This window comes from Pseudomonas sp. TE4620, assembly GCF_056279045.1.
Genome location: NZ_JBWBQO010000001.1, coordinates 394796 through 849060, shown reverse-complemented (window position 1 = coordinate 849060; position 454265 = coordinate 394796). Strand labels below are relative to the sequence as shown.

Annotated in this window: 419 protein-coding genes, 4 tRNA genes and 7 pseudogenes (2 of these 430 running past the window's edge); 172 read left to right on the top strand and 258 right to left on the bottom strand. The window is 63.1% G+C overall.

What is annotated here, in order from left to right; translation table 11 throughout:
* A protein-coding gene (locus ACZ9A3_RS04040) for an AraC family transcriptional regulator (RefSeq protein WP_045200099.1) crosses the window boundary here: on the bottom strand, positions 1-858 show its 5' portion. It extends 222 nt beyond the left edge of the window; the window shows 858 of its 1080 coding nt (coding positions 1-858); the start codon lies at positions 856-858; its stop codon lies off the left edge, out of view.
* 161 nt (positions 859-1019) lie between these two features.
* Here ACZ9A3_RS04040 and ACZ9A3_RS04035 point away from each other — a divergent pair, with 161 nt between their 5' ends.
* On the top strand, positions 1020-1331 hold the full coding sequence (locus ACZ9A3_RS04035; RefSeq protein ID WP_093385834.1) for an Mpo1-like protein: 312 nt from the start codon (positions 1020-1022) through the stop codon (positions 1329-1331).
* Between the two features lie 96 nt (positions 1332-1427).
* Positions 1428-2021: an HD domain-containing protein gene (locus tag ACZ9A3_RS04030; protein WP_476252168.1), complete on the top strand. Its 594-nt coding sequence runs from the start codon at positions 1428-1430 to the stop codon at positions 2019-2021.
* Here ACZ9A3_RS04030 and ACZ9A3_RS04025 read toward each other — a convergent pair.
* Positions 1995-2834, bottom strand: a complete 840-nt coding sequence (locus ACZ9A3_RS04025; RefSeq protein ID WP_045200092.1) for a UDP-2,3-diacylglucosamine diphosphatase — start codon at positions 2832-2834, stop codon at positions 1995-1997. The two genes, ACZ9A3_RS04030 and ACZ9A3_RS04025, sit on opposite strands and share 27 nt — an antisense overlap.
* 135 nt (positions 2835-2969) lie before the next feature.
* On the opposite strand from ACZ9A3_RS04025, the gene ACZ9A3_RS04020 reads away from it, so the two are divergent.
* Together ACZ9A3_RS04020 and ACZ9A3_RS04015 are read left to right on the top strand one after the other, a co-directional pair.
* Entirely contained in the window at positions 2970-3734 is a 765-nt protein-coding gene (locus ACZ9A3_RS04020; protein ID WP_476252167.1) for an AraC family transcriptional regulator, read from the top strand.
* 78 nt (positions 3735-3812) lie between these two features.
* Positions 3813-4697, top strand: coding sequence for a DMT family transporter (locus tag ACZ9A3_RS04015; protein ID WP_093385851.1), 885 nt, complete (start codon positions 3813-3815; stop codon positions 4695-4697).
* Between the two features lie 3 nt (positions 4698-4700).
* On the opposite strand, the gene ACZ9A3_RS04010 is transcribed toward ACZ9A3_RS04015, so the two are convergent.
* Positions 4701-4985 carry an Rdx family protein gene (locus tag ACZ9A3_RS04010; protein WP_045200087.1) on the bottom strand — a complete coding sequence of 95 codons (285 nt, stop codon included), beginning with the start codon at positions 4983-4985 and terminating at the stop codon, positions 4701-4703.
* Between the two features lie 70 nt (positions 4986-5055).
* On the opposite strand from ACZ9A3_RS04010, the gene ACZ9A3_RS04005 reads away from it, so the two are divergent.
* Positions 5056-7245 carry a patatin-like phospholipase family protein gene (locus ACZ9A3_RS04005; protein WP_476252166.1) on the top strand — a complete coding sequence of 730 codons (2190 nt, stop codon included), beginning with the start codon at positions 5056-5058 and terminating at the stop codon, positions 7243-7245.
* A gap of 6 nt (positions 7246-7251) precedes the next feature.
* Here ACZ9A3_RS04005 and ACZ9A3_RS04000 read toward each other — a convergent pair whose 3' ends face one another.
* The gene (locus ACZ9A3_RS04000) at positions 7252-7686 is read right to left on the bottom strand and encodes a MarR family transcriptional regulator (protein ID WP_045200083.1); all 435 of its coding nucleotides are present in this window, start codon (positions 7684-7686) and stop codon (positions 7252-7254) included.
* A gap of 118 nt (positions 7687-7804) precedes the next feature.
* Positions 7805-9943 carry a DNA helicase RecQ gene (gene recQ, locus ACZ9A3_RS03995; RefSeq protein ID WP_045200081.1) on the bottom strand — a complete coding sequence of 713 codons (2139 nt, stop codon included), beginning with the start codon at positions 9941-9943 and terminating at the stop codon, positions 7805-7807.
* 245 nt (positions 9944-10188) lie between these two features.
* Here recQ and ACZ9A3_RS03990 point away from each other — a divergent pair, with 245 nt between their 5' ends.
* Positions 10189-10776 carry a UPF0149 family protein gene (locus tag ACZ9A3_RS03990; protein WP_045200079.1) on the top strand — a complete coding sequence of 196 codons (588 nt, stop codon included), beginning with the start codon at positions 10189-10191 and terminating at the stop codon, positions 10774-10776.
* Positions 10777-10786: 10 nt separating this feature from the next.
* Complete coding sequence (locus ACZ9A3_RS03985) at positions 10787-11152, top strand: YbaN family protein (RefSeq protein WP_045200076.1); 366 nt, start codon at positions 10787-10789, stop codon at positions 11150-11152.
* Between the two features lie 16 nt (positions 11153-11168).
* Here the strand turns inward: ACZ9A3_RS03985 and ACZ9A3_RS03980 are convergent, their stop codons facing one another.
* Entirely contained in the window at positions 11169-20510 is a 9342-nt protein-coding gene (locus ACZ9A3_RS03980) for a retention module-containing protein (protein WP_476252165.1), read from the bottom strand.
* 520 nt (positions 20511-21030) lie between these two features.
* Here ACZ9A3_RS03980 and ACZ9A3_RS03975 point away from each other — a divergent pair.
* Genes ACZ9A3_RS03975 through ACZ9A3_RS03965 form a run of 3 tightly spaced genes read left to right on the top strand, consistent with a single transcriptional unit; the run spans position 21031 to position 25958 of the window.
* Entirely contained in the window at positions 21031-22404 is a 1374-nt protein-coding gene (locus ACZ9A3_RS03975) for a TolC family outer membrane protein (protein WP_476252164.1), read from the top strand.
* Positions 22405-22444: 40 nt separating this feature from the next.
* Complete coding sequence (locus ACZ9A3_RS03970; RefSeq protein WP_476253313.1) at positions 22445-24592, top strand: type I secretion system permease/ATPase; 2148 nt, start codon at positions 22445-22447, stop codon at positions 24590-24592.
* A 10-nt stretch (positions 24593-24602) separates the two neighbouring features.
* Positions 24603-25958 carry an HlyD family type I secretion periplasmic adaptor subunit gene (locus tag ACZ9A3_RS03965; protein WP_045193388.1) on the top strand — a complete coding sequence of 452 codons (1356 nt, stop codon included), beginning with the start codon at positions 24603-24605 and terminating at the stop codon, positions 25956-25958.
* 15 nt (positions 25959-25973) lie between these two features.
* Here ACZ9A3_RS03965 and ACZ9A3_RS03960 read toward each other — a convergent pair whose 3' ends face one another.
* The 4 genes and pseudogenes from ACZ9A3_RS03960 to ACZ9A3_RS03945 all read right to left on the bottom strand — a co-directional run bounded on the left by ACZ9A3_RS03960 (position 25974) and on the right by ACZ9A3_RS03945 (position 29246).
* On the bottom strand, positions 25974-26573 hold the full coding sequence (locus tag ACZ9A3_RS03960; protein ID WP_476252163.1) for a tRNA-uridine aminocarboxypropyltransferase: 600 nt from the start codon (positions 26571-26573) through the stop codon (positions 25974-25976).
* Positions 26574-26651: 78 nt separating this feature from the next.
* A pseudogene (locus ACZ9A3_RS03955) lies at positions 26652-27626 on the bottom strand (methyl-accepting chemotaxis protein); the annotation flags it as partial.
* Between the two features lie 279 nt (positions 27627-27905).
* A pseudogene (locus ACZ9A3_RS03950) lies at positions 27906-28211 on the bottom strand (PAS domain-containing protein); the annotation flags it as partial.
* A 141-nt stretch (positions 28212-28352) separates the two neighbouring features.
* Complete coding sequence (locus ACZ9A3_RS03945) at positions 28353-29246, bottom strand: LysR family transcriptional regulator (protein WP_045193391.1); 894 nt, start codon at positions 29244-29246, stop codon at positions 28353-28355.
* Between the two features lie 222 nt (positions 29247-29468).
* Here ACZ9A3_RS03945 and speB point away from each other — a divergent pair, with 222 nt between their 5' ends.
* Both speB and ACZ9A3_RS03935 read left to right on the top strand, forming a co-directional pair.
* Positions 29469-30419, top strand: coding sequence for an agmatinase (gene speB / locus ACZ9A3_RS03940; protein ID WP_045193392.1), 951 nt, complete (start codon positions 29469-29471; stop codon positions 30417-30419).
* A 145-nt stretch (positions 30420-30564) separates the two neighbouring features.
* Positions 30565-31945: pseudogene (locus ACZ9A3_RS03935) on the top strand (sodium:solute symporter family protein).
* 54 nt (positions 31946-31999) lie between these two features.
* On the opposite strand, the gene ACZ9A3_RS03930 reads toward ACZ9A3_RS03935, so the two are convergent.
* Together ACZ9A3_RS03930 and ptrR are read right to left on the bottom strand one after the other, a co-directional pair.
* Complete coding sequence (locus ACZ9A3_RS03930; protein WP_010223057.1) at positions 32000-32125, bottom strand: PA1414 family protein; 126 nt, start codon at positions 32123-32125, stop codon at positions 32000-32002.
* Between the two features lie 124 nt (positions 32126-32249).
* Positions 32250-33144: pseudogene (gene ptrR / locus ACZ9A3_RS03925) on the bottom strand (putrescine utilization regulator PtrR).
* Between the two features lie 106 nt (positions 33145-33250).
* On the opposite strand from ptrR, the gene ACZ9A3_RS03920 reads away from it, so the two are divergent.
* On the top strand, positions 33251-34432 hold the full coding sequence (locus ACZ9A3_RS03920) for a YbfB/YjiJ family MFS transporter (RefSeq protein WP_093385876.1): 1182 nt from the start codon (positions 33251-33253) through the stop codon (positions 34430-34432).
* Here ACZ9A3_RS03920 and ACZ9A3_RS03915 read toward each other — a convergent pair.
* Both ACZ9A3_RS03915 and ACZ9A3_RS03910 read right to left on the bottom strand, forming a co-directional pair.
* Positions 34383-35309 carry a DMT family transporter gene (locus ACZ9A3_RS03915; protein ID WP_401287990.1) on the bottom strand — a complete coding sequence of 309 codons (927 nt, stop codon included), beginning with the start codon at positions 35307-35309 and terminating at the stop codon, positions 34383-34385. The two genes, ACZ9A3_RS03920 and ACZ9A3_RS03915, sit on opposite strands and share 50 nt — an antisense overlap.
* Positions 35310-35418: 109 nt before the next feature.
* Positions 35419-35811 carry a transcriptional regulator gene (locus tag ACZ9A3_RS03910; RefSeq protein WP_093385881.1) on the bottom strand — a complete coding sequence of 131 codons (393 nt, stop codon included), beginning with the start codon at positions 35809-35811 and terminating at the stop codon, positions 35419-35421.
* A gap of 126 nt (positions 35812-35937) precedes the next feature.
* Here ACZ9A3_RS03910 and ACZ9A3_RS03905 point away from each other — a divergent pair, with 126 nt between their 5' ends.
* A complete protein-coding gene (locus ACZ9A3_RS03905) occupies positions 35938-36207 on the top strand; it encodes a hypothetical protein (RefSeq protein WP_476252162.1) in 270 nt (89 codons plus the stop codon).
* Positions 36208-36303: 96 nt separating this feature from the next.
* Here ACZ9A3_RS03905 and ACZ9A3_RS03900 read toward each other — a convergent pair whose 3' ends face one another.
* Positions 36304-37629, bottom strand: coding sequence for a DEAD/DEAH box helicase (locus ACZ9A3_RS03900; protein WP_045193399.1), 1326 nt, complete (start codon positions 37627-37629; stop codon positions 36304-36306).
* Between the two features lie 144 nt (positions 37630-37773).
* Here ACZ9A3_RS03900 and ACZ9A3_RS03895 point away from each other — a divergent pair, with 144 nt between their 5' ends.
* The gene (locus ACZ9A3_RS03895) at positions 37774-39075 is read left to right on the top strand and encodes a mechanosensitive ion channel family protein (protein ID WP_045193400.1); all 1302 of its coding nucleotides are present in this window, start codon (positions 37774-37776) and stop codon (positions 39073-39075) included.
* Here the strand turns inward: ACZ9A3_RS03895 and ACZ9A3_RS03890 are convergent.
* From ACZ9A3_RS03890 to ACZ9A3_RS03880, 3 genes are all read right to left on the bottom strand, one after another.
* Positions 39016-39894 carry a carboxylate/amino acid/amine transporter gene (locus tag ACZ9A3_RS03890; RefSeq protein ID WP_476252161.1) on the bottom strand — a complete coding sequence of 293 codons (879 nt, stop codon included), beginning with the start codon at positions 39892-39894 and terminating at the stop codon, positions 39016-39018. The genes ACZ9A3_RS03895 and ACZ9A3_RS03890 overlap by 60 nt on opposite strands.
* 178 nt (positions 39895-40072) lie before the next feature.
* Positions 40073-40672, bottom strand: coding sequence for an FMN-dependent NADH-azoreductase (locus tag ACZ9A3_RS03885; RefSeq protein ID WP_476252160.1), 600 nt, complete (start codon positions 40670-40672; stop codon positions 40073-40075).
* A gap of 109 nt (positions 40673-40781) precedes the next feature.
* Positions 40782-41096 carry a hypothetical protein gene (locus ACZ9A3_RS03880; RefSeq protein ID WP_045193403.1) on the bottom strand — a complete coding sequence of 105 codons (315 nt, stop codon included), beginning with the start codon at positions 41094-41096 and terminating at the stop codon, positions 40782-40784.
* A 49-nt stretch (positions 41097-41145) separates the two neighbouring features.
* Between ACZ9A3_RS03880 and ACZ9A3_RS03875 the strand changes: the two genes are divergently transcribed.
* The 4 genes from ACZ9A3_RS03875 to ACZ9A3_RS03860 all read left to right on the top strand — a co-directional run bounded on the left by ACZ9A3_RS03875 (position 41146) and on the right by ACZ9A3_RS03860 (position 45344).
* The gene (locus tag ACZ9A3_RS03875; protein ID WP_045193404.1) at positions 41146-42069 is read left to right on the top strand and encodes a PA3225 family LysR-type transcriptional regulator; all 924 of its coding nucleotides are present in this window, start codon (positions 41146-41148) and stop codon (positions 42067-42069) included.
* Positions 42070-42083: 14 nt separating this feature from the next.
* Positions 42084-42896 carry an alpha/beta fold hydrolase gene (locus ACZ9A3_RS03870; protein WP_093386004.1) on the top strand — a complete coding sequence of 271 codons (813 nt, stop codon included), beginning with the start codon at positions 42084-42086 and terminating at the stop codon, positions 42894-42896.
* The gene (locus ACZ9A3_RS03865) at positions 42890-43447 is read left to right on the top strand and encodes a peptidylprolyl isomerase (RefSeq protein ID WP_213602092.1); all 558 of its coding nucleotides are present in this window, start codon (positions 42890-42892) and stop codon (positions 43445-43447) included. The genes ACZ9A3_RS03870 and ACZ9A3_RS03865 overlap by 7 nt, the downstream gene beginning before the upstream one ends.
* Positions 43448-43511: 64 nt before the next feature.
* A complete protein-coding gene (locus ACZ9A3_RS03860) occupies positions 43512-45344 on the top strand; it encodes an ABC transporter ATP-binding protein (RefSeq protein ID WP_093386015.1) in 1833 nt (610 codons plus the stop codon).
* A 32-nt stretch (positions 45345-45376) separates the two neighbouring features.
* Here the strand turns inward: ACZ9A3_RS03860 and ACZ9A3_RS03855 are convergent, their stop codons facing one another.
* The 6 genes and pseudogenes from ACZ9A3_RS03855 to hrpA form a co-directional block, all read right to left on the bottom strand.
* Positions 45377-46501: a GNAT family N-acetyltransferase gene (locus tag ACZ9A3_RS03855; protein ID WP_476252159.1), complete on the bottom strand. Its 1125-nt coding sequence runs from the start codon at positions 46499-46501 to the stop codon at positions 45377-45379.
* A gap of 84 nt (positions 46502-46585) precedes the next feature.
* Complete coding sequence (locus tag ACZ9A3_RS03850; protein WP_045193409.1) at positions 46586-47899, bottom strand: OprO/OprP family phosphate-selective porin; 1314 nt, start codon at positions 47897-47899, stop codon at positions 46586-46588.
* Positions 47900-48097: 198 nt separating this feature from the next.
* Positions 48098-48328 carry an anti-sigma factor family protein gene (locus tag ACZ9A3_RS03845; RefSeq protein ID WP_093386024.1) on the bottom strand — a complete coding sequence of 77 codons (231 nt, stop codon included), beginning with the start codon at positions 48326-48328 and terminating at the stop codon, positions 48098-48100.
* Positions 48322-48953 (bottom strand): annotated as a pseudogene (locus ACZ9A3_RS03840) (RNA polymerase sigma factor). The gene ACZ9A3_RS03845 and the pseudogene ACZ9A3_RS03840 overlap by 7 nt, the downstream one beginning before the upstream one ends.
* Positions 48954-49064: 111 nt before the next feature.
* Positions 49065-50186, bottom strand: coding sequence for a beta-ketoacyl-ACP synthase III (locus ACZ9A3_RS03835; protein ID WP_476252158.1), 1122 nt, complete (start codon positions 50184-50186; stop codon positions 49065-49067).
* Between the two features lie 205 nt (positions 50187-50391).
* Entirely contained in the window at positions 50392-54297 is a 3906-nt protein-coding gene (gene hrpA, locus ACZ9A3_RS03830; protein WP_476252157.1) for an ATP-dependent RNA helicase HrpA, read from the bottom strand.
* 186 nt (positions 54298-54483) lie between these two features.
* Here hrpA and ACZ9A3_RS03825 point away from each other — a divergent pair, with 186 nt between their 5' ends.
* From ACZ9A3_RS03825 to ACZ9A3_RS03815, 3 genes are all read left to right on the top strand, one after another.
* Positions 54484-54648 carry a hypothetical protein gene (locus ACZ9A3_RS03825; protein ID WP_213602103.1) on the top strand — a complete coding sequence of 55 codons (165 nt, stop codon included), beginning with the start codon at positions 54484-54486 and terminating at the stop codon, positions 54646-54648.
* 96 nt (positions 54649-54744) lie between these two features.
* Positions 54745-56109, top strand: a complete 1365-nt coding sequence (locus ACZ9A3_RS03820) for a glutamine synthetase family protein (protein ID WP_476252156.1) — start codon at positions 54745-54747, stop codon at positions 56107-56109.
* Positions 56110-56138: 29 nt separating this feature from the next.
* The gene (locus ACZ9A3_RS03815; RefSeq protein ID WP_476252155.1) at positions 56139-57446 is read left to right on the top strand and encodes an NAD(P)/FAD-dependent oxidoreductase; all 1308 of its coding nucleotides are present in this window, start codon (positions 56139-56141) and stop codon (positions 57444-57446) included.
* Between the two features lie 84 nt (positions 57447-57530).
* Here ACZ9A3_RS03815 and fadD1 read toward each other — a convergent pair whose 3' ends face one another.
* Together fadD1 and fadD2 are read right to left on the bottom strand one after the other, a co-directional pair.
* Positions 57531-59228 carry a long-chain-fatty-acid--CoA ligase FadD1 gene (gene fadD1, locus ACZ9A3_RS03810; protein WP_093386044.1) on the bottom strand — a complete coding sequence of 566 codons (1698 nt, stop codon included), beginning with the start codon at positions 59226-59228 and terminating at the stop codon, positions 57531-57533.
* A 282-nt stretch (positions 59229-59510) separates the two neighbouring features.
* Complete coding sequence (gene fadD2, locus ACZ9A3_RS03805; protein ID WP_045193417.1) at positions 59511-61199, bottom strand: long-chain-fatty-acid--CoA ligase FadD2; 1689 nt, start codon at positions 61197-61199, stop codon at positions 59511-59513.
* A 209-nt stretch (positions 61200-61408) separates the two neighbouring features.
* On the opposite strand from fadD2, the gene ACZ9A3_RS03800 reads away from it, so the two are divergent.
* Both ACZ9A3_RS03800 and ACZ9A3_RS03795 read left to right on the top strand, forming a co-directional pair.
* Positions 61409-62353: an alpha/beta hydrolase gene (locus ACZ9A3_RS03800; RefSeq protein ID WP_045193418.1), complete on the top strand. Its 945-nt coding sequence runs from the start codon at positions 61409-61411 to the stop codon at positions 62351-62353.
* Between the two features lie 34 nt (positions 62354-62387).
* On the top strand, positions 62388-62858 hold the full coding sequence (locus ACZ9A3_RS03795) for a MaoC family dehydratase (protein WP_045187560.1): 471 nt from the start codon (positions 62388-62390) through the stop codon (positions 62856-62858).
* A gap of 3 nt (positions 62859-62861) precedes the next feature.
* On the opposite strand, the gene ACZ9A3_RS03790 is transcribed toward ACZ9A3_RS03795, so the two are convergent.
* From ACZ9A3_RS03790 to ACZ9A3_RS03755, 8 genes are all read right to left on the bottom strand, one after another.
* On the bottom strand, positions 62862-64097 hold the full coding sequence (locus tag ACZ9A3_RS03790) for an RNA polymerase sigma factor (protein WP_093386051.1): 1236 nt from the start codon (positions 64095-64097) through the stop codon (positions 62862-62864).
* On the bottom strand, positions 64097-64588 hold the full coding sequence (locus ACZ9A3_RS03785; protein ID WP_045193421.1) for an SRPBCC family protein: 492 nt from the start codon (positions 64586-64588) through the stop codon (positions 64097-64099). The genes ACZ9A3_RS03790 and ACZ9A3_RS03785 overlap by 1 nt, the downstream gene beginning before the upstream one ends.
* A 19-nt stretch (positions 64589-64607) precedes the next feature.
* Complete coding sequence (locus ACZ9A3_RS03780; protein WP_045193422.1) at positions 64608-64952, bottom strand: YciI family protein; 345 nt, start codon at positions 64950-64952, stop codon at positions 64608-64610.
* A gap of 86 nt (positions 64953-65038) precedes the next feature.
* Positions 65039-65473: a YybH family protein gene (locus tag ACZ9A3_RS03775; protein WP_045193423.1), complete on the bottom strand. Its 435-nt coding sequence runs from the start codon at positions 65471-65473 to the stop codon at positions 65039-65041.
* A 315-nt stretch (positions 65474-65788) separates the two neighbouring features.
* Positions 65789-66448, bottom strand: coding sequence for a LysE family translocator (locus ACZ9A3_RS03770; RefSeq protein WP_195885915.1), 660 nt, complete (start codon positions 66446-66448; stop codon positions 65789-65791).
* Between the two features lie 81 nt (positions 66449-66529).
* Positions 66530-66862 carry a type II toxin-antitoxin system HicB family antitoxin gene (locus ACZ9A3_RS03765; RefSeq protein WP_195885914.1) on the bottom strand — a complete coding sequence of 111 codons (333 nt, stop codon included), beginning with the start codon at positions 66860-66862 and terminating at the stop codon, positions 66530-66532.
* Complete coding sequence (locus ACZ9A3_RS03760) at positions 66859-67113, bottom strand: type II toxin-antitoxin system HicA family toxin (protein ID WP_213602109.1); 255 nt, start codon at positions 67111-67113, stop codon at positions 66859-66861. The genes ACZ9A3_RS03765 and ACZ9A3_RS03760 overlap by 4 nt, the downstream gene beginning before the upstream one ends.
* A 57-nt stretch (positions 67114-67170) precedes the next feature.
* The gene (locus tag ACZ9A3_RS03755) at positions 67171-68127 is read right to left on the bottom strand and encodes a threonine dehydratase (protein ID WP_195885913.1); all 957 of its coding nucleotides are present in this window, start codon (positions 68125-68127) and stop codon (positions 67171-67173) included.
* A gap of 87 nt (positions 68128-68214) precedes the next feature.
* On the opposite strand from ACZ9A3_RS03755, the gene ACZ9A3_RS03750 reads away from it, so the two are divergent.
* The 3 genes from ACZ9A3_RS03750 to ada all read left to right on the top strand — a co-directional run bounded on the left by ACZ9A3_RS03750 (position 68215) and on the right by ada (position 71325).
* Positions 68215-69558: an aminotransferase-like domain-containing protein gene (locus ACZ9A3_RS03750; RefSeq protein WP_476252154.1), complete on the top strand. Its 1344-nt coding sequence runs from the start codon at positions 68215-68217 to the stop codon at positions 69556-69558.
* A complete protein-coding gene (locus tag ACZ9A3_RS03745) occupies positions 69558-70187 on the top strand; it encodes a DNA-3-methyladenine glycosylase family protein (RefSeq protein ID WP_093386074.1) in 630 nt (209 codons plus the stop codon). The genes ACZ9A3_RS03750 and ACZ9A3_RS03745 overlap by 1 nt, the downstream gene beginning before the upstream one ends.
* Positions 70188-70263: 76 nt before the next feature.
* The gene (gene ada, locus ACZ9A3_RS03740) at positions 70264-71325 is read left to right on the top strand and encodes a bifunctional DNA-binding transcriptional regulator/O6-methylguanine-DNA methyltransferase Ada (protein ID WP_093386079.1); all 1062 of its coding nucleotides are present in this window, start codon (positions 70264-70266) and stop codon (positions 71323-71325) included.
* 6 nt (positions 71326-71331) lie between these two features.
* On the opposite strand, the gene ACZ9A3_RS03735 is transcribed toward ada, so the two are convergent.
* Both ACZ9A3_RS03735 and ACZ9A3_RS03730 read right to left on the bottom strand, forming a co-directional pair.
* Complete coding sequence (locus ACZ9A3_RS03735; RefSeq protein ID WP_093386084.1) at positions 71332-71961, bottom strand: lytic polysaccharide monooxygenase auxiliary activity family 9 protein; 630 nt, start codon at positions 71959-71961, stop codon at positions 71332-71334.
* 99 nt (positions 71962-72060) lie between these two features.
* The gene (locus ACZ9A3_RS03730) at positions 72061-72318 is read right to left on the bottom strand and encodes a DUF2790 domain-containing protein (protein ID WP_045193430.1); all 258 of its coding nucleotides are present in this window, start codon (positions 72316-72318) and stop codon (positions 72061-72063) included.
* A 366-nt stretch (positions 72319-72684) separates the two neighbouring features.
* Here ACZ9A3_RS03730 and ACZ9A3_RS03725 point away from each other — a divergent pair, with 366 nt between their 5' ends.
* Positions 72685-73056 carry a GNAT family N-acetyltransferase gene (locus ACZ9A3_RS03725; protein WP_093386089.1) on the top strand — a complete coding sequence of 124 codons (372 nt, stop codon included), beginning with the start codon at positions 72685-72687 and terminating at the stop codon, positions 73054-73056.
* Here ACZ9A3_RS03725 and def read toward each other — a convergent pair.
* The 3 genes from def to ACZ9A3_RS03710 form a co-directional block, all read right to left on the bottom strand.
* A complete protein-coding gene (gene def, locus ACZ9A3_RS03720) occupies positions 73008-73547 on the bottom strand; it encodes a peptide deformylase (protein ID WP_093386093.1) in 540 nt (179 codons plus the stop codon). The two genes, ACZ9A3_RS03725 and def, sit on opposite strands and share 49 nt — an antisense overlap.
* Positions 73537-74523, bottom strand: coding sequence for a YihY/virulence factor BrkB family protein (locus tag ACZ9A3_RS03715; protein ID WP_093386097.1), 987 nt, complete (start codon positions 74521-74523; stop codon positions 73537-73539). Before ACZ9A3_RS03715 ends, def begins: the two co-directional genes overlap by 11 nt.
* 166 nt (positions 74524-74689) lie before the next feature.
* Positions 74690-74869 carry a CsbD family protein gene (locus ACZ9A3_RS03710; RefSeq protein WP_476252153.1) on the bottom strand — a complete coding sequence of 60 codons (180 nt, stop codon included), beginning with the start codon at positions 74867-74869 and terminating at the stop codon, positions 74690-74692.
* Positions 74870-75075: 206 nt separating this feature from the next.
* On the opposite strand from ACZ9A3_RS03710, the gene ACZ9A3_RS03705 reads away from it, so the two are divergent.
* The gene (locus ACZ9A3_RS03705) at positions 75076-75456 is read left to right on the top strand and encodes a hypothetical protein (protein WP_038996550.1); all 381 of its coding nucleotides are present in this window, start codon (positions 75076-75078) and stop codon (positions 75454-75456) included.
* Here ACZ9A3_RS03705 and ACZ9A3_RS03700 read toward each other — a convergent pair whose 3' ends face one another.
* Positions 75457-76293, bottom strand: a complete 837-nt coding sequence (locus ACZ9A3_RS03700) for a CvfB family protein (protein WP_045193436.1) — start codon at positions 76291-76293, stop codon at positions 75457-75459.
* 145 nt (positions 76294-76438) lie between these two features.
* On the opposite strand from ACZ9A3_RS03700, the gene ACZ9A3_RS03695 reads away from it, so the two are divergent.
* Positions 76439-77308 (top strand): DUF6279 family lipoprotein, encoded by an 870-nt coding sequence (locus tag ACZ9A3_RS03695; RefSeq protein ID WP_093386102.1) that lies wholly within the window; start codon positions 76439-76441, stop codon positions 77306-77308.
* A 167-nt stretch (positions 77309-77475) separates the two neighbouring features.
* Here the strand turns inward: ACZ9A3_RS03695 and aceK are convergent, their stop codons facing one another.
* Complete coding sequence (gene aceK, locus ACZ9A3_RS03690) at positions 77476-79197, bottom strand: bifunctional isocitrate dehydrogenase kinase/phosphatase (RefSeq protein ID WP_045193438.1); 1722 nt, start codon at positions 79195-79197, stop codon at positions 77476-77478.
* Positions 79198-79383: 186 nt separating this feature from the next.
* Here aceK and ACZ9A3_RS03685 point away from each other — a divergent pair, with 186 nt between their 5' ends.
* The 20 genes from ACZ9A3_RS03685 to ACZ9A3_RS03590 all read left to right on the top strand — a co-directional run bounded on the left by ACZ9A3_RS03685 (position 79384) and on the right by ACZ9A3_RS03590 (position 97893).
* Positions 79384-80268, top strand: coding sequence for a DMT family transporter (locus ACZ9A3_RS03685; RefSeq protein WP_123565889.1), 885 nt, complete (start codon positions 79384-79386; stop codon positions 80266-80268).
* A 334-nt stretch (positions 80269-80602) separates the two neighbouring features.
* On the top strand, positions 80603-81439 hold the full coding sequence (locus ACZ9A3_RS03680) for an ABC transporter ATP-binding protein (RefSeq protein WP_045193440.1): 837 nt from the start codon (positions 80603-80605) through the stop codon (positions 81437-81439).
* A 39-nt stretch (positions 81440-81478) separates the two neighbouring features.
* Positions 81479-82477 carry an ABC transporter substrate-binding protein gene (locus tag ACZ9A3_RS03675; RefSeq protein WP_476252152.1) on the top strand — a complete coding sequence of 333 codons (999 nt, stop codon included), beginning with the start codon at positions 81479-81481 and terminating at the stop codon, positions 82475-82477.
* 29 nt (positions 82478-82506) lie between these two features.
* A complete protein-coding gene (locus ACZ9A3_RS03670) occupies positions 82507-83283 on the top strand; it encodes an ABC transporter permease (protein ID WP_045193442.1) in 777 nt (258 codons plus the stop codon).
* Positions 83283-84047, top strand: coding sequence for an SDR family oxidoreductase (locus ACZ9A3_RS03665; protein ID WP_093387658.1), 765 nt, complete (start codon positions 83283-83285; stop codon positions 84045-84047). Before ACZ9A3_RS03670 ends, ACZ9A3_RS03665 begins: the two co-directional genes overlap by 1 nt.
* 14 nt (positions 84048-84061) lie before the next feature.
* A complete protein-coding gene (locus ACZ9A3_RS03660) occupies positions 84062-84601 on the top strand; it encodes a cupin domain-containing protein (RefSeq protein WP_093386119.1) in 540 nt (179 codons plus the stop codon).
* A 4-nt stretch (positions 84602-84605) separates the two neighbouring features.
* Positions 84606-85475 carry an alpha/beta fold hydrolase gene (locus ACZ9A3_RS03655; protein ID WP_045193444.1) on the top strand — a complete coding sequence of 290 codons (870 nt, stop codon included), beginning with the start codon at positions 84606-84608 and terminating at the stop codon, positions 85473-85475.
* Positions 85472-86299, top strand: coding sequence for an IclR family transcriptional regulator (locus ACZ9A3_RS03650; RefSeq protein ID WP_045193445.1), 828 nt, complete (start codon positions 85472-85474; stop codon positions 86297-86299). The genes ACZ9A3_RS03655 and ACZ9A3_RS03650 overlap by 4 nt, the downstream gene beginning before the upstream one ends.
* Position 86300: 1 nt before the next feature.
* The gene (locus ACZ9A3_RS03645) at positions 86301-87101 is read left to right on the top strand and encodes an SDR family oxidoreductase (RefSeq protein ID WP_093386124.1); all 801 of its coding nucleotides are present in this window, start codon (positions 86301-86303) and stop codon (positions 87099-87101) included.
* Complete coding sequence (locus tag ACZ9A3_RS03640; RefSeq protein ID WP_476252151.1) at positions 87094-88776, top strand: thiamine pyrophosphate-binding protein; 1683 nt, start codon at positions 87094-87096, stop codon at positions 88774-88776. Before ACZ9A3_RS03645 ends, ACZ9A3_RS03640 begins: the two co-directional genes overlap by 8 nt.
* Before the next feature lie 10 nt (positions 88777-88786).
* Positions 88787-89590, top strand: coding sequence for an aspartate dehydrogenase (locus tag ACZ9A3_RS03635; protein ID WP_045193450.1), 804 nt, complete (start codon positions 88787-88789; stop codon positions 89588-89590).
* A gap of 10 nt (positions 89591-89600) precedes the next feature.
* A complete protein-coding gene (locus ACZ9A3_RS03630; RefSeq protein WP_258596940.1) occupies positions 89601-91091 on the top strand; it encodes an aldehyde dehydrogenase in 1491 nt (496 codons plus the stop codon).
* Positions 91088-92053, top strand: a complete 966-nt coding sequence (locus tag ACZ9A3_RS03625; protein ID WP_045193452.1) for a VOC family protein — start codon at positions 91088-91090, stop codon at positions 92051-92053. Before ACZ9A3_RS03630 ends, ACZ9A3_RS03625 begins: the two co-directional genes overlap by 4 nt.
* A 13-nt stretch (positions 92054-92066) precedes the next feature.
* Positions 92067-93209, top strand: a complete 1143-nt coding sequence (locus tag ACZ9A3_RS03620) for an FAD-dependent monooxygenase (RefSeq protein ID WP_258596938.1) — start codon at positions 92067-92069, stop codon at positions 93207-93209.
* A 9-nt stretch (positions 93210-93218) separates the two neighbouring features.
* On the top strand, positions 93219-93536 hold the full coding sequence (locus ACZ9A3_RS03615; RefSeq protein ID WP_045193455.1) for a hypothetical protein: 318 nt from the start codon (positions 93219-93221) through the stop codon (positions 93534-93536).
* Position 93537: 1 nt separating this feature from the next.
* Positions 93538-93765 (top strand): recombinase-like helix-turn-helix domain-containing protein, encoded by a 228-nt coding sequence (locus tag ACZ9A3_RS03610; RefSeq protein ID WP_045193456.1) that lies wholly within the window; start codon positions 93538-93540, stop codon positions 93763-93765.
* Between the two features lie 20 nt (positions 93766-93785).
* Positions 93786-94817: an aromatic ring-hydroxylating oxygenase subunit alpha gene (locus tag ACZ9A3_RS03605; RefSeq protein ID WP_093386150.1), complete on the top strand. Its 1032-nt coding sequence runs from the start codon at positions 93786-93788 to the stop codon at positions 94815-94817.
* On the top strand, positions 94817-95254 hold the full coding sequence (locus tag ACZ9A3_RS03600) for a Rid family hydrolase (RefSeq protein ID WP_476252150.1): 438 nt from the start codon (positions 94817-94819) through the stop codon (positions 95252-95254). Before ACZ9A3_RS03605 ends, ACZ9A3_RS03600 begins: the two co-directional genes overlap by 1 nt.
* A 3-nt stretch (positions 95255-95257) precedes the next feature.
* Entirely contained in the window at positions 95258-96217 is a 960-nt protein-coding gene (locus ACZ9A3_RS03595; RefSeq protein WP_476252149.1) for a PDR/VanB family oxidoreductase, read from the top strand.
* A gap of 446 nt (positions 96218-96663) precedes the next feature.
* The gene (locus ACZ9A3_RS03590; RefSeq protein WP_476252148.1) at positions 96664-97893 is read left to right on the top strand and encodes a hypothetical protein; all 1230 of its coding nucleotides are present in this window, start codon (positions 96664-96666) and stop codon (positions 97891-97893) included.
* Between the two features lie 39 nt (positions 97894-97932).
* Here the strand turns inward: ACZ9A3_RS03590 and ACZ9A3_RS03585 are convergent, their stop codons facing one another.
* From ACZ9A3_RS03585 to cysK, 4 genes are all read right to left on the bottom strand, one after another.
* Positions 97933-98823, bottom strand: coding sequence for a DMT family transporter (locus tag ACZ9A3_RS03585; RefSeq protein ID WP_258596934.1), 891 nt, complete (start codon positions 98821-98823; stop codon positions 97933-97935).
* A 107-nt stretch (positions 98824-98930) separates the two neighbouring features.
* Positions 98931-99092 carry a hypothetical protein gene (locus ACZ9A3_RS03580; protein ID WP_176794290.1) on the bottom strand — a complete coding sequence of 54 codons (162 nt, stop codon included), beginning with the start codon at positions 99090-99092 and terminating at the stop codon, positions 98931-98933.
* 136 nt (positions 99093-99228) lie between these two features.
* Positions 99229-100164 (bottom strand): aspartyl/asparaginyl beta-hydroxylase domain-containing protein, encoded by a 936-nt coding sequence (locus tag ACZ9A3_RS03575; protein WP_093386168.1) that lies wholly within the window; start codon positions 100162-100164, stop codon positions 99229-99231.
* Positions 100165-100325: 161 nt separating this feature from the next.
* Positions 100326-101300 carry a cysteine synthase A gene (gene cysK / locus ACZ9A3_RS03570; RefSeq protein ID WP_045193464.1) on the bottom strand — a complete coding sequence of 325 codons (975 nt, stop codon included), beginning with the start codon at positions 101298-101300 and terminating at the stop codon, positions 100326-100328.
* 131 nt (positions 101301-101431) lie between these two features.
* Here cysK and ACZ9A3_RS03565 point away from each other — a divergent pair, with 131 nt between their 5' ends.
* The 3 genes from ACZ9A3_RS03565 (at position 101432) to ACZ9A3_RS03555 (ending at position 104684) form a co-directional block, all read left to right on the top strand.
* The gene (locus ACZ9A3_RS03565; RefSeq protein WP_213602132.1) at positions 101432-102505 is read left to right on the top strand and encodes a DUF748 domain-containing protein; all 1074 of its coding nucleotides are present in this window, start codon (positions 101432-101434) and stop codon (positions 102503-102505) included.
* A 138-nt stretch (positions 102506-102643) separates the two neighbouring features.
* Positions 102644-103489, top strand: a complete 846-nt coding sequence (locus ACZ9A3_RS03560; protein WP_093386178.1) for an AAA family ATPase — start codon at positions 102644-102646, stop codon at positions 103487-103489.
* Positions 103490-103505: 16 nt separating this feature from the next.
* Positions 103506-104684 (top strand): vWA domain-containing protein, encoded by a 1179-nt coding sequence (locus ACZ9A3_RS03555; RefSeq protein WP_045193466.1) that lies wholly within the window; start codon positions 103506-103508, stop codon positions 104682-104684.
* 65 nt (positions 104685-104749) lie between these two features.
* Here ACZ9A3_RS03555 and ACZ9A3_RS03550 read toward each other — a convergent pair whose 3' ends face one another.
* The 4 genes from ACZ9A3_RS03550 to ACZ9A3_RS03535 are packed head-to-tail and all read right to left on the bottom strand — an operon-like array spanning position 104750 to position 108438.
* Positions 104750-105670, bottom strand: a complete 921-nt coding sequence (locus ACZ9A3_RS03550) for a 5-oxoprolinase subunit C family protein (RefSeq protein WP_093386183.1) — start codon at positions 105668-105670, stop codon at positions 104750-104752.
* Positions 105667-106371, bottom strand: coding sequence for a 5-oxoprolinase subunit PxpB (gene pxpB, locus ACZ9A3_RS03545; protein ID WP_093386187.1), 705 nt, complete (start codon positions 106369-106371; stop codon positions 105667-105669). The genes ACZ9A3_RS03550 and pxpB overlap by 4 nt, the downstream gene beginning before the upstream one ends.
* The gene (locus ACZ9A3_RS03540; protein ID WP_476252147.1) at positions 106368-107126 is read right to left on the bottom strand and encodes a 5-oxoprolinase subunit PxpA; all 759 of its coding nucleotides are present in this window, start codon (positions 107124-107126) and stop codon (positions 106368-106370) included. The genes pxpB and ACZ9A3_RS03540 overlap by 4 nt, the downstream gene beginning before the upstream one ends.
* A 25-nt stretch (positions 107127-107151) precedes the next feature.
* Entirely contained in the window at positions 107152-108438 is a 1287-nt protein-coding gene (locus ACZ9A3_RS03535; RefSeq protein ID WP_045193471.1) for an MFS transporter, read from the bottom strand.
* A gap of 142 nt (positions 108439-108580) precedes the next feature.
* Here ACZ9A3_RS03535 and ACZ9A3_RS03530 point away from each other — a divergent pair, with 142 nt between their 5' ends.
* A complete protein-coding gene (locus tag ACZ9A3_RS03530; protein WP_045193472.1) occupies positions 108581-109492 on the top strand; it encodes a LysR family transcriptional regulator in 912 nt (303 codons plus the stop codon).
* Here the strand turns inward: ACZ9A3_RS03530 and ACZ9A3_RS03525 are convergent.
* From ACZ9A3_RS03525 to ACZ9A3_RS03515, 3 genes are read right to left on the bottom strand one after another with little or no spacing between them, the layout of a single operon-like run.
* Complete coding sequence (locus ACZ9A3_RS03525) at positions 109489-110010, bottom strand: DUF2937 family protein (protein ID WP_093386196.1); 522 nt, start codon at positions 110008-110010, stop codon at positions 109489-109491. The two genes, ACZ9A3_RS03530 and ACZ9A3_RS03525, sit on opposite strands and share 4 nt — an antisense overlap.
* An 11-nt stretch (positions 110011-110021) precedes the next feature.
* Positions 110022-110798, bottom strand: coding sequence for a class II glutamine amidotransferase (locus ACZ9A3_RS03520; protein WP_045193474.1), 777 nt, complete (start codon positions 110796-110798; stop codon positions 110022-110024).
* A 22-nt stretch (positions 110799-110820) separates the two neighbouring features.
* On the bottom strand, positions 110821-111312 hold the full coding sequence (locus tag ACZ9A3_RS03515) for an MFS transporter (RefSeq protein WP_213602134.1): 492 nt from the start codon (positions 111310-111312) through the stop codon (positions 110821-110823).
* 84 nt (positions 111313-111396) lie between these two features.
* Here ACZ9A3_RS03515 and ACZ9A3_RS03510 point away from each other — a divergent pair, with 84 nt between their 5' ends.
* Complete coding sequence (locus tag ACZ9A3_RS03510; protein ID WP_093386205.1) at positions 111397-113448, top strand: S9 family peptidase; 2052 nt, start codon at positions 111397-111399, stop codon at positions 113446-113448.
* A 95-nt stretch (positions 113449-113543) separates the two neighbouring features.
* The gene (locus tag ACZ9A3_RS03505; protein WP_045193477.1) at positions 113544-114017 is read left to right on the top strand and encodes a cyclic nucleotide-binding domain-containing protein; all 474 of its coding nucleotides are present in this window, start codon (positions 113544-113546) and stop codon (positions 114015-114017) included.
* On the opposite strand, the gene ACZ9A3_RS03500 is transcribed toward ACZ9A3_RS03505, so the two are convergent.
* Positions 114014-114286: a hypothetical protein gene (locus ACZ9A3_RS03500; RefSeq protein WP_093386214.1), complete on the bottom strand. Its 273-nt coding sequence runs from the start codon at positions 114284-114286 to the stop codon at positions 114014-114016. The two genes, ACZ9A3_RS03505 and ACZ9A3_RS03500, sit on opposite strands and share 4 nt — an antisense overlap.
* 126 nt (positions 114287-114412) lie before the next feature.
* Between ACZ9A3_RS03500 and ACZ9A3_RS03495 the strand changes: the two genes are divergently transcribed.
* From ACZ9A3_RS03495 to ACZ9A3_RS03485, 3 genes are all read left to right on the top strand, one after another.
* On the top strand, positions 114413-114784 hold the full coding sequence (locus ACZ9A3_RS03495) for a YajD family HNH nuclease (RefSeq protein ID WP_038996595.1): 372 nt from the start codon (positions 114413-114415) through the stop codon (positions 114782-114784).
* Between the two features lie 61 nt (positions 114785-114845).
* Entirely contained in the window at positions 114846-115316 is a 471-nt protein-coding gene (locus tag ACZ9A3_RS03490) for an RNA methyltransferase (RefSeq protein WP_093386219.1), read from the top strand.
* Positions 115317-115382: 66 nt separating this feature from the next.
* On the top strand, positions 115383-115748 hold the full coding sequence (locus ACZ9A3_RS03485; protein ID WP_093386224.1) for a YgaP family membrane protein: 366 nt from the start codon (positions 115383-115385) through the stop codon (positions 115746-115748).
* On the opposite strand, the gene ACZ9A3_RS03480 is transcribed toward ACZ9A3_RS03485, so the two are convergent.
* Together ACZ9A3_RS03480 and ACZ9A3_RS03475 are read right to left on the bottom strand one after the other, a co-directional pair.
* Complete coding sequence (locus ACZ9A3_RS03480) at positions 115745-116959, bottom strand: hypothetical protein (protein WP_045193703.1); 1215 nt, start codon at positions 116957-116959, stop codon at positions 115745-115747. The two genes, ACZ9A3_RS03485 and ACZ9A3_RS03480, sit on opposite strands and share 4 nt — an antisense overlap.
* 58 nt (positions 116960-117017) lie before the next feature.
* Positions 117018-117467 (bottom strand): YcgN family cysteine cluster protein, encoded by a 450-nt coding sequence (locus ACZ9A3_RS03475; RefSeq protein WP_045193480.1) that lies wholly within the window; start codon positions 117465-117467, stop codon positions 117018-117020.
* A gap of 147 nt (positions 117468-117614) precedes the next feature.
* On the opposite strand from ACZ9A3_RS03475, the gene ACZ9A3_RS03470 reads away from it, so the two are divergent.
* Complete coding sequence (locus tag ACZ9A3_RS03470; protein WP_476252146.1) at positions 117615-118208, top strand: nitroreductase family protein; 594 nt, start codon at positions 117615-117617, stop codon at positions 118206-118208.
* 27 nt (positions 118209-118235) lie between these two features.
* Here the strand turns inward: ACZ9A3_RS03470 and ACZ9A3_RS03465 are convergent, their stop codons facing one another.
* From ACZ9A3_RS03465 to ACZ9A3_RS03445, 5 genes are all read right to left on the bottom strand, one after another.
* Positions 118236-119168: a D-2-hydroxyacid dehydrogenase gene (locus ACZ9A3_RS03465; protein ID WP_045193705.1), complete on the bottom strand. Its 933-nt coding sequence runs from the start codon at positions 119166-119168 to the stop codon at positions 118236-118238.
* A 64-nt stretch (positions 119169-119232) separates the two neighbouring features.
* Entirely contained in the window at positions 119233-119526 is a 294-nt protein-coding gene (locus tag ACZ9A3_RS03460; RefSeq protein ID WP_045193483.1) for a YcgL domain-containing protein, read from the bottom strand.
* Complete coding sequence (gene rnd / locus ACZ9A3_RS03455) at positions 119523-120656, bottom strand: ribonuclease D (protein ID WP_476252145.1); 1134 nt, start codon at positions 120654-120656, stop codon at positions 119523-119525. Before rnd ends, ACZ9A3_RS03460 begins: the two co-directional genes overlap by 4 nt.
* Positions 120657-120755: 99 nt before the next feature.
* Positions 120756-122390 (bottom strand): phosphoethanolamine transferase, encoded by a 1635-nt coding sequence (locus ACZ9A3_RS03450; protein WP_476252144.1) that lies wholly within the window; start codon positions 122388-122390, stop codon positions 120756-120758.
* 169 nt (positions 122391-122559) lie between these two features.
* Positions 122560-122925 carry a 5-carboxymethyl-2-hydroxymuconate Delta-isomerase gene (locus tag ACZ9A3_RS03445; RefSeq protein ID WP_093386246.1) on the bottom strand — a complete coding sequence of 122 codons (366 nt, stop codon included), beginning with the start codon at positions 122923-122925 and terminating at the stop codon, positions 122560-122562.
* Positions 122926-123045: 120 nt separating this feature from the next.
* On the opposite strand from ACZ9A3_RS03445, the gene ACZ9A3_RS03440 reads away from it, so the two are divergent.
* Positions 123046-123270, top strand: coding sequence for an HP1242/YdcH family protein (locus tag ACZ9A3_RS03440; RefSeq protein WP_093386251.1), 225 nt, complete (start codon positions 123046-123048; stop codon positions 123268-123270).
* Between the two features lie 92 nt (positions 123271-123362).
* Here the strand turns inward: ACZ9A3_RS03440 and ACZ9A3_RS03435 are convergent, their stop codons facing one another.
* Positions 123363-124166 carry a phytanoyl-CoA dioxygenase family protein gene (locus tag ACZ9A3_RS03435; RefSeq protein ID WP_093386256.1) on the bottom strand — a complete coding sequence of 268 codons (804 nt, stop codon included), beginning with the start codon at positions 124164-124166 and terminating at the stop codon, positions 123363-123365.
* A 203-nt stretch (positions 124167-124369) separates the two neighbouring features.
* Between ACZ9A3_RS03435 and ACZ9A3_RS03430 the strand changes: the two genes are divergently transcribed.
* Positions 124370-125767: an amino acid permease gene (locus ACZ9A3_RS03430; protein WP_476252143.1), complete on the top strand. Its 1398-nt coding sequence runs from the start codon at positions 124370-124372 to the stop codon at positions 125765-125767.
* On the opposite strand, the gene ACZ9A3_RS03425 is transcribed toward ACZ9A3_RS03430, so the two are convergent.
* The 6 genes from ACZ9A3_RS03425 to ACZ9A3_RS03400 form a co-directional block, all read right to left on the bottom strand.
* Positions 125768-126664: a LysR substrate-binding domain-containing protein gene (locus ACZ9A3_RS03425; RefSeq protein WP_476252142.1), complete on the bottom strand. Its 897-nt coding sequence runs from the start codon at positions 126662-126664 to the stop codon at positions 125768-125770.
* A gap of 41 nt (positions 126665-126705) precedes the next feature.
* Positions 126706-127362: a DUF1266 domain-containing protein gene (locus tag ACZ9A3_RS03420; RefSeq protein WP_476252141.1), complete on the bottom strand. Its 657-nt coding sequence runs from the start codon at positions 127360-127362 to the stop codon at positions 126706-126708.
* Positions 127363-127372: 10 nt separating this feature from the next.
* Positions 127373-128587 (bottom strand): hypothetical protein, encoded by a 1215-nt coding sequence (locus ACZ9A3_RS03415; RefSeq protein WP_476252140.1) that lies wholly within the window; start codon positions 128585-128587, stop codon positions 127373-127375.
* Entirely contained in the window at positions 128578-130905 is a 2328-nt protein-coding gene (locus ACZ9A3_RS03410; RefSeq protein ID WP_476252139.1) for a hypothetical protein, read from the bottom strand. Before ACZ9A3_RS03410 ends, ACZ9A3_RS03415 begins: the two co-directional genes overlap by 10 nt.
* Before the next feature lie 198 nt (positions 130906-131103).
* Complete coding sequence (locus tag ACZ9A3_RS03405; protein WP_476252138.1) at positions 131104-131427, bottom strand: chemotaxis protein CheY; 324 nt, start codon at positions 131425-131427, stop codon at positions 131104-131106.
* Between the two features lie 198 nt (positions 131428-131625).
* Positions 131626-132003 carry a type 2 periplasmic-binding domain-containing protein gene (locus ACZ9A3_RS03400; protein ID WP_093386285.1) on the bottom strand — a complete coding sequence of 126 codons (378 nt, stop codon included), beginning with the start codon at positions 132001-132003 and terminating at the stop codon, positions 131626-131628.
* 210 nt (positions 132004-132213) lie between these two features.
* On the opposite strand from ACZ9A3_RS03400, the gene ACZ9A3_RS03395 reads away from it, so the two are divergent.
* The 7 genes from ACZ9A3_RS03395 (at position 132214) to ACZ9A3_RS03365 (ending at position 144499) form a co-directional block, all read left to right on the top strand.
* Positions 132214-135042 carry an ATP-binding protein gene (locus ACZ9A3_RS03395; protein WP_213602151.1) on the top strand — a complete coding sequence of 943 codons (2829 nt, stop codon included), beginning with the start codon at positions 132214-132216 and terminating at the stop codon, positions 135040-135042.
* The gene (pvrR, locus tag ACZ9A3_RS03390) at positions 135029-136222 is read left to right on the top strand and encodes a response regulator cyclic di-GMP phosphodiesterase PvrR (RefSeq protein ID WP_045193498.1); all 1194 of its coding nucleotides are present in this window, start codon (positions 135029-135031) and stop codon (positions 136220-136222) included. Before ACZ9A3_RS03395 ends, pvrR begins: the two co-directional genes overlap by 14 nt.
* Before the next feature lie 80 nt (positions 136223-136302).
* On the top strand, positions 136303-139533 hold the full coding sequence (locus ACZ9A3_RS03385; RefSeq protein ID WP_476252137.1) for a hybrid sensor histidine kinase/response regulator: 3231 nt from the start codon (positions 136303-136305) through the stop codon (positions 139531-139533).
* A gap of 71 nt (positions 139534-139604) precedes the next feature.
* The gene (locus ACZ9A3_RS03380) at positions 139605-140252 is read left to right on the top strand and encodes a response regulator (protein WP_123565844.1); all 648 of its coding nucleotides are present in this window, start codon (positions 139605-139607) and stop codon (positions 140250-140252) included.
* A gap of 170 nt (positions 140253-140422) precedes the next feature.
* Complete coding sequence (locus ACZ9A3_RS03375; protein WP_093387664.1) at positions 140423-141019, top strand: fimbrial protein; 597 nt, start codon at positions 140423-140425, stop codon at positions 141017-141019.
* Between the two features lie 87 nt (positions 141020-141106).
* Positions 141107-141850: a fimbrial biogenesis chaperone gene (locus tag ACZ9A3_RS03370; protein WP_195885873.1), complete on the top strand. Its 744-nt coding sequence runs from the start codon at positions 141107-141109 to the stop codon at positions 141848-141850.
* A gap of 84 nt (positions 141851-141934) precedes the next feature.
* A complete protein-coding gene (locus ACZ9A3_RS03365) occupies positions 141935-144499 on the top strand; it encodes a fimbria/pilus outer membrane usher protein (RefSeq protein ID WP_408980940.1) in 2565 nt (854 codons plus the stop codon).
* A gap of 18 nt (positions 144500-144517) precedes the next feature.
* Here the strand turns inward: ACZ9A3_RS03365 and ACZ9A3_RS03360 are convergent, their stop codons facing one another.
* The 6 genes from ACZ9A3_RS03360 to dapA all read right to left on the bottom strand — a co-directional run bounded on the left by ACZ9A3_RS03360 (position 144518) and on the right by dapA (position 148908).
* Entirely contained in the window at positions 144518-145087 is a 570-nt protein-coding gene (locus ACZ9A3_RS03360; protein WP_093386310.1) for a DJ-1/PfpI family protein, read from the bottom strand.
* A 132-nt stretch (positions 145088-145219) separates the two neighbouring features.
* Positions 145220-145309, bottom strand: a tRNA-Ser gene (locus ACZ9A3_RS03355).
* A gap of 93 nt (positions 145310-145402) precedes the next feature.
* Entirely contained in the window at positions 145403-146113 is a 711-nt protein-coding gene (gene purC / locus ACZ9A3_RS03350; RefSeq protein ID WP_045193505.1) for a phosphoribosylaminoimidazolesuccinocarboxamide synthase, read from the bottom strand.
* A 27-nt stretch (positions 146114-146140) separates the two neighbouring features.
* Positions 146141-146899: an MBL fold metallo-hydrolase gene (locus tag ACZ9A3_RS03345; RefSeq protein WP_476252136.1), complete on the bottom strand. Its 759-nt coding sequence runs from the start codon at positions 146897-146899 to the stop codon at positions 146141-146143.
* The gene (gene bamC, locus ACZ9A3_RS03340) at positions 146900-148012 is read right to left on the bottom strand and encodes an outer membrane protein assembly factor BamC (protein ID WP_093386324.1); all 1113 of its coding nucleotides are present in this window, start codon (positions 148010-148012) and stop codon (positions 146900-146902) included.
* A 17-nt stretch (positions 148013-148029) separates the two neighbouring features.
* Positions 148030-148908 carry a 4-hydroxy-tetrahydrodipicolinate synthase gene (dapA, locus tag ACZ9A3_RS03335; protein WP_093386329.1) on the bottom strand — a complete coding sequence of 293 codons (879 nt, stop codon included), beginning with the start codon at positions 148906-148908 and terminating at the stop codon, positions 148030-148032.
* Positions 148909-149168: 260 nt separating this feature from the next.
* Between dapA and ACZ9A3_RS03330 the strand changes: the two genes are divergently transcribed.
* A complete protein-coding gene (locus ACZ9A3_RS03330) occupies positions 149169-149729 on the top strand; it encodes a glycine cleavage system transcriptional repressor (RefSeq protein WP_038996628.1) in 561 nt (186 codons plus the stop codon).
* Positions 149730-149740: 11 nt separating this feature from the next.
* Positions 149741-150214 (top strand): peroxiredoxin, encoded by a 474-nt coding sequence (locus tag ACZ9A3_RS03325; protein WP_213602161.1) that lies wholly within the window; start codon positions 149741-149743, stop codon positions 150212-150214.
* Positions 150215-150287: 73 nt separating this feature from the next.
* Here the strand turns inward: ACZ9A3_RS03325 and ACZ9A3_RS03320 are convergent, their stop codons facing one another.
* Both ACZ9A3_RS03320 and ACZ9A3_RS03315 read right to left on the bottom strand, forming a co-directional pair.
* Positions 150288-151358, bottom strand: a complete 1071-nt coding sequence (locus ACZ9A3_RS03320) for an AI-2E family transporter (RefSeq protein WP_045193511.1) — start codon at positions 151356-151358, stop codon at positions 150288-150290.
* A 24-nt stretch (positions 151359-151382) separates the two neighbouring features.
* Complete coding sequence (locus ACZ9A3_RS03315) at positions 151383-151622, bottom strand: sulfurtransferase TusA family protein (protein WP_045193512.1); 240 nt, start codon at positions 151620-151622, stop codon at positions 151383-151385.
* A gap of 124 nt (positions 151623-151746) precedes the next feature.
* On the opposite strand from ACZ9A3_RS03315, the gene ACZ9A3_RS03310 reads away from it, so the two are divergent.
* Positions 151747-153180 carry a M48 family metalloprotease gene (locus ACZ9A3_RS03310; RefSeq protein WP_045193514.1) on the top strand — a complete coding sequence of 478 codons (1434 nt, stop codon included), beginning with the start codon at positions 151747-151749 and terminating at the stop codon, positions 153178-153180.
* A gap of 58 nt (positions 153181-153238) precedes the next feature.
* On the opposite strand, the gene nadA is transcribed toward ACZ9A3_RS03310, so the two are convergent.
* From nadA to ACZ9A3_RS03290, 4 genes are all read right to left on the bottom strand, one after another.
* Positions 153239-154297 carry a quinolinate synthase NadA gene (nadA, locus tag ACZ9A3_RS03305; RefSeq protein WP_476252135.1) on the bottom strand — a complete coding sequence of 353 codons (1059 nt, stop codon included), beginning with the start codon at positions 154295-154297 and terminating at the stop codon, positions 153239-153241.
* A gap of 226 nt (positions 154298-154523) precedes the next feature.
* On the bottom strand, positions 154524-156020 hold the full coding sequence (locus tag ACZ9A3_RS03300; RefSeq protein ID WP_176794291.1) for a YdgA family protein: 1497 nt from the start codon (positions 156018-156020) through the stop codon (positions 154524-154526).
* A gap of 54 nt (positions 156021-156074) precedes the next feature.
* Positions 156075-156944: an isocitrate lyase/PEP mutase family protein gene (locus ACZ9A3_RS03295; RefSeq protein WP_093386357.1), complete on the bottom strand. Its 870-nt coding sequence runs from the start codon at positions 156942-156944 to the stop codon at positions 156075-156077.
* Between the two features lie 53 nt (positions 156945-156997).
* Positions 156998-157912 (bottom strand): helix-turn-helix domain-containing protein, encoded by a 915-nt coding sequence (locus tag ACZ9A3_RS03290; protein WP_045193518.1) that lies wholly within the window; start codon positions 157910-157912, stop codon positions 156998-157000.
* Positions 157913-158086: 174 nt separating this feature from the next.
* On the opposite strand from ACZ9A3_RS03290, the gene ACZ9A3_RS03285 reads away from it, so the two are divergent.
* The 16 genes from ACZ9A3_RS03285 to ACZ9A3_RS03210 all read left to right on the top strand — a co-directional run bounded on the left by ACZ9A3_RS03285 (position 158087) and on the right by ACZ9A3_RS03210 (position 178323).
* On the top strand, positions 158087-159445 hold the full coding sequence (locus ACZ9A3_RS03285) for a glutamine synthetase family protein (protein WP_115088513.1): 1359 nt from the start codon (positions 158087-158089) through the stop codon (positions 159443-159445).
* 50 nt (positions 159446-159495) lie between these two features.
* A complete protein-coding gene (locus ACZ9A3_RS03280; RefSeq protein ID WP_045193519.1) occupies positions 159496-160584 on the top strand; it encodes a polyamine ABC transporter substrate-binding protein in 1089 nt (362 codons plus the stop codon).
* The gene (locus tag ACZ9A3_RS03275; RefSeq protein ID WP_476252134.1) at positions 160581-161879 is read left to right on the top strand and encodes an NAD(P)/FAD-dependent oxidoreductase; all 1299 of its coding nucleotides are present in this window, start codon (positions 160581-160583) and stop codon (positions 161877-161879) included. The genes ACZ9A3_RS03280 and ACZ9A3_RS03275 overlap by 4 nt, the downstream gene beginning before the upstream one ends.
* Before the next feature lie 114 nt (positions 161880-161993).
* Entirely contained in the window at positions 161994-162404 is a 411-nt protein-coding gene (locus ACZ9A3_RS03270; protein ID WP_093386367.1) for a hypothetical protein, read from the top strand.
* Between the two features lie 58 nt (positions 162405-162462).
* A complete protein-coding gene (locus ACZ9A3_RS03265) occupies positions 162463-163251 on the top strand; it encodes a hypothetical protein (protein ID WP_256326761.1) in 789 nt (262 codons plus the stop codon).
* Positions 163252-163374: 123 nt separating this feature from the next.
* Positions 163375-164280, top strand: coding sequence for a transporter (locus tag ACZ9A3_RS03260; protein WP_093386372.1), 906 nt, complete (start codon positions 163375-163377; stop codon positions 164278-164280).
* A gap of 22 nt (positions 164281-164302) precedes the next feature.
* Positions 164303-165280, top strand: a complete 978-nt coding sequence (locus ACZ9A3_RS03255; protein ID WP_093386377.1) for an AAA family ATPase — start codon at positions 164303-164305, stop codon at positions 165278-165280.
* Positions 165281-165290: 10 nt separating this feature from the next.
* Positions 165291-166241: a DUF58 domain-containing protein gene (locus ACZ9A3_RS03250; RefSeq protein ID WP_476252133.1), complete on the top strand. Its 951-nt coding sequence runs from the start codon at positions 165291-165293 to the stop codon at positions 166239-166241.
* Positions 166238-166729, top strand: a complete 492-nt coding sequence (locus tag ACZ9A3_RS03245; protein ID WP_093386386.1) for a DUF4381 domain-containing protein — start codon at positions 166238-166240, stop codon at positions 166727-166729. Before ACZ9A3_RS03250 ends, ACZ9A3_RS03245 begins: the two co-directional genes overlap by 4 nt.
* Positions 166716-167720, top strand: coding sequence for a vWA domain-containing protein (locus tag ACZ9A3_RS03240; RefSeq protein WP_213602173.1), 1005 nt, complete (start codon positions 166716-166718; stop codon positions 167718-167720). Before ACZ9A3_RS03245 ends, ACZ9A3_RS03240 begins: the two co-directional genes overlap by 14 nt.
* Complete coding sequence (locus ACZ9A3_RS03235) at positions 167710-169287, top strand: VWA domain-containing protein (RefSeq protein WP_476252132.1); 1578 nt, start codon at positions 167710-167712, stop codon at positions 169285-169287. The genes ACZ9A3_RS03240 and ACZ9A3_RS03235 overlap by 11 nt, the downstream gene beginning before the upstream one ends.
* On the top strand, positions 169284-170579 hold the full coding sequence (locus ACZ9A3_RS03230) for a BatD family protein (protein ID WP_476252131.1): 1296 nt from the start codon (positions 169284-169286) through the stop codon (positions 170577-170579). Before ACZ9A3_RS03235 ends, ACZ9A3_RS03230 begins: the two co-directional genes overlap by 4 nt.
* Positions 170576-171580: an HAD family hydrolase gene (locus tag ACZ9A3_RS03225; RefSeq protein WP_213602179.1), complete on the top strand. Its 1005-nt coding sequence runs from the start codon at positions 170576-170578 to the stop codon at positions 171578-171580. Before ACZ9A3_RS03230 ends, ACZ9A3_RS03225 begins: the two co-directional genes overlap by 4 nt.
* 91 nt (positions 171581-171671) lie before the next feature.
* Positions 171672-173261, top strand: a complete 1590-nt coding sequence (locus tag ACZ9A3_RS03220) for an arylsulfatase (protein ID WP_093386412.1) — start codon at positions 171672-171674, stop codon at positions 173259-173261.
* Positions 173262-173416: 155 nt separating this feature from the next.
* Positions 173417-175939 carry a spermidine synthase gene (locus ACZ9A3_RS03215; RefSeq protein WP_476252130.1) on the top strand — a complete coding sequence of 841 codons (2523 nt, stop codon included), beginning with the start codon at positions 173417-173419 and terminating at the stop codon, positions 175937-175939.
* 47 nt (positions 175940-175986) lie between these two features.
* Positions 175987-178323, top strand: a complete 2337-nt coding sequence (locus ACZ9A3_RS03210) for a tetratricopeptide repeat protein (protein ID WP_476252129.1) — start codon at positions 175987-175989, stop codon at positions 178321-178323.
* Here the strand turns inward: ACZ9A3_RS03210 and ACZ9A3_RS03205 are convergent, their stop codons facing one another.
* Entirely contained in the window at positions 178324-178749 is a 426-nt protein-coding gene (locus ACZ9A3_RS03205) for a hypothetical protein (RefSeq protein ID WP_176794292.1), read from the bottom strand.
* A gap of 101 nt (positions 178750-178850) precedes the next feature.
* On the opposite strand from ACZ9A3_RS03205, the gene ACZ9A3_RS03200 reads away from it, so the two are divergent.
* Complete coding sequence (locus ACZ9A3_RS03200) at positions 178851-179498, top strand: TetR/AcrR family transcriptional regulator (protein WP_258609918.1); 648 nt, start codon at positions 178851-178853, stop codon at positions 179496-179498.
* A gap of 6 nt (positions 179499-179504) precedes the next feature.
* Here the strand turns inward: ACZ9A3_RS03200 and ACZ9A3_RS03195 are convergent, their stop codons facing one another.
* Together ACZ9A3_RS03195 and ACZ9A3_RS03190 are read right to left on the bottom strand one after the other, a co-directional pair.
* Positions 179505-180185, bottom strand: coding sequence for a peptidoglycan DD-metalloendopeptidase family protein (locus tag ACZ9A3_RS03195; protein ID WP_213602190.1), 681 nt, complete (start codon positions 180183-180185; stop codon positions 179505-179507).
* 48 nt (positions 180186-180233) lie between these two features.
* Complete coding sequence (locus ACZ9A3_RS03190; protein ID WP_213602192.1) at positions 180234-181115, bottom strand: LysR family transcriptional regulator; 882 nt, start codon at positions 181113-181115, stop codon at positions 180234-180236.
* Positions 181116-181206: 91 nt separating this feature from the next.
* Between ACZ9A3_RS03190 and ACZ9A3_RS03185 the strand changes: the two genes are divergently transcribed.
* Complete coding sequence (locus ACZ9A3_RS03185) at positions 181207-182157, top strand: DMT family transporter (RefSeq protein ID WP_093386444.1); 951 nt, start codon at positions 181207-181209, stop codon at positions 182155-182157.
* Here the strand turns inward: ACZ9A3_RS03185 and ACZ9A3_RS03180 are convergent.
* Entirely contained in the window at positions 182099-182557 is a 459-nt protein-coding gene (locus tag ACZ9A3_RS03180; protein ID WP_093386449.1) for a hypothetical protein, read from the bottom strand. The genes ACZ9A3_RS03185 and ACZ9A3_RS03180 overlap by 59 nt on opposite strands.
* Positions 182558-182705: 148 nt before the next feature.
* Between ACZ9A3_RS03180 and ACZ9A3_RS03175 the strand changes: the two genes are divergently transcribed.
* Positions 182706-183959, top strand: coding sequence for an SMI1/KNR4 family protein (locus ACZ9A3_RS03175; RefSeq protein WP_476252128.1), 1254 nt, complete (start codon positions 182706-182708; stop codon positions 183957-183959).
* A 3-nt stretch (positions 183960-183962) separates the two neighbouring features.
* Here the strand turns inward: ACZ9A3_RS03175 and ACZ9A3_RS03170 are convergent, their stop codons facing one another.
* Positions 183963-184583 (bottom strand): CatB-related O-acetyltransferase, encoded by a 621-nt coding sequence (locus tag ACZ9A3_RS03170; RefSeq protein ID WP_045193528.1) that lies wholly within the window; start codon positions 184581-184583, stop codon positions 183963-183965.
* A gap of 17 nt (positions 184584-184600) precedes the next feature.
* Positions 184601-185485, bottom strand: coding sequence for a glycosyltransferase family 2 protein (locus tag ACZ9A3_RS03165; protein ID WP_093386460.1), 885 nt, complete (start codon positions 185483-185485; stop codon positions 184601-184603).
* 344 nt (positions 185486-185829) lie between these two features.
* On the opposite strand from ACZ9A3_RS03165, the gene ACZ9A3_RS03160 reads away from it, so the two are divergent.
* Positions 185830-187926 carry a TonB-dependent receptor gene (locus ACZ9A3_RS03160; RefSeq protein WP_476252127.1) on the top strand — a complete coding sequence of 699 codons (2097 nt, stop codon included), beginning with the start codon at positions 185830-185832 and terminating at the stop codon, positions 187924-187926.
* A 60-nt stretch (positions 187927-187986) separates the two neighbouring features.
* On the opposite strand, the gene ACZ9A3_RS03155 is transcribed toward ACZ9A3_RS03160, so the two are convergent.
* From ACZ9A3_RS03155 to ACZ9A3_RS03070, 18 genes are all read right to left on the bottom strand, one after another.
* Positions 187987-188062, bottom strand: a tRNA-Lys gene (locus tag ACZ9A3_RS03155).
* Positions 188063-188123: 61 nt separating this feature from the next.
* Positions 188124-188798: a 7-cyano-7-deazaguanine synthase QueC gene (queC, locus tag ACZ9A3_RS03150; RefSeq protein WP_476252126.1), complete on the bottom strand. Its 675-nt coding sequence runs from the start codon at positions 188796-188798 to the stop codon at positions 188124-188126.
* 13 nt (positions 188799-188811) lie between these two features.
* On the bottom strand, positions 188812-189459 hold the full coding sequence (gene queE / locus ACZ9A3_RS03145) for a 7-carboxy-7-deazaguanine synthase QueE (RefSeq protein WP_093386470.1): 648 nt from the start codon (positions 189457-189459) through the stop codon (positions 188812-188814).
* A gap of 158 nt (positions 189460-189617) precedes the next feature.
* Positions 189618-190445: a tol-pal system protein YbgF gene (gene ybgF / locus ACZ9A3_RS03140; protein WP_476252125.1), complete on the bottom strand. Its 828-nt coding sequence runs from the start codon at positions 190443-190445 to the stop codon at positions 189618-189620.
* Between the two features lie 6 nt (positions 190446-190451).
* Complete coding sequence (gene pal / locus ACZ9A3_RS03135) at positions 190452-190949, bottom strand: peptidoglycan-associated lipoprotein Pal (RefSeq protein WP_010223188.1); 498 nt, start codon at positions 190947-190949, stop codon at positions 190452-190454.
* A gap of 52 nt (positions 190950-191001) precedes the next feature.
* Positions 191002-192303 (bottom strand): Tol-Pal system beta propeller repeat protein TolB, encoded by a 1302-nt coding sequence (gene tolB, locus ACZ9A3_RS03130; RefSeq protein ID WP_045193535.1) that lies wholly within the window; start codon positions 192301-192303, stop codon positions 191002-191004.
* Complete coding sequence (tolA, locus tag ACZ9A3_RS03125) at positions 192300-193376, bottom strand: cell envelope integrity protein TolA (protein ID WP_093386479.1); 1077 nt, start codon at positions 193374-193376, stop codon at positions 192300-192302. The genes tolB and tolA overlap by 4 nt, the downstream gene beginning before the upstream one ends.
* Positions 193376-193828 (bottom strand): protein TolR, encoded by a 453-nt coding sequence (gene tolR / locus ACZ9A3_RS03120; protein ID WP_045193537.1) that lies wholly within the window; start codon positions 193826-193828, stop codon positions 193376-193378. The genes tolA and tolR overlap by 1 nt, the downstream gene beginning before the upstream one ends.
* A gap of 14 nt (positions 193829-193842) precedes the next feature.
* Positions 193843-194538: a protein TolQ gene (gene tolQ, locus ACZ9A3_RS03115; protein ID WP_010223192.1), complete on the bottom strand. Its 696-nt coding sequence runs from the start codon at positions 194536-194538 to the stop codon at positions 193843-193845.
* Positions 194539-194540: 2 nt separating this feature from the next.
* Positions 194541-194996 (bottom strand): tol-pal system-associated acyl-CoA thioesterase, encoded by a 456-nt coding sequence (ybgC, locus tag ACZ9A3_RS03110; protein WP_045193538.1) that lies wholly within the window; start codon positions 194994-194996, stop codon positions 194541-194543.
* 125 nt (positions 194997-195121) lie between these two features.
* Positions 195122-196177, bottom strand: coding sequence for a Holliday junction branch migration DNA helicase RuvB (gene ruvB / locus ACZ9A3_RS03105; RefSeq protein ID WP_045193539.1), 1056 nt, complete (start codon positions 196175-196177; stop codon positions 195122-195124).
* The gene (gene ruvA / locus ACZ9A3_RS03100) at positions 196178-196786 is read right to left on the bottom strand and encodes a Holliday junction branch migration protein RuvA (protein ID WP_010223195.1); all 609 of its coding nucleotides are present in this window, start codon (positions 196784-196786) and stop codon (positions 196178-196180) included.
* Positions 196787-196894: 108 nt separating this feature from the next.
* Positions 196895-197419 carry a crossover junction endodeoxyribonuclease RuvC gene (gene ruvC, locus ACZ9A3_RS03095; protein ID WP_093386484.1) on the bottom strand — a complete coding sequence of 175 codons (525 nt, stop codon included), beginning with the start codon at positions 197417-197419 and terminating at the stop codon, positions 196895-196897.
* Between the two features lie 170 nt (positions 197420-197589).
* Complete coding sequence (locus ACZ9A3_RS03090) at positions 197590-198336, bottom strand: YebC/PmpR family DNA-binding transcriptional regulator (protein ID WP_093386489.1); 747 nt, start codon at positions 198334-198336, stop codon at positions 197590-197592.
* A gap of 121 nt (positions 198337-198457) precedes the next feature.
* Positions 198458-200233, bottom strand: a complete 1776-nt coding sequence (aspS, locus tag ACZ9A3_RS03085) for an aspartate--tRNA ligase (protein WP_476253312.1) — start codon at positions 200231-200233, stop codon at positions 198458-198460.
* A 93-nt stretch (positions 200234-200326) separates the two neighbouring features.
* Complete coding sequence (locus tag ACZ9A3_RS03080) at positions 200327-200548, bottom strand: FmdB family zinc ribbon protein (protein ID WP_045193542.1); 222 nt, start codon at positions 200546-200548, stop codon at positions 200327-200329.
* A gap of 93 nt (positions 200549-200641) precedes the next feature.
* Positions 200642-200971 carry a ribbon-helix-helix domain-containing protein gene (locus ACZ9A3_RS03075; RefSeq protein WP_045193543.1) on the bottom strand — a complete coding sequence of 110 codons (330 nt, stop codon included), beginning with the start codon at positions 200969-200971 and terminating at the stop codon, positions 200642-200644.
* Positions 200972-201213: 242 nt separating this feature from the next.
* Complete coding sequence (locus tag ACZ9A3_RS03070) at positions 201214-201687, bottom strand: Dps family protein (protein ID WP_045193544.1); 474 nt, start codon at positions 201685-201687, stop codon at positions 201214-201216.
* Positions 201688-201984: 297 nt separating this feature from the next.
* Between ACZ9A3_RS03070 and ACZ9A3_RS03065 the strand changes: the two genes are divergently transcribed.
* Complete coding sequence (locus ACZ9A3_RS03065; protein WP_045193545.1) at positions 201985-202572, top strand: cold-shock protein; 588 nt, start codon at positions 201985-201987, stop codon at positions 202570-202572.
* Between the two features lie 63 nt (positions 202573-202635).
* Here the strand turns inward: ACZ9A3_RS03065 and ACZ9A3_RS03060 are convergent, their stop codons facing one another.
* The 3 genes from ACZ9A3_RS03060 to ACZ9A3_RS03050 form a co-directional block, all read right to left on the bottom strand.
* Entirely contained in the window at positions 202636-202842 is a 207-nt protein-coding gene (locus tag ACZ9A3_RS03060; protein ID WP_093386494.1) for a SlyX family protein, read from the bottom strand.
* Between the two features lie 3 nt (positions 202843-202845).
* On the bottom strand, positions 202846-203271 hold the full coding sequence (locus ACZ9A3_RS03055) for an HIT domain-containing protein (RefSeq protein ID WP_045193546.1): 426 nt from the start codon (positions 203269-203271) through the stop codon (positions 202846-202848).
* 255 nt (positions 203272-203526) lie between these two features.
* On the bottom strand, positions 203527-203784 hold the full coding sequence (locus ACZ9A3_RS03050; protein WP_213602202.1) for a hypothetical protein: 258 nt from the start codon (positions 203782-203784) through the stop codon (positions 203527-203529).
* Between the two features lie 296 nt (positions 203785-204080).
* Here ACZ9A3_RS03050 and ACZ9A3_RS03045 point away from each other — a divergent pair, with 296 nt between their 5' ends.
* From ACZ9A3_RS03045 to ACZ9A3_RS03035, 3 genes are all read left to right on the top strand, one after another.
* Positions 204081-205385 carry an OprD family porin gene (locus tag ACZ9A3_RS03045; protein WP_045193547.1) on the top strand — a complete coding sequence of 435 codons (1305 nt, stop codon included), beginning with the start codon at positions 204081-204083 and terminating at the stop codon, positions 205383-205385.
* Positions 205386-205555: 170 nt separating this feature from the next.
* Entirely contained in the window at positions 205556-207271 is a 1716-nt protein-coding gene (locus tag ACZ9A3_RS03040; RefSeq protein ID WP_093386503.1) for a proline--tRNA ligase, read from the top strand.
* Between the two features lie 18 nt (positions 207272-207289).
* Positions 207290-208243 carry a lipoprotein gene (locus ACZ9A3_RS03035; RefSeq protein ID WP_045193550.1) on the top strand — a complete coding sequence of 318 codons (954 nt, stop codon included), beginning with the start codon at positions 207290-207292 and terminating at the stop codon, positions 208241-208243.
* Positions 208244-208288: 45 nt separating this feature from the next.
* Here ACZ9A3_RS03035 and dinB read toward each other — a convergent pair whose 3' ends face one another.
* On the bottom strand, positions 208289-209353 hold the full coding sequence (gene dinB / locus ACZ9A3_RS03030; protein WP_476252124.1) for a DNA polymerase IV: 1065 nt from the start codon (positions 209351-209353) through the stop codon (positions 208289-208291).
* A 218-nt stretch (positions 209354-209571) separates the two neighbouring features.
* On the opposite strand from dinB, the gene ACZ9A3_RS03025 reads away from it, so the two are divergent.
* From ACZ9A3_RS03025 to ACZ9A3_RS03010, 4 genes are all read left to right on the top strand, one after another.
* Positions 209572-209648, top strand: a tRNA-Met gene (locus ACZ9A3_RS03025).
* A 131-nt stretch (positions 209649-209779) separates the two neighbouring features.
* Positions 209780-209856 (top strand) — tRNA-Met (locus tag ACZ9A3_RS03020).
* Between the two features lie 224 nt (positions 209857-210080).
* Positions 210081-212723: a bifunctional lysylphosphatidylglycerol flippase/synthetase MprF gene (gene mprF, locus ACZ9A3_RS03015; RefSeq protein WP_195885856.1), complete on the top strand. Its 2643-nt coding sequence runs from the start codon at positions 210081-210083 to the stop codon at positions 212721-212723.
* Positions 212723-214018: a virulence factor family protein gene (locus ACZ9A3_RS03010; RefSeq protein ID WP_093386516.1), complete on the top strand. Its 1296-nt coding sequence runs from the start codon at positions 212723-212725 to the stop codon at positions 214016-214018. Before mprF ends, ACZ9A3_RS03010 begins: the two co-directional genes overlap by 1 nt.
* A gap of 127 nt (positions 214019-214145) precedes the next feature.
* On the opposite strand, the gene ACZ9A3_RS03005 is transcribed toward ACZ9A3_RS03010, so the two are convergent.
* Entirely contained in the window at positions 214146-216044 is a 1899-nt protein-coding gene (locus ACZ9A3_RS03005) for a potassium transporter Kup (protein ID WP_045193554.1), read from the bottom strand.
* A gap of 201 nt (positions 216045-216245) precedes the next feature.
* Between ACZ9A3_RS03005 and rimO the strand changes: the two genes are divergently transcribed.
* From rimO to tsaA, 5 genes are all read left to right on the top strand, one after another.
* The gene (gene rimO, locus ACZ9A3_RS03000) at positions 216246-217583 is read left to right on the top strand and encodes a 30S ribosomal protein S12 methylthiotransferase RimO (protein WP_045193555.1); all 1338 of its coding nucleotides are present in this window, start codon (positions 216246-216248) and stop codon (positions 217581-217583) included.
* Positions 217584-217674: 91 nt separating this feature from the next.
* Complete coding sequence (locus ACZ9A3_RS02995) at positions 217675-218145, top strand: GNAT family N-acetyltransferase (protein WP_093386521.1); 471 nt, start codon at positions 217675-217677, stop codon at positions 218143-218145.
* A 130-nt stretch (positions 218146-218275) separates the two neighbouring features.
* Positions 218276-218986, top strand: a complete 711-nt coding sequence (locus tag ACZ9A3_RS02990; RefSeq protein WP_093386526.1) for an rRNA pseudouridine synthase — start codon at positions 218276-218278, stop codon at positions 218984-218986.
* Positions 218987-219035: 49 nt separating this feature from the next.
* Positions 219036-219497: a YehS family protein gene (locus ACZ9A3_RS02985; protein ID WP_045193558.1), complete on the top strand. Its 462-nt coding sequence runs from the start codon at positions 219036-219038 to the stop codon at positions 219495-219497.
* A 7-nt stretch (positions 219498-219504) separates the two neighbouring features.
* Positions 219505-220200: a tRNA (N6-threonylcarbamoyladenosine(37)-N6)-methyltransferase TrmO gene (gene tsaA, locus ACZ9A3_RS02980; protein ID WP_476252123.1), complete on the top strand. Its 696-nt coding sequence runs from the start codon at positions 219505-219507 to the stop codon at positions 220198-220200.
* Between the two features lie 222 nt (positions 220201-220422).
* Here tsaA and fpr read toward each other — a convergent pair whose 3' ends face one another.
* Complete coding sequence (fpr, locus tag ACZ9A3_RS02975) at positions 220423-221202, bottom strand: ferredoxin-NADP reductase (protein ID WP_003222277.1); 780 nt, start codon at positions 221200-221202, stop codon at positions 220423-220425.
* Between the two features lie 119 nt (positions 221203-221321).
* Here fpr and ACZ9A3_RS02970 point away from each other — a divergent pair, with 119 nt between their 5' ends.
* Positions 221322-222248, top strand: coding sequence for a LysR family transcriptional regulator (locus ACZ9A3_RS02970; RefSeq protein ID WP_045193561.1), 927 nt, complete (start codon positions 221322-221324; stop codon positions 222246-222248).
* On the opposite strand, the gene ACZ9A3_RS02965 is transcribed toward ACZ9A3_RS02970, so the two are convergent.
* The 3 genes from ACZ9A3_RS02965 to ACZ9A3_RS02955 all read right to left on the bottom strand — a co-directional run bounded on the left by ACZ9A3_RS02965 (position 222245) and on the right by ACZ9A3_RS02955 (position 224308).
* Positions 222245-222610 carry a diacylglycerol kinase gene (locus ACZ9A3_RS02965; RefSeq protein WP_038996675.1) on the bottom strand — a complete coding sequence of 122 codons (366 nt, stop codon included), beginning with the start codon at positions 222608-222610 and terminating at the stop codon, positions 222245-222247. The genes ACZ9A3_RS02970 and ACZ9A3_RS02965 overlap by 4 nt on opposite strands.
* A gap of 75 nt (positions 222611-222685) precedes the next feature.
* Positions 222686-223336 carry a response regulator transcription factor ErdR gene (gene erdR, locus ACZ9A3_RS02960; protein ID WP_476252122.1) on the bottom strand — a complete coding sequence of 217 codons (651 nt, stop codon included), beginning with the start codon at positions 223334-223336 and terminating at the stop codon, positions 222686-222688.
* Between the two features lie 261 nt (positions 223337-223597).
* On the bottom strand, positions 223598-224308 hold the full coding sequence (locus ACZ9A3_RS02955; RefSeq protein ID WP_045193563.1) for a tRNA-uridine aminocarboxypropyltransferase: 711 nt from the start codon (positions 224306-224308) through the stop codon (positions 223598-223600).
* Between the two features lie 235 nt (positions 224309-224543).
* Here ACZ9A3_RS02955 and ACZ9A3_RS02950 point away from each other — a divergent pair, with 235 nt between their 5' ends.
* Positions 224544-224960: a quorum-sensing-regulated virulence factor family protein gene (locus ACZ9A3_RS02950; protein WP_045193564.1), complete on the top strand. Its 417-nt coding sequence runs from the start codon at positions 224544-224546 to the stop codon at positions 224958-224960.
* 5 nt (positions 224961-224965) lie between these two features.
* Here the strand turns inward: ACZ9A3_RS02950 and ACZ9A3_RS02945 are convergent, their stop codons facing one another.
* The gene (locus ACZ9A3_RS02945; protein WP_045193565.1) at positions 224966-225166 is read right to left on the bottom strand and encodes a hypothetical protein; all 201 of its coding nucleotides are present in this window, start codon (positions 225164-225166) and stop codon (positions 224966-224968) included.
* A gap of 394 nt (positions 225167-225560) precedes the next feature.
* Here ACZ9A3_RS02945 and ACZ9A3_RS02940 point away from each other — a divergent pair, with 394 nt between their 5' ends.
* Positions 225561-226679, top strand: coding sequence for an LOG family protein (locus ACZ9A3_RS02940; protein ID WP_476252121.1), 1119 nt, complete (start codon positions 225561-225563; stop codon positions 226677-226679).
* 4 nt (positions 226680-226683) lie between these two features.
* On the opposite strand, the gene recX is transcribed toward ACZ9A3_RS02940, so the two are convergent.
* The 26 genes from recX to ACZ9A3_RS02810 all read right to left on the bottom strand — a co-directional run bounded on the left by recX (position 226684) and on the right by ACZ9A3_RS02810 (position 246723).
* Positions 226684-227151 carry a recombination regulator RecX gene (recX, locus tag ACZ9A3_RS02935; protein WP_258596843.1) on the bottom strand — a complete coding sequence of 156 codons (468 nt, stop codon included), beginning with the start codon at positions 227149-227151 and terminating at the stop codon, positions 226684-226686.
* An 8-nt stretch (positions 227152-227159) separates the two neighbouring features.
* On the bottom strand, positions 227160-228227 hold the full coding sequence (recA, locus tag ACZ9A3_RS02930) for a recombinase RecA (protein ID WP_093386547.1): 1068 nt from the start codon (positions 228225-228227) through the stop codon (positions 227160-227162).
* 103 nt (positions 228228-228330) lie between these two features.
* Entirely contained in the window at positions 228331-228813 is a 483-nt protein-coding gene (locus tag ACZ9A3_RS02925; protein WP_045193569.1) for a CinA family protein, read from the bottom strand.
* A 14-nt stretch (positions 228814-228827) separates the two neighbouring features.
* The gene (locus tag ACZ9A3_RS02920; RefSeq protein ID WP_476252120.1) at positions 228828-229400 is read right to left on the bottom strand and encodes a hypothetical protein; all 573 of its coding nucleotides are present in this window, start codon (positions 229398-229400) and stop codon (positions 228828-228830) included.
* 27 nt (positions 229401-229427) lie between these two features.
* The gene (locus tag ACZ9A3_RS02915) at positions 229428-230729 is read right to left on the bottom strand and encodes a colicin-like pore-forming protein (RefSeq protein WP_045193571.1); all 1302 of its coding nucleotides are present in this window, start codon (positions 230727-230729) and stop codon (positions 229428-229430) included.
* Positions 230730-230772: 43 nt separating this feature from the next.
* Positions 230773-231273, bottom strand: coding sequence for a lysis system i-spanin subunit Rz (locus tag ACZ9A3_RS02910; protein ID WP_093386562.1), 501 nt, complete (start codon positions 231271-231273; stop codon positions 230773-230775).
* The gene (locus ACZ9A3_RS02905) at positions 231270-231815 is read right to left on the bottom strand and encodes a glycoside hydrolase family 19 protein (RefSeq protein WP_045193573.1); all 546 of its coding nucleotides are present in this window, start codon (positions 231813-231815) and stop codon (positions 231270-231272) included. Before ACZ9A3_RS02905 ends, ACZ9A3_RS02910 begins: the two co-directional genes overlap by 4 nt.
* 23 nt (positions 231816-231838) lie before the next feature.
* Entirely contained in the window at positions 231839-232891 is a 1053-nt protein-coding gene (locus ACZ9A3_RS02900; protein ID WP_093386566.1) for a phage late control D family protein, read from the bottom strand.
* Between the two features lie 68 nt (positions 232892-232959).
* Positions 232960-233166 (bottom strand): tail protein X, encoded by a 207-nt coding sequence (locus ACZ9A3_RS02895; RefSeq protein ID WP_093386571.1) that lies wholly within the window; start codon positions 233164-233166, stop codon positions 232960-232962.
* Complete coding sequence (locus ACZ9A3_RS02890; protein ID WP_476252119.1) at positions 233141-233986, bottom strand: phage tail protein; 846 nt, start codon at positions 233984-233986, stop codon at positions 233141-233143. Before ACZ9A3_RS02890 ends, ACZ9A3_RS02895 begins: the two co-directional genes overlap by 26 nt.
* A gap of 9 nt (positions 233987-233995) precedes the next feature.
* On the bottom strand, positions 233996-236008 hold the full coding sequence (locus ACZ9A3_RS02885; protein ID WP_476252118.1) for a hypothetical protein: 2013 nt from the start codon (positions 236006-236008) through the stop codon (positions 233996-233998).
* Between the two features lie 143 nt (positions 236009-236151).
* Positions 236152-236454, bottom strand: coding sequence for a phage tail assembly protein (locus ACZ9A3_RS02880; protein WP_045193580.1), 303 nt, complete (start codon positions 236452-236454; stop codon positions 236152-236154).
* Positions 236455-236463: 9 nt separating this feature from the next.
* Positions 236464-236973, bottom strand: coding sequence for a phage major tail tube protein (locus ACZ9A3_RS02875; RefSeq protein WP_045193582.1), 510 nt, complete (start codon positions 236971-236973; stop codon positions 236464-236466).
* A gap of 12 nt (positions 236974-236985) precedes the next feature.
* A complete protein-coding gene (locus ACZ9A3_RS02870; protein WP_258596836.1) occupies positions 236986-238152 on the bottom strand; it encodes a phage tail sheath subtilisin-like domain-containing protein in 1167 nt (388 codons plus the stop codon).
* A gap of 90 nt (positions 238153-238242) precedes the next feature.
* Positions 238243-238671: a phage tail assembly chaperone gene (locus ACZ9A3_RS02865; protein WP_258596834.1), complete on the bottom strand. Its 429-nt coding sequence runs from the start codon at positions 238669-238671 to the stop codon at positions 238243-238245.
* On the bottom strand, positions 238671-240056 hold the full coding sequence (locus tag ACZ9A3_RS02860; RefSeq protein WP_258596832.1) for a phage tail protein: 1386 nt from the start codon (positions 240054-240056) through the stop codon (positions 238671-238673). Before ACZ9A3_RS02860 ends, ACZ9A3_RS02865 begins: the two co-directional genes overlap by 1 nt.
* Positions 240053-240658, bottom strand: a complete 606-nt coding sequence (locus ACZ9A3_RS02855; protein WP_195885843.1) for a phage tail protein I — start codon at positions 240656-240658, stop codon at positions 240053-240055. The genes ACZ9A3_RS02860 and ACZ9A3_RS02855 overlap by 4 nt, the downstream gene beginning before the upstream one ends.
* Position 240659: 1 nt before the next feature.
* Complete coding sequence (locus ACZ9A3_RS02850; protein WP_476252117.1) at positions 240660-241541, bottom strand: baseplate assembly protein; 882 nt, start codon at positions 241539-241541, stop codon at positions 240660-240662.
* Positions 241538-241864 carry a GPW/gp25 family protein gene (locus tag ACZ9A3_RS02845; RefSeq protein WP_213602213.1) on the bottom strand — a complete coding sequence of 109 codons (327 nt, stop codon included), beginning with the start codon at positions 241862-241864 and terminating at the stop codon, positions 241538-241540. Before ACZ9A3_RS02845 ends, ACZ9A3_RS02850 begins: the two co-directional genes overlap by 4 nt.
* 46 nt (positions 241865-241910) lie before the next feature.
* Positions 241911-242471, bottom strand: a complete 561-nt coding sequence (locus tag ACZ9A3_RS02840) for a phage baseplate assembly protein V (protein ID WP_093386615.1) — start codon at positions 242469-242471, stop codon at positions 241911-241913.
* Entirely contained in the window at positions 242468-242986 is a 519-nt protein-coding gene (locus tag ACZ9A3_RS02835; RefSeq protein WP_476252116.1) for a hypothetical protein, read from the bottom strand. Before ACZ9A3_RS02835 ends, ACZ9A3_RS02840 begins: the two co-directional genes overlap by 4 nt.
* Positions 242987-243115: 129 nt before the next feature.
* Positions 243116-243670 carry a hypothetical protein gene (locus ACZ9A3_RS02830; RefSeq protein ID WP_258596822.1) on the bottom strand — a complete coding sequence of 185 codons (555 nt, stop codon included), beginning with the start codon at positions 243668-243670 and terminating at the stop codon, positions 243116-243118.
* A gap of 55 nt (positions 243671-243725) precedes the next feature.
* Positions 243726-244562, bottom strand: a complete 837-nt coding sequence (locus ACZ9A3_RS02825; RefSeq protein ID WP_476252115.1) for a hypothetical protein — start codon at positions 244560-244562, stop codon at positions 243726-243728.
* Between the two features lie 12 nt (positions 244563-244574).
* Positions 244575-245153, bottom strand: a complete 579-nt coding sequence (locus tag ACZ9A3_RS02820) for a 2OG-Fe(II) oxygenase (protein ID WP_176794294.1) — start codon at positions 245151-245153, stop codon at positions 244575-244577.
* A 4-nt stretch (positions 245154-245157) separates the two neighbouring features.
* Positions 245158-245511 carry a phage holin family protein gene (locus ACZ9A3_RS02815; protein ID WP_093386630.1) on the bottom strand — a complete coding sequence of 118 codons (354 nt, stop codon included), beginning with the start codon at positions 245509-245511 and terminating at the stop codon, positions 245158-245160.
* Between the two features lie 468 nt (positions 245512-245979).
* On the bottom strand, positions 245980-246723 hold the full coding sequence (locus ACZ9A3_RS02810; protein WP_123565785.1) for a LexA family transcriptional regulator: 744 nt from the start codon (positions 246721-246723) through the stop codon (positions 245980-245982).
* Positions 246724-246883: 160 nt separating this feature from the next.
* On the opposite strand from ACZ9A3_RS02810, the gene mutS reads away from it, so the two are divergent.
* Entirely contained in the window at positions 246884-249451 is a 2568-nt protein-coding gene (mutS, locus tag ACZ9A3_RS02805; RefSeq protein ID WP_176794341.1) for a DNA mismatch repair protein MutS, read from the top strand.
* 140 nt (positions 249452-249591) lie between these two features.
* The gene (gene fdxA / locus ACZ9A3_RS02800; protein ID WP_010224804.1) at positions 249592-249915 is read left to right on the top strand and encodes a ferredoxin FdxA; all 324 of its coding nucleotides are present in this window, start codon (positions 249592-249594) and stop codon (positions 249913-249915) included.
* Between the two features lie 533 nt (positions 249916-250448).
* Here fdxA and rpoS read toward each other — a convergent pair.
* The 8 genes from rpoS to ACZ9A3_RS02760 all read right to left on the bottom strand — a co-directional run bounded on the left by rpoS (position 250449) and on the right by ACZ9A3_RS02760 (position 257634).
* A complete protein-coding gene (gene rpoS, locus ACZ9A3_RS02795; protein ID WP_045193601.1) occupies positions 250449-251456 on the bottom strand; it encodes an RNA polymerase sigma factor RpoS in 1008 nt (335 codons plus the stop codon).
* A gap of 106 nt (positions 251457-251562) precedes the next feature.
* Positions 251563-252462, bottom strand: coding sequence for a peptidoglycan DD-metalloendopeptidase family protein (locus tag ACZ9A3_RS02790; RefSeq protein ID WP_476252114.1), 900 nt, complete (start codon positions 252460-252462; stop codon positions 251563-251565).
* Positions 252463-252641: 179 nt separating this feature from the next.
* A complete protein-coding gene (locus ACZ9A3_RS02785) occupies positions 252642-253319 on the bottom strand; it encodes a protein-L-isoaspartate(D-aspartate) O-methyltransferase (RefSeq protein WP_045193603.1) in 678 nt (225 codons plus the stop codon).
* The gene (gene surE / locus ACZ9A3_RS02780; RefSeq protein ID WP_093386651.1) at positions 253319-254068 is read right to left on the bottom strand and encodes a 5'/3'-nucleotidase SurE; all 750 of its coding nucleotides are present in this window, start codon (positions 254066-254068) and stop codon (positions 253319-253321) included. Before surE ends, ACZ9A3_RS02785 begins: the two co-directional genes overlap by 1 nt.
* Positions 254056-255114 carry a tRNA pseudouridine(13) synthase TruD gene (gene truD, locus ACZ9A3_RS02775; protein WP_476252113.1) on the bottom strand — a complete coding sequence of 353 codons (1059 nt, stop codon included), beginning with the start codon at positions 255112-255114 and terminating at the stop codon, positions 254056-254058. The genes surE and truD overlap by 13 nt, the downstream gene beginning before the upstream one ends.
* Positions 255114-255587, bottom strand: a complete 474-nt coding sequence (ispF, locus tag ACZ9A3_RS02770) for a 2-C-methyl-D-erythritol 2,4-cyclodiphosphate synthase (RefSeq protein ID WP_045193605.1) — start codon at positions 255585-255587, stop codon at positions 255114-255116. Before ispF ends, truD begins: the two co-directional genes overlap by 1 nt.
* Positions 255588-255658: 71 nt before the next feature.
* The gene (gene fghA / locus ACZ9A3_RS02765) at positions 255659-256513 is read right to left on the bottom strand and encodes an S-formylglutathione hydrolase (protein WP_093386654.1); all 855 of its coding nucleotides are present in this window, start codon (positions 256511-256513) and stop codon (positions 255659-255661) included.
* Positions 256514-256521: 8 nt separating this feature from the next.
* Positions 256522-257634, bottom strand: a complete 1113-nt coding sequence (locus tag ACZ9A3_RS02760) for an S-(hydroxymethyl)glutathione dehydrogenase/class III alcohol dehydrogenase (RefSeq protein WP_045193608.1) — start codon at positions 257632-257634, stop codon at positions 256522-256524.
* A gap of 106 nt (positions 257635-257740) precedes the next feature.
* Here ACZ9A3_RS02760 and ACZ9A3_RS02755 point away from each other — a divergent pair, with 106 nt between their 5' ends.
* Positions 257741-258637 (top strand): LysR substrate-binding domain-containing protein, encoded by an 897-nt coding sequence (locus ACZ9A3_RS02755; RefSeq protein ID WP_195885831.1) that lies wholly within the window; start codon positions 257741-257743, stop codon positions 258635-258637.
* A 60-nt stretch (positions 258638-258697) separates the two neighbouring features.
* On the opposite strand, the gene ispD is transcribed toward ACZ9A3_RS02755, so the two are convergent.
* From ispD to rpsB, 23 genes are all read right to left on the bottom strand, one after another.
* Entirely contained in the window at positions 258698-259405 is a 708-nt protein-coding gene (ispD, locus tag ACZ9A3_RS02750) for a 2-C-methyl-D-erythritol 4-phosphate cytidylyltransferase (RefSeq protein WP_093386661.1), read from the bottom strand.
* The gene (gene ftsB / locus ACZ9A3_RS02745; RefSeq protein WP_038996723.1) at positions 259402-259680 is read right to left on the bottom strand and encodes a cell division protein FtsB; all 279 of its coding nucleotides are present in this window, start codon (positions 259678-259680) and stop codon (positions 259402-259404) included. Before ftsB ends, ispD begins: the two co-directional genes overlap by 4 nt.
* Positions 259681-259841: 161 nt before the next feature.
* The gene (gene eno / locus ACZ9A3_RS02740; RefSeq protein WP_045193612.1) at positions 259842-261131 is read right to left on the bottom strand and encodes a phosphopyruvate hydratase; all 1290 of its coding nucleotides are present in this window, start codon (positions 261129-261131) and stop codon (positions 259842-259844) included.
* Between the two features lie 153 nt (positions 261132-261284).
* On the bottom strand, positions 261285-262130 hold the full coding sequence (gene kdsA / locus ACZ9A3_RS02735) for a 3-deoxy-8-phosphooctulonate synthase (protein WP_476252112.1): 846 nt from the start codon (positions 262128-262130) through the stop codon (positions 261285-261287).
* A 3-nt stretch (positions 262131-262133) separates the two neighbouring features.
* Complete coding sequence (locus tag ACZ9A3_RS02730) at positions 262134-263762, bottom strand: CTP synthase (RefSeq protein ID WP_038996727.1); 1629 nt, start codon at positions 263760-263762, stop codon at positions 262134-262136.
* 271 nt (positions 263763-264033) lie between these two features.
* On the bottom strand, positions 264034-265329 hold the full coding sequence (gene tilS, locus ACZ9A3_RS02725) for a tRNA lysidine(34) synthetase TilS (protein WP_476252111.1): 1296 nt from the start codon (positions 265327-265329) through the stop codon (positions 264034-264036).
* A gap of 106 nt (positions 265330-265435) precedes the next feature.
* The gene (locus tag ACZ9A3_RS02720; RefSeq protein WP_045193615.1) at positions 265436-266383 is read right to left on the bottom strand and encodes an acetyl-CoA carboxylase carboxyltransferase subunit alpha; all 948 of its coding nucleotides are present in this window, start codon (positions 266381-266383) and stop codon (positions 265436-265438) included.
* Positions 266384-266481: 98 nt separating this feature from the next.
* The gene (gene dnaE, locus ACZ9A3_RS02715) at positions 266482-270003 is read right to left on the bottom strand and encodes a DNA polymerase III subunit alpha (RefSeq protein ID WP_476252110.1); all 3522 of its coding nucleotides are present in this window, start codon (positions 270001-270003) and stop codon (positions 266482-266484) included.
* A 108-nt stretch (positions 270004-270111) separates the two neighbouring features.
* Positions 270112-270741 (bottom strand): ribonuclease HII, encoded by a 630-nt coding sequence (rnhB, locus tag ACZ9A3_RS02710; protein WP_093386668.1) that lies wholly within the window; start codon positions 270739-270741, stop codon positions 270112-270114.
* Entirely contained in the window at positions 270742-271869 is a 1128-nt protein-coding gene (gene lpxB, locus ACZ9A3_RS02705) for a lipid-A-disaccharide synthase (protein ID WP_093386671.1), read from the bottom strand.
* 1 nt (position 271870) lies between these two features.
* Entirely contained in the window at positions 271871-272647 is a 777-nt protein-coding gene (gene lpxA / locus ACZ9A3_RS02700) for an acyl-ACP--UDP-N-acetylglucosamine O-acyltransferase (protein WP_045193619.1), read from the bottom strand.
* Positions 272644-273084 carry a 3-hydroxyacyl-ACP dehydratase FabZ gene (fabZ, locus tag ACZ9A3_RS02695; protein ID WP_010224833.1) on the bottom strand — a complete coding sequence of 147 codons (441 nt, stop codon included), beginning with the start codon at positions 273082-273084 and terminating at the stop codon, positions 272644-272646. Before fabZ ends, lpxA begins: the two co-directional genes overlap by 4 nt.
* A gap of 110 nt (positions 273085-273194) precedes the next feature.
* Positions 273195-274250, bottom strand: a complete 1056-nt coding sequence (gene lpxD / locus ACZ9A3_RS02690) for a UDP-3-O-(3-hydroxymyristoyl)glucosamine N-acyltransferase (protein ID WP_045193620.1) — start codon at positions 274248-274250, stop codon at positions 273195-273197.
* Positions 274251-274252: 2 nt separating this feature from the next.
* Positions 274253-274756 (bottom strand): OmpH/Skp family outer membrane protein, encoded by a 504-nt coding sequence (locus ACZ9A3_RS02685; RefSeq protein ID WP_038996736.1) that lies wholly within the window; start codon positions 274754-274756, stop codon positions 274253-274255.
* Positions 274757-274800: 44 nt separating this feature from the next.
* The gene (gene bamA, locus ACZ9A3_RS02680; protein WP_045193621.1) at positions 274801-277161 is read right to left on the bottom strand and encodes an outer membrane protein assembly factor BamA; all 2361 of its coding nucleotides are present in this window, start codon (positions 277159-277161) and stop codon (positions 274801-274803) included.
* Between the two features lie 74 nt (positions 277162-277235).
* Complete coding sequence (gene rseP / locus ACZ9A3_RS02675) at positions 277236-278588, bottom strand: RIP metalloprotease RseP (protein WP_045193622.1); 1353 nt, start codon at positions 278586-278588, stop codon at positions 277236-277238.
* A 57-nt stretch (positions 278589-278645) separates the two neighbouring features.
* Entirely contained in the window at positions 278646-279836 is a 1191-nt protein-coding gene (gene ispC / locus ACZ9A3_RS02670) for a 1-deoxy-D-xylulose-5-phosphate reductoisomerase (protein WP_476252109.1), read from the bottom strand.
* Positions 279833-280648, bottom strand: a complete 816-nt coding sequence (locus ACZ9A3_RS02665) for a phosphatidate cytidylyltransferase (RefSeq protein ID WP_045193625.1) — start codon at positions 280646-280648, stop codon at positions 279833-279835. Before ACZ9A3_RS02665 ends, ispC begins: the two co-directional genes overlap by 4 nt.
* A complete protein-coding gene (gene uppS, locus ACZ9A3_RS02660) occupies positions 280648-281403 on the bottom strand; it encodes a polyprenyl diphosphate synthase (protein ID WP_010224846.1) in 756 nt (251 codons plus the stop codon). Before uppS ends, ACZ9A3_RS02665 begins: the two co-directional genes overlap by 1 nt.
* A gap of 18 nt (positions 281404-281421) precedes the next feature.
* Positions 281422-281979 carry a ribosome recycling factor gene (gene frr, locus ACZ9A3_RS02655; RefSeq protein ID WP_045193626.1) on the bottom strand — a complete coding sequence of 186 codons (558 nt, stop codon included), beginning with the start codon at positions 281977-281979 and terminating at the stop codon, positions 281422-281424.
* Entirely contained in the window at positions 281976-282719 is a 744-nt protein-coding gene (gene pyrH, locus ACZ9A3_RS02650; protein ID WP_010224848.1) for a UMP kinase, read from the bottom strand. Before pyrH ends, frr begins: the two co-directional genes overlap by 4 nt.
* 182 nt (positions 282720-282901) lie before the next feature.
* Positions 282902-283765 (bottom strand): translation elongation factor Ts, encoded by an 864-nt coding sequence (tsf, locus tag ACZ9A3_RS02645; RefSeq protein WP_045193627.1) that lies wholly within the window; start codon positions 283763-283765, stop codon positions 282902-282904.
* 192 nt (positions 283766-283957) lie between these two features.
* On the bottom strand, positions 283958-284698 hold the full coding sequence (gene rpsB, locus ACZ9A3_RS02640; RefSeq protein WP_045193628.1) for a 30S ribosomal protein S2: 741 nt from the start codon (positions 284696-284698) through the stop codon (positions 283958-283960).
* A gap of 344 nt (positions 284699-285042) precedes the next feature.
* Between rpsB and map the strand changes: the two genes are divergently transcribed.
* The 4 genes from map to ACZ9A3_RS02620 all read left to right on the top strand — a co-directional run bounded on the left by map (position 285043) and on the right by ACZ9A3_RS02620 (position 290642).
* A complete protein-coding gene (gene map, locus ACZ9A3_RS02635) occupies positions 285043-285825 on the top strand; it encodes a type I methionyl aminopeptidase (RefSeq protein ID WP_093386675.1) in 783 nt (260 codons plus the stop codon).
* Positions 285826-285846: 21 nt separating this feature from the next.
* Positions 285847-288546, top strand: a complete 2700-nt coding sequence (locus ACZ9A3_RS02630; RefSeq protein ID WP_045193631.1) for a [protein-PII] uridylyltransferase — start codon at positions 285847-285849, stop codon at positions 288544-288546.
* Between the two features lie 23 nt (positions 288547-288569).
* A complete protein-coding gene (dapC, locus tag ACZ9A3_RS02625; protein WP_045193632.1) occupies positions 288570-289763 on the top strand; it encodes a succinyldiaminopimelate transaminase in 1194 nt (397 codons plus the stop codon).
* A 126-nt stretch (positions 289764-289889) separates the two neighbouring features.
* Positions 289890-290642: a M12 family metallopeptidase gene (locus tag ACZ9A3_RS02620; RefSeq protein WP_476252108.1), complete on the top strand. Its 753-nt coding sequence runs from the start codon at positions 289890-289892 to the stop codon at positions 290640-290642.
* On the opposite strand, the gene ACZ9A3_RS02615 is transcribed toward ACZ9A3_RS02620, so the two are convergent.
* Entirely contained in the window at positions 290635-292281 is a 1647-nt protein-coding gene (locus tag ACZ9A3_RS02615) for a Na+/H+ antiporter (protein WP_093386683.1), read from the bottom strand. The genes ACZ9A3_RS02620 and ACZ9A3_RS02615 overlap by 8 nt on opposite strands.
* 230 nt (positions 292282-292511) lie before the next feature.
* On the opposite strand from ACZ9A3_RS02615, the gene ACZ9A3_RS02610 reads away from it, so the two are divergent.
* The 4 genes from ACZ9A3_RS02610 to ACZ9A3_RS02595 are packed head-to-tail and all read left to right on the top strand — an operon-like array spanning position 292512 to position 295618.
* Positions 292512-292874 (top strand): ArsC family reductase, encoded by a 363-nt coding sequence (locus tag ACZ9A3_RS02610; RefSeq protein WP_093386686.1) that lies wholly within the window; start codon positions 292512-292514, stop codon positions 292872-292874.
* 42 nt (positions 292875-292916) lie between these two features.
* Complete coding sequence (dapD, locus tag ACZ9A3_RS02605; RefSeq protein ID WP_045193637.1) at positions 292917-293951, top strand: 2,3,4,5-tetrahydropyridine-2,6-dicarboxylate N-succinyltransferase; 1035 nt, start codon at positions 292917-292919, stop codon at positions 293949-293951.
* Positions 293952-294005: 54 nt separating this feature from the next.
* On the top strand, positions 294006-295211 hold the full coding sequence (locus tag ACZ9A3_RS02600) for an aminotransferase class V-fold PLP-dependent enzyme (RefSeq protein ID WP_476252107.1): 1206 nt from the start codon (positions 294006-294008) through the stop codon (positions 295209-295211).
* Positions 295208-295618, top strand: coding sequence for a SufE family protein (locus tag ACZ9A3_RS02595; RefSeq protein ID WP_093386692.1), 411 nt, complete (start codon positions 295208-295210; stop codon positions 295616-295618). The genes ACZ9A3_RS02600 and ACZ9A3_RS02595 overlap by 4 nt, the downstream gene beginning before the upstream one ends.
* On the opposite strand, the gene tcdA is transcribed toward ACZ9A3_RS02595, so the two are convergent.
* Positions 295597-296418, bottom strand: a complete 822-nt coding sequence (tcdA, locus tag ACZ9A3_RS02590) for a tRNA cyclic N6-threonylcarbamoyladenosine(37) synthase TcdA (RefSeq protein WP_045193641.1) — start codon at positions 296416-296418, stop codon at positions 295597-295599. The genes ACZ9A3_RS02595 and tcdA overlap by 22 nt on opposite strands.
* A gap of 289 nt (positions 296419-296707) precedes the next feature.
* Between tcdA and ACZ9A3_RS02585 the strand changes: the two genes are divergently transcribed.
* The 4 genes from ACZ9A3_RS02585 (at position 296708) to ACZ9A3_RS02570 (ending at position 301766) form a co-directional block, all read left to right on the top strand.
* Positions 296708-299299, top strand: a complete 2592-nt coding sequence (locus ACZ9A3_RS02585; protein ID WP_093386695.1) for a glycosyltransferase — start codon at positions 296708-296710, stop codon at positions 299297-299299.
* 108 nt (positions 299300-299407) lie between these two features.
* On the top strand, positions 299408-300559 hold the full coding sequence (gene dapE / locus ACZ9A3_RS02580; RefSeq protein ID WP_010224867.1) for a succinyl-diaminopimelate desuccinylase: 1152 nt from the start codon (positions 299408-299410) through the stop codon (positions 300557-300559).
* Positions 300559-301371, top strand: coding sequence for a putative RNA methyltransferase (locus ACZ9A3_RS02575; protein WP_093386699.1), 813 nt, complete (start codon positions 300559-300561; stop codon positions 301369-301371). The genes dapE and ACZ9A3_RS02575 overlap by 1 nt, the downstream gene beginning before the upstream one ends.
* A gap of 17 nt (positions 301372-301388) precedes the next feature.
* A complete protein-coding gene (locus ACZ9A3_RS02570; protein WP_093386702.1) occupies positions 301389-301766 on the top strand; it encodes a hypothetical protein in 378 nt (125 codons plus the stop codon).
* An 87-nt stretch (positions 301767-301853) separates the two neighbouring features.
* On the opposite strand, the gene ACZ9A3_RS02565 is transcribed toward ACZ9A3_RS02570, so the two are convergent.
* Positions 301854-302063, bottom strand: coding sequence for a cold-shock protein (locus ACZ9A3_RS02565; protein ID WP_038996759.1), 210 nt, complete (start codon positions 302061-302063; stop codon positions 301854-301856).
* Between the two features lie 222 nt (positions 302064-302285).
* On the opposite strand from ACZ9A3_RS02565, the gene plsB reads away from it, so the two are divergent.
* The 3 genes from plsB to ACZ9A3_RS02550 all read left to right on the top strand — a co-directional run bounded on the left by plsB (position 302286) and on the right by ACZ9A3_RS02550 (position 305978).
* Positions 302286-304772 (top strand): glycerol-3-phosphate 1-O-acyltransferase PlsB, encoded by a 2487-nt coding sequence (gene plsB, locus ACZ9A3_RS02560; protein WP_045193647.1) that lies wholly within the window; start codon positions 302286-302288, stop codon positions 304770-304772.
* Positions 304773-304856: 84 nt separating this feature from the next.
* Positions 304857-305255: a YbaY family lipoprotein gene (locus tag ACZ9A3_RS02555; protein ID WP_038996762.1), complete on the top strand. Its 399-nt coding sequence runs from the start codon at positions 304857-304859 to the stop codon at positions 305253-305255.
* Positions 305256-305288: 33 nt separating this feature from the next.
* Entirely contained in the window at positions 305289-305978 is a 690-nt protein-coding gene (locus ACZ9A3_RS02550) for a DUF4197 domain-containing protein (RefSeq protein ID WP_433886320.1), read from the top strand.
* 76 nt (positions 305979-306054) lie between these two features.
* On the opposite strand, the gene ACZ9A3_RS02545 is transcribed toward ACZ9A3_RS02550, so the two are convergent.
* On the bottom strand, positions 306055-309123 hold the full coding sequence (locus tag ACZ9A3_RS02545; protein WP_045193649.1) for an efflux RND transporter permease subunit: 3069 nt from the start codon (positions 309121-309123) through the stop codon (positions 306055-306057).
* Between the two features lie 6 nt (positions 309124-309129).
* Positions 309130-310230 carry an efflux RND transporter periplasmic adaptor subunit gene (locus ACZ9A3_RS02540; RefSeq protein ID WP_045193650.1) on the bottom strand — a complete coding sequence of 367 codons (1101 nt, stop codon included), beginning with the start codon at positions 310228-310230 and terminating at the stop codon, positions 309130-309132.
* Positions 310231-310425: 195 nt separating this feature from the next.
* On the opposite strand from ACZ9A3_RS02540, the gene ACZ9A3_RS02535 reads away from it, so the two are divergent.
* Positions 310426-311058: a TetR/AcrR family transcriptional regulator gene (locus ACZ9A3_RS02535; RefSeq protein ID WP_045193651.1), complete on the top strand. Its 633-nt coding sequence runs from the start codon at positions 310426-310428 to the stop codon at positions 311056-311058.
* Here the strand turns inward: ACZ9A3_RS02535 and ACZ9A3_RS02530 are convergent.
* A complete protein-coding gene (locus tag ACZ9A3_RS02530) occupies positions 311055-311837 on the bottom strand; it encodes a class I SAM-dependent methyltransferase (RefSeq protein ID WP_045193652.1) in 783 nt (260 codons plus the stop codon). The two genes, ACZ9A3_RS02535 and ACZ9A3_RS02530, sit on opposite strands and share 4 nt — an antisense overlap.
* 95 nt (positions 311838-311932) lie before the next feature.
* Here ACZ9A3_RS02530 and ACZ9A3_RS02525 point away from each other — a divergent pair, with 95 nt between their 5' ends.
* On the top strand, positions 311933-312553 hold the full coding sequence (locus tag ACZ9A3_RS02525) for an energy transducer TonB (protein WP_258596791.1): 621 nt from the start codon (positions 311933-311935) through the stop codon (positions 312551-312553).
* Between the two features lie 3 nt (positions 312554-312556).
* On the opposite strand, the gene ACZ9A3_RS02520 is transcribed toward ACZ9A3_RS02525, so the two are convergent.
* The 8 genes from ACZ9A3_RS02520 to ppc form a co-directional block, all read right to left on the bottom strand.
* Complete coding sequence (locus ACZ9A3_RS02520; protein ID WP_093386713.1) at positions 312557-313252, bottom strand: extensin-like domain-containing protein; 696 nt, start codon at positions 313250-313252, stop codon at positions 312557-312559.
* 6 nt (positions 313253-313258) lie between these two features.
* Positions 313259-314089, bottom strand: coding sequence for an isocitrate lyase/PEP mutase family protein (locus ACZ9A3_RS02515; RefSeq protein ID WP_213602233.1), 831 nt, complete (start codon positions 314087-314089; stop codon positions 313259-313261).
* A 33-nt stretch (positions 314090-314122) separates the two neighbouring features.
* On the bottom strand, positions 314123-314992 hold the full coding sequence (locus ACZ9A3_RS02510; RefSeq protein ID WP_045193655.1) for a DUF72 domain-containing protein: 870 nt from the start codon (positions 314990-314992) through the stop codon (positions 314123-314125).
* 3 nt (positions 314993-314995) lie between these two features.
* Positions 314996-315298 (bottom strand): hypothetical protein, encoded by a 303-nt coding sequence (locus ACZ9A3_RS02505; protein ID WP_476252106.1) that lies wholly within the window; start codon positions 315296-315298, stop codon positions 314996-314998.
* Between the two features lie 129 nt (positions 315299-315427).
* The gene (gene tsaB / locus ACZ9A3_RS02500) at positions 315428-316102 is read right to left on the bottom strand and encodes a tRNA (adenosine(37)-N6)-threonylcarbamoyltransferase complex dimerization subunit type 1 TsaB (RefSeq protein WP_045193657.1); all 675 of its coding nucleotides are present in this window, start codon (positions 316100-316102) and stop codon (positions 315428-315430) included.
* Between the two features lie 87 nt (positions 316103-316189).
* Positions 316190-316840 carry an adenylate kinase gene (gene adk, locus ACZ9A3_RS02495; protein ID WP_045193658.1) on the bottom strand — a complete coding sequence of 217 codons (651 nt, stop codon included), beginning with the start codon at positions 316838-316840 and terminating at the stop codon, positions 316190-316192.
* A 10-nt stretch (positions 316841-316850) separates the two neighbouring features.
* Positions 316851-317054 carry a hypothetical protein gene (locus tag ACZ9A3_RS02490; protein WP_093386719.1) on the bottom strand — a complete coding sequence of 68 codons (204 nt, stop codon included), beginning with the start codon at positions 317052-317054 and terminating at the stop codon, positions 316851-316853.
* Positions 317055-317097: 43 nt separating this feature from the next.
* The gene (gene ppc, locus ACZ9A3_RS02485; RefSeq protein ID WP_195885811.1) at positions 317098-319725 is read right to left on the bottom strand and encodes a phosphoenolpyruvate carboxylase; all 2628 of its coding nucleotides are present in this window, start codon (positions 319723-319725) and stop codon (positions 317098-317100) included.
* A gap of 157 nt (positions 319726-319882) precedes the next feature.
* Here ppc and ACZ9A3_RS02480 point away from each other — a divergent pair, with 157 nt between their 5' ends.
* From ACZ9A3_RS02480 to lptF, 3 genes are all read left to right on the top strand, one after another.
* Complete coding sequence (locus tag ACZ9A3_RS02480; RefSeq protein ID WP_093386725.1) at positions 319883-320227, top strand: pilin assembly protein; 345 nt, start codon at positions 319883-319885, stop codon at positions 320225-320227.
* A 262-nt stretch (positions 320228-320489) separates the two neighbouring features.
* Positions 320490-320903: a DUF4398 domain-containing protein gene (locus ACZ9A3_RS02475; RefSeq protein WP_045193662.1), complete on the top strand. Its 414-nt coding sequence runs from the start codon at positions 320490-320492 to the stop codon at positions 320901-320903.
* 50 nt (positions 320904-320953) lie between these two features.
* On the top strand, positions 320954-321742 hold the full coding sequence (lptF, locus tag ACZ9A3_RS02470; RefSeq protein WP_045193663.1) for a lipotoxin F family OmpA-related lipoprotein LptF: 789 nt from the start codon (positions 320954-320956) through the stop codon (positions 321740-321742).
* 108 nt (positions 321743-321850) lie between these two features.
* Here lptF and ACZ9A3_RS02465 read toward each other — a convergent pair whose 3' ends face one another.
* The 15 genes from ACZ9A3_RS02465 to ACZ9A3_RS02395 all read right to left on the bottom strand — a co-directional run bounded on the left by ACZ9A3_RS02465 (position 321851) and on the right by ACZ9A3_RS02395 (position 337889).
* A complete protein-coding gene (locus tag ACZ9A3_RS02465) occupies positions 321851-322180 on the bottom strand; it encodes a PA3694 family proteiin (protein ID WP_093386728.1) in 330 nt (109 codons plus the stop codon).
* Positions 322177-323100, bottom strand: a complete 924-nt coding sequence (locus ACZ9A3_RS02460; RefSeq protein WP_476252105.1) for an alpha/beta hydrolase — start codon at positions 323098-323100, stop codon at positions 322177-322179. Before ACZ9A3_RS02460 ends, ACZ9A3_RS02465 begins: the two co-directional genes overlap by 4 nt.
* Positions 323072-324349 (bottom strand): flavohemoglobin expression-modulating QEGLA motif protein, encoded by a 1278-nt coding sequence (locus ACZ9A3_RS02455; RefSeq protein ID WP_045193667.1) that lies wholly within the window; start codon positions 324347-324349, stop codon positions 323072-323074. Before ACZ9A3_RS02455 ends, ACZ9A3_RS02460 begins: the two co-directional genes overlap by 29 nt.
* 24 nt (positions 324350-324373) lie before the next feature.
* The gene (locus tag ACZ9A3_RS02450) at positions 324374-324919 is read right to left on the bottom strand and encodes a hypothetical protein (protein ID WP_045193668.1); all 546 of its coding nucleotides are present in this window, start codon (positions 324917-324919) and stop codon (positions 324374-324376) included.
* Between the two features lie 28 nt (positions 324920-324947).
* The gene (locus ACZ9A3_RS02445; protein ID WP_045193669.1) at positions 324948-325652 is read right to left on the bottom strand and encodes a TetR/AcrR family transcriptional regulator; all 705 of its coding nucleotides are present in this window, start codon (positions 325650-325652) and stop codon (positions 324948-324950) included.
* A gap of 100 nt (positions 325653-325752) precedes the next feature.
* Positions 325753-327255 carry a lysine--tRNA ligase gene (gene lysS, locus ACZ9A3_RS02440; RefSeq protein ID WP_045193670.1) on the bottom strand — a complete coding sequence of 501 codons (1503 nt, stop codon included), beginning with the start codon at positions 327253-327255 and terminating at the stop codon, positions 325753-325755.
* Positions 327256-327348: 93 nt separating this feature from the next.
* Positions 327349-328444, bottom strand: a protein-coding gene (prfB, locus tag ACZ9A3_RS02435; protein WP_143013309.1) for a peptide chain release factor 2 whose coding sequence is annotated in 2 segments (ribosomal slippage) — positions 327349-328371 and positions 328373-328444 — 1095 coding nt in all. Because the reading frame shifts where the segments join, the coding sequence is not laid out codon by codon here.
* Between the two features lie 153 nt (positions 328445-328597).
* Entirely contained in the window at positions 328598-329602 is a 1005-nt protein-coding gene (locus tag ACZ9A3_RS02430; protein WP_045193671.1) for a response regulator, read from the bottom strand.
* Between the two features lie 51 nt (positions 329603-329653).
* A complete protein-coding gene (gene cheB / locus ACZ9A3_RS02425; RefSeq protein ID WP_045193672.1) occupies positions 329654-330667 on the bottom strand; it encodes a chemotaxis response regulator protein-glutamate methylesterase in 1014 nt (337 codons plus the stop codon).
* The gene (locus tag ACZ9A3_RS02420; protein WP_476252104.1) at positions 330664-332949 is read right to left on the bottom strand and encodes a response regulator; all 2286 of its coding nucleotides are present in this window, start codon (positions 332947-332949) and stop codon (positions 330664-330666) included. The genes cheB and ACZ9A3_RS02420 overlap by 4 nt, the downstream gene beginning before the upstream one ends.
* Positions 332946-333611 carry a chemotaxis protein CheW gene (locus ACZ9A3_RS02415; RefSeq protein WP_045193675.1) on the bottom strand — a complete coding sequence of 222 codons (666 nt, stop codon included), beginning with the start codon at positions 333609-333611 and terminating at the stop codon, positions 332946-332948. Before ACZ9A3_RS02415 ends, ACZ9A3_RS02420 begins: the two co-directional genes overlap by 4 nt.
* Positions 333608-334882: a CheR family methyltransferase gene (locus ACZ9A3_RS02410; protein ID WP_476252103.1), complete on the bottom strand. Its 1275-nt coding sequence runs from the start codon at positions 334880-334882 to the stop codon at positions 333608-333610. Before ACZ9A3_RS02410 ends, ACZ9A3_RS02415 begins: the two co-directional genes overlap by 4 nt.
* Positions 334879-335409, bottom strand: coding sequence for a chemotaxis protein CheW (locus ACZ9A3_RS02405; protein WP_045193678.1), 531 nt, complete (start codon positions 335407-335409; stop codon positions 334879-334881). Before ACZ9A3_RS02405 ends, ACZ9A3_RS02410 begins: the two co-directional genes overlap by 4 nt.
* Before the next feature lie 7 nt (positions 335410-335416).
* Complete coding sequence (locus ACZ9A3_RS02400) at positions 335417-337039, bottom strand: methyl-accepting chemotaxis protein (RefSeq protein ID WP_045193679.1); 1623 nt, start codon at positions 337037-337039, stop codon at positions 335417-335419.
* Between the two features lie 130 nt (positions 337040-337169).
* Positions 337170-337889, bottom strand: a complete 720-nt coding sequence (locus ACZ9A3_RS02395) for a tellurite resistance TerB family protein (protein ID WP_093386762.1) — start codon at positions 337887-337889, stop codon at positions 337170-337172.
* Between the two features lie 152 nt (positions 337890-338041).
* Between ACZ9A3_RS02395 and ydcS the strand changes: the two genes are divergently transcribed.
* The 8 genes from ydcS (at position 338042) to ACZ9A3_RS02355 (ending at position 346030) form a co-directional block, all read left to right on the top strand.
* A complete protein-coding gene (gene ydcS / locus ACZ9A3_RS02390; RefSeq protein ID WP_045193682.1) occupies positions 338042-339193 on the top strand; it encodes a putative ABC transporter substrate-binding protein YdcS in 1152 nt (383 codons plus the stop codon).
* A gap of 72 nt (positions 339194-339265) precedes the next feature.
* Positions 339266-340306 carry an ABC transporter ATP-binding protein gene (locus ACZ9A3_RS02385; RefSeq protein ID WP_093386765.1) on the top strand — a complete coding sequence of 347 codons (1041 nt, stop codon included), beginning with the start codon at positions 339266-339268 and terminating at the stop codon, positions 340304-340306.
* A gap of 1 nt (position 340307) precedes the next feature.
* Positions 340308-341246 carry an ABC transporter permease gene (locus tag ACZ9A3_RS02380; RefSeq protein ID WP_093386770.1) on the top strand — a complete coding sequence of 313 codons (939 nt, stop codon included), beginning with the start codon at positions 340308-340310 and terminating at the stop codon, positions 341244-341246.
* Complete coding sequence (locus tag ACZ9A3_RS02375) at positions 341236-342042, top strand: ABC transporter permease (RefSeq protein ID WP_093386775.1); 807 nt, start codon at positions 341236-341238, stop codon at positions 342040-342042. Before ACZ9A3_RS02380 ends, ACZ9A3_RS02375 begins: the two co-directional genes overlap by 11 nt.
* An 18-nt stretch (positions 342043-342060) precedes the next feature.
* Entirely contained in the window at positions 342061-343485 is a 1425-nt protein-coding gene (locus tag ACZ9A3_RS02370) for a gamma-aminobutyraldehyde dehydrogenase (protein WP_045193689.1), read from the top strand.
* Positions 343486-343498: 13 nt separating this feature from the next.
* The gene (locus ACZ9A3_RS02365) at positions 343499-345361 is read left to right on the top strand and encodes an NAD(P)-binding protein (protein WP_476252102.1); all 1863 of its coding nucleotides are present in this window, start codon (positions 343499-343501) and stop codon (positions 345359-345361) included.
* 85 nt (positions 345362-345446) lie between these two features.
* Positions 345447-345701 (top strand): type II toxin-antitoxin system HicA family toxin, encoded by a 255-nt coding sequence (locus ACZ9A3_RS02360; RefSeq protein WP_093386785.1) that lies wholly within the window; start codon positions 345447-345449, stop codon positions 345699-345701.
* Positions 345698-346030 carry a type II toxin-antitoxin system HicB family antitoxin gene (locus tag ACZ9A3_RS02355; protein WP_093386790.1) on the top strand — a complete coding sequence of 111 codons (333 nt, stop codon included), beginning with the start codon at positions 345698-345700 and terminating at the stop codon, positions 346028-346030. The genes ACZ9A3_RS02360 and ACZ9A3_RS02355 overlap by 4 nt, the downstream gene beginning before the upstream one ends.
* A gap of 85 nt (positions 346031-346115) precedes the next feature.
* Here ACZ9A3_RS02355 and ACZ9A3_RS02350 read toward each other — a convergent pair whose 3' ends face one another.
* The 3 genes from ACZ9A3_RS02350 to ACZ9A3_RS02340 form a co-directional block, all read right to left on the bottom strand.
* On the bottom strand, positions 346116-347222 hold the full coding sequence (locus ACZ9A3_RS02350; protein WP_476252101.1) for an NADH:flavin oxidoreductase/NADH oxidase: 1107 nt from the start codon (positions 347220-347222) through the stop codon (positions 346116-346118).
* Between the two features lie 117 nt (positions 347223-347339).
* Positions 347340-349049 (bottom strand): single-stranded-DNA-specific exonuclease RecJ, encoded by a 1710-nt coding sequence (gene recJ, locus ACZ9A3_RS02345; protein ID WP_195885799.1) that lies wholly within the window; start codon positions 349047-349049, stop codon positions 347340-347342.
* Positions 349050-349103: 54 nt separating this feature from the next.
* Positions 349104-349643: a YaeQ family protein gene (locus tag ACZ9A3_RS02340; RefSeq protein WP_045193694.1), complete on the bottom strand. Its 540-nt coding sequence runs from the start codon at positions 349641-349643 to the stop codon at positions 349104-349106.
* Positions 349644-349773: 130 nt separating this feature from the next.
* On the opposite strand from ACZ9A3_RS02340, the gene ACZ9A3_RS02335 reads away from it, so the two are divergent.
* Together ACZ9A3_RS02335 and ACZ9A3_RS02330 are read left to right on the top strand one after the other, a co-directional pair.
* Complete coding sequence (locus ACZ9A3_RS02335; protein WP_093386800.1) at positions 349774-350973, top strand: CaiB/BaiF CoA transferase family protein; 1200 nt, start codon at positions 349774-349776, stop codon at positions 350971-350973.
* Between the two features lie 44 nt (positions 350974-351017).
* Entirely contained in the window at positions 351018-351905 is an 888-nt protein-coding gene (locus tag ACZ9A3_RS02330; protein WP_093386805.1) for a TIGR02285 family protein, read from the top strand.
* A 159-nt stretch (positions 351906-352064) separates the two neighbouring features.
* Here ACZ9A3_RS02330 and ACZ9A3_RS02325 read toward each other — a convergent pair whose 3' ends face one another.
* Complete coding sequence (locus ACZ9A3_RS02325; RefSeq protein ID WP_093386810.1) at positions 352065-352361, bottom strand: DUF3509 domain-containing protein; 297 nt, start codon at positions 352359-352361, stop codon at positions 352065-352067.
* A 138-nt stretch (positions 352362-352499) separates the two neighbouring features.
* Between ACZ9A3_RS02325 and ACZ9A3_RS02320 the strand changes: the two genes are divergently transcribed.
* Positions 352500-353162: a response regulator gene (locus tag ACZ9A3_RS02320; RefSeq protein WP_045193697.1), complete on the top strand. Its 663-nt coding sequence runs from the start codon at positions 352500-352502 to the stop codon at positions 353160-353162.
* A gap of 7 nt (positions 353163-353169) precedes the next feature.
* Here the strand turns inward: ACZ9A3_RS02320 and ACZ9A3_RS02315 are convergent, their stop codons facing one another.
* The 6 genes from ACZ9A3_RS02315 to xerD form a co-directional block, all read right to left on the bottom strand.
* Positions 353170-354390: an EAL domain-containing response regulator gene (locus tag ACZ9A3_RS02315; protein ID WP_258596754.1), complete on the bottom strand. Its 1221-nt coding sequence runs from the start codon at positions 354388-354390 to the stop codon at positions 353170-353172.
* An 84-nt stretch (positions 354391-354474) separates the two neighbouring features.
* Positions 354475-358071, bottom strand: a complete 3597-nt coding sequence (locus ACZ9A3_RS02310; RefSeq protein ID WP_476252100.1) for a transporter substrate-binding domain-containing protein — start codon at positions 358069-358071, stop codon at positions 354475-354477.
* Between the two features lie 89 nt (positions 358072-358160).
* The gene (gene thrC, locus ACZ9A3_RS02305) at positions 358161-359570 is read right to left on the bottom strand and encodes a threonine synthase (RefSeq protein WP_045193698.1); all 1410 of its coding nucleotides are present in this window, start codon (positions 359568-359570) and stop codon (positions 358161-358163) included.
* A gap of 105 nt (positions 359571-359675) precedes the next feature.
* Positions 359676-360980, bottom strand: coding sequence for a homoserine dehydrogenase (locus ACZ9A3_RS02300; protein ID WP_093386830.1), 1305 nt, complete (start codon positions 360978-360980; stop codon positions 359676-359678).
* Between the two features lie 79 nt (positions 360981-361059).
* Positions 361060-361788 (bottom strand): bifunctional protein-disulfide isomerase/oxidoreductase DsbC, encoded by a 729-nt coding sequence (gene dsbC, locus ACZ9A3_RS02295; RefSeq protein ID WP_045193700.1) that lies wholly within the window; start codon positions 361786-361788, stop codon positions 361060-361062.
* Positions 361789-361938: 150 nt separating this feature from the next.
* Positions 361939-362835, bottom strand: coding sequence for a site-specific tyrosine recombinase XerD (xerD, locus tag ACZ9A3_RS02290; RefSeq protein WP_093386835.1), 897 nt, complete (start codon positions 362833-362835; stop codon positions 361939-361941).
* 76 nt (positions 362836-362911) lie between these two features.
* Here xerD and ACZ9A3_RS02285 point away from each other — a divergent pair.
* A pseudogene (locus ACZ9A3_RS02285) lies at positions 362912-364710 on the top strand (cation:proton antiporter).
* A 74-nt stretch (positions 364711-364784) separates the two neighbouring features.
* Here the strand turns inward: ACZ9A3_RS02285 and ACZ9A3_RS02280 are convergent.
* The 6 genes from ACZ9A3_RS02280 to ffh form a co-directional block, all read right to left on the bottom strand.
* A complete protein-coding gene (locus ACZ9A3_RS02280; RefSeq protein ID WP_045196557.1) occupies positions 364785-365192 on the bottom strand; it encodes an acyl-CoA thioesterase in 408 nt (135 codons plus the stop codon).
* Positions 365193-365287: 95 nt separating this feature from the next.
* Complete coding sequence (rplS, locus tag ACZ9A3_RS02275) at positions 365288-365638, bottom strand: 50S ribosomal protein L19 (RefSeq protein WP_038996821.1); 351 nt, start codon at positions 365636-365638, stop codon at positions 365288-365290.
* 43 nt (positions 365639-365681) lie between these two features.
* Positions 365682-366434, bottom strand: coding sequence for a tRNA (guanosine(37)-N1)-methyltransferase TrmD (gene trmD / locus ACZ9A3_RS02270; RefSeq protein WP_045196554.1), 753 nt, complete (start codon positions 366432-366434; stop codon positions 365682-365684).
* A gap of 3 nt (positions 366435-366437) precedes the next feature.
* Positions 366438-366974, bottom strand: a complete 537-nt coding sequence (gene rimM / locus ACZ9A3_RS02265) for a ribosome maturation factor RimM (RefSeq protein ID WP_093386845.1) — start codon at positions 366972-366974, stop codon at positions 366438-366440.
* Between the two features lie 5 nt (positions 366975-366979).
* Positions 366980-367231 (bottom strand): 30S ribosomal protein S16, encoded by a 252-nt coding sequence (gene rpsP, locus ACZ9A3_RS02260; protein WP_028942918.1) that lies wholly within the window; start codon positions 367229-367231, stop codon positions 366980-366982.
* A 239-nt stretch (positions 367232-367470) separates the two neighbouring features.
* Entirely contained in the window at positions 367471-368847 is a 1377-nt protein-coding gene (ffh, locus tag ACZ9A3_RS02255) for a signal recognition particle protein (RefSeq protein ID WP_038996825.1), read from the bottom strand.
* 196 nt (positions 368848-369043) lie between these two features.
* Between ffh and ACZ9A3_RS02250 the strand changes: the two genes are divergently transcribed.
* From ACZ9A3_RS02250 to ACZ9A3_RS02240, 3 genes are all read left to right on the top strand, one after another.
* Positions 369044-369856, top strand: coding sequence for a cytochrome C assembly family protein (locus ACZ9A3_RS02250; RefSeq protein ID WP_045196549.1), 813 nt, complete (start codon positions 369044-369046; stop codon positions 369854-369856).
* A gap of 13 nt (positions 369857-369869) precedes the next feature.
* Complete coding sequence (locus tag ACZ9A3_RS02245; protein ID WP_093386849.1) at positions 369870-371084, top strand: transporter associated domain-containing protein; 1215 nt, start codon at positions 369870-369872, stop codon at positions 371082-371084.
* Positions 371085-371351: 267 nt separating this feature from the next.
* Positions 371352-372656 (top strand): MFS transporter, encoded by a 1305-nt coding sequence (locus tag ACZ9A3_RS02240; RefSeq protein WP_476252099.1) that lies wholly within the window; start codon positions 371352-371354, stop codon positions 372654-372656.
* A gap of 59 nt (positions 372657-372715) precedes the next feature.
* Here the strand turns inward: ACZ9A3_RS02240 and purT are convergent, their stop codons facing one another.
* From purT to ACZ9A3_RS02215, 5 genes are all read right to left on the bottom strand, one after another.
* Entirely contained in the window at positions 372716-373897 is a 1182-nt protein-coding gene (purT, locus tag ACZ9A3_RS02235) for a formate-dependent phosphoribosylglycinamide formyltransferase (protein WP_476252098.1), read from the bottom strand.
* A gap of 88 nt (positions 373898-373985) precedes the next feature.
* Complete coding sequence (locus tag ACZ9A3_RS02230; RefSeq protein ID WP_093386864.1) at positions 373986-374453, bottom strand: 7-cyano-7-deazaguanine/7-aminomethyl-7-deazaguanine transporter; 468 nt, start codon at positions 374451-374453, stop codon at positions 373986-373988.
* Between the two features lie 63 nt (positions 374454-374516).
* Positions 374517-374720: a DUF1289 domain-containing protein gene (locus ACZ9A3_RS02225; protein ID WP_045196539.1), complete on the bottom strand. Its 204-nt coding sequence runs from the start codon at positions 374718-374720 to the stop codon at positions 374517-374519.
* The gene (locus ACZ9A3_RS02220) at positions 374720-375244 is read right to left on the bottom strand and encodes a gamma carbonic anhydrase family protein (RefSeq protein WP_045196537.1); all 525 of its coding nucleotides are present in this window, start codon (positions 375242-375244) and stop codon (positions 374720-374722) included. The genes ACZ9A3_RS02225 and ACZ9A3_RS02220 overlap by 1 nt, the downstream gene beginning before the upstream one ends.
* Before the next feature lie 43 nt (positions 375245-375287).
* Positions 375288-375887, bottom strand: a complete 600-nt coding sequence (locus ACZ9A3_RS02215; RefSeq protein ID WP_010220257.1) for a CoA pyrophosphatase — start codon at positions 375885-375887, stop codon at positions 375288-375290.
* 134 nt (positions 375888-376021) lie between these two features.
* On the opposite strand from ACZ9A3_RS02215, the gene ACZ9A3_RS02210 reads away from it, so the two are divergent.
* The 4 genes from ACZ9A3_RS02210 (at position 376022) to ACZ9A3_RS02195 (ending at position 383484) form a co-directional block, all read left to right on the top strand.
* Entirely contained in the window at positions 376022-376576 is a 555-nt protein-coding gene (locus ACZ9A3_RS02210) for an NUDIX hydrolase (protein ID WP_045196535.1), read from the top strand.
* Between the two features lie 21 nt (positions 376577-376597).
* Positions 376598-377155 (top strand): L,D-transpeptidase family protein, encoded by a 558-nt coding sequence (locus ACZ9A3_RS02205; protein ID WP_045196533.1) that lies wholly within the window; start codon positions 376598-376600, stop codon positions 377153-377155.
* Between the two features lie 151 nt (positions 377156-377306).
* On the top strand, positions 377307-379004 hold the full coding sequence (locus tag ACZ9A3_RS02200; protein ID WP_093386871.1) for a ShlB/FhaC/HecB family hemolysin secretion/activation protein: 1698 nt from the start codon (positions 377307-377309) through the stop codon (positions 379002-379004).
* Positions 379005-379032: 28 nt separating this feature from the next.
* The gene (locus tag ACZ9A3_RS02195; protein ID WP_476252097.1) at positions 379033-383484 is read left to right on the top strand and encodes a hemagglutinin repeat-containing protein; all 4452 of its coding nucleotides are present in this window, start codon (positions 379033-379035) and stop codon (positions 383482-383484) included.
* 13 nt (positions 383485-383497) lie between these two features.
* Here the strand turns inward: ACZ9A3_RS02195 and gspN are convergent, their stop codons facing one another.
* From gspN to ACZ9A3_RS02135, 12 genes are read right to left on the bottom strand one after another with little or no spacing between them, the layout of a single operon-like run.
* Positions 383498-384145 (bottom strand): type II secretion system protein N, encoded by a 648-nt coding sequence (gene gspN, locus ACZ9A3_RS02190; RefSeq protein ID WP_476252096.1) that lies wholly within the window; start codon positions 384143-384145, stop codon positions 383498-383500.
* Positions 384142-384528 carry a type II secretion system protein GspM gene (gspM, locus tag ACZ9A3_RS02185; RefSeq protein ID WP_476252095.1) on the bottom strand — a complete coding sequence of 129 codons (387 nt, stop codon included), beginning with the start codon at positions 384526-384528 and terminating at the stop codon, positions 384142-384144. Before gspM ends, gspN begins: the two co-directional genes overlap by 4 nt.
* Positions 384525-385634 carry a type II secretion system protein GspL gene (locus tag ACZ9A3_RS02180; protein WP_476252094.1) on the bottom strand — a complete coding sequence of 370 codons (1110 nt, stop codon included), beginning with the start codon at positions 385632-385634 and terminating at the stop codon, positions 384525-384527. The genes gspM and ACZ9A3_RS02180 overlap by 4 nt, the downstream gene beginning before the upstream one ends.
* Positions 385634-386221 (bottom strand): prepilin-type N-terminal cleavage/methylation domain-containing protein, encoded by a 588-nt coding sequence (locus ACZ9A3_RS02175; protein WP_093386896.1) that lies wholly within the window; start codon positions 386219-386221, stop codon positions 385634-385636. The genes ACZ9A3_RS02180 and ACZ9A3_RS02175 overlap by 1 nt, the downstream gene beginning before the upstream one ends.
* The gene (locus tag ACZ9A3_RS02170; protein ID WP_045196520.1) at positions 386218-386586 is read right to left on the bottom strand and encodes a type II secretion system protein GspI; all 369 of its coding nucleotides are present in this window, start codon (positions 386584-386586) and stop codon (positions 386218-386220) included. Before ACZ9A3_RS02170 ends, ACZ9A3_RS02175 begins: the two co-directional genes overlap by 4 nt.
* Positions 386583-387017 (bottom strand): prepilin-type N-terminal cleavage/methylation domain-containing protein, encoded by a 435-nt coding sequence (locus ACZ9A3_RS02165; protein WP_401289483.1) that lies wholly within the window; start codon positions 387015-387017, stop codon positions 386583-386585. Before ACZ9A3_RS02165 ends, ACZ9A3_RS02170 begins: the two co-directional genes overlap by 4 nt.
* Positions 387018-387019: 2 nt before the next feature.
* Entirely contained in the window at positions 387020-387454 is a 435-nt protein-coding gene (gene gspG, locus ACZ9A3_RS02160) for a type II secretion system major pseudopilin GspG (protein WP_093386906.1), read from the bottom strand.
* 14 nt (positions 387455-387468) lie between these two features.
* Positions 387469-388671 carry a type II secretion system inner membrane protein GspF gene (gene gspF, locus ACZ9A3_RS02155; protein WP_476252093.1) on the bottom strand — a complete coding sequence of 401 codons (1203 nt, stop codon included), beginning with the start codon at positions 388669-388671 and terminating at the stop codon, positions 387469-387471.
* Positions 388672-388674: 3 nt separating this feature from the next.
* Complete coding sequence (locus ACZ9A3_RS02150) at positions 388675-390123, bottom strand: GspE/PulE family protein (protein WP_476253311.1); 1449 nt, start codon at positions 390121-390123, stop codon at positions 388675-388677.
* Between the two features lie 5 nt (positions 390124-390128).
* Positions 390129-392081, bottom strand: a complete 1953-nt coding sequence (gene gspD, locus ACZ9A3_RS02145; protein ID WP_476252092.1) for a type II secretion system secretin GspD — start codon at positions 392079-392081, stop codon at positions 390129-390131.
* A 3-nt stretch (positions 392082-392084) separates the two neighbouring features.
* Entirely contained in the window at positions 392085-392510 is a 426-nt protein-coding gene (locus ACZ9A3_RS02140; RefSeq protein WP_093386916.1) for a pilus assembly protein PilZ, read from the bottom strand.
* Complete coding sequence (locus ACZ9A3_RS02135) at positions 392507-394138, bottom strand: bifunctional UDP-sugar hydrolase/5'-nucleotidase (protein ID WP_476252091.1); 1632 nt, start codon at positions 394136-394138, stop codon at positions 392507-392509. The genes ACZ9A3_RS02140 and ACZ9A3_RS02135 overlap by 4 nt, the downstream gene beginning before the upstream one ends.
* Before the next feature lie 237 nt (positions 394139-394375).
* On the opposite strand from ACZ9A3_RS02135, the gene ACZ9A3_RS02130 reads away from it, so the two are divergent.
* Complete coding sequence (locus ACZ9A3_RS02130) at positions 394376-396424, top strand: PhoX family protein (protein WP_093386927.1); 2049 nt, start codon at positions 394376-394378, stop codon at positions 396422-396424.
* Between the two features lie 24 nt (positions 396425-396448).
* Here the strand turns inward: ACZ9A3_RS02130 and gspK are convergent, their stop codons facing one another.
* Entirely contained in the window at positions 396449-397414 is a 966-nt protein-coding gene (gspK, locus tag ACZ9A3_RS02125; protein ID WP_045196503.1) for a type II secretion system minor pseudopilin GspK, read from the bottom strand.
* Positions 397415-397557: 143 nt separating this feature from the next.
* Between gspK and tatA the strand changes: the two genes are divergently transcribed.
* The 9 genes from tatA (at position 397558) to nagE (ending at position 407615) form a co-directional block, all read left to right on the top strand.
* Entirely contained in the window at positions 397558-397782 is a 225-nt protein-coding gene (gene tatA / locus ACZ9A3_RS02120) for a twin-arginine translocase TatA/TatE family subunit (protein WP_476252090.1), read from the top strand.
* Positions 397782-398060: a Sec-independent protein translocase protein TatB gene (tatB, locus tag ACZ9A3_RS02115; protein ID WP_476252089.1), complete on the top strand. Its 279-nt coding sequence runs from the start codon at positions 397782-397784 to the stop codon at positions 398058-398060. Before tatA ends, tatB begins: the two co-directional genes overlap by 1 nt.
* On the top strand, positions 398060-398839 hold the full coding sequence (gene tatC / locus ACZ9A3_RS02110; protein ID WP_093386934.1) for a twin-arginine translocase subunit TatC: 780 nt from the start codon (positions 398060-398062) through the stop codon (positions 398837-398839). The genes tatB and tatC overlap by 1 nt, the downstream gene beginning before the upstream one ends.
* Before the next feature lie 92 nt (positions 398840-398931).
* Positions 398932-400443 carry a Fic family protein gene (locus ACZ9A3_RS02105; RefSeq protein WP_476252088.1) on the top strand — a complete coding sequence of 504 codons (1512 nt, stop codon included), beginning with the start codon at positions 398932-398934 and terminating at the stop codon, positions 400441-400443.
* 80 nt (positions 400444-400523) lie between these two features.
* A complete protein-coding gene (locus ACZ9A3_RS02100) occupies positions 400524-401255 on the top strand; it encodes a GntR family transcriptional regulator (RefSeq protein WP_476252087.1) in 732 nt (243 codons plus the stop codon).
* Positions 401256-401265: 10 nt separating this feature from the next.
* Positions 401266-402363 carry an N-acetylglucosamine-6-phosphate deacetylase gene (nagA, locus tag ACZ9A3_RS02095; protein WP_093386948.1) on the top strand — a complete coding sequence of 366 codons (1098 nt, stop codon included), beginning with the start codon at positions 401266-401268 and terminating at the stop codon, positions 402361-402363.
* Positions 402353-403375 carry an SIS domain-containing protein gene (locus ACZ9A3_RS02090; RefSeq protein ID WP_195885772.1) on the top strand — a complete coding sequence of 341 codons (1023 nt, stop codon included), beginning with the start codon at positions 402353-402355 and terminating at the stop codon, positions 403373-403375. The genes nagA and ACZ9A3_RS02090 overlap by 11 nt, the downstream gene beginning before the upstream one ends.
* 19 nt (positions 403376-403394) lie before the next feature.
* Entirely contained in the window at positions 403395-405935 is a 2541-nt protein-coding gene (gene ptsP / locus ACZ9A3_RS02085) for a phosphoenolpyruvate--protein phosphotransferase (protein ID WP_476252086.1), read from the top strand.
* Positions 405936-405947: 12 nt separating this feature from the next.
* Positions 405948-407615: an N-acetylglucosamine-specific PTS transporter subunit IIBC gene (gene nagE, locus ACZ9A3_RS02080; protein ID WP_093386962.1), complete on the top strand. Its 1668-nt coding sequence runs from the start codon at positions 405948-405950 to the stop codon at positions 407613-407615.
* 15 nt (positions 407616-407630) lie between these two features.
* On the opposite strand, the gene ACZ9A3_RS02075 is transcribed toward nagE, so the two are convergent.
* Together ACZ9A3_RS02075 and purL are read right to left on the bottom strand one after the other, a co-directional pair.
* A complete protein-coding gene (locus tag ACZ9A3_RS02075) occupies positions 407631-407942 on the bottom strand; it encodes a YqfO family protein (RefSeq protein ID WP_093386966.1) in 312 nt (103 codons plus the stop codon).
* 3 nt (positions 407943-407945) lie between these two features.
* Entirely contained in the window at positions 407946-411845 is a 3900-nt protein-coding gene (gene purL, locus ACZ9A3_RS02070) for a phosphoribosylformylglycinamidine synthase (protein WP_093386975.1), read from the bottom strand.
* Between the two features lie 246 nt (positions 411846-412091).
* Here purL and mltF point away from each other — a divergent pair.
* Positions 412092-413553, top strand: a pseudogene (gene mltF / locus ACZ9A3_RS02065) (membrane-bound lytic murein transglycosylase MltF).
* 24 nt (positions 413554-413577) lie between these two features.
* Here mltF and tadA read toward each other — a convergent pair.
* From tadA to ACZ9A3_RS02050, 3 genes are all read right to left on the bottom strand, one after another.
* Positions 413578-414060, bottom strand: coding sequence for a tRNA adenosine(34) deaminase TadA (tadA, locus tag ACZ9A3_RS02060; RefSeq protein WP_093386979.1), 483 nt, complete (start codon positions 414058-414060; stop codon positions 413578-413580).
* Positions 414060-415436, bottom strand: a complete 1377-nt coding sequence (locus ACZ9A3_RS02055; RefSeq protein WP_476252085.1) for a multicopper oxidase family protein — start codon at positions 415434-415436, stop codon at positions 414060-414062. Before ACZ9A3_RS02055 ends, tadA begins: the two co-directional genes overlap by 1 nt.
* Before the next feature lie 130 nt (positions 415437-415566).
* Positions 415567-418182 carry a dermonecrotic toxin domain-containing protein gene (locus ACZ9A3_RS02050; RefSeq protein WP_476252084.1) on the bottom strand — a complete coding sequence of 872 codons (2616 nt, stop codon included), beginning with the start codon at positions 418180-418182 and terminating at the stop codon, positions 415567-415569.
* Positions 418183-418392: 210 nt separating this feature from the next.
* Here ACZ9A3_RS02050 and ACZ9A3_RS02045 point away from each other — a divergent pair, with 210 nt between their 5' ends.
* On the top strand, positions 418393-421320 hold the full coding sequence (locus ACZ9A3_RS02045) for a membrane-targeted effector domain-containing toxin (protein ID WP_476252083.1): 2928 nt from the start codon (positions 418393-418395) through the stop codon (positions 421318-421320).
* A 65-nt stretch (positions 421321-421385) separates the two neighbouring features.
* On the opposite strand, the gene guaA is transcribed toward ACZ9A3_RS02045, so the two are convergent.
* The 4 genes from guaA to ACZ9A3_RS02025 all read right to left on the bottom strand — a co-directional run bounded on the left by guaA (position 421386) and on the right by ACZ9A3_RS02025 (position 426003).
* Positions 421386-422963, bottom strand: a complete 1578-nt coding sequence (gene guaA / locus ACZ9A3_RS02040) for a glutamine-hydrolyzing GMP synthase (RefSeq protein ID WP_476252082.1) — start codon at positions 422961-422963, stop codon at positions 421386-421388.
* Between the two features lie 126 nt (positions 422964-423089).
* A complete protein-coding gene (gene guaB, locus ACZ9A3_RS02035) occupies positions 423090-424559 on the bottom strand; it encodes an IMP dehydrogenase (protein ID WP_476252081.1) in 1470 nt (489 codons plus the stop codon).
* An 85-nt stretch (positions 424560-424644) separates the two neighbouring features.
* The gene (locus ACZ9A3_RS02030; protein ID WP_401289522.1) at positions 424645-425202 is read right to left on the bottom strand and encodes a sugar ABC transporter ATPase; all 558 of its coding nucleotides are present in this window, start codon (positions 425200-425202) and stop codon (positions 424645-424647) included.
* A gap of 18 nt (positions 425203-425220) precedes the next feature.
* Positions 425221-426003, bottom strand: coding sequence for a sulfite exporter TauE/SafE family protein (locus tag ACZ9A3_RS02025; RefSeq protein WP_371128659.1), 783 nt, complete (start codon positions 426001-426003; stop codon positions 425221-425223).
* Positions 426004-426104: 101 nt separating this feature from the next.
* Between ACZ9A3_RS02025 and ACZ9A3_RS02020 the strand changes: the two genes are divergently transcribed.
* The 7 genes from ACZ9A3_RS02020 to ACZ9A3_RS01990 all read left to right on the top strand — a co-directional run bounded on the left by ACZ9A3_RS02020 (position 426105) and on the right by ACZ9A3_RS01990 (position 435381).
* Positions 426105-426989, top strand: coding sequence for a LysR family transcriptional regulator (locus ACZ9A3_RS02020; protein ID WP_195885765.1), 885 nt, complete (start codon positions 426105-426107; stop codon positions 426987-426989).
* Positions 426990-427094: 105 nt separating this feature from the next.
* Positions 427095-428474 (top strand): exodeoxyribonuclease VII large subunit, encoded by a 1380-nt coding sequence (gene xseA, locus ACZ9A3_RS02015; RefSeq protein WP_258596668.1) that lies wholly within the window; start codon positions 427095-427097, stop codon positions 428472-428474.
* Between the two features lie 3 nt (positions 428475-428477).
* Complete coding sequence (locus tag ACZ9A3_RS02010; protein WP_093387011.1) at positions 428478-429302, top strand: M23 family metallopeptidase; 825 nt, start codon at positions 428478-428480, stop codon at positions 429300-429302.
* A 311-nt stretch (positions 429303-429613) separates the two neighbouring features.
* A complete protein-coding gene (leuA, locus tag ACZ9A3_RS02005; protein ID WP_093387016.1) occupies positions 429614-431287 on the top strand; it encodes a 2-isopropylmalate synthase in 1674 nt (557 codons plus the stop codon).
* Between the two features lie 158 nt (positions 431288-431445).
* Positions 431446-432585: a hypothetical protein gene (locus tag ACZ9A3_RS02000; RefSeq protein WP_045196463.1), complete on the top strand. Its 1140-nt coding sequence runs from the start codon at positions 431446-431448 to the stop codon at positions 432583-432585.
* Positions 432585-434024: a DUF6384 family protein gene (locus ACZ9A3_RS01995; RefSeq protein ID WP_476252080.1), complete on the top strand. Its 1440-nt coding sequence runs from the start codon at positions 432585-432587 to the stop codon at positions 434022-434024. Before ACZ9A3_RS02000 ends, ACZ9A3_RS01995 begins: the two co-directional genes overlap by 1 nt.
* A gap of 4 nt (positions 434025-434028) precedes the next feature.
* Complete coding sequence (locus tag ACZ9A3_RS01990; protein ID WP_476252079.1) at positions 434029-435381, top strand: hypothetical protein; 1353 nt, start codon at positions 434029-434031, stop codon at positions 435379-435381.
* A gap of 66 nt (positions 435382-435447) precedes the next feature.
* Here the strand turns inward: ACZ9A3_RS01990 and ACZ9A3_RS01985 are convergent, their stop codons facing one another.
* From ACZ9A3_RS01985 to zwf, 6 genes are all read right to left on the bottom strand, one after another.
* Complete coding sequence (locus tag ACZ9A3_RS01985) at positions 435448-436158, bottom strand: monalysin family beta-barrel pore-forming toxin (RefSeq protein ID WP_093387031.1); 711 nt, start codon at positions 436156-436158, stop codon at positions 435448-435450.
* Between the two features lie 56 nt (positions 436159-436214).
* Positions 436215-436622: a monalysin family beta-barrel pore-forming toxin gene (locus tag ACZ9A3_RS01980; RefSeq protein ID WP_476253310.1), complete on the bottom strand. Its 408-nt coding sequence runs from the start codon at positions 436620-436622 to the stop codon at positions 436215-436217.
* Positions 436531-436947, bottom strand: a complete 417-nt coding sequence (locus tag ACZ9A3_RS01975) for a monalysin family beta-barrel pore-forming toxin (protein ID WP_476252078.1) — start codon at positions 436945-436947, stop codon at positions 436531-436533. The genes ACZ9A3_RS01980 and ACZ9A3_RS01975 overlap by 92 nt, the downstream gene beginning before the upstream one ends.
* A gap of 173 nt (positions 436948-437120) precedes the next feature.
* Positions 437121-437795, bottom strand: coding sequence for a bifunctional 4-hydroxy-2-oxoglutarate aldolase/2-dehydro-3-deoxy-phosphogluconate aldolase (locus ACZ9A3_RS01970; protein ID WP_476252077.1), 675 nt, complete (start codon positions 437793-437795; stop codon positions 437121-437123).
* 17 nt (positions 437796-437812) lie between these two features.
* A complete protein-coding gene (gene pgl / locus ACZ9A3_RS01965; RefSeq protein ID WP_195885757.1) occupies positions 437813-438526 on the bottom strand; it encodes a 6-phosphogluconolactonase in 714 nt (237 codons plus the stop codon).
* Positions 438513-439982: a glucose-6-phosphate dehydrogenase gene (gene zwf, locus ACZ9A3_RS01960; protein WP_476252076.1), complete on the bottom strand. Its 1470-nt coding sequence runs from the start codon at positions 439980-439982 to the stop codon at positions 438513-438515. The genes pgl and zwf overlap by 14 nt, the downstream gene beginning before the upstream one ends.
* 213 nt (positions 439983-440195) lie before the next feature.
* Between zwf and hexR the strand changes: the two genes are divergently transcribed.
* A complete protein-coding gene (gene hexR / locus ACZ9A3_RS01955; protein WP_176794343.1) occupies positions 440196-441056 on the top strand; it encodes a DNA-binding transcriptional regulator HexR in 861 nt (286 codons plus the stop codon).
* On the opposite strand, the gene ACZ9A3_RS01950 is transcribed toward hexR, so the two are convergent.
* From ACZ9A3_RS01950 to edd, 10 genes are all read right to left on the bottom strand, one after another.
* Positions 441049-441903, bottom strand: a complete 855-nt coding sequence (locus ACZ9A3_RS01950; protein WP_213602304.1) for a D-hexose-6-phosphate mutarotase — start codon at positions 441901-441903, stop codon at positions 441049-441051. The two genes, hexR and ACZ9A3_RS01950, sit on opposite strands and share 8 nt — an antisense overlap.
* A gap of 143 nt (positions 441904-442046) precedes the next feature.
* A complete protein-coding gene (locus tag ACZ9A3_RS01945; protein ID WP_093387055.1) occupies positions 442047-443393 on the bottom strand; it encodes a carbohydrate porin in 1347 nt (448 codons plus the stop codon).
* Between the two features lie 54 nt (positions 443394-443447).
* Positions 443448-444602: an ABC transporter ATP-binding protein gene (locus ACZ9A3_RS01940; RefSeq protein WP_045196447.1), complete on the bottom strand. Its 1155-nt coding sequence runs from the start codon at positions 444600-444602 to the stop codon at positions 443448-443450.
* 5 nt (positions 444603-444607) lie between these two features.
* Positions 444608-445453: a carbohydrate ABC transporter permease gene (locus ACZ9A3_RS01935; RefSeq protein ID WP_045196445.1), complete on the bottom strand. Its 846-nt coding sequence runs from the start codon at positions 445451-445453 to the stop codon at positions 444608-444610.
* Positions 445446-446354: a carbohydrate ABC transporter permease gene (locus ACZ9A3_RS01930; RefSeq protein WP_258596656.1), complete on the bottom strand. Its 909-nt coding sequence runs from the start codon at positions 446352-446354 to the stop codon at positions 445446-445448. The genes ACZ9A3_RS01935 and ACZ9A3_RS01930 overlap by 8 nt, the downstream gene beginning before the upstream one ends.
* Positions 446355-446443: 89 nt before the next feature.
* Positions 446444-447703, bottom strand: a complete 1260-nt coding sequence (locus ACZ9A3_RS01925) for an ABC transporter substrate-binding protein (protein ID WP_195885752.1) — start codon at positions 447701-447703, stop codon at positions 446444-446446.
* 145 nt (positions 447704-447848) lie between these two features.
* A complete protein-coding gene (locus tag ACZ9A3_RS01920) occupies positions 447849-449306 on the bottom strand; it encodes an ATP-binding protein (RefSeq protein WP_283817154.1) in 1458 nt (485 codons plus the stop codon).
* Complete coding sequence (locus tag ACZ9A3_RS01915) at positions 449287-449985, bottom strand: response regulator (RefSeq protein ID WP_045196602.1); 699 nt, start codon at positions 449983-449985, stop codon at positions 449287-449289. Before ACZ9A3_RS01915 ends, ACZ9A3_RS01920 begins: the two co-directional genes overlap by 20 nt.
* Before the next feature lie 40 nt (positions 449986-450025).
* On the bottom strand, positions 450026-450979 hold the full coding sequence (locus tag ACZ9A3_RS01910; RefSeq protein ID WP_093387076.1) for a glucokinase: 954 nt from the start codon (positions 450977-450979) through the stop codon (positions 450026-450028).
* On the bottom strand, positions 450976-452802 hold the full coding sequence (edd, locus tag ACZ9A3_RS01905) for a phosphogluconate dehydratase (RefSeq protein ID WP_476252075.1): 1827 nt from the start codon (positions 452800-452802) through the stop codon (positions 450976-450978). The genes ACZ9A3_RS01910 and edd overlap by 4 nt, the downstream gene beginning before the upstream one ends.
* A gap of 269 nt (positions 452803-453071) precedes the next feature.
* Between edd and gap the strand changes: the two genes are divergently transcribed.
* Positions 453072-454073, top strand: a complete 1002-nt coding sequence (gene gap, locus ACZ9A3_RS01900; protein ID WP_045196433.1) for a type I glyceraldehyde-3-phosphate dehydrogenase — start codon at positions 453072-453074, stop codon at positions 454071-454073.
* Between the two features lie 84 nt (positions 454074-454157).
* A protein-coding gene (locus ACZ9A3_RS01895) for an RNA polymerase sigma factor (RefSeq protein ID WP_476252074.1) crosses the window boundary here: on the top strand, positions 454158-454265 show its beginning. It continues 405 nt past the right edge of the window; the window shows 108 of its 513 coding nt (coding positions 1-108); it begins with the start codon at positions 454158-454160; its stop codon lies off the right edge, out of view.

Here is a 454265-nt window from a genome sequence, read left to right as displayed (position 1 = left end):
CTCGCGGCGGGTATCGTCCAGCAGTGTCTGAAAGCTCGTGCCCTCTTCCTGCAAGCGCCGCTGCAAGGTGCGCTGCGACAGGTGCAGGGCCTGGGCGATGGTTTCGCGCTTGGGCTCGCCCTGGGGCAAAACCCGGCACAACACCTGGCGCGCACGATGGGTAACCCGGCTTTCCGAGAAGCGCGCCAGGTATTCGCCAGCAAAGCGGTCGTGCAAGGTGGCCATGGCCTCGTTGGCCGTCGGCAGCGGCGCCTCCATATCAGCGCGCTCGAACACCAGCGCATCGTAGGGCGCGCTGAACACCAGCGGGGCATGGAATGCGGTCTTGTAAGGGCCCAAGTCCTTGGGCTGCGGCCCCTGGACCAGCACCCGACGCGGCTGGATCACCCGCCCGCTGAGCCAGCTGCACAGCGCCAGGGCGCAGGCCAGCGAGGCTTCGGCACTGTGCCGGGTGGGTGGCAGGTGATCGCCATGCACGGTCAGAATCAACGCATAGCCGTCGGGCTCAAGGCGGAAACTCAGGTCGGAGCTTTCGGCGATGATCCGCTGATAGCGCACCAGCCGCTCGAAACCTTCGGCCAGGGTGCGGCTCGACATCAGCGCGTAGCCGACCACATGAAAGGACGCCGGGCGTACCACCCGCGCCATGTTCAGGCCAATCGCCTGGTTGCCGGAAAGGTCGACCGCCAACTGCCACAGGCGGGTCATGGAGTCCTGGGTGAAGCGTGCGTCGGGATCGTCCAGCGCGGTGAAATCCAGGCCAAGTTGCTTGAACATGGCACGGCAATCGAGCCCTTCCAGTTCAAGTGCCTTGACGATCCCTGATGCCCAGCTTGCTGACGTGGTTCTTTCGCTCATGGCTGGCTTCTTTTGTTACCGACAAGCCGCTCCTGCGGCGATCTCAAAGGATACTCAATTGGCGCCTATTGTCACTGCTCTGTAGTGTTACTCACTCTAGACTCAGATCAGGCTCCACGCCGTGTATCTTCGTCAGATTGACCAGACTCTGGAGCAGTGTCGTGAACAGCCCTCAGCAATTTCGCAGTTTTGCCGAGTTCTACCCCTATTACCTGGGTGAGCACAGTAATCCCACCTGCCGGCGCCTGCATTTCGTCGGTACCAGCCTGGTCATCGCCGTACTCGCCTTTGCCCTGGGCAGCGGCAACTGGTTGCTGCTGCTGGCCCTGCCCTTTGCCGGTTACGGCTTTGCCTGGGTCGGGCACTTCTTCTTCGAGAAAAACCGCCCCGCCACCTTCAAGCACCCGCTGTACAGCCTGATTGGCGACTTCGCCATGTACCGCGACATGCTGCGCGGCAAGGTCAGCTTCTGATTTCGGCCCGCAAGGTCAGAAACCCGTCCCGGGCGGCCACTGCCCCGACCAACGGTACAGGTAGAGTGCCCTGAAACCCCGCGTTTCGGAGCGCCGATGAACCAGCAAGCCCGCTTTAACCACATGCAGGACGGTACCGAGCAGGACTGGGCAATCATCGCCGAGGATTTCAGGGCCTATGCCAGCCAGCTGGCCGATCGCATCCTGGCGCACCTGCACCTGCTCGATGGCGACTTCGGCGGCTTTCCCATCGACCGCCTGAGCCACTCCCTGCAAACCGCCAGCCGCGCCTGGCGTGACGGGCGCGATGAAGAGTACGTGGTCTGCGCGCTGCTGCACGACATCGGCGACACCCTCGGCAGCTATAACCACCCGGACATCGCCGCCGCCATCCTCAAGCCGTTCATCAGCCCGGAAAACCTGTGGATGGTAGAAAAACACGGGGTGTTCCAGGGCTACTACTTTTTCCATCACCTGGGCATGGACCGGCACCTGCGCGAGCAATTCCAGGACCATCCGCAGTACCAGCAAACCATCGAGTTCTGTGCCCGCTACGATGCCGCCGCCTTCGATCCGGGCTACGACAGCCTGCCCCTGAGCTTCTTCGAGCCGATGCTGCAGCGCCTGTTCGCCAAGCCCCGGCAGTCGATCTACAAGGCCGCGCTAGAGCAACCCGCCGCCACTGCCTGAATCCACCAGTTCCTCCAGCCCGGCCTGGCGCCGGGCGGCTTCGGCCTGGGCGTCGGCCAGGCGATAAAGCTCGATGCTGCCGTCCCAGTGCTCGATCAGTGCCGTGCACGACTCGACCCAATCACCGCAATTGAGGTAATCCACCTCGCCGACCTTGCGGATCTCGGCATGGTGAATGTGCCCGCAGACCACACCATGAAAGCCGCGTTTGACGCACTCATGGGCGATGGCCTCCTCAAAGTCGCTGATGAAGCTGACTGCGCTCTTGACCTTGTGCTTGAGGTACGCCGACAGCGACCAGTAACCGTAGCCATAGCGCGCACGCCAGTGGTTGAGCCAGCGGTTGAGGGTCAGGGTGAATTCGTAGGCCGAATCGCCGAGGAACGCCAGCCAGCGGTGATAACGGGTGATCACGTCGAACTGGTCGCCATGAATCACCAGCAGGCGCCGGCCATCGGCGGTCAGGTGCTCGGCCTGGTCGACCAACTGGATATTGCCCAGCACCAGCTTGGAGTAGCGACGCAGGAACTCGTCATGGTTGCCGGTCACGTAGATCACCTCGGTACCGCGCTTGCTCATGGTCAGCAGGCGGCGGATCACGTTGGTGTGCGCCTGGGGCCAGTACATGCCGCCGCGCAGCTTCCAGCCGTCGATGATGTCGCCGACCAGGTAGATGCGATCGGCCTGGTAACCCTTGAGAAACTGCGACAGGTGTTCGGCCTGGCAATCCCGGGTGCCCAGGTGCACGTCCGAGATCCACAGGGTGCGCACGCGCTGTTTGCGCGAGGGTCTGACAAGCTCGGCACGGGTCATCGGCAGGCTCCGGGAAGGTTTGCGCCAGCTTGCCAAGCAGCGGTGAATCGAACATGACCGCCCGGTGTCGGTCTGATGACATGCCCGGCCCGCCTGCTTGCCTGTACACTGCTGCGATTGCCGGAGGAGCCTTCGATGAGCCGCGCCCCGATACTTTCCCTGCGCCATTATCGCCACGACCTGATCGCCCATAGCCACGACCATCCGCAACTGGTGTTCGGCCTGCGCGGGCGCCTGGAGTTCGAGGTCGAAGGCCGCGGCGCGCAGCTGGACCGCCAGGACCTGATGGTGGTCCCGGCTGGCCGCCATCACACCTGCGGCAGTACCGTCGGTAGCGATTGCCTGGTGCTGGACGTCCCGGTCGACAACTGGCTGGGCCAGAGCCTGGGCGCGCACCTGGACGCCAGCCAGCGCCTGCTGGAGCGGGCCGGGCCGTTGAGCCTGGACACTCGCCAACAGCAACTGGTCGACTGGCTGGCGGCCAGCTCGATCAACGATCCGCTGATCGCCCAGCAAGGTGCAGTGTTGCTGCTGGCCAGCCTGAACGGCGGCGCGGCGCCCGTTGCGCCGACAACCTCACTGCCCTATGCCCGCTTCGATGCGCATATCGAGCAGAACGCCGCCTACCCGCTGCAGGTGGCCGACCTGGCGCGCCTGGCCGGGCTTTCCAGCGCGCGCCTGCATGCGCGGTTCATGGCTGAATGCGGGGTCACGCCCATGGACTATGTACGCCAGCGTCGCCTGCTACGCGCGCGGCAGCTACTACGCGATACCCGCTTGCCGATCGGCGATATCGCCTGCCAGGTCGGCTACAGCTCGCAAAGCGCCTTTGCCGCCGCCATGCTCAAGGCGTTTGGCCGCACGCCTGGTGCCTTGCGCCGCGATTGTGCCGACAATTGACGCGAGGACCGCGACAGACAGCGCCAGCGCCGCCCCCGTAAACTGGCGCCGCTGCCCTGCTCTCTGACAAGGACCACCATGAATCACCGCACTGCCCTCGGCGCCCTGCACATCGGCGCACTGTTTTTCGGCCTGACCGGCGTATTCGGCAAACTGGCCAGCGCCGCGCCGGCGATCATCGTCTTCGGCCGAGCCGCTTTTGCCGTGCTGGCATTGGCCGTGTTCGCAGGCTTTGCGCGCAAGGCCTGGCAGCCCCTGCAGGCCCAGGACTGGCGCCGCCTGCTGCTCGGCGGCGTACTGCTGGCCGGGCACTGGGTGAGCTTTTTCATTTCGGTGAAAGTCGCCGGTGTCGCCATCGCCACCCTCGGCTTTGCCAGCTTCCCGGCCTTTACCGTGATCCTTGAAGGCCTGCTGTTTCGCGAGCGCATCCGCACCAACGAGATTGTCCTGGTGCTGCTGGTGAGCATCGGCCTGGTGCTGGTAACCCCGGACTTCGACCTGGCCAGCCAGGCCACCGGCGGCCTGCTTTGGTCGCTGCTGTCAGGCCTGCTGTTTTCACTGCTGTCATTGACCAACCGTGCAGGCTCCGGGCGCATCCCGGCGGTGCAGGCGGCACTGTGCCAGAACGCCGTGGTCGCCCTGTGCCTGTTGCCGGTGGCCGCGCCGGCGCTGGGCAGCGTCAGCGCCATGGACTGGCTGTGGATCGGCCTGCTCGGGGTGTTCTGTACCGGCGTCGCCCACAGCCTGTTCGTCGCCAGCCTGGCGGTGATCAAGGCGCGCACCGCTGCCGTGGTGTTTGCTCTGGAGCCGGTCTACGGCATTGCCATGGCGTGGTTGATCTTCGCCGAAACCCCGACTTTGCGCATGCTTATGGGCGGTGTGCTGATCATTCTCGCCATCGTCATTTCCAGCCGCCTGGCGGCCGGCAATCAAGTAGGCAAGGCGGCGGTCGCCGAGGGCTGAGGGTCAGGGCCGGTCGTTGTGGCCCAGATCACGCTGCGGGTCGATCTGGTCGCGCACGCGCTGCTTGAGCACCTTGGCTTCAGGGAAGCCGCCATCGGCCTTGCGCTCCCAGATCTGCACGCCGTCGCAGGTAATACGGAAGGAGCCACCGGTGGCGGGTTCAAGGGCCACCCGCGCCAGATCGTCGCTGAAGGTGCTCAGCAGTTCCTGGGCCAGCCAGGCGGCACGCAGCAGCCATTGGCACTGGGTGCAGTAGGTAATGACAATTTCCGGTTTATGCGCGGACATACACTGAAGGTCTCCTGACAGGTGGGCGCGCTTATACTAGCGGTCTTTAGCCTTCGCTCCGAGAGTCATGATGCACCGCCTGCTGTTGTCCCTGCTGCTGATGTTCGTTTGCTTCCCGCTGCTGGCCGCCGAAGCGCCCCGACCGAAAGTCGGCCTGGTGCTCTCCGGCGGTGCTGCCCGTGGCCTGGCCCATATCGGCGTGCTCAAGGCCCTGGAAGAACAGGGCATCAAGGTCGATGCGATTGCCGGCACCAGCATGGGCGCGGTGGTCGGCGGCCTGTACGCCTCCGGCTACAAGATCGACGAACTGGAAAAGCTCGCCCTCAACATCGACTGGCAGCAGGCGCTGTCCGACGCGCCGCCGCGCAAGGACGTGCCGTTTCGGCGCAAGCAGGATGACCGCGACTTTCTCGTCAAACAAAAGCTCAGCTTTCGCGACGACGGCAGCCTGGGCCTGCCGCTGGGGGTGATCCAGGGCCAGAACCTGGCGCTGCTGCTGGAAAGCATGCTCGCCCACACCAGCGACACCCGCGACTTCGACAAGCTGCCGATTCCCTTCCGCGCCGTGGCCACCGACATCGCCAGCGGCGAAAAGGTGGTATTCCGTCGTGGCCACCTGCCCCAGGTGATTCGCGCCAGCATGTCGATCCCGGCGGTGTTCGCCCCGGTCGAGATCGATGGCCGGCTACTGGTCGATGGCGGCATGGTCGACAACATTCCCCTGGACGTCGCGCGCGAGATGGGTGTGGACGTGGCCATCGTCGTCGATATCGGCACCCCGCTGCGCAGCCGCAAGCAGCTGGCAACCGTGGTCGATGTGCTCAACCAGTCGATCACCCTGATGACCCGACGCAACTCCGAAGAGCAACTGGCAGCGCTGCACCGCGACGACATTCTCATCCAGCCACCGCTGTCGAGTTTTGGCGTCACCGATTTCGGCCGAGCCCAGGACATGATCGACGCCGGCTACCGCGCCGCCCGCGCTTTGGACGCACGCCTGGCGGTGCTCAAGCGCCCGCAGGCCAGCGACGGCGAGCTGCTGGCCGCACGCTCGCCGAGCCAGCGCACACCGGTGATCACCGCGATCCGCATCGAGAACGATTCGAAAGTCAGCGACGACGTGATCCGCTACTACATTCGCCAACCCATCGGCGAGCCACTGGAACTGGGCCGCCTGCAGACCGACATGGGCACCCTGTACGGCCTCGACTACTTCGACCGGGTCCAGTACCGGGTAGTGCACAAGGGTGACGACAACACCCTGGTGATCAACGCCCGTGGCCGTCGCGGCGGCACCGACTACCTGCGCCTGGGCCTGAACCTGTCGGACGACATGCGCGGCGACAGCGCCTTCAACATCGGTGCCAGCTACCGGGTCAACGGCATCAACTCCCTCGGCGCCGAATGGCTGACCCGCGCGCAGATCGGCGACCAGCAAGAGCTGTACAGCGAGTTCTACCAGCCGCTGGATGCCGGCTCGCGCTATTTCATCGCGCCATACATTGACCTCGGCTCGCAAAACATCGAGGCGACCCTGGACGACGACCCGATTGCCGAATACCGTCTGGAGCGCTATGGCTTCGGTCTCAACCTCGGTCGGCAGATCGGCAACAACGGCGAAGTGCGCTTTGGCGTCGGCCAGGCCTGGGGCCAGGCCGAGGTGCGCATCGGCGACCAGGACCTGCCCAAGGTCAACTTCAACGAAGGCTTCTACGAACTCAAGTACTCGTTCGACAGCCTCGACAACGTCTACTTCCCCCACAGCGGCGAAGACATCAACCTGACTTTGCGCCAGTACGACCCGAACCTGGGCTCGGACCAGCGCTACCGGCAGTGGGACTTGAACATCGACAAGGCCATGAGCAGCGGCCCCAACACCTGGGTGGTAGGCGGGCGCTACGGCAGGACCCTGGATGATGCCGAAGTGGTCACCTCAAGCTTCGTGCTCGGCGGCGCCCGGCAGCTGTCGGGCTTTCGCCAGGATTCGGTATCCGGGCAAAACGTCAGCCTGATGCGCGTGGTCTACTACCGCCGCCTGACCCCACGCGCCTACCTGCCGCTGGACTTCCCGTTGTACCTGGGCGGTTCGCTGGAGCGCGGCCGGGCCTGGAACAACGACAACGAGTTCGACAGTGGCTACATCAATGCAGCCAGCATCTTCGTCGGTTTCGAGACGCCCCTGGGGCCGCTGAACTTCAGCTACGGGGCCAACAGCGAGAATCAGAAGGCGATGTACCTGAACCTGGGTCACACCTTCTGAGCAGGATCAGGACTTTTCCAGGTTGGCCAGGATCCGCGCATGGACGCGCATGCAAATGCGCATGTCCTCTTCGTCAACACCGACGAACAGCTCGGCGCGCAAGGCGTTGGCAATGGTTTCGATCTGGTCGATCAAAGGCTTGGCCGGTGGGCAGAGGAGGATTTTTTTCGCCCGTCGGTCTTCGAGCACCGCCTGACGGCGCACCAGCCCCTGGGTTTCCAGGCTATCGAGCAAGCGGGCCAGGGTCGGCCCCTCGACGCCGACACTCTGGGCCAGCTCGCGCTGGGTCGGCGCCTCGTCGAAACGAGCCAGGTGCAGCAGCACCAGCCAGCGGGCCTGGGACAGGTTCAGCCCGGCCAGGCGGCGATCCAGTTCGGCGCGCCAGCCGCGGGACATGTGTGCCAGCTGCATCCCGAATTTGTGTTGGTCGGTCAACGGCATAGAGAAACTCATCATCAGAACTAATTATTAGTCAGCTAACCATGACCGTGAGCCGCAGGCAAGGCTCATACGGCTGGCGGTGCTTCGATAATCGTTATAAATGATGACAAGGCCGGTTTTACATCTCGAATTCGGCAGCCAGCGCGGCCCGTACGCAATACAAAACACCTTCGGGCACTCGCCCGCCAAACTGCTCGGCAATCGCCGACACCGGCGGCAACTCGCCTTCACCATCGAGGAAGGCATCCTGAACTTCGCCCAGCAGGTCTTCCGGCAGGTCCAGGGCCTGGTCCAGCGACAGCTCCTGGCGGCCAATGGCCTCGGCAAGCAGGCTGTAGACGTTCTTTTCGCTGCAGTTCAGCTGCCCGGCGATCTGCATCGGAGTCATGCCGGCGCGGGCCAGGCTGACCAGTTCGTGGCGCAGGTCGGTGACGATCTTTGGCGCTTCGACGCCGCCACCCAGCACTTCGAGGAAGGCTTCGCCGTAACGCTCGAGCTTGCGCGCACCGACGCCGCTGACCCGGCCCATCTCGCTGAGGCTGGTGGGCTGGCTGCGCAGCATCTCCAGCAGGGTCGAATCGGGGAAGATCACATACGGCGGCACGCCATGTTCTTCGGCCAGCTTGCGGCGCAACGCACGCAGGGCTTCCCATTGTTCGCGCTCTTCGCCACGCACCAGCTGGCTGGCCGGGCTGCCGCCACTGCTGCTGCCACCCTTGCTGCTGGTTTGTGGCTTGAGATCTTTACGCAGCTCGAGGCTGACTTCACCGCGCAGCAACGGCCGGCACGTGTCGGACAGGCGCAGGCCGCCGTAGCCTTCGAGGTCGATGTCGGCCAGGCCGCGGGCGACCAACTGGCGGAACAGCGAACGCCAGTCGTGCTCGGAGCGGTCCTTGCCAACGCCGTACACGGCCAGTTTCTCGTGGCCGAAATTGCGGATCTTTTCGTTATCGCGGCCCAGCAGCACATCCACCAGGTGGCCGACGCCATAACGCTGACCGGTACGGTACACCGCCGACAGCGCCTGGCGCGCAGGCTCGGTGGCATCCCAGGTCTGCACGCCATCGATGCAGTTGTCGCAGTGGCCGCACGGCTGCGGCAACTCTTCGTCGAAGTAGTTGAGCAGGGTCTGGCGGCGGCAGCGGGTTTCTTCACACAAGGCGAGCATGGCATCGAGCTTGTGTTGCTCGATGCGCTTGTGGCGCTCGTCGCCTTCAGAGTTTTGCAGCATCTGCTTGAGCATTACCATGTCCTGCAGGCCGTAGGCCATCCAGGCATCGGCAGGCAGGCCGTCACGACCGGCGCGGCCGGTTTCCTGGTAGTAGGCCTCGAGCGACTTGGGCAGGTCGAGGTGAGCAACGAAGCGTACGTTGGGCTTGTCGATGCCCATGCCGAAGGCAATGGTGGCGACCATGATCAGGCCTTCCTCGTTGAGAAAGCGCCGCTGGTTGGAGGCGCGGGTCTCGGCAGGCAGGCCGGCATGGTAAGGCAAGGCCGGGAAGCCCTGCTCGCACAGGTAGGCGGCGACGTCGTCGACCTTCTTGCGCGACAGGCAGTAGACGATACCGGCGTTGCCGCGCCGCTCGCCGAGGAACGCCAGCAACTGCTTGCGCGGCTGCTCCTTGGGCACGATGCGGTAGAAGATGTTCGGCCGGTCGAAGCTCGACAGGAAGCGCTCGGCGTTCTGCAGGTGCAGGCGGGTGACGATCTCTTCACGGGTGCGCATGTCCGCGGTGGCGGTCAGGGCAATGCGCGGCACGTTGGGGAACAGCTCGGCCAGTTGCCCCAGTTGCAGGTACTCGGGACGGAAGTCATGGCCCCACTGCGACACACAGTGGGCCTCGTCGATGGCAAACAGGGCGATGTCGAGGGTACGCAGGAAATCGAGCATGCGCGGCTGCACCAGGCGCTCGGGAGCCAGGTAGAGCATCTTCACTTCGCCGCGGCGGATACGCCCGGCCAGTTCGCGTTGCTGCTCGGCGCTGAGGGTCGAGTTCAACGAAGCGGCGGCCACGCCCAATTCGTCGAGGGTCGCCACCTGGTCGTCCATCAGCGCGATCAACGGCGATACCACCACCGCCAGGCCAGGGCGCAACAGGGCCGGGACCTGGAAGCACAGCGACTTGCCGCCGCCGGTGGGCATCAGGACCAGCGCATCGCCACCCTTGGCCACGCATTCGATGATCGCGCCCTGGCGACCCCGAAAACTGTCGTAACCGAAGATGTCCTTGAGGACGCGCTGAGCCTGTTCGAGCATAAAAACTCCAAAAATCGCAGAACCATCCTGGGCACAGGCTGGACGAAAAACCCGCTGGCGACACCCGAAAATGCGTAAGCGGCTTTTACCCGACCCCCGAGTTACAAGGGCCCTGGGATAAAAGCCGGGCATTATACCGGAGCCTGCGGCCTAGCAGGATGCTCTGCGATAGACGTCTTCCTTTGCCTCGTTTGCGCTGCAAGGTGCTAGAATTCAGTATCGTTTATTCCCAAGGTAGCCCCGTAATGTCCTTCGCCGAGCAACTGACCCGCCTGCAAGCCTTCCTCGACGCCGACGAGCTGCATGAAGAGGCGCTCGACTACGTGGCCGCCCACGGTTTCCTGACCGCGCTGTCGATCGGTGCCGAAGAGGTTCCCGAGCGCGAATGGATCGACGCCCTGTTCGCCGAAGAGCCGCATTACAAGGACGACGCCCAGCGTGAAGAGATCGAAGCCACGCTGATCCAGCTCAAAGCCCACGTTGCCCGCCAGCTGGCCAGCGACGAGGAATTCGAACTGCCGTGCGACCTCGACCTGGGTGAAGACCCGGACGACTCCGACCTGCGCGGCTGGTGCATCGGCTTCATGGAAGGCGTGTTCATGCGCGAAGAGGCCTGGTTCGAGACCGCTGAAGACGAAGTCAGCGAGATGCTCCTGCCGATCATGGTCGGTTCCGGCCTGTTCGATGAACAGCCAGAATTCGAAGACATCGCCAAGGACGCCAACCTGCAGGACGACATGATCGTGCAGATCCCTGAAGCCCTGACCGCGCTGTACCTGCTGCTGCACGCGCCGGACGAGAAGCCAGCCCTGCTCAAGCCTCGCCACCACTGAGTCGGCGTCCATGCGCTACCTGCTGCTGGCCATCGGCTGGCTCAGCGTCGCGCTGGGGGTGATCGGGATCTTCCTGCCGGTACTGCCGACCACCCCGTTCCTGCTCCTGGCCGCTGCGTGCTTTGCGCGCAGCTCGCCGCGCTTTCACCACTGGCTGGTCAACCACCCCAAGCTCGGGCCGTGGATTCGTGACTACCTCAGTGGCGAAGGCATTCCCCTCAAAGGCAAGGTCTACGCCATCGGCCTGATGTGGCTGAGCATCGGTTTGTCCTGCTACCTGGTGCCGCTGATCTGGGCGCGGGGGTTCATGCTCACCAGCGCGGTGCTGGTGAGCATTTACATCCTGCGGCAGAAAACCCTGCGGCGCCCGTCCTGAGACTGCAGCAACAGGCCTATACGGTATCCACCTTCAACGAATGATCGTTGAGCATGCCGTTGATGATCGTCGCCGTGTCCTGCCCTGCCGCAATCACCCCGCCCGCACCTGCCGTCACACCATAGTGCTGGGCCAGGTTCACCCCTGCCAGGTCGATGGTCTGGGTCGGCGCCGCACCTGCCACCGAGCTGACCTCGATGGTCGACACCACGCTGGCGCCACTGCCGGTGACCTTGAAGTGCAGGTAGTCATCCAGCGACGCTGTCGTTGCATTCTCACCCTGCAACAGTTGCGACAGGTCCAGACGATCGGTGCCCGGGGTGAAGTCGGTGACCACGTCGTGCCCGGTGTTGCCCTGCTGGTACAGGAAGGTATCGCTACCCGTGCCGCCAGTCAGGGTGTTGTTGCCCGGGCCGCCGATCAGCACATCATCACCGCCACCGCCGATCAGGGTGTCGTTGCCCAGGCCGCCGTTGAGCACGTTGGCGTTGTCGTTACCGGTCAGGTTGTCGTTGTAGTCCGAGCCGATCAGGTTTTCGATCGCCACCAGGGTGTCGGTGCCGGCACCCCCGGTGTTCTGCGCTCCGACCGTGCTCAGATTGACCGTCACCGCGCTGCCGGCGCTGGCGTAGCTGGCGGTGTCAATACCCGCGCCACCGTCGAGCAGGTCGTTGCCGGCACCACCGATCAACAGGTCATTGCCATCACCGCCGTAGAGGAAGTCGTTGCCATCCCCGCCGATCAACACATCGTTGCCCGCACCTGCATTGAGGGTATCGTTGCCGGCGCCGGCCAGCAGGGTATCGTCACCGCTGGTACCGGTGAGGGTATTGCCCTCCTGATAAACGATGTCGACATTGCCGGTGCTGCTGCCACCATGCCCGTCGCTGACGGTATAGGTGCCGTAGGCGGTTTCGTTCTGGGCGTTGGAATAGTCGACAGTCATGGTCAGCGCGTAGTTTTCAGCCGCGTTGGTGTTGCTGCCTGACGAGTTGGTGAGGTTGACCAGGTGGATGCTGTAGACGCCGGCATGGCTGGCGGTGAAAGAGCCGCCGTCGGCGATGGTTTGATAGCTGCCGCTCTCGTCTTTCCATTCCATCAGGATGTTGCCCGCTGCCAGGTTGTGATCGAGGGTCAGCGTCTCGCCTTTTTTCAGGGTAACGGTCAACAGGTCCTCATCGTTGGCATTGGCCGTGGTTACAGCCCCCAGGTAGCCGCTGACAACCAGTGCCGCCGTCATGGCATCGGCCGGGCCTCTGAAGGCACTGCGCGGCAGGTCCCGCAGCTGGTTGGCGCCGGTGTTGTTGGTACCGTTGAAGACAACCGTCGGCGGTGTACCGCTGCCCACGGTAAAGCCTGCCCCTTTTGCCGCCCAGCCGGTATCGAAGGTGGTCGTCGAAGGCACGCTCAGGCGGTCATGGTTGGCATCGCTGTCATTGGCCAGCAAGGCTTCGGCGGGCACGGTGATGCTGCTCGACAGAATGTTGCTGATGACATGGTCGGCCCCGGCCACTGGCGCGGTATTGGCGTAGACATTGATCACCAGGTTGGCACTGGCGGTATCGCCATCGTTGTCACTGGCGACGAAGCCGATCTGCTCGACCTGGCCGCTGCCGGTGTCCTTGGGCGGCGTGTAGGTAAAGTCGCCGGTATCCATGTTGACCACGATGCTGCCGCCGATCGCCGTCTTCACGGTAATGCTGTTGGTGCCGGTATCGAAAGTACCCCGGTCCGCCGCACCGCTGGTGGCATAAGAGCCCGCACCGCCGTTGCCCTTCGGATCGTAGGTGTAGGTAGTGCCATCGATAACCAGCGACTTCATAAAGCCGCCATCAGCGCCGAACTGGCCGCCACTCATCAGACTGCCAGTGATCGGTGCGCCCTGGACGGTGCCAGACAGCACCGAGTTGAGCTGGTTGAGGTCGGTGACCACCGTGGCATTGGTGTCGGTATGGGTACTACCGTCGTAGGACAACGGGTTGAGGTTACCGGCATTGACGCCACTGCCCAGACCAATCGCGTAGGACTTGATCCCATTACTGTCGAGGAAACCCTCCCATTCAACTTCGCGCGGCGCGGTAATCGCGTGCCCAGACGTAGGTGCGCCGTCGGAGAAGAAGTACACGATATTTTGCGCACCGGTGATTTTACCTCCGGTGGTGTAGGCCGACTGCGCCGAGGTAATCGCTGAATCGTAATAGGTCGAACCACCCGCGCTGAGGCCGTTGACGATAGCCTTGGCCTGGTCGACGGTCACCCACACAGTTGAAGGCTGGTTGGCCCCGGTAGAGAAGGTCACCAGTTGGACCTTTACATCGCCCATTTCATCGTACTTGTCGAGCAAGGCATTGATCGCCTGCTTGGCCAGTTGCATACGCGTCAGCCCCGGCACGCCGGACGCCTCATTCATACTGCCGGACACATCGATCACCAGCAGCAGGTTGGAGTCCACCTGCCCCGGAGTCACCGAGCGTTCTGCCCCGACTGCATTCGGTACGTCGTCGACAATCTTCACATCGATCGTCGCGTTGGCGGAGCTGCCATCGGTGTCGGTGGCGACGACATTGATGCTCTCGTTGAGGTTGTTGATGCCATTGGCGTTCGGGTGGTTTTCGTTGTCGAGCAAGGTGTAGGTGTAACTGACTACGCCAGTGGCCGGGTTGTAACCGGTGATGGTGATCGAGTTACCCAGCGGCGTAGTCCCGCTCTGTGGGAAGCCGTTGACCACCCCGCCACTGACCACGCTGATGCCACCGACGGTCAGGCTTTGCAGCCCGTCAGGGGCCGTCACGGTGAAGGTGCCGCTCTGGGTCAGGGCCGGAGAGTCCGGGCTGGTGCCGTCGCTGAGGTTCTTCTCGTAGACGGTCAGCTCGCCACCGTTGACGTTCAGGCCGTCAATGGTGACCGGGTTGTCCAGGTTGCTGACATTGAGCTTGAGCGTCGCTGTGCTGGTGTCGCCATCGGCATCGCGCAAGGTGTAGGTGAAAGTATCGACACCTGTGCCACCGCCGTGCAGGTTGATGAAGTCCGTATCGTTGGGGTTCAGGGTGTAGGTGTAGGAACCGTCGGCGGCCAGCACCAGGGTGCCGTAGGTACCGACAAAGGTGCCAGCGGTGATCGGCCCGGTTACGCGGTCGGCGCCCTGTACGTCGTTGGTCAGCACATTGCCGGTGAGGGTCAGCTGTACCTCAGTGGCCGTAACTGCGTTGGTGTCGTTAACAGCGCTCGGCAGGTCATCGACGATATTGACGTCGATCGAACCGCTGGCGGTGCTGCCGTCGGTATCGGTGGCGGTTACCGTAAAGCTTTCGTTGAGACTATTGGCGCCATTGGCCGTCGGATGGTTCTCGTTATCGAGCAAGGTGTAGCTGTAGGTCACCACGCCGGTGGCCGGGTTGTAGCCGGTGATGGTCAGGGTGTTGCCCAGGGCGGTGGTTGCCGATTGCGGGAAGCCGCTGGCCACGCCGCCGCTGACCACGGTGATGCCACCGACGGTCAGAGTCTGCAGGCCGTCCGGGGCGGTGACGGTAAAGCTCGCGCTCTGGGTCAGGGCCGGAATATTCGGGTTGCTGCCGTCGCCAAGGTTCTTCTCGAAAACGGTCAGCTCGCCGCCGTTGACGTTCAGGCCGTTGAGGGTCACCGGGTCGTTGAGGTTGGTGATATTCAGCACCAGGTTGGCGGTGCTGATGTCGCCGTCGGCGTCCTTCAGGGTGTAAGTGAATGTCTCGGTGCCATTGCCGCCACCGTGCAGGTTTTTGAAGTCTGCGTCGGTAGGATCGAGGGTGTAGGTGTAGGAACCGTCAGCGGCCAGCACCAATGTGCCGTAGGTGCCGACGAAGGTGCCGGCAGTAATTGGCCCGGTGGGTACACGGTCCGCACCCTGCACGTCGTTGGTCAGCACGTTGCCGGTAAGGGTCAGCTGGTTCTCGGTGGCGGTGACGGCGTTGGTATCGCCTGCTGCGGTCGGTACGTCGTCGACGATGTTCACATCGATGGAGCCGCTGGCAGTGCTGCCATCGGTGTCCGTAGCCGTTACGGTAAAGCTTTCGTTGAGGCTGTTGGCACCATTGGCCGTCGGATGGTTCTCGTTATCGAGCAAGGTGTAGCTGTAGGTCACCACGCCGGTGGCCGGGTTGTAGCCGGTGATGGTCAGAGTGTTGCCCAGTGCAGTGGTTGCCGATTGCGGGAAGCCGCTGGCCACGCCGCCGCTGACCACGGTGATGCCACCGACGGTCAGAGTCTGCAGGCCGTCCGGGGCGGTGACGGTAAAGCTCGCGCTCTGGGTCAGGGCCGGAATATTCGGGTTGCTGCCGTCGCCAAGGTTCTTCTCGAAAACGGTCAGCTCGCCGCCGTTGACGTTCAGGCCGTTGAGGGTCACCGGGTCGTTGAGGTTGGTGATATTCAGCACCAGGTTGGCGGTGCTGATGTCGCCGTCGGCGTCCTTCAGGGTGTAAGTGAATGTCTCGGTGCCATTGCCGCCACCGTGCAGGTTTTTGAAGTCTGCGTCGGTAGGATCGAGGGTGTAGGTGTAGGAACCGTCAGCGGCCAGTACCAATGTGCCGTAGGTGCCGACGAAGGTGCCGGCGGTGATCGGCCCGGTTGGCACACGGTCCGCGCCCTGCACATCGTTGGTCAGCACGTTGCCGGTCAGGGTCAGCTGGTTCTCGGTGGCGGTGACGGCATTGGTATCGCCCGCCGCGGTCGGTACGTCGTCGACGATATTCACATCGATGGAACCGCTGGCGGTGCTGCCGTCGGTATCGGTGGCGGTTACCGTAAAGCTTTCGTTGAGACTATTGGCGCCATTGGCCGTCGGATGGTTCTCGTTATCGAGCAAGGTGTAGCTATAGGTCACCACGCCGGTCGAGGCGTCATAACCGGTGATGGTCAAGGTATTGCCCAGCGCCGTGGTGGCCGATTGCGGGAAGCCGCTGGCCACGCCGCCACTGACCACGGTAATGCCACCGACGGTCAGGGTTTGCACACCGTCCAGCGCGGTCACCGTGAAACTGCCGGTCTGGGTTAGGGCTGGCGTATCCGGGTTGCTGCCGTCGCCGAGGTTCTTCTCGAAAACCGTCAGCTCGCCGCCTTCAACGTTCAAGCCATTGAGGGTCACCGGATCGTTGAGGTTGGTGACGTTGAGCACCAGGTTGGCGGTGGACACATCGCCATCAGCATCGGTCAGGGTGTAGGTAAAGGTCTCGACCCCGTTACCGCCGCCATGCAGGTTGAAGAAGTCCGGATCGGCAGTGTTCAGCGTGTAGGTGTAGGAACCATCGGCTGCCAGCACCAAGGTGCCGTAGGTGCCGACGAAGGTGCCTGCAGTAATTGGCCCCGTGGGTACACGGTCCGCACCCTGCACGTCGTTGGTCAGCACATTACCGGTAAGGGTCAGCTGGTTCTCGGTAGCGGTAACGGCGTTGGTATCGCCTGCCGCGGTCGGCACGTCGTCGACGATATTCACATCGATGGACCCGCTGGCAGTGCTGCCGTCGGTGTCCGTCACACTGACCGTGAAGCTCTCGCCCAGGCTGTTGGTGCCGTTGGCGTTCGGGTGGGCCTCGTTGTCGAGCAGGGTGTAGCTGTAGGTCACCACGCCGGTCGAGGCGTCATAACCGGTGATGGTCAAGGTATTGCCCAGCGCCGTGGTGGCCGATTGCGGGAAGCCGCTGGCCACGCCGCCACTGACCACGGTAATGCCACCGACGGTCAGGGTTTGCACACCGTCCAGCGCGGTCACCGTGAAGCTGCCAGTTTGCGTCAGTGCTGGCGTATCCGGGTTGCTGCCGTCGCCGAGGTTCTTCTCGAAAACCGTCAGCTCGCCGCCTTCAACGTTCAAGCCGTTGAGGGTCACCGGATCGTTGAGGTTAGTGACATTGAGCACCAGGTTGGCGGTGGATACGTCACCATCAGCATCGGTCAGGGTGTAGGTAAAGGTCTCGACCCCGTTACCGCCGCCATGCAGGTTGAAGAAGTCCGGATCGGCAGTGTTCAGCGTGTAGGTGTAGGAACCGTCAGCGGCCAGCACCAATGTGCCGTAGGTGCCGACGAAGGTGCCTGCAGTAATTGGCCCCGTGGGTACACGGTCCGCACCCTGCACGTCGTTGGTCAGCACGTTGCCGGTCAGGGTCAGCTGGTTCTCGGTGGCGGTAGCGGCGTTGGTATCGCCTGCCGCGGTCGGTACGTCGTCGACGATGTTCACATCGATGGACCCGCTGGCAGTGCTGCCATCGGTGTCCGTAGCCGTTACGGTAAAGCTCTCGCCCAGGCTGTTGGTGCCGTTGGCGTTCGGGTGGGCTTCGTTGTCGAGCAAGGTGTAGCTGTAGGTCACCACGCCGGTCGAGGCGTCATAACCGGTGATGGTCAAGGTGTTGCCCAGGGCGGTGGTCGCAGATTGCGGGAAGCCGCTGGCCACGCCGCCGCTGACTACGGTGATACCACCGACGGTCAGGGTTTGCACACCGTCCAGCGCGGTCACCGTGAAGCTGCCAGTTTGCGTCAGTGCTGGCGTATCCGGGTTGCTGCCGTCGCCAAGGTTCTTCTCGAAAACCGTCAGCTCGCCGCCTTCAACGTTCAAGCCGTTGAGGGTCACCGGATCGTTGAGGTTGGTGACATTGAGCACCAGGTTGGCGTTGGATACGTCACCATCAGCATCGGTCAGGGTGTAGGTAAAGGTCTCGACCCCGTTACCGCCGCCATGCAGGTTGAAGAAGTCCGGATCGGCAGTGTTCAGCGTGTAGGTGTAGGAACCGTCAGCGGCCAGCACCAAGGTGCCGTAGGTGCCGACGAAGGTGCCTGCAGTAATTGGCCCCGTGGGTACACGGTCCGCACCCTGCACGTCGTTGGTCAGCACGTTGCCGGTCAGGGTCAGCTGGTTCTCGGTGGCGGTGACGGCGTTGGTATCGCCTGCCGCGGTCGGCACGTCGTCGACGATGTTCACATCGATCGACCCGCTGGCAGTGCTGCCGTCGGTGTCCGTCACGCTCACCGTGAAGCTCTCGCCCAGGCTGTTGGTGCCGTTGGCGTTCGGGTGGGCCTCGTTGTCGAGCAAGGTGTAGCTGTAGGTCACCACGCCGGTCGAGGCGTCATAACCGGTGATGGTCAAGGTGTTGCCCAGGGCGGTGGTCGCCGATTGCGGGAAGCCGCTGGCCACCCCGCCACTGACTACGGTGATGCCACCGACGGTCAGGGTTTGCACACCGTCCAGCGCGGTCACCGTGAAGCTGCCAGTTTGCGTCAGCGCTGGCGTATCCGGGTTGCTGCCGTCGCCAAGGTTCTTCTCGAAAACAGTCAGCTCGCCGCCTTCAACGTTCAAGCCATTGAGGGTCACCGGGTCGTTGAGGTTGGTGACGTTGAGCACCAGGTTGGCGGTGGACACATCGCCATCAGCATCGGTCAGGGTGTAAGTAAAGGTCTCGACCCCGTTACCGCCGCCATGCAGGTTGAAGAAGTCCGGATCGGCAGTGTTCAGCGTGTAGGTGTAGGAACCGTCGGCGGCCAGCACCAAGGTGCCGTAGGTGCCGACGAAGGTGCCGGCAGTAATTGGCCCGGTGGGTACACGGTCCGCACCCTGCACGTCGTTGGTCAGCACATTACCGGTAAGGGTCAGCTGGTTCTCGGTAGCGGTAACGGCGTTGGTATCTGCCGCCGCGTTCGGCACGTCGTCGACGATGGAAACATCGATACTCATGCTCGCGCTGCTGCCATCGGTATCGGTGGCAACCACGTTGAAACTCTCGCCCAGTGAGTTGCTGCCATTGCCGGCGGCATGCGCTTCGCTGCCATTGAGGGTGTAGCTGTAGGTGACCTCCCCGGTGGCCGGGTTAAAACCGTTGATGGTCAGGGTGTTGCCCAGGGCCGTGGTGAGTGATTGCGGGAAGCCATTGACCACCCCGGCACTGATCACATTGATACCGCCCACCGTCAGCGATTGCAGGCCGTCGGCGGCGGTCACGGTGAAGGTTCCACTCTGGGTCAGTGCCGCCGCATCAGGGCTGCTGCCAGCTGCCAGGTTCTTCTCGAACAGCACCAGCTCGCCGCCATTGATGCTCAGCCCGTTGAGTTCCACCGGGTCATTGAGGTTGCTGACGTTGAGCACCAGATTGGCGCTGGAAACATCACCGTCGGCATCGGTGAGGGTGTAGGTGAAGGTCTCGACGCCATTACCACCGCCATGCAGATTGATGAAATCCGGATCGGCAGTATTCAGCGTATAGGTGTAGGAACCGTCGGCGGCCAGCACCAAAGTGCCGTAGGTACCGACGAAGGTGCCGGCGGTAATCGGCCCGGTTGCTACCCGGTCTGCGCCTTGCACGTCATTGGTCAGCACGTTGCCGGTCAGGGTCAGCTGGTTCTCGGTGGCGGTGACGGCATTGCTATCGGCCACTGCCCGCGGTACGTCGTCAATCACCGTGACATCCAGCGAGCCAGTGGCTACGTCGCCGTCGGTATCACTGACCAGTACCGCGATGCTTTCACCAAGCCCGTTGGCACCCGCGCCACTGGGGTGGGTTTCGGCACCGTTGAGTGTGTAGCTGTAGCTGACCACGCCAGTGGCAGGGTCATAGCCGGTGATGGTCAGCAAATTGCCCAGGCCAGTGGTGATCGACTGGCCGATGCCGGTCACCGCACCGGCGGTGACCACATTGATGCCGCCGACGTTAAGGTTGAACACCCCATCGGGTGCCTGCACGGTAAAACTGCCCGCCTGGGTCAGGGCCGCCGGATTGCTGGCCGAGCCCTGGGGTAGATTGGCCTCGTTCAACGACAGCTCGCCACCCTCGACGGCAAGCCCTTCGAGGCTGACCGGGTTGTCGATCACCGGCACTGGCGGGGCTTCGTCATTGTTGTTGATCAGGCCGACGTCCAGCTGCGGCAACTCGGGAAAGCCGTTGAAGCCTGCAGTGGGAAAGCCGATCTGCGGATCAACGCGCCCGGCCACCTCGTTGAGGATCACGAAGGTATGCCCGCCGCCCAGTGCCCCCGTTGCACCGCCAGTGCTTGGCCCGGCTGCAGTGGGGTCGGCGTCCTGGCTCGGGTCGGCACCCGCAGCGATGGCTTGCTGGAGTTTCTCGACATCAGACAGTTGCGCCTGGCTGGGGGTCTGCGACTCCGGTGTATCAACATGCGGCGCGCGATCCGCCAACAGCTCGGGGGTCAGGGTCAGGTTGCTGTCACGGCCGAGGGTCAGTTCGGCACCGTTTTGCAGGTGGACGGCGACTGCGCCAGCAAGGCCTGTGTCCAGCTGCTCGCCGGCATATACCTTGTCGCCCTCGATCAGCGGCCGGCGGCTGCCATCGCTGCCTACAGCGAAGACTTCGCCCACCACCTTGCTGACGACACCGATTAACTTAGCCATGAGCGCACTCCTCCACTGCAAATCGGTTGATTGCAGCAACGTGCGCTGAACTATCGCGTGGCCAGCCCGGCGGAATTAACCCGGGCCAACGCTAAAACAGCCCTGGAGTGCGAGATGATTTCAATGAAATCAATGACTTCGCCTGCCAGAGCTGCGGTGAAAGTGATTGAGCGAAGTGGCCTAGTGACACCTGCCAAAAATTTGTCGCCAAACTTCGCCCCGCCTCCATCCCCTCCGCTACATCCATGCCCTCTGCTGCAAAAACACGGGAACTTTCTCTGACGCCCGAAAAAATGCACCCTAGCGCTGATTCCACGGGCTGCCTGATATGAACAATGTCTCGGATTTCTTAGACCGCATAAGTTTTTTTTCGCATAACTCTTATGAAAAAATCTTCTTAGCTTCGCGCGTAAATGTTCTTAGCTCTGTTGTTACAAGCCTGATACGGTTTGACCTCAGGTTTTCGTCACTTTTTTGACGAATCGCAGGACCATTATTAGAAATCAGGGAGAAGTAACCCATGCGCGTTTTGACCCCCATCACCAGCGCAATTCTGTTGGCCATGGCATGTGCCAATGCCCAGGCGATGTCACTTAATGAGGCTGTGCAAAGCGCCGTGGATTACCACCCGGAAATCGGCTCCAGCAAAAACAGCCGGCTGTCGGCCGATGAAGACGTGAAGTTCGCCCGAGGCGGTTACTTCCCCACCGTCGACCTGGTGGCCGGTTACGGTCGACAACGCTCCGACAACACCAATACCCGTGGCTTCAATGCCGACGGCACGCGTAATCATAATAAAGAGACACTGACCTACACCCAGTCCGACCTGCGCCTGCGGCAGATGCTCTTCGACGGCTTCAACACCGCCAACGAAGTCGGCCGTACCGAGGCAGTGGTGAACTCGCGGGCCTACTACACCCAGGCCACCGCCCAGTCCGTCGCCCTGAGTACCGTCGAGGTGTACCTTGAAGTGCTCAAACGCCGCGAGCTGGTAACCCTGGCCAAGAACAACCTGCAGGCGCACCTGCGGGTCAACGACCAGATCGGCCTGCGCAGTGAGCGCGGGGTCGGCAGCAATGCCGACCGCGACCAGTCCACCGCCCGTCGCGCCCTGGCCGAGAACAACCTGTACACCGCCGAGGTCGACCTGGCCGATGCCGAGGCCAGGTTCTATAGCGTCGTCGGTCGCCAGCCCGATGAGCTGGAAACCCCGGTGACCATCAAGGGTGAAGTGCCTGCTGACCTGGCTGCTGCACGCCAGGACATGCTCGAAAACAACCCTTACCTGAAATCCGCCCAGGCCGACGTCAATGCGGCCGAGCAGCAATACGAAGTGGCCAAGTCGCCGTTCTACCCGCGTATTGACGCAGTATTGGCAACCGGTGCCAACAACAACACTGCAGGTCAGGTCGGCCACGACAACAACGACTGGCAGGCCGGTGTCGAGCTCAGCTACAACCTGTTTCGCGGCGGCAGCGACAAGGCCCGCCTGCAGTCCGATGCGCACAAGATCAACCAGGCCATGGACATCCGCAACAACGCCCTGCGCCAGCTGACCGAAGACCTGTCGCTGTCGTGGAACGCCATGAACAACGCCCGCGTGCAACTGCCGGCGGCCCGCGAGTACGCCGAGACCACCACCCGTGTGCGCGCCGCTTATCAGGACCAGTTCGGCCTCGGCCAACGCACCCTGCTCGATTTGCTCGACAGTGAAAACGAGTTGTACAACGCCAACCGCCGCTACACCGAAGTGCGCTACACCGAAGAGTTCTCCATGTACCGGGTGCTGGCCAGCATGGGTGAACTGCTGAACAAGCAGCGCATCTCGCTGCCACCCGAGGCGATCGCCAAGAGCGAAGTGAAGAGCGAGGCGCGCCTGCCCGATATGCGCTAAACCCCTCCAACTGCGGCAGGAGTAGGCGACTGTGACCAGCATGCAACCTGCGAGCTCGGCAATAGATCCGCGCCAGAGTTTCGATGACCCGCTACTCGATGGCTTGCTGATCCTTTGCAAGCTGCATGGTTGCACTGTCAGTCGCGCCGGCCTGAGTGCCGGCCTGCCGCTGCCCGAGCAACGCCTGAGCCTTGAACTGCTGCCCCGGGCAGCGGCACGGGCCGGTTTGCAGGCGCGGATCCTGCGGCGTGAGCTGGGAGCGATCTCGGCGCTCAACCTGCCGGTGCTGTTGCTGCTCAAGGACGGCCGCTGCGCGGTGCTGCGGCGTTGGGGCGATGACGGCCGGGCGCTGATCCTGCCCTGTGAAGCCGAAGGCGGCGAGCAGTGGGTCAGCCGCGAAGAACTGCTGCAAGCCTACGCCGGCGAGGCGCTGTTCGCCCGCCCCCGCCATGAACTCGAAGACCTGCGTGCGCCGTTGATGCCACGGGTCAACGCCTGGTTTCGCGACACCCTCAAACTCTCACGCTGGCTCTACAGCGACGCCATTCTCGCCAGCCTGCTGATCAACCTGCTGGGGCTGATGGTGCCCCTGTTCGTCATGCAGACCTACGACCGCGTGGTGCCCAACCAGGCTACCTCGACGCTGTGGGTACTGAGCGCCGGCCTGCTGATCGGCACCCTGTTCGAATTGACCCTGCGCGTGGTCCGCGCCCACCTGCTCGACCAGGCCGGGAAAAAGACCGACCTGATTCTTTCCGCCACCCTGTTCGAACGCATCACCGGCATGTCGATGAAAGCCCGGCCGGCCACGGTTGGCGGCTTTGCCCAGAGCATTCATGACTTCCAGGGCCTGCGTGAATTCCTTACCGCAGTGACCCTGACCAGCATTATCGACCTGCCCTTCGTGGTGCTGATGCTGGCGGTGATCGGCCTGCTCGGTGGCTGGCTGGTGGTGATCCCGCTGATTGCCTTCCCGGTGACCATTTTCTTTGCCCTGTTCATCCAGGTGCGGCTGCGCGATACCGTGCAAAAAAGCCTGGCCCTGGGCGCGGTGCGCCAGGCGCTGCTGATCGAAACCCTCGGCGGCCTGGAAACCCTCAAGGCCTGCAGCGCCGAAAGCGAGCGCCAGTACCAGTGGGAAAGCACCCACGGCGCCCTCACCCGCCTCGACGCCCACGCCCGCAACCTGTCGGCACTGGCCACCAACGGCACGCTGTTCATCCAGCAGTTCTGCGGCATGGCCACCATCGTTGCCGGGGTCTACAGCATCATTGCCGGCAACCTCAGTGTCGGCGCCCTGGTTGCCAGCTACATGCTCGGCAGCCGGGTGCTGGCACCGCTCGGGCAAATCGCCGGGCTGATCACCCGCTACCAGCAGGCACAGCTGACCATGCGCAGCACCGACGCGCTGATGGCCCTGCCGCAGGAGCGCCAGGCCGGCCAGCAACCGCTGGAGCGCACCCAGTTGCACGGCGGCCTCGACGTCAGCCATGTGAGCTTTCGCTACCACGGCCAGAACGCTGCCGCCCTCAATGACGTCAGCTTCAGCGTCAAGCCGGGCGAACGCATCGGCATCATCGGCCGCAGCGGCTCGGGCAAGAGCACCCTGGCGCGCCTGTTGATGGGTTTCTATGCCCCGGACGAAGGGCAGATCCTGCTCGACAACCTCGACCTGCGCCAACTGGACATCGCCGACCTGCGCCACCAACTGGGCTACGTCGCCCATGACCTGCCGCTGCTGGCCGGCAGCCTGCGCGACAACCTGACCCTCGGCGCGCGCTATGTGAGTGACGCGCGCATGCTTGAAGTGGCCGAGCTGACCGGCGTCAGCGAGCTGGCCCGCCAGCACCCGCAAGGCTTCGACCGCCCGGTCGGCGAGCGCGGCCAGTTGCTCTCTGGCGGCCAGCGCCAGGCCGTGCTGCTGGCCAGGGCGATGTTGCTCGAACCGCCGATCATGATCCTCGACGAACCCACCAGCCACATGGACAACAGCAGCGAAGACCAGCTGCGCCAGCGCCTGCATGGCTGGGTGCAGGGCAAAACCCTGCTGCTGGTCACCCACCGCACCTCGATGCTCAGCCTGGTCGACCGGCTGCTGGTACTGGACAACGGCAAGATCGTTGCCGACGGGCCGAAGGAAGCGGTCATCGATGCACTGCGCAAAGGCCGCGTTGGCGCGGCACTCTAGGGGGTCATTCATGTCCGTAAGCCAAGGCCTGCGCAGCTACTTCCAGAGTTTCGGCAAAACCGCCGAACGCGAGTTCATGCCCGATGTGGCCGGCGCCACCCTGCAGGACTCGCCGCGTCTCTCGCGGATCACCGTGTGGCTGGCCGCGGGGCTGTTGCTGGTGGCGCTGCTGTGGGCCAAGTTCGCCGTGCTCGATGAAGTGACCATGGGCGAAGGCAAGGCCATTCCGTCGAGCAAGGTCCAGGTGATCCAGAACCTTGAAGGCGGCATCGTCACCGAGATCTTCGTCCGTGAAGGGCAGATGGTGAACAAGGGCGATACCCTGCTGCGCCTGGACGACACGCGTTTTCTCTCCAACAAGGGCGAGAGCGAAGCCGACCGCTTTGCCCTCACCGCCCAGGTCGAGCGCCTTGCCGCCGAAGCCGAAGGCCGGCCGTTCCAGCTCTCCGAAGAAGTACGCAGCAAGGCGCCGCAGGTGGCTGAAGACGAACTCTCGCTGTACCAGTCGCGCCAGCGTCGGCTGAGCAGCGAAAAGCAGACCCTCAACGAGCAACTGCGGCAAAAAACCCAGGAACTGGCCGAGTTTCGCTCCAAGGTCGAGCAGTACCGCTCGGCCCTGGCGCTGTTGCAGCAGGAACTGAACATGTCGACGCCGCTGGTTGGCACCGGGGCGATCTCACCGGTGGAAATCCTGCGCCTCAAGCGCAGCGCCGTTGAAGCCCGCGGCTCGCTCAACGCCACCAGCCTGGCAATCCCGCGCGCCGAAGCGGCGGTGGCCGAGATCAAGAGCAAGATCGAAGAGTCCGAAGCCGGGTTTCGCTCAGAGGCGGCCAAGGAACTCAACGAAAAACGCACCGACCTGTCGAAGATCACCGCCTCAAGCATTGCCATCGATGACCGGGTAACCCGCACCACCGTGGTTTCGCCGGTGCACGGGATCATCAAGCTGCTCAAGGTCAACACCATCGGCGGCGTGGTCCAGCCCGGCAGTGACCTGCTGGAGATCGTGCCGCTGGAAGACAACCTGCTGATCGAGGCCAAGGTGCGCCCGCAAGATGTCGCCTTCCTGCACCCCGGGCAGTCGGCGATGGTCAAGTTCAGCGCCTACGACTACACCATCTACGGCGGCCTGAAGGCCAAGCTCGAACTGATCAGCGCCGACACCGTCACCGACGACAAGGGCAACGCCTTTTACCTGATCCAGGTGCGCACCGACAAGAACCACCTGGGTGGTGATAACAAACCGCTTTTGATCATCCCCGGCATGACTGCCACGGTGGATATCATCACCGGCCACAAGAGCGTGCTCGATTACCTGCTCAAGCCGGTGCTCAAGGCACGTACCGAAGCCATGCGCGAACGCTGAGGCGCTCGCAGTGGCTCAACGCAGATGATTGCGCTCGTAGGTCTCGCGCCCCATCGCCGCAATCTGCCCCTCGATCAGCGCCTCGAACGGTTTTAACAGCGCGTCAAAATTAACCGGCGCCTCCAGCACGTTGAGCGCCTGCACCAGTGCCTCCAGAGTCGATACTGCCCCCGCCTGCGGCGCTTTGCGCAGGCGATAGCGCGAAGGCAGGACCTGGGCCAGGGTCACTCGCGGCAACGTGCCGAGCAACGGGTTCACATGCAGCAACTTGCTCGCCTTGCGCCAGGTGCCATCAGGCACCACCAGTTGCCACGGTCGCTTATCCTCTTCGTCGGCATAGGCCACCAGCGGCTGCGCCGCATCGCCCGGAAACAGCAGGGCACTGCGGTACCCCGGTGCTTGCAGCAGCTCAGGCAGATTCTCAAACACTTCGCCCACGTGCAATTGCGCATTGCGCAAGCCAAGCGCCGCCAGCTTGGCGGTATTGAGCGCATGGCGCACTTCACTGGGATGCTGCAGCAATAGCACGCGGGTACGGCTGTCGAGGGAAGGGATTAGCGGACAAAGGCAATGGGCTTGTGGGCGCAGGCAGCGCTCGCAGTGGATTCTGGACATCGGGTTCTCCTGAGCGGGCAAAGTGTGCCACAGCAGCCCCGAAAAAAGCCCACTTCCCTGTGGGAGAGACGAAAAGCTTCAGCGGTTGAAACGTTCGGCCAGGCTGTACAGGTAATCGGCCATGCGTTCGAGGTCCTGGCTGATCTCGGCGCCCTGCTTGGCCTGCCCGGCGCTGTGATCGCAGAGCTGGGCAATGCGGGTGATCTGCTGGTTGATGTCCTCGGCGACATGACTCTGCTGTTCCGAGGCCGTGGCCATCTGCTGGCTCATGCCGGTGATGCGGCTGACCGCCTGGGTGATGCCCACCAGCGCCGACTGCACCGCCTCGACGCTGTGCACGCTGTCGCGGGAGATCTGCTCGCCCTTGCTGGCACTGGACACCGCCCGCTCGGCGCCGGCGCGCAACGAGGCGATAATCTGGTGGATCTCCTCGGTCGAGGTACGGGTACGCTGGGCCAGCGAGCGCACCTCGTCGGCGACCACGGCAAAGCCCCGGCCCTGCTCGCCGGCCCGCGCCGCCTCGATCGCCGCGTTGAGCGCCAGCAGGTTGGTCTGCTCGGCAATCGAGGTGATGACATCGACCACGCTGCCGATCGACTGGGTCTGATCGGCCAGGGCATTGACCGCCTGGCCGATGTCGCTGACCGCCTCGGCCATGCTGCCCATGGCGCGCAGGCTTTGCTGCGCCAGGTCACTGCCCTGCTGGGCCAGGTGATCGGCATCGGAGGCGGCCGTAGCGGTGTTCTGCACGTTGTGCGTCACTTCCTGGATGGTCGCTGCCATTTGCGCAATCGCCGTGGCCGACTGATCGGTTTCGCTGCGTTGCTTGTCGAGCATCTGCGCCTGGGCCCCGGACAGGTCGGAGGATTGCGCGGCGCGCGTCTTGACCCCGACACCGGCATCCACCAGGCGCGTCAGGGCCGTTTGCAAGCGGGCTTCTTCACTGATGATCGCCAGGTCCAGCTGGCCCTGCAGGCCGCTGTTGTCGCTGTAGGTCAGGGCCACCAGAGGGCTGGTGAAGGCTTTCGGGTGTTCGCCCAGGGTGCGGCGGATCACCCGGTTCTGCCGCGCCTCGATCAGGTACCAGGCGCTGAGCAGGCTGGCCATCAGCACACCCAGGGCGGCGTACTGGGGCAGCCACAAATAGCTGATCACAGACAAAATACCAGCGCCGACCAAGGGCCAGCCGTGTTCCACTGTCGCGCCCAGTCGAGCCGCCAGCGGCACCGGGCTGCGCCCCTGGCGCAACCGTGCATACAACGCCGTGGCCCGGCGGATCTGCTCGCGGGTCGGTACCGAGCGCACCGACTCGTAGCCGCTGATCCGGCCGTTTTCGTAAATCGCCGTAACGTAAGCGCTGACCCAGTAGAAGTCGCCGTTTTTGGCGCGGTTCTTCACCACGCCCATCCAGGGTTTGCCCTGTTTGATGGTTTCCCACATATGCCCGAACACCGCGGGGGGCATGTCCGGATGACGCACCAGGTTGTGCGGCTGATCGAGCAATTCCTCGTAGGTAAAACCGCTGATGGCGACAAAGGCGTCGTTGCAATAGGTGATGTGGCTATTGAGGTCGGTAGTGGAAATCAGCCGCTGTTCGCTCGGAAAGGTTCTTTCATGCTCAGTGACGGGCAAATTCATGCGCATCTGGGCGATCCCTGCAAAGGAGAGATGGGAAATTTCATCAAGCCAATACAGGTTTAGCAGAGCAATTACGGGGTTGCGGCCGATATTTTCAGGAATTTTTGCAGCCAAGACTAAATTTTTCAGGGGCCGTTTCGTTCAGGCTGGAGTGAGTTGCGCCTTGAGCAGATCGCGAAAGGTCTGGATCAAGGGTTCGCGGCTGCGGCCACGGCGAATGATCATGGAGAACGGTGCCTGATAGCCGAAGGTCGCCGGCGATAGCACCCGCAAATCGCCCTTGTCAGCCCAGGCCTGGGCATAGTGTTCCGGCAGGTAGCCGATATAGGCGCCGGACAACACCAGGATCAGTTGCGCCTCCATGCTCTCCACCGTTGCCGCGCTGTGCTTGAAGCCGTGGCGGGCAAGTTCAGCCTGGCTCCAGTAGCCGCGACCGACCATGCGCTGCTGGGTAATCACCTGCTCGGGAATGCGCCGCTCGTTGAACAGCGGGTGGCGGTTGCTGCAATACAGCCAATGTTGCTCGCGGTACAACGGCTGATACACCAGCCCGCTCATGCGCGTGGAAAAGGCGCCGATGGCCAGGTCCAGGCGGTTGTCCTGCACCCCCAGTTGCAGCTCGTAGGGGCTCGACACCGACAGGTGCAAGTGCACCGCGGGGTGCTCCTGGCTGTAGGCACCGATAGCTTCAGCCAAAGGCAAGGCCCGATCACCGACGGTGGAGTCGATCACCCCAAGGTTGAGGGTACCGCGCAATTCCCCCTTGAGCGCCGCCGCGTATTGCTCGAAACCGTCCATTTCTGCCAGCAGGCGCAAGGTCTCCTGGTGGAACAGTTCACCCTTGCTGGTCAGGCTGAAACCGCCACGGCCGCGATGGCAAAGGACGATGCCAAGGGCCGCCTCGAGCTGGCTCATGTAGGTACTGATGGCCGAGGTCGACAGGTTCAGCTCGCGCTGGGCGTTGGCAAACCCCTGGTGGCGCACGATGCTGACGAAGATGCGCAGGAGTTTCAGGTCGGGCAAGGCAGAGGCCATGTGATCGCGGTCCGCAGGGCTACAGATGGCCGGATTCTAACCGCAATACCGGCATTAGTTCAGAAAAACCTGAACTAAGTATTTGCCTGTAGCGATTCTTTTCATCCACTACCTTTTGCAGACTCTGCCGCAATGCACCTGCTTGCCGGTATTTCAGGGGTTGCCCCGGGCCAGCCAGACAGGTTCCAACAACTAGAACAATCGAATCGATGAGGCCCGACCGTGGACAAGATTCTGCACCAACCACTGGGCGGCAACGAAATGCCGCGCTTCGGCGGCATCGCCACCATGCTCCGTCTCCCTCACCTGCAAAGCGCCGAAGGCCTGGATGCCGCGTTCATCGGCATCCCCCTGGACATCGGCACCTCGCTGCGCTCCGGCACCCGCTTCGGCCCACGGCAGATCCGCGCCGAATCGGTGATGATCCGCCCGTACAACATGGCCACTGGCGCTGCGCCCTTCGATTCGTTGTCGGTTGCCGATATCGGCGACGTGGCGATCAACACCTTCAACCTGCTCGACGCCGTACGGATCATTGAAGAAGCCTACGACGAGATCCTCGAACACAACGTCATCCCCATGACCATGGGCGGCGACCACACCATCACCCTGCCGATCCTGCGCGCTATCCACAAGAAGCACGGCAAGGTCGGGCTGGTGCACATCGATGCCCACGCCGACGTCAACGATCACATGTTCGGCGAGAAGATCGCCCACGGCACCACCTTCCGCCGCGCCGTCGAAGAAGGCCTGCTGGACTGCGACCGCGTGGTGCAGATCGGCCTGCGCGCCCAGGGCTATACCGCCGAAGACTTCAACTGGAGCCGCAAGCAGGGCTTCCGTGTGGTCCAGGCCGAAGAGTGCTGGCACAAGTCGCTGGAGCCGTTGATGGCCGAAGTGCGCGAGAAAGTCGGTGGCGGCCCGGTGTACCTGAGCTTCGACATCGACGGTATCGACCCGGCCTGGGCACCGGGCACCGGCACCCCGGAAATCGGCGGCCTGACCACCATCCAGGCGATGGAAATCATCCGTGGTTGCCAGGGCCTGGACCTGATCGGCTGCGACCTGGTTGAAGTCTCGCCACCTTACGACACCACCGGCAACACCTCGCTGCTCGGTGCCAACCTGCTGTACGAAATGCTCTGTGCACTGCCGGGCGTGGTTCGCCGCTAACGGTAGTACACCAGGAGTTGCAACAGGGCAGGAGCCATGACAGTCGGGCCGCAACGACGGCCCACTGAGTAGACGAATGACCCGGCGCCAGGCTTGCCTGGCGCCGGGGTCGATCTCACCATAATAAAGATAATTGGAGACACCCATGGCCTTGGACATATTCGTTGTTCTGATTTATGCCGCCGGCATGCTCGCGCTCGGCTGGTTCGGCATGCGCCGGGCAAAAACCCATGAAGATTACCTGGTGGCCGGGCGCAACCTGGGCCCTAGCCTGTACATGGGCACCATGGCCGCCACGGTACTGGGCGGCGCGTCGACCGTCGGCACCGTACGCCTGGGCTATGTCCACGGGATTTCCGGCTTCTGGCTGTGCGCCGCGCTGGGCCTGGGCATCATCGCCCTGAACCTGTTCCTGGCCAAGCCGCTGCTGCGCCTGAAGATCTTCACCGTTACCCAGGTGCTGGAAAAACGCTACAACCCCATGGCCCGCCAGGCCAGTGCGGTGATCATGCTTGCCTACGCGCTGATGATCGCGGTGACCTCGACCCTGGCCATCGGCACCGTTTTGCAAGTGCTGTTCGACCTGCCGTTCTGGGGCGCGATCCTGCTCGGTGGTGGCGTCGTGGTGGTGTACTCGACCATCGGCGGCATGTGGTCGCTGACCCTGACCGACATCGTCCAGTTCGTGATCAAGACCGTCGGCCTGATGTTTGTCCTGCTGCCCATCTGCCTGTACAAGGTCGGTGGCTGGGATCAACTGGTGGCCAAGCTGCCGGCCAGCAACTTCAGCCTGACCACCATCGGCTGGGACACCATCATCACCTACTTCCTGATCTACTTCTTCGGCATCCTGATCGGCCAGGACATCTGGCAACGGGTGTTCACCGCCCGTGACGAGAAAGTCGCCAAGTACGCGGGCACCACTGCTGGCGTGTACTGCGTGATCTACGGCCTGGTGTGCGCACTGATCGGCATGGCCGCGCATGTCCTCCTGCCGGACCTGGACAACGCCAACAACGCCTTTGCCGCGATCGTCAAATCCACCCTGCCTGACGGTATCCGTGGCCTGGTGATTGCCGCTGCGCTGGCAGCGATGATGTCCACCGCCAGTGCTGGCCTGCTGGCCGCCTCCACGGTCCTGACCGAAGACCTGCTGCCGAAACTGCGCGGCGGCAAGCAGTCGAGCCTGGGCATCAACCGCCTGTTCACCCTGCTGACCGGTATTGCCGTACTGGGTATCGCCTTGGTGGTAACCGATGTGATCAGCGCCTTGACCCTGGCCTACAACCTGCTGGTGGGCGGCATGCTGATTCCGCTGATCGGCGCCATCTACTGGAAACGCGCCACCACTGCGGCGGCGATCACCAGCATGACCCCTGGGCTTCGTTACCGCCCTGGCGTTCATGATCATGGATGGGATGGATGCCAACACGCCGATCTACTACAGCCTGGCGATCGGCCTGGTGAGCTTTGTGGTAGTCAGCCTGATGTCGCGCCGCCCGGTAGGCGCCGTCAACCTGGCCTGATAGACAGGTGCACCACGGCCGTCGCATCAGCAATGATGCGGCGGCCGATGTGTTTTAGCGACGTGGCTGGCGCTTGCGCTGTTCTTCGTCGGTAGGGATCGGCACCGGCTGCAGCGGTGGCGGGATCAGGCCCAGGGCAGCGGCCAGGTCGTGGAGCCAGTTGAACAGATGGTTTCTCATAACTCCCCCTTACGGGTCAGCCTGCACGGCGAATAAATCCTGCGATGCTTCATACAGATCATAGTCCCAAGTATTGCAATGCGCATGTCTGTGCAACATGACTTGAGGGCAAGTTTGATCTCAATCAAGCCTCCTGCGCCATCTGCGCTGCCTGGGTAACTGTTTCCCCTTTGTTGCAAATCGATCCAGGCGCTCAAATTCGCCCCGCGCATGCCCTTGCGCCACATCAGCCAGGTGGTGGCCTGATCGAACGGCGCCTGCAGGCGATGCACCGCCACCCGTTCGCGGCCCGGCAGGCTGTCGAGCATCGACTGCGCCATCAACGCAACCCCAGCCCCGGCTATCACACAGGCGAGCATGCTCGGGTACGACTCGATTTCCATGACCCGGCCCATGGCCGCGTGATCGTGGGCATACCAGGCCTCCAGGCGCATCCGGTACGAACAGCCTTGACGAAAGGTGAACACCGCCCGCCCGGCGACATCGCGGGCACTGCGCACCGGCCCATGGCCGGGTTCGGTGATCAGCACCAGGGTTTCGTCGCACAGCGGCACGCCGTCGAGCCCGGCCAGGGCCAGCGGCCCGTCGACCAGGGCGGCATCCAGGCGGCCGCTGAGCAAGCCTTCGAGCAACTCGCCGCTGGGCGCCGCTTGCACCTGCAGGTTCACCGCCGGGTAAGCGCTGTGGTAACGGGCCAGCAAGTCGGGCAAATGAATGGCCGCAGTGCTGTACATCGAGCCCAGCACGAACTCCCCGGCCGGCTGCCCGCCCTGCACGGCGGCAAAGGCCTCATCGTGCAGGGCGAGCATGCGCCCGGCGTAATCGAGCAGCACCTTGCCCGCCGGCGACAGCTGCAAGCGCTGGCGCTCGCGGCGAAACAGCTCAACGCCCAGTTGCTCTTCGAGCTGGCGCAGGCGCGTCGACAGGTTCGACGGCACCCGGTGCAGGCGCTCGGCGGCGCGGGTCACCGAGCCCTCCTCGGCCACCGCCTGGAAAATCCGCAATTGGCTGAGCTCCACGAGCTATTCTCCAAAACAGAACAAGTTGCTCATCATTATTCAATTTTATTGAAAGTCAACCGGCTTTAGCCTGACGGTCATTCACGCTTGTGCAGGAATTGCCGCCATGTCGCCAGTTGTTCGCCTTCTCGCCTGTGTCGTTGCCCTGATGATGGCCATGGGCATCGGCCGCTTCGCCCTCACTCCACAGCTGCCGCACCTGATCAGCGAAGGGCAGGTCAGCCTGACCGCCGCCGGCCTGATCGCCGCCGCCAACTACCTGGGCTATCTGCTCGGCGCCCTGGACGCCATGTTCGTCCGCCGCCCGGGCCAGGTCAGCGCGCGCCTGCACGGCGGTCTGTGGCTGTGCGTCGTGCTGACCCTGGCGTCGTTCTCGGCCAGCGGTTTCTGGGCCCATCTGCTGCTGCGCTTTGGCACCGGCGTGGCCAGCGCCTGGGTGCTGGTGATGCTCACCAGCCTCAGCCAGCAGGTGGCAGCGGCCAGCAATCGGCCACGGCTCGGCGCCCTGGTGTTTGCCGGGCCCGGGGTGGGAATTTTTTTAACCGGAATGCTGGCGCTGATCGCCAACCTCAACGGACTGGGCTCGGCGCCGCTGTGGTTAATCTATGCCGCCGTTGCCCTGTTGATGCTGCTGATCGCGCTGCCAGCGCTGCCACGCCCGCAGACGCTAGCGCCTACTGTCAGCGGGGCGCGCGTCCAGCCAGCCGGGCAAGGAATTGCCCGCCTCGGCCTGGTGTATGCCCTGTACGGTATTGGCTATATCATCCCCGCGACCTTCATGTCGCAGATGGCCAGTGCGCGCTTTCACGGGCAGTGGCTGGCCGACCTGTTCTGGCCCGGTTTTGGTCTGGCGGCGGCGCTGGGCGTGGTGCTGGTCAGCCTGCGCCGCCCGGGCATGGGCAGCACCTCAAGCTGGCTGATCGCGACCCTGTGGCTGCAGGCCGCCGGCGTGTTCGCCTGCCTGCTGGGCAACGGCCCGGGCCTGGCGCTGGGGGTAATCCTCTGTGGCGGCCCGTTCCTGGCCTGCATGCAACTGGTAATGCAACGCTCGCGGGAGCTGGCACCGCACGCCAGCCAGCGCAATGCCGGGCTTTTGACCGCCTGTTTTGCCCTGGGCCAGCTCAGTGGACCGCTGCTGGCGGCGCTGAGCAATCAGTTCGCCGGCAGCCTGCAGGCAGCGCTGCTGATCGCCGCCAGCGGCCTGGTGCTCGCCGGCCTGCTGCTGTTGCGCCCGCAGGCTAGCCGAGCAGGCTGCGCAGGCGCCGGCGCACCCACTGCTCAGCGCTGACCAGGGTCACCCCGAGCAGCACCATGATCGCGCCGAGGACGAAATTCAGGCTCAACGGCTCGCCCAGCAACAGCACGCCGAAAGTCACCCCGAACAACGGCGTAATGAACGAGAACACCGCCAGGTTCGAGGCCAGATAGCGGCGCAGCAGCCAGAACCAGGTCAGGTAGCTGAAAAACGACACGATCAGGCCCTGAAACAGCAGGCTGCCGATCGACAGCGGGGTGAACTGCACCTGGGTAACCTGGCCACTGGCGACAGCGATCAACAGCAGGCCGACAAAACCGACCGCCAGTTGATAGAACAGCGTCAAGGTCGCTGGCGCCTCCGACAGCCGCGAAGCGCGCACCACCACGGTGGTTGCGCCCCAGGCCAGGCCCGCCAGCACCCCGAAGGCATCACCGAGCAGCATTTGTGCGTCCAGATGCTCAAGGGAAACGCCACCGGCAAAGGCAAAGGCAATACCGCCAAAGGCCAGCAGGATGCCCAGCCACTGCAAGGGCCGCAGCCGCTCGCTGGGCAGCATGAAATGCAAGCCCAGGGCGGTAAACACCGGTGCGGTGTAGAGGAATACCGACATGTGCGCCGCCGAGGTCAGCTTCAGGCCTTCGGCGATGAACAGAAACTCCAGGCCAAACAGGGAACCGGCCAGTAGCCCGCCGCGCCAGGTGCTGGCGACCTGGTCCCAGCCGCCACGAAAACACATCAGCAGGCCGACCAGCACTGCCGCCATCCCCGAGCGCATGGCTTGCTGCATCACCGGGGCAATATCCGGTGCGGCCCACTTGATCATCACCTGCTGGATGCCCCAGATCAGGCACAGCACCAGCATCACTTGCAGGGCAAAGGCATCGGTATTGCGGCGGCTGGCGCTCATCGGGCGCCCCCGGTTTCTGGCAGCAACATGGCAGGCTCTCGGCAGAAGTGGATCCAGCGCCGATTATCAGCGGCGGCGGCCGCTCAATGCCAGCCTTGTGTTACCTGCTTCAGGCAATCTGCGCCTTGGAGGCCAAATGATCGAAAGTCGCCTCGTCCAATGCATCCTCCTGTTCATCCAGCACCTGGCGTGGGTGATCGTTGCCCGGAATGCTGCTGTCCAGCAGGCTCAGCAGCCGCGAGCCACGTTCGGTAAGGATGAAATTCTCGCCGTTGCCGCCCTCGTCTTCCGGGCGTGAGGCAAAGTAACCGCGCTCGAACAGCAGCTTTTCATACTCACATGCCAGGGTTTTCAGATGATCGAGATCGCCGGGGGCTGCACCTTCGGCCGCCAGCTGGGCCGCATGCTGCTCGGCGTAGGGTCTGGGGGTAAAACTGTGGCCGGCGCTGTTCTGCGCTTCGTGCAACAGGCGTTCGATCAGGTCCCAGTCGTAGGTGGTCATCGGCATAGCCTCAATCAGGGGTAGGTAAGATTGTGACCGGTGTACGCGGCTGCGGTTCGACTGAACTTTCGCCGCCCGGCCAGGCTCAACCGCAAGACTTCACCTTGATTGCCCAGGAGCCTGCCGATGAAAACCCTGTTGAACATTGCAGCCGCCGCCAGCCTGCTGCTGGCCCTGCCCGGCTGGGCGTGCACGCTGGAAGAAGCGACGGCCAAGCGCGAAGAACTGGCCAAGGAAGTGAGCAAGCTCACCGAGCAGAACCCGCAGAAGGCCAAGGAGATCAACGACGAGTTACAGAACATGGAGCTGGGCACGGCCAGCAAGGATTTGCCGGACAAGTGCCAACTGATCGACAAGCGGATGCAGGAATTGAAGACCGCTGAGAAAAAGACTTGAAATCGGGGTGAAACAATCGCGGGTCAAGTCGGGTCGCCGCACCGCCGCTCCCACAAGGGCTGCAAAGAACCTGTGGGAGGGCGATGAAGCCGGCGCTTACTCCGCAGCCGGCGCCGGTTTGCGGCGCTTGAGCGGTGCCAGGCCGTCGGCGCTGGCCAGCGGCGCGTTAGGCTTTGGCTTGGCTGTTGGCTTGCGCTTGGCCACGACCTTCTTGTCGCCTTTTTTATCGGTCTTTTTCTTTTTCACACCGGCCGCCTTGCCCGAGGCCTTGACCTTCTTCGGCCCGGTGTAGGTGCCTTTGACTTCCTTGATCACCCGGCGCTCGAAGGTCTGCTTCAGGTAGCGCTCGATGCTCGACATCAGGTTCCAGTCGCCGTGACAGATCAACGACACCGCCAGGCCTTCGTTACCGGCACGGCCGGTACGGCCGATGCGGTGTACGTATTCGTCGCCGCTGCGTGGCATGTCGAAGTTGATCACCAGGTCCAGGCCGTCGACGTCCAGGCCGCGGGCGGCAACGTCAGTAGCCACGAGAATCTTGGCGCCGCCCTGCTTCAGGCGCTCGATGGCCAGCTTGCGATCTTTCTGGTCTTTGTCGCCGTGCAGGACGAAAGCCTTGTAGTCCTTGGCCACCAGGTGACCGTAGATGCGGTCGGCCATCACCCGGGTATTGGTGAAGATGATCGCCTTGTCGTAGGTCTCGTTCTCCAGCAGCCACTGCACGATCTGTTCTTTGTGCTGGTTGTGGTCAGCGGTGATGATCTGCTGGCGGGTGCCTTCGGCCAGCTGGCTGACGCTGTTGAGCATCAGGTGCTCAGGGGTTTTCAGCACCTTGCCGATCATGTCGCGCAGGCCGGCACCGCCAGTGGTGGCGGAGAACAGCATGGTCTGTTCACGATTCGGGCACTCGTTGCACAGGCGCTCGACGTCTTCGGCAAAGCCCATGTCGAGCATGCGGTCGGCTTCATCGAGCACGATCACCTGGACATGCTCCAGGTGCAGGTTGCCGGCATTGAGCTGCTCGAGCAAGCGGCCCGGGGTGCCGATCAGCACGTCCGGCACCTTGCGCAGCATCGCGGCCTGCTCCTTGAAGTCTTCGCCACCGGTGATCAGCCCGGCCTTGATGAAAGTGAACTGGGAGAAGCGCTCGACTTCCTTGAGGGTCTGCTGCGCCAGCTCGCGGGTCGGCAACAGCACCAGGGCGCGAATTTCGACGCGCTTCTGCTTGAGGTCAACCAGGCGGTTGAGCATCGGCAGGACGAAGGCTGCGGTCTTGCCGCTACCGGTTTGCGCCGTCACCCGCAGGTCACGCCCTTGCAACGCCAAAGGGATGGCCGCTGCCTGCACCGGCGTCGGCTCGACAAATTTCAGCTCGGCCACGGCTTTGAGCAGGCGTTCGTGCAGGGCGAATTGGGAAAACACGGGTGTACCTCGGGCATGTGCAAAAAATTCAGTTGCATAGGGTAACGTTTTCCGGCGTCGGAGCCGAATTTCTTTTGGCAACTTCTTGCCGATCCGCGCTCTAATGGCCTTGTTTTCGACTTGCGGACCCTTTACGACACCGTTATGGACATTCAACAGCTGTGGCAAAACACCCTGGACCTCTGGGGCACCCTTGATCAACACCCGCTACTGCACGCCGGTATCGGCCTGGGCGTATTGCTGGTGATCGCCCTGCTGCTCGGCCGCGTGGCGCGCTTTCTGGTGCTGCACGCCGCCCGTCTGCTTGGCCGCCAGCCAGCCCTGCACTGGGTCAATGACCTGCGCGAGAACAAGGTGTTCCAGCGCCTGGCCCAGACCACCCCGTCACTGGTGGTGCAATTTGGCCTCAAACTGGTGCCGGAGCTGAGCGCCACCAGCCAGCACTTTCTCGGCAACCTCGCCCTGGCCTTCACCATCCTGTTCCTGACCCTGGCCCTGAGCGCCCTGCTCGACGCCCTGCTGGACATCTACGCGCGCACCGAGCACGCCCGCACCCGCTCGATCAAGGGTTACGTGCAACTGGCGAAGATGGTCCTGTTCGTGTTCGGCGCCATCGTTATCGTCGCCACCCTGATCGACCGCTCGCCGCTATTGCTGCTCTCGGGTCTGGGCGCCATGTCGGCGGTCATCTTGCTGGTCTACAAGGACACCCTGCTGTCGTTCGTCGCCAGCGTGCAGTTGACCAGCAACGACATGCTGCGGGTCGGCGACTGGATCGAGATGCCCCAGGTCGGCGCCGACGGCGATGTGGTCGACATCACCCTGCACACGGTCAAGGTGCAGAACTTCGACAAGACCATCGTCTCCATCCCCACCTGGCGCTTGATGTCCGAGTCGTTCAAGAACTGGCGCGGCATGCAGCAGTCGGGCGGGCGACGGATCAAGCGCAGCCTGTTCATCGATGCCGGCGGTGTGCGCTTCCTGCGCTCCGATGAGGAGCAGCGCCTGAGCGAAGTACGCCTGCTGACCGACTACATTGCCCGCAAGCGCAGTGAGCTCAGAGCCTGGAACGAGGCCCAGGGCAATGTCGCCGAACTGTCCGCCAACCGTCGCCGGATGACCAACATCGGCACCTTCCGTGCCTATGCCCTGGCCTACCTGAAGAGCCACCCGGAGATCCAGCCGAACATGACCTGCATGGTCCGCCAGATGCAGACCACCGCCCAGGGCGTGCCGCTGGAAATCTACTGCTTCACCCGCACCACGGCGTGGGCCGACTACGAGCGGATCCAGGGCGACATCTTCGACTACCTGCTGGCGGTGATGCCGGAGTTCGGCCTGAGCCTGTACCAGCAACCCAGCGGCAATGACCTGCGCGCCGGCCTGTTACCCTCGACCCTGCCCAGCCAGCAGCGGGCGCTGAGTGCCGAGACGACAGAGCCATAGCGACGCGAGGATCACCGCCCCGCCGATGAACAACCGGCCGAGCGGCTCGTGCTGGTTCCAGATCAGCAAATTGAGCAGCAAACCGACCGGCACGTGCAGGTTGTTCATCACCGCCAGGGTGCCGCCGGAAACCAGGCAGGCACCCTTGTTCCACCAGTACAAGCCCAGTGCCGTCGGGCACAGCCCCAAAAACAGCAGCACCAGCCATTGCACCTCGGTGCTCGGCAGGTGCTGGCTGTTGCCGAACAGCAAAAAGGCCGGTAGCACCACCAGCAAGGCGCCCAGGTAGAAGTAACCGAAACGCCGGTAATGCGGCAGGTCGCTGGGGTTGCGCGCGATCAGGTGACGGTACAGCACCTGCCCGGCGGCATAGGTGAAGTTGGCCAGTTGCAGCAGCAAAAAGCCGATGAAGAAGTCCGGGCTGATGCTGTCGAAGCGAATCACCGCCGCGCCGGCAACCGCCACCAACGCCGCCACCAACGCCCAGGGGTTGAAGCGCCGGTTCAGGGCATCTTCGATCAGGGTCACGTGCAAGGGCGTGAGAATGGTGAACAGCAGCACCTCCGGCACCGTCAGCACGCGGAAGCTCAGGTACAGGCAGACATAGGTGATGCCGTACTGCAGCGCACCGATCAGCAGCATCGAACGCATGAAGCGCGCTTCGACCTGGCGCCAGCGGGTCAGCGGCAGGAACACCAGGCCGGCCAGCAGCACCCGCGCCAGCACGGCGAAATAGCTGTCGACATGCCCGGCCAGGTACTCGCCGATCAGGCTGAAGGAAAACGCCTGGATCAGCGCGACGATCAATAAATAGCCCATGTTGGCCCCTTGCTGTGGAGGCGGCGACCTTAACGGTTAGCGGCTAGCCCGGCAATAGTCGCTGGCAAGGCCGGCTAGCACGGCAAACCGCATAAAAAAGCCCGGTCACGCGCAAGGCAGACCGGGCAGGTACACCCAAAGGAGCAACAGGTGTCAGGCGGGAAAATTCATTGCCGGCTTAGGCCACGGCGGCGAGCTGCGCCTTGGCCTGGTTCAGGCCCTTCTCGTGGAAATCGCCGCCCATGTTCAGGCCTTCGGCGTGGATGAAGGTCACGTCATGGATACCGATGAAGGCCATGACCTGGCGCAGGTAAGGTTCCTGGTGATCGCTGCTGGCGCCGGCATGGATGCCGCCGCGAGCGGTAAGGATGTAGGCGCGCTTGCCGGTCAGCAGGCCCTGGGGCCCGGTTTCGGTGTACTTGAAGGTGATGCCGGCGCGCAGTACGTGGTCCAGCCAGGCCTTGAGGGTGCTGGGGATGGTGAAGTTGTACATCGGCGCGGCCAGCACCAGCACATCGGCGGCCAGCACTTCATCGGTCAGCTCGTTGGAGCGTGCCAGGGCCTCTAGCTCTTCGGCATTGCGCTGGGTTTCGGGCTTCATCCAGCCGCCGAGCAGGTTGCCATCCAGGTGCGGCACCGGGTTGGCGGCCAGGTCGCGCAGGGTCACCTGGTCGGCCGGGTGGGCGGCTTGCCACTGGCTGACGAAGTCGCGGGTCAGTTGCCGGGAGATCGAGTCCTGCTGGCGGGCGCTGCTTTCGATGACGAGTACACGGGACATGGGGCTTGCCTCCATCGGCGAGTTCGGTAAGTCGATGGAGGCAAGATTAATGATTGACCTATCGATAAAAAAGCGTAAAAACTGGGTCCAACCTATCAGTTAAATTGTTTTATTTCGGCTTGCAGTCCAAGGTGATGCGCAGCTTGATGATTTCCCGGTTGAACTTGGCAGTGGCATCGACGCTTTTTTTCGCCGGCACATTCACCCGGCGTACCCGTGGCGCTTCCGGGCCATTGCGGAAAGTCACCTTGCACTGGGCATCGACGTCGCCATAGTTGTTGACGCTGATCGAACCGATGTCACGGTCGGTGTCGTAGGTGGTGTAGTCGACCTTGACGCCGTCGATGTCTTTTTTCACGTCGATGGGATAGGCCAGGGCCGTGAGCGGAAGCAGGGCCAGCAATACAGCACAACATTTCTTCATACGACGCTCTCCATGAAAGAGCGCCAGCTTAGGACAACAGGAGCCGAAGATGAAAGCGCCGCGCGTAACCCTGGATCAGTGGCGGACCCTGCAGGCGGTGGTCGATCACGGCGGTTTTGCCCAGGCCGCCGAGGCCCTGCACCGTTCGCAATCCTCGGTGAGCTATACCGTGGCGCGCATGCAGGACCAGCTCGGCGTACCGCTGCTGCGTATCGACGGGCGCAAGGCGGTGCTGACCGAGGCCGGCAACGTGCTGCTGCGCCGCTCGCGGCAACTGGTCAAGCAGGCCAGCCAGCTTGAAGACCTGGCCCATCACATGGAACAGGGCTGGGAAGCCGAAGTGCGCCTGGTGGTCGATGCCGCCTACCCCAATGCCCGCCTGGTCCGCGCCTTGAGCGCGTTCATGCCGCAAAGCCGTGGCTGCCGGGTGCGCCTGCGCGAAGAGGTGCTGTCCGGGGTCGAAGAGGTGCTGCATGAAGGCATTGCGGACCTTGCCATCAGCGGCTTCAACATTTCCGGCTACCTGGGCACCGAACTGAGTTCGGTCGAATTCGTCGCCGTCGCCCACCCCGAACACAGCCTGCACCGCTTGAACCGGGAACTGAGCTTCCAGGACCTGGAAAGCCAGCTGCAGGTGGTGATTCGCGATTCAGGCCGCGCCCAGCCACGCGATGTCGGCTGGCTGGGCGCCGAACAGCGCTGGACGGTCGGCAGCCTGGCCACCGCCGCCACTTTCGTCAGCAGCGGCCTGGGCTTTGCCTGGCTGCCGCGGCACCTGATCGAGCGCGAGCTGCGTGAAGGCCTGCTCAAGCCTTTACCACTGGATCAGGGTGGCAGTCGCCACCCACTGTTCTACCTTTACTCGAACAAGGACAAACCCCTGGGCCCGGCGACGCAGATCCTCGTCGAATTGCTGCGCAACTTCGACACCGCACCGCTGGATGTGCCCTTCGCCGCGCCCGCCCAAGCCTGACAGGAATCACGCCGATGGCCTACTTCGAACATGAAGGTTGCTCGCTACACTACGAGGAATACGGCCAGGGCGAGCCGCTGGTGCTGTTGCATGGCCTGGGCTCCAGTTGCCAGGACTGGGAAATGCAGGTGCCGGAGCTGGCTCGCCACTACCGCGTGATCCTCATGGACATCCGTGGCCATGGCCGCTCCGACAAGCCACGCGAGCGCTATAGCATCGCCAGCTTCAGCGCCGACCTGCTGGCCCTGCTCGAGCGGTTGCAGACCGGCCCCGTGCACCTGGTCGGGCTGTCCATGGGCGGCATGGTCGGCTTTCAGTTTGCCGTCGATCATCCCCAGTGGCTGCGCAGCCTGTGCATCGTCAACAGCGCCCCGGAGGTCAAGCGCCGCAGCCGCAGCGACTGGATCTGGTGGGCCAAGCGCTGGGCCCTGGCCCGGGTGCTGAGCCTTGAAACCATCGGCAAGGGCCTGGCCGAGCGGTTGTTCCCCAAGCCGCAGCAGGCCGATTTACGCCGCAAGATGGCCGAGCGCTGGGCAAAGAACGACAAACGCGCCTACCTGGCCAGTTTCGACGCCATAGTCGGCTGGGGCGTGGCGCAACGCCTGGGGCAAATTCGCTGTCCTACCCTGGTCATCAGCGCCGACCAGGATTACACCCCGGTACAACTTAAAGAGCGCTACGTTGCGCTGATTCCACAGGCACGGCTGGCGGTTATCGAAGATTCCCGGCACGCTACACCCCTGGATCAACCTCACGTCTTCAATCAGACGCTGCTGCAGTTCCTGGCGGCGTCCACCACCTCTCAAGGATCATTGAGCCCATGCTGAAAAAACTCCTGCTCGCCACCTGCTCGGTCGTTTTCGCCACCAGCCTGATGGCTTCCGACAAGACGCCCCACGTATTACTCGACACCAGCTTCGGCCAGGTCGAAGTGGAACTGAACGCGGAGAAGGCGCCGATCAGCACCAGGAATTTCCTGCAGTACGTGGACAGCGGCTTCTACAACAACACCATCTTCCACCGGGTGATCCCGGGCTTCATGGTCCAGGGTGGTGGTTTCACTGAGCAGATGGTGCAAAAGCCCACCAAGGACCCGATCCGCAACGAAGCCAGCAATGGCCTGCAGAACGTCCGTGGCACGCTGTCGATGGCGCGCACCTCCGACCCGAACTCGGCCACCAGCCAGTTCTTCATCAACGTCGCCGACAATGCCTTCCTCGACCCGGGCCGCGACCGCGGTTACGCGGTGTTCGGCAAGGTCGTCAAAGGCATGGAAGTGGTCGACCAGATCGTCAACTCGCCCACCACAGTGAAAAAAGGCATGCGCGATGTGCCGGTCGACCCGGTATTCATCAAGTCGGCCAAACGCATCGACTGACCTTGGGCTTCACAGGGACGTGAACCGGGCCCGCGGGTCGAACTGAACAGGAGTTACCGTTTTCATGCTGTTTCGCCGCTTCGAAAAGCTGATCGACATCTTCCGTGAGGCGCCCACCGCGGCGCCGCCGACCACGGTATGGCCGTTCTACGTGTACTACCTGCGCCAGGTCTGGCCGAGTTTTGCCGCCCTGCTGGTGGTCGGCCTGATCGGTGCGCTGATCGAAGTGGCGCTGTTCAGCTACCTGAGCCGGATCATCGACCTGGCCCAGGGCACGCCGAACGTCAACTTTTTCAGCGAGCACGGCGGCGAGCTGATCTGGATGCTGGTGGTGGCGCTGTTGCTGCGCCCGGTGTTCGTCGGCCTGCACGACCTGCTGGTGCACCAGACCATCAGCCCGGGCATGACCAGCATGATCCGCTGGCAAAACCACACCTACGTGCTCAAGCAGAGCCTGAACTTCTTCCAGAGCGATTTTGCCGGGCGCATCGCCCAGCGCATCATGCAGACCGGCAACTCGTTGCGCGACTCGGCGGTGCAGGCGGTGGATGCGCTATGGCACGTGCTGATCTACGCGATCAGCTCGCTGGTGCTGTTTGCCGAGGCCGACTGGCGGCTGATGTTGCCGCTGATCACCTGGATCGCCTGCTACATCGGCGCGCTCTACTACTTCGTGCCACGGGTCAAGGCCCGTGCGGTGATCTCCTCCGATGCCCGCTCCAAGCTCATGGGCCGCATCGTCGATGGCTACACCAACATCGCCACCCTGAAACTCTTCGCCCATACCGACTTCGAGCAGCAGTACGCCCGCGAAGCGATCAGCGAACAAACCGAAAAAACCCAGCTGGCCGCCCGCGTGGTCACCAGCATGGACGTGGTCATCACCAGCCTCAACGGCCTGCTGATCGTCAGCACCACGGGCCTGGCCCTGTGGCTGTGGACCCAGTCGCTGATCACCGTCGGCGCCATCGCCCTGGCCACCGGCCTGGTGATCCGCATCGTCAACATGTCGGGCTGGATCATGTGGGTGGTCAACGGCATCTTCGAGAACATCGGCATGGTCCAGGACGGCCTGCAGACCATCGCCCAGCCGGTCAGCGTCAACGACTCGCCTAGCGCGCCCAGGCTCAAGGTCGAACGCGGCGGGGTCAAGTTCGACAACGTCAGCTTTCACTATGGCAAGGGCAGCCGCATCATCGATGGCCTCAACCTGGACATCCGCCCCGGCGAGAAGATCGGCCTGATCGGCCCGTCCGGCGCCGGCAAGTCGACCCTGGTCAACCTGCTGCTGCGCCTTTACGACCTGGAAAGCGGGCGCATCCTCATCGATGGCCAGGACATCGCCCAGGTGACCCAGGCCAGCCTGCGCGCACAAATCGGCATGATCACCCAGGACACCTCACTGCTGCACCGCTCGATCCGCGAAAACCTGCTCTATGGCCGGCCCGATGCCACTGAAGATGAGCTATGGGAAGCGGTGCGCCGGGCACGGGCTGACGAGTTCATCCCGCAACTGTCCGACGCTCAGGGCCGGACCGGCTTCGATGCCCATGTCGGTGAGCGCGGGGTCAAGCTTTCCGGCGGCCAGCGCCAGCGCATCGCCATAGCCCGGGTGCTGCTCAAGAATGCGCCGATCCTGATCATGGACGAAGCCACCTCAGCGCTGGACTCGGAAGTCGAAGCGGCAATCCAGGAAAGCCTGGAAACCCTGATGCAAGGCAAGACCGTGATTGCCATTGCCCACCGACTGTCGACCATTGCCCGCATGGACCGCCTGGTGGTGCTGGAAAAAGGCCGGATTGCCGAGATGGGCAGCCACTCGGAGTTGCTGGCGCATCAGGGCCTGTATGCGCGGTTGTGGCATCACCAGACCGGGGGGTTTGTCGGGATCGACTGACAGTAACCTCGACTTGCCCCGCGATGAGGCCCTCAACCTTGCCGATAAGGCAACGCCAAACGCGCTTCCTGGGCATAAGCCAACACCCCTGCCCGCTCCTGCTCGAGGAACTCCTCCACTGCCCGGCGCAAGCCCGGGTGCAGCAGATAGTGCCAGGAGCGGGTGATCACCGGCTCAAAGCCGCGAATCAACTTGTGCTCGCCCTGCGCACCGGCATCAAAGCGCTGCAAACCCTCGGCAATCGCCCAATCCATGCCCTGGTAAAAACAAGTCTCGAAGTGCAGCCGGTCGAACTCGTCCAGGCAGCCCCAATAACGGCCATACAGGCTGTCGCCACCGACCAGGCTGAAGGCCATGGCCACATCACGCCCGCCCTGGCGCGCCATCACCACGCGTATTGACTCAGGCATGCGCTCGGCCAGCAGGCTGAAGAATTCCCGGGTCAGATACGGCGCACGGCGGCGTACGGCATAGGTATTGGCATAACAGGCGAAGACGAAATCCCACTGCGCCTCACTCAGCGCTTCGCCGCGAAACCAGCGAAACTCGATACCCTGCCCCGCCACCTGCTCGCGCTCCTTGCGCATTTGCTTGCGCTTGCGTGAACTCAAGGTATCGAGAAAATCCTGGAAGTCGCGGTAGCCCTGGTTGCGCCAGTGAAACTGGCATCCCAGGCGCTCCATCCAGCCGTCACGCTCGCGCATCAGCGCATCCGCCTGCGCATCGGTGAAGTTGATATGGGCGCCGGACATCCCCTGCTCGAACAGTTCATCGGTCAGTTGATCCACCAACTCGGCCGCCGCCTGCGGGTCGCCCAGCAGCCGTGGGCCGGTCACCGGCGAGAACGGCACGGCACACAGCAGCTTGGGGTAGTAGGCAATACCCGCCCGCTCACAGGCATCGGCCCAGCCGTGGTCGAACACGTACTCGCCGAATGAATGGGTCTTCACGTAGGCCGGCAAGGCCGCTCGCAGTTGCCCGGCGCTGTCGGTCAGCAACTGGTGCGCGGGGCTCCAGCCGGTGTGGCGGCTGACACTGCCGCTGTCTTCCAGGCTGGACAGGAATGCATGGCGCAGGAACGGCTGGTCCCCCGGCACCAGGGCGTCCCAGGTGGCAGGCGTGAGTTCGGCTAGGTGTTGCAGGATGAGCTTGGGCATTGGCGCAGTCTGCCTCGTCGCGCAGACGAAAAAAAGCCCCGCGCGAGCGGGGCTGAAGATCTAACGGATGAGGAGCGGTGTTGCTTAGAACACGTACTGCGCGCGCATTACGAAACCGTCGCCGCTGTCGTCGCCGGCAGCGTTCTGGGCGTTGTCGACCTTGGCCTTGACGTACACGCCGCTGAGTTTGATCGACTCGTTGGCATACCAGTTCAGGCCGACGTTGTGGACCTTGCCTTCGACATCATCGATGTTGGCAAAGGCGCCGTTGTCGTCATCGACGCTCAGGTGGTCATAGCGGTAGAACACTTCCCAGGCACCGATCTGCTTGTTCGAAGGCTTGATGCTGTCGAACTTGCCGAGCTTGTAGCCACGGGCTTCACCGGTGATGGTGTAGGCCAGCTGGCCGTAGTAGCCGTCTGCCTTGATGTCGGAGAACGAGGCGCTGTCGGCCTGGACGTCACGCTTGACGTATTCGCCCTGTACCGAAAACGGGCCCATGGCCCATGCCGCTTCCAGGCCCCAGGCCTTGTCGGTGTCGTAGGCACCGGCCGGGGTGTTGTTGGCGCCGCCCAGGGTCAGGCGGTTGCCGTTGCTGCCGGCATCCTGGCCACCGTCGGTGCTGACGCCGCGCATGCCCAGACGGCTGCGGATACGACCATCGAAGGCGGTGTCGGAGAGGTCACGCTGGGCGTAGTTGATACCGAAGTGCAGGACATTGCCGGCTTCGTGCATCGGCGCGAAGACGCCGCGCAGGTTGAACTGCTTGGTGCTGTCGCCGTCCTTGTCCTGGTTGGTGGCGTCCTTGGCGAAGGCACCGACCGAGCCGTACAGCGAGTCACCGACGGTACCCGAAGCCTGGATACCCAGGCCGCCGTTGTGGGCGTTGGTCCAGTCGACCAGGTCATAGGCGGCAGTACGTTCCTGCGCGGTCACCCACTTGGAGCTGGTGGCTTTTTCCAGGCCGAACTCGGGGTCGAAACGACCAACCTTGATCGATACCGGGCTGAAGCCGTTGTAGGCCAGGGACGCTTCATCGAAGTAGCCGTCTTCGGAACGGTTGTCACCGCCGGAGTTGTGCGAGAAGTCGTAGGCGATCTGGTAGGCCCAGTCCTTGTACATCACGCCGCCCAGTTCCAGGTAGGCGCGGCGGAAGTAACCGGCGTCGGCGGTATTGCCGTTGTTGGTGTAGAAACCGTCGAAACGGCTGTAGTCAGCCTGGATCCGACCGCCCAGCTTGAAGCTGAATTCCTTGTCGGTGGTAGCGACCTCGAGGCCACCCTTGGTCTTGACTACGATATCGGCGCCGTCGGTGGTCACGGTACCCGCGAAAGCCTGGGCGGTAACGGCCATGGCCAAGGCGCTGGCTACGAAACCTGCGAAGTGCTTACGGATCATCGAAGAAGCTCCCCTACTTTATGGTCTTGATAATGTTGGAAAAACACGCGGCTCAGGCCACTTGTGCTGGGGAGGAATCTTGGCGGGGGTGTATGTCAGATCAGTGGCTTTTAGATAAATGTTTTGTGACAGGGGAACTTTTTTACTTCGAAATGAAATAAGCCGGAAAGCTCCGTTGCAGAGCCTCCCGAGCCGGATTCAGGAGTTTTTCAGCTCCCGCGCCAGACGCTCGGCCAGTGCCTCGCTGTCGCCCGCCGGTTGTTCCGGCAAAGCCCGTACCGTGGCCTGGGCCACGCGCATCTGCTTGAGAAAGCGCCGGCAGTGGCGACAGAACAACAGGTGCTGACGGACCATCAGGCGCTCGCCCAGGGTCAGTTGTCCATCCAGGTAGTCGCTGGAGCGGGCGACGAGTTCCTTGCAGCTCAGCATTGACCGGTTTCCTCGAAATGTTCCAGGGTGGCGAAGACCTTCAGGCGCGCGCGGTGCAGCAATACGCGGACATTGGAGAGGGAAATCTCGAGAAGATTACAGATCTGCTCGAGCTCCAGGCCCTGGCGCTCGCGTAGCACCAGCACACTGCATTGCAGTTCCGACAGGCTGAGCAAGGTGTGCTCCAGGCACTCACGCATCTGCTCCAGCACTCACGCATCTGCTCGCGGCTGAGCAGGGCTTCAGGGGTGTCCTCATGCCAGGCCGAAGGCCCTTGCAGCCAGTGGCCGTCGGTAGCAAAGCGCTCATCGCCAATGGTGCCATGCGGGCCTGGCAGGTCATCGAGAAGCACTTCGCGGCGATTTTGCTTGTAGCGGGTCTTGGCCGCGTTGGCGGTAATGGTCAGCAGCCAGGTTTTCAGGCTCGAGCGCTGCTCGAACCCCTTGAGGTTGCGCACCACCGCCAGCCAGGCGTCCTGTACCGCTTCGTCGGCATGCCGGCTGCCGACAATCGCATAGGCCACTGCGCGCATGGCGCCCTGATAGCTGTCGACCAGTTCCTTGAACGCCTGTTGCTCACCCTTGAGCAGCCGCTCCAGCAAGCGGGTTTGTTGTTCAGCAGTCATCGCCATCCATCCATCGTTCTGCGGGTAGAGTCCGATTAGGCGGATTTGTTACAGCCAACGCTATCAGTGAAGTGTCGCAACAACGTGGGACACTTCACCGGTAGTTGCAGCTCAACGCTTGCGCAGGATCACGCTACCGATCGAATAGCCGGCCCCGAACGAGCTGAGCACGCCCAGGGCGCCCTGTGGCAGGTCGTCCTGATGCTTGTGCAGGGCGATTACCGAGCCTGCCGAGCTGGTGTTGGCGTAGCTGTCGAGGATTACCGGTGCCTCTTCTTCGAGGGCGTCACGACCAAGCAGTTTCTTCACGATCAGGTGGTTCATGCTCAGGTTGGCCTGGTGCAGCCAGAAGCGCTTGACGTCGCTGACATTGAGGTTGTTCTCGGTCAGGTGCTGGCCGATCAGCTCGGCGACCATCGGGCAGACCTCGCGGAACACCTTGCGGCCTTCCTGGACGAACAGCTTGTCGGGGGCGCCAATGCCCTCTTCGGCCGCGCGGTTGAGGAAGCCGAAGTTGTTGCGGATGTTGTTCGAGAACTGGGTCAGCAGTTTGGTGCTGACGATGTCGAACTGGTGCGTGGAGGTGGCCAGGTCGGCGCGCTCCACCAACACGGCAGTGGCGGCATCACCAAAGATGAAATGGCTATCGCGGTCACGGAAGTTCAGGTGGCCGGTGCAGATTTCCGGGCTGATCACCAGCACTGCGCGGGCCTGGCCCAACTGTACGCCGTTGCAGGCAGTCTGAATGCCGAAGGTGGCCGACGAGCAGGCTACGTTCATGTCGAAACCAAAGCCGTTGATGCCCAGCGCCTGCTGCACTTCGATGGCAATCGCCGGGTACGGGCGCTGCAGGTTGGAACAGGCAACGATCACCGCATCGACGTCGGCGGCAGTACGCCCGGCGCGTTGCAGGGCCTGCTCGGCGGCGGCCACGGCCATCTGGCAGAGGATCGACGGCTCGTCGTTGGAGCGCTCGGGCAGGCGCGGCTTCATGCGCTGCGGATCGAGAATGCCGTCCTTGTCCATGACGAAGCGGCTCTTGATGCCCGAGGCTTTTTCGATGAAGGCGGCGCTGGACTCGGCCAGGGCCTGGACTTCACCGCGCTCGATGGCGGCGGCGTTGTCACGGTTGAACTGCTGCACGTAGGTATTGAAGGACTCCACCAGCTCTTCGTTGGAAATGCTGTTGGCCGGGGTGTACAGGCCGGTGCCGCTGATGACGACGTTATGCACGGTCGTTCCTCTGTTCGGGGCCATTGCCAGCCCGGCAACGGCCTGTTCGGTCGGTTTGAGTTGGCACCAAAGTACCAACTTTGACTGGCAATGCCCCCAGCTTGCGGGCCACTGCGCAGTGCTGCATGCGTGAGCCGCGCAGGCCCGGCAGGTTATTCCGGGATGCGCGGCGTATATCGGTCAAGTGTGCCACAACTGCAGGGGTTTAGGCTTCCACCTGACTCCACTGCTTGCTCAGTCGTTTGTCGGAAACCGGGACCTTGGTGCCCAACTGCTGGGCGAACAACGACACCCGGTATTCCTCCAGCCACCAGCGGTACAGCTGCAGCTGCTCGTCGCGCTTGCCTTCCTGCAGGTGCTTGTCCAGGCGGGTCTGGTACTGGCTCCAGAGGTTGCCCAGCTCGCCGCTCCAGACCCGGTCCTTCTGCACCTGGGCGCCAAGCTTCTCAAGACGCAACTCGATCGCCTTGAGGTAGCGCGGCAGCTCCTTGAGCCACAGCCCCGGGGTTTCGCGGACAAAGCCGGGGTAGACCAGGTTGCCCAGTTGCTGCTTGATGTCGTTGAGGGCCACGGCCTGGGCCAGGTCGATCTTGCCCTTGAAGCGCTTTTGCAGGCCATGCCAGAGCTTGAGGACTTCCAGGGTCAGGCGAGCCAGACGCTCGGCGTGCTCGGCCCAGCTGCCGCGCTTGCGCTCGGCCAGCGAGGCCAGGCCGGCGCCATCGCGTGGCAGCGTGGCCTCGCCTTCAAGGATGCAACTGTCGAGGCTGGCCAGCAGAATGTCCTCGACCAGCGCCTCGACCCGACCCAGCTCGCGGTACAGCAAACCCAGCTCGGTCAGCCCCGGCAGCTTGCCGCGCAAAAACTTGGCCGGCTCCGCCAGTTGTTGCAGCAGCAGGCGCTGCAAGGCTCGGCGGTGCTGGAACTCGGCTTCAGCCTGGGTCGAGAAGCGCCCTTCCTTGACCGTGCCGTTTTCTTCCACCAGCGCCGGATAGACCGTCATCGACAGCCCGGCAAACTTTTGTTGCGCAGTCTCGGCCACCTGGGTGAAGGCCTTGGCCTGCACCGGCTGCTGGCTTTGCGCGGTTTGCGGGACCGCCAGCGCGGCCTGGCTGGCCGCGGCAAAGCGCGCGGTCAGCTCGGCCAGGTCACGGCCTTCACCGAGGAACTTGCCCTGGCCATCGACCACTTCCAGGTTCATCTTCAGGTGGCTGTCGACCTGGGCCGCAGCTTCGGCCCAGGCTTCGTCGCTGACCCGCGCACCGGTCATGCGCAGCAACTCGCGGCCAAGCGCCTGGGGCAACGAACATTCAGCGAAGCTCATGCGCTGCAGGGCGGCCTTGACGAAGTCCGGCACCGGCACGAAATTCTTGCGCAAGGCCTTGGGCAGGTTGCGCACCAGGGCGATGCACTTGGCTTCCAGCAGGCCCGGCACCAGCCACTCCAGGCGTTCGCCCGGCAGGCTCGGCAACAGCGGCGCCGGCACCCGCACGGTAACGCCGTCGCGCGGATGGTTTGGCTCGAAGTGGTAACTCAGGGCCAAGCTCAGGTCGCCCAGGCGCAGGGTGTCCGGGTACTGCGCGGCGGTGACCTCACTGGCCTCGCGGGCCAGCACGTCTTCCTCGCGCATGATCAGCAACTGCGGGTCTTTCTGGCTGTTGACCCGGTACCAGCTGTCGAAGGTTGCGGTCTGGTGGATCTCGGCCGGCAGCCGCGCCTCATAGAAGCCGTACAGGGTTTCTTCATCGGCGAGGATGTCGCGCCGGCGGGCCTTGGCTTCCAGCTCGTCGAGTTGCTCAAGCAAGCGCCGGTTGGCGGTCAGGCACCTGGCCTTGGACTGGATCTCGCCGCCGACCAGGGCCTCGCGGATAAACAGCTCGCGCGACATTACCGGGTCGACCGGGCCGTAATGCACCGGCCGCCGGCCAACCACGATCAGGCCATAGAGGGTGACCTGCTCGAAGGCCACCACCTGGCCGCGCTTCTTCTCCCAGTGCGGTTCGAAGTGGTTTTTCTTGATCAGGTGCCCGGCCAGCGGCTCGATCCAGTCCGAATCGATCTTGGCCACCATGCGCGCATAGAGCTTGGTGGTTTCCACCAGCTCGGCGGTCATCAACCATTGCGGACGCTTCTTGCCTAGGCCGGACGAGGGGTGCACCCAGAAGCGCCGTTGGCGGGCGCCGAGGTAGTCACCGTCTTCGCTCTTCTGGCCGATCTGGCTGAGCAGACCGCAGAGGATCGCCTTGTGCAGGCGCGGGTAGTCGGCGGGCTCTTTATTGATGCTCAACTGCAGGTCGCGGCAGATCAGGCTGAGCTGACGGTGAGCATCGCGCCATTCGCGCAGGCGCAGGTAGTTGAGGAAATTCTTCCGGCACCAGTTGCGCAGCGGGCTGGCGGTCAGGGCCTGGCGTTGCTCTTCAAAGCCACGCCACAGGTTGACCAGCGCGGCGAAGTCGGAGTCGGCGTCTTTCCATTGTGCATGGGCCTGGTCCGCCGCTTGCTGGCGCTCCGGCGGCCGCTCGCGCGGGTCTTGCACCGACAGCGCACTGGCGACGATCAACAGCTCATTGAGGCTGCCCTGCTTGGCGCCTTCGAGCAGCATGCGGCCCAGCCGCGGGTCCACCGGCAGGCGCGCCAACTGGCGGCCCAGGGGCGTGAGCTGGTTCTCGCGGTTGACCGCCGAGAGCTCCTGCAACAGGTTGAAGCCGTCGCTGATGGCCTTGCCGTCCGGCGGCTCGATGAACGGGAAGGCGTCAATATCGCCCAGGCGCAGGTGCAGCATCTGCAGGATGACTGCCGCCAGGTTGGTACGCAGGATCTCAGGGTCGGTAAAGGCCGGCCGCGCATTGAAGTCTTCTTCGCTGTACAGGCGCACGCAGATGCCCGGCTCGACCCGCCCGCAGCGGCCCTTGCGCTGGTTGGCGCTGGCCTGGGACACCGCTTCGATCGGCAGGCGCTGAACTTTGGCCCGGTAGCTGTAGCGGCTGATGCGCGCGGTGCCGCTATCGATCACATAGCGGATGCCCGGCACCGTCAGCGAGGTTTCGGCAACGTTGGTGGCCAGCACCACACGCCGCCCCGGATGGGACTGGAAAATCTTCTGCTGCTCGGCCGGCGACAGGCGTGCGTACAGCGGCAGGATTTCGGTGTGGCGCAACTGCGCCTTGCGCAGCATCTCGGCAGCGTCGCGAATCTCGCGCTCGCCGGGCAGAAACACCAGCACATCGCCCGGGCCCTTGCCCTGGCTGCGCTCAAAGGCGGCAATCTCGTCGAGGGTGGCGAGGATCGCCTGGTCGACGGTGAGGTCGTCCTCGACGCGGTTGCCCTCCTCGTCCTGCTCGCGGGTTACCGGCCGGTACCAGGTTTCCACCGGGTAGGTGCGGCCCGACACCTCGATGATCGGCGCATCGTTGAAATGCTTGGAGAAGCGCTCAAGGTCAATGGTCGCCGAGGTGATGATGACCTTGAGATCGGGGCGACGCGGCAGCAGGGTCTTGAGGTAACCGAGCAGAAAATCGATGTTAAGGCTGCGCTCGTGGGCTTCGTCGACAATGATGGTGTCGTAGCGCTCGAGAAAGCGGTCGTGCTGGGTTTCGGCCAGCAGGATACCGTCGGTCATCAGCTTGACCAGGGTATTGGCGTCGCTCTGGTCTTCGAAGCGCACCTGGTAGCCGACCAGCGCCCCCAGCGGCGTACCGAGTTCTTCGGCGACCCGGGTGGCAACGCTGCGCGCGGCAATCCGCCGGGGCTGGGTATGGGCGATCAGGCCGTGCTGGCCGCGGCCCAGTTCCAGGCAGATCTTCGGCAGCTGGGTGGTTTTGCCCGAGCCGGTTTCGCCGGCGATGATCAGCACCTGATGCTCGGCCAGAACCTTCTTGATCTCGTCACGCTTGGCCGCAATCGGCAGGCTGTCGTCGTAACGGATGCTCGGCACACTGGCCTTGCGCGCGGTGACCTGGGCGCAGGAGGCCTGGACCTTGTCGACCCATTGCGCAAGCCTGGCCTCATCCGGGCGCTTGCGCAGCTCGTGCAACTGCCGGCGCAGACGGTGGCGCTCGGCAATCATGGCGTGGTCGAGGTTTTTCAGCAGTTGATCAATCGCGTGGTCAGTCATGGGGGCTTTTTAGTCGTGCAGGTGAGCCTGCTTTTGCATGATCGGCTTTTCAAGGGCTGCGATTGTCGCAGATTTGCCGACGCTCGGCACGGTTGCGGGCGGGCGGACGATTGTTTAGCCGCGGCTTATCTGAAGTTACCCAAAGGCTGATTTAATGAACCTTCCCCGGCATGGGAGTATCCAGGCATGACTTCGTCTACCGGTTTGCCCCGCCTGCTGCTGCGCCCTTCGTTCCCGAAGGTGCGGGCGCGCTGCGGGGAAAATCCGCTGGTACACATCATTCTCGCCTTCTGGGCTTTGTGGCACTGCCGCCATGCCCGCCCACCGGACGCCCGCCTCGCTCTGCACTGAACCGTGCGGCCAGCTTCTGGCCGACCTTCCTTGTCGAAGACTGCCGCCTGACCGGCTAGACAGTCCTGTGCGCCTGAGGGCGCGAGCGAGCACACCATGCACTTTGCCCCTATCGAGCAGGCCCGAACGTTCCTGGCCGCCAACCCCGATATCGAGATGATCGAGCTGTTCATCCTCGACGCCAACGGCGTACCACGCGGCAAGCTGCTGCACCGCGAAGAGCTGCTGGCGGTGTACGAAAGCGGGCGGCCATTGCCCAGCACCATCCTCGGTTTGACCCTCAACGGCGACGATGTGGAAAACTCAGGCCTGGTCTGGGATGTCGGCGATATCGATTGCCGCGCCTACCCGCTGGAAAACAGCCTGGTGCGCCTGCCGTGGCGGCAGATTCCCACCGCTGCAGTACAAGTCAGCATGCACCCCAGCGAAGGCCTGCCGGCGACTGTCGCCGACCCGCGCCACCTGCTGGTCAAGGTCATCGATGCGCTCAAGGCCGACGGTTACTACCCGGTGATGGCCTGCGAGCTGGAGTTCTATCTGCTCGACCAGCAACGTGACAGCCATGGCCGCCCGCAACCGGCCTTGGACCGCGACGGCGGGCGCCCGCGTGGCACTCAGGTCTACGGCCTGCGTGAGCTGGAGCAGATCGAGCCGTTTCTCGCCGACCTCTACGCGGCCTGCAAGACCCAGGGCATTCCAGCGCGCACGGCGATTTCCGAATACGCCCCGGGCCAGGTGGAAATCACCCTCGAGCATGGCGATGCGCTGCTGGCCATGGACCAGGCGGTGCGCTACAAGCGCCTGGTCAAGGGCGTGGCGCACAAGCACGGGATGCAGGCCTGCTTCATGGCCAAGCCGTTCGATCACCTGGCCGGCACTGGCATGCACATGCACGTGAGCCTGGCCGATGCCCAGGGCAACAACCTCTACGCCAGCGAAGACAAAGCCGGTACGCCGCTGCTGCGCCAGTCGGTGGCCGGCATGCTCACGCTGCTGCTCGATTCGCTGCTGCTGTTCTGCCCCAACGCCAACTCCTACCGCCGCTTCCAGGCCAACAGCTATGCGCCGCTGGCGCCGACCTGGGGCGTCGACAACCGTACCGTCAGCCTGCGCGTGCCCGGCGGCCCGGCCAACAGCCGGCACATCGAGCACCGCATCTGCGGCGCCGATGCCAACCCTTACCTGGCCGCAGCAGCGATTCTCGCCAGCCTGCATCACGGCATCCGCCAGCAACTCGACCCGGGCGCGCCGGTCGAGGGCAATGGCTACGCCCAGGCCAGCGAACTGCTGCCCACCGACTGGCTGACCTCGTTGACTGCGCTTGAGCGTTCAAGCTGGGCCCGCGAAGCCCTGGGCGCCGAGTTCCTCGGCGTGTACCTGGCGGTCAAGCGCGCCGAGTACCGCCAGTTCATGGCCGAAGTCGGCGAACAGGACTGGCGCTGGTACCTGAGCCAGGCCTGACCCTTTATTTTTGCACCAAGGATTTTGTTATGAATGCAGCCGTAAACGCCGGCCCTGCCCAACGCAGCGCCTCGTACTACACCGACAGCCTCAACGACACCACCCAGTACCCGACCCTCAAGGGCACGGTGAAAGTCGACGTGGCAATCATTGGCGGCGGCTTTACCGGTGTCGCCAGCGCCGTGGAACTGGCCGAGCGCGGCCTGAAAGTCGCCATCGTTGAAACCAACCGCATCGGCTGGGGCGCCAGCGGGCGCAACGGCGGCCAGGTCACCGGCAGCCTCTCGGGCGATGAAGCGATGCGCAAACAGATGCGCGACAAGCTCGGCGATGACGTCGATGATTTTATCTGGCACCTGCGCTGGCGCGGCCACCAGATCATCGAGCAAAGGGTCGAGCGCTACGGCATCGACTGCGACCTCAAGCGCGGCCACCTGCACGCGGCGATGAAAGACTCGCACATGGGCGAACTGCGCGCCTTCGCCGCCGAGGCCGAGCGCCGCGGCATGGGCGACCAGGTCGAGCTGCTGGGCCAGAACGCCATGCGCGAACACCTGCAAAGCCCGCTGTACCTCGGCGCCTTGAAGAACCGGCGCAACCTGCACCTGCACCCGCTCAACCTGTGCCTGGGCGAAGCCCGCGCCGCACACAGCCTGGGCGCACTGATCTTCGAGAACTCCGAAGTGCTGGACATCATCCATGGCGAGCAGCCGGCAGTGGTGACGGCCCACGGCCGGGTCGAGGCCAAGCAGATTCTGTTGGCCGGCGACGTCTATCACAAACTGGAAAAACGCCAGCTCAAGGGCAAGATCTTCCCGGCCATGGGCGGCATCGTCACTACTGCGCCGCTGGGTGAACTGGCCGCGCAGATCAACCCGCAGGATCTTGCGGTGTACGACTGCCGCTTCGTCCTCGACTACTACCGGCTGACCGCCGATGGTCGCCTGCTGTTCGGTGGTGGCGCCAACTATTCCGGGCGCGATTCACGGGATATCGCCGGCGAACTGCGGCCGTGCATCGAGCGCACCTTTCCGGCGCTCAAGGGCGTGCCGATCGAGTTCCAGTGGAGTTGCGCGATGGGCATCGTGGTCAACCGCATTCCGCAGCTGGGCAAGCTCTCGGACAACGTCTGGTACTGCCAGGGCTATTCCGGGCACGGCATCGCCACCAGCCATATCATGGGCGAGATAATGGCCGAAGCACTGACCGGGACGCTGGAGAAATTCGATACCTTTGCCGGCTGCAAACACATCAAGGTGCCGATGGGCGATGTGCTGGGCAATCCGTTACTGGCGGCGGGGATGTGGTATTACCAGATGCTTGAAAAACTGCGCTGAAAGCATCGCTGGCAAGCCAGCTCCCACAGGATCGATGGTGGGAGCTGGCTTGCCAGCGATCGAGCGCGAAGCGCTCGCCTTGACTCAGGCGATCTTCTTCAGGCCCAGCTTCTTCAGTTCTTCATCACGCAGTTCACGGCGCAGGATCTTGCCGACGTTGGTGGTCGGCAGCGCATCGCGGAACTCGATGAAACGCGGCACCTTGTAGCCGGTGACGTTTGCACGCATGTGCTCCATCACCTGCTCCTTGGTCACGGTCATGCCCGGCTTGACCACGATGAAGATCTTGATCACTTCACCGGATTTTTCATCCGGCACACCGATGGCCGCGCACTGCAGCACGCCTGGCAACGCCGCCAGCACGTCCTCAAGCTCATTCGGATAGACGTTGAAACCGGAGACCAGGATCATGTCTTTCTTGCGATCGACAATGCGCATGTAGCCGTCGGTCTGGATCAGGGCGATGTCACCGGTCTTCAGCCAGCCGTCACTGTCGAGGATCTCGTTGGTGGCGTCTTCGCGCTGCCAGTAGCCCTTCATTACCTGCGGCCCTTTCACGCACAGCTCGCCGACTTCGCCCAGGGCCAGTTCAACACCGGCGTCGTCGATGATCTTGCACAGGGTCGAGGGCACCGGAATGCCGATGGTGCCGATCTGGTTCTGCTCGGCCGGGTTGACCGCCGCCACCGGGCTGGTCTCGGTCATGCCGTAACCTTCGCAGATGGCGCAGCCGGTGATTGCCTTCCAGCGCTCGGCGACGCTCATCTGCAGGGCCATGCCGCCCGACAGGGTGATCTTCAGGCCAGAGAAATCCAGCTTGCGGAAATTCTCGTTGTTGCACAGGGCCACGAACAAGGTATTAAGGCCGACAAAGCCGCTGAACTTCCACTTGCCCAGTTCCTTGACCATCGCCGGCAAGTCGCGCGGGTTGCTGATCAGGATGTTGTGGCTGCCGATCAGCATCATTGCCATGCAATGAAAGGTGAAGGCATAGATGTGATACAGCGGCAACGGCGTGATCAGGATCTCGCAACCTTCATTGAGGTCCGAGCCCATCAGCGCCCGGCATTGCAGCATGTTGGCGACCAGGTTGCGGTGGGTCAGCATCGCGCCCTTGGCCACCCCGGTAGTGCCACCGGTGTACTGCAACACGGCGACGTCATGGCGGTCTGGATTGGCTTCCTGAAAGGTCTGGCCACGGCCCTTGCTCAAGGCGTCGTTGAACTTGACCGCCTTGGGCAGGTTGTACGCCGGGACCATTTTCTTCACGTACTTGATCACGCTGTTGATCAACAGGCGTTTAACCGGTGGCAAGAGGTCGGCCACTTCGGTGACAATAACGTGTTTGACCTGGGTCTTGGGCACTACCTTTTCGGCCAGGTGCGCCATGTTTGCCAGGCAGACCAGCGCCTTGGCGCCGGAATCATTGAACTGGTGTTCCAATTCCCGCGCGGTATACAACGGGTTGGTGTTGACCACGATCAGGCCCGCACGCAGGGCACCGAACACGGCAACGGGGTATTGCAGAACGTTGGGCAGCTGCACGGCAATACGATCACCCGGCTGCAGGTCGGTATGCTGTTGCAGGTAAGCGGCAAACGCCCCCGACAACTCATACAACTCGCCGTATGTAATGGTTTTGCCCAGGTTGCTAAAGGCCGGTTTATCGGCAAAGCGCTGGCAAGACTGCTTCAATACCGCCTGAATATTCGGATACTCATCAGGATTGATTTGCGAGGCAATCCCGGCTGGGTACTTATCCTTCCAAAAGTTTTCGATCATGGAAGCCCACTCCTCCAGCAACAGCGAATTCTTCACCGCAGTCGATGCGATTATTATTGATATAAGATTACGGTTTATTGCAAACCTGATAATCAGAAGCGGGCCGAGAGTAGCAGCTTTGCCAAGGGCCGCCTAGAGCTAAAGTAGCCCAGACAGTCACGGAAATGACTCTTGATAATCACGTAGTCATTTTTAGAGTAAAGATTCTAAAGCTTCAAGCCACAAGCTACAAGCTACAAGCTGGCCGGGCTTGCAGCTTGCAGCTTGCAGCTTCCAGTTCCCTCAGGCTATATCCCGAAGCTCCCTGCGCAGAATCTTGCCCACTGCCGTCATCGGCAGCGACTCGCGCAAGACAATATGCTTGGGCACCTTGTAGCCGGTGAAGTTGGCCTTGCAGTAAGCCTTCAGCTCTTCAAGGCTTACCCCGCCCTCGCGCGGCACCACGAACAGCTTCACCGCCTCGCCCGAACGCTCGTCGGGGATGCCGATCACCGCGCAACTGGCCACTTGCGGATGGCTCATCACCACTTCTTCGATCTCGTTGGGGTACACGTTGAAGCCCGAGACGATGATCATGTCCTTCTTGCGGTCGACGATGCGGGTAAAGCCGTCCGGGTCGATCACGGCAATGTCGCCGGTCTTGAACCAGCCTTCGCTGTCCAGCGCCTCGGCCGTCGCCTCGGGGTGCTGCCAGTAACCCTTCATCACTTGCGGGCCCTTGATGCACAACTCGCCGCGCTCGCCGAAGGGCTGCTCGACACCTGCATCGTCAATCACCTTGAACGCCGTGCCCGGCACCGGAATGCCCACGGTGCCCAGGCGTGCCAGCTGGCCGTAAGGGTTGGTGCTGGCTACCGGCGAGGTCTCGGTCAGGCCGTAGCCTTCGACAATGCGGCAACCGGTGATGCTCTCCCAGCGCTCGGCGGTGGCGCTGACCAATGCGGTACCGCCGGAGTTGGTGACCTTCAGCGCCGAGAAGTCGAGGTTCTTGAACTCTGGGTGGTTCATCAGCGCGACGAACAGGGTGTTGAGCCCGAGCAGCCCGGAGAACTTCCACTTCTTCAGCTCTTTGACAAAGCCGGCGATGTCGCGCGGGTTGGTGATCAGCACGTTATGGTTGCCGGTAACCATCATGCACATGCAGTTCGCGGTAAAGGCATAGATATGGTAGAGCGGCAGCGGCGCGATCATCACCTCCTGCCCGTCCTTGATCAGGCGCTGGCCATCGGCACCGTGCTGGGAGAAACACGCCAGCACCTGGAGCATGTTCGCCACCAGGTTGCCGTGGGTCAGCATCGCGCCCTTGGCCAGGCCCGTGGTGCCGCCGGTGTATTGCAGCACGGCGATGTCATCGAGGCCCAGCGCAACCGGCTTGAGCGCCTGGCCGCGGCCCTGGGCCAGGGCGCTCTTGAATGGCACCGCCTGCGGCAGGCGGTAGTCCGGGACCATCTTCTTGACCTTGCTGACGATGGTGTTGACCAGCCAGCCCTTGGCCGTCGGCAGCATGTCGCCCATCTTCGCCTCGATGAGGAACTCGATGCCGGTGTCGGGCAGCACCTCCTGCACCAGCTTGCCGAACATGTTCAGGTACACCAGCGCCCGGGCGCCGGAGTCCTTGAACTGGTGGCGCATTTCGCGGGCGGTGTACAGCGGGTTGGTGTTGACCACGATCAGGCCGGCGCGCAAGGCGCCGAACACCGCGATGGGGTACTGCAGCACGTTGGGCATCTGTACCGCGATGCGGTCGCCCGGCACCAGGTCGGTGTGCTGCTGCAGGTAAGCGGCAAAGGCCGCAGAATAGCGTTCGAGTTCGGCGTAGCTCAGGGTGACCCCGAGGTTGCTGAACGCCGGGCGGTCAGCAAACTTCTTGCAGGAGCGTTCGAATACTTCGACCACTGACTTGTAAGCATTTATGTCAATTTGCGAAGGAACCCCTGCCGGGCGCTTGTCATTCCAGAAATCAGCTTGCATCTATTATTGTCCTCATACCTGAGCCGATCCGGCCCCCTTGCCTGCTTGGCGAAGAAGGTGCTCTGCCGACGTTAGCAGGTATGTCGCAGGTGGCAAATACGCCAAGCGCTGTCATTAACATTGTGAATCTTATTGCTGATGACCCTGCGATCCTGTCCCTGGGTTATACACTGTGCTGACTTACCGAGTTGCGCGCACAAGGACCCGCCATGCACCACGACGCGTTCTGGCTCCCGGCCAGCGATCACTGCAGCCTCTACGTTTATCAATGGCTGCCGGCCTCGCCGATCAAGGCGGTGGTGCTGCTGGCCCACGGCATGGCCGAGCACGCCGGGCGCTACCAACGCCTGGGCGAGGCCCTGAGCAATGCCGGCTATGCCCTGCTCGCCCACGACCAGCGCGGCCATGGACGCACCGCCGAGCTTGGCACTTTAGGCCTGTTCGCCCGACACAATGGCTGGAACAGCGTGGTCAACGACCTGGCCCTGCTCAGCCAGCACATCGGCCAGCAGTTTCCGGGCACCCCGGTGTTCCTGTTTGGCCACAGCATGGGCAGCTACATTGCCCAGGCCTACCTGATGCACCACGGCGCCAGCCTGCAGGGCGCGATTCTCAGCGGCTCGAACTTCCAACCGCCCGCGCTGTACCGCACCGCCTGCCTGATCGCCCGCTTCGAAGCCTGGCGCCAGGGCCCGCTGGGCCATAGCGCGCTGATCGAGTGGCTGTCGTTCGGCTCGTTCAACAAGGCCTTCAAGCCCAACCGCACGGCGTTCGACTGGCTCAGCCGCGACAACGACGAAGTCGACAAGTATGCTGCCGACCCGTTGTGCGGCTTTCGCTGCAGCAACCGTTTGTGGATCGACTTGCTGATGGGCCTTGAGCAAATCAGCCAGCCACGCAACCTGACGCAGATCGATCCGAACCTGCCGATCCTGGTGATGGGCGGCGAATGTGATCCGGTCAGTGCCGGCAAGCGTCTCAAGGATCTGGCCGGTGCCTTGCGCCTGGCCGGCAATCAGCATGTGCAGTTGCAGCTCTACCCCCAGGCGCGGCATGAGCTGCTCAACGAAACCAACCGTGACGAGGTCACGGCCGCCATCATCGACTGGCTGGAGCAGGCCCTGGCCATTGGCCGCCCCGCCCGCAGCGAATGATCGGCCGACCCGCACGCCAGAAGGAAAGCCAAGCATGACCCAGGTCACCAACACCCCGTACGAAGCCCTTGAAGTCGGCCAGACCGCCAGCTTCAGCAAAACCGTCGAAGAACGTGACATCCAGCTGTTCGCGGCGATGTCCGGTGACCACAACCCGGTGCACCTGGATGCCGAGTTCGCCGCCAAGAGCATGTTCAAGGAGCGCATCGCCCACGGCATGTTCAGCGGTGCGCTGATCAGCGCCGCAGTGGCCTGCGAGCTGCCCGGCCCGGGCACCATCTACCTGGGCCAGACCATGAGCTTCCAGAAGCCGGTCAAGTTCGGCGACACCCTGACCGTGCGCCTGGAAATCCTCGAGAAACTGCCGAAGTTCAAGGTGCGCATCGCCACCCGTGTGTTCAACCAGAACGACGAACTGGTGGTCGATGGCGAGGCCGAGATCCTCGCCCCGCGCAAACAGCAGACCGTCGAGCTGGTCAGCCCGCCGCCTATCACCATCGGCTGATGCCTACAACTCGGCCAGGCGGCGCTCGATAAAGCGCCGCTCGGGGCCCTGACGGGTCAGCTCGAGGGCACTGCGATAGGCCTCGCGGGCGTGATCCAGGCGGCCCAACTGGCGGCACAGTTCGGCGCGGGCCGAATGGGCCAGGTGATAATCCTGCAACTGGCCACGGGCCAGAATTGCCTCCACTGCCGCCAGCCCCGCCTCGGCGCCATCGCGCCGGGCCAGAGCCGCTGCGCGGTTGAGCTCGATCACCGGTGACGGCCAGCGCTGCAGCAGCACATTGTACAAACCGACGATTTCATCCCAGTCCGTTGCCTCGGCACTGGCAGCTTCAGCGTGCACGGCCGCTATCGCTGCCTGCAGGCTATACACACCAAACTGCTGACTGCGCAGAGCTTGCTGCACCAACTGGCAACCTTCAGCTATAAATGCACGGTTCCACAGGCTGCGGTCTTGCTCATCAAGCAGTACCAACTCCCCCTCGGCGTCGCTGCGCGCCTGTTGCCGCGAGGCCTGCAAAAGCATCAAGGCCAACAGCCCGAGCACCTCCGGGTCAGGCAGCAGCTGCTGGAGCAAACGCCCCAGGCGGATCGCTTCATCGCTCAGGTCGTGGCGCATCAGGCTCTCCCCCGACGACGCCGAATAGCCTTCGTTGAACACCAGGTAGATCACCCGCAATACGCTATCAAGGCGCTCCGGCAGCTCGGCCAGCGACGGCACCTGGTACGGTATGCGCGCATCGCGGATCTTGGCCTTGGCCCGCACGATGCGCTGGGCGATGGTCGCCGGGCTCTGCAAAAAGGCGCGGGCGATTTCTTCGGTGGTCAGGTCACAGACTTCGCGCAAGGTCAGCGGCACCTGGGCATCGGCGGCCAGCGCCGGGTGACAACAGGTGAAGATCAGGCGCAGGCGGTCGTCCTCCAGTTCTTCGTCATTCACCTGAACCTCCTCTTGCGCCTCCAGTGCCTGCATCAACTGCACCTGGGAACGGTCGAAGCGCGCACGCCGGCGCAGGCTGTCGATGGCCTTGAAACGCCCGGTAGACACCAGCCAGGCTCGCGGGCTTGCCGGAATGCCGTCGCGTTGCCAGCGCTCCACGGCAATGAAAAACGCCTCGTGCATGGCCTCTTCGGCCAGATCGAAGTCGCCCAACAAGCGAATCAGCGTCGCCAGGATGCGCCGCGACTCCTGACGGTAGACGGCCTCCAGTTGCGCCCGTACCTGTGCCAGCGCTGCCATCAGTCGGGCATCTGCGTGGTCACCAGCGCCACCAGGCGATCCAGGCTCTCACCCCAGCCCCGGTGAAAGCCCATCTCTTCATGGGCCTGGCAATCGGCGGCACTCCAGTGCCAGGCGCGGGCGGTGTACTGGGTCTTGCCGTGGACGTCGTCAAAGGTCACCACGGCGGTCATGAACGCCTTGTTCGACGGCACCCAACCCGGACCGAAGGCATCGGTGAAGACGATCCGCGCCGGCGGCACGATCTCCAGAAACACGCCCTGGTTCGGGTATTCGCTGCCGTCCGGGGCACGCATCACCGTACGAAACAAGCCGCCCACCCACAGCTGCATTTCGCATTCCGGCGTGGTCATGCCGTTGGGCCCCCACCACTGGGCCAGCAGTTGTGGCTCGGTCCAGGCGCGAAACACCTTGCGCCGCGGCGCATCGATCAGGCGCGTCAACGACAACTCATGCTGCGCCTTGGGCGGCTCGGGGTGTAAAAGGCTCATCGTGTTGTGCTCCTCGGGTTCAGGGTTGCAAGTCGCGCACCGGCCGCACCTCGACACTGCCGACTCGCGCTGCGGGAATGCCCTTGGCAATGTTCAACGCCTCATTGAGGTCGCGGGCATCGACCAGATAGAAGCCGGCCAGTTGCTCCTTGGTTTCGGCGAACGGGCCGTCGGTCAGGCTCATCTGCCCGCCGCGTACACGCACGGTGGTCGCGGTCTGCACCGGCTTGAGCGCCTCGGCGGCGAGCATCCGGCCGCTGCCCTGGACCGACTCGGCATAGGCCATGCACTCGGCGTCGGCCGGGCTTTCAGGCAGGCTGTGCAGCAGACTTTCATCACAGTAGACCAGGCACAGGTATTTCATCGTCGTCTCCACCGCTGGGGATACTATGGCGGCAGTTCGCACCGCCTTGAAAAGCGCGATTCGGCATAACTTTCGGGGTTTTCAGCTCAAGGCTTGAGCGAGAACAGCGCGGCACCGGATTCCATGTCGAACGGTGCCGACCAATGCTCATGAATCACCTTCCACTGCCCGTCGATGCGCTGGTAGCCAACGGTCGCGCGCATATAGCAGCCTTGATCCTCACCGCCTTCGCTGCTGGCCGGACCACAGCGGTTGAGCCAATGGGCCAGGGCCAGTTCCGGCGTGGCGTGGATCTGCAGTTGCTCGATTTCGAAGATCATCTCACCGGGGCAGTGATCCATGCAGGCCTGCCAGTGGGCGCGATAGGCGGCCTTGCCCTGGAACTGCAATTGCTGGATGGCATCGAAGGCGCGAATGTTCTCGGCGTAAGGCGCGGTAATGGCCTCGACATCACGCGCGCGTACGGCGGGAAGCCACTGCTCGATGAGTTGGCGGATTTCGTTCTCGGCGGCACTGTTCATGGTCGTGTCCTCTGTGCGATAGGGCGCCGGATGACTCGGCGCGTTCACAGATGGTCGAATGGCAGTGGTTGAAATCGACAGGCTAGGGAAATGGATAACCCAGCAACCTCAATTTCGGGACTAAAAAAAGAGCCCCTTGCGGAGCTCTTGGCGTTACTGCGCAAGAAAACTGTCGCCGGAGCGCTTGGCGCGTTTGGCGGCGTGTTTTTCCTTGGCGGTTTTCAGTGGTTTTTTCTTCGTCATCTTTTTTGCATCCAGACCTTTCATCGAAGATCCTCCTGCCTGACGGCACCTGCGCACCGGTGTCCCGAATCATTATAGACCCGGGGTAGCCGCAGGCACGGCAAGGATGAACTCGCGGTAACCGGAAAGGATCACGTAGCCGGCAAAGTAACAGAAGATGCCCGCCGACAGCAGGTACGACCAGGTCAGCAGGCGGTCACCCAGCAGGCGCCCGCCATGACTGGCAATACCGCACAACGACAGGCACCAGATCAGCCCGGCGGCAAAAAAACCGCTAAGAAACAGCCCGGCCTCAAGCAGGCTGCCGCCCCCTGAACGGGAAATCAGCACCCCGCCGACCGCGGCAAACCAGAGGATGGCGCTGGGCGAGGACATGGCCAGGAAGATCCCGCGCAGGAACTCGCGCCAGCCCGATTCGATCACCACTGCGCCGGGGGTCTGCAGATGGGTGTTGCCGCGCAGCGCCGCCAGCAGCATCTTGATGGCAAACCATACCAGCAACACCGAGCCGCCCAGCCACAGCACCCAGCGCACCGTTTCAAATTGCAGCAGCACGGTCATCCCGGCCAGCGCCGCAATGGCATACAACAGGTCACCGACACAGGTACCCAGCCCCAGCCAGAAACCCTGCAAAAAACCCCGCTGCATGGCCAGGGTGATCATGGCGATATTGGCAATGCCGATATCCAGGCACAGCGACAAACTCAGCAGAAATCCGTTTGAAAAAGGCATCGACGTTCCGTAACCGCGGTTGATGGCAGGCGCTATTAAAACGGTTTTCTGCTGAACTGTATTGGAAGAAATTGCCTTTATTCAGGCCTGTGCTGCGCGCTCGAAAACTTCATCGGCCCATTGGTTGAGGCTCTTGCCTGCCGATTGAGCGGCGATGGTCGCCGCAGCATGGACTTCTGGCCTGATACGCAGCATGACCTTGCCGGAAGCGGGTTTTTCCGGCTTGACCCCACGCTCGGCGCAATCGGCCAGGTAGTCATCCAGGGCCAAGTGAAACGCCTCGTGCAACTGCCTGACGGCGCTGGCGTGAAAGCTGATGATGTCACGCACCCCCAGGACACGTCCGACGAAAATATCGTCCCGTGGGTCGTATTCGACTCGGGCGGTGTAGCCCTTGTAGTTCATAGTGTTCATGGTTGAACTCCTGCCCGTAGAAGAAACTCGCGGGCTTCTTCCACCTGATATCGCTTGGCCTCTTTGCCCGGGTGCGGCCGGTGACAGCGCCAGAGCTGACCACCCAGGATCAACTTGACCCTGGAACCCTCACGTTCCTGCACTTGCCCGCCCAGGTACAGCACCAGCGCCTCGATGTCGGTAAACACCAGGCTGGCGCTGGTCGGGGTGCGGAAGACGCTGTCGAGGATCTTTCGATATCGATTGTTCATCGGAAAATGCTATCAAAATAAGATAGCACTTTTTCCAATGCTTCAATTCAGGATTTTTCAATCGCCCGCCAGCACCTGCGCATACCGCTGCCGGTCAATGTTCGCCCCGCTGAGGATCACCGCCACCTTGCGCCCCTGCTGGCGCTCGCGCTCCTGGATCAGTGCGGCAAGCCCGGCGGCGCCTGCGCCTTCGGCGGTGTTGTGGGTGTCTTCGTGGTAGATGCGCATGGCCCGGGCCACTTCTTCGTCGCTGACGCGCACAATGCGCGCGGCATGCTGGCGGATGATTTCAAAGGCTTCGGGCAACGGCATGCGGCAGGCCATGCCATCGGCGAAGGTGTTGGCCGTGGCGGTGGTGACGATGCGGCCCTGCTCCAGGCTCTGGGCAAAGGCGTCGGCGGCGCTGGAGACCACGCCGACGATCTCGGTGCGCAGGCCCAGCAGGTTGCGCGCCTGGATCAACCCGCAGATGCCCGAGCCCATGCCGATCGGCACGTAGATGCAATCCAGCTCGCGCACGGCTTCCAGCAGCTCCAGCGCGTAGGTGGCGACGCCACGGATCAACTCGGGGTGAAACGGTGGAACGCTTTCGTAACCATGCAACTGGGCCAGGCGTGCGGCCTCTTCGCGGGCCTGGTCAAAGTCGGCGCCGTGCTCGATCAGTTGGGCGCCCAAAGCGCGCATCGCCGCGTTCTTTTCCAGCGAGTTGCCCTCGGGCACAACGATGATGATCGGCAGCCCGGCATTGCCCGCAGCCAGGGCCATGCTCTGGCCGTGGTTGCCACGGGTGGCGGTGACCAGGCCGCGCACCGCCGGCTTTTGTGCCCGCAGCCACTGCACATACATCAACCCGCCGCGCACCTTGAAGGCGCCGGTCGGGGCATGGTTTTCATGCTTGACCCAGACTTCGCAGCCCAGCCGCTCGGCCAGGCGCGGCCAGGCGTACTGAGGGGTGGCGGGTACGCTGGCATGAACCAGGCGGGCAGCTTCGCGCAGGGCTGGCAGGTCGAACATGGAACACCTCGGCAGGATCGGATTTGACCTGATCCTAGTCGCCGCGCATTGTATGGGTAAATTCCTATATTGCATGGCCAACAATAAATGTGGACCCCTACCCTCTGCGACGATGCCCAGCCGCGCTACCTGGCCCTGGTCGATGCAATAGCCATTGCCATCGAACGCGGCGAGCTGAAAGTCGGCGAACGCCTGCCGCCACAACGGCGCCTGGCCTGGAACCTGGGGCTCAACCCGAGCACCACCCAGCAGGCCTACCGTGAGGCGGCGGCACGCCATTTGGTTTCCGGTGAAGTCGGCCGTGGCACCTATGTGCTGGCTGGCAGCAAGGAGGCCACGCTGTTTCGCCTCAAGCAACGCGACGTGCAATCGAGCCTGATCGACCTGTCGACCAACGTGCCGGTGATCGAGCCGGCCAACCGCGACAGCGAAAACACTTTGCAGGCGCTGCTTGAGCAGGGGCTGGCGGCTTGCCTGGATCACTACCTGAGCGCCGAAGAGTTGCTGCGCGCTCGCGTGCACGGCGCCGCCTGGCTGGCCAACCGCGGTTTGCAATTGAACGAGCGGCAATTGCTGCTGTGCGGCGGCGCCCAGCAGGGTTTGTTCACGGTGTTGCTGTCGCTGTGCCAGCCGGGTGAAACAGTGCTGGTCGAGGCCCTTACCGCCCCCGGCATCAAGGCCGCCTGCCGGCAATTGCGCCTGCCGTTGCATGGCATCGCCCTGGACGATCAGGGCATTGTTGCCGACGACCTCGACCGGATCGCCAGGGCCACCGGCGCGCGGGTCATGGTCCTGACCCCGAGCCTGCACAACCCAACGGGTGCGTGCATGAGCAGCGCCCGCCAGCAGGCGATTGCCGAGGTGGTCGAGCGCCATGACCTGCTGGTGATCGAAGATGATGTCTACGGCGCGCTCACCGACCAACCACCGCTATGGCGAATGCTCGGTGAGCGCGGCCTGTTGATCAGCAGCCTGTCGAAAACTGTGGGCGCCGGCCTGCGCCTGGGCTGGATTGTGGCTGACCCGCTAGTGTTGGAACAGATTGATCCGCATGCCCAGGCCACTCACTGGCAGGTGTCGCCGCTGAACCTGCAGATCGCCTGCCGCTGGATCGCCGATGGCACCGCACAAAGGCGCCTGGCCTGGCAGCGCGAGGAAATCACCCAGCGCTGGCGCCTGGCGTGCAAGGTGCTCAGTGGCCACCTGCTAAATAGCCGCCTGCCGTCGCCGCACATCTGGGTCAAGGCCGGGCTCAGCGCCGCGCGCTTGGCCGAGGCCTGCCGGGCCCATGGCGTGGCGGTGGTGCCAGGCGAGGTGTTCGCGGTAAAACAGCATGAGCTGGCGGCAATCCGTATCAGCCTGTCGGCCGCTGGCAGCCGCGCCGAACTCAAGCAGGCGCTGGAACAAGTGGCCAAGGCACTGGAAGCCTGATGAGCACGCACGCGTTCTATACCGAGGCACAAACCTGCCTCGCCGCACTCGACCCACAGTGGGCTGCGCACATCGAGGCGATTGGCCCGTGCCTGCACCAGCCCAAACCCACCCGTGACCCGTATCAGGCACTGGTGCGGGCTATCGCCTATCAGCAACTGCATGCCAAGGCCGGCGATGCGATCCTCGCGCGCTTTCTGGCGCTCTACCCGGGCAGCGCCTTTCCCAGCCCCGAGCAGGTGTTGGCGACCACCCCGGAGCAATTGCGCGCCTGCGGCTTTTCAGCGAGCAAACTGGCAACCATCCAGGGCATCGCACGGGCGCGCCTCGACGGCCTGGTGCCGGACTATCAGCAGGCTCTGATGCTTGAAGACGAGGCACTGATCGAACGCCTGGTGAGCCTGCGTGGCGTGGGCCGCTGGACCGTCGAGATGTTGCTGATCTACACCCTGGAGCGCATGGACATCCTGCCGGCCGACGACTTCGGCGTGCGCGAGGGCTACCGCCGCTTGCAGGGCCTGCAAGGGCAACCGACACGCCGGCAGATGATCGACCTGGGCAAGCACTGGAGCCCCTACCGGACCGTGGCCGCCTGGTACCTGTGGCGAGTGCCGGCCACTCGAGTTTGAACGCAAGACCCGGAGTTTTTCCGCAGCGCCAAAGCCGTAGCCTGAACCCATCGATCAACGCCAGGAGCACCCCGTCATGAGTACAGGCAAACCACGGATCAGCGAATCCGACCCACGCTGGCAGGCCATTCTGGCCCGCGACCCGGCCGCTGACCAGGCCTTCGTCTATGCCGTGCGCACCACCGGCGTGTACTGCCGGGCGAGCAGTAGCTCGCGCCTGCCGCGCATCGACAACGTCGAATTTTTCGACAGCGCCGAACAAGCCGAAGCCGCCGGGTACCGGCCAAGCAAGCGCCGCGGCGCCGACCAGACCCACGTTGCCGAACAGCACCGGGCCCAGGTCACCCGCGCCTGCGCTTTGATCGAAAACGCCGACCCGGCGCCGAGCCTGAACCAGCTGGCCGAGCAATTGAACCTGAGCCCTTTCCACTTTCACCGGGTGTTCAAGGCCGTGACCGGGCTGACGCCCAAGGCCTATGCCTCGGCCCACCGCGCGCACAAGGTACGCACGCAGTTGCAGCGGGCGGCAACGGTGACCGATGCCCTGTACGAGGCCGGGTTCAATTCCAACAGCCGCTTCTACGAATCGAGCAACGCGCGCCTGGGCATGACCCCGGGGGCCTATCGCGACGGCGGTGCCAACACTAAAATCCGCTTTGCCATCGGCCAGTGCTCCTTGGGGGCAATTCTGGTGGCGCAGAGTGAACGGGGGATTTGCGCAATACTGCTCGGTGACGATCCGCAGGCGCTGCTCAATGACCTGCAGGACAAATTCCCCAAGGCCAACCTGATCGGCGGCGACGCCGGGTTCGAAACCCTGGTGGCGAGGGTCGTGGGCTTTATCGAAGCGCCGGGCATCGGCCTGGACCTGCCGCTGGACCTGCGCGGCACGGCGTTCCAGGAGCGAGTCTGGCAGGCGCTGCGGGCGATCCCGGCTGGCAGTACAGCCAGTTATGCCGAGATCGCTCAGCGCATCGGCTCTCCCAGGGCGGTGCGCGCGGTGGCCCAGGCTTGCGCGGCCAATGCCCTGGCTGTGGCCATCCCGTGTCACCGGGTGGTGCGCAGCGACGGCAACCTCTCGGGTTACCGCTGGGGCGTGGAGCGCAAGCGTGAGCTGCTGGCGCGCGAGAGCCAGTGAGGCGGGTTACTGGAAGTTGACGTCGAAAGCCTGGTAAAAGGCGTTGCCGGTGTCAGCGACCAGCCACAGCAGCACGATTACGTGATGGCCTTTTTTGTTGGCCGGTAGCTTGACCTCGTGCTCGACCTTGGCCACGAGTTTGTCCGTATGGGCCCAGCGCGGCACATAGGGATAAATGTCATCGGCAAAGGGCGTGGTTTCAAGTTGCGCGCGGGTGATGCGCTTACTCTCGTCCCAGCCATCCTTGGTAATAAACCAGCGATAACCGCGGGTGAGGTGTGGCGCCGTGTAAGTCCACTCGACCTTGAAGTTTTGCCCTGGTGTCACGTTCAGCAATGGCCATTTAAATTCATGGCCGAGCTTGGCGCTCATTTCAGCATTGGTAAAGTTGACACAATCACGCTTATCCTGCCGACCGCCACTGAGGATATAGCCGTCTGCCGGGGGTACTGTACTTTGTACATCGTCTTGATAAGGCGCAGGTACGGGGCCGGCGACCGTGTCTGGAAAGTTCTTGCCGCCTTCCATTTCATTGACCTCGGACACCCCCAACAACTTCAGCTCAATCGCCGTGGAACCGCGACTGGCAGGGGTAATCACTCGACCGTGACGCAGAATCTTTTCAGGGCTGTTCATTGCAATCACTCCATGTGAGATAAGAAAACCTGTCCACCCTGGACCCGTTTGACCCTAGCTCAAGCCCTGCAATGCGCAACCCAGAGGCGCCGAACGGTATCAGCCGTTGCTGCAGCCGTCGCCCATGGCGCGGTATTCGATGATGTGGCGCTGACCTTGGTGGTCTTCGTAGGTCATGGTTGCCGGTACCACTTCACAGACATTGGGAATGGTCGACAGGCTGATGACCTTGGCGATATCCAGGTTGGTGCTGTAGTCGTACTGCTCGACAACCGGTTGCGCCGCGGCGGTATTGATTTCATCCGCCAGGGCGAACGAAGAAACAGCAACCAGGGCAACTGCAATTAAACGTTTCATGATAATAGGCCTGCAAAGCAATCAAACTAATCGATTGACTTCATTTGCCAATAAGGGCGCGGAGAAGTTGTTATATCAAGCGATGGGACATAACACGAAGACCCGACCCCACTACAACTTATTCTGTGGGATGTGGTTAGTTTACAAGGTACTTCAGGCCGTTAAATCACGAAGCCGGACAATCACTGTTACCGCTTGTGCAACAATAACCCCGAGGCAAGCCCCTCGACATTAATTGCCTTGCGGTGTAAAAGCCCGGGGTAGAGCCATTGCCAGATCAAACCTGTGACCCGTTTACGCTACTGCCCATTGCTTGCGCCCGAGCGGCCCTTGCTGAATAAATTCTATCGAAACCACGGCTCGCCCATGCGCGCAGCGGCCCAGGGTCGACTTTGGGTGGCCCGAGCCGAGGAAATCGTCGCCGCCTTGTGCCTGAGTGAAGTGCCCGGCGGCCATTGGCTGACCGGCTTGTTCGTTGCCCCCGCCTGGCGCGGCCAACAGCTCGCCGGGCGCTTGATCGACGCGGCGCTGGCTGAGTTGCAAGGCAATATCTGGCTGTTCTGTCACCCGGACCTGGCAAGCTTCTACGCCCACCAGGCCTTCACCAGCACCGACGCCCTGCCTGCGCCACTGGCCGAGCGCCTGCAGCGCTACCAGCAAAGCAAGCCGCTGCTGGCGATGGTGCGGGTTCAGTCGTCGCTGGCCGGGTCCAGCCCGGGGAACAGCACCTCGGTATAGCCGAAGCGGCTGAAGTCGTGAATGCGCGAGGGGTACAGGCGGCCGATCAGGTGATCGCACTCATGCTGCACCACCCGCGCATGAAAGCCTTCGGCGTTGCGCACGATGGGCTGGCCCTGGGGGTCGACGCCTTCGTAGCGAATCCGCTGGTAGCGTGGCACCACGCCACGCAGGCCCGGCACCGACAGGCAGCCTTCCCAGCCATCCTCGACCTCGGTGCCCAAGGGCGTGATCAGCGGGTTGAGCAAAATGGTTCGCGGCACCGCCTCGGCATCCGGGTAGCGCTCGCTGCGCTCGAAGCCGAAGATCACCAGTTGCAGGTCGATGCCGATCTGCGGCGCGGCCAGGCCAACGCCGCCGACATGCTCCATGGTTTCGAACATGTCGGCGATCAGCCGCTCAAGCTCGGCGCTGCCGATCATGTGCGCCGGCACCGGCGGGGCGATGCGCAACAAGCGCTCATCGCCCATTTTCAGGATGTCATGAATCATGCTGGCTTCGACTCAGGGGTTCGCTGGCAGGCGTGGTTTCATGATCGAGGGAGTGATCACGGCCCAGCCCGGATACATGCTTTTTATCATGCTCAGGGGCCACGCCATCAAAGTCTTTTTCGCCAGGGTCCTTGCCTTCCTCGGACATATGCTCGATCACCGCGTTCATCTCCGCGCCCAGTAGCAGTACGGCAGCAGAAATGTAGAAGTACAACAGCAGGACAATGATCGCACCGATACTGCCGTACATGGCGTTGTAGTCGGCGAAGGTCTTGACGTAATAACCAAAGCCCAACGAGGCGATGATCCACACCACCACCGCCAGCACCGAACCCGGGGTAATGAAGCGAAACTTCTGCTTCACATCGGGCATCACGTAATAGATCAGCGCCACCGCGACCATCATCAGAATGATGATCGCCGGCCAGCGCAGCACCGTCCACAAGGTGACGATGAACTCCTGCATGCCGATCTGCGCGGCAATCCATTCCATCACCTGCGGCCCCAGCACCATCAGCGCGGCGGCCGCCAGAAGCATGCCGGCGATACCGACGGTGTAGATCACCGACAGCGGAATGCGCTTCCACACTGGGCGCCCTTCGACCACATCATATGCGGCGTTCATGGCGCTCATCATCAGCCGCACGCCGGCTGAAGCGGTCCACAGGGCAATGACGATACCCACCGAGAGCAAGCCGCCCTTGGACTGCTGCAACTGGTCGATCACCGGGTTGACCTGCTCCAGCGCCTGGGGCGGCAACACCAGTTCCGACTGCAGGCGCAGCCAGGAGAAGAAGTCGGGCAAATGCAGGAAACCGATCAGGGCGATCAAAAACAGCAGGAAGGGGAACAGCGAGAACAGCATCTGGTAGGCCAGCGCCGAGGCATAGGTGGACATCTCGTCATCGAGAAATTCCTTGACCGTGCGCACCAGCACACGGTGCAACGGCAAGCCGCGCAGGTCGGGAAAAATCATAGCGTCTCCTTTCGCCGCTCGAGGTTCATGGGCGGGCTCCTCACACACTCATCTGACAGGTACGTCCTGAAGTCTAATCGACGATCGCCTCAAAGTTGCGATTGATTGCTGCAGATAGCACAACGGCCACCCGAGGATGGCCGTCGTCCCGCCCTGCTCACAGGGTTCAAGGCTTCTTCACGGCATCCTTGACCTTGCCGACCACTTGCTGGGCTTCGCCTTTGCGCTCCTGCAGTTCGCCTTCGGCGCGCAGACGATCATTGTCGGTCACTTTGCCGACACCTTGCTTGATGCTGCCAACAGCCTCATTGGCCATGCCTTTGACTTTATCTTTAGTGCCACTCATGGGAGTTCTCCTGAAGGGGAAATAACACGCTGTCAGAGTCGACAGTCTGTGGACCCGTGGCCGCTTGCGAGAGTTTCAATTATTTTCGGCGGCCGCCTGTCGAGCGCGCAGGGGCAATAGAGAGGCCAGCGAGCAACGTCGCTTTATGTTTCATCGCGTTGCCAGCACAATAAGCGACCTTTCAAGCGTCACCCGTAGGAACCTGCATGAAACTCGACAAGCCCACCGCCATCGCCCGCCGCAACCAGGAACTGGAACGCCCCGTGCTCAACAGCGACAACACCCTGTTTGCCGTGCTCGACACCAAGCGCAGCCTGTGGTGGTTCGATGTGCCGGTGAAACTGCTGCGCAAGGGCCAGCCCGACTGGGTCAACCTGCTGCTGCACACCCCCGAAACCGACGAGCTGCAGCATTTGAAGGTGCCGGTGAACTACCTGCAGGCCCATCAGGAAAAAATGGAAGTGCGCCACCCGGGCAAGCGTCGCTCGACCATCAGCCTGGCGCTGAGCGCCGATCGCGACTCGCTGCTCAAAGACCTGCGCCCAGGCGGTGAGAACCTGAGCTTTGCAGGCTTCAAGCAGGTCTGATCAAGCCAGTTCGATGCGGTCGGCGTGGATGACGATACGGCCATCCTTGTACAAGGCACCGATGGCCTTCTTGAAGTTGCCCTTGCTGACCCCGAACAGATCGCTGATCAACTGCGGGTCGCTCTTGTCGCTGACCGGCAGCACGCCGTTGGCGTCCTTGAGCTTGGCGAGGATCTTGTCGTGCAGGCTGTTGGCCAGGTCCTGGCCGATGGGCTGCAGGCTCAGGGCAATCTTGCCGTCGCTGCGCAGCTCTTTGATGTAGCCCTTCTCCTGCTTGCCCGAACGCAGGAACTTGAACACCTCGTTCTTGTGAATCAGGCCCCAGTGCTTGTTGTTGATGATCGCCTTGAAGCCCATCGGGGTTTCTTCGACCACCAGCAAATCAACCTCCTGGCCGACCTTATAGTTGGCCGGCACCTTGTCCAGGTAGCGGTCCAGGCGCGCGGTTGCAGTGATGCGGCGGGTGCGCTTGTCGAGGTAGGCATGCACCACGCAGTACTCGCCGGCCTTCATCTGGCGCTTTTCTTCGGAGTACGGCATCAGCAGGTCTTTGGGCAGGCCCCAATCGAGGAAGATGCCGATGCTGTTGATTTCCTTGACCTTGAGGCTGGCGAAGTCGCCGACCTGCAACTTGGTCTTTTCCGTGGTGGCGATCAGCTTGTCTTCGCTGTCGAGGTAGATGAAGACGTTCAGCCAGTCTTCGACCTCGGTGGGCGTGTCCTTGGGGATGTAACGGTTGGGCAGCAGGATTTCGCCGTCCGCCCCGCCGTCCAGGTACAGACCGAAGTCTGTGTGCTTGACCACTTGCAAAGTGTTGTAACGCCCAACTAAAGCCATTTCCGGAAATCCTCGTTGCGAGCGGGGCATTCTACACCTCACGCGGCGATTGCGCCCGGTCGCCGATGACGGCCTGTCAGCAAAATGAACCGCACAGGCCAGCCCTGTTCTATAAAGACAAGCAAGCCTTCGCAAGGATTCGCTCATGTACGCCTGCCTGTCCAAGTACCTGCGCACCGTTCTGTTGCTGGTGATATCGGCCTTGCTGGTGGTCGCCTGCAACCGTATCGACCTGGCCTACCGCAACCTCGACATGCTGGTGCCCTGGTCGCTCAACGACTACCTGAGCATGAATCGCCAGCAAAAAACCTGGCTCAATGAACGGCTCAAACAGCAACTGGCCTGGCATTGCCGCACGCAACTGCCCGGCTACCTGACCTGGATCGACGAAATTCAGGCGATGGTCGCCCGCAATGCGATAACCGACCAGCAGTTGCAGGTACGCACTGAAGAAGCCCGGCAGGCGATTGCCAAGGTCGCCGACCAGATCACTCCGTCGGCCGCCGAACTGTTGCGCAGCATGGATGACGAGCAAGTGCGGGAAATGCGCGAAGCCTTTGCTGACGACATTCGCGAACGCCAGGCCAAATACGTCAATACCCCACTGGCGCGGCAGATCGAACGCCGTGCCGAGCGTATGGAAAAACGCTTGAGCACCTGGCTGGGCGAGCTCAGCCCGCAGCAAAAACTTCGAGTCATGACCTGGTCCCAGGGACTGGGCGAGCAGAACCGCCAGTGGATCGCCAACCGCGCCCATTGGCAGGCACAGTTCAGCGCAGCCATGGACCAGCGCCACAGCGACAGCTTCGAGCCACGCCTGGAGATCCTCCTGAAAAAGCGCGAAAGCCTGTGGACCCCGGAGTACCGGATCGCCTTCCAGCGCACCGAGCAGGAGGCGCGGCGCTTGTTGGTGGATGTGATGGCGCAGAGCAGCGAACAACAGCGCCAGCACCTGGAGCAGAAGCTTGCGCAGGTGCGCCAGAGTTTCAGTGAGTTGAAGTGCTTGAAGGGGTAGCGGCCGCATTCAACGGTAGGAGCGGGCTTGACCCGCGATGAGGCCAGTACAGCCAGCAAACCAGGAGTTGCCTGGCATACGACCGCTACGCGCTCGATCGCGGGGCAAGCCCGCTCCCACAGATTCACCCTCATTCCTGTGGGAGCGGGCTTGACCCGCGATGTTGTTCAGCCTTCCCGGCACTTGCGCCGGTACGGGAACACATCGATCACTTTGCCGCCGCGGATCGCCGCCTGCAGGCTCTTCCAGTAGTCGGCGTCGTACAACTCGCCGTGCAGCTGGTTGAACAACCGGCGCTGGCCGCTATCGGCGAACAGAAACGGTGGAAACTCCTCGGGGAACACGTCCAGCGGGCCGATCGAGTACCAGGGCTCTGAGGCCATTTCATCCTCCGGCGTGCGCGGCGGCGGGATATAGCGGAAGTTGACCTCGGTCAGAAAGCAGATTTCGTCGTAGTCGTAGAACACCACCCGCCCGTGCCGGGTAACGCCAAAGTTCTTCAGCAGCATGTCACCGGGGAAGATGTTCGCCGCCGCCAGTTGCTTGATGGCCAGGCCGTAGTCTTCCAGGGCCTCGCGTACCTGGGCGTCGTTGGCGTTTTCCAGGTAGAGGTTGAGCGGGGTCATGCGCCGCTCGGTCCAGCAGTGGCGGATCAGCACGGTGTCGCCGTGCACTTCAACGGTAGACGGCGCCACTTCCAGCAGTTCGGCCAGGCACTCGGGCTCGAACTTGCTCAAGGGGAAACGAAAATCGGAGAACTCCTGGGTATCGGCCATGCGCCCGACGCGGTCGACGCTTTTTACCAGCCGGTACTTTTCGATCACCGTGGCGCGGTCGACGTTCTTCGACGGCGAGAAGCGGTCCTTGATGATCTTGAATACGGTGTTGAAGCCCGGCAGGGTAAACACGCTCATGACCATGCCACGCACGCCCGGGGCCATGATGAAGCGGTCATCGGTGCCGGCCAGGTGGTTGATCAGCGCCCGGTAGAACTCCGACTTGCCGTGTTTGTAGAAGCCGATCGAGGTGTACAGCTCGGCGATGTGCTTGCCCGGCAGGATGCGCTTGAGAAAGCCGACGAACTCGGCCGGCACCGGTACATCGACCATGAAGTAGGAACGGGTGAAGGAGAAGATGATCGACACCTCGGCTTCATCGGTGATCAGCGCGTCGACCTCGATGCCGTGGCCCTCGCGGTGCAGCAGCGGGATCACCAGCGGCCATTGCTCGTCCTGGGTGTACAGGCGCCCGACCAGGTAGGCGCCCTTGTTGCGGTACAACACCGAGGAAAACAGCTCGACTGCCAGGGCCGGGTCTTTGCAGACCCAGTCCGGCAGGTTCTCGCGCAGTTGCCCCTCGAGGCGTGCCAAGTCGCCGGCAAGGTCCGCATACGGCACATCGAAGCGGTAGTCGGCAAACACCTGCGCCAGCAATGCGCTCAAGCCGCTTTGTGGCCGATAGGTGCGGGTTTGCGCTGCCCGCTCGTGGCTGCGCAGCGAGGGCCGGGTGGTGTGGATGAACATGCAGCCATCGCTGATCAGGTCATGGCTGAACAGGCTGCAGAAGATCGAGTTGTACCAGGTCTCGGACAGTTCATCGTCCAGGCGCGGGTCGATCAGGCCTATATAAGCACTTTTGACCAGCGGCCACAGCGCGACGTCGAGCAGCACCTCGCCCTCGAAGCCCTGGCGCAGCCAGCCGCTGACCTCGCTGACTTTTTCCTCATACAGATTGATGCGCGCCGCCGAGGCGCTCTGGGTCTGTTGCCACTGGGCCTGCTCGAATCGCTCGCGGGCGCCGTCGGTGATCTGGCGGAAATGCTCGCGGTAATCGTCGAAGCCATCGAGGATCATCCGGGCGATATCGGCGGCCGGCCATTGCTGGGGCATACGTCAGACCTCTGCGGGAATGTCAAAGCCTGAGCTTAGCCAGTCGCCACGGGCAGGGAAAGCCTGTTGGCGCGGCTGTATCGGCCAAACTCGCCGGGTGCTGAATTCAAGCGCAAGAAAGGGAGAGAGCGCAGGCTGCGATGTAACGTAAACTCGCGCCCTGCCCCAAAGGACCCGGAGAGCCCCATGAGCCCCATCGCCATATCCCGCCTGTTGATTCTTGCTGCTGTCTGGGGGGCGAGCTTTCTGTTCATGCGCATCATCGCGCCGGTGCTCGGCACCCTGCCGACGGCGTTTTTCCGCGTCTCCATCGCCTGCCTCGGCCTGCTGGTGATTCTCGCCCTGCTGCGGGTGCGCTGGGACTTCAATGGCAAGCTCAAGGCCTGCCTGGTGCTGGGCATGATCAACTCGGGGATACCCGCCACCCTTTATTCAGTGGCCGCCCAGGTGCTGCCGGCCGGCTACTCGGCGATCTTCAATGCCACCACGCCGCTGATGGGCGTGCTGATTGGCGCGTTGTTGTTCCGTGAACCGATGACCCTGGCCAAGCTCAGCGGCATCTTCCTCGGCCTGTTCGGGGTTGGCATTCTCAGTGGCGCGGGGCCGGTGGCGTTCGACGCCAAGCTGTTGCAAGGCGCCCTCTCGTGCCTGGCGGCGACCGCGTGCTACGGCCTGGCCGGCTTTCTCGCCCGGCGCTGGCTCGACCAGCAAGGCGGCCTCGACAGCCGCCTGTCGGCGCTGGGCAGCATGATGGGCGCAACCTTGCTGCTGTTACCACTGTTTGGCTACAGCGTGCTCACCCAGCCGCCGGCAAGCTGGGGTGGCTGGCAGGTGTGGGCGTCGTTGCTGGGCCTGGGGCTGGTGTGCACCGCCTTTGCCTACATCCTGTATTTCCGCCTGATCAGCGAGATCGGCCCGGTCAAATCCAGCACCGTGACCTTCATGATCCCGGCCTTCGGTGTGCTGTGGGGCGCCTGGCTGCTGGACGAGCCGCTGTCGATGGCGCACCTGTACGGCGGGTTGTTGATTGCCGTGGCGTTGTGGCTGGTGCTCAAGCCAGCTCGCGCCTGACAGGTTAATGCTTGTTCCTGTGGGAGCTGCCAAGCCAGCTTCCACAGTTTCTGGTTTCACCCCTGAAACCAGCCCTTCACTCGCGTTACCGAAAAAAGCCTCTTTTCATTGCACCCGCCATTGCCACGCGCAGTTGTTGTGCAATTTCGTGCCATATAGAAAACCTTGTTTCATATATAAAACAAACAAGTTTTCCTGTTAATCCAATAACTCACTAATAAATAAGCACTTTTCAAATAAAACAGGGCCAATACACATTTGGCATTGTTCATGCACTAAACCGCGTATCACCTATAAAACAGACCAGAGAGCTTCCCCAATGGCTGTGAAAGAGATGTACGCAATCCCCTCTCAATGGAATACGCCGCACTCCAAGGAAGACCTGGAGCCGACCGAAATCGAATTTCGCAATGTCGGTAAATGCTTCCCGGCCAAGGGCAAGGCCGAGGCGCCCTTTGCCATTCGCGAGGTGAACTTCAAGATCCGCCGCGGCGAGGTGGTGTCGATCATCGGCCCGTCCGGTTGCGGCAAAAGCACCATCCTCAACATGGGCTCGGGCCTCTACCGCCCCAGCGAAGGCGAAGTTTTCGTCGGTGGCGAAGCGGTGGTCGGGCCGGTGCGCAAGGTCGCCTTCATGCTGCAGAAGGATCTTTTGATGCCCTGGCGCAGCATCCGCCGCAACGTCGAGCTGGGCCTGGAAATCCAGGGCATGCCCGCCGCCAAGCGCCAGCCGATTGCCGAAGATCTGCTCAATCGCTGCCACCTGCAAGGCTTTGCCGACCACTACCCGTTCCAGCTGTCGGGCGGCATGCGCCAGCGCGCCGCCCTGGCCCGGACCCTGGCCATCGACCCGCAGGTGCTGTTCCTCGACGAGCCGTTCTCGGCCCTCGATGCGCAGACCAAGATGATCCTGCAACAGGACCTGGCGCGGATGCTGTTCGAAGAAAAGAAAACCGCGCTGTTCATCACCCATGACCTGGTCGAGGCGATTGCCATGTCCGACCGCCTGCTGGTGATGAGCGCCCGCCCCGGCACCATCATCGAAGAAATCACTGTCGACCTGCCGTTTCGCGACAACCCGCTGGAGCGCCGCAAGCTGCCGGAAATCGGCCCGCTGGCCGGGCGCCTGATGGAACTGCTGAAAGTCGGCGAAGACACCGAACTGCATTGATCAACGGCCACCGGCCCATCAACCGATTCAGGAGTACGCATGTTCAAGTCCCTGCAACGCCTGGCACAGGCTTCAGTCATCGCCCTGGGCCTTGGCCTGGCGCTCAGCGCCCAGGCAGAGCCGACCAAGGTCACCTACCTGCTGCCCGCGCCGCCCAACTCGCCGGCTTTTGCGCCGTGGATCATCGCCAAGGAAAAGGGCTACTACCGTGCCAGGGACCTGGACCTGACCTTCATCGCCACCAAGGGCGGAGTCGATGTCGCCAAGCAGATCGGTGCCGGCAACGCCATGCTCGGCGGCGCCATCGGTGACACCCCGATCGTGGTCCGCGCCAACGGCATTCCAGTGCGTGCGGTGGCGGTGCTCGGTGCCGGCGGGGTGACCATGATCGCCACCAACGCCGGCGAGAACATCCAGTCGATCAAGGACCTCAAGGGCAAGACCCTGACCGTGATGTCCTACTCCGACACCACCTACTACGCCCTGCTCGCCTCGCTGCGCAAGGCCGGCCTGAACAAGACCGACGTCGATATCCAGGCCGCCGGCCCCTCGGGGGTGTGGCAGCTGTTTTCAGCCAACAAGGCCCAGGCCATGGCCGGGGTGCCGGACTGGGTGGTGAATGCCGAAGAGGCCGGGCTGAAGATCAGCCTGATTCCGCAGAGCGAAATCTTCGAGAGCATGGCCCAGGCGATCCTCGCCTCGGACGACGCCATCAACAACCAGCCGCAGGTGGTCGGCGGCGTGGTCCAGGCCACCCTGCAGGGCATGCGCGACATCATCCAGGACCCGAAAGCCGCCGCCGCCACCTTCGCCAAGGCCGTGCCGGCCTACGCCGGCAAGGAAGCGGCGCTGGAGAAAACCTTGCGCCTGTATGTCGAGCACGTCTACGCCAACCAGACCGTGCTCGGGCGCATCGACCCGGCGCGCCTGGACGCAGTGCGCAAGTTCTACGTCAGCGAAGGCATCGTCGCCAAGGAACCCAAGCTCGACGAGCTCTACAGCAACCAGTTCATCGAAACCACCACGGCCGCGCAATAAGCCTGGATGCATAACAAGGTATTAGCCCGATGAGAAACCTCAACACCTCCGTGCTCGGCAGCGTCGCCCTGCTGATCCTGTTCCTGCTGCTCTGGCAGTGGGGCCCCGGCCTGCTCGGCATGCCCGAGTTCGTCATGCCGCAACTGAGCCGCGTGGCCCAGGAAAGCCTGGTGATGTGGCAGTCCAGCGGCCTGCTGCAGCACACCCTGATCACCGCCTTCGAGATCATCGTCGGCTTTGGCCTCGGCGCCCTGCTGGGCGTGGCCATCGGCGTGTCGCTGGGCCTGTCGCCGTCGGCCGAGGCCATGCTCTCGCCGTACATCCTGGCCCTGCAGATCGCCCCGAAAGTCGCCTTCGCGCCGCTGTTCGTGATGTGGCTGGGCTACACCATCTACCCGAAGATCCTCATCGCCATCCTCATCGTGTTCTTCCCGGTGATGATCAACGTGCTCTCGGCAATCCGTACCGTTGACCCGGACATGATCAACCTGGTGCGCACCATGAACGCCAGCCGCTGGCAGATCTTCCGCCTGGTGGAGTTCCCCTCGGCCATGGCCGCGCTGTTCTCGGGCCTGCGCATCGCCTCGACCCTGGCGGTGATCGGCGTCACCGTCGGCGAACTGGTCGGCGGCAACCAGGGCCTGGGCTTCCTGTTGGTCGACGCTGAAGGCCAGGGCAACACCGCCGGGGTCTTCGTCGCCATCGTCATGCTCACCCTGATTGGCGTGCTGGCCTACGGCGCGGTGGTCTGGGCCGAGAAACGCGTCCTGCACTACCTGCCCAAAGCCATGCTGAGTACCCAATGATGAACCCATTCAAAACCATGCTTGAAGGCCGCCGCGTGCTGGTCACCGGTGGCGCCCGTGGCCTGGGCTATGCCTTCGCCCAGGCCATCGGCCAGGCCGGTGCCCGCGTGGTGATCGCCGATATTCTCCAGGAGCGCGTGCTGCAGGCCGCCTGCGAGCTGCGCGAGCAAGGCTTGCAGGTGACCGGCGTGACCCTCGACCTGGGCAACCCGGAGTCGATCACTGCCTGCGTCGCCGAGACAGTTGCCGAGCTCGGCGGCCTCGACGGCCTGGTCAACAACGCCTCGATCACCAACTCCGGCGGCAAGACCTGCGAGCAACTGGACATCGACACCTGGGACCAGGTCATGCAGGTAAACGTGCGCGGCACCTGGCTAATGACCCGCGCCTGCCTGCCGGCCCTGCGCGCCAGCGCCAAGGGCGCGGTGATCAACCTGGCCTCCGACACCCCGCTGTGGGGCGCACCGAACCTGCTGGCGTATGTCGCCAGCAAGGGCGCGATCATCGCCATGACCCGCAGCCTGGCCCGTGAACTTGGCACTGACAACATCACCGTCAATGCCATCGCCCCCGGCCTGGTGCTGGTCGAGGCCACCGCCTATGTGCCCGAGGCGCGCCACCGCCTGTACACCGAACAACGGGCGCTTCAGCGCCCGCAACTGCCAGAAGACGTCAGTGGCGCCGTGCTGTTTGCCCTGTCCGACCTGTCGCGTTTCATCACTGGACAAACCCTGCCGGTCAACGGCGGGTTCGTCATGCCTTGAGCAAGGAGAAACCCATGACCGACCTATCCGTACAAAACGCCACCGCGAAAACCTGGGAACAACCCGCAGGCTCGGACCTCGCTGGCTGGATGCAGACCCGCATCGCCCGCTACCAAACCCGCAAGTACGACTGGGACGCGCTGAAGTTCCAGGCCGACTTTGACCCCAAGTTCCGCCGCGCGCAAATGCGCTACGTCGGCACCGGCGGCACCGGGGTCAACAGCGACATGAACACCATCCCCTCGGAGCACTTCACCTTCTCGACCATGGTCATCCCCGCCGGTCATGAAGGCCCGCCGCATATCCATACCGACGTCGAGGAAGTGTTCTTCGTGTTGCGCGGCAAGCTCAAGGTGATCATCGAGAAAGACGGCGAGCGCTTCGAAACTGTGCTCACCGACCGCGACCTGATTTCGGTACCGCCGGGCGTGTACCGCGAAGAGATCAACATCGGCGATGAAGACGCGCTGATGTGCGTGATGCTCGGCGCGAAAAAGCCGGTGACCCCGACCTACCCGCCAGCGCACCCGCTGGCCTCGATCAAGCGCGGTTAAGCCGATGTTGCACGCCACCGACCACTCGCTCGCCGGCCTTGCGGCCCAGTTGCAGCAGCGCTTCCCCCAGCGCCTGGTGCAACTGGCAAGCGGCGCCCAGGCGATCCGCGAAGCCGGGCACGGGCCGGCCATCGTGCTGTTGCATGGCATTGGCTCGGGCGCCGCGTCCTGGCTGCAGGTGGCGCTGCAACTGAGCCAGCACGCCCGGGTGATTGCCTGGGATGCACCGGGCTACGGCGACTCAAGCCCGCTGGCCAAGCCTGCGCCGCAGGCGGTGGACTATGCCCGGCGCCTGCGGCATTTGCTCGATGCGCTGCAGATTGACGACTGCCTGCTGGTCGGCCATTCCCTCGGTGCCCTCAGCGCCGCGGCCCTGGCCCAGCAGCAGCCGCAACGGGTGCGGCGCCTGGTGCTGATCAGCCCGGCTCGCGGCTATGGCGACCCGGCCCGTGCCGAGCAGGCGCAACAGGTGCGCAACCAGCGCCTGCACAACCTTGAGCAACTGGGCATCGCCCAGATGGCCAACCAGCGCAGCGCACACATGCTCTCGCCAGCGGCCAGCAGCGAAGCCCGCGCCTGGGTGCAATGGAACATGGCGCGGCTGCTGCCCCAGGGCTATCGCCAGGCCATCGAGTTGCTGTGTGGCGATGACCTGCTGCGCTACGCCGCCCTGGCCGTGCCGTGCGAAGTGCATTGCGGCGCCGCTGACAGCATCACCCGCCCCGAGGACTGCCAGGCCCTGGCCAAGGCCCTGGGGGCAGCGTTCGCGTTGATTGCCGAGGCCGGCCACGCCAGCCCGATCGAACAACCCGAGGCCGTGGCAACGCTGCTTGCCCGGGCCCTCGAAGAATCCCTGACAGGTACTGCGCTATGAATGATTCGGATCTGTTGAAAGACAACCAGGACAAGTACATCGTCCCCGGCCTTGAGCGCGGCCTGTTGCTGCTCTGTGAATTCAGCCGGCAAAACCGCACCCTCACCGCGCCGGAACTGGCGCGGCGCCTGGAGCTGCCGCGCTCGACCATCTTCCGCCTGTTGACCACCCTGGAAACCATGGGCTTCGTCACCCGCAGCGGCAACGAGTACCGCCTGGGCATGTCAGTACTGCGCCTGGGCTTCGAGTACCTGGCATCGCTGGAGCTGACCGAGCTCGGTCAACCGCTGCTGGCGCGGCTGTGCGATCACCTTAATTACCCGAGCAACCTGGTGGTGCGTGACGGTCGCTCGATCGTCTACGTGGCCAAGGTTTCGCCGCCGTCGGTGTTCTCCAGCGCGGTCAACGTCGGCACCCGCCTGCCGGCCCACGCCACGGTGCTGGGGCGCATCCTCCTTGAAGACCTGAGCCTGGCCGAGCTGCGTGAGCTGTACCCGGAGGAGCACCTGGAACAGCACTCGCCGTGCACACCGAAAACCGTACTGGAGCTGTTTGACCTGGTGCAGAGCGACCGTCAGCGCGGCTATGTCAGCGGCGAAGGTTTTTTCGAATCATCGATCTCGACCATCGCTGCGCCGGTGCGCGATCACAGTGGCCGGGTGGTTGCCGCCATGGGCGTGACCATCCCTACCGTGCAGGTTGCGCACATCAATTTCGACGGCCTGCTTGGCCATGTGCGGGGCAGCGCCGATGAGCTGTCGCGCCTGCTCAACTACACGCCAAACGCTGGCTCCGGCCGCGTCACCGCGCTGATGAGGGACTGACATGAGCAACCTCTATCAACTGCACGGGCGCACCGCCATCGTCACTGGCGGCTCTTCCGGGATTGGCCTGGCCTGTGTCGAGCAACTGCTTGAAGCCGGTGCGGCAGTGGCCTTTTGTGGTCGCGATCAGGACCGCTTGAACAGCGCCGAAGCCCGCCTGCGCGAACGTTTCCCCGATGCGCGTCTGTTGGCTCAAGCCTGTGATGTGCTGGATGCCGCGTCAGTCAACGCATTCGCTGCCGCCAGCCTGGCCGCCCTCGGCCCGGCCCAGGTGCTGATCAACAACGCCGGTCAAGGCCGGGTCTCGACCTTCGCCGACACCACTGATGAAGCCTGGAGCGAAGAGCTGCAGCTGAAATTCTTCTCGGTGATCTACCCGGTGCGCGCCTTCCTCCCCCAACTGCAAGGCCAGGCCGGCGCTTCGATCGTCTGCGTCAACTCGCTGCTGGCCAGCCAGCCGGAGCCGCACATGGTCGCCACCTCGGCAGCACGTGCGGGCCTTAAGAACCTGGTGCGCTCGATGGCCACCGAGTTCGCCGAACAGGGCATCCGGGTCAACGGCATCCTTATCGGCCTGGTCGAATCCGGCCAGTGGCGCCGGCGCTTCGAGGCCCGCGAAGAGCGCGATCTGGACTGGTCGCAATGGACCGCGCAACTGGCGCAACGCAAACACATTCCCCTGGGGCGCCTGGGCCTGCCCAAAGAAGCAGCCCAAGCGATCCTGTTCCTGGCTTCGCCCCTGTCGGCCTACACCACTGGCAGCCATATCGATGTTTCTGGAGGCCTGTCCCGCCATGCGTAATGAAAACACTGTCACCGTTGGCGCTGCCATCACCGCGTTCCTCGAACAATGCGAGGTCAAGGCCGCCTTCGGCGTGATCTCGATCCACAACATGCCGATCCTCGATGCTTTCGCCGTACGTGGCAACATCCGCTTCGTCATGGCCCGTGGCGAAGCCGGCGCGACCAACATGGCCGATGCCTACGCCCGCACCACCGGTGGCCTGGGCGTGTGCCTGACGTCCACCGGCACCGCTGCCGGCAACGCCGCCGGGGCGCTGGTCGAAGCACTGACCGCCGGCACGCCGCTGCTGCACATCACCGGGCAGATCGAAACGCCGTACCTGGATCAGGACTTCGCCTACATCCACGAAGCCCGCGACCAGTTGACCATGCTCAAGGCGGTGTCCAAGGCGGCCTTTCGCGTGCGCAGTGTCGAGACCGCGCTGAGCACCCTCAAGCTCGCCGTGCAGACCGCCCTGACCGCGCCCACCGGCCCGGTCAGCGTCGAGATCCCGATCGATATCCAGTCGACCTTCATCCCCATGCCGAGCGACCTGTCGCCGCTGCCGATCCCGGTTGCCGTGCCGGCGCCGGAAGCCCTCGACCTGGTCGCCGAACGCCTGGCCAGCGCCACCCGCCCGCTACTGTGGCTCGGCGGCGGTGCCCGCCACGCCGGGGCGCAGGTCAAGCGTCTACTGGACATGGGCGTTGGCGTGATCACCTCGACCCAGGGTCGCGGCGTAGTCAACGAAGACGACGAGCGTTGCCTCGGCGCCTTCTCGCAGAACAAGCTGGTCGAAGGTTTCCTGCAAAGCTGCGATGCGCTGGTGGTGGCCGGTTCGCGCCTGCGCAGCAACGAGACCTTCAAGTACGCCCTGAAGCTGCCGCGCACCACCCTGCGCATCGATGCCAACCCGGCCATCGAAGGGCGCAGCTACTCCAGCGAGCTGTTCATCTTCGGCGACTCGGCCCTGGCCCTCGATGGCCTGGCCGACCGCCTTGAAGGCCGCCTGAACATCGACCCGAACTTCATCGGCGAGCTCAAGGCCGTCCGCACGCAATCGCGCGCGCAGCTGGTGGCCGACCTCGGCCCGTACTCGGCGATGGTCGAACAACTGCAGGGGCTGACCGGGCGCAATTTCTCCTGGGTGCGCGACGTGACCCTGTCCAACAGCATCTGGGGCAACCGCCTGCTCAACCTCTACCACCCGCTGGCCGGCGTGCATGCCCTCGGTGGCGGCATCGGCCAAGGGTTGGCCATGGGCATTGGCGCGGCGGTGGCAGCGGCGGAAACCGACCCGCAGCGCAAGGTCTTCGCCCTGGCTGGCGACGGCGGTTTCATCCTCAACCTCGGTGAGCTGGCGACCCTGGTGCAAGAGAAAGCCAATGTGGTGATCCTGCTGATGAACGACCAGCGCTACGGGGTGATCCGCAACATCCAGGACGCCATCTACGGCGCCCGCCACGCCTATGTCGAACTGCACACCCCGGACTACACCAAGCTGGCCGAATCGATCGGCCTGCGCCATGGCCTGGTCAGCGACCTGAAGGACTTCGGCGCGGTGCTGGACAACGCCCTGAGCCAGGGCGGGCCGTTTTTGCTGGAAGTCGACATGCTCAGCGTCGGCGGCTTTGCCACCCAGTTCGCCGGTCCCCCCAACAGCGAAACCAAAGCCCAGAAAGCCACGGCCTGAGGACTTGCGCATGCTCAATATCACCATGATCGGCTGCGGCGCCATTGGCGTCGCGGTGCTGGAACTGCTGGAGAACGATGCGCAGCTGCGCGTCGAGCATGTGATCGCCTCGGCCGGTTCCGAAGCCCTGGTGCAACAGCGCCTGGCCAGCTTCAAGCGCCCGCCACAGGTGCTCACCGCCCTGCCCGCCGACGCCCGCCCGGATTTGCTGGTGGAATGCGCCGGGCACAAGGCAATCGAGGAGCACGTGCTGCCGGCACTGGAGCGCGGCATCGCCTGCCTGATCGTCTCGGTCGGTGCGCTGTCGGAGCTGGGCCTGGTCGAGCGCCTGGAGGCCGCCGCCGCCCGTGGCAACACCCGCATCGAGCTGCTGCCCGGCGCCATCGGCGGCATCGATGCGCTGTCGGCGGCCAAGGTCGGCGGCCTGGATTCGGTCGACTACACCGGGCGCAAACCGGCCAGGGCCTGGAAGAACACCCCGGCCGAAGAGGTTTGCAACCTGGACGCCATCGACCAGGCCACGGTGATCTTCGAAGGCAGCGCCCGCGAAGCTGCGCGCCTGTACCCGAAGAACGCCAACGTCGCCGCCACCTTGTCGCTGGCAGGGCTGGGCCTGGACCGCACGCGAGTGACACTGATTGCCGACCCGCTCAGCGAAGAGAACGTCCACCACTTCGAAGCCCGTGGTGCCTTCGGCGGTTTCGAGATGAGCCTGCGCGGCAAGCCGCTGCAGGCCAACCCGAAAACCTCGGCGCTGACCGTCTACAGCGTGGTCCGTGCCCTGGGCAACCACGCCCATGCTATTTCCATCTAGGGGAACGTCGATGACGCTGGAACAGACTCTACCTATCTGCATTGCCGGCACCTGGCGCCTGGGCGGCGGTGAGCGCTACGCCACGCGCTACCCGGCCACCGGCGAGCCGGTGGCCTGGCTCAACGCCGCCAGCCTCGAGGATGTCGAAGACGCCGTGCAAGGCGCCCACCAGGCCTTCCTCAACAGCGGCTGGGCCCAGCGCAAGCCGCACGAACGCGCCGCCGTGCTGTACCGCATCGGCGAACTGATCCGCCAGCGCAGCGAAGAACTGGCGCAATTGCAACGCCAGGACAACGGCAAGCCGATCAACGAAACCCGCGCCCTGGTGGCCAGCGCCGCCGGTACTTTCCAGTTTTTCGCCGCCGCCTGCGAAACCCTGGAAGAGACCATCACCCCGTCGCGCGGCGACTTCGTCAGCATGAGCGTCTACGAACCCATGGGCGTGGTCGCGGCTATCACCCCGTGGAACTCGCCGATTGCCAGCGAAGCGCAAAAGGTCGCCCCGGCCCTGGCCGCCGGCAATGCGGTGGTAATCAAGCCGGCAGAAATCACCCCGCTGCTGGCCCTGCAACTGGCGCAGATCTGCGAGGACGCAGGCTTGCCCAAGGGCCTGGTCAGCGTGTTGCCGGGCAAGGGCTCATTGCTCGGTGATGCGCTGACGCAGCACCCGCTGATCAAGCGTGTGTCGTTCACCGGCGGGACCAAGACCGGCAAGCACATCGCCCACATCGCCGCCGACAAGATGATGCCGGTGTCGCTGGAACTGGGCGGCAAGTCGCCGACCATCGTCCTCGATGACGCCGACCTCGATCACGCCGTGGCCGGGGTGCTGTATGGCATTTTCAGCTCCTCGGGGGAGGCCTGCATTGCCGGTTCGCGGCTGTTCGTTGCCCGCGCCCTGTACGAGCCGTTCATGCAGCGCCTGGTCGCAGGCGCTGCGCGTTTGCGCCTGGGCGACCCGGCGGACGAAACCACGCAAATGGGCCCGCTGATCAGCGCCGCGCACCGCGAGTCGGTGGAGCGCTACGTGGCCCTGGGCCTGGCCGAAGGTGGCCGCCTGCTGCTCGGCGGCCAACGCCCGACTGGCGGCCTGTTTGATCAGGGCTACTTCTACCCGCCAACCATCCTCGAAGGCCTGCGCAACAGCCAGCAGACCTGCCAGGAAGAAATCTTCGGCCCGGTGCTGGTGGCGCTGCCGTTCGACAGCGAGGCAGAGCTGATCGAGCAGGCCAACGACAGCCTCTACGCCCTCGCCGCCGGCATCTGGAGCCGCGACTACAAGCGCGCCTGGGCCCTGGGCCGCAAGATCCAGGCCGGCACGGTGTGGATCAACACCTACAAGCAGTTCTCCATCGCCACCCCGTTCGGCGGCTGGCGTGACAGCGGCCTGGGTCGTGAAAAAGGCCGCCTGGGGATCCTGCAGTACATGGAACAGAAAAGCCTCTACTGGGGCATGAACGAACAACCACTGGCCTGGGCCGGTGTGGAGGCAAGGCCATGAGCGTATTGGGCATCGATGAAGTCACCTACGGCGTCGAAGACCTCGACACCTGCGTGCGCTTCTTCAGCGACTGGGGCCTGGACAAGGTCAGCGAACAGGCCGACGAGGTGGTCTTCGAAACCCTCAACGGCTGCCGGGTGGTACTGGCCGACATCAACAAGCCCGGCCTGCCAGCGGCGATCGAGCCGGGCTCGACCGTGCGTGAAGTGGTCTGGGGCGTGGAAAGCGAAGCGGACCTCGCCCTGTACAGCCAGCGCATCGCCAACGACCCGGGCTTTGTCGAAGGCAACGGGCGCATCGGCTGCACCGACCCCAACGGCCTGGCGATCCGCCTGCAGGTGACCCGCAAGCGCGCACTGGACATCGAGTGCAGCGGCCACAACACCTGGCAGACCAAGGGCCGGATCAACAAGCCGGCGCCGGTGTATGAGCGCGCCACGCCGATCGAAGTCGGCCACGTGGTGTTCTTCGTCAAGGATGTGAATGCCTGCGAAGCCTTCTACCACGAGCGCTTCGGCTTCCAGGCCTCGGACCGCTACCCCAACCGCGGCGCGTTCCTGCGCACCGCCGAGGAAGGCGGCCACCACGATTTGTTCATGCTCCAGCTGCCGGCCCCCCGCGCCGGTCTGAACCACGTCGCCTTCACCGTGCGCGACCTGCACGAAGTGTTCGGCGGCGGCATGCACATCTCGCGCAGTGGCTGGGCCACCGAGATCGGCCCGGGCCGCCACCCGGTGTCGTCGGCGTTCTTCTGGTACTTCAAGAACCCGGCCGGCGCCCTGGTCGAGTATTACGCCGACGAAGACCAGCTGACCGGCGAATGGCAGCCGCGCGAGTTCGAGCCGGGCCCGACGGTGTTTGCCGAATGGGCGATTGCCGGCGGCATCGATGGCAATACCCGGCGCCAGCAGCATGTCGAGGCGCCGCAAGGCAAGTTCCTTACCGACAAACCCAAACCCTGAGCAGGAGTTGTCCATGTCTTCGTTGAACATCGCCATCAACGGTGCCGGTATCGGCGGCCTCACCGCCGCCATCGCCCTGCGCCAGGCCGGTCACCAGGTCACGGTTTTCGAACAGTCCAAGGCGTTTTTGCGGGTCGGTGCCGACATCAACCTCACCCCCAACGCCGTGCGCGCCCTCGATGGCCTCGGCGTCGGCCCCGCCGTACGCATTCCGGCCGCGCGCCCGACCCACCGCATCAGCCGTATGTGGGACACAGGCGAAGAAACCTCGCGCCTGGAAATGGCCGACGCCGCGCAAAGCCAGTACGGCGCACCGCAATTGACCATTCACCGCGCCGACCTGCTGGCGGCCCTGGCCGATGTGTTCCCGCTGCACAACGTGCAGTTCGCCAAGCGCGCCGAGCAGGTGCTGCAGGATGCCGACGGCGTCGAGCTGCGCTTCAAGGATGGCAGCCGCCATCGCGCCGACCTGCTGATCGGCGCCGACGGCATTCACTCGGTGGTGCGCAATGCCCTGTTCGGTGAGGAGCAGCCGCGCTTTACCGGCGTGGTCGCCTACCGCGCCGTGGTCCCGGCCGAGCGTGTAGCGCATGTACCGAACATCCAGGCCTTCACCAAATGGTGGGGCCCCAACCCGCAGAGCCAGATCGTCACCTTCCCGCTGAACCAGGGCCGCGACATCTTCATCTTCGCCACCACCGCCCAGGACAGCTGGCACCTGGAGTCCTGGACCACTGCTGGCGACGCCGCCGAGCTGCGCAGTCACTACCAGGACTTCCACGCCGACGCCCGGGCGCTGCTCGACGCCTGCGACGAAGTCCTCAAGACCGCGCTGTACGAGCGTGACCCGCTGCCGTACTGGTCCGAGGGCGCCATCACCCTGCTCGGTGACGCCTGCCACCCGATGATGCCGTTCATGGCCCAGGGCGCCGGCCAGGCCATCGAAGACGCGGTGGTGCTGGCCCGTCATCTGCACGGTGTCACCAGCCCGGCGCAGATCGCCAGCGCCCTGCAGGGTTACCAACGGTCGCGCCTGGAGCGCACCAGCCAGATCCAGATCGGTTCACGCGGCAACCAGTGGCTCAAGGCCGGCGGCAACGCCGACTGGGTCTACGGCTACGACGCCTGGACCGTGCCTACCGCCAGCGCCGCCTGAGGCCCAAGCATGAGCGAGACGATGCAACTGACGGTGGTGCTCAGGCACGACCAGTCGAAGAACCTGGAACAGATCCAGGCGCACATGAAGCAGATGGGCTGGTGGGACAGCTTCCCGCCGGCCGGCGTCGAGCTGGTGTCCTGGACCGTGGCCATGGGCCTTGGCCAGATCGTCACCCTGCGCCTGCCGCCGAGCCTGCTCGGCAAGGTCAATGTGGAACTGGAGCGCGCCGCCTGGGGCGTGTTCCGCACCGAATGCTACCCGACGTACGACTTTGTCCCGGTCCGCGAAATGATCCGCGAACGGGTTCGCAATGGAGGTCAATGACATGAGCAACACCCCACGCTACCTGGAGCCCCATCAGGCGCGCAAACGGCCCAACACCCCGTTCGAAGAACTGCTCGGCGATTCCATCGAGCGCGCCTACGGCAACGGCATCACCCAGCTGCCCGAGCTGCTGGCGCACCTGAACCTGGCCGGGCCGCCTTGCCCCTTGACCCGCGGCGAGTGGACCGAAGACTCCTATAAAACCCTGATGGCGCGGCTGGGCGCATGACCCGCCGGAGGTAAAACAAGATGAATATGCAATTCACCGTCGATCCTGTTGAGAACCACCTGGCCAACGGCCTCAAAGACCTCTGGTTTCCCGTATTGCCCTCCGGGCTGCTTGGCGACAAGCCGCTGTCGGTGCGCCGCCTGGGCTACAAGATCGCCCTGTGGCGCGACAACGATGGCAGCGTGCATGCCCTCGAAGACCACTGCCCGCATCGCGGCGCGCCGCTGTCCCAGGGCCCGGTGCTGGGCGACCGCCTGCAGTGCCCGTACCACGGCGTCGAAGTGCGCTGCGACGGCACCGTGACCAAGGTCCCCGGCAGCCCTGGCTGCAAGCTCGAAGGCAGCCGCCCGACGCGCATGTTCCACACCCGCGAGGCGGCCGGGGCGATCTTTTTGTTCAACGCCACCGACCCGCACCTGGACACCCCGCCAGAGCTGGTGCTGCCCGAGCAACTGACCTCGCCCGAGTGGAGCAGCTTCCTCTGCTACACCGAGTGGCAAGGCGACTACCGCTACGTGCTCGACAACGTCATGGACCCGATGCACGGCACCTACCTGCACAAGATGTCGCACTCGATGAGCGAAGGCGAAGCCACCGCCAAGTTCGTCACCCGCGATACCGAGCAGGGTTTCTTCTTCGAGAAGGAAGGCCAGCGCGGGGTCAACTTCGACTGGACCGAATTCCTCGACAACGGCTGCCACTGGCTGCGCCTGGAAATCCCTTACCCGAAGACCGGCGGCCCGGGCGGCAACTTCACCATCATCGGCAGCTACACCCCGAGCAGCCGCAGCCTCTCGGCAGTGTTCCACTGGCGCGCGCGGCCACTGACCGGCTGGCAGCGCGACACCTGGCGCTTCCTCTACAAGAACCGCCTGGAAGCCCGCCACTGGGCAGTGCTGGAGCAGGACCGGGTGCTGCTGGAGTTCATGGAGTTCGACGCCAACCAGCGCGAGAACCTCTATCAGCATGACCTCGGTGTGGTGCGCCTGCGCCGCTACCTCAAGGGCAAGGCCAAGGAGCAACTGGCGCTGATCGAAGCGAAGCAACTGTGATGAACCTGCCCGTGCAACGTATCCAGGCACAGGCGGTGACCGAGCTGGCCACTGCCAGCTGGTCCAACGCCCTGCTGCTGGGCAACGAGCTGGTGATGTCCGGCATGACCGGCCATCCCGCCACCCGCCAGGCCACCGAGTGCGGCGCGCCGCTGGATGCCTACGCGCAGACCCTGGTGGTACTGAACAAGATCCGCGCCCTGGTGGAAGCTGCAGGCGGGCACATCGGCAATCTCTACCGCTTGACGCTGTACCTCACCGACATTGCCGACAAGGATGAAGTCGCTCGCGCCCGCCGCGACTTCTTCCAAGGCTTTGCCTGCTACCCCACCTCCACCCTGGTTCAGGTGAGCGCCCTGGTGTTCCCCGAACTGGTGGTGGAAATCGAAGCCAGCGCCCGGCTCGACATTGACTTGCGCACTGCGCCCTTGAGGTGACCGATGTCCAACTCCTCTACCATCACCGCGCTGGTGCACACCCTGCGCCACGAAGCCGAAGGCATCATCAGCGTCGAACTGCGCCCCTGGGGCGACACCGTGTTCGCGCCGTTCGAAGCCGGCTCGCACATCGACCTGCACCTGCCCAATGGCCTGGTGCGCAGCTACTCACTGCTCAACTCGCCGAGCGACCAGGGCCGTTACGTGGTCGGCATTCTGCGCGATCGCAACAGCCGCGGCGGCTCGGCGTTCGTCCATGAGCAACTGCGGGTTGGCACGCAACTGCACATCTCGCAACCGCGCAACAACTTCGCCCTCGACCCGCACGCCAGCCACAACGTGCTGGTGGCCGGCGGCATCGGCATCACGCCGATCTACTGCATGTTTCGCCAGTTGCTGGCGCTGGGCAAATCCGCCGAGCTGATCTACTGCGCCCGCTCGCGTAAGGAAGCGGCGCTGCTGGAAGAGCTCAGCGGGGTCGATGCCAAGGTGCTCTACCATTTCAACGACGAGAAGAACGCGGCACCCGACCTGACCCATTACCTGGCCGGGCAGCCCGGCGATACGCACTTCTACTGCTGCGGCCCGACGCCGATGCTCGATGCCTTCGAGAGCACCTGCGAAAGCCTCGGTTACCCTCATGCGCATATCGAACGCTTCACCGCCGCCGAACTGCCGCCCTCGGAAGATGCCCAGGACAGCTACAGCGTCGAACTGAAAAAGTCCGGCAAGACCCTGAGCGTCGAGCCTGGGCTGAACCTGCTCGACGTGCTGCTCGAAGCCGGCTGCGATATCGAGTACAGCTGCCGCGAAGGGGTGTGCGGCTCGTGCGAAGCCCGGGTGCTGGAAGGTGACATCGACCACCGCGATGGCGTGCTGACCAAGGCCGAACGGGCGGCGAACACATCGATGATGGTCTGTGTCTCGGGCTGCAAGAGCCGGCGCATGGTGCTTGATCTGTAACTGTTGCAACACGCGCAATTGGCCGGCACCGGGTGTGCCGGCTTTTTTTTTGCGCGGCTTTCGCAGGTCCGGTGGCCCCAAAACAGTCAATTACTTATTCATTGATAAAACAACCCACGCACTGTCAACGCGCGCTGTGCAGTTAAACCGCACTGCCATTGCCCACCCCTGTTACTTAAACACCACGCTGTTTCACCCACGGCACGAATTAAGGCGTTTCAGATATAAATAATTGTTTTACATCATATTTATTAAAACAACAGTCACTCCTCAGCACTGGCACAGTTCCTGCTCTTTACCTCTCGAGTTCAAATAAAAACAACGTGCCACCTATAAAACAATAACAAACCTACCGATGCGGCACCGCTGACTTTCGCTTAACGCCTGATTCCAGGCGGCGGACAGCTGTTGCCCAGAGAAACTGCTCAACCTTGCGGGGCATTGATATGAACAAGTACGTGATAAGCCTGGGCCTGATGCTTGGCAGCGCCACCAGTTTCGCTTCCGAGCCCGGCCCGGCGGCGCCGGACCAGCCGCCAGCGCTGAAAAAACCCTTCCCGCACATTGCCTGGCGCAGTGACGACGGCCAGAGTTCGCTGGATATCGGCGGCGCGCTGCGGGTCAACTACCGCGATGAGCACTGGGACACCACCGAAAACAACGGGCGCTTTCTCTTCGACACCTTTCGCCTGGATGTCCAGGCCACCCACAAGCAACTGTTCAGCGACATCGGCTACTGGTTCCAGGACGACGGCAAGCGCTCGATCGACCGAGGCTACGTCGGTTATCGCTTCAATGCCAATTCCAACGTGCAACTGGGCGCACCGTTCAAACCCTTTGGCCTTGAGCCCTACCCGCAGTTCGGCTGGAGTTACCACATCCCGTTTTTCATGGGCTATGGCGTCAGCGCCGGCAGCGGCCTGAAGTACAGCTACAAGGACAAGGACTGGGACCTGCAACTGGGCTACTTCCCGCGCATGCTGCCCAGCGGCATCCGCTACTCGCCAGAAGTCGGCCGTTACAGCGATCTTGACGACAACGCCGTGGCCTTCACCCAGTCACGCCAGGACAACGAGAAGCGCAACCAGGTCAACGCCCGGGTGGCCCGGACCTTCAGCGGTGACGGCTGGAAAACCGAAATCGGCGCCTCGCTGGCCGCAGCCGAGCTGTACAACGCCACCACCCGTGACGATGGCGACTACTGGGCCGGCGGCGTGCATGCGATCGTCAACGCCGGCAACTGGACGGTTACCAGCCAGGCGATTCGCTACGAATACGATCCGAAGAACCCCAACGGCGTCAGCAACGACTCGGTGCTGATGGGCGGCAACGGCCTGACCCCGGCCTACCTGATCGCCTCCAAGGCCACCATCGGCTCGATCAACGTCGGCTACGACATCTTCACCCCGGGCCTTGGCCAGTTGAAGAAGATCAAGGTCTACAACGACTACAGCCGCATGATGAAAGACAAAAGCGGCTGGGATGACTCGCAGATGTTTACCGTCGGCGCGCAGTTTTTGGCCATGCCGATCATGGCCTGGGTCGACTTCACCTGGGCGAAGAACGCCAACCCCTTTGGCGGCGCCGAGAACGGCACGGGCTGGACCAGCACCAACTCGGTCGGCAGCAACGACTGGTACTACCGCACCAACATCAACATCGGCTACTACTTCTGACAGCAAACCGCCCGGCGCGCTGCCGGGCGGTCCGTACGGTCAGTCAGCCTGCAGTTGCGCCTGCGTGGCTGCGGGCTTGCGGAACACGAACAGCAGGCCGATGACGATCAGCCCCATGCCCAACAGGCTGAGCGCCGCCAGGCGGTTGCCGAAGATCAGGTAGTCCATGACCGCCGTCACTGCGGGCACCAGGTAGAAAAGGCTGGTGACATTGACCAGGTTGCCCTTGGCGATCAGCCGGTACAGCAGCAAGGTCGCCAGCAGCGACACCACCAGGCCCATCCACAATAACGCGCCGATGAAACTGTCGGTCAGTTCCACGTGCAGCGGCTGGAACGGCGCAAACACCGCGCACATCATCAGCCCGGCAATGTACTGCAACGGCAGGGTGCCCATGGGGTTGCTGGTGATGCGCTTTTGCATGATCGAACCGCAGGTCATGCTCATCAGCGCCAGCAAGGCAAACAGCATCCCGGCCAGCGACACGCCACCGAGGTTGATGCCCTGGTAAACCACCATGATCAAGCCGCTCAAGCCCAGGCCCAGGCCGAACAACCGGCTCCAGGAGCGCTGGCGCTCCATCAGCACCACGGTGAGGATCGGTTGCACGCCCATGACCGTGGCCATGACCCCGGGGGTAACGTGGGTGTTGAGCGCCAGCAGGTAGAAGATCTGGTAGGCGCCGAGCAGCACGCAACCGGTGGCCAGGGCTTGCAGCAGCGCCGGGCGGCTGCGCGGCCAGTGCAGTTTGAGCAACGGGCTGAGCAACAGCAGGCCGGCCAGGGCCAGGGCCGAACGCAGCAGCAGGAAGGCAAACGGGCTGGCGTGGGCCAGGCCGAGCTTGGAGACGATCGCCCCGCTACTCCAGAGCAGGACGAACAGGCTGGTAGTGGCCGCCGAGACCATAGATTGTTTCGATAGAACAGACATGAATGCCACCTGTAATTCGGGCAGATAAGCCGAACGGCGCTACCCGCGAGGGGCAGCCAACCGTATTCAGTAGGGTGCAGGTGTGTGGGAACGCAGCGATTGGCCGCTTAGCCCAGCACTACCACCGCTGGCGGTGCAACGATGCACACGACCACGCTACTGACAGGTGGTGGGTAGTGACTGATCATGGCCGGCTGCTGGCTCGCGCGCACAACGACAACCGCGTCAGGCGCGGTAGCGAATACGGTGGCTGGGCAGGAAGCTGGCATGAGCAGGTCTTCGGTGAGGGTGAAGTGGGTCTGACTATAGCGGTGAGTTTATCGCGGGGCAAGTCGGGTCGCCGCACCGCCGCTCCCACCGGTGGGAGCGGCGGTGCGGCGACCCGACTTGCCCCGCGATGCTGTTTCAGAACAACCAGCGATACAACAGGTAGGCAACCACCACCGCCAGCACCGGACGCAACACCCGGTAGGCCTTGGGATTGGCACGCTTGAACTGCTTCACGCGGCTGCTGATGACATTGCTGAAGCGCTTGCTCCAGGCATAGGCCTGGTTGATCCCGCCCACGCGCTCGTCGTCGGTGTTCTGCGGCGCGGTGGCGCGGCCGAGGAAGGCACTGACCTTGCGGTTGATGCGGGTCATCAGCGGGCTGTTGAGCGGGCGCTCGACGTCGCAGAAGAGGATCACCCGGGTGGTCTCGGTTTCGTTCTTGACCCAGTGCACGTAGGTCTCGTCGAACATCACGTCTTCACCGTCGCGCCAGGCGTACACCTGGCCATCGACGTAGATCCGGCAGTCGTCGGAGTTGGGCGTCGACAGGCCCAGGTGATAGCGCAGGGAACCGGCGAACGGGTCGCGGTGCGGGTTCAGGTGGCTGCCACCAGGCAGCAGGGCGAACATCGCACCTTTGACGTTGGGGATGCTGTTGACCAGCGCGACGGTCTTCGGGCACAACGTCTCGGCCGAAGGCAGCGGCTTGTCGTACCACTTCAGGTAAAAACGCTTCCAGCCCTTCTTGAAGAACGAACCGAAGCCGGCGTCATTGTCTTTCTCGGCGGCGCGGATGTAACCCTCGTCGAACAGGTGCATGGCCTCTTCGCGGATCACTTCCCAGTTGTCCTTGAGCACGTCGAGCTCGGGGAAACGGCTGCGGTCCAGGTACGGCTTGGACGGCACACCGGAAAACAGGTACATCAGGGCGTTATAAGGGGCGAACAGCGCCGAATGGTTGACGAACTGGCGCAACATTGGCAAACGCGCCTTGCCGCGCAGGTGCACATACAGTGTGCTGCCGAAGAACAGCAGCAGTACACCTGCCTTGGCGACAAAGGAAAAGGTCATGCAACACTCCTTGGAATTTCGATCAGGCCATCGCTGCCGGATTAATCGAACATATTAACCGATCCAGCCCTGCTGAAAACCTGCAGGGCCGGGATTCAGTGTTAAGGATTGTGCAACAAACAGCGGCGCCGGTTATTGCCCGGGATCAGCGCCGCGGCGACTTACTGCTGGTTTTCCTGCTCGGTGAACAGGTCGGCAAACAGCATGCTCGACAGGTAGCGCTCGCCCGAGTCCGGCAGGATCACGACGATGGTCTTGCCCTGCATTTCCGGTTTTTCCGCCAGGCGCACCGCTGCGGCCATGGCCGCCCCGGAGGAAATCCCGCAGAGGATGCCCTCCTCCTGCATCAGGCGCAGGGCCATGGCCTTGGACTCCTCGTCGCTGACCAGCTCGACCTGGTCGACCATCGACAGGTCAAGGTTCTTCGGCACGAAACCGGCGCCAATGCCCTGGATCTTGTGCGGGCTGGGCTTGATCTCTTCACCGGCACGGGCCTGGGTGATCACCGGCGAGCCGAGCGGCTCGACCGCCACCGACAGAATGGCCTTGCCCTGGGTCTGCTTGATGTAGCGCGACACCCCGGTAATGGTGCCGCCGGTGCCGACGCCCGCCACCAGCACATCGACCGCGCCATCGGTGTCGTTCCAGATCTCCGGGCCGGTGGTCTTTTCATGGATCGCCGGGTTGGCCGGGTTCTCGAACTGGCCGGGCAAAAAGTACGCCGACGGGTCGCTGGCGACAATTTCGCTGGCCTTTTCGATCGCGCCTTTCATGCCCTTGGCAGGCTCGGTGAGCACAAGCTCGGCGCCCAGGGCCTTGAGCACCTTGCGCCGTTCGATGCTCATCGACGCCGGCATGGTCAGCAGCAACTTGTAGCCACGGGCGGCAGCGACAAAGGCCAGGCCGATGCCGGTGTTGCCCGAGGTCGGCTCGACGATGGTCATGCCCGGCTTGAGTTTGCCGCTGCTTTCGGCGTCCCAGATCATGTTCGCGCCGATCCGGCACTTGACCGAATAACCGGGGTTGCGCCCCTCGATCTTGGCCAGCACGGTGACGCCGCGGGGGGCGATGCGGTTGATCTGCACCAGCGGCGTATTGCCGATGGAATGCGCGTTGTCAGCAAAGATACGGCTCATGGCGGGGGTCCTTTTATGCACCGGGCGGAAAACTTCAAGGGTAAGCCTGCAGCGCCAGTGCGTCCACAACCGGCGAACCCCTGAGGCTGACAGGGGTCAACCGATCACTACCTTGCCGGGAACCGCCGCCGATGAAACGCCGCTATCGCTGGCCCTTGTGGGGGCTGCTGGGTATCACATTGTTACTATTGGCCTTGCACTTGACCCTGCCGCTGCTGGTGCGCAACTACCTCAACGACAAGCTGGCCGACATGGGCGACTACCGCGGCCAGGTCACCGATGTCGACCTGGCGTTGTGGCGCGGCGCCTATAAGATCAACGGCCTGAACATCGTCAAGACCAGTGGCAAGGTGCCGGTGCCCCTGCTTGAAGCGCCATTGATCGACCTCTCGGTCAGCTGGCATTCGCTGTGGCACGACCAGGCGGTGGTCGCCGAGGTAACCTTCCTCAAGCCACAGTTGAACTTCGTCGACGGCGCCAGCAAGCAGAGTTCACAGACCGGCCAGGGCACCGACTGGCGCCAGCAGCTGGAAAAACTGCTGCCGATCACCCTCAACGAAGTGCGCATCGAAGACGGCACCTTGAGTTTTCGCAACTTCAACTCCAGGCCGCCGGTCAACCTCAAGGCCACCCAACTCGATGCCAGCATCCGCAACCTGACCAACGTCGAGGACCGCAAGGGCCGCCGCGATGCCACGTTCGACGCCAAGGCCCGGCTGCTGGGCGATGCCAGTGTCGAAAGCAGCGCCACCTTCGACCCGTTCAGCGACTTCGACGACTTCAAGTTCCGCCTGCGCGCCACCGGTATCGAGCTGCGCCGGCTCAATGACTTCGCCAGCGCCTATGGCAAGTTCGACTTCAATGCCGGCCACGGCGACCTGGTGATCGAGGCGCAAGCGCAAAACGGCCGGCTCACCGGCTACATCAAACCGCTGCTGCGTGATGTCGATGTGTTCAACTGGCAGCAGGACGTTCAGAACCAGGACAAGGGCTTTTTCCGCTCGATCTGGGAAGCACTGGTCGGCGGCAGCGAAACCGTGCTGAAGAACCAGGGCAAGAACCAGTTCGCCACCCGCGTGGAACTCAGCGGCAGCGTGCATAAAAGCGATATCAGTGCCTTCGAGGCGTTTTTGCAGATATTGCGCAACGGCTTTGTCCAGGCCTTCAACGCCCGTTATGAGCAAACGCCGCCCAAGGCTGACTGAGTCACCGAGTGACGGTCCATTCAGAGACTGAATGGGCCGTCTGCGTTCCCACTCGCCCGGAGCCCGCGTTATAGTCGTGCATGACAATTTTTCCGCCAGGGGCCAAGTACCCCCGGCGCTACGTTAGAGGATCGGTTCATGAAGTTCGAAGGCACCAGCGCTTATGTCGCTACAGACGACCTGAAACTGGCGGTCAACGCGGCAATCACCCTGGAGCGACCGCTGCTGGTCAAGGGCGAGCCGGGCACCGGCAAGACCATGCTCGCCGAACAGCTGGCCGAATCCTTTGGCGCCAAGCTGATCACCTGGCACATCAAGTCGACCACCAAGGCCCACCAGGGCCTCTACGAGTACGACGCGGTCAGCCGCCTGCGTGACTCGCAACTGGGCGTCGACAAGGTCCACGACGTGCGCAACTACCTGAAGAAAGGCAAGCTCTGGGAGGCCTTCGAGTCCGAAGAGCGGGTCATTCTGCTGATCGACGAAATCGACAAGGCCGACATCGAGTTCCCCAACGACCTGTTGCAGGAACTCGACAAAATGGAGTTCTACGTTTACGAGACCGACGAGACGATCAAGGCCAAGCAGCGCCCGATCATCATCATTACCTCGAACAACGAAAAGGAACTGCCCGACGCCTTCTTGCGCCGCTGCTTCTTCCACTACATTGCCTTCCCTGACCGCAGCACCCTGCAGCAGATCGTCGATGTGCACTACCCGAACATCAAGAAGGACCTGGTCAGCGAAGCGCTGGACGTGTTCTTCGACGTGCGCAAAGTGCCGGGCCTGAAGAAAAAACCGTCGACCTCCGAGCTGGTCGACTGGCTCAAGCTGCTGATGGCCGACAACATCGGCGAAGCGGTGCTGCGCGAACGTGATCCGACCAAGGCCATCCCGCCGCTGGCCGGGGCCCTGGTCAAGAACGAACAGGACGTGCAGTTGCTCGAACGCCTGGCCTTCATGAGCCGTCGCGGTAACCGCTGAGCCGGGAGCAATAGCCATGCTGCTCAATCTGTTCAATGAAATGCGCGCGGCCAAGGTGCCGGTGTCGGTGCGCGAGCTGCTTGATTTGCTCAATGCCCTCAAGCAGCGCGTGACCTTTGCCGACATGGACGAGTTCTACTACTTGTCGCGGGCCATCCTGGTCAAGGACGAGCGTCATTTCGACAAGTTCGACCGGGCGTTCTCGGCCTATTTCAAGGGCCTTGAGAACCTCAACCAGCACCTGGAAGCCTTGATTCCCGAAGACTGGCTGCGCAAGGAGTTCGAACGCTCGCTGAGCGACGAGGAACGCGCGCAGATCCAGTCCCTGGGCGGCCTCGACAAGCTCATCGAAGAGTTCAAGAAGCGCCTCGAAGAGCAAAAGGAACGCCATGCCGGCGGCAACAAATGGATCGGCACCGGCGGCACCAGCCCGTTCGGCTCGGGCGGTTTCAACCCCGAGGGCATCCGCGTCGGCGATGCCGGCAAGCGCCAGGGCAAGGCGGTCAAGGTCTGGGACCAGCGCGAGTACAAGAACCTCGACGACCAGGTCGAACTGGGCACGCGCAACATCAAGCTGGCCCTGCGCCGGCTGCGCAAGTTCGCCCGCCAGGGCGCGGCCGAAGAGCTGGACATCGACGGCACCATCGACCACACCGCCCGCGATGCCGGCCTGCTCAACATCCAGATGCGCCCGGAGCGGCGCAACAGCGTCAAGTTGCTGCTGCTGTTCGACATCGGCGGCTCAATGGACGCCCACGTGAAGATCTGCGAAGAACTGTTCTCGGCCTGCAAGACCGAGTTCAAGCACCTGGAGTACTACTACTTCCACAACTTCGTCTACGAGTCGGTGTGGAAGAACAACCTGCGCCGTACCTCCGAGCGCACCTCGACCCTGGATTTGCTGCACAAGTACGGCGCCGACTACAAGGTGGTGTTCGTCGGTGACGCGGCCATGGCGCCCTACGAGATCACCCAGCCCGGTGGCAGCGTCGAGCACTGGAACGAGGAAGCCGGCTACGTGTGGATGCAGCGCTTCATGGAGAAGTACAAGAAGCTCATCTGGATCAACCCCTACCCGAAGGACACCTGGGGCTACACCGCCTCGACCAACATCGTGCGCGAGCTGGTCGAAGACCGGATGTTCCCGCTGACTTTGCGCGGGCTGGAAGAAGGCATGCGGTTTTTGTCCAAGTAGAGCATCGCGGGTCAAGCCCGCTCCTACCCCCTGTAGGAGCGGGCTTGACCCGCGATGAGGCCCGCTCAGCCAACAAACCTTTCAAGAAACGCCCGCTGCTCAAGCCACGCCATCTCCTGCACCACCGGCCGAAAGCGCACCACCCTCCCCGGCAGCATCTGCGCCATCCTCGCCAGGGCCAACGGCGTCAACGCGCCCAAGCGTGGATAACCACCAATGGTCTGACGATCATTGAGCAGCACGATCGGCTGGCCATCCGGCGGCACCTGCACCGCGCCCAACGCAATCCCCTCGGAAATCATCGCCGGCCCCTGGTAGTGCAACACCGGCCCGAGCAAGCGCATGCCCATGCGATCAGCGCGGCTGTCGAGGGTCCAGTCGCGGTTGAACGCTTCAAACAGGCTTGTGCCGCTAAAATCGCCGATCTGCGCGCCGAGCAACAGATCAAGCGGCAACCTGTCGGTAAAGTCCGGCCATAACGCTTCCGGCACTTCTTTGAGCGCCGCTGCCACACCGGCGTATTCCAGCGCTTGCCCCTTGGCCAGCGGCGAGCCCAAACCATCCAGCCCGCCGAGCGCTTCACGTACCACGCTGGCACAACTGCCCAGTACCTGCGGCGCCTTGAAGCCGCCCGGCGCGGCGATGTAGGCACGGGCGCCATGCAGCGGCGCATTCAGGCGCAAGCGCTGGCCCTTGCCCATGCTGAAGCTGCGCCAGGGCTTGAGCGGCTGGCCATCGAGGCGTGCGTCGAGGTCGGCGCCGGCCAGGGCCAGGCAACAGTCCTGCTCGGCAATCAGGCTGAAACCACCGAGGGTGACCTCGACCACCGCGGCCTCGGGCGCGTTGCCCAGCAGCCAGTTGGCCCAGCGCATCGACACCCAGTCCAGCGCCCCGCCCTGGGTCACGCCCAGGTGGCGCACACCAAAGCGCCCGGCATCCTGCAGCAGGCACAGCGGCGTGCTGGCCTCGATCGACAAGCGGCTCATGCCTGTGCCTCCAGCGGGGTATCGTCGCCGCCCAGGTTGATGAAGGTGGCGCGCTCAACCGCCACGAAGCGCACCCGGTCACCCGGCTGCAACAGGCTGTAGCCCTCGCGTTGACGGTCAAAAAGCTTGCTCGGGGTGCGCCCGATCAGGTTCCAGCCGCCGGGAGAAACCGCTGGATAAGCGGCGGTCTGGCGCTCGGCAATGCCCACGCTGCCGGCCGCCACGCGTTTGCGCGGGGTGGCCAGGCGCGGCGCGGCCAGGGCTTGTTCGACCAGGCCCATGAAGGCGAAGCCGGGGGCAAAGCCCAGGGCGAACACCTGGTACTCACGCTCGCTGTGGCGGCGAATGATGTCGGCCACCGATGTGTTGCAACGCTCGGCCAGCAGTTGCAGCTCCGGGCCGACACTTGGGTCATACCACACCGGAATCTCGTGCTGGCGGCCTGCGCTGCCAGGGTCCGGCTGCAAGTCGGTGAGCGCTTGCCGAATACAGGCCTGGGCCTCGGCCGGCGACAACTGGAGCAGGTCGAACTGCACCATCAGCGTGGTATAGGACGGCACCAGGTCGACCAGGCGCCCGGCAAAGGCGCTGCGCAGGCGCTGGCTGGCGGCAAGCAGCCAGGGCATGTTGCCTTCATCGATCTGGTCGAACAGGCGCACCATCAGGCTATCGATGGCCACTACTTCAATACGGTAGTTCATGGCACCGCCTGGGCATCGAGGGCCTGGCGAATCTGCCGCACGGCGGCGATCGAGCTGTCGTTGTCGCCATGCACGCACAGGGTATCGGCCTGCAGCAGCAACGCGCTGCCATCGCTGGCGCTCAGCGCCTCGCCGCGGGCCAGGCGCAGGGCCTGCTCGACAATCATCGCCGGATCATGGTGCACCGCCCCCGGCAAGCGCCGCGACAGCAAGTGGCCGCCGGCGTCGTAGGCGCGGTCGGCAAAGGCTTCGAACCATAGGGTTACACCGTACTCATCGCCCAAGGCCTGGGCCGCGCTGTTGTCGGCGGTGGCCATCAGCATCAGCGGCAACTGCCGGTCATAGGCGGCCACGGCTTCGAGGACGGCACGCAGCTTGAGCGGCTCGGCCATCATGTCGTTGTACAGCGCGCCGTGGGGTTTGACGTAGGCAACCCGGGTACCCTGGGTACGGCAAATGCCGTCCAGGGCGCCGATCTGGTAATGCAGCAGGTCGCGAATCTCTTCGGCGCTACAGGCCATGGAGCGGCGGCCGAAGCCGGCCAGGTCCGGGTAGGCCGGATGGGCGCCGATGCGCACCTGGCTGGCCACGGCCAGGGCCAGGGCCACGGTCTTGCGCATGATCCCGGGGTCGCCGGCATGAAAACCGCAGGCAATGTTGGCGCAATCAACATAAGGCATGACCTGGGCATCCAGGCCCATGGTCCAGCTGCCAAAACTTTCACCCATATCGCAATTCAATAACAGGCGGCTCACGTGTGACACTCCTTCAGGCTCGGCCTTAATGGGCTTCTAATTGTTTGCCGCGGGTTTCCGGCAGGCTCAAGGCTGCCAGAATTACCACTCCGTAGGACACTGCGGCAAATCCGCCGATGCCCAGGCCCAGGGGAATCTTCTGGCTCAGCAAGCCGATCAGCAGCGGGAAGAACGCCGCCAGCGCGCGGCCGATGTTGTAGCAAAAGCCCTGGCCCGAGCCGCGGATGCGGGTGGGGAAGAGTTCGGTGAGAAACGCGCCCATGCCGCTGAAGATCCCCGAGGCGAAGAAGCCCAGGGGGAAGCCCAGCCAGAGCATGACGCCGTCGCTGACCGGCATCTGGGTGTAGAGCAGGACAATGATGAACGAACCGACGGCGAAGAGGATGAAGTTCTTTTTCCGGCCCAGCAGGTCGGTGAGGTAGGCGCTGATCACATAGCCGATGTAGGAGCCGAAGATCACCATCGCCAGGTAGCCGCCGGTACCCAGTACGCTCAAGCCGCGCTCGTTCTTGAGGAAGGTCGGCAGCCACGAGGTGATGGCGTAGTAGCCGCCCAGGGCGCCGGTGGTCAGCAGCGAGGCGCGGATCGTGGTGAAGAGCATGCCCGGGGCGAAGATTTCATAAAAATGCGACGGCGCTGCGGTCTTTTCCGCGGCCTTGGCCTGCTGGTAGATCTCCGGGTCCTTGACCAGGCGGCGAACGAAAATCACGAACACCGCTGGCACAATGCCCAGCAAAAACAGTGCGCGCCAGGCATCTTCCGGCGGCAACAGCGAAAACAGCACGGCATACAGGATCGCCGTCAGGCCCCAGCCGATGGCCCAGCCAGACTGCACCATGCCCACTGCCTTGCCACGGTCCTGGGCGCGGATCACTTCGCCGATCAGCACGGCGCCGGCGGTCCATTCGCCACCAAAGCCGAAGCCCATCAGGGTGCGGGCGATCAACAACTGTTCGTAGTTCTGGGCAAAGCCGCAAAGAAAGGTGAAGAAGGCGAACCACAGCACCGTCAACTGCAGGGTGCGCACGCGGCCGATGCGGTCGGAAAGGATACCGGCGATCCAGCCGCCCAAGGCCGAGGCGATCAGGGTGCTGGTGTGAATCAACCCGGCTTCGGCGGTGCTGATGCCCCACAGGGCGATCAGGGTGGGGATGACGAAGCTGAGCATCTGCGTGTCCATGCCATCGAGGCCGTAGCCGATCTTGCAGCTCCAGAAGGTCCGGCGTTCCTGCTTGTTGATGTTGCGGTACCAGTCGAATGGCCCCGCCACTGACCTGGCTTTGACCTGTTGCTGCACGCCCGATGGGTTCATGGTTGCCTCAGCTTGTTGGTATTGTTTTAACGACGACAACATGTGTCGCGGCTTGAGGATCATTTTTCGACGCCCGCAGGTTGTCGTCCAACGAGAAAAACCAGCTGTCTGGCATAAGAAAAACTTGATCAGTGAGCGCGCCATGAACCTCAAATTCCTCGAAACCTTCGTCTGGGTCGCCCGCCTCAAGAGTTTTCGCCTGACCGCCGAAAAACTCTTCACCACCCAGGCCTCGATCTCCAGCCGCATCGCCGCGCTTGAGGCCGATCTCGGGGTCAGGTTGCTGCTGCGCGACTCACGCGGCGTGAGCCTGACCCCGGAAGGCAGCAAGGTGCTCGAGTACGCCGAACAGATGCTCGACACCGCCAAGGCCCTCAAGCAATCGCTGGACAGCGACCGGGCCAAGGTCGGGCGCATTCGCATCGGCGTGATGGACACGGTAATCCACACCTGGATGAGCCCGCTGGTGGCGGAGTTGATGGAGCGCTACCCGCAGGTGGAAATCGAGTTGATCGCCGATACGGCGCTTAACTTGCGCGAACAACTGCAAAAAGGCTTTCTCGATGTAATCCTGCAAACCGACCTGTTGCGCCAGGAAAGCATCCGCAGCCTGGACCTGGCGCGCTACCCCATGGGCTGGATCGTCGCCAGCCAGTCAATCTACAACCGCGACTACGCCTCGCTGGCGGACCTGGCCCGCGAGCGCATCGTGACCTTTTCGAAAAATTCCCGGCCGCACCAGGAAGTGCTCAGCCTGCTGCAGGCCGAAGGGGTCGGCGCGCCACGGCTGAACTGCGTGAACTCGGTGGCGGCGATCACCCGGCTGTTGCGTGATGGTTTTGGTATTGGCGCCCTGCCACCGGCGCTGGTCAGCGAGGAACTGGCCCGTGGCGAGCTGATCCTGCTGCCGCTGGCCCGGCAGCCACCGAGCCTGGAGCTGGTGGTGGCCTGGCAGACCGGCGTCGAGCTGGTCGACGAGGTGGTGCAACTGTGCCGCAACGTGCTGGAGCGCTACGCCCGCGATGCCGGGCCGCAGCGCATCGTGCTGGTTTAGCGCCAGCTCTCCTGCACCGCCTTGCGCCGCCCGCCGAGGGCCACCCAGCCGAGCAACAGCAGCAGGCTTTCGACCACCAGCGCCAGCAGCAGCGCGCAGCTCAGGCCCCAGGCCAGGGCCTCGGGGTTAAGCAGAATCTGGTAGCGGTAAGCGTTGAGGGTTTCTTCGCGCAGTTGCGGGTTGGCGGTAACCAGCACATGCCAGGTTTTCGCCAGCCACGGGCCCTGCACGATCTGCCATTCCTGCTCGAACTGGCGATTGCGGATCAACAGGCTCTCGATGCTGTTGGCATCGCTGGTGAACACCGGGTCGTCGCTGCTGCGGTAATGGCGCACCAAGGCCTGCAGGTCGCCGTTGAAGAAGCGCTTGGCGGTGTCTTCAAAACCCTTGAGGCCTTCGCGCGATTCAAGCAGGTGCGCCTCGACCCGCTGGCTGTAATCGACGATATAGCCCGGCACCTGCAGCCCGACCAGCAAACCGCAGGTAAACAACAGCAAGCGCAGGTAACTTCTGAACATGGGGCTGATCCTTAGCTGGCCTGGCCTTCGGCGATGCATTCGCCACGGCGCCACAGGGCCCACTGGCCAGGTGCGTAGCGGTGCCAGGTTTCGTTCTCGGTGAGGGCCTCGGTGGCGATCACCGTGACCACATCGTTAGGGGTGGTTTCGGCCTGGAAGTCGACGATCATGTCGACGTCCTTCAGCCGTGCCGGGCCAAACGGCGCTCGGCGGGTGATGTGCACCAGCTTGGTCGAACAGAAGCAGAACAGCCAGTCGCCATCGCTGAACAGGCAGTTGAACACGCCCTTGCCACGGTATTCGGCGCAGGCCTCGACCAGCACCGGCAGCAATTGCTCGACCTCGACCGGTTCGGGGAAGGCTTCGCGCACGCGGTTGAGCAGGTCGCAAAACGCCGCTTCGCTGTCGGTGTCGCCAACCGGCCGATAGAAGGTCGCCTGGCCCTTGAACTCGCCGAGCTGGCCGTTGTGCGCAAAGCACCAGTTGCGCCCCCACAGCTCGCGCACGAACGGATGGGTGTTGGACAGGCAGACCTTGCCGACGTTGGCCTGGCGAATGTGGCCGATCACCACCTCGCTCTTGATCGGGTAGCGCTGCACCAGGTTGGCGACTTCCGACTCGCAGCTCGCCGCCGGGTCCTGGAACAGGCGCAGGCCACGGCCTTCGTAGAAGGCGATGCCCCAGCCGTCACGGTGCGGGCCGGTGCGCCCGCCGCGCTGCATCAGCCCGGTGAAGCTGAAAACGATGTCGGTCGGCACATTGGCGCTCATGCCCAGTAATTCACACATGCTTGGCTGCTCCGGGCAAAGGCTACAGGCGCGGCTCGACCCGCGCGCCACTGCCGCCCAGCGGCGCTGCAGGTGGCGGGTTACGGTAGCGGTCGCTGCGCTCGGCGGCGAACGGCTCATCGCTCACAGGCTCGTCCGCTTCACGTTGCGCGGCGGCTTGCGCCTGCTCGCGGCGGGCCCTGGCACGGCGCTCGAGCGGCCAGCGGATGAGCACGAACAGCGCATACAGGGCAAAGGCAATCATGCCGTACATGGCCAGGTCGGCTGCGGCGCGCAGGGCGTTGTTGCCGACCTTGAACAGGGTGTCGAGAGCGGCAATGGCGATGGCCGGGGCGAACTTTTCTTTCACCGGGTCGACAATGGTCGGGGTCAGCAGCAGCACCGCCATCAGCACCCGCAGCGGTTCGCGCAACCAGCGCCACATCCATGAGGTCAGGCGAAAGCCCACCAGCAGGCATCCCAAGGCGGCAAGGGCGTAGAGGCCCCAGGCGAGCAGATAGTCGTTCTCGGTCATGGTGTCCGTGGCAAGCTAGGCAAATAGACGCTTATGATAAACACTTTTCCGCGCGCAGGCGCCCCCCAGCCAAGAGAACCCCGCATGTCCGCAGACGCCACCGCTCCCCGTGCCCCGATTGCCCGCAAGGCCGAAGGTGCCGATCCCTATGCCTGGCTGCAGCAGCGCGACACCCCCGAGGTACTGGCGTACCTGAACGCCGAGAACGCCTATCAAGAGGCGCAGCTGGCCGCTCAGGCGCCGCTGCGCGAGCAACTGTTCGAAGAGATCAAGGCGCGCATCCTCGAAACCGACCTGTCGCTGCCTTCGCCCTGGGGCCCGTACCTGTACTACACGCGCACCACCGCCGGTGACGAATACGCCCGCCACTACCGCTGCCCGCGCCCGGCCGACGATTCCAACACGGTCGATGAAAGCCGCGAAGAGCTGCTGCTCGACCCCAATGAACTGGCCCAGGGCGGCTTTCTGTCCCTCGGTGCCTTCAGCATCAGCCCCGACCACCAGCGCCTGGCCTACAGCCTGGACACCACGGGCGACGAAATCTACACCCTGTACGTCAAGGAACTGGCCAGCGGCGCCATCGAGCAACTGCCGTTCGAGGACTGCGACGGCAGCATGACCTGGGCCAACGACAACCAGACGCTGTTCTTCGCCGAGCTGGACGACACCCATCGCCCGCACAAGCTGTTGCGCCATCGCCTGGGCAGCGGCAGCGTTGCACCAGTATATGAAGAAACCGACGGTCGTTTCTTTCTGCACTGCTACCGCGCCAGCTCCGAGCGCCAGCTGATCCTGCTGCTCAACAGCAAGACCACCAGCGAAGCCTGGGTGCTCGACGCCGAACATCCCGAGCAGGCCTTCACCTGCCTGGCGCCGCGGGTCGAGGGCCACGAGTACTACCCTGACCACGGCCAGCTCGAAGGCCAGTGGCGCTGGTTCATCCGCAGCAACCAGGACGGCATCAACTTCGCCCTGTACCAGGCCCAAGCCGATAGCGTGCCGAGCCGCGAGCAATGGCAACTGCTGGTGGCCCACCGCGACACGGTGATGCTCGAAGGCCTGACCCTCAACGCCAGCGCCCTGACCCTGAGCCTGCGCGAAGGCGGCCTGCCGATCATCGAGGTGCGCCCACAAGGCCTGCCGGCCTACCGCGTCGAGCTGCCAGACGCTGCCTACAGCTTGTACGTGCAGGACAGCCTGGAGTTCGTCAGCCCGCGCATCCGCCTGCGTTACCAGTCGCTCAACCGCCCGGCCCAGGTACGCCAACTGGAGCTGGCCAGCGGCGCCCAGCAAGTGCTCAAGCAAACCCCGGTGCTCGGCCCGTTCGACCCGGATGCCTACGTCAGCCAGCGCCTGTGGGCCACTGCCGCCGACGGCACCCAGGTACCGATCAGCCTGGTGCAGCGCCGCGCCGACGTCGGCAAGCCGGTGCCGCTGTACCTGTACGGTTATGGCGCCTATGGCGAAAGCCTCGACCCGTGGTTCTCCCACGCTCGCCTGAGCCTGCTCGAACGCGGCGTGGCCTTTGCCATCGCCCACGTGCGTGGCGGCGGCGAGCTGGGTGAAGCCTGGTACCGCGCCGGCAAGCAGGAGCACAAGCACAACACCTTCGGCGACTTCATTGCCTGCGCCGAACACCTGATCGCCCAGGGCGTTACCTGCGCCGGGCAACTGGCGATCAGCGGCGGCAGCGCCGGTGGCCTGCTGATCGGCGCAGTACTCAACCAGCGCCCGGAGCTGTTCAAGGCGGCGATTGCCGAAGTGCCGTTCGTCGACGTGCTCAACACCATGCTCGACCCGGAACTGCCGCTGACCGTCACCGAATACGACGAGTGGGGCAACCCCGAAGAACCCGAGGTGTACGAGCGGATCAAGGCCTACGCACCCTATGAAAACGTCCGCGCCCAGGCCTACCCTGCCCTGCTGGTGATCGCCGGTTACAACGACAGCCGTGTGCAGTACTGGGAAGCGGCCAAGTGGGTGGCGCGGCTGCGGGTGACCAAGACCGACGACAACCTGCTGCTGCTCAAGACCGAAATGGGCGCCGGCCACGGCGGCATGAGCGGACGCTACCAGGGGCTGCGCGATGTGGCGCTGGAGTACGCGTTCGTATTTAACGTGCTGGGCGTGGTGTAAATCGGAAAATTTGTTGTCTGAGTCACCGCCCGCCCCTGTAGGAGCGGGCTTGACCCGCGATTATCAGACACCACAAAACTAAAAGAACGACGTCAATGCCTGAACCCACCCACCTCAACAACGAAATCCGCGACATGCTCATGGACTGCGGCCTGTTCGACCAGTTGCTGCCTGTCGACTTCCAGGCCGCCGCCGGCTATTTCAGCATCAGCAGCATGAGCGAAGGTGAAGAAATTTTCCGCGAAGGCGATGCCGGCACCTTCATGTGCATCATCCACCACGGCGTGGTGTCGGTACGCAAGACCGACGCCGAGCAGCGCCAGGTCGAAATCGCCACCCTGCGCAAGGGCCGTGCCTTCGGCGAAATGGCCGTGCTCGACGGTGAACGGCGCTCGGCCAGTTGCATTGCCGCCAGCGACTGCCAACTGCTCAACCTGGGCAAGGACTCGCTGGAAAAGATGCTCAACGACGCCCCGAAGATCGCCGCCAAGATCATCCGCGCCCTGGCCGTGGCCTTGTCGCGGCGCCTGCGCATGCAGGACGGCCAGCGTCTGGCGCAGCAGGTCTAGTCGCCCTTGCCCTTGTTGTTGTCCGGATTCAGGCCGGGCAACGGCTGGTCCTTGGGTGGAGCGGGCAGCGGCATCGGCGGCAGCAATGGCGAGCCCGGTCGCGCATCACCGGCCCGCGGCGGCGTACTTGGCGTCACCTGCGGATAGGGTGTTGGCGTGGCGGTGCCCGGCGCCCCCGGCACCGGCGTGGCCAGCCGCGGTTGCAACTCGGCGGCCACGGTGCTTTGCAGGCTGGCACAGATCAGTACGGCAATGATCGCGTAACGCATGCGCAGGCTCCTTGAGGGTCCTGGCTACAGGCTACTCCCACCGCGCACGGTTTGCCTGTCCGAATTGCCCGCCATCGGGCTAAACTTCAAGGCATAACCGTAACAAGCCCGAGAAAAGGTAATCCCATGAGTTCGTCATCCTCTGCCGCCGCCACCGCACGGCTAGACCGCATCCTCGCCGACGCCAAGCGCGACAAGGAAATGGGCTACCGTGACAAGGCCCTGCGCATGTACCCGCACGTGTGTGGCCGCTGCGCCCGCGAGTTCGCCGGCAAGCGCCTGAGCGAGCTGACCGTGCACCACCGTGACCACAACCACGACAACAACCCCCAGGACGGTTCCAACTGGGAGCTGCTGTGCCTGTACTGCCACGACAACGAGCACTCGCGCTATACCGACCAGCAGTACTTCAGCGAAGGCTCGACCAGCAGCCCGAGCATCGCCAAGGCCACCCACAATCCGTTTGCGGCCCTGGCCGGGATGCTGAAGAAGGACTGAAGCGCCCACAGTCGCCGGCAAGCCCGTATAATCGCGTCTTTTTTGCGAAGGGCCCCGGCACGTGGCGAACAAACGGTACAGCTGCATTGGTCTGTTCAACCCCAAGTCAGCAGAGAACGTCGGTTCGGTGATGCGCGCCGCGGGTTGCTACGGCGTCAACTCGGTGTTCTACACCGGCAAGCGCTATGAGCGTGCCCGCGACTTCGTCACCGACACCAAGCGGGTGCACTACGACATTCCACTGATCGGTATCGACGACCTGCAGAAGATCATCCCCCTGGGCTGCACGCCGGTGGCGGTAGAGCTGGTCGACGGCGCCCGGGCGCTGCCCGAGTACACCCACCCGGACCGCGCGATCTATATCTTCGGCCCCGAAGACGGCTCCCTCGACCCGAGCGTGCGGGCCTGGTGTGAAGAGACCATCTACATCCCGACCAACGGTTGCATGAACCTTGCCGCCACCGTCAACGTGGTGCTCTACGACCGCCTGGCCAAGGGCCTGAACACCCGCTCCGGGCCGAAATTCAAGTAAGCCGACTGAACAGCCCGCCCTGCCCGGCGGTCTGCTGTAGACCATCGTCCCTACTGGAGAATGACCATGACCGAGAAACAGACGCTTATCCCGGCCAATTCAGCGCATATGGCCAGCGATCAGAATGTCCACGGCTGGGAGCGCGCAGGTTCGGTTGCCACCGGGGTGATCATGGTCGGCAAGGGCCTGCGCCGTGGCGGCCTGTTCGGCTTGATTCAGGTGGCCATCGGCGGGGTTGCCCTGGCCCGTGGCATCACCGGCCACAGCTCGGTGAAAAGCCTGATCGAACGCGGCCGCAGCGACCTGGACAACATCCGCAGCAAGATCGAACGCAGCGGCGCCGAGCTGCAAGCGCTCAAGGCCAACGCCGAAGCCGCTACCCGTGGCACCACGGTGACCGGCAACGACGCGCTCAATGACCCCAAGCCTTAACGCAGCAGCTTGCTCTGCAGCACCTCGGACGACTTGCCCAGCACGCTTTCGCTGAGCTGGATGAACTCGGCGGTGCTGACGCTGTTCAGGCGCATCATCGCCCGGGTGACATCGTCCAGTGAGCGCTGGTTGTGGGTGTGCAGGCGGATTTCCTGGTCAAGTGCGCGCAACAGCAGCACGCCACGGGCGATCACCGCGCTGTCGACCTGCTCGCCGCGCAAGCTGCTGACCTTCTTGCCACTGCGTTCAAGGCTCGCCTGCAGGGCCTGGTAACGCTCGTCGGTCATGCCGCCGGCGCGGCGCAGCAGTTCGCTGGCGTAGTACTCGGCCAGGCTTTCGCTGATCCAGTCGCTGGCCTCGCGATCATTGATTTGCGCAAACACATGCACCAGCTCGCGCAGCACCGGGCTTGAGCCGTTCTCAGCGACCAACGGACGGCTGCTGTGCAGGTAGATGGAGTTGTGCCCGGCGCGAGCGCCGCGCCACAGTTCATCGCGGGCCCCCACCAGCAACAGCTTGGGCGGGTTGCGCGGGAACACTGCCTGCAGCTGTGGCCAGACGAAGGTCAGCAGGGTCAGGTTGTCCAGCCGGCGCATGCCCTGGCCTTGGGGTGCGGCGACACTGACTTCGGTTTCGCCCAGGCGCGCGCGGCGGGTGCCGACGGTGCCGGCGAGCATCCAGCCGGTCGGGCGGTCGAACAGGCGCGAAACGTTGTCGATGCGAAAACGCTGCTTGCCGATGCGCGGCCACGGCGTCTCGACGCTTTTCCAGCCCTTGGGCAGCTCGAAGCTCAGGCGTGCCACCAGTTCGGTGCCGTCGTGCTGGTCCAGGCGCGCCGGCGGCACCAGGTCATCGCCGCGAAACAGCGCCCAGTCCGGGGTCATGCGGGTTTCATAAGCGCCGCCCTTGAGCCGCTGGCTCAGGCGTACCTTGTAGGTAAGCTGGCTTTTGCCCGGCGCCGGTTGCCAGTGGCCACGCTGATCGTCGCCCTGCAGTTGCCACTGACCGTCGGCCTTGAACTCGCTGTAGGCGCCGTCCTTGCCCAGGTCGAAGTCCAGGCTGCGCACGCTGGCGCCATCGGCCAGGGTCAGGCGCACTTCGGCCTGCTCGCTTTCTGGCAGCAAGCGCACGTGGTAATCCAGATCGACTTTTTTCGCCCAGGCCGGCGAACTGGCCAGCAGGCCCAGCACCAGCCACCCATGGCAACGCACACGCATACAGAAACTCCTTGTTCCGCCAAACGCGATCTCCGACAACCCTCTGCGAGGCTCAGCCGGCGCGGAAAATCAGATAGTCTTCCCAGTCGTCTTCATCGACGCTGTCTTCGCTGAGCATGCGCCCGGATTGTGAAATCCGTTGCTTGTGCACCTGCTCGCGGTCGCCACACACCAGGTGATGCCAGTCGGGCAGATCCTTGCCCTCGCTGACCAGGCGGTAACCGCAGGTGGTCGGCAGCCATTTGAACTGGTCGGCCTTGCCCGGCGTGAGCTGGATGCAGTCGGGTACGATCTGCATCCGCTGCGGGTAATCGCTGCACTGGCAGGTCTTGAGGTCCAGCAACTTGCAGGCGATACGCGTGTAATAGACGCTGTTGTCGTCTTCATCTTCAAGCTTTTGCAGGCAGCACAGGCCACAGCCGTCACACAGCGACTCCCACTCTTGCGGGTCGAGTTGCTCGAGGGTTTTACGCATCCAGAATGGATTGGCGTTGGCAGTCATGTCGCGGGTGTCCTGTTTCAATTCGTATGCGGCGGCGCGGCGGCGCCAGTCTAGGGCCTGTCACCGGCCATTGCCAGACCGCTTGTCAGCGCTCATATGACACAGTAGTTTGACCAGCGGTCACCTACCCAACTTCAGGAACTATTGATGAGTGCAAATCCTCGCGTTGCCGATCATGCCATCAACGAACAGTTCATCCAGCGCTGGTCGCCGCGCGCCTTCACCGGCGAGCCGATCGACCAGGCCACCCTGCTGAGCTTCCTTGAAGCCGCACGCTGGGCACCTTCGGCCTACAACTCGCAGCCCTGGCGCTTCCTCTATGCCCGCCGCGATACGCCGAACTGGGAACGCTTCCTTGGCTTGCTCAACGAGTTCAATCGCAGCTGGGCCCAGCACGCCTCGGCGCTGGTGATCATCATTTCCAAAACCAGCTTCACCGCGCCGGGCACCAGCGAAGAAACCCCGGCCCTGTGGCACACCTTCGACACCGGCTCGGCCTGGGGACACCTGGCGTTGCAGGCGAGCCTGAGCGGCTGGCACACCCATGGCATGGCCGGTTTCGACCAGGAACTGACCCGCAAGGAGCTGAAGATCCCCGAAGGCTACGCCCTGCACGCGGCAGTGGCGATCGGCAAGCTGGGCGACAAGTCGACCCTGGCCGAAGGCTTGCAGGCGCGGGAAGTGCCGAGCCCGCGGCGGCCGTTGAGCGAGTTGGCGGCTGAGGGTGATTTCAGCCTTTGATGGGTTTCGCGGGTCAAGTCGAGACGTTTAATAGCCGCGCTGAAAGTCCACTTCCCCGCGCAGCCCTTGACCCGCCTGATACGCCCGCAAGTTCTCGACAAACAAGCGCACCATCGCCGAAGGCGATGTCGGTGCCGAGCTGTGCCCGGTCAGCAGCAAGCCCCAGGCGGTCCAGAACGGATGGCGCTGGGGCAGCGGCTCCTGGCGACAGACATCGATCACCGCACCGGCCAGATGGCCTTTCTTCAAAGCCTCGACGAGGTCGCCATCGACCACCGCCACACCGCGCCCGGCATTGATGAACAGCGCCTCGGGGTTGAAGCGCTGAAACAACGCGGCGTCGTACAGGTCATGGGTTGCCGGGGTATCGGGCAGCAGGTTGATGACATAATCGACCTCGCCGACCAGACGGCCCAGGTCGTCAAGGCCGGCCACTTCGATAAACGGCGCCTGCTCACGCGGCTGGCTGGCGATGCCGTACAACTGCACGCCAAACGGAACCAGAAACTGCGCCACCTGCTGGCCGATATCACCGGTGCCGACGATCAGCGCCCGGCGCCCTTGCAGGCTGCGTCCGGGGCGGTCATCCCACTTGCGCTCGACCTGGCTGACCAGGCGCGCCAGTACCTCGCGCTCATGACCGAGCATGTAGGTGAGCACATACTCGGCCATGACCTGGCCAAAGATGCCCACCGCCCGGGTCAGGCGGTAGTCGCGCTGCAGGCCGTCTGCCAGCAGCGGGGTGATGCCGGCCCAGGTCGACTGCAGCCACTGCGGCTGATGACCCTGGCGCAGCAAGGTCGCCAGCAGGTCCGGCTGGCCCAGCCACACCGGGCTGGCGGCGGCCATCCGCGCAAGCTCGGCCGAATCGCCACTGTTCAGGACCTCCAGGTCCGGTGCCATCTCGCGCAACAGCCGAGCGTAGAGGGCATGATCCTGTTCAGCGATCAAAACACGCATGTTCATTGCAACCTTGGGTAACGGCGCAAGCCGCCAGGGGCTGGCGGCGCGACAAAGAGGGGGATCAGACCGGGTCGTTGCGACGCAGCAGCTCTTCTGGCAGGTGCTCGATGTACTCGTCCTCGGCCGGTGGCATTTGCAGGTGGTAACCCTGCTGTTCGAGGTTTTCCAGGACCTTGGCAATATCTTCGCGGGCCAGCTGGCGCTCCGGGCTCAGGACCAGGTCGAAGGCATGCACGGGCTTGCCAAAGAACGGCAGCAGGCCTTCGGGCACGCGCTCCAGGCCGTCGGCCTTGAGCACGTACAGGTACATTTCGTTCTTGCGCGGGCTCTTGTAGATCGAGCAGATACGTTTCATGGTTGGTCTCCGGCGCCCGCCAGGCAATCAAGCAGCGCCTGCCCCATGCGCTCACGGCGCCAGCCGCGCAGCGACTCGGGGAGTTGATAGGGTCCGTTGGGGTAGCCGCTCTTGAGCAGCAGTTCCAGGGTTTTCTTGCGCAGCATCAGCTCGGGGGCGATGTTCAGGCGCTCGGCCTCGGCCTGGCCGATGCCGCGCAGTTGCTTGAGCAGCGCCGAGGCTTCGATCGGCAGCGGCTCGGGCACCGCCGGAGGCCATTGCTCCGGCGGCAGGCTGGCGGCCTGCTTGATCAGGCCGAGCAAAAACTCGCCATCCTGACGAATGGTGCGCGGGTGCATGTCTTCGATCTTGGCCAGCGCCGACAGCGAGTCGGGCTGGGTGCGGGCCATCGGCCACAAGGCGTTTTCACGCACGATGCGGTTGCGCGGCAGGTCGCGCGCACGCGCCTCGCGCTCGCGCCAGGCGCACAGCTCGCGCAGTACCGCCAGTTGCGCACGCGACAGCTTCCAGGCCAGCTTGGCTTCGCGGTATAGCTCAAGGGGATCGGTTTCGCGGCGCAGCTGGGCAACCAGTTCGGCGCCGTCTTCAAGCACCCAGGCGTTCTTGTCATCCGACAATTGCGGGCGCAGGCGCTCGTACAGTTCGGCCAGGTGCACGGCGTCTTCGGCGGCGTAGCTGACCTGGGTGTCCGACAGCGGGCGTTGCAGCCAGTCGGAGCGGGTTTCACCCTTGGGCAGGTCAATGCCCAGCACTTCCTGGACCAGGCGCGAATAGCCCATGGAGAAGCCCAGGTTGAGGTAACCGGCGGCCAGCTGGGTGTCGAACAACGGCGCCGGCAGGCTGCCGGTCAGGCGCGACAGCACTTCGAGGTCTTCGCTGCAGGCATGCAGGACCTTGATCACCTGCGGATCTTCGAGCAGGCCGGCCAGCGGCTGCCAGTCGCCGATGCGCAGCGGATCGATCAGGTAGGCCCGTGCCCCGTCGCCGACCTGGATCAAACCGGCTTTCGGATAAAAGGTATCGACCCGCATGAACTCGGTGTCGAGTGCCACGAAGGGCAGCGTGCGCCACTGCTGGCAATGCTCTGCCAGGCTGCGGTCATCGCAAATCCAGTGAATATCAATGGCCACAAGGCTCTCCCACAAACAATGGCGCGCAGTATATACGGCGCAGGCCATCGTCGGGAAACCACTCGACCGCTATCCCTGCCGCCGCTACCGCGCCTGTGATCAGTGCCGGGCCAACATCGGCCGGCAACTGGCGAACAGGTCCAGCTGCGGCTTGTACAGGGCGGTGTGCACCTGCAGCAGGCCGAGCATGGAATGGAACAGATTGTCCTGGCTCAGCGGTTGATTACGGGCCTTCTGCAGGCAGTCGCTGTCGACGCCGAAGCTGGCCTTGTAACTGTCGGAGAACCACGCCAGCAGAGGCACGTGTTTTTGCTGCTCCGGCGCCAGCATGTACGGCGTGCCATGCAGGTACAGGTTGTACTCACCGAGCGATTCGCCGTGGTCGGAGAGGTACAGCATGGCGGTGTCGACCTTGTCCTGCTTGCTGCGCAAGAGGTCGATCAGCGAAGCGAGGACATGGTCGGTGTACACCAGAGTGTTGTCATAGGCGTTGACGATGCTCTCCTGGCTGCACTGGTTGAGGGCGTTGCTGCGGCACACCGGAGTGAAGCGCTCGTACGCTTTGGGGTAACGCTTGTAGTAGTCCGGCCCGTGGCTGCCCATCTGGTGCAGGACCAGCACGGTGTCCTGTTGCAGGTTATCGATGAAGCCGTCCAGGCCCTTGAGCAGGATCTCGTCGCGGCACTCGTCATCGGCGCACAGCGCCGGGTCCTTGAGGTTGCTGACATCCTCGAACACCACCCGGTCGCAAGTGCCCTTGCAGCCAGACTGGTTATCACGCCAGCGCACCGCCAGCCCTGCCCGCTGCAGCACATCGAGCAGGCCTTCCTGGTTTTTTGCGGTGCTGGCGTCGTAATCCTTGCGGGTGAAGCCGGAGAACATGCACGGCACCGACACGGCGGTTTCGGTGCCGCAGGAGTGCACGTCGGTGAAGGCGATCAGGCCCTTTTCCTGGCTCAGTTGCGGTGTGGTGTCACGGCCATAGCCGAGCACCCCGAAGTTCGGCGCCCGCGCGCTCTCGCCGACCACCAGCACAGTCAGCGACTTGCGCGTACGTTGCTGCCAGGCGACGTCGAGCCTGGCGTCCTCGCCGATGGCGCGAAACGGCTTGGCGGCGCTGCCAACGCGCTCGCCGACATAGCCCAGGGAGGCGCCGACAAAATTGCTCGGCACCAGCAGCAGGCGGATTTCATGGTGATTGCGAAACAGCGAAGCCAGGCCCTGGTAGTTGATCAGCGCGACGGCGCCCAGCACCACAACACAGGCGACACTGGCGAGTAACTTGCCGAACAATTCACGGACCCAGTTACGGTATAAAACCGGCGTCTTGTACAACAACAAAGAAGGCAAGACACCTAAAAACGTTATATATAAAAAAAGTTTAATCGAGAGCAGGTCACGCACTTCCGTGGCATTCGTCTCCATGGCATTGCGCAGCATGCCGACATCGATCATTACCCCGTACTGGCTCATGAAGTACGCCACTGCGGCACTGACCATGAACAAGGTAATCAGCAGCGGTTTGAGCAGCGGCCTGAAGGCCAGCAGGGTCAATACCAGGTTGAACGCACAGAGGATCATCACCCCAAAGGCCGCGCGCAGCAGCAGGCCGTGGGCATCGGTGGCAAGCACCGAGGCCAGGTGTTGCCACAATAACGAGTTGAAGCCGATCAACAGGTACAGGCTGGCAATCAACGTGACCCATTCGGCCCGCAGGGGTTTGACCTTGAACATGATGGTTCGCTTATTTAAACGTCGGGAACAGTGCCGTTGCGGCACTACCTGGAAACAGCCCGAACTTTAAGTAGCCAGTCATCAATTTTTTGTGAAAAAGACGCCAACAAATAGTCGCTTGGCGTCTATTTAAGTATTACGTTCAGCGTGTGTTCAGGCACCAGCCTGTTTACCCCGGCAGGTGCACTTTTGAATAGGAATCGCGATCAATATCAATTACCTCGACGCACAGCTGGATGTCCAGCTCCGGCGTGCCTGGCACGGCCTCCTTGAGCACCTCCAGCAGGCTCGCCGACAGCTGGCGTTTGATCTCGGCCGAACGGCCGCTGAGGATCGCCAGCTTGATGTGGGCGAACGCACGCTCTACCGGCGCCACGCCCACGCGAAAACTGCCCAGGGCCACGGCGCGGCTCTTGATGTCCAGCTCTTCGGCAAACTGGCCACTACCGACCAGGGCGTGGTTAAGGCGCAGCAACAGGCGGTCGACCTCGAGGTTTTTCAGGTTGTCGCTGTATTCCACATGAAGATGAGGCATTGCACGGAGTCCTGGGCAGGGCAAATGTTGCAACAGACTACCCCAGCCGCGAAACCCGGCAAAGCCGACTATCCTCTAAGTTCATGACTTCCACCCCACAAACCCCGGAGAGGTGAAAAGATGTCGGTCAAGCACGATTTGTACGCAGACGTGGGTCTGACCCCTGAGCAGTTCCTCGAGAAGCAACAGAGCAATCCACGGCTGAGTCAGTTGCATGAAGCGTACAACCGCAAAGACGCCGAAGTCGTCGCTGCCGAGAACAGTAGCGCCGCCGATGACACCGTCACCCGGCTACGCAAGGAACGCCTGAAGATCAAGGACGAGATCGTCGCCCATCTTAAGTAACCCGCAATACCTGTGGGAGCGGGCTTGACCCGCGATAGCGATCTACCTGCCACATCGCATCGCCAGGCAAGCTCGCTCCTGCCAGCCCCCCCTTAAGACCGCGCCCACACCACCGGAAACCAGTCCTCGCGCATGCGATCGCCGCTCTTCAGATCAATCCCCGGAAACGGCGGTGAGGTCCGGCCGGGCCGCTGGATATAGCGCACGTCATCACCCATGAAGCGCGTCGAGAAGGCTCGGCGGCGGTTGCTGCCGTTGTTGCCGGCGGCGCCATGCACGGTACGAAAATCGAACACCACCGCATCACCTGGCTCAAGCTCCGGCGAAAGAATCTGATACTCGCCGTTCTCCACGTCCGGCATGTCCATGAACAGGCTTTCACCGGAGCCGGCATCGGTGGCGCCATAGAAATCCTTGTTGCTGGCCCAGCTCTTAGGCCGAACCGGCTTGGGCCAGCGATGGGAGCCGAGGACCACGCTCAGGGTGTTGTGGCGGGTGACCGGGTCCAGCGGTATCCAGTAGCTGGCGGTTTGCAGGCCGTCGACGCAGTAGTACGGCAGGTCCTGGTGCCAGGGCGTGGGCTTGGAGGTACCCGGCTCCTTGACCAGGATGTGTTCATGGAACACCTGCACTTGCCGCGACTGCATCAGCGCCCCGGCAAGCGCCGCAGCGGGCGAGTTGAGCACGAAGTCCTTGAATGCCGGGATGCGTTGCCAGTTGCAGTAATCCTCGAAGAAGCGCCCGCCTTCGCCACTGCCGACGTTCTCGATGGCAAAGGCGCTGGGCGCGGCCAGGTTCTGTTCAAAACCTTCGCGCAGCGGTTCGATCCAGTCGCGGAACACGCCACGCAAGACCACTGCACCGTCACGCTGGAACTGTTCGATATCGGCATTCATCGCAGACCACCTCTCTTGTTGTAATGACAAAAGTATTGGGCGCCCGCGCGCAGCCGGTAAACCACAGATTACCTATGCGCCACTATAGGCAATCTGTATGGCGCGACGGTTGTCAGCCCGCCGCCTTTGGCCGGTTAATGGCCCTGCCTGTGTCCTACGGCGCCTTGCTATCCAAGAATAAGAACAACGAGGAGTTACCTGGGATGAACGAAAACAGCACCGCCTTGCGGCGCGGTCTGAGTACCCGCCACATTCGCTTCATGGCGCTCGGTTCTGCCATCGGCACCGGGCTTTTCTATGGCTCTGCAGCGGCCATCAAACTGGCCGGCCCTTCGGTGTTGCTCGCCTACCTGATCGGTGGCGCGGCGATCTACATGATGATGCGCGCCCTCGGCGAGATGGCCGTGCGCAACCCGGTGTCCGGCTCCTTCGGGCAATACGCCAGCCAGTACCTGGGGCGCTTTGCCGGTTTTCTCACCGGCTGGAGCTACGCCTTCTCGATGCTGGTGGTGTGCCTGGCGGATGTCACCGCCTTCGGCGTTTACATGAGCTTCTGGTTCCCCGACACGCCGCGCTGGATCTGGGTGCTGGGCATCGTCTTCTTCATCGGCGCGCTGAACCTGTGCAGCGTGCGGGTGTTTGGCGAACTGGAGTTCTGGCTGTCGCTGCTGAAAGTCACCGCCATCGTCTCGATGATCCTTGCCGGCGCCGCCGTGCTGATGTTCGGCATCCAGCTGGGCGGCGCCGGCGAGCCCCTGGCGGCGGTGAGCAACCTGTGGAGCCATGGCGGCTTCTTCCCCAACGGCGTAGGCGGCATGATCGCCTCGTTCACCGTGGTGATGTTCGCCTTCGGCGGCGTCGAGATGATCGGCATCACCGCCGGCGAAGCCAAGGACCCGCAGCGGGTGATTCCCCGGGCGATCAACTCGGTACCGCTGCGCATCCTGCTGTTCTACGTGTTCACCCTGTTGGTGCTGATGTCGATCTACCCCTGGTCGAAGATCGGCAGCGAAGGTAGCCCCTTCGTGCAGATTTTCAGCGGCCTGGGCATTGGCTCGGCGGCGACGCTGCTGAACATCGTGGTGATTTCGGCGGCGGTGTCGGCGATCAACAGCGACATCTTCAGCGCCGGGCGGATGATGTACGGCATGGCCCACAACGGCCAGGCACCGGCCAGCTTCGCCCAGCTGTCGCGCTTCGGTGTGCCGTGGATGACCGTGGTGGTGATGGCCGTGGCCCTGCTGCTGGGGGTGGTGCTCAACTACCTGGCGCCGGACAACCTGTTCCTGATCCTCGCGGCGGTGGTGACCTTTTCGATCGTCTGGGTGTGGCTGATGATCCTGCTGTCGCAGATCGTCATGCGCCGCGGCATGAGCACCGACGAGGTGGCAAGGCTGCACTTCCCGGTGCCGTTCTGGCCGGTCGGCCCGGCCTGCGCGGTGGTGTTCATGCTGTTCATCTTCGGCGTGCTGGCCTGGTTCCCCGACACGCGCATGGCCCTGTACGTGGGCATCGGCTGGCTGGCCCTGCTGTCACTGGGCTACTGGCTGTTCGTCGCCCGCCAACCGCAGGTCAGGTTGGCCGGTTCGCCGGGTAACTGATCAGGTCGCCAGCTGCTCGCTGGCCCAGTCGAGGAAGGCCTGCGCCGCCGGTGACGGGCGCATGGCACTGGACTGGGCCAGCACCACCGGCTGCGGGCTGACCGTTTCCAGCAGGGGCCGGCAGGCCAGCGGCTGGCCGTCGTAGCTGCAATCGGCCACCGGCCGGGTGCAAGACAGCGCCACGCCATAGCCATGGGCGACCAGCCCGCGCTGCATCTCGAAAGTCTGGGTCAGTTGCAGGCTGGCCGGTTGCAGGTCATGGGCCCAGAACAGCGAAAGAAAGTATTCGCGGGTCCGGGCGATGTCTTCAAGGATCAGGCATTCAGTGGCCAGGTCCACCAGCGATACCCGCTCCTGCAACGCCAGCGGGTGGTCGGCCGGCAGCAGAGCGTAAGGCGTCAGCTGCGCCAGCACGCGCTTTTCGATCGGCGCATCGAGCCCCACGTCATAGGTCAGCGCCAGCTCCGCCTTGCCATCGGCAAGGCGCCGGTTGACCTCGGCCAGATCGGCCTCGAACAAGGTGATGGTGACCTCCGGATGGCGCCGGCGAAAGCCGCTCAGCAAGCGCGGCGCGTAATAGGGCCCCAGGTCCTGGAAGCAGATCAGGCTTAGGCTCCCGCGCACCACGTGTTGCTGCTCGCCCTTGCCGCAGATGGCCGAGGCCAGGTTGAGCATGTCGCGCGCCTGTTCGAGCAGCTTGCGCCCGGCCGGGGTCAGCTCCAGGCCACGGCTGACCTGGCGATGAAAGAGCTTCTCGCCAAGGCTCGCCTCCAGCTGCGACAGCGCCAGCGACACCGACGGCTGGGAAATATGCTTGGTGCGCGCCGCTGCGCTGACACTGCCCTGCTCGGCGGCGGCGACGAAATACTCCAACTGGCGAAAGGTGAAGCCGATCATCGCAATGCCCCTCTGGGATGCTGGAACCAACAGTCGCGCAGTTACCTCGCCAGCGCCGGGCTCAACGCCGCGGGCGTATGCCAGGGGATATCGGCCCAGGCACCGCTGCCAGGGGCCAGCAACTGGCGCAGATGCTGCTCGTGGAACGCTTCGCCCAGCGAGTCGACGCGAAACGCCGCGACCCACTGCTCGCGCCCCAGTTTATAGGCTTTGCCGAAATCTTCCCAACTGTCGAAACAGTCCTGCGCCCGCTGCGCATTGAGCAGCAGCACACGCCAGGCAAGGTCAGGCTCGAGCCAGCGCATCAGCAGCGCACAACGGGCCACAAACGCCACCCGCGCACAGGCAAAGGCCATGGCCGCACGCGGCTCATCGCTGGCCGTCAGCGCCTGCAGGTCGAGGCTGTACCATTGCTGTTCGAGGCTCGTGCTGAAGTGCGCACGCACGGCCTCGTCATCGCAGTTGCTGCGAACCCCGGCCTGGTGCAGCAACGCTGCCCGCACGATCTTCTGCGCTTGCTCGTTGAAGTGATCGCAGGCCGGCGAGTAGAAGCCCTCGACGCCCATCGCATCGGCCATGGGCCTGGCCAGCAACAGCGACCAGTGCTTGCGCTGGCTGAACAACGGCGCGGTGCCGCGCGGTCGCAATGCCCGCCACAACAACCAGGCTGAAACAACAGCCGCGATCAGTAAAAACATGCGTTTCTCCTTACCTTGCCCGGGCCTGCCAGGCCTGGATTTCCTCACCCTCGGCCGGCGTCATGTCCGGCCATGGCACGCCTTCGGTCTGGTACAGCGGATCATTGAGCTGACGCTCAGCGCGCTTGCTGACGATATGCCGGGTGGCGTACTTGACCGACACCGCTTGCGGGCCAGCCTGCAAGAACTGCTGCGGCTGACGCCCGGCCACCAGCCACTCGACCATGGCCGAAGGCGCTTCGAGGCGCTCGTACAGCTGCGGATAGCGCGCCACCAGGCGGGTCTGCGCGGTCGGGTCGCTGACCTCTTCGATGCGCAGCCAACCGGCCTCGGTGCGTACGATGCCGATGGCGATGCAGTCGGCGGGCGTCTGCTGGTCGGTGCCCAGGGCATTCAGGCACTGCAGCAAGTCCTGGTAATAACGCTCGACCGGCGGCCGGTTCTGCTTGCCCTTGACCTGCTCGACGGTCAAGGTGCCGTCGGCCTGAACGATCAGGCTGATGGTGACGTGTGGCTGGCCCTGGCCGTCGCGAAAACTCAACACGCGCATGCGCCGCTGCTCCACCGCTTCGGCATAGCGCTCGCCGTAGCCGCCGGTGAGGGCGCGGCGATCGGCGAACTGGCCCAGGCAGTGGCGCATCACGTAGCTTTCAAAGGCCATCTCGGCGCGCAGCAAAGGGCTCTCGGGGCGCAGCTCCTGCAGTACGTGCTCAGCAGTGGTCACCCGCGAGAGCAAGGCCTCGGGCTGGCTCTGGCGCCAGCCCTGCTCGACCCGCGCGGCCATCTGCGCATGCTCCTTGTGCCACAGCGCCAGCGCCTGCGGGCAGTTGATGCGATCGAGCTTGCCAGCCAGCGCGGTGCCCTGGCGCGAGGTCAGGAACTCCACCAGCAAGGCCTCCTCGGCCAGCAGTGGCGCCTGCTGCGGATCGATCCAGACCAGCGGCGCCTGCTGCGACTGTTTGCCGGCGTCGCCCAAGTGCCTGGCCACCCACGCCGGCGGTTCGGCCCCCAGCGCCTCGACCGCCTGCTCCAGGGTCAGGATCGGCCGCGCCGGCTCGAAGTTGCCGACCAGGTGCCGGTAGAAATGGTTGAGCAACCATTTGCCCACCTCTGGCGCATCACCACGGGCCTTGCTGCGCTCGGCAATGGCGCGCTTGAGTTGATCGGCATTGAGTGCGTTGCGCGGGGCGTAACCGGACTGTCGCAGCTCCGGTGTCACTTCCATATCTGCCACCAGGCCTTGCCAGCCGGTTTTTCAACGGCCTGCAGCTCGGCGATGCTCTGGCTGAAGATTTCATTGTTGCTCTGGTCGATAGCGTTGTCCGGATCACTGCGCAGGATCGAGCGCTGGTAGTAGGCGATGGCCTCTTCCTTGCGCCCCAGGCCCTTGAGCACATCGCCGGAGCAGCCCAGCAGGCTGGCGATGTCACCTTCGTTGACATAGGGCGCGTAGCGCAGCCACAGGCTGGTGGCGGCCTCCGGCAGGTTGTACGACAGGTACGTGGCCACTTTTATCCGCGCGAACAGTTGCGAGATTTCCAGGTCCTTGTCGGCGACTCCTTGCTCTTGCTGCCAGTTGAGCACGCGCTCAAGCCAGATCAGGATTTCGCGTTCGCGGTCCAGGCGGTACAGGGCCCGGCTGACTTCGAACAGGTACTCTTCGGGGTCGTGGCGGCTGTAGCCATAGTCGGCAGCAAAGTGCCAGAGCTGTTCGGCGGCTTCGGCGATGCCCGCGTCATCCCCCAGCTCAATGCGGTTTTGCAGGGTGCCATGATAGTGTTCTGCGAACGGACTGGCGGCAATGCCACGGGCATGCAGCTCCAGGGCCTGCTCATACATGCGCAGGTCGTTGTAGCAGCGGTAGTTGATCGCCAGGTTGTTGCAGAGCATCGAGTACATGTGCACACAGGCATCGTAACGATGCCCGCGACCGGTGGCGAAGCATTGCTCCATGCGAGCCTGGCCGCGTTCGTAGGCCAGCTTTTGTACTTCGCGCAACAACGACCAGGCCTGATCTGCTTCCTCGCTCGAGAGCTTCTCGACTTCCACCTCGACCAGGTCGTCGATGTTGCAAGCGAAACTGTAATAGTTCATGCCACCAGCCATTGTCAGCAGCGGTTGGCGCAAGGCATCGACAATGCCGAACACACTGGCATGGGCGCTGAACAGGCTGTAGGCGCTGCGGTGGTCTTGCATATTGCCGGCCGAAACGGCCTCGCGCAGCATCGTAAGTTCAGTGTTGGCGTCAATGCGCCCGGCCTGGCGTTCACGCACTGCCAGCAGGCGGTTGATCCAGGGGTGGTTCGGCGCGCGGCGGCGGGCTTCTTCCAGGGCCTGGGCGAAAACGTTATCGAGCTGCTCAAGGTCATCGCGGGCAGCATACAGCGCATCGAGCAGCGGGCCCATGGACGGCGTCGACTCGTCGCGCCATGGCAGCCCGGAAACAAACCGCTCCAAGACCTTTTGATCATCACAGGCGCGCATCACGCACAGCGGCCACCATGGCGACTGATCCTCGGCATCGAGCAGACGATCGTGTACCCAGTAGGCAGTGCCCGGCCACATCTGGCTGCGAACGCCATAGACTTCCATGAATGCACGCTGCCCGGCGTCGTCGATCTGACCGTTTTCAAGCAACCAGGGCAAGTGGAATTCGACAAAGTTGTCACTGCCGCTGGAGTCCAGTTCCAGGGTCGCCACTTCACAGATTTTCAAGGCGCCGGGCAGGTCGCCCTGGGCCTTCAATGAGCGCGCCGCCAGGCGCGCCAGGCGCACTTCCCACTCGCGGCGCTGGGGCAGCGACAGCTCGGCGATCAACTGCACTACAGGTTGCTCGAACATCGCCAGGCGCAGCGGCACGATTTCGATCAGCGCATCGCCCAGCCACAGCCAGTCGTTGCCGTCGACGTCCTGGTCAGCAGCGGCGGTGCGCAACGCGGTAATTGCCGCCAGCGCCGCTTCGCGAGCCTCTTCGTCACGTTCGTGGGCAGCCAGCACCCGCGCCCGGCGCCGATGCTGGTCGGCATCGTCCCAGGCCCGCAAGGCATGGCGGCCGGGGTTGATCAACGCCAGGGTGTGACGCACCTCGATGGCCTTGAGGGCGACGTCGAGGGTGGTGTGCTGCAGATCGTCAAAAATGCGGTAGCGCCGGTACTGTTCGATATCGAACGCCAGCGACTCGTTGCTCAGTTGCTGCAGGGCGTCGAGGGCCAGCAGCAGGCCTTGCTCGTCTTTGAGGTAGTTGCACAGGCGCAGCTGGTAGATCAGCAGGTTGACCTTGAGTTCGTTGCGCGCCTCTTCTGGCGTCGCCTCGATCAGCGCCTGGCCGTCGTCGGCCAGCACCGCCCTGGAGGCGTCGGCGTCTCCGGCGTTGACCCACAGCACGTGCAGACGGTCAATCGATTCCAGCGAGGCTGCCTTGAGCGGCTGGGCGCGCAGCAGGCCCAGCACGTGGTCGTCACCGTGTTCCTGATGTTCGACCTCTAGACGGTCGATGAATTGATCCAGCTGGATTCCGGACAGCACGGTGCTATTCTGCGTCATTGTGAACTCCATTTGCGAATGACTGTGCATCGCCCGATGCGCCCTGCGCCGGCGCCCTTGAACGGGCCAACGGGTACTCGTGTACGTCGGCCCTGGACAGGCAACGATGACGAAAGGGATCGGGCAATACAGCGAGGTGCTGCACGCTACCAGTTGGCGTTTGAAAATCCAAGCGGGTGCAGGGGGTGGGCGCGCTGATTAAAGCGCAAACAGCGGATCGACACTGTGCAGGCAGCGCTTGATCGAGTCGAGGTCCGGTGCCGGCGACAGGCACAGTTGAATCCTGGCATTGACCGGCACCGAGACCCGCGAGCAATCGGCACGTTGCCCTTCATAGATCAGCGCATGGCGGATGCGCGGGTTGTCGTGGCAGAACTTCAACAGGTTGAACTGCCGGGAAGGCACCAGCACCGTGTTGACGATCAACAGGTCGAAGGGTGTGCCCTGCGCCCGGGTCGCGGCTTGCAACGCTTGAAAGCTACTCAAGTGGGCAACGCGGCTGTACCCCAGGCGGTTGAGCATGATTTCTATCTTGCTTCGCTGATCCTGCTGCCGATCAGCGATCACTATGCGCAATGCTATGTTTGACATTCGGTAAACCTGACAGATGGGCTCCGCGAGTCTTTATAAACGCTGCGACTCGCTGAAGTACTGGCAAGGTTACCGTTGGTCGTGTGCAGAGACTCTAAGACAATTCTCAAACGCCCTTACGCCCAAGCCTTAAGGCGTGGTCAGGGTAATAAGGTAGGCGCCGGAACTCAGGGCCTTGCCGGAAGCATCCAGCAGCGCGTACTGCTGGTTGTAGTAACGCCCGGCCGTGCCGCTGTCGGCCACCAGCCTGACGTTGACCGGCGCATGGTCGGGCGTAGTGACCGAAGCCTGCGGGACGACCTGCTGCAGCTCGATGCGGGTACCCCGGGCCTGGGCCGGGCAATCGCTGAGGTTCAAGGCACCGGCCCGGGCCGAAGGCGTGCACGGCGACTCGACGATGCTGCCGGTGAAATTGATCACGCCCTGGGCAACCGGCGTGGCGGCCATGCAGGCCCCGTTCAGACCCAACAGCAACCCTGCAGCGATAGCAACATATTTACTCTTCATGCCGACACTCCTGCGAAAACGGTTGATACCTTGAGTGTCGGCCAGGCGGCGCAATGTTTAAGGATTGTCTGATAGGCATTGTTGCGCTTTGCCAAGCAGGTCGCAGAACCGGACAAATAAGCGCCCGCTGGCTGGTCAACGCCTGCGCCAGGGCCTATGTTTAAGGATTGTCTGATGTCTGCAGCATTCGCGACTCACTAGAGTCGGCGAATGAGATTAAAAAGCTACCTGCTGCAAATCAGCCCGCTTCTTTCCAGCCCCGAAGCCGCCCGCCGCTTGCTGCGGTTGTTCGCCGTGGTTTTGCTGATCGGCATCTTCAGCGGCGTGTACAACTTCCTGTTGTTCACCTTCAACAACGACATCTCCCAGCGTCGCGGCTACATGAGCAGCGCGATCGCCGAGGCGCACACCTTCTTCACCAACCGCGAGGCCTTGCTCGAGAGCCTGAGCCTGTCGGCGGTGCGCAAGTCGAAACAGGCAAGGTCCCTGGTCTACCTGCCATCGAGCGAAGAAGTGCACCTGCAACTGGGCAGCACCAGCGACAACCGCTGGAGCATCTGGCTGACCCAGCGCATGCGCGATTACATGAAGGACAAGCAGGTCAGCCTGCTGTATGTCGACACCGGGCCGAACGCGCAGGTCAGGCGCCTGTACAACTCCGCCCCCGGGGTGCCGGGGTTTTCGCCGCGCATGCTTGAGCAGCTACAGGCGCTCAAGGACAACAGCCCCTACCCCGCCGCCGAACTGTGGCTGACCGACCAGACCGAGCAGCGCTCGTACCTGTACATCTTCATTCGCCTGGATGAGCGCGACGCCGAGTCGGGCTGGCTGGGCCTGGAAATGGACAGCCGCGAGGTGTCGGCGGCGCTCAACGACCAGAGCGCCGGCGAGTTCATGATGCTCAACTCCGAAGGCATGCTGGTGTTCACCAACAGCCACGATGCGCACCTTGGGCAGATGCTGCTCAACTCCCAGGGGGAAAACTTCTTCGGTTTTGTCGGCGACGGCTGGATCCCCGACCACCTGGTGATCCGCAAGCACCTGAAGTCCTCGGACTGGCAACTGGTGTACTCGATCGACCTGCTGGCGGTGCTGGCCGGGTTGTGGAAGCAGTTGGTCGGCTCGCTGCTGTTCTGCCTGTTCACCGTGACCCTGATCCTGCTGCTGATGCGCCGCATCGAGCATCGCTTCATAGCACCGGCGATCAACCGCATCCAGGCCCTGATCGAAAGCGAGGCGTTCAGCCGCGATGTGATCCAGACCGCACCGGTGGCCTTGTGCGTACTGCGCCGCACCGACGGCAAGGTGGTGCTGGAAAACACCCTGGCGCAACAATGGCTGGGCGACGGCCTGGAGCGCGATGTGCTGTGCGCCGGCTGGATCAACCAGGCCTTCGCCAGCCAGCAAGCCGAGCGCAGCGACTACTTCGCCACCGCCGATGGCCGCCACCTGTACCTGAGCAGCGCGCCGACCCGCTACAACGGCGAAGACGTGCTGTTCTGCGCCTTCAGCGACATCAGTGCGCGCAAGCAGGTTGAAGCGGCGCTGGAAGAAGCGCGGCAATCGGCCGATGCCGCCAACGAGGCCAAGACGCTGTTTCTGGCGACCATGAGCCACGAGATCCGCACCCCGCTGTACGGTGTGCTGGGTACCCTGGAACTGCTGGCGCGCACCCAGCTCGATGCCCAGCAGCGCGATTACCTGCACGCGATCGAAGGCTCGTCAGCGACCCTGTTGCAGTTGATCTGCGACGTGCTGGATGTGTCGAAGATCGAAGCCGGGCAACTGGCCCTGGAGCTGAGCGAGTTCTCGCCCGCGGAGCTGGTCCACGAGGTCATCCAGGGCTACAGCGCCGCGGCCCAGGGCAAGAACCTGCAGTTGTACGCCTGCTTCGATCCGCAACTGCCGGAGCGGCTGATTGGCGACGTGACGCGGATCCGCCAGATCCTCAACAACCTGCTGAGCAATGCGGTCAAGTTCACCGACAGCGGCCGGGTGGTGTTGCGGGTCAAGCTGATCAACCGCGATGGCGAGCGTTCAAGCCTGATGTGGCAGGTGTCGGACACCGGCAAGGGCATCGCCGAGGAAGACCACCCGTACATTTTCGAGCCGTTCTACCAGACTGAAGGCAACACCAACGTAGTGGCCGGCACCGGCCTGGGCCTGCCGATCTGCCAGCGCCTGACCCAGTTGATGAACGGCCAGTTGCGCATGGTCAGCGAACTGGGCCTGGGCAGCAGTTTTACCCTGACCCTGCCACTGGAAGAAGCCTCGGCCAGCAGCGACCTGCCGGCCCAGGGCAACCTGTTGCCCGAGACCATCTACGTAGTCTCGCCGATTCGCGAGCTGGCGCAGTCGATCAGCGGCTGGCTACGCCGCTGGGGCGCCCGGGCCCAGGTCGGGCGGCCAACGCCGGCGGATGCCGCCAGCGGCCACCTGCTGCTCGAGCTGCACCCCGGCAGCGCCGAGCAAGCGCTGGTGGCCGACTGGAGCGGGCCGCTGATCCTGGCTAGCGCCCATGGCTGCTGCGAGCCGCAACTTGAAGACGGCCGCTGGCAGGTCAACCTCAACCACCTCAGTGCTCTTTACCAGGCCGTCCGCCAGGCCCAGGGGCTGTGGATCGCCCGTACCGATGACCCGCAAAAACGCGAAATGCAGAAACTCGAGCTGCACATCCTGGTGGCCGAAGACAACATCATCAACCAGTTGATCCTGCGTGATCAGCTCGAAGAGCTCGGCTGCACCGTCGAGTTGGCGGGGGACGGTATCGAGGCCCTGCAATTGTGGAAAAGCGGGCACTTCGACGTGGTCCTGACCGATGTGAACATGCCCAAACTCAATGGCTACGAACTGGCCAGAGAACTGCGCCGCCAAGGCTGCTCGATCCCGATCATCGGAGCGACGGCCAATGCCATGCGCGGCGAAGCCGAACTATGCCTTGCAGCCGGAATGAATCATTGCCTGGTCAAGCCTTTCGCGCTGCGGGCCTTGTTCAACTATCTGGCGCCTTATCAAGAGACCTCTCATGAAGCCCTATAACATCTTGATCGTCGAGGACCACCCGTTCCAGCACATGTACTTGCAGCACCTGTTCAGCGAACTGGGCGATTTCCATTTCGAAGCGGCCCAGGACGGCAAGGAAGCGCTGGAACACCTGCAGCGGCGTGACTTCGACCTGGTGCTGACCGACCTGCTGATGCCCGGCATGGACGGCGTGCAGTTCATCCAGGGCCTGGCCAGGCTGCGCAGCAAACCGGACCTGGCAATCATGAGCGCCGCCTCCAAGCGCATGCTCATGGCTGCAAGCCTGGTGGCCAAAAACCTTGGCGTCGAAGTGATCGGCCTGCTCTCCAAGCCGGTCAAGCCCGATGCCCTGCGCAACCTCACCGATCAGCTCAACGGCAAGAACCGCAGCGCGCCGCCGGTGCCGCCGGCGGTGGCGCAGTTCGACTACCAGGCGCTTATCCATGGGCTGAGCAACGGCCAGTTCCAGGCCTGGTTCCAGCCGAAAAAATCCCTCAGCAATGGCCGCATCGTTGCCGCTGAAGCCCTGGTGCGCTGGATGCACCCGGAGCAAGGCGTGCTGCTGCCCGGCGCGTTCCTGCCGGCGTTCAAGACCTTCGAGCTGGAGGAGCGCCTGCTGTGGCTGATGCTCAAGCAGGCGATCCATGCCCAGGCGCGCTGGCGCCAGCAGGGGTATGACATTCCGGTATCGATCAACCTGCCGACCCACCTGCTCAACAGCCATGACCTGGCCGACCGCTTGCTGGAGTTCGTCCTGCACCACCAGGGCATCCCCGGCAAGATCTGCTTCGAGCTGATGGAGTGCTCGGTGCCCCAGGACATCAGTAACTTTTACGCCGGCGCCTGCCGCTTGCGCATCAAAGGCTTCGGCCTGTCCCAGGATGACTTCGGCAAGGGCTACAGCTCGTACATGAACCTGGTCTCGACGCCGTTCACCGAGCTCAAGATCGACCGTGCCCTGGTCCAGGGCTGCCATGAAAACGAAAGCATGACCTCGGCGCTGACCAGCATCGTCGCCCTGGGCCGCAAGCTAGGGTTAACGGTGGTCGCCGAAGGGGTCGAGACGCCCCAGGAGCTTGCCCTGTTGCGCAAGATCGACTGCAACCAGGCCCAGGGCTTTCTGATTTCCCACGCGGTATCGTCCGAGCAGTTTCAGCAATTGCTCACCAATGACGGGCCGGCCACCTTCTATTGAGTGGCCCCAGCGCCCTTGAATTGCCAGCAGAGGTACACTCCATCCAGCCACCACCCTTACTGATACTGCGGAAGCTCCTGATGAAGCACGACAACGCCCTGCTGGAAAAACTCACCCGCAGTTCGTTGCGTCTGAACAAAGGGATGATGGTGTTGCTTGGCCTGGCTTTGCTGTTGGTCGGCACCAGCTACTGGTCGTTTCAGCGCCTGATCGAAGAGCAGCACGACACCGTGCGCTTTCACTTTGCCCGGCTGATGGAAAACATCCGCGAGCAGGAAGTGTTCTTGCGCAGCCTGGCCCAGCGCAGCCATCAGGGCGAGTTGCTCAAGGACGAGAATGCCCAGGTGCGCTTGCTCAAAGCCTTGCCGGAAGAAGGCCCGAATATTTACCAGGGCCAGGAGTTTTCCTACTCCATGCCCTTCAGCGCCAAAATCGACCCAGAGAAAATCGCCGCCAGCGAACACGCCAAGATCTTCTCCCTTGGCGTGCACCTGGCGACCTTTTACAGCACGTTCTGGTCGACCTCGCACTACCAGTCGCCGCATGTGTTCCTGTTCAACCAGCACGGCAACTTCGACATCACCGTGCCGGCCGCAGGCCATGCAGGGGCCAAGACCGTACCGCACAACGAAAGCTTCATCGACATGATCCGCAGCGTGATCGATCGTCTGCCGCGCGACCATCAGTTGCTGCGCGAAGGTGAAGTCTGCTGGCAACACTATGGCCCAAGCGCCGCCAGCCCGGGCCCGGCGCGCATGCTGGCGTACATCGGCATCCAGCTGGCCGCGGACGAAATCCACATCAAGGGCGCCGACACCCGGGTGATGATCGCCAGCATCCTCGATTTGTCCCAGGCCAATGACTACGAACGCACCATGGAATGGTCGATCTATGACCACTTCACCCTGGTGGCGCCTTCCGGCCAGGTGCTGATTGGCGCGTTGTGGCCAGAATCGCCGCTGCATGAGGGGATCAACTTCAAGCCCGAAGGCCTGGTGTTCAAGCTGGTCAACCACAATGGCCCGGCGTGGACGGCAGTCTATGCCCTCAACTACCGCAGCTTCTTTCGCTATGCCCTGTGGCCGCTGAGCAGCCTTGGCGCCGCGCTGCTCGCGCTGGTCACCATGGGCTGGGGTGCCAACCGCTGGTACCGCCGCCAGGTGATCCTGCCGGCGCGCCAGGCGCATGCCAGCATCGCCGAAAGCGAAGCCTTCAGCCGCGTGGTAATCGATACCGCGCCCACCGGCCTGTGCGTGGTGCGCCGCGCCGACAACCAGGTGCTGGTGGAAAACCAGCGGGCCCAGCAGTCGCCGGGCAGCGCCAAGCTGATCAGCGCCCTGGAGCGGCGCACCGACCAGGGCGAGACGGGTGAGACCTACCTGGAAATCGACGGCCGGCACCTGCAGGTGGGGTTTGTCTCGACCCGCTACCAGGGCCAGGATGTGCGCCTGTATGCCTTCAACGACGTCACCCGGCATATTGAAGATGCCACGGCCCTGGAAGAAGCGCGGCGCGCCGCCGATGCCGCCAACGAAGCCAAGACCCTGTTCCTGGCGACCATGAGCCATGAAATCCGCACCCCGCTGTACGGCGTGCTCGGCACCCTCGAACTGCTCGGCCTGACTCGCCTGGAGCCGCGCCAGCAGGAATACCTGCAGACCATCCAGCGCTCGTCGGCTACTTTGTTCCAGCTGATCAGCGACGTGCTCGACGTGTCGAAGATCGAGTCCGGGCAGATGGCGATCGAGTCCATCGAGTTCTGCCCCCTGGACCTGATCGAAGACACCCTGCACACCTATGCCGCCTTCGCCCAGCGCAAGGGCCTGCAGCTCTATGCCTGCACCGACGCCGCGCTGCCCGAGCGCCTGCTCGGCGACCCGATGCGCATTCGGCAGATCCTCAACAACCTGTTGAGCAATGCCATCAAATTCACCGACACCGGGCGCGTGGTCCTGCGCACCCGGGTGCTGGCGCGAGAAGATGACAAGGTCAACCTGGAGTGGCAGGTCACCGACACCGGCATCGGCATATCCACGGCGCAGCAGGCCAAGCTGTTCGAGCTGTTCTACCAGGTGCAGGACGCCTGCAGCGAAGGTGGCGCAGGCCTGGGCCTGCCGATCTGCTGGTGGCTTAGCGAAATGATGGGTGGGCAACTGAAAGTGGTCAGCGAACCGGGGCTGGGCAGCAGTTTTGCCCTGCGCATGAGCTTGCCGGTGCTGGCAGGCCAAACCCTAAGCAGCGCACCAGTTGCAGCCGCGTCGATTCCGGTTTACGTGCGCGCCCCGGTACAGGAGCTGGCGCAATCGCTGGTCGACTGGCTTGTCCGCCTCGGCGTACACGCCGCCCTGGCCCCCCAGCCACTGGAAGCCAAGCATGCGCCGGCGGTACTGGTCGATGCCTTGCCGGCGACCAACGCCCCAGCCTGGCCGGGGCCACGGGTGCTGTGCACGGCCGGTGGGCGCAACCCGCCGGAATACACCGGGCAGGGCTGGAATGTCGACCTTCACAACCTGCGCGCCATCGCCGACGCGGTGGGCATGGCCCGCCTGGGCGCGCCGCAGGCATCGCAGCAGGCCGCGCAACAGCAGGCCGACAACCTGCAACTGCGCATCCTGGTGGCCGAAGACAACCCGATCAACCAGGCGATCATCAAGGAACAGCTCGAGGCCCTGGGCTGCACCGCGGTGGTCGCCAGCAACGGCGAACAGGCCCTGCACCTGTGGCAGCCCGAGGTCTTTGACCTGGTGCTGACCGACGTCAACATGCCGGTCATGAACGGCTATGAGCTGGCCCGCACCCTGCGCGAGCATGACCCGCAACTGCCGATCATCGGCGTCACTGCCAACGCCATGCGCGAAGAGGGCATGCGCTGCATCGCCGTCGGCATGAACGCCTGGATCGTCAAGCCGCTGAGCCTGCAGACCCTGCGCGGCCACCTGCTCAAGCTCTGCCGCCCGGCCTTGCAGAATGCAGCAACGCGGGTCGAGCCAGACACCCTCACCGCCCCCGCCGCCGCCCCGGCCACCGATAGACTGCAGCTTTCAGAGCGGATGCGCCCGCTGTTCATCACCACCATGCGCGATGACCTGCAACTGATCCGCTGCGCGCTGGAGCAAAGTGACGCTAGAATCGTCGCCCAAAGGCTGCACAGCATCGCCGGCGCCCTCGGCGCGGTACAGGCCAGCGACCTGGCCGAGCACTGTACGGCGCTTGAGTGCCGCCTGGCAGGCGGGACAATCGATGCTTCCCTGCGCCTTGAAGTGCAGCAGATACTGAGCCGGCTTGCCGCTGTTGTGGATGCGCTCGAGTAACAACAATCAGGCTTACCTGCGGCCGTATGGACACCCCCTAACCTTCTATACCGGTACTACGGACAGCCACTATGGACAAACTCAAAGTCATCATCGCGGACGATCACCCGATCGTGCTTCTCGGCGTGCGCGAACTGGTAGAACGTGACGAACGTTTTTGCGTGGTCGGCGAAGCCGTGTGCTCAAAAGGCCTGATCGAGCTGCTCGAACAGCAACCGGTGGACCTGGTGATCACCGACTACAACATGCCGGCCGATTCGCCCTATGGCGACGGCCTGAAACTGGTCGATTACCTGAAGCGGCACTTTCCGCATTTGCAGGTGTTGATCCTGACGATGATCTCCAACCACCTGATTCTCACCCGCCTGCATGAGCTGGGCGTGGTCGGGGTGATCCAGAAGAGCCAGTTGCACACCGAAATCCAGTTGGCGCTCAAGGCCGTGGCCCAGCAAAGCCAGTACCGCAGCCTGGAGCCTGCAAAAACCTCGGTCATCGAAACCACCGCGGCGATCGAGGACCGGTTTGCCACACTGTCACCCAAAGAGTTTGAAATACTGCGACTGTTTGTCGCCGGTAAAAGTGTCAGTGATATTGCCCGCAGCCAGAACCGAAGTGCCAAGACCATCAGCGCGCAAAAGATTTCGGCCATGCGCAAACTTGATGTTAATAGCGACCAGGACTTACTGGCTTATTGCCTGGAGCGCAGTATCTTTAACTAAGTTTCCGGGCAACAAGGTCAGGAACCGATAAAGACTTTGTTGCCAGAACGCCCGCCCCACTTGGGCTCAGACCTTATAAGAATCGTCTGATGTTCGGCAAACACCCCCCGTTCTATTGTGTATTGGCATTTTCATGCAGCACTTTCCAACCAATACAAATGGACATCACCATGAAGAAGTTCTCCCTGGCCCTTATCACTCTGTCCGTACTTGCAGCGTCCGGCGCTGCCCTGGCAGCAGAAACGACGCCTGTTCAAGGTGGCAGCGGCAAGATCACCTTCACCGGCGTGATCAACAACGACGCCTGCTCGGTTGACGGCGCCAACGCTGATCGCGTGATCTCCGTGGACATGGGCACTGTATCGATCAAGGACATGGGCACCGCTGAAAGCCCGTCCTCGGGCCGTGTCACCGGTAAAGACTTCAACCTCAACGTCAACTGCAACCTGGGCACCAAAGTCTCGATGATCTTTGACGCCGCCAGCGGCGGTTCGGGCCTGGTCACCGGCAAGAAAGTCCTGGCCCTGACCAAAGGCACCGGCACTGCAGCCAACGTCGGTATCGCCCTGCTCGACAGCAACGGCGCGCTGATCGACCTGAGCTCGAAAACCACCGCCATGATCCAGAGCGACATGCACGGTACCGGCGCTGCCGGTGGCGACGCGATCCTCAACTTCTCCGCCGCCTACGTCACCACTGGCGCAGCGGGCACTGCCACCGCCGGTCGCGGTGACGCCACCCTGCCGTTCATCCTGCAATACGAATAAGTCGTAGCGCCTGAACTGCTTTGTGCGAGGCCGCCCGGCCTCGCCATTGGCCCTGAAGCAAAACCCCTGAATCAAACGGTACAGACCATGTTGCGTCGTTCTATTCCCGCATGCCTGGGGCTGCTCGGCATGCTCATGGCCGGCCAGGCCATGGCCAGTATTTCGCTGAGTGCCACGCGGATTGTCTTTGATGGCAACCACAAGGAAGCCAACGTCACCGTGCGCAATGGCAACCAGGACGTGCTGATTCAATCCTGGGTCGACGACAGCGATGCCCAGCGCAGCGTGCCCTTTGCCGTAACCCCGCCACTGGCACGGGTGTTCGCCCGTGAACAGCAGTTGCTGCGAGTGCTGTACGAAGGTGCCGGGATGCCTGCGGACAAAGAGTCGGTGGTCTGGCTCAACGTCCAGGAAATCCCTCAGGCCGCCGCCGCCGCCAACACCCTGCAACTGGCCGTGCGCCAGCGCATCAAGATTTTCTTCCGCCCCGCAGGCTTGCCTGGCAATGCCCTTATGGCGCCGACCGAACTGCAATGGCAACTGCTGCGCCACAGCGGCAAGACCCTGCTGCAGGTCAATAACCCGAGCCTTTATCACGTCTCGATGGCGGATATAAAACTTGAGGCGGGCAAACTTAGCGAACTGGCAGCGGACTCAACCATGGTCGCGCCGGGTGAAGTAAAGACATTTCCGGTTAAAACCCTGGGTAGCGATAACAACGTGCGCCTGAGTTTTTCCAGCATCAATGATTACGGTGCGCAAAACCAATACACCACGACACTGTCCAGCGGCCAGGCAAGTACCGCTGCCCAAGCGCCGGGCAAACAATAACGGTTAATGCCCAGGCGTTAAGCCTGCGCGTAACTGCGCCCCTCGCCGCGCCCAGTCGTTATTCGGGATACAAGGTTCCTTCGCATGTCTTTATCTTCCGGTAACAGGCCAACTCATTGCGCCGGCCAACGTGCGTGCGCTCCGTCTGCAACTGCCCGTCTGTGGAAGTTGAGTGCCCTGTCGCTGGCCGTGCTTGGCGCGATGCCGGTGCTGGCCGCGCAGGACACCGGCGATGCGCAACAACTGGAAGCCTTCAACACCACCTTCCTGCAAGGCGCACCTTCGTCGGTCGACCTGCAACTGCTGCTGTCGGCCAACAGCGTGTTGCCGGGCAACTACCGGGTCGACCTGTACAGCAACGAAGTGCTGGTGGGCCGGCGTGACATCGATTTCAACCGCAACCCGGCCACCGGCCGCGTCGAACCGTGCCTGACCCTGGAGTTGCTGCAACAGCTGGGCATCGACCTGAACAAACTGCAGGCCCAGGGCAAGTTCGACCCGGACACCCCGCAAAGCTGCTACGACCTGCCCAGCCTGATCGACCAGGCCAGCCTGCGCTATGACGCCGCGCGCCTGCAACTGGCGGCCAGCGTGCCGCAAGTGGCAATGCAGCGCGGTATCCGTGGCTACGTCGACCCGGCGCTGTGGGATGACGGTGTGCCGGCGGCGTTCATCAACTACCAGTACAACAGCAGCCGCAGCGCCGGCGATGCCGACACGCGCATCGCCAATAACCTCGGCCTGCGCAACGGCATCAACCTCGGTGCCTGGCGCTTGCGCAACGAGTCGAACTTCACCAGCAGCACCGGTCGCCCAAGCACCTTCAAGAGCAACCGCAGCTACCTGCAGCATGACGTCACGGCCATCAAGGGCCAGTTCAGCGCCGGGGATATCTTCAGTGACACCGACCTGTTCGACAGCGTGCGCTATCGCGGTGTGAAGCTTGCCTCCGACGAAGGCATGCGCGCCGACAGCGAACGCGGCTACGCGCCGATCATCCGTGGCGTGGCACAAACCAACGCCACCGTCGAGATCCGCCAGAACAACTACATCCTGTACACCGCCAGCGTGCCGCCAGGGCCGTTCGAGATCAGCGACATCTACCCGTCCGGCTCCAACGGCGACCTGCAAATCACTATCGTCGAGGCTGACGGCCGCCGTCGGGTGACCACCCAGGCGTTCTCCAGCCTGCCGATCATGGTCCGTGAAGGCCAGGTCAAATACAGCGTCTCGGCCGGCCAGTTCAACAGCAACACCGACGGCATGGCCACCCCGAACATCCTCAGCAGCACCCTGGCCTACGGTATCAGCAGCAGCCTCACCGGGATCATCGGTGTACAGGCCAGCGACAACTACAAGGCGCTGTCGCTGGGCGCCGGCAAGAACACTTCGCTGGGCGCGGTGTCGTTCGACGTCACCCATTCGAGCAGCCGCGCACTGGGGCAAACCACCCAGGGCAACAGTGTGCGTGCCCTCTACGCCAAGACCTTCACCGGCACCGACACCAACTTCACCCTGGCCGCGTACCGCTACTCCACCGAAGGTTTCCGCACCCTGACCGATCACGTCCAGGACTTGAGCAGCGACCTGGAGCGGCGCCCAGGCAACTCCAAGACCCGCACCGACCTGACCATCAACCAGAGCATGGGCCGCAACCGCGAACTGGGCAGCCTGTACGTCAACGCCAGCGACCAGCGCTACTGGAACCGCGGCGGTTCGCAGAGCTTTTCGGCCGGCTACAGCAACAACTGGGGCGAAGCCAGCTACAACCTCGGCGTCACCCGCACCAAGGATTTGGGCGACGGCTACGGCGGCTCAAGCAGCGATACCCAGTTCAACCTGTCGGTGTCCTTCCCGCTGGGCAGCCGCGCCCGGGCGCCGCGTGCGTTCATCACCACCAGCACGCAAAAAGGCGGCGACAGCACCCAGGTTGGCGTCAACGGCTACCTGTCCGAAACCAGCGACACCTTCTATTCGGTCCAGGGCGGCAACAGCAGCTCCGGCGGCAACTCCGCCTCGGCCAACCTCAACACCCGCACCTCGGTGGCCGACATCACCCTGGGCTACAGCCAGGGCCGCGGCTACGACTCGCAGAACCTCAACGTATCGGGCTCGGTGGTTGCCCACCAAGGCGGCATCAACCTCGGCCAGACCGTCGGCGAAACCTTCGCCCTGGCCCAGGTGCCGGGCGTCAAGGGCGCCAAGATCAGCAGCTACAGCGGCGTCGAAACCGGGCGCAACGGCTACGCAGTGATTCCCAACGCGCAACCTTACCGGGTCAACTGGATCAGCCTGGACACCCGCGAACTGGGCGGCGACATCGAAATCGACAACGCCACCCAGCAACTGGTACCGCGCCGCGGCGCTGTGGTGGTGGCCCGCTACACCGGCAAGAGCGGGCGGCGGGTGCAGTTCGAGCTGTTCGACGAACAGGGCGCGATGATCCCGTTCGGCGCCTCGCTGGAAGACGCCAGCGGCAAGCAACTGGCAATTTCCGACCCCAACGGCAAGGCGCTGGTGTTGCTTGAAGAAGACCAGGGCAGCCTGACCATCAACTGGGGCGAGCGCCAGTGCACAGCGCCGTATAGCCTGCCGGAGCGGGACAAGGCACTGAACTATGAGCGTCAGCGGTTGGTGTGCAGGCCGTAATCACCAGGGCCAAGTGGTTTACTCATGTTCAGCGGCCAACATTGATCTGAACTGAGAAACCGCCTCGGCAGATAAACCCGCAGCTTCAAATACTGCACAGGTGAAGCTGACAGGTGCAGGGCCTGGCGCAGTTATGATCCGGTCTGCAACCATGGTGCCTGAACAGTCTTGATAAAGAGCCTCGCCTTTATAACTTGCGGCATGTTGTTTGAGGAAATCCACGCTGTTCGAGGTGTGAGGCATCGTATTGAGAAGGTCAGCCCTCGCCAGCGCCAGCGTTCCTCCACATATTCCGGCGATAGTTGCCCCCGCGTCTCGGCTGGCACGAAGAAAGTCCCCAATATCTGGAGCATCTGCGTGTTCCCAGAGCTGTCCCCCGACGATGACGGCAACATCTGGTTTCCAGTCCAGGCATTGTTCCAGACTGCTATCGAGCGTGACCGCCAATCCTCCCTGCGAGAGGAATTGCCCTGGAACAGGGGTGAAAAAACCAAGGTCGATTCCGTAAAACGGTGATGCGGTTCCTGCAATAAAGGCATATTCCCAATCAGCAAAACCAGGTGTCAGAACCAAAGCTATGCGTGCCATTTGTTCGAATCCTCCTTGAATTCCGAGACCATGATGCGGCGAACAACCCCTTGTCTCCGGCGGCTATTACGCGCAGAAACGAAAAAGCCCCCACAAACATAAATGTTTGCGGGGGCTTTTCTTTACTGCATATGGCGGAGAGATAGGGATTTGAACCCTAGGTACTGTTGCCAGTACAACGGATTTCGAATCCGTCCCGTTCGGCCACTCCGGCATCTCTCCAGTGGCGCGCATGATACCAGCAGTTTGCCGAAAGGCAAAGCCTGTTTGCGAAAAAAATTCGCGTGGTATCAGGCGCTTGCGTGAACTTGCCGGTTACAGCGGCACACCCAGGCGTTTGGCAACTTCTTCGTAGGCTTCGATAACGTCGCCCAGACCCTGGCGGAAGCGGTCCTTGTCCATCTTCTTGCGGGTTTCTTTGTCCCACAGGCGGCAGCCGTCCGGGCTGAATTCGTCACCCAGGACGATCTCGCCGTGGAATACGCCGAACTCAAGCTTGAAGTCGACCAGCAGCAGGCCAGCGTCGTCGAACAGTTTGTTCAGCACGTCGTTGACCTTGAGCGACAGCTCTTTCATCTTCGCCAGTTGCTCGGCGGTGCCCCAACCGAAGGCCACGACGTGGGATTCGTTGATGAACGGGTCGCCCTTGGCGTCGTCCTTGAGGAACAGCTCGAAGGTGTGCGGGGTGAGCTTCATGCCTTCTTCGACGCCCAGGCGCTTGACCAGGCTGCCGGCGGCGTAGTTGCGCACGACGCATTCGACCGGGATCATGTCGAGCTTCTTGACCAGGCATTCGTTGTCGCCCAGCAGCTTGTCGAACTGGGTCGGAATGCCGGCTTCTTCAAGCTTTTGCATGATGAAGGCGTTGAACTTGTTGTTCACCATGCCCTTGCGGTCGAGCTGTTCGATGCGCTTGCCGTCGAACGCCGAGGTGTCGTTGCGAAACAGCAGGATCAAGCGGTCAGCGTCGTCGGTCTTGTAAACCGACTTGGCTTTGCCGCGGTAGAGTTCTTCACGTTTTTCCATGATGGGCTCCGCTTGCTAAATGATGGGCTAGGCGATTTCACGCCAGTCGAGCCCGGAATCCTGATTGGCCACTTGCAGCCAGTCCGGGTCGCAGCCGAGGGTATCGACGAAGCATTGCCGGGCCAGCTGTGGCTGGTTGTTCTTGCTGCTGAGATGGGCCAGCACCAGGTGTTGCAGGTTCTGCCAGTCCAGCTCCGACACCAGGCGCGCGGCCTGATGGTTGTTCAAATGTCCGTAGTCGCCACCCACCCGCTGCTTCAAAAACATCGGGTACGGCCCGCGTCCGAGCAGGTCGCGACAGTGGTTGGCCTCGATCAGCAGGGCGTCCAGGCCCTGGTAGCTGCTGAGCAGGGCCGCATCATACGAGCCCAGGTCGGTCAGCACGCCAAAGCGCCGGCAGCCATCGCCAAACACGTACTGCAGCGGCTCCAGCGCGTCGTGAGTGACACCGACGGCGGTAACGCTCAGGTCGCCCAGCTGCAAGGTGTCGTTGGCGGCCAGGAAGCCTGCGGCCTCGACCGGCTTGCGCATGCCGCGCAAGGTGCCGCGGCTGAGGTAGACCGGTACATTGTAGCGCCGCGACAGCAACCCGACCCCATGCACGTGGTCGGCATGTTCGTGGGTGACCAGCACCGCGCTCAATTGCGCCGCAGAAACGCCGAGCAGCGCCAGGCGCCGCTCGGTTTCACGCAGGGAAAAGCCGCAATCGACCAGCAGCAAGGTATTGCCACTGGCGATCAGCGTGCCATTTCCCTGGCTTCCACTTCCAAGTACGGCGAAGCGCACTTAACCCAGGTTGTCCTGAATCACGCTCAGCACGCGGCGGGCAACGTCTGCCGGGGCCACGGTGTTGATGTTCTTCTCGACGGTGACCTGGACGCTTTCGCCCACCTTGCTCAGGCGAACCTGGTAGCGCTCGGCACGGGCTTCACGCTCTTCCTTGCTCGGCGCACTGCCGAACAGACGGCTGAAGAAGCCTGGCTGCTCTTTGGTCTCGGCTTTCTCGGCAAGGTTGATGTAGTACAGGCCCAGGCTGCGGTTGATGTCTTCAACGCGCCATTCGCCCTGCTCCAGGGCACGGCCAACGCTGGACCAGGCGCGATCGAGGTCGGCGCCCAGGTTCAGTACCGGGTTGCCGCTGCCGTCTTCGCTGAGGCTGACGCGGCTCGGGGTATCGAAGTCGCGGGCGGCAAGCAACGACACCGAACCGCCCTTCTCGGCGCTGCGGGTCATGCTGGCGAGCATTTCGTCGACCAGGATGGCGTCAACACCGGTGTTGGCCGAACGTGCCGGGAATTCCTGCTCGGCAGTGCTGCCGGCCGGGCGTTCGACGGTCACGACGTAGACTTCACTGGTGTTGCGCTGCACGCCCGGCTCGATGCGGATGCGCGCACGGACTTCGTTGTCGCTGCTGCTCGAGGCACTGCCCAGGCGCTTGGCCATGGATGCCGAGAGTTCGTCGAACCGCTGCCAGGTGGTGTTGAATTCGCCGGTTTGCGGACGCTCTTCGGCAATCCGGAAGCCGTTGTCTTCAAAGAACTGACGGGCCACCGGCCAGACTTCGGCCGGCGAGCGCTGGGCCAGGACCCAACGCGAGCTGCCGCTCTTCTGCAGGCTGAAATCGCTGATGTCGGCCGCGGCGTTCAACGGCAGCGGACGCGGCACTTCGAATTCGCCCTTGACGTTGTCGTCGGCGACGTTGCGCGGGATCGGCAGCAGCGGGTCGAGCCGCTTGGCGCTGCTGACGTCCGGTGGCAGCTGCATTGGCGGCTTCTGGGTGGCCTCCAGATAATCGCTGCCACGGTCACGGAAGTAACCCTCTTCGCCCCAGAGCCAGCCGCAACCGCTGGTACTGGAGATGATCAAGGCAAGGGCGGAAAGACCAGCCAATCGCTTCATGCGGTGTACGTCCTCAATTAAAACTTCAGGCCGCACTGGCGCATCGCCTGGCGTACCGTATCGTGACAGGATTCGCTCAGCCAGGTCAGTGGCAGGCGGATGCCCTTGTGCATCAGGCCCATTTCGACCAAAGCCCACTTCACCGGAATCGGGTTGGCTTCGATGAACAGGTCCTTGTGCAGCGGCATCAGTTGTTCGTTGATTGCGCGAGCCTTCTGGGCATTGCCCTCAAGGGCGGCTTCGCACAGATCGGCCATTTCTCGCGGGGCGACGTTGGCGGTAACAGAGATGTTGCCCTTGCCGCCCAGCAGGATCAGCTCGACAGCGGTCGGGTCATCGCCGGACAGGACGATGAAGTCCTTGCTGACGCCGTCAAGGATGGCCTTGGCGCGCTTGAGGTCGCCGGTGGCCTCTTTGATGCCGATGATGTTCGGCACGGTCGACAGGCGGATCACGGTCTCGGCCTGCATGTCGCAGGAGGTGCGGCCAGGGACGTTGTAGAGAATCTGCGGGATGTCGACGGCTTCGGCAATGTGCTTGAAGTGCTGGTACAGGCCTTCCTGGGTCGGCTTGTTGTAGTACGGCACCACCAGCAGGCAGGCATCGGCGCCGGCTTCCTTGGCGTTGCGGGTCAGGTGCACGGCTTCGCTGGTGGAGTTGGCGCCGGTGCCGGCGATCACCGGGATACGGCCATTGACCTGCTTGACCACCGCCTTGATGACTTCAATGTGCTCATTGACATCCAGGGTCGCCGACTCGCCGGTAGTACCGACGGCAACGATGGCGTGGGTGCCGTTTTCCAGGTGGAAGTCCACGAGTTTGCTGAGGCTGTCCCAATCAAGACGCCCTTGTGCATCCATGGGTGTGACCAATGCCACCATACTGCCCGCAATCATGAAACTGCTCCTGCCGGAAAAAGAGAGCGGTAATGGTACTGGCGCCATCGGCCTTGCACAAGCGAAGCAGGCGGGCGGAGCATTCCCCTCGGCGGCCATTTTCGCTACCCTTCTGTCTTTGATCGGTACATAGTGGCCCGCCGGGCTGCCGACAATGCGCGTAGCCAGCGCCGCAAGGCTCGATCCTGAGCCCCGGGCGCCTGCCTACCGGCCTTTTTGCCACGTCAGGTACCGACCGCTCATCGCTTTAGGAATGCTGCATGTCCACCCCCACCGTTCGCGAACAATTCCTTGTCATCAGCGCCCTGGGTGCCAATCCCATGGAACTGACCAACATCCTGTGCCGGGCCAGCAACGACAATCGTTGCTCGGTCGTCACCTCGCGCCTGACCCGCCACGGCGAGTGCAGTGCCCTGGTCCTGCAGGTCGCCGGCAGCTGGGACGCCCTGGCGCGCTTCGAAGGCGCCCTGCCGGGCCTGGCCAAGAAGCACACCTTCACCGTCAACGTGGTGCGCAGCGCCGAGCTCGAAGTTCGCCCGCTGTCGCTGCCGTACGTGGCCTATGTCAGCGCCGCCTACCGCCCGGACATCATCAACGAGCTGTGCCAGTTCTTCATCGACCACCATGTGGAGCTGGAGAACCTCACCTGCGACACCTACCAGGCCCCGCAGACCGGCGGCACCATGCTCAACGCCACCTTTACCGTGACCCTGCCGGCAGGTACCCAGATCAGCTGGCTGCGTGACCAGTTCCTGGACTTCTCCGATGCGCTGAACCTGGATGCGCTGATCGAACCGTGGCGCCCACAGAACCCGATGTAAGGAAGCTTTTCATGGCCGTTGAACTCGACCAACCCGTCGCCGATTTTGAGGCCCAGGCCACCAGCGGCCAGACCGTCAGCCTGGCTGGGCTTAAAGGCCAGCAGGTGGTGCTGTACTTCTACCCCAAGGACAGCACCCCGGGGTGCACCACCGAAGGCCAGGGTTTCCGTGACCAGCATGCAGCCTTCGCGGCGGCCAACACCCAGGTGTTCGGCGTATCGCGTGATGGCATCAAGTCCCACGAGAACTTCAAGGCCAAGCAGGCCTTCCCCTTCGAGCTGATCAGCGACAAGGACGAAGCCCTGTGCCAGCTGTTCGACGTGATCAAGCTGAAGAAACTCTACGGCAAGGAATACCTAGGCGTGGACCGCAGCACCTTCCTGATCGACAAGGACGGCGTGCTGCGCAAGGCCTGGCGTGGGGTGAAGGTGCCCGGGCATGTCGATGCCGTACTGGCTGAGGCGCAGACGCTGAACGCAAGATAAGCCAATCGCGGGGCAAGCCCGCTCCCACAGGTTCTTTCACTCACTGTGGGAGCGGGCTTGCCCCGCGATGCTTTTAGAGCAGCGGCGCCACCACCGGCTCTCGCCGCGGCCAGGCATCCAGCACGGCCTTGAACAGGGTCGCCAGCGGGATGGCAAAGAAGATCCCCCAGAACCCCCACAGCCCGCCAAACAGCAGCACCGCGCAGATGATCGCCACCGGGTGCAGGCTCACCGCCTCGGAGAACAGCAGCGGCACCAGCACGTTGCCGTCCAGGGCCTGGATGATCGCGTACACCGCCATCAGGTAAATGAACTGATCACCCCAGCCCCACTGGAACAGCGCAATCAGGGTTACCGGTACGGTCACCACCACCGCGCCGACATAGGGCACCACCACCGACAGGCCGACCAGCAGGGCCAGCAACGCCGCATAGTTGAGCCCCAGGCTGATGAAGGCGATGTAGGTGGCCACGCCACAGATCAGAATCTCGATGCCCTTGCCGCGAATGTAGTTGGCGATCTGCCGGTTCATTTCTTCGGCCACCCGGGTCATCAGCGCCCGCTCCTTGGGCAGGTAGCCACTGACCCAATCGGCGATCTGCTCGCGGTCCTTGAGAAAGAAGAACACCAGGATCGGCACCAGCACCAGGTAGATCATGATGTTGACCAGCAGCGGCAGGCTCGACAGCGAGAAGGTCAGCGCCCACTGGCCGAACTTGCCGATCTCGCCGCGCATCACCTCGATGGCCTGCAGCACCTGCTCGTCGGAGACCAGGTGCGGGTAGCGCTCGGGCAACAGCAACAGCAGCGACTGCCACTTGCCGAGCATGCCCGGCAGTTCATTGAACAGGGTGATCAACTGATGCCAGAGCAGCGGCACCAGCACCAGCAGGAACACCGCCAGGGCGCCCATGAACAGCATGAACACCAGCCCGACCGCATAGCGCGTGGGCACCCGCAGGCGCTCCAGGGCGTTGACCAGGCCTTGCATCAGGAACGCCAGAACCATCCCCGCCAGCACCGGCGCGAGCATGCCGCCGAGGGTCAGGACGGCGGTGAACGCCAGAAACAGCAAGACCGCCAGCACCACCGCTTCTTCATCGGAGAAGTAGCGCTGCATCCAGTCGCGAAGCACCTTGAACATTGACGATCCTTTAACAGAAAAAACTCAGGCCTTCTTCAGCCAGTAGGTGTAAACACCGGCCTCGGCCTCTTCGAGCAGCAGCGTATGACCGGCCAATCGGGCAAAAGTGCGAAAGTCGCGCTGGGAACCGGCGTCGGTGGCAATCACCTTGAGCACCGCGCCAGTGGCCAGGCGATTGAGCTCCATCTTCGCCTTGAGCAGCGGCAGCGGGCAGTTCAGCCCGCTGGCGTCGAGTTCGGCGTCATGGGTCGGGGTCTCGCTCATGGGGGTCTCCAGGCAGGAATGCGGGCACAGGTAGCATTTTGAACAAGCCCGGTAGGATACCGCCACTGGTCGCCAACGTGCGAGCGGGCTACAGTAAGGTTCTTTGTCGACCAGAGCTTCGTGCATGAATTTTCTGCGCCCTACCCTGCTGACGCTGGCCTGTTTGATGGCGCTCCCCAGCCATGCCGACGACCTGCCGTCACTCGGCGACGCCAGTTCTGCCATTGTCTCCCCGCAACAGGAACACCAGCTGGGCCGCGCCTGGCTCAGCCTGCTGCGGGGCAATGTCAACCAACTGAACGATCCCCAGCTCAAGGATTACGTCGAAACCAGCGTCTACCGCCTGGCCGAAACCAGCCAGTTGCAGGACCGGCGCCTGGAGTTCATCCTCATCGACAGCCGCGAACTCAACGCCTTTGCCGCCCCCGGCGGGATCGTCGGGGTCAACGGCGGGCTGTTCCTCAATGCCCAGACCGAAGGCGAATACGCCTCGGTACTGGCTCACGAACTGGCGCACTTGTCGCAACGCCACTTCGCCCGCGGCGTCGAGGCCCAGCAGCGCATGCAGTTGCCGATGATGGGCGCGCTGCTGATCGGTATCGTCGCCGCCGCGGCAGGTGCCGGTGATGCCGGTATTGCCGCAATTGCCGGCACCCAGGCGGCCGCCATCCAGGAGCAGCGGCGCTTCTCGCGGCAGAACGAACAGGAAGCCGACCGCATCGGTATCCTCAACCTTGAGAAGGCCGGCTATGATCCGCGCAACATGCCGACCATGTTCGAGCGCCTGATGCGTCAGTACCGCTATGACGCCAAGCCGCCGGAATTCCTTCTGACTCACCCGGTTACCGAATCGCGCATCGCCGACACCCGCAACCGCGCCGAACAGGCGCCCAAGGGTGGCACCGAAGACAGCATGCGCTACCAGCTGATTCGTGCCCGGGTGGCGCTGATCTACGAAGGCACCCCCGGCCTTGCCGCCAAGCGCTTCCAGGCCCAGCTCGACGAAAACCCGCAGATGGACGCCGCCCGCTACGGCCTGGCGCTGGCGCAGATCAAGGGCGGGCGCCTGAACGAGGCGCGCGAGAACCTCAAGCCGCTGCTGGCCAAGGCGCCCAACGACATCACCTACAACCTGGCGCAGATCGACCTGGACATCACCAACAACCGCCTGCCCGATGCCCAGCAACGGGTCGAGCGGATGCGCAGCCTGTACCCGGCCAACTACCCGCTGCAACAGGCGCGCATCGACCTGCTGCTCAAGCAGAACCGCCCTGCCGAGGCAGAGAAGGCGCTGGATGCGCTACTCAAGAACCGTCCTGAAGACCCAGACGTCTGGTATGACGTGGCGGAAGTGCGGGGCTTGTCGGGCAACACCATCGGCCTGCACCAGGCCCGCGCCGAATACTTTGCCCTGGTGGGCGACTTCGACCAGGCCCTGCAGCAGCTCGACTACGCCAAGCAGCGCGCCGGCAACAACTTCGTCCTGGCGTCGAAGATCGATGCGCGTCAGCGCGAGCTGATGGAGCAACAGCGGATGGTCAAGGACATGATGCGCTAAGCATCGCGGGGCAAGTCCGCTCCTACGGTAGGAGCGGGCTTGCCCCGCGAAGGCGTCGTCAGGCGTTACCGGACAACTTCATCCGCGCCGCCTGGGTGAAGTCGAGCATACGCTTGAGCGGCTTGATCGCCTGGGGGATCAACGCCGGCTCAACGAAAATCTCGTTAGTGCCTTCCCGCAGGCACTGCAAGGTGCGCTCCAGGGTATTCATCGCCATCCACGGGCAATGCGCGCAGCTGCGGCAGGCCGCGCCGTTACCGGCGGTAGGCGCTTCGATGAAGATCTTGTCGGGGCACAGCTGCTGCATCTTGTAGAAGATGCCGCGGTCGGTGGCGACGATGAAGGTCTTGTTCGGCAGGGTCTGCGCCGCCGCAATCAGCTGGCTGGTGGAGCCCACTGCGTCGGCCAGGTCGATCACCGCCTCGGGCGACTCCGGATGCACCAGGATTGCCGCATCCGGGTACAGCGCCTTCATGTCGGCCAGTTGGCGCGACTTGAACTCTTCGTGGACGATGCAGGCACCGTCCCACAGCAGCATGTCGGCGCCGGTCTGTTTCTGGATGTAGCGGCCCAGGTGCTGGTCCGGGCCCCAGATGATGGTCTCGCCGTTGTCCATCAGGCTTTCGACGATTTCCAGCGCGCAGCTTGAGGTCACTACCCAGTCGGCGCGGGCCTTGACCGCCGCCGAGGTGTTGGCATACACCACCACGGTGCGCTCGGGGTGCTTGTCGCAGAACGCCGAGAACTCATCCACCGGGCAGCCGAGATCGAGCGAGCAGGTCGCCTCGAGGGTCGGCATCAGCACGCGCTTTTCCGGGGTGAGGATCTTGGCCGTCTCGCCCATGAAGCGCACCCCGGCGACCACCACGGTCGAGGCCGCGTGGTTCTTGCCGAAGCGGGCCATTTCCAGCGAGTCGGACACGCAGCCACCGGTTTCCTCGGCCAGGGCCTGGATCACCGGGTCGCAATAGTAGTGGGCAACCAGCACCGCATTTTGCGCCTTGAGTTCGGCGGCAATGGCGGCGCGGTAGTCGGCCTCTTGCTCGGGCGTCAGCGGCGTGGGCTGCTTGGCATCGAGGTGAGCCTGGACGAGAAGGCGTTCGGAAATCTGGGTCATGATCGCTGGACCTGCAGGCGCTTGAGCGCGTAAGTCGAGTGTATCACCGAGCCCTGGCAAATCGGCTACAGGCTCCACAGGCAGGGCAAAACAGCCTTGCGCACAGAACCACGGACCAGCTGCGGCCTCGGGTTTTTATAGGATGCCGAAGGCTACAGATAATCGAATGAATTCAAAAGGTTTTTTTAGTGAAACAAGCCCGGGGCGGGCGCCCCGGGCCTGAACATCAACCGCCGGTCGCCTGCATTGCGCTGGCGTTGGCCATGATCACGCTGGCGAACTGCTCAACGGTCATCTTCTGGCCGTTGAAGTCGACCATGCCATCGGCATAGTGCAGCGAGGTAACAATGTCATTGCCCTCGACCTTGGCCATCTGGCTCTGCACCGCCATCATGCTGACCATTTCCCCGGCCTGGGCCGCTTGCTGGGAAACGATGGCAGCATCGGTCTGGCCTTCGAACTGCGCCTGCAGGGTCGCCAGGTCACCGATCATCGGCTTGGACAGCGACAGCTTGCTCTGCAGCTGGGTGATCAGCTGCTTGGACAGCTCCTCGGGCGGCAGCTCCAGGGAGGTCGGGTTGGCCAGGTCGACGCTGAAGCTGAAACGGCTTTCGCCATTGGCAGTCTTGAACGACAGATTCTCCAGGGCGATCTGCGGCTTGGCTGCCAGCAGGCGCTGCACATCACTGCGCACCTGGGCCGTTTCAGCCTCGGTCATCGCCAGGTCCGGCATGCCTGCACCTTCGGCAGCGGCCTGCTGGAACTCAGGCAGGCGGCTCTGGTACCAGCCGATCAGTGCCTGCATGGCCGGGATGTCGAGACGCTTGAGGCTCCAGACCATCTCGCCGGCACCGATGGCCTTGCCGTCAAAGTTGATGTCGCCAACCTTGTATTCCATGCGTGCCGAGAGCTTGTCGCCGTCGTTCTTGTACTCGTTGTTCTGCGCCAGGCCCTTGAGCTTCAGGACCTTTTGCTCATCGCCGAAGGTGGCGACCGTATCAGCCACGGCCATGTCCATCTTGCCGACATAGAAGCCGAACGGCGTCTTGGTCATGTCGCCGGTCAGGCTCAGGCCCTTGATCTCGACTTTCAGCACTTTGCTGTCAGGGTCGACCAGGTTCAGGCTCAGGCCGCCCGACTGGCCGGTGAGCTGCACGTGTTCGGCGCCTTCGTTGCCGTGGCCGGTGACTTCAAAGCCGGAGAACTTCAGCGATGAGCCGTCCTTGCTCCACTCGATCGGCGCCACCTGGAAAGCGCTGTCCATCGAGCGATCGTAGCCGTAGGCAACCTGGCCTTGCAGCGGCGAAACGTCTTTGGTCAGGGCGAACCAGTCGGCGGTGGCCGCGTCTTTTTCCAGGCTGTAATGACTGGCTGCCATGACCGGCATCAGCTTCAGCGCCTTGACCCGCGACAGCGGCAACGGCCCGTGTTCGATCTGGTCGACAAAATTCAGCTCGAAGCTTTTGCTGTCTTCGCCAACCTGCAGGTTTTTTACCTTGAGGCGGTATTTGGCGGTACTGCTGAACAGATGGCTGTCCAGCGATACCAGCTCAAGCTCCACGAGGGTGTCCATACCCACCAGCGCCTGCTTGGTCTGGGCGTTGGATTCGGCGATGGTGGTTGCCAGCACGCCTGGCAGTTGCTTGCCGGTGTACCAGGCACCCGCGGTGCACACCGCTGCCACTGCCACTGCGAGGCCGAGTACGCCTGTAGATTTCTTCATGAATTGTTTCGCTTCCATTTGTAGAGAGTTGTTGCGTTGACTAAGCCTTGCGGCCTATTCGTTGACGTCCATGTACTCGCGGGCCCAGACGATGTAGTCGTCCGGTTGCGTGTAGGTATGGGTGAGTTCGGTGGCGCTCAGGTCCGAGGTGCTGCAGGTGATGCCGCGCTGCTCGCGCAGGCAGTCGTAGGTGGCCTTGATCGCGGCAAAGTAGGCACCATGGCCATCGACGGCAATGCGCACACCCAGTTCGGCCAGGCGCGCATCATCATGCAGTTGCGGGTTGCCGTAGGTGACCAGCATCAGCGGCACGCTCAGGTGTGCGGCAATCTGTTCCAGGTGTTCGAAGTCGCGGATACCGACAATGCACAAGGCGTCTGCGCCGGCGTTCTGGTAGGCCACGGTGCGGGCGATGACTTCTTCGGTGGCAATCAGCGCCGCGTTGGTGCGGGCAATGATCGACAGCTCCGGGTCAACTCGCGCCTCCAGCGCCGCGCGGATCTTGCCGACCCCTTCGGCGATGCTGATCAGGTCGGTGGACTTGCGCCCGAACTGGGCCGGCAGCAGGGTGTCCTCGATGGTCAGCGCGGCAATCCCGGCACGCTCAAGCTCGGTCACCGTCCGCATCACGTTGAGCGCGTTGCCATAGCCGTGGTCGGCGTCAGCAATTACCGGCAGTTGCGCCACCCGGCCGATCCGCGTCGCCTGCTCGGCGAATTCGCTCAGGCTGATCAGGGCAAAGTCAGGGGCGGCCAGCACCTGCAGGGAGGCCACCGAACCGCCGAGGATCCCCACCTCGAAGCCCAGGTCAGCGGCAATGCGCGCCGACATCGGGTCGAAAACAGAGGCGGTGTGGTAGCAGGCAGGTGAGGCAAGCAGTTGGCGGAACGCGCGACGCAGGTCTTGGTGGGAGGCTCTTGGCATGGTCTTTCCAGGCTATCGACTTCATTTAGTAGGTCGAACATTACCACTGCTGGCTATCTGACTGACAGCGCCACGCGCTTCAGGGTCTCGCTGGGCAGCTCCTTGAACAGCTTGCGGTAGCTGTCGGAAAACCGTCCCAGGTGCCAGAACGACCAATGCATGGCCACTTCGGCGACGGTGGTATCGCTGGGCGTGCAACTGAGCAATTCACGCCGTGCACTGTTGAGCCGGCGCAAGCGCAGCCACTGCGCCGGGGCCATGCCGGTGAAGGTCTTGAAGGCGTGCTGCAGCTGGCGCAGGGACACCCCGGCAACCTGCGAAAGCTCAAGCAGATTGAGGGTTTCTTCCGGGCAATCTGCCGCCCATTCGCCAACCTTGCGCATGATTGCGCGCTCTTCGGTACGCCGCCACAACGCCCCGCGATCGAGGCAGATGCACGCGTTATCGAGGATGAACAGGCAGTCTTCCAGCAACTGCGCGGCCAATGCGTCCTGGCTTGGCGGGTCGATGGTCTGCGAGATGCGCGTGAGGGTGCCGCTCAGCCACCGGCTGAACAGCTCGTTCTGCATCGAGTTCAACGGCGCCATGAACAGCCCGTCGAGGCGGGCGATGTCCAGGCTGTGGCGCTGGACGAATTCCGGGCCGAACACCACGGCCACTTCCTGGTAGTTCTCCGGGGTGATCCAGATGTTGCGGCTTTCGCCATTGAGCACGTAAAGGCTGTGATCGTTGCGGTCGAAACAGAACGCCAGGGAGCCGGCCGGCGCACTGAAATTCTGTTCGACCCGGGTGTTCATGCACTCCTCGTAGATCTCCACGCCCTGCAGGTCGAGGCAGCGCAGCTGGCCGGCGAAATGCCCGGGAGACATCTGTTGGTAATGCTGGGTCCAGCCCGGGGTGGCACGGACCTGTTCGGTGACATCGGCGGTATTGAAAGCTTGAACCCGCAAAGGCGTTGACGCTGTCATGAGCTGCTCTTTATGCACTCTTTTGGTGCATTTTAGTCTTGCTGAAAGTGGATAGATCGAATGCGCAAGCGTCACCCAAGATAGACCTCAACGCGCTACAGGGGAAGCCGCTTGGGTGGCAAGCCGGTCGCAACTGCCGGTCCTGGCGTGGATAAAACCAACAACGAGGTCTTTATGAATGCCCCTTTCGATCAGCTGTCTGCGTGGCTGAAAGAACACAAGATTACCGAAGTCGAGTGCGTGGTCAGTGATCTGACCGGTATCGCCCGCGGCAAGATCGCACCGACCAACAAGTTCCTGCATGAACGAGGCATGCGCCTGCCGGAAAGTGTGCTTCTGCAAACGGTAACCGGGGACTTTGTCGACGACGACATCTACTACGACCTGCTCGATCCGGCCGACATCGACATGGTCTGCCGCCCGGATTCGGCGGCGGTGTACGTGGTGCCATGGGCCATCGAGCCGACCGCCGTGGTGATCCACGACACCTTCGACAAGCAAGGTAACCCGATCGAGCTGTCGCCGCGCAACGTGCTCAAGAAAGTCCTCAAGCTCTACACCGACAAGGGCTGGCAGCCCATCGTCGCCCCGGAGATGGAGTTCTACCTGACCCAGCGCTGCGAAGACCCGGACTTGCCGTTGCAAGCACCGCTGGGCCGTTCGGGCCGGGCCGAAAGCGGCCGCCAGTCGTTCTCGATCGATGCCGCCAACGAATTCGACCCGCTGTTCGAAGACGTCTATGACTGGTGCGAAGCCCAGGGCCTGGACCTCGACACGCTGATCCACGAAGACGGCCCGGCGCAGATGGAAATCAACTTCCGTCACGGCGACGCCCTCGACCTTGCCGACCAGATCACCGTGTTCAAGCGCACCATGCGCGAGGCGGCGCTCAAGCACAACGTCACCGCCACCTTCATGGCCAAGCCGGTGGGCGACGAGCCGGGCAGCGCCATGCACCTGCACCAGAGTGTGATCGACATCGCCACCGGCAAGCCGATCTTCGTCGACGACAACGGGCAAATGAGCGAGCTGTTTCTGCATCACATCGGCGGCTTGCAAAAGTACATCCCCAAAGTGCTGCCGATGTTCGCCCCCAACGTCAACTCGTTCCGCCGTTTCCTGCCCGACACCTCGGCGCCGGTGAACGTCGAATGGGGCGAAGAGAACCGCACCGTGGGCCTGCGCGTACCGACCTCGAGCCCCGAGGCGATGCGCGTGGAAAACCGCCTTCCCGGCGCCGATGCCAACCCTTACCTGGCGATTGCCGCCAGCCTGCTGTGCGGCTACCTGGGCATGGTCGAGAAGATCAACCCCAGCGCTCCGGTCCAGGGCCGCGCCTACGAGCGGCGCAACCTGCGCCTGCCGATCACCATCGAAGACGCCCTGGCGCACATGGAAGACTGCCCGACCATCGAGCAGTACCTGGGCAGCAAGTTCGTCCGCGGCTACGTGGCGGTCAAGCGTGCCGAGCACGAGAACTTCAAACGGGTGATCAGTTCCTGGGAGCGCGAATTCCTGCTGCTCAGCGTCTGAGCCCGAGCTTGTAACAAGTATCGAAAACAACAATTCAAAAAGGTGTCGATATGCGTCCCATGAAAACAGTCGTAACTGCAACCCTGGCGCTGCTGGTCAGCGCCGTGGCCCAGGCCCAGCCCAGTGTCAGCGTGTACAACTGGACCGACTACATCGGTGAAACCACCCTGGCGGATTTTCAGGGCAGCACCGGTATCAAGGTCATCTACGACGTGTTCGACTCCAACGAAACCCTGGAAGGCAAGTTGCTCGCCGGTCGCACCGGCTACGACGTGGTCGTGCCTTCCAACCACTTTCTGGCCCGTCAGGTCAAAGCCGGGGCCTTTCTGAAACTGGACCGCGAGCAGTTGCCGAACTGGAAGAACCTCGACCCGGTGCTGCTCAAGTTCCTCCAGGAGAACGACGCCGACAACCTGCACTCGGTGCCCTACCTGTGGGGCACCAACGGCATCGGCTACAACGTCGACAAGGTCAAGCAGGTGCTGGGCGTCGACCACATCGATTCCTGGGCAGTAATGTTCGAGCCCGAGAACCTGAAAAAGCTCAGCCAGTGTGGCGTGTCGTTCATGGACTCGGCCGACGAACTGTTCCCCGCCATCCTCAACTACATGGGCAAGGATCCGCGCAGCGAAAAGCCTGAAGACTACAAGGCGGCCGAGGCCAAACTACTGACCCTGCGCCCCTACATCACCTATTTCCACTCGTCCAAATATGTCTCGGACCTGGCCAACGGCGATATCTGCGTGGCCTTCGGCTATTCGGGCGACGTGTTCCAGGCCGCCAACCGCGCCAAGGAAGCCAACAACGGCGTGAACATCGCCTACGCCATTCCCAAGGAAGGCAGCAACCTGTGGTTCGACCTGCTGGCGATTCCTTCCGACGCCAGCAACCCGAAAGAGGCCTACGCCTTCATCAACTACCTGCTCGACCCGAAAGTGATCGCCAAGGTCAGCGGCGTGGTCGGCTACGCCAACGCCAACCCGCCGGCCAAGCAGTACATGGACGCGGAGCTGGTCAACAACCCCGAGGTGTACCCACCGCAAGCAGTGCTCGACAAGCTGTACGTGTCCAGCACCCCGACGCCGGCGATCATGCGCCTGATGACCCGCTCCTGGAGCAAAGTGAAGTCGAACAAATGAACCAGTACAGCCCTGAACACGCCCGCTCCTACTACAGCGCCACGGCCCATGACCTGGCGCCCTACCCTGCCCTGGGCGCCGATCTGCAGGCCGATGTCTGCGTGATCGGCGGCGGTTTTACCGGGGTCAACTGCGCCATCGAACTGGCCCAGCGCGGGCTCTCGGTGATCCTCCTCGAAGCCCGGCGCATCGGCTGGGGCGCCAGCGGGCGCAACGGCGGCCAGCTGATCCGCGGTATCGGCCATGAGGTCGAGGGCTTCGCCCGCTACGTCGGCCAGGAGGGGGTGAAGTACCTGCAACGCGCCGGCATCGAATCGGTCGAGGTGGTGGCCGAGCGCGTCCGCACCCACGGCATCGATTGCGACCTGCGCTGGGGCTTTTGCGAACTGGCCAACACCCCGGCGCAGTTCGCCGCCTTGCGTGCCGAGCAGCAAAGCCTGGCCGAGCAGAATTATCGGCATGAAACGCAATTGGTCGGGCCTGAGCAGATGCATCAGGTGGTCGCCTCCGACCTGTATGCCGGCGGCCTGATCGACCGCGGCTCGGGCCACCTGCATCCGCTCAACCTGGTGCTGGGCGAGGCACGCGTGGCCGAATCCCTCGGCGTGCGCATCTTCGAACAGAGCCCGGTGCTGGAAATCAGCCATGGCGCCACTGCGCAGGTACGCACCCGGCACGGTACGGTGCGCGCCGGCAGCCTGGTGCTGGCCTGCAACGCGCACCTGGATGAACTGGAGCCGCGCCTGAGCGGCAAGGTATTGCCCGCCGGCAGCTACATCATCGCCACCGAGCCGCTGTCCCAGGCACAGGCCGAGCAGCTGATTCCACAGAACCTGTCGCTGTGCGACCAGAAGGTCGGCCTCGACTATTACCGGCTGTCGGCCGACCGCCGCCTGCTGTTCGGTGGCGCCTGCCACTACTCCGGGCGCGACCCTGCGGATATCGCTGCCTACATGAAACCGAAGATGCTCAAGGTGTTCCCGCAACTGGCCAATACCCGCATCGACTTCCAGTGGGGCGGCAAGATCGGCATCACCGCCAATCGCTTCCCCCAGGTCGGCCGCCTGCAACAGCACCCGAACGTGTTCTATGCCCAGGGCTACAGCGGCCATGGCCTGAACGTCACCCACTGGACCGCGCGGCTGCTGGCCGAAGCCATTCACGCCGGGCACAGCCAGGGCCTGGATGTGTTCAGCGCGGTGCCGCACCTGACCTTCCCCGGCGGCAAGGCCCTGCGCTCGCCGTTGCTGGCGTTGGGGATGTTCTGGTACCGGCTGCGCGAGGTGCTGGGCTAAGGACGGTTAGCCGTCCGACAAACATCCTTCTTTTCCTTGCGACTGACCCAATTGCAGCTACTTTCAGTTAAGTCTTTGTTTCAGCGCATGACAGGCTTCGGAGGGAATCGAAGGATGATTGCAGGTCTCAAGCTCTACCCGCGCCAGCACTGGTTGCTCGGCGCGCTGCTGCTGGCCCTGGCCGGCTGCAGCAACATCGACGCGCGCACCACCGAGTATGTCGGTGCGCCCCACGCCGCCCCCACCAGTGCCGCCAATGTCCAGGTGCTGCGCAGCGAACCGACCCGGCCGCATACCCGGCTCGGTGAAATCGTCGTCGATGCCAGCGTCGAACCACCTCCGCCGATCACCGAGGTCGAGCAAAAGCTGCGCGAGCAGGCCGCCAGCATCGGCGGCGATGCCGTGGTGGTGGTCTACGACCGTATCCAGCCGGTGTCCGCTTACGTCAGCGGCCCGCTGTGGGACCGCGATATCCGCGCCATCGAAGGGCGCAAGCTCAAAGGCATCGTCATCAAGTACCAGTAATCCATGCGGGTTAACCCGTAACAGCGTTTAACTGCGTCACTGATCAGGCGTTCACGCTATGCAAAGGATTCATGCCGTTTGCTTCGCGCTGCCCTGCGCCCTGCTGTTTGCCCAGGCACCACTGGCCAATAACGCCGAGACCGCGAACAAGAGCAACAACCCGCTCAACCTGGCGCCGGGCCTGAACCTTCAGGATTACTACACGCCGTCACTGTACGACAGCAATGCCCATAGCAACGAACTGCTGGTGCGCGGCACCCTGCCGCTGGCCGCTGGCGACTTCCTGCCGGTGCCGCAACTGCTGCGTGCGACCCTGCCGGTCAGCACCCGCCCCGATCCGCACGGTGGCTACAGCACTGGCATCGGTGACCTGAACCTGTTCGATATCTTTCTGCTCAAGACCGAAGGCGTACAGCTGGGCATCGGCCCGCAAATCACCGCCCCCACCGCCGAACACGACGAACTGGGCACCGGCAAATGGCAGGCGGGCCTGGCAGCGGTCGCTATCGATTCCTCCCCGCGCGGCCTGCTCGGTGCGCTGGTGCAATACCAGAGCTCGTTTGCCGGCGACCATGACCGGGCGCATGTGGAATCGGCCACCCTGCAGCCGTTCATCATCCACAACCTGCCCAAAGGCTGGTACCTGCGCTCCACCGCCACCTGGACCTTCGACCTGAAGAACGACAGCCACTACATCCCCCTCGGCCTGGGCCTGGGCAAGGTATGGAAGTCCGGTAGCAACATCCTCAATGCCTTCGTCGAGCCGCAGTGGACGGTGGAGAAAAAAGGCGATGGCCTGCCACAGTTCACCGTGTTTGCCGGCCTCAACCTGACCCTTGGCAAGTAAGGAGGATTGATGAACCTGCGCCAGCCGCGCCCACGCCCCATTCAACGCCAGCGCCAACCCGGGCAACGGGAAACTGCCGCTGTGGACGGCAAACAAGCACTAATCGACTGAAGGAGCCAAGCCATGGGTACCCGCCTTACTGCACGTCAAACGGCGTTGCTCGTGCTCACCACCGCCCCGCTGCTGGCCCAGGCAGACAACGCCCGCGACTGGCAGAACATCCCCATCGACCTCAACATGGTCTTTGGCTACTACAACCGCATCGATGCCAACACCCCCATCGACACCGCGCTGCCGATCGACGGCCTGTCGCTGGATGCCGACCTGTACATCCTGCGCCTGGCGCGCTCGTTCGACATTGCCGGGCGCAACAGTGCGATCCAGCTGGTGCAGCCCTATGCCGACGTGTCTGCCTCGTTCGACAACGCTCGCTTTTTCGACGGCACCAAGCACAACGGCGGCATGGGCGATACCCAGATCGTTTTCGCCCACAACTTCTTTGGCGGCCCGGCGCTGACTGCCGAGGAGTTTGCCAACTGGACTCCGGAAACCTTTATGACCGGTGCGCTGTGGCTGACCGTGCCCAACGGCGATTACGACAAGGACCGGGTGATCAACATCGGCGCCAACCGCTGGGTGCTCAAACCGGAAATCGGCTTTGGCACGCCCTTCGGCCCGACCTGGCTGGAGATCAACACCTGGGTCTCGCTGTTCGGCGACAACGACGATTACCTGGGCAACAGCAAGCTTGAGCAAAAGCCGCTGTACGCCGTTGAGGGCCACTACAGCTACACCATCAACCGCGCCTTGTGGGCCTCGCTGGACGCCACCTACAGCGCTGGCGGCGAGACCAGGGTCGATGGCGTCGGCCAGGACAACCAGCAGGAAAACGTCCTGCTCGGCGCCAGCATGGGCTTCATGCTCTCGCCGCAGTTCGGCGGCCTGATCGCTTACACCGACACGGTCTCGGAGCGCAACAAGTCGCCTGATGTGAACACCTGGACCTTGCGTCTGAACTACGCCTGGTAACTGCCATGACAAGGACTGGACCATGAGCGCCCTGACTGACATCAACGCCCTGCACGCCGCCATCGCCGAAACGGTACTTGGCCAGGACCAGGTGATCCGGCAGATCCTGATCGGTCTGTTGGCCAACGGCCACGTATTGCTCGAAAGCCTGCCGGGCCTGGCCAAGACCCGCACGGTCAAAGCCCTGGCCCGGCACCTGGACGCACAGATGAGCCGCATCCAGTTCACCCCCGACCTGCTGCCCTCGGACATCACCGGCGCCGAGGTGCTGCAGCAGGTCGGCGGCCAGCATCAGGTGCACTTCCAGCCCGGGCCGCTGTTCGGCAACCTGATCCTCGCCGACGAGATCAACCGCGCCCCGGCCAAGGTCCAGGCCGCCCTGCTCGAAGCCATGGAAGAGCGGCAGATCACCGTCGCCGGCAACAGCCACAAGCTGCCGGCGCTGTTCATGGTCATCGCCACCCAGAACCCCATCGAGCAGGAAGGCACCTACCCTCTGCCTGAGGCGCAGATGGACCGTTTTCTGATGAAGGTGCTGCTCGACTACCCGGCACCCGACAACGAAACCCAGGTGCTGCAACTGCTGCGTCAGGAAGAGCAGCAAGCGGCGGCGCAGACTGCGGCCAATACCTTCAGCCTGGCCCAGGACGTGATCTTCCAGGCGCGCCAGGAGATCGCCGCGATCCATGTCGCGCCGGCCATCGACCGCTACCTGATCGACCTGATCAACGCCACCCGCCACCCCGCCGACTACGACCCGGAGCTGGCCCGCTGGCTGCAACTAGGCGCCAGCCCGCGCGGCGGGATCAGCCTGGATCGCTGCGCGCGGGCCGATGCCTGGCTGCAAGGCCAGGACTTCGTCTCGCCGGACAACGTCCGGGCGATGGTCCACCCGGTGCTGCGCCATCGCCTGCAACCAAGTTACGACGCGGTGGCAGATGGCGTTGGCAGCCAGCAGATTCTCGACCGCCTGCTGGACAAGGTCGCCATTCCGGCATAAGGAGCAGGCCATGGCGCTCAAGGCGCAAGCAGCCGACGGGCTGGTGTATGTGTCGCTGGCCCAGTTGATGGCCCTGGAGGCCGATGCCCGGGGCTTGAGCTTTCTCGCCCGCCAGCCACGGGCCAGCGTGCTGGCCGGCAGCCATGCCTCGCGCCTGCGCGGGCGCGGCCTTAACTTCGATGAGCTGCGCCGCTACCAGCCCGGCGACGACCTGCGCCACCTCGACTGCAAGGCTTCGCTGCGCAGCGGCACGCCGATCGTGCGCACCTTCACCGAAGAGCGTGACCGCCCGGCGTTGCTGCTGATCGACCAGCGCATGTCGATGTTCTTCGGCAGCCAGCGCAGCTTCAAATCGGCCATCGCCGCGCAACTGGCAGCGCTGGCGGCGTGGATGGCGCTCAGAGCCGGCGACCGCGTCGGCGCCTTGCTGTTCAACGACCAGAAGATCGAAAGCCTGTCGCCGTTGCGCAGCCGCAGCCGGGTCCAGGCCATCTGCGCGGCCACCGCGCGCTTCAACCAGGCGTTGGAAGCCCAGGCTCCGGAAAGCGACTCGGCGCAGAGCCTGGACACAGTCCTGCAACGCTGCCTGAGCCTGGCCGCCCACGATCACCTGATCTGCATCATCAGCGATTTTGCCGGTGCCAGTGAACGCACCCTGCAGCAGCTACGCCAGTTGCGCGCGCACAACGACGTCATCGCCTTGCAGGTCTATGACCCGCTGGCCCTCGACCTGCCGCGCGCCGGGCGCATGCTGGTCAGCCAGGGCCAGTTGCAGGTCGAGCTTGCCGTCGAGCGCCGCCAGGTGCACAAGCCATTGAGCGAATTTCTGCGCGCACGCCTGCAGGAGGTGGCCGCACTGCTGCGGCGCAGTCAGGTACCGTTGCTGATGTTCAGCACCGCCCTGCCCGCCAGCGAGCAACTGCGCCTGGAACTGGGCAAGCGCCAGGGGCATTGGTCATGAGCAGCGTGCGGCCAAGCATCGACCAGCTCAAGGAACTGGCCCTGCCGCCAGCCCCCAGCTACCTGCCGCAAACCTGGGGCTGGGCAGCCCTTGCGGTGCTACTGCTGGCTGCACTGCTGAGCTACGGCGCCTGGCGTTATCGGCGCTGGCGGCTGAACCGCTACCGGCGCGAGGCACTGGCGCAACTGGCGCTGATCGAGTCGCGCCTGGTAGACCCGCAGCAGCATCTGGCGGCCCTGCGCGAACTGCCCGAGCTGCTCAAGCGCGTGGCATTGTCGATGCCGGCCAGCCCGGCTGTCGCCAGTTTGCGCGGTAGCGACTGGCAAGCTTTTCTCAGCGCCCACAGCCCCACAGCGCTGCCTGCGGATTTCGCCGAACAACTGGCGCACCTGGCCTACGCGCCGGACAGCCGCTTGCAAGGCAGCGATGCGCAGACGCTGCTGCATCAGTGCAGAACCTGGGTGGAACACCATCATGTGGCAGTTTGACTACCCCTGGTTGCTGCTCCTGTTGCCGCTGCCGCTGCTCGGCTACCGCTGGCTGCCGCCCTACGAAGAGGCCCGCAGCGCTATCCGCGTGCCGTTCTTCGCAGCCATCAGCCGGGCCAGCGGCCAGGCACCGGGTGTGCCCGGTACCCGCCACAACACCTGGCAACTGATTCTGCACTGGCTGCTCTGGGCCTTGCTGACTGTGGCACTGGCACGCCCGGTGCTGGTCGAACCGCCGCAGCAGCATGAACAGCCGGTACGCGACCTGATGCTGGCGATCGATATCTCCCAGTCGATGCAGACCGTCGACCTCAAGGACGCCAACGGCCAGCCGGTGTCGCGCATGAGCGCAGTCAAGGCGGTGGTTCAGGACTTCATCCGTCAGCGCCCCAAGGACCGCCTCGGCCTGGTGGTGTTCGGCAGCGGCGCTTACCCGCAGGCGCCGCTGACCCTCGATCACGCCAGCCTGGCCCTGCTGCTGGCGCAGACCGATGTCGGCATGGCCGGCCCCAACACCGCCATCGGTGACGCCATCGGCCTGAGCCTGAAACTGCTGGAGCAGGCCAAGGAGCCGGAAAAGGTGCTGATTTTGCTCACCGACGGCAACGACACCAGCAGTGCCATCACCCCCGCCCATGCCGCCGCCATGGCTGCCGCGCGTGGGGTGGTGATCCACACCATCGGCATCGGTGACCCTCAGGCCGAGGCCGAAGCCAAGGTCGACCTGCAGAGCCTCGAACAGATCGCCACGGCCACCGGCGGGCGGTTTTTTCGCGCCGCTGACCGCGATGCCCTGCAGCAGGTCTACACCACCCTCGACCAACTCACCCCGCACCAGGTCAAGACCCTGACCCACCAGCCCAAGCGCGACCTGTTCTGGCTGCCGCTGGCGGCGGCGCTGCTGATGTTCAGCACCTATCACCTGTTGGCCCTGCTGTTTTCGCTGCGCCCGCGCATTAACCCTGCAAAGGCTGCCAGGCATGGACATTGACCTGCACAACCTGCATTTTCTGCGCCCGCTGTGGCTGTGGCTGCTGCTGCCTGGGGTGCTGCTACCGCTGGCCTGGTACTACCGCCGGCAAACCCTCGCAGCCGGCCACAGCAACATAGCCGCGCACCTGCTCAAGCATTTGCGCCTGGACGGCCATGACCGCCATTTGCTGCGCCCGGTGCACCTGGCCAGCGCCTTGCTGATCCTCGGCGCCGTGGCCATGGCCGGGCCGAGCTGGGAACAGGACCGCCCGGAGTTTCTCGACAACCGCGCGCCGTTGATTCTGGCCCTGGACCTGTCCGGCTCGATGGACGCCAGCGACATCGCCCCCAGCCGCCTGGAAGCGGCCAAGCACAAGCTGCACAGCCTGATCGAGCGCCGCCAGGGTGCCGCCACCGGGCTGATCGCCTATGCCGGCAGCGCGCACCTGGTGCTGCCGGCGACCCGCGACCCGGCCTTGCTCGACAGCTTTCTCCAGGCCTTGGCCAGCAACCTGATCGAGCAGCCGGGCAAGAACGTGCTGGCGGTGATCGAGCAAGCCAGGGCGTTGGTTGCCGCCGAGGATGGCCCGGCCACCCTGGTGCTGCTCAGCGATGGCGCCGACCGCAGCCAGTTGCCGCAACTGGCCAAGGCCCTGCAGGACACCCGCCTGCAGGTGCTGGTGCTGGCCGTGGGCAACAGCGACGACGGCCTGATCAAAGGCCCCGACGGCCAGCCCCTGAGCGACAGCCAGGGCCGTCCGCAACTGGGCCGCTTCGACAAGGACGGGCTCAAGCAACTGGCCTCGGCACTGGACGCGCCGCTGGGCAGCCTGACCCTTGATGACGATGACCTGGACTGGATCGAAGCTCATGCCCAGGCACATTTCGACGACGCCAGCGCCGACCCGCAGGCCCTGCACTGGAAAGACGCCGGCTACTGGCTGTGCTGGCCGCTGCTGGTGCTGGGGTTCCTGTGCATTCGTCGCGGCTGGAGCCTGAACTGGAGCGCCTGCCTGCTGCTGGGGCTGTTGCTGCCAGTCGACGGCGCCCGTGCCAACGCCCTGGTCGATGCCTTCCTCACCCCCGACCAGCAGGGCCGTTGGGCCTTCGAGCATCATCACTACCCGGCCGCTGCCGCGCACTTCAGCGACCCTTACTGGAAAGGCATCGCCGCCTACAATGCCGCCGACTACGACCTGGCCCTGGCCAGCTTCGCCCGCTTGCAGAGCGCTCCCGCCTATTTCTACCTGGGCAACATCTACACCCGGCGCTTCAAGTTCGACCAGGCCATCGCCGCCTACACTGAAGCCCTGCGCCTGCAACCGGAGTTTGCCGAAGCAAAAGCCAACCTGGCCCTGGCCCAGGCGCTGGCAAAAGACTACGACTCGGCGCAAGAGAACGCCCCTGAGGTAAAGCCTGATCAGGTGGCCTACGACAAGCCGGCCGGCAAAGGCCCGAGCAAACAGGTCGAAACTCCACAGGCCGGGTCCGATGAACTGTGGCTACAGAACCTGACCACCTCGCCGGCAGATTTCCTGCGGCGCAAGTTCAGGCTCCAGGACCAGGCGCCAGGGGGCACGCAATGAAGCACCTGGTGTTGCTTCTGGCCCTGTTCAGCAACGGCCTGCTGGCCGCCGAAGCGCAGTTGCGCGTGCAGGCGCAACTGTTGCCCGACGACTCGGCAGTGGTCGGTGAAACCGTGCAACTGCAACTGGACGTGCTCACCGACACCTGGTTCACCAGCGCCCCGCAACTGCCCGAGCTGAACCTGCCGGGGGCCCTGGTGACACCGCCGGCAGGCCAGGCCGAACACCTGACCGAGCGCCAGGGCGACATTCCCTGGTTCGGCATGCGCTACCTGTACCAGCTTACCCTGCAACAGGCCGGTGACCTGCAACTGCCGGCCTTGACCGTCACCGCCACCCCGGGCAATGCCCTGGCACCGTTGAACGCCAGTAGCCAGCCGCTGCTGCTGCACGTGCATCTACCGGCCGGGGTTGATGCCGGGCAGCAGGTGCTGGTGGCCAGCCAGGTGCGCTTGAGCCAGCAGATAGCCCCGGCCAGCGGTGATCTGAAGGTCGGCGACAGCCTGACCCGCAGTATCACCCTGCAGGCCGACGGCGCCCTGAGCCTGATGCTGCCGGTCACCCCGCTTGACCACGTCGCGGGCCTGAGCCGCTACCTCAAGACCCCGCAGGTCACCGCGCTAGATGATGGCCGCGGGCATGCGCTGGGCGGCCAGCGCATCGACAGCGCCAGCTACCGCATCGAAAAACCCGGCACGTTCCAGCTGCCCGCGCTGCGCGTGCAATGGTGGAGCACCCAGGACCAGACCCTGCACAGCGCCGAACTGCCGGCCATGCGCTTCACCGCCAGCGCCAACCCGCAATACCAGCCGCCGTTCTCGGTCACCGAAGACCTGCAACGGCTCGGCCAGCAATCACGCCTGCACCTGTCCCGGCATTGGCTGACAGCGGCGATCATTGGCGCATTGTTAGGCCTGCTCGCACTGCTCGTCCGTCGCTATGGCGACCAGGGCCGGACTGCCTGGCAGCGCTGGCAAGCTGCCCGCAAGGCGCGTCGCGAAGCCTCTGCCGCCTATGCCTGGCAACAGGTACCCGGGCAACTGCGCCAGCGCCCGGCGCAACTGAGCGCCCTGTACCTGTGGTGGCGGCGCAGCCAGGGCCGGCTGCGCCTGGCCGATGCCGATCAGGCTTTGCTGCGCCAGTGCTATGGCAGCACCAGCCAGGCAGCACCGGAAGCATTCATCCCGCACCTGCAACAAACTCACCGGCCCACCGCCCGGCACACCCGCACCAGCGCTGGCGCACAGGCCTTGCGCCCGCTCAACCCCATACACGACAAGGAGTTGCCATGAACCTCAAGCCTCGCCAGCCACTCTGGCTGATGCTCTTGCTGTTGCTGCACTGGCCCGCGCTGCTGCAGGCCGCCGAGCCCTTGCCCAGTTGGCGCGATGGCGCCGCGCGCAGCGCGATACTGAGCTTTGTCGAACAGGTCACAAGCCAGGGCTCGAAGCAGTTCGTGCCCGCCGAACAGCGCATCGCCGTGTTCGACAACGACGGCACCTTGTGGAGCGAGCAGCCGGCGTACTTCCAGCTGCTGTTCGCCTTCGACGAGATCAAGCGCATGGCCCCCGAGCACCCTGAATGGAAAGACCAGCAACCGTTCAAGGCGGTGCTCGAGAACGACCAGAAAACCCTGGCCGCCGGCGGCATGGACAGCCTGCTGAAGATCGTCGGGGCGACCCATACCGGGATCAGCACCGAGACCTTCATCGGCCGCGCCAAGGCCTGGCTGGCCAAGGCCCGGCACCCGAAAAGCGGCAAGCCGTACAGCGAGATGATCTACCAGCCGATGCACGAGCTGCTCGATTACTTGCGCAGCCAGGGCTTCAAGACCTACATCGTTTCCGGCGGCGACACCGCCTTCATGCGCGCCTTCGCCGAAGAGGTCTATGGCATCCCGCCGGAACAGGTGATCGGCTCCAGCTTCATCACCGCCTACCAGGTGGTCGACGGCAAACCGCAAGTGCTGCGCACCGCCAAGATCGCCCACAACGACGATGGCCCCGGCAAGCCGGAAAGCATCGACGCGATCATAGGCCGACGGCCGATTTTGGCCTTTGGCAACTCCGACGGCGACCTGCAGATGCTGCAGTGGACCGCCGCCGGCGACGGCCCACGGTTCATGGGCCTGGTGCATCACACTGACGCTGCGCGGGAATGGGCGTACGACCGCGACTCAAAGGTCGGGCGCCTGGACAAGGCGCTGGATGAAGCCAAACGCCAGGACTGGACTATCGTGGATATGGCTGCCGACTGGGCACGGGTATTCCCTTTCGAGGCCACCTCGAAATGAGCATGTGCAGTGACGCTGTCAACGAACAACGCAGTGAGCAACTCATTGGCCGCCGGCTGGTGGTCTGGATCGCGAAAGGGAGGCAAGTCGAATGACTGGCAAACGCAGATGGATACCGACGCTCGCATTGATCGCGGCCTCGGTGCTGGGCATAAGCGCGGGGGCCGCCAATGCGGCGGACAAACCCAACATCCTGGTGATATTCGGTGACGATATCGGCCAGACCAACATCAGTGCCTATTCGATGGGCGTGGTCGGCTACAAGACCCCGAACATCGACCGGATCGCCAAGGAGGGCATGCTGTTCACCGATTACTACGCTGAGAACAGCTGCACCGCCGGCCGCTCCAGCTTCATCACCGGGCAGACGCCATTGCGTACCGGCCTTTCCAAGGTCGGCGCACCGGGGGCGCCCGTGGGCCTGCAGGACCGCGACATCACCATTGCCCAGGCGCTCAAGTCGCTGGGTTACAGCACTGGCCAGTTTGGCAAGAACCACCTGGGCGACAAAGACGAATACCTGCCGACCAAGCACGGCTTCGACGAGTTTTTCGGCAACCTCTATCACCTCAACGCCGAAGAAGAACCCGAGCGCCCGTACTGGCCCAAGGATCCCAACGACCCTTACGTGAAGAACTTCAGCCCGCGCGGGGTGATTCACGCCTTTGCCGACGGCAAGATCGAAGACACCGGCGCGCTGACCACCAAGCGCATGGAAACCATCGACGATGAAACCACCGCCGGTGCCCAGGCGTTCATCAAGAAACAGGTCGAGGCCGACAAGCCGTTCTTCGTCTGGATGAACACCACGCGCATGCACGTCTACACCCATGTGCGGGACTCGATGAAAGGGCAAAGCGGCATGCCTGGCAACGAGTACGCCGACGGCATGCTCGAACACGACGGTGACGTCGGCAAGCTGTTGCAGACCCTCGATGAGCTGAAGGTCGCCGACAACACCATCGTCGTCTACACCACCGACAACGGCCCCAACCAGTTCTCCTGGCCAGACGCCGCGACCACGCCATTTCGCAGTGAAAAAGACTCCAACTGGGAAGGCGCCTTCCGCGTCCCGGCGATCATCCGCTGGCCCGGCAAGATCAAGGAAGGCACGGTGTCCAACGAGATGTTCTCGGGCCTGGACTGGTTCCCGACGCTGCTGGCCGCCGCCGGTGCGCCGGATGTGAAAGACAAACTGCTCAAGGGTTGGGCACCGAGCACGGGTGGCAAGAACTTCAAGGTGCACCTGGACGGCTTCAACCAGCTGCCGTACCTGACCGGGCAACAGCCTAAAGGGGCGCGCGACGAGTTCTTCTACTTCAACGATGACGGCGACCTGGTGGCCATGCGCTGGGGCGACTGGAAGGCGGTATTCTGCGAACAGCGCCGGCCGGGTGGTTTCGAAGTCTGGCAGGACCCGTTCGTGTGCCTGCGGGTGCCGAAGATCTTCAACCTGCGCATGGACCCGTATGAGCGCGCCGACGTGGTCTCTGACCAGTACAACGACTGGCTGGCGAAGAACGTCTACCTGACCGGCATCGCAACCATGAAGGCGACGATGTTCCTTGAAACCTTCGTCGACTACCCGCCAAGCCAGCACCCGGCGAGCTTCAGCATCGACCAGGTGCGCAAGCAGGTTGACGCCAAGATCGAAGAGAAAATGAAGCAGAACAAGCAATAACCCTGCTCGCCCGCCAGCGGCTTCGGGCCGCTGGCGGGCGCGCTGTTTGCAGCCAGAACATTTCGGCCTGCTGACTGGCATTTGCGCTGCTAGGCTCAAGCACTGCCAGTGCGCTATACCGCACTCTCTGCCGATCACTACAAGGCCTTCGCCCGATGCCGGTTGCCAGCACCTCCCGACGCCGCAAAGCCATTTCCGTATCCGCCGCCCAGACCCTGCCTCGCGTGTCCCTGGCAGCCCTGTTGCTGCTGGCTTCCGGCGCCGCAGCGCTGATCTACCAGGTGCTGTGGATCAAGCAGCTGTCGTTGGTGGTCGGTGTCGAGGTGTATGCCATTACCGCAGGCATCAGTGCGTTTTTCGCAGGCCTGGCCCTCGGTGGTTTGTGGCTGGGGCGGCGCGCTGATGGCCTGGCGCGGCCACTGGCTTTTTACGCCGTGCTCGAAGTGGCGGTGGCCGTACTCGGCATCGCGGCCACGTTCGGCCTGAGTTGGGCCGCCGGGCCTTTCGCGCGCCTGGAAAACAGCATCGGCCTGCTCGCCTGGAGCCTGCCCTTCGCCCTGGTCGGCATCCCGGCCCTATTGATGGGCGGCACCCTGCCGGTGCTGGTACGCGCCGTCACCGCTGATGTCGAGGCCGTTGGCCGCGCGGGTGGCCAGCTGTATGCCGCCAATACGGCGGGCGCCATCATCGGCACCCTGCTTGCCGCCTTCGTGTTGATCCCGGCCCTGGGCATCCGTGGCAGTGCCTGCGCCGCCGCCGTGCTCAACCTGCTGGCCGCAGCCGGCGCCTTGTGGCTGGCCCGTGGCAGCACACCCTGCGCCCCTGCAGCCTGCGTCAGGCAGCCACGCACGGGCTCAAGTTATCTGGCGTTGACGCTGTACGCCGTGGCCGGCGGCATCGCCCTGGGTTACGAAGTGGTCTGGTCGCAAGCCATTGTCCAGTTCATGAGCACCCGCACCTTTGCCTTTGCCGTGGTCCTGGCCACCTACCTGGGCGGGCTGGTGCTGGGCAGCGCGCTGTATGCCCGGCGTGCCGACCGCATCGGCGACCCGTGGGGCGCCTTCGCCGTGCTGATCGCTGCGGCCGGGCTGCTGGCACTGCTGGAAATCGCCGGCCTCGGGCGCTGGCTGATCGCCCTGCAAAGCCAGGCCGAAGCAACGGTGCTGGCCCTCGGTGGCAGCGCCCTGGCCGGCATGTGCGCACGCTTCGCCGTGGTCGCGGTGAGCATCGTGTTCTTGCCCACCACCCTGCTCGGCGCAGCCTTTCCGCTGGCCTTGCGCCTGGTCAGTGAGCAAGGCCATGTCGGCCGCGATGTCGGTTCGGTGGTGGCCTTCAACACCCTCGGCGGGATTGTCGGGGTCATGCTTTGCGGCTTTGTGCTGGTGCCGCAACTGGGCCTGGTGCGCACCCTTGGCCTGCTCGCGGTGCTGGCGGCGCTGGTGGCCTTGCTGGTGGTACTGCGCGGTGAACGGGTCGCCAACACCAAGCGCCGCACGGTGTTCGTGCTGGGCATTGCCAGCCTGGCGATGGCCTGGCTGACCCCTGCCGAGCGCCTGGCGCAGCTGCTGCCCGGGGCGCGCAACAGCGAACTGGTGTTCTATCAAGAGGGCCGCGGCGGTACGGTGGCGGTGGTCGAGCAGCAAAAGCCCCAGGGCAGTTTTCGCCGTCTGTACATCCAGGGCGTGTCCAACACTGGCGATGCCATGCCGTCGCTGCGCTACATGCGCCTGCAAGCCTTGCTGCCGTTGCTGATCCACAACGGCGAACCACGTTCGGCGCTGGTCATCGGCCTGGGCACCGGCATTACCGCCGGCGCCCTGCTGCGCTATCCGGGCCTTGAGCAACGGGTGGTGGCCGAACTGCTGCCCGGCGTGGTCAGCGCTTCGGCGCTGTTTCAGGGCAACTACAACGCCGCCAGCGACCCGCGCCTGCAGGTGCGCCTGCGTGACGGGCGCCGCGAGTTGCTGGGCAATGCGCAACGCTACGACCTGATCACCCTCGAGCCACCGCCGCCGTCGGCGGCCGGCGTGGTCAATCTGTACTCGCGCGACTTCTACCGGCTGGCCGCCAGCCGCCTGAATACGCAAGGCCTGCTGGCCCAATGGCTGCCGTTGCCGACCCAGAACGACGAAGACAGCCGCGCCCTGGTGCGCAGTTTTCTCGATGTGTTCCCCTATGCCTCGCTGTGGACCACCGAGTTTCACGAGATGCTTCTGGTCGGCTCGCAGCAACCGGTGCAGCTTGACCTGGCGAGCATCAGCGAACGCCTGCGCCAACCCGAAGTACAGAGCAGCCTGGCCCAGGTCGGCATCGATTCCGCTGCCAGCCTGCTCGCTACCTGGGTCACCGACCGCGACGGCCTGGAGCGTTATGCCGGTGATGTCGCAGCGGTAACCGACGACCAGCCGCGCATCGAGTACGCGCCCTGGGTGCGCAGCGACGAGATCACCCGGGTACTGCCGGCGCTGATGGCATTGAGCAGCCCGGTACCGATCCAGGGCGCCGATAGCTTGTTCCGCCTGCAACTGGGCGAACAGCGCCAGCGTCTGCAGCGCTTTTACCAGGTCGGCCTCACGGCTTACCGCGGCCAGCGCGAAGCCTGGGCCCGGCAAGTGCGCGAGGTGGCCCGCGAAGATGGCCAGAACCCTTATTTTCGCTGGTTCCTCGGCTTGCCCTGAGGCGTGCGGACAGCACGCCCCTCTTTCATCGGATCACGGAAGTCTGCATGTCGAAAGATCGTCGCAAGCGTACCGATACCCCGCCGGCCACTGCGCCGGCGCGTCGACTGTTCTGGCCGCTGCTGGCAGCGTTGGCGCTGTTACTGACGGTGATTGCCTGGGTGCTGGTCGAGCAGAGCGCGCCGCTCACCGCCGCCAGCACCGCGCCAGCCCCGATCGTTGCGCCAGTGGCCCCGGCGAGCCTGGTTGACGAGGCCCAGTGCCAGGGCTGCCACCAGGCCCAGAGCAAGCAGTGGCAGGGCTCGCATCACCAGTTGGCGATGCAGGTCGCCAGTGCCGAGACGGTGCTAGGTGATTTCGCCGAACGCAGCTTCAAGGCCGAAAACGAGGTCACCCGCTTCTTTCGCAAGGGCGGGGATTTCTGGGTCAACACTCCCGGTGCAGACGGGCGTAACCAGGATTATCGCGTCGCTTATGCCTTCGGCATCGAGCCGCTGCAGCAGTACTTGATCGACACCGGCGAAGGCCACCTGCAAGCCCTTGGCGTGGCATGGGATACACAGAACAACCGCTGGTTCCACCTTTATCCGGGCCAGGGCGTGGACTTCAAGAACCCGCTGCACTGGAGCAAGCCGCAACAGAACGCCAACTTCATGTGCGTGGAGTGTCACACCACCGGCTTCAAGCGCAACTTCAACGCCGCCAGCGGCGCCTTCGACAGCCAGTGGAACAGCCTGGGGGTCGGCTGCCAGGCGTGCCACGGCCCGGCCTCCAACCATGTGCAATGGGCGGGGCAAAAGCCCGCCAAGCAAGCCAATGCCGGTTTCAGCCGCAGCCTGGCCCATAGCGACAACATCAGCGAAGTGCAAACCTGCGCCCGCTGCCACGCCCGCCGTGCACCGCTGGGGGATGGCTTTCACAGCGACCGCACGCTGATGGACGACTACCTGCCCAGCCGCCTGACCCGCGAGCTGTATGCCCTGGACGGCAAGATCAAGGATGAGGTGTTCGAGTACGGCGCCTTCAGCCAGAGCAAGATGTTCGCCAAGGGCGTACGCTGCAGCAACTGCCACGACCCGCACAGCACCCAGCTCAAGGTAGCGGGCGATGGTGTCTGCCTGCAATGCCACAACCCTGCCGGCAAGAGCGCAGTGGCCGGCATCGATGGCAGCGGTTTGCAGGCCAAGGACTACCAGTCCATCGAACACCATCGGCACAGTCCCGGCCAGCCGGGTTCACAATGCGTGGATTGCCACATGCCGGGCAAATTCTACATGGTCAACGACTGGCGCCATGACCATGGTTTCAGCATTCCGGCACCGGCCCAGGCATTGCAACTGGGCACCCCCGACGCCTGCCTGGGCTGTCATAAATCCAGCCCCGGCCAGCGCATCGCCGAACAGTTCCGCCTGTGGTACGGCAAGGACGGCGGCAGCACTTACGCCATCAGCCTGGAGCGCTTGCGCAGCGGCAAACCCGGCGCCGCCCAGGCGCTGCTGGAGCAGTTGCAGGACCGGCAACTGCCGGCCATCCGCCGCGCCACCTTGCTCGCCGAACTGGCCAACTACCCCAGCGAGCAGAGCTTCAAGGCTGCCGCCCGCGAGCTGAAGAACCCCGCGGCGCAAGTGCGCCTGAGCGCCCTTGAAGCAGTGGCGGCGCTTATGCCTGCCGAGCAGCGCGCCGACCTACTGGCACCGCTGCTGCGAGACCCGACACGGGCGGTGCGCATCGCCGCCGCCCATGCCTTGCTGGCGGCCCGGGCTGCGGGCCTTGGCGTGCATGAAGCGGCCTTCGACAAGGCCATCGGCGAGTACGAGCAGGTGCAGTTGAGCCTGCTGGAGCGCGCCGAAGCCAATCTCAACCTGGCCCAGCTCTATCAGGCCAGTGGTCGTGGCGCCGAGGTCGAAGGTTACCTGCGCAGCGCGATCCGGCGCGATGCCGATTTCCTCCCGGCACAGGTAGCGCTGGCGCAATGGCTCGACAGCCAGGGCCGCAGCACAGAGGCACGGGCCGAGCTTGACCAGGCCCTGGCCCGGCATCCGCAAGCCGCCCTGCTGCACCAGGCCAGCGGCCTGGCGCTGATTCGTCAGGGCCAACGCGAGGCGGCGCTCAAGGCCTTTCGCCAAGCCGTCCAGTTAGAGCCCGAGAATGCTGGCTTCGGCTATGTGCTGGCGGTGGCCCTGCATGACCAGGGGCAGCCAGCCAAGGCCCGCGAGCAACTGTGGCGCAGCCTGCAACAGCACCCCTACAACCGAGACCTGCGCCTGGCGCTGATGCACTACCTGCAACAAGAACACAAACCCGCAGAAGCCGCGCAACTGCTCGATGCCCTGCGCCAGATCAACCCCCACGACCCGCTGCTGCAGGCCAGGCCCAATGGCTGATCAGGCCACCGGCTGCTGCGATGCCCGCCCTGTGGTCAACAGGCTCAAGGCCAGGTTATGAGCCAGCGCCGCCCCGGGGACGGCGTGCACCGGCACGCCATAAACTGCTGCCAATACCGGTGCCAGGCCGGTCAGTTCGGCAAGGTTGCCCGGCTGCCCGGTTGCCGTCAGGACCATGCCCCGGCACCACGACGCCAGCCACTGGCGCTGGCCCTTGAGCCACAGCACCAGACGCTTGCGCGCCTGCAAGTCGTCCTCGGCCGCTGGCGGCATGGGCGGATAGACCAGGACAAACTCACGGTTGCGCGTCAGCAGCGCTTCGACCTCGACAATCCAGCGCTCTACCTCGTCAAGATTGGCAGGCATGGACTTGACGTGAACCAGCGGAAACTCACCGGCATCGAACAGAACCCATTGGTTGAGCATCATCGTACACCTCGATTTAATACTGTACTGTACGATACACTTCTTTCAGCAAAGATCAACCCAAACGAGATTTGTTCTCGTTAAGTGACGGACAAGCAACCATGAGTACTGACTGCGAAAAACCCAGGAAGGCCAGCCCGCGCCTCACCGCTCGCGGGCTTCAGCGCCGCCACGCATTGATCGAGGCGGCCACCCGGACGTTTATCGAGCACGGTTTTGAAGGCGCCACCCTGGACATGATCATCGACCTGGCCGGCGGCTCACGCGGGACGCTGTACAGCAGCTTCGGCGGCAAGGAAGGTTTGTTTGCCGCAGTGATTGAACGAATGATCGAAGAGATCTTCGTTGCCCCAGACCCCGGCAGCGCCGCACACGACTCGCTTGAACGCGTACTCGAACACTACGGGCGCCGCTTTCTGCACGGCCTGCTGGCGCCCAGAAGCATCGGCCTGTATCGCTTGATCGTGGCCGAAGCGCCGCGTTTTCCGCAGATCGGCGAGCACTTCTACACCCTGGGCCCCGAGCGCAGCTACCAGTTGCTGGCCGAGCGCCTGGGGCAACTGCACGGTATCCAGGCCGACCGGCAAACCCTCAGCCTGGTTGCTTGCCAGTTTCTGGAGATGCTCAAGGCCGACCTGTTTCTCAAGGCGGTCAGCATGCCGGCCTATACCCCGGCCAGCGAGGACATCGAGCAACGTCTGCAACTGAGCGTGAAGATCATCGCCCACTACCTGCAAGCGACGCCTTGAGCATCCTCAGCTGGCCGGCAACACGCTCAGCGGATCGATCGGCTTGCCGTTCTGGCGGATTTCGAAGTACAGCTGCACGCGGTCGGTATCCAGGTCGCCGGCTTCGGCAATCTTCTGGCCCTTGCTGACGGTCTGGCCTTCCTTGACCAGCAACTTGCTGTTGTGGCCGTAGACGCTGGCATGGGCAGTGCCATGCTGGAGGATGATCAGGTTGCCATAGCCGCGGATGTTGGTCGCGAACGCGACCTTGCCACCCAGGCTGGCGTACACCGCCTGGCCCGGGGTAGCGGCGATGCGAATGCCCTTGTTGAGCTTGTCGGCAGAGGAATAGCGGCGGATCAGCGTGCCCTGCAGCGGCCACGCCCAGCCGCGCAGGGTGACCTTGGTGGCCGGCGCCACGGGCCGGGCCTTGCTGGCACTGCTGGTGGTGCGCGTGGTGGTTTTCGAGCCGCCGAAGCGGATGGTCTGGCCGACATTCACCGCATAGGGCGCACTGATGCCGTTGTAGCGCGCCAGTTCCTTGAAGTTCCAGCCATGGCGCGAGGCAATCGAGTACAGGGTATCGCCGCGCTTGACCTTGTAGGTGCCGGCCACGACTTTGTTGGCGGAGCTACCGGGGCTTGGGGAATGCGAACTGCATGCAGACATCGCCAGCATTACGGCGATCAGAACAAACCTGAAAAACACACCACTTCCTTTTCCCGGAGACGCCGTTGACGAGGGCGCTACTATAAATCAGTCCGCAGCGTTACGCGGCAATGTCCGTGCAAGTTCGATAAAAGCCCGGGTCGCGGGCGAGATGATGCGCTCATCGACCACCGCCAGCCCCACCATCCGCTTGACCGGCGGATCGAGCGGGCGCTGCACATAAGCCAGGCTCGTGGGCAACGGCAAGGACGATTGCGCGACGATGCTCACACCGTCACCACGGGCAACCATCTCCAGGGTGCTGAGCAGTTGCGAGGTGCGGTAGCGAATCCGGGGTTGCAGCCTGGCGGCAAGAAACAGCCGCGAGACGATCTCGGCTGAACCGGCCTCGGTCAATACGAAGGGGTCCAGGCACAGTTGCTTGAGCGTCACTGAAGCGAGCTGCGCCAGCGCATGGTCGGCGGGCAGCAGCGTAACCATCTGGTCCTCCAGCAGCGGGTAGCTGTCGAACTGCTCTTCAGGCAGCACCACGAAACCGACATCGATGCGCCGCTCCTGCAGCCAGTGCAGCACCTGGCGGTCCGGACCTTCGTCGACATGCACCTCGATACCGGGGTACGCCTGGCGGTAGGCAGCGAGAATCGCCGGCAGCAAGCGCACCGACGCTGTCGGCCCGAACGAGCCGATGCGCAGCGTACCCTGCTTCATGCCACGGGCATCGTGGGCTTCCTGGCGCAGGGTTTCGGCCAGGCCGAGCATGGCCTGGGCCCGCGGCAGCAGGCGGCTGCCAATATCGCTCAGCTCGATCTGCCCCTGCTGGCGCTCGAACAGGGCCACGCCAAGCTCTTGCTCCAGGGCGCGGATGGCGTGAGACACCCCTGATTGGGAGATTTTCAGTTGCGCCGCGGCAAGGGTGAAGCCCTTGCGCGCAGCGACCACGGCGAAGATTTCCAGCTGGGTCAAAGTCATCGAAAGCCCATGAGCAATTGCTCATTTCCCTATGATTCGGCATTCGAACAAGTATGGCGCATCACCTGTACGCCGTCAGCCGGGGCCCGCCATGCCGTCTCAGTTTTGCACCTACCTGAAACTTGCGCTGGTCGCGATGATCTGGGGCGGCACCTTCGTTGCCGGTCGCGCCGTGGCCAGCGCTGTCGATCCGCTGCTGCTCGGCAGCCTGCGCTTTGCCCTGGCCAGCCTGGTGCTGGCGATCATCCTGCGGGTGTCAAAAAAGGGTTTTGTCCGGGTGAGCAAGACCCAGGCCGTGCAAGTCGCCGGCCTGGGTTTTGCCGGCATCTATGCCTATACGCTGTTCTTCTTCCATGGCCTGCAATACACCGATGCCTCCCGGGCTTCGCTGATCGTGGCGAGCAACCCTGCGGTCATGGCGATCATGGCCTACCTGTGTTTCAGGCAGCGCCTGGGCCGCACACAGTTGCTCGGCGTCGCCCTGTGCCTGCTGGGCGCGGGCTGGGTGGTGCTGGCCCGGGCGCCCGCAGCGATTGGCCAGGGCAGCTGGCTCGGCGATGGCTTGATCTTCGGCTGCGTGCTGAGCTGGGTGATCTTCAGTGTCTGCTGCAGCGGCCTGGTGAAACAGCTCGGCGCGCTGCACACGGTGACCTATGCGGTGTTCGCCGGGGCAGCGATGCTCAGCGTCCACGCCCTGCTCAATGGCAGCCTGAGCATCAGCGCATTGCACGCACTGTCGGCGCCCGAGTTGCTCAGCCTGGGGTACCTGGGGGCACTGGGTTCGGCGCTGGCGTACGTGCTGTATTACGACGCCATCGCCAGGATCGGCGCCACCCGGGCCGGCAGTTTCATTGCCCTCAACCCGCTGACCGCCGTGGTCGCTGGCGCCCTGCTGCTGGGCGAGCAACTGAGCGGCGCCATGCTGGCCGGTGGCACGCTGCTGATCAGCGGCATACTGCTGGTCAACCGCGTGCCGGCACGGCTCAGTTGTCCTGCGGCCAGTGCAGGTTCACCGTGCCGGTCTGGCCGGGAACCAGGTTGACGGCGCCCAGTTGCTGCACGCCATTGCGCGAGGCAACCAGGTTGTAATGACCCGGCGGCAGCTTGACGTAGACCATCGGCCCGACCTGGCTCAGTTGCAGCAAGGTTTGCCCCTGCCCGCCCTGGATCGCCAGGTCGACATCCGGCACATACTTGTTCTCGGGGCCGGTCGAGAAGGTCAGATGCAAGTTATAGCCCTGGACTTGCTGAATGGCCCGCGACTCATCGATGCCGATTCCGCCGCTGACATAGCTCACGCCATTCTGCTCCTGGGGTTGCAACTTGACCCCGGACATGTCGATCGGCTCCTGGTACTGCGCAGCTTGAGCGTGCTGGGCCGGCCAGGCCACCAGCAACGCAGCCAGTGCCGTGGTGAACGCAAGTGTGCTGAAGGATTTCATTGCCATGACTCCTGCGCTACAGCGTCGATACCATTTTACCCCTCTCACTCCTGGCGTTTAGATCAATTCGGCGTGAGGCTTGCGGGCAATACAATGAGGGTTTCGCCGCGTGCTAGAGTCTGCGGCCCAATCCGAAGGTGGACCACGAATGGAACTCTCCCCCGCCGAACATCAGCTGTTGCAGGACCACCAACTGGCCCTGTTCGAAGGCTGCGTGATCTTCGATACTCAACCTGCAATCGACGCCGCCACCCTGGCGCGGATCGAAGCCCAACTGAGCGGCCCGCTACCTGCAGGGCTGTTGCAGCTGTGGCAGACCTGCCTGGGCGGTCGCGTCGGCTATGACCTGGAAGTGGTTTACGACGGCCACCGCCACCCGTTCTCCTTCAGCGAGCTGTTCTACCCGGATAGTGACGGCTACCGCGACCTCTGGGGCTGGATCGAGCACGAACAGGAGCAAGCCGAAGAAGCCGCCCGGGAACACGGCCGCCCCTGGAACGGCAAGCTCGACTACCTGCCGTTCGGCGGATTCGAATATCTGGAGCGCTTGTACGTGTGCGTCACCCCGGGCCCCAACCATGGCGCGGTGATCGCCTGGAGCCGCGGGCTGCCGCCAGCCTGGGCCGGCAGCCTGCACCAGGACAGCCTGGCACGCATCGCCGACGACATCGCCGGGCTGTTCCACCTGCTGGCCTATGAACAAGACCCGTTCGACCCGCAGGCCGAGTACAGCAGCGCCAGCGAACTGCTCGAAGCGCTGGATGAACTGGAAGCAGCCGGTGAGTCGGGCGTGACGCTCAAGGCGCGGCTTGAGACCTTGCTACGCGAACGAGTACTGGACTGGCGCCCGGCACTGGCTGACGGCAGCCTCGCCGGACAACCACGCCTGCGCCAACTGGCGCTGCTCGATGCGGCCAGCCATGGCGATATCGAGCGCCTGGCAGCCCTGCGCAGGGCCGGCTGCGACCTGAGAGAAGTGCTGCGCGGACACGGCGCCAGCCTGGAATGCTGCCTGCAGCACGGCCACCTGGAAGCTGCCAGCTGGTTGCTCGACCAGGGCATGCCGGTGCAAGCCGACACGCTGCTGGTAGGCGCTGCGCAGGTAACGCCGGCGCTGGCCAAGCGCTTGCTGGGCCTGGGGGCGATAAGTGAACCCAGTGCGGTGCTCAGCGCCATCGCCCAGGACCACCTGGACAGCGCCGAGATCATGGCCCGGCCACTGCTTGAAGCCTCGCCGGACAGTGCCAGTGCCTTGCAAAAGGCGTTGCTCGAACGCGCCGAGCAGCAGCGGCGCGATGCCAAGCGGATCAAGGCCGGCACGTTGTACAGCAACCTCAGTGCCGCCGACTATCTGGCCGAGGCCGAACGCATCGACGCGCTGCGCCAGCGCCTGTTCAACTGACTGTCAGCCGTTACGGGCCTTGATGTAGGCAAGAAAGCTATCAAGGTCCGAGCTGCTGAGCATCCGCGAGACAGCTTTGACTTCATCCATGGGCCAGTCCCACCAGGCCGCTTCGAGCAAGGTGTTGCGCACTTCTTCGTCAAACCGCCACCTGATCTGCTTGCACGGGTTGCCGCCGACCACCGCAAACGGCGGCACATCGCGGGTCACCAGCGCACCGGCGGCGACAATCGCGCCATGGCCGATGGTCACGCCCGAGAGGATCACCGCGTTGGTGCAGATCCAGCAGTCGCTGCCGATCACCACATCGCCCTTGCTCGGCGCATAGTCCTTGATGTCCTTGACGGCATCGACCATGGCCGGGAACGGGTAAGTGGTCAGCCAGTCGGTACGGTGCTCACCGCCGAGCAGTATCTGTACGCCCGCTGCGATCGAGGTGTAGGAACCGATCTTCAGCACTGTATCGTCACCGAACTCGACAACTTCCGGAATCCCGTAGGTGCCCACCCCGACGCTATAACGTGGGTAACGCAGCCTGATCTTTTCTGCCGCACGCTCAAGCTTGTCCATCGAGCGCAGTCGTTTGCGCTCACGCCGCTGTTTCAAGAGGTCGAATAACTTCACAAAGGGGTCCTTGCTGATCAACGGTGCAGTACGAGGCGCTTCAGGCGTTTGAATGTGGTGCGGTTGTAATGGCGTAGCGGGATCGAACGCAACAGTTGCCAGGCAAATTTCTTGTCGGCGACCACCGCATACTTCAATGCCTTGTTGATCAGCACCGTCCTGCCCTGCTGATACCCGGGATGCGTTTTGAAGGGCGCCATCGCCAGCATATCGGCATCCAGCAGGACCTTGAACTTTCGCGACAGGTTGTTGGGGTGGCGGCGATAGCGCGTCACGCACACCGGCAACTCGTGAATCTGGTAGCCCTTGCTGGCGATCCTGAGGGTGATCTGGAAATCCTGGACCTTGATCGCCGGGTCGTAGAACTGCGCCGCGCGCATCGCCTGCATGCGGTACAACGCGCCCGGCGCACCGATGACCACTGCCTCGCGGACGATCTGGTCGAAGCTGAAGGTCTTTACCTCGGTGCGCTGCTGGGTCTTGGTTTCGGCGCCATCGCTGTCCATGTAGGCGATCAGGGCGCCGACGCAGCCGACCTCGGGGTGCTCGTCCAGGTACCTGGCCCTGACGCTGAGCGAATGCGGGAGCATGATGTCGTCCAGGTCCGGAGTGGACACATACACGCCCCGGGCATGCTTGAGGCCATTGTTCAGCGTGGCACTGACGCCCTGATTGTGCTGGGTCAGCAGGGTGAAAGCGTAGGTGTCCTGCAGCGCCCGGAGCATGGCCAGGCTGTTGTCCGTCGAGCCATCGTCGACAATGATCACCTCGAAGTTGGGGTAATCCTGGGCAAAGATGCTCTGCAGCGCGGCCTCAAGGTACTTCTCGGCGTTGTAGCAAGGAGCGACGACCGAGATCAGTGGCGGCGACTGGGAAGGCTGCTGGGCGTGTTCTTGGGTCATTACGGGTAAAAGCCTTATGCCGGCCTCACGACGGAGGCGGGTCATCTTTGAGTTCGAAGTGGCACCATGATGCTGGAACTCTACCTGGTTGTCATGGTTCGCTCCAGAAACATGTCGAAACACCTACAGCTGCAAGAAAGGTAAGCGGCGAGATTATCATCGGCAGCGTAACTGCTAATAATTCTCATAAACACTTACATTTAATTTTCACTGGGGTGAAACTTTACATGTCTTGCCAACTTGCTCGTGGTCGTTCATCGCATTCCTTCATGGCTTCAGCGCTGGGCCTTGCCGTCGCTTCAACATCAAGCTATTCGCTCGCCGAGAAGGCGTCCAGCCCGCCTATGGAGCTGGGCAATATCAACATCGATGCCAAGGCCAGCAGCGACTACAAGACTGAACACTCGGCGTCGGGCAAGTACACCACCACCCTGCTCGACACCCCGCAGACCATCACCGTGGTGCCCTCCCAGGTAATCAAGGAGCAGCAGGCCCTGAGCCTGCGCCAGGTACTGTCCAACGTCTCCGGCATCACCTTCAACGCCGGCGAAGGCGGTGGCGGCTCGGGCGACAGCATCAACATCCGCGGCTTCTCGGCCAACAGCAATATCCAGATCGACGGCTTGCGCGACAGCGCCCAGACCAACCGCACCGACACCTTCAATGTCGAGCAGGTCGAAGTCATCAAAGGCCCCAACTCTGTGTTCGGTGGTGCCGGCACCACCGGCGGCAGCATCAACATCATCAGCAAGCAGCCCCAGGACCAGGCCTTCACCCGCCTGGGCGGCAGTGTCGGCACCGACAGCTACTACCGCATGACCCTGGACAGCAACCAGCCGCTGGAGGGCGTAGGGCATGACAGCGCGTTTCGCATCAACCTCATGGGCCACCAGAACGATGTGGCCGGCCGCGAACAGATCGACCGTGAACGCTGGGGGCTCGCCCCATCGCTGCGCCTGGGCCTGAGCGAATCCACGCGCCTGACCCTGAGCGCCTTCCACCAGGTCGATGACAACCTGCCCGACTACGGCGTACCGGCCCTGGACGGCAAACGCCTGGCCGGCGTCAGCCGCGAAGACTACTTCGGCTGGAAGAACCTCGACAAGGAAGAGATCGAGCAAAGCTCGTTCACCGCCAACTTCGAACACGACTTCAACGACAACCTGCGCCTGCAAAACCTTACGCGCTACAGCCACATTGCCCGCGATACCACGGTTTCGGCTTCGCACGTCAACACCACCGGCCTGCCGCCTGGCCGCTATCGCCCCGCCGGCCCCCAGGGCTACGGGCGCGATGCGACCACCGAAATGTGGATCAACCAGACCAATCTGATCAGCAACTTCAAGCTGCTGGGCATGCGCCATGACCTGGTCACCGGCATGGAAGTGTCACGCGAAACCATGGACCTGAAGACCTACGGCTACGGCTTGAGCAACGCCCTGTATCCCGCTAATGGTTATGATCTGAGCAACCCGCCGGGGCACTGGTCGGGGCCGGCCAACAAGGCCACCAGCAGCTACACCGACACCGAGCTGACCAACCAGGCGCTGTACATCTTCGACACCATTGCCCTGCATGAGCAATGGGACCTGAACCTGGGCCTGCGCTACGACAAGTTCAAAGGTCAGGCCCAAGGCTACGACGCCGGGCATGTACGCACCTCCGACTTCGACTCCACCGACGAGAAACTCAGTGGCCGTGCCGGGCTGGTCTACAAACCGACTGAGAACGGGCGTATCTACCTGGCCTGGGGCAACTCCTTCAACCCTTCGGCAGAGAGCCTGGCCTCCACCGGCGGCGGCCTGAGCGCGGCCACCGAAAACCTCGCCCCGGAAAAGAACGAAACCTGGGAACTGGGGACCAAATGGGAGCTGCTCGACAAGCGCCTGGAACTGGACGCGGCGCTGTTTCGGGTAGAAAAGACCAACGCCCGCGAAACCATGGCCGACGGCTCCACCCAACTGGCCGGCAAGCAGCGTGTACAGGGCGTCGAAGTCGGGGTCACCGGGCATATCACCGAGCAGTGGGATGTGTTCGCCAACTACACCTTCCTCGACAGTGAAACCCTCAAGGCCGCCAACACTGCAGCCGGTATCGCCCGTGAAGGCCAGGCCCTGGGCAACACCCCGCCGCGCTCGCTGAACCTGTGGACCACTTACCAGCTGCCGGCCGGCTGGACCCTGGGCTATGGCGCGCGTTATGTCAGCGAACGCAACGTCACCTCCAGCACCAGCGCCAAGCTTGACGCCTACTGGCTGCACAACGCCATGGTGGCGTACCGGGTCAACGAAGACCTCGACCTGCAGCTGAACGTCAACAACCTGTTCGACAAGGATTACGTTGAGCGTGTGCGCCAGCAGAACGGCACCGATGCGCGTTCTTCGGCCATAGAGTACGGCGATGCGCGTTCGGCGATTCTGTCGGCGACCTACGCGTTCTGATAGGTAGGAAACGAAAAAGCCCGCGACCTTTGCAGGACGCGGGCTTTCTCTTACAGCGTATGGTGGGTCGTGTAGGATTCGAACCTACGACCAATTGGTTAAAAGCCAACTGCTCTACCAACTGAGCTAACGACCCGTTGGATGGCGCGTATAATACTGATTTCTAACAGGAAATCAACACCCCATCGCAAAATAATTTAAAAATATCTGGTCGGGTCCTCTACACCGGCGGCTTTAAAGCCGTCGGCGCGCAGGCGGCAGCTGTCACATTTGCCGCACGCACGGCCTTGATCGTCGGCCTGATAGCAGGAAACGGTCAGGCTGTAATCCACCCCGCGGGCCATGCCGGCCTGGACGATCTGCGCCTTGCTGAGGTTCTGCAGCGGTGCCTGGATGCGAAAGCCGTTGCCTTCGACACCGGCTTTGGTAGCCAGATTGGCCATGCGCTCGAACGCCTCGACGAACTCCGGACGGCAATCCGGGTAACCGGAGTAATCCACGGCGTTGACGCCGATGAAGATATCGCGGGCTTCCAGTACCTCTGCCCAGCCCAGGGCCAGGGACAGGAACACCGTATTGCGTGCCGGCACGTAAGTGACCGGGATGCCTTCGCTCGGCGCTTCAGGTACATTGATGCTGCTGTCGGTCAGGGCCGAGCCGCCAATACCGTCCAGGCTCAGGCCGATGACCTTGTGTTCGACCACGCCCAGGTCGCGGGCAACCCGCGCTGCGGCGTTGAGCTCGGCGCGGTGGCGCTGGCCGTAGTCGAAGCTCATGGTGTAGCAGCTGTAGCCCTCGGCCTTGGCCATGGCAACAACAGTGGCCGAGTCGAGGCCGCCGGAAAGCAGAATTACCGCACGTTTCTCAGTCATTGCATCACTCCTGTCAGCGTCCCGGTTCGTCGTTCCACAGCAGTTTGTGCAGCTGCATCTGGAAACGAACCGGCAAATTATCGGCCACGATCCAGTCGGCCAGGTCGGTGGCACTCACCTGGTGGTGGCTGGGCGAGAAGAGTACGTCGCCAGCGCGTTTTTCCAGGCCATATTGAATGAGCTTGGACACCGCCCAATCGTAGTCTTCACGGGAACAGATAACGAACTTGACCTGGTCATTCGGGGTCAGCAGCTCGATATTCTCGTAACGGTTGCGGTGAACTTCCTCGGAGCCTGGGGTTTTCAGGTCGACCACGCGACTGACCCGGGTGTCGACCCTGGAAATATCCAGGGCGCCACTGGTCTCCAGCGAAACCTCGTAACCGGCGTCGCACAGTTGCTTGAGCAAAGGGATGGCATTGGGCTGGGCCAGCGGCTCGCCGCCGGTGACGCAGACATAGCGCGGCTTGAAGCCGGCGACCTGGTCGAGGATCGAGTCGAGGGTGCGGATGCTGCCGCCACTGAATGCGTACTCGCTGTCGCAATACTGGCAACGCAGCGGGCAGCCGGTGAGGCGGACGAATACCGTGGGCAGCCCAGCGGTACGCGTTTCACCCTGCAAAGAGTAAAAAACTTCGGTAATGCGTAATGTGTCTTGCATAGTCGCCACGGGCGTAACAGCTAAACAGGCTGTCCGCCTCCGTCAGGCACTGCTGAGAACCCGTCATCGCGTAGTTCGCAGCAGCGTGTTTCATAAAAGGGCAGTGATTCTAACGAAAAAACCCGCGACTAGCGCGGGTTTCTTTTAAAACGGCTGGTTCAGAGCTTTTGCAAATCGCGCTGGGCCAGTTGTGCAGCCGAGGTACCCGGGTACTGGGTAACCACCTGCTGGAGAATGCCCTTGACCCGGTCGGTGTGACCCAGGCGGCGTTCCACGTCGGCGAGCTTGTACAGCGAATCCGGCACCTTGTTGTGCTTGGGATACAGCTGGCTCACTTTGGCAAAGGCTTGCCCTGCCGCTTGCAGGTCACCTTTGGCCAGGTTTACTTCACCGAGCCAGTACTGGGCGTTGCCGGCATACTGGCTGTTCGGGTACTTGCGCAGGAAGGCGTTGAACGCCTGGCTGGCCTTGTCGAAATCCTTGGCTTTGATCAGGTCGAAAGCAGCGTCGTAATAGAGCTTCTCTTTCGCCGGATCGCCAGGTTCGCTGCTGGCGGCAGGCTGCTGGCCGGTGGCAGCACCGGCGACAGCGCCTGCAGCAGCACCGGCGGCTTCGCCACCGGCTGGGGAATTGGGCGGAGTGGTGGCAGGTGCAACACCGCTTCCGATACGCCGATCCAGGTCCTGGTAACGCTCCAGGCTCTCCTGTTTCATGCGTGACACGTCATTTTGCAGCTCTTCAATGACGCCTTGTTGACGCGCTATCTGCTCCTGCATTTGCTGCAGTTGCATGAACAGCTGGCCCTGTGCCGAGGCAGGGGCCGTAACCCCTCCCCCGGCATAGGCGCCGTTCGTACCATAACCCGCAGGCGGATAGCTGCTTGCGCCGCTATAGCCTGCGTTGTCATCAACAACAGGAACCTCAGCCCAGGCCATGAGAGGCAGGGTGAGAGCCAGGACGGTTACAGCACGACGGCACGTTCGCATATCGAATTACTTACGCAGTTCGACGCGACGGTTCTGAGCCCAGGACTGCTCGTCGTTACCGGTAGCAACTGGACGCTCTTCGCCGTAGGAAACCAGTTCCAGCTGGGCAGGAGAAACGCCTTGCAGTACCAGGTAGCGTTGAACGGCTTTCGCACGACGCTCGCCCAGAGCCATGTTGTATTCGCGAGTACCACGCTCGTCGGTGTTACCTTCCAGAACGACGCGAGCGCCGTTGCCTTTCAGGTCCTTGGCATGAACGTCCAGAGCGCGCATGGCTTCTGGCTTCAGGTCCGAGCTGTCGTATTCGAAGTAGAAGGTGGTGATTGCGCGCAGAGCAGCTTCTTCGCTCAGGCTGCCGTCAACAGCGCCAGTGTTGGCACCGTAGCCAGCGTTAGGATCAACCTGGCCTTGACCAGCATCGTCGCCGCCTTTCGAGGAGCAACCTACAGCTACGGCCATGGCCAGAGCCAGCGCAGCAAACTTACCAAACTTCAGCATTTCCATCGTGAAACTCCTAATGAACCCCAGTGTGTTAAGTAAAACGTAAAGCGCCGCGTCAGTTCAGGTAAGGGGACCAGGACGGTTCTCTGACTTCGCCTTGAGCGGTAGGAAGCGGGAGCCTCACGCGTCCGTTGAGAGAGACGAGCATCAAGACTCCCCGGCCCTGCTGGCGGGTGGCGTAGATTAGCATGGTGCCGTTGGGCGCAACAGTGGGTGACTCATCAAGACTTGTTTCCGAGAGAATCTTTACACTGCCGCGTTGCAAATCTTGTGCAGCCACTTTGAAGTTGGTGAAACCTTGTTGGCGATGAATCATCACCAGGGTCTTTTCATCCGCCGACAGTTTAGGGTTGGCGTTGTAGTTACCCACGAAAGTTACCCGCTCTGCACCACCACCGGAAACATTGGTTTTGTAGATCTGTGGTTTACCACCGCGGTCGGAGGTGAAGTAGATGGTCGAGCCATCTTTACCCCAGAACGGTTCGGTGTTGATACCCGGGCCTGCGGTCACGCGCGACAGCTGGCGCGAACCCATGTTCATCACGTAGATGTCCGGGTTGCCGTCCTTGGACAGCACGAACGCCAGGCGCGAACCATCCGGCGACCAGGCTGGCGCACCGTTGAGGCCTTCGAAGTTGGTGATCTGCTCACGGCGACCGGTATCGATATGCTGGACGAAGATGCGCGGACGCTTCTGCTCGAACGACACGTAGGCAATGCGCTTGCCGTCTGGTGCAAAGCGCGGCGACAGGATCGGCTCACGCGACTGCAGCAGGGTTACCGCCCGCGCACCGTCGTAGTCCGAACGCTGCAGGGTGTAACGGGTATTGTTGGTCGAGAAGCGCTCGGCGGTCACGTAAAGCATGCGGGTAGAGAATGCACCCTTGATGCCGGTGAGCTTTTCGAACGACTGGTCGGCGATGTAGTGCGACATGTCGCGCAGTTGATCGACGCTGCCCGAGACGCTGCCGGTCAGCACTTGCTGCTCGGTGGCGACGTTGAACAGCGCGTACTGCACCTGCAGGCGGCCGCCGGACGGAACGATGCTGCCGACCATCACGTACTGGGCGCCCAGGGCTTTCCAGTCACGGAAGATCACTTCGCTGGCCTGGCTCGGCTGGCTGATCATGTTCTGGCGCGGGATCGGCGAGTAATAACCGGAGTTGCGCAGGTCATTGCCGATGATGTCAGCCATGTCTTCAGGCAGCACGCTGCCGCCCTGCAGCCCGAACGGCACGACCGCGATCGGCGTGGCGCGATCGCTGCCGCTGGTGACCAGAATGTTCTTTTCATCTGCTACGGCCAACCCTGCTGCACAGCAGAGAACGACCAGCAGTCCTCGAAGAAGGTTAATCACAAGGCTAGATCCTCAGGTGTGAATGTCATCTTGAATGAACGATAGGGATTGAATTCGCTCGGTTTCAAGCCCTGCATTTCGGTTAAACGACCAATGTTCTTGACCGCTGCCACAGCCGAGCTGTCAAACGGACCGTCACCACTGGAGCGGGCTACGCTCACCGAGGTAATGGTGCCGTCCGGCAACATGCCGATCTGCAGGACCACCGTCATGTTCTTGCGCGCAGAAGGCGGACGTGCCCAGCCCTCGGCCGCACGTGCACGGATCAGGTCGTCGAAATCGCCGGCTACCTGGTCACCCTGCTCGTCAGCCAGGGCCTGCTGCCGTTCGGTGGTATCGGACAGAAGCTCGGCCAGGGCCTGGGCTTTCTTGTCTTCCGCCGCCTTGCGGGCTGCATCCTGTGCCTTCTTCTTGGCCGCATCAGCTGCGGCTTTCTTCTTGGCGTCTTCGGCGGCTTTCTTCTTCGCCTCTTCAGCCGTTGCTTTTTTCTTGGCGTCCTCGGCCGCCTTCTTCTTGGCGTCCTCGGCTGCTTTTTTCTTGGCTTCTTCAGCCGCCTGCTTCTTGGCCTCTTCGTCAGCCTTTTTCTTGGCTTCCTCTTCGGCCTTCTTCTTGGCGATGTCAGCCTGTTGCTTCTCGGCAGCCTTCTTCGCCTCTTCGGCTTTCTTGGCTTCGGCGGTTTTCTTCGCTTCCTCGGCCTTCTCGGCCTGTTCGGCTTTCTTCGCTTCAGCTTCGGCTCGCGCCTCTTCGGCCTTTTGAGCCGCTTCTTCTTTCTTTTGTTCCGCAGCCTTCACTGCCTGCTGCTCGACCTTCTTCTGTTCCATCTGTTCTTCTTCGGTTTGACGCGAAGCAGTCTTCTTGGCCTCACCGGCAATCTTCTGATTGGTCTGGGTGGTGGCCTGGCTCTTGGATTTGAGCTGGTACAGGGTTGCCTGGACAATAGGCTTGGCCGGCGGCAGCTCCGGGGTCATGGCAAAGCTGACGAACAGCATGCCGAACACCAGAACGTGCAGCGCAATGGCCCAGACACTGGGCCAGAAATAGCTTTCCGAGGCGGATGGCTCTCGCTGTTGCATCAGGGCGCCTCGGTAATCAGGCCAACGTTACCGACACCTGCCTTCTGCAACCCGCCCATGGCACCCATGACCGCGCCGTAGTCGACGGACTTGTCGCCACGGATGAAGACCTGGGTCTGCTTGCCCTGGTCACGGCCGGCGCTGATGATCTTGGTCACGGCGTCGGTCATTTGCGGCAAGGTCATGGCCTTGTCCATCTGCTTGTCGGTGTCGACTTCGCTGCCAAGGTTCCAGTAGTAGGTCTTGTCAGCCTTGATCGAAATGGTCAGGACCTGGGTGTTGTTGTCCTGCGGCAAGGCTTCACTGGAAACCTTGGGCAGGTCGACCTTCACGCCCTGGTTGAGCATCGGTGCGGTCACCATGAAAATCACCAGCAGTACCAGCATCACGTCGATGTATGGCACCACGTTCATTTCGGCGACCGGCTTGCGTTTGTGGCGAACTCGGGCCATGGGCTTTTACCTGATCACTCTTCGCTGGTGTGCACTTTACGGTGCAGGATGGCCTGGAACTCGTCGGCGAACGTGTAGTAACGGCCGATCAAGACTTCACTGCGGGCAGCGAAACGGTTGTAGGCAATAACCGCAGGGATCGCGGCGAACAGGCCGATCGCGGTGGCGATCAGGGCTTCGGCGATACCCGGGGCCACGGTGGCCAGGGTCGCTTGCTGCGCCGAGGCCAGGCCACGGAAGGAGTTCATGATGCCCCAGACGGTACCGAACAGGCCGATGTACGGGCTGGTGGAACCGACGGTGGCGAGGAACGGCAGGCTCTGCTCGAGCTTCTCTTCCTCGCGGGAGATGGCTACGCGCATGGCCCGGCCAACGCCTTCCATGACCGCGTCCGGGTCGACGCCTGGCTGCTGGCGCAGACGCGAGAACTCTTTGAAGCCGGCGCGGAACACCTGCTCTACACCCGAATCCGGGTCCGGGTTGCTGCCAGCCTGACGATACAGCTTGGACAGGTCGATACCCGACCAGAAGCGCTCTTCAAAGCTGTCCAGCGCACGACGACCGGCGCGCAGCATGGTGCTGCGCTGGAAAATCATGATCCATGACGTTACCGATGCGGCCACCAGAATCAGCATGACCAGCTGCACCACGATGCTGGCATTGCTGACCAGGCTCCACATGGAGGTATGGTCGACGACGTTAGCTTCCACGCTTAATCTCCTGCATTTGAATGAGTACCCGGATCGCCCGCCTCGGCAAAGGCCGCGCGCAGCGCTTGGGGGATGGCCCGGGGTTTGAAAGTATCGGCGCGCACACAGGCCACCAGGAACTGCCCCTCACAGAGCAGCGTTGCATCTTTTTCGCGCCACACCTGCTGCACGAAGCGCAGGCTGGCGCGGTTCAATTCAAGCACTTGCGCGGTAACCCGCAACTCGTCGTCCAGCCGCGCTGGCGCGTGATAGCGCGCCTCGCTGGAATGGACCACGAACAGCAGGTTGTCCTGCGCCAGTGCCGACTGGGCAAAGCCCAGGTCACGCAACCGCTCGGTGCGGGCACGTTCCATGAATTTCAGGTAATTGACGTAATACACCACGCCGCCGGCATCGGTATCTTCGTAATAGACACGACAACGATGTGCGAACGGCTCTAGCTCGTTTTGCGCGCGCATACTCTAGTGCTAACTCCTCAGCTTGCCAATCCGCCCCGGCAACTGTTTTTCATCGATTATGTCGTATTGCCAGCGCGACTGAGGCATGCCCGCGGATAGGACCACAGAAACGCTGGATAAATCTGTCATTCATCGGTCTGGGCGGAAAAACCCTCGCCGCTGATCGATTCGCCCAGGCGGTTGGGAATGTTCAGGCCGAAATGCAGGTAGGCATGCCGGGTCACCACCCTGCCCCGTGGCGTGCGCATGATGTAGCCCTGCTGGATCAGGTAGGGCTCGAGCACGTCCTCGATGGTGTGACGCTCTTCGCTGATGGCCGCGGCCAGGCTGTCGACCCCCACCGGGCCGCCGTCGAACTTCTCGATCATGGTCAGCAGCAAGCGCCGGTCCTGATGATCGAAACCGCGCTCGTCGACGTCCAGCAGGTTCAGCGCCATGTCGGCCACCGGCTTGGTGATGTGGCCCTTGCCACGCACCTCGGCGTAGTCGCGCACCCGCCGCAGCAGGCGGTTGGCAATCCGTGGCGTGCCACGGGCGCGGCGGGCGATCTCGAAGGCACCTTCGTCTTCAATGGGCAGGCCGAGAATGCCACCGGAACGGCTGACGATGGTCGCCAGGTCCTCGGTGTTGTAGAACTCAAGGCGCTGGACGATGCCGAAGCGGTCACGCAGCGGGTTGGTCAGCATGCCGGCACGGGTGGTGGCGCCGACCAGGGTGAACGGCGGCAAGTCGAGCTTGATCGAACGCGCCGCCGGCCCCTCGCCGATCATGATGTCGAGCTGGAAGTCTTCCATGGCCGGGTACAGCACTTCTTCGACGATGGGCGACAGGCGATGGATTTCGTCGATGAACAGCACATCGTGCGGTTCAAGGTTGGTCAGCAACGCGGCCAGGTCACCCGGGCGTTCGAGGATCGGCCCGGAAGTGCTTTTTATCGACACGCCCATTTCCTGGGCAATGATATTGGCCAGGGTGGTCTTGCCCAGGCCCGGCGGGCCGAAGATCAGGGTGTGGTCGAGGGATTCGTTGCGCCCGCGGGCGGCCTGGATGAACAGCGCCATCTGTTCACGCACCACCGGCTGGCCGATGTATTCGGCCAGGCGCAATGGGCGGATCGCCCGGTCCTGGACCTCTTCACGGTCGCGCCCGGTGGCGGCTATCAGTCGATCGGCTTCAATCACTTAGATCATTCCCTTCAGGCTGCGACGGATCAGCTCTTCGCTGCTCAGGCCCTTGGCATCCACGGCGGCGACCGCCTTGCTCGCTTCCTGGGGCTTGTAGCCCAGGGAAATCAGCGCGCTGACGGCATCGGCCTCGGCGCTGGAAACGCTGGCAATCGGCAGTGGACCATTGGGCACAAGGGCAAACATGGCCGGGGAGGTTTCCCAGGCCTTGAAGCGGTCCTTGAGTTCGACCAGCAGGCGTTCGGCGGTCTTTTTACCAACCCCCGGCACCTTGACCAGGGCCGAAGCATCCTGGGCCTGGACACAGCGTACCAGTTCGTCGACCTCCAGGCCCGACATCAATGCCAGGGCCAGCTTGGGCCCCACGCCATTAAGGCGGATCAGCTCGCGAAACAGCTCGCGCTCGCGCTTTTCATGGAAGCCATACAGCAGGTGGGCGTCTTCGCGCACCACCAGGTGGGTGTGCAAGGTCACCACTTCGCCAACCTTGGGCAGGCGGTACAGGGTGGTCATCGGCACTTCGAGCTCATAGCCCAGGCCGTTGACGTCGACAATCAGGTGCGGCGGCTGTTTTTCAGCCAGGGTGCCGCGCAAACGTCCAATCACGTTCCGATCCTTCCTCATGGGTACCGGCAAGCGACCGGTCAACCCTAACAGCAAATGCAATGGCCGATGGCATTGCCCAGGCAAAATTTGTTTCAGCAGATGATGCTATCAGAGCCGCAAGCGCCCGCTTCGACTGCGCGCCGTACCCAGGCCGTGGGGCACCAGGCTTGAGCGGGTATGGGCATGGCACAAGGCGATGGCCAGGGCGTCGGAGGCATCGATCTGCGGCTTTTGCGTCAGTTTCAGCAGGTGCATGACCATCATCTGCACCTGCTCCTTGTTGGCCCCACCGGTGCCGGCCACCGCCTGCTTGACCTGGGTGGCGCTGTACTCGGCGATTTCCAGGCCTTCTTCGATAGCCGCGACGATCGCCGCGCCGCGGGCCTGGCCGAGCTTGAGCGCCGAGTCGGCGTTACGCGCCATGAACACCCGCTCGATGCCCATGGTCACCGGGCCGTGCTGGCGGATGATTTCGCGCACGCCGCGAAAGACGATCTGCAGACGCTCGGGCAGCTCCCCGGCGCCAGTACGAATGCAGCCCGAAGCCACGTACTCGCAGCCCCGCCCGCTGTGGTGCACCACGCCATAGCCGGTAATGCGCGAGCCGGGGTCGATGCCAAGAATCAGAGTCATACGTCTTTGCGCCATAGTAAAAACAGAAGCCGGACCGGCTCGCAGGTGCAATGCAACTGCAGGCAGATCCGGCCTCGGGCCGGTAGGAGCGGGCTTGCCCCGCGATTGCGCACTACCACCCAATCGCATCGCGAGGCAAGCTCGCTCCCACCTAAATGAACAACTTGAGACTAGCCGAGCTGTTCCATGACTTCGTCAGGAATTTCGGCATTGGAGTAGACGTTCTGTACGTCGTCCAGGTCTTCAAGCATGTCGATCAGCTTGAGCACCTTCTGTGCGCCGTCCAGGTCGAGTTCGGCGCTGGTGGTCGGCTGCATCACGATTTCCGCGTCAGCGGCCTTGAAACCGGCCTCTTCCAGGGCGTTGCGCACGGCATAGAAGCTGTTGAACGAGGTGAAGACCTCGAACGAGCCATCTTCGTTGCTGACCACGTCGTCGGCATCGGCCTCCATCGCCGCTTCCATCAGCGCGTCTTCGTCGACGCCGGCGGCGAAGCTGATCTGGCCCTTGCGCTCGAACAGGTAAGCCACCGAGCCGTCAGTCCCCAGGTTGCCGCCGCATTTGCTGAAGGCATGACGCACAGCGGCGGCGGTACGGTTGCGGTTGTCGGTCATGGCCTCGACCATGATCGCCACGCCGCCCGGGCCGTAACCTTCGTAGCTGAGCTCTTCGACGTTGTCGGCTTCGGCCGTGCCAGCACCGCGGGCAACCGCCCGGTCGATGATGTCGCGGCTCATGTTCGCCCCCAACGCCTTGTCCAGGGCCAGGCGCAAGCGCGGGTTGGAGGCAGGATCGCCGCCGCCCTGCTTGGCGGCAACGGTCAGCTCACGAATCCACTTGGTGAAGATCTTGCCTCGCTTGGCATCCTGGCGCTCTTTGCGGTGCTTGATGTTTGCCCACTTGGAATGACCTGCCATAACGCACTCCGAATCCTTTGTAACAATGCCACGCCGCGGCCGCGCTCACGCCCGGCCGAGACCTTTAAATTCATGCGCCTTAACGCAAAGGCGCATCCATCTGGATGCGCCCGGGGCCCGCTTACTCAGGCTTGGGCTGTTCGCGCAGACGGATATGCAACTCACGCAGGGCCTTGGCATCGACCAGGCCAGGGGCCTGGGTCATGACGCACGCGGCGCTCTGGGTTTTCGGGAAGGCAATGACTTCGCGAATCGACTGGGCGCCGGTCATCAGCATCACCAGACGGTCAAGGCCGAAGGCCAGGCCGCCGTGCGGCGGTGCGCCGAACTTCAGGGCGTCGAGCAGGAAGCCGAACTTCTCTTCCTGTTCAGCCGCTTCGATACCCAGCAGACGGAAGACCGCCTGTTGCATCTCTTTGCGGTGGATACGGATCGAACCGCCACCCAGCTCGGTACCGTTGAGGACCATGTCGTAAGCACGCGACAGGGCGGTGGCCGGGTTGGCCTCGAGCTCTTCGGGGCTGCATTTTGGCGCGGTGAACGGGTGGTGCAGCGCGGTGAAACTGCCGTCGTCGTTCTCTTCGAACATCGGGAAGTCAACCACCCACATCGGGGCCCACTCGCAGGTGAGCAGGTTGAAATCGTTACCGACCTTGATACGCAGGGCGCCCAGCGCCTCGCTGACGATCTTGGCCTTGTCGGCGCCGAAGAACACGATGTCGCCATCGACCGCACCAACGCGATCGAGGATCACGTTGAGGTTGGCCTCAGGGATGTTCTTGACGATCGGCGACTGCAGGCCTTCAACGCCCTTGGCGCGCTCGTTGACCTTGATGTAGGCCAGGCCCTTGGCACCGTAGATGCCGACGAACTTGGTGTACTCGTCGATGCGGCTGCGCGGCATGCTCGCGCCACCTGGCACGCGCAGGGCGGCAACACGGCTCTTCGGATCGTTGGCCGGGCCGCTGAACACCTTGAATTCGACGTCCTTGAGCTGGTCGGCAACGTCGACCAGTTCCAGCGGGTTACGCAGGTCAGGCTTGTCGGAACCGTAGCGGCGCATGGCTTCTTCGAAAGTCATGTGCGGGAATTCACCGAATTCCAGGTCCAGGACTTCCTTGAACAGCTTGCGGATCATGCTTTCGGTCAGGCCCATGATCTCGGACTCATCGAGGAAGCTGGTCTCGATGTCGATCTGGGTGAATTCCGGCTGACGGTCGGCGCGCAGGTCTTCGTCACGGAAGCACTTGGCGATCTGGTAGTAGCGGTCGAAACCGGCAACCATCAGCAGCTGCTTGAACAGCTGGGGCGATTGCGGCAGGGCGAAGAAGCTGCCGGCGTGGGTACGGCTCGGCACCAGGTAGTCACGCGCGCCCTCAGGGGTGGCACGGGTGAGAATCGGCGTTTCGACGTCGAGGAAGCCGTTTTCGTCGAGGAAGCGACGGATGCTGGTGGTGATGCGCGAACGCAGACGCAGCTTCTCGGCCATCTCTGGACGACGCAGGTCGATGAAGCGATAGCGCAAGCGGGTTTCTTCGCCAACGTCGGAGTATTCGTTGAGCGGGAACGGCGGGGTTTCCGCTTCGTTCAGCACGGTCAGCTCATAACCCAACACTTCGATGGCACCCGAGGCCATGTTGGCGTTGACTGCGCCAGCCGGACGCGGACGCACCTTGCCGGTAATCTGCACCACGTATTCGCTGCGCACGCGGTCGGCGGCGGCGAAGCTTTCTGCGCGATCCGGGTCGAAAACGACCTGGGCCATGCCTTCGCGATCACGGATATCGAGGAAAATCACCCCGCCGTGGTCGCGGCGACGATGGACCCATCCGCAAAGGGTAATTTCCTGACCTTCCAGGCTCTCGTTCAGTTGGCCGCAATAATGGCTGCGCATCATGATGGTGGTTTCGCTTCTCGTCATTCGTATGTTCAGTGGAGGCCTTGCAGCCCCAAAGGGCTAATAGTGCAAGACCCTGCCGGTGCAATCAACTCAGTCGGCCTTGTCGCCGCCTGCCAGGTTCTTTTTCGCACCGGTCTTGAAGTCGGTTTCGTACCAGCCGGTACCACCCAGGCGGAAGCCCGGGGCCGAAATCAGCTTCTTCAGCGCTGGCTGCTCACACGCCGGGCAATCGGTCAGCGGCGCGGCGCTGAGCTTCTGGAGGACTTCCAACTGGTGGTTGCAGGAAGCACATTGATAGTCGTACATGGGCATAGGCGTGTCTCGTTAACCACAGCGCAGGCTGGTTCGGGCAGTAAAGCGCGGGATTATATATGGTTAAGGAGTGCTGTGCAGCCCGGCAACCGACTAGCGTGCCACTGGCAAGCCGAGCAAATAGACCACGCAGACCACGCGGATCAGCCCGCTGAAATTTTTTACCCCGCCATGACGCAGGTGTACCTCACGGTCGATGTAAGACAACACGGCATTGACCGAGCACTGATTGGCCTTGGCGATGCGTTCAAGAATAGTCCAGTAGATCTCTTCCAGGCGCAGACAGGTGGCAAAGCCGTTGAGGCGCACCGACCGCGACAGCGGCTGGGCCAGGCCCATGTTGAAATTGGCCTCGAAAGGGTCGACGCCATCCTTGTGCGGCACGCAGGCTACGCGCCCCGTGCGATTCATCCATGCCGACATAGTCGTACCACGCCACTGTTTAACCGGGAAACAAACCCGCGTGCGTTATGCACGCGGGAACATGCCCTTAATAAAGCGCTGTGTAACGTGGCGGTGCCAGCAGACACCCTAACTCTGAATGTAGGAATACTCGGCACTGGAGCCGGTACTTTAAAACACCGGAAAGTGCTTCCGTACTAACTGAAATGCCCGAACTTCGCACAAAAGTTCGGGCATTCGAATAACAGCGTTAAATCTGCCGGTTACTTGCCTTCAAGTAGCGAGCGCAGCATCCAGGCGGTTTTTTCATGCACCTGCATGCGCTGGGTCAGCAGGTCGGCCGTCGGCTCGTCGCTGACCTTGTCGAGCAGCGGGAAAATGCTGCGTGCCGTGCGGGTTACCGCCTCCTGGCCTTCGACCAGTTGTTTGATCATTTCGTCAGCAGGTGGCACCCCCTCTTCTTCCTTAATAGAAGAAAGCCGCGCGTAAATCGAGTACGCCCCGGGTGCCGGGAAGCCCAGCGCGCGAATACGCTCGGCGATCGAGTCGACCGCCAGGGCCAGTTCGTTGTACTGCTCTTCGAACATCAGGTGCAAGGTACGAAACGCCGGACCGGTGACGTTCCAGTGAAAGTTGTGGGTCTTCAGATAAAGTACGTAGGTATCCGACAACAGGCGCGACAAACCATCGACGATGGACTTGCGATCTTCTTCGCTGATACCGATATCGATTGCCATGTAGTTCCCCTTTCCTTAGTGCTTGCTGATCAAGCGGGTACAAACCACTGTACCAAGAGTTTTCCACCCCTGCAGCCTCATGCCTGCGACACAAGGCTGCAGGCCGCGCGACACACGGTTGGCCGCTGATTTGAGAAGCCCGGGGCTTTGCTGTTAAATAGGCAGCGTGCCGCCCGCGCCGATTGTCATTGCCCGGGCGCATAGGCTGGCCTTCTCACGTTTTTGCGCTTTTTTACCCGTGCGCGCCGTGAAGCCAGCTCTTCCTGTGATCCGCCTTATCAATGTGAGCCAACCAACATGTTCAAGATCGTCCACCTGTTGACGGGCGTTGCAGCTTTGCTGCTGTCCTTCATACCCAGCCTCAGAACCGAAGCCATACCCTTCCTGCAGCAACCGGAGGCGGTTTACCTGGCGCTTTTCGGCCTGCTTAACCTGCTCATCGCTCCTGTGCTCGCGCAGCACTACCGGGGCGTGCGCCAGCAACTGCAGCGCGCTGCCAGTGCTTTGCTGGTGCTTACCGTGATCCTGCAGACCGTGACCTTGCTGGCCCGTCCGGAGCTTGGCAACCTGCCGGCCCTGGCTTGCGCCCTGCTGGCCACCATCCTGCACTTGATTGCCGGTTTTGCCAAAAGCGCTGTGGCCCGTAGCCAGAACACCCAGTACGACATGTCCAATCGCGATACCGGCACGGTGAAGTGGTTCAACACGTCCAAGGGTTTCGGCTTTATCTCCCGCGATTCGGGCGATGACATCTTCGTCCACTTCCGCGCCATTCGCGGCGAAGGCCACCGGGTGCTGGTCGAAGGCCAGCGCGTGGAGTTCTCGGTGATGAACCGCGACAAGGGCCTGCAGGCCGAAGACGTGATCGCCGCCCCACGGCGCTGATCAGCAGCAACAAAAAAACCGCGACGGCATCACTGCCCATCGCGGTTTTTTTTCGCCCCCGAATCAGTAATGCGGCGGCGGTGCCTCTTCTTCACTGGCCTCGTACTGGCCGACCATCTCTTCATAGCGCTTGAGCAGTGCTGCCATCTGCAACTGCAGGCGCTCAACGACGCGCTGCTGTTCGACCAGCACATCATTCAAGGCCAGCAGGGTATCGTCCTGAAAGGCCAGCCGGCTTTCCAACTCGGTCACGCGCGCGTCAAGGGTCATGATTCAAGCCTCCGCGAACTGAAAATCGTCAACCAATACCTCGGCCAGACGCAAACGGATCTCAGCCACCTGTTGTGGCGCATATTCAATTGCAGGTTTATTGCCCCACACAGGTGCCGGCCAGGCCGGATCAGAACGATGACGAACAATCACATGCATATGTAGCTGGCTAACTACATTGCCGAGGGTTGCCACGTTCATTTTGTCGGCGGCAAAGACGTCCTTGAGGATCTGGGCCAGGGCGTTAGTTTCTTTCCAGAGTTGCTGCTGATCGCTGTCATCAAGTTGAAACAATTCGCTGATTTCGGCCCGACGCGGCACCAGGATAAACCAGGGATAGTTGCCATCCCTACTCAGCAACAGACGACAAAGAGGAAAGTCCCCCAGGCAAAAGGTGTCTTGTTGAAGACGTTGATCCAGAACAAACACTACGAAATCTCCTACAACAGCTTAATACCTTGCTCACACAACCCTCCGTGAGCCACTGCCAGCAGGATACTCCTGATCGCTCGTCGGGGCATTGCCTGCTGCCTTATTAATGAAGCAATGCACCGATTTAGCCCCCTCCCCTCACCCAAAAGGCCTATGCGTACGTCGGTGTTACGCTGCCCGGGCAAGGAAACGCTACTTTTCGCACCAAAATGAAGCCGTCCGTCGGCGTTTCGCCCAGTGAACATCCACAAACTACTCAGCTTTAGCCTTCAACGGTAACGCTTTGACTTTACGGGCAACTTTTTCCCTTATTCCATTGCGATCGACAGCCGCGAACCAAAGGTTCTTTGACCCCCGGTTTACCGGCACCTGAGGGCCTTCGGAGGGCGAAAGCGTGAAAATTTCGTGAAGCCGTTCGATTTTGTGCACGCTTGTTGCATTGTCATCCGCCACGGTCGGCACGCCCTCTGCACTGATGCAGCGAGCGGCGACAAATAACAACAGCTGCATGGGTTAACCAGGGAGTTTCGGGGGGGCAGGGGCTAGATTGTTTTTACCTATCCTTAATCCGCTTGAAACAGCGCTGGAGTTGTACGGCCCGCGAAACCCGGGGCGTGGTTTGCGACAAGGACATAACTGTTAGCGACATGACCGTAAAGTTACCGAAAGGTTCTCGACAGGCATATCGCCAACGCCGGTCAGCGTGATATACATTTCCGCCGACACAAAAAGAAAGAGCCGCGCTGTATAAAAAAACCAAACAGCGACGGCAGTACTCTTCCTAAAAACCAAAGGAGCAAATCACGATGCGCGTGATGAAGTGGAGCATAATCGCCCTGGCTGTTGCAGCCGGCACCTCGCAATTGGCAGTGGCCTCTTCTCAGGATGAGTCCAAGGGTTTTGTTGAAGACAGCAAACTCAATGTCAAAACCCGCATGCTGTACTTTAGCCGTGACTTCCGTAACGTGCCTAACGGCGACCAAAGCCGCGTTGAAGAAACCGGCCTGGGCTTCCTCGGCACCTACCAGTCGGGCTTTACCCAAGGCACCGTAGGTTTCGGTGTCGACGCCATCGGCATGCTCGGCCTGAAACTGGACAGCGGCAAAGGTCGCGCCGGCACCGGCCAGTTCCCGCTGGGCGCAGATGGCCGTTCGCAGGACTCGTTCTCCGAAGGTGGCGCGGCGGTCAAGTTCCGCATCTCCGACACCGTGCTGAAGTACGGCACCCAGTTCACCGCCCTGCCGGTTCTGGCAACCGACGACAGCCGCCTGCTGCCCGAAACCGTCGAAGGTTTCCTGGTGACCAGCAAGGAAATCAAAGGCCTTGAGCTGAATGCCGGCCACTTCACCGCCCTGAATGCTCAATCGCAGTCCTACCACGACAGCATCGGTGGCAAGAACCGCACTACCGGGATCAAGAACCCTGGTCTGACCCAGGCTGACGTGTTCGGCGGCACCTATGCCTTCACCGACACCCTGAGCACCAGCCTCTACTACTCCAAGGTCGAAGACTACTGGCGTAAATACTACGCCAACGTCAACTGGGCACTGCCGATCAACGACAACCAAGGCCTGGTGTTCGACTTCAACATCTATGACACCAAGAGCGACGGCAAGGCCAACGTTACCGCCTTCGATGGTGACAAACTTGATAACCGTGCGTTCAGCCTGTCGGGCGCCTACAACATTGGCGCGCACACATTCACCCTGGCCTACCAGAAGGTTACCGGTGACGGCGACTATGCCTACGGCATCGACGGCGGCGGCACCATTTTCCTGGCCAACTCCATCGCTCGTTCCGACTTCAACGCCGAAGACGAGAAATCCTACCAGGCACGTTACGACCTGAACTTCGCCGAATACGGCGTTCCAGGCCTGAGCTTCATGACCCGTTATGTCAAGGGTACCGGTGCCAACGTCACTGGCACCGACAACGGCAAGGAATGGGAACGCGACATCGAGGCCAAGTACGTTCTGCAGGAAGGTCCGGCCAAAGACCTGAGCCTGCGTGTACGTCAAGCCACCTACCGTTCGGGTGACGGCGTTTACTACGGTTCGCCATCGATCGACGAACTGCGCCTGATCGTCGAGTACCCGCTGAGCATCCTGTAAGCCCCGGGCTTTCAGTATCCCCAGTACGAAAGAGCCCGGCACTGCCGGGCTTTTTCTTGTCTGAATTCGGGCTGACAACGCCTTCGTGCTCCGGCATCCTGTACGCCACCGAATCGCCCCCGTACAATGCGGGGTCATTTAAAGTCTTAAGCAACCGACAACGGCCTACCATGCGCACCAGTCAATATTTGCTCGCTACTCAAAAAGAAACCCCTTCCGACGCGGTCGTCATCAGCCACCAGCTGATGCTGCGTGCCGGCATGATCCGCAAGCTCGCATCCGGCCTTTATACCTGGCTGCCGATGGGCCTGCGGGTAATGCGCAAGGTCGAAGCCGTGGTCCGCGAGGAAATGAACGCCGCTGGCGCCCTTGAAGTGCTGATGCCGGCCATCCAGCCTGCCGAGCTGTGGCAGGAATCCGGCCGCTGGGAACAGTACGGCCCGGAGCTGCTGCGCCTCAAAGACCGTCACGGTCGCGAGTTCTGCGTGGGCCCGACCCACGAAGAGGTCATCACCGACCTCGCCCGCAACGAGCTCAACAGCTATAAACAGCTGCCGCTGAACATGTACCAGATCCAGACCAAGTTCCGTGACGAGATCCGTCCGCGCTTCGGCCTGATGCGTGGTCGCGAGTTCATCATGAAGGACGCCTACTCCTTCCATGCCGATCCGGCTTCCCTGCAGCAAACCTACGATCGCATGCACCTGGCGTACAGCAACATCTTTACCCGCCTGGGCCTGGATTTCCGCCCAGTGCAGGCTGACACCGGCTCGATCGGTGGCAGCTACTCCCACGAATTCCACGTGCTGGCCGAGTCCGGTGAAGACGATGTGATCTTCAGCGACAGCTCCGACTACGCCGCCAACATCGAGAAGGCCGAAGCCATCCCACGGGAAACCGTGCGCCCGGCGCCGACCGAAGAGCTGCGCCTGGTCGACACCCCGGACGCCAAGACCATCACCCAGCTGGTCGACAACTATGGCCTGGCGATCGAAAAGACCGTCAAGACCCTGATCGTCCACGCCGCCGAAGAAGGCAAGCTGATTGCCCTGATCGTCCGTGGCGACCACGACCTCAATGAAATCAAAGCTGCCAACCTGGCAGAAGTTGCCAGCCCGCTGGTCATGGCCAGCGACGAAGAGCTGCGCGACGCCATTGGCGCCGGCGCCGGTTCCCTCGGCCCGCTGAACCTGCCGCTGCCATGCATCATCGACCGCTCGGTCGCGCTGATGAGCGACTTCGGCATCGGTGCCAACATCGACGACAAACACTACTTCGGCGTCAACTGGGAGCGCGACCTGCCAGTTCCGCAAGTGGCCGACCTGCGCAACGTCGTCGAGGGCGACCCAAGCCCGGATGGCAAGGGCACCCTGGTGATCAAGCGCGGCATCGAAGTCGGGCACATCTTCCAGCTCGGCACCAAGTACAGCGAGGCACTCAAGTGCCAGGTACTGGGCGAGAACGGCAAGCCGGTAACCCTGAGCATGGGTTGCTACGGTATCGGCGTATCGCGTGTGGTGGCTGCGGCCATCGAGCAGAACTACGACGAAAACGGCATCATCTGGAGCGATACCCTGGCACCCTTCCAGATCGCCCTGGTGCCGCTGCGCTACGAGACCGAACAGGTTCGCGAAGCCACCGACAAGCTGTATGCCGAGCTGACCGCTGCCGGTTTCGAAGTGCTGCTGGACGACCGCGACAAGAAGACCAGCCCGGGGATCAAGTTCGCCGACATGGAACTGATCGGCATCCCGCACCGCATCGTCATCAGCGACCGCGGCCTGGCCGACGGCAACCTGGAATACAAGCACCGCACCGAGCGTGACGCACAGCCGCTGCCAGTGGCCGAGGTGCTGTCGTTCCTGCAAGCCCGCATTCGTCGCTAAGCCAACGCAAGAGTAATCATGTTCAAGCGAAGTACCATCAACCTGGGGGGCGCCGCACTGTGCGGCGCCCTGCTCCTCAGCGGTTGCGCCAACCAGATGTCCCAGCGCAGCGAGCACGAGGAGCGCATCGAGCGCAAGCTGCTCGAACACAGCCTGCAGATCGATGTCGGAGACCCCAAGGTACTCGAGCTGCCGCAACGGCGTGTGCGCATCCACGAACAGAAGAACTTCGAAGTCACCGAGTTCGAGGTTACCCGTCGCTACGATCGCTACACGCCTTACCAACCCTGGCGCGAAGTCTATGAGATTCCGCTGGGCGCGGTGGCGGTGGTGGCCGGTGTCGGCGCCAACGTGGTCAATGTCTTTGCCCTGGGCAACCTGCCCGACAGCGTGACCCATGACTGGTTGAGCTATGGCTTCGACGGCCTCAACCCGTTCATGAACGCCCAGTCCAACGGTCGTGCCCAGCAGAACCTGGCGGGCATCACCGAAGTGCAAAAGGACAAGCGCCAGGAATACACCAGCGTCCCCTGGAGCGAGCGGCCGGTGTCGGTCAAGGCCGGCAAGATCGACCATGAGCTGACCACCGACCGCAATGGCGTGTTGCACCTGAACCTGCTCGACAGCCCGTTCAGCGAGCAGAACCTGACCCACATCGGCACCCTGCACCTGCAGGTGGTCGATGAAGACAACAACGTGCGTGGCGATGCCAGCCTGCTGATCAGCGCCGGCCTGCGCGGCAAACTGGTGGAAGCCCACGAACTGATTTTCGATGACCTGGAAGACGACGAAGTCAGCCAGTGGGTGCATCGGGTCAAGCGCCTGTCGGAGCTGGGCCTGGAAGAAGAAGCCAGTGAACTGGAGCAAAGCCTGATCGAGCTGACCCGCAACGATCCGGAGCTGCAACAGGAATTCCTCAAGTCACTGACCAAGGACGCCGGCCGCCTGGTTGCCGACCCTGGCGCGCACTGACCTTCGCTGTACCCGGAGAGCGCCAGCCTGCTGGCGCTGCCCTCCTCACTCCTGAGAGAACAGCTCCAGCTGTTCATGCGCACCGCGCAAATCCTGCAAGCGCACACCAATCCCCAACAGCCTCACCGGCTTGCCGCCACGGGCAAAGGCCTGGCTGAGCAAGTGTTGATAGCTGCCCAGGTCACGCCCCGCCCCTGACTGCTCAAGGGTGGTCTGGCTGAAATCATGGAACTTCACTTTGACGAACGGCTTGCCCGGGCGATAACTGTCGTCGATGCGGGCCATGCGCCCGGCCAGGGTTTCCATCAGCTCCGGGAGTTTTTCCAGGCAACTGGCGAGGTCAGGCAGATCGGTGTCGTAGGTGTTTTCGACACTGACCGACTGACGCCGGCTGTCATTTTGCACCGGACGGTCATCGATACCCCGCGCCAGCCCCCACAACCGCTCACCAAAACTGCCGAATTCACGGGCCAGGGCCAGGCGACTCCAGTCGCGCAACTCCAGGCAGGTGATGATGCCCAGGCGGCCCATCTTGTCGGCGGTGACCTTGCCTACGCCATGCAGCTTGCTCACCGGCAAGGCAACCACGAAGTCTTCGACTTCATTCGGAGTGACCACAAACAGGCCATTGGGCTTGCGCCAGTCGCTGGCGATCTTGGCCAGGAATTTGTTCGGCGCCACGCCAGCCGACACAGTGATATGCAACTGTTGGGCAACCCGGCGGCGAATATCGGCGGCAATCCGTGTAGCGCTGCCCGCAAACCAGGAACTGTCCGACACATCCAGGTAAGCCTCGTCCAGCGACAAGGGCTCGATCAGGTCAGTGTATTCGCGAAAGATGCCGTGAATTTCCCGCGAGGCTTCTTTATAGGCATCCATGCGCGGCTTGACGATCAGCAGGTCCGGGCACAGCTTGAGGGCATGGTGCGAGGACATCGCCGAACGCACGCCGAACGCCCGCGCCTCATAGTTGCAGGTAGCGATCACCCCGCGCCGCTCCGCCGAACCGCCCACCGCCAGCGGCCGCCCGACCAGACGCGGGTCGTCGCGCATTTCGATGGCGGCGTAGAAGCAATCGCAGTCGATATGGATGATCTTGCGTTGAGACATAGGGAGCGTAAGAACAGGTTTAAAGTGATGTAAGCAGTATCTCACCCGCTAGCGGCCCATGCATCACAACTAATTCATTCCCCCCCGGAACCTCTGCAAGGCCCGCCCTTGCTGCCTTGCAGCCCTTTTCAGCGGCGCTAAGCGATTGAAGGAGAAAGGATTTCTGCAAACAGGCTATTGACAGCCCCGGGCAAAACTGTAGAATCTCATCTCACAGGCGCGGGATGGAGCAGCCTGGTAGCTCGTCGGGCTCATAACCCGAAGGTCGTCGGTTCAAATCCGGCTCCCGCAACCAGATTCAGGAAAGGCCACTCTCACGAGTGGCCTTTTTCTTTGCCCGAAATAAAGCTCCGGGTAATTTTTTATTGTAAATCAACAATTAAGCGTTGACAGCCAAGCTCAACGCTGTAGAATCCGCCCCACAGACGCGGGATGGAGCAGTCTGGTAGCTCGTCGGGCTCATAACCCGAAGGTCGTCGGTTCAAATCCGGCTCCCGCAACCAAACAACAGAAAAGGCCACTTTGAAAAAAGTGGCCTTTTTTGCGTCTGCCTTCCAGCTAATCAGCCCGCCCCCTGAACGCCCTTCGCCGCTCAGGCAATATGAAACTTCTTTAACTATCCTCAAGGTGCTCAGCGGCCCGATCATATCGGACATTACGCTTCCAAAGGGATTGGTACTTTGACCGGATACACCCTGCTTCCCCTGCGCAAGCCACGAGGTGGCTGATGCGCACCCAGACGCCTGAAACACAAGCCCCTGTGACCGCCGCATTACCCAATGCCGAGCAACGCCTGCGCTGGCTCGAACGCCTGAGCAAGTATCGCCAGCCCATCGGCCTGGGCGTAACCTTGCTGCTGTTCGCTGTCGCCCTGATCGCCTGCCGTCACCTGCTCAGCGAGCTGGACATCTATGCCCTGCATGATTCGCTGCTCAGCGTGCCGCCGCCAGCATTGGCCGGCGCACTGCTGGCGACGGTGGCCGGCTTCGTCATCCTGCTGGGGTACGAGTGGTCGGCCAGCCGCTATGCCGGCGTCCAGCTACCGGCTCGCACCCTTGTAATGGGCGGCTTCAGCGCCTTTGCCATCGGCAATGCCATTGGCCTGTCGCTGCTGTCCGGTGGCTCGGTACGCTATCGCCTGTATGCGCGCCATGGCATCGGCGCCGCCGAAGTGGCGCGCATGACCCTGTTTGCCAGCCTTTCCCTCGGCTGCGCGTTGCCGCCGCTCGCCGCCCTGGCGACCTTGAGCAACTTGCCGGCTGCAGCTTCAGCCTTGCACCTGGCGCCTGCGTTGCTGGCAGCGATCGCCCTGGCGGTACTGGGCTTGAGCGGCGCACTGGTCTATGGCCTTTATCGTCGTCGCCTACCCGAACAACCCCAGGCTGACAACCTGCTGGTACAAGTAGGCCGGCGTACTCTGCGCTTGCCGGGCGCACGCCTGACCCTGCTGCAACTGCTCATTACTGCCCTGGACGTAGCCGCTGCCGCCACCGTGCTGTACCTGCTGCTGCCCGAGGCGCCGCCGTTTGGTGCCTTCTTGCTGGTCTACCTGCTGGCGCTGGCGGCCGGGGTGCTCAGCCATGTGCCCGGTGGCGTCGGGGTGTTCGAGGCGATCCTGCTGGCGGCCTTTGCCGACAAGCTCGGCGCCGCGCCACTGGCCGCCGCGTTGCTGCTTTATCGCCTGATCTATGTGGTGCTGCCACTGCTGCTGGCCTGCGTCCTGCTGCTGGCCAGCGAAGCCAAGCGCCTACTGTTTGCCCAGCAAGCGATCAGGGCCGCTTCCGGGCTCGCAGCCCCGGTGCTGGCGGTGCTGGTGTTTCTCTCCGGCGTGGTGCTGCTGTTTTCCGGCGCCACCCCGGAAATCGACGAGCGCTTGGAGCATCTGGGCTTCCTCGTACCGCACCGGCTGATCGACGCGTCGCACTTCGGCGCCAGCCTGATTGGCGTCCTCTGCCTGCTGCTGGCCCAGGGCCTGCGCCGGCGCCTGTCGGCTGCCTGGATCCTGACCACCGTCCTGCTGCTGGTCGGCGCCCTGCTCTCGCTGCTCAAAGGTTTCGACTGGGAAGAAGCCAGCATCCTGACCTTCACCGCCTGCCTGCTGGCGGTGTTCCGCCGTTCCTTCTATCGCCCCAGCCGCTTGCTCGAACTGCCGTTCTCGCCGGTTTACCTGGCGGCCAGCGCCTGTGTACTGGGCGCTTCGGTGTGGCTGCTGCTGTTTGCCTATCAGGATGTGCCCTACAGCCATCAGCTGTGGTGGCAATTCACCCTCGACGCCGATGCCCCACGCGGCTTGCGCTCGGCCCTGGGCAGCGCGGTACTGCTGGTGATCGTCGCCCTGACCTGGCTGCTGCGCACCGCGCGCCCGGTTATTCACCTGCCCAGCGCCGACGAGCTGCAACGCGCCAACGCCATCCTGCAAGCCTCCGACCAACCCGACGGCGGCCTGGCCCTGACTGGCGACAAAGCCTTGCTGTTCCACCCCAACGACGATGCCTTCCTTATGTATGCACGTCGCGGCCGCAGCCTGGTGGCGCTGTACGACCCGATCGGCCCGGCCCACGAGCGCGCCGAAATGATCTGGCAGTTCCGCGACCTGTGCGATGTACACCATGCCCGCCCGGTGTTCTACCAGGTTCGGGCCGAGAACCTGCCCTTCTATATGGACATCGGCCTGACCGCGATCAAACTGGGCGAAGAAGCCCGGGTCGACCTCAAGCGCTTTGACCTAGAAGCCAAGGGCAAGGAGATGAAAGACCTGCGCTACACCTGGAACCGCGGCGGCCGCGACGGCCTGAGCCTGGAAGTGCACGAGCCGGGGCAGGCTCCGCTGGAAGAACTCAAGACCATCTCCGACGCCTGGCTCACTGGCAAGAACGTGCGCGAGAAAGGCTTCTCCCTCGGCCGTTTCAGCCCGGAGTACCTGCAGCACTTCCGGATTGCCCTGATCCGTTTCGAAGGGCGCCCGGTCGCCTTTGCCAACCTCCTGGAAACCCGCAGCCTGGAGCTGGCCAGCCTCGACCTGATGCGCGCCCACCCGCAGGCGCCCAAGCTGACCATGGAATTCATGATGATCGGCCTGATCCAACACTATAAGCAGCACGGCTATGGGCGCTTCAGCCTGGGCATGGTGCCACTCTCCGGGCTGCAACCACGGCGCGGCGCACCGCTGACCCAGCGCCTGGGCTCGATGGTGTTCCAGCGCGGCGAGCAGCTCTACAACTTCCAGGGCCTGCGCCGCTTCAAGGACAAGTTCCAACCGGACTGGGAACCTCGCTACATGGCCGTGCCGGCCGGACTCGATCCGCTGGTGGCACTGGCCGACACCGCCGCCCTGATCGCGGGCGGCCTGACTGGATTGGTGAAACGCTGATGATTCGACGCTACTGGCTGTACCTGCTGGTTCCCCTGCTGCTGGCCTTGCTGGCTGCCGCCCTTGGCTTCTGGCTGTGGACCCGGCCGGCCCCCGAAGCCTCCCTTGAGCACCTGAGCCTGGCCGATGGCAGCAGCCTGGTCCGGGTCAACCCCGGCACCCGGGCCAAGGCCCGCGTGGTCATCGCCGTGCCCCCGGACCAGGCCCTGAGCGACAAGCAACTGCTCGACCTGAGCCAGAGCGGCGAGGCGCAGATGGTCCAGGTGGTCCTGCCGCCAGCCGATTGCAACAAGCAGCAACAGGCGCTGCAGCAAGCCATGCAGCAACTCAAGGGCGCGCCGACCCTGGTAGCCGGTATCGGCCCGGGCGCAGCCCAGGCCTGGAGCTGGCTGGCCAGCCAGAGCGATGACAAGGCCCTGGCCATCTCGGTGGACTTCAACCTCGAACAACCCGGCTGCGCCACGCCGCTGCCCAAGTCCGCCGCCCACGGCCACTGGAGCGTGGCCTGGAACGACAACCCGGATGACGCCAGCGCCGCCTTCGTGCGCGACCAGGCCAATGCCGAAACCAGCATCAGCGACTACGACATCCACCTGCCGCAGGTACTCAAGGCGCAACTGACCCAGGCACTGGTGGGTGAGGACGGCAACGCCATGAGCATCCCGGTGGTCGAAGTACCTGCCGGGCAAACCACCGACACCGTCACCCTGTTTCTCTCGGGCGATGGCGGTTGGCGCGACCTGGACCGCGACGTCGCCGGCGAGATGGCCAAGCTCGGCTATCCGGTGGTGGGCATCGACACCCTGCGCTACTACTGGCAGCACAAGACCCCGGAACAAAGCGCCATCGACCTCTCCGAGCTGATGCAGCACTACCGGCAGAAATGGGGCACCAAGCGTTTCGTGCTGACCGGCTACTCGTTCGGCGCCGACGTCTTGCCGGCGATCTACAACCGCTTGCCGGCCGAAGACCAGAAGCGCATCGATGCGGTGATACTGCTGGCCTTTGCCCGCAGCGGCAGCTTCGAGATCGAAGTCGAGGGCTGGTTGGGCAATGCTGGCAAAGAGGCACCGACCGGGCCGGAGATGGCCAGGCTGCCAGCGTCCAAAGTGGTCTGCGTGTATGGCGAGGAAGAGGCCGACGAGAGCGGCTGTACCGACCATACTGCAGTCGGCGAGCGCCTGAAGCTGCCTGGCGGACATCACTTCGACGAGAACTACCCGGCGCTGGCCAAGCGCCTGATCGGCGATATCGAGAACCGCCAGGGCAAGACCAGCGTCGCCGAGCAGGATTGAAGCGCGCCTCCGGCGCGCAGCTGCAAGCTACAAGCCTCAAGCTGCAAGCTGCAAGCTGCAAGCTGCAAGCTAGAGCCAAGCGCGCACGGCTCTAGCTTGCAGCTTGAGGCTTGTAGCTTGCAGCTCCCTATATCTCTACCTGAGTGCCAAGTTCGATCACCCGGTTCAACGGCAAGTTGAAAAACCTCAGGTTGCCGTTGGCATTCTTCAGCAAAAAGGCAAACAGCAGCCCCCGCCAGCGCGACATGCCCACCAGCCGCGACGGGATCACCGTTTCGCGGCTGAGGAAATAGGTCGTGCGCATCGGACTGAAATCCAGCCCTTCCAGGTGACAGAGCTTCAATGCCGCCGGCACATCCGGCTCATCCATGAAGCCAAAGTGCAACAGCACCCGGTAGAAACCCTCGCCATACGCCTCGACCTCGAAGCGCTGCTGCGCCGGCACCCGCGGGGTGTCCTCGCTGACCACGGTCAACAGCACCACCTGCGAGTGCAGCACCTGGTTGTGCAGCATGTTATGCAACAACGCGTGAGGCACGGCATCCGCCCGTGCGGTGAGAAACACCGCCGTGCCTTCGACCCGATGCGGCGGCTGCACGCGAATGCTGCTGATGAACAGCGGCAACGGCAGGCTGCCTTCGTCCAGGCGCTCGACCAGAATCTGCTTGCCGCGCTTCCAGGTGGTCATCAAGACAAACAGGACAATCCCCGCCAGCACCGGAAAAGCCCCGCCCTGAACGATTTTCGGCACGTTGGCGGCAAAGAACAGGCCATCGACAAAGAGAAATCCCAGCAAAATCGGCACCGCCAGCAGCGGCGGCCATTTCCACAGCAACAACATCACCGTCGACACCAGCAGCGTGGTCATCAACATGGTGCCAGTCACTGCCACGCCATAGGCCGAGGCCAGCGCCCCGGAAGACTCGAAGCCCAGCACCAGCAGGATCACCCCGACCATCAGCGACCAGTTCACCGCACCTATATAGATCTGCCCCTGTTCGTCACTGGAGGTGTGCTGGATTTGCATACGCGGCACATAGCCAAGCTGGATGGCCTGGCGGGTCAGGGAGAAGGCCCCGGAAATCACCGCCTGGGAGGCAATCACCGTGGCCAGGGTGGATAAACCGACCAACGGTATCAACGCCCAGTTCGGCGCCAGCAAATAGAACGGGTTGCGCGCTGCCTCCGGGTTTTGCAGCAACAGCGCGCCCTGGCCGAAATAGTTGAGCACCAGCGCCGGCAGCACCAGGGCAAACCAGGCGCGGGCAATGGGTTTGCGGCCAAAGTGGCCCATGTCGGCATACAGTGCTTCAGCGCCGGTCAGGGCCAGCACCACGGCGCCAAGAATCGCTACGCCCATGCCCGGGTGAACAATAAAGAAGCGCACGGCCCACACCGGGTTGAAAGCCTTGAGCACCTCCGGGCTCTGGGCGATGCCATGCACGCCCAGAGCGCCGAGCACCACGAACCAGGTGACCATCACCGGACCAAAGAGGATGCCAATGCGCGCCGTGCCATGCTTCTGGATCAGGAACAGCGCCACCAGCACGATCAACGCCACCGGTATCACCCAGTGGTCGATGCCGTCGAAGGCCAGCTCCAGGCCCTCTACCGCCGACAATACCGAAATCGCCGGGGTGATCATGCTGTCGCCGTAGAACAGCGCCGCGCCGATCAGGCCGCAGCCGACCATCAGCGCCTTGAGCTTGGGGTACGGCGCCGAGGCGCGCCGGGCCAACGCCGTCAAAGCCATGATGCCGCCCTCGCCCTGGTTGTCGGCGCGCAGGATGAACACCACGTACTTGATCGTCACCACCCAGATCAGCGACCAGAAAATCAGGCCGAGGATGCCCAGCACCCCATCATGATTGACCGGTACGCCGTAACCGCCCGAAAACACCTCCTTGAGGGTATACAAGGGGCTGGTGCCAATATCGCCGTAAACCACTCCGACCGCTGCCACCAGCAGGCTCAACGGCTTTGCCACCGAATGCCCGGAATCGGCCTGACTACTTGCCTGAACCATCCATCACTCCCGCCACCAGGCCCCTTGCACCAGACACAGGCACACTGCCGCGAAGCATAGCTGAGCGTTCGTCGTATTTCTGCTGGTCAAGTGACTTTGCGCTCGCTAGAATTGCGCACTTTTTGATCAGAGGCGCCCAAAGCGCCCATCAGGTTTGCCCGCCGGCCCGGCCAGGCAAGCCCTTCAATACCGAGGTTAGCCATGTCCACCACTCCTACGCCCACCACGCCCAAGGTCGGCTTCGTTTCCCTGGGTTGCCCCAAGGCCCTGGTCGATTCCGAGCGCATCCTGACCCAGCTGCGCATGGAAGGTTATGAAGTCGTGCCCACCTACGAGGACGCCGACGTAGTGGTGGTCAACACCTGCGGCTTCATCGACAGCGCCAAGGCCGAGTCCCTGGAAGTGATTGGCGAAGCCATCAAGGAAAACGGCAAGGTCATCGTCACCGGCTGCATGGGTGTCGAGGAAGGCAGCATCCGTGACGTGCACCCCAGCGTGCTCTCGGTAACCGGCCCGCAGCAGTACGAGCAGGTGGTCAATGCCGTGCACGAAGTCGTGCCGCCGCGCCAGGACCATAACCCGCTGATCGACCTGGTGCCGCCACAGGGCGTCAAGCTGACCCCGCGCCACTACGCCTACCTGAAGATTTCCGAAGGCTGCAACCACAGCTGTAGTTTCTGCATCATCCCGTCGATGCGCGGCAAGCTGGTCAGCCGCCCGGTCGGCGAAGTGCTGAGCGAGGCCGAGCGCCTGGTCAAGGCCGGGGTCAAGGAAATCCTGGTGATCTCCCAGGACACCAGCGCCTACGGCGTCGACGTCAAGTACAAGACTGACTTCTGGAACGGCCGCCCGGTCAAGACGCGCATGCTCGAGCTGTGCGAAGCGCTGAGCAGCCTCGGCGCCTGGGTGCGCCTGCACTATGTGTACCCGTACCCGAACGTCGACGACGTGATCCCGCTGATGGCGGCCGGCAAGATCCTGCCGTACCTGGACATCCCGTTCCAGCACGCCAGCCCGAAAGTGCTCAAGTCGATGAAACGCCCGGCGTTCGAAGACCGCACCCTGGCGCGCATCAAGAACTGGCGCGAGCAGTGCCCGCAACTGGTGATCCGTTCGACCTTCATCGTCGGCTTCCCAGGTGAAACCGAAGAAGACTTCCAGTACCTGCTCGACTGGCTGACCGAAGCCCAGCTCGATCGCGTCGGCTGCTTCCAGTATTCGCCGGTCGAAGGCGCCCCGGCCAACGACCTGGGCCTGGACGAAGTGCCGGACGACATCAAGCAGGAGCGCTGGGATCGCTTCATGGCCCACCAGCAGGCGATCAGCACCGCCCGCCTGCAACTGCGCATCGGCAAGGAAATCGACGTGCTGATCGATGAAGTCGAAGACGAAGGCTCGGTCGGCCGCAGCTTCTTCGATGCTCCGGAAATCGACGGCAACGTGTTCATCGATGGCAACCACGGCTTCAAGCCGGGCGACACCGTTCGCTGCCGGGTGACCGACGCCGACGAGTACGATATGTGGGCCGAACCGATCTGATCCGGCGCCAATAAAAAAATGCCCTGCCAGCGATGGCGGGGCTTTTTTTTGCAACTATCGTTTCCTCAATCGCCACGAGGAGACCATCGTAATGCGCAGGCACATGACCGTGCAGACACCCAGCCTGCGCGACTACCCGGAGCTGGCGCGGGTGTGGGAAACGTCCGTGCGCGCCACCCACGACTTTCTCCCCGACAGCTACATCTGCCTGCTGCGTGAGCTGCTACTGAGCCAGTACCTGGACGCGGTAATGCTGATTTGCTGCAAGGACGCCAGCCAGCGCATCCGCGGCTTTGCCGGGGTCGCTGGCGGACGGGTGGAGATGCTCTTCATCGACCCCGAGGCGCGCGGCCAGGGCCTGGGCGCAAGGCTGCTGCGGGTGGCCATCGACGAGCTGCACGCCGAGCAACTGGACGTCAACGAACAGAATGCCCAGGCCCTGGGCTTCTACCTGCGCCAGGGCTTTGAAGTGGTCGGCCGCTCAGAAACGGACGGCATGGGCCAGCCCTACCCCCTACTTCACATGAGGCTAATTCGTACGCAGTCTGTCCGCACCGACTGAAGGCTTGTGTAATCCCCCTCTGAAATGCCGCGAAAGCGCAGATTAATGGCCGGATCGACGAATGTTACCGGCCCCAAGCCCGTCCAGGCAGTTACAATAGGCACCTTTCCCTGTGTCTACGGCTGTCGTCATGTCTGAACCCATTCGCCTTTCCAAACGCCTTATCGAACTGGTCGGTTGCTCCCGGCGCGAGGCCGAGCTGTACATCGAGGGCGGCTGGGTCACGGTGAACGGCACCGTGATCGACGAGCCGCAATTCAAAGTCACCGATCACAAGGTCGAACTGCGCCAGGGCGCCAAGGCCGAAGCCCTGGAGCCGGTCACCCTGCTGCTCAACCAGCCCGCCGGGCTCGACGTCGATGCCGCCTGCGCCAGCATCAGCGCCGACAGCCTCTCGCCGGAGCACAGCTACAGCCGTCGCCCGCTCAAGGGCCACTTCGCCCGCCTGAGCTGCGCCGCGCCGCTGCAAGAAGGCGCCAGCGGCCTGCAAGTGTTCACCCAGGACTGGCGCGTGACCCGCAAGCTCGATGCCGACCTGACCAAGCTCGAGCAGGAATACATCGTCGAAGTCACTGGCGAAATGATCGCCCACGGCCTGGAGCGGCTGAACCGCGGCTTCACCTGGAAAGGCAACGAGCTGCCGAAGATCAAGGCCAGCTGGCAGAACGAGACGCGCCTGCGCATGGTCCTGAAAAACCCGCCTGCCGGGCTCATCGACCTGCTCTGCCGCAGCGTCGGCGTCACCCCGGTGAGCATGCGCCGCATCCGCCTCGGTGGCGTCGCCATGAGCAAGCTGCCGCTGGGCCAGTGGCGCTACCTGGCAGCCAGCGAAAAATTCTAAGCAACACGGCGCCGCCACCCAGGCGGCGCCCCTGAACAGGATTGTCCCCATGATTCACAACGATGTACTGCGCAGCCTGCGCTACCTGCTGGACGTCAACGACGCCAAGCTCACCGATATCATCAAGCTGAGCGGCTTCGAAGTATCCACCGCCGATATCGCCACCTACCTCAAGAAGGAAGAAGAGGAAGGCTTCGTGCGCTGCCCCGATGAAGTCATCGCCCATTTCCTCGATGGCCTGGTGATCTTCAAGCGCGGCAAGGACGACAGCCGTGCGCCGCTGCCGGTCGAACTGCCGGTGACCAACAACATCGTCATGAAGAAGCTGCGCGTGGCCTTCGAGCTTAAAGAGGACGACCTGCACGCGATTCTCAAGGCCGCCGACTTCCCGGTGTCCAAGCCAGAGCTCAGCGCCCTGTTCCGCAAGGTCGGGCACAACAACTACCGCCCGTGCGGCGACCAGTTGCTGCGCAACTTCCTCAAGGGCCTGACCCTGCGGGTTCGTGGCTGAGCCGACGATGAACTACAGCGTTGCTCCCATCGGCCACGTGCGCTCCTGCTTCAAGGAAAAGTTCGCCATTCCGCGTCAGCCGCAACTGGCGCCGGCCGCCCGTGGCGTGCTGGAGCTGCTGCCACCCTACGACAACGGCGAGGCCGTTGCCGGCCTTGAGCAGGTCAGCCATGTCTGGCTGCTGTTCCTGTTCCACCAGGCGCTGGAAGACAAACCGCGGTTGAAGGTGCGCCCGCCTCGGCTGGGGGGCAACAAGTCCATGGGGGTGTTTGCCACCCGTGCCACCCACCGGCCCAATGGCATCGGTCAGTCGGTGGTCAGGCTGGAGAAGGTCGAAGCCGGCCGCTTGTGGCTGTCGGGCATCGACCTGCTTGATGGCACCCCGGTATTGGATATCAAGCCTTACGTGCCCTACGCCGATGCCGTGGCCGACGCGACCAACCAGATGGCTGACGCGCCACCTGCGCCGATTGCCGTGAGCTGGAGCGATACTGCCCTGCCCCAGGCCCGCGAGCACGCCTTGCGCCTGGCCGAGCCGCTGGTGGAGCTGATCGAACAATGCCTGGCCCAGGACCCGCGCCCGGCCTACCAGGTACCACCACCCGAGCGCGTGTACGGGGTTAGGTTCTGGGATGTGCAGGTGCGCTGGCACTACCCGCAACCGGATCAGATCCGGGTGCTGGAAGTGGTGATGGACCTGTAGGTACCGTCCTGCTCTTCAATGGGCCTGGCTGGCGAGCCAGTGGGAGCGGGCTTGACCCGCGATGAGGCCAGTACAGCCAGCACATCAGGTATTGCCTGGATTGCGACCGCTTCGCGCTCGATCGCGGGGCAAGGCCCGCTCCCACAAATCCGCGGCATGCAGACCCGCTACTTCAGGCACAAAAAAAAGCAGGCCGAAGCCTGCTTTTTTGTTTTCAGTGTCTTACTTCTCGACGAATGCACGCTCGATCAGGTAATCACCCGGCTCACGCATACGCGCCGAGATCTTCAGGCCGAAGCTGTCGAGCACTTCGCTGGTCTCGTCGAGCATGCTCGGGCTACCGCAGATCATCGCGCGGTCGTCCTGCGGGTTGATCGGCGGCAGGCCGATGTCGCTGAACAGCTTGCCGCTGCGCATCAGGTCGGTCAGGCGGCCCTGGTTCTCGAATGGCTCGCGGGTCACGGTCGGGTAGTAGATCAGCTTGTCACGCAGCGCTTCACCGAAGAACTCGTTCTGCGGCAGGTGCTCGGTGATGAATTCGCGGTAGGCGACTTCGTTGACGTAGCGCACGCCGTGGACCAGGATGACTTTTTCGAAGCGCTCGTAGGTTTCCGGGTCCTGGATGACGCTCATGAACGGCGCCAGGCCAGTGCCGGTGCTGAGCAGGTACAGGTGCTTGCCCGGGTTCAGGTCGTCGAGTACCAGGGTGCCGGTAGGCTTCTTGCTGATGATGATTTCATCGCCTTCCTTCAGGTGCTGCAACTGGGAGGTCAGCGGGCCGTCCGGCACCTTGATGCTGAAGAACTCCAGATGCTCTTCCCAGTTCGGGCTGGCAATCGAATAGGCGCGCATGAGCGGGCGGCCGTTTGGCTGTTGCAGGCCGATCATCACGAACTGACCGTTCTCGAAGCGCAGGCCCGGATCGCGGGTGCACTTGAAGCTGAACAGGGTGTCGTTCCAGTGGTGAACACTGAGGACACGTTCGTGGTTCATGTTGCTCATGTACGGGCTCCTGAAGAAAAACGCGGCGCTAAGCGAGAGCGCGATTGCGCAATAGTTTAGTGCCAGCGACAATATCTGTTAAATGAATTATCAAGATATGTCTTATCGGTTATATAGATATGCGATTTACCCTTCGTCAGCTCCAGGTGTTCGTTGCCGTGGCCCAGTACCAAAGCGTCTCGCGGGCCGCCGGAATACTGGCGTTATCGCAATCGGCCGCCAGTACATCGATCACCGAACTTGAGCGCCAGTCCAGCTGCCAGCTGTTCGACCGCGCCGGTAAACGCCTGAGCCTCAACGCCCTGGGCCATCAACTGCTGCCCCAGGCGGTGGCCCTGCTCGACCAGGCCAAGGAAATCGAGGACCTGCTCAACGGCAAGTCCGGTTTCGGCTCGCTGGCGGTGGGCGCGACCCTGACCATCGGCAACTACCTGGCCACCCTGCTGATCGGCAGCTTCATGCAGATCCACCCGGAGAGCCAGGTGAAGCTGCATGTACAGAACACTGCGCATATCGTGCAACAGGTTGCCCATTACGAAATTGATCTGGGTCTAATTGAAGGCGACTGCAACCACCCGGACCTGGAAGTGCAGCCGTGGGTCGAGGACGAGCTGGTGGTGTTCTGTGCGCCGCAGCACCCCTTGGCCAAACGCGGCCAGGCGAGCATGGAAGAACTCACCCATGAGGCCTGGATCCTGCGTGAACAGGGCTCGGGCACCCGCCTGACCTTCGATCAGGCCATGCGTCACCACCGCTCCAGCCTCAACATACGCCTGGAGCTGGAACACACCGAGGCGATCAAGCGCGCGGTCGAGTCGGGCCTGGGCATTGGCTGCATCTCGCGCCTGGCCCTGCGCGACGCATTCCGTCGCGGCAGCCTGGTACCGGTGGAAACCCCCGAACTGGACCTGGCCCGGCAGTTCTTCTTCATCTGGCACAAGCAGAAGTACCAGACCTCTGCCATGCGCGAGTTTCTCGAACTGTGCCGCAGCTTTACCGCAGGCGTCAGCCGCAGCGACGAGATCGTCCTGCCGACCATCGCTTAAAGCAGAATCACCGCCCAAGTCAGGCCAACCATGCTCAAGGCCACGAACTGGGCGGCACTGCCCATGTCCTTGGCGTTCTTCGACAGCGGGTGGCGATCGAGGGAAATGCGGTCGATCGCTGCCTCCACCGCCGAATTGAGCAATTCGACGATCAGCCCCAGCAAGCACACGGCGATCAGGATCGCCCGCTCGGCACGGCTGACATCCAGCCAGAAGGCCACCGGAATCAACACAACGTTGAGCAGCACCAGCTGACGGAACGCTGCCTCACCGGTGAACGCAGCACGCAGGCCATCGAACGAATAGCCGGCGGCGTTGAAAATACGTTTAAGGCCGGTCTGGCCCTTGAAAGGCGACGACATAGAAGGTCACTTCATCCACTGAAAACGCTGCAGCCTAGTGTAGGTACAGTCAAAAAAGCGTGAAGGCCAATGGCCTTAAGTGGCCGAAACCGATTCCAGTTGTTGCAGCAACAAAGCAGCCTGGGTCCGGGTCCGCACGCCCAGCTTACGGAAAATCGCCGTCACATGGGCCTTGATGGTCGCTTCCGACACGCTCAGTTCGTAGGCAATCTGCTTGTTCAGCAGCCCTTCGCAGACCATGGTCAAAACCCGGAACTGTTGCGGCGTCAGGCTGGCAAGCCCTTCACTGGCGGCCTTGGCCTCAGCGGACACATCGACTTTTTCGAACGCCTGCGGCGGCCACCAGACCTCGCCATCGAGAACCTTCTGCACTGCGTCCTGAATCTCTTCCAGCGGGCTTGATTTGGGAATGAAGCCACTGGCGCCGAATTCGCGGGACTTGACCACGACCGCGGCTTCTTCCTGAGCCGAGACCATCACCACCGGAATCTGCGGGTACTGCCCGCGCAGCAACACCAGCCCGGAGAAGCCGTAGGCGCCCGGCATGTTCAGGTCCAGCAGCACCAGGTCCCAGTCGGCTTTTTCGGTCAGGCGGGTTTCCAGTTCGGCGATGCTTGCCACCTCGACCAGGCGTACATCCGGGCCCAGGCCCAGGGTAACGGCCTGGCGCAGTGCGCTGCGAAATAGCGGGTGGTCATCGGCAATCAGGATTTCGTATGTGGCCATCGATCTAATGATCCTGTTCTGTGCAGGCGCAGGAAAGGAAGAATAGGCGCCTGGCGGGCAACTCGAGGCGACGGCAACGCCGTCTGCCCAAACGGCACATCGAGGCCAGGAAAAACAGCGTTTCAAGCCATCGTCGTGCTCGAATCGGCGCCAAGGATGCCGAGCCAGGACCGGGTGGTCAAGCTCAATACCCGCCCTGCTCGCCCACCCTGGCCACCAATCTGCCCATTATGCCGCAAAGTGCCGCGCCTGCCCCTTGTACTATAGGAAGGTATGCAAACGCTGGTGCACGGTGTCCTGCTCATCCAGTGGCAGTTGATGCTTGGCACTCAGGTAATGGGTGGTGAACACGTCCAGGTAGGCATCCAGTGCCTCGGCTGCACGTTGATCACCGGCCAGCTCCAGGCACATGGCGGCCACTTCGGCGGTGCAGAAGTGATCGTCGCGCTTGGAGCGACGCAGGCGGTAGCGCGAAATCTGCTCGGGCTGCAGGCTCAGGACCGGGAAGCGGTTCAAGTACGGGCTTTTGCGAAACATCTTGCGCGCTTCGGTCCAGGTGGCGTCCAGCAGGATGAACAGCGGGCGCTTGCCCGGTACCCGCTGCACCTCGTTGACCACCCGCCCTGGCTCGACGAACTCGCCAGGGAAAACAATATACGGCTGCCAGTGCGGCTGCTCGAGCAAGGCCAGCAAAGTCTCGTCGACCGCCGTACGCTGCCAGCCAAAGGCCGAGGTGTCGGCGATCAGGTCGGCGATCAGCCAGCCGGTGTTGGTCGGCTTGAGTGGCTCGGTGTCATGCATCAGCAGGCAGATGCCCGAATCAGCCGGTACTTGCGGGCGCCAGGCGCACAGGCAATAACTGGGGATCACCCGGCACTGCGGGCAGCGCGGCGCCCGCGAACCACGGGCAACGAAGGGTTTGACACTGCGCGCCAGGCGCTCGGCGCGCAGACGCGATACGGCATGGCTCATGACTGGGCACAACGTGGGCAATAAAGGGATGGCACTGCACGGACTCGGCAAGACGGAAATCCCGGGCAGTTTATCAGAGCCTGCCTACGGGTAGACTGGATTTGCCGTGCAGCTAAAGCAGCGACTCCTTATAATCTTCCACCTGTCGCTACCCGCTGGCCTTGCCGTTGCGCCGTGACGGAACACCGTGCGCCGTTGTTGGTCCAATTGCCAGTTACCGAACCAGGAGAGATTCATGCTGCGTTTCATCGTCCCGTCCCTGAGCCTGTTGCTCGCCCTGCCCCTGGCGGCCAATGCCGCGTCCAAGCAGGAGTACGAGCTGAGCCGGATGCTGCAAAAAGTTGCCACGCAAAGCAGCGTCGGCACGCCGCGGGCGATCAACGAAGACATCCTCGACCAGGGCTACACCGTCGAAGGCAAGCAACTGATCAACCACCTGAGCGTGCTGCCAAGCCATGCGCAAAAGATGCAGGCCGACCCCAACCGGGTACGCAGCCAACTGGGTGACAGCGTGTGCAAGAACACCGGTTATCGCCTGCTGATGGAAAAAGGCGCGGTGCTGACCTATCGCTTCACCGAGTACAAGACCAACCGCCCGGTCAGCGAACAGGCCTTCAACGCCGCCAGCTGCGGCCTGAAGCTCAAGAAGTAACGGCCTTAGGCAACCCGCTCCCTGTCGCGCCGCTGTTTTTCATCGGCGCGCAGTTCGGCCACCAGGGCCTGGATGTACCGCGAGTGCCGCTCCCCTCCCCCCAGCCGTCGCAGGCACTCCTGTTCAAGGCTCAGGTTGTTGGCCTGCGCCGCGCTCTGAAGCATCTGGAATAGCTGCTCGTCGAGCTCAAGGTTAAGCCGTTGCATGCTGCAGCCTCCCTGCATCGCGCTGACTCGCTCTGAGCTTCAGTTAACCAGACCCTCACAATGATTGGATCCCAGCTGACGAGCGGTTCCACTGCGGCGCGATACTGCGCGGATCATTCGGCATAAACACGCGCCAGGGTCTAGATTGATAGCAACCACCCTGTAATTTTTGGGCAAGCAAAGGGGGTTGCCCATGGATGCCTTGCGCTGCACCCGAAGCCATGAAGAACAATAAGTTGTATGGACCCATTACCACTGCACTGAGACCTTGCAGGTCTACTGCAATGCTCGGGGGTCACACTCGAGCCACGGCAGCCAGCGACACATGCAGTGTCGCGGCCGGGCAGCCCATTGCCGCCCGGTCAGAGGTTTTGCTGCAGAAGGAGACGCTTGAATGCCTTACCAACCGAATGAACTGCTATCGAGTCACTTCAGCAACAATGGAATCGACCTGAGCAAGATCGAAGAACAACTGAACCTGGTTGCGCCCAACAGCCCCAACCTGCCGCTGTACCGCGACATGATGCTGACCGTCCTGCGCATGGCCCATGACGACCGCAACCGCTGGAACGCCAAGATTACCCTGCAGGCCCTGCGCGAACTCGATCACGCCTTTCGTACCCTCGAACAGTACAAAGGCCGACGCAAGGTTACGGTGTTTGGCTCGGCCCGCACGCCGATCGAACACCCGATGTATGCCCTGGCCCGGGAACTGGGGGCGACTCTGGCCCGTTCCGACCTGATGGTCATCACCGGCGCCGGTGGCGGGATCATGGCTGCCGCCCATGAAGGCGCCGGGGTGGAACACAGCCTGGGCTTCAACATCACTCTGCCGTTCGAGCAACACGCAAACCCCACGGTGGACGGCACCGACAAGTTGCTGCCGTTCCACTTCTTCTTCATTCGCAAGCTGTTCTTCGTCAAGGAAGCCGATGCCCTGGTGCTGTGCCCGGGCGGCTTCGGCACCCTGGATGAAGCACTGGAAGTACTGACCCTGATCCAGACCGGCAAAAGCCCGCTGGTGCCAGTGGTGCTACTGGACTCGCCCGGCGGCAGCTTCTGGCAGGAGGCGCTGAACTTTATTACTCGCCAACTGGAAGAGAACCGCTACATCCTGCCCAGCGACATGAAACTGCTGCGCCTGGTGTACAGCGCCGACGAGGCAGTGGAAGAAATCAACCAGTTCTATAGCAACTACCACTCCAGCCGCTGGCTGAAGAACCAGTTTGTGATTCGCATGCAGCATCCGCTTAGTGAAGCCGCGCTGTTTGACTTGCGGGAGGGATTTGCGGACTTGCGCCTGAGCGGCAATTTCCATCAGCACGCCTATGGCGGCGAACAGCATGACGAGGCGCGCTTCAGTCATTTGACCCGCCTGGCCTTCGCCTTCAACGGGCGCGATCAGGGGCGCCTGCGCGAGTTGGTCGACTTCATCAACCTGTCGGAGAACTGGGCCAAGCCAGAGCCCATGCACACTACCCAGCGGGCACGGGAAGCATTGAAAGTCACCTGAGCCGTCAGTCGTCCAGCCCTCGGCCGCTCAACAGGCGGCCGACCGATTCCATGGAAAAACCACGGTAAACCAGAAAACGGGTTTGCTGGGCGCGGCTGCGCGGATCGACAGGCAAATGACCGGCAAACTTGCGCTGCCAGACATCCTGCAACAGCGCCGACCAGTCCACCCCGCATTCACGCAGTGCCTGGTCGATGTCACCGCGGTGCAGCCCGCGCTGGCCCAGCTCCTCACGAATACGCGCAGGGCCGTAGCCCGAGCGTGAACGGTAGCTAATGAAACTTTCCAGGTAACGGGCTTCGCTGAGCAGGCCCTCTTCCGTCAAACGGTCGAGTTCCTGGTCAATCAATTCGGCGGGGGCGCCGCGCTGACGCAACTTGCGCGTCAGCTCGACTCGACCGTGCTCGCGACGTGCGAGCAGGTCCATGGCTGTCCGCCTTACGGCGACGGGGGTATCGAGTACGGCGGACATGGGTGCGATCAGTAGCCGGCTTCAGCTTCGGTTTCGTCTTCAGGCTCGGCGTTAACCGCTGCAGCCTTGCCAGCCGCTTCAACGGCGCCGGCATTGAGCAGCTTGTCGCGGATCTGCTTCTCGAGCGTCGCGGCGATTTCCGGGTTCTCCTGGAGGAACTTGGCCGAGTTGGCCTTGCCCTGACCGATCTTGCTGCCCTGGTAGCTGTACCAGGCACCGGATTTTTCCAGGAAGCCGTGCAGCACGCCGAGGTCTATGATCTCGCCGTTGCGGTAGATGCCCTTGCCGTAGAGGATCTGGAATTCAGCCTGACGGAATGGCGGCGCCACCTTGTTCTTGACGATTTTGACCCGGGTTTCGCTACCAACGACTTCGTCGCCTTCCTTCACCGCGCCGGTACGGCGGATGTCGAGACGGACCGAAGCGTAGAACTTCAGCGCGTTACCACCGGTGGTGGTTTCCGGGCTGCCGAACATCACGCCGATCTTCATGCGGATCTGGTTGATGAAGATCACCAGGCAGTTGGCGTTCTTGATGTTACCGGTGATTTTACGCAGCGCCTGGGACATCAGGCGAGCCTGCAGGCCCACGTGCATGTCACCCATTTCGCCTTCGATCTCGGCCTTGGGTACCAGCGCCGCCACGGAGTCGACGATGATCACGTCAACGGCGTTGGAGCGCACCAGCATGTCGGTGATTTCCAAGGCCTGTTCACCGGTATCCGGCTGCGAGACCAGCAGGTCGTCGACATTGACGCCCAGCTTGCCGGCGTATTCCGGGTCCAAGGCGTGCTCGGCGTCGACGAAGGCACAGGTAGCGCCGGCTTTCTGTGCCTGGGCAATCACCGACAGGGTCAGGGTGGTTTTACCCGACGACTCAGGGCCGTAGATTTCGACGATACGACCTTTTGGCAGACCGCCAATGCCCAGGGCAATGTCCAGGCCCAGGGAGCCGGTGGAAATGGCCGGAATCGCCTGGCGCTCGTGGTCGCCCATGCGCATGACCGCGCCTTTACCGAATTGACGCTCGATTTGCCCCAGGGCCGCAGCCAAGGCGCGCTTCTTGTTGTCGTCCATTGAAGTCCTCACGTAATCGATAGGGCCTGACGGCCAGAACACCTGTATAAGTAGCCAGTATTATTCCACAGGGTTTTGTTCCCGCCTACCCCCGATGTGCGATTTACTCTGCACCAAGGTGTAACAAGCCCTCTAGCGCGGCGATTACCGTTTGTCGGCGCACCGCATCCCGGTCGCCATCGAAGTGCCGGCGCTCGCTGCTGACATGGCTGCCATCGGCCCAGGCTAGCCATACGGTACCCACCGGTTTTGCCGGCGAGCCACCGTCGGGCCCGGCCACGCCGCTGACCGCCACGGCAAACCGCGCGCCGCTGGCCGCCTGGGCGCCACGGACCATGGCCTCGACCACTTCCTGGCTGACCGCCCCGACTTGCGCGAACAACCCCTCGGGCACCGCCAGCTGGCGGCTCTTCTGGCTGTTGGAGTAGGTCACGTACCCGGCCTCGAACCAGGCCGAGCTGCCGGGAATGCGCGTTATGGCCTCGGCGATGCCGCCGCCGGTGCAAGACTCGGCAGTGCTTACCTGGGCGTTGAAACGGCGCAGGTGCTCGCCCAGGCGGGCAGACAGTGCTGTGATCGGGTCCATGCCAAGCTCCTTGTTCAGTGCAGTTGCTTGCGCCGCGCCAATACTTCACGGGGGAAGCGAAACAGCAGGTTGTAACTGAAAAATGTCATCACGTAGAACGCCAGCAGTGACAACATCGCGACAAACGGAAAGAACACCACGCTCTGCCCGAAAAAGCGAAATTTGCGCGAGTGGGTGGCAAAATCGGTGTAGGTAAAATAGTTCTGGTAGACCAGAAAAGCATCCAGCAGCACACAGCCCAAAGCGATCAAGGCATATTTTGCGATTGAAACCCGGGGCGGGGCCTCGGGCTGCAGCCGCGATCGTCTCATGATGCAGACCGTGATCCACACGGAGAAAACCGGCGCAGCCACGGCAATGTAGTTGCCGATGGCCTTGGCCGTCAGCGGGAACAGCGACGACCAGCCCCCCACCCGGCCCAGCAGGCAACCGTCGAGAAAGCGTTCGAGCTCAAAGTAGCCCCCCTCCTGGGCCTGGGCAGGAACCTGCCAGGCGAGCAGGACGATCGGCAGCAGGCTGACAGCAATGAGCACGTAGGGAATATGCAGGTAAGCCCCCTGCTGCTCGCGTCCTTTCGCCACGTTCATCCTTTCACCCGCCCTCTGTTTTGCTCGTCAGGGTGCTACGGTATCGAGCACCAGCTGGTTGAACGACTCCATGGCCTGCGCATCGATGTAAGACGAAACCGCAGCCAGAATCACTCCGGTGGCAATGATACCTGCACCGGCGGCCAAACCGGGTGCCAGCACCAGTGCCAGGCCTGCCCCCAGCAGGGCACCGGCGCCAGCGCCCACCAGTGTGCCCACGGCGATGCTTTCAAGCTCGAGCAAAAACGGCTTCCATTCACCGCTGCTGAAGCCGCTCGCCGCCTTCTGCGCCAGGGTCGTCGCCTGGACCATCTTGCCGGTAACCCCAAAGGCTTTGCCCAGGCGCTGGAAGTTGTCGGCGTAGGTTGCCACATCCAGGGCGTTGAGGGCCTGGGCAATGGCAGCAGTGTCCTTCTGGTTCATTTTGAAGCCCGGGTTGCGCGTGAGCTTTTCAAACGCCTGCATGGCTTGGTCGTAACTTTTCACCGTCTTGCCAGAAATGCCTTCCTTCAGTTGTTCCGCAGCCTTGCCCATCTGTGTGCCGAAGCGGCTGGAGACCTCCTTGCCGACATCACTGGCAAAGGCCAACGCACTTTTGTAAGCCTCCTGCTCCGCCGCCTCGCGCGCTTGCGCCTGCAGCTTGTCGAGCTTTTCCTGCAGCATGGCATTGGCACTGAGGTCGACATGCAGGCTCAGACCTGCGCTGAGCACGTCCATTACCTGGTCGATGGCCGGCGGAATGTGGTCGTCGTCGAGGGTTTTCAGCTCGGCGACCATCCTGTCGATGTTGCGCTCGAGCAGCTCGCTGCCCGGCGAGGTGGACAGGCGCAGGCGGTTGAACTTGATCAGCTCATCGCGCTTGGCCATCATCGCCTTCACCACCCCGATGGAGCGTTCGAGTTTTTGCGCCTGGCTCAGGGCAGCGTCACTGCCAGCAGCGGCTTCAGCGGCTTTTTGCTCGGCGTCGAGCGTAGCCGGCAGGTTCCTCTCCTTGACCACGAAGCTGCCGCGAATCTCGTCGCGCACCTCGAGGATTTGATAGGGAAGTATGCCCCAGACCCCGACGCCAACATCGTAGTAGGCATCGATACTGGGCCAGCCATTCCCGGACAACACCGATTCGACGACGGTGGAGTTGAACACCATCGCGCCACTGAACGCCGGACCGCCGGTTCTGGTGACGCCATCGATCGATACCGACACCGAACCGACCACCGAGCTGATGTTGCCACTGCCCCAGAAGCCGCCGAGCATCCCACCACTACCGGCACCGCTATCGCTGTTGCCGGGTGGGATCCCACGATCGACAACAATATTTTTTTCACCCATTACAAAGTCCTTTTCGTTAAAACGTAATTAAATAAATGTGCGCTCAGCGCACCAGCCCGCGCACGTACGCCTGGCACGCGCGCAAGGCGATCAGTCCGCGGTCACCGTCGTCGGTGATGGCGATAATTCGTTGCGCATGCGCCGGCTCAAGTCGGGCGCGTACGGGGTCATGATCCACGCTGCCGGTGCCGGGGGCGGCAGGCAGGCCGGCGCAACCGGAGGCGTCGCGCTCGACCAGGACCGACAGCCGCACATCAGCAGTAGCCAGGCGATCACGCAGGCGTGCCTGAGTCTGTTGAGCATCGAGTAGCTCCTGATAATGGTGTTGTTCGCTGACCGCCAGGCGCTGCGCCAGCCCCTGGCGTTGCAGGCGCTCGGCGACCAGTTGCGCGGCAGCGGATTCAGCCTGGGCTTGCCACTCGCGCTCGTGCTGCGCCGCTTGCTCCGCCAACTGCCGGCCCATGCGCCAACTCTGGACTTGCCAACTCAGCGCACAGGCCAGCAGCGTCAATAGCAGCCACGCCCCAAGCTGCAGGCGGCTCAACACAGCACCTCTCGGGCCCGCGCCCAGAGCCGCAGGCGATCTTCCAGGCCGTTGAGCCCGCCATTGATATGCCGGGTGATACGGTTGAACTCGCCGCGGTCAGCCAGCTGGTTGAGGCCGCGCGAGTGCCAGAACCAGGCCGCCGACTCGGCTGCCCATTGTGGCTGTTCGAGCAGTTGCGGTTGCTTGAGCAAACGCTCATCGCCAAACAGGGCCATGCTGCAGGCCCGGTAATTGTTGCGCCCGGTGACCTGGATCAGGCCGCGGCCGCAGTACAGCTGGCCGTCGCCATCGGCCTCGGGACTATTGCCCAGGCGCAGGGCCAGGGTGCCGGTGTCGTAGCGCGCCAGGTAACGGTCGTTGCCCAGCTCTTTGACGTAGCGCAACTGGCCGGACTCATGGCCGACCTGGGCGAGAAAAGCCGCCTGGCGCCGTGGGGTGTCGATGTCCCAGCGGGCCATGGCCAGGTTCAGTGCAGGTAGAAAAACGCCCGCATTCAGGCGGGCGTTGGGGAACACGGCAGCAAGTTGCTCCAGGGTCATATGGGGTTCCTCATCCTTGGGGTTCAAAGGGGCTGCAACTGGACCGTGCGCAGCCCTGGCCGGCTTTTGGCCTGCTTGCCCCTGGCCTTGGCTTTGCCTTTGTTGCCGCCGTTGCAGTCGACCGACGTCGCCCAGCCACTGGAGCTGAAGGTGTGTTCGACCGACTCGATCAGGTACTCACCATCCAGCCCGTCCTTGAAACCCTGGGTGAGGATCAGGCGCTCGGCAAACAGGTCGGTGCGCCCGGCCATTTCCAGGCGCACACTGGCAGTGCTGCGGTTGAACGCTGCCAGGCGTGCCTTGGCAGCCTGCTCGGCAGCAGCCTTGTTGGGGTAAACATGACGGTCGCTGTGCACCGGCTGCAGCCCAGCGGGCGAGGCATCGTTAGCCAGCTCGACAGTCTTCAGCTCGCCGCTTTTGGGATCCTGGTGACGGGTTTGCACAGCCTTGTGCGTGCCCTTGTCCGCCAGGCGAATCTGCCAGCGACTGACATCGCGACGGTTGATGGTCACCACGCCCAGGGCCTGCCCGCTGGCGCTGTGGCCGGCCTGACGCGACAGCACCAGCAACTTGCCGTCGCCGATCTTGGCCGTGCAGTCGTATTGCCTGGCCAGGCGGGTGATGAAGTTGAAATCCGACTCGTTGAGCTGGTCAACCCTGGGCAGCCGCGTGCTCACCGGGCAAACCGGCTGCCAGCCATTGCGCGCGGCAATGTCACGCACGATCTGCTGCAGCGGCACGTCCTCCCAGCTACCGCTGCGAATGCTTTTGCCGGTACCGCGCATGTCGCTGGCCTTGCCGCGGATGATGATGCTGTCAGGGGGGCCGGACAGCTCGATTTCATCCACGGTGTAGCGCCCCAGGCGCGTCAATACCTGGCCGGCATAACCCAGGTGCACCTCGATCATCGCCCCCCGTGCCGGCAACGTCACCGCACCATCGCGGTCGTCGATGCGCAGCTCGAACTCGTCGGATTCCATTCCGGGCTTGTCCGAGGTGCGCAAGGACAGCAAGCGGTCGTTGATCAGTTCGGTGATGTCCTTGCCATCGGCAACAAGACGAAACACTGGCTGCATGGTTCAGGCTCCAGAAATGAATGACCCCGCACGCGGCGGGGTCTGGTGAGAACGGTTGTCGACGAGCGTCAATCCCACAGCTGCACCGTAGCGTCGCTCGCCGCGGGTAACGCCGGCAGCAGGATCTGTACCCCGGCACGAAATGGCTGGGGCTGTTCGGCCAGGCCCTGGTTGGCGCCCAGCACGGCCTCGACTGTGCCGTTCAGGTGGCCGTAGTAGTGCTGGCACAAGGTGTCGAGCACATCGCCTTCAGCGGTTCTGCAGGTCGTCGCCATAGCTCACAAACTCCAGTGAGAAACCTTGTTTTCGCGGAATGCCGCCAGCAAGCAGATTGCTCTGGTCTTCATCGACGCCGGTCAGGCACCAGGTGCCCAGGACCTCGCCGTAACCGCTGGTGAGGGTTAGCGGCTGCAATTGCCGGCCGATACTGCGCAGCGCCTGCAACTGGCCAAGCCCGCCCTTGAAGCCTGGGAAGATCGCCCCTTTGATGCTGATTTTCTCGTCACCCAGGCCCACTGCCTGCTGGGCGGTGCTGCGCGTCAGACGCTCCTGCCCGGCCCAACGGAAGCTCGTCTGCCTGCGCAGTTCATCGAACGCGGCGGTGTCGAGGTTGAAGTAGTAAGCGGGTGATTCGGGCTTGAGTGGTTGCACAATCAGCAAATGCGGGAACGGCTTGACCGCCTCTGCCGCCGGCGTCGCTTCGGGGGCGAAGCTGCTGGTCGGCAGGATATTGGCCAGTGACGGGCTGATCTTGCCCGCCACCCGGTTGATCGCGGCGCTGACCCGGCCAATCTGGGTCTTCACCGTGGCGACGCCGTCACGCACCTGCGCCACCACCGCCACGGCCCGGTCGTATTTTGCCAGCGCCTGGTCGACAGTGGCCTGGGCCTTGTTGATCGCGCGCAAGTTGCGCTGCAGCTTGGCACCAATGGCGGGCCCGACAAAGGGCAGCGCCTCGAGCTCGGCGGCGGCACCGACGAACTCGGCGGCGGCCTCCTTGACCGGCGCCAGCATTCCGTCCGCGCTGCGCCGCCCTGCTTCGCCCGCTGCCACCAAAGCACCTAGCCCGGATTGCAACTGGTCCATGTAGGTCATGGCACCTCCTTAAGCAACATGAGGAACGTCGTATAGCTGACGACTGGTGGATTGGCGGATCAGTTCATCGAACTCCCGCCGGACAATGGCGCCCACTTGCTGAGCAAGCTGAAGGGGATCGCTGATCCCGCCCTGAACCGAAATGGTGGGGGCAAAGGTGATTTGCTGAACCAGTTGCGGTGGCTGGGCTGCGCCTGCTTGCCCTGCACCGGGGACACCGGTAATTGCCACCGGTTCGCTGGCTGTCAGCTCCATTGCCCGCACAGCCCTGCCCAAATTGCGCTCTGGCTGATCACTTGGGCGGTCATCGCTGTCTGCAGACCGAGGTGCTGATCTTCCCTGATCAGTCTCTGCTTCGGGGGCAAACCAGGACTTGGCTAGCGCGCTACCGAGCTGATCACCATACAAACCGCCCAGCAGGGCGCCGATCACAGGGCCCACCACCGGGACCGGAGCACCGAGCGCAGCCCCGGCAAGCGCGCCAGCAAGCCCACCTGCAGCACCTGCGTAGCCCTCGGCTTTCTGTTCGGCCGATTGCGCATACCGCGCCGTGCTGAGCGCTTTGATTCCAGCACCGAGCACAGCCAGACGCGCGACCGCCTTGACCCCGGACCACATCCTGCTCGCAATCCCTGGAGCAGATGGCCGAGGCAGTGGATCCTTGGGTGGCTGAGTTAACGTGGCCTTGAACGCCGGCAATGCGCCAACAACAGCCGTGCCCACAAGCGCAATTGACCCGGGACCTTCCATCCTTGGCGGCCTCGAACCGTCGGGTGCGGGTGCTGTCGTTGAGTGCCCGCCTTTACCCTGGTCACCCGGGCATGGCTTGCACTGGCCTTCAGCGGGTGGTGACGGCTTGCAGGCAACAGGTACAAACCAGTTTTTTGTCATCCAGCCCATTAGATTCTGGCTTGCAGGCTCACCATGGGATGGGCTGGGCAAAGGCCCCGGGCTCGCTGTCGGCGAGGACAACCCTAACAGTCTCGTCAGGACTGGCATCAGTTCGGCCTTGGGAGTGTTCGTCGTCTCAGCACGCAATAACGAGACAGGCGCCAGAGGGACTTTTGAACTGTTCGCAGGTGCGGACGCGATCGGCTCGTCCATGAAGCTTGCCCCCAGGAGTTTCCCCACTTGTCCTCCAAGCGACTCCCCCAACCGTCCTCCAAGGCGTTCACCCAGTACAGCACCAATCGGCCCCAATCGCGCTCCAATGGCCTCCCCGGCCCTCGAGCCTATAAGGCTACCGGCACTTTCCCCGTAACTCTCAGCCTTTTCCTCCGGGGTTTGATCACTGCGGTACGTTTTAAAAATCTCGTAACCAGTCTCGGCATAATCGAGCTTTCTGCCCAGCTTTTCAGCGGCATCGCTTGCTTTGTCTTTCAACGACGGTGGGCGCGCCTGGCTGTTACCAGGAGAAGCCGGAAGCGGATTCTGGCTGGAATCCAGTTGCGCTGTACTTTCGATTTTTTTGCTACCCGCTGACGCGGGAGCAGCGACTGAAGCCGCCTTTCCAGGTTGGACAGCGGTAGTGCCTGACCCACCTTTGCGTGCCCCCCTCGCAAGCGCCAGCATCATCAGGCCCAGTGACAATCCATCGCCCTCCGGCCCCGCTGCTTGCTCTGGATCACTTGGCGTTAAACCTGGCTCAAAGCCTGGCCCAGCCTGTTCGGGCATACCCGGGGTGATGCCCAAACGCGCCTTGGCTGGCTTCAACTCAAGGGCCAACTTCATCAACCCCAGCGACAGCACATCAATACCTGCAACATTAACCACCAACGGGTTGCTGCTTGCCGGCTTGACTGGTCCCGCCACTGCGTATTCTGCGTTAGCGACATCTTCACTCGATGCTGCATCTTGATCGTATGACCCGCGCACCGCCTCCTGCGGAACCTGGGTTTTACCCAGGATGTTCTGGTCAGACTGCGTCAGCGTCTTGATACGTTCCAGGACCGTGTTGAAAACGGTACCCACCATCAGGGTGACGGTGGTACCAATCTGCGGTTCAAACCCCTGTTTGCGCACGATCTGATCCCCCTTTGCATGGGCTATCTGCTCAATCCGTGAGCCACCAGACCATGTCGTTGAACGACATGGTCATGATTTCGCCGGCGCTAAAATTCAGCTCTTTGGCGAGCCGTTTTGCCGCCGCTTTCTGCAGCCCGGGATCAAAGCTCGTCGTCTTGCACCAGACGAAAATAGCCCGCCTGCAGGCGGCCATAGTCCTTGAGCGACAGGCCCTCGAGATCCTTGACCCCGACCTCGGCCAGCGAGGCAAAGAGGTTCAGCTCACGCTGCTCGTCATCGCCACTGGCCGCCGACTGGGCGGTGCGGATGTCGCGCACGGTCGGTGCACGCAGTGACAGGCTGTCGACCTGCATGCCATTGGCCTCACTGGCTTTGCTCAGTTGAACGACGACGCGTTCGGCACTGACATTCAGCCAGCTCGGCATTTTCGCGGTTTGAGTCATGTCGCCTCCTTACAGGCCCAGGGCCGAACGTTGGGCGGCGAGCTGGTCGACGCCGTTGATGACGCGCTTCATGCCCAGCGGATCGATTTCGTAGACCAGGCGGCCATCGACTTCGAGCTTGTAGTAGGTCACGGCCACGTTGTGCTTGATCTCGGCCTTGTCGCCCGGCTTCCAGTCGCCCATGTCGACTTCCTTCAGGGCGCCGCGCAGGGTGACGATGACCGGAGTGACCTTGCCCTTGAGGCCCTTGAAGGCACCACGGAAAGTGCCGTTGAAGGCCGAGCCGTCGGCCAGGCCGAAGAACTTCAGCGACTCACGGCGCACGCCGGTGGTGACGAAGCCGGCCTCCTGTTTTTCCATGCCCTGGTCGATTTCGATCGCCATGTCCATGCCGCCGGCACGGTGCTCCTCCATCTTCAAGGTGAGCTTGGGCAGGGTCAGGCTGGGGACGTCGCCTTGAAAGCTGACGCCATCGACGAACAGGTTCAGGTTTGCCAGGGTTTCGGGAATCATTGCCATGGTTATTGCTCCTTAAACGGCTTGGTCGAGGACTTCGGTCAACCACTGGTTGGTGACCTCGACACGGAAATTCGGGTTCTCGGCGGGCGGCACATCGGTGAAACGGATGTTCCAGTAGACCTTGCCCTGCTCCAGCTGGCTGGCAGTGTTCAGCTCGGGATCGGCGAACACTTCGAAATTGATGATTGCGCCCTGGGCTTTCAGATCACGCATGAACGCCTGCAGGCCTTCGGTCACGTCCTTGACGTAGGTCGCGGTGATCGAGCGATCGACCGCCCACTTGTGGCCATAGAGGATCGCGTCCATGACGATGTCCATGGTCCGCACGCGGGTGACGAAGGCCCACTTCGGGTCGCTGCTCAGGGTACGGTTGCCCCACAGACGGAAGCCGTCATCGCGGATCACGGTGGTGATGTTGGCGTTATTGAGCAGGTTGGCGCGGCAGGTGGCGTCGCCATCCAGGTACTCGATCGAGCGGCTGGTGCCGGTGATGCCAACGAACTCCTTGTTCGACGGCGAGGCCCAGAAGCCATACTCGCTGTCGGTCCAGGCAAACAGGCCAGCAACCCAGGCCGACGCCGGCGCATCGAGGGTGGCGCTTTTGCCGGTGTCCCAGTACTGCACGCCCGGGTCGACCAGGTAGGCACGCTTGGCGCCGAAGTTCTCGGCGTAGGCGATGGCTGCTTCATCGGTGGTGTTCGGGCCATCGATAATGGCCAGGCCGCGCAGCTTGTCGGCCAGGGCCACCAGCGCGGTACCCACTGCCAGGGTCGAGCTGTGCTTTGGCGTCACCAGCAGGCGGGGCTGGGTGTTGAACCGGCTCTTGCCGTCCAGCAGTGCTTGCAGGCCGGTGCGTTTGCCGTCAGCCAGCACGCCGCCGATGATCGCCGAAGTCTGCGCAGCCTCTTCTTCGAGCTTGGCCACACCGCAGGCGACGATCACCGCCTTGGCGCGGCTGTAGATCGCCTGGCAGGCGCGGGTGATAGCCGAGTCGGCGCCGAAGGCGGCAATGGCTTCACGCTCGCTGGTGATCAGTACCAGGTCGTTGGCCTTGGCGGTTGCAGTCGGGCCTTCGGTGAAGGTATCGACCAGGCCGATGATCGAGGAAGAAGGCAGCGCGATGGAACGTGCGCCGGTGTCGACGTTGGTTACGGTAACGCCGTGGAAGAATCCACTCATGGGTAAGTCTCCAGAAATGCGAAGGCCCCGCGGTGCGGGGCCTTCAGAGGGTTTGTTGCGGGTAGGAAAAAGCCCCGGCGGTGCGGGGCTTTATTGGGTTTGGGTGGTAAGCCAGATAGGGGCGCTGGGACGTTTGGATGATTCGGGGAAATTGCTGGTTTGCGGCCAATCGCGCAGCTTCTGGCGGTAGGCAAGCACTTCGCCGTACTGTTCACTGGTGAGCGTCGTGGATCGCCCTATACCTTGCTCATCACGGTGACGAGTCGTCAGCCATTCAGTTGCCTGCAGCTCAACATCACGCCAAGCCCGTTCTACTTTTGCGTAGTCCGTTACCACCTCGGGAAGCGGCTCTTTCTCAATAGAGCCGTTAGCCCTAAGTCGCCAGATACAATCCTGCTCGTTGACAAGGCGGAACCACAGTTCATCCGCCACCTTTACCGCATGCGCAGGGATATCGTGCACGCCCTCAATGAGGCGGTACTGCAGCGAGCCATCTTCATTAAACGTTGCGTACTTCATTAGCACCCCACTGAAAAGATCCAGCTACCAGCAAACGACCCGGCACTGGACCGGATCATAAACTGCGACTTGTTGATAATTGCCGCAGCGTGGTAGTTGAGCACTCCACTACCTGGCGTGTAGCCACAGGTGGCAAACACAGCGAGCGGCCCATTGGGATAGGGGATGACGAAGTTATGGATTGTGTCGACCCCGTTGCCAATTGGACCTGACTGCCATTGCAGAATGAGTCCACCTAGCCAAGTGGGAAAAACGACATAACCAACTCCAGACGGGTAAAAATGGAACCCAAGACGCATCTTTTTGGGCGTCACCGCCACATCATCACCCGTACCCGTATCGACTTGGCCCTGTGTGCCAATCTTCAGCCATCCTGGTACAGTTTCGGTTGCCTGCCTCACAACCTTTGCGATGGCCTGAAATACTCGAAGGGCAGTCATGGGTTTGGCAGTATCGGCACCAGCTTCGGCCTCGGCCTGGTTGGCTACATTTATCCCGTAGCCGGCTAAATCTGTGGCCTTATCGGCCTTGGAAGCAGGATCAAAATTTCCTGAGTGCCAGAGATTTCGCCACGTTCCAAAACCTTCAGGATCCTTGCGCCGGAATGCTAGTAAGTCAGTACCTAAGTTATATGCTAGCGTGAAGCTATATTCGTCATATTTATGATGAAAGGCTGCCGAACCCGAGAAATTCGGGGGACTATTTGAGGTAGCACCCCGTCCAAGATGGTAAAGACCCGTATTTGTAATATCGTTGTAATCAGCACAAAAAATAGAACTGGAAAAACTGTCAGTGATCCCATACCCAGCCAATGTCGTAGGATTGAAACCCTGTTGCACGACGCCACGAGCGTTAATTCTGACTTTCGAATACGTACCTGCAACTTTATCTAAAGGTAATACATTCAATATCGCCGAATCAACATACTCTCGGGTCGCCAATACAACTGCTGGATCTATCTTGAGCTGCACATTAGCCGTACTGGTCACGATGATGTTGAGCCGTACCACCTGAGTCTTGCCGGTTCCTTGACTGAGCAATGGCTTAAAGCTTGGTGCACAGTTGGCCACCGCAACCAGGTCACCATCGGCGTCATACAGGCCGATTTCCCGAATCCACCAGCCACCCACATCCGGCGGTATCACTTGCTCGGCGATGATGATACTGGCGTTGTCCGGGTCAACTTTGACCTGGTTGAGCGGCGCCCTTCGGCGTTCGTTGATGAGTTTTTTCTGATCCCTCGACGGGATCGGGTCGGTCAGGTTGGCATCGCCAACCCCCATTTGTGCAAAGCTCCACGGCACGCCCAAGGCGTTAGCATTGGCCTGTTTGGCCTCGCCCACCGCCGTGAGGATGGCGAAGAACTGGCTTGTCTGGTCAGTCATGAGTACACGTCCAGGGTTTCAATTTGCTGTTCACGGCCCACAAGGCCATAGCTGCCGCTGACTTCAATGTCGTGAGAGGTCGGCGGATAAATGTCGATTTCATCGCCTTCAGAAAGGCTTATTCCCAGGCGCAGATAGCCACTGCTGGCGAGCGTGATCGCCAGCCCCGTCAGGTGGCGACTGACCGGCTTGGCGTCATCGATCAGGCGGGTCAGCTCCAGGTACATTTGTTCGGAGATTCCGTTCTCCAGTACCCCGACCTGCAGCGCAAAAGTGCCCGGCACACCTTGCGGTACCGTCTGCCACCACTCCTGCACTTCGATCAGGTAACCCAGCGGCTCCACTACCCGGCGCAGCGCACCAATGGTGCCTTTATGGGCATGCACGTAGAACGCCGAGCGGATCACCGAGCGCTTGATTGCCTCCGGCCAGGTTTCATCCCAGCGGTCCACCGACCAGGCCCAGGCCAGTTGATGCAGCAGGTGCGCCGGGCAGGTGTCGGGGTTGTACAGTGTGCGCAGGGGGACTTCGGTGGTTTCAAACCCGGCAGCCTCGATGGCCTGTTCGAGATCGGTACTGTTGAGCGGCAGCAGACTGTCCATGTCAGCTCCCCCGCGTCACGGTGATGCCTTCGCACCAGGCCGCTTGCGCCTGGGTCGGGCGGATGTCGGTCCAGTCGTTCAGGTCGACCCGGCTGACGCCGTTGATGTGCAACTGGGCATCCACGCCCGATCGGGCCACTTCGACACCCAGGCGCCGGCGCGGATTGACCCAGGCTTGCAGGCGGCGTTTGCACTCGGCAAGTGTCGCTTCGATCTCCGGGCCGTTGCCGCTCATGTGCACCACGGCATCGATGCGGTAACGCAGAATTTGTGCGCCCTGAACCGTCAGGCGGTCACCCACCGGGCGCACGTCATCGTCATTGAGCTTGAGCCGCACGGTGTCCAACAGCGCAGCCGGGGCACTGCCATCGCCTTCGAGCGCCAGCACCGTCACCACCACCTGGGCCGGCGACGGGCTTTGGGCAGTGGCATCGGCCACCAGCCCGGAAGCGTTGCGGGCATGCAGGATGTAACTGTTGCGCGGGCCCGCGGTGGTCAGCCCCTCATAGACCAGTTGCACCCGCTCGCGCAGGGCGTCGTCTTCTTCAAGCACCTGCGGCGTTGGCGGCACGCTACTGGCGTCGGATGCCTGCACCACCAGGCGCTGCAGCTGTACATTGGCCGCCAGTTGATCCAGGTCGGCGCCCTGCGCATAGGCCAGCATCAGTGCCTTGGCGGCATCGTTGACCCGTGCGCGGTTGAGCAGCTTGCGATAGGCGCCGACTTCCAGCAGTTTGTTCACCGGGTCGCTTTCGACTGTAGCGTCCCAGTTGTCGCCCATGTGCGACCGGAAGGTCGCCAGGTCAGCCTGGAACAGCGCCTCAAAATCGAGGTCTTCCAGAACCTGCGGCGCGGGCAGCGCCGAAAGATCCACACTACTCATGCCGTCACCTCCAAGGTCTGATTGGCTCCCAGGTACTGTCCACTCAATTGCAAGGTGATCTGCCCGCCCACCACCGCCGTGACCCTGACCCGCTCAAGCTTCAGGCGTGGCTCCCAACGGCCTAGTGCGCGAGCCACCTCCGCCTGCACTGCACTCTTCCAGCCTTCGTTGACCGGCAAATCGACGAAGCGGCGTAGCTTGCTGCCGTACTCCGGGCGCATGCGCCGGCTGCCCAGTGGCGTGGTAAGGATGTCTTCGATGGACTGGCGTAAATGTGCAATGCCGGACAACGGGTGGCCGCTCCGGCGATCCATGCCGATCATTGATGTTCTCCAGGCGTAAAAAAGCCCGCGGTGGGCGGGCTGATTTTTAGTGTTTGTGATTGGCGGTGTTGCCGCCGGTGTCGATGATCTTGCCACCGCCAAGGATGTCGCCGGTTACCCGCAGGGGTCCGTTGATCTGCACCTCGCCGGTCAGGGTGATGCTCGCGGCATTGGCGGTGATGGCCTGGTCGGTGACCACGGCCGAGCTGCCGCCGACCTTGATGCTGACGGTACCGCTGGGCAGTTCGATGCTGTAGCTGCGGGCCTGCCAGTCATAGACCAGTGAGCCACCATCGTCGAAACGCCAGACCTCGACATGCTCGCGGTTGTCCGCTGGTGCCCCGGCGTTGCCATACAGGCCAGGCACGAATGTACCTTGCGCCGGCTCACCGCTCGGGCTGATCAGCACCCCTTGCTCGTTAAGGCTCGGCGCACGCCAGTGGCGGGCCTTGCCGGCGGCCTGGCTGTGCCAGCGCAACCAGGCGCTGGTCCAGCCAGCGCCGTCGGACACCCGAACCCGGGCAGCGGCAAGGTCAACGGCGACCACCCGGCAAGGAATCACCAGGCCGGCGAGCATGCGGTCATGCATGGCGCTGGCATAGCTCATTGCAGGTCCTCCGGCGACTGGTAGTCGCCCTCGAACCCCAGCCCGGTGTCGGGGCTGAAGGCAAACGCCAGCGGGCCCGGTTCAACGGGCCATGGCCATTGCTCGGCGCCCAGGTACAGGGCCTGCTCCCATTGCACTCGCCAACTGATTGATGAATTGGAGCCCGCTGCCGGTTGGACCACCGAAGCCTGGACATTTTTGGCGGCTTCGACAAAGTCCACCTGCCAGAACTGCTGGCGCAACAAAATGGTCAATTGCGTTGCCAAGGCAGTCACCAACAGCGGTGCCGACGCAGCACTGGATTCAACCAGTATGTGTGCTTCGAAACTTGCCTGGATGCAACAGCGACCGTCACCTGGATCTGCTGCGGGCTTAAAGCTGGTTATCGCGTGATACAGCGCAGGAAGCGCCGTGTTCTGGTCCGCTACGGTATAGGCTGCAACGGTTTCAAGTTGAGGCATAGCGACCTTGATAGTCGCGGTAATCGCCTCGTGCAACGTTGTTAGTTCGTTCACCTGCGCTCCTCGACAACAATATCGTCGGGCACACGAAATCCGTGCGCCATCGCTCGGTCGGTTTGAGGGAGTTGTGCCTTGATCTGCGGCACGAGGCACCTGTTGAAAGCAGGTGCATTGGATAAGGGACTAGTGGGTAGTCGCGTGATCCGACGGGGTTCTCAAGTGTCGCCACCAGGTCACCCCAGCCGCCAGCAGACTCAACACAGCCATCAGCACAGAAACTACCAGCCCGCGTTGCGCGCGCTCATCGCTAACCAAGACAACCTGCTTGAGCAGGCCGTCATCAAACAGCAACTGACCATCGAGCGAGTGCATTTCACGAACAATCACGTCCTTGGGCATGCGCTCGACCAGCAACGATACATTCGCCTTTTCAGACAGTTGCGAGGATTGCAAAACATCTTTAGGCACATACACAGTTCGCCGCTGGTCTTCGCGTTCACCCGGCAGTCTGAACCTTACCCCCATGCGCATCAGCGATTGATCATAGCTCCACGCCTCGGACCACCCCGTCAGCCGGCCTTCGATGCCATGCATTTGGAGAGGATTTGGCTTGGTATAGCCCTGAATGCTGCGCATGGATAAAACTGCAAACAACGACGTGACGACTACCAGCACGCAGTAAATCTTGATCTGTGACTTGGGTGGCAACGATCTGATCTGAGAGAACACCGAAGGCATGCGATTCCTTTGCGAACAATGGGCCGTTTTGGGGGCAACACTAGCACACCACAAGTCAGTAGTAGCCGTCCTGGCTACCCGAACAACAACCGTAGTTATCCTGGGTCGACACACCGTTTATGGACTCGATGGAGATATCGATCGTGCCAATCGGATAATCTGGTATCGGAATAGTCACAGGAGGCGATACAGCGCCACCTCCATAAATAATACCTCCTCCGTGGCCGGCACCCGCTGTCTCAGCATCATCGCGCAAAACACTGGAGATTGTTACGGCATTGGTGGCGGGGTCCCAATGGCTTACCGCAATACGATTACCATGCAGGGCAATAATGTCTGCGAGCGACACCAACGTCAGGTTAGGTGCAATCCAGCGCTCCGGATAAAGCGCATCTGGGGTGGCTTTGAAGTACTGGTTCCAGATTGGCAGAACCGTGGAGTTGAACAGGTTGTTCAGTGTATTCGAAGACGCAATTCCGTACATGGTTGCCACTACGCCCACTGCCGCGAATACGCCCGCTGCTGCAGGCCCCGCCACCAGCAAGGTAAAGCCTGCTGCGACGCCCGCAACATTACCGACAAGGCTTACGACATCACCTGTGTCAAAGGTCTGATTGTCTTTGTACTGCGCAGTAATCTTGAGGAACACCATCGTCCCGGCAAGTGCATTGGTTGAAAGGTTGACGAACGGCACCAGGCCTTTTGTCAGTTGCACAATGGATGTTACCGCAGCAACCGCAGCGACACCGGTCTGGGCGTTCTGGTTGACCAGGGCAAAGCCGCTTTTATCGGTGTTGTATTGATCGATCAGCGACGTGGTGGCGTTTACGCCTGCGACGCCTCTATCCGCCTTGTCGACCAGGCCGACGATGATTTCAACTTTTCCTGTCATTATTGTTACTCCTTACACGATTGTCTTGAACGCCAATGTCATCCGTAAGCGATCACAATTGACCGAAGGCGATCTTGCGCTGTGGGGCACATGGCCGTTGAAAATGACAATCCTTCCAGGCTTGGGTAAGACTGCCTTGATGACGTTTTCCTTCTGGTGGTCGTAGAACACCAACTCGCCCCCCCAGGACGTCGCCCAATGCTCGTTGCAGAACATCACTACGGTCAGGCCCTTTTCACTGGCCTTGTTGTCGCGATGGATCGGTGAGTCCTGACCAAAGGTCTGGCCATTGGCATACACACCAAGCAGTGTGGCTTCTGGCATATGTGCGTGTTTCACCTTCTTCCAGAATGCCGAAAGAAAGCCCCATTGCGGATGACTGGCCAGCTCATGTTCCGAGTCATGCCGCTCGACCCGCTGTCGGCCTGCAATAAAGGCATGCCAGCATGGCCGGGCGAACGGCGCATCGTTGATTGGCCAGCCGTATCGCCAGATCGCGCTATTTAGCTGGTTGCTGATCTGGCGCTGCTCATCAATCGTTACAGCGTCGTCAATGACGCAGATGTCCGCAGCAGTAAAAACCTGCTTCATCACCTCACTCCTTGTTGCCAGGGCTATCCATGTTCGGCGATTGCGCCTCAACCCCCAGACGCTTAGCAGCCCAGCGTTCATAAAGCCCGATGGCGACATCGGCGCCGGCCATGGCGGTAAGGCAACCAAAAGCGCTGGCGCTCCAGATCGACATGCCGCTGGCGTACAGCAGCATTACGGTGGACACACCGCAGACCATGCAGGCCCCCGAGCGCAATAAAAGGCGCCGAAAAAGCGCCCAGCCCCGGGCGCCGGCCTTGTCCGCGCGCCACATCTCTCCGGAAAGGCCGCCCAGCAAGGCCAGGACGATCACCAGCCAGATCGGCATTTCCAGTAACGTCTGTTGCTCGCTTGTCACTGTCCTGTCTCCTTGGTAGTTCCGCTCGGCAGCTTGCCGGCGGCGTTTGTTGTAGAACCGATCGCTCGGCATTCCAAAAAGCCCGGCCTCCCCAGGCTTTTCAGTAATGCGTTGTCGAACCGCCCGCCACGACTGGTGCCCTGGGCTACTCCGCTTCAAATTGTTCCTCCGGCCGCGGCCACCTGCCCGCCGGATAACTGCTTGTGGTGCTTTACGCTGCACACCCGGGCCAGTTGCCAACCCTCTGAACAGTTCAGGCCTGTTCATCGCTGCCTTTGTCACTACCGGTGTCGACCGGCTTGAGACAAAGATTATGCATTGATGCATATGCAGTCAATGCATTTGTGGAAATATCTATGCATGAGAAAATGCACCTGTGCATGTAGGCCTTGCCCTACCTGGGCTGGACCACTTTTCTGCAGGCGAAAAAAAACCCGCCGAAGCGGGTTTTCTGAGGATGCGGACTACTCAGCGGGCGTACATGCCCCACCAGAACACATGCCCAAGGATGCTGATCTGCTCTTCCTGCATCTGCTGGAAGCTGTAGTCTTCATCCGGGTGTTCGTCGCGGTTGAAGCTGCGCAGGCGAATACCGGTAGGCAGGCGGTAGAGCTGCTTGACCCGCAGCTGGCCGTTGTGATTGATGGCATACAGGTCGCCGTCGACGATGTCACCGATGCCGCTTTTACCGGCGTTGACGCCCACCGTGGCGCCGTCACGCAGTACCGGCAACATGCTGTTGCCGCGTACCGTCACGCACTTGGCCTGGTCAAACTGCACACCGTTGTGGCGCAGGCTGCGCTTGCCAAAGCGCAGGCTGGCCTTCTCGCTTTCTTCGATGACGAATCTTCCTGATCCTGCTGCCAATTCGACCTCGCGAAGAAATGGAATGGACACCTCGTCGTCCTCGACGGGGGTGTCGTCATCCCACAGGCTGATGTCGTTCAACTCCGCGTGGCTACGCGCGGGTGCGGCTTCGCGGCTGTCACCGAGCTCGACGCGGCCGCGCAACTGGTCGGTGCTCACGCCGAAGTACTCGGCGATCTTCGACACGTGCTTGTCGGACGGATCGACGATCTTCTCGCTGAGGATGCGCGACAGGGTGGATTGCGGCACGCCGGTACGCCGGTGCAGCTCCGTGGGGGAGAGACCGTGACGATCGAGCAGTGCTCTGAGGACGGATGCTACGTTGCGTTTTTGCATAAAATGCATAATGCCGCGACCTTCATTAGAATGCAAACCCTGATATGCACGGATATGCACGGACAAATGGTCGCGCCCGGCCGTTTGCCCTCGGCAGCCCGGGCAAAATCCCTGTACCATTGCCCGCTTGCCTTTGGTCTACAACGACACTGCGAGCCAAGTTTTTGCAATGAGCGATCTTTCCGCACACACCCCGATGATGCAGCAGTACTGGAAGCTGAAAAACCAGCACCCGGACCAGCTGATGTTCTACCGCATGGGCGACTTCTACGAGATCTTCTACGAAGACGCGAAGAAGGCTGCCAAACTCCTGGACATCACCCTGACCGCCCGCGGGCAGTCAGCGGGCCAGTCGATCCCCATGTGCGGTATCCCCTTCCATGCGGCCGAGGGCTACCTGGCCAAGCTGGTGAAGCTGGGCGAGTCGGTGGTGATCTGCGAACAGATCGGCGATCCGGCCACCAGCAAGGGCCCGGTCGAGCGCCAGGTGGTGCGTATCATTACCCCGGGTACGGTCAGTGACGAAGCGCTCCTCGATGAGCGCCGCGACAACCTGATCGCCGCTGTGCTGGGCGACGAGCGCCTGTTCGGCCTGGCTGTGCTGGACATCACCAGCGGCAACTTCAGCGTGCTCGAGATCAAGGGCTGGGAAAACCTGCTGGCCGAGCTTGAGCGCATCAACCCGGTCGAGCTGCTGATCCCCGACGACTGGCCCCAGGGCCTGCCGGCGGAAAAACGCCGTGGCTCACGTCGCCGTGCGCCGTGGGATTTTGACCGCGATTCGGCACGCAAAAGCCTTTGCCAGCAGTTCGCGACCCAGGACCTCAAGGGCTTTGGCTGCGAGAAGCTGACCCTGGCCATCGGCGCCGCCGGCTGCCTGCTCGGCTACGCCAAGGAAACCCAGCGCACCGCCCTGCCGCACCTGCGCAGCCTCAAGCATGAACGCCTGGACGACACCGTGGTGCTCGACGGCGCCAGCCGGCGCAACCTTGAGCTGGATGTGAACCTGGCCGGTGGCCGCGACAACACCCTGCAATCGGTGATCGACCGCTGCCAGACCGCGATGGGCAGCCGCCTGCTGACCCGCTGGCTGAACCGCCCGCTGCGCGACCTGAAAGTACTGCAGGCACGTCAGGGCTCGATTCGCTGCCTGCTCGACGGTTACCGCTTCGAGAAGCTGCAACCGCAGTTGAAGGAAATCGGCGACATCGAGCGTATCCTCGCCCGTATCGGCCTGCGCAACGCCCGTCCACGCGACCTCGCACGCCTGCGCGATGCCCTCGGTGCCCTGCCGGAACTGCAGAACGCCATGGCCGAGCTTGAGGCGCCGCACCTGGCGCGCCTGGCTGCCATTGCCGGGACCTACCCGGAGCTTGCCGACCTGCTGGCAAAAGCCATCATCGACAACCCGCCAGCGGTGATCCGCGACGGCGGCGTGCTCAAGACCGGCTACGACAGCGAGCTGGACGAGCTGCTGGCGATGAGCGAGAACGCCGGGCAGTTCCTTATTGATCTGGAAGCCCGCGAGAAAGCCCGCACGGGCCTGGCCAACCTCAAGGTCGGCTACAACCGTGTGCATGGCTACTTCATCGAGCTGCCAAGCAAGCAGGCTGAGCAGGCACCGGCTGACTACATCCGCCGCCAGACCCTCAAGGGCGCCGAGCGCTTCATCACCCCGGAGCTGAAAACCTTCGAAGACAAGGCGTTGTCGGCCAAGAGCCGCGCCCTGGCGCGCGAGAAGATGCTCTACGATGCCCTGCTGGAGAACCTGATCGGCCACCTGGCGCCGTTGCAGGACACCGCTGCGGCCCTGGCCGAGCTGGATGTGCTGAGCAACCTGGCCGAGCGCGCACTGAACCTGGACCTGAACTGCCCGCAGTTCGTCGACGAACCGTGCATGCGCATCACCCAGGGTCGTCACCCGGTGGTCGAGCAAGTGCTGACCACGCCGTTCGTGGCCAACGACCTGGCCCTGGATGACAACACCCGGATGCTGGTGATCACCGGTCCGAACATGGGCGGTAAATCCACCTACATGCGCCAGACCGCATTGATCGTGCTGATGGCGCACATTGGTAGCTTCGTCCCGGCTGCGGCCTGCGAGCTTTCACTGGTGGATCGCATCTTCACCCGTATCGGCTCCAGCGACGACCTGGCCGGTGGCCGTTCGACCTTCATGGTCGAGATGAGCGAAACCGCCAACATCCTGCACAACGCCACCGAGCGCAGCCTGGTGCTGATGGACGAAGTCGGCCGCGGCACCAGTACCTTCGACGGCCTGTCGCTGGCCTGGGCCGCCGCCGAGCGCCTGGCGCAGCTGCGCGCCTACACGCTGTTCGCCACCCACTACTTCGAGCTGACGGTGCTGCCGGAGAGCGAACCGCTGGTGGCCAACGTGCACCTGAACGCTACCGAGCACAACGAACGCATCGTGTTCCTGCACCACGTGCTGCCCGGCCCCGCCAGCCAGAGCTACGGCCTGGCAGTGGCGCAGCTGGCCGGCGTGCCGTCGCCGGTGATTCAGCGTGCTCGCGAACACCTGGGCCGACTGGAAACCGCCAGCCTGCCCCACGAAACACCTGTCTTGCAGCAAGGTGCACCTGCGGTACCGCACCAGAGCGACCTGTTTGCCAGCCTGCCGCATCCGGCCATCGAGAAGCTCGGAAAGCTGGACCTGGACAATATGACGCCGCGTCAAGCTATCGAAATGCTCTATACACTGAAGACTCTGTTATAACGCGCGCCCGCACAAGCTGATAGAATCCCGCGCGGTTTGGCGGCGCTGCAGGTTACTAGCCTGGCCTGCAGCCGAACAACCAAACCGAGCGGCCCTGTCTGGAGGGGCACCGCTGCCGTCGCCTGAGGAGAGAATTAGAAATGACCTTCGTCGTCACCGACAACTGCATCAAGTGCAAGTACACCGACTGCGTAGAAGTCTGTCCGGTGGACTGCTTCTACGAAGGCCCGAACTTCCTGGTCATTCACCCGGACGAGTGCATCGACTGTGCACTGTGCGAGCCTGAATGCCCCGCCGTCGCCATTTTCTCGGAAGACGAAGTGCCTGCCGGCATGGAGAACTTCATCGAGCTCAATGCCGAGCTGGCGGAAATCTGGCCAAACATCACCGAAAAGAAAGATTCGTTGCCAGATGCCGCCGAGTGGGATGGCAAGCCAGGCAAGATCGCCGATCTCGAGCGCTAAGCGCGGATCAACAAAAAAGGCCCTTCGAGGGCCTTTTTTCATGTTTGTTGCGGGCAAAAAAAAGGGGCGGTTTGACCCGCCCACATTTTTTCCGTAGTCCCTTTGTTCCCTTTCATCATCCTGATGAATCGCATCCTGCGATGTCCTTGGCTTTCATCCTTGAGAGCCTGTGTCAGTCCGTAGACACAGGACAAATATTAGCGGTTCCAAGATTTACCACAACAGCACAAAGCTCTCAAAAAGCTGCGGTAACCGTACTGTCACAAACAAAAATATCTATATATATCAATAGCTTAAACAAAAGCGCACACTGAAAACGACAACGATTTACTACAGCGTACAGTCAAGGCTTACACAACGAGTAAGCGATGGCTTACATGAACTAGAACAGTACCAACATCGCCGTCGGATCGCGCCCAAACCCGAATGTTTCCAGAACGCCATCGGGAAGCCGTTCACGGGTAAACCGCTGTTCTGCAGATGCAAAAACGCCCCGACATGTCGGGGCGTTCTTCACAACGATTTCGCTGGCGTTACTGAAACAGCGACTCGCTGGACAGGCCATTCTTTTCGAGGATCTCACGCAGGCGCTTGAGGCCCTCTACCTGGATCTGCCGCACCCGTTCCCGGGTCAGGCCGATTTCCAGGCCGACATCTTCCAGCGTACTGCTTTCATGACCGCGTAGGCCGAAGCGGCGAATCACTACCTCGCGCTGCTTGTCGGTCAGCTCGCTGAGCCACTGGTCGATGCTCTGGGACAGATCGTCATCCTGAAGCAGCTCGCACGGATCAGTAGGACGGTCGTCGGTCAGGGTATCGAGCAGGGTTTTATCCGAATCCGGCCCCAGGGACACGTCCACCGACGATACCCGCTCGTTGAGCCCAAGCATGCGCTTGACCTCGCCGACCGGTTTTTCCAGCAGGGTGGCGATCTCTTCCGGGGACGGTTCGTGATCGAGCTTCTGGGTCAGTTCGCGGGCGGCGCGCAGGTAGACGTTGAGTTCCTTGACCACGTGAATGGGCAAGCGGATGGTACGGGTCTGGTTCATGATCGCCCGTTCGATGGTCTGCCGAATCCACCAGGTGGCGTAGGTAGAAAAACGGAAGCCGCGTTCCGGGTCGAACTTCTCGACCGCCCGAATCAGGCCGAGGTTGCCTTCTTCGATCAGGTCGAGCAGCGAAAGCCCCCGGTTGACATAACGCCGGGCGATTTTAACCACCAGGCGCAGGTTGCTTTCGATCATGCGCTTGCGCCCGGCCGGATCACCACGTTGCGACAGGCGCGCAAAGTGCACTTCTTCTTCCGGAGAGAGCAATGGCGAGAAGCCGATTTCATTGAGGTAAAGCTGGGTTGCATCAAGTGCCCGAGTGTAGTCGATGTACTTGTGCTGTTTGAGCGTAGCGCTCTGTTTAGCCTTGGTCCGAACCGTAGGTACAGCAGGTTCGTCTGACATCACATCCGTTTCCAAAACAATGCCGGTCTCCATCAGGAGAACCTCATCGTCGATGTCAAACTCCGGCACTTCTTTACTGAGAGCCATTGTTATAGTCCTTTGCTGAGTTCGAACTCAGACTCGAGCGGCGCCTTTATCCCTGGCAGCGCTGGAGCCTGTCCCCTCTACGCGAGGAACAGGCCGGGCCTAGCAATCAACGACGTGGCAGGAATTGCAGCGGATCGACAGGTTTGCCCTGGCGGCGAATTTCAAAATGAAGCTTCACCCGGTCTGTGCCCGTGGACCCCATTTCGGCAATTGTCTGCCCTACCTTGACCTGCTGTCCCTCCCGAACCAAAAGCCTGCGGTTGTGGCCGTAGGCACTGACGTAGGTATCGTTGTGCTTGATGATTACCAACTCGCCGTAGCCCCGCAAGCCACTCCCGGCGTAGACAACTGAACCATCAGATGCAGCAAAAACAGGCTGTCCCAAATCACCGGCGATATCAATGCCTTTATTCAAACTACCGTTTGAAGCAAATTTTCCAATCAGCACGCCGTTGGCCGGCCAGGCCCAGCCGGCCGTGGAGCGCCCTGCGGGGGGCACTTGCACGGGTGCTGTGGTAGTCGCCACCGGGGCAACCCGCACGGTGTTTGGCGTGCTTGCAGGCGTGGTGGTGGGCGGCGGCGTTATTGGTTTGCCGGAGCTGTCCAGGGGACGCTTGATGATGGTGGTCTTGCTTGAAGAAGATGGCGAGCTGGTGACCACGGTGGTACCGACAACTGGCGCCGGGCCACTGGAGCGACCATCGAAACGGATCGCCTGGCCCGGACGAATGGTATACGGCGCAGCGATACCGTTGCGCGCGGCCAGGGCCTTGTAGTCCCAGCCATAGCGAAAGGCGATGGAGAACAGCGTGTCGCCGGGGCGCACCAGGTATTGACCGGTGGTGACCACAGGGCGTTTGGGCGCGGCGTTGTTGCGATCGACCACCCGGACGCTGTTGGAAGACGTGCTCGAGCACCCCGTCACCAGCGTACCCACGGCCAGTGCAATCAGCAGAAGCTTGAAGCTCGATGGATCCTTGCGCTGCCGAATGTTTGTGTGACCCACCCGCCGCTCCCTCTAATGGTGACCGATGTAAAAAATGCAATATTGTTGCAATTATACCCGAGCGCGCCGCCATGCGGACGTCTGGCCATTGCTAAACGTGATCTGTAACAGACTATGGTAGCCCGCCAGATAGACAGGGCAATGCCGCCGAAATTCGCCCGGGCGAAAAAAAAGCCCGGTCAGGCCAGTGGCCCGGTGAGCAACGGCACAAAACGCACGGCGCCCAGCACCCGTCGCGAGAAGCCGTGTTCTTCGCGCACGATCAGCATCAACTGCTGGGTTTCACCGGCCGGCCCCACCGGTATGACCATGCGCCCGCCCGGGGCGAGCTGGTCGAGCAGGGCCTGAGGCACCTCGGGCGCGACCGCGGTGACGATGATGCCGTTGTAAGGCGCAAGTGCCGGCCAGCCTTCGCAACCATCGCCCCAACGGAACACCACGTTGCGCAGGTTCAGCTCGATCAGGCGTTCCTTGGCGCGATCCTGCAGGACCTTGATACGCTCGACGGAAAACACCCGTTCGACCAGTTGCGCAAGAATTGCGGTCTGGTAGCCGGAACCGGTGCCGATCTCCAGCACCTTGTCCAGGGGGCCGGCTTCGAGCAACAGCTCGCTCATGTGCGCGACCATGAACGGCTGGGAGATGGTCTGGTTGTTGCCGATTGGCAACGCCGTGTCTTCGTAGGCACGGTGGGCCAGGGCTTCATCGACGAACAGGTGTCGAGGCGTGCGGCGCAGTACCTCGATCACCTTGGGGTTCGAGACCCCTTCCTCGATCAGGCGCTTGATCAGCCGTTCGCGGGTTCGCTCAGAGGTAAAACCGATACCGTGGCGCATCAGATCATCCTGTTCGCGCATCAGAGTAAGCCCTCCAGCCAGCCGTCGAGGCGCTCGAAGGCATCATTGAAGGTCCGGTCGAGCTGCAGCGGAGTGATCGAGACATAGCCCTGCATCACCGCGTGGAAATCGGTCCCCGGGCCGCCATCCTCGGCATCGCCGGCCACGGCGATCCAGTAGCCTTCCTTGCCCCGCGGATTGACCACCTTGGTCGGTGCCGCAGCGCGGGCGCGATGGCCCAGGCGGGTCAACTGGATGCCGCGGATGTGTTCCAGCGGCAGGTTGGGGATATTGACGTTGAGCACCGTACGAGGCGGCAGCTCGAGGCTGGCATGAGCCTCGACCAGCTTGCGGGCGAAGTAGGCAGCCGTCGGCAGGTTGTCGGGCAGGCGCGAGAGCAACGAGAAGGCAAACGAGGTACCGCCGAGAAAACGGCCCTCAAGCGCAGCAGCCACGGTGCCGGAATACAGCACATCATCGCCAAGGTTGGCGCCCAGGTTGATCCCCGACACCACCATGTCCGGAGGGGTCGGCAGCAGGCCGTTGAGGCCCAGGTGGACGCAATCGGTCGGCGTGCCGTTGAGGCTGATAAAACCATTGGCCAGGGTTTGCGGGCACAGCGGCCGGTCGAGCGTCAGCGAACTGCTGGCGCCGCTTTTGTCCTGGTCCGGGGCGATCACCACACATTCGGCATAATCCGCCAGCGCAGCATGCAGCGCGGCGAGACCGGGTGCGGTAACCCCGTCGTCGTTCGAAATCAGAATACGCATGGGCTGTCCGTCTGCCCTGCCGGCACCAGATCAACAAGCTCGCGCACCACCACGGTGGCGAAGCATCCGGCCGGAAGGACGAATTCCAGTTGCAGGATATCAGGCTCGGGATAATGCCACGTCAGCCCGCTAATGGGCAGTCGCAGAATGCGTCGTTCGTGACTCATGCCCGCCCGCGCCAGCCATTGGCACAAGGCGCCATGCTGTTCACCGATACGTTGCTCGAGTTCACCAGCCGCGCCGCTGGCGCCGGAATGCCCCTCGCCCCATAGCGGGCCGGTGGGGTGCAGGTCGAGAATTGCCAGGCGCGGATCGGAACATTCAGCCTCACCCGCCGGAAAAAAGCTGCGGCTGTCGGTAAACGCCAGCAGGTCACCGACCTGTGCCTGCTGCCAACTGCCGTCGGCGACACGTGCGGCCAGTACCTGGTTGAACAGGTAGCTGCGGGCGCTGGAGAGCAGCCGCGAACGAACGTTGCGCTGCTCAGGCAAGGCCTGGCGGTTGGCCCACTCACGGGCGTCGTGGACATTGCCGCCGTCGTGACCAAAGCGCTGGGTGCCAAAGTAGTTAGGCACGCCCTGGCTACGGATTTGCTCAAGCCGTGCATCCAGCGCCGCACGTTCAGCCTTGAGGCCAGTGAGGCGCAAGGTGAAGCCGTTGGCTGAATGCGCGCCGCGCTGCAGCTTGCGTGAGTGGCGGGTCTGCTTGAGGATGCTCAAGGTGTGGTTTTCGGCGGCGCTCAGGTCCGGGTCGGCCTTGCCCGGCAGGTGCAGGCTGAACCACTGGCGGGTCAGCGCCTGGCGGTCCTTGAGGCCGGCGTAGCTGATGCTGCGCAGCGGCACGCCGGCGGCGCGGGCCAGGCGACGGGCAGCCTCTTCGGTGTTGAGGTCACGTTTTTCGACCCACAGCCACAGGTGTTCACCGCTGCCGCTGAGGGGAATGTCGAGTACTTCATCGACCTGGAAGTCTTCGGCGCTGGCCTTGAGAATTGCGCTGCCCAGCGCTTGGCCCGCAGCACGCGGGCCGAGCAGTTCGAGTTCGCTCATCATGCCGGCAGCAACAGGGCAACGGCGTGAACCGCGATGCCTTCCTCACGCCCGGTAAAACCAAGCTTTTCGGTGGTGGTGGCCTTGACGTTGACCTGATCCAGCTCGACCTGCAGGTCCTGGGCGATCAACTGGCGCATGGTGTCGATATGCGGGGCCATCTTCGGTGCCTGGGCAACGATGGTGGCGTCGATGTTACCGACCTTCCAGCCCTTGGCCTGAACGATCTGCACCACATGGCGCAGCAGCACGCGACTGTCGGCGCCCTTGAACTGCGGATCGGTATCGGGGAAATGCTTGCCGATATCGCCCAGCGCCGCAGCGCCAAGCAGGGCATCGCTCAGGGCATGCAAGACGACGTCGCCATCGGAATGGGCCAGCAGCCCGAACTTGTGCGCAATGCGCACCCCACCCAAGGTGATGAAATCGCCTTCCGCGAAGCGGTGCACATCGTAGCCGTGGCCAATACGCATAAAAAAACGCCCTGATTGAGTCAGGGCGTGATTCTACCTGCTTTGCCGGCGCTTGGGCTTGATTTGTAGGATCAGTTACCCGGGCCTATCAGCGCTGCGGCATGATGCCGCAAGTGGTCATCGATGAAGCTGGCAATGAAGTAGTAGCTGTGGTCATAGCCCGGTTGCAGGCGCAAGGTCAGCGGATGACCCGCCGCCCTGGCCGCCTGCTCGAGCACCTGCGGCTTGAGCTGGTTGTCGAGAAAATCATCGCGATCGCCCTGGTCGACCAGCAGCGGCAAGCGCTCGCCAGCCTCGGCGAGCAACACGCTGGCATCCCACTCGCGCCAGCGCGCCCGGTCCTCACCCAGGTAGCGACTGAAGGCCTTCTGCCCCCACGGGCAATCCATCGGGTTGCTGATCGGCGCGAACGCCGACACCGAACGGTAACGCCCCGGGTTGCGCAAAGCGCACACCAGCGCGCCATGGCCGCCCATGGAATGACCGCTGATACCGCGCTGACTTGAGGCCGGGAAATGCGCCTCGACCAATGCCGGCAATTCCTCCACCACATAGTCGTGCATGCGGTAGTGCTGGGCCCACGGCTGCTCGGTGGCGTTGAGGTAGAACCCGGCCCCCAGGCCAAAATCCCAGGCGCCATCAGGATCAGCCGGCACCTGCGGCCCGCGCGGGCTGGTGTCGGGGGCGACGATGATCAAGCCAAGCTCGGCAGCCAGCTTGTGCGCACCGGCCTTTTGCATGAAATTCTCGTCGGTGCAGGTCAGGCCGCTCAACCAGTACAGGACCGGCAGCTTGCCGCCCTGCTCGGCCTGCGGCGGCAGGTACACGGCAAACACCATGTCGCAGCCGAGCACCTGGGAGCGATGGCGGTAGCGTTTATGCCAGCCGCCGAAGCTCTTCTGGCAAGAGATGTTTTCCAGGCTCATGGCAGACCTCAGAAGTGGATGACGCTGCGAATGCTCTTGCCTTCGTGCATCAGGTCGAATGCCTTGTTGATGTCTTCCAGGCCCATGGTGTGGGTGATGAAGGTATCCAACGGGATTTCGCCTTTTTCCGACATTTCCACGTAGCTTGGCAGCTCGCTGCGGCCACGCACGCCACCGAAGGCCGAACCGCGCCAGACCCGGCCAGTCACCAGCTGGAACGGACGGGTGGAAATTTCCTGGCCGGCACCGGCAACGCCGATGATCACCGACTCGCCCCAGCCCTTGTGACAGCATTCCAGCGCCGCACGCATCAGTTGCACGTTACCCACGCACTCGAACGAGAAGTCGACGCCACCATCGGTGAGATCGACGATCACTTCCTGGATCGGACGGTCGTAGTCTTTCGGGTTGACGCAGTCGGTAGCACCCAGCTGTTTGGCGATCTCGAACTTGCTCGGGTTGATGTCCACGGCAATGATCCGCGAAGCCTTGGCCTTCACCGCACCGATGATCGCCGACAGGCCTATGCCGCCCAGGCCGAAGATGGCCACGGTATCGCCCGGCTTGACCTTGGCGGTGTTGAGCACCGCGCCGATACCGGTGGTTACGCCGCAACCGAGCAGGCAGACCTTCTCCAGCGGGGCTTCTTTCTGGATCTTGGCCACGGAGATTTCCGGCAGCACGGTGTACTCGGAAAAAGTCGAGGTGCCCATGTAGTGGAACAACTGCTGGCCCTTGTAGGAGAAGCGCGTGCTGCCGTCGGGCATCAGGCCCTTGCCCTGGGTGGCGCGGATGGCCTGGCACAGGTTGGTCTTGCCGGAGCGGCAGAATTTGCACTGGCCGCACTCGGGGGTGTACAGCGGGATCACATGATCGCCAACGGCAACCGAGGTCACGCCCTCACCGATGGCTTCGACGATGGCGCCGCCCTCGTGGCCGAGGATCGACGGGAAGATGCCTTCCGGGTCGGCGCCCGACAGGGTGTAGGCATCGGTATGGCAGACGCCGCTGGCGACCACGCGCAGCAGCACCTCGCCGGCCTTGGGCATGGCCACGTCGACTTCGACGATCTCCAGCGGTTTCTTGGCCTCGAAGGCAACGGCGGCACGGGACTTGATCATCAATCTTCTCCAGCAAGGGGTCAGTTCAGGCTTGCAGTGTAATTCATCGATATTTGATGAATAATCCAGGCAAAGACAAAACATTATTGCTGTACAGGGATAATAAATGAGCAATCTGTGGGAGGGTATCGACGAATTCGTGGCCGTCGCCGAAGCCGGGCAGTTCACCGCCGCCGCCGAACGCCTCGGGGTGTCGTCGTCCCACGTCAGCCGGCAGATCGCCCGCCTGGAAGAACGCCTGCAAACCCGCTTGCTGTACCGCAGCACCCGGCGGGTGACCCTGAGCGAAGCCGGGCAGACCTTCCTGCAGCATTGCCAACGCCTGCAGGACGGCCGCGAAGAAGCCCTGCGCGCCATGGGCGACCTGACCAGCGAGCCCAAAGGGCTGCTGCGCATGACTTGCGCCGTGGCCTACGGTGAGCGCTTCATCGTGCCGCTGGTGACGCGCTTCATGGCCGCCTATCCGCAACTACGGGTGGACATCGAACTGAGCAACCGCCCGCTGGACCTGGTGCATGAGGGCATGGACCTGGCCATTCGCCTGGGCCGTTTGCAGGACTCGCGGCTGGTGGCCACGCGCCTGGCGCCGCGGCGCATGTACCTGTGCGCGTCACCTGCGTATCTGGAACGCTACGGCCGCCCGCACAGCCTGTCGGAGCTGGCGCGGCACAACTGCCTGATCGGCAGCTCCGACAACTGGGCGCTGCAACTGGACGGGCGGGAGATCGGCCAGCGGGTTCAGGGCAACTGGCGCTGCAACAGCGGCCAGGCAGTGCTGGACGCGGCGCTGCAAGGGATGGGCTTGTGCCAGTTGCCGGACTACTACGTGCTTGAACACCTCAAAACCGGCGCGCTGGTGTCACTGCTGGAAGCGCATCAACCGCCCAATACCGCGGTGTGGGCGCTGTATCCGCAACAGCGGCATCTGTCGCCGAAAGTACGCAAGCTGGTGGACTATTTGCGTGAGGGGTTGGCGAGTTTGCCTGAGTATCGAGGTGCCTGAAAAGCATCGCGGGGCAAGGCCGCTCCTACTGTAGGAGCGGGCTTGCCCCGCGAAGAGTGCTCAACCGCGCTTGGCCCAGCGCTGGCGCAGCCACTCGAGGTCTTCGGGGCGGGTGACCTTGATGTTGTCGCTGCGCCCTTCGATCAGGCGCGGCGCCTGCCCGGCCCATTCGATGGCCGATGACTCGTCGGTAATCGCCACGTCGGCCACCAGGCTGTCGGCCAGGGCCCGGTGCAAGGCACCGAGGCGGAACATCTGTGGCGTGTAGGCCTGCCACACGGTACTGCGGTCGATTGTGCTGCTGACCCGGCCGTGGGCATCGGCGCGCTTGAGGGTATCGCGCGCCGGTACCGCCAGCAGTCCACCCACCGGGTCATCGGCAAGCTCTGCGAGCAAGCGGTCGAGGTCGCTGCGGGCCAGGTTCGGCCGCGCGGCGTCGTGCACCAGCACCCAGTCGCTGTCCGCCGCACCCTGGGCGTGCAGCAGCAACAAGGCGTTGAGCACCGAATCGGCACGTTCCTGACCGCCTTCGGCACGCTGGATACGGGGATCGCTGGCGCAGCGCAAACCGGGCCAGTAGGGATCGTCAGCGGCAACGCTGACCACCACCCCTTTGACGCAGGGATGGTCAAGAAAACAGTCGAGGCTATGCTCGAGAATGGTCTGCCCGCCCAACTGCAGGTACTGCTTGGGACGGTCGGCAGCCATGCGGGCACCAACACCCGCGGCGGGAATCACGGCCCAGAAGGCCGGCAAGGTCGGGTTCATTGGGCAAGCTGGTAGAGGGTTTCGCCCTCCTTGACCATACCCAGTTCGTGGCGAGCCCGTTCTTCGACGGTTTCCATACCTTTCTTCAACTCCAGTACCTCGGCATCAAGCACACGGTTACGCTCCAGCAAACGCTCGTTTTCAGCGTGCTGGTCAGCGATCTGTTGCTTGAGTTCGGTGACCTGGGCCAGGCTGCCATTGCCCACCCACAGACGATACTGCAGGCCACCGAGCAGCAGGAGCAAGACGAGGAACAACCAATAAGGACTGCGCATCAGGGTATCCAGTGGAAAAGACCGCCACATCTGCAGGTCGCTGATGGCACGAAGCCTGGCCGAAGCCAGGCTTTGTGTTCAGACACCTGCAGCAAGGGCTTCTGAACGATCAGTATGACCGTTCAGCGCCGCTTTGCTGCGGTCTTTTTACCATCTCTTGCTTAGCCGCGAAACTCGGCACGGCCACGGTACACAGCCTTGCTGCCCAGTTGCTCTTCGATACGCAGCAATTGGTTGTACTTGGAGACGCGGTCGGAACGGCACAGCGAACCGGTCTTGATCTGGCCGGCAGCGGTACCCACGGCCAGGTCGGCAATGGTCGAGTCTTCGGTTTCGCCCGAACGGTGCGAGATCACTGCGGTGTAACCGGCAGCCTTGGCCATCTGGATGGCTTCCAGGGTTTCGGTCAGCGAGCCGATCTGGTTGAACTTGATCAGGATCGAGTTGGCGATGCTCTTGTCGATGCCTTCTTTCAAGATCTTGGTGTTGGTCACGAACAGGTCGTCACCGACCAGTTGCACCTTGGCGCCGATCTTGTCGGTGAGGATCTTCCAGCCAGCCCAGTCGGACTCGTCCAGGCCGTCTTCGATCGAGATGATCGGGAAGCGCTCGGTCAAGCCTTTGAGGTAGTCGGCAAAACCTTCGGCGTCGAACGACTTGCCTTCGCCGGACAGGTTGTACTTGCCATCTTCGTAGAACTCGCTGGCCGCGCAGTCCAGGGCCAGGGTGACGTCGGTGCCCAGCTTGTAACCGGCGTTGGCGATGGCTTCGGCGATGGCCGACAGCGCGTCTTCGTTGGATGCCAGGTTAGGCGCGAAACCACCTTCGTCACCGACAGCAGTGTTCAGGCCACGGGCCTTCAGCACAGCCTTGAGGTGATGGAAAATCTCGGTGCCCATGCGCAGCGCGTCGGAGAAGGTCTTGGCGCCAACCGGCTGAACCATGAACTCCTGGATGTCGACGTTGTTGTCGGCGTGCTCGCCGCCGTTGATGATGTTCATCATCGGAACCGGCATCGAGTACTGGCCTGGGGTGCCGTTGAGGTTGGCGATGTGCGCGTACAGCGGCAGGTCCTGGTCCTGGGCGGCGGCCTTGGCGGCAGCCAGGGACACGGCGAGGATGGCGTTGGCGCCCAGCTTGGCCTTGTTCTCGGTACCGTCCAGTTCGATCATGGCGCGGTCGAGGGCTTTCTGGTCAACCGGATCCTTGCCCAGCAGCAGGTCGCGGATCGGGCCGTTGATGTTGGCAACTGCCTTGAGTACGCCCTTGCCCATGTAACGGCTCTTGTCGCCATCACGCAGCTCCAGCGCTTCGCGCGAGCCAGTGGAAGCACCGGACGGCGCGCAGGCGCTGCCGATGATGCCGTTGTCGAGCAGCACGTCCGCTTCTACGGTAGGGTTACCACGCGAATCGAGAACTTCACGACCTTTGATGTCGACGATTTTTGCCATTGTTGTAAGCACTCCAGAATTGACGAAAACAACGCAGCTGAGAAAAACCTTGCCGCTCGCCGGGCAATTTGAAACAGGCAGGCCCGGCGAAAGCAGACCCCTGACCCGAGGGTCAGAGGTTGAACGGGGGGTACTTTACCGGAGAATCGAGGATTACGCGGTTTCTACCGTCGGAAAACTCTTCACCAGGTCATCAAGTTGCTTGAGCTGGGCCAGGAAAGGCTCCAGTTTGTCCAGGCGCAGGGCGCAAGGACCGTCACACTTGGCGTTGTCCGGATCCGGATGCGCCTCGAGGAACAGGCCAGCCAGGCCCTGGCTCAGGCCTGCCTTGGCCAGGTCGGTGACCTGGGCGCGGCGACCACCGGCGGAATCGGCGCGACCACCCGGCATCTGCAGGGAGTGGGTGACGTCAAAGAACACCGGGTACTCGAACTGCTTCATGATGCCGAAGCCGAGCATGTCCACCACCAGGTTGTTGTAACCGAAGCTCGAACCACGCTCGCAGAGGATCAACTGATCGTTACCGGCCTCTTCGCACTTGGTCAGGATGTGTTTCATTTCCAGGGGTGCGAGGAACTGGGCTTTCTTGATGTTGATCACCGCGCCGGTCTTGGCCATGGCCACCACCAGGTCGGTCTGGCGCGAGAGGAAGGCCGGCAACTGGATGATGTCGCAGACCTTGGCCACCGCAGCAGCCTGTTCTGGCTCGTGCACGTCGGTGATGACCGGCACGTTGAAGGTCTTCTTGATCTCTTCGAAGATCTTCATCCCCTCTTCCAGGCCAGGGCCACGGTAGGAGTTGATCGACGAACGGTTGGCCTTGTCGAAGCTGGCCTTGAACACGTAAGGGATACCGAGTTTCTCGGTAACCCGCACGTACTCTTCACAGACCTTCATGGCCAGGTCACGGGATTCCAGCACGTTCATGCCGCCGAACAGGACGAACGGCTTGTCGTTGGCGATCTCGATGTTACCGACGCGAATGATCTTCTGGGTCATGAATCAGGCCTTGTTCTTTTGAGCCAGTGCCGCCTTGACGAAGCCGCTGAACAGCGGATGGCCGTCACGCGGGGTCGAGGTGAACTCCGGGTGGAACTGGCAAGCGACGAACCATGGATGATCCTGGGACTCGACCACTTCGACCAGCGCGCCGTCACCGGAACGACCGGAGACTTTCAGGCCGGCTTCGACCAGTTGTGGCAGCAGGTTGTTGTTCACTTCGTAGCGATGACGATGACGCTCGACGATCACGTCCTTGGCGTAGCAGTCGTGAACCTTGGAGCCGCTTGCCAGCTGGCATTCCTGGGCGCCCAGACGCATGGTGCCGCCCAGGTCCGAGGCTTCGGTACGGGTTTCGACTGCGCCGGTGGCATCTTCCCACTCGGTGATCAGGCCGACGACCGGGTGACCGCTGTTGCGATCGAACTCGGTGGAGTTGGCGTCTTTCCAGCCCATGACGTTACGGGCGAATTCGATGACCGCCACCTGCATGCCCAGGCAGATACCCAGGTACGGGACCTTGTTCTCGCGAGCATATTGCACGGCAGTGATCTTGCCTTCGACGCCACGCAGGCCGAAACCGCCTGGAACCAGGATCGCATCGGCGCCTTCGAGCAGGCTGGTGCCCTGGTTCTCGATGTCTTCGGAGTCGATGTAGCGCAGGTTGACCTTGGTGCGGTTCTGGATGCCGGCATGGCTCATCGCTTCGATCAGCGACTTGTAGGCGTCCAGCAGTTCCATGTACTTGCCGACCATGGCGATGGTGACTTCGTGCTCAGGGTTGAGCTTGGCGTCGACGACCTTTTCCCACTCGGACAGGTCGGCACCGTTGCATTGCAGGCCGAAACGCTCGACGACGAAGTCATCCAGGCCCTGGGCGTGCAGTACGGCCGGGATCTTGTAGATGGTGTCGACGTCTTCCAGGGAAATCACCGCACGCTCTTCGACGTTGGTGAACAGGGCGATCTTGCGGCGCGAGGAGACATCCACCGGATGGTCGGAGCGGCAGATCAGCACGTCTGGCTGCAGGCCGATGGAGCGCAGCTCCTTGACCGAGTGCTGGGTTGGCTTGGTCTTGGTCTCGCCAGCGGTGGCGATGTACGGCACCAGGGTCAGGTGCATCAGCATGGCGCGCTTGGAGCCCACTTCGACGCGCAGCTGACGGATAGCCTCGAGGAACGGTTGCGACTCGATGTCACCCACGGTACCGCCGATTTCCACCAGGGCCACGTCGGCGTCGCCGGCACCCTTGATGATGCGGCGCTTGATCTCGTCGGTGATGTGCGGAATGACCTGGATGGTCGCGCCCAGGTAATCACCACGGCGCTCTTTGCGCAGCACGTGCTCGTAGATACGGCCGGTGGTGAAGTTGTTGTTCTGGGTCATGGTCGTGCGGATGAACCGCTCGTAGTGGCCCAGGTCCAGGTCGGTCTCGGCGCCGTCATGGGTGACGAACACTTCACCGTGCTGGAACGGGCTCATGGTGCCCGGGTCGACGTTGATGTACGGGTCCAGCTTGAGCATGGTGACCTTGAGCCCCCGCGCCTCCAGGATGGCCGCCAATGAAGCCGAGGCAATGCCTTTCCCCAATGAAGAAACAACACCGCCCGTGACGAATATGTAGCGCGTCATGAAAAACCCTAGAAGTCTGCGTTAAAGCGGTCAGTGCCGCCGGGGAAAGCGAAGGAAGGCCGAAGCCCCCGATCACCTGCGTCAATCACAGTGCATCTTAAAAAACTGCCGCGTCTGGTCACACCGGGGGTTGGATACCCGGTTAGGAGCTCGCTAAACATTTTTAGAATCGCCCAGCAAAAAACTGCTTGGTAATCGGCAACTGCTGTGATTTCGGGGAAGCCACAGAAGCTGTATCAAGAAGGGAGCGTAGTCTACCCGAATGTGCCTTTCATCTCAAACCTTGCTCGCTCGTCGGCGCATGCCAATGCAATTGCCAGTCGCCCTGGCTCAGCCCCGGCAGGTTGGCGACCGCCAGCAATTGCCCGGCGCAATACAGCAACGGCAGGCGCGAACGGGCGAATGACGGCAGTTGCGCCTCGTTGAGCAGGCGCTTCAAGTCGCGCTGGCCGCGGCCGGCAATTGCCAGGGTTTCGCCGCCCTGGCGGTAGGCAATGTGCAAGGGGCCCTGCGGCAACGTGCCGCTGAGGCTGACACTACCGTTGTGGCTCAAGGTCAGCGCTTTGTGCGGGGCAGCCCAGACCTGCCGGCCACCTGCAGGCATCAACCAGTCACCGGCCAGCCACCAGATACGGCCAGCGGCGCGGTGCAATTGGCCGTCGGTCAGTTGCCACAGTGGCCGTCCGTCGGATGCCGCATCGCGCAGGGCCTCCCAGCCTGCCCAGTGGCGGCTGTCGGGCAAGCGCGTGCGCGGCGCCAGCCAATATTGCAGGGCGTTGCGCTGGCGCGCCGGGGATAGCTCGCGCAGCACCTCGAGGTCGAGCGAGTCCAGGCCAAGCCAGTCGAACGCTGCCGGGGTCGCGGCCCGGGCCAGGTCGTCCTGCGCCAGTTCATCGAGCAGGCCCTGGGCTTCGCTCAAGTGCTCGGCGCTGCGCGCGAGGTTTTGCGCGGCCTGCGGCCAGCGCTGCAGCAGTGCCGGGAACACCTGGTGGCGCAGGTAGTTGCGCGAGAATTGCGTATCGGTGTTGGACGGGTCTTCGATCCAGCTCAACTGCTGAACCTTGGCGTACGCCTGCAGGTCGTTACGCGAAACACCCAGCAGCGGCCGCAGCAACATGCCCTGCCCTAGCGGCCGCTGCCCGGGCATGGCGCCCAGGCCGCGCAGGCCGGCGCCGCGCAACAGGCGAAACAGCAAGGTTTCGGCCTGGTCTTCGCGGTGCTGGCCGGTCAACAGGATTTCGCCGGGATGCAAGGCAGCGGTAAAGGCAGCGTAACGCGCGTCACGGGCGCCCTGCTCAATGCTGGCGCCAGGGGCGACCTTGACCCGAATGATCTGCAGTTCAACGCCCAGGGCGTCGCACAGGCGCTGACAATGCGCCGGCCAGGCGTCGGCCGCAGCCTGCAGGCCGTGGTGGATGTGAATCGCGCGGATGGGCGGTATTGGCTGCTGGCGGGACAGGCTTGCCAGCAGGTGCAGGAGGACACTGGAATCCAGGCCGCCGGAGAGGGCGATGCACCAGGAGGGGGCGGTGAGCCAGGGGGACAGCTTGGTGTGAAGATCAATCATCAGCGTCGACCCGGTTGCGAGCGCTTTGCGCTCGATCGCGGGTCAAGCCCGCTCCCACAGTTTGCCTAGAGCCCTGTGGGAGCGGGCTTGACCCGCGATTATCAGATCAGAGCCCGTAGCTCATCAGACGGTCATAGCGGCGCTTGAGCAGCGCGTCGTTGTCGAACTTCTTGAGCATGTCCAGTTGCTCGATCAGCTCGCCGCGAACGGTGGCGGACATTTTTGCCGGATCACGGTGCGCGCCGCCCAGGGGCTCGGCGATAACCTTGTCGACGATGCCCAGGCCTTTCAGGCGCTCGGCGGTGATGCCCATGGCTTCGGCTGCGTCAGAGGCCTTTTCGGCGGTCTTCCACAGGATCGAGGCGCAACCTTCCGGCGAGATCACCGAGTAGGTCGAATACTGCAGCATGTTCAGCTGGTCGCAGACACCGATGGCCAGTGCACCGCCGGAACCACCTTCACCGATTACGGTGGCGATGATCGGGGTTTTCAGGCGGGCCATGACCCGCAGGTTCCAGGCAATGGCTTCGCTCTGGTTGCGCTCTTCGGCGTCGATGCCAGGGTAAGCGCCCGGGGTGTCGATGAAGGTCAGGATCGGCATCTTGAAACGCTCGGCCATTTCCATCAGGCGGCAAGCCTTGCGGTAGCCTTCAGGACGCGGCATGCCGAAGTTGCGGCGAACCTTTTCGCGCACTTCGCGGCCTTTCTGATGACCGATGACCATCACCGGCTTGTCGTCCAGGCGGGCGATACCACCGACAATCGCGGCGTCGTCGGAGAAGTGACGGTCACCGTGCAGCTCGTCGAACTCGGTGAAGATGTGCTCGATGTAGTCCAGGGTGTACGGACGGCGCGGGTGACGGGCCAGGCGGGCGATCTGCCAGCTGGTCAGGTTGCCGAAAATGCTTTCGGTCAGGGTGCTGCTCTTGTCTTGCAGACGGGCGATCTCATCGCCGATGTTCAGCGAGTTGTCATTGCCAACCAGGCGCAGCTCTTCGATCTTGGCTTGCAGGTCAGCAATCGGCTGTTCGAAATCCAGAAAATTCGGGTTCATAGGCATCCGTCTTGGGTCTACGGCCAGGCGGCCGGCCGGTTGATCCGTTTGGCGCCCTACCTTAAGGGATCAGGCGCATTCAGGTCGAGATTAAAAATTCATCGATATTGCAAAAAGACGTTCTCACGTCCGAACTGGTCACGCAGGGCCTGAATCAAGCCATCGGCCGGGTCGATGCGCCAGCTTTCGCCGAACTGCAGCATGGCCTTGGCATCGCTGCCGGTGTATTCCATGGTGATCGGGCAGGCGCCGCGATGGCGCTTGAACAGCTCGCCCAGCCAGTTCAGCCGGTCGCCCTTGAGGGCATCGGCGTGCACTTTAAGGCGCAGGCTTTCGGCCAGGTTGGTGCGGGCATCTTCCATGCTCATCACGCGCTTGACCCGCAGGCGCAGGCCGCCGGAGAAGTCATCGTTGCTGACCTCGCCTTCAACCACCACCATAGCATCGGTCTGCAGCAGCGCCTGGTTGGCCATGAAGGCATCGGCAAACAGCGAGGCCTCGATGCGCCCGGAGCGGTCGTCGAGGGTGACAAAGCCCATCTTGTCGCCCTTCTTGTTCTTCATCACGCGCAGGGCAATGATCATCCCGGCGACGGTCTGGGTGTCGCGCGCAGGCTTGAGGTCAATGATGCGCTGGCGGGCAAAACGGCGGATCTCGCCTTCGTACTCGTCGATCGGGTGACCGGTCAGGTACAAGCCCAGGGTGTCTTTTTCACCACGCAGGCGCTCCTTGAGGGTCAGCTCGCGGGCCTTGCGGTGGTTGGCATAAACGTCGGCATCCTCTTCGACAAACAGCCCGCCGAACAGGTCGGCGTGGCCACTGTCGGCGGTGCGCGCGGTTTGCTCGGCCGCCTTGATCGCCTCTTCCATCGCCGCCAGCAGCACTGCACGGTTGCGGTCGATGTTGGCCTGGTAGGCCTTGAGCTCGTCATGGAAGTACGGGCCCAGGCGGTCCAGCGCGCCACTGCGGATCAAGGCATCGAGGGTGCGCTTGTTGATGCGCTTGAGGTCGACCCGCTCGCAGAAGTCGAACAGGTCCTTGAACGGGCCGCCGGCGCGGACTTCGACGATGGCCTCGACCGGCCCCTCGCCCACGCCCTTGATCGCCCCCAGGCCATAGACGATGCGGCCATCGTCGTTGACCGTGAACTTGAAGTCGGAGGTGTTCACGTCCGGCGCATCGAGGCGCAGCTTCATGCTGCGCACTTCCTCGATCAAGGTCACGACCTTGTCGGTGTTGTGCATATCCGCCGACAGCACCGCGGCCATGAACGGCGCCGGGTAGTGGGTCTTGAGCCAGGCAGTCTGGTACGAGACCAGGCCGTAGGCGGCGGAGTGGGATTTGTTGAAGCCGTAGCCGGCGAATTTCTCTACCAGGTCGAAGATGTTGCCGGCGAGGTCCGGATCAATGTTGTTGCTGGCGCAACCTTCAATGAAACCGCCGCGCTGCTTGGCCATTTCCTCGGGCTTTTTCTTACCCATGGCCCGGCGCAGCATGTCCGCACCACCAAGGGTGTAACCGGCCATGACCTGGGCAATCTGCATCACCTGTTCCTGGTACAGGATGATGCCGTAGGTCGGTGCCAGAACGGGTTTCAGGCCTTCGTACTGGTAATCGGAGTGCGGGTAGGCAAGTTCCGCGCGACCGTGCTTGCGGTTGATGAAGTCGTCAACCATGCCCGATTGCAGCGGGCCGGGACGGAACAGCGCCACCAGTGCGATGAGGTCTTCCAGGCAGTCGGGCTTGAGCTTCTTGATCAGCTCCTTCATGCCCCGCGATTCAAGCTGGAACACCGCCGTGGTTTCGGCCTTTTGCAGCAGGTCGTAGGTCTTCTTGTCATCCAGCGGGATGAAGTCGATGTTCAGGTCATCCAGGCCTTTCTTGGCCTGTTCGCGGTTGATGGTTTCCATCGCCCACTTGATGATCGTCAGGGTACGCAGGCCGAGGAAGTCGAACTTCACCAGGCCTGCGGCCTCGACGTCATCCTTGTCGAACTGGGTGACCAGGCCTCCGCCCTCTTCATCACAGGCAATCGGCGAGAAATCGGTAAGCTTGGTCGGCGCGATAACCACGCCACCGGCGTGTTTACCGGTACCCCGGCAGACGCCCTCGAGCTTGAGGGCCATGTCCCAGATTTCCTTGGCGTCTTCATCGCTCTTGAGGAAATCGCGCAGGATCTCTTCCTGCTCGTAGGCTTTTTCCAGGGTCATGCCGACTTCGAAGGGGATCATCTTCGACAGGCGGTCAGCCAGGCCGTAGGACTTGCCCTGGACCCGCGCCACGTCGCGCACCACCGCCTTGGCCGCCATGGTGCCGAAGGTGATGATCTGGCTCACGGCATTGCGCCCGTAGGCGTCAGCCACGTATTCGATTACCCGGTCGCGGCCATCCATGCAGAAGTCGACGTCGAAGTCGGGCATCGATACCCGTTCCGGGTTGAGGAAACGTTCGAACAGCAGGTCATAGGCCAGCGGGTCGAGGTCGGTAATCTTCAGTACGTAGGCAACCAGCGAACCGGCACCCGAACCCCGGCCCGGGCCAACCGGCACGCCGTTGTTCTTGGCCCACTTGATGAAGTCCATAACGATCAGGAAGTAACCGGGGAAGCCCATCTGGATGATGATATCCAGCTCGAACTTCAGCCGGTCCAGATAGACCTGGCGCTTTTCCTGGTAATTCGGCGTGGTCTCTTTCGGCCACAACACCGCCAGACGCTCTTCCAGGCCCTCGTGGGAAACGTGGCGCAGGTAGTCGTCGATACCCATGCCGTTGGGCGTCGGAAAGTCCGGCAGAAAGTGCTTACCCAACTGCACCTGGATGTTGCAGCGCTTGGCGATCTCGACGGTGTTGGCAATCGCTTCGGGCAGGTCGCTGAACAGCTCGGCCATTTCTTCCGGGCTTTTCAGGTACTGCTGGTCGCTGTAATTGCGCGAACGGCGCGGGTCATCCAGCGCCCGGCCTTCACCGATGCACACGCGGGTTTCGTGAGCGTCGTAGTCGGACTGCTTGATAAAGCGCACATCGTTGGTGGCTACCAGCGGCGCGTCCAGCTTGTCGGCCAGGGCCACGGCGGCGTGCAGGTATTCTTCGTCACCGGCGCGGTTGGTGCGCTGCACTTCGACGTAGAAGCGCTCCGGGAACATCTGCATCCAGTCGCGCAGCAAGGCTTCGGCTTCGTCCGGGTTGCCATTGAGCAAGGCCATGCCGATGTCGCCTTCCTTGGCCGCGGACAGGGCGATCACGCCCTCGCTGGCTTCGGCGATCCACTGGCGCTCAATGATCACTAGGCCGTTGCGCTGGCCATCGACCCAGCCACGGGAAATCAACTCGGTGAGGTTGCGGTAGCCCTTGGCATCCATGGCCAGCAGGCAGATGCGCGACAGCGGCGCATCCGGGTCGCTGTTGGCCAGCCACAGGTCGGCGCCGCAGATCGGCTTGATCCCGGCGCCCATGGCGTTCTTGTAGAACTTGACCAACGAGCACATGTTGCTCTGGTCGGTAACCGCGACCGCCGGCATGTTCATCGCCGCCAATGCCTTGGCCAGCGGCTTGATCCGCACCAGGCCATCGACCAGCGAGTATTCGGTGTGCAGGCGAAGATGAACGAAAGAAGCCGACATGATGATCCTATAGCAGCACAAAACAACAAGGCCCGGATTGTACCGGGCCTTGATCAAAACAACAGCCAGTGCGGGGCGATCCTGACTACTGACGCCTGCCGCGCCCGGTCAGACCTCGGCAAATCCGCTGCTGATGGCGTCGCGGGCTTCGTAGGCGGCGCGTACCGGTGCGAACGAGCGCCGGTGAATCGGCGTCGGCCCCAGGCGCGCCAGGGCTTCGAGGTGCACCGGCGTCGGGTAGCCCTTGTGCCCGCCAATGCCGTAGCCGGGGTAGATCAGCTCGAACGCCGCCATCTCGCGGTCACGGGTGACCTTGGCCAGGATCGATGCCGCGGCAATCGCCGGCACCTGGCTATCGCCCTTGACCACCGGCGCCGCCGGTACCGACAGCTGCGGGCAGCGGTTACCGTCGATCAGCGCCAGTTTCGGGGTGACGCTCAGGCCTTCGACGGCACGTTGCATGGCCAGCATGGTGGCGTGAAGGATGTTGAGTTGGTCGATTTCCTCGACCTCGGCGCGGGCGATGCAGAAGCTCAGGGCCTTCTCACAAATTTCGTCAAAAAGCTTTTCACGCTTGGCTTCGGTGAGCTTCTTCGAGTCGTTGAGCCCCAGAATCGGCCGCTGCGGGTCGAGAATCACCGCCGCCGTCACCACTGCGCCGCACAGCGGGCCACGGCCCACTTCGTCGACACCGGCGACCAGGTCCTCGACCAGGTTGAAGTCCAATCCCATTTGCATCTATCGGTTTTCCAGCAGGGCCAGCACCGCGTCAGCTGCCTGGTTCGAGGCATCGCGGCGCAGGGTACGGTGAATCTGGTCAAAGCCTTCGGTCTGCTGCACACCGCCGTGCACCAGTGGCGCCAGGGTCTGGGCCAGGGCCTCAGCAGTGGCAGCCTCCTGCAGCAACTCGGGCACCAGCATGCGCTGGGCCAGCAGGTTGGGCAGCGACACGTAGGGGCTTTTTACCAGGCGTTTCAAAATCCAGTAGGTCAGCGGCGCCAAGCGGTAGGCAACCACCATCGGCCGCTTGAACAGCAGCGCTTCAAGGGTGGCGGTGCCAGAGGCGATCAGCACCGCGTCGCAGGCGGCCAGGGCCTGGTGCGAGCGACCGTCGAGCAGGGTCACCGGCAAGTCGCGGCCCTGGAGCATCTGCTCAAGCTGGGCACGGCGCTCGGCATTGGCACACGGGGATATAAAACGTACCCCCGGCACCAGCTCGCGCAAACGCTGGGCGGTATCAAGGAACAGCGCCCCCAGGCGCCCTACTTCACCGCCACGGCTGCCGGGCATCAGGGCAACCAGCGGCCCGTCGGCCAGGCCCAGCTGTTCACGGGCACCAGCCCGATCGGCGTCCAGCGGAATGCTGTCGGCCAACGGGTGGCCGACGAAGCGCACCGGCACGCCCTTCTCTTCATAGAATTTGGCTTCGAACGGAAACAGCGTGAGCATCAGGTCGCAACCTTCGCGAATCTTCAGCACGCGCTTCTGCCGCCAGGCCCAGACCGACGGGCTGACGTAATGCACGGTCTTGATCCCGGCCTTGCGCAGGTTCAGTTCGATGTTGAGGGTAAAATCCGGGGCATCGATGCCGATGAACACATCCGGGCGCTCGGCGATCAGGGTCTGGATCAGCTCCTTGCGGCGCTTGAGCAGCTCGCGCAGGCGCCCTAGCACCTCGACCAGGCCCATCACCGCCAGGCGTTCCATGGGGAAGTACGAAGTCAGGCCTTCAGCCTGCATCAACGGCCCACCCACGCCAATGAAGCGTACCTGCGGATGACGCGCCTTGAGCGCGCGCATCAACCCGGCGCCGAGAATATCGCCGCTGGCCTCACCTGCCACCAGCGCTACACAAAGCTCGGCCATGTCAGCGGGTGATGCCGCGGGTGGAGTTCTGGATCGACTTGAGGAACACGTCGACTTCAGGGAACTGGGTAGCCGGCTCGGCCAGCTCGGCAATCGCCTGCTCGACGGTCAGGCCCTGGCGGTAGACCACCTTGTAGGCGCGGCGCAGGGCGTGAATGGCGTCTTCGCTGAAACCACGACGGCGCATGCCCTCGAAGTTCATGCTGCGCGCTTCGGCCGGGTTGCCGAACACCGTGACGTAGGCCGGCACGTCCTTGCCAATCGCCGTGCCCATGCCGGAAAAGCTATGGGCGCCGATGTGGCAGAACTGATGGACCAGGGTGAACCCGGAAAGGATCGCCCAGTCGTCGACGTGCACATGGCCAGCCAGCGCGGTGTTGTTGACCAGGATGCAGTGGTTGCCGATAACGCTGTCGTGACCGATGTGGGCATAGGCCATGATCAGGTTGTGATCACCCAGGGTGGTTTCCGAGCGGTCTTGCACGGTGCCACGGTGGATGGTCACGCCTTCGCGGATCACATTGTGATCACCGATCACCAGGCGCGTGGCTTCACCCTTGTACTTGAGGTCAGGGGTATCTTCGCCTACCGAAGAAAACTGGTAGATGCGGTTGTGCCGACCGATGCGGGTCGGCCCTTTGAGAATCACGTGCGGACCGATCACGGTCCCCTCGCCGATCTCGACCCCGGCACCGATGATCGACCAAGGGCCTACCTCGACACCGTCGGCGAGCTTCGCCGATGGATCGATGATTGCCCGAGGGTCAATCAAACTCATAGTTTGCGTTCCGCGCAGATGATCTCGGCCGAGCATACCGGCTTGCCGTCAACCGACGCCTGGCACTCGAACTTCCAGATCTGGCGCTTGCAGCTGATGAACTTGGCCTCGAGGATCAGCTGATCACCCGGCAGCACCGGCTGACGGAAGCGCAGCTTGTCGGAACCGACGAAGTAGTACAGGGTACCGTCCGCAGGTTTGACGTCGAGCATCTTGAAGCCGAGGATACCGGCCGCCTGGGCCATGGCTTCGATGATCAGCACGCCCGGCATGATCGGGTGCGCCGGGAAGTGACCATTGAAGAAAGGTTCGTTGATGCTGACATTCTTGTAGGCACGAATGCGCTGGGCCTCGACGTCCAGTTCCACCACCCGGTCCACCAGCAGGAACGGGTAACGGTGAGGCAGGTATTCGCGAATCTCGTTGATGTCCATCATTTCGGGGGGAAGCCTGTAGTAAAGATAGGGAGCGCCGGTTTTCACACGGCGCTCCTTTAGCAAATCAAAGAGTCAGTCTAGGGCTGTTCGCTCTTGATCAGGAAATGGTATCAGCCTTCTGATGAAGCTTTATCGCCAGAGGTCACGGCGGCGAGACGCTTTTCCAGTTGTTGAAGGCGTTTTGACATCTCATCCAGCTGGCGAATTCGCGCGGCGCTTTTGCGCCACTCGGCCAGCGGCTGCATCGCCGTACCGGAAGAATAAGCGCCTGGCTCGGTAATCGAGCGCGTCACCATGGTCATCCCGGATACGAAAACGTTGTCGCAGACATCGATGTGACCAACCATGCCGACACCGCCGGCAATGGTGCAATGCTTGCCGATCTTGGTGCTGCCGGAAATCCCGACACACGCCGCCATCGCCGTATGATCGCCGATCTGCACGTTATGGGCGATCTGGATCTGGTTGTCGAGCTTGACCCCGTCACCGATGCGGGTGTCGGCCAGTGCGCCGCGGTCGACCGCAGTGTTGACGCCGATCTCGACATCATCGCCGATGCTCACGCCGCCGATCTGGGCGATCTTCTGCCACACGCCTTTCTCGTTGGCAAAGCCGAAGCCTTCGCCGCCGATCACTGCGCCCGACTGAATGACCACACGCTTGCCGATACGCACGTCGTGGTACAGGGTCACCCGCGGGGCCAGCCAGCCGCCCTCACCGATCACGCAGCGCGCGCCGATGAAGCACTGGGCACCGATAGTCACACCCGGGCCGATCTGCGCACCGCTCTCGATCACCGCGCAGGCACCAATGCTGGCGCTGGCATCGACCTGGGCATCGGCGGCAACCACGGCGCTGGGATGAATTCCCGCTACAGCCCTGGGCTTTGGATCGAACAGGTGGGAGATGCGCGCGTAGGCGAGGTACGGGTCGGGAACAATCAGGGCGTTGCCGGCAAAACCTTCGGCGTCGGCCGGCTTGAGCAGGATCGCCGCCGCCTGGGTTTCACCCAGGTACTTGCGGTACTGTGGGTTGGCGAGGAAGCTCAACTGCCCAGGCCCGGCTTCCTGAAGGGTTGCCAGGCCAGTGATTTCCAGCTCCTCGGGGCCACTCAGGGTGGCTCCGAGGAACTCGGCCAGCTGACCGAGTTTCATGGTCACGGTCATGATCAACGGGACTGGTTCATGCGCTCGATGACCTGGCGGGTGATGTCGTACTGAGGTTTGACATCAATGACCGCGCCACGCTCGAGAACCAGGTCGAAACCGCCTTTCTTGATCACTTCTTCAACTGCACCATCCAGCTTGGGCTTCAGTTGCTTGAGCATTTCGCGGTCGGCCACGGCCTTGGACTCGTTCAGCTCCTTGGACTGGAACTGGAAGTCACGGGCCTTTTGCTTGTATTCAAGCTCCAGGCGCTCGCGCTCTGGCTGGGCCATCTTGTCGCCACCGGCACGGATGCGGTCGGCAATGCCCTTGGCGCTGCTTTCCAGGTTCTTCAGCTTGGTCAGCTGCGGGCCGAATTTCTTCTCGGCATCGACGGCGTACTTCTTCGCCGCGTCCGATTCGAGCAGGGCCATTTGATAGTTCAGCACAGCAACCTTCATTTCGGCGAAAGCCGGGGTTGCGATCAGGGTCGCAGCCAGTACTGCCAGTTGAGTCAACTTACGCACGATGCACTCCTACAGAATCCGTTGTCGTTAGCAAGGGGCAGACCTTAGAAGGTCTGGCCCAGAGAGAATTGGAACACCTGGGTATCGGCTTCGTCCGGCTTCTTCACCGGCATTGCCAGGCTGAAGCTCAACGGACCGAGCGCGGTAATCCAGGTCACGCCCAGGCCGACGGAGCTGGCCAGGCCCGACAGGCCGACCTTTTCGCAGTCCGGCTTGGAACCGCAGTTGGTGTCGAAAACGTTACCCACATCCCAGAAGACCGAGGTGCGCAGCGAGCGTTGGTCCTTGACGAACGGCAGCGGGAACAGCAGCTCTACACCACCCTGGACGAGAACGTTACCACCAAATGGCAGCGGGTCCTGATCCGGGTCGGCGATGGTGCCCTGGTTACCGGTGACATCCGCGCCACGGCTCGGGGTACTGCGCGGACCGAGACTGCTGTCCTTGAAGCCACGAACCGAGTTGAAACCACCGGCGTAGTAGTTCTCGTAGAACGGCAGGCCCGAGGTACCGCCGAAACCGTCACCATAGCCCAGTTCGGTGTGCAGGCGCAGGGTGTAGTCATTATTGATCGGCTTGAACAGCTGGCCACGGTAATCCAGCTTGAAGAACGACAGGTCGCTACCCGGGGTAGTGGCTTCCAGCACCAGGCTTTGCGAGTGACCGCGAGTAGCCAGTACGCCCTTGTTCAGGGTCGACTCGGACCAACCGGCCGAGGCCTTGAAGTTCAGGTACTTGTCGCCTTCTTCGTTAACGAACTTGAAGATCTCGTCAACAGTGTACTTACCGGTCTTGATCTCGTCCTGCTGTACGGTCAGGCCGAAGGTCAGGCGCGAGGTTTCGCTGATCGGGTAACCGACGCTGACACCGGCACCCAGGCTGTCGACCGCATAGCTGGCCACGTCGACGTCGAGGTCATCGTAGTCGGTGGTACGATAGAAGGCGTTGTAGCCCAGGCTGACGCCGTCGGCAGTCCAGTAGGGGTCGACATAGCCGAAGTTGTAACGGCTCTGGTATTCACTGCGGGTCAGGCCCAGGGAAACCTTGTTACCGGTACCGAGGAAGTTGTTCTGGCTGATCGAACCACCGAGGATCAGACCTGCGCTCTGGGCGAAACCGACGCTGGCGGTGATCGAACCGGAGGCTTGCTCTTCAACGCTGTAGTTGACGTCGACCTGGTCGTCGGTGCCCGGAACGGCCGGGGTCTCGACGTTGACTTCCTTGAAGAAGCCCAGGCGCTCCAGACGGGTCTTGGACTGGTCGATCAGGTAGGTCGACGCCCAGCCGCCTTCCATCTGGCGCATCTCACGGCGCAGCACTTCGTCCTCGGACTTGGTGTTGCCACGGAAGTTGATGCGGTTGACGTAGGCACGCTTGCCCGGGTCGACCACAAACATGATGTCGACGGTGTGGTCTTCGTCGTGCGGCTGCGGCACGCCGTTGACGTTGGCGAAGGTGTAGCCCTCGTTACCCAGGCGACGGGTGATCAGCTCGGAGGTGGTGGTCATCACCTTGCGCGAGAATACCTGGCCAGGCTGTACCAGCAGCAGCGACTTGACCTGGTCTTCAGGCACCTTGAGGTCGCCGGAAAGCTTGACGTCACGAACGGTGTACTTCTCGCCTTCGTTGACGTTGACGGTGATGTAGACGTGCTTCTTGTCCGGGGTGATCGACACCTGGGTGGAAGCGATGTCCATGTTGATGTAGCCGCGGTCCAGGTAGTAGGAACGCAGACGCTCCAGGTCACCGGAGAGTTTTTCGCGGGCGTACTTGTCATCGTTCTTGAAGAACGACAGCCAGTTGGTGGTCTTGAGCTCGAACAGGCCGATCAGGTCTTCATCAGCGAAGACGGTGTTGCCGACCACGTTGATGTGCTGGATGGCAGCAACGGTGCCTTCGTTGATCTTGATCTTCAGGCCCACGCGGTTACGCGGCTGCGGCACCACTTCGGTGTCGACCTCGGCCGAGTAGCGGCCCTGGGCAACGTATTGGCGCTGCAGTTCGTTGCGCACGCCTTCAAGGGTGGCACGCTGGAAGATCTCGCCTTCGGACAGACCGGACTGCTTCAGACCCTTCATCAGGTCTTCAGTGCTGATCGCCTTGTTGCCTTCGATCTCGATGCTCGACACCGAAGGACGCTCGACCACGGTAATGATCAGGACGTTGCCGTCCCGGCTCAGTTGGATATCCTGGAAGAATCCGGTCTTGAACAGGGACCGGGTGGATTCCACCAGGCGCCGGTCATCGGCCTCATCGCCGACGTTCAATGGCAAGGCACCAAAAACGCTGCCCGCGGAAACCCGCTGCAGACCATTGACACGAATATCGGAGATGGTGAAGGACTCGGCGTGAACTTCAGCGATCATCAGTACGGCGAGAACCGCAGTTAGCAGCAGACGTTTCATGAAGTCCTTTCTTATTCCAACTGGCAATAAACGACCCGCCGCGGGACGCGGCAGGTTCGCAATTGAGCGAAGCTTTACAGTCGACCCAAATCGTTGATCAGGGCAAGCAACATCACCCCGACTACCAAACTGATACCGATCTGGATCCCCCAACCTTGCACCCGATCCGAGAGCGGACGACCACGCGCCCACTCGATCAGGTAGAACAGCAAATGCCCCCCATCCAGTACAGGAATGGGCAGCAAATTAAGAACCCCCAGGCTAATGCTCAGGTAGGCGAGGAAATTCAGGAAATCTCCAACGCCGGACTGGGCCGAAGCGCCCGCCACTTTAGCAATGGTTATCGGTCCGCTCAAGTTTTTTACCGAGAGCTCGCCGAACAGCATTTTCTTCAGCGATTCGAGGGTCAGTACGCTCATGTTCCAGGTGCGTGAAAGCCCCTCCCCCACAGCCTCGAGCGGCCCATAGCTGACCTCGCGAAGCATGGCATCCGGCCATTTCACCGCCTTGACCCCGGCCCCGAGGTACCCCGTGGCCGATTGGCCTTCGCCACGGCTGGCCAGGGTTACCGGCAGCTCAAGCGGCGCGCCGTCACGCTCGATACGCAGGACAATCTTGCTGCCAGCGCGGCCACGCACGGTATCAACCACTTGTTGCCAGTCGTTCAGCGCCTGGCCGTCGAGGGCCAGCAGACGGTCGCCGGTCTTAAGCCCGGCGGCCTGCGCCGGGCCCTTGGGGTCGAGTTCAGCCAGCACCGGCGGCAACGCCGGGCGCCACAGGCGCAGGCCCAGGGAGCGGATCGGGTCGGGCTCGTCGGCGCCCTTGAGCCAGTTGTTCAGGGTCAGCACGTGGGGGCTGTCGACGCTCGCACCCTCTTCCCGCACGCTGATGTGCAACTGGCCGCTCTCGCCCAGGCGACGGATCAGTTGCAGGTTGACCGCAGCCCAGCCACTGGTCGGTTTGCCATCAATGGAAACAATTTCCTGGCCTGCCTTGAGCCCTGCCACCTCGGCAATACTCCCGGCCTCGACCGCACCAATGACCGGGCGCTCCTGCTGGGTGCCGACCATGGCCAGAATCCAGAAGAAGAAAATCGCCAACAGAAAGTTGGCCACCGGGCCCGCCGCCACAATTGCGATTCGCTGACGCACCGACTTGCGGTTGAACGACTGCTCGACCTGGTCGCGTGGCACTTCGCCTTCGCGCTCATCGAGCATTTTCACGTAGCCGCCCAGCGGGATCGCCGCGACCACGAACTCGGTGCCATGGCGGTCGTGCCAGCGCAACAGCGGCATGCCAAAACCCACGGAGAAACGCAAAACCTTGACGCCGCAACGCCGGGCCACCCAGAAGTGACCAAATTCGTGAAAGGTGACCAGCACACCCAATGCCACCAGGGTGCCGATAATCATGTAGAGCGCACTCATGTCTCTCTCCGAATGACGTTCAGCGGCACCGGGCCTGACGCATTACTGCGCCAGACCTCAGCGGCCGTGATGAGCCAACCATTGTCCGGCCAGTTGCCGCGCGCGCTGATCGGCGGCAAACACCGCATCGAGCGACTCGACCGCAACCACCGGCTCCTGATCGAGCACTTGTTCGATCATACTCGCGATCTCGGGGAAGCGGATGCGCCGCTGGAGAAATGCCTCCACCGCCACTTCATTGGCCGCGTTGAGCATCGCCGGCGCACTGTTGCCTGCCTCCGCCGCCTCGCGGGCCAGGCGCAAGCACGGGAAACGCTGCTCGTCCGGGGCCTTGAAGTCCAGGCGGGCAACCGCGAACAGGTCCAGTGGTGCCACCCCCGAATCGATCCGCTCCGGCCAGGCCAGGGCATTGGCGATCGGCGTGCGCATGTCCGGATTGCCCAGCTGGGCCAGCACCGACCCATCGACATAATCGACCAGCGAGTGGATCACACTTTGCGGGTGCACCACCACCTCGACCTGACCGGGCCGGGCATCGAACAGCCAGCAGGCCTCGATCAACTCCAGGCCCTTGTTCATCATGCTTGCCGAGTCGACGGAAATCTTGCGGCCCATCGACCAGTTCGGGTGGGCACAGGCCTGCTCGGGGCTGACATCCATGAGCTCGGCCATCGGCGTTTCACGAAACGGCCCGCCGGAGGCGGTCAACAGGATGCGGCGTACGCCTACCTGGGCCAGGCCGCGGGAGTAATCACCCGGCAGGCACTGGAAGATCGCGTTGTGCTCACTGTCGATCGGCAGCAGTACAGCGCCACTGCGCCGCACTGCCTGCATGAACAAGGCGCCGGACATCACCAGCGCTTCCTTGTTGGCCAGCAGCACCTTCTTGCCCGCCTCGACCGCCGCCAGGGTCGGACGCAGGCCGGCGGCGCCGACAATCGCCGCCATCACGGCATCGACCTCGGCAGCCGCAGCCACTTGGCACAAGCCCTGCTCGCCGACCAGCACCTCGGTGCTCGAACCTGCAGTTGCCAGACCTTCACGCAGTTGCCGTGCAGCCTCGGCCGAAGGCACCACGGCAAATACCGGGGTGTGACGCAGGCACAGTGCCAGCAACTCCTGCAAGCGCGAATAGCCGCTCAGGGCAAACACCTGGTAACGATCCGGGTGACGGGCAATCACATCGAGGGTGCTAAGACCAATGGAGCCGGTCGCACCCAGTACGGTAATACGCTGCACGCCGCTCACATCACGCCCCAATTGGCTGCCCAGAGCAGCACCGCAAACACCGGGATCGCCGCAGTGAGGCTGTCGATACGGTCCAGCACGCCGCCGTGACCGGGCAGCAGGTTGCTGCTGTCCTTGATCCCGGAGCGGCGCTTGAACATGCTTTCGGTCAGGTCACCCACCACCGATACCAGCACCACCACGCCTGCGCCCAACAAGCCCAGCAACAGCTCGCCGATGCTCCAGTCACGGTAGATACCCACCGCCGCGGTAATCACCAGGCTCAGGGCCAGGCCGCCATAGACGCCTTCCCAGCTCTTGCCCGGGCTGACCTGCGGGGCCAGCTTGCGCTTGCCGAAGGCACGACCGGAGAAATACGCACCGATATCCGCCCCCCAGACCAGCACCATGACCGCCATGATCAGCCAGTTGCCCAGCGGCCATTGCTTGAGCAACACCAGGCCTTGCCAGGCCGGCAGCAGGATAAGCAAACCGATCAGCAAGCGGCAGGCCACGCTGGCCCACAGCTCGCTGCTGCGCGGGTAGGTCAATACCAGCCAGGTCGCCAGGCCCCACCACAACACCGACGCGCCCAATACCCAGGGCGCCAGTTCCGGCATCAGGTAGAGCAGCATCAGCAGCCCTGCAACTACAGCCGCGTACGCCACCCGCAGGGCCTGGCCGACCAGGCCGGCCAGGCGCGCCCATTCCCAGGCGCCAAGGGTCACCACCACGCCGATGAACAGGGCAAAGTCGCCGCCGTTCAGCAGGAAGAAGCCACACAGGGCGATCGGCAACAGGATCAGCGCAGTAATGATGCGTTGTTTAAGCATTAAGCACGGGCTCCAGCTTCGACCTGCTCGCTGGTTTTCCCGAAGCGGCGCTGGCGCGAAGCGAAATCGGCCAGCGCAGTACGCATGGCCTCGTGTTTGAAGTCCGGCCAGAACAGGTCGGAAAAGTACAACTCGGCGTAGGCCAGCTGCCACAGCAAGAAATTGCTGATGCGGTGCTCACCACCGGTACGGATGCACAGGTCGGGCAGCGGCAGGTCGCCTGTCGCCAGGCAGGTCTGCAGCAGCTCGGGGGTGATGTCGTCCGGGCGCAGGTGACCGGCCTGGACTTCCCGCGCCAGACGCTGGGCGGCCTGGGCGATATCCCACTGACCACCGTAGTTGGCGGCGATCTGCAGGATGAATCGATTGGCGCCGGCGGTCGCCGCTTCGGCCTCACGCATGGCAGCCTGCAGCTCAGGGTGAAAGCGCGAGCGGTCACCGATGATGCGCAGGCTGATATTGTTGTCGTTGAGGCGCTTGGCTTCCCGGCGCAAGGCCGAGAAGAACAACTCCATCAACGCTCCGACCTCTTCGGCCGGGCGCTGCCAGTTCTCGCTGGAAAAGGCGAACAGGGTCAGCACCTCGACCTTGGCCTCGGCGCACACCTCGATGACCGCGCGCACCGCATCGACACCGGCCTTGTGCCCGGCGACACCGGGCAACAGGCGCTTCTTCGCCCAGCGATTATTCCCATCCATGATGATCGCGACATGGCGCGGCACCGATGGGGACACACCTTGCTTGGTCTTTTCCATTAAAAAAAGTCCCGACCCTTAAACGGCCATCAGGTCCTTTTCTTTCTCTTCGGTGGCCTTGGTGATCTGGGCCTCGGTATCTTTCGTCAGCTTGTCGATATCAGCGATGGCGCGACGTTCTTCGTCTTCGCTGATTTCCTTGTCTTTGACCAGCTTCTTCAGTTCACCCAGAGCATCGCGGCGAATGTTGCGCACAGCCACGCGAGCGTCTTCGGCCGCACTGCGCGCCTGCTTGGTGAAGCCCTTGCGGGTTTCTTCAGTCAGGGCTGGCATGGTGATCAGCAGCAACTCACCCAGGTTGGTCGGGTTGAGGTTCAAACCGGCGCTCTGGATGGCCTTGTCAACAGCAGCGAGCATGTTGCGCTCGAAAGCCACGACCTGCAGGGTGCGCGAATCTTTAACGGTGACGTTGGCGACGCCGCTGATCGGGGTGTCGGTACCGTAGTAAGGCACCATCACGCTTGCCAGGATGCTTGGGTGTGCCTTGCCGGTGCGAATCTGGCCGAACGCATAAGCCAGAGACTCCAGGGATTTCTGCATACGCGCTTGAGCGTCTTTCTTGATTTCGTTGATCATTTTTGAACTTCCTCGATCAGAGTTCCTTCAGCGCCGCCATGCACGATGTTCAGCAGGGCGCCGGGCTTGTTCATGTTGAAGACGCGCAGCGGCATCTTGTGATCGCGGCAAAGGCAGATTGCCGTCAGGTCCATCACGCCCAGCTTGCGATCCAGCACTTCATCGTAGGTCAGATGATCGAACTTCTCGGCATGCGGGTCTTTGAATGGATCTGCAGTGTATACACCATCGACCTTGGTTGCCTTCAATACCACGTCGGCATCGATTTCGATGGCGCGCAGGCAAGCGGCGGAGTCGGTGGTGAAGAACGGGTTGCCGGTACCGGCAGCGAAGATGACCACTTCTTTGGAGTTCAAGTGGCGCATGGCTTTGCGACGATCATAGTGATCGGTAACGCCAACCATGGAGATGGCCGACATGACAATCGCGGTAATGTTGGCGCGCTCAAGCGCATCGCGCATGGCCAGGCCATTCATCACGGTCGCCAGCATGCCCATGTGGTCGCCAGTGACGCGGTCCATGCCGGCTGCACTGAGCGCCGCACCACGGAACAGGTTGCCACCACCGATCACCAAACCTACCTGAACACCGATGCCGACCAACTGGCCGACTTCCAGCGCCATGCGATCCAGGACCTTGGGGTCGATCCCGAACTCTTCCGAGCCCATCAGGGCCTCGCCGCTAAGCTTGAGTAGAATGCGTTTATAGCGAGCTTGATAACCACTGCCCTGCTGAGCCATTGCGAATCTCTCCTGCGGCGTTTGTAAAAAAATCTGGCGGGCTGTTTTCAGCCTGCGCGTAACTCTAGCGTGGCGCAGCTACTGCGCCAGCGAAAGGCGGTCTCGTAAACCGCTCCCGCTTTGACAAAGAGGCTGCGCGCGTGAGCGGGCAGCCTCTTCGGGGCGACAGAGGTGAATCTGTCTTATTGCTTGGCAGCAGCCAGCTGGGCAGCAACTTCTTCAGCGAAGTTGTCGACCGGCTTCTCGATGCCTTCGCCTACTTTGAAGTAGGTGAACGAAACGATTTCAGCACCGGCTTTCTTGGCCAGCTCGCCGACCTTGACTTCCGGGTTCATGACGAAGGCTTGCTCGACCAGCGAAGCTTCGGCCAGGAACTTCTTGATGCGACCGTCGATCATGTTGGCGACGATGTTCTCAGGCTTGCCCTTCATCTTCTCTTCGTTCAGCTGCATGAATACAGCCTTCTCGCGCTCGATTGCTTCAGCGGAGACTTCCGAAGGGTTGAGGAACTCTGGGTTGCTGGCAGCCACGTGCATGGCGATTTCTTTGGCCAGCTGGACGTCGCCGCCCTTCAGGACAACAGCAACACCGATCTTGTTACCGTGCAGGTAGGTACCGACAACGTCACCTTCAACGCGCACCAGGCGACGGATGTTGACGTTCTCACCAACCTTGGCAACCAGCGCTTCACGAGCAGCTTCACGCGAAGCGATCAGCGGAGCGGCGTCGGTCAGTTTTTCAGCGAAAGCCTGTTCAACGCTTTCAGCGACGAAGTTTTTGAAGTCGTCTTGCAGGGCCAGGAAGTCGGTCTGCGAGTTCACTTCCAGCAGGACGGCGGACTTGTCGTCGGCCTTGATGGCGATAGCGCCTTCAGCAGCAACGTTGCCAGCCTTTTTGGCGGCCTTGATGGCGCCCGAAGCACGCATGTCGTCGATGGCTTTTTCGATGTCGCCGCCGGCCTTGGTCAAGGCCTTCTTGCAGTCCATCATGCCTTCGCCGGTACGCTCGCGCAGTTCTTTGACCAGCGCTGCAGTAATCTCTGCCATTTCAAAATCCTCTTGGATAGGTTTTCAACCATTCCACCCGATACTGACGGGCGTTCAATTCTGTAAATCCACTTGCCAGCACTCATGCAGTAACAAGGTTGCAACGGCGATGCTGACAGGAGGATTTCAAGGTGGCAAAAAGGGGGCAAAGCCCCCTTTTCGCGTGCCGAGTAGACGCTAAGCGTCAGTTACTCAGGCTTCGGCAGCCGGTGCTGCTGCTTCTTCGGCGTACACTTCGGTACCGCCAGCAACGTTGTTGCGGCCACGGATCACGGCGTCAGCCATCGAACCCATGTACAGCTGGATAGCGCGGATGGCGTCATCGTTACCTGGGATGATGTAGTCAACGCCTTCTGGGCTGGAGTTGGTATCGACAACGCCGATGACCGGGATGCCCAGCTTGTTGGCTTCGGTGATAGCGATGCGCTCGTGGTCAACGTCGATCACGAACAGGGCATCAGGCAGGCCGCCCATGTCCTTGATACCGCCCAGGCTGCGATCCAGTTTTTCCAGATCACGGGAGCGCATCAGGGCTTCTTTCTTGGTCAGCTTGGCGAAAGTGCCGTCTTCGGCCTGGGTTTCCAGGTCGCGCAGACGCTTGATCGAAGCGCGGATGGTCTTGTAGTTGGTCAGCATGCCGCCCAACCAGCGGTGATCGACGTACGGCGAACCGCAACGTGCTGCTTCTTCAGCAACGATCTTGCCAGCGGAACGCTTGGTGCCGACGAACAGAATCTTGTTTTTGCCCTGGGCCAGACGCTCGACGAAAGTCAGTGCGTCGTTGAACATTGGCAGGGTTTTTTCAAGGTTGATGATGTGGATCTTGTTGCGCGCGCCGAAAATGTACTTGCCCATTTTCGGGTTCCAGTAACGGGTTTGGTGACCGAAGTGCACACCGGCCTTCAGCATATCGCGCATGTTGACTTGGGACATGATAGTTCCTTGATAAGTCGGGTTGGGCCTCCACGTATCCCAATGACCAACCCGTGATCCGCAGATCAAAGGCACCCAGGTCATCGTGTCGACACGTGTGTGGGTTTAGTGCTTCCGGAGCTATCCCCGGAAAGCGGCGCATTTTATACCACACAAGCTCGCCGAGCGAAACCCGAATTACCATAGAACGTCACCGGCTTTTGCACACACCGCCCATTAGCGCCAGAATGGCCCCTATATAAAGGCTGTATCAGCGCCATAGCCGCCTGAATCGGGCTTCGCTCTGTTAGAATCCGGCCTTTCCCCAGATTATTCGCGCCTTGCTGCGCCGTAGAGAGCCTGTAATGACCGTTACCATCAAAACCGCCGAAGACATCGAAAAGATGCGCATCGCCGGCCGCCTGGCCGCCGAAGTCCTGGAGATGATCGAAGAGCACGTCAAGCCCGGTGTCACCACCGAGGAGCTCGACCGCCTGTGCCACGACTACATCGTCAACGTCCAGCAGGCTATCCCGGCGCCGCTCAACTACAAAGGCTTCCCCAAGTCGATCTGCACCTCGGTCAACCACGTGGTCTGCCACGGCATCCCCGGTGACAAGCCGCTCAAGGATGGCGACACCCTGAACATCGACGTCACGGTGATCAAGGACGGCTACCACGGCGACACCAGCCGCATGTTCCACGTCGGCAACGTGCCCGTCTGGGCCGAACGCCTGTCGCAGATCACCCAGGAATGCATGTACAAGGCCATCGAGCTGGTCAAGCCGGGCTGCCGCCTGGGCGACATCGGCGAAGTAATCCAGAAGCACGCTGAAAAGAACGGTTTCTCGGTGGTCCGCGAATTCTGCGGCCACGGCATCGGCAAGGTGTTCCACGAAGAGCCGCAGATCCTTCACTACGGCCGCGCCGGCACCGGCATGGAACTGAAAGAAGGCATGACTTTCACCATCGAGCCGATGATCAACCAGGGCAAGGCCGACACCAAGGTGCTGGGCGACGGCTGGACCGCCATCACCAAGGACCGCAAGCTCTCGGCCCAATGGGAACACACCCTGGTGGTGACCGCGACCGGTTACGAGATCTTCACCCTGCGCAAAGACGACACCATTCCTCGCACATCGGCCTGATTCTTACAGGAAAGCCTCTCGATGCCCCAGGTGGATCCCGAGCTGTTCGATCGCGGCCAGTTCCAGGCGGAACTGGCCCTCAAGGCAAGCCCCATCGCTGCCTTCAAGAAAGCCATCCGCCAGGCCGGCGAGGTGCTCGACAACCGTTTTCGCAGCGGTCGCGAGATCCGCCGGCTGATCGAAGACCGCGCCTGGTTCGTCGACAATATCCTGCAACAGGCGTGGAACCAGTTTACCTGGAGCGAAGATGCCGATATTGCCCTGATCGCCACCGGCGGTTATGGGCGCGGCGAGCTGCACCCCTATTCCGACATCGACCTGTTGATTCTGCTCGACAGCGCCGATCATGAAGTCTTTCGCGACTCGATCGAACGCTTTCTGACCCTGCTGTGGGACATCGGCCTGGAAGTGGGCCAGAGCGTGCGCTCGGTCGATGAATGCGCAGAACAGGCCCGTGCCGACCTGACGGTTGTCACCAACCTCATGGAAAGCCGCACCATTGCTGGCCCGGAGCACCTGCGCCAGCGCATGCTCGAAGTGACCAGCACCGCGCACATGTGGCCAAGCAAGGAATTCTTCCTGGCCAAGCGGGCCGAGCAAAAGGCCCGGCACCACAAGTACAACGACACCGAGTACAACCTCGAGCCCAACGTCAAGGGCTCGCCGGGCGGGCTGCGCGACATCCAGACGGTGCTGTGGATCGCCCGCCGCCAGTACGGCACCCTAAACCTGCACGCCCTGGCCGGCGAAGGTTTCCTGCTGGAAAGCGAGAACAACCTGCTGGCCTCGTCCCAGGAGTTTCTCTGGAAAGTGCGTTACGCCCTGCACATGCTGGCCGGGCGCGCTGAAGACCGCCTGCTGTTCGACCACCAGCGCAGCATCGCCGCGCTGCTGGGGTTTGGCGACGAGAACCCCAAGCGTGCCATCGAGCAGTTCATGCAGCAGTATTACCGGGTGGTGATGAGCATCGCCGAGCTCAGCGACCTGATCATCCAGCATTTCGAAGAGGTCATCCTCGACGACGACAGTGGCAACGCCCAGCCACTCAATGCCCGCTTCCAGCTGCATGACGGCTATATCGAGGCCGTGCGCACCAACGTGTTCAAACGCACGCCGTTCGCCATGCTGGAAATCTTCGTGCTGATGGCCCAGCACCCGGAAATCAAGGGCGTGCGCGCCGACACCATCCGCCTGCTGCGCGAACACCGACACCTGATCGACGACGAGTTTCGTAACGATATCCGCAATACCAGCCTGTTCATCGAGCTGTTCAAGTGCGAGATCGGCATCCACCGCAACCTGCGGCGGATGAACCGCTACGGCATTCTCGGGCGTTACTTGCCGGAGTTCGGTCTGATCGTCGGGCAGATGCAGCACGACCTGTTCCACATCTACACGGTCGATGCGCACACCCTGAACCTGATCAAGCACCTGCGCAAACTGCAGTACACCCCGGTTTCGGAGAAATTCCCGCTGGCCAGCAAGCTCATGGGCCGCCTGCCCAAGCCGGAGCTGATTTACCTCGCCGGGCTCTATCACGACATCGGCAAGGGCCGCCAGGGCGATCATTCCGAGCTCGGCGCGGTAGACGCCCAGGCCTTCTGCGCGCGTCATCAGCTGCCAAGCTGGGACAGCCGCCTGATCGTCTGGCTGGTACAGCATCACCTGGTGATGTCCACCACCGCCCAGCGCAAGGACCTCTCCGACCCGCAGGTGATCTACGATTTCGCCCTGTTGGTGGGCGATGAAACCCGCCTGGACTACCTCTACGTGCTGACCGTGGCCGACATCAACGCCACCAACCCCAGCCTGTGGAACTCCTGGCGCGCCAGCCTGCTGCGCCAGCTCTACACCGAGACCAAGCGCGCCCTGCGCCGCGGCCTGGAGAACCCGCTGGACCGCGAAGAGCAGATCCGCCAGACCCAGAGCGCGGCGCTGGACATCCTCATTCGCGAAGGCACCGACCCGGACGACGTCGAGCAGCTGTGGTCGCAACTGGGCGATGACTACTTCCTGCGCCATACCGCCGCTGACGTCGCCTGGCACAGCGATGCCATCCTCCAGCAGCCGGCAGACGGCGGGCCACTGGTGCTGATCAAGGAAACCACCCAGCGCGAGTTCGAGGGCGGTACCCAGATCTTCATCTATGCCCCCGACCAGCACGACTTTTTCGCCGTGACCGTGGCGGCCATGGACCAACTCAACCTGAACATCCATGACGCCCGCATCATTACCTCGAGCAGCCAGTTCACCCTCGACACCTACATCGTGCTCGACAACGATGGCGGCTCGATCGGCGACAATCCCGTACGGGTCAAACAGATTCGCGACGGTCTGACCGACGCCCTGCGTAACCCCGACGACTACCCGACCATCATCCAGCGCCGGGTACCGCGCCAGCTCAAGCACTTCACCTTTGCCCCGCAGGTGACCATCCACAACGATGCCCAGCGCCCGGTGACCATCCTCGAACTCAGCGCCCCCGACCGCCCCGGCCTGCTGGCGCGGATCGGCAAGATCTTCCTGGAGTTCGACCTGTCGCTGCAAAATGCCAAGATTGCCACCCTCGGCGAACGGGTCGAAGACGTGTTCTTCATTACCGACGCCGACAACCAGCCCCTGTCCGACCCGCAACTGTGCAGCCGCCTGCAGGATGCGATCGTCGAGCAACTGCGCGTCGACCAGGCGACCGGGGTGCCTTTGACCCGCCTGACCATTTGACCGTTTGACGAGACCTTGCGCCGATGAACAACGCTTTGAACCAGCTTCAGCCCTACCCGTTCGAGAAACTCCGTGCGCTGCTCGGCAGCGTGACGCCTGCGGCGGACAAACGCGCCATTGCCCTGTCGATCGGTGAACCGAAGCATGAGTCGCCGGCGTTCGTCGCCCAGGCCCTGGCCGACAGCCTCAAGCAAATGGCCGTGTACCCGACCACTGCTGGCCTGCCCGCCCTGCGCCAGGCCATCGTGCGCTGGTGCGAACAGCGCTTTGGCGTACCGGCCGGCTGGCTGGATGCCGACAAACACGTATTGCCGGTCAATGGCACCCGGGAAGCGCTGTTCGCCTTCACCCAGGCGGTGGTCAATCGCGCCGATGACGGCCTGGTGATCAGCCCCAACCCGTTCTACCAGATCTACGAAGGCGCAGCCTTGCTGGCCGGCGCCACCCCGCACTACCTGCCATGCCTGGACAGCAACGGCTTCAACCCGGACTTCGATGCGGTGTCGGCCGAGACCTGGCAGCGCTGCCAGATCCTCTTCCTCTGCTCCCCGGGCAACCCCACCGGCGCCCTGGTGCCGATGGACACCCTGAAAAAACTGATCGCCCTGGCCGACCAGTACGATTTCGTGATTGCCGCCGACGAGTGCTACAGCGAGCTGTACTTCGACGAACAAAGCCCGCCGCCAGGCCTGCTCAGCGCCTGCGTCGAGCTTGGCCGCAGCGACTTCAAGCGTTGCGTGGTGTTCCACAGCCTGTCCAAGCGCTCCAACCTGCCGGGCCTGCGTTCGGGCTTCGTCGCAGGTGATGCCGAGATCATCAAGCCGTTCCTGCTCTACCGCACCTACCACGGCTGCGCCATGCCGGTGCAAACCCAACTGGCGAGCATCGCCGCCTGGAACGACGAACAACACGTACTGGCCAACCGCGACCTGTACCGCGAGAAGTTCGACGCAGTGCTCGAAATCCTCGCCCCGGTGCTGGATGTGCAGCGCCCGGACGGCGGCTTCTACCTGTGGGCCAAGGTGCCAGGCGACGACGCAGCGTTCACCCGTGACCTGTTCGAAGCCCAGCACGTGACCGTAGTGCCGGGTTCGTACCTGTCGCGCGAAGTGGATGGCGTCAACCCAGGTGCCGGGCGCGTGCGCATGGCGCTGGTAGCGCCATTGGCCGAGTGCGTCGAGGCGGCCGGGCGGATTCGAGACTTCCTCACCCGCTGATGGATCGGCGGCATCGGAACAGCCGGTGCCGCCTGCCCTGAAAAAGCCAAACTAAAGCTTTATCTACCACTAGATCCGGCGCCTGACTGGAGACACTTCACGCTCACGAACGAGAAGGACTCCCTCATGAGCGATTTGATCTTTTGCCGTTACCGCCACAACGTCGACCCGCAGCTTTCCTACGAAGCAGCCATCGCGGAAAACCCTGCCAATGCTCCCAGCCATTCAGGGTCGCGCAAAAAACGCGCGATTTATGGTTCCACCCGTCTCTGGCAGCCAGGGCGCACCCTGAAATTTTCGTTTCTGGGCTCACCCAGCACCGAAGTGAAGTTGAAAATTCTCAATACAGGGAGCCAATGGGTGTCGCAGTCAGGCGCCAACCTCGGCATAGCCCTGTACCACGACAACTACCTGCAGGCCGATATCAGGATCAAGCTCGATCCCAAGGCCCTGCACAATGAGTCTGCCCTGGGAACTGATGCACTGCTGATCAAAACAAACGAAACAATGACCCTGAACGTCCTGCCGGACAGCGAATATTTCGAGCCGACCGTCCTGCATGAGTTCGGCCATGTCTTTGGCGCCACCCACGAACATCAAAACCCGTTAGCTGACATTCCCTGGAATGAAGACGAGCTCATGAAGGTCATGACCCAGCAGCGGGGATGGAGCGAGGCCGATGTACGCAGCCAGTTTCTGGAGAAGCCAACTGAAGCAAATACCTTGTTCACAACCTACGACCGCGAGTCGATCATGCATTATCCAATTTTGCAGTGGATGACCCTGGGTGACTGGGAAGTGGGGGCAAACAAGACGTTGAGCGAATATGATCTGGCATTCATGCGCCGAGCCTACCCCCTAGCCAACACACCTACCTGACCTGCCCCAGATTCGCCTCACTCATATCCAGCTCCCCCAGCACCTGACGCACCACATCATCACCTATCTGGTGCTGGCGGTGCAGGTTGTACAGCTCCAGGCGCTGGGCCCGCAGCGCCCGCAATCGCAAGCGCCGCTCCAGCTGATCCATCTGTTCGGCCAGGGCCTGGGCTTCGGCGCTGTCGTTGAAGGTATCAAGCTGATGCCGGTATTCAGCCATCAAGCGCGCTTTGAGCTCGGCCGCCAGCGCCGCCTGCGAAGCGTCCAGCGGGCTGCCGGCCTCACTCAGGTCCTCTGCCTCAAGGGCATGAATCGCCGCTTCGGCCGTGCGGCGCCAGGCCTCCTGGGCTTCCTGACGCAGGGCGTCATCCGGGCTTTTGGTCACCCCGCGCAACAACAGAGGCAGGGCAATACAGGCCGACACCAGCGACAGCAGAATCACCCCGGCGGCGATGAAAATCAGCAAGTCGCGCTCCGGGAAGTCCTTGCCGGCGCTGATCAGCAGCGGCACCGACATGACACCGGCCAGGGTCACCGCCCCGCGCACACCGCCGACCGTCAATAGCCAGCAGGAACGCGCGTTGGGCATCAGCACCAGGTCCTCTTTACCACGCCAGCGGCGGATCACCCCGATCAGGCGCCAGATGCTCTGCACCCAGATAAAGCGCAAGGCCAGCAGTACCGCGAAGATCGCCACCACATCCAGGCAGCGCCACAGCAAGGTCGGCCACAGCGAGGCTTCGTGGCTGGTCACCGCCTTGATGATGTCGGGCAACTGCAGGCCCAACAACAGGAAGATCAAACCATTGAAGGCAAACTCCAGCAGCGACCAGACGCTGCGGTTGAGCAGGCGCGTGCTGGTCTGCCGGGGCAGCAGGTCAAGCCAGCTTTGCATCATCCCAGCCGCTACCGCCGAGAGAATGCCGGAGGCGCCCAGGCGCTCGGCCAGCACGTAGGCGGCAAACGGCAGCAGCAACATAAACACCACGTGGGTGGCCGGGTCATCCCAGCCACGGGCGATCATCCAGGCACGCAGGCGCCCGACCAGCCAGCTCAGGGCGACACCGATGGCCAGGCCGCCGACAGCCACCAGCACGAAGGTCAGGCTGGCCTCGGCCAGCGAGAACACGCCGGTGATTGCCGCGGCCAGGGCGAATTTGAAGGTCACCAGGCCCGAGGCGTCGTTCATCAGCGCCTCGCCCTGGAGCATGTGCATCAACGGCGTCGGCAGCCGGTCCTGGGAAATGGCCGACACCGCCACGGCGTCGGTGGGCGACAGAACCGCAGCCAGGGCGAAGGCCACCGGCAAGGGAATGCTCGGCAAAATCCAGTGAATGAAATAACCGGCACCCACCACGGTAAACAGCACCAGGCCAACGGCCAGGGTCAGGATCGGCCCGCGCAACTTCCACAGATCGCGCTTGGGCATCCGCCAGCCATCGGAAAACAGCAGCGGCGGCAAAAACAAGAACAGAAACAATTCTGGGTCCAGGGCCACGTGCAGGCCCAGGGTAGGCCACGCCAGCAAGGCGCCAGCGCCGATCTGCACCAGTGGCAACGGCAGCGGGATAACCCGCCCGACCAGTTTGGAAACACTCACCAGCATCAGCAGGATGAGAACGGTGTAGGCTGATTGCATTCGGCGAGTCCTGTTCAATTCAAACGCATTCAATAACTTATGCGGGCCTGGGCACGGTTTTGCCATTGAAACGACATATTAGCCGCTTAGGCTGCCGGCGCACCGCTGCACAAAAGTCGCAGAACTGCCCAGAACCTGTAACACAATGCTACAAAGAGCCATGGCAACGCCAACCCAACGCCGCCGACCATGGCATAATCCTTCACCATTTTTTCCCAGGGGGGCAAGACATGACCAAACGCGACACGCCATTGCACCTTTATGGAATCAAGGCCTGTGACACCATGAAGAAAGCCCGCACCTGGCTCGAAGAGCAGGGCCTGGGCTACGATTTCCACGACTACAAGGCCCAGGGCATCGACCGTGCAAGCCTTGAGCGCTGGTGCGATGAACATGGCTGGCAAACGGTACTCAACCGCGCCGGCACCACCTTCCGCAAGCTCGACGACGCCCAGAAGGCCGATCTCGACCAGGCCAAGGCCATCGAACTGATGCTGGCCCAGCCGTCGATGATCAAGCGCCCTGTGCTCGACCTCGGCAAGCGGACCCTGGTCGGCTTCAAGCCTGATTTGTACGCGGCCGCCCTTCAGTAACCCGGCGCCGAGCTTTCATTCAATTTCGCAAGAGGTAACTGCATGTCCACTACCCTGTTCAGCCTGGCCTTCGGTGTCGGCACCCAGAACCGTCAAGGCGCCTGGCTGGAAGTCTTCTACGCCCAACCGCTGATCAACCCGGCTGCCGAGCTGGTCGCGGCCATCGCCCCGGTCCTGGGCTATGAAGGCGGCAACCAGGCGATCGCCTTCAGCACCAGCCAGGCCGCGCAGCTGGCCGAAGCCCTCAAGGGTGTCGATGCTGCCCAGGCCGCACTGCTGACCCGCCTGGCCGAAAGCAACAAGCCGCTGGTGGTCACCCTGCTGGCCGAAGACGCCGCACTGACTTCCACCCCGGAAGCCTACCTGAAACTGCACCTGCTCTCGCACCGCCTGGTCAAGCCACATGGCCTGAACCTGGCCGGGATCTTCCCGCTGCTGCCAAACGTTGCCTGGACCAGCCAGGGCGCCGTCGACCTGGCCGAGCTTGCCGAGCAGCAACTGGAAGCGCGCCTGAAGGGCGAGCTGCTGGAAGTATTCTCGGTAGACAAGTTCCCGAAAATGACCGACTACGTCGTCCCTGCCGGCGTGCGTATCGCCGATAGCGCCCGTGTGCGCCTGGGTGCCTACATCGGCGAAGGCACCACCATCATGCACGAAGGCTTCGTCAACTTTAACGCCGGCACCGAAGGCCCGGGCATGATCGAAGGCCGTGTTTCCGCGGGCGTCTTCGTCGGCAAGGGTTCGGACCTGGGCGGCGGCTGCTCGACCATGGGCACCCTGTCCGGTGGCGGCAACATCGTCATCAAGGTTGGCGAAGGCTGCCTGATCGGCGCCAACGCCGGTATCGGCATCCCGCTGGGCGACCGCAACACCGTCGAAGCCGGCCTGTACATCACCGCTGGCACCAAGGTGAACCTGCTGGACGAGAACAACCAGCTGGTCAAGGTGGTCAAAGCCCGCGACCTGGCAGGGCAGACCGACCTGCTGTTCCGCCGCAACTCGCTCAACGGCGCGGTGGAGTGCAAGACCCACAAGTCGGCCATCGAGCTGAACGAAGCGCTGCACGCCCACAACTAAGTGGTACCATCGGGTCTGGCCTAACGCCAGGCCCGATTTTCAGGTCCGATCATCATGTTCCAGCCCTCCCCCTGGCGCGCTGACTTCCCAGCCATCGACGCCCTGCAACGCCAGCACCAGACCTACCTGGACAGCGCCGCTACCACGCAAAAACCGCAACTCCTGCTCGATGCCCTGAGCCACTATTACGGCCATGGTGCTGCCAATGTGCACCGTGCCCAACACCTGCCCGGCGCCCTGGCTACCCAGGCCTTCGAACGCAGCCGCGACAAGGTCGCCGGCTGGCTGAACGCCGCCGACAGCCAGCAGATTGTCTTCACCCACGGCGCCACCTCGGCCCTGAACCTGCTCGCCTACGGGCTTGAGCCGCTGTTCGAGGCCGGTGACGAAATTGCCATCAGCGCCCTCGAACACCATGCCAACCTGCTGCCCTGGCAACAGCTGGCCCAGCGTCGTGGGCTCAAGCTGGTGGTGTTGCCACTGGACAACCGCGGCCTGATCGATCTGAACATTGCCCTGCAACTGATTGGCCCGCGTACCCGGGTGCTGGCGGTCAGCCAGCTGTCCAATGTCCTCGGCGCCTGGCAGCCGCTGGAGCCCCTGCTGGCCCATGCCCAGGCCCAAGGTGCGCTAACCGTGGTCGACGGTGCCCAGGGCGTGGTCCACGGCCGTCACGACGTTCGCCAGCTGGGCTGCGATTTCTACGTGTTCTCCAGCCACAAGCTCTATGGCCCGGACGGTGTCGGTGTGCTCTACGGCCGCAGTGAAGCCCTGGTGCGCCTGCGACACTGGCAGTTCGGCGGCGAGATGGTCCAGGTCGCCGACTACCACAGCGCCAGCTTTCGCCCGGCGCCCCTGGGTTTTGAAGCCGGTACGCCGCCGATTGCCAGCGTCATCGGCCTCGGGGCCAGCCTCGATTACCTGGCCGGTCTGGATGCCAATGCTGTTGCAGAGCATGAAGCCGGCCTGCACCGCCACCTGCTGCGTGGTCTCAACGACCGCGAAGGCATCCGCCTGCTCGGTCAGCCGCAAGTGGCCCTGGCCAGTTTCGTGGTCGAGGGCGTGCACAACGCTGACCTGGCCCACATGCTCACCGAACAGGGCATCGCCGTACGCGCCGGCCATCACTGCGCCATGCCGTTGCTGAAAAGCCTCGGCCTGGACGGTGCCATCCGCGTATCGCTGGGCTTGTACAACGACTCCGACGACCTGCAACGCTTCTTCGACGCCCTGGATCAGGCCCTGGAGCTGCTGCGATGAGCCTGCCTGTCGCTGCGCAGCAAGCCCTCGACTCGTTCTCACAAGCAGCCGGCTGGGAACAACGCGCGCGCCTGCTGATGCAATGGGGCGAGCACCTGGTGCCCTTGAGCGAAGAAGAAAAGTCCGAAGCCAACCGAGTCCATGGCTGCGAAAGCCAGGTCTGGCTGGTGGCGGCACAGCAAGATGGTCAGTGGCGCTTCAAAGGCGCCAGCGATGCACGGATCATCCGCGGTTTGCTGGCGCTGCTGCTGGTGCGGGTCGAGGGCCTGTCCAGCGCTGAGCTTGCGCAACTGGACCTGCCCGCCTGGTTCAACCAGCTAGGCCTGGGCCGCCAGCTCTCACCCTCGCGCAGCAACGGCCTGAACGCCGTGCTGCAACGCATGGCTCAGCTTGCCGCAGGTGTCTGAGCCTGGCGCTCGGACGGGCGCCGAGCGCCGGCCACAAGCTTTTCCACCGCTTTGCTGGCGGCGACCATGCCGAAGGTCGCGGTGACCATCATCACCGCGCCGAAGCCGCCTGAGCAGTCCAGCTTAACCCCTTCGCCAACAAAACTCTTCTGCAGACAGACGCTGCCGTCACCCTTGGGGTAGCGCAGCTGTTCGGTGGAAAACACACAGGGCACGCTGTAGTTGCGGGTTACCGTGCGGGAAAAGCCATAGTCGCGGCGCAAGGTCGAACGCACCCGCGAGGCCAGCGGATCGTTGAAGGTCTTGTTCAGGTCGGCGACACGGATCTGGGTTGGATCGATCTGCCCGCCGGCGCCTCCGGTGCTGATGATGGTGACTTTGTGGCGCTTGCACCAGCCGATCAGCGCGGCCTTGGCCATGACGCTGTCGATGCAGTCAATCACACAGTCGATGTGTTCGCCGATGTACTCGGGCAGGGTTTCCTTGGTGACGAAATCCACCACCGCATGCACCTTGCACGCCGGGTTGATGGCCCGCAGGCGCTCGGCCATGACCTCGGCCTTGGCCCGGCCGATATTGCCTTCCTGGGCATGCAGCTGGCGGTTGGTGTTACTGACGCAGACATCATCGAGGTCGAACAGCGATATTTCGCCCACGCCGCTGCGGGCCATGGCTTCGGCCGCCCAGGAGCCGACCCCGCCGATACCGACGATAGCCACATGGGCCTCGCGCAGGCGCTGCAGGCCGTTGTCACCGTATAACCGGGCGACACCGGCAAAGCGTGGATCTTCTGTACTCATGGCCCAACCCCGAAAAAACCGGCGCGTATTATAGGCCTCTTGGGGTGCGATGACACCCTGCCGTGGCCGCCACCCGAGTCATGCATTGGTCAAGGCAGTTGTAATCCTGCTTTAATGTCCTATGCAATCCAAAGACTTGGACGACAAAAGTACGGGCTAAGAACTTCAGCTCCTGAAGCCAATCCAATCTTCTGCCACCGACCTGTTCTTACACAATCTGAGCAGGAAGCACGCAGGATTCGCGCCTCATGGCGCCCGCCCGTTCCACCTTTCGGAACCCGAACTATCTATGTCATCGCGTAAATTTGGTATTAACCTGGTAATAGTCATGGCTATCGCCGCGCTATTCACCGGGTTCTGGGCGCTGATCAACCGCCCGGTTTCCGCCCCCAACTGGCCGGAGCAGATTTCCGGTTTCTCCTATTCGCCGTTCCGCCAGGGCGAAAGCCCGCAAAAGGGCCAGTACCCCAGCGAGGACGAACTGCGCCAGGACCTCGAACAGCTCAGCAAGCTGACCGACAGCATCCGCATCTATACGGTGGAAGGTACCCAGGCCGAGATTCCGCGCCTGGCCGAAGAGTTCGGCCTGCGCGTGACCCTGGGGGTGTGGATCAGCCCGGACCTTGAGCGCAACGAACGGGAAATCGACAAAGCCATCGAACTGGCCAACAGCTCGCGCAGCGTGGTGCGGGTGATGGTCGGCAACGAAGCGCTGTTTCGCAAGGAAATCACCCCCGAAGCACTGATTCAGTACATGGACCGCGTGCGCGCGGCAGTAAAAGTCCCGGTGACCACCAGTGAACAGTGGCACATCTGGAAAGAACACCCGGAGCTGGCCAAGCATGCCGACCTGGTAGCTGCGCACATCCTGCCGTACTGGGAGTTCATCCCGATGAAGGATGCCGGCCAGTTCGTACTGGATCGTGCCCGCGATCTGAAGCAGCAATTCCCACGCAAACCGCTGCTGTTGTCTGAAGTCGGTTGGCCGAGCAACGGCCGCATGCGCGGCGGTGCCGATGCCACCCCGGCTGACCAGGCCATCTACCTGCGCACTCTGGTCAACAAACTCAACCGCCAGGGCTACAACTACTTTGTCATCGAAGCCTACGACCAGCCGTGGAAGGCCAGCGACGAAGGCTCGGTGGGTGCCTACTGGGGCGTGTTCAACGCTGCCCGCCAGCAGAAATTCAACTTCGAAGGCCCGGTGGTGGCCATTCCGCAATGGCGTGTGCTGGCGGTCGGCTCGGTGGTGCTGGCGATGCTCTCGCTGACCCTGCTGCTGATCGACGGCTCGGCCCTGCGCCAGCGCGGCCGGACCTTCCTGACCTTCATTGCCTTCCTCTGCGGTTCGGTGCTGGTGTGGATCGGCTACGATTACAGCCAGCAATACAGCACCTGGTTCAGCCTCACCGTGGGCTTTTTGCTCGCCCTCGGCGCCCTTGGCGTGTTTATCGTGCTGCTCACCGAGGCCCATGAACTGGCCGAAGCGGTGTGGATTCACAAGCGCCGCCGGGAGTTCCTGCCGGTGCAGGCCGACGCCGCGTACCGACCGAAAGTCTCGGTGCATGTACCGTGCTACAACGAGCCGCCAGAGATGGTCAAACAGACCCTCAACGCCCTGGCCGCGCTGGACTACCCGGACTACGAAGTCCTGATCATCGACAACAACACCAAGGACCCGGCGGTCTGGGAGCCGATCAAGGCGCACTGCGAGATGCTCGGCGAGCGCTTCAAGTTCTTCCACGTCGCGCCCCTGGCGGGCTTCAAGGGCGGCGCGCTGAACTACCTGATTCCGCATACCGCCAAGGACGCCGAAGTGATCGCGGTGATCGACTCGGACTACTGTGTCGACCGCAACTGGCTCAAGCACATGGTGCCGCACTTCGCCGATCCGAAGATCGCCGTGGTGCAATCGCCCCAGGACTACCGCGACCAGAACGAAAGCACCTTCAAGAAGCTCTGCTACAGCGAATACAAAGGCTTCTTCCATATCGGCATGGTCACCCGCAACGACCGTGACGCGATCATCCAGCACGGCACCATGACCATGACCCGCCGTTCGGTACTCGAAGAGCTGGGCTGGGCCGACTGGTGCATTTGCGAAGACGCCGAACTGGGCCTGCGGGTGTTCGAGAAAGGCTACTCGGCGGCGTATTCCCACGAGAGCTATGGCAAAGGCCTGATGCCCGACACCTTCATCGACTTCAAGAAGCAGCGCTTTCGCTGGGCCTATGGCGCCATCCAGATCATCAAGCGCCATGCCGCAAGCCTGTTGCGCGGCAAGGACTCGGAACTGACCCGTGGCCAGCGCTACCACTTCCTCGCCGGCTGGCTGCCGTGGATCGCCGATGGCATGAACATCTTCTTCACCGTCGGCGCCCTGCTGTGGTCGGCGGCGATGATCATCGTGCCGCAGCGGGTCGACCCGCCGCTGCTGATCTTCGCGATTCCGCCACTGGCGTTGTTCGTGTTCAAGGTCGGCAAGATCGTGTTCCTCTACCGCCGCGCGGTGGGCGTGAACCTCAAGGACGCCTTCGCCGCGGCCCTGGCCGGCCTGGCGCTGTCGCACACCATCGCCAAGGCGGTGCTGTACGGCTTCTTCACCAGCAGCATCCCGTTCTTCCGCACGCCTAAGAACGCCGACAGCCATGGCTTGCTGGTGGCGCTGTCAGAGGCCCGTGAAGAGCTGTTCATCATGTTGCTGCTGTGGGGCGCAGCGGCCGGGATCTACCTGGTCCAGGGCCTGCCGAGCAACGACATGCGCTTCTGGGTGACCATGCTGCTGGTGCAGTCGCTGCCCTACCTGGCGGCGCTGATCATGGCCATGCTGTCGTCACTGCCAAAGCCTGTGGATGCCGCGCAGCCGGCCCAGGCTTCCTGAGCCTTGAGATAACCTGTAGGAGCGGCGGTGCGCCGCTCCTACAGGGCTCTGAATTGCTATAAGATAACCCCCCTCGAATTCGTGCCCTGCCTTGCCCCGGAGCTCCCCATGACGGCCCCAGCCGACCTCTCGCCTACCCTTGAACTGGCCTGCGACCTGATTCGCCGTCCGTCGGTTACCCCGCTGGACTTCGACTGCCAGAAACAGATGATGCAACGCCTGGGCGATGCTGGTTTCATGCTTGAGCCGATGCGCATCGAAGACGTCGACAATTTCTGGGCCACCCATGGCACCCAGGAAGGCCCGGTGCTGTGCTTTGCCGGCCATACCGACGTGGTCCCGACCGGCCCGGTGCAGGCCTGGCAGAACGATCCGTTCGATGCCCTGATCGATGCCGACGGCATGCTCTGCGGGCGTGGCGCGGCTGACATGAAAGGCAGCCTGGCCGCCATGGTAGTGGCCACCGAGCGCTTCGTCGCCGACTACCCCAACCATCGCGGCAAGGTCGCCTTCCTGATCACCAGTGATGAAGAAGGCCCGGCCCACCACGGCACCAAGGCCGTGGTCGAGCGCCTGGCCGCGCGCAACGAGCGCCTGGACTGGTGCATCGTCGGCGAGCCGTCGAGCACCAGCCTGGTCGGTGACGTGGTCAAGAACGGCCGTCGCGGCTCGCTCGGCGCCAAGCTCACGGTGCGCGGCGTACAGGGCCACGTGGCCTATCCGCACCTGGCCAAGAACCCGATCCACCTGGCCGCTCCGGCACTTGCAGAGCTGGCTGCCGAACACTGGGACGAAGGCAATGCGTTCTTCCCGCCGACCAGCTTCCAGATCTCCAACCTCAACTCCGGCACCGGCGCCACCAACGTGGTACCGGGCGAGCTGACCGCGCTGTTCAACTTCCGCTTCTCTACCGAGTCGACGGTCGAAGGCCTGCAGCAGCGGGTTGCCGCCATCCTCGACAAGCACCAGCTCGACTGGCACGTGGACTGGGCGCTGTCGGGCCTGCCGTTCCTGACCGAGCCGGGCGATTTGCTCGACGCAGTGTCGGCCAGCATCAAGGCGGTCACCGGCCGTGAGACCAAGGCATCGACCAGCGGCGGCACCTCCGACGGGCGCTTCATCGCCACCCTCGGCACCCAGGTGGTCGAGCTGGGCCCGGTCAACGCCACCATTCACCAGGTCAACGAGCGGATCCTGGCCAGCGACCTCGATGTGCTGACCGAAATCTACTACCAGACCCTGACCCGGTTGCTTGCCTGATGCTCACCTGCCCGATCTGCAGCGCCGCGCTGAGCACCCTCGACAATGGCGTGGCCTGCCCGGCCGGGCACCGTTTCGACCGTGCCCGCCAGGGTTACCTGAACCTGTTGCCGGTGCAGCACAAGAACAGCCGTGACCCGGGCGACAACCAGGCCATGGTCGAGGCCCGCCGCGACTTTCTCAACGCCGGCCATTACGCCCCGGTGGCCCGCCGCCTGGCTGAGCTTGCCGCCGAACGCGCACCCGCGCGCTGGCTGGACATCGGCTGTGGCGAGGGTTACTACACCGCGCAAATCGCCCAGGCGTTGCCCGAGGCGGACGGTTATGCCCTGGACATCTCCCGCGAGGCGGTCAAGCGCGCCTGCAAGCGCAACCCGGCGCTGACCTGGCTGGTGGCAAGCATGGCCCGGGTACCGCTGGCCGATGGCAGTTGCCAGTTCCTCGCCAGTGTCTTCAGCCCGCTGGACTGGCAAGAGGCCCTGCGCCTGCTGAGCCCCGGCGGCGGCCTGATGCGCGTCGGCCCGACCAACGAGCACCTGATCGAACTGCGCCACAAGCTCTACGATGAAGTACGCGACTACAGCGACGACAAGCACCTGGCGCTGGTCCCCGAGGGCATGCATCACGCCCATAGCGAAACCCTGAAATTGCGCCTGAGCCTTGCCGACGGCAAGGCCCGCGCCGACCTGCTGGCCATGACCCCTCATGGCTGGCGTGCCAGCGCCGAGAAACGCGCGCGCGTCATCGACCAGGCCGAGCCTTTCGAGGTCACGGTATCGATGCGTTACGATTATTTTGTGCGCCAAGACTGAGCGCACCCGGAGCCCCTATGCGCCAACCCGATATCGAGATCTACCTGAAAGACGCCGAGGTCGACCACAAGCAGATCGCTGCCTGGCTCAGCGAAGCGCTTGGCCCGTGCAGCGACTGGCAGCAGAAAGGCCAGACCTACAAGTGCAGGGCCGGTAACATTCCAGTTACCTGGTTACCGAAGGCTGTGGGCAAATGGAACAGTCTTTACCTGGAGAGCGACCAGACCCCGTGGGATGATGACATTGCCTGCGCACGCGCAGCCTTTGCCGCGCTGAACGTCGAAGTGCGCTGTGCACCGGGCAGTTGGGTCGAGGAAGAAGGTGAAGAAGATGCCGATCGCTGGATCCGCATCAGTGCCGACGGTGAAGAGGAAATCACCTGGCGGACCAGCTGAAAACTGTCTTCGAAAAGGCCCGCCCCGGTCGTCCGGCGGCGGGCCTTTTCGCTGGTGGGCCCAGGCTCGAGGCTTGTGGCCCGGCGCTTACAGACCGACTACGTCTTCTGCCTGCAAGCCTTTCTGGCCCTGAGTCAGATTGTATTCGACCTGCTGCCCCTCGAGCAGGGTGCGATGCCCCTCCCCGCGGATGGCACGGTAGTGAACGAACACGTCCGCGCCACCTTCACGCTGAATGAAACCGTAACCTTTTGCGTCATTGAACCACTTTACACTTCCAGTCTCACGAGACGACATCTGCACTACTCCGGATTTTTATTTTGGAATCGCCTTGCATGCAGAGGGGTCACGGCCCCCTGCCGACGCAGCTTGCACAAATCTCTTGCAAGCGGCGGACCGAGTATATGACACACTTAAATTAATTTTCATGACCGGGGCGCTTTTTGCTGAACTTGCGCAGATACGGCACACTAGTCGACTGAGCAAATACTCAAAAATCTCATCCAGAGCACACACCGTATGACCCGTTCCCCCTTGCGCCGCCTGATCTTCGGCGCCCTGCGTCGCCTGTTGTACCTGTGGGTTCGCTCCGAGACCATCAACCAGTCATCCTTTACCCTGAACCTGGATCGCAGCCGGCCGGTGTTTTACGCCCTGCAGTCGCCGTCGCTCACCGACCTTGCGGTGCTCGACCGCGAATGCACCAAAGCCGGGCTGCCACGCCCGGTGCTGCCGGTCGCCGTCGGCACCCTGCACGAGCCGGCAGCGTTCTTCTACCTGACCCCGGAGCCCGACTGGCTCGGCCGCCAGGACAAGCGCGGCGCCCCGCCGACCCTGGCACGGCTGGTCAACGCCATCAGCCAGCATGCCGAAGAAGACGCGCAGATCATCCCGGTCAGCGTGTTCTGGGGCCAGTCGCCGGCCAGCGAATCCAGCCCGTGGAAGCTGCTGTTTGCCGACAGCTGGGCGGTTACCGGGCGCCTGCGGCGCTTGCTCACCGTGCTGATCCTGGGGCGCAAGACCCGCGTGCAGTTCTCGGCGCCGATCCACCTGCGCGAGCTGGTGCAGCACAACAAGGGCCACGAGCGCACCGTGCGCATGGCCCAGCGCCTGCTGCGGGTGCACTTTCGCAACCTCAAGACCGCCGTCATCGGCCCGGACATCTCCCACCGCCGCAACCTGGTCAAGGGCCTGGTCCACGACCCGCTGGTGCGCCAGGCTATCGCCGATGAAGCCGAACGCGAGAAGATCCCGCTGGCCAAAGCCGAAGCCCAGGCCCTGCGCTACGGCAACGAGATCGCCTCGGACTACACCTACACCGCCATCCGCTTCCTTGAAGTGGTGCTGAGCTGGTTCTGGAACAAGATCTACGACGGCATCAAGGTCAACCACATCGAGCAGGTGCAGGGCATCGCCCCGGGCCACGAAGTCATCTATGTGCCGTGCCACCGCAGCCATATCGACTACCTGCTGCTGTCCTACCTGCTGTTTCGCAACGGCCTGACCCCGCCGCACATCGCCGCCGGCATCAACCTCAACATGCCGGTGATCGGCGGCCTGCTGCGCCGTGGCGGGGCGTTCTTCATGCGCCGCACGTTCAAGGGCAACCCGCTGTACACCGCGGTGTTCAACGAATACCTGCACACCCTGTTCACCAAGGGCTTCCCGGTCGAGTACTTCGTCGAAGGCGGCCGCTCGCGCACCGGGCGCATGCTCCAGCCGAAAACCGGCATGCTCGCCATTACCCTGCGCAGCTACCTGCGCTCCTCGCGCACGCCAATCGTCTTCGTGCCGGTGTACATCGGTTATGAACGGGTGCTCGAAGGCCGCACCTACCTGGGCGAGCTGCGCGGGGCGAGCAAGAAAAAAGAATCTATCTTCGACATCTTCAAGGTCATCGGCGCGCTCAAGCAGCGCTTCGGCCAGGTGGCGGTCAACTTCGGCGAGCCGATCCGCCTCGGCGCCTTCCTCGACCAGCAGCAACCCGGCTGGCGCGAACAGGAGCACGGCCCGCAGTTCCGCCCGGCCTGGCTCAACGAAACCACCTCGCGCCTGGGCGAGAAAGTCGCCCAGCACCTGAACGAGGCGGCGGCGATCAACCCGGTCAACCTGGTGGCCCTGGCGCTGCTCTCCACCAGCCGCCTGGCCCTGGACGAGCGCGCCCTGGCGCGGGTGCTGGACCTGTACCTGGCGCTGCTGCGCAAGGTGCCCTACTCGCCGCACACCACCCTGCCTGAAGGCGATGGCCTGGCGCTGATCAGCCACGTCAAGGGCATGGACCTGCTGGCCGAGCAAAGCGATGCGCTGGGCAAAATCCTCTACCTGGACGAGCAGAACGCCGTCCTGATGACTTACTACCGCAACAACGTGCTGCACATCTTCGCCCTGCCAGCCTTGCTGGCGAGCTTCTTCCAGAGCAGCTCGCGGATGAGCCGCGAACTGATCCTGCAGTACACCCGGGCCTTGTACCCGTACCTGCAATCGGAGCTGTTCATTCGCTGGGAGCTCGATGAGCTGGACGCGGTGGTCGACCAGTGGCTGGAGGCCTTCGTCGAACAGGGCCTGCTGCGCTTCGAGAACGGCGTGTACCTGCGCCCGGCACCGAGTTCGCGGCAGTTCGTGCTGCTGACCTTGCTGGCCCGGGCCATCACCCAGACCCTGCAGCGCTTCTACATGGCTACCGCGTTGCTGCTCAACAGCGGCCAGCACACCCTGAGCGCCGAAGAGCTGGAAGACCTGTGCGTGATCATGGCCCAGCGCCTGTCGATTCTGCATGGCCTGAACGCCCCGGAGTTCTTCGACAAGACCCTGTTCCGCCACTTCATCCAGACCCAGATCGAACAAGGCGTATTGCGCCCGGACAGCAACGGCAAACTTGGCTACCACGAAAAACTCAGCGAACTGGCCGAGGGCGCGGCCAAGCGCGTGCTGTCGGCAGAGGTGCGCCTGTCGATTCGCCAGGTCGCCCTGCAGCGCAGCGAAGAAGCCACCGAAACTGCGGTATAGGCCATACTGGCCAGTGCCTTTGGAGCAACACGAATCGAACCGCCTGGCGACCGCAACCGCGGCGCCGGCGCTAAGGAGCTACTGATGAAAAAACTGTCCCTGATCCTTCTTGGCAGCCTGCTGGCCGCGTGCAGCAGCACCCCTGAAGCCCCCAAGGCCAGCCTCGACGGCGAGGTCTTCTACCTGCAACGCATCGCCCTGCCGCCCGCCGCCACCCTGAGCGTGGCCCTGCAGGACGTGTCGCTGATGGACGCCCCCGCCGTTACCCTGGCCAGCCAGAGCGGCCCGGTCAAAGGCAATGTGCCGCTGCCCTTCCACCTGAGCTACGACCCGGCCCAGGTCAAGCCCGGCCACCGCTATGCAGTGAGCGCGCGGATCGAACTGGACGGCAAGCTGCTGTTCATCAACACCGAGCACCATGGCGTGCAACTTGATGGCAACGACCCGCAGCCGGTACGCATCAAGGTCGATGCCGTTCGTTGATTGATTGTTTTTCCTTCGTATAAGGATGCTGCCATGTTCCGCCCCGCTCTAACCTTCACCGGCCTGTGCGCCGGCCTGTTGCTGTCGGCCAGCGCCCTGGCGCTGTCGCTCGGCGACCTCTCGCAAAAAGATGCCTCCACCGGCCTCAAAGACGCCCTGACCCAGGGTGCCCAGGTAGCGGTGAAACAACTGGGTACCCCGGGTGGCTTCAGCAGTAACCCGGATGTGCGCATCGAACTGCCCGGCAACCTGGGCAAAGTCGCCAAGAAGATGAAAGCCTTCGGCATGGGCGCCCAGGTCGATCAGCTGGAAACCAGCATGAACAAGGCCGCCGAGGCCGCCGTACCGCAGGCCCAGGCGCTGCTGGTGGATGCCGTGAAGAAGATGACCGTGGACGATGCCAAGGGCATCCTCAGCGGCGGCAACGACTCGGCTACCCAATACCTGAGCAAAACCAGCCGCGAGCAGATCCGCGCCAAGTTCCTGCCGATCGTCAAGAAAGCCACCGACCAGGTCGGCCTGGCCCAGCAGTACAACAACTTTGCCGGGCAAGCAGCGACCCTGGGCGTGCTCGATGCCAAGAACGCCAACGTCGAAGGCTACGTGACCGAACAAGCGCTCAACGGCCTGTTCGAGATGATTGCCAAGCAAGAAGAAACCATCCGCCAGAACCCGGCGGCGGCAGCTACCAGCATTGCCAAGAAGGTGTTTGGCGCGCTGTAAGCGCCAGCTACAAGCTTCAAGCGGCAAGCCACAAGCAGTGTGAACAGCACCTCTTGCAGCTTGCCGCTTGTAGCTCTCAACTGCTCTTTCTGACCCTGAACCACGCCGCATACAGCGCCGGCAGGAACAACAGCGTCAACGCCGTCGCCACGATCAAGCCACCCATGATCGCCACCGCCATCGGCCCGAAGAACACGCTGCGTGACAGCGGGATCATCGCCAGCACCGCCGCCAGGGCGGTCAGTACGATTGGCCGGAAGCGCCTTACTGTCGCCTCGATAATCGCCTGCCAGCGGTCCAGCCCGGCAGCGATGTCCTGCTCGATCTGATCGACCAGGATCACCGAGTTGCGCATGATCATCCCCGACAGGGCGATGGTCCCGAGCATCGCGACAAAACCGAACGGCTGGCGGAACACCAGCAAGAACAGGGTCACGCCGATCAACCCCAGGGGCGCGGTGAGGAACACCATCACCGTGCGCGAGAAACTGCGCAGTTGCAGCATCAGCAGGGTCAGGACCACGACGATGAACAACGGCACCCCGGCGTTCACCGATTTCTGCCCGCGAGTGGAGTCCTCCACTGTGCCACCCACGTCCAGCAGGTAGCCATCGGGCAGCTCGGCACGTATCGGGTCCAGGGTCGGCAGGATCTGCTTGACCAGGGTGACCGGCTGTTCCTTGCCATAGATGTCGGCGCGCACGGTGACGTTGGGCAGGCGGTTGCGGTGCCAGATCACACCTTCTTCAAAGCCGTATTCCAGGGTTGCCACCTGCGACAGCGCCACACTGCGGCCATTGTCGGTAGGCACCGCCAGGCTCGGCAGGTTGGCAAGCTCGCTGCGCTCCTGCTGGGTACCGCGCAGGAGGATCTCGATCAGCTCGTTGTCCTCGCGGAACTGGCTGACAGCCGAACCAGTCAGCGAGCTTTGCAGGAACTTCGCCAGGTTCGCCGTGCTCACCCCCAGGGCGCGGGCGCGGTCCTGGTCGATGTTCAGGTAGACCACCTTGCTCGGCTCTTCCCAGTCCAGGTGAACGTTGACCACGTGGGGGTTCTCGCGCACCTTGGCGGCCACTTTGCGGGCCAGGGCACGCACCTGCTCGATGTGCTCACCAGTGACCCGGAACTGTACCGGGTAACCCACGGGCGGGCCGTTTTCCAGGCGCGTGACCCGCGAACGCAGGTCGGGGAACTGCTCGTCGAGGGTTGCGATCAGCCAGCTACGCAGCTGTTCGCGCTCCTCGATGGTTTTCGCCAGCACCACGAACTGGGCGAAACTCGGCGCCGGCAGTTGCTGGTCGAGTGGCAAGTAGAACCGCGGCGAGCCGGTGCCGACATAGGCCACATAGTTGTCGATGCCGGCGCGTTCCTTGAGCAGCGCTTCCAGGCGCTTGACCTGATCGGCGGTGTTGCTCAGCGAGGCGCCTTCGGCCAGCTTCAGATCGACCATCAGTTCCAGGCGCCCGGAAGCCGGGAAGAACTGCTGGGGCACGAAACGGAACAGCAAGATGCTGCCGACAAACAGCGCGATGGTCGCCACGATCACCGTCTTGCGCCGCTCCACGCACCAGCCCACCAGGCGCCGCACGCGCTGGTAGAACGGCGTGCCGTAAGGGTCAGGGCCGCCTTCGGCGGTGCCGTGCTTGGCCGCATGCAGCTTGGCCAGGTCAGGCAACAACCGCTCACCCAGGTACGGCACGAACACCACCGCGGCAACCCAGGAGGCGAGCAAGGCGATGGTCACCACCTGGAAGATCGAACGGGTGTATTCACCCGTGCCGGATTGCGCGGTGGCAATTGGCAAGAAGCCTGCGGCGGTGATCAGGGTGCCGGTGAGCATCGGGAAGGCGGTGCTGGTCCAGGCGTAGCTGGCGGCCTTGAACCGGTCGAAACCCTGCTCCATCTTGATCGCCATCATCTCCACGGCAATGATCGCATCATCCACCAGCAAGCCCAGGGCCAGCACCAACGCGCCGAGGGAGATCTTGTGCAAACCGATGCCGAAGTAGTACATGGCGGCAAAGGTCATCGCCAGCACCAGCGGAATGGCCAGGGCCACCACCAGGCCGGTGCGCATGCCCAGCGAGAAGAAGCTCACCAGCAAGACAATGGCCAGCGCTTCAACCAGCACCTGAACGAACTCGCCGACGCCGGTCTTCACCGCCGCTGGCTGGTCGGAGACCTTGCGCAGCTCCATGCCGGCCGGCAGGTTGTGGGCAATGCGGGCGAACTCGGTTTCCAGCGCCTTGCCCAGCACCAGAATGTCACCGCCAGCCTTCATCGACACCGCCAGGCCGATGGCGTCCTCGCCCATGAAGCGCATGCGCGGCGCGGGCGGATCGTTGAAGCCCCGGCGCACCTCGGCAACATCGCCGATACGGAAAGTGCGGTCACCGACCCGGATCGGGAACTGCTGGATTTGCTCGACCGTGGTAAAGCGCCCGCTGACCCGCAGTTGCAGGCGCTCGCTCGGCGTCTCGAAGAAGCCTGCGGTGCTCACCGCGTTCTGTTCTTCCAGCGCCTGTTGCACCGCTGCCAGGGGCAGGCCGAGGGTGGCCAGCTTGAGGTTGGACAGCTCGATCCAGATCTTCTCGTCCTGCAGGCCAAGCAGCTCGACCTTGCCGACGTCCTTGACCCGCTGCAACTGGATCTGCACGCGGTCGGCGTAGTCCTTGAGCACGGCGTAATCGAAACCGTCACCGGTCAGCGCGTAGATATTGCCGAAGGTGGTGCCGAACTCATCGTTGAAGAACGGCCCCTGGATACCCTGCGGCAAGGTGTGGCGGATATCGGCGACCTTCTTGCGGATCTGGTACCAGAGCTCGGGGATATCGGCCGAATGCATCGAGTCGCGGGCCATAAAGGTGACCTGCGATTCACCGGGCCGCGAGAACGAGACGATCTTCTCGTACTCGCCGGTTTCCATCAGCTTCTTTTCGATACGCTCGGTGACCTGGCGTGAGACTTCCTCGGCGCTGGCCCCTGGCCAGTTGGTGCGAATGACCATGGCCTTGAAGGTAAACGGAGGGTCTTCGCTCTGCCCCAGCTTGGTGTAGGACAGCGCGCCGACCACAGCCAGCAAAATCATCAGGAACAGCACGATCTGCCGATTGCGCAGGGCCCAGGCGGAAAGGTTGAAACCCATCGGGACTTACTCCTTGGCCGCCAGATTCACCACACGATTGGACCGGTCCACCGGACGAACCTGCTGCCCCTCCTGGAGTACATGCACGCCGGCCGCCACCACCCAGTCCGAGGCATTCAGGCCTTCGAGCACTGGCACGCTGTTTTCACCGTAGGCACCCACCCGCACCGGTACGCGCTTGAGGGTGTTGTTGGCATCGACACGCCAGACGTAGGTCTGGCCGTTTTCTGCGGTCAGCGCCGAGAGCGGCACCGCCAGGGGAATGTTCTCGGCGTGCTGGATGTACACCCGGGCGCTTTGCCCAAGCTCGGCCGGCACCTTGCCGGCGGTAAAGGCGATGCGCGCAGCGAAGGTTCGCGAGCGCGGGTCGGCCGAAGGCGACAGTTCGCGAATCCGGCCATTGAAGCGTTGATCCGGTTGCGACCAGAGCTCCACCGCCACCGTCTGGCCGACCTTGAAGCGGCCAAAATTCTGCTCAGGCAGGCCGATCAGCACTTCGCGCTCGCCATCGGCGGCCAGGGTGAACACCGTCTGCCCCGCAGCCACCACCTGGCCCACCTCAACCTGGCGCTTGGCGATCACGCCGTCCTGGGACGCGCGCAGTACGGCATATTCTGCCTGGTTGCCGGCGACGTCGAACTCGGCGCGCACTTGCTTGAGCCGGGCCAGGCCAGCACGGTAGAGGTTTTCGGCGTTGTCGTATTGCGAATGGCTGACCATCTGCCGGTCGAGCAGGGTCTTGTAGCGGTCGCGCTCGGCCTTGACCAGGTTCAGGTTGGCTTCGGCAGCGGCCAATTGGGCACGGCTGGCTTCCAGTTGCAGGCGCACATCCTGGGGGTCGAGTTCGGCCAGTGGCTGTTCGGCCTTGACCCGCTGCCCCTCCTCGACCAGGCGCTTGCTGACCTTGCCACCGATGCGGAACGCCAGCTCCGGCTCGAAGCGCGCACGCACCTCGCCGGGGTAGCTGTCGGCGGCGGCGCTGGCCGGCTGCGGCTGCACCACCATGGCCGGACGAAGGGAAGTCTGCGGTGCGCTTTCCTGCCCGCAGGCAGCAAGCAACAGCACGAGACCAACGGGCAAAGCGAGGGGCAAGGCATGGCGCAACATGATGGATGACCTTTCGCGAATGGCGCTTTGAATATTTATACTGGCGGGTATATTAAATCAGGGAACCGGAGCGGGGAAGCAGGCCTGCGCGAGAAATCCCATATTTACGCCGGGAGCAGCGCGTCGATTTTTGCCCGCCGAAATGCCGGTCGCGATGTACCATGTGCACTTACTGGAATATGTAACTTTTCACTCATGCCCAAAGTCACCGCTGCTACCGGCCCCGGCCGGCCCAAGGACCTGGCAAAACGCCAGGCCATTCTCGAGGCAGCCAAGGCGCTGTTTCTAACCCTTGGCTATGCCAACACCAGCATGGATGCGGTCGCGACAGCGGCAGGTGTGTCAAAACTCACGGTCTACAGCCACTTTACCGACAAGGAGACGCTGTTCTCTTCGGCAGTGGTCGCCACCTGCACGGCGCAGTTGCCCGAGCTGATTTTCGAGCTTCCTGAAGGGGTTCCGCTGGAACAGGTGCTGCTGAAGATCGGCCGCGGCTTTCAGGCGCTGATCAGCAGCGACCTGTCGGTCAAGCTGCACCGGCTGATCATGGCCCTGGGCAATCAGGACCCGAAACTCAGCCAGATCTTCTTCGAGGCCGGCCCGTTGCGGGTGCTGCACGAGATGGAGGCGCTGCTGCGCCAGGTGGATGCCCGCGGGCTGCTGCGCATTGAATTGCCGGCCAACGCCGCCGAGCACTTCTTCTGCCTGCTCAAGGGCGCGGCCAACTTCCGCCTGTTGCTCGGCTATGCCCCGGCGCTGGATGCCGAGGCCTCCGAGGCCCATGTGCAAGAAGTGGTGGCGCTGTTCATGCGCGCTTACCGACCTTAAGCCTTGAGGGCTTTTTTCGGATAGATGTCGTAGCGGCTGGATTTGCCTTCCAGGCAGTGGCTGGGCTTGGGCCCGTCGATGATCGGCGCCTTGCGCGGGCGCTTGACCACCACCCGGTGGCTGGCCAGGGCCAGGGCGGCTTCGAGCAGCGCCGGGGCGTCGAGGTCGTCACCAACCAGCGGGCGGAACACGCGCATTTCCTTTTTTACCAGGGCGCTCTTGTCGCGATGAGGGAACATCGGGTCGAGGTAGATCACCTGCGGCGGCTCACCCTGCCAGGTGCGCATACGCTCGATGGCATTGCCGGTGAGCAGTTGCATGCGCGCAACGATCGGGCCCACCTCGGCATCGCTGCGGGCGCGGGCCAGGCCGTCTTCGAGCAAGGCCGCGACCAGCGGCTGGCGCTCGATCAGGGTCATCTGGCAACCGAGGCTCGCCAGCACGAAAGCGTCCTTGCCCAGCCCCGCCGTGGCATCGAGCACCTGCGGGCGCACGCCCTGGGCGACGCCCACGGCCTTGGCGATCATCTGCCCGCTGCCGCCGCCGAACACCCGCCGGTGCGCCGCCGCGCCTTCGACAAAATCCACCCGCACCGGCCCCGGCGCCTGCGCACCGAGCTGCTGGATCTGAAGGCCATCGGCGCCGATCTGCACGGCAAAGCCTGCATTGTCATCGCTCAGCGGCAATCCCAGACGCCGCGCCCACTCGCCAGCCTGGGCCTGATAATCGGCCGTCAATGCCTCGACCCGGATGCCGCCGTCAGCCAGTTGCTCCACCATCAAATCCTGTACTCAAAAAAATTAAATGATCGTCGGCCGCGGCCGATATACGAAGTATTCGCTATTTTGCCAGACCAGCACCCTCTGCGACTGCCATGACCGACATTCTTCAGCTCAACTCAGGTTATATCTCGCCCGTCGGCGACTATGGCCGGCACAATACCCAGGCACTGGGCGGCGTCAGCCACCTGTGGCAGGATTTTTTTGCCCGCGCCCTGGCTGAGCAGCAAGGTCAGGAGGACGCGGCCAAGGCCGTGGCCACCGAGCAGTTCGACAAGGTCACCGGCGAGCCGCTGGGCGGCAGCCAGGTGCTGGCGCAGATCCACAACCAGCGCCTGTGCGATGTGCACGACACCGAACTGGCCCCGCCAGAGCCGCTGTTCCTGCCGATCGCCGAGCTTGAGCCGGAGCTGCTGGAAAAACTCGCGCCGCCGTTCAGCGCCGCCGAACTCATCGAGCAACAGCGCCAGCTGGATATCAGCAACACCTGGGTACGCCCGGTAGTCATGAGCCAGGGCCACCCGCTGCCCGAACCCGGCCCGGCACCACAGGCCAAACCGTTGTACCTGCCGATCGCCGAATTCGAGATGGACCTGCTGGACAAGGCGCCGGAGCCCTTCGACGACGCCACCATGGCCGTGCAGCAATCGCAGCTGGACTTCGACAACCGCTGGGCTCGCCCGGTGGTGCTGAACAACGTGCGCATCGCCGCCTGAGCCTTAGCGGCAGATCTGCCAGAAGCCCATGTCCAGGTGAAAGTGATTGCGATGCGCGGCGTTGTACTCAGGCCCCAGCACCGTGTTGAAACTGTCGCAGGCACTGGCGTGCACATCCCTTAAAAACTTCGCTTTGACGCCCTCGCCCGGCCAGTCCTTGAGCAACTGGATACGCTGCCCGTCCGCCAGGCGAAAGCCGGCGATATCCAGGGCATTGGCCGTGGCGTGCTGGCTCAGGCGGCCATTCTTGCGGTTGTACATGTTGCGACAGGCAAAGCTGCCCAGGTGATCGACCTGCACCACCGGCTGGGCAAAGGCGCGCTGTGCCGCCGGTTGCAGAGCGTGGCGCTCGAACAGCGCATAAGCCACCGCCAAGGGGCAACTGGCGAGAAAGCTGCTGCTCAGGCGCACCGACGAGCCTTCGACGCGCACCACGTTTTCCAGGGGGCACGGCGCATTGGCGGGGCTGTCGGCCTGCTTGCGGTAGCGCAGGCTGGAGGTGGCCAGGGCCTGCTCGCACAGCTGCGGATCATCCTCAAGGCGGCCCAATTTATACGGCGTAAGCAAGTTCGGCGGCTGGCGCACATCCAGCACCGCCCAGGGGTTCCAGGCATCCGGCAGATGCCAGCCCAGGCGCCAGGCAGCACCCAGTGCAACGAGCAGAATCAGACACAGTACCGCGAGCAATCCTTTGCGCATGGTCGATCAGCGCCTGAACAACTGGTTGAGCTGGTCGAACGACAGCGCCTGGTCGGCGTAGTCAAAACAGCCTTGATCATGAATCTGCTGCGCAGCGTTGAAAAACGCCCCATAGGCGGCCCGCGCCAGCGATGAGCCGACGCTGATGCGCTTGACCCCCAGCGCTTGAACGTCGGCAAAACTCAAGCGCACACCGCTCAGGCCCATCAGCACATTGACCGGCTTCGGCGCCACCGCCTGGACCACCCGACGGATCTCCTCGGCCGTACGCAAGCCCGGCGCATACAGCACATCGGCACCGGCTTCGGCGAAGGCCTGCAGGCGGGCGATGGTGTCGTCCAGGTCCATGCGCCCGTGCAGCAGGTTTTCCGCGCGGGCACAGAGCATGAACGGAAAGTCCAGGCTGCGCGCGGCGGTGACGGCCGCCTCGACCCGCTCCACGGCGTGATAGAAGCTGTAGATTGGCTCGTCGGCATTGCCGCTGGCATCCTCGATCGAGCCGCCCACCAGGCCAATGGCGGCGCCCTGCAGGATCGCCTCGGCACAGCCCTTGGGGTCGTCGCTGAAACCGTTCTCAAGGTCGGCAGCCACCGGCAATGCCGTGGCATCGACAATGGCGCGGGCATTGACCAGGGTTTCATCCAGGCTCATCGCCCCTTCGGCATCTGGCCGCCCCAGGGAGAACGCCAGGCCGGCGCTGGTGGTGGCCAACGCCTCGAAGCCGAGGCTGGCCAGCAGCTTGGCCGAGCCGGCATCCCAGGGGTTGGGAATGACAAAGGCGCCATCGCGCTCATGCAGGGCTTTGAAGGCTTCGGCACGCAGGGTTTGCACATCCATGATCTCGGCTCCCAGGCAGGCGGCAGGACGCGCTCAGAGCAGGCCGAGTTGTTCGGCTTCTGGCGTGCGGTCCAGTTCAGGCAAGGCCGCAAGCCCCGGCAGGCGCTCCATCAGGCCTTGATGAAAACGCCGGGCCAGGGCGGCGGCCAGGCGGTTGTCGGCAGTATGCAGGAAAACATAGGGGCTGCGCCCCTCCTCGATCCAGGCCGCGACCTTGTCCAGCCACGGCAGCAGAAACGGCTCGTTGGCGGCCAGCTCCGGGTGGCCGATGAAGCGGATCTGCGGGTGCTGGGTAAAGGCGGTCGGGCGAGGCGGCACGCGCGGCTTTTTCGACTGGGCGTGGAGCACCTCGGGCGTCTGTGAAGTACAACTGAACAACGCGCGAGGGTCGAGACAGATGCGCTCCACACCACGCTCAAGCAGCAGGCGGTTGAGTAGGCGCTCTTCCTCGCCCTTGCTGAAGAATGCCGCATTGCGCACCTCCACGGCGATGGGCACGCCAGCTTCGTCGATAAAGCTCACTAGCTCGCTCAGGCGCGCCGGGCCGAAGGTTGCCGGCAACTGCAGCCAGTACGGCGCAACCCGTGCGCCAAGGGGCTTGAGCAATTCGATGAAGGACTGGGCGGCGGCCAGTTGAGCGTGCAGGTCACCGCTGTGGCTGATGTCGCCGGGGAACTTGGCGGTGAAGCGAAAGTGCGCCGGCATCAGCTGCGCCCAGCGTTCGATGGTCGCCGGTGCCGGGCGGGCATAAAAGGTGGTGTTGCCTTCTACGGCATTGAAGACCTGGCTATACAGGCCGAGGAAGTCGCTGGTTTTAGCCTCGGCCGGGTACAGGTACTCGCGCCAGGCGTTTTCACTCCAGGACGGACAACCGACAAAATAGGGCAGCGTGGACAGACTCATCCATCAAATGTACAGGTCCAGCCCCAGTACTTCCATCTCCCAGTCAACGAAACCGGCAGTGGTCAGGTAGCTGGCCAGGGCATGGGCGGTGCGCTTGTTGCGCGCCCGCGGGAAGATCATGTCCTGAGGCCGCGCAGGCAGGCCGCCAGTGCGCGCCTGGCCGTGGCTGGCGCTGGCGCTGGCTTGCGCCTGTACTTCGAACTCGCCCGGCAGATCTTCGTCGTCCACGTCATCGGTACGTACCGGCGCTTTGCGCGGGGCTCGCTTGATGGGGTAGGACTGAGAAGAAAAACCGTCTATGCGCATGGCGATTACTCAGGAGCAGTGATGGCAATTTAGCAGCATCGCTGATCCTTCGCTAATGCCCGATTGATAACTGGACCACAGATCGGGCAAAAGGTTTTATTTTGCCTGGGAATAACCGACGAACTGCACTCAGCGCGCTTTCGGCGTGGCCACCTTGTCGCGCAGGTACACAGGCTGCGCGAGGTCGGCGGCAATCGCCTCGCCGCGCTGCCAGGCGAAGGTCGCCAGGCTCAGCAGGTCCTGGGCATGGGGCAGCAGGCTGGCGTCCTGGCCGCAGGCCTTGACCGCCAGGCGCTCGGCATAGCCCCAGCCAGTGCCCGCGCCAAACCAGTCGCCGCTGGCACCCTCGGGCAAGGCCACCTGCTCCGGTGGCAGCACCGCCTCCTTGCCCTGCAGGCGCATTTCGCCGTCAACGTTGCGATAGCAGCCCCAGTAGACCTCGTCCATGCGCGCATCGATTGCCGCCGCCACTTGCTGCACGCCCTGCTCACGCATCGCGCGCTGGGCCAGCACGGCCAGGTTGGACACCGGCAGTACCGGCCGCTCCAGGGCGAAGGCCAGGCCCTGGACCACGCCAATGGCAATGCGCACGCCAGTGAAGGCGCCCGGGCCACGACCGAAGGCGATGGCATCGAGCTGTTGCAGGGTGACGCCGGCATCGGCCAGCAGTTGCTGGATCATCGGCAGCAGCTTCTGCGCGTGCAGGCGCGGGATCACCTCATAGTGGCTGGAAACCTTGCCATCATGCAGCAAGGCAACGGAGCAGGCTTCGGTGGCGGTGTCGAGGGCCAGCAAGGTGGTCATCGGGGGTTCCAGGGGCAAGAAAAAAGAGCAGCATTATAAACAACAACGGCCCGCAAGCGGGCCGTTGTCTGCACTACCGAGCGTCGATCAGCTCAGTGCGGCCAGGACCTTGGCGGTGATCGCGTCAACCGAGCCCACGCCTTCGATATGCGCGTACTTCGGCTTGCCAGCGTTGGCAGCCGACAGCTTCTGGTAGAAGTCTACCAGCGGCTTGGTCTGGTCGTGGTAGACCGACAGGCGATGACGCACGGTTTCTTCGGTGTCGTCTTTGCGCTGCACCAGCGCTTCGCCGGTTTCGTCGTCCTTGCCTTCAACCTTTGGCGGGTTGTAGACAACGTGGTAAACGCGGCCCGAACCTTCGTGCACACGGCGGCCAGCGATACGCTGAACGATTTCTTCGTCTTCGACAGCGATTTCGACCACGGCATCCAGCTCGACGCCAGCAGTCACCAGGGCTTCAGCCTGAGGAATGGTGCGCGGGAAGCCGTCGAACAGGAAGCCGTTGGCGCAGTCAGGCTGGGCAATACGGTCCTTGACCAGGTTGATGATCAGCTCGTCGGAGACCAGCTTGCCAGCGTCCATGATCGCCTTGGCTTCCAGGCCCAGCGGGGTGCCGGCCTTGACCGCGGCGCGCAGCATGTCGCCAGTGGAAATCTGTGGAATGCCGAACTTTTCGGTGATGAACTTTGCCTGAGTACCTTTACCGGCCCCGGGAGCTCCCAGCAGAATTACGCGCATCTTGTGCTCCTCATTTTTTTGTAAGCAAATCAGTGGGTTTGCCACGCAGGGCCAATCCCGGAATTTGGGTGATGATCGTAATTTCGATCAAAAGGCTGCTCAAGATACACAGCGCCCGCAAGCCACACAAGCGCTCGAAAGTCGGAAAAACCCACGCACTGTGGCCACTTGCAGCACAGGTTGCGCCGAGCGCAACCTGTTGCTTTACAAGCATTCTGCCCTTCCTGGGCAAACCCTCGGCAAAGCGTTTTGCCAACTCAGCCGGTATTGCGCAAACCTGCCGCGATGCCGGCCACGGTGACCAGCAAGGCCTGCTCCAACGGGCTGTCCAGAGCGGCTTCACGCCCACGCGAGCGCGCCAGCAGCTCAGCCTGCAATAGATGCAGCGGGTCCAGATAGGTGTTGCGCAAGCGGATGAATTCCAGGGTTTCGGGGCTGTGCGCCAGTAGCACCGGCTGCCCGGTCAGCCCCAACACCACCTCGCACGCCTGCGACAATAGGTCGCGCAAATGTGCACCCAAAGGTCGCAGTTCTGGTTGCACCAGACGTTCGTCGTAGGAGCGGGCGATATCGGCATCGGCCTTGGCCAGAACCATCTCCAGCATGTCGATACGTGTGCGGAAAAACGGCCACTGCTCGCGCATCTCGGCCAGCAACGGCCCCTGGCCGCGAGCCAGGGCGTTGTTCAATGCCGCTTCCCAGCCGAGCCAGGCCGGCAGCATCAGGCGGGTCTGGGTCCAGCCGAAAATCCACGGGATCGCCCGCAGGCTTTCGATGCCACCGGCGCGGCGCTTGGCCGGGCGGCTGCCCAGCGGCAGGCGGCCGAGTTCCTGTTCGGGGGTGGACTGGCGGAAGTACTCGACGAACTCGGGGTTGTCGCGCACCACGCCGCGATAGGCCTTGACGCCGTCGGCAGCTAACTGGTCCATCAGCGCGCGCCAGGCCGGTTGTGGCGGCGGCGGTGGCAGCAGGGTCGCTTCGAGCACCGCCGCCAGGTAGAGGTTCAGGTTCTGCTCGGCGATGTCCGGCAAGCCGAATTTGAAGCGGATCATCTCGCCCTGCTCGGTAGTGCGCAAGCGCCCGGCCACCGAACCCGGCGGCTGCGACAGGATCGCCGCGTGGGCCGGGCCGCCGCCACGCCCGACGGTACCGCCACGGCCGTGGAACAACAGCAGTTCGACCTGCTGCTCGCGGCAGATGCGCACCAGGGTTTCCTGGGCGCGGTACTGGGCCCAGGCCGCGGCCGTGGTGCCGGCATCCTTGGCCGAATCGGAATAGCCGATCATCACCTCCTGCGGGCCGTGCAGGCCGGCGCGATACCCCGGCAAGCCCAGCAGGCGCTCCATCACCGGCCCGGCGTTGTCCAGGTCAGCGAGGGTTTCAAACAACGGCACCACGCGCATCGGCCGCAGCACGCCGGCCTCTTTAAGCAGCAACTGCACCGCCAGCACATCGGAAGCGGCGCCGGCCATGGAGATCACATAGGAGCCCAGCGAAGCTGCCGGTGCAGCGGCAATCTCGCGGCAGGTGGCGAGCACTTCGGCGGTGTCGGCCTGGGGCCTGAAGTAGCTGGGCAGCAGTGGCCGCCGGCTGTTGAGTTCCTGCTGCAGGAAGGCCACACGCGCGTCTTCATCCCACTCGGCGTAGCGGCCAAGGCCCAGGTATTCGGTGATTTCACTCAGCGCCGAGGTGTGCCGGGCGGCGTCCTGGCGCACGTCCAGGCGCACCAGGAACAGGCCGAAAGTAACGGCCCGGCGCAGGCAGTCGAGCAGCGGGCCGTCGGCGATAACACCCATGCCACAGGCGTGCAGCGACTCAAAGCACAGCTGCAGCGGCTCGAACAGTTCACGGTTGTCCTGCAGCACTTCAGCGGCCGGCGCTTGCGCCGTGGTCAGCGCGGCATGGGCCCAGGCGCGGGTGACCCGCAGGCGCTCACGCAATTGCTTGAGCACGGCGCGATAGGGCTCGGCCGACTCGCCCACCTTGGCCCTCAGCGCTTCGCTGGCCTGCTGCATCGACAGCTCTGCGGCCAGGGCATCGATATCGCGTAAAAACAGGTCAGCGGCCATCCAGCGCGCCAGCAACAGCACTTCACGGGTCACCGGCGCAGTGACATTGGGGTTGCCGTCACGGTCGCCGCCCATCCACGAGGCAAAGCGGATCGGCGCCGCCTCCAGCGGCAGGCGCAGGCCGGTGGCCTGGTGCAGGGCCTTGTCGACCTTGCGCAAGTGGTGTGGCACCGCTTGCCATAGCGAATGCTCGATCACCGCAAAGCCCCATTTGGCTTCGTCTACCGGGGTTGGCCGGGTGCGGCGGATTTCTTCGGTGTGCCAGGCTTCGGCGATCAGCCGTTGCAGGCGTTCGCGGATCTGCTCGCGTTCGGCGGGGGTCAGGTCGCGGTGATCCTGGGCAGCCAGTTGCGCGGCAATCGCGTCGTACTTCTGGATCAAGGTGCGCCGCGCCACCTCGGTCGGGTGGGCGGTAAGCACCAGCTCGATGCTGAGCTTGCCCAGTTGCCGGGCCAGGGCATCGTCGCTGTGGCCGGCGGCCTTGAGCCGCGCCAGCAGTTCGGGCAGCACCCGCGCTTCGAAAGGTTCGGCCTGGCCGGCGTCGCGGCGGCGGATCAGCTGATACTGCTCGGCGATGTTGGCCAGGTTGAGAAACTGGTTGAAGGCCCGCGCCACCGGCAACAGCTGGTCTTCGGCGAGGTCATTGAGGGTCGAGCTCAGTTGCTCGGCGCTACCGCTGCGGTCGGCCTTGGCACTGCGGCGTATGTCCTCGATGGTCTGCAAAAACGCTTCGCCGTGCTGCTCGCGCACGGTATCGCCCAACAACTCGCCCAACAAATGAACATCTTCACGCAAGCGCACATCGATATCAGTCATCAGCCATGTCTCCGGCATTCGGGAAAACCGCTCTGGGTCCAGAGTGCCCCAGTAGCGCCCGGGCTTCAAGGCAGGGCCACGGCTGGGCTACATGGCTGAGCTACAGGGTTGAGCTACTGGGTGAACTACGCTCAACACAGGCATACAGGAGACCATCATGAAAATCCGTGATCTTGCCCAGCATTGGGAACAGCACGCCAAAGGCTCGCTGAGCCCCACCGGCCATGTCCTGCACCTGGACATGGAAGCGGCGGCGCGCCTGGCGGCCCTGGCCGAGATGTACCCCAAGCGCCAACCCGAAGAACTGCTCGGCGAACTGCTCGGGGCTGCGCTTGAAGAGCTGGAAGCGAGCTTTCCGTATGTTCAGGGCGCGCAGGTGATTGCCACCGACGAAGAGGGTGACCCGCTGTACCAGGACATCGGTCCGACCCCGCGGTTTCTTGCCCTTTCACGCCGCTACCTGCACGAGATGAGCAACCCCAAAGAGGCCGGCAAGCCTTGATCCACCCCGCCTCCTGATCCGCGCTGCGAGCGCTCGCGTACCGCCGGCACGCCTGAAAGTTCAACGAAAAACCCACTGACCGATCAGTCAGAAAAAACCGCGAACAAGCGGCACTTTTTTCTGAACTATTCAAAAAACGCTTCGGTCACAGCCAATAGCCATCACGGCAAAACCCTTTCAGAACCGGGTCAGAGCAGTCCCGTAGCTGACGGGTCGCGCCGATGGACTGTTACGGAATTCGTTGTTCATCAGGAGTGATCCAATGGAGTTGACCACCATGAAGACCCGCACCGCAAACACCCCGTCCACTCACCTGCGCGGGCTCAAGCTGGCCGCGCTGGCACTGGGCAGCAGCCTGGTCCTGGCCGGCTGTGCCGGCAACCCACCTACCGAGCAGTACGCTGTCACGCAATCGGCGGTCAATTCCGCTGTCAGCGCCGGCGGTACCGAGTTTGCCGCCGTCGAGATGAAGGCTGCGCAGGACAAGCTCAAACAGGCGGAAATCGCCATGCACGACAAGAAGTACGACGACGCCAAGCGCCTGGCCGAGCAGGCCGAGTGGGACGCCCGCGTCGCCGAGCGCAAGGCCCAGGCCGCCAAGGCCGAGAAAGCCGTACAGGATGCCCGCCAGGGCGTTCAGGACCTGCGTGAGGAAGGCATGCGCAGCGTCGAATGACGCCCGCCCACCGACCCGTGCATTCGTAATCGATCAAAGGATGAACCATTATGCGTAAACACGTGATGATCCCCGCCCTTCTGGCCCTGAGCGTTGGCCTGGCCGCCTGCTCGACGCAGCCGAACGCCAACCTGGAATCGGCCCGGACCAACTTCTCGGCCCTGCAGAGCAACCCGCAGGCCGCCAAGGTCGCGGCCCTTGAAACCAAGGACGCCCAGGACTGGCTGAATAAGGCCGACAAAGCCTACATGGACAAGGAAGACTCGAAAAAAGTCGACCAGCTTGCCTACCTGACCAACCAGCGGGTTGAAGTGGCCAAGCAGACCATTGCCCTGCGCACTGCCGAAGGCAACCTGAAAAACGCTGCCGCCCAGCGTGCCCAGGCGCGCCTGGATGCCCGCGATGCGCAGATCAAGAAGCTGCAGGACAGCCTCAACGCCAAGCAGACCGACCGCGGCACCCTGGTGACCTTCGGCGACGTGCTGTTCGACTTCGACAAGGCCACGCTCAAGAGCAGCGCCTACCCGAACATCACCAAGCTGGCGCAGTTCCTCCAGGAGAACCCTGACCGCAAGGTGATCGTCGAGGGCTACACCGACAGCAAGGGCAGCGCCAACTACAACCAGTCGCTGTCCGAGCGCCGCGCCGCGGCCGTGCGCATGGCGCTGGTACGTGCCGGTGTAGATCCGGCGCGCATCGTCGCCCAGGGCTACGGCAAGGAGTATCCGGTGGCCGACAACACCAGCAACTCGGGTCGCGCGCAGAACCGTCGGGTGGAAGTGACCATTTCCAACGACAACCAGCCGGTGGCGCCGCGTTCGGTCAGCCAGCTGAACTGAAGCTAGCTGTGCAGTAAAAAAAATCCCGCCGAGTCTGGCGGGATTTTTGTTTGGCTTGCGGGCCTTCATCGCGGGTCAAGTCGGATCGCCGCACCGCCGCTCCCGCAATTACTCTTTCACTTCTTGTGGGGTTTCCTGACCCAGGCAACGCACCGCCTGCTTCTTGTTGTTGACCAGCACACCAGTCAGGCCTTTTTGCGCGGTATCGAACAACACCAGCACGCCATCGACGCACTGCGCCACCTGGCTGGCCGGCTGCAGGGAGATCTTGTAGTCCTCGCCAGGGATGGTCTTGAGCATGGTGAAGTCGGACAGCAGCAAGGCATCCTCGGGCTTGGCGAAATGCAGGTAACCGTAGTACCACAGGGCCGCGACGGTACCGATGATGCTGCAGACTCCGGTAATGATCAGCGGGATGGCGTTGCGTTCTTCACTCATTGCGACTTCTCGTCAGGGTAGTTGGGGACTTCGGCCAGGCGCCGCAGCCCGTTGAAATGCATCGGGTCGTCCAGAAAGCGCAACATGACCTGGCGCCAGGTCTTGTCGGCAAAGGTCTGCACATGCCCGCCACGGGTCAGCTGCAACACCCTCGGGGGGGGCGCAGCCTGATACAACTGCAGGCCGTTGACCAGCGGCACGATGGGGTCGTCGATGCTGTGGAAGAACAGCTTGGGCGGGGTCTTGATCTGTGCTATCGAATGGATCGCACTGTCGCCATCGGGCACCAGCCACGACAAAGGCACCTGCAGCGGCCAGGTCAACCACGAATTGCTCAGGGCAAAGCGCCCGACCTGACGGTAGCTGGCCGGTACGCCATCGAAGACCATGGCCTTGAAGCGCTCGGCCTGGCGCGGATGCTCGGCCAGGTAATGGATAGCCATTGAGCCGCCCAGGCTCTGGCCCAGCAGGATCTGCGGCTTGCCCTGCACCTCGGGGGCCTGGTCCAGCCAGGCCAGCGCCGCAGCGATGTCCTGGTAGACCTCCGGCAGCCCGGGCTTGCCCTCCGACAGGCCGTAGCCGCGGTAGTCGAGCAACAGCACCTGATAACCCTGCTCCGGCAACCACCAGCTGCCGCCCAGATGCCAGGCCAGGTTGCCGCCATTGCCATGCAGGTGCAGCACCGTGCCCTTGACCTCGACACCGGCCTTGGCCGGCAGCCACCAGCCATGCAGGCGGGTGCCGTCAGCGGCGGTCAGGGTCACGTCGCGGTACGCGAGTTTGGCTTTCTCGGGGGTGAACGGCTGGCCAGGCTCGGGATAGAACAACAGCGAACTGCAGCCGCCCAGACTCAGCAGCACCAGCAGCAGGCCCAGATGCCTGCGCCATGCTTCAGAGAATGTTCGAGTAATCGGCTTCAATCCGGTCCAGGCTCAGGTGGTTGAGGAAGTTGGAGAAACACATCCAGGCCGACAGCGCGTTGAGGTCGCGAAACTGCTCAGGCAGGTACTTGGGCGGTTCCACCAGGCCTTCATCGACCAGTTGGCGCAAGGTGCGCATGTCTTCAAGGGTGGTCTTGCCGCAGAACAACAAGGGGATCTGTTCGAGCTTGCCCTTGCGCACGGCCAACTGAATATAGTTGTAAACCATGATAAAGCCCTTGAGATAGGACAAGTCCTTGGTAAACGGCAAACCATTGGGCACCGAGCCGCGGAACACCCGGCTGGCGTTGCCGTAGCTTTCGGCCATCTCGAAACCCTGGGCGCGGAAAAACTCATACACCTGCATGAAGTCGGCGCCCTCCTCGACCATATGGATGGCGCGGGTGCGGTTGGTCAGCTTGCGCAGGCGGCTAGGGTAGGAGGCGAAGGCGATCACTTCCATGAGGATCGCCAGGCCTTCCTGGGTCACGGTCGACGAGGGCGGGCCCTTGGCCAGGAAGGTGCAGATCGGCTGGTTGAGACCGTTGAGGGTGGTGCCGACGTGCACCAGGCCTTCGTGAACCTCCAGCGCGCGCACATCGCGGCTGTTGAACATGGCGTCGGCGCGGATCTTGATGTAGTCGGCGCCAGCGGCGGCGTCGGCGACGATACCGTCGGACTCGAACACGCGGATGGTGTCTTCGGCCTCGTTGAACACCTTGTTCAGGCGGCCCTGGAGCATCTCCACGGCCTGCTTGGCGGTGAGGTTCTTCGGCTCGTCCTTGAGGTCGCCACGGCCGTCGATGTTGTTCAGGTAGTCCGAGAGCATCAGGCCGAGGTCGGCCAGGGTCGGGTCACCGGCATGGAAGGCATCGGAGGCGGCGCCGTACAGTTCCTGGGAGATCAGGCCGAAATCCTCGGTGCCGCGCGCTTCGAGCATGCGCACCACCATGCGGTATTCCTTGCACATGCGCCGCATGATCTGCCCGACCGGGTTGAACTGGCCAAGCTGGCGGGTGATGTCGCGCTCGATGTTCTGGAACTCGAGCTTGACAGCCGCCGAGTCGAACGACAGTGGCCGGCCCTGGTAGTAGGCGCGGTCTACCGCTGGCAGCTCCTTGCCCTTGGCCTTGAGGAAACCTTGGCGGATGTTGTCGTCCCACTTCACCGCATCAAGCACGCGAATGGGCGTTTGCGCCAGGACAATGCGATCAGACAGGGCACGTATCGTCTGCTGGTACTCGTCCACCCTACACTCCTTGAATTGCGCTGATTACTTGCCGGCCCGCTTGAAGCGCGCCACTTCGATGAACAGGTCGGAGTTGGCCGGGTCGTCCAGGTAAGCCAGGACGCGCTCGGCCGGGCTGTCGATTAGAACACCTTCGCCGTTTTCTTCGGGCACCTCGATGCTGCGGCCGCTGAGTTCTTTCTTCTGCACGGCCTGGTTGACCTGCTCGACATCAAGGTTGTAGACCACCAGTTCCTTGTTATCGAGCACTTCAAAACCGCCAATCAGGAAGTTGCCGCCCAGACGCTTGGGCACGCCGGCCGAGAGGTACCAGCGATTGCCGTGCTGGGACACGGTGAAGGCGTACTCGTCGCGCTTCTTGTTCTTGCCGATGGCCACTGCCTTGTAGGCGTTGCCACCGCTGCGGCTGATCTGCAGGGTCAGCGGCTCGCCCCAGGCGTCCTTGCTGGTCCAGGTGCCGAGCAGGGCCTTGGGCGCAGGTTTGTTGCCCGGAATCGGCTCGTTGAAGGTGACCAGACAACCGCCAAGCAGCAAGAACGACAATGCCAACAGCAGGGTTCTGGCTTTCATCAACCTCTCCTTGAAATAGGTTCGCGCCTTACACCGACGCCAAGACCAGATGCAGGTACCGGGTAAGAATAGCGAGCATCGGCGCTTCAGCCTGGGCTTGTTCAGCGTCGAGCAGGCCCTGATATTCCATCTGCTCGATAATCGCCGTCAACACCAGGGCATCCTGTTGTGGCTGACACGAGCCTACCACCTGCAGCATCTGCACGGCGCCGCGCAGCAGAATCTGCTCGTGCAGCTTGACCAGCTCGGCCAGGCGCGGGCACAGCAGCGCCTCCTGGCGAAAGGCCTGCTCGGCCATCAGAAAGTCGCGGCGGTTATGCAATTGGCGCTGCACATAGTCGGTGGTCATCTTCGCTACTTCATCGGCCAGGCGCGCCCGCCACTGCGGGCTGCCATCGCCCTGGGAGAGCAACTGGCGCAGCACCACCTCGGTGTTCTCCCAGAGCTTGGCCATGTAGGCCGCGCTGCGTTCGACATACTGGGCGAAGGTGTCGGTGAGCAGGTCTTCGATGTCCTTGAAGTAATAGGTGGTCGCCGACAGCGGCACGCCGGCCTCGGCTGCCACCGCGCGGTGGCGCACGCCGCGCACGCCGTCACGCACGACGATGCGCATGGCCGCGTCGAGGATCTGCTGGCGGCGCTGCTCGCTGCCTTCGCGGCTGGCCTTGCGGCCCTGGTACTGCACGCTTTCGGCCACCGCTGTAGCCACGCAGGCGGCGCCTTGTTGAGTCATTGCAGGAGTCACTGCTGGTCTACCCCAAACGTTGGATCCGATCGATGAATTTCTTCCAGGCATGAAAAAGCCGCCCCGGAAGGCGGCTTGTTCAGTTCGCTCAGGCCTGTGGGCGCATGTGCGGGAACAGGATGACGTCGCGAATCGATGGCGAGTTGGTCAGCAGCATCACCAGACGGTCGATGCCGATGCCTTCACCGGCGGTTGGCGGCATGCCGTATTCCAAGGCACGGACGAAGTCGGCATCGTAGTGCATGGCTTCGTCGTCACCGGCGTCTTTCTCGGCCACCTGGGCCATGAAACGCTCGGCCTGGTCTTCGGCATCGTTGAGCTCGGAGTAGGCGTTGGCGATTTCACGGCCACCGATGAACAGCTCGAAGCGGTCGGTGACGTTCGGGTTGTCGTCGTTGCGACGGGCCAGCGGCGAGACTTCGAACGGGTACTGGGTGATGAAGTGCGGCTGCTCGAGCTTGTGCTCGACCAGCTCTTCGAAAATCATCACCTGCAGCTTGCCCAGGCCTTCGAAGCCGAGCACCTTGGCGCCGGCTTTCTTGGCGATCTCACGGGCCTTGTCGATGTCCTGCAGGTCGGCGGCGCTGATCTCGGGGTTGTACTTGAGGATCGAGTCGAACACCGACAGGCGCACGAACGGCTCGCCGAAGTGGAACACCTTGTCGCCATACGGCACGTCGGTGCTGCCCAGAACCAGCTGGGCCAGTTCGCGGAACAGCTCCTCGGTGAGGTCCATGTTGTCTTCGTAGTCGGCGTGGGCCTGGTAGAACTCGAGCATGGTGAACTCGGGGTTGTGCCGGGTCGAAACGCCTTCGTTACGGAAGTTGCGGTTGATCTCGAAGACCTTCTCGAAACCACCGACCACCAGGCGCTTGAGGTACAGCTCCGGGGCGATGCGCAGGAACATCTGCATGTCCAGGGCATTGTGGTGGGTTTCGAACGGCTTGGCTGCGGCGCCACCAGGAATGGTCTGCAGCATTGGCGTCTCGACTTCGAGGAAGTCGCGGGCCATCAGGAAGTTGCGGATGTGGGCGATGACCTGCGAGCGAACGCGGAAGGTGTGGCGGGTTTCATCGTTGACCATCAGGTCGACGTAGCGCTGGCGGTAGCGCTGCTCGGTGTCGGTCAGGCCGTGGTGCTTGTCCGGCAGCGGGCGCAGCGACTTGGTCAGCAGGCGCACGCTGGTCATTTCGACGTACAGGTCGCCCTTGCCGGAGCGCGCCAGGGTACCTTCGGCGGCGATGATGTCGCCCAGGTCCCAGGTCTTGACCGCGGCCAGGGTTTCTTCCGGCAGGGTCTTGCGGTTGACGTAGACCTGGATGCGCCCGGTCATGTCCTGGATCACCATGAACGAGCCACGGTTGAGCATGATGCGCCCGGCAACCTTGACCGGAATCGCTGCAGCTTCCAGCTCTTCCTTGGTCTTGTCGACATACTGTTTCTGCAGGTCGTTGCAGTAGCTGTCACGGCGGAAGTCGTTGGGGAAGGCGTTACCCTTGGCGCGCTCGGCAGCAAGTTTTTCCTTGCGCAGCGCGATCAGGTTGTTTTCTTCCTGTTGCAGGTCTTGCGATTCGGTCTTCAGGTCGCTCATGTCGTCATTCTTTCCATCAGGTATTCGTTGCCCTTTTCGGGCAGGGCACGCGATGCCGGCGGGCGGCCGGGCATCGCGGCGGTGGTGTGCGGCTTACAGCCCCTGCTTGAGGCTCGCTTCCAGGTACTGGTCGAGGTCGCCGTCCAGCACCTTCTGGCAGTCGCTGCGCTCGACGCCGGTACGCAGGTCCTTGATACGCGAGTCATCCAGCACGTACGAACGGATCTGGTGGCCCCAGCCGATGTCCGACTTGCTGTCTTCCAATGCCTGCGAGGCGGCGTTGCGCTTCTGCATTTCCAGCTCGTACAACTTGGCCCGCAGCATTTTCATGGCGGTGTCCTTGTTGGCGTGCTGGGAGCGTTCGTTCTGGCAGGCCACCACGGTGTTGGTCGGCACGTGGGTGATACGTACTGCCGAGTCGGTGGTGTTTACGTGCTGGCCACCGGCGCCCGAGGAGCGGTAGGTGTCGACGCGCAGGTCGGACGGGTTGATGTCGATTTCGACCTTGTCGTCGATCTCGGGCGACACGAACACCGCCGAGAACGAGGTGTGGCGACGGGCGCCGGAGTCGAACGGGCTCTTGCGCACCAGGCGGTGCACGCCGATCTCGGTACGCAGCCAGCCGAAGGCGTACTCGCCCTTGATGTGCACGGTGGCACCCTTGATGCCGGCGACTTCACCCTCGGAAAGCTCGATGATGGTGGCGTCGAAACCGCGCTTGTCGGCCCAGCGCAGGTACATGCGCAGGAGGATGTTGGCCCAGTCCTGCGCTTCGGTACCACCGGAGCCGGCCTGGATGTCCAGGTAGGCGTTGTTCATGTCCATCTCGCCGCTGAACATGCGACGGAACTCAAGCTGTGCCAGGCTTTCTTCCAGACCTTGCAGCTCGGTCACGACGTCGCTCGCGGCGCCTTCGTCATTTTCCTCGACGGCCATGTCGAGCAGGTCCTGGCAGTCGGCCAGGCCACCGGACATCTTGTCCAGGGTCTCGACGACCTGCGCCAGCATGGCACGTTCGCGGCCCAGGGCCTGAGCGTACTCGGGCTTGTTCCAGACGTTCGGGTCTTCGAGCTCGCGGTTGACTTCGATCAGGCGGTCATGCTTTTGATCGTAGTCAAAGATACCCCCGAATGGACTCGGAGCGCTCGGTGAGGTCCTTGATGGTGTTCAGGATCGGTTGGATTTCCATGGGCGGGCAGCTCTCGTGCGTATTCTGTAGAAAAGCCGGAGAGTATAGCGGAGTTACAGCTTCAAGCGGCAAGCTACAAGCGACAAGAGGCCGGAGAAAAACCCGGCGCCAGGTTTTTTCTTGCCGCTTGAAGCTTGCCGCTTGTAGCTACCGTCAATCCACCCCGACCTGGTTACGGCCGTTGTTCTTGGCCAGGTACAGGCCTTTGTCCGCTGCCGAAATCAGTTGCCGGCAATGGCTGCCGATACCCGGGGTGAGGGTCGCCAGGCCGATACTCACGGTGAGCACCGAGTCGGCGTTGGGCATGGTGTGGGCGATGTTCATCGCCGCCACGGTCTGGCGCAGTTTTTCCGCCACCAGGCGGGCGCCACCCGGCGAGGTGTTGGGCAGCACCAGGGCGAATTCCTCGCCACCGTAACGGGCCGGCAGGTCGCTGGGGCGGGCGCAGGAGGCGCGAATGGCTTCGGCGACCTTGCGCAGCGCTTCGTCACCGGCCAGGTGGCCGAAGGTGTCGTTGAACGACTTGAAATAGTCGACATCGATCATCAGCAACGACAGCTGCGCCTGTTCGCGCATGGCCCGGCGCCATTCCAGCTCCAGGTACTCGTCGAAGTGGCGACGGTTGGAAAGCCCCGTGAGGCCGTCGGAGTTCATCAGCCGCTGCAGCACCAGGTTGGTGTCGAGCAACTGCTGCTGGCTGACGCGCAGGGCGCGGTAGGCCTCGTCGCGCTGCAGCAGGGTCAGGTAGGAGCGCGAGTGGTAGCGGATACGCGCCACCAGCTCGATGTTGTCCGGCAGCTTCACCAGGTAGTCGTTGGCCCCGGCGGCAAAGGCGGCGCTCTTGACCAGCGGGTCCTCCTTGGTCGACAGGACGATGATCGGGATGTCCTGGGTGGCCGGGTTGTTGCGGTATTCGCGCACCAGGGTCAGGCCGTCAAGGCCGGGCATGATCAGGTCCTGGAGAATCACCGTGGGCTTGATGCGCACAGCCTGGGCCACCGCCTGGTGCGGGTCGGCGCAGAAGTGGAAATCGATGTTCTCTTCGTGAGCCAGGCCACGCCGCACCGCTTCGCCGATCATTGCCTGATCGTCGACCAAGAGGACCATTGCCGAATTTTCATTCATGGTCGGAAAACCGTCGAGCGGTAAATCATTCATGCGCTGTCACCTGGTCACTGCCGGCCAGCCGGCGTGGCTCAATACATATCGTCATTTTGGAAAAATTTCCATCAATCGCGCGGCGATTCGCTCCAGAGGGCGAATTTCGACGGCGGCGTCTATCGCGGCGGCTGCCTTGGGCATGCCGTACACCGCGCTGCTCTGCTGATCCTGGGCGATGGTCAGAAAGCCCTGTTGGCGCATCAGCTTCAGGCCCTGGGCGCCATCGCGCCCCATGCCGGTGAGCAGTACGCCGACCGCGTCGCCGCGCCAGTAGCGGGCCACGCTTTCAAAAAATACGTCGATCGAGGGCCGGTAGATTTCGTTTACCGGCTCAGCGGTATAGGCCAGGTTGCCGTTCTTGAGCAGGCGAATGTGGTGGTTGGTGCCGGCCAGCAGCACCTGCCCCGGTTGCGGCGGCTCGCCTTCGCTGGCCAGGCGCACCGCCAGGCCCGAGGCGCTGCTGAGCCATTCGGCCATGCCGGCGGCGAACACCTGGTCAACGTGCTGGACCAGCACGATGGCCGCCGGAAAACTGCGCGGCAAGCCCTTGAGCAGCACTTCCAGGGCCGCCGGGCCGCCCGCCGAAGAGCCAATGGCAACCAGGCCCTGGCGCTGCGCGGCTTCTCGCACCGGCGCGGCCATGGCCCGGGTCGGGGTGCTGCGCTGCTGGCCGATCAGCCAGCCGATATTGAGGATCTTGCGCAGCAGCGGCGCTGCCGCTTCACGCGGATCGCCGGCGCCAAGGGCCGGGGTGTCGACCACGTCGAGGGCGCCATGGCCCATGGCCTCGAACACCCGGTGGACGTTCTGCTGGCGGTCGACGGTGACGATCACGATGGCGCACGGCGTTTCGGCCATGATCCGCCGGGTGGCCTCGACGCCATCCATGACCGGCATGATCAAATCCATGAGGATCAGGTCCGGTAACTGCTCGGCACACAGCTTGACCGCATCGGCGCCATTGCTGGCGACCCAGATCACCTGATGGGCCGGTTCGAATGCCAACGCCCGGCGCAAGGCCTCCACGGCCATGGGCATATCGTTGACGATGGCGATTTTCATCCCTGCGCTCCCCCGATCAGCTCGACGACGGCGTCGAGCAAGGCATCATCGTGAAAACTGGCCTTTGCCAAATAGTAGTCGGCCCCGGCGTCCAGTCCACGGCGACGATCTTCTTCGCGGTCTTTGTACGACACCACCATCACCGGCAGCGATTGCAGGCGGCTGTCGCGCCGCAGCAGCGTGACCAGTTCGATACCGTCCATGCGCGGCATGTCGATGTCGGTGATCAGCAGGTCGAAGTCTTCGCTGCGCAAGGCGTTCCAGCCGTCCATGCCGTCGACCGCAACGGCCACTTCATAGCCCTTGTTGCTCAGCAGCTTGCGCTGCAGTTCGCGCACGGTCAGCGAGTCGTCGACCACCAGCACGCGCTTGCGCGCCGCCTCGCGCACGCTGCGCTGGCCGCGCTCGATACGCTCCAGGCGGCCGGTGCTGAGGAGTTTTTCCACCGAACGCAGCAGGTCTTCGACATCGATAATCAGCACCACCGCGCCGTCGTCGAGCAAAGCCCCGGCGGAAATATCCTGGACCTTGCCCAGGCGCGCGTCCAGCGGCATCACCACCAGCACCCGTTCGCCGATCAGGCGCTCGACTGCCACGCCGTAGAGCATGTCGCGCTCGCGAATCACCACCACCTTGATGCTCTGCCCTTCGCCCTGGCTTGGCGGACGGTTGAGCAACTGGCTGGCCGCGACCAGGCCGATATGCCGGCCCTCATGCCAGAAATGCTGGCGGCCCTCGATCTGCACGATGGCCTCGGCCGGCAGCTCCAGGGTGCGTTCGATATGTGCCAGCGGGAAGGCATAGGCTTCGGCGCCAACCTCGACCACCAGGCTGCGCACCACCGACAGGGTCAGCGGCACTTCGAGGTGAAAGCAACTGCCCTGGCCGCTGGTCTGGGTCAGCTCGATCGAGCCGCGCAACTGGCGAACCATGTGCTGCACGGCGTCCAGGCCGACACCGCGCCCGGACACCTCGGTAACCCGGTCACGCAGGCTGAAACCGGGCAAAAACAGGAAGGTCAGCAGCTCGGCCTCGCTCATCTGCGCCACGGTTTCGGCCGGTGACAACTGGCGCTCGACGATGCTCTGGCGCAAGTGTGCCAAGTCGACGCCGCCGCCATCGTCGCTGATCTCAAGCACCAGCAGGCCGGCCTGGTGCGAGGCACGCAGGCGGATCTGCCCTTCCAGGGGCTTGCCGGCCACCAGGCGCCGCTCGGGCGATTCGATACCGTGATCGACGGCATTGCGCAGCAGGTGGGTCAAGGGCGCTTCGAGCTTTTCCAGTACGTCGCGGTCGACCTGAGTTTTCTCCCCGTCGATGTCCAGGCGCACCTGCTTGCCCAGCGAACGACCAAGGTCACGGACCATGCGGCTTTGCCCGGACAGCACATCGGCAAACGGACGCATGCGACAGGCCAGTGCAGTGTCGTACAGCAGCTGCGCGCGCTGGCTGGCCTGCCAGCCGAACTCATCGAGATCGGAGGCTTGCTGCAACAGAATTTGCTGGGTCTCACCGAGCAGACGCTGGGCCTGGGCCAAAGCGTCCTGGACTTCGGCGCTCTGGCCGCTGCTTTCCAGTTGCTGCTTGAGGCCGTCGAGGGCGCGGATGCTTTGCCCGTGCATGCGCTTGAGGCGCTGCAGGGTGGCCAGGTAAGGCTTGAGCCGCTGGGTTTCGACCAGCGATTTGCTCGACAGGTCGAGCAGGCTGTTCAGGCGCTCGGCCGTGACCCGCAAGACCCGCTCACCGCCCTCGGTCGTGCGTTTGCCGCTGCGCACCGGCGCGGCTTCGACCTCGGGTTCGGGGTCAACGCTTGGCAGCTCGACCGCCAGTGGTTCGGGTTCGGGCTCGGGTTCCGGCAATGGCGGCGCTGCGATCGCAGGCGCTGCTGGTGCACCAGGGTCGAGCAACGCGGCCATCTGCACCAGAAAGGTCTGCACCGCGGCATCGATACTGGCATCGCCCGGCGTGGCGATGCGCATCAGCAGGTCGGTGCCCTGCAACAGCGCATCGATATGCTCCGGGCGCAGCAGCAAGCGGCCTTCCTGGGCGCCGACCAGGCAGTCTTCCATGACATGGGCGACGCTGACCCCGGCATCGACGCCGACAATCCGCGCCGCGCCCTTGAGCGAATGGGCTGCGCGCATGCACGCTTCAAGCTGGTCGGCCTGGGTCGGGTTGCGCTCCAGTGCCAGCAGCCCGGCACTGAGCACCTGAGTCTGGGCTTCGGCCTCCAGGCTGAACAGCTCGAGCAACGAGGCGTCGCGCATTTGCTCTGGGGTCATGACAGGCTCCGGTTCACGGCAGACAGCACTTGGTCTTCATCCAGCACGCGAACACTGCGTCCGCGCCATTGCAGCACCGCTGCGGTAAAACGCGTTTCGCCCTGCTCGGCCCCCAGGCGGACGGGGTCCAGAGCATGGATGCCGTCCACTTCATCGACCTGGACCACCACCGAGCCGCCGGCAGCGGCGATGATCAGCATGCGCGGCATGATCCGCGCCGAGGTTGGCGCCGAACCCTGGGTTTCAAGGCCGAGCAGGTCGCCCAGCGACAGGCAGGGCACCAGCGCGCCACGTACATTGGCCACGCCATGCAGCACCCGCGAGCGCTGGTGTGGCAGGGAATGCACCTGCTGCAGCGGCGCAACCTCGACCAGGCAGCGGGTGGCCAGCGCCAGCCACTCCTCGCCCAGGCGAAACAGCAGCAATGAGCGGCCACTGCTGGCTTGCTCAGGCGCCTCGCTCTGCTCGTGGGCTTCCTGAGACAACGAATAGCGGTCCAGCAGGCGCGTCGCTGCAGCGGCATAGACGTCGCAGTTGCGGCAGTGAATATGTTCATCAAGCAGCGGGCAGCTCTTGTCGCCGTGTACGCCGATACGGTTCCAGCAATCGTCAATGCTGGCGGCGTCACTGGCGACCAGTTGCACGTCGTTGTCACCCATCATTGCTCAGACTCCCGGTCAGCGCGCCGTGCGGCCCGTTCCTGCAGGCGCCGGGCGCCTGCGACATCACCTTGCGAAGCCAGCAGCGCGGCCAGGTGCACCAGTGCCTCCGGATGCTGGGGGTCAAGGTAGAGCGCCTTGCGGTAATGGCTCAGGGCTTCACCGCTGTCGCCGGCGGTATCACTGAGCAAGCCCAGCCAGTAGAACACCTGGGCAGTGGGCGGATACTGCTGCAGGTAACGGGTACACGCGGCCTGGGCCTCGGTGCTGCTACCGGCATTGGCCATCTGGGCGATCTGCGCCAGCAATTGGCTGGCCGCATCCTGCGCGGCGGGCTTCGCCGGCGGCGGCGCAATCGGCTTGAGCTTGCGCACCGTCAGCGGCGCCGACGCCGGGCGCGGCACGCTGGCCGCCGTCACCGGCACTGTCAACGGCAAAGGGATCGCCAACGGCTTGCTCGGCGGCGCCGGCTGCATTTCAGCCTGGCGTACGTAGGCAAAGGATTGGGCAATGCCCACCGGGCGCATGCCCATGCGCGCCAGCAGGCTGCCTTCGGCCGGGCCGATGAACAGCACACCTTGCTCATGGATCAGGCTTTTGAGCACCTCGAACACCCGCTGCTGGGTGGGGACGTCGAAGTAGATCAGCAGGTTGCGGCAGAACACGAAATCGTAACTGCCCTCGCGGGCCTTGAGCGCCGGATCCAGTACATTGCCGACCTGCAGCTTGACCTGCTGGCGAACCCGCTCGTCGAGGCGCTGGCCTTCGTCGCTGTCGCTGAAGTGCCGCTCGCGAAAGTCCAGGTGCGAGCCACGGAACGAGTTGCGCCCGTACAGCGCCTGTTCGGCGCGATCAATCGAATTGGGGCTGATGTCCATAGCGTCGACGCGAAAGCTGTGCCCGGCAAAGCCGCCGTCGAGCAGGGCCATGGCAATCGAGTACGGCTCTTCGCCGGTCGAGCACGGCAGGCTGAGGATGCGCAGCGGGCGCATGCCACCGAGCTCGGCCAGGCGTTTGCGCGCCAGGGTCACCAGGGCGTTGAACGACTCCGGATAACGGAAGAACCAGGTTTCCGGGACGATCACCGCCTCGATCAGCGCCTGCTGCTCCTGGCTCGACTGCTGCAGGCGCAGCCAGTAGTCATCCAGGTCGCGGGCTTCGAGGGTGGCGCAGCGCTGACGCAAGGCGCGCTCGACCATCGCTGCGCCGACCGAGGCGACATCCAGACCGATCCGATCCTGCAAAAAGCGAAAGAAGCGCTGTTCGCCACTCATGCCAGGCCCTCGTCGCTCGCCGCCAGCTCAGGCGGGAACAACAGCTGGCGCACCTCGGCGCTGAGCAGGTCCTGTACACCGATGCATTGCAGCAAACCGTGGGCATCCTCGCGCACCGGCCCCAGGTAAGGCGCCTGCTGGTTGTCCAGGCCATAGGGCTGGAACTCGGCGGGGTCGCAACGCAGGGTATCGGTGGCCTGTTCGAGGATCAGCCCCAGCCGCAAGTGCGGGCGCAACGGGTCGGCACGGTAGTGCACCAGGACCAGGCGCGTGCTGGTGCGCACCGGCGCCGGCAAACCGAAGCTCAAGGCGCCGACGTCGATCACCGGTACCAGCGCGCCACGATGCGCCAGCACCCCGGCCACCCAGGCCGGGGTCTGGGCAATGGGCTTGAGCGGCAGGCGCGGCAGCACTTCGGCGACCTCATGGGCGTCCAGGGCAAAGCGCTGGTCGCCGATGCGAAACACCAGGTACAGGGTGCCGTGGGAGGCCGCATCCTGGTTGCGGCGAGGCTGAAGGTCGTTCATCGGCAGGTCAGACTTTGAACCGCGACACGCCGCCACGCAGGCCGGTGGCCACCTGGCTCAGTTCGTCAATGGCAAAGCTGGCCTGGCGCAACGATTCGACCGTCTGGCTGCTGGCATCGCCCAACTGCGCCAGGGCATGGTTGATCTGTTCGGCGCCGGTGGCCTGGGCCTGCATGCCTTCATTGACCATCAACACCCGCGGCGCCAGGGCCTGGACCTGGTGAATGATCTGGGTCAGTTGCTCGCCGACCTGCTGCACCTCGAACATGCCGCGGCGTACTTCTTCGGAGAACTTGTCCATGCCCATGACCCCGGCCGACACCGCCGACTGGATCTCGCGAACCATCTGCTCGATGTCGTAGGTAGCCACGGCAGTCTGGTCGGCCAGGCGCCGCACTTCAGTGGCGACCACGGCGAAACCACGGCCGTACTCACCGGCTTTTTCCGCCTCGATGGCGGCGTTGAGCGACAGCAGGTTGGTCTGGTCGGCGACCTTGACGATGGTCACCACCACCTGGTTGATGTTGCCGGCCTTCTCGTTGAGGATCGCCAGCTTGTTGTTGACCAGATCGGCCGCGCCCATCACCTGGTGCATGGTCTCTTCCATGCGCGCCAGGCCCTGCTGGCCGGAGCCGGCCAGGATCGAGGCCTGGTCGGCGGCCGAGGTCACTTCGGTCATGGTCCGCACCAGGTCGCGGGAAGTCGCGGCGATTTCCCGCGAAGTGGCGCCGATTTCGGTGGTGGTGGCGGCGGTCTCGGTGGCGGTGGCCTGTTGCTGCTTGGAGGTGGCGGCAATCTCGGTCACCGAAGTGGTGACCTGCACCGAGGAGCGCTGGGCCTGGGACACCAGGTTGGTCAGTTCGCCCATCATTTCGTTGAAGCCGGTTTCCACCGCGCCGAACTCATCCTTGCGGTCCAGGTTCAGGCGCACGCTGAGGTCGCCGCCGCTGAGCTTGTCCAGGGCATGGACGATACGCTGCATCGGTGCGGTGATGGCGCGCATCAGCACCAGGCCGCAGATGGTTGCGGCGACAATCGCCAGCAACAGCGAGACGATCATGCTGAACTTGGCCGTGGCCACGGCGCTGACGATGGAGTCGGTGGCGGATTCGGCCGAATGACGGTTGCGCTCGATCACCCCGTTCAGGTGCTTGCGGCCATCGACCCAGGCCGGGGTCAGCACCTCGGCGAGCAGGCGCTGGGCTTCGGGGTAATCCTTCTTGCGGTAGGCCTCCAGGACGCTATCCACCGCTTTCAGGTAGCCCGCTTCGAGCTGGCCGAACTGGTCGAAGCTGGCCTGGTCGTCCTTCTCGCGAATGGTCGCCTGGTAGCTGGCCATGTGCTGTTTGAGGCGCTCTTCAAAGCCCTTGTACAGCTCCATGTCGGCCGAGGTGAGCTCGCGGTGGTCGCTCAGGCCCACCAGCTGCTGGGTCAGTACATAGCTGTCGACCCAGGCGCTGCGGATCATGGAGCTGTAGTAGACCCCGGGGATGCTGTCGGTTCGCACCGCTTCCTCGCCGGACTCTATGGCCACCAGTCGCGAATAGGCAGCGACCACCATCAGCGACATGATGGCGATAATCACGGCGAAGCTCGCCAGGATCCGTTGGCGCAAGGTCCAGTTTTTCACAGTCAGCCCTCAAGTGTTCTACGCGAGCAGGAAAAATGGGCAGAGTATAGCCCAGCGGCTGCGCGCTTTTGCGGCTGACTTAACGGCTGGATCGGGCCAAACGGGCTAGATACTGGCCATTAGCCCGGTTTCATTGACTGGCAGCAAGTTTTACCTGGTTTTCCAGCTCGCTCTTGAGCGCCGGGTCAAGCTTGAGCTGGCGCGCCAGTTCGTCCAGGTAGGCACGCTCCATGAAATGCTCCTCGTCCACCAGCATGACACTGGCGATGTACATTTCGGCGGCCATTTCCGGGGTGCTGGCGGCGCGGGCGACGTCGGCCGGGTCCAGCGGTTTGTTCAGCTCGGCGTGCAGCCAGTGTTGCAGTTCCTGGTCGCTGGACAGCTTGACGAATTCGCCCTCGATCAGCGCCCGCTCGCGGTCATCGACATGGCCATCGGACTTGGCCGCTGCCACCAGCGCCTTGAGGATCGCCTGGCTGTGCTGCTCGACCTGGGCCGGCGGCAGGCGGTCGAGGGTTTGCGGCTCACCCTGCACCGCAGTGCCCTGCTTGGCCTGCCAGTTGCCGTAGGCCTTGTAGGCGATCACCCCGAGGGCCGCCAGGCCGCCGTAGGTCAGGGCCTTGCCGCCGTACTTGCGAGCCTTTTTGTTGCCCATCAGCAAGCCCATCGCCCCTGCTGCCAGAGCACCGCCGCCGGCACCGGAGAGCAGGCTGCCCAGGCCACCACCGCCCTTGCCGCCGAGCAGGTCGCCAAGGCCGCCGGATTTGCCGGCAGGGCTTTTGCCGCCCTGGTTCTGCAGCAGGTCCTGGCCGGATTTGAGCAGTTGATCAAGCAAGCCGCGGGTGTTCATGGGGCATCTCCATGGGGAGGAAAGAAGCCCAAAGAGTACTGCCGCAGGCTGAAGCGAAGCTGAATGCATTTGCTTCCAGATGTTGCCTACGCTTAAACCAGCTATACCTGCACTTTCACCGCCCCGAGATAATTCCAACAAGAGGGAACACCATGTTCGTGCACAAGACCGCCACGCTCTGCGCCCTGAGCACCGCCCTGCTGGCCAGCGCCAGCCTGCAGGCCGCCGAACCCCTGAAAGCCGTGGGCGCCGGCGAAGGCCAGCTGGATATCGTCGCCTGGCCGGGTTACATCGAGCGCGGTGAAAGCGACAAGGCCTACGACTGGGTGACCGGCTTCGAGAAGGACACCGGCTGCAAGGTCAGCGTCAAGACCGCCGCCACCTCCGACGAGATGGTCAGCCTGATGACCAAGGGCGGTTACGACCTGGTCACCGCCTCCGGTGACGCCTCGCTGCGCCTGATCGCCGGCAAGCGCGTGCAGCCGATCAACACCGCGCTGATCCCCAACTGGAAGAACCTCGACCCGCGGCTCAAGGACGGCGCCTGGTACGTGGTCAACCAACAGGTGTACGGCACGCCCTACCAATGGGGTCCGAACGTGCTGCTGTACAACACCGAGGTGTTCAAGCAGGCGCCGACCAGCTGGAGCGTGGTTTTCGAGCCGCAGGAGCTGCCCGACGGCAAGCCCAACAAGGGCCGGGTGCAGGCCTACGACGGGCCGATCTACATCGCCGATGCGGCGCTGTACCTGAAGTCGGCCAAACCTGAACTGGGCATCCACAACCCCTATGAACTGAACGAAACCCAGTACCAAGCGGTGCTCGACCTGCTGCGCCAGCAACATCCGCTGATCCACCGTTACTGGCACGATGCCACGGTGCAGATGAGTGACGTCAAGAACGAGGGCGTGGTCGCCTCCAGTTCCTGGGGCTACATGGTCAACGGCCTGCAAGCCGACAAACAGCCGGTGGCCTCGACCATTCCCAAGGAAGGCGCCACCGGCTGGGCCGACACCACCATGCTGCACAGCGAGGCCAAGCACCCCAACTGCGCCTACAAGTGGATGGACTGGTCGCTGCAGCCCAAGGTCCAGGGCGACGTAGCGGCCTGGTTCGGCTCGCTGCCCGCGGTGCCGGCGGCCTGCAGCGGCAGCGAACTGCTCGGCGCCGAGGGCTGCAAGACCAATGGTTTCGACCAGTTCGACAAGATCGCCTTCTGGAAGACCCCGCAGGCCGAAGGGGGCAAGTTCGTGCCCTATAGCCGCTGGACCCAGGACTATATTGCGATCATGGGCGGCCGTTAGGGCCCTGTCGCGGGGCAAGCCCGTTCCCACCTGAAGACGCGGGCTTGCTCCCTCTTGCTGGAGCTTCGCACCATGACCCTTGCAGTGCAGTTCACCAATGTCTCGCGCACCTTTGGCGAGGTCAGGGCGGTTGACCAGGTGTCGATCGACATCCACGACGGTGAGTTCTTCTCGATGCTCGGCCCCTCGGGGTCGGGCAAGACCACCTGCCTGCGCCTGATTGCAGGCTTCGAGCAACCCAGTGCCGGGTCGATCCGCATCCACGGTGAAGAGGCGGCGGGGTTGCCGCCCTACCAGCGCGACGTCAACACGGTGTTCCAGGACTACGCGCTGTTCCCGCACATGAACGTGCGCGACAACGTCGCCTATGGCCTCAAGGTCAAGGGCGTGGCCAAGGCCGAACGCCATGCCCGCGCCGAAGAGGCCCTGGTCATGGTTGCCCTGGGCGGCTATGGCCAGCGCAAGCCGGTGCAACTGTCTGGCGGCCAGCGCCAGCGCGTGGCCCTGGCGCGGGCGCTGGTCAATCGTCCGCGGGTGCTGCTGCTCGATGAACCGCTGGGAGCGCTGGACCTGAAACTGCGCGAGCAAATGCAGGGCGAGCTGAAAAAGCTGCAGCGCCAATTGGGCATCACCTTCATCTTTGTCACCCATGACCAGACCGAGGCGCTGTCGATGTCGGACCGCGTCGCGGTGTTCAACCGCGGCCGCATCGAGCAGGTCGACACTCCACGCAACCTGTACATGAAGCCGGCGACCACTTTCGTCGCCGAGTTCGTCGGCACCTCGAATGTGCTGCGCGGCGCATTGGCGCAGCAGCTCAATGGCAGCCAGCTGCCGTTCTCGATCCGCCCGGAACACATCCGCCTTGGCGACCAGCCAGCGGCCAGCAACGAAATCCAGGTCAGCGGCCTGCTCCACGATATCCAGTACCAGGGCAGCGCCACCCGCTACGAGCTGCAGCTGGACAACGGCCAGTTGCTGAGCATCAGCCAGGCCAACAACCAGTGGCAGGAACACGCCGCGCCCTGGCAGCCCGGCCAGCGCCTGCAGGCACGCTGGGCCCGCGAGGCGATGACGGCGTTGCAGGAAACCGTGCCCGGCGAGGGCCACTGAAATGACCCAGGCTCTGGCAAACAGCGCGCCGGGCGTCATGCGGCGCTTCTCTACCCTGCTCTATCGGCGCCCCAACCTGTACCTGGCGCTGCTGCTGGTGCCGCCGCTGCTGTGGTTTGGCGCGATCTACCTGGGGTCGCTGCTGAGCCTGCTGTGGCAGGGTTTCTACACCTTCGACGACTTCACCATGGCGGTCACCCCTGACCTGACCCTGGGCAACTTCGCTGCGCTGTTCAACCCATCGAACTTCGACATCATCCTGCGCACCCTGGGCATGGCCATCGCCGTGTCGCTGGCTAGCGCCGTGCTGGCCTTCCCCATCGCCTACTACATGGCCCGCTACACCAGCGGCAAGACCAAAGCGTTCTTTTATATCGCGGTGATGATGCCGATGTGGGCCAGTTACATCGTCAAGGCCTACGCCTGGACCCTGCTGCTGGCCAAGGGCGGCGTGGCCCAGTGGTTCGTCCAGCAACTCAACCTGGGGCCGGTGCTGCAGTTCATCCTCGGTATTCCCGGGGTCGGCGGCAGCACCCTGTCGACCTCGCACCTGGGGCGCTTCCTGGTGTTCGTGTACATCTGGCTGCCGTTCATGATCCTGCCGATCCAGGCTTCACTGGAACGCCTGCCGCCATCACTGCTGCAAGCCTCGGCAGACCTTGGCGCGCGGCCGCGGCAGACCTTCATGCAGGTAATCCTGCCGCTGTCGGTACCTGGCATAGCCGCAGGCTCGATCTTCACCTTCTCGCTGACCCTGGGCGACTTTATCGTCCCGCAACTGGTCGGCCCGCCCGGCTACTTCATTGGCAGCATGGTCTATGCCCAGCAGGGCGCCATCGGCAACATGCCCATGGCCGCCGCCTTTACCCTGGTGCCGATCGTGCTGATTGCCGTGTACCTGACCATAGTCAAACGCCTGGGGGCCTTCGATGCACTCTGAACGCGCCTCGATCGGCCTGCGCCTGGCGGCCTGGGGCGGGCTGGTGTTCCTGCACTTCCCGATCCTGATCATCGTCCTCTATGCCTTCAACACCGAGGACGCCGCCTTCAGCTTTCCGCCCCAGGGCTTGACCCTGAAGTGGTTCAGCGTGGCGTTTGCGCGCCCGGACGTGCTGGAGTCGATCAAACTGTCGCTGCAGGTCGCCTGCCTGGCGACGCTGATCGCCCTGGTGCTCGGCACCCTGGCCTCGGCGGCGCTGTACCGGCGCAGCTTTTTCGGCAAGGAGAGCATCTCGCTGATGCTGATTTTGCCCATCGCCCTGCCCGGGATCATCACCGGCATCGCCCTGCTCTCGGCATTCAAGACCCTGGGGATCGAGCCGGGCATTTTCACCATCGTCGTCGGCCACGCCACCTTTTGCGTGGTGATCGTCTACAACAACGTCATCGCCCGCCTGCGGCGCACCTCGCAGAGCCTGATCGAGGCGTCGATGGACCTGGGCGCCGACGGCTGGCAGACCTTTCGCTACATCGTTTTGCCCAACCTCGGCTCGGCACTGCTGGCCGGCGGCATGCTGGCCTTTGCCTTGTCGTTCGATGAAATCATCGTCACCACCTTCACCGCAGGCCACGAGCGCACCCTGCCAATCTGGCTGCTCAACCAGTTAAGCCGGCCGCGCGATGTGCCGGTCACCAACGTAGTGGCCATGCTGGTGATGCTGGTGACCATGCTGCCGATCCTCGGCGCCTATTACCTGACCCGCGGCGGCGAAAGCGTAGCCGGCAGCGGCAAATAACTCCTGGAGGACTGGACCATGCAAACCCGACTGTTAATCAACGGCCAACTGGTGGACGGCGAAGGCGCAGGCTACGCGGTGCTCAACCCGGCGCTGGGCAGCGTGCTGGTGGAAGTCAACGAGGCCAGCGAGGCCCAGGTCGATGCTGCCGTGCGCGCCGCCGACCGTGCCTTCGACAGCTGGTCGCAGACCACGCCCAAAGAGCGTTCGCTGTTGCTGCTCAAACTTGCCGACGCCATCGAGGCCCACGGCGAAGAGCTGGCCCGCCTGGAGTCGGACAACTGCGGCAAGCCCTATGCCGCTGCGCTCAATGACGAGATCCCGGCGATCGCCGATGTGTTCCGCTTTTTTGCCGGTGCCAGCCGCTGTCTGGGCGGCTCGGCTGCCGGTGAATACCTGCCGGGGCATACCTCGATGACCCGTCGTGACCCGCTGGGCGTGGTCGCCTCGATCGCGCCGTGGAACTACCCGCTGATGATGGTTGCCTGGAAGATCGCCCCGGCGCTGGCCGCCGGCAACACCGTGGTGCTCAAGCCGTCGGAGCAAACGCCGCTGACTGCGCTGCGCCTGGCAGAACTTGCCAGCGAGCTGTTGCCGGCCGGCGTGCTGAACATTCTTTTCGGTCGCGGGCCGAGCGTCGGCACGCCGCTGGTGACCCACCCGAAAGTGCGCATGGTGTCGCTGACCGGCTCGATCCCAACCGGCGCCAACATCATCGCCAGCACCGCCGACAGCGTGAAGCGCATGCACATGGAACTGGGCGGCAAGGCCCCGGTGATCATTTTTGATGATGCCGATATCGACGCCGCGGTCGACGGCATCCGCACCTTCGGCTTCTACAATGCCGGCCAGGACTGCACCGCCGCCTGCCGCATCTATGCCCAAAGCGGCATCTACGAGCAATTCGTAGAAAAGCTCGGCAAGGCCGTGGCCAGCATCAAGCATGGCCTGCAGAACGACCCGGACACCGAGCTCGGCCCGCTGATCACCGCCCAGCACCGCGACCGGGTGGCGGCCATGGTCGAACGGGCGATTGCCCAGCCGCATATTCGCCTGGTCACCGGTGGCAAGGCGGTGGCCGGTGACGGTTTCTTTTTCGAACCTACGGTGCTGGCCGATGCCCAGCAGGATGACGAGATCGTCCGCCGCGAGGTGTTCGGGCCGGTGGTCTCGGTAACCCGTTTCGACGATGAAGCGCAGGCCCTGGCCTGGGCCAACGATTCCGACTACGGCCTGGCGTCGTCGCTGTGGACCGCCGACGTCGGCCGTGCCCATCGCGTTTCGGCGCGCCTGCAGTACGGCTGTACCTGGGTCAACACGCACTTTATGCTGGTCAGCGAAATGCCCCATGGCGGTCAGAAACTGTCTGGCTATGGCAAGGATATGTCCATGTACGGGCTGGAGGACTACACCTGCGTCCGGCATGTGATGTTCAAACATTAAGGTAAGGACACCCATGGAAATCACCCGACGCGACTTCATCAACGGAGTCGCCATCGGCGTCGCAGCGGGCCTGACCCCGCTGCAACTGCTTCAGGCGGCCCCCAGCGGGCGCTATTACCCACCGGCCTTGACCGGTTTGCGTGGCAGCCATGTCGGCGCCTTCGAAGTTGCGCACCAGATGGGCTGGGAGAAAAAGACCTTCGCCACCGACGCCCTGCCGATCAGCGAGGAATACGACCTGGTGGTGGTCGGCGGCGGCATCAGCGGCCTGGCGGCGGCGTTCTTCTATCGCGAGAAGCATCCCGCCGCGAAGATCCTGATCCTCGAGAACCACGACGATTTCGGCGGCCACGCCAAGCGCAACGAGTTCAGCGCCGGTGGGCGGATGATCCTTGGCTATGGCGGCAGTGAAGCCTTGCAGTCGCCCAACCATCTGTACAGCAAGGAGGTCAACGGCCTGCTGCAAAAGCTTGGCGTCGATATCAAGCGTTTCGAGACCGCCTTTGACCACAGCTTCTACCCCGACCTGGGCCTGTCGCGCGCGGTGTTCTTCGACCAGGAAACCTTCGGCGAAGACAAGCTGGTCACTGGCGACCCGACGCCGATGGTCGCCGACGACATCGCCCCGAGCCAGCTCAACGCCCGCCCGATTGCCGATTTCATCAATGACTTCCCCTTGCCCGCAAGCGACCGCAAGGCGCTGATCGACCTGCACCAGGCGCCGCGCGACTACCTGGCCGGCAAGTCGCTGGAGGACAAGACGGCCTATCTGGAGCGCACCAGCTACCGCGACTTCCTGCTCAAGGACGTCGGCCTGTCGGCCAGGGCGGTCAAGTACTTCCAGGGCCGCACCAACGACTTCATGGCCGTGGGCATCGATGCCGTCGCCGCTGCCGACGCCTACTCTGTCGGCTTCCCGGGCTTTGCCGCGATGAACCTGGCGCCGCTCAGCGAGGAAGCCAAGGCGGAGATGGAAGAGCCCTACATCTACCACTTCCCCGACGGCAACGCCTCGCTGGCACGCCTGCTGGTGCGCAGCCTGGTGCCATCGGTGGCGCCGGGCCAGAGCATGGAAGACATCGTCCTCGCCAATTTCGACTACAGCCAGCTCGACCGCGCCGGGCAACCGCTGCGCCTGCGCCTGAACAGCACGGCGGTGAGCGTGCGCAACGTCGTGGGTGGGGTCGATGTCGGCTACAGCCGCGCCGGGCAACTGGCCAAGGTGCGCGCCAAGCACTGCATCCTGGCCTGCTACAACATGATGATCCCCTACCTGCTGCGCGACCTGTCGGCCGAACAGGCCCACGCCCTGAGCCAGAACGTCAAGTTCCCGCTGGTGTACACCAAGGTCATCGTGCGCAACTGGCAAGCGTTCCAGAAGCTTGGCGTGCACGAGATCTACGCCGCCACCCAGCCCTACAGCCGGATCAAGCTCGACTACCCGGTGAGCCTCGGCGGCTACGAACATCCACGCGACCCGGCGCAGCCCATCGGCCTGCACATGGTGTTTGTCCCGACCAGCCCCGACAGCGGCATGAGCAGCCGCGACCAGGCCCGTGCCGGACGCGGGCGCCTGTACGGCACCTCATTCGAGGTACTGGAAAGCCAGCTGCGCGAGCAGTTGCAACGCATGCTGGGTCCTGGTGGCTTTGACCACAACAAGGACATCCTGGCGATCACGGTCAACCGCTGGCCCCATGGTTATGCCTGCTCCACCAATACCCTCTACGACGACCCGGCGCAGATCGAGCAGTGGATGGAGCTGGCGCGCCAGCCCGTGGGCAAGGTCAGCATCGCCAACTCGGACGCGGCCTGGAGCGCCTATGCCCATGCGGCGATTGATGAGGCGTGGCGTGCGGTGGGGGAACTGGGCTAAATCCAGGAAACCTCCTTCATCCATAAAGGCTTCGCCCTACGGACATCCCATTGCTGCATCGCAGACGGTATCATAATATGATACCATTAATAATCATCAGCGCAGTACGCTGAAGTCAATCTTCAGCAAACCGATACCCGGCAATCTGGAATGGGCTCGCATCGAATCTTTGTTGGTCGGTGCGGGAGCCCGGGTAATCGAAGGCAGAGGTTCACGCGTGCGCTTTGAACTCAATGGTGTGATCGCGACGTTCCATCGCCCTCATCCGGATAAAGATGCCAAGCCTTATCAGATCCGCGATGCGCGGTACTTTCTGGAACAGGCAGGAGTGACCCCATGAATGTCATGAACTACAAGGGCTACGCCGCCCGTATTGAATACAGCGATGAAGACCAATTGCTGATCGGCCATGTCGCCGGTATACGCGATGTGATCGGCTTTCACGCGCAATCGGTCCCGCAGTTGCGCAGCGCCTTCGAAGAAGCCGTGGATGACTACCTTGATACCTGCGCGCGCCTGGGACGTGAACCACAGAAAGCTTACTCGGGGAAATTGAGCTTGCGCCTTGAGCCGACGCTGCATGCCAGCGTCGCGCAAAAAGCTGAGTTGGCAGACAAGAGCATCAACCAGTGGGTCAGCGATGTGTTGAGCCAGGCCGCACATGCCTAAGGCCCGCTCCCACAGAGGGTTTATGTACGCCGAACCTGTGGGAGCTGGCTTGCCTGCGATCGAGCGCGAAGCGCTCGCCATTCAGTCAATCGCGTAAATCAGACTCATGTATCGGCTGGTCGCGACTGGTAGCCCGTTGATACTGCGCCGGCCACACCGCCTTGTTGCCGCCCAGGTCGTCGTCGGCATGCAGCGGCCAGTACGGGTCGCGCAGCAATTCGCGGGCGAGGAAGATGATATCGGCCTGCGCGGTACGCAAGATGGTTTCAGCCTGCATCGGGTCGGTGATCATGCCCACCGTCCCGGTGGCGATCCCCGCCTCTTCCCGCACTTTGGCCGCGAACTGAGTCTGATAGCCCGGCCCGGTCGGGATCTCGGCTTTTACCGAGGTGCCGCCAGAGGACACGTCGATCAGGTCCACGCCCAGTTTGCGCAGGCGCTTGGCCAGCTCCACGGTCTCATCCGGGTTCCAGCCATCCTCGACCCAATCAGTGGCCGATAGCCGCACGAACACCGGCAACTCGGCCGGCCACACCTCGCGCACTGCTTCGGTCACTTGCAGGGTCAGGCGAATGCGGTTTTCAAAGCAGCTGCCGTACTGGTCGCGGCGCTGGTTGCTCAATGGCGACAGGAACTGGTGCAACAGGTAGCCATGGGCGGCATGCACTTCGACCACCTTGAAACCGGCCTCAAGGGCGCGCCGGGCAGCGGCGACAAAGGCCTGGATGATCTCGCCGATCTGCGCTTCGTTCAGTTCGCTGGGTGCGGTGTGCTCCGGGTCGAAGGCAATTTTCGAGGGCCCCACTGGCACCCAGCCGCCAACGTCGACCTTGACGCTGCCATGCTTGCCCAGCCACGGCCGATGGGTGCTGGCCTTGCGCCCGGCATGGGCCAGCTGGATGCCGGGCACCGCGCCCTGGGCGGTGATGAAACGGGTGATGCGTTGCAGCCCCGGGATCTGCGCGTCGTCCCACAAGCCCAGGTCTTGCGCGGTAATGCGCCCGTCGGCAGTCACGGCAGTGGCTTCGGTGAAAATCAGCCCGGCACCACCCACCGCGCGGCTGCCCAGGTGCACCAGGTGCCAGTCATTGGCCAGGCCGTCGACACTGGAATACTGGCACATGGGTGAGACGGCAATGCGGTTGGGCAGGATCAGCTGGCGCAGGGTATACGGCTCAAGCAGCAGGCTCATGGGGCACCTCTCAAATCAAGTGGTAAGGCTCCAGGTAGTTGACCGGCCGACTACAGAATCTTCCCCGCAGGTTCTTCGACCCATCATTCGAAGCCTAGACCACTTTGCCCCGTGAGATCAGCGCGGCTCGATATGCGCGATCATCAGTTGCACGCTTTCCTGGCCGCGAAACTCGTTGACGTCGAGCTTGTAGGCCAGCTCGACCCAGCGCACGGTGGGGTTGGGCCAGACTTCCCGGTCGACGCCAAAGGCGATGCCATCGAGCTTGAGCGAACCGCATTCGCTCTTGAGCACCACCTTCAGGTGCCGCTCACCGACGACCCGTTGCTCGACCAGCTGGAACACCCCGTGGAACAGCGGCTCGGGGAAGTGCTGGCCCCACGGCCCGGCGTTGCGCAAAGCCCGGGCCAGCTCCAGGTGGAACTCCTCGACCGCCAGGGTGCCGTCCGACAGCAAGCGGCCGGTGAGGTCTTCTTCACGCAGCTGGCGACGGGTTTCTTCGTCGAAGGCCTGGGCAAAGGCCGGAAAGTTATCAGCCGGCAGCGACAGGCCGGCGGCCATGGCGTGGCCGCCGAACTTGCTGATCAACTGCGGATGGCGCGCCGCCACGGCATCCAGCGCATCGCGAATATGAAAGCCCGGCACCGAGCGCGCCGAGCCCTTGAGCATGCCGTCGCCGGCATCGGCAAAGGCGATGGTCGGGCGGTGGTAACGCTCTTTCAGGCGCGAGGCAAGGATGCCGATCACGCCCTGGTGCCAGTCCGGCTCGAACAGGCACAGGCCGAACGGCATCGATTCCAGCGGCAGGTCCTTGAGCTGGGCCAGGGCTTCGCGCTGCATGCCCTGCTCGATGGATTTGCGGTCCTGGTTCAGTTCGTCGAGCTGGCCGGCCATTTCCCGAGCCAGGTTGGCATCGTCACTGAGCAGGCACTCGATGCCCAGGCTCATGTCGTCCAGGCGCCCGGCCGCATTGAGCCGTGGGCCAAGAATAAAGCCAAGGTCGGTGGAGGTGATGCGCGCGTGATCGCGGCGGGCCACTTCAAGAATGGCCTTGAGCCCCGGCCGAGCCCGTCCGGCTCGGATGCGTTCCAGGCCCTGGTGCACCAGGATGCGGTTGTTGGCATCCAGCGGCACCACGTCAGCGACGCTGCCCAGGGCCACCAGATCGAGCAGCTCGCCAATGTTCGGTTGCGGCGCGTTGTCGTAGTGACCGAGGCTGCGCAACCGCGCGCGCAAGGCCATCAGCACATAGAAAATCACCCCGACCCCGGCCAGCGCCTTGCTGGGGAACTCGCAGCCCGGCTGATTGGGGTTGACGATGGCGTCGGCCGCCGGCAGCTCATGGCCAGGCAGGTGGTGATCGGTCACCAGGACCTTCAATCCCGCAGCTTTGGCGGCGGCCACGCCTTCGACGCTGGAAATGCCGTTGTCGACGGTGATCAGCAATTGCGGCTGGCGCTGCAAGGCCACTTCGACAATCTCCGGAGTCAGGCCATAGCCGTACTCGAAGCGGTTGGGCACCAGGTAATCAACATGGGCAGCACCCAGCAGACGCAGGCCGAGCAGGCCAACGGTGCTGGCGGTGGCGCCGTCGGCATCGAAGTCGCCGACGATGAGGATGCGCTGGCGTTCTGCCAGTGCCGTCACCAGCAGGTCGACTGCCGCCTCGATGCCCTTGAGCTGCTGGTAAGGCAGCAGGCGCGCCAGGCTCTTATCCAGCTCGGCTGCCGATTGCACGCCACGGGCGGCATACAGGCGGGTCAGCAAGGGTGGCAGGTCGCCGAGAAAGGGCAACGTGGACGGCAACGGGCGGGGATCGATACGCATGGGGCGTTGGGGCTTCTCGTCAATCAGGGATGTTCGGCTTGAAAGGACGCGCGATCAGCGCTCGCCCATCAGCCATTGCAGCTGGACTTCGTGCTGGCCGCGATCGTCGGTGACGAACACCGTGCCTTCGCTGATCATCACGTCCCACTTGATCGCCCGCGGCATGTCCTTGGCCAGGGTTTCCAGTACTTCCTGGGGCACGGCGGCGATGTTGAGGTTTTTCAGGTTCTTGACCGCCGGCAGCACCTTGGTTTCCCACACGCGCAGGCTGCCATAGGCCAGCAGGCTGGTGCGCTCGGTGCGACGCGAGCACCAGGTCAGGCGATCGGCATCGGGCTGGCCGACTTCGATCCAGTGCAGGATGCGGTCGTCCAGGCTTTTTTCCCACACCGCCGCTTCGTCCACGTCCGACAGACCTCGGCCAAAAGACAGTTGCTCGTTGTACCACAGGGCGTAGGCCAGCAGACGCACGGCCATGCGCTCTTCGGTTTCCGACGGGTGACGGGCGATGGTCTGCTTGACGCTTTCGTACACACCGCGGTCAAGGTCGGTGAGGTTCAGTTCAAACTTGTAGGTGGTGGATGGCTGGGCCATGGACGGGCTTCTTGCGGCAAGGAAAGTCGCCCAGTCTAACCGATCCGCATGTTCCTTGCGCCGCAGCAGTATCTGGGCGCGCCCAGCTATGATAAAAACGGGGGCCCTGACCCGCTGCCACGGACGCCTCATGCCTACGCCCAGCAAACCTCTCGCCGGCCTCAAAGTCATCGAACTCGGCACCCTGATCGCCGGCCCGTTCGCTTCGCGCATCTGCGCCGAATTCGGCGCCGAGGTAATCAAGGTCGAGTCGCCCGATGGCGGCGACCCGCTGCGCAAGTGGCGCAAGCTGTACGAAGGCACGTCGCTGTGGTGGTTCGTCCAGGCCCGCAACAAGCAGTCGCTCACGCTCAACCTCAAGCATGCCGAAGGGCTGGATATTCTCAAGAAGCTGCTGGCCGAGGCAGACATCCTAATCGAGAACTTCCGCCCCGGGGTGCTGGAAAAACTCGGCCTGGGCTGGGACGTGCTGCACGCCCTCAACCCGAAGCTGGTGATGGTGCGCCTGTCCGGCTTCGGCCAGACCGGGCCGATGAAAGACCAGCCGGGGTTCGGCGCCGTCGGCGAATCCATGGGCGGGCTGCGCTACATCACCGGTTTCGAGGACCGCCCGCCGGTGCGTACCGGCATCTCCATCGGTGACTCGATTGCGGCCTTGTGGGGCGTGATCGGGGCGTTGATGGCCCTGCGTCATCGCGAAGTCAACGGCGGCCAGGGCCAGGTGGTGGATGTCGCCTTGTACGAAGCGATCTTCGCCATGATGGAAAGCATGGTGCCGGAGTTCGACGTGTTCGGCTTTATCCGCGAGCGTACCGGCAACATCATGCCCGGCATCACCCCCTCCTCCATCCACACCAGCGCCGATGGCAAGCACGTGCAGATCGGCGCCAATGGCGATGCGATCTTCAAGCGCTTCATGCAGGCCATCGGCCGCAATGACCTGGCCGACGATCCGGCGCTCGCCAGCAATGACGGCCGCGACCTGCGCCGCGATGAGTTGTACGGGGTGATCGACCGCTGGGCGCGGACTTTGCCACTGGATGCGCTGATGCAGGTGCTCAATGAGGCCCAGGTACCGGCCAGCCGCATCTACAGTGCCGAAGATATGTTCAGCGACCCGCAGTTTCTCGCCCGCGAGATGTTCCTGCAAGCCAAGCTGCCCGACGGCACGCCGTTCAAGATGCCGGGAATCGTCCCCAAGCTCTCGGACACCCCCGGCTCCAGCGAATGGGTCGGGCCGGAGCTTGGAGCCCACACCGAGCAGGTACTGGCCGGGCTGGGTTATGACACAGCTGCGATTGCCCGGCTACGCACGCAAGGCGCAGTCTGAACACGGCACTACTCAAGTTGCGTGGCAACGGTGGAGACCTGGACATGACCCATCACTGGCAAGCGAGCATGCGTCGTGGATTGCCGCTGTTGCTAGGTCTGTTGCTTTGCCTGGGCCTGCCCGCTCCGGCCTCGGCCAAGGAGCGTTTGTTCTGGTTGTTGCGCGACTTGCCGCCGCTGACCATTTTCGAAGGTACCGGCAAGGGCCAGGGGGTGATCGACCGCTTGCTGCCGCTGCTGATCGAACAGATGCCCGAATACGATCACAGCATCGTCCGGGTCAACCGCGCCCGCGGCATCCAGATGCTCCAGGCGCCCACCTTCACCTGCGACCCGACCCTGCTGTGGACCCCGGAGCGAGCGCGCTATGTGCATTTCTCGATCCCCAGCCTGGGCGTGCTCAGCAGCGGCCTGGTGGTCCGGCGCAAGGACCAGCACCTGCTTGACCCCTACCTGCACAACCAGCAGGTCGACCTGCAGACGCTGCTCGGCAGTACCGCGCTCAAGCTGGGTGTGGTGGCCCAGCGCAGCTACAGCCCGGCGGTTGATGAACTGCTCAAGACCCTGCCCGACACTACCCTCAGCCGCCACTACGGCAATGACGCAGTGACCAGCCTGCTGCAAATGCAGCAGCATGACCGCCTGCAACTGGTGCTCGGCTACTGGCCGGAAGTGCGCTACCTGCTGCAACAGCAAGGCTGGCCCAGCGACGACTATGCCTTCTACCCGATCCAGGGAGTCGAGCAGTACCAGTTGCTGCGGGTCGGCTGCTCCGACACGCCGCTGGGGCGCGAAGCCATCAGCCATATCAACAAATTGCTACTGCCGCTGCGCAACGACACCTTGCCCGACCTGTACGCCCAGTGGCTGGCGCCGCAAATGCGCGAACAGTACCTGCACGACAGCCTGCACCTGTTTGGCGAGCACCCCTGAGGCCCGATCGCAGGTAAAAAGAAACCCCGAACGGTGGGGAGGCCGCCCGGGGCTAAACAAAAGCCCATAGGGCTTCGCACGACAGCTTCACGACATCGGAGCAAAATCCCGATCAGCTGTCCTTGTTAGGTCTGATTGCCTTGCCCGGCAAAGGTTCCGTCACACCCCGGCGCTGATCGAGCGGCCTTGCTGCAGATGGCGCTGCGCCGCGATGACGCAAGGCTGCAGGCGGCCCTCTACAATCAGCAGGTCACGCTGCAGGCCATCGACCAGGTCGACCAGCAGGCGCTGGTCCTGCAACTGGCTGGGCTTGACCGTGCGCTGCAGCACGCTGCGGTTGGTTTCGTCGGTCAGGCGCAGGTCGAAATCACAGCCGGTGCTCAGGCGCACCAGCCTGACCCGGTACGGTGCCAATGCTTGACCAAGCAACAATCTGATACATTCCATCTCATTCATTGTTCACCTACCTGTCGAGAAGGGGTCTTTCACTGACCCTGAGGCAGCCGGAAAAGTTCTCTCAGTGCGATTTCCTTTACCCAGCATGCCCGGCAAAAATGACAGATTGAAATCCAGCACGTTGAGCGGAGCCTGCCTGTGACAGCCCCTGCCCCCAGTGAACTGCGCATCATCCTGGCCGATGACCACCCGATCTTTCGTATCGGCCTGCGCGCCGTGCTCGAGCAGCTTCCGGGCATTCGCGTAGTGGGCGAAGCCGGCGGCCCGCTGGAGCTCACGACCCTGCTGCAAAGCCTGGAATGCGACGTGCTGGTGACCGACTTCATGATGCCGCTGGAGCAGCAGAACGATGGCTTGAAGCTGCTCGAACAACTGCGCCGGCACCATCCGCAGTTGCCGCTGCTGGTGGTGACCATGCTCAACAATGCCGGGCTGTTCCGGGCCATGCTGGCCCTGGGCGTCAATGGCCTGCTGAGCAAGGCCAGCCTGGCCGACGAATTGCCCCAGGCCATCGCCCGCCTGCGCAGCGGCAAGATTTACCTGGCCGATTCGGTGCAGCAGTTGCTGTTACAGGACGGCGCCGTGCGTGAAGACCTGGCCCGCGACCAGACGGCGTTGTCGCCGCGCGAGCTGGAAGTCGCCCGCCTGCTCGCCGGCGGCCACACGGTCGGCCAGATCGCCACCCTGCTCAACCGCAGCAAGCAGACAGTAAGCAGCCAGAAGGTCAGTGCCATGCGCAAGCTGGGCCTGGCCAATGACGCCGCGCTGTACCTCTATTTGCAGGAGCACGGCCTGGGCTGAAGGCTGTTCACGCCCTGCGCCGCAGCCTGGCCTCGGCCGGCTCACGCTCGAGCATCCACCGGCGCAGGTCCGGCCCCGCCATCGGCCGGGCAATGAAATAGCCCTGCATGATCGGGCTGCCCAGGGCCTTGATCGCCATCAGGTCATCCACCGTCTCGACGCCCTCGACCACCACGTTCAGGTCCATGCGCCGGGCCATGATCAGCGCCCCCGCCACCACCGCCGCCTTACGGCCATCATCGGCCATGCCCCGGACAAACTCGCTGGGCAGTTTCAACTCGCTGAATGGCAGTTCGAGCAGGCGCTGCAGATTGGACACACCCATGCCGAAATCATCGATCGACAGTTGGCAGCCCTGGATGCGCAGGTGCAGCAGCCCTTCGAGCTGGTTGCTGTCGAGCTGGCAGCCATGGGTTTCGATGACTTCCAGGGTCAGGGCGCTGGCCGGCACGTCATGGCGCTTGAGGGCCGCGACGACCTGCGCGGCGAAATCATCGCGGGTGAGCATCAGCGGGGCGATGTTGACCGCCACGGGTAATGGCTGGCCACTGGCGAGCCTGGCCTGGGCACTGAATGCCAGGGCCTGGTCGAGTACGTGCCAGCTGAGTGCCTCCAGCAACCCGGCGCCTTCAATCAAGGGGAAGAACTGCGCCGGGCTAAGCAAGCCAAGGCTTGGGTGTTGCCAACGTACCAACGCCTCCACCCCGACCAGGGCACCGTCGAAACCCACCTTGGGCTGGTAATGGGCCTGCCACTGCGCCTGGCTCTGCGCCAACTCGGCGGGCGACATGGCCAACAGCTCGGCATGGGCCGGTGCGGCGAGCGCCTGGGGCGAATCGCCGGGCTCGTCGAGGTAGCGGCGCAGCAACTTGTGCAGCGACACGCTGCAAGCCGGCTTCTGCAGGCTGCCGAGCACCCGCAAGCCCAATTGCCGGGCCAGGTCGGCGACGCTATCGAGCACGCCACGTTCGGCGCTGCTGAGGATAATCAAGGCCGCCGCCAGGCCGCTGTCAGCCAGGTGACGGATCAGTTCCAGGCCGTCCTGGCCGTCCATGTGCAGGTCGCAGATGGCGATATCGACCCGTCCGCGCCGGGACAGCGTCTGCCGTGCGCCGTCGACCGACTCTGCCGTCAGCACATCGAAGACGCCATTGGCATTGAGCATCTGATGCAAGGCCATCAGTTGGAAAGGATGATCCTCGAGAATCAAAACCTTCAGTGAGCGCATGAAAATTTCCCCGCAGTAGCCGATCTGAACGACAGCACTGTGCAACTCTAGGAAAATTGACCTAGGACGCCCATAGGACATGTCCTAAAGTTCAGGTGACATTTTCCACAGCTCTTGTTCAATGTCCTGATTCAACTGGTCGATTGCCGCCTGCAATGCTGCCCATCCCGGGTCGGCAGCCTGCGCCGAGCGCACCTGGCTGGCCTTTTCCAGTTGCGCGCAAGCCTGCGCCAGCGGCAGCGCATCAATCAGGCAGGCGACGCCCTTGAGGCGGTGCAATGCCACGCCAATGGCTTCCCAGCCTTGGGTCTGGACGGCAGAGGCGAGCAAAGCGGACTCTTCCCGCAGGTTTTTGCGCAACTCCTCAAGCATGCGCCGCAGTACCGCATTGTTGGCCTGGGTCATCTTCTGCAGGGTATCCATCCTGAAGCTGGGCCGCGCGGCCAGCCTGTCGATCACCGCGACAAGCTGGGCCAGCGCGACCGGCTTGACCAGGCATTCATCCATGCCGGCCTCCAGGCAGCGGGCGCGCTCCTCTTTCATAGCGTTGGCGGTGCAGCCAACGATGGCGATCGCTGGGCGCTGGCTGTCGCGCTCCAGGCGGCGGATGCCACGGGCCAGCGCATAACCGTTCATCACCGGCATGTTGCAATCGCTGAGCACCAGGTCGAAATCGCCGTCCTGCCAGGCCTGCAGGGCACTCTGGCCGTTCTCCACGGCCAGCACCTCATGGCCGAGGAATTCCAGTTGCTGGCTGAGCACCAGGCGGCTGGCCGAAAGGTCATCGACCACCAGAATCCGCCGCGCCGGCCCGCCCGCCAGCCCACGCGTCGGCGCTGGCGCTACAGGCTCGGCAGCCAGCGCTTCGAGGGTCAGCTCGACACTGACCTCGGTACCTTTGCCCGGCACGCTACGCAGGGCAATGTTGCCGCCCATCAACTCGACCAATTGCCGGCAAATGCTCAGGCCCAGGCCCGAGCCGCCATATTCGGCACCCGCGCCTGCCTGAGCGAAGGGCTGGAACAGCGCGCTCTGCTGTTGCTTGCTGATACCGATGCCGGTGTCACGCACACACAGGCGCAAGCCAATGCCCTGCAAACTGTCGCAGCCAGTGCGGCTGACCTGCAGCTCTACCAGGCCCAGGTGGGTGAATTTCAGGGCGTTGCCCAGCAGGTTGGTCAGCACCTGGCGCAAGCGCAGCGGGTCGAACCAGTACACCCCTTCTGCTTCGCTGGCCAGTTGCAGGCGCAAGTCCAGGCCCTGAGCCAGGGCCTGGGCCTGGAACTGCTCGACGATAGCCTTGAGAAACGGCGCCAGTGCCCGGGCCTGGGGTTCGAGCTGCAGGCTGCCGGCCTCGATCCGGGCAAGGTCGAGGCTGTCACCGATCAGCGCAATCAGCTCACGGGCTGATTGATGGGCGGTTTCCAGCCGCCGGGACGGTTGCTCGCCGCGGCCCAGGGTGGTTTCCCGCTCAAGTTCGAGCAGGCCGATGATCACCGCCATGGGCGTGCGAATCTCGTGGCTCATGGTCGCCAGAAAGGTACTTTTGGCCTGGTTGGCCTGCTCGGCCTGCTGCCGGGCTTCGACCAGCGCCACCTCCAGTTGCTTGCGCTCGGTGATGTCGATCCAGCCCCCCAGCAGGCCTTGCAGCTGCCCGTCGGCACTGTAGAACGGCACGGTCCACTGGTAGGCATCGGTGCGCTGGCCCTCAAACTCGATACAGCGGTCCGCGAACACCGGTTGCGGATCTTCGAGCAGGCTCAGGTAATCGGCATGCAGTTGCCTGGCCAGCGCCTCGGGAATGACATCGATGTCTGTCAGCCGCCGGCCCTTGACATCTTCCAGGCGCATCGAGAAGGCCTGTTCGTAGCTTTTGTTGCAGGTGATCAGCCGCCCTTCCAGGTCGCGCACGTAGATCGGGTTGGGGATTCCGTCGAGCAGTGCGCGCTTGAACGCCAACTGGTCGTTGAGGGCTTGCTCGGCCTTCTGCCGCTGGTTGATCTGCGCGCGCAAGCGACTGCTCCAGACCAGCGACACCAGCCCGAACAGTACCGCCGCCGCCACGGTCCAGTAGATCCACGGCGCAATCCGCTGCCAGGCCGGCGCTGGCGGCGCCAGCGCGCCCAGCCACTTCATGCGCACGGCACGCAACTCGGCGACCGGGAAGGCTTCCAGGGCCTTGTTGAGGATGCTTTCCAGCTCCGGAGCGCTACGCCGTACCGAGAACCGGTCCGGTGCCCACTTGCCCTCGACTCCACGCCCGACCTTGAGCACCGGGTCGTTGCCGATCACGCTGTAGGCGCCGATTTCGCTGTCGATGGTGGCCAGGGCTTCGCCGTTGCGGACCTTTTCCCGGGCTTGCTCCAGCGAGTCCACCAACAACAGGCGAATACCCGGGTGATCCTCGCGAAGGGTGCTCTCCAGCGCATGCTGCGCCGGCAGTGCCAGGGTCTGCCCGGCCAGTTCGTCCAGCGACGCCAGGCCCAGTTGCGGCGCACGAACGATGAACACCCAGCTCTGCCCGCCAATGGAATGAGTGAACCCGAGAAACTCGCGGCGCTCCGCGGTTTCACTGAGGGTTGTGCTCAAGTCGGCCTGCCCGCTCCTGAGCAGCTCCAGGCTCTGGGCAATCGATTCGGACGGCGCATAGTCAAACTGCAGGCCCGTCATCTGCGCAATGGTCGCCAGCACATCGCTGTTAAGCCCCACCCAGGCGCCCTGGCGAGTGCGGAACAGGTAAGGCGGATACTGGCTACCAACCACGGTCACCCGCGGATGGCTGGCGATCCAGCGGCGCTCGGCGACGCTCAGCTCGACCCGGTGATGAGCCACGTCCGAGCCCAGGCCGGAGGTCCAGCGGCCAAGAATTTCGCGGCGCACCGACTCCTCGATACTGGCCAGCGCCTGGTTGAACATCTCCTGCAGTAGCCGGTCTTCGGCACGCACGGCAAAGGCGAAGCCAATCGGCGGCAAGGCGCTGGGGCCGACCACCTGCAGGCCCAGGTACGGACGCAGCGCGTTGAAGGCGCGGATGATGATCTCGTTGCCGACAAACGCATCCACTTCACCCTGATTGAGCGCCTCCAGGGCACTGCTGAGGTTGGGCGCCAGCAGCACCTGGCTGTCGGGATAAACCTGGTGCATGACCCGGGTGTCGGCATAACCGTCGAGCAGGACCACTTTCTTCCCCGCCAGCGACTTTGGCGGCACCGGCGCGCCGCCACGCACCACGACCATGGAGCGGTCCGGAATGTAATCGTCGGAGAACGCCAGGCCCGCCACGCTGCGTTCAAAGCCGTTGGCGCTGGTCAGGACATCGATGTCGCCATGGCGCAAGGCCTCGATCGCCTCCTCGCGCTTGGCGAAGGCCAGCACCTGGGTTTTCACCCCCAGGCGTTCGGCAACCAGGCTCAGGTAGTCGGCGCTGATGCCCTGGTAGCGGTTGCGGTCGATGGTGATGTCCACCGGCTCGTAGTCGGCAAACGAGATACCGACCCGCAACACCCGCGCCGGGCCCAGCCATTGTTGCTGGGCCGCGGTCAATGGCATCGGCCCAAGCTCGGTGAACGGCGGTACCAGGGTAAAGGGCAGGCTCTGGGCGGCCTGGGCCCAGGGCCCGATACCCAGCCAGAACAGGCAGGCCAGCAACAGCCCTGTTGTGCGTCGATGTCCGGTGCTCATTGATACCCTTGATCCGTTGCTGCAAACCATTGCCAGTGTAGAAATAAAAAAGCCCGTCAGAGACGGGCTTTGTTGTGCCGATCAGTCGATCAGAGCGGTTTGCCGCGATTACCGTGCTGGCTGACGAAAGCCTGAACGGCTTTCAGGTCATTGGCCAGTACCGTGCACTTCTCTTCGCGGGCGAACAGGTCAGTCAGGTGCGCCGGCAGTTCCAGAGCCTTGCCGACACCGGCCTTCTCCACCGCTTCCGGGAACTTGACCGGGTGCGCAGTGCCCAGCACCACCATCGGCGTGTCCAGGCTGCGGCGGCACTCGCGTGCGGCCTTGACGCCGATCGCGGTGTGCGGGTCGAGCACCTCACCGGTCTGGGCAAAGACGTCGGCGATGGTTTCGCAGGTTTGCGCATCATCGACCGCCAACGAATCGAACAGCTTGCGCGCTTCGGTCCAGCGATCCTGTTCGACGCTGAAACCGCCGCCCTGCTTGAAGTTGTCCATCAGCCCGGCGATAGCCGCGCCATTGCGACCGTGCAGGTCGAACAGCAGGCGTTCGAAGTTCGACGAAACCATGATGTCCATGGACGGCGACAGGGTTGCGTGCAAGGTTTCCTTGACGTACTGGTTGCCACTCATGAAGCGGTGCAGGATGTCGTTGCGGTTGGTGGCGACGATCAGCTGGCTGATCGGCAGGCCCATGTTGCGCGCCAGGTAGCCGGCGAAGATGTCGCCGAAGTTGCCGGTCGGAACCGAGAACGCCACTGAACGCGCCGGGCCGCCCAGCTGCAGGGCTGCATGGAAGTAGTAAACGATCTGGGCCATGATCCGCGCCCAGTTGATCGAGTTCACTGCCACCAGGCGGGTGCCCTTGAGGAAGCCCTGGTCAGCGAAACTGGCCTTGACCATTTCCTGGCAGTCGTCGAAGTTGCCTTCGATGGCGATGTTGTGGATGTTCTCGCCGAAGATGGTGGTCATCTGCCGGCGCTGAACTTCCGACACGCGCTGGTGCGGGTGGAGGATGAAGATATCGACGTTGTCGCAACGGCGGCAGCCTTCGATGGCGGCGGAACCGGTATCACCACTGGTGGCGCCGATGATCACGACGCGCTCGCCACGCTTGGCCAGCACATGATCAAGCAGGCGGCCGAGCAGTTGCAGGGCGAAGTCCTTGAACGCCAGGGTTGGGCCATGGAACAGCTCCAGCACCCATTCGTTGCTGTTCAGCTGACGCAGCGGTGCAACCGCGGCATGGGCGAACTCGCCGTAGGTTTCTTCGAGAATCTTCTTGAAATCGGCATCGGCGATGCTGCCGGTGACGAACGGGCGCATCACCCGGAAGGCCAGCTCGTGGTAGGGCAGGCCGGCCCAGGAAGCGATTTCTTCCTGGGTGAAACGCGGCAGGTTTTCCGGCACGTATAGGCCGCCGTCGCTGGCAAGACCGGCCAGCAGCACGTCTTCAAAGTTCAGGGCCGGTGCCTGGCCGCGGGTACTGATGTAGCGCATTTTTGCAAACCTTCGGTTTGAGCTTCAAGCTTCGAGCTTCAAGCTGCAAATCACCGCAGTCCCGCTGTGATCTTGCCGCTTGCAGCTTGCCGCTTGCCGCAGTTGTCAGTTGAGTTGTTCGACGCGGATACGCACGACGTTGCCGACCACATCCTGCAAGGCTTCCAGGGCGGTGATGGCGTCGTTCATGCGTTGCTCGATCACTCGATGAGTGAGCAGGATCATGGGCACCAGGCCGTCCTGTTCCTCGACTTCCTTCTGCATGATCGATTCGATATTGATGCCGCGCTCGGAAAGGATGCTCGCCACCTGGGCCAGCACGCCCGGGTGATCCTTGGCCTGGATGCGCAGGTAGTAGGCGCTTTCGCAGGCTTCGATCGGCAGGATCGGGTGGGCCGACAGCGAGTCAGGCTGGAAGGCCAGGTGCGGTACGCGGTTCTCCGGATCAGAAGTCATGGCGCGAACCACATCGACCAGGTCGGCAATCACCGACGAAGCGGTAGGCTCCATGCCGGCGCCAGCACCGTAGAACAGGGTCGAACCGGCAGCATCACCGTTGACCATCACGGCGTTCATCACGCCGTTGACGTTGGCGATCAGGCGGTCGGCCGGGATCAGCGTCGGGTGCACTCGCAGCTCGATACCGTTGGCAGTGCTGCGGGCCACGCCCAGGTGCTTGATGCGATAACCCAGCGCTTCGGCGTAGTTGACGTCAGCGGTGGTCAGCTGAGTGATGCCTTCGGTGTAGGCCTTGTCGAACTGCAGCGGGATACCAAAGGCGATGGACGCCAGGATGGTCAGCTTGTGCGCGGCATCGATGCCTTCGACGTCGAAGGTCGGGTCGGCTTCGGCGTAACCCAGGGCCTGGGCTTCGGCCAGCACGTCGGGGAACGCACGGCCTTTTTCACGCATTTCGGTGAGGATGAAGTTGCCGGTACCGTTGATGATCCCGGCCACCCAGTTGATACGGTTGGCCGACAGGCCTTCACGGATCGCCTTGATCACCGGGATGCCACCGGCCACAGCCGCTTCGAAGGCGACGATAACGCCCTTCTCACGGGCCTTGGCGAAGATCTCGTTGCCGTGCACGGCAATCAGCGCCTTGTTGGCGGTGACCACGTGCTTGCCGTTGTCGATGGCCTTGAGCACCAGCTCGCGGGCAATGGTGTAGCCGCCGATCAGCTCGATGACAATGTCGATTTCCGGGTTCGTTGCGACCTCGAACACATCAGCGGTAATGGGGGTACCGGTAATCTGGCAATTCGGGTTTGGCGAACGCATGGCAATCTGTGCCACTTCAATACCACGCCCGGCACGGCGGGCGATCTCCTCGGCGTTACGCTGAAGTACATTGAAGGTACCGCCACCGACGGTCCCCAACCCACAGATGCCTACTTTGACCGGTTTCACTGTGAACTCCCCATGAAACGACCGGCTGGCAGCCGATCGTGAAACTGCCGTCACCCCAAGGCAACGGCTTGCGATTGAATTACTTGGCCAGGGCCAGCTTGGCCACTTGCGGCGCCGGCTGGTAGCCCGGAATCACCTGGCCGTTTTCCAGGACGATGGCCGGCGTGCCGTTGACGCCGATCGACTGGCCCAGGGCGAACTGCTTGCCGACCGGGTTGGCGCACTTGGCGGCCTTGATTTCCTTGCCGTCGATCATCTTGTCCAGCGCCGCCTTGCGGTCGCTCGAGCACCAGACCGCCTGCAACTGCTCGTCACCCGGCGAACCCAGGCCCTGACGCGGGAAGGCGACGTAGCGCACTTCGATACCGCGACGGTTGAGCTCAGGCACTTCGGCGTGCAGCTTGTGGCAGTACGGGCAGGTGGTGTCGGTAAACACGGTGATGTGCGACTTGGTTTCGCCCTTGGCAGGATAAACCACCATCTCGGCCGCTGGAATGGCATTGATGGTCTTGGCGATGGCCTGCCGTTCGGTCTTCTCGGTCAGGTTGACCGGCTTGCCGTCCTGGATCTGGAACAGGTAGCCCTGCATGACGAACTGGCCATCCGCGCTGGCGTACAGCACGCGGCCGCCTTCAAGCTTGACTTCATACAGGCCGTTGAGCGGGCTGCTGGCAACGCTATCGACCGGCACGCCCAGTTCCAGGGACTGCAGGGTCTTGCGGATCGCCTGCTCGGCGTTGTCGGCGGCAGCGGCAAAGGTGCTGACCAGCGCCAGGGCGGCGGCGGCGAAAATCTGGGTCACGCGCATGGGAACTCCTGAGGGCGGACGGGGGCCGGAAGCTGGACGCACGTGCTTAAACCACGGCGATTACACGGCCCTTGATGCAAACCGCACAAGCCTACCACAGATGCCAGCACAGACCGACTGCGGGCGATGCACGCAATGTTCGATCAGCGCTCAGCCGCGCGGGTGATGCCGGGCATGCAGTTCCTGCAGCCGCGCGCGGGCCACATGGGTGTAGATCTGGGTGGTCGACAGGTCGCTGTGGCCGAGCAGCATCTGCACCACGCGCAAGTCGGCGCCGTGGTTAAGCAGGTGAGTGGCGAAGGCATGGCGCAGGGTGTGCGGCGACAGGCTCTTGTCGATACCGGCCACCAGCGCCTGGTGCTTGATGCGGTGCCAGAAGGTCTGACGGGTCATCTGCTCGCCGCGCAGGCTGGGGAACAATACATCGCTGGGACGCCCGCCGAGCAGTTCGTTACGGCCGTCACGCAGGTAGCGCTCAATCCACACCACCGCCTCTTCACCCATGGGCACCAGGCGCTCCTTACTGCCCTTGCCCATCACCCGCAGCACGCCCTGGCGCAGGTTGACCTGATCGAGGGTCAGGCTGACCAGTTCGGTGACACGCAAGCCACAGGCATACAGCACTTCAAGCATGGCGCGGTCGCGCTGGCCGATCGGCTCGCTCAGGTCCGGTGCCTGCAGCAAGGCTTCGACGTCAGCTTCCGACAGGGATTTGGGCAATGGCCGCCCCAGTTGCGGCATTTCCACCTGCAGGGTCGGGTCAATGCCGATCAGTTTTTCCCGCAACAGGTAGCGATAGAAGCCTCGCACCCCGGAGAGAAAACGCGCGGTCGAGCGTGGCTTGTAGCCCTGCTCCAGGCGCCAGGCCAGGTGATCGAGGATCAGTTCGCGCCCGGCATCGGGCAGCTCGACGCCCTGCTCCGTGAGCCAGCCGTTGAACAGCGCCAGGTCGCTGCGGTAGGAATCGCGGGTGTTGTCGGCCAGGCCCTTCTCCAGCCACAGGGCGTCCAGGAACTGATCGATAAGCGGATGTTCAATAGCGGGCATGACAACTCTGCGGCAAGCGACGAAAACGACGAATTGCCGCTAGTCTTCCATAACACTGCCGGCATAGGGAGCCCGAATGAACGAACAACAGATATTGCTGGCATTTGGCGGGATAGGTCTGGCAGCGCTTTGCTGCCAATGGCTGGCCTGGCGCCTGAAGCTGCCGGCGATCCTTTTCCTGCTGCTCAGCGGCATCCTCGCCGGCCCGTTGCTCGGCTGGCTCGACCCGCAGGAACTGTTCGGCCCATTGCTGATGCCGCTGGTGTCGCTGGCGGTGGCGCTGATCCTGTTCGAAGGCAGCCTGACCCTGCACCTGTCGCAATGGAAAGACATCGGCAGCGTGGTGCAGCGCATGGTCACCCTCGGCGCGCTGTCGACCTGGCTGGTAATCACCCTGGCCACCCACTGGCTGCTGGGCTTCGACTGGCTGCTGGCAACCTTGTTCGGCACCCTGACCCTGGTGACCGGGCCGACGGTGATCGTGCCGATGCTGCGGGTGGTACGGCCCAAGGCAACGATCGCCAACATCCTGCGCTGGGAAGGCATCGTTATCGACCCGATCGGCGCGCTGCTGGCGGTGGTGGTCTACAGCTTCATCATCGCCAGCGCCGCCGGCGACGGCCTGAGCCACAGCCTGGTGACCTTTGCCGGGGTGATTGTCTGCGGCAGCGCGTTCGGCGTGGCCGGCGGCTGGCTGCTCGGCCAGGTGATGCGTCAACCAATGGCTGCCGGAGTATTTGCACAACCTGGCGTCGCTGGCGGCGGTGCTGGGGATTTTCATTGGTGCCAACCAGGTGATGCATGAGTCGGGGCTGCTGGCGGTCACCCTCATGGGCATGTGGCTGGCCAACATGAAGGGCGTGGATGTCCGACAGATTTTGCACTTCAAGGAGAACCTCAGCGTGCTGCTGATCTCCGGGCTGTTCATCCTCCTGGCCGCGCGCCTGGACCTCAATGCCCTGATCGGCCTGGGCCCGGCGGTGCTGGCCCTGCTGCTGATCATTCAGTTCGTGGCCCGGCCGCTTAACGTCGCGCTGTCGACCTTCGGCTCGCAATTGAACTGGCGCGAACGCGCCCTGCTGGCCTGGATCGCCCCGCGCGGCATCGTTGCCGCCGCGGTGTCGGCGATCTTTGCCATCCGCCTGGATGAAGCCGGGCATGAAGGCGCACTGCTGCTGGTGCCATTGACCTTCGCGGTGATCATCGGCACCGTGGTGCTGCAGAGCGCCACTTCGCGGCCCTTGGCACGCCTGCTCAAGGTTGCCGAACCTGCCCCCAGCGGTTTTTTGATCGTCGGCGCCAACCCGCCGGCCCGCGCTGTGGCCAAGGCTTTGCAACAGCTCGATTGCCGGGTGCTGCTGGCCGATTCCAGCTGGGAGAACATCCGCGCGGCACGCATGGATGGCTTGCCAACCTACTTCGGCCACCCCGCCTCGCAGCATGCCGATGCCCACCTGGACCTGGTAGGCCTGGGGCATTTGCTCGGGTTGTCACCGGCAGGTGAGCTCAACACCCTGGCCTGCACGCGCTTTCGCCACGACTTTGGCCCGCAGCGGCTGTTTGTCCTGGCCAGTGGCCTTGAGGCCAAGCGCAGCGACAAGCACCGCGCCAGCGATGAGCACCGCGGGCAGACACTGGGAAGCCAGCCGCTGACCTACGGGCAGTTGGCCGGATTACTGAACAATGGCGCCGAGCTGTACAGCACGCACCTGACCGAGAGCATTCGGCTGGGCGGACTACCAGGCGCTGCATGGCGAGCGGGCCAACCCGTTGTTTGCCCGCGATGGCAGTGGCTGGGTGCATGTGTTCGGGCCCGACAGCCTGCTCAAGCCCGGGCCTGGGTGGACACTGGTGGCGTTGATTCAGCCGCAGTAGGAGCGGGCTTGCCCCGCGATAAGGCCGGTGAAGTCTACACATTATCGCGGGGCAAGCCCGCTCCTACAGGATGGTCAGAACCCGGGCAATACCGGCACCGGGCGCTTGTCTTCATCGATGGCGACAAAGCTGAACAGGCCATGGATGGCCTTTTCGCGACTGTCGCAGCTCATGCTTTCGACAAACACTTCAACCTCGACCTTGAGGCTGGTGTTACCCACTGTCGCCACCCGCCCGACCAGCTCGACGATGGAGCCGGCGGCAATCGGGTGCTTGAAGTCGATACGGTCGGTCGACACCGTTACCAGCGGCAAGCGGCAGAAACGCGTGGCAGCAATGAACGAGACTTCGTCCATCCAGGCCAGCGCGGTGCCGCCGAACAGGGTGTTGTGGTGGTTGGTGGTGGACGGGAATACCGCCTTGGTCACGCGGGTCACCGACAGTTCGGTGCGGCGCTCGATTTCCTGCTCTCTGGAGGTCATGGGCTTCACATTGGACGACAAATTTCAGACAACAAAAAAGCAGCCCGAAGGCTGCTTTTTTCGCATGGTGGCCGTAGCCACCGGTCAAGCTGTCCTCAGGACAGTTTTTCCTTGATGCGAGCGGCTTTACCGGACAGGTCGCGCAGGTAGTACAGCTTGGCTTTACGCACGTCACCACGACGTTTCACGGCCAGGCTGTCGATTTGCGGGCTGTAGGTCTGGAAAGTACGCTCAACGCCAACACCGTTGGAGATCTTGCGAACAGTGAAAGCACTGTTCACACCACGGTTACGCTTGGCGATGACAACGCCTTCGAAAGCCTGCAGACGCGAACGATCGCCTTCCTTCACTTTCACCTGAACGACGATGGTGTCGCCCGGGGCAAAGGTCGGGATCTCTTTGGTCATCTGCTCTGCTTCGAGTGCAAGAATGATTTTGTTGGTCATGCTGTGCTCCTAAGGTAAATCAGCTGGATTTACCATCGATACGTTAACTATCGTCCCGCTCACGGAGGTATTCCGCCAGCAGCTTCTTCTCTTCTCCAGAAAGTGAGCGACTTTCCAGAAGATCGACGCGTCGTTCATAGGTCCGCCCAAGGGACTGCTGTAAACGCCATCGCCGGATGTGTGCATGGTTGCCACTAAGCAACACGTCGGGAACACGCTGATCCGCATACACCTCAGGTCGGGTGTAGTGCGGGCAATCAAGCAGACCATCGGTGAAGGAATCTTCCTGCGCCGAGTCCGCATGCCCTAAAGCTCCAGGCAGCAGTCGTGTAACCGCATCGATCAGGACCATCGCCGGCAGCTCGCCGCCAGACAGGACATAGTCTCCAATCGACCACTCCTCATCGACATGAGCTTCAATAAAGCGCTCGTCGATGCCTTCATATCGACCGGCTATCAGAATCAACGATTCGTGCTTCGCCAGGTCTTTGACCGCCGACTGAGTCAGCTTGCGGCCTTGTGGGCTCAGGTAAATCACCTTTGCCGCCTCTCCGGTTGCCTGCCTGGCATTCACCAGGGCGTCTTCCAGAGGCTTGATCTTCATCACCATGCCCGGACCACCGCCAAACGGCCGATCATCTACCGTATGGTGACGATCTGTGGTGTAGTCCCGCGGGTTCCAGCAGGTCAGTTGCAACAACCCCTGTTTCACCGCGCGGCTGGTAATGCCGTACTCACTGATGGCCGAGAACATCTCGGGGAACAGCGTGATGACGTCTACGCGCAGGCTGGCCATTGCTTAGAAGTCCGCGTCCCATTCGACCCTCATTTCGCCTGCAACCAGGTCGATCTTCAACACGCATTGCTCGGTATAGGGCAACAGGCGTTCTCGATCATCCAGGCTGCCCGCGCAGGGCTTGACCACCATTACATCGTTCGCGCCGGTCTCCAACAGGTGATCAATCGTGCCGAACAGCTGTTCGTCCTGATTGATGACTTTCAGACCCACCAACTGGTACCAGTAGTACTCGTCGGCAGACAGGTTGGGCAAAAGGCTACGCGAGATACAAATCTCATAACCGCTCAGAAGACGGGCTTCATCACGATCGTCGAGGCCTTTGAGCTTGGCGACCAGGTCCTTTTGAGTGGAACGGCCACTGACCAGCTCGACCTGTTTTACCTTCCCTTCGTGCCGAAGCGTCCAGTTACGGTAATCCAACAGGTTTTCAATCGGATCGGTAAAGGAAAAGACCTTTACCTCGCCGCGAACGCCGTGAACCGAAAAAATCTTGCCAACGACGATCAGGTCATCAGCTTTTTCTGGCGTCGCGCTCATACTATTCAGGCAGCAGCCTTAGCAGCATCTTTCAGCAGTTTTGCAACGCGCTCGGATGGCTGTGCGCCAACGCTCAGCCAGTGAGCAACGCGGTCTTGTTTAACGGACAGGCGAACTTCCTGGCCACGAGCGATAGGGTTGAAGAAACCAACCTGCTCGATGTGCGAACCGGTAACCGGGTTACGCGAGTCGGTCACGGTCAGGGTGTAGAATGGGCGCTTTTTAGAGCCACCACGGGCAAGACGGATGGTTAGCATTGAACATCGTTCCTGTAGTCGGTGCTGCAAATCATAATGCACAGCGGGCACACGGGTGCCCGAAAGGCCGCATATTCTCAAGGAATACACGGACTTTTGCAAATGCCTTTTTACGCCAGGTAAAAAAGGACAGCCTGCAGATCTGCGCTTCGTACAGCCTCTATATAAAGGCTGCGTTGTTCCCGCCGGGGCGGGAGTCCGATCGTCGGCCCGTTTCCAGGCCGCCGATGCGAATAGGGTTACAGTTTGGGCATGCCGCCGCCGGGCATCATGCCACCCAGGCCGCGCATCATCTTGGCCATGCCGCCTTTGGCAGAAAACTTCTTCATCATCTTCTGCATCTGCTTGTGCTGCTTGATCAGACGGCCGATGTCCTGCACCTGGGTGCCGGAACCAAGGGCGATACGGCGTTTGCGCGAACCGCTGATCAGCTCAGGGTCGCGGCGCTCGGCCGGGGTCATCGAGTTGATGATCGCTTCCATCTGCTTGAACTGCTTCTCGGCGGCGCCCTGGGCGCTGCCCATCTGGGCCAGGTTGACACCGCCGATGCTCGGCAGCTTGTCCATCAGGCCGCCCAGGCCACCCATGTTCTTCATTTGTTGCAGCTGGTCGCGGAAGTCTTCGAGGTCGAAGCCCTTGCCCTTCTTCAGCTTCTTGGCCAGTTTGTCGGCCTTGTCCTTGTCGAGGGTCTGTTCGGCCTGCTCGATCAGGCTGAGCACGTCGCCCATGCCCAGGATGCGCGAAGCGATACGGTCGGGGTGGAACGGCTCGAGCGCGTCGCTCTTCTCGCCCATACCGATGAACTTGATCGGCTTGCCGGTAATGGCGCGCACCGACAGCGCGGCACCGCCACGGGCGTCACCGTCGACCTTGGTGAGGATCACCCCGGTCAGCGGCAGCGCATCGCCGAACGCCTTGGCCGTATTGGCGGCGTCCTGGCCGGTCATGGCGTCGACCACGAACAGCGTCTCGATCGGCTTGACCGCAGCGTGCAGGTCCTTGATCTCGGTCATCATTTCGGCGTCGATGTGCAGACGGCCGGCGGTGTCGACGATGACCACGTCGATGAACTTGAGCTTGGCTTCGCGGATCGCCGCCTCAGCGATGGCCACCGGCTTCTGGCTGATATCCGACGGGAAGAAGGTCACGCCGATGTCGCCCGCCAGGGTTTCCAGCTGCTTGATCGCCGCCGGACGGTAGACGTCGGCCGAGACCACCATCACGGTCTTTTTCTTGCGCTCTTTGAGGAAGCGCGCCAGCTTGCCGGCGGTGGTGGTCTTGCCCGCGCCCTGCAGACCGGCCATCAGCACTACCGCAGGCGGTGCGGCGTTGAGCGCCAGGTCTTCGTTGGCGGCGCCCATCAGGCCTTCAAGCTCGGCCTGGACGATCTTCACGAACGCCTGGCCCGGGGTCAGGCTGCGCGACACCTCGGTGCCGACCGCACGTTCCTTGACCTTGTTGACGAAATCCTTGACCACCGGCAGGGCGACGTCAGCCTCGAGCAACGCCATGCGCACTTCACGCAGGGTGTCTTTGATGTTGTCTTCGGTCAGCTTGGCCTTGCCGGTGACATGGCGCAGCGTCTGTGACAGACGGTCGGTCAGGTTTTCAAACATGGTGATCCTTTCGGGCTCTGTAGAACCGAGGTTTATCAGCTGCCTCTGGCGTATTCGGCCGGCCTTGGGCAGGGGCAGGCCGGCGATTATAACGAAGACTTGGCCCAGCGCACACCATGCCGTCGGCTGGCAGTCTTCCTAGGCGGGCGCGATCTATGCCAAACTCAGTCCCTTTCGGGCTTGCCTAACAGGACTTATGCTCCCCTTGTCACCCAGCTTGCTACCCAATCTCATCGCCGCCTGCCTGTATGCCGCCGCGACCTTCTATCAAGGCTCACGCCTGGCCCAGGGCACCAAGGCCGACAAACGCCTGCTCGGCCTGCTTGGCGCGCTGGCGGTCATTGCCCAGGGCACTGCGCTGTTCTGGCAACTGCTCACGCCCCTGGGCCTGAGCCTGGACTTCTTTAGCGCCGCCAGCCTGATCGCCACCGCGGTGATCGCCCTGACCCTGCTGGCCTGCCTGCGCATCCCGGTGGAGAACCTGCTGCTGTTGCTGTTCCCGCTGGGCATGGCCACGGCGCTGATCGCCCAGTTCGCGCCGTCGGGCACGGTGCCGCTGATCAACGAAGAGCCGGGCATCCTCGCGCATATCCTGCTGTCGATCCTGGCCTATGGCATGTTCACCATCGCCGTGGTGCAGTCCCTGCTGCTGCTGTTGCAGGATCACCAGCTCAAGCACAAGCACCCCTCCGGGCTGATCAAGAACTTCCCGCCGCTGCAAACCATGGAAAGCCTGCTGTTCGGCTTCCTCTGGGCCGGCTGGGGCCTGCTGTCGCTGTCACTGCTGTCCGGCTGGCTGTTCCTCGACAACCTGTTCGCCCAGCACCTGGTGCATAAAACCCTGCTGGCGTGCCTGGCCTGGATCGTCTTCAGCGTATTGCTGTGGGGCCGCACCCGCCTCGGCTGGCGCGGGCACAAGGCGATCCGCTGGACCCTGGCCGGCTTCTGCCTGCTGATGCTGGCCTATTTCGGCAGCAAGCTGGTACGCGAATTCATCCTGCATATCTGACGGGCACAGGTAAATGGACGCTCTGCCGTTAGGACCGCTACTCGGCGTATTGGCACTGGCACTGCTGTGGTCGGCGCTGTTCACCGCAGTGGACGCCGCCCAGCAGCAACTCAACGGTGGCCGGCGCAACCCGCAGACCGGCGAGCACCCCGAACTTGCCGTAACCCCTCAGGCCCTGGTGCTGTGCTCGACCCTGGGCAAGCTGCTGGTATTGGCCCTGGCCTGCCTGATGGGCCAGCGCTACAGCGGCGAGCACGGTTTCTGGCTGGCCGGCCTGGGCGCCGCCGCCGTACTTTTGATCGTTGCCGAATACCTGCCGCGACAGCTGGCCAGGCGCAATCCGCAGGCCTTCATCGGCCTGGGCAACAGCTTGCTCAAAGTGCCGCTCAAACTGCTGCAGCCGGTAGCCTGGCTGCTCGATGGCTGCGCGCGGGTGCTGCTGCGCCCGTTCCGGGTGCAAAGCCATGCGGTAGCGCTGCACGACAACGACGACAGCGACAGCTACGCCGCCGACGAGCCGGATGCCGACCAGCGCCTGAACCTGCCGGAAAGCCTGCTGGCGCTGGACAAAATCACCGTCAACGACATTCTCGTGCCGCGCAACGATGTCGACGGCATCAACCTCGACGAGCCGATCGAGGCAATCATCGAGCAGTTGATCATCAGCCGCCACACCCGCCTGCCGGTCTACCACAGCGATATCAACCAGGTGGAGGCGATCCTCAATACCAAGCTGATCAGCCACCTGCTGCCCAAGGCCGAACTGACCCGCGAAACCCTGCAGGCGGCCTGCTACGAACCCTATTTCGTGCCGGAAAGCACCCCGTTGCAGCTGCAATTGCTGAATTTCCACAAACAGCAGCGGCGCCTGGGCGTGGTGGTCGACGAATACGGTGAAGTACTGGGCATCGTTACCCTGGAAGACATCCTCGAAGAAATCGTCGGCGAGTTCGAAGACGAACACAGCCTCGACAACCCGCATATCCACCCCCAGGCCGACGGGCGCTTTGTCATCGAAGGCAACGTGTCGATCCGCGAGCTCAACCGCACCCTGGGCTGGCACCTGCCCAGCGACGGGCCGAAGACCCTCAACGGCCTGGTCACCGAAGCCCTGGAAAGCATCCCGGCAAGCGCCGTGTGCCTGAAAATCGGCCGTTATCGCCTGGAAATCCTCGAAACCGAGGACAATTGTGCCAGCCGCATACTGGTCTGGACGCTCAAGCGCTAGCTATACTGGCCACACGCTTACCCAGCCCCAGCCGTCTCGCCCGCTACCCGCACCGGCGTCACACGGCCAGTCAGCCTGACTGAACATTGCGCGCACCAGCGGTACTGGTTCACACCCCGAGCCTTGCCCGCGCCCGCCCCCATCCCCAACGGGCGTATGTTTCGTCACGCGACCATAACAATTCGCTTCGGCGCACGCCCGTGCCTGCCTGTTCGTACCCGGCCGGCGGCGATGCCCATGGAGCTCTCGACTGACAGGGATAATCGCATGACCACCAGCAGCACCTACCCCGAAACCGCCCAGGCCAGCCCCGGCAACTCGCCGGCACGGGTTGCCACCGCCAGCTTCATCGGCACCGCCATCGAGTTCTACGACTTCTACGTGTACGCCACTGCGGCGGCGCTGGTGATCGGCCCGGTGTTCTTCCCGCAGACCTCCGGCACCGCGCAGATGCTCTCGGCGTTCCTTACTTTCGGCATCGCCTTCCTGGCCCGGCCCCTGGGTTCGGCGCTGTTCGGTCACTTTGGCGACCGTATCGGCCGTAAATCGACCCTGGTCGCATCCTTGCTGCTGATGGGTGTGTGTACCACCTTGATTGGCGTGCTGCCTGGCTACGACAGCATTGGCGCCTGGGCGCCGATCCTGCTTTGCGTGTTGCGCTTCGGCCAGGGGCTTGGACTTGGCGGTGAATGGGGCGGCGCGGCGTTGCTGGCCACCGAGAACGCGCCCAGGGGCAAGCGCGCCTGGTTCGGCATGTTCCCGCAGCTAGGCCCTTCGATCGGTTTTCTGGCGGCCAACGGCCTGTTCCTGACCCTGGCCATGCTGCTGACCGATGAGCAATTCCGCAGTTGGGGCTGGCGCATTCCGTTCCTGCTCAGCGCCGTACTGGTGATGGTCGGCCTGTATGTGCGCCTGAAGCTCGAAGAAACCCCGGTCTTCGCCAAGGCCGTGGCTCGCCACGAGCGGGTGAAGATGCCGGTGGTCGAGCTCTTCGCCCAGTACTGGGCCCCCACCCTGCTGGGCGCGGCGGCCATGGTGGTGTGCTATGCGCTGTTTTACATCTCGACGGTGTTCTCGCTCAGCTATGGCGTCTCGACTTTGGGTTACAGTCGCGAGACCTTCCTCGGCCTGCTGTGCTTCGCGGTGCTGTTCATGGCCCTGGCCACGCCACTGTCGGCCTGGCTCAGCGACCGTTACGGGCGCAAGCCGGTGCTGATTGTCGGCGCTGTGCTGGCCATTGCCTCGGGCTTTACCATGGAGCCGCTGCTGACCTCGGGTTCGACCACGGGGGTGGCATTGTTCCTGGCCATCGAGCTGTTTTTGATGGGCGTGACCTTTGCGCCGATGGGCGCCTTGCTGCCTGAGCTGTTCCCTACTCACGTGCGTTACACCGGGGCGTCGGCAGCCTACAACCTGGGCGGGATCGTCGGCGCCTCGGCGGCACCGTTCTTTGCCCAGAAGCTGGTGGCCATGGGCGGTTTGAGCTGGGTCGGCGGCTATGTCTCAGCGGCAGCTGTGCTGAGCCTGATTGCGGTGTTGTGCCTGAAAGAGACGCGCCACTCGGAGCTGTAAAATCATCGCGGGGCAAGCCCGCTCCTACCGGTGTAGGAGCGGGCTTGCCCCGCGATTGCTTAGAACTCTACCTTGACCGCCTGCGAAGCACGGGTGGCCTTGGCCCGGGCGGCTTCGATCGACTCGTCGCGAGCCAGGCACACACCCATGCGCCGCTGGCCGTTGACCTCAGGCTTGCCGAACAGGCGAATGGCGGTATCCGGCTCGCTCAGGGCAGCGCCGAGGTTGGCGAAGGCGGTCTGCTGCGACTGGCCTTCCACCAGGATCACCGCTGACGCCGACGGGCCGAACTGACGGATCAGCGGGATCGGCAAGCCCAGGATCGCCCGCGCATGCAGGGCGAACTGCGACAGGTCCTGGGAGATCAGGGTCACCAGGCCGGTGTCATGCGGACGTGGCGAGACTTCGCTGAACCACACCTGGTCGCCTTTGACGAACAGCTCGACACCGAACAGGCCGCGGCCGCCCAGCGCCTCGGTCACCGCTTTGGCCACCCGCTCGGATGCAGCCAGGGCCACCGGGCTCATCGCCTGCGGCTGCCAGGACTCCTGGTAATCGCCCTTCTCCTGACGGTGGCCGACCGGCGCGCAGAAGGTGGTGCCGCCGACATGACGAACGGTCAGCAGGGTGATTTCGTAGTCGAAATCAATAAAGCCTTCGATGATCACCCGGCCCTTGCCGGCACGCCCGCCTTCCTGGGCATAGTCCCAGGCCTTTTGCACGTCGTCAGTGCCGCGCAGCAGGCTCTGGCCCTTGCCCGACGAGCTCATCACCGGCTTGACCACGCACGGGAAGCCGAGGTCGTCGACGGCCTTGGCGTATTCCTCGAAGGTGTCGGCGAAATGGTACGGCGAGGTCGGCAGGTCGAGCTCTTCGGCGGCCAGGCGACGGATGCCTTCGCGGTTCATGGTCAATTGCGCGGCGCGGGCGGTCGGCACCACGGTGAAACCTTCGTTTTCCAGCTCGACCAGGGTCGCGGTGGCAATGGCTTCGATTTCCGGGACGATGTAGTGCGGCTTCTCGGCCTCGATCACTGCCCGCAGGGCGGCGCCGTCGAGCATGTTGATCACGTGGCTGCGATGGGCCACCTGCATGGCCGGGGCATTGGCGTAACGGTCCACGGCAATCACTTCAACACCCAGGCGTTGCAGCTCGATCACCACTTCCTTGCCCAGCTCGCCGCAGCCACAGAGCAGTACGCGGGTCGCGGTCGGCGACAATGGGGTTCCGATACGGGTCATTTCAGGTCCTCAGAGGGAAGAACATCCTGGGCCGCCCCGTACTCGGTGCAACCCGGTGAAAAGGAGCGCCATTTTACATGAACCGTGCTCAGCCGGTGACCACCCGCTTGCGCGCGCGCCAGGCCATGGCCAGCCAGACCACGGTGACCCCGGCGAATTTCGAGGCCATGGCGGTGCCGACCACGGCCGGGGTCAGGGCGCCGATCATGCCGAAGAAGATAAAGGTGTCGATCGGGATGCTCAGCGCCGAACTCAGCCACAGGCGATCGTGCAGCGGCCGCTTGGTGATGGTGAACACCAGCCAGTCGATCAGCTCGGACACCGCGAAGGCAGTGGCGCTGGCCAGGGCGATGGCCGGCTCCGAGGTGATGTAGGACAGCACCAGGGCCGCCAGCATGGCCAGCAGCGCGCCGTGGCCGAAGCGGGTCTGGACCATGTCGCGCAGGATGAACACCAGCCCGCCCCAGGCGGACCAGATGACGTCCAGGTGCGGGGCACTGGAGAAGGCGTAGTTGATCAGCACTACGCTGCTGATATAGGCAATCAGAAAGAACATGGGATCGACCGCTGGGTAAGCGCTACAGGGTACTGCAGCGCTTGCCGGCGGCCAAGCGGCGGATCATGCGCCGACGCTGAAGATCAGCCCGGCCGCGACCGCGCGCTCGTGGCACAGCTTGAGCACCTGGCGCCGCTCGCTGTTGTCCATCCGCCCCCAGCGGGTGATTTCAGCGGCGCTGCGTTGGCAGCCGGTGCAGATATCGGCGTCATCCAGCGCGCAGATCTGCACACAGGGCGAGGCCACCGGGCGTTCAGGCGTGCTCATCAATCCTCCTGCGGGGCCAGGTCGCGGGCATAACGCTCGGCGTTGTGCACGTAGTGGGCGGCACTGGCTTCAAGCATCTTCTTTTGCGCCTCGGTCAGTTCGCGCACCACCTTGCCCGGCGAGCCCATCACCAGCGAGCCGTCAGGTATTTCCTTGCCTTCGGGGATCAGCGCGTTGGCGCCGATGATGCAGTACTTGCCGATCCGCGCACCGTTGAGGATCACCGCGTTGATGCCGACCAGGCTGTGGTCGCCGACCGTGCAGCCGTGAAGCATGGCGTTGTGGCCGACGGTCACGCCCTTGCCCAGGGTCAGCGGCGAGCCCATGTCGGTGTGCATCACCGTGCCGTCCTGGACGTTGCTGTTCTCGCCAATGTCGATCAGCTCGTTATCGCCGCGCAACACCGCGCCGAACCAGACGTTGGCGCCGGCCTGCAGGCGTACCTTGCCGATCAGCGTGGCAGTCGGCGCAACCCAGCTGCGCGGATGGGTTTCGACCCGCAGGTCGCCCAGACGGTATTTCATGCGTGGATCCTCACGGTGCGGCGTGGCTGGCGGGTGGTCCCGCTCAAATGGGGGTAAAGCGTTCAGGCGGCTGATGCAGGCTGATGTTGGCATCGTAAAGCAAGTTGACCAGCTCGACGATCATGATCGCCGACAGCCCCCAGATCTTGTACTCGCCATAGCGGTAGCTGGGCACGTACCAACTGCGGCCCTGATAATCGATACGGTGGGTATGGTCACGCGGGTCCTGGCGAAAGAACTCCAGCGGCACGGTGAACACCGCAGCGATCTCGGCGTCGTTGGCCTGGTATTCGACAAAATCCGGAATCAGGCCGACGAAAGGCGTCACTTTCAGCCCATGCAGCGAGATCAGCGGGCTCAACGGGCCGATGATCTCCACCAGGCCCGGCGGCAGGCCGATTTCTTCTTCGGCTTCACGCAGGGCGGTGAAGATCAGGTCGGGGTCTTCCGGATCGCGGCGACCACCGGGGAAGGCCACCTCGCCGCCGTGGGTCGACAAGCCCTTGGCGCGCAGGGTCAACACCAGCTCCGGCTCTTCGCTGCGGGTGATGGGCAATAACACAGCGGCCTCGGGAAAACGTCGGTCCGTCTCCAGGGTACTCGGCGTATGACTGCTCACGCGGCGAAGTAGCTCGTCCAGCATTGCTCTCTCTCGATTCCAAAGCCTGTCGTGCATGATGCACCAAAGCCGCGGGCCGCCCAAGTCCCGGCGACGATCCGGCTTGCGGCCGCAGGGACAGTGGCGCCAAGATAGGCGCACCTAACAGGAATAAAAGCATGAAATTCTGCAGTGCGTGCGGCAATCAGGTGATTCAGCGTATTCCCGAGGGCGATACCCGCCTGCGCTATGTCTGCGATCACTGCCAGACCATTCATTACCAGAACCCCAACATTGTCGCCGGGGTGCTGCCGACCTGGGGCAGCCGGGTGCTGTTGTGCCGCCGCGCCATCGAACCGCGCCGGGGCTACTGGACCTTGCCCGCCGGGTTCATGGAGAACGGCGAAACCATCGAACAGGCCGCGCGCCGGGAAACCGATGAAGAAGCCTGCGCCCGCGTAGGCGGCATGAGCCTCTACCAACTGTTCGACCTGCCGCACATCAACCAGGTGCACGTGTTCTTTCGCGCCGAGCTTGCCGACCTGGACTTTGCCGTCGGCGTCGAGAGCCTGGAAGTGCGGCTTTTCGACGAAAGTGAAATCCCGTGGGACGAGCTGGCTTTCCGCACCGTCAGTCGTACCCTAGAATGCTATTATCGTGACCGCATCGAGCAGCGCTTTCCGATCGGCAATGAATGCCTGTCACCCATGCTCGTCTCGTCACCCAACACCTAGCTTTTTCAGGGATATCGTTTCATGCGCTGGTTGCTTGCCCTTTTCTGCCTCAGTGTGGCTTCGATGTCCCAGGCGGGTTTCACCGAAACCATCATCACCCGGCCGGTCGACCAGACCGCGCCTTCGCCACTGCAACCGCAAGCGCCCAAGCCTGCGCTGATCGACAAGATCCTGGTGATCAAGTCCGAACGTCGTTTACAGCTGATCAGCGCCGGCACGCCGCTGAAAACCTACCGCATCTCCCTGGGCAAGCAACCCAAGGGCGCCAAGCTGCGCGAAGGCGACAAGCGCACCCCCGAAGGCTTCTACTGGATCGACTGGCGCAAGCAGAGCGACCGCTACAACCTGGCCATGCACGTGTCCTACCCGAATATCACCGACGCCGCCCGCGCCCGTCGTGAAGGCGTTCCGCCGGGCGGGATGATCATGATCCACGGCACGCCGCTGAGTGAGGAATACCCGGAAGAAGTCTTCCACACCCTCGACTGGACCGAAGGCTGCATCGCCATGACCAACCGCGACATGCGTGAAGTGTGGAACATGGTCCCGGACGGCACCATGATCGAGATCCGCCCCTGATCGCCCCTTAAGGCGCTTCCGACAAGCACGTCGGAAGCTTCCCTCGCAACTCAGGCTTCGGCCCTACTCGTCTACCGGCTCGGTAGCGCATCTATTCGAATAGTAGCGTCCATAAAATCCACGCATCTGGATATCTCCTGGACGCTACTGCATGCCCAGTTCACTCAGCATTGTCGCTGCACGCCTTGTCATCCGGCCTTCGGCCCTCTTTGTAATGCTGTTGATGGTGCATCCCGCCAGTGCTCATGAACACCTGGGCATTCAGCCGCTACGCGACCAGCGTCTGCAACTGGAACAACTCGAGCAACGTCAACGCCTGCGCAAGCTGCAACGTAGCGATGAATTGGCCGAACCGGCCAGCCAAGCACCAGCCGCCACCGAGGCCTCGCCCTGCTGGCCGCTGAACGGCGTGCGCCTGGCTGGCAACCGGCAAATCGGCTCGGCAGAACTGGCAGCCAGCGTGCGACCGCTGATGACGCCATGCATGGACGTGGCACGGATCAACCTGATCCTCAAAACCATCACCGAGCAGTATGTGCAAGCCGGCTACCTGACCAGCCGCCCCTACCTGAGCCAGCCGCCGCAAGCAGGCGCGACTCTGGACATCGAGGTCGTCGAGGGCTTTGTCGAGTCGATCGAGCTGGCCGACCCCGACTTGCCGCTGTCACTGCACAGCGCATTCCCGTCCCTGCTCGGCCAGCCCTTGCGCCTGAGCGAACTGGAACAGGGTATGGACCAGCTGAACCGGCTGCGGGCCTTCGACCTGGGCGCCGACCTGCTGCCCGGCGAGCTGCAAGGCGGCACCCGCATCCTCATCACGCCGCGGCAGATCAACCCGCGCTGGCGCCTGGGCAGCAGCTTCGACAACCGCGGCAGCGAACTGACCGGGCGCGAGCGGGTCGGCGCCAGCCTGACCCTGGACAGCCCGTTGCAACTCAATGACTACAGCCAGCTGTCGCTTACCTCGACGCTCGGTTCCGGCGCCAGTTACAGCCGCGGCTACGGCCTGTACTACAGCATTCCCTACGGCCCCTGGACCTACGCGCTCAACCTCAACCAGCTGCAGTACCAGGCGCAACTGCCGGGCCGGCGCGAGCGCAGCAGTGGCCAGAGCGGGTTCTACGGCCTGAGCCTTGAACGCAACCTGTGGCGCAACCAGCACGGGCTGCTCAGCGCCAGCCTGCGCCTGGACCAGAAGCGCCTGGACAACCGCCTGGCCGGGCAACGCCTGCACGTGCAAAGCCCGACCCTTACCAGCCTGGAAGCAGGCCTGAACCTGCTGTGGCTCGACGCCAACCTGTGGAGTGCCTACCTGGGCATTGCCCAGGGCCTGGACTGGTTTGGCGCCGATACTGCGCCGCTGGCCAGCAACGCGCCGCAGCCGCAGTTTCGCAAGTACCGCGCAAGCGCCCTGCACCTGCGCCAGGGCCGTGACCCGGCCTGGCCCTGGCGTTGGCAGAGCGAACTGAACCTGCAGTACAGCGCCGACGCTCTGCCGGCAGTCGAGCAATTGCTGCTCAGCGACAACAGTGCCGTGCGCGGCTTTCGCCAACAGGTGGCGGCTGGTGCTAGCGGCGCCGCGTGGCGCAACACCCTGAGCCAGCCGTTGGCCCTGAACCTGCCCGCCGGGCTAGTGATTCGCCCGCAACTGGGCCTGGACCTGGGCTGGAGCAAATTCGACCACGGCCGCGCCGCACAGCGCCTGGCCGGCGCCCATGCCGGCCTTGAACTTAGCCTGCCCGACAGCCTGCTCAAGCTTGACTACCAACGCGCGCTGCACGCCAGCAACACCCGCCGCCAGGACCTGGAGCCCGGCTACTGGCTGCTGGAGTGGGTACTGAACATCTGAAGTCCACAACAAAAAAGAGAAGACCGTGATGCCCAAGACGCCCTCCCCCGCTGTACAACGGCGCAGGCTCAATCGCCTGCGCTGGATAATCGCCTTGAGTCTGATGAGCCCGGGCATTGGCCTTGCCGCCAACGGCCTGCAAGCGGCAGCCGGGGTTGCCGGTACGCCGCTGATCACCGATCGGCATGGCGTGCCGGTGATCGATATCGTCGCGCCCAACGCCAGTGGCCTGTCGCACAACCAGTTTCTCGATTACAACGTCAACAAATCCGGGTTGGTGTTGAACAACGCCCTGCAGGCCGGGCAATCGCAACTGGCCGGCGCCCTGGCCGCCAACCCGCAGTTCCAGGGCCAGGCCGCCTCGACCATTCTCAATGAAGTGATCAGCCGCAACGCCTCGCGCATTGCCGGCCCACAGGAAATCTTCGGTCGCCCGGCCGACTACATCCTGGCCAACCCCAATGGCATCACCCTCAACGGTGGCAGCTTCATCAACACCACCCGTGCAGGCTTTCTGGTCGGTACGGTCGAGCTGCAAGACCAGCGCCTCAAGTACCTCGATACCCGTACCGCCAGCGGCACCCTGGAGGTCCTCGGCGTCGGCCAGAGCAACCACTACGGAGCTCTCGAACTGATCGCCCCACGCATCGACAGCCGCGGCGCGCTCGCGGCGCGCGACGACTTGAGCCTGGTGGTCGGGCGCAACCGCATCGACGCCACCGACGGCCAGGTCATCGAGCACCTGGCGGCGCCGGCTGGCAGTATCGATGCCAGCCTGTTTGGCGCCATGCAAGCCGGGCGCATCCGTATCCTCAGCACCGCGGCGGGCGCCGGTGTGCGCATGGCCAGCAGCCAGTTGCAAGCCCGCGACGGGATCGCCATAGACGCTGCCGGCACCCTGGAGATCAGCGCCGTACGCGCCCAGGCGCAACAGGTAAACATCAAGGCCGGCAAGAACCTCACCCTCAATGCCCAGGCTCGGGAAAACATCAGCCGCGAACAGCAGAACCGCAAAGAAAAGTGGGGGCTCATCACCACCGAAACCTACGAGCGCGAAAGCACCCGCACCGAGCGCCAACAGGTCGGCAGCCAGATCAAGGCCAGCCAGGACATCAACCTGCAGGCGGGCGGCGACCTGCGCATGGTCGCCGCCAGCGTCGAGGCCGGTGGCGACCTGTCGGTCAAGGCGGGCCAGAACCTGACCATCAGCGCCGGCGTCGACAGCCTGCAGGTCGATGAAAAAATCCGCCACCGCAAACACCTGTGGCGCGGTGACAAGGACAGCAGCAGCTACCAGGAAAGCGCCAAGGCCAGTGTTCTGTCCGGCCAGCAGGTTTCCCTGGCGTCCAAAGGCAACACGCAGATACTGGGCAGCGCCCTGAGCAGCGCCGGCGACATGAACCTTAAGGCCGGCAAGCTGGAGGTCGCCAGCATCGCACTGAGCAACGACGAAAACACCCGCAACTACAGTGGCGACCTGGTCTCCGGCAGCTTCTTCGGCAAGAACGGCCAGACCGAAGCCAAGGGCCAACAGGGTAGTGCCAGTAACCTTCAGGCTGAAGGTGCATTGACCGTGGTGGCTGACCAGGTGCAAGCCAAAGGCGATGCACTGTTGCTCAGTGAAAAAGCCCGGCTGTCGGTCGAAGCGACACACAATGCGTCCAGCGTCGAGCAACGCGAGAGCGACAGCAAACTGTTCGGCCTGATCGCCGAGAAAAGCCAGCGCCAGGAACACCGCCAGCAAGTGCTGAGCAGCGACCTGGCCTCTGCCAGCAACCTGCGCCTGGCCAGCGCCGATGACCTGCAGGTGATCGGGTCAAGGCTTCAGGCCGGCAAGCAATTGCACCTGCAGGCGCAAAACGCCATCGATGTGCGCAGTGCCGAACAACTGCAGACCGTCAGCGAACAAAACCGGCAACAGGGCTTCACTGCCAATGCCAGCCAGACCCAGGACGCCATCGACGGCAAGCCCGACTCGCACCAGTACACGGCTTCGGTGGGTTACGCCGTGGTCAACACCGACACGCAGGCATCCCACCTCAAGCAGGTTGCCAGCGAGCTCAAGGGCGCAGGCGTTGCACTCGAAAGTGCTAAAGCCATCGACATCACGGGCTCCAGCATTGAGGCGCTCGCCGGTGACCTTCAGTTGGATGGTCGCACTGTCACCGTAAGCGCAGCTCGCGAGCTACAGTCGCAGCAGACCACCACCGGCGAAAGTGGCGGCGGCCTGCGGGTCAGTGGCGGCATCGATGCTGTTGGCAGCGCCTTCGAAGGCTACTACAGGCGCCAGGAGGTCGATGAACGCGCAAGCCAGGCGCAACGCAGCAGCCTGAGCGCCACTGGCGATCTGCGCGTGACTGCCGACACGCTGGTCAACGAGGCTGCCCGCCTGACAGCTGGCCGGTCGCTGGAGCTGCAGGCCGGCAGCGTGGACAATCGCGCCGTCGACGATACCCGCGAATCAAAACAGACCCAGACCCACTGGCAAGCCAGCCTCGGCGCCAGCCTGGTGTACAAGGACCTGACCCGCCCGGTGGAGAACCTGGTTACCGGTAAAGAAGCCAGTCGCTTCCAGCAGGCATCAATCGAAGACGCCCTGGCCCCGCCAACGCTGGGCGCTGATCTTGAGTTCAAACACCTCAATCGCGAGCAAACCACGCGCAGCAGCACCGCGCAGGTCACCGAACTCACGGGCCAGCGTATCAACCTCAAGGCCGGCAGCCTCGACGATGCCGGCACCCAGTACCGGGCCAGCCAGGGGCCTTTGTCGATCCAGGCGCAAAACCACCGCTTCGTCGCCGCCCAGGACAACACCAGCACAGGTGTCGAGCGCCTGGATGTGGACGCTGCGGTGCGCGTCGAAACCAGCACCGGCAGCGATATCAACCTGCGTCTTTCCGGCAAGGGTGGCTCGCTGCTGACCGACAACAGCACGCAAACCGCACGCCCTGGCAGCCTCTATGGGCAAACCGGCATCCAGGTGCAACTGGGCAGTGATGGCCTGTACGAAGGCACGCGCTTCAATGCCGGCGACGGCTCGCTTGAATTAACGGCCAAGGGTGACCTGAGCCTTGCCCAGGCCAACGATCAACAGCGCCAACAGTTGAACAAACTCGACGGCAACGGCTGGTTCAAGGCAGGCAACGCACCGGCGGGCAGTGCCCTGGAGTTTCGCGGCTACCTTGACCAGAGCAAACTGGACAGTCTCGATACCCAGGCCCGCGTGGTAGAGATAGACGCCAAAGGCAAAGTGCAACTGCAGGCCGGTGGTGCCCTCGAGCTTGTGGGTGGGCGCATCGGCAGCAGCGCGGCCAAGGTCGCCGATATCGAGCTGCAAAGCGCAGGTGCGCTGAAAGTCAGCGCTGCCACTGATACCCACAAGGCTCAAGGCAGCAACATCGGCGGCGGCCTGGAATTGCTCGGTAAAAGCACCAGCAATGGCAAAGGCGGTGGCCTGGGTGGCCACTTCGGCACGGGCCGGGTCGATGAAGCCAGTACCACGGCCAGCGGGGCCAACTGGTTTGCCAGGGAGCAACTGCTGTTGAGCAGCACCGCCAGTCAGGACGATGCGCTGACGCTGCAAGGCGTCAAGGCCTCGGCAAACCGGGTCGCCATCAGCGCCAGCGAAGGCGGCGTGCTGATCGAGGCCGCAGGCAGCAGCGAACGGCGCAACAACCTCGACATCACCGCCGGTGCCGGCCTTAACGCCGCGCCAGGGGCGACCGCGAAAGAGGCCAAACGCGGGCTGTATGCCCGCGGGCAGGTGAACATCGACAACGCAGACAATATCACCTTCGCCAACAGCCAATGGCGCGCCGGCCAGATCAGCCTGACCAGCCTGAGCGACACGCGCCTTGAAGGCGTGCGCCTGGATGCCGGGCGCATCGACGGCCAGGTCGGCGGCGACCTGCACATCGCCAGCCGCCAGGACCGGGTCAACCAGCTGAACGTGCAGGTGGATGCGCGCTTGAGCCAGGAAAAGAACCCACAGGGCTATATCAACGCCGCCAACGCGGTGGCCGGCCCGCTGGCTGACAAGGTCGGTAAACCGGTCGGCGGCGCGTTGCAGAAAGTCGACCCGAAGACCTCACCCACCTTCACCCTCAAGGTCGAGCACACCCAGCGCGACACCGTCGCCAGCCAGAGCGTGCTCAACGGCCGCGACGGCATCGACCTTGAGGTCGGCGGCGCCGTGCGCCTCTCCGGCGCCAGCCTGCAAGCGAACAAGGGCAAGGTGCAGTTGGGCGGTGCCGCCGTCACCGAACAGAACGTGCAGGGGCGCGATTACTATCGCCAGGTGGGCATCAACGCCTCGAACGCACCGGTCGACCTGGTCAGCGGCCTGATCGATGTCTACGGCTCCGGCGCCAACAGCAACGCAGGAGAAAAGCCGTTGGACCTCGGTTTCCTGCGCACCAGCGGGCATGATCGCAGCACCAGTCTGGCCTCGAGCATAACGGAGGGCAGCAAGCCGCGCTGAGGCCGCCTGCCGGTCACCACTTGAGGGTGCGGCTGATGCCGGTTGCATCCGCCTTGAGCCAGCCGGCCGCCAGCAACACCGGGTACAGGGCGGTACCCGGTGTCATCTCGCCCTGCAGCTTCGCGCGCCGGGCAAGCAGGTCGGCATCCAGCTCGGCCTGATGCTGCCCCTGCAACTGCAACCGCGCCAGCAGATGCATGCCTGCCGAGCAATCAATGCGCACCTGGCCCGCCCCAAGGGGCACCGACCAGGGCGCGTCCATGGCCAGACCGTCGACGCTGATCTCGCCCTGGCTGCCTCGGCACTGTCGACCGCTACCCTGCACGTCGATCCGCCCGCTCCACTCACCCGTCAGCCGATAGGACGAAGACGTCGTGAGTGTAGGCTGCATTGGCACTACTGCCGCCCGCCAGTTCCACGGCCAGCCAGCGACCTGTACCTGCCAGCTTTGCCCCTGGAACCCAAGCTCGACCTGCGCCTGCAGACGCCAGGGCTGCCAGTGCCAAGCGACCGGCCCCACCTGCCCCAGCCGTTGCGCCTGGCCTTGCCAGAGGCTGCCGGAGACGCCTTCGGCGGCAACGGGTGCGAGCAGCCAGTTCGCCGGCAAAGCGGCCGACAGGCTCAACACGAACACCAGGGCGAACCCGCCCGCGCGCTTCATTGTTGCAACTCCAGCTCGAAGCTCATACCTGACTCGCCCTGCTCCAGCGACCAGCGCAGCGGGCGCACGCCTTCGCGCTGTACAGCCAGTAGCCAGCGCTGCACACCTTGCTCATCGGCGGCACGGCCCTTGATCTGCCAACTGTGGTTTTCTCCCAGCACTTCATTGAGGGCAATACTGTGTGCCTGCGCCGATTGCTGCAGTTGCTCGGCACTGAAGCGCGTCTGAACCTGCAGGCTGGCCGCCGAGCGGGCCAGGGCTTGCCACTGCCGTGCGTCCTGCAAGCGCGCCGTGCCTTCACGAACGATCAAGGTGACAAGCAATACGCCTACCATCACCCAGGCTGCCGGCATCAACCAGTGGCGCTGCAGCCATGCACTCATGAGACAGCTCCCAGGTCGAACACCAGTTGCAGTTGGCCTTCGCCCGTGCTTGCTGCAACCGCCACGCCAACCTGCCGGGCGATGGCCTGCCAGGTTGCCGCCTCGGGTGCCTGGTCGCCACGCAGGCGCAGGGTCCAGCGTTGTCCGTCAAAGCCACTGGCGCTGACATGCCAACCGGGTTGTGCCTGCAACCATTGCTGCACCGCCATCTGCAACTGCTCGATCTGACGCAGGCGCAAGTGGCGATCAGCCTCGGCCTGGCGCTGACGCTTGAGGAGCTGGGCTGCCTGGCGAGATGAAGTGACCGGCCCGGTGACCGCCACCACTTGCGCCTTGTAGACCTCGTTCTGGCGCCATTGCTGGGCCAGCCACAGGCCGCTGCAGACCAGCCCCAACAGCGCGCAGGCGGCCATCAGGCGCCATTGCCCGGGGGCCATGGCAACGCGCAGCCGCATCTGCCGCGCCGGGTGCAGAGCAAACAGGCTGGGCAAAGGCTCCAACGCGGCCAGCCGCGCTGGCCAGGCCCCTTCAAACATTTCGGGTTGCAGGCTTGGCCAGGGAGCCGGCAAGTTCGATCCAAGCAGCGTCGGCCAGGCCAGCCAATGCTGGCGTGAGAGTTCGGTTACCCCCTTGAGCAACAGCAGGTCCGGGCTGCGCTGCCAGCATAGGGCGGTACCCGCTGGAGTGTCTGCCAGCAACTGAAACTCGGCCCAGCAGCGCTCGACGCTCAAGCCCCAGTCGGCGCACTGGCCCAACCATTGTTCGAGCAAAGCCTGATCGACGCTGACCAGCTCCAGTTGATTGCCCTGACGTGAAACACAGCCACAACGAATCGACTCGGCCGGTTGCAGCAAACGCTCTTCAAGCAGCAAAGGCCACTCATCACGCTTGAGCCCCGGCGGCGCCGCAAGCTGGCTATGGCTGCAGTGGTTACCGGGCAGAATCAGCGCCACGCGCGCGCCGTCCGGGCTGGGCGGTTCGCCCTCGCCGGCTTCGCGCCTGCCGTCGGCCAGGCGCAACCAGCTCCAGGGCGCTTGCCCCACACCAGGGCGCAGCAGCAACCAGTTGCTTTCGCGTGGTGTTTGCCAGCGTTCAAGCCATTTCATCAGGGTGCCTCCGGCAGGGCGAAGGTACAGACATAAGGTGCTCCATCACGCTTGAACTCAAGGCGCACACCGCGATCCGGGGCGGACCGCTCGGCAGAAGGAAAGGCCAGCCAGCGGCCCGATTGAAAAAACGCAAAGCTTGGCGCCGTGACCTGATCGAGCTGTTCACGTTGACGCCATTGAGGCTTACCCACCGCATACAGGTCGGACGAGGTTTCCAGCAGCAGGCGTTGCCCGCGAGTGTCGTAGCTCAGGCGCTGACGCTGCAGGCGCGAGCCGCCCTCGGCTTGCGGCCAGGCACTGCGCGCCACCCATTGCAACTGCAGGGTGGCGGGTTGCCAGTCGAGCCAGTTGATCGCCAGGGGCAGACGTTGCTCATAGAGCTGGCGCAACACCGTGGAGTCGAAACGCCGCTCCAGGGCCAGGCAGAAATCCAGCACCGGCGAGCCCGGGGCAGGTTGCTGCAAGCGCTCGCGCATACCGGCCCAGGCATTGACCAGCGCCGCCAGCAAGATCCCCAGCACCGCGGTCAGGGCCAGGGCCACCAGCAGTTCAAGCAAGGTCAGGCCCTGCTGGCGGCGCTTCATGGGCGCACCAGAAAGATACGGTACTGGCCGAGCGGATCGCGCCCGTCTCGGTCGGCAAACAGGTGCAATTGCCCTCGGCGCAGGTTGCGCACGCCGGTCGAGGTCAACTGCAGTTGCCAGTGACACTGGCCATCGCCTTGCTGCAATTGCCCGGCGGCGCTGCTTTGCAGCGGCCAGAACCGCTCGACGGCAAACCGCGCCTGCAGCTCGCGCGCACAGAACACCCCCAGGCGGTGGTGCTGCACGCTCTGCTGCACCGCCAGACGCTGGCGCAACACCTGGCTGGTCATGATTGCCAGGGCGGCGGCAATCCCCAGGGCCACCGTCACCTCAAGCAGGGTGAAGCCGCGTTGTGCGCGCTTCACAGCGGCGTCCTGTGCAACTGGCCGGCGCTGCTCCATTGCCAACGCTGGGTGCCTTCGGGCCAATGCCAGTTCAAGGTGGCGCTGCGGGCAACCCCGGAGGGCGTGAACACCAGGCGTGGCTCGCGGCTGGCAGGCCAGTCGGCTTGCAGCGTTGCCGGCCAGTCAGCGAAATCGACGGGCTCGACCTGCCAGCGCTCGGCGACCCGGCGGACAAATTCGGGGCGGCTGCCATTCCAGCGCAAGCCGCGAATCTCCCCCCCGTGCAGCGCCAGCTCAGCCTGCTGGCGGCTGGCTCCGGCCAGGCGCTCAAGGGCCTGCTGCACCGGCGCCTTGCCGCTGTCGAGCCAGGCAATGCTTAAGGTGCTCATCAGCCCGGCGATCAGCAGCACCACAAGCATCTCCAGCAGGGTAAAACCACGCTCGTTGCGCATCCTTAAAGGTTCCAGTTACCCAGGTCGGCATCGATACCTTCGCCGCCCTCGACGCCGTCGGCGCCCAACGAGTAGATATCGATGCGCCCGTGCTGGCCGGGGGCGCGGTACTGATAGGCAGTGCCCCAGGGGTCCTGCGGCAGGCGGCGGATGTAACCGTCGGCGCGCCAGGCGCGCGGCAGCGGCTCTGCCGTCGGTTTGCTGACCAGCGCCGCCAGGCCCTGCTCGGCCGAAGGGAAACGCAGGTTGTCGAGACGGTACATGTCCAGCGCCTGCTCCAGGGTCGACAGGTCGGCCATGACCTTCTGCTTCATGGCCTTGTCCTGGCTGCCGAGCACGCTCGGAGCGACCACGGCGATCAACAGGCCGATGATGAAGATCACCACCATGATTTCCATCAGGGTAAAACCGCGTTGACGCGTGCGTGGGCTGTGCATGGTCTTGCTCCTTTTCAAAGTGTCAGGCCCTGGTTGAGCTGCATGATCGGCAACAGCACGGCGAGGACGATGAACAGCACCACCGCGCCCATCACCAGGATCATCAGCGGCTCGAACAAGGCCATGGCGCTGTCGACCTGGCGGGCGAAGCCACGCTCCTGGTTGTCGGCGACCCGTTCGAGCATGTCTGGCAAGGTGCCGCTGGCTTCGCCACTGGCGACCATGTTCAGCAGCAACGGCGGGAAGTGCCCACTGGCATCCAGCGCCCGGTGCAGGCTGACCCCGCCCTGCACATCGCTGCTGACCCGTTGCAGGGCCAGGTGGATGCGCCGGTTGTTGACCGTGGCGGTGGCCACTTGCAGGGCTTCGAGCAGCGGTACGCCGCTGCCGCATAGAATCGCCAGGCTGCGCGACAGCCGCGCGCTCTCCAGCACCGCCAGCAAGTTGCCGATCCGCGGCAGGCGCAGCAGCAGGTCGTCGCGGCGCAAACGCCAGTGCGGGCGGCGCAACAGCCAGGCGCCGAGCAGCGAGGCCGACACAGCGCCGAGCAGCAACCAGGGCCCGAGCAACACCAGCAGGTCGCTGATACCGATCAGCAGCGAAGTGATCCACGGCAGGCTCTGCCCGGAGTGAGCGAACTGCTCGGTAAGCTTGGGCACCACGAAGGTCATCAGGCCAACCACCACCGCCAGCGACACCCCCATTAACACACAGGGATAGATCAGCGCCGTACGTGCCTTGTGCTGCTGGCGTTGAACCTGTTCGAGGTGCTCGGCCAGGCGTTCCAGCACCTGGGCCAGGCGCCCGGAACGCTCGCCGGCCTCGACCAGTGCGCAGTACAACCCGGAGAACAGGCCGCCCTGGCGCGCCAGGCTGCGGGCCAGGCTCAGGCCTTCGGCGAGCGATCCGCGCACCGCCACCAGCAGGTTGCGCAGGGCCGGTTCCACCAGTTGCCGCTCCAGGGTCGCCAGGGCATCCACCAAGGGAATGCCGGCGCCGGTGAGGGTCGCCAGTTGCCGGGTCAGCTCGCACAACTGGGCGCGGTTGACCCGCTGGCGGCGCGGCTGTTGAGTGGCCGCATCGTGGCGTTGCAACTGCCGGGTGAACAGCCCTTGCTCACGCAACAGCTGGCGGGCATGGCGCTCGCTGTCGGCCTGGATGCTGGCCTTGCGTGCCCGGCCGCTGAGGTCGACCGCTTGGTAACGAAAGGTCGGCATGGGTTAGCCCTGCACCGCGCGCAGCACTTCGGCGAGGCTGGTATCGCCGCGGCGCAGGCACTCGCTGGCCATGCCGGCAAGGCTCTGGCGGCGCCCGGCCAGATGCTCGTGCATGGCTACTTCACTGGCGCCGTCGTACAGCAGGGCGATCAGCCCGGCGTCCAGCTCGATGAATTCGTACAGACCGAGGCGGCCACGATAGCCGCTGCCCTGGCACTGCTCGCAACCGACGGCATGGAAGGTCTCGCTCAGCTCCGCCAGCTCCGGCCACAGCTGCCGCTCAGCCGCCTGCAAGGGTTGCGGCCGCGCACAGCTGCACAGGCGCCGCACCAAGCGCTGGGCCATGACCCCGCGCAGGCACGAGGCGATCAGGAACGGCTCGATACCCATGTCACGCAGGCGCGTCACCGCCCCCACGGCGCTGTTGGTGTGCAGGGTCGAGAGCACCAGGTGGCCGGTGAGACTGGCTTGCACGGCGATCTGCGCGGTCTCGCGGTCGCGGATTTCGCCGAGCATGATCACGTCCGGGTCCTGGCGCAGGATCGCCCGCAGGCCGGTGGCGAAGGTCAGCCCGGCGCGGGGGTTGATGGCGGTCTGGCCGATGCCGGCGATGGCGTATTCGACCGGGTCTTCGACGGTAAGGATGTTGCGGCTGCCATCGTTGAGGCTATTGAGGCTGGCGTACAACGTGGTGGTCTTGCCCGAACCGGTCGGCCCGGTGCTCAGGACGATACCGTTGGGCCGCGCCAGGCAGCCGCGCAGGCCCTGTTCCACCGCTGTAGGCATGCCGAGGTTGGCCAGCGCCAGCAGGCTGGCCTGCTTGTCGAGCACACGCATCACCACCCGCTCGCCGTGGATGCCGGGCAAGGTCGAGACCCGCACGTCCACCTCGCGCCCGGCTGCGCGCAGGGTGATGCGCCCATCCTGAGGCTGGCGTTTCTCGGCGATGTCCAGGCGGGCCATGACCTTGATCCGCGACACCAGCATCGCCGACAGTGCGCGCGGCGGGCGCAGCACTTCGCGCAAGTGGCCGTCGATGCGCAAACGTACCACCAGGCTCTGCTCGAAGGTCTCGATATGAATGTCCGAGGCCTGCAGGCGCAAGGCCTGGGCAAACAGGCCGTTGATCAGGCGAATCACCGGCGCTTCGTCGTCGCTTTCGAGCAGGTCTTCGATGCGCGGCATTTCGCTCATCAGGCCGTCGAGGTCGACCTGTTCGCCGATGCCCTCGATCAGCGCGGCGGTGGCGCCTTCACCGGCCTGGTACAACTGCCCCAGGCGGCTGTCGAAACTGGCGCTGTCGAGGTGGCAGACTTCGTCCGGCTGACCCTGCACGCGCAGCAGCTCCTGCAATTGATCGCTGTCGGCATCGCTGCGCAGCCACAGGCTCCAGCCCGTCGCCAAAGGCGCCACGGCAAGGCCGGCCTGGCGGGCCAGGCGATAGGGCAACAACTCCATCACCAGACACCCTCGTCGAGGCGCTGACGGCTGGCCGGAAAGGCCTGCAACAGCTTGCCGTCATCGCTGATGGCCGGCAGCTTCAGGGCAGTGTCCTGCTGCAGGTTGCGGTATTTCTCGGTGCTCAGGCTGGCCAGGCTCGGGCCGTCGCGCAGGATGCGTGGGCGAATGAACACCATCAGGTTCTGCTTCACGCCCTGGTGGCCGGAGGAACTGAACAGCCGCCCCAGCCAGGGAATATCACCGAGCAACGGCACTTTCTGATTACTCGAGGTGACCTCGTCGCTGATCAGCCCGCCAAGGATCACCAGGCCGTTATCCTCGACCATGACCTTGGTCTTGATCTCGCGCTTGTTGGTGATCACATCGCTGGCCGAAGCGTTGTCGGCAATCGACGAGACCTCCTGGACGATGTCCAGGCGCACGGTGTTGTCGATGTTGATCTGCGGCTTGATGCGCAGCTTGACCCCGACTTCCTTGCGCTCGATGGTCTGGTACGGGTTGGTGTTGTCCTGGGTCACGGAGCCGGTGACGAAGGGCACTTCCTGGCCGACCAGGATCGACGCTTCGGCGTTGTCCAGGGTCAGCAGGGTTGGCGTCGACAACAGGTTGAAGCCGCTTTTGCTCTTCAGCGCATTGACCAGCACGGCGAAGTTGAAACCGCCGCCGAAGTTGCCAAAGCCTGCGGTCAGGCCGTTGGTGCCTGACAGCAGCTTGGCCAGCGCGGCGTTGTCCTTGCCCGCTGCAGCCCCGGCGATGGCGGCGATGCTCGGGCCGCTGCTGCCGAAGTTGACCGTGCCGGCGCCGAACTTCTCATCGGCGAACAGCCACTGCACCCCCAGCTCTTCGGCGCGTGAATCCGAGACCTCGGCAATGATCGCCTCGACCACCACCTGCGCGCGGCGCACGTCCAGTTGCTCGACGATGTTGCGATAAGCCGCCAGTTCGCTGTCGGGGCCGACCATGACCACGGCGTTGGTGCCTTCTTCATATTCCAGGCGAATCCCCGAGCTGCTTACCGGCATCGGCGCCTTGTCGTCCTTGCCGCCCTCGCCGTTGGCGGCTGGCAGGGTGTCCTGGCTGAGGCTGCGCAGGACCTTGACCACTTCGCTGGCATTGGCGTGGCGCAGGTAGATCACCTGGGTGTTGGAGCTGCGCAGGTTATCGCCGGGGCGGTCCAGTTGCGCCAGCAAGGCGCGCACCCGCTCACGACTGTCGGCACTGCCGCGCACCAGCAACGCATTGCTGCGCGGGTCGGCCACCACCTGGGCGCTGTCGGCGCCCTGCTCGCGGGCCAGCAACTGGCTGATCAACTTGCTGGTGTCGTTGGCGCTGGCATGCTGCAGCGGCATCACCTGCATCGGCTCGTCACTGACCTGGTCGAGCTGCAGCAGCAGGCTGTCGATGCGTTCCAGGTTGCTGCGCCAGTCGGTGATCACCAGCAGGTTGGCCGCAGGGTACGGGGTGATCACCCCGACCCGGGGATCGATCAGCGGCTTGAGGATGCCCAGCAATTGCTCGCTGGCGGCGTTGCGTACATTGAACACACGGGTGGCGACCCCGTCGCTGCCTTGCGCCGGTTTGTCCGCCGTCTCCACCGGTACCGGCTCAAGCCGCGCGGCCTGGTCGGGGACGATCTTGACGCTGCCGTTGGGTAGGTCGACGGCGGCGAAACCCTGGGCGCGCAACTGGGCCAGGAAGATGTCGTAGATCGCGTCGCTGTCATGGCGATCGACCGTGCGCACGGTGACCTTGCCCTTGACCCGTGGATCGACGATGAAGGTGGTGCCGGTAATTTGCGAGACGCTGTCGATGAACTCGCTGAGCTCGGTGTCGACGAAATTGACTTCGTATAACGGCGTCTCGTTGTCATCCAGCGCCACCGGCTCTTCGGCCCAGGCCAGGTTGAGGCCCAGGATCAGCACGCTGGCCAGGCAGAGTCTTGCGATCATCATTCATCCTTGGCGCTTGAAGCCGGTCACGGCAGGCCGTGGCGGCCAGGGCAGGCGTTCGCGCCGCCCCTGGTTGTCGAAAATCAGGCCCTGGTCATCGATGCTCTCCAGCACGATGCCCGGCGCCAGGCGCTGGCCACGGCGCATGCTGCGCGTAGCCTGGCCGTAACGCAGCACCACCACCGTGGCGCTGAGCGGCACGGCCCGCAGGCCGCCCAGGTACTCCAGCGGTAAACGGGTCAGCGGCACCTCACCGCTGTCGGCCTGGGCCTGCCAATGGCCGACCATCAGGCCCGGTAAAGGCGTTGCTTGCGGCACATCGGCCACCGCCGGCAGCGGCGTGCGGCTGAGCTGCAAAACACACTGGGCGGCAAGCCAGGCGGCCAGGGTCAGCAGCGCGCCGCTGAACAGGCGCGAGGCACGGATCACGCGCTCAACTCACGGGGATGCCAACCGGGATGGCCCTGGACATAGCGCAGCTGCGGCAATTGCAACGCTGGCAATTGCCAGTCGGTCGGCTGCTGCGCCAGCCAGGCCTCGACCCGTTGCCACAGCGGCTCGCCACTGCTAGAGGCGTACTGCAGGCCGAAGGTGCGGCACTGCCCCTGGGTTTCGCTGAAGCCCGAGACGCGCTTGCCGCTCGGGCTGTAGCTCAACTGCCAGGGCTGGCCCAGCCAGCGCGGCAGGTCCTGGCTGTTGTCGAGCAATAGCGGGTCACCGAACAACTGCTCGGCGGCGTTTTCCAGCACCTGCTCGACTTGCCGCGCAGGCGCCTCGACCACCGGCGCCGGGTAGCTGCCGGTCAGGCTGATCAGGTGTTCGCGGGTGATGGCCTGGCCGGCAGCCAGGGGGCTGTCGTAGCGCAGGCCCGGGAGCAACACCGGGTAGCCGCTGTCCGCGGCCAGGGCCAGGTGCAGCAGGCGGTCCCAACTACCACCGCGGGTATCACGGCGCCACAGTGCCTGCGGTGCGCGCGCCAGGGGTTGATCGAGCCAGGCGGCGTGACCGGCGCGTTGCTGCGCCAGCACACCACGGATCTGCGCGGCGCGGGCCTGGGCGCCAGGGGTAAGGCTGCTTTCGAAGGCCGGATGAAAATGCGCGCTGAATTGCCATTGCCCAGCGCTTCGCTGGCAGCGCACCTGGAAGGCGCCACTGGCACGATTGCCAGCGAACAGCACCGGCACGCGCTTGCCGCTGGCTTGCAGCACGGTCACCGGCTCAGGCCAGAAGTCCTGGCCACGGGCGCACAGCAGCAAGTCGGCATCGCTCAGGCGTTCGGCCAGCCACAGGCCGGGGCCGGTGCCGACATCGGCCAGGGCGATCACCAGGTCTGCCTGCCCGCGGGCTTGTTCGAAGGCCGGCAGCAGCGACTGGTACCACTGCTTGAGCGAGGCTTTCTGGTCCTGGGCATAGGGGTCGGTGATGCCGACCACGGCGACCCGCACACCACCACGACGAAACACTGTAAAGGCTGCAACACCCAGCGCGGTGGCCTGCTCCGCAGCCAAGCCAGCGCCCAGCACGGGCTTGCCATATTGCCGATAAAGGCCGGTGCAACGCTGCGGCCACAGCACCCGCTCATCGCTGCTGACCCGCACGTCGCTGGCCAGCAACTGGCTGCCTTCAACACCGCTACCCCCCTGGGTCAGGTAGGCCAGGCCGCTGCCATTCCAGCCCTGACCGTTCTCCAGAGTCAGGCAGTTGTCAGCCCCGGCGCCTTGGCGCAGTTGCTCGAGCAAGGCCGCCAGCACCGCGTAGCCGCCGGTGCGCACACCATCGGCGAGGCTGGCGTCGAGCAGCGGGTTGAGTTCGGCGCGGGCCTGGCGGGCGCTGGCGCCGGTCATCCAGGGCGCCTGGCCGAGGTGGGTGACCGGCCCCAGGCGCGTGGCCGGGACCACCGGTTTACCGGCCTGGCGGGCATCGAGGGTGTCAGCGAAATACAGCACATCGAGCGCCGCGTCGTTGCCGGCCGACGTCCCGCCCAGGCCCGCGCAGGCCGTGAGCAGCGGCGCCGCAGCGCCAACGCCGATCCAGTTCAACACTTCCCGTCTGTGCATGTTCAGCCTGTCCCGTCGCCTTCGCGCTTGTTGGTTGTCGGGCCGGGATATTGGGGCGCCTGGATTACAGTTTGATGGCAGTTAATCGACAGCCAGGGCAAAACCTCAGGCAAATCAGGTGGTAACGATTTATTTCCTTCAACGCCTTTTAACAAAACTGCCAATCAATCATCACACTTGCTCACTAAAGTCCCGGTTTCTTTCACGCCGCATCATTGAACAAAAGGAACTGAACTGATGAGTCGAGACACCGGCGACAACCTGAACCGCAACCAGAGTGGCAACCTGCCCATGGACAGCGTTCTGGAGTCTTACCTGAGCCGCCGCAGCGTGGTACGCGGTGGCCTGGGCGCCGCGATCGCGATGATTGCCGGGACTGGCCTGACGGGCTGCTTCGACAGCAGCGACTCGGATGACGATGAACCCGTAGTCGAGCCGCCAACCCCGCCGAAACTGAAGCTCGGCTTCACTTCAATCCCAGGCTCGCGCACCGACGCCTGCGTGGTCGCCGCCGGCTACACTGCTTACGTCCTGGCGCCCTGGGGCACGCCGCTGAACAGCAGCGCCAACCCGTGGAAAGCCGACGGTAGCAACACCGCCGCCGACCAGGCCAACTCGGTGGGCATGCACCATGACGGCATGCACTTCTTCCCCATCAACGGCAGCTCCGAAGACGGTCTGCTGGCGATCAACCACGAATACATCGACGCCGACGCCCTGCACCCCAACGGCCCGACCAGCGACAGCAGCGGCAAGCGCCCGGTCGAGGAAGTGCGCAAGGAAATCAACGCCCATGGCGCCGGGGTGATCCGCCTGAAGAAAGTCAGCGGCCGCTGGCAGGTGGTCGACAACGACCCGCTCAACCGCCGCTTCACCACCGCCACGGTGATGAACATCGCAGGCCCCCTGCGCGGCAGCGAGCACGTCAAGACGCGCTTCTCGAAAAACGGCACCCAGGCCCGCGGCACCAACAACAACTGCGGCAACGGCTACACCCCGTGGGGCACCTACCTGACCTGCGAAGAGAACTGGCCGGGGATTTTCGTCAACACCAGCGCCACCCTGCCGGCCGACCAGAAGCGCATTGGCGTCGGCACCAAGGCCGGTAACTACAAGTGGGAAAGCGTCGCCGGTGACCCAAGCGAAGTGGACGGTGAATTCAGCCGCTTCAACGTCACCCCGAGCGGCGCCAGCGCCACCGAGGACTTCCGCAACGAAGCCAGCACCTACGGCTACATCGTCGAGATCGATCCGTACACGGCCAATACCCTTGCGGTAAAACGCACCGCGCTCGGGCGCTTCCGCCACGAGGGCTGCTGCCCGGGGCTGCCGGTGGTGGGCAAGCCGCTGGTCTGGTACATGGGCGACGACTCCAACAACGAGTACCTGTACAAATTCGTCTCCAGCGCGCTGTGGGAAGCCGCCGATGCCAACCCGGCCGACCGCCTGGCCACCGGCAACAAGTACATGGACCAGGGCAAGCTGTACGTCGCCCGCTTCAATGCCGACGGCTCGGGCGTGTGGCTGCTGCTCGACGTCAACACCCCGACCAGCAGCGGCAAGACCCTGGGCTCGATCTACGGCGACCTGCCGGGGATCATCCTCAACACCCGCGGCGCTGCCGACGCCCTCGGCGCAACACCGATGGACCGCCCGGAATGGACCACGGTCAACCCGCTCAATGGCGACGTGTACCTGACCCTGACCAACAACAGCGCACGCACCGCGGCCAAGGTCGATGCCGCCAACCCGCGCGGGCCGAACCGCCACGGCCATATCATCCGCTGGCACGACAGCGACGATCAGTTGAGCTTCAGCTGGGATATTTTCGTGTTTGGCGCCAACGCCGCCGGCACTGCCGACATCAACCGCTCGGGCCTGACCGAACTCAACCAGTTCGCCAGCCCCGACGGCATGAGCTTCGATAGCCGCGGCATCCTCTGGTTCCAGACCGACAACGGTGAAAAAACCCTGACCGACTACACCAACGACCAGATGCTGGCGGTGATCCCCACCGACCTGGTCGATGCCGCGGGCAAGCAGGTGCCGGTCAACGCCAAGAACCAGGTCGACCTGCGCCGCTTCTTCGTCGGCCCCAACGGCTGCGAAGTCACCGGCATTGCCTTCACCCCCGACAACAAGTCGATCTTCGTCAACATCCAGCACCCGGACAACTGGCCGTCTACCGACGTCGCCACTGCCGTTACCGCGGCCGGCACCAAGGTGCGGCCACGGGCCTCGACCGTGGTGATCCAGCGTGCCGATGGCGGTGAAATCGGCGTGTAACCCAAGCCTCGCTCGGCGCAGCCCTTACCAGGGTTGCGGCGAGCGGCTGATCACCTGCACCTGCTGGACCGGCACCAGCGCGTGCCACTGCACGATCCCGCGTGCGCGCAGTTGAAACTCGCTGCGCATCTTCTGCCCGTCCTGTTCGAATTCCAGCTGCAAGGCAAAGTCACCGCTGTTGAGCAGCAAGCCTTCGCTCAATCGTGCGAATGTTGCGTCGTCCATCGCCCCCAGTGCCTGGCGCAACGCACCCGCATCGTGATAACCGCCAGCAGGCCGGCCGGTGATGATCCGGGTCAGCAGCGAACGTGACACCTCCCCTTCGTACAGCGCTTCAAGCAATGGCAACTGCTCCAGGCTCAAGGCATTGGCATTCAGCCGCCAGCCGCTGGTCTGCGGCAGCGCGCACAACTGTGGATAGCGTTGCTGGCGGCTGGCATCGGGCTCAAGCAGCAGGTTCAGCTCACTCATGTCGACCATCATCTGGTTGGCCGCCAGGCGCGCAGGTGACTGGCGCAGGTACTGGTCGCTGTCGGCGCCGCTGAGCCGGGCCTGGCCGTCGCTGTCGATCCAGTCGGCCAGGGCATCGGTCAAGCGTTGCGCGGCCATGTCATCGCCCAGCAGGTAGCGCAATTGCCGTGCGGCCCGTTCGCTCTCTTCGCCAATCAGCGCGTTGACGTTGAAACAGCTGTGCAGGTCGCGGATGCGCAAGGCCGCCGAGCCGCCGGCAAAGGCATAAGACAGCGGCTGCCCGCGCAGCGCCTGCCAGAACAGCGGGCTGGCGCGCCAGGCCGGGTCTTTCAGGGCCTGCTCGGCAAACGCCAGGCCGGCGGTTTCCATGGCCCTGGCCTGCACCCGTTGCTGCACCAGGCGCACGCTGTCGATCTGCTGGCGACCGTCCTGCACCAGCCAGGTCAGGCCGCCTGCGAGCATCGCCAGCACCACCAGCACCATCAACAGCGCCGCTCCTTGTTGCCGCTTCGCACCCATGAACTGCACATCCCTAGCCAATGAGCCGTCAGTCAACACAACGGATGTTGCAGGTACATGGCAAATACAGCTGCACGTCACTTTTGCGTCACAAAGCGCAGGCAGGATAAGGCCTTCTTTTTCATGAGCTTGGAGCATTTTTCATGGGTGGTATCGGGATCTGGCAGTTGCTTATCGTCTTGGTGATCGTGTTCATGCTGTTCGGCACCAAGCGCCTCAAGGGCCTGGGTGCGGATGTCGGCGATGCGATCCAGGGCTTTCGCAAATCCATGGGCAACGGCCCGGCCACGGACGAAGCCGTAAGCCCGGTCAAACCCCAGGCGCCGCTGCAGGTCGACAGCGTGCACCAAGCGGAACACCAGCGCTGATGTTCGAAGTCGGTTTTACCGAACTGCTGCTGGTGGCCATCGTCGCCCTGCTGGTGCTTGGCCCCGAGCGCCTGCCGGCGGCGGCGCGCACCCTGGGCCGCCGCCTGGGCCAGGCCAAGCGCGCCATGGCCTCGATCAAGGCCCAGGTCGAGCGCGAACTGGACACCCAGGCCCTGAGCCAGGAACTCGATGCCCTGCCCTTGCAGCGCCTTGAACAGGACCTGCGCCGCGGCGTCAGCCTGCAGCCGGACCACAGCCCAACCAGCGGAAACCCCTGATGAACACAGCAAGCCAAGACCCCGGCATGCCGCTCACCGCTCACCTGCGCGAACTGCGCAGGCGCCTGGTGCGCTGCCTGCTGGCCATCGCCGTGGTATTCCTCGGCCTGTTGCCGTTTGCCCAGACCCTGTACACCCAGGTCTCGGAACCGCTGCGCCGCTATCTGCCCGAAGGCGCGAGCATGATCGCCACCAGCGTCACCTCGCCGTTCCTCGCGCCGTTCAAGCTGACCCTGATGGCGGCACTGTTCGTCGCCATGCCGGTGCTGCTGCACCAGGCCTGGAGCTTCATCGCCCCGGCGATGTACCGCCAGGAACGGCGCATCGCCCTGCCGCTGCTGGTGTCGAGCATCGTGCTGTTCTACTCGGGCATGGCCTTCGCCTTCTTCGTGGTCTTTCCGATGATGTTCGGCTTCTTTGCCAGCGTCACCCCGGATGGCGTGGCGATGATGACCGACATTGGCCTGTACCTGGACTTCATCCTCGCCCTGTTCCTGGCCTTCGGCCTGGCGTTCGAAATCCCGGTGGCGACCTTCATCATCGTCTGGGCCGGGGTCACCGACGTCGGTACCCTGCGCAAAAGTCGCCCTTACGTGATCGTCGGCTGCTTCGTCGTCGGCATGCTGCTGACTCCGCCGGATGTGTTCTCGCAAACCCTGCTGGCGGTGCCGATGTGGATCTTGTTTGAGGTCGGTTTGCTGGCCTGTGCTGCGGTCGAGCGCAAAGAACAGCGCACAATGCCAGTCAGCCTTCAGGCCTCAAATGAGCCTGGCAACTAAAGAAAAAATCGGCATACTCGAGAAATCTGAAGATTTTCATGGGCCAGTGAAGAAAATCCTGGCCTTTGAAACCGAAAAACAGGATTTCCAGCATGCAAGCGGTTGGCTACGCCCATCTTCATCAGCAGCTTCAACTGACGGTAGTACCGCTGCAGCTACCGGCTGTCGTTCAGCCGGTTACGCGTATCCAGCAAATCGGTACCACCTTGGCCGTACCCGCCGCCATTGCGCCTGCGGCCAACGACTTGCTGGGTCATGCGCTGTTTGCCCTGAAGCACGAAGGGATCAACCTTGCGCTATTGGCCCAGGCGCTGCCGAAGATCCCCGCCGAAGCATTCGAAGATGCCCTGCGCTCAACACCCAACGGGATATACATCCGTAAGGCCTGCTATTTACGCGAGGCGTTCTCTGGCGAGTTGCTGAAGCAGCAAGCTCCGGTCCGTGGCCCTTTCGTGGACCTTTTCGATCCTGAACACTACATCACCAAGCCTGGGGAGCGAAGCTCCAGGTGGCGGGTCGAGTTCAATGGCCTCGGTTCACTGGCTTACTGCGCCACAGTCGAACGTACGCCGCACATCAAAGCCCTGCTCGACTACGACATTCCCGGACGAGCCAGGGCATTCATGCAGTCGCTGCCGCCCATCATGATGGACAGCGCCATCAACTGGGCGTACTTGCACGAAACCAAGGACTCTTTCGCCATCGAACGGGAAGCGCCTAGTGAAGACAAATCGCGCAAGTTCATACAGTTGCTGCGCCAGGCCCACGAACGCCAGCCGCTAACCGAGGACTATCTGGTCGCCTTGCAGAACGCCACGATCAGCAACCCGTATGACATAGCTGGCGCCTTCAGACATGAACAGAACCATCTTGCCGGTGCCCTGCAAGGCGCTGCGGGTGTGACCTACGTTCCTCCCCAAGCGGAGCTCTGCCGGGAGCTGATGGAATCATTGATGCACTTTGCCAATGAAGATGCAGCCCGCACCGATCCACTGGTGGCAGCCGGGATCATCTCCTTCGGCTTTGTCCTGCTCCATCCCTTCATGGATGGTAACGGTCGGCTTTCTCGCTTCCTGATCCATCAGACATTGTGCCGGGCCGGCGCGCTGGACAACGGCCTGTTGCTTCCCGTGTCGGTTGCCATGAAACGGAACGAGCAAGGATACCTGCAAGCTCTGCAAAGCTTCTCCCGACCCGTGAGGGATTTTTGGGATGTCCAGTGGATTGACTTCGGGCAGTTGAACTTCCAGTTCCGTGGTGATGCGGCCGTCTACCGTTACTGGGATGCGACGCCTTGCGTGGCCTTCACCCTGGAAATGGCCAAGCATGCGCTTGAAGTGGAACTGCGCGAAGAAACGACCTTCCTGGCCTGTTTCGATAGCGTTTACAAAGCCGTCGACGAGCAATTTGACGTGCGCGGCAGCGAGCTTTCGAATCTGGTCATGATGTGCCTGAGCAATGGTGGTGTCGTGTCCAGCCACAGGCGTAAGCAGTTTCAATACACGGTTCCCGCCCACGTATTCGATTTTATCGAACAGGCGGCACGACAAGCCCTGGCTGGCCAGCAGTCTGAGGTTGAGTCGAATGATGACGACGCAAAATGAAACAGGCTGACAAGTGGTATTGACGTGGTATTCAAGTGGTATTAAATTTTTAATACCACTCGCCACCTGAAGCTACCGCCATGCCTCCGTTGACCGCCCTGCGCCCCGACGACACTCTGGCCACGCCCTTGTACCTTCAGTTGGCGCGCAACCTGGAACAGGCCATCCACGCCGGGCAATGGAAAGCCGAACAGGCATTGCCGTCGGAGCGCAGCCTCAGCGAAGCCCTGGACATCTCCCGGGTGACTGCACGCAAGGCCCTGGAAGTGCTGCTCGAACAAGGCCTGATCCGCCGTATCCAGGGCTCCGGTACCTTCATTACCCCGCGCCTGGAACAACCACTCTCGCGCCTGTCGAGCTTCAGCGAAATGCTCCGTATGAAGGGCTTCACGCCCAGTTCGCAGTGGCTGGAGCGCAGCGTCGATGCGCCGTCTGCCGATGAGCTGGTGCGCCTGGGCCTGTCGCCCTACGAACAGGTGGTGCACCTCAAGCGCCTGCGCAAGGCCGATGACATCGTCATGGCCGTCGAGTACAGCACCCTGCCCGCGCGCTTGCTGGGCAACCCCGAGGCTATCGGCGATTCGCTGTACCAGTACCTCGACCAGATCGGCAAGCCGGTGGTGCGCGCCCTGCAACACATTCGCGCGATCAATGCCAGCGCCGAACTGGCGGCGCGGGTCGGCATCGAGCCCGGCACCGCCATGCTGCTGATGACCCGGGTCGGCTACCTCGACGACAACACCCCCATCGAACTGACCGACACCTACTGTCGCGACGACTACTACGACTTTGTCGCCGAGCTGCGACGCTAGCGGAGCCCCCATGAGCGAACACAACATACTCACCCCGACGGGCTGGGTACGCGGACGCCTGTTGCTGCGTGACGGCCGCGTCGCCGCCATCGACGGCCAGCCCTGCGACCCGCAGGGCAACGATCTGCCCTACCTGCTGCCCGGTTTCATCGACCTGCATGTACACGGCGGCGGTGGCAGCGACATCATGGAAGGTGCCCAGGCGTTCGCCACCATTGCCCGTACCCACGTGCGCTTCGGCACCACCTCGTTGCTGGCCACCACCATGACCGCGCCGAAGGAAGAACTGACCCAGGTGCTCGGCGCCCTCGGCGAGTACGTTCGCCAACCGTGCAACGGCGGCGCGCGGGTGCTCGGTGTGCATCTGGAAGGCCCGTACATCAACCCCGGCAAGCTCGGCGCGCAGCCGAACTTCGCCCACCTGGGGCTGCTCGAAGAGGTCGACGCCTACCTGGCCCTGGCACCGATCAAGGTGATCACCATCGCCCCGGAAGTCGCCGGCCACCTGCCGTTGATCCGCACCTTGAGCGAGCGCGGCGTGCGCCTGCAGATCGGCCATACCCTGGGCAGCTACGAAGAAGGCGTGGCAGCCCTGGAAGCCGGCGCCACCAGCTTTACCCACCTGTACAACGCCATGAGCCCGCTGCACCACCGCGAGCCGGGCATCGTCGGCGCGGCCCTGGCCCATGCGCGCTTTGCCGAGCTGATTCCCGACCTGCTGCACGTGCACCCCGGCGCCATCCGCGTGGCCCTGCGCTCGATTCCTTGCCTGTACTGCGTGACCGATTCCACTGCCGCCGCGGGCATGCCCGATGGCGAGTACAAACTTGGCAGCCACACCGTGACCAAATGCCTGGGCGGCGTGCGCCTGGCCGACGGCACTCTCGCCGGCAGCACCCTGACCATGGACCAGGCCCTGCGCAACCTGGTGAAGATCGGCCTGCCCCTGGCCGAAGCCTCCCAGCGCCTGTCGCAGTTCCCCGCCGACTACCTCGGCCTGCAAGAGCGCGGGCGCCTGCAGCCCGGTAGCTGGGCCGACGCCGTGAGCCTGGATCGCAACCTCAACCTGATCGGCGTAATGGTCGAAGGAGAACACCTTGAGCTCTAAGATGCTTGCCGAGGCCCTGGCCGCGGCCAACGTTGTGCAGACCCAGTTGCAGCGCTGCGACGCGCGTATTGCCAGCGTCGCCGAACAGCTGCGCAGCCTCGCGCCGCAGGTTGCCCTGACGGTCGCCCGCGGCAGCTCGGACCACGCCGCCAGCTACTTTGCCTACCTGGCCATGCAGCAGCTTGGCCTGCCGGTGGCCTCGCTGCCGATGTCGGTGGTGACCCTGCAGAACTCGCCCCTGCAGGTGCGCGGCCAGGTGGCCCTGGGCTTTTCCCAGTCGGGCCAGAGCCCGGACCTGGTCGACAGCCTGCGCACCCTGCGCGAACGCGGCGCCACCACCCTGGCGCTGGTCAATGCCGAAGACTCGCCACTGGAACAGGCCTGCCAGTACCACCTGCCGCTGTGCGCTGGCCCCGAGTTGAGCGTTGCCGCGACCAAGAGCTTTATCGCCACCCTCAGCGCCAGCGCCCGCCTGGTCGCCCAGTGGCAGCAGGACCCGGCGCTGCTCGACGCCGGCCTGGCTCTACCCGGGCAACTGCGTGAAGCCGCCGAACAGGACTGGAGCCTGGCCATCGAGCAACTGCGCGACTGCCAGCGGCTGATGGTCATCGGCCGTGGAGCCGGCTTTGCCATCGCCCAGGAAGCGGCGCTCAAGTTCAAGGAAACCTCGGCGATCCAGGCCGAAGCCTTCAGCAGCGCCGAGGTGCGTCATGGCCCGATGGCGCTGATCGATGCCCATTACCCGTTGCTGGTATTGGCGCCTCGTGGCGTCGAGCAGGCCGGCCTGTTGCAGTTGGCCGAAGACATGCGCCAGCGCGGCGCCAAGGTGCTGCTGGCGGCGCCGGCGGACATCCCCCAGCGCAACCTGACCTTAAGCTGCGCCGCCCACCCGGGCCTCGATCCGCTGCTGGCGATCATGAGCTTCTATGTCATGGCCGCAGGCCTGGCCGAGGCGCGTGGCATGGACCCGGATCAGCCCCGTCACTTGAGCAAAGTGACCCGAACTCACTGAGGCACCGAGGACCTTGCGCATGCCCAACAACAAGAACATCACCCTCCATGCCCCCCTCGAAGGCCCGCTATTGCCGCTCGACCAGGTGCCCGACCCGGTGTTCGCTGGCGGCACCCTGGGCAACGGCATCGCCATCGACCCGCTCAACGACTGCCTGCAGGCGCCTTGCGCCGGCACCGTCATCCACCTGGCGAAAACCCTGCACGCCCTGACCCTGCGCGCCGACAACGGCGCCGAGGTCCTCATGCACATCGGCCTGGATACCGTGCAGCTGCAGGGCCGCGGCTTCGAAGCACTGGTGGCCAACGGCGAACGGGTCGAACGTGGCCAGCCGCTGATCCGCTTTGACCTCGACCTGGTGGCGCAACACTGCACCAGCCTGATCACGGTGATGATCCTCAGCAACAGCAGCGACTACCGCTTGCTGCCGCGCACCACTCGCTCGGTGGCATTGGGTGCGCCGCTGCTGGATGTCATCCCCAATGCCAGCATCGCTGCAGGCAAAGCAGCCAGCAGCGGCGAAACCGTGCGCGGCAGCGCCAGAGTCGCTCATCACGGCGGCTTGCACGCGCGCCCTGCGGCGCTGCTGCGCCAGACTGCCCAGGGCTTTGGCAGCCGCGCCGAGCTGCACTTCAACGGCCAGGTCGCCGCGCTCAACAGCCTGGTGGCGATCATGGGCCTGGGTGTCGGCGAGCAGGATGAAGTTGAAATTGTTTGCAGCGGTGCCGACAGTGCGCAGGCGCTGCAGGCACTATTGGCAGCAGTCACCACCGCGAGCGTCGGCGAACAGCATGCCGCCCCTGCCATCAGTGCTCAGGCCACACCCGTCGCCAACCTGCAGCCCGGCATCCTCAACGGTGTCTGCGCATCGCCGGGCTTGGCCTGTGGCCCGCTGGCGCGTCTGGACGGGATACGCCTGCCGCCAGACCCGGGCGGCCATACGCCCGCTGCGCAGCACCAGGCCCTGGACGCCGCACTGGTCAGCGTCAAAGCCGCCATTGAAGGCGACTTGAAACAGCTGCAACAAGGTGATGCTGCAGCCATTTTCGAAGCGCACCTGGCACTGCTCGACGATCCGTCACTGATCGACGCTGCACGTCAGCGCATCGACCAGGGCATTGCCGCCAGCCACGCCTGGAGCCAGGCCATCGACGCCCAGTGCGCGATCCTCAAAGCCCTCGACAAGCCGCTGCTGGCCGAGCGCGCCAACGACCTGCAGGATTTGCAGCAACGGGTATTACGCGCCCTGCTCGGCGAAAGCCGCGAACTCGAGTTGCCACCCTCGGCGATTGTCGCCGCCCATGAACTGACGCCCTCGGACCTGCTGCTGCTCGACAAGCACGCGGTGGCCGGGCTGTGCATGGTCGCCGGGGGCGCCACTTCGCACGTTGCCATCCTCGCCCGCGCCCGCGGCCTGCCGTGCCTGGTTGCCCTGGGCCCGGAGCTGTTGAACCTGCAGGCCGGCCAGGTGCTGGTGGTGGACGGCGAGCAGGCCCGGCTGGAAACCGCGCCAGACGCCGAACGCCTGGCCGAAGTCGCGCAGCTTCGCCAGCAACAGCAGCAACGCCGCCAACAGCAACAAGCCGCCGCCCAGGGCAGCGCCCAGACCCGTGACGGGCGCCCGATCGAAGTTGCCGCCAATGTCGCCTCGGCGGCCGAAGCTGCCCAGGCCCTGAACCTGGGTGCCGACGGCGTCGGCCTGTTGCGCACCGAATTCCTCTTCGTCGACCGCCACACCGCCCCGGATGAACAAGAGCAACTCAGCGCCTACCAGGCGGTAGTCGACGCCATGGGCGATCGTCCGGTAATCATCCGTACCATCGATGTCGGCGGCGACAAGCAACTGGACTACCTGCCCCTGCCCCACGAGGCCAACCCGGTACTCGGCCTGCGCGGCATTCGCCTGGGCCAAGTGCGCCCCGAGCTGCTCGACCTGCAATTGCGTGCCCTGCTGCAGGTCAGCCCGCAGCGCCGCTGCCGGATCATGCTGCCGATGGTCAGCGAGGTCGATGAGCTGCTGGATATCCGCCAGCGCCTGGACCACCTGGCCAGCGAACTGGGCATCAACCAGCGCGCCGAACTCGGGGTGATGATCGAAGTTCCGGCCGCCGCCCTGCTCGCCGAGCGCCTGGCCGAACACGCCGATTTTTTCTCGATCGGTACCAACGACCTGTCCCAGTACACCCTGGCCATGGACCGTGACCACGCGGGTCTGGCTGCCCGCGTCGACGCCCTGCACCCGGCGCTGCTGCGCCTGATCGACCTGACCTGCCAGGGCGCTGCCCGCCATGGCCGCTGGGTCGGGGTGTGCGGCGCGCTGGCCTCGGAGCCGCTGGCCACCGCGGTGCTGGTCGGCCTCGGGGTCAGCGAGCTGTCGGTCAGCGCCCCGCAGGTCGGCGAGATCAAGGAGCGCGTGCGCCAGCTCGACAGCAGTGAATGCCGCACCTTCAGCCAGCAGCTGCTGGGCCTGTCCAGCGCCCGCGCGGTGCGCCAGGCCTGCCGCGATTTCGCCGCACGCCCGCTACACCACCGCCACTCCCCACTCAGCACAGAACAATAACCGGAGCGCACCATGTACCAGCACTTCATCCAGGGCCTGCAACGGCTCGGCCGCGCCCTCATGCTGCCCATCGCCATCCTGCCGATTGCCGGCCTGCTGCTGCGCCTGGGCGACACCGACCTGTTGGACATCGCCCTGATCCACGATGCCGGCAACGCGATTTTCGCCAACCTGGCGCTAATCTTCGCCATCGGCATTGCCGTCGGCTTTGCCCGCGACAACAACGGCACCGCGGGCCTGGCCGGGGCCATTGGTTACCTGGTGCTGGTCTCGACCCTCAAGGTCATCGACCCGCACATCGACATGGGCATGCTCGCCGGGATTCTGTGCGGCCTGCTCGGCGGTGCGCTGTACAACCGTTTCAAGGACATCAAGCTACCCGAGTACCTGGCCTTCTTCGGTGGCCGGCGTTTCGTGCCGATTGCCACCGGTTTATCGGCGGTGGGCCTGGGCTTGCTGTTCGGCCTGATCTGGCCGCCCCTGCAGAACGGCATCAACAGCCTCGGCCAACTGCTGCTCGACAGCGGCAGCATCGGCGCGTTCTTCTTCGGAGTGTTCAACCGCCTGCTGATCGTCACCGGCCTGCACCATATCCTCAACAATCTGGTGTGGTTCGTCTTTGGCAGTTTCGAAGGTGCCAATGGCCTGACGGTAACCGGCGACATCAGCCGCTATTTCGCCGGCGATCCCCGGGCCGGCCAATTCCTCGCCGGGATGTTCCCGATGATGATCTTCGGCCTGCCCGCCGCCTGCCTGGCCATGTACCGCCATGCCCTGCCGGGGCGGCGCAAACTGATTGGCGGCATCCTCCTGTCGATGGCCCTGACCTCGGCGCTGACCGGCGTTACCGAGCCGATCGAGTTCGCCTTCATGTTCCTCGCGCCGCTGCTGTTCCTGATCCATGCCGTGCTCACCGGACTGGCCATGGCCCTGTGCGACCTGCTCAATATCCGCCTGGGCTTTACCTTCTCCGGTGGCGCCATCGACATGGCCCTGGGCTGGGGCCGCTCGACCAATGGCTGGATGGTGTTCCCGGTCGGGCTTTTGTATGCGCTGGTGTACTACTTCGTTTTCGACTTCTGTATCCGCCGCTTCAACCTGAAAACCCCGGGCCGCGAAGACCAGCCCAGCGAAGAAGCTCCAGTCCAGGACGCTAGCGCACCACGCGGCAAGCGCTACATCGATGCTCTCGGCGGTGCCGCCAACCTGCTCTCGGTAGACGCCTGCACCACACGCCTGCGCCTGTTGCTCAATGACCGCGGCCTGGCCCACGATGGCATGCTGAAAACCCTCGGGGCCATGGCCGTGGTACGTCCGGGTTCCGGCGGTAGCCTGCAGGTGGTGGTCGGGCCGCTGGCCGACACCATTGCCGACGAGATTCGCAACCAGCTGCCCCATGCCCTGGCGAATGTCGTCGAACAGCCGCAAGTGAAAGCCGAGGCGAGCGAAAGCATGGCCGCTGAAGACTGGCTCAGTGCATTGGGTGGCAAGGACAACTTGTTGAAGGTCGATTGCGTGGCCCTGACCCGAGTGCGGGTCGAGCTCAAGGATGCGCGCAAAGTGACGCGCGAGCGCCTGTTGGCGCTGGGGTGCCAAGGGGTCAGTCCGCTGGCGGATGGGACCTGGCATTTGTTGCTGGGCAAGCGTGCTGCTGCCTTGAGCCAGGCGTTGCAGGGCTGACCCGCGATGAGATCCTTAGAAGTCCGCTAGCTGCCAGACCTCATAAGCCGGGGTTTCATAAGGGTGGCTGAGCTTGAGGGCAGCGACCACCGAGCCGATCAGCTCGTCGGCCACCACCAGCTCAACCCGCCACTCTTCGACCTGCTCGACCACGCCCGCCTGCCCGAGGAACGGCTGACTGCCGTCCAGCGGACGGAACTGGCCCTGGCCCAACACCTGCCAGGCGCAGCAGTCGTAGTTGCCGATGCGCCCGCCACCGGCAGCGAACACAGCGGCCTTGACCACCTCGACGTGGCTTGGCGGGACGAAGAAGGCGAGCTTGTACACCCCTTAGTTCACCCACGCCCGGGCGTTGCGGAACATGCGCATCCACGCCGCGTCTTCGTTCCAGTCATCCGGACGCCAGGAGTTCTGCACGGCACGGAAGACCCGCTCAGGGTGCGGCATCATGATGGTGACGCGACCGTCGCGGCTGGTCAGGCCGGTAATCCCGCGCGGCGAGCCGTTCGGGTTGGCCGGGTAGCTTTCGGTGACCTTGCCGTGGTTGTCGACGAAGCGCAGGGCCACGCAACCGGACAGGTCGGCTTCGAGCAAGGCTTCTTCGCTGGCGAACTCGGCATGGCCTTCACCGTGGGCGATGGCAATCGGCATGCGCGAACCGGCCATGCCCTGGAGGAAGATCGAGTTCGACTTCTGCACTTCGACCATGGCCACACGGGCTTCGAACTGCTCGGAGCGGTTACGCACGAAGTGCGGCCAGAACTCGCTGCCCGGAATCAGCTCGTGCAGGTTGGACATCATCTGGCAACCGTTGCACACGCCCAGGGTGAAGCTGTCGCTGCGCTCGAAGAAGCCCTGGAAGGCATCACGGGCACGGGCGTTGAACAGCGCCGACTTGGCCCATCCTTCACCGGCGCCGAGCACGTCACCGTAGGAGAAACCGCCGCAGGCCACCAGGCCCTTGAAGTCGTTGAGGTCGACGCGACCGGCAAGGATATCGCTCATGTGCACGTCGATGGCGTTGAAGCCGGCGCGGTCGAAGGCTGCGGCCATTTCGACCTGGCCGTTGACGCCCTGCTCGCGCAGCACTGCCACTTGCGGACGCACGCCCTTCTTGATGTACGGCGCGGCGATGTCCTGGTTGACGTCGAAGCCGAGCTTGACGCTCAGGCCGGGATTGTCTTCTTCCAGCAGCACGTCGAACTCTTGGTCGGCGCAGTCGGCGTTGTCGCGCAGACGCTGGATCTGATAGCTGGTCTCGGCCCACTGGCGCTGCAGCAGGCGGCGGTCGCCCTTGAACAGTTCTTCACCGGCCAGCTTGATCAGCACTTCGCCGTTGTTGATCGGCTGGCCGATCACCGCGACGCAGTCTTCACCCAGGCCGGCTGCGCTGAACTGCGCCAGCACGTCCGGAGTAGCGTCCTGACGCACCTGAATCACCGCGCCCAGCTCTTCGTTGAAGAGGATGGCGGCGACTTTTTCGCGCTTGCTGGTCAGGGTGTCCAGTTCCAGGTCCAGGCCGCAGTGGCCGGCGAAGGCCATTTCCAGCACGGTAGTCAGCAGGCCACCGTCGGAACGGTCGTGGTAGGCCAGCAGGTGGCCGTCGGCGTTCAGGCCCTGGATCACGGCGAAGAAGGCCTTGAGGTCTTCGGCGTCGTCGACGTCCGGCGCTACGGCGGCCAGCTTGCCGTGGGTCTGGGCCAGGATCGAGGCGCCCATGCGGTTCTTGCCGCGGCCCAGGTCGATCAGGATCAGGTCGGTCTCGCCCTTGTCCATACGCAGTTGCGGGGTCAGGGTCTTGCGTACGTCGAGCACCGGGGCGAAGCCGCTGACGATCAGCGACATCGGCGAGGTGACGCTCTTGTCAACGCCCTCTTCGCTCCACTTGGTCTTCATCGACATCGAGTCCTTGCCCACCGGAATGGTCAGGCCCAGCTCCGGGCACAGCTCCATGCCGACAGCCTTGACGGTGTCGTACAGGCGGGCATCTTCACCCGGGTGGCCGGCAGCCGACATCCAGTTGGCCGACAGCTTGATGTCGGACAGCTTGCCGATGTGCGCGGCAGCCAGGTTGGTCAGGGTCTCGCCAATGGCCATGCGCCCGGACGCCGGGGCGTCGAGCAGGGCCAGCGGGGTACGCTCGCCCATGGCCATGGCTTCACCGCTGTAGACGTCGAAGCTGGTGGCGGTGACGGCGCAGTCGGCCACCGGTACCTGCCAAGGGCCGACCATCTGGTCGCGGGCAACCAGGCCGGTGATGGTGCGGTCGCCGATGGTGATCAGGAAGCTCTTGCTGGCCACGGCCGGGTGGCGCAGGACGCGCTCGACCGAGTCGTTCAGTTCCAGGGTGCTTGGGTCGAAATCATCGCCCAGCTCCGCTTCGCGGGTCACCGAACGGTGCATGCGCGGCGGCTTGCCCAGCAGCACGTCGAGCGGCATGTCGACCGGGGTGTTGCCGAAGTGGCTGTCGGTCACGGTCAGGTGCGGCTCGGCAGTGGCCTCGCCGACCACCGCGAACGGGCAACGCTCGCGCTCGCAGATGGCCTGGAAGCGCTCGAAGTCGCCAGCGCTGACCGCCAGCACGTAGCGTTCCTGGGATTCGTTGCTCCAGATCTCGTGCGGGGCCATGCCCGGCTCGTCGTTGGGCACGTTGCGCAGTTCGAAGCGGCCACCGCGGCCACCGTCGTTGACCAGTTCCGGGAAGGCGTTGGAAATACCGCCGGCGCCGACGTCGTGGATGAAGGCGATCGGGTTGTTGTCACCCAGCTGCCAGCAACGGTCGATGACCTCCTGGCAGCGGCGTTCCATTTCCGGGTTCTCGCGCTGCACCGAGGCGAAATCGAGGTCAGCGGAGCTGGCGCCGGTATCGACCGACGAAGCCGCGCCGCCACCCAGGCCGATGAGCATGGCCGGGCCACCGAGCACGATCAGCTTGGCGCCGACGGTGATCTCGCCCTTTTGCACGTGGTCTTCGCGGATGTTGCCCAGGCCACCGGCCAACATGATCGGCTTGTGGTAACCGCGAACTTCTTCACCGTGCGGGGTGTTGATCGACTGCTCGAAGGTGCGGAAGTAGCCAGTCAGCGCCGGACGGCCGAATTCGTTGTTGAACGCGGCGCCACCCAGCGGGCCTTCGACCATGATGTCGAGGGCGGTGACGATGCGGTCCGGCTTGCCGTAGGCCTGCTCCCATGGCTGTTCAAAGCCCGGGATGCGCAGGTTGGAAACGGTGAAACCGGTCAGGCCGGCCTTGGGCTTGGCACCGCGGCCGGTAGCGCCTTCGTCACGGATTTCGCCGCCGGAACCGGTGGAGGCGCCGGAGAACGGCGAGATGGCGGTCGGGTGGTTGTGGGTCTCGACCTTCATCAGGATGTGCACCGGCTCCTGCACCGCACCGTACTGGCGGGTCTCAGGGTTCGGGAAGAAGCGCCCGGCGACGGAACCGACGATCACCGAGGCGTTGTCCTTGTAAGCCGACAGCACGCCTTCGTTGTGCATCTGGTAGGTGTTCTTGATCATGCCGAACAGGCTTTTTTCCTGGCTCTGGCCGTCGATATCCCAACTGGCGTTGAAGATCTTGTGGCGGCAGTGCTCGGAGTTGGCCTGGGCGAACATCATCAGCTCGATGTCGTGCGGGTTGCGCTTGAGGCCCTGGAAGCTGGTGACCAGGTAGTCGATCTCGTCTTCGGCCAGGGCCAGGCCCAGCTCGACGTTGGCTTTCTCCAGCGCGGCGCGGCCACCGCCGAGAATGTCGACGGCAGTCAGCGGCTTGGGCTGGGCGTGGCTGAACAGGCTGGCGGCCTCTTCAAGCTTGGCCAGCACCAGCTGGGTCATGCGGTCGTGGAGGATGTCGGCAACGATGGCGGCGTCGGCGTCGCTCAGCTCACCGCTGACGTAGTAGGCAATGCCCCGTTCCAGGCGCTGGATGTTTTCCAGGCCGCAGTTGTGAGCGATGTCGCTGGCCTTGCTCGACCAGGGCGAGATGGTGCCGAAACGCGGAACCACCAGGAACAGGCGCCCGCTTGGCTCCTGGACCGGTACGCTCGGGCCGTACTTGAGCAGGCGCGCGAGCACTTGCTGTTGGTCGGCACTCAGATCGCCGTCAACCTCGGCGAAATGCGTGAATTCAGCATACAAACCACTAACAGCGGGGACTTTCTGGCTCAGTTGCTCGATTAACTTACCGTGGCGAAAGGCAGAAAGGGCAGGAGCGCCGCGCAGGATCAACATCGTCGGGACAGCCTCAGGAAGGGGGTGTGCTTAGAGGCCGTGCATTCTAGCCTAATTCCGGCGCTTCCGGCACCCGAAACACAGCATTGCAGCACCTCCGCATGTCGGCCCGGCAAAGCGGACTCGGGGGTCAAAAAAAACCGCCGGTTTTGCCCTGCATTTTGCCTTTAACGCAAAGATCGCTAGCAGACAAGCAAACCGTTGTCGAGATATGGCGCGGCCGGTCCTTTGCGTATACTGCAACCTATGTTCGCCCAAACCGCTTTGCGCCAGCGGTGCGCCAGATGGCTCATCGCAACCGGACTCTTCCTGATGCTCGGTGCCTGTGTTGAAAAACCCAGCACCCTCGAGCGTGTCAAGGAAGACGGCGTGCTGCGCGTAATTACCCGCAACAGCCCGGCCACCTACTTCCAGGACCGCAACGGCGAAACCGGCTTCGAGTACGAGCTGGTCAAGCGTTTCGCCGACGATCTGGGCGTAGAGCTGAAGATCGAGACCGCCGACAATCTCGACGACCTGTTCAACCAGCTCGGCCAGCCGTCCGGCCCGGTGCTCGCAGCGGCCGGCCTGGTCAGCAGCGAACAGCGCAAGTCGCAGGTGCGCTTTTCACACCCGTATCTGGAAGTCACCCCGCAGATCATCTACCGCAACGGCCGTCCACGGCCCACCGACGCCAAGGACCTGGTCGGCAAGAAGATCATGGTGCTCAGAGGGCAGCACCCACGCCGAGCAGATGGCCGAGCTGAAAAAGCAGTATCCGGCGCTCGAATACGAAGAATCTGATGCAGTTGAGGTGGTCGACCTGCTGCGCATGGTCGATGAGGGGCAGATCGACCTGACCCTGGTCGACTCCAATGAACTGGCAATGAACCAGGTCTACTTCCCCAAGGTACGGGTGGCTTTCGACCTCGGCGATGCCCGTGACCAGCGCTGGGCGGTGGCAGCCGGCGAAGACAACAGCCTGCTCAACGAGATCAACGAATTTCTCGACAAGGTGCAGAAGAATGGCACCTTGCAGCGTCTGAAAGATCGCTACTACGGCCACGTCGATGTACTGGGTTATGTAGGCGCTTATACCTTTGCCCAGCACCTGCAGCAACGCCTGCCGCGCTACGAGAAGGCCTTCCAGGCCTCGGCCAAGAAGGAACAGGTCGACTGGCGCCTGCTGGCCGCAATCGGCTACCAGGAGTCGATGTGGCAGGCCGAGGTCACCTCCAAGACCGGCGTGCGCGGCCTGATGATGCTGACCCAGCGCACCGCCCAGGCCATGGGCGTGTCCAACCGCCTGGACCCGGTGCAGAGCATCCGCGGCGGCGCCAAGTACTTCATGTACGTCAAATCCGAGCTCGATGACAGTATCGAGGAGCCGGACCGCACCTGGTTCGCCCTGGCCGCCTACAACGTCGGCAGCGGCCACCTGGACGATGCGCGCAAGCTGGCCAAGCGCGAAGGCCTGAACCCCAACAAGTGGCTGGACGTGAAGAAGATGCTGCCGCGCCTGTCGCAGAAGCAGTGGTACAGCAAGACCCGCTACGGCTATGCCCGCGGTGGCGAGCCGGTGCACTTCGTCGCCAACATCCGCCGCTACTACGACATCCTCACCTGGGTGACCCAGCCGCAGCTTGAAGGCAGCCAGGTGGCCGAGAGCAACCTGCACGTGCCCGGCGTGAACAAGACCAAGCCGACCGAGCAGACCCCGCCACTCTGAACTGTTTCGCGGGGCAAGGCCACCTCAGGCCTTGGCCCGTCGCGCCTTGAAGAACTCGGACAGAATCGCTCCGCACTCCTCTGCCAGCACCCCACCCTCAAATAGCACCCGGTGGTTGAGAAAGCCCTGGGTAAAGAACTGCCCCTGGCTCTGCACCACGCCGGCCTTGGGCTCCAGCGCACCGTACACCACCCGGTTGATCCGCGAATGCACGATCAGCCCGGCGCACATGCTGCACGGCTCCAGGGTCACGTACAGGGTGCTGCCGGGCAGCCGGTAGTTGCTCGCGGCCTGGGCGGCGGCGCGGATGGCGACCATCTCGGCATGGGCACTGGGGTCGCTGCCGCTGATCGGGCAGTTGAAGCCCCGGCCGATCACCTGGCCGTGCTGGACCAGCACCGCGCCCACCGGCACTTCGCCCATGGCCGCGCCTTGCGCCGCCAGCTCCAGCGCCAGGCGCATGAATTGCTGGTCGCGGCTGCGATCGATGATCTGCGGCTGACGCATCAGGCCACCTCGATCGCGGCCATCAGGCCGGTTTCCATATGATCGATCACGTGGCAGTGGAACATCCAGGTACCCGGGTTATCCGCCACCAGCGCCACCCGCGCGCGCTCGTTCTTGCCCAGCAGGTAAGTGTCGGTGAAATACGGCTCGATCTTGCGCTTGTTCGAGCTGATCACCTTGAAACTCATGCCGTGCAGGTGGATCGGGTGCTGGTACTGGGTCATGTTCTTCAGCTCGAGGATGTAGCTCTTGCCCTTTTGCAGCGTAGCAATCGGCCGGTCGGCGCAGGTCTTGTCGGTGATGTCCCAGGCCCTGCCGTTGATCTGCCAGAGGCTCGGCGGCTTACCGTTGTCGGTATTTACCGAAACCGAGCCGACCCACTCGAAATTGAAGTTGAGCTTTTCGGCGTTGGCTAGGTCCGGCTCGGCGATCGGGTTGGCCGGCAGCGCCGGCGGCCAGTCGCCCGGGGCTTCGCTGCTGGCTACCGAACGCAGGGTGCCCAGGCGCACCGGGCCATCGCGCAATGACAGTTCTTCACCGGCTGGCGGCATCTTGATCGCCAGGCAGATACGCATGCCCGGGCCCAGCCAGTAGTCTTTGCCCAGCGGGCGCGGAACGATGGGGTTGCCGTCCAGGGCGTAGACCCGCGCCTCGAAGTTGCCTTTGAGGTTGATGCGATACGTCAGGGTGTTGTCGAGGTTGAGCAGGCGCACCCGCACAATCTGCCCGGCAGGCATCTCGACCACGGCGTTGGCCTGACCGTTGATGGTAATCAGCCGGCCGGCGGTGCCGCCACGGGCAGCTTCACGGGGGATGCTGAAGGGCAGATAAGCGCCCTGCTCGTCGACGTGCCAGTTCTTCAGGCTCAGGGTGCGTTCGTGCTTGAAGCCGGTGGGCTCGCGCTCCTCGACGATCAGCGGCCCGACCAGGCCGCGACCGAGTTCTTCGGAGCTGTTGACGTGCGGGTGGTACCAGTAGCTGCCGGCATCCGGCACGCGGAACTTGTAGTCGAAGTACTCGCCTGGCAACACCGGCAGTTGCGAAACGTAAGGCACGCCGTCCATTTCCAGCGGCAGGCGGATGCCGTGCCAGTGGATGGTGGTGGCCACCGGCAGGTGATTGATGAAGCGTACCCGCAGCCATTCGCCCTGGCGCACCCGCAACTCGGTACCCGGCGCCGACGGGCCGAAGGCCCAGGCCTCGGTCTTGAAGCCGGAGACCAGCTCGACATCCAGCGGCGCGGCGATCAGCTCGTAGTCATGCCCGGCATCCGGATCGGTCCTTCCTAGCCAGTACCGCGATGCGCCACCGGCGCCAAGGCCAATCGCCACCAGGCCGCTCAGGCCACCGAGAATTTGTCGCCGGGTAAAGGACATGCAGCAGGTACCTCACATCGCAGGAACAACATGCCGGCACCTGGCGGCAAAGTGCCAAGGTACCGGCGATGAAGGGCGAATACGATACACCTGCAATTGAGAAATATTAAGTGAAGAGTTGCCGCAGGGCCTAGGTTCCCGGCCTTATAACCCCTGGCGGCGCAGTGATGGCGTCACGAAAGGCAACGGGCTGATCCTGGGTCTGCAGTGCCAGGCGCAAATCGCCCTGGACGATACCGTCGGGCCTGCCCATGCTCGGCAGATAGTACTCTCCCGCATCCAGGGTAATGCCGCTGGCCTGCCCCGGCCCGGCATCGACCAGGCGCAAGCCCGGCACCCCTCGCAGCTCGGCCAGGCCTGGCACGCGTTTGTACAGGTTGCTATGGGTGTTGCCGACCAGCGCGATCCATTTGCCGGCGTCAGCCTCGCCTTGCGTGGCGCCAATAACCCGGTTGGCATAGTAGTTCATGACTTTCTGGCGCAGCGGATTACCCGGCTGCTCCAGGTCGAGGCCTTCCAGGTGATAACTGGCGACGCAATCCAAGGCCCGCACCCTGATTCGGTTGCCCCGGGCTTTGCGCACCAGTTCCAGGAAGTTATAGCGGCCGGCGCTGTCGGTGCGATGGCCAAGATCCAGACGGTCCAGGTAGCGCCGCAATTGCGTAGTCATGCGCCCGCTGCGATGGAACAGGTCGAGATCCGCCTGGTGCAGGTCGGTCATCAGGTGCTCAAGATAGAGCGTGCGCACGCCCTTGGCATACAGCGGAGTGAGGTTTTCCAGCAGCCAGCGTTTGCTGGCGATCGAAGCGTGGGATTCGCCAATGACCACGCCGGCATGCTCGTCGAACAGCTCGATGAATGCCCGCTGCGGGCTGATAGAGGCCGCTGGCGGGTGAATCTTGAAGCTGGGCAGGGTCAGCCGGGTGAAAAACCGCTCGGCATCCGTGCGCAATTGCTGCCGGATCTGCTGCAGGCTGTCACGCACCTCCATCAGTGGCGACGCGGGGTCGTAGTAATCACCGCCGATCGCCCGCCGATTGTTTGCACTGATGAGCTCCCGCACAGCGGGCCGGGACGGTTCCGGGACTTCATAGCTGCCAGGCGCAGCGTCGAAGGGCGAGTAATCTACCGGCACCGCCGGCGCCTCGGGCGTCAGCCCCCCCAGGCACTGGCCACCTGCGCGCAGGCAGGCAGCCTCGAGCACGCCCCACTGCCCCTGCTCGTCCAGACGCACGGGCACTACCCCATTGAACGCAAAGGGATTGTCATCAGGAACAATCAGCCAGGTACGCAAGGCCTGGTCATATCGAACCCGATAGGGCACGCCCTCAAGCTCGATGTACTGGGCGCCATCAGCCAGGGTACTGACACCTTGTTTGATGCCGCTGAAAGCCTCGGGTACGTCAATGATCTGGTTGCTTTCAAGCTGGCCCAGCGCTTGCGCCGCGCCACGCCCCAGCGGTAGCAGGAATGGCAGGTTGAGCAAGACCTCGACACCGGCAAGAATCGCCCCAAGCACACCCGCCCGCCGCTCCTCGGGATTGTCGCCATCGACCGCCTGCTCGACGTTCAAGGCAAGACTGGCAGTGCCCGTTGCCACCGCCAGCAATGCCAACGGCCAACCCGCCGGCGCTACGGCGCCCAGCAGGCGCGAGGCCACGCCCAGGTAACCCACCCACAATTGCGCACGCAGTTCGGCATTGGTACGCAGGGCCGCATCGGTTTCAAGTTCCATGTGCTGCCGGGCGTTGTCGCGCATCCAGGTGAAGACCTCGCCGTTGATCGGCGCACGCTGCACCTGAGCGGCAAAAGCCTCGACCGAGCCTTGCGCCCAAGAGGCGAGTTGCTCACGCAACCTCTGCACCTGCTGCGCATCACTGGCGAAATAAGCCAACAATTGCTCGCGGCTGACGGCCACCTGCAGCCAGCCAAACAGCCATCTGGCCAGCTCCTGCTGGCTACTGAAAGCCTGGAACGACGGCACCGCACCGGGCATATAGAGCACATGCTGCACCTCCGGACCCTGCAACCACACCAGCGCCGACGACGCCTGCCCGGCCAGGCTCAAGGTCGCAAGCTGAATGCCGGCAGCAGGTTGCTGTACGTGTTCAAAATGCTGCAGATGGGCAGCAACGCTGCTGTCAAAGCCGACAGCGTCGAACACCAGTTGCAACTGCTGCTCGTTCAGTTGTCCGCCGAGGCCTGCCTGCAACGCTTGCGCGAGGTAAGTGAGCTTACTGAGCGCGCGCACATCAGCACCGTGCTCGACCCAGAACGCCGTTCGCTGGCGCTGGAACCTGGCGCCAAAGTCCATCTCCCACAAGGCGTTGAGGACCTTTTGCGGGTCCAGCCGCACTTCATTGCTTTCATCGAAGCGCCTCGCCTCTGCTCCCTCGGTGTAGAAACCGCCGTACAACAGCAGCAGGTCGGCATTGTCCTGGTCACTGACGCGAAAGCGGCGCATGACCAGTTCGGTCAAGGTCAAGGACTGATCAGGTGTTCCATAGTGCTCCCAGCCTGTAAAGCTGCGGCTGTTGCTGGCAGCGTGAGAGAAACGGTTCCAGTAGATCCTATCCGGATCAGCGTGCAGGTTGGCTTGTGTGGCCAGCAGCTGCGCCGCTGCGTCGCCGGCGCTGGCATGCAGGTCCGGGAAGGCGTTGACCACCGTTTCGGCAAGCTGGCGCAGCGACGCACGAACCGCCGCCAGTTGCAGGGTGGACTGATCATCAGGTTGCGAATGTTCCATGACATGAGTTCCGTTGCACAAGAAACCCTCAGCCTGGGTCGTGCGTCGATGCGAGCGGTACTACATAAGTATTCCCGGCGGCCATCAGCTAGACAGGGAAACGGCTCGGTGTAACGTCAGAAAAATCCATTTCGTTGTAACAACAAATACCTATGGCAGCAGGTATGACGTAGGCTTTCTCAATGGGCATTCATCTGCAAGGAGATGCACATGCCCTATCAATTAAATGTCCATTCCGATTCGCTGACCTCCAGCCAAGGCCAGAAGCAAGCGCTCGACACCATCGCCTCCACGCTGGTGACTCAATGCCCCGACATGTGGGAAATGGCCCGTGAAGTTGCCCGCAACTTGCTGCTCAAGCACACCGGACAGACTCCAGAGCCAGACACCATTTACTGGAACCGCTTCGCTGGCGCGGTAAGCAGTACACGAAGCTTCACCGGCTGGGAGCATTACGGCCCACCGCTTGAATCGATGACCTTGCCACAGTTGGTCATGCGCCGTTTCAACAGCCACGACCAGGACAACAGCGATCTGCTGCAACAGGATGGTGGCTTTTACCGAGCCGGGCCACACAGCCCGGTTTTCAACGAAACCAATGAAATTCGCATGCTGGGCCAGGATGTGCTCAATGAGTTCTGGCAGATCGACTTCAGCACGCTGTTCAACCACCGGCTCGATGCCTTCTGGCAAGCCCATGCCGATGATTTTCGCCTGATGGCCAAGGTCAACTTCCTCGCCAAGGCGTATGAGGACTATCAAAGCGGCGTGCTGTACCCGCAGCACTGCCAGGCGATCTTCAAGGCAGTGGCAGGCGACTTGCGTGCCCCGATCACCCGCAAGCAACTGGCAGATCAGGTGCAGGCGGCGCAGGGCTGGAGTGTTCGGGCCTTCGACATAGGCGGCTACCTGGCCAGCGACATCGTGCGCATTGTCTCCCCTGAAGGTCATCAGTTTGTCTATATGCCCGGAGAAACAACCGCCCTGCACAGCTTCGAAACCAACAACGACCTGCACATCTGGGTGCTGCAACAGGCCTGTACCGACCTGGCCAGCCGGGCGCGCTTCGAATCGCACTTCCCGTTGTCGGTCCACCCGCCACGGGGCTCGGGCGTCGGCCTGAACAGCCTTATCGAGCTACTGGTATCCAGTTACGGTCATGCTGACCATTCGTTGATCAATCAGCTCGACCGGCCAATCGCCGGAGATCTGTTCAGCTACCTGCGCGACCAGGCCCGCGAACGCATGTATGCCGACGCCGACACGGCGCTGCGCTCGAACAGCGAACTGCGCAAACAGATGTGGATCGGTTACCTCAATGCCTTTACCAACACCTTTGGTGTCATCGGTGCAGTGTGTTGGCCAGTGGCTTTGGCAGTGGTCGGTGCGGACCTGGCCAGCCTGGGACTGAACATCGACCAGGCGGTGAACGGCGACACCACCGCAGAACGCAAGGCCGGTGTCACTGGCGCCATCGTCAGCGCAGTCAGTGCCGCCTTCGACGCCACCCTGGTATTTGGCGTCGGCGCAGCCGCCGAAGTCGCTGAAGTAGTTGATCCACTTGAAGCCGAACGCAGCGCCAGCGGCATACGCACACCTCGACCGCCCTTCGCCAGTGAAGCCCGTCCCCTGCCAGAGATAATCGATCTGCCCCTGGAGCAGCCGATTGCCAACGTGATTGTCGATGGGCAACGCCCACAACTGGAAGGCAACCTGCGCGGCACCTATCTGCTCGATGGCCAGACCTACATCACCCTCAACGGTGATCCTTATGCGGTGCGCTACGTTGGCGAAATGAAAACCTGGGTGATCATCGATGAACAGAACCCGTACGCGTTCTACCGCAGCCAGCCCGTGAGGCTCAACGCCAATGGCCAGTGGGAACTGCTGCCCAAGCCCGGCCTGCAAGGGGGTGGCAAGTTCTGGAGCAAACATCCCTGGGGGTCCAGCGCGGCAGCGCAAACACCCGTCGTACTGCCCCTATCGCCCTATGAAGTACCGGTCGAGTTACGCGCGAAGCTGGAGAGCGCCGCCAACAACCCGGGCGATCAGTTACTCAAAGGCTATATCGTCATGAACGATCCCGAACTCAACGCTGCCGCCGAATCATTCACCCGGATACGCACGCAATTAGCGGAGGAAAGCCGCTCGTATTTTCGTACAGTGCAGGTGCAGCCCCGAGTAGAGATTCCCACGCTGGCGGCCAGCGCCACGCCCAAATCGATTTTCCAGGAGGTGTTTCAGCGCGCCGAAGGTTTGGTGATTGGCGAGCGTCACAGCTCGATTGCGAGCAAGAAGTTCCTGATCGAGAACATGGAGGTGCTAGCCAAGCAGAAAGTCCGCACGCTGTACATGGAACATCTGCTGACCGACTTCCATCAGGCCGACCTGGACATTTTCATGCGCACCGGGAAGATGCCCCCGGGCTTGAACAAGTACTTGAAAAGCCTCGATAGCGGGTTCGGAACCGACCCGTCAGGCCAGTTCACTTTCCTCAACCTGGTCAAGGCCGCCCAGCGCAACCACCTGCGCATCCAGGCCATCGACTGCATGGCCAGCTACCGTCAGACGGGCCTGGCAGACCCGGAGGGCACCCTGCGCATCCAAATGATGAATCGCTATGCCACTTCAATCATCAGTGCTGTAGAACAGCAAAGCCCGGGGCGCTGGATTGCGCTGGTAGGAGAGTCCCACGCCAACACCTTCGAGCAGGTGCCAGGGCTCAGTGAGTTGAACCAGGCAATTGGCCTGCGGGTAGCCGATGCCGAAGCAGGGACCACCGTCGGCCTGTTTGTCGATGAAGGCAGGTTTGGCGACCTGTCCAAAGGCCAGGCGCCACGCTTCGTCAAGAATGACCTGGTGCTGCGCATCGTAACTCCGGGGTCGTGGGCAGCCGATCTGACAACCCTGCACGAAACCCGCCTGCCGCGGGTCGGCATGTTCTTGATCGAGCAGCAGGGTGATCAGACTCTACTGTTTCATCGCAGCAACGACCGCTCAATCGTGCGCACCGTCATCCACATCACCGAGGACCAGGTCTCAATCGACCGGCCCTGGCCCCGCGTCCACAACCATCGCTTCAAAGACCTGCGCGAACTGGTCTCGGCGCTCAAACTCACGGGCCTGACTCAAGCCTGAAAAAACAAACGCCCCGACAAGTCGGGGCGTTTGCTTCAAGCGCTACAGCGGTTCACGCAGCGGGATCATTCCCACTCGATGGTCGCTGGCGGCTTGCTCGACACGTCGTAGGTGACGCGGGAGATGCCTTCGATCTCGTTGATGATCCGGCCGCTGACGGTTTCCAGCAACTCGTAAGGCAGGTGTGCCCAACGCGCGGTCATGAAGTCGATGGTCTCGACCGCACGCAGGGCCACGACCCAGGCGTAACGGCGGCCGTCACCAACCACACCGACCGATTTCACCGGCTGGAACACCACGAAGGCCTGGCTGACCTTGTGGTACCAGTCGGCCTTGCGCAGTTCTTCGATGAAGATATGGTCGGCGCGACGCAGCAGGTCGGCGTATTCCTTCTTCACTTCACCGAGGATGCGCACACCCAGGCCCGGGCCCGGGAACGGGTGACGGTAGACCATGTCGTACGGCAGGCCCAGCTCCAGGCCAAGGCGACGAACCTCGTCCTTGAACAGCTCACGCAGCGGCTCGACCAGCTTGAGGTTCATCTCTTCCGGCAGGCCACCGACGTTGTGGTGCGACTTGATCACATGGGCTTTGCCGCTCTTGGCGCCAGCCGACTCGATCACGTCCGGGTAGATGGTGCCCTGGGCCAGGTACTTGATGTTGTGCAGCTTGTTCGACTCGGCATCGAACACGTCAATGAAGGTGCGGCCGATGATCTTGCGCTTCTTCTCAGGGTCAGCTTCGCCGGCCAGGTTGGTCAGGAACTGCTCTTCGGCGTTGGCGCGGATTACCTTGACGCCCATGTTCTCGGCGAACATGGCCATCACTTGCTCGCCTTCGTGCAGGCGCAGCAGGCCGTTGTCGACGAACACGCAGGTCAGCTGGTCGCCGATGGCCTTGTGCAGCAGCGCTGCAACCACCGAGGAGTCAACGCCGCCGGACAGGCCGAGCAGGACGTTGTCGCTGCCGACCTGGGCGCGGATCTGGGCAATGGCGTCTTCAGCAATGTGCGACGGGGTCCACAGCGCTTCGCAACCGCAGATGTCGAGGATGAAGCGCGAGAGAATGCGACCGCCCTGCTTGGTATGGGTCACTTCCGGGTGGAACTGCACGCCGTAGTAGCCACGGGTGTCGTCGGCCATGCCGGCGATCGGGCAGCTCGGGGTGCTGGCCAGGATGTGGAATTCTTCCGGGATGCGGGTGACCTTGTCACCGTGGCTCATCCACACATCCAGACCGAACACGCCATCGGCGTCAACGTGGTCTTCGATGCCGTCGAGCAGGCGGCTCTTGCCGACTACGTCGACGCGGGCATAACCGAACTCACGCAGCTCGGAACCTTCAACCTTGCCGCCCAGCTGTTCGGCCATGGTCTGCATGCCGTAGCAGATACCGAATACCGGTACGCCCAGGTCCCAGACCGCCTGTGGCGCGCGTGGGCTGTTGGCTTCGTGCACGGACTCGGGGCCGCCGGCGAGGATGATGCCGCGCGGGGCGAATTCGCGAATCGCTTCATCGTCCATGTCGAACGGGTACAGTTCGCAGTACACGCCGATTTCGCGCACGCGGCGAGCGATCAGCTGGGTGTACTGGGAACCGAAGTCGAGGATCAGGATGCGGTGAGCGTGAATGTCGAGGGCCATGACTCAATCTCTGATGCAGCTGCAAGCTTCACGCTGCAAGCCGCAAGTTGTTCGGGAATTACGCGGTAGCCGCTGCAGAGCAACTACCGCTTGGAGCTAGAAGCTTGTCACTTGCCGCTGGAGGCGTTAGCCGACCCGATAGTTTGGCGCTTCTTTGGTGATCTGTACGTCATGCACGTGGGACTCGGCCATGCCGGCACCGGTGATGCGCACGAATTCGGGCTTGGTGCGCATTTCTTCGATGTTGGCGCTGCCGGTGTAACCCATCGAGGAACGCAGGCCGCCCATCAGCTGGTGGATGATCGCGGTCAGGGTGCCCTTGTAGGGCACACGGCCTTCGATACCTTCCGGAACCAGCTTCTCGGCACCGGCCGAAGAGTCCTGGAAGTAACGGTCGGAAGAACCCTGGGCCTGGGACATGGCGCCCAGCGAGCCCATGCCGCGGTAAGCCTTGTAGGAACGGCCCTGGAACAGCTCGATCTCGCCCGGAGCCTCTTCGGTACCGGCGAACATCGAACCCATCATCACTGCCGAGGCACCGGCTACGATGGCCTTGGACAGGTCACCGGAGAAGCGGATACCGCCATCGGCGATCAGCGGGATGCCAGTGCCTTCGAGGGCCGCGGCAACATTGGCGATGGCGCTGATCTGCGGCACGCCGACACCGGCGACGATACGGGTGGTGCAGATCGAGCCCGGACCGATACCGACCTTGACTGCGTCAGCGCCGGCTTCGGCCAGGGCCTTGGCCGCAGCGCCGGTGGCGATGTTGCCGCCGATGACCTGAACCTGCGGGAAGTTCTCTTTTACCCAGCGAACGCGATCGATCACGCCCTTGGAGTGACCGTGAGCGGTGTCGACCACCACCACGTCAACGCCGGCAGCAACCAGTGCGGAAACGCGATCACCGGTGTCTTTACCGGTACCGACCGCAGCACCAACACGCAGACGACCCTGGTCGTCCTTGCTGGCCAGCGGGTAGGCCTTGGCTTTTTCGATGTCGTTGACGGTCATCATGCCTTTGAGGGCGAACTTGTCGTCGACGATCAGTACGCGCTCGATGCGGTGCTTGTGCAGCAGCTCGCGCGCTTCGTCCTTGTCGGCGCCTTCCTTGACCGTGACCAGGCGCTCTTTAGGCGTCATCACTTCACGGACAGTGGCGTCCAGACGGTTTTCGAAACGGATGTCGCGGGAGGTGACGATGCCGACCAGGTCGCCATTGTGCAGCACCGGAACGCCGGAGATGTTGTTCAGGCGGGTCAGTTCGAGCAGATCACGTACCGTGGCATCGGCCTCGATGGTGATCGGGTCCTTGACCACGCCAGCCTCGAACTTCTTGACCTTGCGCACTTCGGCAGCTTGCTGCTCGATGGTCATGTTCTTGTGGATGATGCCGATGCCGCCTTCCTGGGCCATGGCAATGGCCAGGCGGGCTTCGGTCACGGTATCCATGGCGGCGGAAACCAACGGAATATTCAGCTCGATGCCACGGGTCAAACGGGTCTTGAGACTGACTTCATTGGGTAGCACCTCTGAATAACCAGGCACTAGGAGAATGTCGTCGAAGGTCAGGGCTTCTTGGCTGATACGCAGCATCGCGGGGGCTCCCGGGCGGGAAAAATGGAAGCGCGCCATTATACTCATCCAGTGCCCTTCGCTCAATGCAAAGATGGGCCTTCGGTCAGTTACCTTCGCGGCTTACCTGCACCACGGCCACCGGCTGGTCCAGCCAATCGGCGAAGTTATCCAGAAAACCCTGCCTGAACCCCGCCGCAGTCCAGTTATTGAAGATGAAACCGAGGTTGGAAAACGCACAGGGTTGCAGGAACAGAAAGCCGTTGATGTCGTCTTCATGGCCGCACAGCGGGCAAACGAAGTTTTCCGTGCGCCCGGGCATCCAGTCTTCCAAGCTCTCGAACAGCGCCACGCCGACTTCCTTGCGGCACTCGGCGCAGCCGGCTTCTTCGAGAAAGCCTTCGGTGGGGGTATAGATGCAGCGTTTGGTGATCACCTCGAGGCCGTTGACCGGCTGGCCGAACGGCAGCAGTTCGGGCCGCTCGACCACCTTGCGCGCGCCCTCGGCGATGGCATAGGCCATACGGCTACCGGTGCTGCCGCAGGTGCTCAGTTGCTCCTCAATGACTTTCTCGCGCACCAGCCAGCGCAGGATCGCCCGGGCGCGGGCCTCATGGACGGGGACGGTGGAAATCTTCGGGACAATAATGCTCTGGTTTGTCATCACAGCGGCCAAACAGGTTCAAAGATGCCAGTTTACCTCACTCAGGTAGCGGCCGATCAGGGCAATGCCGCTGGCCAGCACCAGCCAGGTGACCAGGCGCACGAAGGTCTCACGCGACATGTTCAGGGTCAGGCGCCGGCCCAGGTACACACCGCCCAGCATCATCGGCGCCAGGCACAAGGCCAGCAGCAACAGCGGCAGGTCGGCATATACGCCAGCGATCAGGAACAGGCTCAGACGCACCACAGTGCTGCAACTGATCAGCGCGCTCTGGGTGGCCCGCGCCTGCTCCTTGGAGGGCAACCGGGCGTTGAGGTAGAGCGCATAGAGAAAGCCGCCGCTGCCGAACAAGGCACCGAACAGGCCGCCCGCCGTCCCCATCGGCACCGACCAGGCCGCCGACAGCTGCGCCGGCCTGACCTTCACCGCCAAGCTGTAGAGGGCATAAGCGCTGATAAACAGCCCCATCAATAACAGCAACACGTCGGACTTGAGCTTGAGCAGAAACACCACGCCAAAGGTGCAGCCCAGCGCCATGCATGGCAGCAGGCGCATCAGCTCCGGGCGCGCCACGTCTTTGCGCGCCGGCAACCAGTTGCCGAAGGCGGCGACGAAATCCAGCAGCACCAGCAACGGAATGATCCGCGACAGCGGCATGAAGTTGATCAGCACCGGGCCGGCCACCAGCGCGGTACCGAAGCCGGCGATGCCGAAGACGACATAGGCGGCGCCAATACCCAACAGGATCGGCAACCAGTCGAGCGGGGTAAACGGTAATTGGGCAAACAGGGTGGAAAGCATGACGGTCTTCACCAGTGGAGGTGTAGAAACTTTAGCCAGCTGCAAGCCATGCCGACTAATATGCAATTACCTTACAAGCCATCTTGAAACGGCATAGCAGCATGATCTCTACCCGTCAGTTGCGTTACTTCGTCGAAATTGCCGAGAGCGGCAGCTTCAGTGCTGCGGCCGAGCGGCTGTTCATCGCCCAGTCGGCGCTGAGCCGGCAAGTGAAGGAGCTGGAGTCGCAACTCGAGACCCTGCTGTTCGAGCGCACCGCCCGCCAGCCGCGCCTCACCGCTGCGGGCCAGGCCTTTTTGCCGCGGGCGCGGACCTTGCTGGTGGACCTGGAAAAAGCCCAGCGCCTGGCCCGTGAGGTCGGCCAGGGCGTGCGCGGCAGCCTGCGCCTGAGTCACTCGAGCACCGTGCCGCTGAGCGGGCAGTTGCTGGCGCGGCTCAGTGGCTATCTGCATGACAACCCCGGGGTGTCCATGGAAATCGCCCAGCAGTCCTCCGAGGCGCAGCTTGAGGAACTGGCCGAAGGTCGGCTGGAAGTGGGCCTGCTGCGCCTGCCGGTGCTGCGTCAGCACGAGGACGTATGTGTGCAGGCGCTGTTCGAGGAACCCTTGCTACTGGCAGTGGCTCAGGATCATCGGCTGGCCGGGGAAAGCAGCGTGCACCTGGCGCAGTTGCATGAAGAAGCCTTTATCTCCATCCCTCACCGTCAGCGTGGCGGCTTGAGCTACCTGTCTGCTCAGCTGTGTTCGCGTGAAGGCTTCTTCCCCCGGGCTGCGCGGGTGGTGTCGCGCAAAACCACACAACTGCAGCTGATCCAGGCCGGGTTCGGGGTGGCGTTGCTACCGCGCTGCATGCAGGACCTTGCGCCGGCGACGGTGAAGTTCGTGACACTGGCCGATGAAGACTGCAACAGCACCGTGGCGCTGGCGTATCGGCGCGATGCCGGAGCGCTGGTGCAAGGATTCTTGAACTGCATGCAGGACCGGTAGGAGCGGGCTTGCCCCGCGATCAGGTACGGTCAGCCAGATCGCATCGCGGGGCAAGCCCGCTCCTACATGCCGACACCTGTGCAACATTCCTTTATGATGCAGCCCATGATCAAAGACCCCTTCGAAAGACTCGGCCTGGACCGCGAAGTCCTGACCGTCAGCCAACTCAACGGCCGCGCACGGGTGCTGCTGGAAGACGTGTTCCGCAATGTCTGGGTCGAAGGCGAGATCTCCAACCTCGCCCGCCCGGCCTCCGGTCATGTCTACTTCACCCTCAAGGACAGCGGTGCCCAGGTGCGCTGCGCATTGTTCCGCCAGAACGCCGCACGGGTGCGCCAGGCCCTGCGCGACGGTCTGGCGGTCAAGGTGCGCGGCAAGGTCTCGCTGTTCGAAGGCCGTGGCGACTATCAACTGATCCTCGATACTGTCGAGCCGGCCGGTGACGGCGCCCTGCGCCTGGCCTTCGAAGCGCTGAAGGAAAAGCTCGGCGCCGAAGGCCTGTTCAGTGCCGAAAACAAGCGCGCCCTGCCCGCTCATCCGCAGCGCATCGGCATCGTCAGCTCGCCCACCGGCGCGGTGATCCGCGACATCATCAGCGTGTTCCGCCGCCGTGCGCCGCAGGTCGAGCTGACCCTGATCCCCACTGCCGTGCAAGGCCGCGAAGCCATCAACCAGATTGTCCGCGCCCTGCAACTGGCCGACAGTCGCGGCTTCGACGCGCTGATCCTGGCCCGCGGTGGCGGCTCGCTGGAAGACCTCTGGTGCTTCAACGAAGAAGCCGTGGCCCGCGCCATCGCCGCCTGCCAGACGCCGATCGTCAGCGCCGTCGGCCATGAAACCGACGTCTCGATCAGTGACTTCGTCGCTGACGTGCGCGCCCCGACGCCGTCTGCCGCCGCCGAACTGCTGGCCCCGGACAGCAGCGACCTGCAACGGCGCATCGACAGCCTCAAGCGCCGCCTGCTGCTACGCATCCAGAGCCGTTTGATGCACGATCGCCTGCGCCTGGACAGCCTGACCCGGCGCCTGCGCCACCCGGGCGAGCGCCTGCGCCAGCAGGCCCAGCGCCTCGACGACCTGGACATGCGCCTGCGCCGCGCCTTCGAGCAGCGCCTGAATCAGCGCCGCGAGCGCCTCGCCCGCCTGGACACGCGCCTGGCCGCGCAACATCCCGGGCGCACCCTGACCCTGCTCAAGCAGCGCCTGGACAGCCTCGCCGAACGCCTGCCGCGCGCCATGCGCGAGACCCTCAAGGACCGTCGCCAGCGTCTGCAGGCGCAGGTCCAGACCCTGCACGTGGTCAGCCCGCTGGCGACCCTGGGCCGTGGCTACAGTATCTTGCTCGACGAGCGCGGCCAGGCCATCCGCAACGCCGCCCAGACCCACAACGGCCAGCGCCTGACCGCCCGCCTGGGCGAGGGCGAGTTGCAGGTGCGGGTCGAAGACAACCACCTGACCCCGGTCACGCTCTCTTTACTGGACTGAACCATGCCGCGTCTATTTGCCCCGCTGTTGCTGCTGTGCCTGGTGTTCGCCAGCAGCGCCCAGGCCAGCTACATCACCCGCCAACTGAACAAGCCGGTACCCGGCGGCGTCGCCGTCGTCGACCTGGGCCCGGCCGCCACGCCACCCAGCGCGCGCTTTGATGGCAAGCCAGTGCTGGTGGTCAGGGAACAGGACACCTGGCTGGCTATCGTCGGCCTGCCACTGACGCAAAAGCCCGGCACCGCGCAGCTCACCCAGGGCAGCCGTACCCTTAGCTTCAACGTGGGCAGCAAGAAGTACCCGGAACAGCGCATCACCTTGAAGAACAAACGCCAGGTCAACCCCGACCCTGCCGACCTCAAGCGCATCGACGCCGAGCTGGCCGAGCAGATCAAGGCCTACCGCAGCTTCAGCCCCACCCTGCCGAGCAACCTGATCCTCGACAAACCGGTCAACGGCCCGCTGTCGAGCAAGTTCGGCGTACGCCGCTTCTTCAATGGCGAAGAACGCAACCCGCACGCCGGCCTGGATTTCGCCGTACCCGCCGGCACGCCGATCAAGACCCCGGCCAACGGCAAGGTAATCCTCATCGGCAATTACTTCTTCAACGGCAACACGGTGTTTGTCGACCACGGCCAGGGCTTTATCAGCATGTTCTGCCATATGTCGAAGATCGACGTGAAACCCGGCCAGCAACTGAGCCGCGGCGCCGTGGTTGGCCGCGTCGGCGCGACTGGCCGCGCCACCGGCCCGCATATGCACTGGAACGTCAGCCTCAATGATGCGCGGGTCGATCCGGCGATCTTCATCGGCGCTTTCCAGCCCTGAGGCCTGGCTTGCGCCATTCAAAAAGACCGCGCAACTGGCGCGGTCTTTTTATTTGTAAATCGCCATAAAATCTCGACAAAACTGGTTTTTTAAGCATTTCTCTCAATTTTCTCGCAAGGCTTGCCATCTTTAACCCCACTGGTTAGGGTTGAAGCCATGAAAACCTTTCAGACCCTCATCCTGCTTCGTCAACACCGCAGCCTCTGCCTGGTCAGTGCACGACTACCAAGCTGAATCGCGTCGCCTCGCCTTTTCATCTCGTTTTCGTTCGGCGGGCCCCTTTCAAGGCCGCACATTCAAGGATTGCTTTCATGACCATGCTCAAAGACCCTTCGAAAAAATACAGCGCCTTTGCGACCGTCAACCTGGCGGACCGCACCTGGCCTTCGAAGACCATCACCCAGGCGCCGATCTGGTGCAGCTCGGACCTGCGCGATGGCAACCAGTCGTTGATCGAGCCCATGGATGCGGCGAAGAAACTGCGCTTCTGGAAGACCCTGGTCAGCGTTGGCGTAAAAGAAATCGAAGCCTCGTTCCCGTCCGCTTCGCAAACCGACTTCGACTTCGTTCGCACCCTGATCGAAGATGGCCACATCCCGGACGACACCACCATCCAGGTGCTGACCCAGGCCCGTGAAGACCTGATCGCGCGCACCTTCGAATCGCTGCGCGGGGCGAAAAAGGCCATCGTCCACCTGTACAACGCCACCAGCCCGTCGTTCCGCCGCATCGTCTTCAATCAGGACAAGCAAGGCGTCAAGGACATCGCCGTGAACGCGGCCAAGCTGTTCGTCAAATATGCCGCCCAGCAGCCACAAACCCAGTGGACCTTCCAGTACTCGCCGGAGACCTTCAGCGCCACCGAGCTCGAGTTCGCCAAGGAAGTCTGCGATGCAGTGATCGAGGTGTGGAACCCAACGCCTGAACACAAGATCATCCTCAACCTGCCGGCCACCGTCGAAGTCTCGACGCCGAACATCTATGCCGACCAGATCGAATGGTTCGGCCGCAACGTCAACCGTCGTGACAGCGTGATCATCAGCCTGCACACCCACAACGACCGTGGTACTGGCGTGGCCGCCACCGAGCTGGGCCTGATGGCCGGCGCCGACCGTGTCGAAGGTTGCCTGTTCGGTAACGGCGAGCGTACCGGCAACGTCGACCTGGTGACCCTGGCATTGAACCTCTACACCCAGGGCATCGACCCCGAGCTGGATTTCTCCGACATCGACGGCGTGCGCAAGGTGGTCGAGGAGTGCAACCAGATTCCGGTGCACCCGCGTCATCCGTATGTCGGCGACCTGGTTCACACCGCATTCTCCGGCTCGCACCAGGACGCCATCCGCAAAGGCTTCACCCAGCAGAAAGACGATGCCAAGTGGGAAGTGCCGTACCTGCCGATCGACCCGGCCGACATCGGCCGCAGCTACGAGGCAGTAATTCGCGTCAACAGCCAGTCGGGCAAAGGCGGTATCACCTACCTGCTCGAACAGGAATACGGCATCAGCCTGCCACGGCGCATGCAGATCGAGTTCAGCCAGGTGGTTCAGGGTGAAACCGACCGCCTGGGCCTGGAGATGACCGCCCAGCAGATCCACTCGCTGTTGCACCGCGAGTACCTGCAGGCCAACGCGCCGTACGCGCTGGTCAGCCATCGCCTGCAGGAAGAGAACGGCCACAGCGCGGTGGAAGTGGAAGTTGCCGGTGAAGGCGAAACCACCCTGCACTGGCGCGGCAAGGGCAACGGCGCCCTTGAAGCCCTGGTGGCCGGCTTGCCGGTCGCCGTCGAGATCATGGACTACAACGAGCACGCCATCGGCGCCGGCACCAACGCCAAGGCCGCGGCCTACATCGAACTGCGCGTGGCCGGTGGTCGTCCGGTGCACGGCGTGGGTATCGATGAAAACATCACCACCGCGAGCTTCAAGGCGCTGTTCAGTGCACTGAACCGTTCGCTGAGCCAGCAGGCAGCCAAGGCGGCCTGAGCCCTGAACTGAGCTGCAACCGAGTGCCCGCCTCCCTCCGGAGGCGGGCACTTTCGTTTGCGTGCAATAAAAATCGTCGGTCAGCTTGCCGGCAACCCCCGGTATACTCCCCTCCTCGCTTTACCTTGCGCTGCGCGCACATCATGAAAGGACACTCGATGAGCAACTACCTCGAGCGGGCACTGAGCGGCCTGCGCACCATCGGCATCAACCTCGTTCGTCCGGTCCAGGACGCTCCGGTACTGGTACTGCTCGACCGTGTGGCGCAATACGACAGCAGCAAGGTCACCTCGATCGCCGCCGTGCTGCAGCAAGCCACCGCCTTCAACAGCATGGTCCGCGAGCAGATCGAGGGCATGGACATTTCCACCCGCTTCATGGACATCACCCAGAGTTTTACCTCGATCCGCGAAGACGCCGCCGCCATGGCCGGCTGGATGGACGACGGGCGCCTGGACAGCATGGAAAAACTCAAGCTGGCGTGGATGAATGTACGCCGTGGCTCGATCCCCAGCCGCTTCAACGACATTCGCGACAACTACCTGCAAGTGTGCAAGTCGGCCAACGACCAGATCAGCCGCGAGACGGTGATCCTCGAGTCCTACCTGGATTTTCGCATGGCCATGAAAGCCGCCGAGGTCGAGGCCCAGCAAGTGCTGGCGATTGCCGGCCAGGCCCTGGAGCAGCGCACGGTCGAGCTTAACGAAGCCAACCAGCAAGTCGCCGCAGCCGAGTCGGCCGAGCCTGCCCAGCGCTCCGCCCTTGAGCTGCGCCGCGATGAAGCCGTGCGCGCCCTGCAGGATGAAGACAAGCGCTACCAGATCGTCAAGGACATCGCCGACGACCTCAAGGTCGGCTACAACACCGCCGAGATGGTCTTCGCCCGCATCAACCAGGTGCACGTGATCAAGGAGCGCCAGTACCAACGCATGGTCTCGTTCTTCTCGACCAACGAGGTGGTACTCACCGGCCTTGCGGTCTCGTTCACCGCCAACAGCGGCCTGGCCGAAGCCACTCATACCCTCAATGCCACCACCGATGGCATCAGCAAGGGCCTCGAAGCCCTGGGCACTACCGGCAACCAGCAACTTGAAGCTGCGGTCAAGGCCAGCTACGGCTCGACCATCAAGGTCGATTCGGTTCGCGCCCTGGCCGATGCCACGCTGTCGTTCCAGAACGACATGCACAGCCTGACCGAAACCTACCGGGCCGAGTCGAGCAACGCATCGCGCGACATCGCCGCTGCGGTCGAGGACTCCAAGCGTAAGTTCGCCGCACTGCTCAGCAAGGCGGCCTGATGAGCAGTATTCCACTCTCCGAACAGCTCGGAGCGATGGCGTTCGTCGACGAATTGCGCCACCAGCAGATGCAGGTCCAGGAACACTTGGACCTGCCCAAGCGCCGCGCGGAAGTTGCGGCGCGCATCCGGACCTATTACCAAAGCCACAACATCGCTTTCGATGAGGCCTTGATCGAACAAGGCGTGCGTGACTTCTTCGCCCGCCGCCTGATGTTCGAGGCACCACCGCTGAGCTGGCGGCAAAAGCTGCTGAGCAAGGCGTCGATGGCGCGCAGCCAACTGTTCAAGGTGGTCCTGGCGATCATCGCCGCGGCACTGATCACCCAGTGCACGCGCATTGCCCACGACAGCGGCATTACCGTCGAAATCGAAAATAGCGCCCGCGACCTGCGCCGCCATGATGAAGACGTGCGCGCTGACATCCAGCTCAAGCACGAGCAGCTCAGGCAGTGGCAGCAAAAGGCGCAGGCCCAGCCCGATGCCGCTGTCAGCCGCATCCTCGATCAGGTCCGGCAAACCTTGCCGGCGCTGGACCAGAGTTTTGCCAGCGATGTGCCGCAGTTCGTCAACAAGACCAACCGCGACAATGTCAAAAACCTGGTCACGATGCACGAGGCGCAGATCGAGCAGGCCCGCAAGGCCGTTTCCTCAGCCCGCGCAGCCTTTACCACGGTAGAGGGTATCTACCCGCAGCGCGATAACCTCGCCAGGCTGCTGGCGATGCCAGCCTACCTCGAAGGCCTGAAGCCGTTCCCCACGCTCAAGGCGCTTGCCGAATCGGCTGACCGGCAACTGCTGCAGGTTAACGATGGCGATACGCTCAAAGCGGCCAGCCAGCAAGTGGCCAAACTGGATCTTGAGATCGAGCGCATCGCCTACTGGCTCGAACAGAGCACCCTGCGCGATCAGTTGCAGCAGCGCCTGCAAGCGATGCCGCTGGCCGCCGATGACCGCGCGCAACTGCAAGCGCTGCTGGCACAAGCCAACAATGCCCTGCATGAGCAGAACGTCCCCCAGGCCCGTTATCAGCTCGAGCACCTCAAGCAGATGCTCGACTTTGCCGCCGTGCCATTGACTGTGCAGATCGTCGACCGCACCGGGATCAAGTCCGGGGTCGAACGTTGCTACGACCCCGCCGGCTGCAACCGCGGCGAAGACACCGACAAGGGCAAGAGCTGGTTCCTGGTGGTCGAGGCTACCGACGCAGGTGGCATCAGCGTCGAGGTGCCGGTTACCAGCGCCGAAACCGGCAAGCAGCGCTGGACTCGTTTGTTCGCCGTGCGCGTCAGCCAGGCCGAATACCTCAAGGTCAAAGCGGACAAGCTCGACGATGGCCATGTCGATAACCGCATGATGGGCAGCAAGGCTGCCAACTCGCTGACCCTGCGCTTCAACCAGCGCACCACGGGCAACCCTGACATGATCATGGACTGGTGAACACATGACCCCTTCTACCCTCACCGGCAACGTGGCGCAGAACGCTCGCAGTTGCGAGGCCTTGCTGCGCAGCGCCGAGCAACTGCTGTCGGCCCTGAGCGACCAGGAAGCGCGCCTGGAGCAGGACATCCTCACCCGTCTAAGTAACATCGCCACGCTCAAGCTTGAACATCGCCCGGCCCTCGATCAGGACACCCTGCAACAACTGCAAGCCCGCCAGGACGCCGAAGCGCAACTGCGCGCCGAACTTGCCCGGCTCGAAACCGATATCGCCGAGTCGCTGGCCGCCCAGCACGCGGTGCGCAGCCAGATTGAAAGCATCGACCGCCAGGTCAAGCAGCAACTGGCGCTCGAACCTGCCTGGTGTGAGCTGGGCGAGCAGTTGCTGGCCGCGCAAGAGGCCAACACTGAAGCCAATACCGGCTACCAGGAAATCCGCCAGGAGTGCGTCGACAAGCTGCCTTCGTACAGCGCCAACCCGATCTACTACCACCTGCTCAAGCGCGACTACGGCACTGAGCAGTACCGCCACAACTTTCTCCACCGCTGGCTCGACAACACGCTGGCCAAGCGCGTCAACTTTGCCGGTAACCGCAACAACGAGCTGATCCTGCGGGCCATGCAGACCCGCAACGAAGAGCTGCAAGGTGAGCGCCTGAGCCTGATAGCCGGGTTGCAGGAAGCGGTCGAGAAGCAACTTGCCCAGGCGCGCACCGCGGCGGGCATGGACCCGCTGAGCCGCGAAGACGTCACCCTGAACAAGCACATCGCCGCCGCCAAGGCCCGGGCCAACGAGCAGCACCTGAAACTGGCCAATTTTGCCGGCAAGCAGGACCCGCATTACCTGCGCATCCGCCAGAACATCACCGAGCGCCTGCAGGCGCAAACCATCGAGCAACTGCTGGTCGAAGTACAAAAGACCCCGGACAGCAACGACGACAAGATCGCCGCCCAGCTCAAGGAACTGTACCCGCGCCTGCGTGACGTCCAGGACCGTTTGCCGAAGCTGCGCGAGGAGCATGACCGCGCCCTGCACAATTATGAGCGAGCCAAGGAACTGGAGCGGGCGCTGCGCACCGACTATTACCGGGACAGCGACTACACCTACAACACGACCTTGAGCATCGAGCGCCTGCTGACCGATTACATGACCCGCGACCTCAGCCTGCACGCCCTGGAAACCGTGCTGCAAAGTGGTCGGCGCCTGGTGCCGCGCAGTTCTTCGTCGAGCAGCTCTACGTCATTCAGCTGGTCGAGCTCCGGCTCCAGCAGTTCGAGTTCGAGCTCAAGCGCCAGTGACTTCTCCACCTCCAGCAGCAGCGGTGGTGGCAGCTTCAGCACCAGCGACAGCTTCTAAGTGCTATGCCGGTCTTGCCCGTATTTCAGGCGTGACCGGCATGCTGGCCATCAATCTTTGAGGTAGTCAGAAGCCCCAGAAACCGATTTCACCCTGCTCTTCGTTATAGTGCTGGTAGCCTTCAAACAGAACCGACCTTTTGATCTGCTCCCAACTGTAAGGGTTGATCGAAGTGTCGTCGGGCAACAGGACAATTTTCTGGGTGGCAAACGAGGTGAGAAAGATCAGGTCCTCGCGTGTCACGCGATGAAACTCGTCAACGACCAGATCGACGAGATTATTGTCCGCAGCCTGTTTAAGTTTACCGCCAGCCAGCATCTTGTGTGCATACACCATATTGACTTGATACATGTAGTTCGTCGAATGAGCGGGAAGAGTCAATGAACACTCGACAGAACTGGACTCTGAGAATGTCTCACCATAGACGCTGGACTCAGTGATCTCAGCCCCCAACTTGATCGCCCCCAGCTTTACCCCGGCGCCATAGGTTTTCGAGACTGCGGTCGCATAACTTTTGCTCAACCCCTGGTTGATTGTCTCTTTGACGATCTGATCTTTATCGATTAGGTTCGACAGCGCCTTGAGGTAATCCATATAAGCAAAGATAGGACGTGTTAAAACTACCCACGTGGACCCCAGGTAACTGACATTACCTTCCACCGTCAGGCCATTCACCCAGCAGCCATAACTGGGTGCGCCTTTTGCAAATAAATAACGATCAATTTCGTAGGCGCCTTCTTTAAAGGGCAAGTTGCGTATTTCTGGTTGCTGAGTCATAGGTGCATTCCTTGTCGTAACGGGTAGTGTCTGCAATGTCCGAGCACACTTGACGCTCAGTAGCGTTTTCGCGGATCGTCAATGGCGTCCATATCAAAACTCCAGGCGCCGGCATTGACAGCCGCGGAGTACTTGTCGAGCAGTATCAATTTGAATAGGTCATCTCTGGATAGAGGCTGGTCCGGCTCGTGGACCTGCTCGCGAGCACAAAGCCGACTGGTTGCCACCGAAGAAAGCAGTATCAAGTCGTTTTTCCCACCCGTGCTCACAACGCACGCATGATTGGAGCTGAACAGGCCACCGATAGTGTCAGCAGCAGCGAATACGCGATGGGCATAGACCAGTGCTACCTGATAAACCAAGTAGGTCGCACTACCCGGGACGAGTAACGATTTTTTTTTGCGGCCGTGCAGGTGCCCAGGCCTGCTCGGAATCCATCCCGGTTTGAAGATTGGAAAACGCATTGACTTGATCAATCGCCGGCGCCACAGAACAGTCTTTTGCCGTGCCCTTGAAGAACCAAAGGTGATGCCCCTGAGCAGCGCTGACTTCTATGTTCTGATCGCCAGTAGCCTGTATCACTCGCGTATCAACATAGTTCAGATAGGCAAAAACCGGCCGGCTGATGGTCGGCCATTTACGCCCTTTGAAGCTGACTTCGCCGTAGATTGACTGCCCGCTCACCCAGCAGCCTCGATTGAAATTTCGATCGCCAATCAGATAGCGTTCAATTTCGTACGACCCGCTCTTGAGCGGGAAGCCGATGGCTTCATGTACTTCTTCTTGCATAACGCACCTCAGTTAAAAGTCGTGTAGCCTCTTAACCGTACGGCGCGGTCGACAATCACGACAGCCGGACGCCCTTCCCTACAACGCCAGCAACATCGAAAAATCACCGGCAAAAAAAAAGGTGCGCCGACCAAGCGCACCTCAAAGCCGTGTAGCACACAACGAATTCGGTTTCAGTCCAGCAGTGCCAGGGCCTCGGCGCTGCAGGCTTGAATACGGGCCCAGTCGCGGTTGTTGATCCAGCTGCTGTCGAGCATCCAGGTACCACCCACGCACATCACATTGGCCAGGGCCATGTACTGTTTCACATTGCCCGGGTTGACCCCACCGGTGGGGCAGAAACGCACATCGCCAAACGGCCCGCCATAGGCCTTGATCGCCGCCACGCCGCCGCTGATTTCGGCCGGGAACAGTTTGAAGCGCCGGTAGCCGAGGGCATAGCCCATCATGATTTCCGACGGCGTGCTGATGCCTGGCAGCAGCGGGATGTCGCTGTCGACGCCGGCCTCGAGCAAATCCTGGGTGATGCCCGGGGTGACCACGAACTGCGCGCCGGCCGCTTGCACGGCGGCAAACATGGTGCGGTCCAGGACCGTGCCCGCGCCGATGCACAACTCCGGGCGCTGCTCGCGCAGGACCTGGATGGCCTTGAGGCCATGGGAGGAGCGCAGGGTCACTTCCAGGGTCTTGATACCACCGGCCGCCAGGGCGTCAGCCAGGGGCAGGATGTCTTCTTCGCGGGCGATGGTGATCACCGGCAGAATGCGCGCCTGGGTGCAGATCTGATCGATCCGGGCAATCTTGTCGGCCATGGAAGCTCCCGGCTGTTTCAGTTCATGCGTGGTCATAACGGCGGATCCTTGGCTCATGGGCACCAGTAAATATCCAGAGGGTCTTGTAAGAAGGCACGAATCGGCATCTCGGCCAGGTCATTGCCCGCCAGTGCGGCGCGCAGGGTAGCGAGTTTGCCCGCGCCTTGCACCGACAAGGCGGTAAAACCGGCGCTCGCCAGCAGCGCGCGGGTCATGCTCAGGCGTTGATGCGGCACGCTCGGCGCCAGCATCGGCAGACAACGGCGGGCGCTGTTCGGATCAAGACCTTCGGCAAGGTTCGGGCTGTTGGGGAACAGCGAGGCGGTATGGCCATCGTCGCCCATGCCCAGCACCAATACGTCGATACCCGCAAGCTCGGCCAGGGCCTGGTCGGCTTCCAATGCGGCCGCTTCAAGGTTCGCAGCAGCATTGTAGAGATTGAGGAAACGCGCCTTGGCAGCAGGGCCGGTCAACAAATGGCGCTTGAGCAGGCCGGCATTGCTGTCGGCATGCTCCACTGGCACCCAGCGTTCATCGGCAAGTGTCACCAGTACCTTCGACCAGTCCAGCGGCTGCTTGAGCAGTGCGGCGAAGAACGCCACCGGGCTGCGGCCGCCGGAGACGACCAAGGTAGCCTGGCCCTTGTCGGCAATCGTCGCATTCAGGCGAGCAGCCACATCCTTGGCCAAGCCTTCGGCCAACAGCGCAGGGGCAGTGAATTCATGTGCCGCGACGTTTGCCGGCAGTTGCAGTTCAGATATCGCCATACCAGGACCTCCCATCGCGGGTAATCAGTGCAATCGAGCTCATCGGCCCCCAGGAACCGGCGGCATAGGGCTTGGGCGCGTCGCCCGACTGCTTCCAGCCGGCGATCAGCTGATCGCACCACTTCCACGCGTATTCGATTTCGTCTTTGCGCACAAACAGGTTCTGATTGCCGCGCATCACTTCCAGCAACAACCGCTCGTAGGCATCGGGGATCCGCGCGCTACGCCAGGTGTCGGAAAAATTCAGCTGCAAGGGCCCGCTACGCAGCTGCATGCCTTTGTCCAGGCCCTGCTCCTTGGTCATCACCCGCAGCGAGATGCCTTCATCCGGCTGCAGGCGGATGATCAGCTTGTTGCCGATCTGTAAGCGCTGTTCCGGGGCGAAGATGTAGTGCGGGGTTTCCTTGAAGTGGATGACGATCTGCGACAGCTTTTGCGGCATGCGCTTGCCGGTGCGCAAGTAGAAGGGCACCCCCGCCCAGCGCCAGTTGCGGATATCGGCACGCAGGGCGACGAAGGTTTCGGTGTCGCTCTGGGCGTTGGCGTTGTCTTCTTCCAGGTAGCCGGGCACCGGCTTGCCTTCGCTGTAGCCGGCAATGTACTGGCCGCGCACCACCTGGGTGCTCAGACCCTCGCCCTTGATCGGCGCCAGGGCCTTGAGCACCTTGACCTTCTCGTCGCGGATGCTGTCGGCAGAGAGGTCACTGGGCGGGTCCATGGCAATCAGGCAAAGCAGCTGCAGCAGGTGATTCTGGATCATGTCGCGCAATTGCCCGGCCTTGTCGAAATAGCCCCAGCGCCCTTCGATGCCGACCTTTTCGGCAACGGTGATCTCCACGTGGGAGATCGAGTTCTGGTTCCACTGGGTTTCGAACAGGCTGTTGGCAAAACGCAGGGCAATCAGGTTCTGCACCGTCTCCTTGCCCAGGTAATGGTCGATGCGGTAAACGCGGTTTTCCGGAAAGTACTGGGCCACGGCGTCATTGACCCGCCGTGAAGACTCCAGGTCATGGCCGATGGGTTTTTCCAGCACCACCCGGGTACGGGCGCTGAGGCCGGCTTTGTCGAGGTTCTCGCAGATGCCGCCATACACCGCCGCGGGGGTGGCGAAATAGGCAATCAGCTGGCAATCGCTGCCAACCTGCTCAGCCAGCGCCTGGTAGTCCTCGGCTTTGAGAAAGTCCACGTGCAGGTAGCTAAGGCGGGCGAGAAAGCGCTGCAGTACCGGCGCCTCTATTTGCCCGGCAGGCACGAACTCCTGCAGGTGCGCCTCGATCGACGCCAGGTGCTCAGCGACACTGCCCGGCTCGCGAGCCAGGGCCAGCACCCGGGTATCGGCGTGCAGCAGGCCGGCCCGGTCGAGCTGGTAGAGCGCCGGGAACAGCTTGCGCAAGGCCAGGTCGCCGAGGGCGCCAAACAGGGCAAAGGTGCAGGGTTCAACGCTGATCGAAGCCATGATGTTGGTTCTTTTATCAAGTTGACGTAGAAATACCGTTTTCAATCGCAGTTTTCAAGGAATAATGTAGTAAAAACCACAACATTTTACTCAATGGACAGATTCAAGTGGTGTGCCATCCATGCCATCAGTACGATAGGCCACCGTGTCAAAAGCCCGCTGCTGTCGCCAGCCGGCTGTCTCAACGACCCAAGGAAAACACCCATGGACCGCGTGCGAAACCTCCTGGAGCAGATCCAGGGCCGCCTCGAAGAGCTGAACAAGGCTGAGCGCAAAGTCGCCGAAGTCATCCTGCTCAACCCCCAGCAAGCCACCCGCTTCAGCATTGCCGCCCTGGCCCAGGCCGCCAAGGTCAGCGAGCCGACGGTCAACCGCTTCTGCCGCTCGTTCGGCGTCAGCGGCTACCCCGAGCTCAAGCTGCAACTGGCGCAGAGCCTGGCCAGTGGCGCCGCCTATGTCAGCCGCGCGGTGGAAGCCGATGATGATCCGGCCTCCTACACCCAAAAGATCTTCGGCAGCGCCATCGCCTCGTTGGACAGTGCCTGCCAGCAACTTGATCCACAGCTGGTCAGCCGCGCCGTCGACATGCTGATCCAGGCCCGGCAGATCCACTTCTTCGGCCTTGGCGCCTCGGCGCCGGTGGCACTCGATGCCCAGCACAAGTTCTTCCGTTTCAACCTGGCAGTGTCAGCCCATGCCGATGTGCTGATGCAACGCATGCTGGCCTCGGTGGCCCACACCGGCGAGCTGTTCGTGATCATCTCCTACACCGGACGCACCCGCGAGCTGGTCGAAGTCGCGCGCCTGGCCCGGGAAAACGGCGCCTCGGTACTCGGCCTGACCGCCGCCGACTCGCCACTGGCCAAGGCCAGCAGCCTGAGCCTGAACATCCCGCTGCCGGAAGACACCGACATCTATATGCCGATGACTTCGCGGATCATCCAGCTGACCGTGCTCGACGTGCTGGCCACCGGCATGACCCTGCGCCGCGGCGTCGACTTCCAGCCGCACCTGCGCAAGATCAAGGAAAGCCTCAACGCCAGCCGCTACCCGATCGACGACGAACTCAACTGAGCAAGTGCGCCTGCAGCCGCAGGTGTGCTTGCTCACCCGGCGCCAGGCTCAGGCTGTCACTGCTGCCGCTGGCCGCCTCGACACAGACGAAGCCCAGGGTTTCGCTGCCACTGACGCCCATCAACGGCCGGCTGCCGGGGTGCCAGACCACGGTGTCCTCGCTGTCACCGGTATCGATGCACAACTGGCGCTGCCAGGCCGGGTCGTGCAACTGCAGGGTCGCCGCATTGGGGAATACCCGCTGGCAACCACCATGGACCTTCAAGGCGCCCTTCTGCCGGCAGGCCTGACGGTTCAAACGGTCGTAACCCTCAATGTTTTCTAGCCCAGACAGCGCTATCTCGGAAACGTCACTAATACGCCAGTAGGCCAGCAGAGCATGGCTCAACTGACAAGGCTGGCTGTCCTGGTGTTCGGTACTGAGCTGCAGCTCCATGCGCTTGCCCAGTTTGGCCAGCAGGTCGACCTGCCAGTCGCACAGCTGCAAGCGCCACTTGAGGGTCACGCCGTCTTCGTCTTCACTGCTGTCGATCAGCTTCCAGTCAAGCAGGCGCGCCCAGCCATGGGCCGGCCACATGTCTTCACTGGGGTGTCGGCCGTACCAGGGCCAGCACACCGGCACGCCGCCGCGGATGGCGCCGACTTGCGGCCACTGCGCCGCACACCACAGCCAGGGGCGCTCGCCCTGGGGCTGGAAGTGCAATAACTGCGCGCCCTGACGGCTGAATACTGCCTGGCATTGCGGGTGATCGATGATCAGCACATCGCGCTGCTGGTAACGCTCCCACTCAAAGGTCGGCCTGGGCCTCTGCGAGGTGAAGAAGCGTTGTAGCGGGTGCTCTGGCATGGCGGGAAACTCTTGTTGTTAGTGAGGGCCTCATCGCGGGTCAAGCCCGCTCCCACAGGTTCTGCGCAATCCATGTGGGAGCGGGCTTGCCAGCGATCGACCGCACAGCGGTCGCAATATGCGTAAATTTACAACATATCGCCTCAGAACGACGACTGAATCTTCAACCCGGCGACCAGCGCGTTATCCACCTCATCCACCCCGCCCGGGCTCTTGATGTACTGCAGGTTCGGCCGCACGGTCAGCCAGTTGGTAACGTGGAAGCCGTAGTACAGTTCGGCGTTGTACTCAGTCTTCTGGATCGGCACGAAATCGGCGTCGTTGTAATCCGCGATACCGCTCTGCTGGTTGAGCAGTTTTGCCCTGTCCTGCACGTCATCGTTGACGTGGATGCGCGCTACGCCAAAGCCAATGTCATCCTTGGGCCGGCCATCGAAGGCGCCCTTGTAGACCATGCCCACCTGCTGATAGTTGTCGACCACGTTGGTGGCCTTGTCGTGCACGGTGAAGTTGGCGAACAGGCTCAGGCCGCGGTTGGCATCACCGTTGTGCGTAGTGACCTGCTGTTGGGCCACCACCCACCAGCCATGCTTGCTCGAATGCGACTTGAAGGCGGCGCCGGTCAATGCCTGGGGCTGGCCATTGAGGTCTTCATAGACGTCATCGGCCTTGGCCGTGCTGTAGTAGTAACCCAGACGGTACTCACCCGGCAGGCCGTTGACCTGCGGCGACCAGACCAGCTCCACCGGCAGGATCATGCCCTTGGTGCCGCTGCCGCTGAGCTTGAAGCCATTACCGGTCTCAAGGTTGGAGGGGTTCTGCTCATACACGCCGACCTGGGCGAAGAACTCCGGGGTGATGTTGTACTTGACCCGCATGGCCCACTGGCTGACCGGCCAGTTGTACCAGATGCCGCCAACCCAGTTACCCACCTGCGAGCCGCAGAACGCCAGGTTCTGGAAGTCGCAGGGGAAGCTGTTGAAATCCTCGCCTTCACCGAAACGGCCGACCTTGATATCCAGGGCGCCATCGAAATATTTCTGTTTGACCCACATCTGCGTCAGGCGCCAGGTCTGGCCACGGCCCCAGACTTCCTGCACCGAACTGAACTGGCCGGCGCGCGGGTCGCTGATGCGGTCGTTGGACAGGTTGCGCCCGCTACGCTCGGTGATCGCCAGCTTGAACTCGGCATCGTGCCAGCCGAAGATCTTCTCCAGATCCAGATGCGCACCGAGCGCGAACTGGTCGCTGTAACGGGCAGTCTTGTCGTCGTTGTAGCCACCATTGAGGTTACCGGCCACCTCGCCGACGTAATCGAGGGTGAAGTCGTAGCCCTTCTCCAGCAATTCGGTGCGGGTGCCGCCCCAGTCGCCGCTCATCCATTTCGACTCCGGGGCAAAGGCGCCGGCCGCCTGCGCCCCGCAACTGACGCCCAGGGCCGCCAGCAGGGTCAGCGGCGCCAGCGGCTTGATACGCTTGAAGTGATCCATCCCTTGTTTCCTCGTTTTATTGTTCTCGATGGGTTTCTACGTTCTATAACGAATTCAGCGGCCCTTGAATTGGGCGACATTGTCCTGACTTGTCTGCGCGGGTGCGGCAACACCCAGGCGCTCACCCGTGGCGGCATCGAACAGCAGCACCCGCGCCGGGTCGAACTGCAGGTTGAGGGTGTCGCCGACCTGGGTTGGCACATCCGGGGCCAGGCGGCAGCAGACTTTGGTCTGGTTGAGCGTGACGAACACCAGCAGGTCCGGCCCGGTGGGCTCGGTGATCTGCACTTCGGCACGAATGCTCGGCAAGCCGTTGGCCTGGGCCGGGGCCAGGGCGATCTGTTCGGGACGAATGCCGAGAATCACTTCACGCTCCTCCAGGCCCGCGACATTGAACCCCAAGGGTAGCTCGCAACGCGCCTGGCCACTGTCGAGCAGGGCCAGCAGGCGCCCGTCCTTGCGCTGCAGGCGCAGGGGAATGAAATTCATCGGTGGCGAACCGATGAAGCTTGCGACGAACAGGTTGGCCGGGTCGTTGTAGATCTGCTGTGGGGTGCCGAACTGCTGGATCAGCCCGTCTTTCATCACCGCCACCTTGTCGCCCAGGGTCATGGCCTCGATCTGGTCGTGGGTGACGTACACCGTGGTGGTCTTCAGGCGCTGGTGCATCAGCTTGATCTCGGTGCGCATCTCCACCCGCAGCTTGGCGTCGAGGTTGGACAGCGGCTCGTCGAACAGGTAGATCTTCGGCCGCCGCGCCAGCGCCCGGCCCATGGCCACGCGTTGCTGCTGGCCACCGGACAGCTGGCCAGGCTTGCGTGCCAGCAGGTGCTCGATCTGCAGCAGCTTAGCCACCCGCGCCACTTCTTCATCGATGGCGGCGGCGGGCATCTTGCGCATCTTCAGGCCGAAGGCGATGTTGTCGCGCACGTTCATGGTCGGGTACAGCGCGTAAGACTGAAACACCATGGCGATGTCGCGGTCCTTGGGGCTCATGCCACTGATGTCGGCATCATCCACCAGGATCGCCCCGCCGCTGATCTGTTCAAGGCCGGCGATGCAGTTCATCAGGGTCGACTTGCCACAGCCGGACGGCCCGACCAGGATCAGGAACTCGCCGGAGTCGATCGACAGCTCGATGTTCTTCAGGGTGTCCGGCATGCCGCTGCCGTAGCTCTTGTTGACGTTGCGCAGTTCAAGCGTTGCCATTGTGTTTACCCCTTGACCGCGCCGGCCGTGAGCCCGCGCAGGAAATACTTGCCAGCCAGCACATAGACCAACAGGGTCGGTAACCCGGCGATCATCGCCGCCGCCATGTCGACGTTGTATTCCTTGACCCCGGTGCTGGTGTTGACCAGGTTGTTCAGGGCCACGGTGATCGGTTGCGCATCGCCACTGGCGAACACCACGCCGAAGAGAAAGTCGTTCCAGATCTGGGTGAACTGCCAGATCAGGCAGACCATGATGATCGGCACCGACATCGGCAGCAGGATGCGCCCGAAGATGGTGAAGAACCCCGCGCCATCGAGCCGCGCCGCGCGCACCAGCGCCTCCGGCACGCTGCAGTAGTAGTTGCGGAAAAACAGCGTGGTAAAGGCCAGCCCGTAGACGATATGCACCAGCACCAGGCCGCTGGTGGTGCTGGCCAGGCCCAGCTTGCCGAGGGTGAACGAGGCCGGCAGCAGCACGGTCTGGAACGGCAGGAAGCAGCCGAACAACAGCAATCCGAAGAACAGCTGCGAGCCCCGGAAGCGCCACATCGACAGCACGTAACCGTTCAACGCACCGAGCAGGGTCGAGATCACCACCGCCGGCACGGTGATCTTCACCGAGTTCCAGAAGTAGCCGCCGACCGTGTCCCAGGCCTTGATCCAGCCGATGCCGGTGATTACCTCGGGCCAGCTCAGCAGGTTGCCGGTACGGATGTCCTCCGGCGACTTGAAGCTGGTCAGCAGCATCACGACCAGCGGGATCAGGTACAGCGCGCAGGCCAGGATCAGGGTCGAGTAAATCGCCAGGCGGCTGAAACTCAACGAGCGGGGAGCGAGGGACCTAGTCATGGCGCTTGTTCCTCAGTTCCGAATACAGGTAAGGCACCAGGATCGACAGGATCGCGCCGAGCATCAGGATCGCGCTGGCCGAGCCCATGCCCATCTGCCCGCGGCTGAAGGTGAAGGAGTACATGAACATCGCCGGCAGGTCCGAGGCATAGCCCGGGCCGCCTGCGGTCATCGCCGCTACCAGGTCGAAGCTCTTGATGGCGATGTGCGCAAGGATCATCAGCGCGCTGAAAAACACCGGGCGCAAACTCGGTAAAACGATACGCAGGTAGATGCTCGGCAGGCTGGCGCCATCGACCTGCGCGGCGCGAATGATCGACTGATCGACGCCGCGCAGGCCGGCCAGGAACAGCGCCATGACAAAGCCCGAGGCCTGCCACACGGCGGCGATCACCAGGCAGTAGACGACCCGGTCGGGGTCCACCAGCCAGTCCAGGCGAAAGCCTTCCCAGCCCCAGTCGCGAAGCATCTTGTCCAGGCCCAGGCCGGGGTTGAGCAGCCACTTCCAGGCGGTGCCGGTGACGATCATTGACAGCGCCATGGGGTACAGGTAAATGGTGCGAATGAAGCCTTCGCGGCGGATGCGCTGGTCGAGCAGCACCGCCAGCAGTACGCCGATCGCCAGGCTGATGGCGATGAACATGCCGCCGAACAGCAGCAGGTTCTTGCTCGCCACCCACCAGCGGTCGTTCTCCATCAGCCGCGCGTACTGCGCAAGGCCCACCCATTTGTAGCTGGGCATGAAGCTTGAGTTGGTGAAGGACAGGACGAAGGTCCAGAGGATGTAGCCGTAAAAGCCCACCAGGACGATCAGCATGCTTGGCGCCAGCACCAGTTTCGGTAACCAGCGCTGCAGGGCGTCCAGGGGTGAGGCCTTGTTGAGTGTGGCAACAGTGCTCATCAGGATATCTCGTGTGGAGGCAATCGCGGGTATTGTGGGAGCGGGCTTGCCCCGCGAAGGGCCCGAAAGGCCGCCCCCACATCAGCCCATCACTTGGCCGACTTGATCGCCGAACTCAGCTGCTTGACCGCTGTCGCCGGGTCGGCTTTGGGGTCGTTGAAGAAGTTGGTGACGACATCGAAGATCGCCCCCTGCACCGCCAGCGAAGTCGCCATGTTGTGGGCCATGCTCGGTTGCAGGCCGTCGCCTTTTTCCGCTTCCTTGAAGTCCACCGCCGACTTTTGCGTACAGGCGTCGAACTGGCTCATGTCCATGTCCTGGCGTACCGGCAGGGAGCCCTTGTTCTGGTTGAACACGGTCTGGAACTGCGGCTCCAGGGCGACCTTGGCCAGGTCGTTCTGAGCCTTGATGTCGTCCTCGTTCTTGAGCTTGAACATCGCCAGCGAGTCGATGTTGTAGGCAAAGCTGCCCTGGGTGCCGGGGAAGGCCACGCACTGGTAGTCCTTGCCCGCCACCTTGCCGGCGGCGGTCCACTCGCTCTTGGCCCAGTCGCCCATGATCTGCATGCCGGCCTTGCCGTTGATAACCTCGGCGGCGGCAATGTTCCAGTCACGCCCGGCGCGGTTGGGGTCCATGTAGGTGCCCAGGCGTTGCAGGGTGGCGAACACCTTGACCATTTTTTTGCTGGTCAGGGTTTTCTCGTTCAAGTCGACGAAAGCTTTGTGATAGCCCTTTGGCCCGAGGATGCTCAGTGCCACGTCCTCGAAGACCGTGCTGTCCTGCCACGGCTGACCACCATGGGCCAGCGGGATGAAACCGGCCGCCTTGAGCTTGTCGGCGGCAACGAACAGCTCATCGAGGGTAGTCGGCACCTTGGCCCCGGCCTTGTCGAACACCTGCGGGTTGATCCACAGCCAGTTGACCCGGTGAATGTTCACCGGCACCGCCACATAGTGGCCGTCGTACTGCATGATCTGCGCGACTTTCTTCGGCAGCAGGGCATCCCAGTTGTTGGCCTTGGCGACATCGTCGAGTTCTGTGAGCAGGCCCAGCGCACCCCATTCCTGGATGTCCGGCCCCTTGATCTGGGCAGCGCCCGGCGGGTTGCCGGCCACGGCGCGGCTTTTCAATACGGTCATGGCCGCGGCGCCACCGCCACCGGCGACGGCGTTGTCCTTCCAGGTGAAGCCGTCTTTCTCGACTTGTTCCTTGAGGGTTTTCACCGCTGCGGCTTCACCACCGGAAGTCCACCAATGAGTGACTTCAACGGTACCGTTGGCGGCAATTGCACTGAGGGGCAACAAGGAGGCGAGGGAAATGACAGCGGCGAGGCGATTGATCGCATTCATCGAGAGAAACCTTTTCTTGTTGTTATGCAGGTGCAAGTCGTGGTGCTTGCGCTTGCATCGGAGTCTAACCAGCGGCACGGGGGCTGCAGGTAACGAAGGGATGCGCGAATGTCACCAGTTGGTGACATTCGCCTGAATGAGGGTGTCAGTCATTGCTGCGCGGCAGGCTCAAGGTCACCCGCAGGCCCCCTTCACGCAGGTTGCGCAGGCTCACCTCGCCGCCGTGGCTGTGGGCGATGTTGCGCGCAATACCCAGGCCCAGGCCATAGCCCTGCTGCTGCCCGGCCAGGCGAAAGTGCGGCTCGAACACCTGCTCCTGGCGCTGCTCGGGCACGCCCGGGCCTTCGTCATCGACCTGCAGGACGAAGCCGCTGTCGCTGTCGATGATGCGCAGGTGGGCGCGCTCGCCGTACTTCAAGGCGTTGTCGATCAGGTTGCCGATGCAGCGTTTGAGCGCCAGCGGCTTGCCCGGATACGGCGCCAGGGCCCGGCCTTCGAGGGTGATCTGGCCACTGCCCAGGTACGGCTCGACCAGGCATTCGAGCACCTGATTGAGGTCGATTCGCTCGATGTTCTCGTGGATGTCGGTGTCCTTCACGCACTGCAGCGCGCCCTTGACCAGCATCTCCAGCTCATCGAGGTCGCGGCCGAACTTGGCCTGCAACTGCTCGTCATCGAGCAGCTCGACCCGCAAGCGCAAGCGCGTGATCGGTGTGCGCAGGTCGTGGGAGATGGCGCTGAACAACTGGCTGCGCTCGGTCAGGTAGCGGCTGATGCGTTCGCGCATGGCGTTGAAGGCGCGGCCCACCTCCTCCACTTCGCTGCCGCCGCCTTCGGTCACCGGCTCGACGTCAGCACCCAGCGACATCTCCCGCGCAGCCAGGGCCAGGCGCTTGAGCGGGCGGCTCTGCCAGTGCACCAGCAGGCCGATGAACAGCAGCAGGAATGAACTGGTGAGGACGATGAACCACAGCTGCTGGCTGGGCAGACCCTGCTCTTCGAGGCTGGTATAGGGCTCGGGCAACAGCGATGCGATGTACAGCCATTCGTCTTCGGCGAGGTGGATCTGGGTCACCAGCACTGGCGGGTTGATCGGCTCCAGGGTCAGCGCATAGTGGGCCCAGGAGCGCGGCAGCTCATCGAGTTTCAGGCCGCTGTTGAAGATTCGCAGGTCTTGCGGGCTGACGAACTGGATGGAAATTTCCAGCTGCGCCCCCAGGCGCTGGTGCAGCACCTCGCCGACGGCATCGATCACCGCGGCCTTGCGCGGCGTGGCGGGCAGTACCTGCATGTCCAGGGGTTTATCGTTGAGGGACACGACGAAACGGGTGCCGCCCATGCTGCGCAACTGGTCGAGCACCATCGGCCGGTACGCTACCGGCAGCGAACGAAAATAGCTGACGCTGGCACTCATCGAATGGGCCAGGCTACGGGCGCTGGCAACCAGGCCTTGCATCTGGCTGGCGCGCAGTTGCGACAGCCAGATCAGGCTCGAGAGCGCTTGCGCCAACAGCACTACCAGCAAGGTCAACAGCAGCATGCGCCCCAGCAGCGAGCGCGGCAGCGGCAGGCGCCAGCGCCCGTCAGTGCGCAGGCGCAACATTGGCCGCCAGCAAGTAACCACTGCCGCGCACGGTACGAATCAAGCGTGGCGGCTTTTCGGTGTCACGCAGGCGCTGGCGCAGGCGGCTGACCGCCATGTCGACGATGCGGTCCAGCGGCATCGGCTCGCGGCCACGGGTGGCGTTGCCAATGGTGTCGCGGTCGAGGATCTGTTGCGGGTGATCGAGGAACAGCTTGAGCAAGGCAAAATCGGCGCCGGACAGAATCACCTCTTCACCGTCACGGTGGAACAGCCGATGGCTGATGGTATCCAGGCGCCAGTCATCGAAGGCCAGCACGTCACCGCCACTGCGCTCCTGGCCAAAACCGGCACGGCGCAGCAACGCCTTGATCCGCGCCTGCAGTTCGCGCGGGCTGAAGGGTTTGCCCAGGTAATCGTCGGCGCCCAGTTCCAGGCCGATAACCCGGTCGGCTTCGTCGGAGCTGGCAGTGAGCATGATGATCGGCACCTGCGCCAGGCGCGGATGCTGGCGCACCCAGCGACACAGGCTGAAGCCATCTTCGTCGGGCAGCATCACGTCGAGGATCACCAGGTCACAGTCGCTGGCGTCCAGGGCCTGGCGAAAGCCACGGCCGTCGGCCACCGCCTGGACGCTGAAACCGGCGCGGCTCAGGTAGGCCTGCAGCAGTTCACGGATGTCCTGGTCGTCGTCGACCATCAGTATCGACTTGCTCACGAATCACTCCTTGCTCCACCGCTCAACCGGCTTGTTGCAACGCTACGCCAGCCCCGAGCAAGCCGGAGAATTCGGCGGTCACCAACCATACCGGGACATCCTTGAAGTAGCCACTCATGCAGCCCTTGTCGGCAAAACTGGCGGCAAAGCCGCTGGCCAGGAACAGCTCGGCAAAGCGCGGAATGATGCCGCCGACGATAAACACCCCGCCTCGCGCGCCAAGAGTCAGCACGTTGTTGCCCGCCACCCGGCCAAGGAACCGGCAGAACTGCTCGATCACCGCCAGGGCAACCGGCTCGCCGGCCAGCGCCGCGTCGGTGATCGCCGCCGGGCTCTGCAATGGCGCAGGCTGGCCATCGAGGGCGCAGATGGCCTGGTACAAGCGCAACAGGCCGCCGCCGCTGAGCACGGTCTCGGCGCTGACATGGCCGATTTCGTTGGCGATCTGCTGATGTATCTGCGCTTCGCGGGCATTGCCCACCGGCAGGTCGACATGCCCGCCCTCGCCCGGCAGCGCCATCCAGCGCTCATCACCCAGGCTCAGCAAAGTGCCGACGCCAAGGCCGGTGCCCGGGCCGATCACCAGCGCCGGGCGGCCTGGATCCGGCGCGCCTTGGCAGACACTGCGGTACTCGCCCGCCTGCAGGCGGGTCATGCCCAGGGCCATGGCAGTGAAATCGTTGATCAGCAGCAAGCGCTCGACCTGCAAGGTGTTGCAGAACGCCTCGCGGCTGAGGCGCCAGTGGTTGTTGGTAAAGCGAAACTCGTCGCCATCGACCGGCCCGGCCACCGCCAGGCACACTGCGCCCAGCTCGCCGCGGGCCAGGCCCTGGGCGGCCAGATAAGCGCCGATGGCCTGTTCCGGGCTGGTGTAATCGGCCGTGGCAAAGACCTGCACCGCATGCATGCGGTTGTCTTCCCAAAGGGCAAAGCGTGCATTGGTGCCGCCGATATCGCCGACCAGTGCGCGCTTCATTTGAGCGTCTCCAGCGCCGAGGTGAAGGCGCTGGCGCCCTTCTCGGCCGGGCTCAGGGCGGTGCGCAGGAAGCCGAACAGCTCACGGCCGCAACCCAGGTCGTTGCCGGTCGGCGCGGCGGGCAGTTGACGATCGGCCAGCTCTGCGGCACTGAGTTTCACCGTCAGGGTGCCGGCGACGCCATCGACGCGGACGATATCGCCGTCACGCAAGCGCGCCAGCGGGCCGCCGTCGAAGGCTTCGGGGCAGACGTGAATGGCTGCGGGGATTTTTCCCGAAGCACCGGACATGCGCCCGTCAGTCACCAGCGCGACCTTGAAGCCCCGGTCCTGCAGCACACCGAGGAACGGGGTCATCTTGTGCAGCTCGGGCATGCCGTTGCAGCGCGGGCCCTGGAAGCGCATCACGGCGACGAAGTCACGCTCAAGCTGGCCGGCCTGGAAGGCATCGGCCAGTGCTTGCTGGTCATGGAACACCAGTGCCGGGGCTTCGACCACCTGGTGCTCGGCGGCGACGGCAGACACCTTCATCACCCCGCGACCGAGGTTGCCTTCCATCACCCGCAGACCGCCTTCGGGCGAGAACGCCCGGGCCACGGGGCGCAGGATCGCCTCGTCGAGGCTGGCCTGCGGGCCTTCGCGCCAGACCAGTTTGCCGGCCTCAAGGAACGGCTCCCGGGTGTAGCGGCGCAGGCCGTGGCCAGCGACGGTGTTGACGTCTTCGTGGAGCAAACCGGCATCGAGCAGTTCGCGAATCAGGAAGGCCATGCCACCGGCAGCCTGGAAGTGGTTGATATCGGCCTTGCCGTTCGGATAGACGTGGGACAGGGTCGGCACCACTTCCGAAAGCTGCGCCATGTCCTGCCAGGTCAACTGGATGCCGGCGGCCTGGGCAATCGCCGGCATGTGCAGGGTGTGGTTGGTCGAGCCGCCGGTGGCGTGCAGGGCCACGATGGAGTTGACTAGGGATTTCTCGTCGACGATCTCGCCCAGCGGCATGAAGCTGCCACTGGCCTTGGTCATGCGCGTGACTTGCTGCGCAGCCTCGACAGTGAGGGCATCGCGCAGCGGCGTGTAGGGGTTGACGAAGGAGGCGCCCGGCAGGTGCAGGCCCATCACTTCCATCAACAGCTGGTTGGTGTTGGCGGTGCCGTAGAAGGTGCAGGTGCCGGGGCTGTGGTAGGACTTCATCTCCGATTCCAGCAGCTCTTCGCGGCTGGCCTTGCCTTCGGCGTAGCGCTGGCGCACATCGGCTTTCTCCTTGTTGGAGATGCCCGACGGCATCGGCCCGCCGGGGACGAAAACGGTCGGCAGGTGGCCAAAGCGCAGCGCGCCCATCAGCAGGCCGGGGACGATCTTGTCGCAGATGCCGAGCATCAGCGCCGCGTCGAACATGTTGTGCGACAGGGCGATGGCGGTGGACATGGCGATCACTTCGCGGCTGGCGATGCCCAGCTCCATGCCCGGCTCACCCTGGGTGACGCCGTCGCACATGGCCGGCACGCCGCCGGCGAACTGGCCGACCGAGCCGATTTCGCGCAGCGCCTGCTTGATCTGTTCGGGGTAATGCTCGTAAGGCTGGTGCGCCGAGAGCATGTCGTTGTAGGCGGAGACGATGGCGACGTTGGCCGCGTTCATCATCCGCAGGCTGTCTTTGTCCTGGCTGCCACAACCGGCGACACCGTGAGCGAAGTTGGCGCATTGCAGCTTGGCACGCATCGGCCCGTCGCTGGCGGCCCCGCAAATCAGCTCAAGGTAGCGTTCACGGGTGGGGCGACTGCGGGCGATCAGCCGTTGGGTGACCTCAAGAATGCGCGGATGCATGTACTGGACTCCAGGCTATCGGTGGTTGCGACCTCTGCGGCGGTTTCCCTTATCAACGATCGCGACCTAGGCTCAAGGGCAGGGGCGATGCGTTGCGGGAGGGACGGCTTGGCCGATCGCTCGTTGTAGATTGAATAAAATATTGCCAGCAAAAAGGCTTGTTTTCTATTTTTTTACGAATAATCTTGTAATTCCAACAACAAAATCAGATGCAGTGAAGCAAAACTTCAATTGCCACGGGCTTCACCCGGTCTGCCAGAGGTAGCTCCATGACCCTTCGTATCGCAATCAATGGCTTTGGCCGCATCGGCCGCAACATCCTTCGCGCACTCTATACCCAAGGCTACCGTCAGGACCTGCAGGTCGTCGCCATCAACGACCTGGGCGACAGCGCGATCAATGCCCATCTGCTCAAATACGACAGTGTCCACGGCAGCTTTGCTGCCACGGTTGAATCCGATCACGAGAGTATTACCGTCAACGGCGACCGCATTGCCGTCAGCGCCATCCGCAACCCAGCGGAACTGCCGTGGAAAGCCGAGGCCATCGATGTGGTGTTCGAATGCACCGGGTTATTCACCGAACGCGCCAAGGCCGCCGCCCATCTTACTGCCGGGGCCGGCAAAGTCATTATCTCGGCGCCGGCCAAGGGCGCGGATGCCACCGTGGTGTACGGGGTCAACCATGACATCCTGCGCCCTTCGCACCAGATCATCTCCAGCGCTTCGTGCACCACCAACTGCCTGGCGCCGCTGGCCCAGGTGCTGCACCGCGAGTTCGGCATCGAGCAGGGGCTGATGACCACCATCCACGCCTATACCAACGACCAGAGCCTCACTGACGTTTACCACAGCGACCCGTACCGCGCCCGTGCGGCAACCCAGTCGATGATCCCGAGCAAGACCGGCGCCGCCGAAGCCGTGGGCCTGGTGCTGCCGGAACTGGCCGGCAAGCTCACCGGCATGGCCGTGCGGGTGCCGGTGATCAACGTGTCGCTGGTCGACCTGACCGTCAATCTTGAGCGCGAGGCCACGGCCGAGGCCGTCAACGCGCTGTTCAAGGAGGCCAGCCGGCACTCCAAGGTACTGGGCTACAACAGCCTGCCGCTGGTGTCCTGCGACTTCAACCACAACCCGCTGTCGTCGATTTTCGACGCCAACCACACCCGCGCCAACGGGCGCATGCTCAAGGTACTGGCCTGGTACGACAACGAATGGGGCTTCTCCAACCGCATGCTGGATAACTGCCTGGCACTGTGCAACGCCCGCTAGGATCACAACCTCGCAGGAGGCAGTACTTGACCAAAGCGTTGATGATAAGCATTATCATTCGCCACGCCATGGTCGGGTACCGCTGTGAGTCAGTCCCAGTTCAACGTCGTTTTCCTCGCCCAGCGGGTCAGCCTGCTGCGCACCCTGCAGCGCATGGTGGATAACCCCAGCACTGCCGAAGACCTGTTGCAG

Coding starts and splice junctions, on each gene's coding strand:
- ACZ9A3_RS03375 (WP_093387664.1), top strand. CDS start 140,423: ATGAAGAAGTTCTCCCTGGCCCTTATCACTCTGTCCGTACTTGCAGCG.
- ptsP (WP_476252086.1), top strand. CDS start 403,395: ATGCCCAACAACAAGAACATCACCCTCCATGCCCCCCTCGAAGGCCCG.
- ACZ9A3_RS03765 (WP_195885914.1), bottom strand. CDS start 66,862: ATGAACACTATGAACTACAAGGGCTACACCGCCCGAGTCGAATACGAC.
- ACZ9A3_RS03005 (WP_045193554.1), bottom strand. CDS start 216,044: ATGGTTCAGGCAAGTAGTCAGGCCGATTCCGGGCATTCGGTGGCAAAG.
- ACZ9A3_RS02380 (WP_093386770.1), top strand. CDS start 340,308: ATGACCCAGGCTCTGGCAAACAGCGCGCCGGGCGTCATGCGGCGCTTC.
- ACZ9A3_RS02405 (WP_045193678.1), bottom strand. CDS start 335,409: ATGAACGACCTTCAGCCTCGCCGCAACCAGGATGCGGCCTCCCACGGC.
- purL (WP_093386975.1), bottom strand. CDS start 411,845: ATGTTGATCCTGCGCGGCGCTCCTGCCCTTTCTGCCTTTCGCCACGGT.
- ACZ9A3_RS02860 (WP_258596832.1), bottom strand. CDS start 240,056: ATGACTGACCAGACAAGCCAGTTCTTCGCCATCCTCACGGCGGTGGGC.
- ACZ9A3_RS03010 (WP_093386516.1), top strand. CDS start 212,723: ATGATTCGACGCTACTGGCTGTACCTGCTGGTTCCCCTGCTGCTGGCC.
- ACZ9A3_RS02535 (WP_045193651.1), top strand. CDS start 310,426: ATGCCCAAAGTCACCGCTGCTACCGGCCCCGGCCGGCCCAAGGACCTG.
- ACZ9A3_RS02100 (WP_476252087.1), top strand. CDS start 400,524: ATGCCTCCGTTGACCGCCCTGCGCCCCGACGACACTCTGGCCACGCCC.
- ACZ9A3_RS02245 (WP_093386849.1), top strand. CDS start 369,870: ATGGACGCTCTGCCGTTAGGACCGCTACTCGGCGTATTGGCACTGGCA.
- ACZ9A3_RS03400 (WP_093386285.1), bottom strand. CDS start 132,003: ATGAAGAGTAAATATGTTGCTATCGCTGCAGGGTTGCTGTTGGGTCTG.
- truD (WP_476252113.1), bottom strand. CDS start 255,114: ATGAGCGAACTCGAACTGCTCGGCCCGCGTGCTGCGGGCCAAGCGCTG.
- ACZ9A3_RS01980 (WP_476253310.1), bottom strand. CDS start 436,622: ATGCGTTTTCCAATCTTCAAACCGGGATGGATTCCGAGCAGGCCTGGG.
- ACZ9A3_RS02210 (WP_045196535.1), top strand. CDS start 376,022: ATGAAATTCTGCAGTGCGTGCGGCAATCAGGTGATTCAGCGTATTCCC.
- uppS (WP_010224846.1), bottom strand. CDS start 281,403: ATGGAAAAGACCAAGCAAGGTGTGTCCCCATCGGTGCCGCGCCATGTC.
- ACZ9A3_RS02530 (WP_045193652.1), bottom strand. CDS start 311,837: ATGGTGGAGCAACTGGCTGACGGCGGCATCCGGGTCGAGGCATTGACG.
- ACZ9A3_RS03680 (WP_045193440.1), top strand. CDS start 80,603: ATGTACGCAATCCCCTCTCAATGGAATACGCCGCACTCCAAGGAAGAC.
- ACZ9A3_RS02760 (WP_045193608.1), bottom strand. CDS start 257,634: ATGATCAAGTCCCGTGCCGCCGTTGCCTTCGAGGCCAAGAAACCGCTG.
- ACZ9A3_RS03705 (WP_038996550.1), top strand. CDS start 75,076: ATGAAACTCGACAAGCCCACCGCCATCGCCCGCCGCAACCAGGAACTG.
- ACZ9A3_RS02250 (WP_045196549.1), top strand. CDS start 369,044: ATGCTCCCCTTGTCACCCAGCTTGCTACCCAATCTCATCGCCGCCTGC.
- ACZ9A3_RS02615 (WP_093386683.1), bottom strand. CDS start 292,281: ATGCAATCAGCCTACACCGTTCTCATCCTGCTGATGCTGGTGAGTGTT.
- ACZ9A3_RS02985 (WP_045193558.1), top strand. CDS start 219,036: ATGATTCACAACGATGTACTGCGCAGCCTGCGCTACCTGCTGGACGTC.
- pal (WP_010223188.1), bottom strand. CDS start 190,949: ATGGAAATGCTGAAGTTTGGTAAGTTTGCTGCGCTGGCTCTGGCCATG.
- gspG (WP_093386906.1), bottom strand. CDS start 387,454: ATGCACAGCCCACGCACGCGTCAACGCGGTTTTACCCTGATGGAAATC.
- nadA (WP_476252135.1), bottom strand. CDS start 154,297: ATGACCCAGATTTCCGAACGCCTTCTCGTCCAGGCTCACCTCGATGCC.
- ACZ9A3_RS03225 (WP_213602179.1), top strand. CDS start 170,576: ATGAACCTCAAGCCTCGCCAGCCACTCTGGCTGATGCTCTTGCTGTTG.
- ACZ9A3_RS03815 (WP_476252155.1), top strand. CDS start 56,139: ATGAATGCAGCCGTAAACGCCGGCCCTGCCCAACGCAGCGCCTCGTAC.
- ACZ9A3_RS03595 (WP_476252149.1), top strand. CDS start 95,258: ATGTCCAACTCCTCTACCATCACCGCGCTGGTGCACACCCTGCGCCAC.
- ACZ9A3_RS03495 (WP_038996595.1), top strand. CDS start 114,413: ATGAGTTCGTCATCCTCTGCCGCCGCCACCGCACGGCTAGACCGCATC.
- ACZ9A3_RS03855 (WP_476252159.1), bottom strand. CDS start 46,501: ATGCCCAAGCTCATCCTGCAACACCTAGCCGAACTCACGCCTGCCACC.
- ACZ9A3_RS02865 (WP_258596834.1), bottom strand. CDS start 238,671: ATGAAGTACGCAACGTTTAATGAAGATGGCTCGCTGCAGTACCGCCTC.
- ACZ9A3_RS03060 (WP_093386494.1), bottom strand. CDS start 202,842: ATGACCCTTGACGCGCGCGTGACCGAGTTGGAAAGCCGGCTGGCCTTT.
- ACZ9A3_RS03525 (WP_093386196.1), bottom strand. CDS start 110,010: ATGTTCAGAAGTTACCTGCGCTTGCTGTTGTTTACCTGCGGTTTGCTG.
- ACZ9A3_RS03065 (WP_045193545.1), top strand. CDS start 201,985: ATGTTCAAGATCGTCCACCTGTTGACGGGCGTTGCAGCTTTGCTGCTG.
- ACZ9A3_RS03370 (WP_195885873.1), top strand. CDS start 141,107: ATGTTGCGTCGTTCTATTCCCGCATGCCTGGGGCTGCTCGGCATGCTC.
- ACZ9A3_RS03280 (WP_045193519.1), top strand. CDS start 159,496: ATGCGTCCCATGAAAACAGTCGTAACTGCAACCCTGGCGCTGCTGGTC.
- ACZ9A3_RS04005 (WP_476252166.1), top strand. CDS start 5,056: ATGCACCGCCTGCTGTTGTCCCTGCTGCTGATGTTCGTTTGCTTCCCG.
- nagA (WP_093386948.1), top strand. CDS start 401,266: ATGAGCGAACACAACATACTCACCCCGACGGGCTGGGTACGCGGACGC.
- ACZ9A3_RS02555 (WP_038996762.1), top strand. CDS start 304,857: ATGAAAAAACTGTCCCTGATCCTTCTTGGCAGCCTGCTGGCCGCGTGC.
- ACZ9A3_RS02825 (WP_476252115.1), bottom strand. CDS start 244,562: ATGACAGGAAAAGTTGAAATCATCGTCGGCCTGGTCGACAAGGCGGAT.
- ACZ9A3_RS03850 (WP_045193409.1), bottom strand. CDS start 47,899: ATGATCCGTAAGCACTTCGCAGGTTTCGTAGCCAGCGCCTTGGCCATG.
- ACZ9A3_RS03555 (WP_045193466.1), top strand. CDS start 103,506: ATGCTGCTCAATCTGTTCAATGAAATGCGCGCGGCCAAGGTGCCGGTG.
- purC (WP_045193505.1), bottom strand. CDS start 146,113: ATGGAAAAACGTGAAGAACTCTACCGCGGCAAAGCCAAGTCGGTTTAC.
- ada (WP_093386079.1), top strand. CDS start 70,264: ATGAGTACAGGCAAACCACGGATCAGCGAATCCGACCCACGCTGGCAG.
- gap (WP_045196433.1), top strand. CDS start 453,072: ATGACCCTTCGTATCGCAATCAATGGCTTTGGCCGCATCGGCCGCAAC.
- ACZ9A3_RS03645 (WP_093386124.1), top strand. CDS start 86,301: ATGAGCAACCTCTATCAACTGCACGGGCGCACCGCCATCGTCACTGGC.
- ACZ9A3_RS03395 (WP_213602151.1), top strand. CDS start 132,214: ATGAGATTAAAAAGCTACCTGCTGCAAATCAGCCCGCTTCTTTCCAGC.
- surE (WP_093386651.1), bottom strand. CDS start 254,068: ATGCGTATTCTGATTTCGAACGACGACGGGGTTACCGCACCCGGTCTC.
- xerD (WP_093386835.1), bottom strand. CDS start 362,835: ATGCCCGCTATTGAACATCCGCTTATCGATCAGTTCCTGGACGCCCTG.
- ACZ9A3_RS02840 (WP_093386615.1), bottom strand. CDS start 242,471: ATGAGCTATGCCAGCGCCATGCATGACCGCATGCTCGCCGGCCTGGTG.
- ACZ9A3_RS03910 (WP_093385881.1), bottom strand. CDS start 35,811: ATGACCACCTACGACTGGGACCTGATCGAACGCCTGTTGCACGAAGCG.
- ACZ9A3_RS01995 (WP_476252080.1), top strand. CDS start 432,585: ATGAGCAGTATTCCACTCTCCGAACAGCTCGGAGCGATGGCGTTCGTC.
- pxpB (WP_093386187.1), bottom strand. CDS start 106,371: ATGAACTACCGTATTGAAGTAGTGGCCATCGATAGCCTGATGGTGCGC.
- ACZ9A3_RS03330 (WP_038996628.1), top strand. CDS start 149,169: ATGTCCACCCCCACCGTTCGCGAACAATTCCTTGTCATCAGCGCCCTG.
- pgl (WP_195885757.1), bottom strand. CDS start 438,526: ATGGCGATATCTGAACTGCAACTGCCGGCAAACGTCGCGGCACATGAA.
- ispD (WP_093386661.1), bottom strand. CDS start 259,405: ATGAACCCGACCTTGCCGGCCTTCTGGGCCGTGATTCCCGCCGCGGGT.
- tsf (WP_045193627.1), bottom strand. CDS start 283,765: ATGGCAGAGATTACTGCAGCGCTGGTCAAAGAACTGCGCGAGCGTACC.
- ACZ9A3_RS02310 (WP_476252100.1), bottom strand. CDS start 358,071: ATGAGCACCGGACATCGACGCACAACAGGGCTGTTGCTGGCCTGCCTG.
- ACZ9A3_RS03860 (WP_093386015.1), top strand. CDS start 43,512: ATGCTGTTTCGCCGCTTCGAAAAGCTGATCGACATCTTCCGTGAGGCG.
- ACZ9A3_RS02350 (WP_476252101.1), bottom strand. CDS start 347,222: ATGAGCCTGCTGCTTGAGCCGTATACCCTGCGCCAGCTGATCCTGCCC.
- ACZ9A3_RS03405 (WP_476252138.1), bottom strand. CDS start 131,427: ATGCTCAACCGCCTGGGGTACAGCCGCGTTGCCCACTTGAGTAGCTTT.
- ACZ9A3_RS02995 (WP_093386521.1), top strand. CDS start 217,675: ATGCGCAGGCACATGACCGTGCAGACACCCAGCCTGCGCGACTACCCG.
- tolA (WP_093386479.1), bottom strand. CDS start 193,376: ATGCAACAGCGAGAGCCATCCGCCTCGGAAAGCTATTTCTGGCCCAGT.
- ACZ9A3_RS02620 (WP_476252108.1), top strand. CDS start 289,890: ATGAGCGATTTGATCTTTTGCCGTTACCGCCACAACGTCGACCCGCAG.
- rpsB (WP_045193628.1), bottom strand. CDS start 284,698: ATGTCCCAAGTCAACATGCGCGATATGCTGAAGGCCGGTGTGCACTTC.
- gspF (WP_476252093.1), bottom strand. CDS start 388,671: ATGCCGACCTTTCGTTACCAAGCGGTCGACCTCAGCGGCCGGGCACGC.
- ACZ9A3_RS02900 (WP_093386566.1), bottom strand. CDS start 232,891: ATGCAGCCAGTGTTTCGTCTTGTTGCCGATGGCAAGGACATCACCGAA.
- ACZ9A3_RS02280 (WP_045196557.1), bottom strand. CDS start 365,192: ATGACCTCCAGAGAGCAGGAAATCGAGCGCCGCACCGAACTGTCGGTG.
- ACZ9A3_RS03450 (WP_476252144.1), bottom strand. CDS start 122,390: ATGTTCAAGGTCAAACCCCTGCGGGCCGAATGGGTCACGTTGATTGCC.
- aspS (WP_476253312.1), bottom strand. CDS start 200,233: ATGATGCGCAGCCATTATTGCGGCCAACTGAACGAGAGCCTGGAAGGT.
- dapE (WP_010224867.1), top strand. CDS start 299,408: ATGACGGCCCCAGCCGACCTCTCGCCTACCCTTGAACTGGCCTGCGAC.
- ACZ9A3_RS03080 (WP_045193542.1), bottom strand. CDS start 200,548: ATGCCCATGTACGACTATCAATGTGCTTCCTGCAACCACCAGTTGGAA.
- ACZ9A3_RS02955 (WP_045193563.1), bottom strand. CDS start 224,308: ATGAGCCATGCCGTATCGCGTCTGCGCGCCGAGCGCCTGGCGCGCAGT.
- ACZ9A3_RS03750 (WP_476252154.1), top strand. CDS start 68,215: ATGTGGACCCCTACCCTCTGCGACGATGCCCAGCCGCGCTACCTGGCC.
- ACZ9A3_RS03215 (WP_476252130.1), top strand. CDS start 173,417: ATGCCGGTTGCCAGCACCTCCCGACGCCGCAAAGCCATTTCCGTATCC.
- ACZ9A3_RS03975 (WP_476252164.1), top strand. CDS start 21,031: ATGCGCGTTTTGACCCCCATCACCAGCGCAATTCTGTTGGCCATGGCA.
- gspD (WP_476252092.1), bottom strand. CDS start 392,081: ATGATCGCAAGACTCTGCCTGGCCAGCGTGCTGATCCTGGGCCTCAAC.
- ACZ9A3_RS03580 (WP_176794290.1), bottom strand. CDS start 99,092: ATGCCAGCTTCCTGCCCAGCCACCGTATTCGCTACCGCGCCTGACGCG.
- ACZ9A3_RS02025 (WP_371128659.1), bottom strand. CDS start 426,003: ATGCTTTCCACCCTGTTTGCCCAATTACCGTTTACCCCGCTCGACTGG.
- ACZ9A3_RS02330 (WP_093386805.1), top strand. CDS start 351,018: ATGACCCATCACTGGCAAGCGAGCATGCGTCGTGGATTGCCGCTGTTG.
- ACZ9A3_RS03205 (WP_176794292.1), bottom strand. CDS start 178,749: ATGCTCAACCAATGGGTTCTGTTCGATGCCGGTGAGTTTCCGCTGGTT.
- ACZ9A3_RS03230 (WP_476252131.1), top strand. CDS start 169,284: ATGAAGCACCTGGTGTTGCTTCTGGCCCTGTTCAGCAACGGCCTGCTG.
- adk (WP_045193658.1), bottom strand. CDS start 316,840: ATGCGCGTAATTCTGCTGGGAGCTCCCGGGGCCGGTAAAGGTACTCAG.
- ACZ9A3_RS03475 (WP_045193480.1), bottom strand. CDS start 117,467: ATGACTGCCAACGCCAATCCATTCTGGATGCGTAAAACCCTCGAGCAA.
- ACZ9A3_RS01950 (WP_213602304.1), bottom strand. CDS start 441,903: ATGCCAGAGCACCCGCTACAACGCTTCTTCACCTCGCAGAGGCCCAGG.
- ACZ9A3_RS03895 (WP_045193400.1), top strand. CDS start 37,774: ATGGACATTCAACAGCTGTGGCAAAACACCCTGGACCTCTGGGGCACC.
- ACZ9A3_RS03865 (WP_213602092.1), top strand. CDS start 42,890: ATGCTGAAAAAACTCCTGCTCGCCACCTGCTCGGTCGTTTTCGCCACC.
- xseA (WP_258596668.1), top strand. CDS start 427,095: ATGATCAAAGACCCCTTCGAAAGACTCGGCCTGGACCGCGAAGTCCTG.
- ACZ9A3_RS02945 (WP_045193565.1), bottom strand. CDS start 225,166: ATGCAACGGCTTAACCTTGAGCTCGACGAGCAGCTATTCCAGATGCTT.
- ACZ9A3_RS02450 (WP_045193668.1), bottom strand. CDS start 324,919: ATGAAAGCCAGAACCCTGCTGTTGGCATTGTCGTTCTTGCTGCTTGGC.
- ACZ9A3_RS02215 (WP_010220257.1), bottom strand. CDS start 375,887: ATGCTGGACGAGCTACTTCGCCGCGTGAGCAGTCATACGCCGAGTACC.
- hrpA (WP_476252157.1), bottom strand. CDS start 54,297: ATGACTGACCACGCGATTGATCAACTGCTGAAAAACCTCGACCACGCC.
- dapA (WP_093386329.1), bottom strand. CDS start 148,908: ATGATTGCGGGCAGTATGGTGGCATTGGTCACACCCATGGATGCACAA.
- map (WP_093386675.1), top strand. CDS start 285,043: ATGACCGTTACCATCAAAACCGCCGAAGACATCGAAAAGATGCGCATC.
- ACZ9A3_RS03755 (WP_195885913.1), bottom strand. CDS start 68,127: ATGTTCGACCTGCCAGCCCTGCGCGAAGCTGCCCGCCTGGTTCATGCC.
- ACZ9A3_RS03435 (WP_093386256.1), bottom strand. CDS start 124,166: ATGAATGCCGATATCGAACAGTTCCAGCGTGACGGTGCAGTGGTCTTG.
- ACZ9A3_RS03945 (WP_045193391.1), bottom strand. CDS start 29,246: ATGGCCTCTGCCTTGCCCGACCTGAAACTCCTGCGCATCTTCGTCAGC.
- ACZ9A3_RS03785 (WP_045193421.1), bottom strand. CDS start 64,588: ATGAGCCTTTTACACCCCGAGCCGCCCAAGGCGCAGCATGAGTTGTCG.
- ACZ9A3_RS03650 (WP_045193445.1), top strand. CDS start 85,472: ATGAATGATTCGGATCTGTTGAAAGACAACCAGGACAAGTACATCGTC.
- ACZ9A3_RS03715 (WP_093386097.1), bottom strand. CDS start 74,523: ATGATTTTTCCCGACCTGCGCGGCTTGCCGTTGCACCGTGTGCTGGTG.
- ACZ9A3_RS02565 (WP_038996759.1), bottom strand. CDS start 302,063: ATGTCGTCTCGTGAGACTGGAAGTGTAAAGTGGTTCAATGACGCAAAA.
- rplS (WP_038996821.1), bottom strand. CDS start 365,638: ATGACCAACAAAATCATTCTTGCACTCGAAGCAGAGCAGATGACCAAA.
- gspM (WP_476252095.1), bottom strand. CDS start 384,528: ATGAGTGCATGGCTGCAGCGCCACTGGTTGATGCCGGCAGCCTGGGTG.
- leuA (WP_093387016.1), top strand. CDS start 429,614: ATGACCATGCTCAAAGACCCTTCGAAAAAATACAGCGCCTTTGCGACC.
- ACZ9A3_RS02385 (WP_093386765.1), top strand. CDS start 339,266: ATGACCCTTGCAGTGCAGTTCACCAATGTCTCGCGCACCTTTGGCGAG.
- ACZ9A3_RS03160 (WP_476252127.1), top strand. CDS start 185,830: ATGGAGCTGGGCAATATCAACATCGATGCCAAGGCCAGCAGCGACTAC.
- rseP (WP_045193622.1), bottom strand. CDS start 278,588: ATGAGTGCGCTCTACATGATTATCGGCACCCTGGTGGCATTGGGTGTG.
- ruvC (WP_093386484.1), bottom strand. CDS start 197,419: ATGACTCTGATTCTTGGCATCGACCCCGGCTCGCGCATTACCGGCTAT.
- ACZ9A3_RS03665 (WP_093387658.1), top strand. CDS start 83,283: ATGAACCCATTCAAAACCATGCTTGAAGGCCGCCGCGTGCTGGTCACC.
- ACZ9A3_RS03915 (WP_401287990.1), bottom strand. CDS start 35,309: ATGAGCGCCAGCCGCCGCAATACCGATGCCTTTGCCCTGCAAGTGATG.
- ACZ9A3_RS03790 (WP_093386051.1), bottom strand. CDS start 64,097: ATGGCAGCGCTGGCACAGGTACGGGCGCAACTGGAGGCCGTCTACCGT.
- ACZ9A3_RS03920 (WP_093385876.1), top strand. CDS start 33,251: ATGTCGCCAGTTGTTCGCCTTCTCGCCTGTGTCGTTGCCCTGATGATG.
- ACZ9A3_RS03270 (WP_093386367.1), top strand. CDS start 161,994: ATGATTGCAGGTCTCAAGCTCTACCCGCGCCAGCACTGGTTGCTCGGC.
- ACZ9A3_RS03780 (WP_045193422.1), bottom strand. CDS start 64,952: ATGAAATACCTGTGCCTGGTCTACTGTGATGAAAGTCTGCTGCACAGC.
- ACZ9A3_RS03035 (WP_045193550.1), top strand. CDS start 207,290: ATGTTCAAGCGAAGTACCATCAACCTGGGGGGCGCCGCACTGTGCGGC.
- ACZ9A3_RS03605 (WP_093386150.1), top strand. CDS start 93,786: ATGAATATGCAATTCACCGTCGATCCTGTTGAGAACCACCTGGCCAAC.
- ACZ9A3_RS02880 (WP_045193580.1), bottom strand. CDS start 236,454: ATGACTCAAACCGCGAAAATGCCGAGCTGGCTGAATGTCAGTGCCGAA.
- ACZ9A3_RS03445 (WP_093386246.1), bottom strand. CDS start 122,925: ATGCCTCATCTTCATGTGGAATACAGCGACAACCTGAAAAACCTCGAG.
- ACZ9A3_RS02525 (WP_258596791.1), top strand. CDS start 311,933: ATGACCGACATTCTTCAGCTCAACTCAGGTTATATCTCGCCCGTCGGC.
- queC (WP_476252126.1), bottom strand. CDS start 188,798: ATGACTGAGAAACGTGCGGTAATTCTGCTTTCCGGCGGCCTCGACTCG.
- ACZ9A3_RS03770 (WP_195885915.1), bottom strand. CDS start 66,448: ATGCCTTTTTCAAACGGATTTCTGCTGAGTTTGTCGCTGTGCCTGGAT.
- ACZ9A3_RS01935 (WP_045196445.1), bottom strand. CDS start 445,453: ATGACTAGGTCCCTCGCTCCCCGCTCGTTGAGTTTCAGCCGCCTGGCG.
- ACZ9A3_RS02870 (WP_258596836.1), bottom strand. CDS start 238,152: ATGAGTGGATTCTTCCACGGCGTTACCGTAACCAACGTCGACACCGGC.
- ACZ9A3_RS03325 (WP_213602161.1), top strand. CDS start 149,741: ATGGCCGTTGAACTCGACCAACCCGTCGCCGATTTTGAGGCCCAGGCC.
- rpsP (WP_028942918.1), bottom strand. CDS start 367,231: ATGCTAACCATCCGTCTTGCCCGTGGTGGCTCTAAAAAGCGCCCATTC.
- bamC (WP_093386324.1), bottom strand. CDS start 148,012: ATGAAGCGATTGGCTGGTCTTTCCGCCCTTGCCTTGATCATCTCCAGT.
- edd (WP_476252075.1), bottom strand. CDS start 452,802: ATGCATCCGCGCATTCTTGAGGTCACCCAACGGCTGATCGCCCGCAGT.
- ACZ9A3_RS03890 (WP_476252161.1), bottom strand. CDS start 39,894: ATGGGCTATTTATTGATCGTCGCGCTGATCCAGGCGTTTTCCTTCAGC.
- ACZ9A3_RS03560 (WP_093386178.1), top strand. CDS start 102,644: ATGAAGTTCGAAGGCACCAGCGCTTATGTCGCTACAGACGACCTGAAA.
- tcdA (WP_045193641.1), bottom strand. CDS start 296,418: ATGAGTACAGAAGATCCACGCTTTGCCGGTGTCGCCCGGTTATACGGT.
- ACZ9A3_RS03175 (WP_476252128.1), top strand. CDS start 182,706: ATGGAACTCTCCCCCGCCGAACATCAGCTGTTGCAGGACCACCAACTG.
- ACZ9A3_RS03165 (WP_093386460.1), bottom strand. CDS start 185,485: ATGACCCAAGAACACGCCCAGCAGCCTTCCCAGTCGCCGCCACTGATC.
- ACZ9A3_RS02785 (WP_045193603.1), bottom strand. CDS start 253,319: ATGCGCGAACAGGATGATCTGATGCGCCACGGTATCGGTTTTACCTCT.
- recX (WP_258596843.1), bottom strand. CDS start 227,151: ATGTCCGCCGTACTCGATACCCCCGTCGCCGTAAGGCGGACAGCCATG.
- ACZ9A3_RS02340 (WP_045193694.1), bottom strand. CDS start 349,643: ATGGCCCAGCCATCCACCACCTACAAGTTTGAACTGAACCTCACCGAC.
- ACZ9A3_RS03575 (WP_093386168.1), bottom strand. CDS start 100,164: ATGACCTTTTCCTTTGTCGCCAAGGCAGGTGTACTGCTGCTGTTCTTC.
- ACZ9A3_RS04000 (WP_045200083.1), bottom strand. CDS start 7,686: ATGCCGTTGACCGACCAACACAAATTCGGGATGCAGCTGGCACACATG.
- ACZ9A3_RS02720 (WP_045193615.1), bottom strand. CDS start 266,383: ATGAACCCGAATTTTCTGGATTTCGAACAGCCGATTGCTGACCTGCAA.
- ACZ9A3_RS03800 (WP_045193418.1), top strand. CDS start 61,409: ATGCACCACGACGCGTTCTGGCTCCCGGCCAGCGATCACTGCAGCCTC.
- ACZ9A3_RS02370 (WP_045193689.1), top strand. CDS start 342,061: ATGCAAACCCGACTGTTAATCAACGGCCAACTGGTGGACGGCGAAGGC.
- ACZ9A3_RS02030 (WP_401289522.1), bottom strand. CDS start 425,202: ATGACAAACCAGAGCATTATTGTCCCGAAGATTTCCACCGTCCCCGTC.
- ACZ9A3_RS02570 (WP_093386702.1), top strand. CDS start 301,389: ATGCGCCAACCCGATATCGAGATCTACCTGAAAGACGCCGAGGTCGAC.
- ACZ9A3_RS02175 (WP_093386896.1), bottom strand. CDS start 386,221: ATGAAGCGCCGCCAGCAGGGCCTGACCTTGCTTGAACTGCTGGTGGCC.
- ACZ9A3_RS02595 (WP_093386692.1), top strand. CDS start 295,208: ATGAGCCTGCCTGTCGCTGCGCAGCAAGCCCTCGACTCGTTCTCACAA.
- ACZ9A3_RS01945 (WP_093387055.1), bottom strand. CDS start 443,393: ATGGATCACTTCAAGCGTATCAAGCCGCTGGCGCCGCTGACCCTGCTG.
- ACZ9A3_RS03275 (WP_476252134.1), top strand. CDS start 160,581: ATGAACCAGTACAGCCCTGAACACGCCCGCTCCTACTACAGCGCCACG.
- rimO (WP_045193555.1), top strand. CDS start 216,246: ATGTCCACCACTCCTACGCCCACCACGCCCAAGGTCGGCTTCGTTTCC.
- lptF (WP_045193663.1), top strand. CDS start 320,954: ATGCGTAAACACGTGATGATCCCCGCCCTTCTGGCCCTGAGCGTTGGC.
- mutS (WP_176794341.1), top strand. CDS start 246,884: ATGAGCGATCTTTCCGCACACACCCCGATGATGCAGCAGTACTGGAAG.
- tadA (WP_093386979.1), bottom strand. CDS start 414,060: ATGCGTCAGCCGCAGATCATCGATCGCAGCCGCGACCAGCAATTCATG.
- ACZ9A3_RS03685 (WP_123565889.1), top strand. CDS start 79,384: ATGAGCCCCATCGCCATATCCCGCCTGTTGATTCTTGCTGCTGTCTGG.
- pyrH (WP_010224848.1), bottom strand. CDS start 282,719: ATGGCTCAGCAGGGCAGTGGTTATCAAGCTCGCTATAAACGCATTCTA.
- ACZ9A3_RS03875 (WP_045193404.1), top strand. CDS start 41,146: ATGAAAGCGCCGCGCGTAACCCTGGATCAGTGGCGGACCCTGCAGGCG.
- ACZ9A3_RS03985 (WP_045200076.1), top strand. CDS start 10,787: ATGCGCTACCTGCTGCTGGCCATCGGCTGGCTCAGCGTCGCGCTGGGG.
- ACZ9A3_RS03905 (WP_476252162.1), top strand. CDS start 35,938: ATGAAAACCCTGTTGAACATTGCAGCCGCCGCCAGCCTGCTGCTGGCC.
- ppc (WP_195885811.1), bottom strand. CDS start 319,725: ATGACTGATATCGATGTGCGCTTGCGTGAAGATGTTCATTTGTTGGGC.
- ACZ9A3_RS03530 (WP_045193472.1), top strand. CDS start 108,581: ATGAACCTCAAATTCCTCGAAACCTTCGTCTGGGTCGCCCGCCTCAAG.
- erdR (WP_476252122.1), bottom strand. CDS start 223,336: ATGGCCACATACGAAATCCTGATTGCCGATGACCACCCGCTATTTCGC.
- ACZ9A3_RS02915 (WP_045193571.1), bottom strand. CDS start 230,729: ATGGGTGAAAAAAATATTGTTGTCGATCGTGGGATCCCACCCGGCAAC.
- ACZ9A3_RS03870 (WP_093386004.1), top strand. CDS start 42,084: ATGGCCTACTTCGAACATGAAGGTTGCTCGCTACACTACGAGGAATAC.
- tatA (WP_476252090.1), top strand. CDS start 397,558: ATGGGTGGTATCGGGATCTGGCAGTTGCTTATCGTCTTGGTGATCGTG.
- ACZ9A3_RS03660 (WP_093386119.1), top strand. CDS start 84,062: ATGACCGACCTATCCGTACAAAACGCCACCGCGAAAACCTGGGAACAA.
- ACZ9A3_RS03640 (WP_476252151.1), top strand. CDS start 87,094: ATGCGTAATGAAAACACTGTCACCGTTGGCGCTGCCATCACCGCGTTC.
- purT (WP_476252098.1), bottom strand. CDS start 373,897: ATGACCCGTATCGGAACCCCATTGTCGCCGACCGCGACCCGCGTACTG.
- ACZ9A3_RS02925 (WP_045193569.1), bottom strand. CDS start 228,813: ATGGACCCGATCACAGCACTGTCTGCCCGCCTGGGCGAGCACCTGCGC.
- ACZ9A3_RS03210 (WP_476252129.1), top strand. CDS start 175,987: ATGTCGAAAGATCGTCGCAAGCGTACCGATACCCCGCCGGCCACTGCG.
- ACZ9A3_RS03320 (WP_045193511.1), bottom strand. CDS start 151,358: ATGTTCAAGGTGCTTCGCGACTGGATGCAGCGCTACTTCTCCGATGAA.
- ACZ9A3_RS02355 (WP_093386790.1), top strand. CDS start 345,698: ATGAATGTCATGAACTACAAGGGCTACGCCGCCCGTATTGAATACAGC.
- ACZ9A3_RS02515 (WP_213602233.1), bottom strand. CDS start 314,089: ATGGATGTGCAAACCCTGCGTGCCGAAGCCTTCAAAGCCCTGCATGAG.
- tilS (WP_476252111.1), bottom strand. CDS start 265,329: ATGATTGATCTTCACACCAAGCTGTCCCCCTGGCTCACCGCCCCCTCC.
- dsbC (WP_045193700.1), bottom strand. CDS start 361,788: ATGCGCGTGACCCAGATTTTCGCCGCCGCCGCCCTGGCGCTGGTCAGC.
- ACZ9A3_RS03625 (WP_045193452.1), top strand. CDS start 91,088: ATGAGCGTATTGGGCATCGATGAAGTCACCTACGGCGTCGAAGACCTC.
- ACZ9A3_RS03430 (WP_476252143.1), top strand. CDS start 124,370: ATGAACGAAAACAGCACCGCCTTGCGGCGCGGTCTGAGTACCCGCCAC.
- thrC (WP_045193698.1), bottom strand. CDS start 359,570: ATGCGCTACATCAGTACCCGCGGCCAGGCACCGGCCCTGAACTTTGAA.
- ACZ9A3_RS02415 (WP_045193675.1), bottom strand. CDS start 333,611: ATGATGGGTGACAACGACGTGCAACTGGTCGCCAGTGACGCCGCCAGC.
- ACZ9A3_RS01930 (WP_258596656.1), bottom strand. CDS start 446,354: ATGAGCACTGTTGCCACACTCAACAAGGCCTCACCCCTGGACGCCCTG.
- ACZ9A3_RS01985 (WP_093387031.1), bottom strand. CDS start 436,158: ATGACTCAGCAACCAGAAATACGCAACTTGCCCTTTAAAGAAGGCGCC.
- ACZ9A3_RS03310 (WP_045193514.1), top strand. CDS start 151,747: ATGAATTTTCTGCGCCCTACCCTGCTGACGCTGGCCTGTTTGATGGCG.
- ACZ9A3_RS02430 (WP_045193671.1), bottom strand. CDS start 329,602: ATGAATGATTTACCGCTCGACGGTTTTCCGACCATGAATGAAAATTCG.
- ACZ9A3_RS03735 (WP_093386084.1), bottom strand. CDS start 71,961: ATGAACAGCCCTGAAAAGATTCTGCGTCACGGTCGAGTGATTACCCCT.
- ACZ9A3_RS02755 (WP_195885831.1), top strand. CDS start 257,741: ATGAGCAATCTGTGGGAGGGTATCGACGAATTCGTGGCCGTCGCCGAA.
- ACZ9A3_RS03980 (WP_476252165.1), bottom strand. CDS start 20,510: ATGGCTAAGTTAATCGGTGTCGTCAGCAAGGTGGTGGGCGAAGTCTTC.
- dapD (WP_045193637.1), top strand. CDS start 292,917: ATGTCCACTACCCTGTTCAGCCTGGCCTTCGGTGTCGGCACCCAGAAC.
- ACZ9A3_RS02965 (WP_038996675.1), bottom strand. CDS start 222,610: ATGTCGTCGCCTTTCAAGGGCCAGACCGGCCTTAAACGTATTTTCAAC.
- dnaE (WP_476252110.1), bottom strand. CDS start 270,003: ATGTCGGCTTCTTTCGTTCATCTTCGCCTGCACACCGAATACTCGCTG.
- ACZ9A3_RS02730 (WP_038996727.1), bottom strand. CDS start 263,762: ATGACGCGCTACATATTCGTCACGGGCGGTGTTGTTTCTTCATTGGGG.
- cysK (WP_045193464.1), bottom strand. CDS start 101,300: ATGAGCCGTATCTTTGCTGACAACGCGCATTCCATCGGCAATACGCCG.
- cheB (WP_045193672.1), bottom strand. CDS start 330,667: ATGAAAATCGCCATCGTCAACGATATGCCCATGGCCGTGGAGGCCTTG.
- ACZ9A3_RS03460 (WP_045193483.1), bottom strand. CDS start 119,526: ATGAAACGTATCTGCTCGATCTACAAGAGCCCGCGCAAGAACGAAATG.
- fghA (WP_093386654.1), bottom strand. CDS start 256,513: ATGAGCCTGGAAAACATCTCTTGCCAGAAGAGCTTCGGCGGCTGGCAT.
- ACZ9A3_RS02630 (WP_045193631.1), top strand. CDS start 285,847: ATGCCCCAGGTGGATCCCGAGCTGTTCGATCGCGGCCAGTTCCAGGCG.
- rimM (WP_093386845.1), bottom strand. CDS start 366,974: ATGAGCGCGACGCCAGAAAAAGCTGATGACCTGATCGTCGTTGGCAAG.
- mprF (WP_195885856.1), top strand. CDS start 210,081: ATGCGCACCCAGACGCCTGAAACACAAGCCCCTGTGACCGCCGCATTA.
- fadD1 (WP_093386044.1), bottom strand. CDS start 59,228: ATGATCGAAAACTTTTGGAAGGATAAGTACCCAGCCGGGATTGCCTCG.
- ACZ9A3_RS04030 (WP_476252168.1), top strand. CDS start 1,428: ATGAACCAGCAAGCCCGCTTTAACCACATGCAGGACGGTACCGAGCAG.
- lpxB (WP_093386671.1), bottom strand. CDS start 271,869: ATGGCCGAGCTTTGTGTAGCGCTGGTGGCAGGTGAGGCCAGCGGCGAT.
- ACZ9A3_RS02585 (WP_093386695.1), top strand. CDS start 296,708: ATGTCATCGCGTAAATTTGGTATTAACCTGGTAATAGTCATGGCTATC.
- ACZ9A3_RS03485 (WP_093386224.1), top strand. CDS start 115,383: ATGACCGAGAAACAGACGCTTATCCCGGCCAATTCAGCGCATATGGCC.
- ACZ9A3_RS02420 (WP_476252104.1), bottom strand. CDS start 332,949: ATGACCCCAGAGCAAATGCGCGACGCCTCGTTGCTCGAGCTGTTCAGC.
- ACZ9A3_RS03420 (WP_476252141.1), bottom strand. CDS start 127,362: ATGTTTTTACTGATCGCGGCTGTTGTTTCAGCCTGGTTGTTGTGGCGG.
- ACZ9A3_RS03600 (WP_476252150.1), top strand. CDS start 94,817: ATGAACCTGCCCGTGCAACGTATCCAGGCACAGGCGGTGACCGAGCTG.
- ACZ9A3_RS02810 (WP_123565785.1), bottom strand. CDS start 246,723: ATGCATTTTATGCAAAAACGCAACGTAGCATCCGTCCTCAGAGCACTG.
- tsaB (WP_045193657.1), bottom strand. CDS start 316,102: ATGACCACCTTGCTGGCCCTCGACACCGCCACCGAAGCCTGCTCCGTT.
- ACZ9A3_RS03535 (WP_045193471.1), bottom strand. CDS start 108,438: ATGAACCCATCGGGCGTGCAGCAACAGGTCAAAGCCAGGTCAGTGGCG.
- ACZ9A3_RS02180 (WP_476252094.1), bottom strand. CDS start 385,634: ATGAAATGGCTTGAACGCTGGCAAACACCACGCGAAAGCAACTGGTTG.
- ffh (WP_038996825.1), bottom strand. CDS start 368,847: ATGTTTGAAAACCTGACCGACCGTCTGTCACAGACGCTGCGCCATGTC.
- ACZ9A3_RS03295 (WP_093386357.1), bottom strand. CDS start 156,944: ATGCCAAGAGCCTCCCACCAAGACCTGCGTCGCGCGTTCCGCCAACTG.
- ACZ9A3_RS04010 (WP_045200087.1), bottom strand. CDS start 4,985: ATGTCCGCGCATAAACCGGAAATTGTCATTACCTACTGCACCCAGTGC.
- ACZ9A3_RS01915 (WP_045196602.1), bottom strand. CDS start 449,985: ATGGTCGACGACGACCAGGACATCCGTGAACTGCTGCAGGCCTACCTG.
- ACZ9A3_RS02050 (WP_476252084.1), bottom strand. CDS start 418,182: ATGGAACATTCGCAACCTGATGATCAGTCCACCCTGCAACTGGCGGCG.
- ACZ9A3_RS03265 (WP_256326761.1), top strand. CDS start 162,463: ATGCAAAGGATTCATGCCGTTTGCTTCGCGCTGCCCTGCGCCCTGCTG.
- ACZ9A3_RS03440 (WP_093386251.1), top strand. CDS start 123,046: ATGTCGGTCAAGCACGATTTGTACGCAGACGTGGGTCTGACCCCTGAG.
- ACZ9A3_RS03285 (WP_115088513.1), top strand. CDS start 158,087: ATGAATGCCCCTTTCGATCAGCTGTCTGCGTGGCTGAAAGAACACAAG.
- dapC (WP_045193632.1), top strand. CDS start 288,570: ATGAACAACGCTTTGAACCAGCTTCAGCCCTACCCGTTCGAGAAACTC.
- ACZ9A3_RS03290 (WP_045193518.1), bottom strand. CDS start 157,912: ATGACAGCGTCAACGCCTTTGCGGGTTCAAGCTTTCAATACCGCCGAT.
- ACZ9A3_RS03670 (WP_045193442.1), top strand. CDS start 82,507: ATGAGAAACCTCAACACCTCCGTGCTCGGCAGCGTCGCCCTGCTGATC.
- ACZ9A3_RS03470 (WP_476252146.1), top strand. CDS start 117,615: ATGAGTGCAAATCCTCGCGTTGCCGATCATGCCATCAACGAACAGTTC.
- ACZ9A3_RS03240 (WP_213602173.1), top strand. CDS start 166,716: ATGTGGCAGTTTGACTACCCCTGGTTGCTGCTCCTGTTGCCGCTGCCG.
- ACZ9A3_RS01920 (WP_283817154.1), bottom strand. CDS start 449,306: ATGTTGCGCCTGCGCACTGACGGGCGCTGGCGCCTGCCGCTGCCGCGC.
- ACZ9A3_RS03515 (WP_213602134.1), bottom strand. CDS start 111,312: ATGACCGAGAACGACTATCTGCTCGCCTGGGGCCTCTACGCCCTTGCC.
- ACZ9A3_RS03090 (WP_093386489.1), bottom strand. CDS start 198,336: ATGGCAGGTCATTCCAAGTGGGCAAACATCAAGCACCGCAAAGAGCGC.
- ACZ9A3_RS02820 (WP_176794294.1), bottom strand. CDS start 245,153: ATGAAGCAGGTTTTTACTGCTGCGGACATCTGCGTCATTGACGACGCT.
- ACZ9A3_RS03255 (WP_093386377.1), top strand. CDS start 164,303: ATGAGCGCCCTGACTGACATCAACGCCCTGCACGCCGCCATCGCCGAA.
- ACZ9A3_RS03775 (WP_045193423.1), bottom strand. CDS start 65,473: ATGAACAGTGCCGCCGAGAACGAAATCCGCCAACTCATCGAGCAGTGG.
- ACZ9A3_RS01970 (WP_476252077.1), bottom strand. CDS start 437,795: ATGACCACGCATGAACTGAAACAGCCGGGAGCTTCCATGGCCGACAAG.
- tolR (WP_045193537.1), bottom strand. CDS start 193,828: ATGGCCCGAGTTCGCCACAAACGCAAGCCGGTCGCCGAAATGAACGTG.
- ACZ9A3_RS02165 (WP_401289483.1), bottom strand. CDS start 387,017: ATGCGCAACGAGCGTGGTTTTACCCTGCTGGAGATGCTTGTGGTGCTG.
- ACZ9A3_RS02000 (WP_045196463.1), top strand. CDS start 431,446: ATGAGCAACTACCTCGAGCGGGCACTGAGCGGCCTGCGCACCATCGGC.
- ACZ9A3_RS03745 (WP_093386074.1), top strand. CDS start 69,558: ATGAGCACGCACGCGTTCTATACCGAGGCACAAACCTGCCTCGCCGCA.
- ACZ9A3_RS03585 (WP_258596934.1), bottom strand. CDS start 98,823: ATGTCTGTTCTATCGAAACAATCTATGGTCTCGGCGGCCACTACCAGC.
- ftsB (WP_038996723.1), bottom strand. CDS start 259,680: ATGCGCAGTCCTTATTGGTTGTTCCTCGTCTTGCTCCTGCTGCTCGGT.
- ACZ9A3_RS02195 (WP_476252097.1), top strand. CDS start 379,033: ATGCCCAAGACGCCCTCCCCCGCTGTACAACGGCGCAGGCTCAATCGC.
- ACZ9A3_RS02845 (WP_213602213.1), bottom strand. CDS start 241,864: ATGATCGGCATGGATCGCCGGAGCGGCCACCCGTTGTCCGGCATTGCA.
- frr (WP_045193626.1), bottom strand. CDS start 281,979: ATGATCAACGAAATCAAGAAAGACGCTCAAGCGCGTATGCAGAAATCC.
- fdxA (WP_010224804.1), top strand. CDS start 249,592: ATGACCTTCGTCGTCACCGACAACTGCATCAAGTGCAAGTACACCGAC.
- ACZ9A3_RS01940 (WP_045196447.1), bottom strand. CDS start 444,602: ATGGCAACGCTTGAACTGCGCAACGTCAACAAGAGCTACGGCAGCGGC.
- fadD2 (WP_045193417.1), bottom strand. CDS start 61,199: ATGCAAGCTGATTTCTGGAATGACAAGCGCCCGGCAGGGGTTCCTTCG.
- ybgC (WP_045193538.1), bottom strand. CDS start 194,996: ATGCGCGCGCAAAACGAGCTAGAGCCGTTCGCACATCGTTGTCGTGTC.
- aceK (WP_045193438.1), bottom strand. CDS start 79,197: ATGCCCCAGCAATGGCCGGCCGCCGATATCGCCCGGATGATCCTCGAT.
- ACZ9A3_RS02020 (WP_195885765.1), top strand. CDS start 426,105: ATGATCTCTACCCGTCAGTTGCGTTACTTCGTCGAAATTGCCGAGAGC.
- tatC (WP_093386934.1), top strand. CDS start 398,060: ATGAACACAGCAAGCCAAGACCCCGGCATGCCGCTCACCGCTCACCTG.
- ACZ9A3_RS03960 (WP_476252163.1), bottom strand. CDS start 26,573: ATGTCCAGAATCCACTGCGAGCGCTGCCTGCGCCCACAAGCCCATTGC.
- ACZ9A3_RS02395 (WP_093386762.1), bottom strand. CDS start 337,889: ATGAACACCCGCGGCTTGCTTGATCAACTGCTCAAATCCGGCCAGGAC.
- ACZ9A3_RS03505 (WP_045193477.1), top strand. CDS start 113,544: ATGCCTGAACCCACCCACCTCAACAACGAAATCCGCGACATGCTCATG.
- tsaA (WP_476252123.1), top strand. CDS start 219,505: ATGAACTACAGCGTTGCTCCCATCGGCCACGTGCGCTCCTGCTTCAAG.
- ACZ9A3_RS02135 (WP_476252091.1), bottom strand. CDS start 394,138: ATGCACAGACGGGAAGTGTTGAACTGGATCGGCGTTGGCGCTGCGGCG.
- ACZ9A3_RS02600 (WP_476252107.1), top strand. CDS start 294,006: ATGTTCCAGCCCTCCCCCTGGCGCGCTGACTTCCCAGCCATCGACGCC.
- ACZ9A3_RS02225 (WP_045196539.1), bottom strand. CDS start 374,720: ATGAGCACGCCTGAACGCCCGGTGGCCTCGCCCTGTGTGCAGATCTGC.
- recA (WP_093386547.1), bottom strand. CDS start 228,227: ATGGACGACAACAAGAAGCGCGCCTTGGCTGCGGCCCTGGGGCAAATC.
- gspK (WP_045196503.1), bottom strand. CDS start 397,414: ATGGGTGCGAAGCGGCAACAAGGAGCGGCGCTGTTGATGGTGCTGGTG.
- ACZ9A3_RS03970 (WP_476253313.1), top strand. CDS start 22,445: ATGCAACCTGCGAGCTCGGCAATAGATCCGCGCCAGAGTTTCGATGAC.
- plsB (WP_045193647.1), top strand. CDS start 302,286: ATGACCCGTTCCCCCTTGCGCCGCCTGATCTTCGGCGCCCTGCGTCGC.
- ACZ9A3_RS03620 (WP_258596938.1), top strand. CDS start 92,067: ATGTCTTCGTTGAACATCGCCATCAACGGTGCCGGTATCGGCGGCCTC.
- ACZ9A3_RS01975 (WP_476252078.1), bottom strand. CDS start 436,947: ATGCAAGAAGAAGTACATGAAGCCATCGGCTTCCCGCTCAAGAGCGGG.
- ACZ9A3_RS01925 (WP_195885752.1), bottom strand. CDS start 447,703: ATGAATGCGATCAATCGCCTCGCCGCTGTCATTTCCCTCGCCTCCTTG.
- ACZ9A3_RS02315 (WP_258596754.1), bottom strand. CDS start 354,390: ATGCGCTCACTGAAGGTTTTGATTCTCGAGGATCATCCTTTCCAACTG.
- ACZ9A3_RS03730 (WP_045193430.1), bottom strand. CDS start 72,318: ATGAAACGTTTAATTGCAGTTGCCCTGGTTGCTGTTTCTTCGTTCGCC.
- ACZ9A3_RS02220 (WP_045196537.1), bottom strand. CDS start 375,244: ATGAAATACCGTCTGGGCGACCTGCGGGTCGAAACCCATCCGCGCAGC.
- ACZ9A3_RS02130 (WP_093386927.1), top strand. CDS start 394,376: ATGAGTCGAGACACCGGCGACAACCTGAACCGCAACCAGAGTGGCAAC.
- queE (WP_093386470.1), bottom strand. CDS start 189,459: ATGCAAGACACATTACGCATTACCGAAGTTTTTTACTCTTTGCAGGGT.
- ACZ9A3_RS03825 (WP_213602103.1), top strand. CDS start 54,484: ATGACTTCGTCTACCGGTTTGCCCCGCCTGCTGCTGCGCCCTTCGTTC.
- ACZ9A3_RS02240 (WP_476252099.1), top strand. CDS start 371,352: ATGACCACCAGCAGCACCTACCCCGAAACCGCCCAGGCCAGCCCCGGC.
- def (WP_093386093.1), bottom strand. CDS start 73,547: ATGATTCATGACATCCTGAAAATGGGCGATGAGCGCTTGTTGCGCATC.
- bamA (WP_045193621.1), bottom strand. CDS start 277,161: ATGAAACGTCTGCTGCTAACTGCGGTTCTCGCCGTACTGATGATCGCT.
- ACZ9A3_RS02045 (WP_476252083.1), top strand. CDS start 418,393: ATGCCCTATCAATTAAATGTCCATTCCGATTCGCTGACCTCCAGCCAA.
- ACZ9A3_RS02480 (WP_093386725.1), top strand. CDS start 319,883: ATGAAAATCCGTGATCTTGCCCAGCATTGGGAACAGCACGCCAAAGGC.
- ACZ9A3_RS03630 (WP_258596940.1), top strand. CDS start 89,601: ATGACGCTGGAACAGACTCTACCTATCTGCATTGCCGGCACCTGGCGC.
- ACZ9A3_RS03695 (WP_093386102.1), top strand. CDS start 76,439: ATGTACGCCTGCCTGTCCAAGTACCTGCGCACCGTTCTGTTGCTGGTG.
- ybgF (WP_476252125.1), bottom strand. CDS start 190,445: ATGCGAACGTGCCGTCGTGCTGTAACCGTCCTGGCTCTCACCCTGCCT.
- ACZ9A3_RS03180 (WP_093386449.1), bottom strand. CDS start 182,557: ATGAAATCCTTCAGCACACTTGCGTTCACCACGGCACTGGCTGCGTTG.
- ACZ9A3_RS03845 (WP_093386024.1), bottom strand. CDS start 48,328: ATGCTGAGCTGCAAGGAACTCGTCGCCCGCTCCAGCGACTACCTGGAT.
- ACZ9A3_RS03220 (WP_093386412.1), top strand. CDS start 171,672: ATGACTGGCAAACGCAGATGGATACCGACGCTCGCATTGATCGCGGCC.
- ACZ9A3_RS02335 (WP_093386800.1), top strand. CDS start 349,774: ATGCCTACGCCCAGCAAACCTCTCGCCGGCCTCAAAGTCATCGAACTC.
- ACZ9A3_RS03425 (WP_476252142.1), bottom strand. CDS start 126,664: ATGATCGGCTTCACCTTTCGCCAGTTGGAGTATTTCGTCGCCGCCGCC.
- ACZ9A3_RS03190 (WP_213602192.1), bottom strand. CDS start 181,115: ATGACTTTGACCCAGCTGGAAATCTTCGCCGTGGTCGCTGCGCGCAAG.
- ACZ9A3_RS03415 (WP_476252140.1), bottom strand. CDS start 128,587: ATGGAAGTGACACCGGAGCTGCGACAGTCCGGTTACGCCCCGCGCAAC.
- ACZ9A3_RS02325 (WP_093386810.1), bottom strand. CDS start 352,361: ATGAATGAGATGGAATGTATCAGATTGTTGCTTGGTCAAGCATTGGCA.
- ACZ9A3_RS03200 (WP_258609918.1), top strand. CDS start 178,851: ATGAGTACTGACTGCGAAAAACCCAGGAAGGCCAGCCCGCGCCTCACC.
- ACZ9A3_RS03550 (WP_093386183.1), bottom strand. CDS start 105,670: ATGAGCCGCTTGTCGATCGAGGCCAGCACGCCGCTGTGCCTGCTGCAG.
- ACZ9A3_RS02445 (WP_045193669.1), bottom strand. CDS start 325,652: ATGACTCAACAAGGCGCCGCCTGCGTGGCTACAGCGGTGGCCGAAAGC.
- ACZ9A3_RS03315 (WP_045193512.1), bottom strand. CDS start 151,622: ATGAGCGAGACCCCGACCCATGACGCCGAACTCGACGCCAGCGGGCTG.
- trmD (WP_045196554.1), bottom strand. CDS start 366,434: ATGGCCAGCCTGCGCGTAGACGTCATCACGCTGTTCCCCGAGATGTTC.
- ACZ9A3_RS03235 (WP_476252132.1), top strand. CDS start 167,710: ATGGACATTGACCTGCACAACCTGCATTTTCTGCGCCCGCTGTGGCTG.
- rpoS (WP_045193601.1), bottom strand. CDS start 251,456: ATGGCTCTCAGTAAAGAAGTGCCGGAGTTTGACATCGACGATGAGGTT.
- guaB (WP_476252081.1), bottom strand. CDS start 424,559: ATGCTGCGTATCAGCCAAGAAGCCCTGACCTTCGACGACATTCTCCTA.
- ACZ9A3_RS03820 (WP_476252156.1), top strand. CDS start 54,745: ATGCACTTTGCCCCTATCGAGCAGGCCCGAACGTTCCTGGCCGCCAAC.
- ACZ9A3_RS02490 (WP_093386719.1), bottom strand. CDS start 317,054: ATGCTTGTAAAGCAACAGGTTGCGCTCGGCGCAACCTGTGCTGCAAGT.
- ACZ9A3_RS03635 (WP_045193450.1), top strand. CDS start 88,787: ATGCTCAATATCACCATGATCGGCTGCGGCGCCATTGGCGTCGCGGTG.
- ACZ9A3_RS03380 (WP_123565844.1), top strand. CDS start 139,605: ATGGACAAACTCAAAGTCATCATCGCGGACGATCACCCGATCGTGCTT.
- ACZ9A3_RS02505 (WP_476252106.1), bottom strand. CDS start 315,298: ATGCGCATAGACGGTTTTTCTTCTCAGTCCTACCCCATCAAGCGAGCC.
- ACZ9A3_RS03045 (WP_045193547.1), top strand. CDS start 204,081: ATGCGCGTGATGAAGTGGAGCATAATCGCCCTGGCTGTTGCAGCCGGC.
- ACZ9A3_RS03710 (WP_476252153.1), bottom strand. CDS start 74,869: ATGAGTGGCACTAAAGATAAAGTCAAAGGCATGGCCAATGAGGCTGTT.
- ACZ9A3_RS03385 (WP_476252137.1), top strand. CDS start 136,303: ATGAAGCACGACAACGCCCTGCTGGAAAAACTCACCCGCAGTTCGTTG.
- ACZ9A3_RS02970 (WP_045193561.1), top strand. CDS start 221,322: ATGCGATTTACCCTTCGTCAGCTCCAGGTGTTCGTTGCCGTGGCCCAG.
- ACZ9A3_RS03725 (WP_093386089.1), top strand. CDS start 72,685: ATGCGCGCAGCGGCCCAGGGTCGACTTTGGGTGGCCCGAGCCGAGGAA.
- ACZ9A3_RS01990 (WP_476252079.1), top strand. CDS start 434,029: ATGACCCCTTCTACCCTCACCGGCAACGTGGCGCAGAACGCTCGCAGT.
- ACZ9A3_RS02055 (WP_476252085.1), bottom strand. CDS start 415,436: ATGTCCTTTACCCGGCGACAAATTCTCGGTGGCCTGAGCGGCCTGGTG.
- ACZ9A3_RS02665 (WP_045193625.1), bottom strand. CDS start 280,648: ATGCTTAAACAACGCATCATTACTGCGCTGATCCTGTTGCCGATCGCC.
- ACZ9A3_RS04020 (WP_476252167.1), top strand. CDS start 2,970: ATGAGCCGCGCCCCGATACTTTCCCTGCGCCATTATCGCCACGACCTG.
- ACZ9A3_RS02205 (WP_045196533.1), top strand. CDS start 376,598: ATGCGCTGGTTGCTTGCCCTTTTCTGCCTCAGTGTGGCTTCGATGTCC.
- ACZ9A3_RS03615 (WP_045193455.1), top strand. CDS start 93,219: ATGAGCGAGACGATGCAACTGACGGTGGTGCTCAGGCACGACCAGTCG.
- ACZ9A3_RS04015 (WP_093385851.1), top strand. CDS start 3,813: ATGAATCACCGCACTGCCCTCGGCGCCCTGCACATCGGCGCACTGTTT.
- lysS (WP_045193670.1), bottom strand. CDS start 327,255: ATGAGCGACCTGAAGACCGAATCGCAAGACCTGCAACAGGAAGAAAAC.
- ACZ9A3_RS02890 (WP_476252119.1), bottom strand. CDS start 233,986: ATGACCTACATGGACCAGTTGCAATCCGGGCTAGGTGCTTTGGTGGCA.
- ACZ9A3_RS03885 (WP_476252160.1), bottom strand. CDS start 40,672: ATGTCCCGTGTACTCGTCATCGAAAGCAGCGCCCGCCAGCAGGACTCG.
- pvrR (WP_045193498.1), top strand. CDS start 135,029: ATGAAGCCCTATAACATCTTGATCGTCGAGGACCACCCGTTCCAGCAC.
- ACZ9A3_RS03040 (WP_093386503.1), top strand. CDS start 205,556: ATGCGCACCAGTCAATATTTGCTCGCTACTCAAAAAGAAACCCCTTCC.
- ACZ9A3_RS03050 (WP_213602202.1), bottom strand. CDS start 203,784: ATGCAGCTGTTGTTATTTGTCGCCGCTCGCTGCATCAGTGCAGAGGGC.
- ACZ9A3_RS03880 (WP_045193403.1), bottom strand. CDS start 41,096: ATGAAGAAATGTTGTGCTGTATTGCTGGCCCTGCTTCCGCTCACGGCC.
- ACZ9A3_RS03365 (WP_408980940.1), top strand. CDS start 141,935: ATGTCTTTATCTTCCGGTAACAGGCCAACTCATTGCGCCGGCCAACGT.
- ACZ9A3_RS02510 (WP_045193655.1), bottom strand. CDS start 314,992: ATGAGTCTGTCCACGCTGCCCTATTTTGTCGGTTGTCCGTCCTGGAGT.
- ACZ9A3_RS03590 (WP_476252148.1), top strand. CDS start 96,664: ATGAACAAGTACGTGATAAGCCTGGGCCTGATGCTTGGCAGCGCCACC.
- ACZ9A3_RS03990 (WP_045200079.1), top strand. CDS start 10,189: ATGTCCTTCGCCGAGCAACTGACCCGCCTGCAAGCCTTCCTCGACGCC.
- ACZ9A3_RS02230 (WP_093386864.1), bottom strand. CDS start 374,453: ATGTTCTTTCTGATTGCCTATATCAGCAGCGTAGTGCTGATCAACTAC.
- ACZ9A3_RS02375 (WP_093386775.1), top strand. CDS start 341,236: ATGCACTCTGAACGCGCCTCGATCGGCCTGCGCCTGGCGGCCTGGGGC.
- ACZ9A3_RS03565 (WP_213602132.1), top strand. CDS start 101,432: ATGAAACGCCGCTATCGCTGGCCCTTGTGGGGGCTGCTGGGTATCACA.
- ACZ9A3_RS02550 (WP_433886320.1), top strand. CDS start 305,289: ATGTTCCGCCCCGCTCTAACCTTCACCGGCCTGTGCGCCGGCCTGTTG.
- tatB (WP_476252089.1), top strand. CDS start 397,782: ATGTTCGAAGTCGGTTTTACCGAACTGCTGCTGGTGGCCATCGTCGCC.
- ACZ9A3_RS03260 (WP_093386372.1), top strand. CDS start 163,375: ATGGGTACCCGCCTTACTGCACGTCAAACGGCGTTGCTCGTGCTCACC.
- ACZ9A3_RS02875 (WP_045193582.1), bottom strand. CDS start 236,973: ATGGCAATGATTCCCGAAACCCTGGCAAACCTGAACCTGTTCGTCGAT.
- ACZ9A3_RS03500 (WP_093386214.1), bottom strand. CDS start 114,286: ATGCGTTACGCGATCATTGCCGTACTGATCTGTGCCAGCCTGCAAAGC.
- ACZ9A3_RS03965 (WP_045193388.1), top strand. CDS start 24,603: ATGTCCGTAAGCCAAGGCCTGCGCAGCTACTTCCAGAGTTTCGGCAAA.
- gspN (WP_476252096.1), bottom strand. CDS start 384,145: ATGAAGCGCGCGGGCGGGTTCGCCCTGGTGTTCGTGTTGAGCCTGTCG.
- ACZ9A3_RS03070 (WP_045193544.1), bottom strand. CDS start 201,687: ATGGCAATCGATATCGGTATCAGCGAAGAAGATCGCAAGTCCATCGTC.
- ACZ9A3_RS03300 (WP_176794291.1), bottom strand. CDS start 156,020: ATGAAGAAATCTACAGGCGTACTCGGCCTCGCAGTGGCAGTGGCAGCG.
- ispF (WP_045193605.1), bottom strand. CDS start 255,587: ATGCGTATTGGCCACGGCTACGATGTGCACCGCTTCGCGGAAGGCGAT.
- ACZ9A3_RS02830 (WP_258596822.1), bottom strand. CDS start 243,670: ATGCCTTCGGTGTTCTCTCAGATCAGATCGTTGCCACCCAAGTCACAG.
- ACZ9A3_RS02940 (WP_476252121.1), top strand. CDS start 225,561: ATGCCTTACCAACCGAATGAACTGCTATCGAGTCACTTCAGCAACAAT.
- eno (WP_045193612.1), bottom strand. CDS start 261,131: ATGGCAAAAATCGTCGACATCAAAGGTCGTGAAGTTCTCGATTCGCGT.
- ACZ9A3_RS03465 (WP_045193705.1), bottom strand. CDS start 119,168: ATGCGTGTTTTGATCGCTGAACAGGATCATGCCCTCTACGCTCGGCTG.
- ACZ9A3_RS02520 (WP_093386713.1), bottom strand. CDS start 313,252: ATGCGCAAAGGATTGCTCGCGGTACTGTGTCTGATTCTGCTCGTTGCA.
- nagE (WP_093386962.1), top strand. CDS start 405,948: ATGTACCAGCACTTCATCCAGGGCCTGCAACGGCTCGGCCGCGCCCTC.
- ACZ9A3_RS02920 (WP_476252120.1), bottom strand. CDS start 229,400: ATGAACGTGGCGAAAGGACGCGAGCAGCAGGGGGCTTACCTGCATATT.
- ACZ9A3_RS03700 (WP_045193436.1), bottom strand. CDS start 76,293: ATGGCTTTAGTTGGGCGTTACAACACTTTGCAAGTGGTCAAGCACACA.
- ACZ9A3_RS03510 (WP_093386205.1), top strand. CDS start 111,397: ATGTCCGCAGACGCCACCGCTCCCCGTGCCCCGATTGCCCGCAAGGCC.
- ACZ9A3_RS02010 (WP_093387011.1), top strand. CDS start 428,478: ATGCCGCGTCTATTTGCCCCGCTGTTGCTGCTGTGCCTGGTGTTCGCC.
- ACZ9A3_RS03360 (WP_093386310.1), bottom strand. CDS start 145,087: ATGGCACGCATAGCTTTGGTTCTGACACCTGGTTTTGCTGATTGGGAA.
- ACZ9A3_RS02365 (WP_476252102.1), top strand. CDS start 343,499: ATGGAAATCACCCGACGCGACTTCATCAACGGAGTCGCCATCGGCGTC.
- ACZ9A3_RS03610 (WP_045193456.1), top strand. CDS start 93,538: ATGAGCAACACCCCACGCTACCTGGAGCCCCATCAGGCGCGCAAACGG.
- recQ (WP_045200081.1), bottom strand. CDS start 9,943: ATGCTCGAACAGGCTCAGCGCGTCCTCAAGGACATCTTCGGTTACGAC.
- ACZ9A3_RS03410 (WP_476252139.1), bottom strand. CDS start 130,905: ATGACGCAGAATAGCACCGTGCTGTCCGGAATCCAGCTGGATCAATTC.
- ACZ9A3_RS02895 (WP_093386571.1), bottom strand. CDS start 233,166: ATGGCGACGACCTGCAGAACCGCTGAAGGCGATGTGCTCGACACCTTG.
- ACZ9A3_RS02905 (WP_045193573.1), bottom strand. CDS start 231,815: ATGACCCTGGAGCAACTTGCTGCCGTGTTCCCCAACGCCCGCCTGAAT.
- ACZ9A3_RS02410 (WP_476252103.1), bottom strand. CDS start 334,882: ATGAGTGGCGAACAGCGCTTCTTTCGCTTTTTGCAGGATCGGATCGGT.
- guaA (WP_476252082.1), bottom strand. CDS start 422,963: ATGGCCCTCGACATTCACGCTCACCGCATCCTGATCCTCGACTTCGGT.
- ACZ9A3_RS02610 (WP_093386686.1), top strand. CDS start 292,512: ATGACCAAACGCGACACGCCATTGCACCTTTATGGAATCAAGGCCTGT.
- ACZ9A3_RS02990 (WP_093386526.1), top strand. CDS start 218,276: ATGTCTGAACCCATTCGCCTTTCCAAACGCCTTATCGAACTGGTCGGT.
- lpxA (WP_045193619.1), bottom strand. CDS start 272,647: ATGAGTTTGATTGACCCTCGGGCAATCATCGATCCATCGGCGAAGCTC.
- ACZ9A3_RS03185 (WP_093386444.1), top strand. CDS start 181,207: ATGCCGTCTCAGTTTTGCACCTACCTGAAACTTGCGCTGGTCGCGATG.
- ACZ9A3_RS03795 (WP_045187560.1), top strand. CDS start 62,388: ATGACCCAGGTCACCAACACCCCGTACGAAGCCCTTGAAGTCGGCCAG.
- fabZ (WP_010224833.1), bottom strand. CDS start 273,084: ATGATGGACATCAACGAGATTCGCGAATACCTGCCTCACCGTTACCCG.
- ydcS (WP_045193682.1), top strand. CDS start 338,042: ATGTTCGTGCACAAGACCGCCACGCTCTGCGCCCTGAGCACCGCCCTG.
- ACZ9A3_RS02200 (WP_093386871.1), top strand. CDS start 377,307: ATGCCCAGTTCACTCAGCATTGTCGCTGCACGCCTTGTCATCCGGCCT.
- ACZ9A3_RS02950 (WP_045193564.1), top strand. CDS start 224,544: ATGCTGCGTTTCATCGTCCCGTCCCTGAGCCTGTTGCTCGCCCTGCCC.
- ACZ9A3_RS03520 (WP_045193474.1), bottom strand. CDS start 110,798: ATGTGTGAATTACTGGGCATGAGCGCCAATGTGCCGACCGACATCGTT.
- ACZ9A3_RS03250 (WP_476252133.1), top strand. CDS start 165,291: ATGGCGCTCAAGGCGCAAGCAGCCGACGGGCTGGTGTATGTGTCGCTG.
- ACZ9A3_RS03655 (WP_045193444.1), top strand. CDS start 84,606: ATGTTGCACGCCACCGACCACTCGCTCGCCGGCCTTGCGGCCCAGTTG.
- ACZ9A3_RS02855 (WP_195885843.1), bottom strand. CDS start 240,658: ATGGACAGTCTGCTGCCGCTCAACAGTACCGATCTCGAACAGGCCATC.
- ACZ9A3_RS02475 (WP_045193662.1), top strand. CDS start 320,490: ATGGAGTTGACCACCATGAAGACCCGCACCGCAAACACCCCGTCCACT.
- ACZ9A3_RS02105 (WP_476252088.1), top strand. CDS start 398,932: ATGCAAGCGGTTGGCTACGCCCATCTTCATCAGCAGCTTCAACTGACG.
- zwf (WP_476252076.1), bottom strand. CDS start 439,982: ATGGCTTCGATCAGCGTTGAACCCTGCACCTTTGCCCTGTTTGGCGCC.
- ACZ9A3_RS04025 (WP_045200092.1), bottom strand. CDS start 2,834: ATGACCCGTGCCGAGCTTGTCAGACCCTCGCGCAAACAGCGCGTGCGC.
- ACZ9A3_RS03760 (WP_213602109.1), bottom strand. CDS start 67,113: ATGAACAATCGATATCGAAAGATCCTCGACAGCGTCTTCCGCACCCCG.
- ACZ9A3_RS03075 (WP_045193543.1), bottom strand. CDS start 200,971: ATGTCGGCATGGATGAATCGCACGGGGCGCGTAGCCTGCGTGCCGCAC.
- ACZ9A3_RS02540 (WP_045193650.1), bottom strand. CDS start 310,230: ATGTTGCGCCATGCCTTGCCCCTCGCTTTGCCCGTTGGTCTCGTGCTG.
- dinB (WP_476252124.1), bottom strand. CDS start 209,353: ATGTCTCAACGCAAGATCATCCATATCGACTGCGATTGCTTCTACGCC.
- ACZ9A3_RS02465 (WP_093386728.1), bottom strand. CDS start 322,180: ATGAGTGAAGAACGCAACGCCATCCCGCTGATCATTACCGGAGTCTGC.
- ACZ9A3_RS03245 (WP_093386386.1), top strand. CDS start 166,238: ATGAGCAGCGTGCGGCCAAGCATCGACCAGCTCAAGGAACTGGCCCTG.
- ACZ9A3_RS02545 (WP_045193649.1), bottom strand. CDS start 309,123: ATGGGTTTCAACCTTTCCGCCTGGGCCCTGCGCAATCGGCAGATCGTG.
- ACZ9A3_RS03675 (WP_476252152.1), top strand. CDS start 81,479: ATGTTCAAGTCCCTGCAACGCCTGGCACAGGCTTCAGTCATCGCCCTG.
- fpr (WP_003222277.1), bottom strand. CDS start 221,202: ATGAGCAACATGAACCACGAACGTGTCCTCAGTGTTCACCACTGGAAC.
- ACZ9A3_RS01910 (WP_093387076.1), bottom strand. CDS start 450,979: ATGAAGCGCGCACTGGTCGGCGATATCGGCGGCACCAATGCACGCTTT.
- ACZ9A3_RS03930 (WP_010223057.1), bottom strand. CDS start 32,125: ATGAGAAACCATCTGTTCAACTGGCTCCACGACCTGGCCGCTGCCCTG.
- kdsA (WP_476252112.1), bottom strand. CDS start 262,130: ATGACCCAGAAGATCATTCGCGTCGGTAACATCGAGATCGCCAACGAC.
- ACZ9A3_RS02850 (WP_476252117.1), bottom strand. CDS start 241,541: ATGAGTAGTGTGGATCTTTCGGCGCTGCCCGCGCCGCAGGTTCTGGAA.
- recJ (WP_195885799.1), bottom strand. CDS start 349,049: ATGCGTATCGATCCCCGCCCGTTGCCGTCCACGTTGCCCTTTCTCGGC.
- lpxD (WP_045193620.1), bottom strand. CDS start 274,250: ATGACCGTGACCATGAAACTCGGTCAGCTGGCCGAGTTCCTCGGAGCC.
- ACZ9A3_RS02575 (WP_093386699.1), top strand. CDS start 300,559: ATGCTCACCTGCCCGATCTGCAGCGCCGCGCTGAGCACCCTCGACAAT.
- rnhB (WP_093386668.1), bottom strand. CDS start 270,741: ATGCAAATGGGATTGGACTTCAACCTGGTCGAGGACCTGGTCGCCGGT.